The following is a 461,373-nucleotide window of genomic DNA, read 5'->3' on the forward strand; positions in this document are numbered from 1 at the left end:
AAAGGCAAAAGCGCGCTTGACTGCGAGACAGACACGTCGAGCAGGTACGAAAGTAGGTCTTAGTGATCCGGTGGTTCTGTATGGAAGGGCCATCGCTCAACGGATAAAAGGTACTCCGGGGATAACAGGCTGATACCGCCCAAGAGTTCATATCGACGGCGGTGTTTGGCACCTCGATGTCGGCTCATCACATCCTGGGGCTGAAGCCGGTCCCAAGGGTATGGCTGTTCGCCATTTAAAGTGGTACGCGAGCTGGGTTTAGAACGTCGTGAGACAGTTCGGTCCCTATCTGCCGTGGACGTTTGAGATTTGAGAGGGGCTGCTCCTAGTACGAGAGGACCGGAGTGGACGAACCTCTGGTGTTCCGGTTGTCACGCCAGTGGCATTGCCGGGTAGCTATGTTCGGAAAAGATAACCGCTGAAAGCATCTAAGCGGGAAACTTGCCTCAAGATGAGATCTCACTGGGACCTTGAGTCCCCTGAAGGGCCGTCGAAGACTACGACGTTGATAGGCAGGGTGTGTAAGCGCTGTGAGGCGTTGAGCTAACCTGTACTAATTGCCCGTGAGGCTTGACCATATAACACCCAAGCAATCTGTAGACTCGAAAGAGGCCAGATTGCGGTGTGTGAAGACGAAACGAACCGAAAGTTCGAGGCTCACAAAACACCGAAAGCTGTCACATACCCAATTTGCTGAAGCGAGGCCATCAGGCCACGACTCAGTACCCGAATTTCTTGACGACCATAGAGCATTGGAACCACCTGATCCCATCCCGAACTCAGCAGTGAAACGATGCATCGCCGATGGTAGTGTGGGGTTTCCCCATGTGAGAGTAGGTCATCGTCAAGATTAAATTCCGAAACCCCTATCTGCTGATGCAGGTAGGGGTTTTGTTTTGGCTGCGGAAAAAAGGGTGACCTCAGGGTCACCCTTGTTCATCACCGGCAATCAAGCCTCCGGCGCGGGGCAGCTCAGGTCCCCTTCCTTGCATTCCAGATAGATCTTGAACGTTTGAACTCGCGCTTTCGTCAACGTGGTGATGCAGCCATTGTGGATCATCGGATAGACGCTGCCGCCTTCAACTCCCGACGTAGAAAAGCTGCATTCGGCGTCACGAAAACCAATCCAGGCGCGTTGTGCCTTGACCAAGAGCTGCTTGGCCTCGGGATTGTCCTTGAGCCGCGCTGTGATTCTTTTGTACAAAGTGTTCAGTTCTTTGTCGGCGGCCTTGCTCTCCTGGGCTGCACATTGGTTCATCGCAGCTTGGGTCATCGCATTGGCGCAATCATCAGCGTTTGCCATGCCGATCAAAAACAGCGGCACCAGGGGCAGCAGCAAGCGAGTGGACATTATCAATCTCCTTGAGGGGTGAAACTGCGGAGGAGTGTACCCAAACAACGTGCCGACACAACTTTCCGGTTGGCCTCGTGGTCTTACAAGCCTACTGTTGAACACAGGAGGTGACCCATGCATTTACCTGATCGTATTGAAAGAAAGATCTTACTGAAGGCGCCCCGTTCGCAGGTTTGGCGCACTCTGGCCAATGCTGAGGTCTTCGGCCAATGGTTTGGTGTGAATCTCAAAGGGAAACGTTTTGTCGCAGGTGAGCGCACCCAAGGGCAGATTACCTATCCTGGCTACGAGCATCTGGTTTGGGATGTGATGGTGGAACGTGTCGAGCCCGAGCGGGTATTTTCGTTTCTATGGCACCCCTACGCTGTCGAGCCGAAGATCGATTACTCCTTGGAGACCGAGACCCGGGTGCTATTCCAACTTGAAGACATGAATGGCGGCACGTTGCTAAAGGTGGTGGAATCGGGATTCAACGGTATTCCTGAGGCTCGTCGACTCAAGGCGTTCCGCATGGATAGTCGTGGTTGGGATGATCAAATGGCCAATATCGAAGAGTTCCTGAGCAAGGCTTGATGTGGATCCTGGGCCCGCACTTAAGTCGTGGAGTGGTCCGATGCCTGGTTGGCTAGGGGTTTTCGGAGGGGCTGCGATAGCGAATGTCTTACACGGCTTGGTAATTATGTCCTCTGTTTCACTTTGGATCCGACGCGTAATCTGGACTCATCCACTGAAGCACAGGGAGTGCTCAGGATCAGGGATGATCGACCTTGCCAGGATGGCTATCGACAGGGAGTCGTAATGGTCTTGGAAAAAACCCGCTTAGGCGGGTTTTTTTTCGTCCAAAAGTTGTCGAAAACGCACGTTAGCGAAAAGCTTACACGCCATTGCTGTTTTATCGTCTTTGCCCACGATCGCGACGGCATTAACCTTTGTGCAACCGTTGAGTACAGGGAGTGCTCGGGGTCACGGATGATGGGACCAGGTATGGAGTGCCGGACAGGAGTCTAATAGGTCCTAAAAAAACCCGCCTAGGCGGGTTTTTTTTGTCTGCAATAAAGTAGGTCTTCATGCCAGGCGGCGGGCCGACACTCGATCCGAACCATCAGCAGCCAACGCCCGGCCACCTAAGGTACGTTCCGAACCATCAGCAGCCAGTGTCTGGCCACCTGGGGTACGCTCCGCACCGTCCGCCGCTACGGATTCTTGCTGATCAAGCGCTTGGGTAAAGAAGCGGTCTTGTTGCTGGCTTGGCAGGGCGAATGCCATGGTGCTCAGAGCAAAGGTAATAACGGCAATCGAGGAATTTAACATTTTCATGGCTATGACTCCGGTCTTATCAAAGGGGTGGGTGCCGGGTCGTTCAGATGTCGTGATCTGCTGAACCCGTTGCAGCCCGGACGGTTGTCGTGCTGCATGGGTTCAGAATAGGGATGGGGAGATGGACGTCGTTAGTCGGAAACTGCCATGCGTTTGCCTGATCCTGTTTGCATGCAGGATCAGGCGCTATTGGCCTGCAATGCCATGGCGCGCAGACGAGCGATGTCCTTGCTGGGCGAGGCGCCAAATAGGCGGCTGTACTCACGGCTGAACTGGGAAGGGCTTTCATAGCCCATCTTGTAGCCGATTGACGAAACGTCGCAGTTCTCGGCCAAGAGCAGTCGTCGGGCCTCCTGCAGGCGCAGCTGTTTCTGGTACTGGAGCGGGCTCATGGCGGTCACGGCTTTGAAGCGATGATGCAGGGCCGAAGGGCTGAGATTGATCATTTGCGCCAGGCTATCGATGCTCAACGGTTCGGCGTAATGGCTGTTGAGCCACTCGATGGCGCGGCTGATGCGATGTGTCTGCGTGTCAGGAATGGCAATTTCATGCAGGCGCCGACCTTGGGAACCTCGCAACAGCCGATAGAAAATCTCCTGTTGGGCCAAGGGCGCGAGGGTCGTGATGTCGTCTGGGCTGTCGAGCAACCGCATCAAACGCAGCATTGCGTCGAGCAAGGGTTCATCGATGCTGTCGAGGAACAATCCGCGATCAGCCCTTTCGCTCGGTACGCCAATGGGGCTGGCATCGGCGATCAACCGACAGATTTGGGCCGGATCAATGTCGAGGCGAATGCATAGATACGGTTGCTCGGGACTGGCCTCGATCACTTGGCCGGCCAGCGGCAGCGTCACCGAGACCACCAGGTAATTGAGCGGGTCATAGACGTAGCGTTCGTCCGCGAGCGTGACTTCTTTGCGCCCTTGGACAATGACGCAGAGCCCCGGTTTATGCACGACGTGCAAGGCTTCGGTGGGCTGGTCGCTGCGAATCAGGTGCAAGGCCTCGATGGCCGTGGCGTGGACGCCATATTCCGGGGCGAAGCGCTTCATCAGGCTCGCCAGTTCGGCGCGACGCAGGTCTACGCGGTTATCGGGCGTGATGGTGATGGACGTGGATACCGACATGCCGATCAATCTCCCTGGCCAATTCAATGGATCGCGCTAGTAAAGCTGATTGCAGCCGCGACGGCCAGAGGCGTTATCGTTACAGGATCGTGCAAATGCGCAGGAGGATCCGGCTAACCGAGCGCAGAGCGAATCCCTAATCTGGACCTGTCAAAACGCTCCACCCAGGAGCCAACACATCCAGACGAGGGATTCATCATGTCCGATATTCAAAATAAAGTCGTGGTCATCACTGGCGCTAGCAGCGGGATTGGTGAGGCGGCAGCACGCTTGCTGGCGGCCCGGGGGGCTTGCGTTGTACTCGGCGCCCGGCGCGTGGACCGTTTGCAAACGCTTGTGCAGGAACTTGAGGCCGCGGGCCACCGTGCCGCCTGCAAAGCCGTGGACGTGACCCGTCGCGATGACGTCCAGAATCTGGTCGATTTCGCCGTCGAAAAATACGGCCGGCTCGATGTGATCATCAATAACGCCGGCGTCATGCCCCTCTCCAAGCTCGAGGCCCTGAAAGTCGAGGAATGGGATCGGATGATCGACGTCAACATCCGCGGCGTCCTCCATGGTATTGCCGCAGGGCTGCCGCTGATGCAGCGCCAACGCAGCGGCCAGTTCATCAACATTGCTTCCATCGGTGCCTACGCGGTCAGCCCGACGGCCGCCGTGTACTGCGCCACGAAATATGCCGTGCGGGCGATTTCCGAAGGATTGCGCCAGGAAGTAGGTGGAGATGTTCGCGTGACCGTGATCTCCCCCGGCGTCACCGAGTCGGAACTGGCCGAGAGCATTTCCGATGAAGGCGGGCGCGCCGAGATGCGTGAGTTCCGCAGGATCGCCATCCCCGCCGAGGCCATCGCCCGAGCCATTGCCTACGCCGTCGAACAACCGGCCGACGTCGACGTCAGCGAACTGGTCGTGCGGCCAACGGCCAGCCTGTATTGAGACGAACCGGTCCAACAGGAGAGCTCCCATGAGAAAGGCATTCGGCAACCAGGAAAAATTCGTCGGCCTCTGGGTAACCGCCGATGGCGTGATCCGCCATCGGCTGCTGCCGGGCGGTCGGTACGACGAAGCACGGGGCACTCGAGAGAGCGCTTATCAGGGCGACTACTGGCTTCAGGACGACCATATCGAATATCACGACGATACCGGTTTTACCGCCGACGGGGATTTTCGCGGAGGGGTGCTGTACCACGCCGGAATGGTCTTGTATCGCCAGGAGAAATAGCTCAGCCAAGCCAGGCACCTGGCCTTGGTGCCTGGCTGAAACTCACGGCTACACCTTTTCCAACCGTGCCGCAGCTCGCTGAGTGATCTGCGAACGCACCCGGAACGACTCCGCGCAACGCCGGTTGGCCTCTTCCAGTACCTGCGTAGGCGCAGTGTCCGGGCTCCCGGAGGCAAATGGCGGAGCGGGAGCGTATTCAAGCTGCAATTGGACCAGCTCGGCGGTGTCTCGGTCGAACAACTCTGCTGCCAGGGTCAAGGCAAAGTCGATACCCGCCGTGATGCCTCCGCCAGTCAATAGATTACCGTCGCGTACCACGCGGTCCTTGATGGGTGTCGCGCCCATCGGCTGCAACAGGCTGTGATAAGCCCAATGGGTGGTGGCGCGCTTGCCTTGCAACAACCCTGCAGCACCCAGTACCAGTGAACCGGTGCACACCGAGGTGATGTACTTGGCGTGGGCTGCCTGGCGCTTGATAAAGGCCAAGGTCTGCTCGTCTTCCATCAGCGGGCCCACGCCGCTGCCGCCGGGTACGCAGATTACGTCGAGCTTCGGGCAGTCCTCGAACGTGGTGGTCGGCAGCAAGACCAGCCCGGTGCTGGCGGTCACGGGCGCCAGGTCTTTCCAGACCAGGTGAACTTTCACATCCGGCAGCGAGGCCAGCACGTCATAAGGGCCGGTGAGATCCAGTTGCTGAACCTGGGGGAATAACAGAAAACCGATCTGCAACGTCATCTCGCTTGCTCCTTTGGATAATTGCCCGAGGGGTGGACGGTTTTACTGTAGGCTCGTAGCATCTGGCGTATTCGCCAATAAGCCCACGAATCACGCCAATATGCCAAATACCCCGAAACCCGTTCATGTGTTGGCCTTCGCCAATGTGCAGGTGCTGGATGTCACCGGCCCTCTGCAAGTCTTCGCGTCCGCCAACGACCTGGCCCGTGGGCAAGGCTTGCCGGCGCCTTATGCGCCGACTGTCGTCGCTGCCGGTGGCGGGGCGGTGATGTCGTCGGCGGGGTTGGCGCTGATGGCTGAGCCGCTCCCCAATGAGAGCAGCGACACGCTGTTGATCGCTGGCGGTTGGGGCGTCTACGAAGTCGCCGAGGATCCGGCCCTGGTGGCCTGGGTCAAGCACCAAGGAATGCGTTCGAGAAGGGTCGCGTCGGTGTGTACCGGCGCGTTCTTGCTGGCGGCCAGTGGCTGGCTGGACGGTCGGCGGGTGGCGACTCACTGGACCCGCTGCGAACAACTGGCCCGGCAACACCCGCAATTGCACGTCGAACCCAATCCGATTTTCATCAAGGACGGCCCGGTCTGGACCTCGGCCGGGGTCACGGCCGGAATTGACCTCGCGTTGGCCTTGGTCGAAGAAGACCTTGGCCGTGCGATGGCCCTGGAGGTCGCCCGGCACTTGGTGGTCTTTCTCAAGCGCCCCGGCGGGCAATCGCAGTTCAGCGCCACCTTGGCGCTACAAAAGCAGGGCGGTCGCTTCGATCGGTTGCACGCCTGGATCGCCGAACACCTTACGCGAGACCTGGGCTTGTCGAGCCTGGCGGCCGAGGCGGGCATGAGTGACCGCAGTTTTGTTCGCCATTACCGCGCCGAGACCGGCCAGACCCCTGCCCGCGCTGTCGAACTGATCCGCGTCGAGACCGCCCGCCGCCTGCTCGCGGACAGCACCGTGCCGGTCAAGCGCGTTGCCCTGCAATGTGGCTTCGGCAGCGAAGAAACACTGCGCCGCAGTTTCTTGCGGGCCGTAGGCGTGACGCCCCAGGCCTATCGGGAGCGGTTCAGCGCCCAAGCAGATCCAGTAACGCCTTGATCGTGGCCTCCGGCGCTTCCTGGGGAATGTTGTGGCCGACGCCGGGCAGTACGCGGCGTTCGTAGAATCCGCTGAAATGCACTGCATCGTCGTCGTCCTCCGGCGGTGGTCCCACACCGTCATCGGCACCGCACAGGGAAATGCTCGGCACGCCGATGACAGGTTGTTCCGCCAGTTTCTCCTCCATCCACTCCAGCGTCGGATCCCCTGGCGCGTACATGAACCGGTGGCGATAGGAGTGGATCACCACTTCTACAAAGTCCGGATTGTCGAATGACGGGGCGCTCTGCGGATACAGATCGGCGCCGCGTTTCCAGGTCGGTGACCACAGGCGCCAGAGCAATTGGCACAGTTCCCGGCGGTTCCGTTTCAAACCTTCAACGCCGCGTGCGGTGTGGAAGTAATACTGATACCAGAGACGATGCTCGGTTTGCGGATCCAGCGGCTGAATTGAACGGGGAATATTCTGCAGGTTGTAGCCATCGCCAGTGACCAGGCAACGAACCCGCTCGGGCCACAAGGCGGCGACGATGCACGCGGCGCGGCCGCCCCAGTCATAGCCGCACAGCGCTGCTTGGGGAATGTCGAGTACATGCATCAGGTCCAGCAGATCCTGGGCCAATGCCGCCTGTTGGCCTGAGCGGGCGATGGCTGGATTGTTGAACCGGGTCGGGCCATAGCCGCGCAGGTACGGCACGATGACGCGATAGCCGCGTTGGGCCAGAGGCGGGGCGACCTCATCAAAGCCTCGCGGATCGTAGGGGAAACCGTGCAACAGGATGACCGGCTCGCCGCTGGCGGGACCGTGTTCTTCGTAGGCGATGCGCAGCAGCGGCGTCACCGCGAAATCGACCTTTGGCGTAGATGTCATGTCGGTCTCCGGCTTGGATCGGTTGGGGTCAGGCGGGTTCCTGGTTCAGGTATTTGGCCCGGTCCGGTGTGAACGTCACGATCATGTTCGTGCTGGAGCAGGTCAATGTGCGCTCCTGGGTCAGGTCGATGTCCAGGTCTTCGCCCCGCAGGCCCTGCCATTGGGCCAGGTACTTGAGACAACCGAACTTGGCGGTCTTCTTCAGGCTGCGGCTGACCCCGCCTTTCCAGCCCAGCACCGGCAGCTCACCGGCCAGACAGCGTTGCGCCAGTTCGGGAAACCTCGCTGCCCGGTCGCGGCCGATTTCCCAACATTTGATCAAGCCTTTGTCCTGATCGTCCCAAAGTTCCTCGCGAGTCAGCCCTGATCGGGGGGCGGTGGTGATGGAGCGTTTGATATGAGTCATGTCGAGTCCTTGAATCGGGTTTTTATCGCGCAGCTCCGCTGCACCCTTGCGTGCATCGATCTTAGGAGAGGGTTGGGGGGCTGGCAACCTGGAGCCGGCGAAATGCGTTTAGCTTTGTTGGAATCCAACGTGGCGAGGGAGCAAGTTCCCTCGCCACGGACTGTCTCCAGTCATAACCGCAGCTCACGGCTGCCAATGATTTTTCTCCCCACTCAACTTGCGGTCCAGGAAGCTCGCCGCGCTGATCAGCGCCAAATGGCTCAACGCCTGGGGCAGGTTGCCGAGGTGATAACCGTGGCTGTCGAATTCCTCGGCATACAGCCCCAGCGGATTGGCGTAGCGCATCAGTTGTTCGAATTCCAGTTGGGCTTTTTCCACGCGACCGGCGCGGGCCAGGCATTCGACGTACCAGAACGAGCAGGCGACGAACGAACCTTCTGTGCCGCTGAGGCCATCGATGGGGCTGTCGTCGGTGCGGTAGCGATAGACCATGCCGTCGCGCACCAGGTCTTTTTCGATGGCGTCCAGCGTCGACAACCAGCGCGGGTCGCGGGCGCTGACGAAGCGCACCAGCGGCATCAGCAGCATCGATCCGTCGAGGGCGGTGCTACCCAGGCGCTGGACGAAATGTTGGTGTTCGTCGTTCCAGAAGTTCGTCCAGATGTCTTCGTAGATGGCCTGGCGGGTTTCATCCCAACGGGCGAACGGGGCGGGCAGGGAGCGTTTGCTCGCCAGGCGGATGGCGCGGTCCACGGCCACCCAGCACATCAGCCGCGAATGCAGGAAATGTTGCTTGTCGCCGCGCATTTCCCAGATGCCGACATCCTTGTCCTGCCAGATCGTGCACACCTGGTCCACCACATCGACCGTGTGTTTCCAGCCCTGATGGGAGATGGCCTCACCGTATTTGTTGACCAGGTACACTGCATCCATCAGCTCGCCGAAGATGTCCAGTTGCACCTGCTGGTAGGCCAGGTTGCCGATACGCACCGGCCGCGCGTTGCCGAAGCCCTTCAGATGCGTCAGCTCGGTTTCCGGCAGCTCAAGCCGACCGTCCAGGCCGTAGAGGATGTTGAGCTTGGTTGGCTGATCGCAGCAGTCGCTGACCCGGCCACGCAGCCAGCGCATGTAGGCGTTGGCTTCGTCGACAAAGCCCAGGCGCATGAACGCGTAGACGGTGAACGAGGCATCGCGGATCCAGGTGTAGCGGTAATCCCAGTTGCGTTCGCCGCCACGTGATTCCGGCAGGCCGAAGGTGGCGGCGGCCAGGATGGCGCCCTGTTTACGTGACGTCAGCAGTTTCAGCGCCAGCGCCGAGCGGTTGACCATCTCTCGCCAGCGACCGCGGTAGTTGGATTGGCTGATCCAGCCGCGCCAGAACGCCAGGGTTCGCTCCAGGCACAAGGCGCTGGCGTCGTCCACCAAACGTGGGTCGTCAATGCTGCCCAGCAGGAACTCGGCGGTCTGGCCTTGCGCCAGGGTGAACTCGGCCACTGCCGCCTGGCCGTCGAGCGTCAGGGGCTGGTCGGCGCACAGGCGCAGGCTCGGTTGTTGCGCGGCTTCGAAGACAACGTGATCGCCGTCCTGGCGCGCCGTGGTCGCGGCACGGGAATAGTCATGGCGCACCGCGCAACGCATGCGAAACGTCGCGCTGCCGACGGTCATGCGCACCCGGCGCATCAGCACAGGCAGGTCATCCTCGCTGTCTCCGATGGGCAGCAGATCGGTAATCTCCACCACCACGCCGTCGCTCAGCCAGCGGGTCTGCAGGACATTCGTGTCGGGCAGGTAGATTTGCTGGCGACGGGCGTCCGGCAAGTCCGGCGCCAGTTGGAAGATACCGGCTTCAGGAGTGTCCAACAGCGAACAGAAGATCGATGGGCTGTCGAATTCCGGCCAGCAGAAAAAATCCACGCTGCCACGATCGTTGACCAGCGCGGCGGTGCGCATGTCGCCAATAATCCCGTGGTTCTCGATGGGGCTTTGCGGTTCGTCATGATCAGCCATTGCCGCGGAACCCCGGATAGAGGCTCATTCCGCCATCGATGAACAGCGTGGTGCCCACGACATAATCGGACAAGTCCGACGCCAGCCAGACCACCGCATTGGCGACATCTTCCACATCGCCCACACGACCATAGGGGATCAGCTCCAACAGCTTCTGCTCCTGATCGCCCTCCATGGCCTCCCGATTGATCGCCGTGCGGATGGCACCGGGAGCAATGCTATTGATGCGGATGCGCTGGTGGCTGGTTTCCTGGGCCAAGGTCTGCATGAGCTGGTCGATACCGCCCTTGGATGCTGCGTAGTTGACGTGGCCCGCCCAGGGAATGCGCTGATGCACCGAGCTCATGTGGATAATCTTGCCGGCGGCCCGGGACACGCCTTGGCGAATGCCCTGGCGGTTGAAGATTCGCAGGGCGGCGCGGGCGCAGAGGAACTGGCCCGTGAGATTGACGCCGATGACGGTGTTCCAGTCGTCCAGGCTCATGTCGACGGCGGCGGCGTCTTTTTGCAGGCCGGAGTTGGCGACCAGAATGTCGAGCGTGCCGAATGCGTCGAGGGTCTGGGCGAACAAGCGTTCGACGTGCGGCTCCTTCGACACATCGGCGCCGATGGCGATGGCGCGGCCACCGCTGTCGTTGATTTCGCGGGCCAGGTCTTCGGCCGGGCCGGCGCTGGAATGGTAGTTGAGGACCACGGCGGCTCCGGCCGCCGCCAGTGCCTTGGCCGAGCCTGCACCGATGCCGGAACTGGCGCCGGTCACCAAGGCTACTTGTCGGGCGAGGGAAATCTGCATGGGATAGCACCTTGAACTGAGGGCCTTACTTGCTGACTGGCGCCACGTGCCGAGAGTTCATTTGCAGCAGGCAGTCTTCACATTTCACCCACAGTTTTGCGCTTTCCCCGGCACGTTCGTTTATGGCAAGTTGCAGGCCCTTGTTGAGGCCGCATTCCATGGCAAATCCCTATCGTGAATTGTTCACCGCCCCTGGCAGCCGCGGCTTCGTGTTGGCGGGAATGATCGCGCGCATGCCGATTTCCATGACCGGCATTGGCGTGATCACCATGCTGTCGCAGCTCAAGGGCGGCTACGGGTTGGCTGGCGCGGTGGCTGCGACGTTTGCCCTGGCGACTGCGTTCTGTGCGCCCCAGGTGTCGCGACTGGTCGACCGTTTTGGCCAGGGGCGGGTCTTGCCGGTGGCGGCATTGCTGGGTGGCGGGGCGTTGTTGATGCTGTTGTTATGCACGCGGTTGCAAGCGCCCCATTGGACGCTGTTCCTGTTCGCTGCCCTGGCCGGCTGCATGCCCAGCATGTCGGCGATGGTGCGGGCACGCTGGACCGAGGTGTATCGCGGCCAGCCACAACTGCGCACCGCCTATGCGCTGGAATCGGTGCTGGACGAGGTCTGCTTCATCGTCGGTCCACCGCTGTCGGTGGGGTTGTGCGTGGCGGCGTTTCCGGAGGCGGGGCCCCTGGCCTCGGTGTTGCTCTTGGCAATCGGCGTGACGGCATTTGTCCTGCAGCGTGGCACCGAACCACCTGTGCATCCGCACCAGGCGCATCATCAGGGTTCGATCATCCGTTCAAGCGATGTGCTTTTGTTGCTGTTGCTGATGATCGCCATGGGCGTCATCGTCGGCGTGGTGGACGTGGTCAGCATCGCGTTCGCCCAGCATCAGGGGCAACCGGCGGCGGCGAGCATCGTGCTGTCGGTCTATGCCATCGGCTCGTGCCTGGCCGGGCTGGCGTTCGGCGCGCTGCGCTCGAAACTGCCGTTGCCGCGGATGTTCCTGTACGGCGGCGTAGCGACGGCAGTCACCACGCTGCCGTTGCTGTTGGCGAGCAATATCCTCGGCTTGTCCCTGGCCGTGTTCGTCGCCGGATTGTTCTTCGCGCCGACGCTGATTGTCGCCATGGCCTTGGTGGAGCGCATCGTGCCCCCGGCCCGGTTGACCGAAGGCCTGACGTGGCTGGTCACCGGTCTTAGCATCGGCGTGGCGATCGGCGCGGCCGGTTCGGGGTGGCTGGTGGATACGTTCGGCGCGCGCAGTGGGTTCTGGCTGGCGATTGCGGCCGGGGCGGTGGTGCTGGCCGCGGCGGTGCAGAGTTATCGGCAGCAACGGTGAACGCACAGTCCTGGCTTCACCAGCCCCGCCCCGAATTCACCCAGAAATTCACCGACAGCGAGGTGGACACCGACTCCACCTGGTGAAACCAACCCTCCGGCAAAAACAGCAAATCCCCCGCCTCAAGCGTCACCCGCATGAACGTCACGTCCCGGGCCTTGGGGAAACGGTCGTAGTCCGGCGCGTCCGGGTTGAAGTCGCAGCCGTCCAGCCCGCCTTGGGGCGCGGTCGACCATGTGCCCAGTGCCTCGCGGTGATGGGGCGCGGCGAGGGTGAAGGTTTTCTGGCCCCAGACCTGGGCGAACAGGTTGTCGGTGTCGTCGCGGTGCAGGGGCGTGAGGGTGCCCTTGGGTCCGATCCAGATGCGCGGCGGGATGAACAGCGCCGGATCGAAATAGGACGGGTATTTGATCAGCTCCATCAACTGCGCCGGCAAGATATTGTTGCCCATGTAGGCTGGAGGTTCGCCGTCGGCACGCTTGGGCGCCGGGCTGTCGAGGGAGGCGATGAAATCGGCCATGGAGGTGGAGCGAAAGTCCCGCTCGGTGGAGAAGGTTTTCTTCACATAATCGCCATGGCGAGTGATGCCTTGCAGCTCGGCGAAATGCACCAGGGTTTCTTCGCGGCTGAGCTTGAACAACGGCCAGTCCTGCAGCGCATCGCTGATGACCACGGGAATCCCATGGGGCAGATAACGCGCCTGGAACGTTTGCACCGACAGCTCGCTGCGCGGCTGACGCTCCACGCTGCGTTGGGTGGGCAGGCTGGCGGTGAGGGTTTCGCTGAAGCGCGACGGGGTGGGGTAACGCTTGTTCATGTCGACCTTTTCCACCGGGCGACTGCCATGGCGCGCATGGTCGATGATCTGCGGCAGCAATGTCGCCAGGCCCATGTTGCCGGTGATCTTCAAGCGACCGCTGGCGAACAGTTCCTCGACATTGGCCTGGCCGGCCATGATCCCGAAAAATTCCTTTTCTGCCACTTCAATGGTGACGTCGGGGCTGGCGTGACGGCCGGCCTGGGTGTGGCTGCTGGCCTTGACCTCGGACCAGAACGCCTGGTGCGGGCCGAACACGAATTGGAAAACGCCTTCGATACCAACGGCGCCGGCATTGGCGAACAGCTTGCCCAGAATGGTTTGCAGGTCCACGGCGGTCACTCTTGCGGGTTTTTGGTCTAGCAAGTAACGAGGGCCGTGATCGAAAATTTAGCCCTCGCCGCCGGACCGTCGCCCTAGCGTGTCGCGACGATGAAAACCCTTGGAAACGGCAGCAGGACCGAACCATCATCCAGGGTCGGATAGGCCTGTTCGATGGCCTTGAGGTACTGCTCCAGGTATTGCTCGCGCTGCGCTGCGTCCAGCGGTTCGAGGAAAGGACGCAAGCCGCTGCCCTTGAACCATTCGACGATACCCGAAGCGCCGCCCGCCAGTGGATGATGATAAGTGGTGCGCCACACATCGACCCGGCTGCAATGGGACTTGAGAATCGAATAATAGGTGCTGGCGTCCTCCACCTCGGTCCGCGAATCAGCCGCCCCGGCCAGTTGGCCCGCCCAGGGGCCATTGGCGGCGATGTCCCGCATCAAGCGATGGGACGGCTGGTGCAGCGTATCGGGCATCTGGATCGCCAGGCTGCCACCCGGTGCGAGTTTGTCCACCAGCGACGGCAGCAAGGTGGCGTGGTCTGGCAGCCATTGCAGCACGGCGTTGGCGAAGATCACATCGAAGGGGCCGCTTTCGCTCCATCGGCCAATGTCTGCCGTGTCGAATGTCACGTGGGGCAAGCGCTTGCGGGCGGCTTCGACCATGTCGGCGGAACTGTCCAGGCCACGCACGGTTGCGTCGGGGAAGTGGCGCACCAACAGTTCGGTGGAGTTGCCGGGGCCGCAGCCCAGGTCGATCACTTGCCGCGCCTGGACCGGCGGGATCGCCGCCAGCAGATCCCGGGACGGGCGGGTGCGTTCCTCTTCGAAAGCGACATATTGTTGGGCGGACCAGCTCATTGTGTTCTCCTTGAGGGCAGACCAAAGCCATGGGGCGTGCAGTATAAGGCGCATCCGGGCGAAGGGCCGGTGACTAATTCTTCGCGGCCCGGCCTCGTTATTCTTTTTATACAAACGATCGGAGAAAACCGCAGTGACCCAACTGACCCTGCTGTGCCTGCCGTATTCCGGCGCCAGCGCGATGGTATACAGCCGTTGGCGGCGCAAGGTGCCACAGTGGCTGACGGTGCAGCCCGTGGAATTGCCGGGGCGCGGGGCACGTTTCGCCGAACCGCTGCACACCGACATGGGCCCATTGGCCAGGCAACTGGCGTGCGAGTTGTACCCGACGCTCAAGGCTCCTTACGCGGTGTTCGGTCACAGCCTGGGTGCGCTGCTGGCCTGTGAGATCGCCCATGCCTTGCGCGAGCTGGGCTGCCCGGAACCGGTGGCGCTGTTCGCCTCCGGCACTGCGGCGCCAACGATGCGCGCCGACTATGATCGCGGCTTCGCCGAGCCGAAAACCGATGCTGAACTGATCGATCAACTGCGCACCCTCAACGGCACCAGCGAAGAAGTGTTGGCCAACGCAGAGTTGATGGCCCTGACCTTGCCCGTGCTGCGGGCAGACTTCCTGCTTTGCGGACGCTATCAGCCACGGCTTCGGCCTGTGCTCAACTGCCCCGTGCATGTGCTCGGCGGCACTGCCGACAAGGCCACCACCGAACAGTTGATCGGCTGGAGCCGGGAAACCTGCGGCAGCTTTTCGGTGGACATGTTGGCCGGTGGGCACTTTTTCATCCATGAACACGAAGCCCGGGTGCTGCGGCTGATCAAGGATCAGTTGAGCGTGCATCATCGGCGGCATGGGTTGGCCATCAGCGCATAACCGATTCAAGACCCGCTTTTGTGGCGAGGGAGCTTGCTCCCGCTGGGCGGCGAAGCCGCCCCAAAAGAAATGGCGCATTAAGCCAGGCAGACCGCATCAGCCGGTTTACGACTGCTGCGCAGCCGAGCGGGAGCAAGCTCCCTCGCCACGAGTTTGCTCCTTTCCGATACTGATTCCCAATCGCTAATTTTTCCGGTTTGCATTCGTTTCATAGGGACGACATGCCTTTGTGCCTTGTGCCCACTGATTCCGGATACCCAGAAATGAATGCTGAAAACGCCTTGAAACTTGCTCGCCGGTTTATCGGGTTGCCTTTGGACAAGCGCCAGATGTTCCTGGCAGCGCTGGACAAGGAGGGCGTGGATTTCAGCAGCTTTCCCATTCCCCAAGGCGTCGAAGCCGAGGATCGCCAGGCGCTGTCCTATGCCCAGCGGCGCATGTGGTTTCTCTGGCAACTGGACCCGCAAAGCGGCGCCTACAACCTGCCGGGGGCGGTGCGGCTCAAGGGAACGTTGAGCCTGCCGGCGCTGGAACAGGCTTTCGCCAGCCTGGTGGCGCGTCATGAAACCCTGCGCACGGTGTTCCAGCGCCAAGCCGACGACAGCCTCTTGCAAGTGCCCACCGATGCGCCGCTGATGATCGAGCAACAGGACCTCAGTGGCTTGCCGGCAGGCGAGCGCGAGCAGGCGGTGCGCCAGGCTGCGCAAGCACAATCGATGCGGCCGTTCGATCTGTCCAGCGGCCCCTTGCTGCGGGTCGAGCTGCTCAAGCTCGATGCACAGGAACACGTGCTGCTGTTGACCTTGCACCACATCGTCTCCGATGGCTGGTCGATGAACGTGCTGATCGAAGAATTCATCCGCTGCTACGACGCCCATGAAGCCGGCGTGCCGCCACAACTGGCCGACTTGCCGATCCAGTACAGCGACTACGCGCTGTGGCAGCGCCGTTGGCTGGAGGCCGGCGAGCAGGCGCGGCAACTGGCGTACTGGCAGGCGCAGTTGGGCGATGAGCATCCGGTGTTGGAGTTGCCGACCGACCACTCGCGCCCGGCCATGCCAAGCTATCGCGGCAGCCGCTATGAATTTGCCATCGAGCCAGGGTTGGCGGAGCAACTGCGCAGCGCCGCCCAGCAGCATGGCGTCACGCTGTTCATGCTGCTGCTCGGCGCGTTCGACGTGCTGTTGCATCGCTACAGCGGGCAATCCGACATCCGTGTCGGCGTGCCAATCGCCAACCGCAACCGGGATGAAATCGAAGGCCTGATCGGTTTCTTCGTCAACACCCAAGTGCTGCGCACCGAACTGGACGGCCAGACCCGGGTCGACGAGTTGCTTCGCCGGGTCAAAGAGACCGCGCTCGGTGCCCAGGCCCATCAGGATTTGCCCTTCGAACGCCTGGTCGAGGCATTGAAGCTTGAACGCAGCCTCAGCCATACGCCGCTGTTCCAAGTGATGTACAACCATCAACCCCACGTGGCGGACGTCACCACGATCCGAACGGCGTCCGGCCTGGAACTGGGCATGATCGAATGGCAGGCGCGCACCACCCAATTCGACTTGACCCTCGACACTTATGAAAAAGCCGGCACGTTGCACGCCGCGCTGACTTACGCCGACGATCTGTTCGAAGCACCGACCATCGCGCGCATGGCGCGGCATTGGCTGCGATTGCTCACAGCCATGATTGCCGATCCGTCCCGGCGTATCGGCGAGCTGCCGCTGCTTGATGCCGACGAGCACGCCACGTTGGTGCATGGCTGGAACGCCACGGCCCAACGCTACCCGACCGAGCTGTGCGTGCATCAACTGATCGAAGCCCAGGTGGCGCGCACCCCGGACGCCACGGCGTTAGTGTTTGGCGAACAAAGCCTGAGTTATGCAGCGCTCGATGCCCGCGCCAACCGCCTGGCCCATCTGCTGCGCAGGCATGGAGTGCGGCCGGACAGCCTGGTGGGCATCTGCATCGAGCGTTCGGTGGAAATGGTGGTCGGCCTGCTGGCGATCCACAAGGCCGGCGGCGCCTACGTGCCGCTGGACCCGGAGTACCCGCAGGAACGCCTGGCCTACATGATCGAGGACAGCGGCATCGGCTTGCTGCTGACCCAGCGTTCGCTGTCGGCGGGGCTGCCGACCGAGGGAGTCGAGGTCATCGCGCTCGACCAACCGGACGGTTGGCTCGACGGTTACAGCGACAGTCGCCCCGATGTGATGATCGCCCCGCTGAACCTCGCCTACGTCATCTACACCTCAGGCTCGACCGGCAAACCCAAGGGCGCCGGCAACAGCCACGCCGCACTGGTCAATCGCCTGTGCTGGATGCAACAAGCGTATGGCCTGGACGGCAGCGACGCGGTGTTGCAGAAAACCCCGTTCAGTTTCGACGTGTCGGTGTGGGAGTTTTTCTGGCCGCTGATGACCGGGGCACGCCTGGTGATGGCTGCGCCGGGCGTCCATCGTGATCCGCGACAACTGATCGACACCATCAAGCGTCATGGCATCAGCACGCTGCACTTCGTGCCGTCGATGCTGCAAGCGTTCATCCATGAGCCGGGCGTGAACACCTGCGAAGGCCTGAAGCGCATCGTCTGCAGCGGTGAAGCGTTGCCGCTGGATGCGCAGCAGCACGTCTTCGCCAAACTGCCAAACGCCGCGCTCTATAACCTGTACGGTCCGACCGAAGCGGCCATCGACGTCACCCATTGGACGTGCGTTGATGAAGGCGCCGATTGCGTGCCGATCGGCCAGCCCATCGCCAACCTGCGCACCCATGTGCTCGACGCCGATCTGTCGCCGGTACCGTGGGGCGTGGCGGGCGAGTTGTACTTGGGCGGGGCGGGGCTGGCGCGCAGTTATCACCAGCGTCCGGCGCTGACCGCCGAGCGTTTTGTGCCGTGCCCGTTCCATGACGGCGCACGCCTGTACCGCACCGGCGACCGCGTGCGCCAGCGCGCCGACGGCGTGATCGAATACCTTGGTCGCCTCGACCATCAGGTCAAGCTGCGCGGCCTGCGCATCGAGCTCGGCGAAATCGAGACTCGCCTCGTGCAGCATCCGCGGGTGCGCGAGGCCGTGGTGCTGGTGCAGGACGGCAAGCATCTGGTGGGCTACCTGGTGCTGGAGAACAGCGACGCGCATGAGCATTGGCAACAGGACGTCAAGGCCTGGCTGCTGGCCGGCTTGCCGGAATACATGGTGCCGACCTACCTGATGCCATTGACTGGCCTGCCGGTGACCGCCAACGGCAAGCTCGATCGCAAGGCCCTGCCACAACCGGACGCCGCGGCTCGACAAGCGTTCGTCGCCCCGCAAGATGCACTGCAAACCGCCTTGGCTGAGATCTGGCAGGGCGTGCTCGGGGTGGAGCGCGTCGGCCTCGAAGACAATTTCTTCGAACTGGGCGGTGACTCGATTATTTCCATTCAAGTGGTAAGCCGCGCGCGGCAGGCCGGTATTCGTATCCACCCCCGCGACCTGTTCCAATACCAGACCGTGCGCAGCCTGGCGCTGGTCGCCCGCCACGACAACCACAGTGTCCCGGACCAAGGACCGGTCACTGGCGATGTCGTGCTCGGGCCGATCCAACAGCAATTTTTCGCCCAGGCGATGCAGGCCCGCGAACACTGGAACCAATCGCTGTTGCTGACCCCACGCGAACCACTGGATGCACAACGGCTCGACGCGGCGTTGACCTGCGTCATCAACCACCATGACGCGTTGCGCCTGCGCTTTGTCGAAGACTCCGGTGCTTGGCGGCAGAGCCATGGGCCGCTGTTGCAAAGCGCCGACCTGTGGCAGCGCGATGCCCGATCCGTCGACCAGTTGAACGCGCTGTGCGACGAGGCGCAGCGCAGCCTGGACCTGCGAGACGGGCCGCTGGTGCGCGCCATGCTGGTGAACCTGGCTGACGGCAGCCAGCGACTGGCGCTGGTCATCCATCACCTGGTGGTGGATGGCGTGTCGTGGCGGGTGTTGCTGGAAGATCTGCAGCAGGCCTACGAACAATTGGCGGCGGGGGGCGGCGTTACGTTGCCGGCCAAGACCAGCGCCTTCCAGAATTGGACTGCGCGGCTAATGGCCGAAGCATCGCGCTTCGACGACCAGTCGGCCTATTGGAAAGCCCAGCACGAGGGCGCGCGGGACCTGCCTTGCGAACACCCGCAGGGCAGCCTGCAGAACGTTCAAGGCGCGAAGATCGAATGGCGCCTGGAGGCCGGCCTGACCCGGCAACTGCTGCAACAGGCGCCGGCCGCCTATCGCACCCAGGTCAACGATCTGCTGCTCACCGCGCTGGCCCGCACCATCAGCCGCTGGACCGGGCAACCGGGCACGCTGGTCGAGCTCGAAGGCCATGGCCGCGAAGCGCTGTTCGACGACATCGACCTGACCCGCACGGTGGGTTGGCTGACCAGCCTGTTCCCGGTGAACCTCACCGCCACCGATGACATCGGCGGCTCGATCAAGACCATCAAGGAGCAACTGCGCAGCGTCCCGGACAAGGGCCTGGGTTACGGCGTGCTGCGTCATCTGGCGGCACCGTCGGTGCAAGCGCAATGGACAGACCTGGCGCCTGCGCGCATCACTTTCAATTACCTCGGCCAGTTCGACCGCCAGTTCGATGAAGCGGCGCTCTTCGTGCCGTCCGGCGAAGGCAGTGGCGTCGCCCAGGACCCGACGGCGCCACTGGCCAACTGGCTGACCGTGGAAGGCCAGGTCTATGGTGGCGAGCTGACGATGAGCTGGGGCTTCAGCCGTGAAATGTTCGACAGCGCGACCGTGCAGCAACTGGCCGATCAATACGCCGTCGAGCTCAAGGCGCTGATCGACCATTGCGTCAACCTGGCTGAACCGCAAGCCACGCCGTCGGATTTCCCGCTGGCGCGGATCACCCCGTCGCAACTCGATCATCTGCCAGTGCCGGCGGGTCAGTTGGATGATGTCTACCCGCTGTCGCCGATGCAGCAGGGCTTGTTGTTCCACACCTTGTACGAGCAGGCGGCGGGTGAATACGTCAATCAGTTGCGGGTGGACGTACAAGGCCTGGATGCCGAGCGATTCCGTGCGGCGTGGCAGGCCACCGTCGCGACGCAGGACATTCTGCGCAGCGGCTTCGTCTGGCAGGGAGAACTGTCGCAGCCGCTGCAGATCGTCCACAAGCAGGTGCAGTTGCCGTTCACGGTGCTGGATTGGCGCGAGCATGCCGATCCGGCCCAGGCCCTCGCCGCGCTGGCCGAGGCCGAGCGCGCGCAAGGTTTCGACTTGAGCCAGGCGCCGCTGTTGCGCCTGGTACTGGTGCGGACCGGCGTCGAACAATGGCATCTGATCTACACCCATCACCACATCCTGATGGACGGTTGGAGCAATTCGCAGTTGCTCGGCGAGGTGATGCAGCGCTACAACGGCCGCGCGCCGGCCCGCACGGGTGGGCGTTATCGCGACTACATCGCTTGGCTGCAACGCCAGGACGGCCAGCTCAGCCAGGACTTCTGGCGCGCACAACTGGCCCCGTTGCAGGAGCCGACCCGACTGGCCCGTGCGGCCTTGGACAGCGGCGGCGAGAGCGGCCACGGCGATCATTTCCTGACCCTCGACGCGCCGCGCACCCAAGCGCTGGAAGCGTTTGCCCGCCAGCAGAAAGTCACCGTCAACACGCTGGTGCAAGCGGCCTGGCTGCTGTTGCTGCAACGCTATACCGGGCACCAGACCGTGGCGTTTGGCGCGACGGTGGCCGGTCGGCCGGCGGATCTGCCGGGCATCGAGCAGCAGGTCGGCCTGTTCATCAATACCTTGCCGGTAATCGGCAGCCCACGTCCGGACCAGACGGTCGGCCAATGGCTGCAAGCGGTGCAGGCGCAGAACCTGAGCCTGCGGGAGTTCGAGCACACGCCGTTGGCGGACATCCAGCGTTGGGCCGGGCAGGGCGGCGAGGCGCTGTTCGACAACCTCCTGGTGTTCGAGAACTACCCGATTGCCCGGGCCTTGCAGCAAGGCACGGGCAGCGACGTCACGTTCGGCGACGTTGCCAACCTTGAGCAGACGCATTACGCCCTGAGCGTGGCGGTCACCCTCGGCGAACAACTGGCGCTGCACTACAGCTACGAGCGCCGGCAGTTCGCCGACGAAATGATCGATCACATCAGCGCCCATCTGCTGCATCTGCTTGAGCAATTCAGCCAGGACGCCGGACGGAACCTGGGTGAAATCGCCCTGGCCAGCGGTGCCGAACACGCTCGGCAACACGTCGAGAACCACCCGCAGCCGTACCCGGTGGACATCGCCGTGCACCAGCGGATCGCCGCGCTGGCGGTCGAGCGCCCGCAGCGCACGGCGGTGATTTTCAATGGCCAACATTTCAGCTACGGCGAGATCGACCGACGCGCCAACCAACTGGCCCATGTCTTGATCAGCCGCGGCGTCGGCCCGGAGACCCGCATCGGCGTGGCCCTGCCGCGCAGCGAAGGGGTGATCGTCACGCTGCTGGCGGTGCTCAAGGCCGGCGGTGCCTACGTGCCGTTGGACGTCAGCTATCCCCGTGAACGCCTGGCGTACTTGATGAAGGACGCCGGGCTGGCGCTGCTGATCAGCGACTCCTCGGTATCGGCGCAGTTGCCCGTGGATGAATCGTTGCCGCTGCTTGAGCTGGACCGTATCGATCTGCGTGAGCTGCCGGTCAGTGCGCCATCGGTTCAACTCGACCCGCACCACCTCGCCTACGTCATCTACACCTCCGGCTCCACCGGCAACCCCAAGGGCGTCAGCGTGGCCCACGGTCCGCTGGCGATGCACTGCCAGGCCATTGGCGAGCGTTATGAAATGCGTGACAGCGATTGCGAATTCCATTTCATGTCGTTCGCTTTCGATGGCGCCCATGAGCGCTGGCTCACCAGCCTGACCCACGGAGCGTCGCTGCTCATTCGTGACGACAGCCTGTGGACCCCGGAGCAAACCTACAACGCCATGCACGAGCATGGCGTGACGGTGGTGGCGTTCCCGCCGGTGTACCTGCAACAACTGGCCGAACACGCCGAGCGCGAGGGCAGCCCGCCGAAGGTGCGCATCTACTGTTTCGGCGGCGATGCGGTGCCCAGCGCCAGTTTCGAACGGGTCAAGCGCGCCTTGCGTCCCGAGTACATCATCAACGGTTATGGCCCGACTGAAACGGTGGTGACGCCGCTGATCTGGAAGGCCGGTCGCCAAGTGTCTTGTGACGCTGCCTACGCGCCCATCGGCAGCCGCATCGGCGACCGCAGCGCCTATGTGCTCGACGCCGACCTGAACCTGTTGCCCCAAGGCATGGCCGGTGAGCTGTACCTGGGCGGTACCGGATTGGCTCGTGGTTACCTGAACCGGCCGGGGCTGACCGCCGAGCGCTTTGTCGCCGACCCGTTCAGCGCTGGCGGCTTGCTGTATCGCACCGGAGACCTCGTGCGTCAGCGCGTCGACGGCACTTTCGATTATCTGGATCGCATCGACAACCAAGTGAAGATCCGCGGCTTCCGCATTGAGCTGGGTGAAATCGAAGCCAGCCTGCAAGCCCTCGATGGCGTGCGCGAAGCCGTGGTCGTGGCCCAGGAGGGCACCGCCGGCAGTGGCAAGCGTCTGGTCGCTTATGTGGTGGCGGCAGCATCGGCCGGCGAAGATTTCGCCGAGCACTTGCGTGAGCAACTCAAGGCGACATTGCCGGCGCACATGGTCCCGGCTTATCTGATGATGCTCGAACGCCTGCCGCTGACCCCCAACGGCAAGCTCGACCGCAAGAACCTGCCCAAGCCTGACGCCAGTCAATCGCAACACGCCTACCTGGCGCCGCGCACTGCGCTGGAACGGCAACTGGCGGCGATCTGGCAGGACGTGCTCAAGCTTGAACGCGTCGGCCTGCGGGATAATTTCTTCGAGCTGGGTGGCGATTCCATCGTCTCGATCCAGGTGGTCAGCCGCGCCCGCCAGGCCGGCATGCATTTCACGCCCAAGGACCTGTTCCAGCACCAGACCCTGGAAATGCTCGCGACCGTGGTTCGCCAGGGCGAAGCCGCCCAAGTCATCGATCAGGGGCCGGTGACGGGTGAGCTGGCGCTGTTGCCGGTGCAGCGTGTGTTCTTCGAACAGGCGATACCGCAGCGTCATCACTGGAACCAGGCGGTGATGCTCAAGCCGACCCAGCGCCTGGACGAATCGATCCTGAGCCAGGCGTTGAGCGCGCTGCTGCAACATCACGATGGCCTGCGCTTGAGCTTCATGGAGCAGGACGATGGCTGGAAGGCGACTTACCTTCCTGCGCAAGCCCAATGTGAAGACCTGCTCTGGACCGTGGACGCGCCTGATGCGCAGGCCTTGCAAGGCATCGCCAACGAGGCCCAGCGCAGCCTGGATCTGCAAAAAGGACCCTTGTTGCGGGCGGTCTTGGCGACGTTGGCCGATGGCAGCCAGCGTTTGTTGCTGGCCGTGCATCACTTGGTGGTCGATGGCGTGTCGTGGCGAATCCTGTTCGAGGATCTGCACAGCGCCTATCGCCAGTTGTCCAGCGGCGTGGCGGTGCAATTGCCGCTGAAAACCACCTCGACGCAGGTCTGGGCCGAGCGCCTGCAAGCGCACGCCCGCAGCAAACGCTTGGCGGAGGAACTGGCGTTCTGGCAGGCCCAGCTCGAAAACGTCGATGCCTCGTTGCCAATGGATAACCCCGCAGGTGGCCAGCAGAACCGTCTGGCAGTGACGGTGCGTACGCGACTTGACGCCGCGTTGACCCGGCAACTGCTGCAAGACGCGCCCAAGGCCTATCGCACCCAGGTCAACGACTTGCTGCTCACGGCGCTGGCGCGGGTGATGGTGCGCTGGACGGGCAGCGACAGCGCGCTGATCCAGCTCGAAGGCCATGGTCGCGAGGCCTTGTTCGACGACGTCGACATGACCCGCACCGTTGGCTGGTTCACCAGCCTCTATCCGGCCCGGCTCACGCCACGGGCGGACTTGGGGGATTGCCTCAAGCAAATCAAGGAGCAACTGCGGGCGATCCCCGACAAAGGCCTGGGCTTTGGTGCCTTGGCTTATCTGGCGGATGACGCGATGCAGGCGATCCTGGCCGGTTTGCCAACGCCCAGCCTGACCTTCAATTACCTGGGCCAGTTCGACGCCAGCTTCAACGAAGCCGACGGCGCGTTGTTCATCCCGGCTGACGAAGCCGCTGGCGATGAGCTGGACGCCGAAGCACCGCTGTCCAATGCGCTGGCCTTGAACGGCCAGGTGTTCGGCGGCGAACTGAACCTGGGCTGGACCTTCAGCCGTGAGCAGTTCAACGAATCTACCATCCAGGCGCTGGCCGACGATTATGCGCTGGAGTTGCAGCAGCTCATTGAGCATTGCTGCCGGGGCGAGCACAGCGGCGTAACGCCGTCGGACTTCCCGCTGGCGAGCCTGAGCCAGCCACAACTGGATGGGCTGCCGATGCCGCCCGCGCAGATCGTCGATCTGTATCCGTTGTCACCGATGCAACAAGGCATGCTGTTCCATGGCGTGTACGGTGACGCGAGCGGCGACTACATCAACCAACTGCGCTTGGACATCGACGGGCTGGACCCGGAACGCTTCCGCCAGGCCTGGCAAGCGGCGGTCGATGCCCACGACATCCTGCGCACGCGGTTTGTCTGGCAGGGCGATTTGCCGGCGCCGGTGCAGGTGGTCGGCAAGTACCTGGAGCTGCCTTACAGCCTGCACGACCTGAGCAATGATCCCCTGCCTCACCAGACCCTGCAGGCCCTGGCCGATGCCGAGCGCCAACACCTTCATCTGAGCGCGCCGGCCCTGGTGCGGTTGATGATCGTGCGTCTCGACGAGCAGCGTTATCACCTGATCTACAGCCACCATCACATCCTCATGGACGGCTGGAGCAATTCGCAGTTGCTCGGCGAGGTGCTGCAACGCTACAGCGGGCAATCCGTTGCCGCGTCCGGCGGACGTTATCGGGACTACATCGCCTGGCTGCAACGCCAGGACGCTGCGGCCAGCGAGGCGTTCTGGAAGCCTGCGCTGCAGCGCCTGGAAGCACCGACACGGCTGGCCGATGCGGTTGGCAAACCGACGGACGCTGGCGTTGGTTATGGCGATCATATTCAAGTGCTGGACGAGTCGCTGACCCGCCGCCTGGAGGCCTTCGCCCGCGCCTCGAAAGTCACGGTGAACACGCTGGTGCAAGCCGCTTGGCTGCTGCTGTTGCAGCGCTATACCGGCAAATCCACCGTGGCGTTTGGCGCGACGGTGGCTGGTCGTCCGGCTGACTTGCCCGGCGTCGAGCAGCAGATCGGCCTGTTCATCAACACCTTGCCGGTGATCGCCAGCCCTCGGGCGGAACAGTCGCTGGACAGTTGGCTGCAAGCGGTGCAGGCACAGAATCTGGCCCTGCGGGAGTTCGAGCACACTGCGTTGCTGGACATCCAGCGCTGGGCCGGGCAGGGCGGCGACGCGCTGTTCGACAGTTTGCTGGTGTTCGAAAACTACCCGATCGCCGAGGCCTTGGAACAGGGCGCGCCGGACGGTTTGCGCTTCGGTTCGCCAATTACGCAGGAACAGACCAACTATCCGTTGACGCTGTTGGTGGGGTTGGAGCGGCAGTTGTCGGTGCACGTGAGTTATCAACTGGCGAGCTTCTCGGCGTTTACCGTGGAGCGATTGGCGGCGCATCTGGCGCAGTTGCTGGGGCAGATGACCGCTCAGGGCGAGCGCCCGTTGGGTGAGCTGTCGATGCTGGGGTTCGATGAGCATCAACGCCTGACCCATGATTGGAACCCGGTGGATGCGCCGTTCGAACAAGACGTCTGCATTCATCAGGTGATCGCCCGCCAAGCGGAAAACACCCCGGACGCCTTGGCGGTTACTTTCGCCAACACACGCCTGAGCTACAGCGAACTCGACGGCCGTGCCAATCGCCTGGCCCACAAGCTCATCGAACTGGGCGTCGGCCCGGAAGTGCGGGTGGGCGTGGCGATGCCGCGCTCCGAGCAATTGCTGATCGCCTTGCTGGCGGTGCTCAAGGCTGGCGGCGCGTACGTGCCGTTGGATCCGGATTATCCGGCCGAACGCGTGGCGTACATGCTCGATGACAGCCGGGCGAAAGTGCTGCTGACCGAGCAGGTGGTGGCTTTGACGGTTCCGGCTGAAACCGAAGTGCTGATGCTTGATCGGATTGAGTTGACCTCATATCCCTTCACCGCACCGGTCACTGCGGTCGCACCAGACAACCTCGCCTACGTCATCTACACCTCCGGCTCCACCGGTAAACCCAAGGGTGTGGCCATCGCCCATCGCAACGTCCTGGCGCTGATCGACTGGTCCAACACCGTCTACAGCCGCGACGACATCCAAGGCGTGCTGGCCTCGACCTCGGTGTGCTTCGACCTGTCGGTGTGGGAGCTCTTCGTGACCCTCGCCAACGGCGGCTCGCTGATCATCGCCCGCAACGCCCTGGAACTGCCGCACCTGCCGGCCCGCGACCAGGTGCGCCTGATCAACACCGTGCCCTCGGCCATCGCCGCGTTGCAGCGCAGTGGGGCGATTCCGAGCGGTGTGCGCGTCATCAACCTGGCCGGTGAGCCACTGAAGCAGAGCCTGGTGGATGCTCTCTACCCACAGGAGTTGGGTAAACAGGTGGGCGGTGGTGTCGAGCATGTCTACGATTTGTATGGCCCCTCGGAAGACACCACCTATTCCACCTGGACCCGCCGCACCCCCGGCGGCACGGCGAACATCGGCCGCCCACTCAAGCACACCGCCAGCTACCTCCTCGACGCCAACCTGCAACCGGTGCCCCAAGGCGTGTCGGCTGAGCTGTACCTGAGCGGCGCGGGCATCACCCGGGGCTACCTCGGCCGCGCGGCGATGACCGCCGAGAAATACGTGCCCAACCCGTTCTCCACCACCGGCGAGCGCCTGTACCGCACCGGCGACCTGTGCCGTTATCGCGCAGACGGGGTGCTCGAATACCAGGGCCGCATCGACCATCAGGTGAAGATCCGCGGCTTCCGTATCGAGCTGGGGGAAATCGAGGCGCGGTTGCTGCAACAGCCCAAGGTCAACGAGGTCGCGGTGCTGGCCCAGGAAGGGCCGGGCGGTCAGCAACTGGTGGCCTACGTGGTGGCCTCGGCGGACGCCGAGACACTGCTCGATCCACTCAAGGCCAGGCTCAAGGAGCACCTGCCGGACTACATGATCCCGGCGCACTGGCTGTTCCTCGACCAGCTGCCGCTGACCCCTAACGGCAAGCTTGATCGCAAGGCCCTGCCGGGCATCGACGTCGGGCGCTCGCAAAGCGCATACGAAGCGCCGGTCAGCGAACTGGAGCAGCAAGTCGCGGCGATCTGGGCCCAGGTGCTCACTGTCGAGCGCGTGGGCCTGGGCGATCACTTCTTCGAGCTGGGCGGCCACTCGCTGCTGGCGGTCACCGCCGTCTCGCGCATGGCCCTCGAACTGGGGTTGAGCCTGACCCCGCAACTGCTGTTCCAGCACCCCGTCCTGCAGGATTTTGTCGCACAAGTCGACAGCACGGACGGGCCAATCAATGAAGAGAAACTGAACAAGCTGGACGCCCTGCTTGATGAAATGGAGGAAGTCTGATGGACAAGAGTGTTGCTTTGAGGGTTGCCAAGCGCTTTATCACTCTGCCGCTGGACAAACGCAGGCTGTACCTGGAGAAGATGCTGGAAGAGGGCGTCTCGCCGGCCAACCTGCCGATCCCCGAGGTGCGTTCCGGGTTCGAGCACATTCCGCAGTCCTATGCCCAGGAGCGCCAGTGGTTCCTCTGGCAAATGGACCCGCACAGTTCGGCCTACCACATTCCCAGCGCCCTGCGCCTCAAAGGCCAACTGAACGCGCCGGCCCTGGAGCGCAGCTTCAATGCCCTGGTCGAGCGTCACGAAAGTCTGCGCACCACGTTCGCCGAGCAGGGCGAGCAAGCCGTTCAGGTTGTCCACCGGCAGATGCCCCTGAGCATCGCTGTCGAGGCGCTGCCGGCCGGTTCACCGATCAGCGAGGACGCACGCATCAAGGCTTACATCGAAGGCGAAACCGCGCGTCCTTTCGATTTGCGCCAGGGGCCGTTGCTGCGGGTTTCGCTGTTGAAAATCGCCGAGGATGACCATGTGCTGGTGCTGATCCAGCATCACATCATCGCCGATGGCTGGTCGATGCGTGTGCTGGTGGACGAACTGGTGCGCTGTTACGCCGCCGACACGGGCGGCCAGTCGCTGGCATTGCCGGAACTGCCGGTGCAATACGCCGACTACGCCATCTGGCAGCGCCATTGGCTGGAAGCCGGCGAGCGCGAGCGCCAGTTGGCTTATTGGGTCCAGACCCTGGGCGACGAGCAACCGGTGCTGGAGCTGCCGTTCGATCATCCGCGCCCCCCGGTGCAAAGCCTTCGTGGCGCGCGGCTGGACGTGAAGCTGGCGCCGGAACTGGCCACCGCCCTCAAGCAACTGGCCCAGCGTGAAGGCGCCAGCCTGTTCATGGTTCTGCTGGCTTCGTTCCAGGCATTGCTGCACCGCTACAGCGGCCAGTCGCAGATCCGCGTCGGCGTGCCGACGGCCAACCGCAACCGGGTCGAGACCGAAGGGCTGATGGGTTTTTTCGTCAACACCCAAGTGCTCAATGCCCAGGTCGATGGGCAGATGCCATTCGATGAGTTGCTCGCCCAGGTCAAGCACGCGGCCATGGCGGCCCAGGCCCATCAGGACCTGCCGTTCGAGCAACTGATTGAAGCCCTGCAACCGGAGCGGAGCCTCAGCCACAGCCCGATCTTCCAAGTGATGTTCAACCACCAGAACGCCGATGCCAGGGGCAGCCAGCAAATGCAGCTGCCGCAACTGCGGGTCGAGGATCTGACGTGGGAAGGGCGCACCGCCCAGTTCGACCTGACACTGGGCACCTACGAAACCGAGCAGGGCATCGCCGCAGAGCTGACCTACGCCACCGATCTTTTCGAAGCGCAAACCATCGAGCGCCTGGCCAGGCACTGGCAAAACCTGCTGCAGGGTATCGTCGACGCGCCCCGCCAGCGGGTTGGGGAACTGCCGTTGCTCGACCCGTCGCAGCAGCGCCTCACGCAACAGCAGTGGCTGCGTGTCGCCGACCACGGCGCCGAAGCCGTGTGCGTCCACCAACGCATCGCCGGGCAGGCGCACCGGGCCCCCGACGCACTGGCGCTGACCGTTGACGGACACTCCCTGAGCTACCGGCAACTGGACGCCCGCGCCAACCAACTGGCTCACCGCCTGATTGATCTGGGCGTGTCCCCCGGCGAGCTGGTGGGCATCGCGGTGGAGCGCAGCGTCGAGATGATTGTCGGCCTGCTGGCGATCCTCAAGGCTGGCGGCGCCTACGTGCCGCTGGACCCGGCGTATCCCGAGGATCGCCTGGCCTACATGATCGAGGACAGCGGCATCGGGTTGCTGCTGACCCAGGCCCGTCTACAGGCGCGATTGCCGATCCCGCCAACGCTCCGGACCCTGCTGCTGGACTCGCCGGACGCCGCACTGCAAGACGCTCCGAAAACCTGCCCGGTTGTGCCGCTGACTGGCGAGCACCTGGCCTACGTCATCTACACCTCCGGCTCCACCGGCAAACCCAAGGGCGTGATGGTGCGCCATGTTGCGCTGAGCAATTTCATCACCAGCATGATCGCCGAGCCGGGCCTCGCGGCCAGCGACCGCATGCTGTCGCTGACGACGTTCTCCTTCGATATTTTCGGCCTGGAAATCTACGGGCCACTTTGCGCCGGGGCCAGCATCGTGCTGACCGGGCAACACGTGCATCAGGATCCGCAAGCGGTGCTCGCGTTGATCGAACAACACGACGTCAGCGTGCTCCAAGCGACGCCATCGAGCTGGCGCATGCTGCTCGACCATGAGCGGGCATCGGTGCTCGCCGGCCGGACCTTCCTCTGCGGCGGCGAAGCCTTGCCCCAGGAACTGGCCCAGCGACTGCTGGCGCTTTCGCCGAAGCTCTGGAACCTCTACGGTCCCACCGAAACCACCATCTGGTCGGCGCTTCACCCGTTGAGCCCCGAGCGCGACCGGCCCTTCCTTGGCCAGCCGCTGGACAATACCGCGCTGTACATCGTCGGCAGCGACCTGACCCTGAACCCGCCCGGCGCGCCGGGTGAACTGCTGATCGGTGGCGCCGGCCTGGCCCGTGGTTATTTCCAGCGCCCGGGGCTGACCGCCGAACGTTTCGTGCCCGATCCGTTTTCCACGGCCGGCGAACGGCTGTACCGCACCGGCGACTTGACCCGTTATCGCGCCGAAGGGGTGGTCGAATACCTCGGCCGCATCGACCATCAGGTAAAAATTCGCGGCCTGCGCATCGAACTCGGGGAAATCGAAGCCGCGCTGCTGGCCCAGGACAACGTGCGCGAAACCGTGGTGGTCGCCCACGAAGGCCCGACCGGTGCGCAACTGGTGGGCTACGTCGTGCCTGCCAGCGGCGAAGTGCCAGAGCCCGATGCGCCGCTGCGCGCCATGCTCAAGGCCGCCCTCAAGGCGCAGTTGCCGGACTACATGGTTCCGGCGCACCTGTTGTTCCTGGCCCGATTGCCGCTGACCCCCAATGGCAAGATCGATCGCAAGGCCTTGCCGGCGCCCGACGCCAGCGACGTGCAACAGGCCTACGTGGCGCCTCGCAGTGAGATCGAGCAACAAGTCGCGGCGATCTGGCAGGACGTGCTCAAGCTTGAACGCGTGGGCCTGGAGGACCATTTCTTCGAGTTGGGCGGGCATTCGCTGCTGGTGACCCAAGTGGTGTCGCGGATCCGCCGAGTGCTGGGCATCGAGGTGCCGCTGCGCAGCCTGTTCGAACACAGCACCTTGCAGGCGTTCGTCGCGGCGTTCGATGCCACGCCCGGCGAACAGGCTCCAGCGCTGGTGCCGGTGTCTCGCGATGCGCCATTGCCGTTGTCGTTTGCCCAGGAACGCCAGTGGTTCCTCTGGAAGATGGACCCGGACAGCGCCGCCTACAACATTCCCACGGCCCTGCGGATGCGCGGCACGCTGGACAAGGAAGCGCTGCGAAAGAGTTTCGCCGCGCTGGTCGAACGTCACGAAAGCTTGCGCACCCTATTCGTCGAAGAGGATGGGCGCACCTGCCAGGTCATTCGCGGGCAGGGGAAGGTCGACTTCGTCGAGCAGCGCCTGGAAGGGCGTGACATCCAGGCCTTGGTCGAACAGCAGACACAACGTCCGTTCGATCTGCTGACTGATTCGTTGCTGCGCGTGGCGCTGCTGGAAGTGGACGAACAGGACCACATCCTGGTGTTGACGCTGCATCACATCGTCTCCGATGGCTGGTCCTTGCAGGTGATGGTCGATGACCTGATGAGCCTGTATTCGGCGTTCGTCCAAGGCCAGCAAGCGCATCTGCCGCCGTTGGCGGTGCAGTACGCCGACTACGCCGTCTGGCAGCGGCAATGGATGGCGGCCGGTGAGCGGGATCGTCAACTGGCCTATTGGTCCGGGCAACTGGGCGGTGAGCAACCGCTGCTGGAACTGCCCACCGACCATCCGCGCCCGGCGCAGCAAAGCCTGCGTGGCGCACGCCTGCCGGTCATGTTGGATGCCGCCTTGAGCGCTGATCTCAAGGCCCTGGCGCGGCGGGAAAACGTCACGTTGTTCGTGCTGTTGCTCGGTTCGTTCCAGGCGCTGCTGCATCGCTACAGCGGCCAGGCCGACATCCGCGTCGGCGTGCCGATTGCCAACCGCCAGCGGCTGGAAACCGAGCGACTGATCGGTTTCTTCGTCAACACCCAGGTCCTGCGCAGCGAGTTCCACAGTGAGCTGACCGGCGTCGCCCTGCTGCAACAGCTCAAGCAAACGGCGATGGCTGCGCAGATGCACCAGGACCTGCCTTTCGAACAATTGGTGGATGCCTTGCAACCGCAGCGCAACCTCAGCCACAGCCCGTTGTTCCAGGCGATGTTCAACCACCGCAATGAAACCGATTCGGCGTTCGCCAATGCCTTGCCGGACCTGTGCGTCGAACCCCTGGGCTGGACGCAGCGCACCGCGCAATTCGACCTGAGCATGGACACCGTCGAGAGCCCCCAGGGCCTGCATGCGGCGCTGACCTATGCGACGGATCTGTTCGAGCCGGCGACCGTCGAGCGCATGGCCCGGCATTGGCTCAATCTGTTGCACGCCCTGGTGCGAGACCTTCACCGCCCGGTGGCGCAGTGGACGCTGCTGGACGAGGGCGAGCGTCGGCACATGCTTATCGACTGGAACGCGACGGCGCAGCATTGCCCGCTCGACCGCAGCGTGCAAAGCCTGATCGAGGAACAGGTGCGCCGAACGCCGGACGCGCCTGCGCTGGTCTTCGGCGAGCAGCGCCTGAGCTACCGCGAACTCAACGCCCGGGCCAACCGCCTGGCCCATCGCCTGATCGACCAAGGCGTCGGTCCGGATGTGCTGGTGGGCATCGCCGTGGAACGTTCCGTGGAGATGGTGCTGGGGCTGTTGGCGATTCTCAAGGCCGGCGGCGCCTACGTGCCGCTGGACCCCGAATACGAAGACAGCGGCATTGGTTTGTTGCTGACCCAGCAACATCTGCTGGATGTTTTGCCGATCCCGGGCGGGCTGCGCAGCCTGGTGCTGGACTCGCCCGACGACGGCTTGTACGCCAGCCGCGATGGCAATCCCGATATCGAAGTCCACGGCGAGAACCTGGCTTACGTGATCTATACCTCCGGTTCTACCGGCAAGCCCAAGGGCGCGGGCAATCGCCATAGTGCCCTGGTCAACCGGCTGTGCTGGATGCAGCAGGCGTATGGCCTCGATGGTACGGACAGCGTCCTGCAAAAAACACCGTTCAGCTTCGACGTGTCGGTGTGGGAGTTCTTCTGGCCGCTGCTGACTGGCTCGACGCTGGTGGTGGCCGCGCCGGGCGCCCATCGCGACCCGGCGCTGTTGATCGAGTTGATCACAGCCCAAGGCATCACCACGCTGCACTTCGTGCCGTCGATGCTCCAGGCCTTCGTGCAGGACCCACGCGTGGCCGAATGCACGAGCTTGAAGCGGATCGTGTGCAGCGGCGAAGCGCTGCCGGTGGATGCCCAGCAGCAGGTATTCGCCAAGTTGCCGAATGCCAACCTGTACAACCTCTATGGTCCGACCGAGGCGGCCATCGACGTGACCCACTGGACCTGTGTCGAGGAGGGGCGCGACAGCGTGCCGATCGGTCAGCCGATCGCGAACCTCGGCACCTACATCCTCGACGATGAGTTGTCGCCGGTGCCGGTGGGGGTGATCGGCGAGTTGTATCTGGCGGGCGAGGGGCTGGCGCGGGGTTACCACCGACGCGCGGCGCTGACCGCCGAGCGCTTCGTCACCGGGCCGTTCGGCCATGGCCAACGCTTGTATCGGACCGGCGACCTGGCGCGCTATCGCCCCGACGGCGTGATCGAATACGCCGGGCGGATCGATCATCAGGTGAAAATCCGTGGCCTGCGCATCGAACTGGGCGAAATCGAAGCGCGCCTGGCCGAGCACGATGCCGTGCGCGAAACCGTGGTCCTGGCCCAGGACGGCACGCTGCTGGTGGCCTACGTGGTGCCGGCGCGCGCCGAGCTGCTGGCTGCCGATGACGCCGTTCGCCAGGAGCTGCAAGTGCGCCTCAGGGAACATCTGAGCCAATCCTTGCCGGACTACATGGTGCCGCAACACTGGGTGTGGCTGGAAAAAATGCCGGTCAGCCCCAACGGCAAGCTTGAGCGCAAGGCACTGCCCAAGGCCGAGCCGAGCGCCCATCCCCAGGCCTACATCGCAGCGGTGACCGCGCAGGAACAGGCGCTGGTGGATATCTGGCAAAGCGTGCTCGGACGCGATCGCGTCGGCGTGACCGATAATTTCTTCGAGCTGGGCGGCGATTCGATCATCTCCATCCAGGTGGTGAGCCGGGCCCGTCAGGCCGGTATTCATTTCAGCCCCAAGGATCTGTTCCTGCACCAGACCATCCAAGGGTTGGCTGGCGTGGCGACAACGGGGGACGGCGGCCCGATGATCGACCAGGGCCCGGTGACAGGGCAGGCGTTGCTGCTGCCGTTCCAGCAGCTGTTCTTCGAACAGGCCATGGCCGAACCTCATCACTGGAACCAGTCGGTGTTGCTCAAGGGCGTGCGACCGGTGCATGCCGGGCATCTGGAACAGGCGTTGCAGGCCTTGGTCGAACATCACGATGCGTTGCGCCTGGCCTTCATCCATGAAGACGGCGCCTGGATCGCTCGCCATAGAACTTTGACGGAGCAGCGTTCACTCTGGCAGCACTCACCGTTGCTGTGGACCGCCGAAGTTGCGGATGCGTCGGCCCTCGAACGCCTGGCCGAACACGCCCAGCGCAGCCTTGAATTGGACAGCGGCGCGCTGCTGCGCGGTGTTCTGGCGACCCTGGCCGATGGCAGCCAGCGGCTGTTGCTGGTGATCCATCACTTGGTAGTCGACGGCGTGTCCTGGCGGGTTCTGCTGGAGGATCTGCAAGAGGCGTACGACCAGCTAAAGGCCGGCCAGACACCGACGTTGCCGGCCAAGACCACGTCTGCACAGTATTGGGCGCAACGGTTGCAGGCCCATGCCGGCAGTGCAACGTTGCAGGGACAAGTCGCGTACTGGCAGGCGCAATTGGACGGCGTTCGCCCCGACCTGCCTTGCGACCATCCCCAAGGTGATTTGCGCAGGTGCCATGGGGCGCACGTGCAGACGCGGCTGGATAAAGAACTGACTCGACGATTGTTGCAGCAAGCGCCGGCGACCTATCGCACCCAGGTCAACGACCTGTTGTTGACGGCGCTGGCCCGAGTGATCGGCCGCTGGACTTCCCAGGCGTCGACGTTGATCCAGCTGGAAGGCCATGGCCGCGAGGCGCTGTTCGAGGATGTAGACCTGAGCCGCAGCGTGGGTTGGTTCACCAGCCTGTTCCCGGTGCGCCTGACCCCGACGGCAACCGCCGAAGGCTCGATCAAGGCGATCAAGGAGCAACTGCGGGCAATCCCTGACAAAGGACTTGGTTTCGGCGTGTTGCGCTACCTGGGCGATGAACCGACGCGCCGTGCCCTCGCGGCACTGCCGGTGCCGCGTATCACCTTCAATTACCTGGGGCAGTTCGACAGCGGCTTCAGCGCAGAGGCCGATGGGCTGTTTGTCCCTGCCAGCGAATCGTCGGGCGCGGCGCAGAGCCCATTGGCGCCGCTGGATAACTGGTTGACCCTCAATGGCAGCGTCTATGCCGGCGAGTTGAGTATCGACTGGACCTTCAGCACGCAGATGTTCGACGAGGCGACGATCCAGGCGCTGGCCGTGGATTACGCTCGGGAATTGCAGGGGTTGATCGACCACTGTTGCGAGACCCAACGCCACGGCTTCACGCCGTCGGACTTCCCCCTGGCCGGGTTGCAGCAGGAACAGTTGGACGCCTTGCCACTGGTGGCGCGGGAGGTGGAGGACGTTTATCCGCTGTCGCCGATGCAACAAGGGATGCTGTTCCACACGCTGTACGAGCAACAGGCCGGCCATTACATCAACCAGATGCGCGTGGATGTCCAAGGGCTGGACGTCGAACGCTTCCGCCAGGCCTGGCAAGCGGCGACGGACGCCCACGACGTGCTGCGCAGCGGTTTTGTCTGGGAAGGCGATTTCAAGCGTGCGTTGCAAGTGGTGCACAAGCGCGTCGATGTCGCGTTGCAGCTTGAGGACGGGCGCATACAGGCTGACCTTTCTCACTACCTGGACACCCTCGCAACAGCCCAGCGCCAACAAGGGTTTGCCCTGGACGCTGCGCCGTTGCTGCGGTTGGTCGTCGTGCGGGTGGCGGATGATCGCTATCACTTGATCTACACAAGCCATCACATCCTCATGGACGGCTGGAGCAATTCGCAGTTGCTCGGCGAAGTGCTGCAACGCTACAGCGGGCAATCCATGGCCGCGTCCGGCGGACGTTATCGGGACTACATCGCCTGGCTGCAACGCCAGGACGCGGCGGCCAGCGAAGCGTTCTGGAAGCCTGCGCTGCAGCGCCTGGAAGCACCGACACGGCTGGCCGATGCGGTTGGCAAACCGACGGACGCTGGTGTTGGTTATGGCGATCATATTCAAGTGCTGGACGAATCGCTGACCCGACGCCTGGAAGCCTTCGCCCGCGCCTCGAAAGTCACGGTCAACACGCTGGTGCAGGCCGCGTGGCTGCTGCTGTTGCAGCGCTACACCGGTCGAGAAACGGTTGCCTTCGGTGCGACAGTGGCCGGTCGTCCCGCGGACTTGCCCGGCGTCGAGCAGCAGATCGGCCTGTTCATCAACACCTTGCCGGTGATCGCCAGCCCTCGGGCGGAACAGTCGCTGGACAGTTGGCTGCAAGCGGTGCAGGCACAGAACCTGGCCCTGCGGGAGTTCGAGCACACTGCGTTGCTGGACATCCAGCGCTGGGCCGGGCAGGGCGGCGACGCGCTGTTCGACAGTTTGCTGGTGTTCGAGAACTACCCGATCGCCGAGGCCTTGGAACAGGGTGCGCCGGACGGTTTGCGTTTTGGTTCGCCAATTATGCAGGAACAGACCAACTATCCGTTGACGCTGTTGGTGGGGTTGGAGCGGCAGTTGTCGGTGCACATGAGTTATCAGCGGGCGAGTTTCTGTGCTGTAACGGTGGAGCGATTGGCGGCGCATCTGGCTCAGTTGCTCGGACAGATGACAGCCAATGGCGAGCGGTGCTTAGGTGAGCTGTCGATGCTGGGGTTCGATGAGCATCAACGCCTGACCCATGATTGGAATCCGGTGGATGCGCCGTTCGAACAGGACGTTTGCGTTCACCAACTGATTGCGCGCCAAGCGGAAACCTCTCCGGACGCCTTGGCGGTTACTTTCGCCAATACACGCCTGAGCTACAGCGAACTCGACGGCCGCGCCAACCGCCTGGCCCACAAGCTCATCGAACTGGGTGTCGGCCCGGAAGTGCGCGTGGGCGTGGCGATGCCGCGCTCCGAGCAATTGCTGATCGCCTTGCTGGCGGTGCTCAAGGCCGGTGGCGCGTACGTGCCGCTGGACCCGGATTACCCGGCCGAACGCGTGGCGTACATGCTTGATGACAGTCGGGCGCGGGTATTGTTGACCGAGCAGGCCGTGGCGTTGACGGTTCCGGTTGGAACCGAAGTGCTGATGCTCGATCAGCTCGACCTTTCACGCTATCCGTTGAGCGAGCCGGACACAGCGGTCAAACCAGACAACCTCGCCTATGTCATCTACACCTCCGGCTCCACCGGCAAACCCAAGGGTGTGGCCATTGCCCACCGCAACGTCCTGGCACTGATCGACTGGTCCAAGACCGTCTACAGCCGCGACGATATCCAAGGCGTACTTGCTTCAACTTCAGTGTGCTTCGACCTGTCGGTGTGGGAACTCTTCGTGACCCTGGCCAACGGCGGCTCGCTGATCATCGCCCGCAACGCCCTGGAACTGCCGCACCTGCCGGCCCGCGACCAGGTGCGCCTGATCAACACCGTGCCCTCGGCCATCGCCGCGTTGCAGCGCAGTGGGGAGATTCCGAGCGGTGTGCGCGTCATCAACCTGGCCGGTGAGCCACTGAAGCAGAGCCTGGTGGATGCTCTCTACCCACAGGAGTTGGGTGAACAGGTGGGCGGTGGAGTTGAGCATGTCTACGATTTGTACGGCCCATCGGAAGACACCACCTACTCTACCTGGACCCGCCGCACCCCCGGCGGCACGGCGAACATCGGCCGCCCACTCAAGCACACCGCCAGCTACCTCCTCGACGCCAACCTGCAACCGGTGCCCCAAGGCGTGTCGGCTGAGCTGTACCTGAGCGGCGCCGGTATCACCCGAGGCTACCTCGGGCGGGCGGCGATGACTGCCGAGAAATACGTGCCCAACCCGTTCTCCACCACCGGCGAGCGCCTGTACCGCACCGGCGACCTGTGCCGTTATCGCGCAGACGGCGTGCTCGAATACCAGGGTCGCATCGACCATCAGGTGAAGATCCGCGGCTTCCGCATCGAGCTGGGGGAAATCGAGGCGCGGCTGCTGCAACAGCCCGAGGTCAATGAAGTCGCCGTGCTGGCCCAGGAAGGGCCGGGCGGCCAGCAACTGGTGGCCTACGTGGTGGCCTCGGCGGACGCCGACACCCTGCGCGACCCACTCAAGGCCAGGCTCAAGGAGCACCTGCCGGACTACATGATCCCGGCGCACTGGCTGTTCCTCGACCAACTACCGCTGACCCCCAACGGCAAGCTTGATCGCAAGGCGTTGCCGGGCGTGGAGGCCGGGATGACGCAAAACTGTTATGAGCCACCCGCCAGCGAACTGGAGCAACGGATCGCCGACATCTGGCAGCAAGTGCTGGAAGTGGAGCAGGTTGGGCGCAACGATCATTTCTTCGAGCGCGGCGGTCATTCATTGCTGGCGACCCAGGCGATCTCCCGGCTGCGCAAACTCACGGGTTATCCGCTGAGCTTGCGTGACCTGTTCGATCATCCACAGCTCAGCGCGTTGGCAGCGCTGATGAGCAAGACCGGTGACGCAACCGTGCGCGCAGGCGACTCCAGCAAGGTCCGGCTCAAGGCCCATGGGCCAAGGCAATCGGCACCGTTGTCGTTGGTGCAACGGCGGCTGTGGATCGCCGAACAACTGGCCGGCGGTACCTCGGCGTATGGCATGCCCATGGCCCTGCGTCTGAGCGGCGAGTTGTCGGTCGAGCGGCTGATGCGCAGCTTTGCCGAAGTGACGCGCCGTCACGCCGTGCTGCGCACCGCGTATGTTCAGGACGACGAAGGCGACCCGCTGGCGATGATCGCCGACGATGTCCAGTTGGATTTCCCGCTGGTCGATCTGTCCGAGCTTTCGCCTGGCGCCCAGCAGGAACAAGTGGCCCAGGCGACGCTGGACAATGCCCGCATTCCGATCGACCTGGAACAGGCGCCGCTGCTGCGCGGGCGGATCCTGCGCCTGGGCCCCACCGAGCATGTGTTGTTGTACGCCATGCACCACATCATTTCCGATGGCTGGTCGATGGGGTTGTTGATCAACGAACTGGTGCAGATCTACGAAGCCGCTTTGCGCCATGAACCGATGCCGCTGGCGCCGCTGGAGGTCCAATACCATGACTTCGCCCTCTGGCAGCAGGCGTTGGAGGACCAGGGCGTGCTGGCGCGCCAGGCCGACTATTGGAAGCAGCGACTCGACGGTTACAACGGGCGTCTCGACCTGCCGCTGGACAATCCTCGTGGGCAGACCTCGTCGTATGAGGGCGATGCGTTGCAGTTCGAGCTTCCTGTCGACCTCAGCGCGGCATTGCGGCGGCTGTCGAGCGAGGCCGGCGTCACGCTGTACAGCACGTTGCTGGCCTCGTTCCAGGTGTTGTTGCATCGCCACTGCGCCACGCAGGACCTGGTGGTGGGGGCTGACGTGGCCGGGCGCGGGCAACCTGAGTTGGAGCGCTTGATCGGCTTTTTCGTCAACGTCCTGCCGCTGCGTTCGCGCTTCGATGCGGGCGTGACGTTCACACGATTCCTGGCCCAGGCCCAGGACGATCTGCTCGGCGCGCTGGAGCATCAGGACCTGCCGTTCGACCAGATCGTCGAAGCCTCGGGCGTGCCTCGTCATAAAGGCATGAACCCGTTGCTCCAGGTGTTGTTCGTGATGAACAACGTGCCGGTGCGCACACGCTCCATGGCGGGCTTGAGCGTGGAGTTCCTGCCGGCGCTGCAGAACCATTCTAAATTCGACATGGCATTGTTCGTTGACGAAGAAGAAGGGCAATTGCGCGGTAATTGGCAATTCGCCACAGCCTTGTTCGGACATGAGCGCATCCAGTACCTGATCCGGGCCTGGACGACCCTGTTGGAACAGATCGTCGCTGATCAGGACATTCAATTGGGAGCTATCAGCATGCCAGTCGACAACGTGGCGACAGCCGCCACGCCTGCCAACGTCCCGGGGCCCAAGGCCGACAAACTGGGCAAATTCCTCAAGCGTTCGTCGACACCGGCCGCGCGGCCACGCCAGGCATTGGTGCGTGAATCGCTGGTGGCGGCGCCGCAACGTTTCCCTCTGATGCTGGAGCCCGGCGAGCCGCACCTGGACGTCATCGAGTGGATCCGGCAGAACCGACCCTTGATCGAGCAAAAACTGGCCGAACACGCCGGCATTTTGTTCCGTGGTTTCGCGCTGGATGGCATCCAGGGCTTCGAAGCGTTCGCCGAGGCGATTCAACCGGGGCTGTACGGCCAGTACGGCGACTTGCCGAAGAAGGAAGGCGGCAAGAACACCTACCGTTCCACGCCTTACCCGGAACGCAAGATGATCCTGTTCCACAACGAGAGCTCCCACCAGGACCGCTGGCCGCGCAAGCAGATGTTCTACTGCGAGCAGGCCGCGCCCGTGGGCGGCGCGACGCCGGTGGTGGACTGCCGCCTGATGTACGAGAAGCTGCCAGCGGACCTTCGCGAAAAATTCGAAGACAAGGGCCTCCTGTACGTGCGCACCTTCACCGACAAGCTCGACGTGTCGTGGCAGCACTTCTTCAAGACCGAAGATCGTCTTGAAGTGGAGGCCCGTTGCCGGGCAGGCGGTATCCAGTGGCGCTGGCTCGACAACGACGAGTTGCAGACCCGCACGCCGGGGCCGGCGATCATCACGCACCCGATCACCGGGGAAAAATCCTTCTTCAACCAAGTGCAGTTGCATCACATCTATTGGCTGGAGCCGGACGTGCGCCAGGACCTGTTGTCGATGTACGGCCTGGAGCGCATGCCCCGGCACGTCTATTACGGCGACGGCACACCGATCGAAGACGAGGTGATGGCCCGTATCGGTGAGTTGTACGAAGCCTGCGCGGTGCGTTTCGACTGGCAGAAAGGCGATGTGATCCTGCTGGACAACATGCTGGTGGCCCACGCCCGCGACCCGTTCGAAGGACCACGCAAAATCGTCGTCGCCATGGGCGATATGTACGACCACGCCAGCCTGCAACGGCCAGCGACCGTCGGGCAATCCGCCCGGGGCGCATTCACTACCGAGGAAACCGGAGCATGAATGAGGTAATGATGGACACGCAGGACGCGGGTTTCGCCCTGTCGCCCGAGCAGCAACGGGCGCTTGAGCAACTGTCCGGCACGGTGACTTGTGGCGAGGCCTTGCGCTGGGTGAGCGTGCTCATCGATGGCAATCTTGACCCGCAGCGATTGCAGGGCGCCTTCGACACACTGGCGGCGCAGCAGCCGATGTTGCTGGCGCGGTTGGTCAAGGTCGCCGGTTTCCACGGCCTGCGTCAGGTGGCGCAGGCCGGGCGCTTCCCGCTGACGACACACGCAAGCGAGCAACCTGCAGAAGAGGTCCAGGCGCAGATCGGCGAAACGCTGGGTCGGGCTTTTGTGGTCGGCGAATCGGCCGGTGTCCAAGCCGTGCTTTATCGTTTGGGTCCACGGCAATGGCGACTGCTGCTGGGCATCGCCCGTTACAGTGCCGATGCGCCATCGATGAACTTGCTGCTTGGACAGGTACGGCAGGCGTACGCGGGCCAGGTGTCGGAAGACGAAGCGCCGGGCGAGTTCGCCCAGTACCTGGAATGGCGCAGCGAAGTGGTGCTGGACGAAGATGCCGCCACCGCGCGGACCTATTGGCAGCAACATCTGCAAGATTTACAGGCGCAGATCGACACGCCGTGGCTGGCGGCACGCCGCGCCGGCAGCGGGACCGCCGATGCGCGTGTGTCATTGGCGTTGGAACCGGCCCGGCGCGATGCTTTGCAGCGTTTGGCCGATGAGCTGGGGCAACCGTTGACGACCCTTTTGCAAGGGGCGTGGTGGCTGCTGTTGGGGCGCTTGAGCGACTCCGAACAGGCATTGGTGGGCGTGCGTCATGACAGCCGCGGCGATTACGACTACTTCGCCAGTGCCATCGGCGTGTTCGAGAAAACCCTGCCGCTTTGCGTACCCTTACCGGCCAGCGTGCCGTTCAGTGAGTGGTTGGGGGAGTTGGCCACGCGGCTCGAAGCGCATCGCACCTGGCAGGAATACTGGACGCCGGAACTGGCGCCGGACGCGGCGCATCCGGCCTATGGTTTCGCGGTCGCTGCGGCAAGTTTCGTCCACAGCGACAGCGGTCTGGAGTGGACGGGTTCCTCGCTTGTGCAGACTGATCCGCTTGAGCTGCTGCTAAAGGTTCAATTGGACGATGCCCAGCAGCTTGTCGCGATCGACCTGGATTACGCCGACGCTCGTTATTCGCAAGCCGCCGCCAGCGTCGTGCTGGAACAATACGACGTGCTGCTGGCCTCGATCCTGGCGGCCGCGCAAACGCCGCCGGCGCAGCTCAACCTACTGGGGCGCAGCGAGGAATCACGCCTGCGCGCGATCAACCCGCCGATGCAGGCACTGGCTGATAACCGCTATCTGCCCCAGCGCATTGCCGATCTGGCGCTCCATGCGCCTGACACCATCGCGCTGACCGACGCCCATCAATCCTTGAGCTACGGCCAGTTGAATGTGCAGGTCGAACGCGTGGCCCTCGGCCTTCAGGACCAAGGCCTGGGCGAGGGTTCGATTGTTGCCCTGGCCTTGCCGCGCTCGACGGAGCTGGTGATCGCCATGCTGGCGAGCTGGCGCATCGGTGCGGCTTATCTGCCGCTGGATACCCAATGGCCCCAGGCCCGTCAGGCGTTGATGGTGGAACAGGCCGGCGCCGCGGTAGTGCTCACCGATTCGGCACACCTGCCGGCGTGGCAGGAACAGCCGTACAAGGCGCTGGCGTTGGACGGGCTCAGCCCGGCGAACGCGACGTTGCCGGCACTGGCGACCAAGGGCAACGACATCGCCTACGTGTTGTTCACGTCTGGCTCCACCGGTGTGCCCAAAGGCGTGGTGATCGAGCATCGGCAGTTGCTCAATTACACCGCCCAGGCCAGCCAGGCATTGGCGCTGAATCAATGCAAACACATGGCCTTCAGCTCCACCGTGGCGGCGGACCTGGGCAACACGGCGCTGTTTGGCGCGCTGTTCAATGGCGCGACCCTGCATGTCGCCAATGACGAGCAGATGCAGGACGGCGCGCTGTTTGCCGCGTTCCTCCGGCAGCATCAAATCGATTGCCTGAAGATCGTGCCGTCGCACCTCGCGGCGTTGCTTGACAGCGAGCAGGCGACATTGCCGCGCACCCTGGTGCTCGGCGGCGAGCCGATTGCGCCGATGTTGGTCGAGCGCATCGCCCGGTTGCGCAGCGATTGCCAGGTGTTCAACCACTATGGGCCGACGGAAGCCACGGTCGGGGTGATGATTCATCCGGTGTCGCTGGAGGGCGCTGCCGAGGACTGTTCGGTGTTGACCCAGGTGCTGGGCAACAATCAGGCCTATGTCCTCGATGCTGAGCGGCGGCTGGTGCCGGTGGGCGTGATGGGCGAGTTGTACCTGGGCGGCGCGCAACTGTGCCGGGGCTATCTGAATACCGAGGCCGACGCAGAGACGTTCATCCAGAGTCCGTTCGATCCGGCGCAGCGCCTGTACCGCACCGGCGACCTGGCGCGTTATCGCCCGGACGGCGGGATTCAGCTGCAAGGGCGGCGCGATCAGCAGATCAAGGTGCGCGGGTTCCGTATCGACCTGGCGGAAATTGAGGCCGAGCTGCTGCGCGTGCCGCAGGTGGCCGAAGCGCTGGTGTTGCCGGGCGAGCAGGGCTTGCAGGCATTTATCGTATCCCGGCAAGGTCTGTCCCCTGGCGTGCTGGACGCTGCCCGTGCCGAACTGGTCGCTCATTTACCTAGCGTGATGGTGCCGCAGCATTGGCACCTGATCGAACGCTTCCCACGACTGGCCAACGGCAAGATCGATCGCCAGGCGTTGCAGCAGTGGGCGGCCACAACGGGCGATGACGAGGGCGCCGCACCCCGTGATGGACTCGAACAGTTGCTCGCTGCGCGCATGGCGCAGTTGCTGGGGCTTGAGCGACTGGGCATCGATCGCGACTTCTTCGCAGCCGGCGGTCATTCGCTGCTGGTGATCAAGTTGGTGGCCGGCATTCGCAAACTGTTGCAGTGCGACATCCATCCGGGACTGGTCTTCGATCATCCGACCGTGGCGTCGCTGGCGATGGCCTTGCGGTCGCAGGAGAGCAGCCCGGGGCAACTGGAGAAAATCGCCCAGGCACGCCTGCGCATGGAGGCGATGAGCCCCGAAGAAAAAGCGCGACTGACCGAACAGGCTCGGCAACTGCAAGCCGCCAAGGCCGCGCAAGGTAGTTGACACGGCATCAACAAAAGGCCGACGCCGCCAAGCGTCGGCTTTTTTTTATTTTTTTCGCGAATGATAAATAAACTCATTCCGGTTTTTCCCATGTGCTGCGTCTTACTAAGGTATGCGGCCAATCGGCTCGGGCAGGGCAGCCCAGGCGCCGGTTGTGTCCAGGAAAAATTTAGCTGTCGTCCAGCCGGATGACTGTCCCGGGGAGGGGGCGGTCAGCAGCTGCACCGTGCTGGCGAACGGCAGGCCATTCGGCCCCATGGACTTTTCACTTCTACCAATAATAGAGAGCACGATGTCGGCAATTCATGAGTTGAAACCGCTGTTCAAGGCACTGGTCATGTCCCGCGGCCTGCGTTCGCGCCGGGTGATGACGCGCCTGGGTCTGGTCTGTGTGTTGCCGCTGAGCACCCAAGTGATGGCGCAAGACGTCAACATCAACATCCCGGCGCAACCGCTGCCGCAGGCGCTGCAAGCGTTCGGCCAGCAGACCAACCAGCAAGTGATCTACAACGCCGACGAATTGGCCGGCCTGAAAAGCAATCGTGTCAGCGGCAAGATGAGCCCGCAGGCGGCGATCACCGAACTGCTCAAGGGCACGGGCGTGCGCCACAGCCTCGAGGGCAACACCCTGATGTTGGTGAAGGGCGCCGCCGCAGGCCTGGAATTGGGCGCAACGACCATCAATGCCGAACAGTTGGCTGCGACGACCGAAGGCAGCAACTCATACACCAGCAACGCCGTGACGATCGGCAAGGGCACCCACACCCTCAAGGAAATTCCCCAATCGATCACCGTGATGACGCGCAAGCAGATGGATGACCAGAACCTGGTCAACCTCAAGGACGCCGTCAACCAGACCACTGGCATCGTCGGCCTGCAGGGCGTCGGCCAGGGCATGATCCTGTCGTCGCGTGGTTTCCAGATCGATGACTGGCAGTACGACGGTGTGCCGATCCCGCGTAACACCTATTCGCTGGGCAACTGGGCGACCCAGGACCTGATTTTCTTCGACCGCCTGGAAATCATGCGTGGCGCCTCCGGCCTGCTGCAAGGCACCGGCAGCCCCGGCGGCGCCGTCAACCTGGTGCGCAAGCGTGGCCAGAGTGCACCGACCGTGACCCTGACGGGCAAGGCCGGTTCCTGGGATCACTACGGCCTGCAACTGGACGCTGGCGGCCCGCTGAACGACGCCGGCAACATTCGCGGCCGTATCGTCGCCGACGAAGACCAGAGCAATTCCTTTATTGACCATGCGTGGACCAAGACCCACTCGCTGTACGGCGCGTTGGACATCGACCTGAGCGAAGACACCACCCTGGGCTTTGCGGTCAGCCAATCCAATGGCGAATCGCGCGGCAACATCCGTGGTTTGCCGCGCTACGCCGATGGCTCGATGCCGGACGTGTCGCGCTCCACCTACACCGGCGCGCGCTGGAACCGATCTGAAATCGACGTCACCACCTACTACGCCGATCTGGAGCACCGCTTCAACGAGGATTGGGCGTTCAAGGTGGGAGGCGTGTACATGACCGAGGATAACCAGGCGAAAAACCAGCGAGTCCAAAGAGGTGGCGGTCTCTTGCCCGATGGCAGCGGCGTGCAATATGCCGACTTCCTGACTGACTTCCAGTCCACGAAGGCCGGTCTCGACATGAACCTGACCGGCAAGTTCGAAGCCTTGTCGATGGAGCAGGAAGTCATGCTGGGCGGTAATTTCTCTCAGTTGGAGACCGATGATCGCTACGCCCGTACCTTCAACAACACCAGCGACTCGATCTTCGATATTGATAATGACCGCCCGGACATCAGCTACGACAGTTTGATTGCCGCGGGTGGCCTGGGCGTCCTCAGCAAATACGATGTGCGCCAGAAAGGCCTGTACGGCACCTGGCGCGTCAAACCGGTGGACGACCTGACGCTGATCCTAGGTTCCCGGGTCAGCTGGTACGACTTCAGCTACAAGTCGAAAAATGAAAACGCAGCCGGAATTACACGTAACACGCCAAGCTTTTCAACCGAAACCGGCGTGGTCACGCCCTATGCCGGCATCGTCTATGACCTGAGTCGCGAATGGGCGGTCTACGCCAGCTACACCGACGTGTTCCAGCCGCAGACCAACGTCGATCCCGACGGTTCGGTACTCAAGCCCATCGTAGGCAAGAACTATGAGGTTGGCCTCAAGGGTGAGTTGATGGATGGACGGGTCAACACGTCCCTGGCTGTCTTCCGCTACGACCATGAGAACCGTGCCGTCAACATCCCAAGCTGCGTTGGGTTGAACTGCTCTACTGCCTCCGGGAAAGTACGTAGCCAGGGTATCGAGGCCGAGATCAGCGGTGAGGTAATCGATAACCTGCAGCTGTTCGCGGGCTATACCTACAACACGACAAAGTATCTGGAAGATCCGACCAACGAAGGCAGCATCTACAGTACCTGGACGCCGAAACACATGCTGCGCGTGTGGGGCAACTACCAGTTCACCGGCGACTGGAACCGCGCCAGCGCCGGCCTGGGCTTCACCACCCAAAGCCATACGCAGGTCTACGATCTCAACTATGACGTACCGGGCTACACCGTATGGAATGCTCGTGTCGGCTACCAGCTGACGCCGGAGATCGGCTTGGCGGTCAATGCCAACAACCTGTTCGACAAGACCTACATCACGCCGGCCTACAACCAGCTCAATGGCAACAACAACTTTGGCGATCCACGTAATCTGATGTTCACGGTGAAGTACACGCCGCAGTTCTGATTTCCTGCAAAGAAAAAAACCGACCCGCCTTGTGCGGATCGGTTTTTTTATGGGATCAATCTGGCTTAACACACAAAACCGTGGCGAGGGAGCAAGCTCCCTCGCCACGGTTTCTTTTTTACTTAAGAGAGCTTTTCTACCGTACTGGCCAGAAAAGCCTCGACCAGTTCCCCAAGCAACCCCTCATCAAAGATCATGCCCCGATGGCGCAACGGCGAATGCACCGAGCAATGCAGCTTACCCGTCAGGCTGTGTTCCATCAGCAGGGCTTCGCAGAATGCCAGTTCCTCGGCGGTTTTCTCCGTCTGTGTCCACCAGCAACTGGGCCGTACCCGAACTGGCTTGAAGCTGAACCCCTCAAAGGCTTCCAGCAACCGATCATGCACGGAGAACGCCTGGGCATTCATGACCTCTTCCTTGACGCTCTGCACGATCGACAGCAAGTCGCCTCGCTCAGGTTCGATCTGGCCGGCCGCCCATTCATGGAAAGCCTTGACCGAACTGCCAGGATGGTCCTGTCGATAAGCCGCGGTGCGCTCCGTCAATGACGGGAACAGCAGGTCAAAGTATTCAATGGCTTCAAGCAGATCCTGGGAGGCGGCATCGTCTTTTCCGGCGCCCGCCAAATGCCTATGACGCGGCAATCCTGAGGGATACAAATGTTCCGGAATGGTGCTGTCCACCAGCCCGAGAAAACCAATCGTGTGCCCCTGGTTTTCCAGCATCGACGCGATGTCGAACGCGATCGTCGCGCCCAAGGACCAGCCCATCAAGTAATAGGGACCTTGCGGTTGGGCTCTGACGATTTCCTGGGTGTAGTCGGCAATCATCTCTTGCCAGGCCTCGGGGCCTGCATGGGGTTCGCTGAAGCCGCGGTGCATGACGCCGACGGTGCGTGCGCGGTTTTGCAGTTTGCGCGCCAGCGGTTGATAGCAAAACACGATGCCACCGCTGGGGTGCAGGCAGAACAACTGCGGTGCGCTGGCGGGGGCGTTGTTCAGGGCGACGAGGCATTGTGTCTGCTCGCGGTGTTTTTGCGAGATGAACAGCGCCAGCTCGGCGATGCTCGGGTTGGCCAGCAATTCCTGCAGGCGCACGGTGATGTTCAGGTTCGCCTTGAGCTTGGCGATCAGCTCGATCGCCAGGATCGAATGCCCGCCCAGTTCAAAAAAGCTGTCGCTGATACCCACGCGCTCAATCTTGAGGGACTGCTGCCAGAGTTGCGCCAAGGCTTCCTCCAACTGCGTGCGGGGCGCCACGTAGTTCGAATGCCGGAGCGTGGCGTCGGGTTCGGGCAAGGCCTTGCGGTCGAGCTTGCCGTTGGCATTGAGCGGGAGGCGGTCGATGAACAGCAGGTGGCTGGGCACCATGTAGTCCGGCAATTGCGTCTTGAGCGCAGTCAGCAGGTTTTCGCGCAGCTCGGCCGTGGTCGGTTGTGTCGGGATGACATAGGCGATCAATTGCAGGCCGCCCGGGCCGTCGTGGGTCAGAACCACACCATCACCCACGCCCGGCAGCGTTTGCAGGCGCGCCTGGATCTCGCCCAGTTCAATGCGGAAGCCGCGGATCTTGACCTGGTGATCCAGGCGTCCGATGTACTCGATGCTGCCGTCGCTGAGGTAGCGCGCCAGGTCCCCGGTGCGGTACAGGCGTCCACCCGGCAGCGGGTCGAATGGGTCGGGAATGAAACGGCTGGCGGTGAGGTCGGCACGCTGGTGATAACCACGGGCCAGTCCGGCTCGGCCTATATACAGCTCGCCGATGCAACCCTTGGGCACCGGGTTCAGGTGCGCATCGAGCAAATACCAGGACAAGTCGACGATGGGCTCGCCGATGGGGCTGGCCGCCTGGCTGTGCAAATCCTGCATCGACAGCGGCCGCCAAGTGACATGAACGGTGGTTTCGGTGATGCCATACATGTTGATCAACTGGGGTGACTGGTCCCCGAAGCGTTCGAACCAAGGGCGCAGGCTCTGCACATCGATCGCTTCGCCACCGAAGATCACCTGCCGCAGGCGGTGGGCGAGGGGCTGCCCAGGCTCGCAGGCAACGCGCAACAACGATTTGAAGGCCGACGGCGTCTGGTTGAGCACCGTGACATGCTCCCGGCAGAGCAGGACATGGAAATCTTCGGGCGAACGGCTCACGGCATGGGGCACGATGACCAACCGACCACCGTGCAGCAGCGCACCGAAGATCTCCCACACGGAAAAGTCGAAGGCGTAGGAGTGGAACAGGCACCATACGTCCCGGTGGTCGAAATCGAACCAGTGCTCGGTGGCCCGGAACAGGCGACTGACGTTGTGGTGCGCGAGCAGGGCGCCCTTGGGTTTGCCGGTCGAACCGGAGGTGTAGATCACGTACGCCAGGTTGTCCGGATCCATGGGCACATCAGGATTGTGCTCAGGCCAGGCGTTATCGGCATCGCTCGGATCCAGCAGCAGGCAGTCGATGCCGGCCGGCAACGCCAGCGACTCGCGCAGGTGGGCCTGAATCAGGATCTGCTGGACGCCGCTGTCCTGGATCATGTAGGCCAGTCGGTCGGCCGGGTAGGCCGGGTCCAGCGGCACGTAGGCGCCACCGGCCTTGAGAATCGCCAGCAGGCCGACGATCATCTGCGGCGTGCGCTCGACGGCGAGGCCCACCAGCACGTCGGGACCGACGCCTTGCTCGATCAAGCGATGGGCCAGTCGATTGGCGTGTCGGTTGAGCTCGGCATAGCTCATGTGCCGCCCTTCGAACGTCAGTGCGATCGCCTCACCTGTGTGGGCAGCATGGGCCTCGATCATCCGGTGCAGGCACTCTTCGCTTTGCAGCCGGGTGGGTTGGCGGTTCCAGTCGTTCAGAGTCAACCGGCGTTCATCGGCGCTCAACAATTGCAGCTCGCCCACAGCGCAGTCGGGCGTCTCGATCAGGCCTCGCAACAGGTTCTGCCAATGTTCGGCCAAGCGCTCGATGGTGGTCGTGCGGTACAGGTCACGGCTGTACTCGAACGTCGCGAGTATTTGCTGTTGTGAATAGTCGACATCCAGCGACAGATCGAACTTGGCCTGGCCTTCACCGGTGTCGAGGAATTCCAGCGTCAACAGATCCGGGTTTGGCAGCGACGCCGCCTGTGACCCGGTGCGCCAGTTGAACAGGACCTGGAACAGCGGGTTGGCGCCCAATTGATCGAGGATCAATTCCAGCGGGTAATCGGCATGCTCCAGCGCGGCGAGGGATTGCCCGCGCAGCGCCCGAAGAAAGTCCAACCCGCTGCGAGTCGAGTCGATCCGCGCCCGATACACCTGGCTGCTGACGAAAAAACCCACCAGGTCCTGGCTTTCCTGGTTGTTGCGGTTGGCGTTGGGGACGCCGACGGTGAAATCGTCCTGGCGGCTGTAGCGGGACAGCAGCAGCTGCCAGGCGCCCAGCGCCACCACGAACGGCGTCAGCCCCTGGCGTTGGCAAAAACTGTCCAGCGCTTGCGCCAACGACGGCGCCAGCGATACGTGTACGCGACCGGCCCTGTGTTGCTGGGTCGCACTGCGCGGGAAATCCTGGGGCAACTCCAGCGTGGGCAAGTCACGGCCCAGGTACTCGCTCCAGTATTCGCCGCTGCGTCGGCAGGCGGCGCTTTGCAGATAGTCGCCGCGCTGGTGGGTCGCGTAGTCGGTGTATTGCATCGGCAGCGGTGACAGCGCAGACCGATCACCCCGCAATGCCCGGCCATACGCCTGGGTCATGTCCTGCATCAGGATGGTATTGGACCAGGCATCGGAAACGATGTGATGCATGTTCAGCAGCAGCACATGTTCGGCACGGCTCAATCGGAGCAAGGTCGCCCGCATCAGTGGCGCCTGGGTGAGATCGAACGGTTGTCGGGCGTGTTGCTCGATGCGCTGCGAGAGTGCCGGCTGGTCGAGTCCTGCGAGGTCTTCGCGATGCAGGATCAGGCGGGCGCTGCGCTCGACCACCTGCGTGGCGGCACCGTCGATTTCGATGAACGCGGTGCGCAGGATGTCGTGTCGGTCGATCACGCGGTTCAGCGCGTCTTCCAAGGTATCGGCATTCAGTTCGCCGGTCAGGCGCAAGGCCCGGGGCAGGTTGTAGGCCGAGCGGGTCGGATCTCGCTGTTGTTCCAGCCACAGGCGTTGCTGGGCGAAAGACAGCGGCGCGCGATCCAGCCTGCGGCGGCTGGCCCGGGCGTGCAGGCCGTCGGTGGCCTCATCGAGCAGCAGCGCCAGCAGATCATCATCTAGCAGTTCGTTCATGGTGTTCTCGCGGTAAACGGCATGGGCGTCGGGCAGGTTCAGGCGAAGGCTGCCGGGACCTTTTCACTGACCACCCGGCCGGCCTGCATCCGCACCAGTTGATCGGCGATGTCGAAGTAACGGTCGTCGTGGGAAATGACGATGATGGTTTTGCCCAGGGCCTTCAGCTCCGGCAGCAGCTCGGTGTAGAACACCCGCCGGAACACCGGGTCCTGGTCGGCGGCCCATTCGTCGAAGACCAGGACCGGGCGTTCTTCCAGCCAGGCATTGAGCAGGGCCAGGCGCTTGCGCTGGCCGGTGGAGAGATCGGTGGTGCTGAAGGCACCATCGCGAATGCTGACCTTGTGGGCGATCTCCAGGCGATCGAGGTAGCGGTTGGCGTCCATGGGCACCTGCTGGTCGCCCTGCACCAGTTCATCGAACAAGTAGTAGTCGGCAAAGATCGTGGTGAACAGCTGGCGATAGTCGTCACGTCCCGCCGCCGATACCGGCTCGCCATCCAGAAAAATTTCGCCGCCCTGGGGCGCATAGAGGCCCAGCAGCAATTTGATCAGCGTGGTCTTGCCGCCGCCGTTCTCACCGACGATGAACACGATGTCGCCACGGGTTATGGACAGGTTGACCGGTCCGAGGGCGAAGGCCTGGCTGCCATCCACCGCTGGGAAGGCGTAGTGCACGTCACGCAATTCAAGCCGTTGGATCGTCGGCTTCAGGGCGTTCTTGTCGTTGAGCAACAGGTGCGGTTCCGGCGAGGAAAATTGCTCGGCCAGTTCGGCAATGCGTTTGAATGCGATGTTGGCGCGGCTGATCACCGGCAAGGTCATCACCAGGTACTCCAGCGGCCCCTTCATGTACAACAGCACCAGCACGAAACCGCTGAGTACCGCTTTGTCGGTGCCCAGCCATAGCGATTGCAAGGTCAGGACCAGGCCGATGACCACGAAAAACAGCATCGAGCCGAAGGTCTTGGCGACCACGAAGGTATTGACCGCGCGGATATTGGTGTCGCAGATCTGCTCGGCGGTGGCTTCGATGCGCTGGCTGAACATGCGTTGGCGGCGCGGGCGGTGGATGCGCAGCTCCTTGGCGCCGGCGGCAATTGCGCTGTAGTGCTTCTGCAGGGCGTCTTCAGCTTCGCGAGCTGCTTCGAAGCCACGAATGCCACGGGCCCGTGCCACGTACTGGATAACCGTGCCGATCACCAGCGCCACCAGCAGCAGCGCAAACATCGGCAGCGACAGGTAGGCCAGGTAGCCCAGGCAACCGAGGGTGACGGTAAAGGCGATCGCCAGTGGTGCGAAGGAAAACGCGAAATTGCTGACCATGTTGACGTCGTGGGTCAGGATCGGAATGAGCCGATGAGTGCGGAAACGCTCGATCTGTTCGATGGGCGCCAGCAAGACTTTCTGGCCGAGGGATTTGCGCAGGCTGGCGATGATGTTCTGGCCGACATGGTTGGTGCCGATGTCCGACAGGATCGAGGTCAACAGCGCCGCCACGCACAACCCGGCGAAGGTCGCCAGCACCTGGGATGTCGGCCCGGCATCGGCGTTCAAGGCATCGTTGATGGTTGCCAGCAGGGCGGTGATGCTCAGGCCACCCAGCATGCCCAGGAGGATGGAGCCTGCGACAATCAGCCGGAAGGGTTTGAGCAAGATGAACAGCTCGGTGATCACCCCGTGTTTTGGTTGGCTCATGGAGGTTTCCCTGCTAGATGAAAAAAGGCGAAGGCCGTCGCGGGCGTTCACCGCAAGGGCTGGAGGACAGCGGCGCGCCGGTTGGGGCGCGCCCACCTATGGAACGATTGGAAGGGAAGGGGATTTAACCAGGGCCTCCTGACACACATTATTGTGGCGAGGGAGCAAGCTCCCTCGCCACAAAAGCGTGTCCGGCAGGTTGAACTACATATCCCGAGCAACCCGAAACCCCAGCCAGTCGCCGCGGGCATCGGAAAACACCGCATTGCGGTTGCCTGAACGGGAGAACACCGGCGCTTCACCCCAGTCGTTGCCACGGATGCGTCGCACCTTGCAGTTGCCCGTCAGCGCGGCGCTGCCGTCGCTCGGCGCATCGGTGTAGTTTTCGTTGAAACAATCGGCGGTCCATTCGTAGACGTTGCCGTGCATGTCGTACACGCCAAAGGCGTTGGGCGCGAAGCTGCCGGCCGGGGCGGTGAAGTTGTAGCCATCGGCGGCGCCGTAGGTGTTGGCGTGCTGGGCGATGCTGTAGTCCTTGCCTTCGTCGAACGGGAAAGGGAACGGGCCGGTACTGCTGCCGCGGGCGGCGTATTCGCGCAGGGATTCGCTGACCAATCGGTACGGCTTGCCGGTCTTTTTCGACAGCCACGCCACGTAGGCGTTGGCCTCTTCGAAATTCATGCATACCGCCGGGTGCCGGTCGGTGTACTGCTTGCGCGGGTCGCTGCCCTGATAGTCCGGAACCCCGGCCTGGCATGCGCGGCCGGGGCGCTTGTCGCCGTCAGGCATCACGTAGCCGGTGTCGCGCAGATAGGCGAACCATTCGCCCTTGAGCACCTGGAAGCGACTGATCGCCAACGGCTTGGCAAACGTCACCGGGTGCATCGGGCCCTCGTCAGGCTCGCGGCCGACTTCATCTTCGGGCGTGCCCATCTGGAAGGTCCCGGTGGGGAGCACGACCATTTCCGGACAGTCCTTGCAGTCGCGGAACACCTGGCCCGGCTGCGAAGCCTGGGCGCTGGAGGGCAACAGGGCGGTGAGGGCCAATGCCGGGAGTGTCTTCAATAAAAAGCGGTTCATCGATTGCTCTCGATCAGTCATCAGAGTGTTTTGCCCAACAGCGCCAGGAAGCGATCGATCTCGGCTTCGGTGTTGAGCAGCCCCGGCGCGGTGCGGACCACCGGCCCGGCGTCGCGATGCACGGCATCGGCAACCACGCGTTTTTGCATCAGGTAGGCAGCGATCTCATCGCTCTTGCGATCCTTGACCCGGAAGAAGGTGAAGCCGGCCGACAGTTCGGGGCTCAGCGGCGTCACCAGCTCGATCTGCGGTAGCGCGAGCAGGCGTTTTTTCAGGTAAGTGTTAAGCGCGTGAATGCGCGCCTGGACCTCGGCCTTGCCCAGTTGCAGGTGCAGCTTGAACGCTTCGTCTGCCGCCCAGCGATGCTCGAAGGCGTGGTAGCCGCCCGGGGTCATGGTGGTGGAGAACGTCGTGGCTTCGGAGAAGGTCGGGATGATCGGCGTGACGTATTTGACCTCTTCGCTGCGGCTGCACACCAAGCCGGTGCCCCGTGGGCCGAACATCCATTTGTGGGTGCCGGCGATGAAAAAGTCGCAATTCATCGCCGGGAAACTCATGTCTTCGACGCCGAAACCGTGCACGCCATCCACCACATAAACGATGCGCTGTACATCGCTGCGGCCCTGGTTGTGCTTGTCCACCAGGGCGCCGATCTTGCCGATGGGCAGCTTCACGCCGCTGCCCGAATGCACCCAGGTCATGCCCAATACGCGGGTTTCCGGGCGGATATTGCGGTCGATGGCCGTGAGTATCTGAGCCTCGGTGGCGTCGTGGGCGTTCTCGAACAGCTTGATCTTGCGTACCCGTGTTCCGTCCCGTTGCTTGCGCAGGTCGAGGATGGTGTGGGTCGCGTAATGTTCGTGGGCGGTGGTGAGGATTTCCTGGTCGGGTCGCACATGGACGCCGCCATAAATCATCGCCAGTCCTTCAGTGGTGCTGCCGGTGAGGGCGATCTGCTTCGGGCTCGCTTGCAGGTAGCGGCCGGCCCAGGTCCGCACGTTTTCTTCGCGCTCTTCGGTGACGCCCAGGTCCCAGTCCATCAGCAGCCCGGGGTTTTTATCCAGGGCGGCGCGGTGCCGCTCGATGGCCTCGCGCACCGGGCGCGGGTGGGTGGTGACCAGGAAGTTGGAGAAGTGCAAATAGTCCGGGTCCTGGTTGAACAGCGAGCGCAGCTGCGCCCATTTGTCCTTGGGCAGCGGTGGCATTGGATCGGCGCTGGCCGTGGCGGGCAGGCTGGCGGGCAATGACAGACCGGCGGCAAGGACCCCGGCTTGCTTGAGAAAGATCCGGCGTTCGTTCATGGCTGGGCGGCCTTCTGCGTCGAGACGATGGCCGGGCTTGCGGCTTTCTGCACCTGATCCCAGACCCGCAGGAAGTTGCCACCCCACAGCTTGGCGATGTCGGCCTCGGAGTAGCCGCGGGTCAGCAGCTCGGCGCTGACGTTGCGGATGTCGCCGACGTTCTCCCAGCCTTTGACGCCACCGCCTTCGTTGAAGTCCGAACTGATACCGACGTGGTCGATGCCGATCTTGCGCACGGCATAGTCGATGGCATCGCCCAAATCCTTGAGGCTGGCCTTGGGTTCCTCTTCGAGAATGCCGTAGAGCTGGCCGGCGTATTCGCCGAATTTCTGTTCCGGCCACGCGGCGATGATCGGGTCGCCCGGCATCAGCGCCATTGCCAGGTTGGGCAGCGGCGGCAGGTCGAAACGCTCGCGCAGGGCGTTGAGCTTGTCCTGGGTCTTTTGCGTCAGCGGGCGCAAGTATTGGGAGAACCCAACGATCTGCACCACGCCGCCGCTGGCCTTGATCAGCTGCATTTCCTTGTCGCTGAGGTTGCGTGGGATATCCACCATCGCCCGTGGCGCGGAATGGGAGGCCACCAAGGGCGTGCGGCTCAGTTGCGCGACTTGCTCCAGGGCCTGGGTCGACATCTGCGACACATCGATGATCACGCCCAGGTCGTTCAGGCGTGTCACCGCTTGCTTGCCGATGTCCGACAGGCCGCCGAGGGCGTCAGGCGAGTCGTTGAAGAACGGCAGCGGGCGCGAAGAGTCGGCCCAGTCGTTGTTGCCGATATAGCTGAAGCCGAACATGCGCATGCCCCGCGCCGTCCACAGGTCCAGCAGGCTCAGGTCATGACCGAGGGGATAGGCGTTGAGCATGCTGATGAAAATCGCGAACTTGCCTTCGCCGTGCAGGCGGCGGAAGTCGTCCGGGGTGTAGGCGATGGCGACCTGGTTGGGAAAGTCCCGGACCAGGCCGGTGATGATCTTGTAGCGCACCTCCTGCTGGTTGCGCGCTTCCTCGACGAAGCCTGCGGTGGGCTTGTGTGGCGCATTGGGCCCGTTCCACAGTTCGGGCCAGCCGAAGATCGTCAGCGCGGCGCCGGAGAGGTGGCCGCGATTGGCTTTCACCAGGTCGAACTGGCCCTTGCCGTCCTTATCGGCTTCGTTGCCGGCGGTGCCAAAATCCAGCGGCACGGTGATGTGGCTGTCGAACGACAACAGCCGTTCGTGCAATTCCCGGGCTTGCTTCATGACCTTGACCGGGTAGCCGGGGTTGTCCCGCCACCAATGATCCCAGGCCGCGAGCCCACCACCGACGACCAGCGCCAGGGCCAGGGGCACGCCGGTGAAAAGAGCCTTTCTAGAACGTGGTGTTGTCATTGCCGATCTCAGTCTGGTTCGCCTTGGAAGGACAGGCGCGGGGGCCTTTGCTATCTGGGGGGAACGAGTGATCGGGCGGGAAATTTAGGTGTTCTCGAGACCGCCATCGCGAGCAAGCTCGCTCCCACATTTTGGAATGCGCTCACCTGTGGGAGCGAGCTTGCTCGCGATGAGGCCCTCACAGCCTCTATAAATTTGTCAGGACGCCCATCGTTCTAGCTTGGATAAAGCCCACCCCAGGGCGAACACAGGTAAGGCAATGACGATTTCTCGACGATGGTTCATGGCAGGCCTGGCGCTGACCGGTGCCGCCGTGCCTGCGGTGTATTACGGGCATCGCGAACTGACCCGGCCGGACCCGACCATCACACCCGGCGAGGCGTCCTTCGATGTGGCGGACGTTGCCGGACAGCGTCGGGCAAACACGATGCGGGGCATCTGGACGATCCGCTTCAGCGGGCGCGATGCCGGCCTCGACGGCTTGCCGGACGAAAGCCTGGAGGTGTTTCTCGACATCGCCCACAAAGGCCGTGGCCTGGTGGGTTGCGTCGACACCGCCGAACGCCTGCGCGCTGGGGATGAGCCGCGTTATCGGGTGCTGGGCGACCTGGCTGGCAGCGACCCTAAGCAATTGAGCTGGCGCTTGATCGGCGCCGGGCATGGCATGCCGGACTACGAGTTCATCATGACCCTCGACGAAGTCTGGGCCGGTTTCGGCAACGCTGGCACGGCCACCCTCAGCGGTCGGGTGTTGCGGTTGGATCGTCCGTTGGCATTGCCGGAACTCGACAATCAGTTCGTCGCCGTCAAACAGCGCTTTCCGGAGGCCCGGGAACGTACCCCTTTGGGCCCGAAGCTGCTGGCCTGGCTGGTGTCGCCCGAGCACCGGCTGTTCCATCAACTCTGGCATGCCTCGCGGGACAAGTGGCACACCCTCGACGAAGACAAGCGCGACGCCCTGCGTGGCATCGGCTGGCAACCCGGGCCGCGAGACAACGAGCGTGATGCCCGTGGGCCGCGCAAGGATCGCAACGGCTCGGGGGTGGATTTCTTTTTCATGCACCGACATATGCTCGGCACCGCACGTTCCTTCCAACCGCTGCCGTCATGGCCACGCTTCCCGTTGCCGCAACCGGAGCTGGAGCGTGATCGCCCGGGCTTTGCCCGGTATTTCGATAACGTCGACGGGACGGCGCTGCCACCGACCTGGCTGGCTCGTGGCGACGAGCAATACGCCCAGTGGGTCAGCGACATCAAGACCGCCGAGACCTATCACAGCAATTTCCAGGTCTGGGAATCCCGTTATCGCGATCCGCGTTATCTGTCGAAACTGACCTTGGGCCAGTTTGGTTCGGAAGTGGAACTGGGCCTGCATGATTGGTTGCACATGCGCTGGGCCTCGGTGCCGCGCGATCCGTCCAACGGCCATCCGGTGCCGTTCGCCCGTGATCAGGCCGACTTCGCCGCGCGCTGGTTCGAGCCGGAAAACGATTTTCTCGGCGATCCGTTTTCTTCCCACGTGAACCCGGTGTTCTGGGCATTCCACGGCTGGATCGATGACCGCATCGAAGACTGGTTCCGGGCCCATGAACGCTTCCATCCGGGCGAAGTGAGCCGGCTCGACGTCAACGGCGTGCCCTGGTTCGCCCCGGGCCGCTGGGTCGAAATCGCCGACCCGTGGCTGGGCCCGGACACCCATGGCTGCAGTACCACGGCGGGCCTGCAGGCCGGACGTTCGGTGGAGATGGACCCGGAAACCATGAAGCTTGCGTTGCGTATTACGTTCGGCAGCGATGACGACAAGCTGGCGCAACTGTTCCGCCGCGTGCCGCAACGGCCGTGGTATGCGCGGAATCTCAAGGCCAAGGTGGTTTAGCCCTTTCTAGAAGGATGAATGTCATTGTGGCGAGGGGCCTATTTGTGGCGAGGGGATAAATCCCCTCGCCACAAAGTCACTTGGCTTGAGATTTGTTGTGAGGTGTCAGCGCGGCGCGGCGATGTCCAAGGCGCGGTTTGCCAATAGCTCACTCAGCTCGATCATCTGCTGGATCCCCAGGGCAAAACTCCGTGGCGCCCCCTCAAATGCCAGTTCGTTGGCCATGGCGTTGACCGAGGCGAGGGTTTCGCTGAGGTTGGCCAACAGGCACTCCATGTCCGCGCCTTCTGCCACGGTGAACAACTGGCCCGGCGGTAGCTTTGGTTTTTCAGGTTTTGGATCGAGGTAAAAGGCGAGGGCGCGGTCGGCGGCTTCGTTGAGTTTTTTGGCGTCGTCTTCCGGCGGATTGGGGGTAATTTTGAACATGGTGCAGCTCCTGGTTATTTACAAGGCGCTGCCAGACATCACTTGCAGATGATGGGTGGCAGCTATGCGCGGGTCTGCAAGACCGGGAAACCAGGAACCCGGCAGACCCGAAGGTCTCCCGCACACAGCCGCCATTTAGCGACACGGATCTGTCGATTGGCTTGGGCTATGCGCCTGGTATTTCGTCGGGCTTGCAGACCCGATCACTGATGGGCAGTGACGGGGAACAAGTTATCGATGGGGTGCCAAGCGCACAAGCCGGCGGATTCTGGCGTAGTTGTAGGCAATGACGCAAGGCAACGTAGCCTTACCCGCGAGTCCTACATGGTCGGATAAACAGAACCAAAGCCAAACACAATTTGTGCCCGGCAAATAACCCGTGGCGAGGGAGCTTGCTCCCGCTGGGCTGCGCAGCGGCCCCAAAAACCAGTCACCCCAAAACAACTGACACACCGAGGTGCTTGCCATTGGGGCTGCTGTGCCCGAGGCGTCGGACCGGCCCAGCGGGAGCAAGCTCCCTCGCCACGATGGTGCTCCTCTTCAGATTTGCGTCGTTCGCCAACCCCCACCCAACGCCTTGTACAACGCCACGCTCGCCTGCACCCGTGACAGTCGCAATTGCACGTTCATGTCCTGGGCGGCGTACAGCGTGCGTTGGGTTTCGAGCACGGTGAGCAGGTCTTCGGCGCCGGCCTGGTAGCGGCGCTGGGCGATGTCGAAGGCGGTCTGGGCCTGGTCCAGTTCTTCGCGTTGCCATTGCCGCTGCTGGTCCAGGCCGCGGATGCTGTTCAGGGCTTTTTCGACGTCGGCGAAGCCGTTGATGATGGCGGCGCGGTAGGCTTCAAGCAGTTCCTCCTGGCGGGCGGTGGCCCTGTCTCGCTCAGCCTTCAGGCGACCGTTGTTGAAGATCGGCGCGGCCAGCCCGGCGCCGAGATTGTAGACGTTGTTGCGCAGCAACTGGTCGGCAATGTCGGCGCCGGTGGCCAGGCTCAGGCCGAGGGTGGCAGAGGGCAGCATGGCCGCGCGGGCCACGGTGATGTCGGCCTGGGCGGCAGCAAGGCGTGCTTCGGCGGCGGCGATGTCGGGACGGCGGAGTAACAGATCGCTGGGCACCCCGGCGTCGATGGCGGGCCAGCGCAATGCGTCGAAGGGTTCATTGTCGAGCTTGAGCGATTGCACCGGTTCGCCCAAGAGTGCCGCGAGGGTGATCAATGCCTCGCGGGCCTGTTGCTGCACTTGCGGCAGGCTGCGTTCCTGGGCCGCCACCAGGCTCTTTTGTTGAGACAGTTCCAGTGCCGTGGCGCTGCCGGCGTCGTAGCGGGTTTGCACCAAATCAAGCACATTGCGGGCGTTGGCGAGGTTCAATTCGGCGATGCGCTGTTGCTCGCGCAGCGACAAGGCTTGGCTGTAGCTGTTGGCGACGGCGCTGAGCAGGGTCAGTTCCACCGTCGTCCGATCAAACTGGGTGGCCGATAAAGTGTTCAGCGCACTGTCCCGGGCCGCCCGTTTTCCGCCCCAGAAATCCAGTTCATAACTGGCGCTGAGGTGGGCGTCGTAGTAATCGATGGTGCGGTTGTTCCGATCGACGTCCAACTGGCTGTAGCCCTGGCCGCGCAGCAGTTCCTGGCGATTGCCATTGAGCCCGGCGGTGATCTCCGGCAGCAACGGCGCGCCGGCGATCACCGCGCTGGCCTGGGCCTGGCGAACCCGGGCCATGGCGGCCGCGAGGTCGAAACTGCCCAGGCGTGCCTGTTCGATCAAGCGATCAAGTTGCGGGCTGCCGAACTGTGTCCACCATTGTTGGTTATCCGCTCGGGCGCTGGGAGTGTCGAGGCTCTGCCAAGCGTCAGGCGGCTGGATGCCGCTGTCAGGCGTCGACAAAGGCGTGCCGCACGCCGCCAGCAACAGGCTGGCGGCCAAGAGGGTCAGGTGCGCTTTCATAGGGTGGGATTCATTCACTGGTGAGGGCCGCAACCGGGTCGAGGCGGGCGGCCTTGCGGGCGGGCATGAAACCGAAGACGACGCCGGTGACCAGTGCGCAACCGAAGGCGCCGAACACGGCCAGCCATTCGAAGGCCACGGCGATCTTGCCCAGCAGCAACGCACCGCCCACCAGCAGGGCCAGGCCAATACCGGCTAATCCGCCGACCACCGAGAGCATCACCGCTTCGGTGAGGAACTGGCGCAGGATGTCGCGCTGGCGGGCACCGGTGGCCATGCGAATGCCGATCTCCCGGGTCCGCTCGCGCACGGTCATGAGCATGATGTTCATCACGCCGATACCGCCCACCAGTAGCGAAATTGCTGCAATGGCCCCGAGCATCAGCGACAGCGTGCCCTGGGTGCGCGCCTCGGCCTGGATCATCGCGGCGTTGTTGGTCAGCTCGAAATCCTGCTTGCCGTTGTGCAGCCGCAGCAGGGTGTGGGATACGGCCTGCTCGGCCTCTTTCACCTTGCCCGCGTCACGAGCGGCGATCACCACGTATTCGGGATGGCGCGTGCCGAACAGCCGCACGCTGGCGGCGGAGTAGGGCACGGCGATGCGATTGTCGGCGTCCGAATCGCCGGAGCTGGCGCCTTTTTCCGCCAGCACGCCGACGACTTGGAACGGTACGTTTTCGATCAGGATGTAGCGGCCGATCGGATCGGCGACGTCCTTGAGGAGCTTCTGCCGGACCTTGTGGCCGATCACCGCCACGGCCGCCGCGCCTCGTTCGTCGGCTTCGCTGAAGTAGGAACCCTGGGCCACCGGCCAATTGAAGATGGTCGGGAAATTCGTATCGTTGCCGCCCACATAGCTGGTGTGGTCGAGGTTGCCGAAACGCACGCTGGCGTTCTTGCCGTTGACCGGCATGATGCGTTGCACTTCGGGCAGTGCGGCGAGGGCGGCGATGTCCTGTTCACTGATGATGCCCTTGGTCGCCCGCGGGTTGGGGGCCGTGCCGTTGAGGTAAATGATGTTCGAGCCGAAGGCGCCCATCTGGGCCATGACTTGGCGCTTGCTGCCTTCGCCGACGGCCAGCAGCACCACCACCGAGGCCACGCCGATGACGATGCCGAGCAGGGTCAGGGCCGTGCGGAAGCGGTTGATCCACATCACCCGCCAGGCCGCCTGTACCGCGTCCACCAATTCGCCTTTCCAGGCGCCGTTGTGTTCGCTGCCGGCACTCAGGCGCTGGCGCAGGTCCACGGCCTGCAGCGCCTTGGCATTGGCCTGCGGTGTGGCGGTGGCGCTGTCGCTGATGATCGACCCGTCGCGGATCTCGATGATGCGCTTGGCCCGGGCCGCGACTTCGCGGTCGTGAGTGATCAGGATCACCACGTGGCCCTGGCTCGCCAGTTCGTCGAGCAAGGCCATGACTTCGATACCGCTCTGGCTGTCGAGGGCGCCGGTGGGCTCGTCGGCGAGGATAATGTGGCCGCCGTTCATCAAGGCCCGGGCAATCGATACCCGCTGCTGCTGCCCGCCGGAGAGTTGATGGGGTCGGTTGCCGGTGCGGCTCGCCAGACCGAGGCGCTCGAGCAGGGCGCTGGCCCGGGCGTGGCGCTCGGCGGCCGAGGTGCCGGCATAAATGGCCGGCATCTCGACGTTTTCCTGGGCCGTGCCGGATGGGATCAGGTGATAGCCTTGGAACACGAAGCCGAACGCCTCGCGGCGCAGCCAGGCCAGTTCATCGCTGCCCAGCCTGGCGACGTCTTCGCCGGCAAAGCGGTACTCGCCGCTGGTAGGGCGGTCGAGGCAACCTAGGATGTTCATCAAGGTGGATTTGCCGGAGCCGGACGCCCCGACAATCGCCAGGAATTCCCCGGCATGAATCGCCAGGTCGATACCCCGCAGCACATCCACCCGGGGACTGTCTCCGCCGCCGTAAGCCTTGCGAATATCCCGCAGTTCGATCAGGGGCGTGTCCATTCAGCCTCCGCTGCCGCTGACCGGACCGACCAGCACGCGGTCGCCTTCGCTCAATCCGTCGAGGATTTGCGTGCGCAGGCGATCGCTGATGCCAGTACGAACGGTGCGCATCTGTACATCGCCGTTGTCGGCCAGCACCCGCACTTGACCGGCATCGTGCAACGCGGCGATAGGCACGGTCAGTACGTCCTTGGCTTGGGCGGCAACAAAAAACACCTGGGCGGTCATGTCGGTCATCAACGAGCGATCAGCGTTGTCCACGTCGAGCAACACGGTGTAGAGCACCACCCGCTCGCTACCGCTGCGGCCACCGGAAGGGCTGCCGCCCTGGCTGGCTTCCAGCGGACGCGGCGGCACCGGCAGGATTTGCCGTACGGTGCTGCTCCAGCGTCGACTGCCGCCGGCGAGGGTGGTGAAGTAGGCGCTCATGCCCGGCTTGACGTGGCCGATGTCGGCTTCCGAGACTTCGGCCCACACCGTCATCGGCGACAACCGGGCGATGCGCAGGATCAACGGCGTCTGCTGCTGTGCGTTCAGCGTCTGGCCTTCCCGGGCGCCGATGGCGACCACGGTGCCGTTCATCGGCGCGTAGATGCGGGTATAGCCCAGCTCGGCCTCGTCGCTGCGCAGGTTGGCCTGGGCCTGGCGGATCTGCGCCTGGAACATGTCAATGCGCGCTTGGGTTGCGCGGACCTCGGCCCGGGCGGTCTGCACGTCTTCTTCGCGGGTCGCGCCGCCAGCCTTGAGCTGCTGCTGGCGACGAAATTTCTGTTGTGCCAGGTCGTGCTGGGCCCGTTGCTCCTGGAGTTGGGCCTTGAGGTTCTCGATGGAAAATCGCCCGGCGTCGAGCCTGGCTTTTTGCGTGGACGGGTCGATTTCCACCAGCAGTTGGCCCTCGGTGACCTCGTCGCCGGCCTCGACATGAATCTTCTGGATCTGCCCGGACGCCTGGGCGCCGACGTCGACATAGCGACGCGGCTGCAAGGTGCCAAGGGCGGTGACGCTGTTTTCGATATCGCCACGGGTGACGGAGGCGGTGTCGACGGGCCGGTGGTCCGGGGAAACCGCTTGCCACGCAGCGAAGGCCATGGCCGGTAGCAGGGCGAAGGTCAGGAGCCAGGCGGGTCGGGTAAGGCGAGGACGTTTCATGCAGGGTTCCGGCCAGTGGTGTCGGACCCGTCACACGGAAGGTCGGGACGGGAGGCTGTTCTGGTAAACGAGTGTTGCGGGCGGGAATTTAATGAGGGAAACACTGCGTAGCACTTGAAACGACACCGATCCCGTGGCGAGGGAGCTTGCTCCCGCTGGGCCGCGAAGCGGCCCCAAGACCTGGGCTCCCGATCTCGAGCATGTGTCGCCTGCCTTGGGCCTGCTGCGCAGGCCAGCGGGAGCAAGCTCCCTCGCCACGAAAGCGGGTTCTGCTGCCCCATCAACTGAACGATTGAGGCCTGATGCAAACCAAAGCTTTAAATCTATATGAGAATTACTATAAATTACGCGATTGAATCTGCCACTATCCTGCCATGCCCGTTTCAGGCATGCCGGGTGGCACAGGGATAGCTGTCGCAGCCACTGCGCAGGGGAGTCATGTTGGAAAACTACTATCGCGAGCTGGTGTGTTTCCTCAACGCCAGGCTAGGCAACCGCCAGGCGGCCGAAGATGTGGTGCATGACGCTTACGTGCGGGTGCTGGAGCGCGCCAGCGATACGCCCATCGAACAGCCGCGGGCGTTCTTGTATCGCACCGCACTGAACCTGGTGATCGACGGGCATCGGCGCAACACGTTGCGTCAAACCGAGTCCCTCGATGTGCTCGACGCTGAAGAACGCTTCTTCACCCCATCGCCCCATGCCAGCCTCGACCATGGCCAACGCCTGGACATGCTGCAACGCGCCCTGGCCGAACTGTCGCCGCTGTGCCGTGAGAGCTTCCTGCTGCGCAAGCTCGAAGGCCTGTCCCACCCGCAGATCGCCGAGCGCCTGGGCATTTCCCGGGCCTTGGTGGAAAAACACATCGTCAACGCCATGAAACACTGTCGCGTTCGTGTACGGCAGTGGGACACGACCTGATCCGGCCGGCGTGAACCCTCGGCGGTAAATTTCCTGACATCCTCCTCGTTCCTCTGAACAGACGATCTGGCGGCCCGATGCGCGCCGAACAGATCACCGGCTTTCGTGCCCTGTTGAGGGGCTTTTCCAGAGGACACTGGACATGACTCAGGCAATTGCAGCGCCCCACGTTCACGACTTGATCGGCATCGGCTTCGGCCCCTCGAACCTGGCGCTGGCCATCGCGCTGCAAGAGCGTGGCCCGGTGCAGGGCGAACTGGACGTGCTGTTCCTCGATAAACAGGCTGACTATCGCTGGCACGGCAACACGCTGGTGACCCAGAGCGAGCTACAGATTTCCTTCCTCAAGGACCTGGTGACCCTGCGCAACCCCACCAGCCCTTACTCGTTCGTCAATTACCTCAAGCACCATGGCCGCCTGGTGGATTTCATCAACCTCGGGACTTTCTATCCGTGCCGCATGGAGTACAACGACTACCTGCGCTGGGTGGCGGCGCAATTCGCCGCGCACAGCCGTTACGGCGAGGAAGTGCTGCGCATCGAACCGGTGCTGAATCACCAGCAGGTCGAAGCCCTGCGGGTTATTTCCCGCGACAGCGATGGGGAAGAGTGCGTGCGCATCAGCCGCTCGGTGGTGGTCAGTGCCGGTGGCACGCCGCGCATTCCCGAGGCGTTCAAGACGTTCAAGGATGACGCCCGGGTGTTCCATCACTCGAAGTACCTTGAGCGAATGGCCAGCCAACCGTGCGTGAGCGGCCAGCCGATGGAAATCGCCATCATCGGCGGCGGGCAGAGCGCGGCGGAAGCCTTCATCGATCTCAACGACAGCTTCCCATCGGCGCAGGTCGACATGATCCTGCGCGGCTCGGCCCTCAAGCCCGCGGATGACAGCCCATTCGTCAACGAAGTGTTCTCGCCGGAGTTCACCGACCTTGTCTTCCAACAACCCCACAGCGAGCGCGAGCGGCTGGTCAACGAGTACCACAACACCAACTATTCGGTGGTGGACATCGACCTGATCGAGCGCATCTACGGAATTTTCTACCGCCAGAAAGTCTCTGGCATCGCTCGCCATGCGTTCCACACGCTGACCACGGTGGAGAAAGCCACCGCGACGCAGGATGGCGTGGAGCTGGCGGTGCGCAACAACGCCACTGGCGAGCTGACGGTACGTCGTTACGACGCGGTGGTGCTCGCCACTGGGTACGAACGCCAGATGCACCGCACCTTGCTGGAGCCGCTGGCGCAATATCTGGGGGACTTCGAGGTGGACCGCAACTACAAGCTGATCACCGATGAGCGCTGCAAAGCCGCGATCTACATGCAGGGCTTCTGCCAGGCCAGCCACGGCCTGAGCGACACGTTGTTGTCGATCCTGCCGGTGCGCGCCGATGAGATTGCCGGCTCGCTCTATGAGCATGCAAAGCATCGTGGCCAGGAGCATTCGGTGCGTGACCTGAAGCTGGCCACGGCGTAACACTCGCCGACACATGCACATCCCCAGGAAATTATTCAGAAATTTCCTACACTGATCTCACGTGCCTCTTGGTTGTCCCGGGAGGAACGTGGACGGTTCGCTGTTCCCTCGCATTGGCAGTCCGAACCGATCAGCCGGTCGCTGATGTAGCGTTCCGGGCCGATTTCGCCAAGCGAAACCTGATCGAATGATGCTGTTCCTGCGCGCAGGCCTGGCCGCGATAGGGCTGGGCTTATCATGTGTGACGCCACAGGTGGGCGCGACACCCGAGTCGCTGCAAGTGCTCGGGCGTTCCACTGTGAGCGATTATTCGGTGGCCCTGGACGAGGCTGACTGGGCTTGGCTGCGACGCAAAGACGCGTTGTTGCTGGGCGCTTCGGCACCGGATTACCCGCCATTCAGCATCACCGGCAATGGCAACGATTACGAAGGCCTGACGGCCGACTACGCCCAGTTGCTCGGTCAGTTGCTGCACGTCGAGATCCAGGTGCGGCGGTACGCCTCGCGGGACGCATCGCTCCAGGCCCTGCGCAGTGGTGCAATCGATATGCTCGGCACCGCCAACGGCTTCGAAGCCAGCGATCCCGCGCTGGCGATGTCCCAGGCCTATGCCGATGATGTGCCCATGCTGGTGGCCCGTGTCGACGACAGCGAAGACCTGCCCGCAGGACTGGGAGGCCAGCGGGTGGCGATGCTCTATCACTACCTGCCACCGGACCAGGTCGAGGCGTTCTATCCCGACGCCACTCTTCAATTGTTTCCCTCGACGCTGAGCGCCATTGGCGCCGTGGCGTTCGGCCAGGCCGACGTCTATCTGGGAGATTCCATCAGTGCCCATTACCTGATCAGCAAGAATTATCTGAACAACATCCAACTGGTGGATTTTTCCCGCATGGAAGTGCAGCCGTTCGCCTTCGCGGTGAGTCGCGACAACCGACGTCTGTTGCGCATCGTCAATGCCGCGCTGCAGGCCATTCCGATCGGCGAGCGCATGGGCATCCTGCGGCGTTGGAGTGCCGGCGGTGCGAGCGTGCCGGGCCAGCAAGCGCTGCATTTCAGCGTCAATGAACAGCGCTGGCTCGATGCGCATCCGCGGATCAAGGTGGCCGTCAGCGAAAATTTCCTGCCGTTGACGTTCTTCGATGAGCAAGGCCATCTGCGAGGCATCGGGGCCGATGTGCTGGCCCGGATCAGCTTGCGCACCGGGCTGAAATTCGACATCCAGCGTGGCGACTCGGTGGATGATCTGATCAACCGGATCGCCAGCGGCGAGGCCGACGTCCTGGCAACCGCGATTCCCAGCGCCGAGCTTGAAGACGAGTTGCGCTTTACGCGCCCCTACCTGACGAATCCATTCGTGTTGGTGGTGCCGGTGAAGGCGAAGGACGCGCTGACCATGGACCGGATGGCCGGCAAGCGGTTGGCGCTGGTGCGCGCAAGCGTGTTGCGCGGATACCTGCTGGAGCAGTTTCCCTCGGTACAACTGGTGCCGGCGCAAAACATGGCCGACGCCATGGCCATGGTCGCCGCGGGCACGGCGGACGGCGCGATCAATTCGCTGATCAGCGCCCGCTACCTGATCTCTCGCCAGTACCGCGAGAAACTGCAAGTCACCAGTACCGTCGGCACGGAGCCCGTGCGCGTCGCTTTTGCGACGAGCCGGGATGCAGCGCAGCTCCATTCGATTCTGGACAAGGCGCTGCTGAGCATTTCCCCCGAGGAAATGGACGAGCTGACCAACCGTTGGCGCAGTGAAGTGGTGATCGACGACAGTTACTGGCTGCGCCACCGCACCGCCATTGTCCAAGGGTTCGCCATCGCCGCGCTGCTGTTGCTGCTGGCATTGGGCTGGGTTGTCTACTTGCGACGGTTGCTTGAGCAATTGCGCCAGGCCAAGGCCAGCGCCGATGGTGCCAATCGTGCCAAGACCACGTTCCTGGCGACCATGAGCCACGAAATCCGTACGCCGATGAACGCCGTGATCGGCTTGCTGGAAATGGCGCAGAAAAACGCAGAGCAAGGCGTCGTGGACCGCTCCGGCCTCGAAGCGGCTTCCAGTGCCGCCCACGGCCTGCTGGACCTGATCGGCGACATCCTCGACATTGCCCGCATCGAGTCGGGACGCCTGTCGCTGACACCCGAGCGCGCCAATTTGCGGGCCCTGGTCGAGGCCGTGGCGAGGATGTTCGAGGGCTTGGCCCGGCAAAAACAGTTGCGCCTGCAACTGGATGTTGATGCGGCGAGCAATCAGGACGTGTCCATTGACCCGCTGCGCTTCAAGCAAGTGCTTTCGAACCTGTTGAGCAACGCCATCAAATTTACCGAGCACGGTCAGGTGCTTCTGGTTCTGCGAGCCGAACCGGGAGAGGGGGGGAAGCGCCTGGCCATCCGCCTGCGGATCGAAGACACCGGCCGGGGAATTGCGGTACATGACCAGCAACGCCTGTTCAGTCCCTTTTCCCAGGTGGGCGACAGCACCCAGGCGGCTCGCGGCGGTTCCGGGTTGGGGTTGGTCATCAGCCGCACCTTGTGCGAAATGATGGGCGGCACGTTGCAGCTCGACAGTGCGCCGGGGGAGGGCACCCAGGTGGAGATTCGGCTGGCGTTGCCGTTGCTTGAAGGCGGCAGTGAAGTGCCGGTCGGCGAGGTCCAGCCGATGGTGCCGGCACGGGCGTTGAACATCCTGGTAGTCGATGATTATCCGGCCAACCGCCTGTTGCTGGTCCGGCAAATGAGCCACCTGGGCCACCGGGTGCTGGAAGCTGAAGATGGTGCCGAGGGTTTGAGTGCGTGGCGCGCCGGGCATTTCGATGCGGTCATCACCGACTGCAACATGCCGCTGATGAGCGGTTATGAGTTGGCCCGCGCCATTCGCGACGACGAGCGCGTCCGCGGCTTGCCGGCGACCACGATCATCGGGTTTACGGCCAATGCCCAGCCCGAGGAAAAGGACCGTTGCCTTGCGGCGGGAATGGACGATTGCCTGTTCAAACCCCTTAGCCTCAAGCAATTGGATGAGCGCCTGGCATTGGTCGCGGCCAACGGCGCCGATGCCGAGGACTTCGATTTGACTAGCCTTGAGCAGTTGACTGGCGGCGACTGGGCTTCGATCGAGAGACTGTTGGTGGAGCTGGTCGCCAGCAATGCCCAGGACAAGGCGCGGTTGCGGTCATTGTTTTCGCGCCACGACGTGTCCGGGTTGGCCGACCTCGCGCATCGGATCAAGGGCGGTGCGAGGATCATCCAGGCTCGACGGCTGATCGCCGCTTGCGAGGTCTTGGAAATAGCCTGCCATGCGGGTGAAGTGACAGCGCTCGCCGACGCGGTGGATGAGTTGCGCCGGGCAATGCTCCATTTGACTGAACGGTTGGAGGTTCGCTTGGCAAGCAAGCCTCTTTACGCCGGAGGAAACAAGGGGCCTGGAGATGCTTCCAGCCGTCAGCGCTGACGCAATGCGTAAAACCGTAGATCGACTGGCGCTTTTTCCCTCGGTTTTTGAGAATTGTCCTACAGCGCCTCTGACGACCTTCCTCTAGCCTGACGCGACTTAACGTTCCCGAGCCGGTTCGTCCCTGCCGCGTTGCCATTGGAATGCCAGCCATGCCAAATAAAGCACTACGCATCATGATTGCCGATCCTGAGCATTATCATCGGATGCAACTTGAACGCCTGTTTAATCATCAAGGCTATTTCCGCATCGCTCCCGTGAGCGATGAGCATGAGTTCCTCACGTTGGTGGATTACGGCTGCGAGCCGTTCGACCTGATCCTCATCAATGCCAACCTTGCGAACGATGCGCTGGACCTGCCCGGGTTCTTCCTCGATTACCCGCAGGTTCGTCATGCATTGATCTATAACGCCCAGCAAGGCATCCCGACCACGCCCCGACCTTTTCTCCAGGTGAGCAGCACCCGGCTGCCCGATGCGGTCCTGGTGCAGCGCCTGATGAAAAGCATCGACCCGGCCGCCAACGAGTCGGTTCCGTCCTGGGCCCGCACCGTCGGACAGCGTCACGGAACCTGACTGCACCACTGGTCCGCACTGTCAGACCTTACAGGTGGCGTTGCCATTTACCTGTGTCACCGTCGATGCAGTCATGGCGTCGGCACCGTTTGCATTGCCTTGGGAGCTTCCTTGAAAAAAGTATTAATTGTGGACGATCACCCGGTCATTCGAGGGGCGCTGCGGCTGGTGTGCGAGAACGAGGGATTCAGCCGGATCAGCGAGGTCAGCGGCGTCTCCGATGCCCGTGCATGGATCAAGCAGGAAAACCCGGACGTGGTGATCCTGGACCTGGTGATGAACGGTTTCGATGGCCTGGACTTGCTCGTCTGGATCACCGGTCAGTTTCCCGATTGCGCGGTGCTGGTGTTCACCTCCCAGGATGCCCAGCATTTCTGCAACCGGTGCATCTCGGCCGGAGCCAGGGGGTTCGTGACCAAGAAAAGTGACCTGAAGGAGCTGATCAAGGCCATTCATGCCTTGAAGTCCGGCTATTCCTATTTTCCGAAGACGTCCGTCAGGCTGGACCTGCAACAACGTTCCGAGCAGAAGGCCCTGGAGAGCCTTTCCACCCGTGAGTTGTCAATCCTGCGGATGCTGTCGATGGGCATGCGCGGCAAGGACATCGCCGAGACTTTATTCCTGAGCCCGAAAACCGTCAGCACTTACAAGACGCGCCTGTTGGAAAAGCTCGGATTGAATTCTCTGGTGGGCTTGTCGGAGTTTGCCAAGCGCAATCAGCTTTAGATTCCAGGCGCAATCTTACCCTTTGGTTGATATTCATCGTTCTGCAGATAGAACGCTTAGGCCGGTTTTTGCAGTCTGGTGCATCAACGGTATGGGTTTTAAGCTGTGTCCATCGAATCGCAACACCAGATTTGGAGACGCAGCTTGAAACGAATCATCGGCCTCTATACCAGCCCAAGGCCGCATTGGGTCGGCGACGGCTTCCCGGTCCGTACGCTGTTTTCCTACGACAACCTGGGCAAGCACATCAGTCCCTTCCTTCTGCTGGACCACGCGGCGCCCACCGAGTTTACGTCGACCACCGAGCGCCGGGGCGTCGGCGAGCATCCTCACCGAGGGTTCGAAACCGTGACCATCGTCTATCAGGGCGAACTGGAGCATCGCGACTCCACCGGCAGCGGCGGCAAGATCGGCCCCGGCGATGTGCAATGGATGACCGCTGCCTCAGGGATTATCCATGAAGAGTTTCACTCCGAAGCGTTCGCCCGACAGGGCGGGTTCATGGAGATGGTCCAGCTATGGGTCAACCTGCCAGCGAAGGACAAAATGGCGCCGGCCGGCTACCAGACCCTGCTCAAGGGTGACATACCCAACATCGCCTTGAAGGATAACGCCGGCAGCCTGCGGCTGATCGCCGGCAGTTTCGAGGGGCATCAGGGCCCGGCGAAGACCTTCACGCCCATCGATGTCTGGGATATCCGCTTGAAGGGTGGCAAGGACCTGAGCCTCGATTTGCAAGAGGGCCATAACACGGCGCTGGTGGTGCTGCGAGGCACGGTCCAGGTCAATGGGCGCGAGCGGGTCGAGGCGGGGCAACTGGCCTTGTTCGATCGGGCCGGCGACCAGGTGAATCTGCAAGCCGATAACGACGCCGTGGTGTTGCTCCTCAGCGGCGAGCCCATCGACGAGCCCATTGTCGGCCATGGTCCGTTCGTGATGAACAGCGAGCAGGAAATCCACCAGGCGTTTGAAGACTTCCATTCCGGGCGCTTCGGGCGGATGGACGGCTAAACGCTAAACAACAGCCACCACGATCCAAATGTGGGAGCGAGCAAGCCCGCTTCCACAGGGTTCTGTGGGTGGTCTCTACAGCGTGTTCATTCTGTGCCAATCTTCGCCAATCGCCCTCCTGGAGCTGTCCCCGATGTTCTCCCTGATCACCGACCATCCGCTGCTCAGTGCCTTGGCGTTGCTTGTGCTCGATTTGTTGGCGTGGCGGTTCGTCAGTGCCGAACGGATGTACTGGAAAATCGGCGGTCGACTGACGATTTTCATGTTGTTCAGCATGCTGTTGTTCAATGAGGGCCTCAACCCGATGCAGACCGCGCAGTGGGTCGAGGACGTGCCTCGGCACTTGGCGGCGACCGGCCTGCAGATTGCCTGGTGGTTGTTTGCCGCGCGTACGCTGACGGTGATGATCGGCGCGGTCATGATGCAACGGGTCGGCCATACGGGGCGGTTGTTGCAGGACCTGCTGGGCGCGGTGATCTTCCTGGTCGCGGTCATCGCGGCGTTGGCCTATGTGTTGGACCTGCCGGTCAAGGGTGTGCTGGCAACCTCCGGCGCGATGGCGATCATCGTCGGCCTGGCCTTGCAGAGTACCCTCAGCGATGTGTTTTCCGGCATCGTGCTCAACACCACCAAGCCGTATCAAGTCGATGACTGGATTTCCATCGATGGCACCGAAGGCCGGGTCACCGACATCGACTGGCGGGCCACGCGACTGCAGACCTCCCAGGGCAGCATGGCGGTAATCCCCAATTCGTTGGCGGCGAAAGCCAAGATCGTCAATTTCAGCCGACCCAGCGACATGCATGGCTTGTCCATCAGCGTCCAGGTCAGCCCCCATGCGCGACCGCAAAAGGTGATCGAAGCGCTGGAGCGGGCGATGATCGGCTGCCGTGCGTTGCTCGCCAGCCCGGCCCCCAGCGTCACGCTGAAAAACACTGGCAGCGCCGGGGCAGAATATGAGATCAGCGGATTCGTGGCCTCGATGGGGCAGAAGCGCGAGGTGCGCAATCAACTATTCGACCTGGCGTTCCGGCATTTGCACGCATCGGGCGTGAGCCTGCTGTCCAGCAGCGAAAGCGCGGCGGCGATGGCGGTGTCGCGTCCCCGGGCGTTGCTGGAAAGTTCGAGCATTTTTTCCACGCTGCGCCCGGACGAAAAAGACACTTTCAGCCAGAACATGACCCTGCAGACGTTCCGCGCCGGCGATGTGATCCTGGCGGCCGGGGAGGTCAGCGACCATCTATTCATCATTGAATCCGGCGTGGTCAGCGTGAGCCTTTTGCGCAACGGCCAACCCATCGAGGGCGGGCGCATGGGGCCGGGGGAGGTGATCGGTGAAGCCGGGGTCGTTGCCGAGCAAGCGGCGTTTGCCAATTTCAATGCCAAGACTTTCTGCACGCTGTATCGCATCGAGAACAGCTACCTCAAGCCTTGCCTCGAGGCTCGTCGCGACATCGGCGACGCCATGAAAAACCTGCTGGACGTGCGCATCCACCTGGCCCAGAACCTGACCCGCGAACTGCCCAAGCCGGTCGCCAAGAAGCGCTTCTTGCAATGGTTGCGCAGCCGGGCCTGACACCCTTCGAAAGCACGGGTTATTTGCAGGGGCTCCTTGGCGTCCATTGGCCACCCGAACTTCCCAACAATTGGCTATTTGTCCGGCGCCAGCGCAGGGCTAACGTAGCGCCACACCCCATTGTTCAGGAGTTCATCATGCAACCGCGTATCGATTTTTATACCGCTTCCCCTGACGCCTTCAAAGCGATGCTGGCCCTGGAGAACGCGGTCTCGAAACTGGGCCTGGAAAAATCCCTGATCGAGCTGGTCAAGTTGCGTGCTTCGCAAATCAATGGTTGTGCGTTCTGCATCGACATGCACACCGCAGACGCGCGCAAGGACGGCGAGACCGAGCGACGCCTTTACGCCGTGACCGCCTGGCGCGAGGCGCCTTTCTTCACCGGCCGTGAGCGCGCCGCGCTGGCCTGGACCGAAGCCCTGACGCGCCTGAGCGAGACCCATGCGCCCGACGCCGACTACGCGTTGCTGAACGAGCACTTCACGCCCAAGGAAATGGTCGACCTGACCGTGGCGATCAACGCCATCAACGGTTGGAACCGCTTGGCGGTGGGCTTTCGGAAAATGCCCGAGGCTTGATCCTGTTGGGATGATCCGTGCGGGAGCGAGCCTGCTCGCTCCCGCAGAGGTCCTCATCAGCCGCCCAGGGTCCAGTCATCCCGCGCCGGGAACTTCGCCCGTTTGATCTTCTTCTACCTACAACAGGCGGCGTCAGCCGTCTTTTGCAAAGGAGTCGATCATGCAAGTTCAAGTCAACAGCAACCATATAGAAGGCAGTGCCCGTTTGCAGGAATGGGTCGGCAGTACAGTGGTGGACGCGCTACAGCGTTTCGAAGACCACCTGTCCCGCGTCGAAATTCACGTCAGCGATGAAAATGCCCAGAAGGGCGGTGACGCCGATAAGCGCTGCCAGATCGAGGCACGCGTGCAGGGCCTTTCATCGTTGTCGGTCAGTCACAAGGCCGAGAGTCTGGAGCTGGCGGTGGAGGGCGCTGCGGAGAAAATGCTGCATGCGCTCGATCACCAGATCGGCAAGCTCAACCCCGCCGTCGAATCGATGGGCCGCGTGACCGCACCGGTCGATGAGGCGCCACCGGAAATGGTGGACGCCATGCTGGAGGAGGACTTCCTCGAAAACCAAGAGGCTCGTGGCAAAGAATAAAGGAGACGATCATGACCGCTCATCAACCCTTCAGCCGCCAGGTGCTGGCCGAGCTCCTGGCGTTCGACGAACAGCCGAGCCTTTCGTTGTACATGCCCACCCACCGCACCTTCCCCGAGCGCAACCAGGACCCGATCCGCTATAAAAACCTGGTGCGCGACCTGCAGACCCAACTGGAACAACAGCACCCTGGCATGGATTGTGCGCCGTTGCTGGCGCCATTCCTGGCACTGGTGGAGGACCAGGAGATCTGGAATTCCAATCGCGACGGCATCGCGGTGTTCGGTGCCCGCGACTATTTCAAAGTCATCTCGGTGAGCCAGCGCTTGCCGGAATGTGCGTTTGCCAACAGCCATCCTTATCTCAAGCCGTTGTTGCGCCTGGTCCAGTCCACCGAGCGTTATCAAGCGTTGTGCCTGACCCGCAATGAAGTCTGGCTTTATGAAGGCTCCTCGGAGCAATTGGAAAAAATCGAGCTGGCCGAACAGGTCCCGCGCAACCAGAACGAGGCGCTGGGCGAGGAGCTGACGTCGGGTGACCAGCAGGGCTTCCCGAATGGTTTCAGCCGCAGCGGCGAACGGGGCGATGCGATGATGCACGAGTCGGCTGGCGGCGGTAAGCAGGACGAAATCAACCTGGATCGCGAGCGGTTTTTCCGCGCCGTGGACAAAGCCATCCTGCAATACCATTCGCAACCTTCAGGCCTGCCGATGATTTTGGTGGCGCTGCCGGAGAACCAGGCGGTGTTCCGTGCCGTCAGTCATAACCAGCACCTGCTGGCGCAGGGAATCGAGGGCGATCCTTCGCGGCTGAGCGTCGAAGAGTTGCGCCTCCAATGCGCCAAGCTCATGGCCCACAGCCACGCCGATCAAGTGGTCGACAGCCTGAACCGCTATGGCGTCGCGGTCGGGCAAGGACGTGCGCAGGACAAGCTGGCCGAGATCGCCAAGGCTGCCTGGGAAGGCCGCGTCGCGATGTTGCTGGTGGAGGCGGAACGGCAGGTGCCTGGCCAGCTAGACCCGGACAAAGGCCGGTTGATCATCGACGAGACCGGCGATGAACAGGCGCCGGATGTGTTGGACGAACTGATCCTGGCGGTGACCCGCCAAGGCGGCGAAGTCGTCGTGGTGCCGCCTGAGCATGTCATGCCAACCGACACCGGGGCGGCGGCGGTGTGCCGGTTCTGACCTACCCCTGATATAAGTCGAGCCCTGTGGGAGCGAGCGCGCTCCCACAGTTTTATTTCGCACCAGCCGGTCGGGCGGCGTTTGCTTCCTATTAATAGGAAGCATTACTATTCACGCCCCGTCTCCACAGCGCGCCGCGATGATCCCCAAGCTGCCACGCAGACCCGGCTTTCTCGAGCATTACGAAGAGTTGATCGGCACCTGGACCCGCCGCCTGCGCAATCGCCAGCAGGCCGAGGACCTGGCCCACGACACCTTCGTGCGGGTGCTCGAATCCGATTCGAGGCAAGTAGAGCAGCCACGGGCCTACCTGCACCAGACGGCGCGCAATATTGCAGTGGACGGTTATCGGCGGGAAGATCGACGAGGCGCCTTGGAGAAAGTGGCGTTCGACACCTGTCAATCGCTTGCGGGCGACCCGGAGCACTACATGCACGCGATCCAACTGGCGGACTCCATCGAGCGGGCGCTTGCCGAATTGCCGGCCAATTGCCGCACGGTGTTCGTCTGGCAGAAGATCGAGGGGCTGACCCAGGCGGAAATCGCCGAACGCCTGGGGTTGTCAAAAAACATGGTGGAAAAGTATATGATCCGCACCCTGCGCCATCTGCGTGATCGCCTGGACGGGCCAGATCAATGACCCGTCGTCCTCTTCCACCTGAGCCACAGGACCCTTCCATGATGGATAGCCGTGAATGCCCGTGCGGGCAGAGCAGGGTTCGCGACGAGGCGGCGCAATGGTTCGTGCGTTTGCAAAACCCGGTCATGAGCGTCGAGGAGCGCCAGCGTTTCGAGGCCTGGCTGGATGAGCACGCCAACCATCGCGACGAGATCCAATTGCTTCAAGGCATCTGGAGCGCAACGGATCTGTTGCCCAGGGAGCGCTTGCAAGCGTTGTGCGAGGCGCCCGCCGAGCGGCCGAAACGCCGACCCCTGCTGCGCTATGCCGTGGCCGCCGGATTGCTGGCGGTGGCTGTCGGGCTGGGGTTGTTCAGTGGCTTGGGCGCTTCGAGTGACTACCGCGGCGAATTCGCTACGGTCCTCGGTGAACGCCAGCACGTGGCCCTGCCGGACGGCTCGCTGGTCGACCTCAACAGCCGAAGCCATGTGCGCGTCGTTTTCGAGGATCGCAAGCGCCGGGTGGAGCTGGTCGAGGGCGAAGCGTTGTTCCGGGTCGAGCATGATGCCGGTCGTCCATTCACCGTCGATGCGGGCAACGGCCAAGTGACGGTGACCGGGACGCGCTTCGATGTGCGCCGCGATGCCGGCAGTACCCGGGTCGCGGTGGAAGAGGGCAGCGTCAAGGTCCAGGGACGCGATTTCCCCGTCAACCTCACCGCTGGCCTCGGTACGCGGATCGATGCCAAGGGCAAGGTCGCCGCGCCCTACGCAATCAATGCCGATGAGCTCACGGCCTGGCGCAACGGCAAGCTGGTGTTCAATAACGCGCCGTTGAGCGACGTGGTTGAGGAAGTGTCCCGTTATCGCGATAAACCGCTGCGGGTCGCCAACGCCGCGGTGGGCAACTTGCGCCTCACCAGCGTGTTCCGTTCGGACAATCCCGAGGCGTTGCTCAAGGCCCTGCCGAATATCCTGCCGGTGGCCGTGCGCACCCTGGACGACGGCAGTCAGGAAATTATTTCGAAATAGATTCAGGTTTTTTTCGAGTTCTTCGTCTTCTTGTCCAACTGCAACTGGTTTGCATTAACAGACGCGTATTTCTGCGATTCGACAGGACAAGGTTCGACGTGAAAACTCCCGCCAAAAACAACAGATGCCTTTCCGCACGCTGGCTGCCTCTAGCCCTGACCCTGGCTGTCAGCGCCGGGTTGCCCCAGGCCTTCGCCGACCAAGCCGCCACGGCCATTCATATCCAGGCGCAACCGTTGGGCCAGGCGCTGAGCCAGCTTGGCCAGCAGACCTCGCTGCAGGTGTTCTTCAGCCCGGAGCTGGTCGCCGGCAGGCAAGCCCCGGCGGTGGAAGGCAACCTGTCCCCGGAGGCGGCCCTGGGTCAGTTGCTGCAGGGCAGCGGCCTGCAATACCAGATCGATGACGGCTCGGTGACCGTCCTGCCGGCCCCATCGGCGTCCACCGGTGGCCCGCTGGAGCTGGGCACCACCGACATCCAGGTGGTCGGTGACTGGCTCGGCGATGCCAATGCCGAAGTGGTGCAGAACCACGCCGGCGCGCGGACCGTGGTCCGCCGCGAAGCGATGGTCGAGCAGGGCGCGATGAACGTCGGCGATGTGCTGCGTCGCGTGCCCGGCGTGCAAGTGCAGGAGGCCAACGGCACGGGCGGCAGCGACATTTCCCTGAACGTTGGGGTGCGCGGCCTCACCTCGCGCCTGTCGCCACGCTCCACGGTATTGATCGACGGGGTGCCCGCGGCATTTGCCCCATACGGCCAACCGCAACTGTCCATGGCGCCGATTTCCTCGGGCAACCTGGACAGCATCGATGTGGTGCGCGGTGCCGGGTCGGTGCGCTACGGGCCGCAGAACGTCGGCGGAGTCATCAACTTCGTCACCCGTGCGATTCCGGAAAAAGCCACCGGGGAAATCGGCAGCACCCTGGAGACTTCCCAACGCGGCGGCTGGAAGCACATCGACACGGCGTTCCTCGGCGGCACCGCTGACAACGGCCTGGGCGTGGCGCTGTTGTACTCCGGCGTCAACGGCAACGGTTATCGCAAAAGCAACAACGACAACGACATCGACGACGTGATTCTCAAGACCCATTGGGCGCCGACCGAGGTCGATGACTTCTCGCTGAATTTCCACTACTACGACGCCAAGGCCGACATGCCTGGCGGCTTGACCCAGGCTCAGTACGACGCGGACCCGTACCAGTCCGACCGGGACTGGGACAACTTCAGCGGTCGGCGCAAGGATGTGTCGTTCAAGTGGATTCGTGAAATCAGCGATCGCACCCAAGCGGAAGTGTTGACCTATTACTCCGACAGCTACCGTGGCAGCACCATCGCGTCCCGGGACCAGCGCAATCTCGTGTCCTACCCGCGCACCTATTACACCTTTGGCATCGAGCCCCGGGTGTCTCATGTGTTCGACCTGGGATCCACCACCCAGGAGGCCAGCGTCGGTTATCGTTACCTCAAGGAAGGCATGCACGAAGAAGCCAGCCGCCTGGCGCTGCGCAATAACGAACCGGTGGTGCGTCCGGGTTCCGACGGCCACGTTTATCAGGACCGCACCGGTGGCACCGAAGCCCACGCGGTCTACATCGATGACAAGATCGATGTGGGCAAATGGACCATCACCCCAGGCATTCGCTTCGAAAGCATCAGCACGCAATGGCACGACCGTCCGGTACTCGACACCGCCGGCCGTCCCGTGCAGGAAAAGCGCCGTAGCATCGACAGCAACGAACCGCTGCCGGCCCTGAGCGTGATGTATCACCTGTCCGACGCCTGGAAGCTGTTCGCCAACTACGAAACCTCGTTCGGCAGCCTGCAATATTTCCAACTGGGCCAGGGCGGCGATGGCAACAACACCGCCAATGGCCTGAGCCCGGAAAAGGCCAAGACCTACGAGATCGGTACGCGCTACAACGATGACGTGTGGGGCGGCGAAGTGACGCTGTTCTACATCGACTTCGACGACGAGTTGCAGTACATCAGCAACGATGTCGGCTGGACCAACATGGGCGCTACCAAGCACCAGGGCCTTGAGGCCTCGGTGCACTACGACATGGCCGCGCTCGATCCGCGCCTCGAAGGCCTGACCGCCAATGCAGGTTTCACCTACACCCGCGCGACCTATGAAGGGGATATCCCAAGCTTCAAGGGCCGTGACCTGCCGTTCTATTCACGCCAGGTGGCCAACGTAGGCCTGCGCTACGAGGTCAATCGCTGGACCTACAACCTCGACGGTTTCGCCCAGTCCAGGCAACGTTCGCCGGGCAACAGCGTCAATCCCGACGGCAGCTTCACGGATAACTACATCACCGACGGCAGCGCCGATGGCCAGTACGGCGACATGCCCGGCTACATGCTCTGGAACGTAAGGGCCGGCTACGACTTTGGTGAGCAACTGTCGAACCTGAAAGTCGGCGCTGGGGTGAAGAATCTGTTCGATCACCAGTACTACACCCGTTCCAGCGACAACAACTCGGGCCTCTACGTCGGCGCGCCGCGGACGTTCTTCGTGCAGGCGAGCGTGGGGTTTTGATCAAGCCTCAAGGTTGAGGCGTCCCTCGCCACGGGAAAGCGACAAGGCTTCAGACTTTCAACACCTTCCCACTGGCCGCCACCGCCACCAACGACAGCGCAATCAAGCCGAACGCGAAGCCCAGGCTGCTGCCATGGGCAACAAACCCGATCAATGCCGGCCCCGCGAGGATGCCGGCATAACCGATGGTGGTAATGGCCGGCACGGCGATGGCTTCGGGCATCAGCGTCTGTTTGCCAACAGCCGTGTACAGCACCGGGACGATGTTCGAGCACCCGGCACCGACCAACGCGTAGCCCAGCAGCGCCGCTTGCCACATGGGCGCGACGGTCGCCATCAGGAATCCTGCGGCCGCGATCGACCCGCCGTAGATGATCACGCGCTTGGCCCCCAGCCGATGCACCACCGAATCCCCCGTCAAACGGCCAACCGTCATGGTCAGGGCAAACGCGGCGTAACCCAGCCCGGCGTAGGCCGTGTCCACCGCGCGCTCGGTGGTCAGGAACACGGCGCTCCAGTCCAGCACCGCGCCTTCGGCCAGGAACACGATGAAGCACAGGATGCCGATAAACAGCACCACGCCGTGGGGAATGGCAAACGCCGGTCCCGAGCTTTCACTGCCGTAGGGCAGCAAGTGCGGCGCCGCCTTGAACAGCGCCACCAACAGCACGGCGTTGACCACCAGCGTCGCCGCCAGCGGCGAAAGACCGAGGCCGAGCAGGGCGCTTACACCGGCGGCGCCAATGATCCCGCCGAGGCTGAACATGCCGTGGAAACCCGACATCATGGTCTTGCCGCTGGCGCGCTCGACGATGACCGCTTGCAGGTTCACGGTCGAGTCCACGGTGCCGAGCCCGGCGCCAAACAGGAACAACGCCGTCACCAGCCACGGCAAGGAACTCATCGTTGCCAACAACGGCAACGCCAGGCAGACCAAAAGCGTGCCGCCACTGAGCACCCGGCGGCAGCCGAACCGTGTCGCCAGGGCGCCGGAAATCGGCATCGCCAGGATCGACCCGACCCCAAGGCACAGCAGCAGCAACCCGAGGGTGCCTTCATCCAGGTTCGCCCGCACCTTGGCGTAAGGCACCAGCGGTGCCCAGGCGGCAATGCCGATGCCGGCGATGAGATAGGCGATACGGGTGGACATCTGTTCCAGGCGGCCTGGAGCAAAGGTAGGTGGCGGGGTAATAGCGGTCATGAATCGTCCTTGGCTTTCGTGCGGTGCGGTGAAGCGGGCAGGGGCCTATGCTTGCATATCCACTGACCTCGCTGCGACCCCAAGGTGCCGACGCGAATGTCCGGGTGGCCGGCAAGCTTTGCCCCCGCAGCCTTCGCCGGCATACAGTAGCGGCCCTTGCTGGTCGATCCGGGTTTGGTCAATGGCACAGTTCTACGACGCACGTGGCAATCTCTATGGAGTCGTTTCACCGTGGCAAGTCCGTGCCCAGGGAATCGACCTGCCGCTATCTGCCGCCCAGGCCGCGCAAACGCGCCAAACCTGGAGCGCTGCCGCCGTGCGGGCTTTTTGCGCATGGGCGCCGGGCGAGGCGCCGCCGCATGCCAAGGCCCATCGCAGTGATGGTCTGCTGATTGGCCCGTTCCAGGACGGGCCGCCGTTCGATGTGTTGATCGTCAATACCGATGGGACGCTGGCCGAGCGTAGCGGCAATGGCTTGACGATTTTTTCCCTCGCCTTGCAGGAGCAAGGTCTGCTGCCCGGCGGTGAGGATTGCTTGCTACAGGTCCATCACGACAAAGCCGAAGGCCCCTCACCGTTGCAAACCTCGGTTCGCGCTGCTGAATTCGAAGGAGCCCATGGCTTCTGGCTGGACTTGGGCGCACCGCTGTTCGGTCCCCGGGCGGTGGCTGCTCAAGGCATCGAAAGCGTGCTATTCAATCAGTGCGAAGTGAGCCGTGTGCCCGCGCTCCATGTGTTGGACACGGCATGGGGCTTTAGCCAGTTCGTGCGAATTGGCAATCCTCATTGCGTGACGTTGGTCGATGATTTGGAGGCGTTGCCGGGTCTTTCGCAGATGCGTGCCGAGGTGTTATCGCAGCCCTTGACCGATATTGCCTTTGCGGCGCCCGGTGGGTCGGGAGTTCCTTGTACGGCGGGGGTGAATCTGCAATGGGCGTGGCGCGAAGGCGAAGGGCAAATCGTTGCGCGGGTGTTCGAACGCGGCGAAGGCCCTACCGCATCGTCGGGCACCAGCGCCAGCGCCGTGGCGAGTGCTGCGTGGCGGGTGGGTTGGGTGAAGGCCGGGGTGGTCAGGGTCGTGATGCCGGGTGGCACCGCGCCGATCCTGCTGGAAGAAAAGGCGGGTGAGCTGATGCGGGTCAGGTTGTTTGGTGCGGCGCGGCTTTTGCCGTAGGGCTTCAGGCCAGTTGCAGCCCGAACTCCACCACCGGCATCTGCCGCTTCATCAACACTTCGCCATTGCGAATCGAGTAAAGCGGCAGGCCTTGGCTGCGGATCACTTCGTAGTCGCTGTCGGCCGAAAGGACCAGCAGGTTCGCGGGGCGACCAGGCTCCAACCCGTAGCGCTCGCCCAGGGACATGGCCTTGGCGCTGTTGTCGGTGACCAGGTCCAGGGCGCTCTGCAGGTTGCGATAGCCGAGCATATGGCAGATGTGCAGGCCCGCTTCGAGCACTCGCAGGATGTTGCCGTTCCCCAGCGGGTACCACGGGTCGACGATGGAGTCCTGGCCGAAGCATACGTTCATCCCGGCTTCGAGCAGCTCATTGACCCGCGTGACGCCGCGGCGCTTGGGAAAGGTATCGAAGCGTCCTTGCAAATGGATGCTTTCAGTCGGGCACGATACGAAGCTGATACCCGAATGCCCGAGCAGGCGGAACAGCTTGGCGCAATAGGCGTTGTCGTAGGAGCCCATGGCCGTGGTGTGGCTGGCCGTCACGCGTGCGCCCATGTCGCGACTGCGGGCCTCCTCGGCGAGCACTTCCAGAAAGCGCGAGTGCGGGTCGTCGGTTTCATCGCAATGCACGTCCACCAGGCAGCCGGTGCGTTCGGCCAGGTCCATGAGGAATTTCACCGAACTGACGCCCTGGTCGCGGGTGTACTCGAAATGCGGAATACCGCCCACCACGTCGGCGCCCATGCGGATCGCTTCTTCCATCAGCTCGCGGCCGTTGCGGTAGGATTCGATGCCCTCCTGGGGAAACGCGACGATTTGCATGTCGACTAGATGACGGCTTTCTTCGCGCACTTCGAGCATTGCCTTGAGCGCCGTGAGCGCTGGATCCGTCACGTCGACGTGAGTGCGCACATGCTGGATGCCATGGGCGGCCAGGGCCCGGAGGGTCTTCTTGGCGCGGCTCTTGGTGTCTTCGTGGGTGATGGTGGCCTTGCGCTCGCCCCAGCACTCGATGCCCTCGAACAGTGTGCCGCTCATGTTCCAGCGCGGTTCACCGGCGGTCAGCGTGGCGTCCAGGTGAATGTGCGGCTCGACGAAGGGCGGCACGACCAGGTTGCCACCGGCATCGATGTCTTCAGGGCCGAGGCTGGGGGCCTCGGTCTGGCGGGCGATGCTGGCGATCAGGCCGTTTTCCAGGTGCAATTCATGCAAGCCTTCGCGGTTGCGCAGGCGGGCGTTGATGATGTGCATCAGGCGAATCCTTTATAGGTCTTGGAGGGGCGCGTCAGCGGAGCGAGTGCCTGTTACGCCGATCAATAACACATACGTTAGCGCGCCGGTGGCGATTCCTACCAGTGGCGCGACCCAGGGCGAGTTGAAAGCGGCGACGGTGCCGACCGCATAGGCACCCAGCCCAGGCCAGTTGAACGCAGGCAGATGCGCCGTTGACAGGCGCGGATAGCGTCCACGCCAGCGGAAGAAGAAGTCGGCCATGATCACCCCGCCAATCGGCGGGATGACGGTGCCGAGCAAGATCAGGTAGGGCACCAGCATGTCGTACATCCCCAGCAGCGCCAGCAGGGTGCCGATCGCTGCGCCAGCCAGCGTGACCGCCCTGCGTCGGCGAGTGCGCAGCAGGTTGCAACCGGCCACGGCGAAGTTGTAGATGGTGTTGTCCTGGGTGCTCCAGATGTTGAGCAGCAGCATCGCCATCGCGGCCATGGCGAAGCCTTGCAACAACAGCACTTCGACGACGTCGGGTTGCTGGTAAACGATGGCTCCGTAGGCGCCGATCAGCACCATCAGGCCATTGCCGAGGAAAAAGCCGATCAGGCTCGCCAGTACCGCAACTTTCGCCGAACGAGAAAACCGGGTCCAATTGGTTGCCTGGGTGGCACCGCTGACGAACGTGCCGAAAACCAGGGTGATCGCGGTCGACCAGTCCAGGCTGCCAGTGGGTACCACCGCCAGCAGCCCGTCGAGGCCGCCGATCTTCTGCGTCGCGACCCACATCGAGAGCATCAGTAACAACAGCATGGCCGGTACGGCGACGTACGAGAGGATCTCCAGCCCGCGATAGCCGATATACGCCGTGGCGCAGAACCCCAGGCCGAACAGCACCATCAACCCCAGCACAGTCCCCTGGCCAAACTCGAAATACTTGCCCAGTACCACCGCCGCGGTGGCCGTGCCCCAGGCGTACCAGCCGATCTGGGTAAGGCCGAGGATCAAATCGCTGAGCTTGCTGCCCACCTCGCCAAAACAGAAGCGGCCCATCAGTACCGAATTGAGCCCGCTCTTGAACGCGATGTAACCCAGGCCCGCGGCATAAAGGCCCAGCAGCAGATTGCCGATGACAATGACACCGAGCATGTCAGCGAAACCGAACGCCACGCCCAGCTTGCCGCCGGCGAACATGGTGGCGGTGAAAAACGTGAAGCCCAGCAACACCATGGCTGTGGAGGCCAAGCCCTTGCGGGCGTTCATCGGGACTTCGCTCAACGGGTAGTCGTTACCGGGATCGTTCTGGGTCATGTGGCGGTCCTTGCGGATGGGGAAATATCGCAAGCGTGCAGCGGCCGTGCCAAGCGAGTGATCGCCGGTTATTTATAGACAAATCCTTGGAATAGGGTGGGTGGAGGGATCAAAAGCGGTGCGGCAGTGATTCAAGTTGGAACACAGACCTCAGGGGTTATGGGGTCTCCTTGTGGGAGCGGACTTGCTCGCGAAGGTCGTATGTCACTTCATTGGCTGATACGCCACCTTCGCGAGCAAGCCCGCTCCCACAAGGGATTTGGCTATTCGCCGTGATAGATGCAGCCGCTGGTGCAAGTCTCGTGGATGCGAATGGCGCTGAGTTCCGGCAGCAACGGCTTCAATTCATTCCAGATCCACTTGGCCAGGACCTCGCTGGTCGGGTTTTCCAGCCCAGGAATGTCGTTGAGGTAGTTGTGGTCCAGGCGCTCGTAGAGCGGCTTGAAGATCGCCTTGATTTCCGAGAAGTCGCGAATCCAGCCCGTATGCGGATCGATGTCGCCGCTGAGGTGGATCGCCACCTTGAACGAGTGGCCATGCAGGCGGCCGCACTTGTGGCCTTCGGGCACGTGGGGCAGGCGGTGGGCGGATTCGAAGGTGAATTCTTTGAAGATTTCCACAGGTTCAGGCTCTTTAAGGTAGCGGTCGCGAGGCAGGCGGCGGAGTTTATCAGGTTGATTCGCGTGATGCGCGAGCATGCTGACTAAAGGGTCAGCAAATGCAGTCTTCCTAGCGGGTCTTTGCCGAAGCGTAGACGTTGCTACGCTCTCGCTTGCCGATCGCTACCACCAGGATGACGATCCTTTCGTCTTCAACTCGATAGACGAGTCGATACCCAGCCCCGCGCAACTTGATCTTGTAGCAATCCTTCATTCCGTGAAGGGCATCGCCCGGTACACGGGGGTACTCTTGTCGTTCGCGAAGTTTTTTCAATAGCCGTAGACGGATGGCGCCGTCCAGTTTCTTGAGTTCCTTCAGGGCCTTTGGGTCCCATTCAACGCCGTACTCAATGCCCATTGGCTATATCAGCCTCAGCCTCGCCAATCAGATCATCGATTGAAACCCGAACGGGCGTTTCGTTGGCCTCGAGCCGTGCCTTGACCACTTGGGCCAACTCCAGCTCATCCAGGCGTTCAATCATCGCCTCGTAGACATCGGCTGGTACCATGTAGCCCATCACGCGGTTATGGTTCAACACAGCCACAGGCGAACCGTTCGCTCCGCTCAGGACCGCAGATGGATTTTTTTTCAGTTCAGATACGCTGACGGCCACATCAGCCAAAACGGTTTGCATGAAATTGGCTCCTTTAAAAGGGCTTTATTTTGGTCTTATTTGACTCGTTCAGACAAGCTCTAATCCAGGACGTCGCGCCTTTACCGCTGTAATGCGCGAGCATGCTGACTAAAGGGTCAGCAAACGCTCGCCCAAACCACCGTTGGCCGTCAGCTCCAGGAACTCATCGCCGAGCCGGCGGCTTTCGTCCATTGCCGTGCGCCAGTATTTACGGCGGCTCGGGTCATCGCCCATGAAACGCTTGAAGTCGTTGCGATCCGGCAGTTTGCCGTAGGGCAGGCGGGCCAGGTATTCGCGCGACGGGGCGAGCAACAGCACGTCCTGGAGGCGCTCGGCGTTGCCCCTGCGCCATGGCAGCCCCTTGTCGAACCAGCCAGGGATGACCCGGTCGGTGAAATGGGGATAGAGGACGATGTCCTCGCCGCTGTAGGGCAGGTCGAGGTGGTAGTCCAGCAGACCGCCGTCGCGGTAGGTGCCCGCGCCGGCGCCTGGCAGGTCGCGCACGCCTTCCATGACCATCGGGATCGAGCCCGACGCCAGCAATGCCTGGCGCAGGTTATCGGCGACCAGCGGTACGAAGCGCGACGGGAAGTCCGTCAGTGGGTGCAGCGGTGGGGCCAGCCTTGGGTCGTGCACGATCAGCCGTTCGAAATGTCGCGACAGGCGTGCACGGCCTCGCAGGTTGTCGGCGATCACGGACGACAAACCCAGGCCCAGCCTGCCTCGGTGATCCATCGCCAACAAGCCGTGGCTCTTGACCACCATGATATTGAGCCGGTAATGCGGGTTGTCGAGGATCGTCAGGTCGCGGCCTTCCAGCAGATCGTCGAGCATGCGCTGGGAGCTTTGGCTGACGCCGGCCATGGTCACGCCTTTGGCGAAACTCTGCTCGTTATACAAAGTGCCCAGGCGGCTGATGCCCTCGGCGGCGTTCGGCAAGCAGGCGCTGGCAAAGCGCCAGGAGCCAACCGAAGCGCCGATCAGCGACCGCTCCCGAGGCGCGGCAGGGAGCCATTCGCCGAAGAGGGCCAGGTCCAATCCCTGGATGCCCAAGGCTTTTGGGCCACCGGCGGCGCCGGGCAGGATGCCAACGTCGGCGGCCTTGAGGCCCGCCTCGCGGATTCGCTTGAAGGCACGGGGACCGGCCTTGAGAGTGAGCGCTGGGAATTTGATATGGATGGCGGTCATACCGGTCTCTAATACTGGCAAGCGGCTGATTATAGCGACACACGACCCGGTGGAGCTTCCACATTGATGTGTGTCCCATGATGGCAATTCAGTTTCAGTTAAGTTCACCCCGATACAGTTTCCCGGTGACGATTATAAAAAGGAGAGAACCCGTGAACCGCCTGACTGCCTTTATTCTCGCGACACTCATGGCCCTTGGCGCTGGCTTGGCTCAAGCGCGAGACCTCCATGACCATGAGATCAAAAAACTGCTGGACGCTGGTACCATTCTGTCCTTCGAAAAGCTCCAGGCTGCTGCCCTGGCCACACATCCCGGCTCGGAAGTGACCGATACCGAGCTGGAAGAGGAATACGGCAAGTACCGTTACAAGGTGGACCTGCGTGATGCCGACGGCATCGAGTGGGACCTGGAACTCGACGCCACTAGCGGCGAGGTGCTCAAGAATCATCAGGATACCTAATGAAGTTTAATCTACGCGCCCGCAGTCGCTGGGCGCTGGCGCTGCTGGCGTTCTGTTCACTCGCCTTGGCCAGGGACCTGGACCAGGACGAAGCCCTGCAGTTGCGCCAACAGGGCGTGATCCTGCCGCTGGAGCAACTGTTGCAACAAGCGCTGGACCGCCATCCTGGCGCCAAGCTGCTGGAGGCCGAGCTGGAGGAAAAGCACGGCGTCTATATTTATGAAGTCGAGCTGCTGGATACCGACGGCGTCGTGCGCGAACTGGACCTTGAGGCCGCAACCGGCCGTTTACTCAAAGATAAGGAAGACTGATGCGCCTGCTCTTGGTGGAAGACCACGTTCCCCTGGCCGACGAGCTGATGGCCGGGCTGGCCCGGCAGGGTTATGCGGTCGATTGGCTGGCCGATGGTCGGGATGCGATCTATCAGGGCACCAGCGAGCCCTACGACCTGATCATCCTCGATCTTGGGTTGCCTGGGGTGCCGGGGCTCGAAGTATTGAAGCAGTGGCGGGCCGGTGGCCTGGCCACACCGGTGTTGATCCTCACCGCTCGCGGCTCCTGGGCCGAGCGCATCGAAGGGCTCAAGGCCGGGGCCGATGACTACCTGACCAAACCCTTTCATCCTGAAGAACTGCACCTGCGCATCCAGGCGCTGCTGCGTCGCTCCCACGGCCAGGCCAACCAACCGACGCTCCAGGCGGCCGGGTTGCACCTGGATGAAGGGCGCCAGTGCGTGGTTCGTGACGGAGCGGAGGTCCAACTGACCGCTGCCGAATTCCGTCTGTTGCGCTATTTCATGCTGCACCCCGAGCAAATCCTTTCCAAGAGTCATCTCGCCGAGCACCTGTACGACGGTGAAACCGAGCGTGATTCCAACGTGCTTGAAGTCCACGTCAACCATCTGCGGCGCAAGCTGGGGCGCAGCGTGATCGAAACCCGTCGCGGCCAGGGTTACCTGTTCGGCGGGCAGGCGCAGTGAGATCCATCCAGCGGCGCCTGAGCCTTGGGCTGATCGGTGTGATGGTCGTGGTCGGCCTTGTCCTGGCACAGACCAGCCTGTGGTTGTTCGAGCTGGGCTTGCAGCGTTACCTGGAAGCGGGGCTGCGTAACGACAGCGAGAACCTGCTGGTGGCCCTGGTGCGCGGCCCGCAAGGTTTGCAGTTGGACGAGCGGCGCTTGTCGCCCGCCTATCTGCGGCCGTTTTCGGGGCACTATTTCCGCATCGATTTCGCCGACGAGCATTGGCGCTCCCGCTCCCTGTGGGACCAGGAGCTGCCCCGGCTCGACCATCCGGGCCTGCACAGCAACCTGCAACTGGGCCCCGAAGGCCAGAGATTGCTAGTACTGCGCACCGACTATCGGCGCCTGGGCCAGGCGATTTCCATCAGCGTGGCCCAGGACTACACGCCCGTGCGCGACAGTTTCCTGAGAATGCAGCAAGTCGGCCTGGGTCTCGGCGTGGCGGGATTGCTGCTGATCCTGTTGCTCCAGCGCCTGACGGTACATCGCGCATTGCGTCCGTTGGAAAAAGCCCGGGAGCAGATCGCGCAACTGCAGCGAGGGCAGCGTTCGCAACTTGACGAACAAGTACCCAGGGAGCTGGAGCCGCTGGTGGCGCAGATCAACCATCTGCTGGCCCATACCGAAGACAGCCTCAAGCGTTCGCGCAACGCCCTGGGCAACCTGGGCCATGCGCTGAAGACCCCGCTGGCGGTGCTGCAAAGCCTGGCTTCGAACGAAAAGCTCGATCCTTATCCGGAACTGCGCAAGCTGCTGCTCGACCAACTGGAGCAGGTTCGCCAGCGTTTGAACCGCGAGCTCAATCGCGCCCGGTTGTCGGGTGATGCCTTGCCCGGCGCGCACCTGGACTGCGACGCTGAACTGCCGGGGCTGCTGGCAACGCTGAACATGATCCATGGCGAGCACCTGCACCTGGCCTACCTCGCGCCGCCTGGCTTGCAGTTGCCTTGGGATCGTGAAGATCTGCTGGAACTGCTGGGCAACCTGCTGGACAACGCCTGCAAATGGGCCGACGCCGAAGTGCGCCTGACCATTGCCGAGACGGCCGAGGGGTTCAGCCTGGCTGTGGAGGACGATGGCCCGGGCATTCCCCCGGAGCGGCGTGACCAGGTCTTCAGCCGAGGCACGCGGCTGGATGAGCAGACCGATGGCCACGGCCTTGGACTGGGCATCGTGCGGGACATCGTCGACACCTGGGGCGCAATGTTGGCTTTGGATGACAGCGAGTGGGGCGGGTTGAAGGTCGTGATCGAATTGCCCAAGCGCTGATCTCCCACAATAGTGACGGCGTTACCGCAAAACCCGCCGCATGACCCTTGCAGCTTGCCGCCGCTTCCTGCAAAGTCGCGACCTTTTTGTCCGGTGGCTTTCCATCGCTGTGCTTTGAGGTAACGATGATAAATGCAGTAATTGCTGCGGTTGGCGTCATGCTGGTGCTCAGCCTGTCCCGCGTGCATGTGGTGATCGCGCTGATTGTCGGCGCGTTGGTGGGTGGCCTGACGGGCGGCCTGGGGATCGAGGCGACGCTCAAGGCGTTCAATGCGGGCCTGGGTGGCGGCGCGACGGTGGCGTTGTCTTATGCCTTGCTCGGCGCCTTTGCCGTGGCGATTGCCAAGTCCGGTATGGCCCACGCCCTGGCGGACAAAGCCCTGGCCCTGGTGGATCGCCAGGATACCGCCGGCGGCACGGGCGTCAAATGGGTGCTGATCGGGCTGCTGGGCACGGTCGCGGTCGCCTCCCAGAACATCCTGCCGATCCACATCGCCTTCATTCCGCTGCTGGTGCCGCCGCTGCTCTACGTGTTGACCAAGCTGCAGCTGGACCGTCGTCTGATCGCTTGCGTGATGACCTTCGGCTTGATCACGCCCTACATGTTCCTGCCGGTGGGCTTCGGCAATATCTTCCTCAATGAGATCCTGCTGGCCAACGTCGCTCGCAGCGGTGTGGACGTCAGCGGCATCAACATCACCCACGCCATGGGTATTCCGGCGCTGGGCATGGTGTTTGGCCTGATGCTGTCGTTTTTCACCTATCGGAAGAAGCGCGTCTACGACCTGAAGAAAATCGCTCGCGCCGAGCAAGTGGCGGTGCGCTACAACCCGCTGAGCCTGGTGGTCGCCGGGTTGGCGATCGCGGCGGCGTTCGCCATCCAACTGCTGCTTGATTCGATGATCATTGGTGCGCTGGCGGGCTTCCTGATCTTTTCGGTCTCGGGGGTGGTGCGTTGGCGCGAGACCGACGACCTATTCACCGAAGGCATGAAGATGATGGCGATGATCGGCTTCATCATGATCGCCGCCTCGGGGTTTGCCGAAGTGATGAAGGCCACCGGTGAAGTCCAGAGCCTGGTGGAAGCCTCGGCGGCCTGGATCGGCCACAACAAGGGCGTCGGCGCGTTGCTGATGTTGCTGGTGGGGCTGTTGGTGACGATGGGCATCGGCTCGTCGTTCTCCACGGTGCCGATCCTGGCGACTATCTTCGTGCCGCTGTGCCTGCAACTGGGCTTCAGCCCGCTGGCGATCGTCTGCATCGTCGGCACCGCGGGCGCGCTGGGCGACGCCGGCTCGCCCGCCTCGGACTCGACCCTCGGCCCGACCTCCGGCCTGAACATCGACGGCCAGCATCACCATATCTGGGACACCGTGGTCCCGACCTTCATCCACTACAACCTGCCGTTGCTGGCGTTTGGTTGGGTGGCGGCGATGGTGTTGTAACTCGGGACCGAGTCGCCTTCATCGCGAGCAAGCTCGCTCCCACAGGGTTCGGTGGTGTTCACACATCTCGTGTTCACATCAAATCACTGTGGGAGCGAGCTTGCTCGCGATGGGGCCTGTGAATCCAGCGACTCTTGCTGCCAACTGTTCACCTTGTCCTACAGTTTTGCCGTGCGCTGCCGTTAACCCAGCTAACCACGCCAATAACACCTACAAGAGTGAACAGCATGCGCCTGAGCTTGAAGGCTAAAGTCCTGTCCCTTGCGATACTCCCGGTATTGCTGTCCGCTGTGATCATCAGCCTGACCACTGCGTTCATCTTGAAGGAGCAGGCCAGCAAAGAAGTCCAGCAGACTCGCGAGCGCTTGCTCAGCGAAGCCAAGGCCACGTTGCAGAATTATGTCGCGGTCGGGCTGACGGCCATCAAGCCGCTCTACGATGCCGCCGCGCCAGGCGATAACGAGGCACGCGCCCAGGCGATCAAGCTCTTGTCGAATATCAGCTACGGCAAGGACGGCTATTTCTTCGGCTATGACTCCGAGACCATTCGTCTGTTCAAGGCCAACAGTCCCGATGGCGTGGGCAAAAGCTTCAAGGACAACCGCGACCCGAACGGTGTCTACGTCAACCGTGACCTGGTGAAAGTCGCCAAGGACGGGACGCATTACCTGGAATACAGCTCGCCACTGCCTGGCAGCAAGGACCTGGTGCCCAAGCTCGGCTACACCGAATACCTGCCCAAGTGGGACCTGGCGGTCGGCAGTTCGGTCAACCTGGACGGCATTGAAGGTCAGGTGGCATTGGTCGAAGCCAAGGTCCACGAACGCCTGCAGGGCGTGATTCTGAGCATCGTCGGGATCGCCGCCGTCGTGTTGCTGGTGATTGCAGTCGTGGGCCTGGTGCTCGCCAATACCATCCTGCGTCCGTTGCACCTGATGAAAGACAACCTCGACGACATCGCGGCGGGCGAGGGCGACCTGACCCGGCGCCTGGAGATTACCAGCCAGGATGAACTGGGCCAGTTGGCCGGTTCGTTCAACCGCTTCGTCGACAAGATCCATGGCCTGGTGCGGCAGATCACCGACATGACTTCGCAATTGACCGGCCTGGTGACGCAAGTTTCCGAGCAGGCCCAGCGTTCCGAGCAGGCGATGGAGCGTCAGCGCCACGAAACCGACCAGGTCGCCACCGCGATCAACGAGATGTCGTCCGCCGCCCAGGAAGTCGCCCGCAGTGCCCAAGGCGCAGCCGTTGCGGCCCAGCAGACCGACGAAGAAGGGCAGTCGGCCAAGCGCGTGGTAGCCGGCAGCATCCAACAGATTCATGCACTGGTGAACGATATCCGCAGCAGCGGTGTGTCCCTGGACAGCCTGCAACAGGACGTCGCTTCGATTGTCAGTGTGCTCGGGGTGATTCGCTCCATCGCCGAGCAGACCAACTTGCTGGCCCTGAACGCCGCCATCGAGGCCGCACGTGCCGGTGAGGCGGGGCGTGGGTTTGCGGTGGTGGCCGATGAAGTCCGCGCCCTTGCCAGCCGAACCCAGCAAAGCACCCAGGAAATCCAGGGCATGATCGATCGCCTGCAATCGGGTACTCATGCGGCGGTGGAAGCGATGCGCCGTTCCAGTGAGGCCGGCGATGGCACTTCGGAGCGGGCCAACGAGGCCGGCGCGTCACTGGACACCATGGCGCAGTTGATTGGCACCATCAACTCGATGAACGCCCAGATCGCCAGCGCCGCCGAGGAACAAACCGCCGTGGCCGAAGAAATCAACCGCAGCGTACATCAGATTGCCGTGGCCGTGGACAGCGTTGCCGACGAAACCCAACTCGGCGCCCAGACCTCCCGCAGCCTGGCCGACCTGGGCCAGCGCCTGGGCCAATTGGTGGGGCAGTTCCGGATCTGATCCGGGCGCGGCAAGAGCTGCCGAAGGCTGCGATCTTTCGCTTTCGATCCAGATGTTTTTCGCCTGGCCTGCCAGGCCTTATCGAGAGCGGAGGATCGCAGCCTTCGGCAGTTTTTGCCGGGCAAGTCGCTCCGCCAACTCAAGTCGAGCGCTGTTGTGGCGAGGGGATTTATCCCCTCGCCACAATGATCAGGCAGCCAACTCCCGCACATCGCGCATCAACAACCCAAACCGCAAATCCACCGCATCCGGAATCGGCACATACACCACGTGCCCGTCCCCTGGTGCGACGTCGATGCCTTGGCCCTTGACGTTCTGCAACTGGTGCAGGTCGAAGTGGAAGTTGCCCTTGGGCGTCATCAGCTCCATGTGATCCCCCAGGGCGAAGCGATTCTTCACCCGTACTTCGGCCATGCGCTCACGCCGGGCGCCGGTCAGTTCGCCGACGAACTGCTGGCGCTCCGACACCGAGCTGCCGTTCTGGTAGTTCTGGTATTCATCGTGCACATGGCGACGCAGGAAACCTTCGGTGTACCCGCGTTGGGCGAGGGATTCGAGGTCGGTCATGAGGCTGCGGTCGAATTCTCGGCCGGCCATCGCGTCATCGATGGCGCGGCGATACACCTGAGTGGTGCGCGCGCAATAGAAATGCGACTTGGTCCGGCCTTCGATCTTCAGCGAATGTACGCCCATGCGGGTCAGGCGTTCCACGTGCTGTACGGCTCGTAGATCCTTGGCATTCATGATGTAGGTGCCATGCTCGTCCTCGAAGGCCGGCATGGATTCGTCCGGGCGGTTGGCCTCTTGCAGCAGGAACACCTGGTCGGTCGGCGCGCCGAGGCCCAGGGTCGGTTCCGGCTGATACACCTGGACGATGTCGCCCGCGGTATTTTCCACCGCCGGTTGCGCCGAATATTTCCAGCGGCAGGCGTTGGTGCAACTGCCCTGGTTGGCATCGCGCCGGTTCAGATAGCCCGACAGCAGGCAGCGTCCGGAATAGGCCATGCACAGCGCGCCGTGGACGAACACTTCCAGCTCCATGGCCGGCACCTGCTGGCGAATCTCGGCAATTTCCTCCAGCGACAACTCGCGGGAGAGGATGATCCGACTCAGGCCCTGCTGTTGCCAGAACTCGACGCTGGCCCAGTTCACCGTGTTGGCCTGTACCGACAGATGGATCGGCATCTGCGGGAAATGCCGGCGAACCAGCATGATCAGCCCCGGGTCGGACATGATCAGTGCGTCCGGGCCCATGGCGATCACCGGTTCGAGATCCTTGAGGAAGGTGCGTAGCTTGGCGTTGTGTGGGGCGATGTTCACCACCACGTAGAAGCGCTTGCCCAGGCTTTGGGCCTCATGAATGCCCAGGGCCAGGTTGGCGTGGTCGAATTCATTGTTGCGCACCCGCAAGCTGTAGCGCGGTTGGCCGGCATAGACCGCATCGGCGCCGTAGGCGAAGGCGTAGCGCATGTTTTTCAGGGTGCCGGCAGGGGCGAGCAGTTCGGGGGCTACGAGGTGCATGGTGGCGTCGGACCGCAAAAAGCGCCGAGGGTAGGCCATGGCCGGCCCGGCGGTATTGATCTGGATCAAGGCTGCGCAACAGGCGCGACGGCACTCCGGCGAGTCCTGGCGGACTAACGTTTATCTGCCAAGGAATGGAAAGCCAATGAACCGCAAAAACCTCCAAAACAAGTCGCAGATGTTGCTGCTGATCCTGGTCAGCATCGCCTTCGTCTGGATCCTGCTGCCGTTCTACGGGGCAGTGTTCTGGGCCGTTATCCTGGGCATCGTCTTCGCGCCGCTGCAGCGGCGCCTGCAATTGAAACTCAACTGGCCGCGCAACATCACGACGCTGCTGACCCTGACCACTTGCATGCTGATCGCTATCTTGCCGGTGATCGTCATCAGCACCTTGCTGGTCCAGGAAGGGGCGGCCCTCTACAAGAGCCTGGAAAGCGGCGAACTGGACGTTGCCGATTACCTGGCGCGCTTCAAGGACGCATTGCCGCCGTACTTCCAGCACCTGCTGGACCGTTTCGGCCTGGGCAACCTGAGCGGGCTGCGGGACAAGATCGTCAAGAGCGCGATGCAGGGCAGCGAGTTCTTCGCCACCCAGGCGTTCAGTTTCGGCCAGGGCACGTTCCAGTTCCTGGTGAGTTTTTTCGTGATGCTCTACCTGCTGTTCTTTTTCCTGCGCGACGGACCGGAACTGGTGCGCAAGGTGCGCTCGGCGGTGCCACTGGCCGAGCACCAGAAGCGGCGCCTTCAGCTCAAATTCAACCGTGTGGTTCGTGCGACGGTGAAGGGCAACCTGTTGGTCGCGATTACCCAAGGCGCGTTGGGCGGCTTGATTTTCTGGGTGCTCGGCATCCCGACGGTGTTGCCTTGGGCGGTGCTGATGGCGTTCCTGTCGCTGTTGCCGGCGGTGGGGGCGGGCATCGTCTGGGCGCCGGTGGCGGTGTATTTCCTGTTGTCCGGGGCAATCTGGCAGGGCGTGGTGCTGACGCTGTTTGGCGTATTCGTGATCGGCCTGGTGGACAACTTCTTGCGGCCGATCCTGGTGGGCAAGGACACCAAGATGCCGGACTACATGGTCCTGGTCTCGACGCTGGGCGGGTTGGCGGTGTTCGGCCTGAATGGCTTCGTCATCGGCCCGCTGATCGCGGCGCTGTTCATGTCGTGCTGGGCGTTGTTCGTCGAAAACACGCCTCGGGTGCAGTTGCCCTAGGCGCGCAGGAGGTAGGGACCGATACGTTGCGACATGGCCTGGGCGGCGGGCAGTGAAGTCAGCGGGCCGCTGACGGTCACGCCGTCCTGCACCAGATACCAGCAAGCCAACAGGCCACGCTCCCTGAGCGGGGCGGGAACGGCGCTGCCAACGACAGACATGATTTGAACCTTGGGCATGGGAAACCTCCATCAAACGATGGGGTTACCTTACGTTTCATGCGGGATGGAGAAAAATCAACGGTCTCAATAGTAGGAATCGATGCCGCTCAATCGACCACCAAGTCGAGCATGTGCATCACTTCCTGCTCGCTGAGCAGGCCCTTGCGAACCAGGTTTTCCGCGAGCAAGGAAAGGAATTTGGCGCTGCGGTGGCCTTCCAGGTGCCTGAGTTCGGTCAGCGCGTTGTACACCTTGCTGGAGGTGCACAGGCCGACGATGCGGTGAGGGTTTTGTGTGGGCATGGCTTCGTCCTTGTTGTTATGAAGCTGCTGTGGCGGACAGGGGCAGTTTGCGGCACTACCGTGACGCTCGCGTGACAGCTGGGCTTTTCGGAAAAAGGAAAGCAGGATTCAGACCATAATGCCGGGTTGGCGCCAGATTATTGTTCTGGTAGCGACCTCAGGTACGCGGTCCGCGGCGACCGGCGGTCGCTCACGTCGAAAAGCGCCCATGAAAAAGCCCCTGGACCTTTCGATCCAGGGGCTTTGTTTTTTGCTGTCTGGCTCCACGACCTGGACTCGAACCAGGGACCCAGTGATTAACAGTCACTTGCTCTACCAACTGAGCTATCGCGGAATGGCGCGTATGTTACTGATTGGAAAAGAGAAGTCAAGCTTGAGTTGATGGCTGGGCGGGGTTTTCGTCGCTCAGGCGTCCCGGTAGCAAATGTTACCGCTTCACACAGTCACTCGGAGCTTTCGTGGCGAGGGAGCTTGCTCCCTCGCCACAGGGGGGCGCAAAAAAAAGTGGGAGGCCAGGGCCTCCCACTTTTCCAAACCATCGAGGCTCAGATCACCTGGACGATGGCCTTGGTCACCGCTTCGATGTTGTTCTGGTTCAGCGCGGCCACGCAGATGCGGCCGGTGTCCAGGGCATAGATACCGAACTCGTTGCGCAGGCGTGTCACTTGTTCAACGGTCAGGCCGGAGTAGGAGAACATGCCGCTCTGGCGTGCGACGAAGCTGAAGTCGTGGTGCGGCGCGGCCTTGGCCAGCATGTCCACCATCTGGTCGCGCATGCCACGAATACGCAGGCGCATCTCGGCCAACTCTTCTTCCCATTGGGCCCGCAACTCTGGGCTGTTGAGCACGGCAGCGACGATGCTGGCGCCATGGGTCGGCGGGTTGGAGTAGTTGGTGCGGATCACGCGCTTGACCTGGGACAGCACGCGGGCACTTTCTTCCTTCGACTCGCTGACGATCGACAGGGCGCCAACACGCTCACCGTACAGGGAGAACGACTTGGAGAACGAACTGGAGGCGAAGAAGGTCAGGCCCGACTCGGCGAACAGGCGCACGGCTGCGGCGTCTTCATCGATGCCTTTGCCGAAGCCCTGGTAAGCCATGTCCAGGAACGGCACGTGGTTCTTGGCCTTGACCACGGCCAGGACGTTTTTCCAGTCTTCCGGGCTCAGGTCCACGCCGGTCGGGTTATGGCAGCAGGCGTGCAGCACGACGATCGAGCGGTCGGGCAGGGCGTTGAGATCTTCCAGCAGGCCGCTGCGGTTCACGTCGTGGGTGGCGGCATCGTAATAGCGATAGTTCTGCACCGGGAAGCCGGCGGTTTCGAACAGCGCACGGTGGTTTTCCCAGCTCGGGTCGCTGATGGCCACGACTGCGTCAGGCAGCAGTTGCTTGAGGAAGTCGGCGCCGATCTTCAGTGCGCCGGTGCCGCCCACCGCCTGGGTGGTGATGACGCGGCCGGAAGCGATCAGCGGGGAGTCCTTGCCGAACAGCAGGGTCTGGACTGCCTGGTCGTACGCGGCGATGCCGTCGATCGGCAGGTAGCCACGGGAAACGTGCTGAGCCACGCGAATCGTCTCGGCTTCAACCACGGCGCGCAGCAACGGAATGCGCCCTTCCTCGTTGCAGTAAACACCTACGCCCAGGTTGACCTTATTGGTACGGGTGTCGGCGTTGAAAGCTTCGTTGAGGCCCAGGATGGGGTCGCGTGGTGCCAATTCGACAGCGGAAAACAGGCTCATTAGTGCGCGGCTCTGAATGGAGAGTGAGGGGACGTGTCGCGCTCCAGCCGGATGCACTAGAGCGGTGCACAAACGGGGAGCTAGTATAGAGGCCATCACCGGACACGGCGACAGGCTATTCGGTGTTTACGGTAAGAATTTTCGATTTTTTTCGACCGTTAGTCCCTTCGCAGCGTCAAAGTCTGCAAGGCGTGTAGGACGTTCGTCTTGAAAGCGAAGGCATTCACCTCCACATTGTATGAATTCCAGCTTTTTCATCGGGCGGCGTCAGTCGTTTCGGTCTTTCTCGTTCCCGTCGCCTGGCCGACAGGAGTGAACCCAGGGGTTATGTTATGTCTGAATTCCAGCTAGTCACCCGCTTCCAGCCCGCCGGCGATCAGCCGGAAGCCATCCGCCTGATGGTCGAAGGCATCGAGGCCGGGCTGGCGCACCAGACGTTGCTGGGTGTGACCGGTTCGGGCAAGACCTTCAGCATCGCCAACGTGATCGCCCAGGTGCAGCGCCCGACACTGGTGCTGGCGCCGAACAAGACCCTGGCGGCGCAGTTGTACGGCGAATTCAAGGCGTTTTTCCCGAACAACGCGGTGGAGTACTTCGTTTCCTACTACGACTACTACCAGCCCGAGGCCTACGTGCCGTCGTCGGACACCTTCATCGAGAAGGACGCCTCGATCAATGACCACATCGAACAGATGCGGCTGTCGGCGACCAAGGCGTTGCTTGAGCGCAAGGACGCGATCATCGTTACCACCGTGTCGTGCATCTACGGCTTAGGCAGCCCGGAAACCTATCTGAAGATGGTCCTGCACGTGGACCGCGGCGACAAACTCGACCAGCGCGCCTTGCTCCGGCGCCTGGCGGATTTGCAATACACCCGCAACGACATGGATTTCGCCCGGGCGACGTTTCGGGTTCGGGGCGATGTGATCGACATCTACCCGGCGGAATCGGACCTGGAAGCGATTCGCATCGAGCTGTTCGACGATGAAGTGGAGAGCATTTCGGCGTTCGACCCGCTGACCGGCGAGGTGATCCGAAAGTTGCCACGCTTCACGTTCTACCCCAAGAGCCACTACGTGACGCCACGGGAAACCCTGTTGGACGCCATCGAAGGGATCAAGGCCGAGCTGCAAGAGCGCCTGGAGTACCTGCGTTCGAACAACAAGCTGGTGGAAGCCCAGCGCCTGGAGCAGCGCACCCGCTTTGACCTGGAGATGATCCTGGAGCTGGGCTATTGCAACGGCATCGAGAACTACTCGCGCTACCTGTCGGGTCGCCCGGCGGGGGCACCGCCGCCCACCTTGTATGATTACTTGCCACCTGACGCCTTGCTGGTGATCGACGAGTCCCACGTCAGCGTTCCGCAGGTTGGCGCCATGTACAAAGGCGACCGTTCGCGCAAGGAAACCCTGGTGGAATATGGCTTCCGCCTGCCTTCGGCCCTGGATAACCGGCCGATGCGTTTCGACGAATGGGAAAGCGTGAGCCCGCAGACGATTTTCGTCTCGGCGACCCCTGGCAACTACGAGGCCGAGCATGCCGGGCGCGTGGTGGAGCAAGTGGTGCGGCCGACGGGCCTGGTGGACCCGCAAGTGGAGGTGCGTCCGGCGCTGACCCAGGTCGATGACCTGCTGTCGGAAATCACCAAGCGCGTGGCGCTGGAGGAGCGGGTGCTGGTCACTACGCTGACCAAGCGTATGGCCGAAGACCTCACCGACTATCTGGCCGACCACGGCGTGCGGGTGCGTTACCTGCACTCGGACATCGACACGGTGGAGCGGGTCGAGATCATTCGCGACCTGCGCCTGGGCACCTTCGACGTGCTGGTGGGCATCAACCTGCTGCGTGAAGGCCTGGATATGCCGGAAGTGTCGCTGGTGGCAATCCTCGATGCCGACAAGGAAGGTTTCCTGCGTTCCGAGCGTTCGTTGATCCAGACCATCGGTCGCGCGGCGCGTAACCTCAATGGCCGGGCGATTTTGTATGCCGATCGCATCACCGGCTCCATGGAGCGGGCCATCGGCGAGACCGAGCGCCGCCGTGATAAACAGATCGCTTTCAACCTGGCCAACGGCATCACGCCCAAGGGCGTGTTCAAGGACGTCGCCGATATCATGGAAGGCGCCACCGTGCCTGGTTCGCGCAGCAAGAAGCGCAAGGGCATGGCCAAGGCCGCTGAAGAGAGCGCCCGCTACGAGGCCGAACTGCGCTCCCCGAGCGAAATCACCAAGCGGATCCGGCAGTTGGAAGAGAAGATGTACCAGTTGGCCCGGGACCTGGAGTTCGAGGCGGCAGCGCAGTTGCGTGATGAGATTGGCAAGTTGCGGGAGCGGTTGCTGACTGTCTGAGGTTTTTGGCGGTTTTAAGGGCCTCATCGCGAGCTTGCTCGCGATGGGCGCGACTCGGTCTGACGACTGGCCACACAAATCCCGGTCTCACTGGAGCCCGCCCACCATCGCCTGTTACCATTCGCCCCCTGTTCGATCTTCGCTTTTATCTTCTTTCCGAGACATGCCATGACCACCGTCCGTACCCGCATCGCGCCTTCGCCCACTGGCGATCCCCATGTCGGCACCGCTTACATCGCCTTGTTCAACTATTGCTTTGCCAAGCAGCACGGTGGTGAGTTCATCCTGCGGATCGAGGACACCGATCAGTTGCGTTCGACCCGCGAGTCGGAACAGCAGATTTTCGACGCCCTGCGCTGGCTTGGCATCGATTGGAGCGAAGGCCCGGACGTCGGCGGCCCGCACGGCCCGTATCGCCAGAGCGAACGTGGTGAGATCTACAAGCAGTACTGTCAACAATTGGTGGACATGGGGCATGCGTTCCCTTGCTTCTGCACTGCCGAAGAACTCGACCAGATGCGCGCCGAGCAGATCGCCCGTGGCGAAACCCCGCGCTACGACGGCCGCGCGCTGCTGCTGTCCAAGGAAGAAGTCGCCCGTCGCCTGGCCGCTGGCGAGCCCCATGTGATCCGCATGAAGGTGCCGACCGAAGGCGTTTGCGTGGTGCCGGACATGCTGCGTGGCGATGTCGAGATCCCATGGGATCGCATGGACATGCAAGTGCTGATGAAGACCGACGGCCTGCCGACGTACTTCCTGGCCAACGTGGTCGACGACCACCTGATGAGCATCACCCACGTCCTGCGCGGTGAAGAGTGGCTGCCGTCGGCGCCGAAACTGATCCTGCTCTACGAGTACTTCGGCTGGGAACAACCTCAGCTGTGCTACATGCCACTGCTGCGTAACCCGGACAAGAGCAAGCTGTCCAAGCGCAAGAACCCGACCTCGGTGACCTTCTACGAGCGCATGGGCTTCATGCCCGAGGCGATGCTCAACTACCTGGGCCGCATGGGCTGGTCGATGCCGGACGAGCGTGAGAAGTTCTCGCTGCAGGAAATGGTCGAGCACTTCGACCTGTCGCGCGTCTCCCTGGGCGGGCCGATCTTCGACGTCGAGAAGCTGTCGTGGCTCAACGGCCAGTGGCTGCGTGACCTGCCGGTGGAAGAGTTCGCCGCACGCGTGCAGAAGTGGGCGTTCAACCCCGAGTACATGATGAAGATCGCTCCCCATGTGCAGGGCAGGGTCGAGACGTTCAGCCAGATCGCGCCGTTGGCCGGTTTCTTCTTCGCCGGAGGCGTGACTCCGGACGCGAAGTTGTTCGAATCCAAGAAGCTCTCGGGCGACCAGGTGCGGCAATTGATGCAGTTGATCCTGTGGAAGCTCGAAAGCCTGCGCCAGTGGGAGAAGGACAGCATCACCGCGACCATCCAGGCCGTGGTCGAATCGCTGGAATTGAAATTGCGCGATGCCATGCCGTTGATGTTCGCCGCCATTACCGGCCAGGCCAGCTCGGTGTCGGTGCTCGATGCAATGGAAATCCTCGGGCCGGACCTGACCCGTTTCCGCCTGCGCCAGGCCATCGATCTGCTCGGTGGTGTGTCGAAGAAGGAAAACAAGGAGTGGGAAAAACTGCTGGGCGCGATTGCTTAAGCAGTCGAAGGAGCAGGGCATGCCCCGGTTTTCCGGGGTTTGTCGGTAAGTGATTGTTATCCCGGCAAAAAATTTTCAAATTCTTTGAAAATAAATTTGACAGCCCTCCGATACGCCCTTAAGATTCGCCCCGTCCTCAGCGATGAGGGGCTATAGCTCAGCTGGGAGAGCGCTTGCATGGCATGCAAGAGGTCGACGGTTCGATCCCGTCTAGCTCCACCAATTTACACTTCGAGGCCTGGCCACACCGGCCTTGAAGCGATCAACACTCAGCGTTGATCAGTTGTATAGAAGGGTTTGCGTCCCCTTCGTCTAGTGGCCTAGGACACCGCCCTTTCACGGCGGTAACAGGGGTTCGAGTCCCCTAGGGGACGCCAGTTTTACAGAAGCGATGTTGCAAGATGATGTCGCTCCGCCGCGAGGCGAAAAATCCGGGGCTATAGCTCAGCTGGGAGAGCGCTTGCATGGCATGCAAGAGGTCGACGGTTCGATCCCGTCTAGCTCCACCAATTTACACTTCAAGGTTTGGCCACACCGGCCTTGAAGCGATCAGTACTCAGCGCTGATCATGTTCAGAAGGTTTGTGTCCCCTTCGTCTAGTGGCCTAGGACACCGCCCTTTCACGGCGGTAACAGGGGTTCGAGTCCCCTAGGGGACGCCACGATTACCCGCTCTGCGGGATTTTATAAGGGTCATTCAATTCTTGAATGGCCCTTTTGTTTGCCTGGCATTCAGCCAATTCCCTTATCCTCGAAAAATACTTCTGACCAGCGGGCACGATTTCGCTTGCGGAAATTTATTATGGGAATAATATTTCAATCGTAATATTCGGAGGCAACGATGAGCGATAAAAAAGCACAAACCCGCGAACGCATTCTCAAGGCCGCCAGCGATGCGCTGATCCAGCGCGGGCCGGCCGAGCCGAGCGTGGGGGAGGTGATGGGCGCAGCCGGGCTGACGGTGGGCGGTTTTTATGCCCATTTCGAAAGCAAGGACGCGTTGATGCTGGAGGCGTTCAAGCAATTGCTGAATCGCCGCCGTGGCTTGATCGCCGACATGGATGCCGAGCTGACGGGTGAAGAGCGGCGCGCATTGGTCGCAGCGTTCTATCTGTCGCGCAAGCACCGCGATTCCACCGAGCAAGCGTGTCCGATCCCGGCATCGGTCGGCGAGCTCGGGCGGCTGCCGGACGCATTCCGTGAAGTTCTGAGTGAGCATATCGAGCTGATGGTCGCGCAGTTGGCCGCCAGCCCCGAAGACGCCGACAAAGCCCTGGCCGACATCGCCTTGATGGTCGGCGGCCTGGCCCTGGCACGGGCATTGGGCCCGGGTGAGTTATCGGATCGTTTACTGCGCGCCGCCAAGTCGGCGGTGCGTTGAGCTAAGGCGCAAGCCCTGGAGATGAGCATGGACAGGTTGAGCTGGATTCGTGGCGTCAATGGCACCCTTGGTTGGATAGCGCCGCGGCTGGTGGCGAAGAGCATGCGCAGGGTCTTCATGAGTCCGCGCAACCTGCCACCACGGGCCTGGGAGCTGCCATTGCTGGCCTCGTCCGAGCGCATCACGTTGCGCTTCGGCCTGTCTGCGTTGCGTTGGGGTAAAGGCCCGGCGGTCCTGTTGATGCACGGGTGGGAAGGGCGGCCGACCCAATTTGCAGCGTTGATCAACGCGCTGGTGGACGCCGGTTACACCGTGGTGGCGCTGGATGGACCGGCCCATGGCCGCTCGCCGGGTCGCGAGGCCAATGTCCTGTTGTTTGCCCGGGCGATGCTCGAAGCCGCAGCCGAGTTGCCGCCGCTGCAAGCGGTAATCGGTCACTCCATGGGCGGCGCCAGTGCCATGCTGGCGGTCCAGCTGGGGCTGCGAACCGAGACGCTGGTGAGTATCGCCGCGCCGGCGCGTATCCTCGGCGTGTTGCGTGGGTTCGCCCGGATGATGGGCATGCCCGCCAGGGCGCGCTCGGCGTTCATTCGTCAGGTGGAGCAGGATGTAGGCATGCAGGCTTCGAAGATGGACGTCGCGCAATACCAACTGGATATTCCGGGGCTGATTGTCCATGCCGAGGACGATACGTCGGTATCGGTCAAGGAATCGCAACTGATCCATGAAGCCTGGTTCGACAGCCGCCTGCTGCGCTTGCCTGAGGGCGGGCACCAGCGAGTCCTGGCCGATCCCCGTGTCATTGATGGGGTGTTATCACTGCTGGCAGGGCGCAGCCTGCGAGCGCGGCAATCGGCCTGAGCATCCGGTACACTGCCCCGATCCAAATTCGACCGGGAGAGGGGCATGGGCTGGGATCGGGCAACGCCGTTCATTATTGATCTTCAGGTCAATCCAGAAGACATCGACGGACTGGGCCACGCCAATAACGCGGTGTACGTCACCTGGCTTGAGCGCTGCGCCTGGCGGCATTCCCAGCGTCTGGGCCTGGATCTGGTGGAGTACCGGCGGCTGGATCGCGCCATGGCGGTGGTGCGGCATGAAATCGATTACCTGGCAGCGGCCTACGAGGGCGACGAACTGCAGCTGGCGACCTGGATCGTCGACTGGGATCAGCGCCTGAAAATGACCCGGCACTTCCAACTGGTCCGGCCCAGCGACAACACCACATTGCTGCGAGCCCAGACCACCTTCGTCTGCATTGAGCTGTCCACTGGACGGCCCAAGCGCATGCCGCCGGAATTTATTGAGGGCTATGGCGTGGCGGTCGGTGCCGATTTTGCAAAGGAAATCCGCTAAACTGCCGCACGTTTTTTCGTTGAGTGTGTTTCCCATGCAAATTGCCTTGGCGCCCATGGAGGGGTTGGTCGACAACATCCTGCGGGACGTCCTGACCCGTGTTGGCGGCATTGATTGGTGCGTCACCGAGTTCATCCGCGTTAACGACCGTCTGCTCACGCCCGCCTATTTCCACAAGCTCGGCCCGGAATTACTGACCGGCGCCCGGACTGCTGCAGGCGTGCCCCTGCGGGTGCAATTGCTGGGCTCAGACCCGGTATGCCTGGCGGAAAACGCGGCGTTGGCCTGCGAGCTGGGGTCTGAGGTAATCGACTTGAATTTTGGCTGTCCGGCCAAGACGGTAAACAAGTCGCGGGGCGGGGCAGTGCTGCTCAAGGAGCCGGAGCTGCTCAACGAGATCGTCGAGCATGTGCGGCGTGCGGTGCCCAAACACATTCCCGTTACCGCCAAGATGCGCCTGGGCTTCGACAGCCCGGACGGCGCACTGGTCTGCGCCACGGCGCTGGCCGAGGGCGGCGCGGCCCATATCGTCGTGCATGCGCGGACCAAGGTCGACGGCTACAAGCCTCCGGCCCACTGGGAGTGGATTCCCCGCGTCCAGGAAGTGGTCAAGGTGCCAGTGTTCGCCAACGGCGATATCTGGAGCGTCGAAGACTGGCGCCGGTGCCGCGAAATCAGCGGTGTCGAAGACATCATGCTCGGTCGCGGCCTGGTGTCCCGTCCCGACCTGGCCCGGCAGATCGCCGCCGCCCGGGCCGGTGAAGAGGTCACCGAGATGTCCTGGGCCGACCTGCAACCGATGCTCCAGGATTTCTGGGTGCAAGTGGTCGACCAACTGACGCCACGCCAGGCGCCTGGCCGTTTGAAGCAATGGCTGGCCATGCTGACGCGAAATTATCCGGAGGCGGTTGAGCTGTTCAATGCCGTGCGGCGGGAAACCGACCTGGACGCGGTGGGCCATTTGCTGGGTGTGCAGCGCACCGAAGCGGCCTGAAAAAAATTTGAGAAAAAGCTCTTGAAAAGTTTTTGGCGGTCCCTAGATAGGGGATACGCGATGCCGAATTCGGGTCGCGGAGACAAAAAACCTTGCTGAACTTTCAGGAGATTTGAATCATGAGTACTGCATTTTCGCTGGCCCCTCTGTTCCGTTCCTCGGTGGGCTTCGACCGTTTCAACGACCTGTTCGAAACCGCCCTGCGCAACGAACCGGGCAGCAGCTATCCACCCTACAACGTGGAAAAACACGGCGATGACGAATACCGCATCGTAGTCGCCGCCGCTGGGTTCCGGGAAGAAGACCTGGACCTGCAAGTGGAGAAAGGTGTGCTGACCATCAGCGGCGGCAAGCGCGAGGCCAGCAACGACAGCGTGACCTACCTGCACCAGGGCATCGCCCAGCGTGCGTTCAAGCTGTCCTTCCGGTTGGCGGATCATATCGAGATCAAGGCCGCCGGCCTGAGCAACGGTCTGTTGAGCATCGACCTGTTGCGCGTGGTACCGGAAGAGGCGAAAGCCAAGCGCATCCCGATCAACGGTGCGCAGCAGAAACCCGCGCTGGAGAATTGATCCATCGCAATTGAAGAAGGGCGCCGATTGGCGCCCTTTTTCATTTTGTATCGCTAGAAGATTAAGTTGTGGCGAGGGGATAAATCCCCTCGCCACAAAAGCCCGTCTTGTTGCGTTCAAAATTAGGGCAACAACCGCTCAAACGCCTCCAGTGGCAACGGCCGGCTGTGCAGGTAACCCTGGTACAAATGACAATCGAGCCCCTGCAGGAATTGTAGTTGCTCCAAGGTCTCCACCCCTTCGGCGATCATTTCCAGGTTCAGGCTGCGGGCCATGGCGACAATGGCACGGATGATTTCGGCGTCGTTGGGGTCGCTGGTGGCGTCGCGCACGAAGGATTGATCGATTTTCAACGTGTCCACCGGCAACCGCTTGAGGTAAGTCAGCGATGAATAGCCGGTGCCGAAGTCATCCATGGCAAAGCTCACGCCCAGTTTCTTGAGCCGACGCATCTTGGCGATGGTGTCGTCCAGGTTATGGATCACGATGCCTTCGGTAATTTCCAGCTTGAGCAGGGAGTAGGGCAGCCCGTGGCTGGCGAGGCTGCTTTCGATGCGCTCGACGAAGTCGTTCTGGCGAAACTGCCGGGGACTGATGTTGACGCACAGTTTGAACCGTTGTGGGTCGACCTTGCCCTTGGCGATCAGCTGCTTGAAGCCGTCGCAGGCTTCATCGAGGATCCAGGTGCCGACTTCGAGGATCAAGCCGCTGTCTTCCAATACCTTGATGAATTCGTTGGGCGATTGCGCGCCCAGGTCGGGGTGATGCCAGCGCACCAGCGCTTCGGCCCCGATGATGCGGTTGTCCCGGGCATCGATCTGGGGTTGGAAATGCAAGCTGAATTCGTTGCGAGCCAAGGCCTGGCGCAAATCGGTTTCCATGCGCAATCGTTCGCTGGCCGCTTTTTGCATCGTGGTGTGGAACATCTGCGAGGTGTTGCGTCCCGAATCCTTGGCGCGGTAGAGGGCGATGTCGGCGCGCTTGAGCAAGTCGGTCGGTGTGGAGCCGTGGTCCGGAATCAGCGCCATGCCGATGCTGGGCGTGACTTGCAGGCGTTGTCCGTCGAGGAACATCGGTTCCGAGAGCAGGTCGCGCAGGGTATCGGCCAGGTTTTGCACCTGTTGGCTGACCATGGCGCGGGTCCCTTCAAGGCCGCTGAGCAGTACGACGAACTCATCGCCGCCCAGCCGCGCCACGGTGTCTTCGAGGCGCACGCTGGCTTCCAGGCGTGCGGTGATGATCTTCAGCACAGTGTCGCCCACCGGGTGACCGAGGGAGTCGTTGATGTGCTTGAAGTGGTCCAGGTCGAGGAACAGCAGCGCTCCGCGCAGGTTGTGGCGCTTGAGCAAGGCAATCTGCTGGCTCAAGCGGTCCATCAGCAATGCACGGTTGGGCAGGTTGGTCAGGGGGTCATGGTAGGCCAGGTGGCGGATCTGCGCTTCGGCGTTGCGCAACAGGCTGACGTCCCGGGCAGTCAGCAGCAGGCACGCTGTTTCGTTGAGCGTGATGGGCTCCACCGACACTTCCACCGTGAGGATTTCCCCCCGTTTATTGCGCCCGAGCATTTCCTGATGGACCACGCGACCCTTGAGTTGCAGTTCGGCCAGCAGGGCGGCGCGCTGTTTTTCTTCGGCCCAGATACCCACCTCATGGACTGTACGCCCGATCACTTCATCGGCGCGGTAGCCGGTCAACCGGCAGAAGCCGTCGTTGACTTCCAGGTAGCGACCGCTTTCAAGCTCGGTAATGGTGATGGCATCGGGGCTGGAATGAAACGCCTTGGCGAACTTCTCTTCGCTGGCCTTCAGGGCTGCTTCGGAGCGCTGTTGCTGGGTGATGTCTCGCAGGGTGGTGACGATGCAGGGCTGGTTGCTGACGTTGATCTGCCGGCTGGATATCACGCAGGTCAGCGGCTGGCCATTCTTGTGATGAACGACAATAGCGACATTGCTCAGCGATTGCTCGCGGATGACGCGTTCGATGCGTTGCAGGCTGCTGCCCGAGGCGTCCCACAGGCCGATCTCGTCGGCGCTGAGGCCGATCACATCGCTGGCCGTCCAGCCAAAGGTCTGGGTGAAGCTGGAATTGATTTCCAGGAATCTGCCGTCGTCCTGGTGAGTGACGCAGATCGGATCGGGGCTGACCTGGAACAGTGTCGCGAACTTCTCCTCCGACGCCGCCAGGCTCTGCTCCCGCTCCACTTGGTCGGTGATGTCCAGCAAGGTCCCGGCCATGCGCAAGGGGCTGCCGTCGTCGTTGCGATAGAGGCGCGCGCGGCTTTCCAGATAACGCGAGCTGCCGTCCGGCAGTTGCACGCGATAGGTCAATTGATAGTTGCCCGCCGGGCCTTCGCGCAGGCTGCGGTAGGCGTTGCGCATGTTATTGCGCTCTTCGGTGGGCACACCCTCGAAAAACGCGTCGAACGATTCATGAAAGGCCTTGGGCTCCAGGCCATGAAGCTGCGCGGCCCGGGCCGAGCCATAGAGCATGCCGCTGGGAATGTGCCAGTCCCAAGTGCCCAGTTGCGCCGAGTCGAGGGCCAGGTCCAGGCGTTCCTGGCTGTCCTTCAGGGCCTGTTCGGCGAGTTTGTGTTCGGTGGTGTCGAGGAACGTGCTCAGCAGATACGGTTGGCCTTCGAGTTCGACTTTCTGCGCACTGAGAATGCCGTTGTGGACCTGGCCTTTACTGGCGCGGAACTCCACCTCCATGCTGATCAGTTCGCCCTTGGCCTTGGTCGCCTCCACCAGTTTTGCCCGTTGTGCGGGGTCGACCCACAAGCCCAGTTCCAGGGTGGTGCGGCCAATCACATCATGCACCGGCCAGCCGAACAGGCTCTCGAAATACTGGTTGGCTTCGCTGATCAGTCCATCTTCCTGGCGCGTCAGCAAGACCATGTTCGGGCAAAGATGAAAGAGCGTGGCGAAGCGTTTTTCCGAGCTGCGCAGCGCCTGTTCCCGCTCGCGCTGGTGGGTGATCTCGCGGATCACCCCGATCATGCGCGGACGGCCATGTTTGTCGGGCAGTACGCTGCCGCTGATTTCCAGCCAATGCAGGCTGCCGTCGGGCCAGACGATGCGGTGGTGCATGGCCTGCTCAAGCGGTGCGCCGGCCACCGCCGCGTGAAACGCGCGCACGCCCCGTGCCCGGTCCTCGGGCAGCAGCAGGTCGAGATAATCCACATCCGCCGGCAGCGGTTGGCGCGGATCGAAGCCGAACAGCGCCTGGGTGCCTCGGGACCAGCTTATCTGTCCGGTGTCGATGTCCCACGACCAGGCCCCCAGCCGCGCTCCGTTCAGGGCGGCCAGCAACTGTGGCGCGCTGTCCCAGCTCTGCTCGGACCGCTTCGGGTCGAGCGCCTGGATACGCGGCAGGGGCGGAAGGTGGTCGGCGGGTTTGGGCATTCGCTAGCGGGCCTTGGGCGGGTGGTTGTTAAGCACAGGCGTAATGGCCCTATAGGAGTAGCACAACTTATGCCCTTGTCCCTGGCAGATCGATTTGTGCGTCCAGTAGAGCCATGAAAGCCCGTGCTGCATTCGACAGCGTCCGTTCGGTGTGCACGATATAGCCTAGCTGGCGACTGAGCTGTATGCCCGGCAAAGGAATGCGCGCGACCTGTTCATCGAGCATGGTGCGCGGCAGGACGCTCCAGGCCAGGCCGATGGAGACCATCATTTTTATGGTTTCCAGATAATTCGTGCTCATGGCGATATTCGGAGTCAGGCCCTGTGCTTCGAAGAGCCGCCGCACGATGTGATGGGTGAACGTATTACCGCCCGGGAAAACCGCCGGATGCAATGCGATGTCCGCCAGGTTCACCGCGCCGTTTTCCAGCAGCACATGTTCCGGCGCTACGACGAAATCCAGCGGGTCGTCCCACACCGGCTTGGCGCTTACCAGCGCGTGGGGCTCGGGGGCGAGGGTGATGACCGCCAGTTCCGCGCGGCCGTGGAGGATTTCCTCGTAGGCCACTTCCGAATCCAGGAACTGAATATCCAATGCCACCTGTGGGTAGCGTCGGGTGAACGCCCTTAATAAGGAAGGCAAGCGATGCAAGCCGATGTGGTGACTGGTGGCGAGGGTCAACCGCCCGGTCACTTCTCCGGTCAGGTTGGTCAGGGCGCGACGGGTGTCGTCGAGCACGTTGAGGATCTGATAGGCCCGTGGCAGCAGGGCGCGGCCGGCTTCGGTCAGGCCGATTTCACGGCCCAGCCGATCGAACAGGCGCACATTGAGCTGCTGTTCCAGCCCGGCAATCCGCTTGCTGATGGCGGGTTGAGTCAGGTGCAGGCGCTCGCCGGCGCCGGAGAAACTGCCGGTCTCGGCGATGGCAATAAAGGCGTTGAGGTTGGCTAGGTCCATGGCCGTCTTGGTCGAATTCCTGTTGGTTATGCAAAGCATGAAAAATATGAATTTGAGTTATTTAATGTAGCCTCATAACATCAGCCTCACAAGCCAAGGGGTCATTGAGCCGCTCAAGACCCAGGGCATAGAAACAAGCTGATGAGGAAACCGTCTGATGGCCGGCAAAACGCTCTACGACAAGCTCTGGGATTCGCATTTGGTCAAGCAGCGCGACGATGGCTCGGCGCTGATCTACATCGACCGTCACATCATCCATGAAGTGACCTCGCCGCAAGCCTTCGAGGGCCTGCGCCTTGCCGGGCGCAAGCCGTGGCGCATCGATGCCAACATCGCGACCCCGGACCACAACGTACCGACCACGCCCGAGCGCAAGGGCGGCATCGAAGCCATTGCCGACCAGGTCTCGCGCTTGCAAGTCCAGACCCTCGACGACAACTGTGACGAATACGGCATCATCGAATTCAAGATGAACGACGTGCGCCAAGGCATCGTCCACGTCATCGGCCCGGAGCAGGGCGCGACCTTGCCCGGCATGACCGTAGTCTGCGGCGACTCGCATACCTCGACCCATGGCGCTTTCGGCGCCCTGGCCCATGGCATCGGCACGTCCGAGGTCGAGCATGTGCTCGCCACCCAGTGCCTGGTCGCCAAGAAAATGAAAAACATGCTGGTGCGCGTCGAAGGCAAGTTGCCGTTCGGCGTGACCGCCAAGGACATCGTCCTGGCGGTGATCGGCAAGATCGGCACCGCTGGCGGCAACGGCCATGCCATCGAATTCGCCGGCAGCGCGATCCGCGACTTGTCCGTCGAGGGCCGCATGACCATCTGCAACATGTCCATCGAAGCCGGCGCCCGCGTCGGTTTGGTGGCCGCCGATGAAAAAACCGTGGAATACGTCAAGGGCCGTCCGTTCGCGCCAAAAGGCGCCGAATGGGACATGGCGGTCGAAGCCTGGAAAGACCTGGTGTCGGACGCTGACGCCAAGTTCGACACCGTGGTCGAGCTCGACGCGACGCAGATCAAGCCGCAAGTCAGCTGGGGCACTTCGCCTGAGATGGTGTTGGCCGTGGACCAGAACGTACCGGATCCGGCCAAGGAAATGGACCTGGTCAAGCGCGACTCTATCGTCCGTGCCTTGAAATACATGGGCTTGAGCGCCAACCAGGCGATCACCGACATTCAGCTCGACCGCGTGTTCATCGGCTCCTGCACCAACTCGCGGATCGAAGATTTGCGCGCCGCAGCGGTAATCGCCAAGGGCCGCAAGGTCGCGTCGACCATCAAGCAGGCCATCGTGGTGCCGGGCTCGGGCCTGGTGAAAGCCCAGGCCGAAGCGGAAGGGCTCGACAAGATTTTCCTCGAAGCCGGTTTCGAATGGCGTGAGCCGGGGTGCTCGATGTGCCTGGCGATGAACCCGGACCGTTTGGAGTCGGGCGAGCATTGCGCTTCCACCTCCAACCGTAACTTCGAAGGCCGTCAGGGCGCCGGTGGCCGTACGCACCTGGTGAGCCCGGCGATGGCCGCCGCGGCGGCTGTCAACGGCCGTTTCGTCGACGTCCGCGAATTGATCTGAAGGAGCGCAGCATGAAAGCTTTTACCCAGCACACCGGTCTTGTCGCGCCTTTGGATCGTGCCAACGTCGACACCGACCAGATCATCCCCAAGCAGTTCTTGAAGTCCATCAAGCGCACCGGTTTTGGCCCGAACCTGTTCGACGAGTGGCGTTACCTGGATGTCGGCCAGCCGTACCAGGACAATTCCAAGCGTCCGTTGAACAAGGATTTCGTGCTCAACGCCGAGCGTTACCAAGGCGCCAGCGTGTTGCTGGCCCGGGAGAACTTCGGCTGCGGTTCGAGCCGTGAGCACGCGCCGTGGGCCCTGGAAGAGTACGGTTTTCGCAGCATCATCGCGCCGAGCTACGCCGACATCTTCTTCAACAACAGCTTCAAGAACGGCTTGCTGCCGATCATCCTCAGCGACGCCGAGGTGGATGAGCTGTTCCAGCAGGTCGAGGCCAATCCCGGCTATCAACTGCAGATCGACTTGGCCGCCCAGACGGTGACCCGTCCCGATGGCAAGGTGCTGGGGTTCGAGATCGATGCGTTCCGCAAGCATTGCCTGCTCAATGGCCTGGATGATATTGGCCTGACCTTGCAGGACGGCGAGGCGATTGCCGCGTTCGAGGCCAAGCATCGGGCGAGCCAGCCTTGGTTGTTTCGCGATGCTTGATGGATTGATGTAGGCAGTACCGGCCCTATCGTCGGATCGCCGCCCGGAGCAAGCTCGCTCCCACAGGTGTTTTGTGAACGCCACAAATTCCCTGTGGGAGCGGGCTTGCTCGCGATGAGGCCCGCCCAGGCAACACAACACCAAAAGGAAACCACCCATGACCAGCACCGCCCACAGCCAAGTCGTACAAAAGCAATTCGGTGAACAGGCCTCGGCCTACCTGAGCAGTGCCGTGCACGCCCAGGGCGCTGAATTCGCGCTGCTACAAGCGGCGTTGGCCGGCCGTGGCGATGCGCGGGTGCTGGACCTGGGCTGCGGCGCCGGCCATGTGAGTTTCCACGTGGCGGCGCTGGCCGGTGAAGTGGTGGCCTACGACCTGTCCCAGCAGATGCTCGACGTGGTGACCGCCGCAGCGGTTGAGCGCGCCCTGGGCAATATCCGCACGGTACGGGGCGCCGCCGAGCGGTTGCCATTCGCCGACGCTGAGTTCGACTTCGTGTTCAGCCGCTATTCGGCGCATCATTGGAGCGATCTCGGCCTGGCATTGCGGGAGGTGCGCCGGGTGCTGAAGCCGGGCGGGGTGGTGGCGTTCATCGATATCCTGTCGCCGGGCATGCCGTTGTTGGACACGTACCTGCAAAGCATCGAAGTGCTGCGCGACACCAGCCATGTGCGCGACTATTCGGCTGCAGAGTGGTTACGCCAGGTCAGCGAAGCGGGGCTGCACACCCGCAGCACCTCGCGCCAGCGTCTGCGCCTGGAGTACCGCTCCTGGGTCGAGCGCATGCGCACACCCGAGGTGATGCGCGCAGCGATCCTGCAGCTGCAGCGTTCGATGGGCGACGAAGTGCGTGAATATTTTGAGATTGAGGCCGATGGTTCGTTCAGTACTGATGTGCTGGTGCTGTGGGCCGAGCGATAGCATTTTTCCCGACCGGCCTTAGCGGCGCGAGTCGACAGAGCAAACGAGGAAAGCATGAGCAAGCAGATTCTGATTCTCCCAGGTGACGGCATCGGCCCGGAAATCATGGCCGAGGCGGTCAAGGTCCTGGAGCTGGCGAACGACAAGTACGGCCTGGGCTTCGAACTCAGCCACGATGTCATCGGTGGCGCGGCCATCGACAAGCACGGCGTGCCCCTGGCCGATGAAACCCTGGACCGTGCCCGTGCGGCCGATGCCGTGCTGCTGGGCGCCGTGGGCGGCCCGAAATGGGACAAGATCGAACGCGACATCCGCCCTGAGCGCGGCCTGCTGAAGATTCGTGCGCAACTGGGGCTGTTCGGCAACCTGCGTCCGGCGATCCTCTATCCCCAACTGGCCGATGCCTCGAGCCTGAAGCCGGAAATCGTTTCCGGCCTGGATATTCTTATCGTCCGCGAGCTGACCGGCGGTATCTACTTCGGCGCCCCGCGCGGCACCCGTGAGCTGGAGAATGGTGAGCGCCAGGCCTACGACACCCTGCCGTACAGCGAAAGCGAAATCCGCCGTATCGCCCGGGTCGGCTTCGACATGGCCCGCGTGCGTGGCAAGAAGCTGTGCTCGGTGGACAAGGCCAACGTCCTGGCTTCCAGCCAGCTGTGGCGTGAAGTGGTCGAACAGGTGGCGAAGGATTACCCGGACATCGAGCTGAGCCACATGTACGTCGACAACGCCGCGATGCAATTGGTCCGAGCACCGAAGCAGTTCGACGTGATCGTCACCGACAACATGTTCGGCGACATCCTGTCCGACGAAGCGTCGATGCTCACCGGTTCCATCGGCATGCTGCCGTCCGCTTCCCTGGACGCCAACAACAAGGGCATGTACGAGCCGTGCCACGGTTCGGCACCGGACATCGCGGGGCAGGGCATTGCCAACCCGTTGGCGACCATCCTGTCGGTGTCGATGATGCTGCGCTACAGCTTCAACTTGAACGATGCCGCCGACGCGATCGAAAAAGCCGTCAGCGTGGTCCTGGACCAAGGCTTGCGCACCGGTGATATCTGGTCGCAAGGTTGTACCAAAGTCGGTACGCAGCAAATGGGCGATGCAGTAGTCGCCGCGCTGCGGAATCTGTAATCTTTCGGGCCCACCGCTTCGACGGTGGCCCACTTTTGTATAGGTGTAGTTGCGATGAAACGTGTAGGTCTGATCGGTTGGCGCGGCATGGTCGGTTCCGTGCTCATGCAGCGAATGCTGGAAGAGCAGGATTTCGATCTCATTGAGCCGGTGTTTTTCACCACCTCCAACGTTGGTGGCCAGGGCCCGTCCGTGGGCAAGGACACCGGTGTGCTCAAGGATGCCTACAGCATCGACGAGCTCAAGACCCTCGACGTGATCCTGACCTGCCAGGGCGGCGACTACACCAGCGAAGTGTTCCCGAAGCTGCGTGAAGCCGGCTGGCAGGGCTACTGGATCGACGCCGCTTCCAGCCTGCGCATGCAGGACGACGCGGTGATCATCCTCGATCCGGTCAACCGCAAGGTCATCGACCAGCAGTTGGACGCGGGCACCAAGAACTACATTGGCGGCAACTGCACCGTCAGCCTGATGTTGATGGGCCTGGGCGGCTTGTTCGAAGCCGGTCTGGTGGAATGGATGAGCGCCATGACCTACCAGGCGGCTTCCGGTGGCGGCGCGCAGCACATGCGTGAGCTGATCAAGCAAATGGGCGTGACCCACGGCGCCGTGGCCGATGAACTGGCGAATCCGGCCAGTGCCATCCTCGACATCGACCGCAAGGTCGCCGAAGCGATGCGCAGCGATGCCTACCCGACCGAGAATTTCGGTGTGCCGCTGGCCGGCAGCCTGATTCCATGGATCGACAAGGAACTGCCTAACGGCCAGAGCCGTGAAGAATGGAAGGCCCAGGCCGAAACCAACAAGATCCTCGGTCGCTTCAAGAGCCCGATCCCGGTGGACGGTATCTGCGTGCGCATCGGCGCCATGCGCTGCCACAGCCAGGCGCTGACCATCAAGCTGAACAAAGACGTACCGATCGCCGACATCGAAGGCCTGATCAGCCAGCACAACCCATGGGTCAAGCTGGTGCCGAACAACCGCGAAACCAGCATGCAGGAGCTGAGCCCGACCAAGGTCACCGGCACCCTGAACGTACCGGTGGGCCGTCTGCGCAAGTTGAACATGGGATCGCAGTTCGTCGGTGCCTTCACCGTCGGCGACCAACTGCTGTGGGGCGCGGCCGAACCGCTGCGTCGCATGCTGCGGATCCTTCTCGAGCGTTGATCGATAGCTGCTGTGAAAGAGCCCGTGCCTTGTGAGAGGTGCGGGTTTTTTCTATTGGTTTGGTGCAATCCCCGTGGCGAGGGAGCTTGCTCCCGCTGGGCTGCGCAGCAGCCCCAACAATCTGGCGGTCGCTACGCAACCGAGCGGGAGCAAGCTCCCTCGCCACAGGTTCTCTTGTGTTCAATTGCTTGCCCACCCACCACCCGGTAAAGTGCCGCTCCCCACGTTTTACCTGAGGTAGACCCATGAGCCAGTCCTTTGATATTGCCGTGATCGGCGCCACCGGTACTGTCGGCGAAACCCTCGTCCAGATTCTTGAAGAACGGGACTTCCCGGTCGCTAACCTGCACCTGCTGGCCAGCAGCGAATCGGCGGGCAGTTCGGTGATGTTCCGCGGAAAAAACGTGCGGGTGCGCGAGGTCGACGAATTCGATTTCGGCAAAGTCCAGTTGGTGTTCTTCGCCGCTGGCCCGGCGGTGACCCTGAGTTTCGCCCCGCGGGCCACGGCGGCCGGCTGCGCGCTGATCGATTTGTCTGGCGCCTTGCCGCCCGAGCAGGCGCCGCAGATCGTGCCGGAAGCCAACGCCCAGGTCCTGGCCGGCCTGGGCAAGCCGCTGCAGGTCAGCAGCCCTAGCGCATCGGCCACGGCCTTGGCGGTGGTGCTGGCGCCGCTGCGCGCATGCCTGGATCTGCAGCGCATCAGCCTGACCGCCAGCCTCGCCGTATCGGCCCAGGGCCGCGTGGCCGTGAGCGAACTGGCGCGCCAGACCGCCGAGTTGCTCAACGCTCGTCCGCTGGAACCACAGTTTTTTGACCGGCAAATGGCGTTCAACCTGTTGGCCCAGGTCGGTGCCCCGGACGAGCAGGGCCATACCTCGCTGGAGAAACGCCTGGTCCGTGAGTTGCGTCAGGTGCTGGATCAACCTTTGTTAAAGATTTCCGTCACTTGCATTCAAGCCCCGGTGTTTTTTGGCGATAGCTTTAGCGTAACCGTGCAGTCTGCGAATGCCATCGACCTGGCCAAGGTCAACGCAGCCCTGGAAGCGGCGCCCGGCATCGAGCTGGTGGAGGCGGGCGATTACCCGACTGCGGTCGGCGATGCAGTGGGGCAGGATGTGGTCTACGTTGGTCGTGTGCGCGGCGGGATCGACGATCCGGCGGAACTAAACATGTGGCTGACGTCAGATAACGTGCGCAAGGGTACGGCGCTCAATGCCGTGCAGGTGGCTGAGTTGTTGATAAAAGACCTGCTGTAAAAGATACTTGGCAACAATTTGTCGAATGGTTCTAGCTGGGCGCTATGCTTGGTCGGAGTGCTGAAGGCGAACATTCCTCAGGGGGACATTCCCGGGGCATGAGTGAAATGATCGCGCGGACCGTCGCATCTGGGCTGCGCGCAATGCCTTACGGCAGCGGCATCAATACCTTCTCGCTGGCCGAGGAATGTTCAAACAAAGGAAGAGGCTATGGTTCAAGTTCGCAAACTGGTGTTAGCAATAGCGGCCGCCTCGGCGCTGTCCTCCGGTATGGCGCAAGCGCTCGGACTCGGGGAATTGACCCTCAAGTCGCCGCCGAACCAGCCTCTGGTGGCCGAAATCGAACTGCTCGATGTCCAGCAACTGACCGCCGCCGAGGTGGTGCCGAGCCTGGCCCCGCCCGAAGAATTCGCCAAGGCGGGCATTGATCGCCAAGCCTTTCTCAACGATTTGAGCTTCACACCGGTGATCAACGCCAACGGCAGGAGCGTCCTGCGGGTGACTTCCAGCCGGCCGTTATCCGAGCCGATGGTCAAGTTCCTGGTGCAGGTGATGTGGCCCAACGGCCGCTTGCTGCGTGACTACAGCGTACTGCTCGATCCCTCCAAATTTTCGCCACAGGCCGCCGACGCCGCTCGGGCGAAGCCACCCCAAGTGGTCTCCGCGCCGGTCACTGGGGCTACCAAGCCGTCCCAATACACCACCACGCCGCGCGATACCCTGTGGGAAATCGCTGCCAAGGTGCGCAACGGCGGCTCGGTGCAGCAAACCATGCTGGCAATCCAGGCGTTGAACCCGAACGCATTCATCAACGGCAACATCAACCTGCTCAAGACCGGCCAGGTATTGCGCCTGCCCGATCCGGTGCAAAGCACGGCGTTGCCGCAACCCCAGGCCATCGCCGAAGTGGCAGCCCAGAACGCTGCCTGGCGCCAGGGGCGTCGTGGCGGGGCGGGCAGTGGCCGCCAGCAGTTGGACGCCACCCGGCGTGGCGGTGGTGAAAACGCCCCAGCCCAAGGCGCTGCGCGCGATAACCTGAGCCTGGTTTCCGCCGAGTCGGCGAAGGCGGGCGCCAAGGGTAAAGGCGCCGCGGGTGATGCCCAGGCGTTGAGCAACCAGCTTGCAGTGACCCAGGAGAGCCTCGATTCGGCTCGTCGCGACAACGAAGAATTGAAAAGCCGCATGGCCGATCTGCAGAGCCAGCTGGACAAGCTGCAGCGCCTGATCGAGCTGAAGAACAATCAACTGGCGAAAATGCAGGCCGAAGGCGGCGCTGTCCCGCCCGCCGGCGAGTCGACGCCGGCAATGTCGGCGGAACTGACCCCCGCGCCAGCGGCACCTTCGCAGGAATCCGCCCCGGCAAATCAGGCTGGCTCTGAAGCGACACCGCCTGCCACTCCCGCCGAGCCAGTGCCGGCCGCCGCAGACGAGAAAAAGTACAACGATCTGCTGACCAATCCGATCCTGCTGGGACTGATTGGCGGCGGTGCATTGGTCCTGTTGCTGCTGCTGTTGCTCCTGGCCCGTCGCCGCAAGGCCCAGCAGGAAGCCGAGAAACATCTGCGCATGGCCCGAGCCCTCGAGGAGGAGGCCGATTTCTCCCCGGAGCTCGATCTGCCCCCGAGCAGCTTCGAGGGCATTGAAGTACCACCGCCTAGCGTCAAACTCGAGCCAAAGCCAGCCCCGGCCCCGAAACCAGCCCCGGTGGTTGCGCCCGTTGTGGTCACGCCACCCATCGCCGCACCGCTGGTGGCACCGGCCGCCGACCGCTCGGACGACGTATTGCCCCAGGCGCAGTCGCACATTGATCGTGGTCGTTTGAATCAGGCCGCCGACCTGCTTGAACAAGGCATCAAGGCCGAACCGCAGCGCAGCGACCTGCGTTTGAAATTGATGGAAGTTTTCGGGCAGCAGGGCGATCGCGACGCCTTTGTCGCCCAGGAGCGCCAGTTGGTCGCCAATGGCGAGAACTATGCCCAGGTCGAACAGCTCAAGAGCCGCTTCCCGGCCATGGCGGTCGCCGCTGGCGCAGGCCTGGCCGCGGCTGCCGTAGCCGCTGAGTTGGATGCCCAGTACGTCAAGGAGCTGTTGGAAGATAAATCGCCAACCGACGAAGAGCTGGACAGCGCTTTTGACCTGAGCCTGGAGGACATGGACACGGCGCCAGCCGCGCCGGCCCCTGAGCCAATCGCCGAGCTGGACGCGTTTCCGGAAGACGATGACCTGAGTTTCGAATCGGTGCTCAAGCAGCAGACCGAGGCCAACGAAAGCCTCGACGATCTGTCGGAGTTCGATCTGGACCTGGGTGCCGATGCTCCAGCGCCAGCCTTGGCTGATGAAGACTTCCTGCTGGACCTGGATGACGACCTCAAGGGGTTGGACATCCCAGCCGCCGAAACGCCCGCTCTGGATGACACGCCGGCTGACGATCTTGAGCTGCCTGCGGATTTCGATCTGTCCCTGGCTGACGAGATGGACGCCCAAGAGCAGCCGAAGGATGCCTTCGAATCCGAGCTGGACGATGTCAACGCCGAGCTGGATCGCTTGTCCGACAGCCTTGGTCAGCCAACGTTTACAGCTGAGGACGCCCTGGCGACAGCCGACGACGAGCCGGACTTCGATTTCCTCAGCGGCACCGACGAAGTGGCGACCAAGCTTGATCTGGCCCAGGCCTACATCGACATGGGCGACAACGAAGGCGCCCGGGATATCCTCGGCGAAGTGCTCAGCGAAGGCGACGCCACCCAGCAGAGCGAAGCGAAGGAGATGTTGTCGCGGCTGGCGTGAGTCAGCGGTAAAACAAGAACGGCAGCCGGTGAGGCTGCCGTTTTTGTTTACATTGGAGTTGAAGGCACCAGTCCATCCCGCACAGGAACCACGGTTGCACTGGCATCCCGCTTCACCCGCTTTATAATGCCCGCCTTTGCGTACCTCAGCAGGCTGTAATTCCTTGGCAAACATAGACAACCCGGCCGCCGAAATGGCGGCCGACGGCTTTTTCCGGATCGCCTTGGGCGTTGAATACAAAGGCTCGCGCTATCGCGGCTGGCAGCGTCAGGCCTCCGGCGTATTGACGGTGCAGGAAACCCTCGAAGACGCACTGTCCAAAGTCGCCGATTCGCCCGTGTCGCTGCATTGCGCCGGTCGCACCGACGCCGGCGTGCACGCTTGCGGGCAAGTCGTGCATTTCGACACCCAGGTCGAGCGCTCGATGAAGGCCTGGGTCATGGGCGCCAATATCAACCTGCCGCACGATGTCAGCGTCAGCTGGGCGAAGGCGATGCCGGCGCATTTCCATGCGCGCTTCAAGGCCATCGCCCGGCGTTACCGCTACGTCATCTACAACGATCAGATCCGCCCGGCGCACCTGAACGAGGAAATCACCTGGAACCACCGTCCGCTGGATGTCGAGCGCATGGCCGAGGCCGCGCAATACCTGGTGGGTGTGCATGATTTCAGCGCTTTCCGCGCCGGCCAGTGCCAGGCCAAGTCGCCGATCAAGGAGCTGCATCACCTGCGCGTGACCCGTCACGGCAAGATGATTGTGCTCGATATCCGCGCCAGCGCGTTCCTGCACCACATGGTGCGCAACATTGCCGGTGTACTGATGACCATCGGCGCGGGTGAGCGGCCGGTGGAATGGGTCAAGGAAGTGCTCGAGAGCCGCATTCGTCGCTCGGGTGGCGTGACGGCGCATCCGTTTGGCCTGTACCTGGTGCAGGTGGAATATCACGACGAATTCGAGTTGCCGCAGCGTTACATCGGGCCACATTTCCTCACGGGCTTCTCGGAACTCGACGGCTGACGCCTTCCGCTGCATTTGTTACCATCCGGGACTTTCACGGATTTGCCTGAGGTTTTACTCACCATGCCGGTCGTTCGCAGCAAGATATGCGGAATCACCCGGGTCGAAGACGCGCTGGCGGCGGTCGAGGCCGGGGCGGACGCCATTGGGCTGGTGTTCTACGCCAAGAGTCCGCGGGCGGTGACGGTGCAGCAGGCGAGGGCGATCATCCAGGCCTTGCCACCCTTCGTCACGCCGGTCGGCCTGTTCGTCAATGCCAGCCGTTGCGAGCTGGGCGAAATCCTCGACGCGGTGCCGCTGGCCTTGCTGCAGTTCCATGGCGACGAGGCTCCGGCTGACTGCGAAGGCTGGCATCGACCGTACATCAAGGCTTTGCGGGTCAAGGCAGGCGACGACATCGCGGCCAGTTGCCAGGCTTTTTCCGGGGCCAGCGGTATCTTGCTGGACACGTACGTCGAGGGTGTCCCGGGTGGGACCGGCGAAGCGTTCGATTGGTCGCTGGTGCCGCAGGGGTTGCACAAGCCGATCATCCTCGCCGGTGGCCTGACGCCGGACAACGTGGCTGCGGCCATCGCCCAGGTTCGTCCCTACGCGGTGGACGTCAGCGGCGGGGTGGAACTGGCCAAGGGTATCAAGGACCCGGCGAAGATCCGGGCGTTCATGGCGGCCGTGCGCGGCAGCCAGTAGTCAATGTGACGGCTGGCAGACTGCCGCCGTCCATACCTGCACTGTACACAACAGGCAGGCGCCGCCTCCGGGCGGGCCGATAGCGTAAGGGTAACCGCGGCGTAGCGGTTGCCGGGATGGCAGGGGATGGTTGGGCTGGATGCAGGTCATGTTTCGCACTGACCGCGACGGTCTTCGATCCTCGCCGCACAATGAATTTGAGCTCAAGGGCATACGCGGGGCCGCGAACCAGAGCGTTCGGGCCGCCGGTACTGGAGAAAGAAAGCATGAGCAACTGGTTGGTAGACAAACTGATCCCTTCGATCATGCGTTCCGAGGTGAAGAAAAGCTCGGTGCCTGAAGGTCTGTGGCATAAATGTCCATCCTGCGAAGCGGTGCTGTACCGTCCTGAGCTGGAAAAGACCCTGGACGTTTGCCCCAAGTGCAACCACCACATGCGCATCGGTGCGCGTGCCCGTATCGATATTTTCCTCGACGCAGAAGGCCGCGTGGAGCTGGGTGCCGACCTGGAGCCAGTAGATCGCCTGAAATTCCGCGACGGCAAGAAGTACAAGGATCGCCTGACCGCGGCCCAGAAGCAGACCGGCGAGAAAGACGCCCTGGTGTCCATGAGCGGCACCCTGCTGGGCATGCCGGTGGTGGTTTCGGCCTTCGAATTTTCCTTCATGGGCGGTTCCATGGGCGCCATCGTCGGCGAGCGCTTCGTTCGCGCGGCCAACTACGCCCTGGAAAACCGTTGCCCGATGATCTGCTTCGCCGCCTCCGGTGGCGCGCGGATGCAGGAAGCCCTGATCTCGCTGATGCAAATGGCCAAGACCTCCGCGGTACTGGCGCGTCTGCGTGAAGAAGGCATTCCGTTCATCTCGGTGCTGACCGATCCGGTCTATGGCGGTGTTTCTGCCAGTCTGGCGATGCTGGGCGACGTGATCGTCGGCGAGCCGAAAGCCCTGATCGGCTTCGCCGGCCCGCGCGTGATCGAGCAGACCGTGCGTGAAAAACTCCCGGAAGGCTTCCAGCGCAGCGAATTCCTGCTGGAGCACGGCGCGATCGACATGATCATTCATCGCCAGGAACTGCGTCCGCGCCTGGGTAACCTGCTGGCGCAGCTGATGGGCCTGCCGACGCCGAAGTTCGTCGCCACGCCGATCGAGCCGATGGTGGTTCCGCCGGCGCCCGCCGGCCTATGACCGAACGTACCCTGGGCGACTGGCTTGCCTACCTCGAGCAGTTGCATCCAACGGCCATCGACATGGGGCTGGGGCGCTCGCAAACGGTAGCGTCCCGCATGGGACTGGCCAGGCCGGCGCCCCGGGTCATCACCGTCACCGGCACCAACGGCAAGGGTTCGACCTGCGCCTTCGTGGCCTCGCTGCTGCGGGCACAGGGGCTGAGTGTCGGTGTCTACAGTTCGCCGCACCTGCTGCGCTACAACGAGCGAGTGCAAGTGAACGGCGTCGAAGCCACTGACGCCCAGCTGTGCGAAGCCTTTGCCGCGGTGGAAGTCGGGCGGGGCGATACAACTCTCACGTATTTCGAGATGGGCACCCTGGCAGCGTTCTGGCTGTTTGCCCGTGCCGGCCTGGATGCGGTGGTGCTCGAAGTGGGCCTGGGTGGACGGCTGGATACGGTCAATCTCGTGGATGCGGACATTGCTCTGGTCACCAGTATCGGGGTTGATCACGCCGATTACCTGGGCAATACCCGCGAATCCGTTGCTTTCGAGAAGGCCGGTATCTTTCGCCAGGGTGCGCCGGCACTCTGCGGCGATCTCGATCCGCCGCAACCGTTGCTGGATAAAGTCCGCGAACTGGGTTGTCCGTTCTTTCTGCGCGGGCGGGATTTCGATCTGGCCATGACCGAGCAGCACTGGCAATGGCGTGGCAGCGATGCCCGGGGCAACCCCGTCGAGCTGCACGATCTGCCGCTGCTGGACCTGCCGATGGAAAACGCCGCACTGGCGTTGCAGGCCTACTTGCTGATGGACTTGCCCTGGGAAGCCGGTCAAATCGTCCAGGCGTTGCAGGCGACCCGCGTCGTCGGTCGTCTTGATCGCCGCTCCTTTGATTGGCAAGGCAAACGCCTCAATCTGCTGTTGGATGTCGGCCACAACCCTCATGCGGCGCAGTACCTGGCGGAACGGTTGGCCCGTCGTCCGGTGGCGGGCAAGCGCCTGGCGGTGTTTGGCCTGCTGTCCGACAAAGACCTGGATGGCGTTGTCGATGCGTTGAATGCTAGTGTCCAGCACTGGGCCGTGGCGCCGTTGGATTCGCCGCGTTCGCGTCCTGCCGGTGAGTTGCAGGCAGCCTTGCAGCATCGTGGCGCTTCGGTGGATGCTTATGGCAGCGTGGCCGACGCGCTGGAAGGGCAGTGTGCTCTGGCGACGGCCGATGATGAAATCCTGTTGTTCGGCTCATTTTTTTGCGTCGCCGAGGCCCTTCAATGGCTGGCCCGGCGCTCCACGGAGGAAGCTGCAGATGGCATTGCTGGATAAGGCTTATAAGCAGCGCATGGTCGGAGCCCTGGTATTGGTGGCCCTGGCGGTGATTTTCCTGCCGATGCTGTTTTCCCGCCAGGACGAGCAGCGCCAGGTCACCGTTGAAGCGCCTGCCGCGCCCCAGACGCCCTCGGTGCCACCTGTGCAGGTCGATCCGGTGCCGGTGCCCGAGCCGCAGGCGCTGCCCCAGGAGCCGGTGCCGAGCGATGAAGAGCTGGCCCAGGAGCCTGCTGCTCCAGCTACACCTATCGCGCCCGCACCTGCTCCGGCTGTGCCGAGCAAGCCGGTTGCCGCGCCAACGCCTGCCCCGGCAACCCCTGCGAACAAGCCGGCGCCCAGCCAGCCCATCACTGCCGCCCCCAAGCCAGACACTACACAGAGCCGCGTCGATGCCAACGGCCTCTCCGTCAGTTGGTCGGTGCAACTGGCCAGCCTGACCAGTCGTGACAGCGCTGAAAAACTGCAGAAGAACCTACGCAGCCAGGGCTACAACGCCTACATCCGCTCCGCCGATGGCAAGAATCGGGTCTTTGTCGGTCCGTTGATCGAGCGTGCCGAGGCCGACCGCCTGCGCGACTTGCTCAATCGCCAGCAGAACCTCAAGGGTTTTGTGGTGCGCTTCCAGCCAGAGCGCGGTTGACCGCCATTTAGCTGATTTGAATCACGCAGCTTACCGACAGCCCTGCGCTCTGCTAAAATGCGCCGCCTTATCCGTCTGTAGGCTGCACCGTGCCATTTACCTGGGTTGACTGGGCGATCGTTGCGATCGTCGCCATCTCCGCTTTGATCAGTCTGAGTCGCGGCTTCGTCAAGGAAGCGCTCTCGCTGCTGACCTGGATCATCGCGGGAGTCGTAGCCTGGATGTTTGGTGGCTCGCTGTCCCAGTACCTCGCCGGATACATCGAAACACCGTCGGCCCGCGTGATCGCGGGCTGTGCCATCTTGTTTATCGCCACCTTGCTGGTGGGCGCAATGATCAATTATCTGATCGGCGAACTGATTCGCGTCACCGGGCTTTCCGGGACGGACCGGTTCCTGGGCATGGCCTTCGGCGCGGCGCGTGGCGCGTTGCTGGTGGTCGTGGCCGTCGGGCTCTTGAGCCTGGGGCCGGTACAGCAGGATACGTGGTGGCAGGAGTCCCGGCTCGTGCCACAATTTCTATTGGTCGCAGACTGGTCCAAGAACCTGATCCTGGGTTGGAGCAGTCAGTGGCTTGCCAGCGGTATCAGCGTACCCGCTGAAATACCGTTCAAGGAACAACTCTTGCCGATGGCCAAAACGCCGCAGTGAGTGTTGTTCAGTTCAGATCCATTAAGTAGGGGTTGCGTCGCATGTGTGGCATCGTCGGTATCGTCGGTAAGTCGAACGTCAATCAGGCGCTGTATGACGCGCTAACCGTGCTCCAGCACCGCGGCCAGGACGCTGCCGGTATCGTGACCAGCCATGACGGCCGGTTATTCCTGCGCAAGGACAACGGCCTGGTGCGTGACGTGTTCCACCAGCGTCACATGCAGCGCCTCGTAGGCCACATGGGCATCGGCCATGTGCGTTACCCGACAGCGGGCAGCTCGACTTCGGCCGAAGCCCAGCCGTTCTATGTCAACTCGCCGTACGGCATCACGTTGGCGCACAACGGCAACCTGACCAACGTCGAGCAACTGGCCAAGGAGATCTACGAATCTGACTTGCGCCACGTCAACACCAGTTCCGACTCGGAAGTGATGCTTAACGTCTTCGCCCACGAGCTGGCCCAGCGCGGCAAGCTGCAGCCGACCGAAGAAGACGTGTTCGCCGCCGTGACCGACGTGCACAACCGTTGCGTGGGTGGCTACTCGGTGGTGGCGATGATCACCGGCTACGGCATCGTAGGCTTCCGCGACCCGCACGGTATCCGTCCGATCGTGTTCGGCCAGCGTCACACCGATGAAGGCGTCGAGTACATGATCGCCTCCGAAAGTGTTTCCCTGGATGTGCTCGGCTTCACCCTGATTCGCGACCTGGCCCCGGGCGAAGCGGTCTACATCACTGAGGACGGCAAGCTGTACACCCGCCAGTGCGCGACCAACCCGAGCCTGACCCCGTGCATCTTCGAACACGTCTACCTGGCGCGTCCGGACTCGATCATCGACGGTATCTCGGTCTACAAGGCGCGCCTGCGCATGGGCGAGAAGCTGGCCGACAAGATCCTGCGCGAGCGTCCGGACCATGACATCGACGTAGTCATCCCGATCCCGGATACCAGCCGCACCGCAGCCCTGGAACTGGCGAACCACCTGGGCGTGAAGTTCCGCGAAGGCTTCGTGAAGAACCGCTACATCGGCCGTACCTTCATCATGCCGGGCCAGGCTGCACGGAAAAAATCCGTACGCCAGAAACTCAACGCCATCGAGCTGGAATTCCGCGGCAAGAACGTGATGCTGGTGGACGATTCCATCGTGCGCGGTACAACTTGCAAGCAGATCATCCAGATGGCCCGCGAAGCCGGCGCCAAGAACGTCTATTTCTGCTCGGCTGCCCCGGCCGTGCGCTACCCGAACGTCTACGGCATCGACATGCCGAGTGCCCATGAGCTGATCGCTCATAACCGCACGACCCAGGAAGTGGCCGACCTGATCGGCGCCGACTGGCTGATCTACCAGGACCTGCCGGACCTCATCGAGGCGGTGGGTGGCGGCAAGATCAAGATCGAGCAGTTCGATTGCGCAGTGTTCGACGGCAAGTACGTCACCGGCGACATCGACGAGGCCTACCTGAACCGGATCGAGAACGCGCGTAACGATGCGTCCAAGGCCAAGACTCAGGCGGTCAGCGCGATCATCGATCTGTACAACAACTAAGTGACACCCAACCGGCCCTGAGGGGCCGGTTTGCGTTCAACCGAATAAAGGAGTGGCAGCATGAGTCAGGATTGGGATGCCGGTCGGCTGGACAGCGACCTTGAAGGCGTAGCGTTCGATACCCTGGCGGTTCGCGCGGGCCAGCACCGTACGCCGGAAGCCGAGCATGGCGATCCGATGTTCTTCACCTCAAGCTATGTGTTCCGCACGGCCGCCGATGCGGCGGCGCGGTTTGCCGGCGAGGTGCCGGGCAATGTCTACTCGCGCTACACCAACCCGACCGTGCGGGCTTTCGAGGAGCGCATCGCCGCCCTGGAAGGTGCCGAGCAAGCGGTTGCCACCGCCACTGGCATGGCCGCGATCATGGCTGTAGTGATGAGCTTTTGCAGTGCCGGCGATCACGTGCTGGTGTCGCGCAGCGTCTTCGGTTCGACCATCAGCCTGTTCGAAAAGTACTTCAAGCGTTTCGGCGTGGAAGTCGATTACGTGCCCCTGGCGGACCTTTCCGGTTGGGATGCCGCCATCAAGGCCAACACCAAGTTGCTCTTCGTCGAGTCGCCTTCCAATCCTTTGGCCGAACTGGTGGACATCGCCGCGTTGGCGGAAATCGCCCATGCCAAGGGTGCCATGCTGGTGGTCGACAACTGCTTCTGTACCCCGGCGCTGCAACAACCGCTGAAGCTGGGTGCGGACGTGGTGGTGCATTCGGCCACCAAGTTCATCGACGGCCAGGGCCGTTGCATGGGCGGTGTCGTCGCCGGTCGTGGCGAGCAGATGAAAGAGGTTGTTGGCTTCTTGCGCACTGCAGGGCCAACCCTCAGTCCGTTCAACGCCTGGATCTTCCTCAAGGGCCTGGAAACCCTCGGCCTGCGAATGAAGGCCCATTGCGCCAATGCCCAGGCGTTGGCTGAGTGGCTGGAGCAGCAGGACGGCATCGAGAAAGTGCATTACGCGGGCCTCAAGAGCCATCCGCAACACGAACTGGCCTTGCGTCAGCAGCGCGGTTTCGGCGCGGTGGTGAGCTTTGAGGTCAAGGGCGGCAAGGAGGGCGCCTGGCGCTTCATCGATGCGACCCGGTTGATTTCCATCACCGCCAACCTGGGCGACAGCAAGACCACCATTACTCACCCGAGTACCACGTCCCATGGTCGCCTGTCGCCCCAAGAGAGGGAATCGGCGGGTATTCGCGACAGTCTGATCCGCGTGGCGGTCGGCCTGGAAGACGTAGCGGACCTGCAAGCCGATCTGGCCCGCGGGTTGGCGGCCTTGTGATCGAGCTGGCAACGCCGCCGAGCGGTACTCATGGCCGGGTTGCATTGGTTACGGGCGCCGCGCGGGGCATCGGCCTCGGTATTGCCGCCTGGTTGATCAGTGAGGGCTGGCAGGTCGTATTGACCGATCTGGATCGCGAGCGCGGTTCCAAGGTCGCGAAGACCTTGGGTGACAATGCCTGGTTCATTGCCATGGACGTGGCGGACGAGGCGCAGGTCGCCACCGGCATTGCGGAAGTACTTGGGCAGTTCGGCAGACTCGACGCGCTGGTGTGCAACGCGGCCATTGCCGACCCGCACAACATCACCCTCGAAAGCCTCGACCTGGCTCACTGGAACCGGGTCCTGGCGGTGAACCTGGGTGGGCCGATGCTGCTGGCCAAGCATTGCGCGCCATACCTGCGCGCCCACAACGGTGCCATCGTCAACCTGGCCTCGACCCGCGCTGCGCAGTCGGAGCCGGATACCGAGGCCTATGCGGCCAGCAAGGGCGGCCTGCTGGCCCTGACCCATGCCTTGGCGATCAGCCTCGGGCCGGAGATCCGGGTCAATGCCGTCAGCCCTGGCTGGATCGACGCGCGAGACCCATCGCAGCGTCGTGCGCAGCCGCTCACCGATGCCGATCACGCCCAGCATCCGGCGGGTAGGGTCGGCACGGTAGAGGACGTGGCGGCCATGGTGGCGTGGCTGCTGTCGCGCAATGCCGGTTTCGTCACGGGGCAGGAGTTCGTGGTGGACGGCGGCATGACCAAGAAAATGATTTACGAGTGAGCGCGGTAGCGGGTGTCGTTGAACTGTTTTGAAAAAAACTTCAACGCTGCTATTGACTTAGCATCGGTACCTGCGTAAATTTCGCGGCCTCAACGCAGCAAAGGGTGATTAGCTCAGCCGGGAGAGCGTCTGCCTTACAAGCAGAATGTCGGCGGTTCGATCCCGTCATCACCCACCATGTTTCTTGAGAGTCTTGCGAAAGCAAGATGGAAGCTGTCAAAAGCCTCCACCGACGCGCAGCGGTAGTTCAGTCGGTTAGAATACCGGCCTGTCACGCCGGGGGTCGCGGGTTCGAGTCCCGTCCGCTGCGCCATATTTTCCGAATCAGGTTCGCCTGGTTCGAGATCCAGACCCAAGGGTTTGATCAGACGAGTTAACTGGACGCAAGTCCATAGCGATACGCAGCGGTAGTTCAGTCGGTTAGAATACCGGCCTGTCACGCCGGGGGTCGCGGGTTCGAGTCCCGTCCGCTGCGCCATATCTGCTTCGAGGCCCACTGAACGCCTTGAAGCTAAGAAGAAAGCTGAAGAGCTTCTTCCAATCGATAGCAAAGACCCTGGTCGAAAGACCGGGGTTTTTTGTTTCCGGAATTTGGAAGATTGGAACAAGCCCCGTGACGAGGGAGCTTGCTCCCGCTGGGCTGCAAAGCAGCCCTTCGGTGTTGAAGCCTCAGAACCCCAACCGATCCCGCAATCCATAATACCAAGCCCCCATCGCCGCAAACGGCGTACGCAGCAACTGACCACCGGGGAAGGGGTAGTGCGGCAGGTCCGCAAACGCATCAAAACGCTCCGCCTGCCCACGCAGCGCCTCGGCCAGCACCTTGCCCGCCAAGTGCGTATACGTGACGCCATGACCGCTGCAGCCCTGGGAATAGTAGATGTTATCCCCCAACCGCCCGACCTGCGGAAGACGCGAGAGCGTCAGCAGGAAATTTCCGGTCCAGGCGTAATCGATCTTTACATCCTTGAGCTGCGGGAACGCCTTGAGCATCTTCGGCCGGATGATCGCCTCGATGTTCGCCGGATCCCGCGCGCCATACACCACGCCGCCACCGAAAATCAGACGCTTGTCGCCCGTCAACCGGTAGTAGTCGAGCAAGTAGTTGCAGTCTTCGACGCAATAATCCTGTGGCAGCAGGCGATGCGCCAGTTCATCACCCAGCGGCTCGGTGGCAATCACCTGCGTGCCACAAGGCATCGACTTGGCCGCGAGCTCCGGTACCAGATTGCCCAGATATGCATTGCCCGCCACGATAATGAACTTGGCCCTGACCTTGCCCTGCGGCGTATGCACAACCGGACTGGCACCGCGCTCGATGCGCACCGCCGGCGATTGCTCATAAATCACCCCACCCAACGATTCCACCGCCGCTGCTTCGCCCAGCGCCAGGTTAAGCGGATGAATATGCCCGCCGCTCATGTCCAGCATGCCGCCGACATACTCATCGCAAGCCACCACCTCGCGGATACGCCGCTGATCCAGCAGCTCCAGCTGCGTATGACCGAAACGCTCCCATAAACGCTTCTGCGACTCCAGATGGCCCATCTGTTTAGCGGTAAGGGCGGCAAACACACCGCCATCCTTCAGATCGCACTGAATCTGATACTTCGCCACCCGCTCGCGAATGATCCGCCCGCCCTCGAACGCCATGTTGCCGAGCAACTGCGCCTGCTGCGGGCCGACGCTGCGCTCGATCACATCGATGTCGCGGCTATAGCTGTTAACGATCTGGCCGCCGTTGCGACCCGAAGCCCCGAACCCAACCTTGGCTGCCTCAAGGACGGTGACCTTGAAACCGTGCTCCAGCAGAAACAGCGCAGAAGACAACCCCGTATAGCCCGCACCGATCACGCACACATCGGTTTCGACATCGTCCTGCAGAGCAGGGCGCGACGGCGCCGGGTTGGCCGATGCGGCGTAATAGGACGCTGGGTAGGATGTGTTCGCCATTCTGGAACCTCTGTTTTATATTTTTTACGAATGCAGCGATCCTACCCGAGATAAAAATCCGCCGCCAGCCACCGCCGAATCTTCGTCGCGGCGGGGAAATTAAATATTTTGCATATTCATAGGGTTAGGTGAAAAAAAGGTGTTGACACCCCTTTGGAATTCCGTAGAATGCCGCCTCACAGCAGGCACGTAGCTCAGTTGGTTAGAGCACCACCTTGACATGGTGGGGGTCGTTGGTTCGAGTCCAATCGCGCCTACCAAACAAAATCCGCTCTGCTGGGCGGTCTAGAAGGGCCCACCGAAAGGTGGGCCCTTTTTGCGTTTGGGGGTTTTTAAAGCTGCGACGTAGGAGGTTTCTGAAAATCTCTATAAAGGCACCCATCTGGTCCCAGGCCCCTCGCCAGAAATTTTTTATCCCGTTACGCTCTGAATGTGTTCAGGAAAAGAGTTTGGTAAGCCGTGGATTGAGCGTATCGCTGGCGTTACTACCAACTGCTCGGTGCTATGCATCGAGCCTTGATTTCGCTGTTATAGTATTTGAGCAATTCGGTAGGTTTGGTGACGTTATGACAGTAGCAGCTCAAAGCAAAGGCTCTTGGTCGGGGCCGACCATCGCCATGACTATGGTTGCGGCATGCTTGGTCATGACTGATCAAATGGCATTTGCCGAAGTAGCGCCAGCCAAGCGGTCAACTGAAGCGGCGAAGCGGACCCAGGCGAACGTGCAGGATCTTGTGAAAAGTGTTGTTGGCGAACTGCGCAAACTCGAAGCCGACATGAGTAAATACACCAGGATATTGTGTGAGAAAGACGTTCCAGAAGGCCATTTCGAAGACCATCCTTTTGGCTTGATCGCAGACACCTCAGGTTTGTAGAGAAGAAGCTTCGTGAAGTTGGTACTCCGGTCGGGCGCGAGAAAGAGTTCAATACGCTGCTTCGGGCTGTAGCGAAGGCGCGCTCGGTCGCGGCCATGAATGATTCCCTGATACGTCAACGCACCATCGTTCCGAATGTCATCGAAAGCGATATCGACTTGGACGGTCTGAAAACCCTGACGGCCCGCAACACGCGGCGTCTGATCGATCAAGTCGGATAGTGGCTATTCGATTCGAAATCCATCCTGAGTTGCGGCTGATATTGAGTTGGCACTCGCAGCCCATCCTTTCGCACTAGCCCAGATAATCAAGGATTTTACCGTTTGCATGGATAGCAAAGGTCAGTCACTTCCCAGTTACATGGGGTGTGATCAGCCGTATCACGAGCCAGCAGCGGCTCGATCCGGGCAACTTCGTCATATTCATATAGCTTTACCACCCCAAGCGTTCAGGGCCTCTGATCGGCAGGCCTACAGAAAGTGCGGCATAAAGCGGCCGCATTTGGATGCCGCTTTGGTCTACGTGCAGGGCGAGCTTTATGAAGACCGATACATGATCCTGGCATTTTTCGCGCCCTCTGCGCATGACAAGGCGAAAGTCAATGCTGTAATGACTAGGCTTGGGGTACTGGCAAAAAAATTCCGAGACGAGAATTGACTTAAATTTTTTCCTGGCCGGATTTGGAGGACTCTGCGCGGTGGGAAGGCCGGCCAGATGATTCCCAGGTTTGTTTTTGCTTCTGTGCGCTGCGAGCTTCCATCGAATGGATTCGCTTGGATCAGCCGGGAGTTGACCAAAAAATAAATCCGTCCCCTTTTCTCTTTTTGGTTAGATTGCGTCTTGGAGCGGGAGGCAGCGTGAAAACAATAGTTGTCCATGCGGAATAGCTCTGTTTTTATGGCAGCGTGTCCAGCTTTTCAAGCGCCACACAGCAGACATAGCCCGGCCATTGCGCTGGGCTTTTAGTTTCCGATTGGGCCGCCGATACATTCATCACTCATTTCAAATGGATGTAATCGGATGGTCATGTACTTACTCCTGTCGGGGCTCGGCTTAATGGTTGCTATGCAAGTGGTCATTTTCTGCGTTGCCATAAAAAATTCGTTACCCCAAGCCATGCTCTGCTTAGTCATACCTTTTTACGTGTACGTCTATGCGAAGAAAGACTCACAAACAAAGGTGTTCCTCTGGGGTTGGTACTTGGGAATTTTTTTGCTCACCGCGGGGGTCGTAGCCTCGGCTTAAAGATATCTCCACATATTCATGAGCCTCGGCATCTGCCGGGGCTTTTCGTTTTCAGGGAAAAAGAGTGTGAAAGGGGACAGATTTTTTTGCGTCTTTCCTGCGCTGAAATCTTCCATCGAATGGATTCGCTCGGATCAACTAGTAGTTGGTGGGAAATAAATCCGTCCCTTTTTTGCTTGTACCAGGGAGCGTCGTCCGGCTGGCCGTACACCCGGCACCACTCCATCCACACGATGTTCACGTTCCATCGCTTGGCTATCTGGTCGATGAAGATCAGCGTCTCCTCGCGCTCTTTGCCAGTGTTCTGGAAGAATAGATAAACATCCGGTGGCAGTACGCCGCCGTGGGCTTCGTAGGCCATGTGTCCGCTGGTGCGACCACCGCTGATGCCGATCTGGGCCGGGCCCTGGATCAGATAGGGATTCATGTTTGCTCCCAACAGCCACCGGCCTCGCCGGTTGGCGTGATTCGAGTTTGTGGGCTATTGGTTGATGGTCCGGCATGGGCTGGATCAAGGAGCCTGAGATGGACGGAAAACCTTCCAACAAATTGATCGCAGAGCAAAGCGGTCTGACCGAAGCAGAGGTCGGAACGTACTTAACAGCTCTCGAAATGCAGGCAGATGGAAGCTGGATGGTTTATTTCGGTGTTGAAGTTGCTCAGTTGCCAGATGCCGACAAGAAAATTAATGCATCCCGAACGCTGTTGATTCCAAGCTGGCTCGCCAAGCACTGGGTAGATCGAGATATCGGCTAGGGCGCCGCCCTCCGTGACCGGTGGTGGCAAATTGGGTTGGGTTGTGCTGGCTAGTTCCGAGGCGCTGTGCCTTACTAAACCTCCATTTCGAAAGCAAGGGCAAGCTATGTCGGTAAAGATTGATAAATCGGGTTTTGATAGGCTCAAGCAGAACATTGATAAGTTGGCTGCGACGAAAGAGGTAAAGCTCGGGGACATGATGAATCCCGCTTTTATCGCTGCTCATAGTTCGTTCGCTGATCTTGATGGGCTCGTTAAGGGGTCAGGCTTCAAGGTCGAATCTATCGAGGATTTCAAAGCGATTCCTGATGATGAGTGGGACGTCTTCATCAAAGAAAATACCGATTTCGACAGCTGGCTTGAGATGCAACAGGCAGCACACCGCGATTACGTCGCGGGCATCATGGGAGCTGGTCTTAAAAAATAATCCGAACATTGCAGATCGATTCAGGCGTCGGCGCCTGTCTTGGCAAACTTCTCAAGCTGTCGCGACTGTTTTTCAGTCACCAAGAGGAATCGGGGGACAGACCACGATTACGAGACGGATGAAGGCACAGCCGTGTGCCGCGAGGGGCTGCGACGCAAATTCCTACACAAATCTCGGAAGCCAGCGCATTGCAGCATTTCAATGCGCAACCTATTGTCTCTCTGTCGCCCAGATGGCGATTCGGGTTTGGCGACTCGGTTGAATGAAGCGCAGAAGCTCCTGCCCATTATCAATTGAAGGTAACTGCTCATGACCCGATACATGCCCATCACAGGCATCGACTGCATCCCCGCAACCCTGCTCATCGACACCGAAGCGCCTCTAGACGTCCTTTTCGAAACCGCCGATTACCGCATCCGCACGGTGGCTCAGGTTCTGGAAAATATCGCGTTCCGCTCTGACATCAGCTCAGACACGGTGGTGCTGACTGATTTTTGTAAGTTGCTGACCACGTCTTTGCGCGATGGTTGTGATGTCATGGATGTGATCGGGCGACGATTGCGAGCGCAGGTGGCGGAATAAATGAAACGGGCGACTTGTCAGTCGCCCGTTCCTCTGACGAATGCATGGCTGCAAAATGTACGTGATGCTGGCCTGATTGCCGGGCTCTTTCGACTCCTTGGGCCTTCCAAAAGCTCTCTCGCCCCAAGCATCAGTCTTCAACGATCTGCGCCATATCTCGGGCCTTGGCTACATGACCGATCGCTCGGACAAACTCCTCGCTGTCACCATCAGCCAACACTTGAGAAAGATATTCAATGGCTGCTTCATCGCTATTGAGCAGCGCAGCCATATCGAATGTCGTCAGGTTTTGACTCATGTTCAAATCTCCTTTGCCAATTTCTCGCTCGCCGAACAGGACGGGGCAGGGGCCGGCTACGGTTTGTGATGCGGGCCGGATACAAGCGGATCCAAAATAGCAATCTCTCCCCCAGTCGGCGCTCAAGCCTGCCGCTTGTTTCAATTACCGAGTTCTCGCAACCACCCCACTCATATACAGATTCAAATCGCGCAGATCCATAACGCTCCAAGCATGTGGCGGTAACCGTACCCCATTCTCTCGCAACGTCTTCGGAATCAAGTCGCCATTCGGGCGAAGGATTATCGATGACACAATTACGCCCGGATAATCTCTCAGTCGCTTTTTGAAGGCGGATGTCGTCAGGTCAGGTGTGGGAGGATTGCTTTTTCGAAAGGGCCACAGGATGACGCATCTACCCGCAGGCTCGCAAAAATAGATATCCCTCATGACGGACGCCCGCTAGCATGACGACGCTTCGTAGGAGACGGAGCGGTCCATTGCCATTAAAAGGGAGCGTCGTACTATGAAAACCATTGACCGGATTTTACTGGGACTGGGGCTGTTGATTCCTCTTTGGTTGTTCGCGGGTGTGGCGCTGACGTCGCTGGGCTATCCGGGTTATAGCCATCTCGACCAGGCGATGAGTATGTTGGGCGCGGTAGGGGCTCCCACGCATGGTTATTCGGCCTGGGTGAATAACTTTCCGCTGGGCGTGCTGTTCGTACTGTTCGCGATAGGTTTGATACGCAACTTCGGGGGGTCGCGCCTCGCCCTGTTCAGCGCCGTTTTAGTATTGCTCCATGGCTTGGCGAGCTTTGCTGCTGGCTATTTTTCCTGTGATCAGGGATGTGCGCCGGCGCAGCCTTCAATTTCCCAGCAGGTTCATAACCTGGCGGGTTTGATCATGTTCGTCACGCTGGCGCTGGCCATTGTGTTGTGGGCTTTCCTCGGCAAACGACTGTTGTCGTCACCTGGTTTCGGAAGGTTCTCGATGCTTTGCTTGATCCTCGCTGTCGTGACGGTAGCGATGATGTCCAAGGCATTCGCCGAAGGGCATGGATTTGGCCTGTACCAAAGGCTTAATTACGGCGTATGCGTTGTGTGGATTGCGGCCTTGGCATGGATCGCTCTTCGTGTTGAAGTGACCCCGGCAAGCGTCCGTTAATGAGCGCCTTATAACCCATCTGCCCCGGCGGACATACTTGACCTCCATCTCACCGATTTTTGGATAGGGAAATCAATGAACAACTCCAAGCTTTCGATTGCACTGTCCTGTGCTGTTGCTCTTTTGATGTTGAGCGGATGCGCTGCTTCCGTGAAAAGCGGCGGAACTGAAACGCTTGTTATCCAGGAGTCAGCCAAGCAAAACCTGGTGGTGAACTTCCAGGGAAACAGCAAGGTTCAACAGAACGAGGACTGGCCTCGCTTGAAACAGGAATGGCGCGATGCCCTGCAAGTCGAAGCGACTCGTGCCGGCTACAGCCTTGCGGAGGGCCAGGCTTCGAGTCCTGGGGGTAAAGAGGGGGTTGGCATCAAGATCAATGTGAGCAATTTCCGTTATTTGACGCCTGGCGCACGCTACGGCGCAGGGGTCATGGTGGGGAATGCGTGGGTCAATTCCAGTGCAGATTACTCGGACTTGAAATCAGGCCGCCTGATTGGCACCCGGACGTATGACACGTCGTCGTCTGCCTGGGAAGGCGTCATGTCGGCGATGACCAAGGAGCAGGTCGAGGCTATTTCCCAGAAAATCATCAGTGACATCAAGGGCGCAAAAGCCAAGTAAGGCGAGGAACCCGGTTCGCTTTCAGTCTTTGTTCGGTTTTCTGGAAAAAAAGCGCCATGCCTTTTGGGGCGGCTTCGCCCAAAGCGTCGGACCGTCCCAGCGGGAGCAAGCTCCCTCGCCACGGGATTTTTTGTGTCGCGGCTCACGCAGCCAAAGGCCAACCGACGCGCGCTGCACTGCGCAGGCTGGCTTTAACAACCAAGCGGTGAAACGGGGCGATAACGAAGAGGTAGGCCCGGCCCAGACGGTTGTGGCAATGGACCACGGTAGAAAACACAAGTTGGCGAGTGTCTTCTGGCTCCCCTTCTTCAGGACACAAGATCGATATCCGGAAGTCGAGGTGCTTGTCGTCCTCTCCCAATACGATTTCGGTCTTGTTCGTGCTGTAGACCTTGAAGATTTGGATCCGATCAGCAAGCGTTGCCAGATGACTGGCTGTCTTGAGACCAAAGCAGGCAGCGATGGTGTCTCGGACTTTCATAAGCCATCCGATCCACGATGGCTGCTGGGAAATGATGAACCGAGCCAGCAAATCTGGATTGCTGGATGTGCCCGCAGGTAGCCGAATCGCAAAAGCGTCCGCCAGGTTCATCGACTTGTAAAGGTGCGTGAGGCCGGACCTTAAGGGGACTGGGACGGACGTGACGAGCTCAAATTCTCGCGGCATTGGGGATCTCTCTCCTGAGTGCTAACTACCAATTAGACGACATGCCATGTCGTTTTTTTTGTTGGGCGGCGCCCATTTCTCCTTGGCGGATGCTGAGCCCGATCAACGCACCATAGAGCGCTTGCCGCCCTGCTGGCAGAACAGGGTGTAACGTCGCGCGGCGCTTGTCCACGTCGAAGAAGGATTAATCAACCATCTCACCCGGTAGAACAGGTCGATATCCATGAGCTGCTCGAAAAAGAATTCGTCCGCTCCTTGTTGGCTACCTGGGAAGAGACTGTACGGGGCGCAAGCTCGCTTATGCGGCGCAGGTTCGTAGCGCGGGCGAAATCTTGAAACGCCCTGTTAGCTTGTCCACTCGTCGCGGACATAGCACTTCCTGTGTAAGCAAGCCCTCTCAAATGTATGCGCAGAACTGCGCTCCAGACAGGAGAGGCATTATGGTGATTGATAATAACGGTCCGGAAGCGCCGTACCCAGGGCCAGATGAGAAAGCGCCTGATACGGGCAAAGGACATGGTTCCGGTCTTGATCAGGCTGAGTCTGAGCCAAAGCAGGGCACCGGAGAGAAGCCAGAAGATTGGAATCCGCCGCCTGGAAACCCCGGGTCCGACCAGGACGCCCAGACGAATCGTGGCAACGGTGGTGCGAAGTAGGCTAAGGCAGGCGCTGATTATTCACAGAGAGTCGGCCATCTGGGCTTGAGCGTCGCACCGTCGGGTGCCTCGTGGTATGCCTGTAACATGAAAGCGCCGACCCACCTTGAAGAAAGCGTCCGTAAACATGCCAAAGAAACAACCAGACGACAAAACGACAGCGAGTGCTGCCGAAATCGAACGATCTATCCTGGCGCTCAACAAGATGGCTGAGCGCCTGTGGGGAGATGGTCGGGAAGCCGAGGCACAGGCGCTCTTAAAGGCGCTGGATGCGTTAAACCGGGCCCTTGACCGCATAAGGATAGGGGAAAGCCGCAGAGTGCTTCATTGAAGACCCGGTTTGGTGCCGGGCTTGTTTGTGGTCAAGCGTGTGCTGCTCGTTCAAACACTTCGTCCGCCCACTGGTTCAGGCTTTTGCCAGCGGCTTGGGCTGCAATGGTAGCCGCGGCGTGCACTTCCGGGCGGATGCGCAGCATTACCTTCCCCGAAGCGGGCTTCTCTGGGCTGATACCTTGCTCGGCACAGTCCGCCAAATAATCCTCAATCGCGGCAGCAAATTCCGCTCGTAGCTCCGCCACTGAGTCGGCATGGAAGCTGATGATGTCACGGACGCCCAGGACCCGGCCGACAAAGATGTCGTCGCGCTCATCAAACTCAACTCGGGCTGTGTAACCCTTATAGGTCATGCTGTTCATAGCTCTACTCCTGCTCGCTGGAAAAATCCACGAGCCTCTTCTACCTGATATTTCTTGGCTTCCTTTCCGGGGTGCGGCCGATGACAGCGCCACTGGGCCTCTCGTAGCACGAGCTTGACCCGCGATCCTTGGCGTTCCAACACTTGACCGCCCAAATGGACGACTAAAGCCTCAATGTCAGCAAACACCACCGTCGCGCTGGTTGGCGTGTGGTAGATCGCTTCCCAAATTTTCCGGTGCCTGTTGTTCATTTTGCTCATGCTATCAAAAAAAGATAGCAGGATCCTACCAGTACTGTTCTCACCGAGGTTTGACGCAGGGACGGAATTTTCATTTCGGCATTTTTCCGAGGAAATAGCTCCGTCTCCATCCTCAATCCTGATGTGGCTCTCCGTGAAGAATCACCTTGTCCTGCAACAACCTTCTTTGATGGTGCTATCCAACTCAACCAACATTCCGCCCCAACACCCACTCACTAAAAGCCCGCACCTCCACCTGTCGCTCCCGCCCCGGCACGCACACCACCGTATACCGCGCCCCCGCCAAACGAACCTCAGGCCGATAACCAACCAGCTGCCCGCGCGCAACCGTGTCGGCAACCAGCACATTGCTCGCGAGCACCAGCCCGTGCCCGGCGACCGCCGCCTGCAGGGCATGCTGTTCCTCGTCATAGCGCCGGTAACGTGCGTTCTCCAGCCAGCCCAGTGTGTCGGCCTTGGCGCACCATGCAGCCCAACCGACCGCGACGTTTGCACTGCTGAGCCATGGCACGTCGATGAGTTCGACGGGCGAGCCCGCTGTGGGTGGTTGCCATCCGGGTTGGCAATAAACACCAAAGTATTCCTCCAGCAAGGGTTGCTCGAACAGTTGAGGATCCGGCGTGAAGAGGGCGCGAATCGCCAGGTCGACGCTGGCGTCACGTTGCAGGTCGACCACGTCGTTGCTGCTGTGCAGCCTGACGTCGATCTGCGGATGCAACCGATGAAAGTCTCCGAGCCGAGGGATCAGCCACAGGCTGGCGAACGCTGGCGTTGTGCTCACCACCAGCGACTGAGCGGTACACGACGGCGCCAGCATATGCAGACCGTGTTGGATATCGAGCAGGGCGCGGTGCAGGTAGGGCAGGAGGCGTTCGCCGTCAGCGCTCAGGCGCACGTTCTGACTGAAGCGCTCGAACAATCGCACACCGAGGAACGTTTCGAGGCTTTTGACTTGATGGGAAATCGCCGCCGGGCTGACGTTCAGTTCCTGGGCCGCCGCCTTGAAGCTGCCCAGCCGCGCGGCGGATTCGAACCCGCGCAAGGCGGTGAGGGGCAGTTTGGCGAACATGGGCGGGGAGGTTACTCAGGTTGAGCGAGGCTCAATTTAGCTCAATTGAGCGCGAGCGCTCAACTTGCCAGGATGTGGTCGTCCCACCTTACCCAGGAACCCATCGATGCAAGGCACGTCCCGTAAGATTCTCCAGGCCATCCTCTACGAAACCGGTGGCGTATTGTTCGTGGCACCAGCGCTGACGCTGGTCTACGGTCAGGGCATGGGCTATTCAACGCTGCTGTCCCTGATGATATCTGCCGTCGCGCTGGCTTGGAACATGCTTTTCAACGGTCTCTTCGAGTGGTGGGAGCGGCGTCAGCGCAGTCGCCATCGCAACTGGCAACGCCGACTGGTTCATTCCCTGGGGTTCGAGGGCGGATTGACCCTGATACTGACTCCGGTGATTGGAGCCTGGTTGGGTATCAGCCTGGGGTTGGCGCTGGTAACGAACCTGGGGTTGTTTGTGTTTTTCTTTTTTTATTCGCTCGGTTTTCAGTGGGTATTCGATCGAGTGTTCGATGTTCCGCTTTCGGCGCAGGCGCGTTCGGATTGAACTGCCAGCGCCCTGGTGTGCCCAACTCCCTATCAGCGATCGAGAGGGCACACCAATGGCCGACGAGAAGAAAAAAGAACAACCCAAGGACAACACGCCCGCCCATTCCACCGAGCAGGAGCGTGAGCGTTTGAAGGATTTCAACAAGGATGGCATTCCGCCGGGGTCTTCCTGATCGAGAAGAAACACGGCGGATTTCTACTTACTCGACCATGCAAATCCAATGATGATTCTGCCGATACGGCGCGCGGATAAATGCCACCTCGGATACCCATACCATGCCGCGTTCTTGAAGGGCTTCGGTCAGTTGTACGAGTGTATCTGCTTCGATAGTCATTGCTGTTACCTCGTCAGACGACTGCGTTCATGATTGTTGACCGAACGCTTTGACGGGTAATTCATTTTTTCTAATAGGCTTATTGGGCGACGCCGACGCGTTCTGCAAAAAAAAGCCCTACAGCGATGTAGGGCTTCGTTTTACTTCTTCAGTTTCTTGCGAACATCTTCCGCTCCTGCGCCAACGGCCTGGACCGCCGCCTTGAGCTCGTCTTCGGTTACGCCGAACTCTTTTGTCCAGTATCTCAGTTCCCACTCTTCGGAAGTGTTGATGCGGCTCCGGTCTCGCGGTCCGCGGTTGCTCAAGTCGTCAGCCATTTTCGCGCTCCTTGGAAGAAAGCCTGGATACCCAGGCGACTTCCAATAGACCATCAGGCTTGAAGGTTTGCGTCATTTTTATGCGCTGATGATCAATCGGGCCATCAGAGACGCATGCCCTTGAGCGGATTCCAGCCTTGCTCGCCTTTGATTTCTTTCAAGTAGTAGGCGTAGTTGGTCATGAGCGCATACATCATCGACATGGCGATATTCAGACCCATGCTCAAAGGCCGCGGGAATTCCATGCCGATGATCGCAAAGATCACGCTCAATACGATGTTGATCGCCAGGAAAATACCGAGCAGGGCGAGGTTTTTCTTCCAGAGCCCCAGGACAAACAGATAAATAGGGCCGAAGAAAAACGCGATCACGTTGGCGTTGATCAGGATTTTTTTCTTGAAGTCCGGCAGCGTCTTGACGGCGTCCTTGTAGCGCGGGTCATTTGGTGCGCCATACGTTTCAAAGAAGTCGAAGCGTTCTTGCCACTTGGGGCTGTATTTGCCGGTGCTTTGCATGTCTTCAGCGGTGCTCATTTTTTCGTTCCTTGTTTTCCATGAAAGAATTCGTTCTCTCGAAAATGCCGTACGGCTTTTCTTCGCCGAGCAGATTTTGCTGCCCGCTTTATAAGCGTTCGCGCGCCGAAATACCGCACTGGCTGTTTAGCGGACTATCTGATCTGTGATGGGTATCACGATAGGTCCTGCGCAGGCAGGCATGGCGCAGGGGAAAGGGCGGAAAAAATTGAAGGCGGGCAAACGTGAATCGCCCGTATAACGGGCGATAGGTTGATCAAATACCAGAGCAAGCCATCAAAGCACGGCCTCGGCAAAAACATGCTCCGGTGCCATCGTCAGAAAGTGCAACGACATCTCCTTTGCAGGCTGCGTCGATGGTATTTCAATACTGCCTACTATCTGGCTTTGAATTGCACTTAGCCGCATCGACTCTTCTTCCTTTAACTTTGCCATTCTCGCGTGGTTCGCTGCGATTTCGTTGAGAGTTGACACGGTACATCTCCGGTGGCTGACCAAGCGTTGAGAATTTTGCTGCCGCGCCAGGAAGACGTCGTCCTGCGCTGCTACCACGGTCCGCTGCAAACCTTGAGCCAGACACACCCGCTTAATGCGTGCGAAATTTCAAAGGCGACCAGTGGCCCGTCGAGGCCGGCAACGTTTCAACCATGCCTCAGAAATAAGTCATGGATAATACAAAGCCAGGTCAATCAGCCTGTCGGGAGGGCGGCGGTGTATGCGGGCAATAGGGCCAGGGCCGGCCTGGCAAATGACGCAAACGTGATATGGAACTAATATCACCGTTAGTCTCTATATCTTTACAGGGGATATCCCCTTTTTGAGAGAACTGCCATGTTCAAATCGCGCTCGTTGATTGCTGCAGTCACCTGTTTCGCCTTGGCCGCAGGCCCTGGGATCGTTGTCGCGGACCCGGGGAACGGCAAGGGAAATGCTCAATTCGATCAAGGCCCGGGCCCGGGCCAGGGTCAAGGCGGCAAGGGTGGGCAGGGCAACAAGGGCGGCCAGGGAAATGCCGGCAATAAAGGTAATCAGGGCGGTCAAGGAAACTCCGGCAACAAGGGCAACCAAGGCGGTGGTGGCAGCGACTGGCATAACGGCCCGAGCATCGACCGTGGCGGCATCCTTGGCGTGATCGGCGGCTATCGTGATTATTGGAGCCCCGGCCCGGCACTGCCTCCAGGTATCCAGAAGAACCTGGCCCGAGGCAAGCCGCTGCCCCCCGGCATCGCCAAGAAGCTCGACGGGCGCCTGCTGGGGCGTTTGCCGCACTATGACGGCTATGAATGGCAGCAGGTCGGCACGGACTTGATTCTGGTGGCGATCGCCAGCGGTATCATCTATGAAGTGCTCAACGGTGCGTTCGACTGATCCGTTGTTCGAATGGAATGGCAGCCTGTGGGAGCGAGCTTGCTCGCGATGGCGTTGTATCAGTCACCTCATCATCGGCTGAACTGACGCTATCGCGAGCAAGCTCGCTCCCACACAGGATTTGTGTCAGCATTCAGATTGCCGCAGGCGCTTGTACAGCGTGTTGCGGCTGACCCCGAGGCGCCGCGCCAAGTGGGAAATATTCCCGCCCACGGCCTGTAGCTGGCGGTTCAAATCCTCGGCGTCGTTCAAGTCTACCGTCAGCGGCTCCGGTGCTTCCGCCGGCTCCATTTCCAAGTCTACGAAAAAGTCATCTGGAAGATGCTCGGGGCGGATCGGTTGTTCATCGGCCATTGCCAGGGCGACTTGCAGGACGCTGCTGACCTGCCGCAGATTGCCCGGCCATGGATGCCGCTCGAACAATTCCAGGACTTCACGGCTCAGGCCAGCCCATTGGGTCGGTTCGCGGTGGTGTTCCCACAGGCGTTTGAACAGCGCCTGCTTGTCGCTGCGTTCACGCAGGGGCGGCAGTTCCAGCGTCAGGCCGCCGATGCGGTAGTACAGGTCTTCACGAAAGCGCCCCAATTGCACCTGTTCACGCAGCGAGCGGTTGGTGGCGGAGATGATGCGGATGTCCACTGGGAACAGCTCGGCGCTGCCCACCGGTTGCACGCAACGCTCCTGCAACACACGGAGCAGCCGGGCCTGGGTCGGCAGCGGCATGTCGCCGATCTCGTCGAGGAACAACGTGCCACGATCCGCCTTGCGGATCAGGCCGATGCTGCCCTTTTGATTGGCGCCAGTGAAGGCGCCTTTTTCATAGCCGAACAGTTCCGACTCCACCAACTCGGCGGGAATCGCCGCGCAGTTGACCGCAATGAACGGCTGCTTGCAGCGCGAGCTGGCCTGGTGCAAGGCCTTGACGAACACTTCCTTGCCAACACCGGTTTCGCCGTGGATCAGCAGCGGAATGTCTTTCTCCAGCAAACGCTCGGCCTGGCGCACGGCTTTTTCCACCCGGCCGTCGCCAAAGTGCAGGGCATTGAGGCTGATGCCGGTATTGGCCGACGCTGGCGTCGGCGAGGGCGTCGGTTCGGCAAAGATGCGCGGCTTGATCGAAACCTGTTTCGGCCGCTTGAGCAGGCACTGGAAGCGATTGCGTCCGGACGCTTGCAAGGCGAACGGTAGACCGTCGGGCTGGTTCAGCAGCTCCATCAGCGAGACCTTGAACAAGCTTTCGATGCTCACGCGCGACAGGCTCAGGCCCAGCAGGTTGTCGGCGCGGCGATTGGCCGACAGGATTTGACCGGTCTCATCGAAAATCAGCAGCCCGGCCCATTGGCTGTCGAGGTTGTTCAAGCCGGTGTTGAACGTCAGTTGGAAATGTTCGCCGCGGAACAGGTTGAGGATCAGCCGGTTTTCCACGGTCTGGCTCATCATCTTGACCATGCCCAGGGTGTGGGAGGGCGGCAGGTAGCTGTCGCTGGAAACGTCCAGCACGGCGATGACCTTGCGCTCGGCATCGAAGATCGGCGCCGCGGAACCGGTCATGAAGCGGTTGGCCTTGAGGAAGTGTTCATCGTGTTCAATGTGCACTGCCTGCTCGCAAGCCAGCGCCGTGCCGATGGCGTTGGTGCCGGTGCAGCGCTCCATCCAGCTCGCCCCGGCGCTGAAGCCGTGGGCCAGTTTCGGTTCGATGAAGCGCTGGGTGCCCCACGATGTCAGGACCTGGCCTTGATTGTCGGCCAGCATGATCAGGCAATTGGAATTGCTGAGGATGTTCTCGTAGTACGGCAGGACTTCCTGGTGTGTGGTCTGCACCAGTGAATGCTGACTCTCCAGCAACTGGGCGATGCCCTCGGCCGGCAGTTGATCGAACGCGGGCACGCTCTGGTGGTTCAGGCCGAAGGCACGGCAACGGGACCAGGAAGCCTGGATAATGGCCTCGTGGGACAAGGCAGGAGCAGGTGCGGCCATGGGGCACTCTCACAGGAGCTGTTTTTATTGTTGTGGCAAGTCTCGCACAGACTCCTTGTGCTGGGGCAGGCCCAAACACTACTCATGCTGGTCCCACAGGTTCATTCAGTGTTGTTCAAAATTGTTCATTGTCAACCCGCTGGTTGTTCAGTTGTTCATTCGTGGTTGTTCACTTGCGTTCATCAACGAACGCATTTCTCCTACGGATTACGGGAAATATCAGGTTGATCAATAGCTTATGAATTCTGGCACGGCTTTCGCTTTTGCATTCGGGTCGCTTGACTCCAAATAATAAAAAGGCCGAGCCATGTCATTAAAGCTTGAGCACATCTGTCGCACCGTCGAAGGCCAGACCTGGATCGACGATGCCAATCTGAGTTTCGAACCCGGATCCTTCAATGTTTTGCTGGGCCGCACGCTGTCCGGCAAGACCAGTCTGATGCGCCTGATGGCCGGTCTGGACAAGCCCGACAGCGGCCGCATCCTGATGAACGGCGTCGATGTCACCCAGCGCCCGGTGCGGTTGCGCAACGTGTCGATGGTCTATCAGCAGTTCATCAACTACCCGACCATGACCGTTTTCGAAAACATCGCCTCGCCGTTGCGCCAGGCCGGGGTGGCCGAAGAGATCATCCAGGGCAAAGTCCTGGAAACCGCAAAAATGTTGCGGATCGAGAAGTTTCTCAAGCGTCATCCATTGGAGTTGTCCGGCGGCCAGCAGCAGCGCACGGCGATGGCGCGGGCGCTGGTCAAGGACGCCGAGTTGATCCTGTTTGACGAGCCTCTGGTGAACCTCGACTACAAGCTGCGCGAAGAGCTGCGCCAGGAAATGCGCGAGCTGTTCCAGGCTCGTCATACCATCGCCGTCTACGCCACCACCGAGCCCAACGAAGCGTTGGCCTTGGGCGGCACCACGACCATTCTTCACGAGGGCCGGGTGATCCAGAGCGGCAAGTCATCTTCCGTCTATCATCAGCCGCAAAGCGTGCTGGCCGCCGAGTTGTTTTCCGAACCACCGATCAACCTCATGCCCGGGCGGATCGCCGACAATGAAGTCAGCTTCGCCAATTTTGTCCATTTCCCGTTGAACGTCGATCTGCGCCCGGTGGGCGAGGGCGAGTTCCGTTTCGGCGTGCGCCCCAGCCATATCTCCCTGGTGCCGAGCAACGATGACGACCTGGAGCTGGCAGTGACCGTCGAGGTGGCCGAGATCAGCGGCTCGGAGACGTTCCTGCACGTACGCAACGAACACTTCCTGTTGGTGCTGCATTTGCCGGGCGTGCACGAATACGACGTCGACGCGCCGATCCGCATCTACATCCCGACCCATAAATTGTTTGTCTTCGACGCCCAGGGCAAGCTGGTCCAAGCCCCGGGCCAGCGTATTGCGAGGGTTGCCTGATGGCCGAAATTCGTTTGCAGAACCTCGCCCACAGCTACACCAGCACCCCGGCGGGCCCAGAGGACTACGCGATCCGCGAGATGAACCACATCTGGGAGCAGGGCGGCGCCTATGCGTTGCTCGGGCCTTCGGGCTGCGGCAAATCCACCTTGCTCAACATCATTTCCGGCTTGCTCAGCCCTTCCGAAGGGCAGGTGATGTTCGACAGCAAGGTCGTCAACGAGCTGTCCCCGGAGCGCCGCAACATCGCCCAGGTTTTCCAGTTCCCGGTGGTGTACGACACCATGACGGTGTTCGATAACCTGGCGTTCCCGCTGCGCAACCAAGGCATGGCCGAAGCGCGGATCCACACCAAGGTGCAGGAAATCGCCGAGGTCCTCGACCTGCAGAACCTGCTGGATAAAAAGGCCCGCAACCTCACCGCCGATGAGAAACAGAAAGTCTCCATGGGCCGTGGCCTGGTGCGCGACGATGTGTCGGCGATCCTGTTCGACGAGCCGCTGACGGTGATCGACCCGCACCTCAAGTGGAAACTGCGGCGCAAGCTCAAGCAGATCCACGAGCAGTTCAACATCACCATGGTCTATGTCACCCACGACCAGTTGGAAGCCTCGACCTTCGCCGACAAGATCGCGGTGATGTACGGCGGCCAGATCGTACAGTTCGGCACCCCGCGGGATTTGTTCGAGCGTCCGAGCCACACCTTCGTCGGCTACTTCATCGGCAGCCCGGGGATGAACCTGATCGAGGTCACGGCGCAGCCCGGTGGCGTCGGCTTCGGGTCGACCCACTTGCCCTTGTCCGAAACCCTGCAACGGCGTGTTGCCGAAGCCGAGGGCAAAAGCCTGAAGGTCGGTATCCGCCCCGAGTTCGTGCATGTCTGGGATGGCCCATACGACGACGCGATGCGGGCTGATGTAGTCCACGTCGAAGACCTGGGCACCTACAAGATCCTGACCCTCAACCTCGACGGCGCACCGCTGAAAGTGCGCCTGGCCGAAGACAAGCCGGTACCGGAAGGCACGGCGTACATCAGTTTTCCGGCCCAATGGCTGATGGTCTATGCCGATGAGTATTTGCTGGAACCGTTGAGCGAGGTGCAGCCATGAACAAGGTGCAGAACAACAAGGCCTGGTGGCTGGTGTTGCCGGTGTTCCTGCTGGTGGCCTTCAGCGCCGTGATCCCGATGATGACGGTGGTCAACTATTCGGTGCAGGACATTTTCGACCAGTCCAGCCGCTACTTCGTCGGCGCCGACTGGTACAAGCAGGTGCTGCTCGATCCACGGCTGCACGATTCGCTGTTGCGCCAGTTCATCTACTCGGCGTGCGTGCTGCTGATCGAAATCCCCCTGGGCATCGCCATCGCCCTGACCATGCCGACCAAGGGCAAATGGTCGTCCCTGGTGCTGATCATCCTGGCGATTCCGCTGCTGATCCCGTGGAACGTGGTGGGCACCATCTGGCAGATTTTCGGTCGCGCCGACATCGGCTTGCTCGGTTCGACGCTCAACGGCCTGGGGATCAACTACAACTACGCGGCCAACACCATGGACGCCTGGGTCACCGTGCTGGTGATGGACGTCTGGCACTGGACTTCATTGGTGGCGCTGCTGTGTTATTCGGGGCTGCGAGCGATTCCCGACGTCTATTATCAAGCGGCACGGATCGACCGGGCGTCGAACTGGGCGGTGTTCCGCCACATACAATTGCCGAAGATGAAAAGCGTGCTGCTGATCGCCGTGATGCTGCGCTTCATGGACAGCTTCATGATCTACACCGAGCCGTTCGTACTCACCGGCGGCGGGCCGGGCAACGCCACCACGTTCCTCAGCCAGACCCTGACGCAGATGGCTATCGGTCAATTCGACCTGGGCCCGGCGGCGGCGTTTTCCCTGGTGTACTTCCTGATCATTCTGTTGGTGTCCTGGCTGTTCTACACCGCCATGACGCACTCCGACGCCAACCGTTGAGGCCCGCACGATGAGCAAGAGAAAGCTGATACCCCTGCTGATCTACATCCTGTTCCTGCTGGTGCCCATCTACTGGCTGCTGAACATGTCGTTCAAGAGCAACACCGAGATCCTTGGCGGCCTGACCTTGTGGCCGCACGATTTCACCTTCGACAACTATAAGGTGATCTTCACCGACCCAAGCTGGTACACCGGTTACATCAACTCGCTGTACTACGTGAGCCTGAATACGGTGATTTCCCTGGGCGTCGCGTTGCCGGCAGCCTATGCGTTCTCCCGCTACCGGTTCCTGGGGGACAAGCATCTGTTCTTCTGGCTGCTGACCAACCGCATGGCGCCACCGGCAGTGTTCCTGCTGCCATTCTTCCAGTTGTATTCGTCCATCGGCCTGTTCGACACCCACATCGCCGTTGCCCTGGCCCACTGCCTGTTCAACGTGCCGCTGGCGGTGTGGATCCTCGAAGGGTTCATGTCCGGGGTGCCAAAAGAAATTGACGAGACCGCCTACATTGACGGCTACAGTTTCCCCAAGTTCTTCGCCAAGATCTTCATCCCGTTGATCGGCTCCGGCATTGGTGTCACGGCCTTTTTCTGCTTCATGTTTTCCTGGGTCGAACTGTTGCTGGCCCGTACGCTCACCTCGGTGAATGCCAAGCCGATCGCGGCGGTCATGACCCGTACCGTGTCGGCGTCGGGTATCGATTGGGGCGTGCTGGCGGCGGCGGGGGTGCTGACCATCCTGCCGGGCATGCTGGTGATCTGGTTCGTTCGCAACCACGTGGCCAAGGGCTTTGCCCTGGGCCGGGTCTGAGGAGTCGATGATGGAATGGATGAACTGGACCGTCCCGACGGCGGCATTTTTTGGTGTCATCGCCTTGTTGTTGATAGGCATGACCACGTGGGAATTGCGTTCGCCGAGCATCCCTCGGCGTGGTTTCCTGCCGATTGCCACCACCCGTGGCGATCGGTTGTTTATCGGTCTTCTCGGTAGCGCCTACCTGCATCTGCTGGTAATCGGCGCCACCGACTGGAGCATCTGGATAGCGTTCGCGTTGTCTCTGGTGTGGCTGTTGGCAGTGATGCGGTGGGGCTAATCGCGACCATTCGACGATCAGGCTCTTAAACCCAAACAGGAGGTCTCTATGTTCGATAAAAACAATAAGCTGCGACATAGCGTTTCATTGGCAGCCGCGCTGGCACTCAGCGGGCTGAGCGCTTCGGCCTGGGCCGACGCCTATGAAGACGCCGCTAAAAAATGGATCGGCAGTGAATTCAAGCCGTCAACGCTGACAGCCGAGCAGCAGCTCGAAGAGTTGAAGTGGTTCATCAAGGCCGCCGAGCCGTTTCGCGGGATGAAAATCAACGTGGTGTCGGAAACCATCGCCACCCACGAATATGAGTCCAAGGTGCTGGCCAAGGCCTTCAACGAAATCACCGGGATCCAACTGACACACGACCTGCTGCAAGAAGGTGACGTGGTGGAGAAGCTGCAGACCCAGATGCAGTCGGACAAGAACATCTATGACGGCTGGGTCAACGACTCGGACCTGATCGGCACGCATTTTCGCTACGGCAAGACCGAGTCGATCACCGACCTGATGGCCAACGAAGGCAAAAATTTCACTTCGCCGACCTTGGACCTCAAGGACTTCATCGGCATTTCCTTCACCACCGCGCCGGACGGCAAGGTCTATCAACTGCCCGACCAGCAGTTCGCCAACCTGTACTGGTTCCGAGCCGACTGGTTCGAGCGTGCGGACCTGAAGGCCAAGTTCAAGGAAAAGTACGGCTACGAGCTGGGTGTACCGGTGAACTGGTCGGCCTATGAAGACATCGCCAAGTTCTTCTCCGAAGACGTCAAGGAGATCGACGGCAAGCGTGTCTATGGCCACATGGACTACGGCAAGAAAGACCCGTCCCTGGGCTGGCGCTTCACCGATGCCTGGTTCTCCATGGCCGGTGGCGGCGACAAGGGCCTGCCCAACGGTTTGCCGGTGGACGAGTGGGGCATCCGTGTCGAGGATTGCCACCCGGTCGGTTCCAGCGTGACCCGTGGCGGCGACACCAACGGTCCAGCGGCCGTGTTCGCCACCACCAAGTACGTGGACTGGATGAAGAAGTACGCGCCACCGGAAGCGGCGGGCATGACCTTCTCCGAATCCGGCCCGGTGCCGTCCCAAGGCAACATCGCCCAGCAGATTTTCTGGTACACCGCTTTCACCGCCGACATGACCAAGCCGGGCCTGCCGGTGGTGAACGCCGACGGTACGCCGAAATGGCGCATGGCGCCTTCGCCACGTGGTCCGTATTGGGAAGAGGGCATGAAGCTGGGGTATCAGGACGTGGGTTCATGGACCTTCATGAAATCCACGCCTGAGAAGCAGAAACTCGCGGCCTGGCTCTATGCGCAGTTCGTAACTTCCAAGACCGTCTCGTTGAAGAAGACCATCGTCGGCCTGACGCCGATTCGTGAGTCGGACATCAACTCCCAGGCCCTGACCGACCTGGCGCCGAAACTCGGTGGCCTGGTGGAGTTCTACCGCAGCCCGGCCCGCGTGCAATGGACCCCGACCGGGACCAACGTGCCGGATTATCCACGCCTCGCGCAGTTGTGGTGGAGCCACATCGCCGAAGCGGCCAGTGGCGAGAAGACCCCACAGCAAGCGCTCGATGGCTTGGCCAAGGACCAGGACGCGATCATGACGCGCCTGGAACGCTCCAAGGCCCAAGCCACCTGCGCACCTAAGATGAACCCTGAGCGCGATGCGCAATACTGGTTCGACCAACCGGGTGCTCCGAAGCCGAAACTGGCGAACGAGAAGCCTAAAGGCGAAACGGTGAGTTACACCGAGTTGCTGAAGTCGTGGGAAGCGGCACGCAAGTAACGTGGCATCCGCAAGGTAAGGGACGGCACCGCGAGGTGCCGTTTCTATTTCTCTGCCGGCAACGCGCGGCGCATCGCCTTGACGATGGCGGGCGCCAAGGCGTTGTGGCCGGCCTCGACCATGATGGCGCGCACATTCAGGTGCAGCTCGAGCCAGCGCAGGCTCTGCATGCCGTAGCAATCCTTCAGTCCTTGCACCACGGTCACCTTGGCCTGGGGATCCAGGCCAGTGTCGGCGGGTTTGAAAAAATAGCCCTCTAAATGAAAGTGAAGCTCCAGGCGCAGGGCCCGCAGGACGCTGTCGTCGACGCATCGCGCCAAGGCCGATGGGCACACGACCACACCGCTGGGACTGAGCACGGCCAGCAGCCAATGCACAGCGGCCTGTCGTTGGCGGTCCGAGTCCGGATGGCCCAGCTCGTCGAAAACCTGCCTCGGGTTCGTGGCGCAGCTGACCGGGCCGACACTCGCCAGCCATTGGCAAAGGTCGCGGTCATACGCCGTGACGATGGCCGCGCAGGGCACGAATACCGAAGCGAGCAGCACCCTGTGCACCGCGTGGGCAAAGCGCCGTTGATACTGGACCGCCAGCCAACTGCCCCAGGAAACGCCGAGCAGGCTGATGCGCTTGAAACCGAAATGTTCGCGCAGGGCCTCGATGTCGAGAACGGACAGCGATGTACTGTTGTGCAGGTGGCCTCCTTCCGGCGTTGAGCGACCACAGCCGCGCTGGTCAAACACAATGACGTCGAAGCCCTGCAGATCCAGCAACTCCAGGTATCGATGACTCGAGCGGCCACCGGGGCCGCCATGCAAGACGACCAATGGCTCACGGCCTGGATTGCCGTGCCGCTCCCAATAAAGCAACTGGCCGTCATCGGTGGGGTAGTAACCGCTGTCCGGCGGACATGTCATGGCGGGTCCCTCGTCAGGACATAGAACTGGAAAAGCTGTCCGGTGGCGTCGCACGACGCGAGGCTGGAGACGAGGGTCAGTCCACATTGTTGGGCCAGATAGCGCATGGCCGGCAGCACGGGTGTGTGACCAAACACGACAAGCCTGCCGCCGGGCACCAGTGTCGACACGAGCCGGCGCAGCAACTGTTCGGCTTGGGCGCGGGTCATGACTTCTGCATTGAGAAACCGAAGCACCAGCAAGTCGCAATATTCGATGACGGGCTTGGCATCGCCGGCGTCGGCCAGCCGAAAGTCGACCGAACGTCCATAGCGCTTTCGGGCCGCTTCTATCATCGAGGGCGAACGATCTGATCCAATACAACGGCTGCCAGGCAATGCCTGGGCCAGATGATGGATAAACGTCCCGGTGGAGCAGGCCGGGTCGTGGATGATCGCGCCAGGCTTCAACCATGACCTCAGCAACGTAGAGCAGTGGTGCCGCAAGTGCGCCTCGCCATCGTCGAGTCCACGGGCGAGCGTGTCAGCGAATGCCCAGTGGCTTTCAGGGCAGACGAATTCCCGACCGTTGCTTTCAAGCGCGGGGAAAGGAAAGTGGATTTCGCTGTCAGGATCTTCCAGCGCATCCGCGAACGCCGTGACCTTGTCGACGCGCCGGGTTGCTTGATAATCCAGCTGCAGGCCGCCATTGCCCCAATGAAACTGGCCGAGCGGGCCGAGCAACATCCAGGGCGCGATTCGACTGTCCGAGCGCAGGCGTTCACGTTTGTCCCGTTGCAACGTCTTGCGGCCGATCCAGTCGCGTCCCCGACAACGCAGGACAAACAGGTGATTGAGTCCGGCGCCCAAGGGCTCGACGAAACGCTCCCAGGCGCCGGGCGCTACAGGTTCGGCTCGCAAGATTCTTTCCAGGCCAAGTTCGCGCCGCAAGCGCTGCCGCTTCATCTGTTCAGGCATGGGCCGCGGTCCCCGCGAGGGCACGTTGTCTTCCGCGGGCCATGGGTACGACGACGTTGCCGCTGGATACGATGTAGAAACGCTCCAGCCCAGGCACGACCACATTGACCAGCGCTGTGCCCACTTCAGAACGATAAAGCGTCGATACGCCGGCTACGTGTCCGTGTTGTTGCAGATCGTCGGCGAGTTGTCGGATCTGCGCTTTTAACGGGCGGGCCTCCACGGTTTTTGGCAGCGTGATGATTTCCTGCGGTCGGGTATCGAGCAGATGGTCGGGCTCAAAACGCACGTCCGGCACGGGATCATTCGCGTAGCGGGGCATCGTCAAGGCAACGGGATAGAGAAACGAGGCACCGTCGTTGAGGGCCGTGTACGAGCGGCAGGCGATTTGGCGGTCGGGTTGGTCCCGCAGGGTTTCCAATAGATCGTCTTTGCCCGTGCCGGCGCTCAGGTCGGTGGGCGTCGCGAGGGTGACGCCCGTGGTGAGGTCCGGGTCGCTCAGATAATGCTCCAGCGCCTCATATAGCGCGCCGACGCGAGCCTGTTCGGCGTATCCCTTTCCGCAACCCAAGGCTTTTCGCCGTGAGTCGCCTATTTCAGCCTGGACGGATACGACCCGATTGCCCAAGGTGCGCAGGCGGCTTTGCAATCCCAACGCTTGCAGCTCGGCTTCGATTTGTCGGGTTGATTGAGCCAGGGAAAGTTCGCGCTCTGGTGTGAGGGATGCGTCCATGTGTCGTCACTCCTGAAACGGGGGCACTGCGTGCCCCCGTTCTTGGTTACTCGGCGTCCAGTTCTGCTTGTTCAGCCGGGTTCAACTGCAGGTCCTCCAACATCTGTTCCGGTGCGAGGGCGTCCAGGTTTTCCAGGTCGCTCAGTTCGTTGGCATTCCAGCTAGACATATAGCCCATGAGTCATTCCTTTTTATTGATTGAAGGTATTAGGGAACGCCGTTTCTCCCGGCGCAGGGAAACGTTATTGAGGCCATGGGGCAGGGTCAAACATGTCGTTTTGTAAGCCAGGCGGGGATGAATCATGGGCGAACACATTCGCTTTCATTGTCGTGCTTGAAGGTTTTGATCCGGTATTGGCTGCTGGTGCGGGGACGCGCGCGTGGGCGATGGTTGGGAATTGGATGTAGGGTCTAATCACTTGCCGAGTAGGAAGATGCGAAATGCACGGCGAGTGTTTTCTTTAAATGTTGTGGTCTGGAGTCCCGTACGTTGCGTTTGCAGGGAATATTAAGCGGTAGATTGATGTCTTTTCCTACAAGATTAATCAAGCGAAGAAGGTCAACTTGCCTTGGCCGGCCGGGCGCCAGCGTGTTCGGCAACCGGAGGGCGTGTGGTTTTCATTAGCGTATCCAACGCCTGCCGATACGTCCGGCCCGCCAGGCTCATGCTGTTGTTATGCGTGGCGCCCGGCACCATTAACAGGCGCTTGGGTTCCCGGGCGGCATTGAACAGCTGCTCGCTAAAACGCGGCGGTACGTAGCGGTCTGCGGCGCCATGGACAATCAGCAGCGGCATGTTGATTTCGCCGATCTTGTCGATGGAATCGAACTTCTGCGACAGCAGCCAGCGCACCGGTAAGGACGTGTCCGCCATCGCGGTGGCGACATCGCCCAACGACGTGAAGGTGGATTCGATCACCAGGCCTCGGGCCGGTACGGTGCTGCCATCGCTCGCGGCTTTCTGGCCCAGTTCGGCGGCGAGATCCACCGCGACCGCGCCGCCCAATGAGTGGCCGTAGATCAACCGCAGGGCCGGGTCCGGTTGCAGCATTTCCAGACGCTCCCAGGCGATTCGCGCGTCCTCGTAGACGCTGGCTTCCGATGGCAGGTCGCCCTGGCTCTTGCCGAAGCCACGGTAATCGATCGCCAGCACCGAATAGCCCAGCGCCCGCAATTGCTGAATACGAAACAACTGGCCCGTCAGGTTCCAGCGTACCCCGTGCAGGTACAGGATGGCCGGCGCGTTCTTGCGTTCAGCCGGCCACCACCAGCCATGGATATTTTCCCCGGCCTTGAAGCTTTTAGGTTTCAGATCGAACTCCTGCACGCCGTTGGGAAGGCCGCTGAACCAGCTCGCCGTGCCCGGCTCGATGCGAAATACCAGCTCGCGCTCCTTGTGCTGCAACACCGCGCAGCCCACGGGCAGGCCGGCCACCATGGCGACCATGAACGACCAGGCGAGCCAGCGCTGTTTAAAGCGAGAAAATGAAAATGCGGACATCGATGCGATTCGCTACTGGGGTAGAAGCTGCCTTTTAGCAGATTCCTGCCAACGTGCGCAGGAGTTTCAGACAACGGGCCACCAACGCTTGAAGCTGCCTTGCAAGGGGGGGCAACCCAATCGAACTCTCGCCGTTTCGTCCCACTCGAAACTCAATATCCATCCCGATCGAGGACATCGTCATGACCAACGAGCATTCCAAAGGGCAGACCCCAGTCGACAACGCTGCACCCGCCAAGGATGCCACCGGCGCTCCGGTGCCAGTGGTGGAGCGCGACGTCCATCAGCCCGATCCTGCGACTGACAAGGTGGACAGGACGATCACGCCCAAGTCGATCAAGCGCCACGAGCAGGACGCGGAAAAACTGCAGGACAAGGTCGCCCAGGTGGAGAAAAAGCTCGACCGATAGACGACGCGGTCATTCGTCCGGAGCGCACTTTTCGCGGCTGGAAAATACCTTGCCCCTGTGCCTTACTCCTTGTTCCTTAGGGGGAGGGCAACGGGATGCGACGCAGAAGCGCACAGTACTGGCTTTGGGTGAACAGTCGGTTGCCGGGGCGCAACCATGAAGAAATCCTCGGTGACGGCACGCATGTCGAGGTCCAGGCAAGGATCAATCATCACGGCATCACGCAGATATTCGTTTGTATCCATTGTCCGAGCGGATCCGTTTGGGTCGAGGAATTTCACGACCGAACGTTGCGCGAGCCGCTGTGCCGCGCGCTGGAATGGGGCCTGGGCCGGGCGCGGGAGATCGTCGCCGGTACGGCAGGCTTCAAGGCGCCGCACAAGATTCAGATGACCCTGGGGCCATTGATCCAGGACGAATGTGCCCTGGCCCTGCGGCGCATGGACATGAGCGATGAAGAACGACGTAGCCTCAGGGCGAAGGATGCATGGGTTGAGTATGTCAATGCCAAGCAAGCAATGCTGGCGTTGATGCGTTCGGTGCGCGTCGAAGCCGACGTGTGGGAGGCGCAGGCGCGTCGGTTGCGCGAGGCCATCGATCGCCGTGCTTCGCTGACGCGGGTGAGCCTCGGCAATTGATCCGCTTCCACAGGCGTTGCGCTCAAGCCGGTCCTGGCGGGTTCATTTCCCGCACTTCGACCAGCACGAACCTTCGCCCATTCTCCCCATACCCCACCTTCGGCACCCCCGCCAGGCGCCGGTACAGCACCTGCGTCAGGGAGTGACCAGGCGCTAGGCTGGCATCACCAAAATCCCCATCGAGGTCCAGCGGATGGACGATCACTTCCAGCGAACCGTGGTTCGGTGGTGCGGCGTGGTACAGATCGGCCGGGGTACAGACGTAGTTGGCGGTTGCGCCGCAGAGTCGGCGCAGGCGGTGGTTGAGCAAGGTTTTGAAGATGCGCTTGTAGACACTCAGGTTTGCCCCCAGGTTGCGTGCCAGGCGCACGGGGACACCGTGTCGAGCGGCGAAGCGTGCCACCAGCTCTCCGACAGGCCAGATGTTGTGCACGTGCTGATGCGAGTCCAGGTGGCTGGGGCGCAGGCCCCGGTCCAGGCAATGTTGCCACTGCGCCTGGAGTTCTTCTCGCACCGCAGCCAGATCGCTCGCGCCCAGGCGCAGGCAATATCGCGACAGTTTGAGGTCGAATTCGCCGGCCGCATTGCAGAATATCGGACGTGACTTGATCGCCTGACTCAACGGTGGCCCATAGCTGAGATTGAAATGCAGGCCGATGCGCCCTTCAAGCAAAGGGTGCCTGGAGAGTTCACACGCCTGGTCGAATCCCGGCATGTTGGCCATCGCCGTGGCAGAGCTGATGATGCCTGCTTCAAAGGCTCGCAGGATCAGTTCGTTTTCGCTGGTGCTGAGGCCGAAATCGTCAGCGTTGATGATCGTTTGGCGAGGCATGTGTGTTGTCCTGGCGCTTGGAAGAGGGTGACGCTGTCGTTGCGGTCGGTTTGCCCCGGCGCTTGCCAAGCCAGGGCTTCAGGCTTTTCCATAGCCGCAGGGCGAACCCCATGAGCAGGCCGCCGGGTTGCCAGGAATAGAAACTCCAACGCCAGTGTTCCAGTTGTCCGGTCATGCGTTCGTGCAGTTGATGGCTGGAGTTTTCCAGGCTGACCCGTGACGCATCGATCCAGCGCCAGTTTTCGTCCAGCCCCCAGCGAATCCACTCTTCGAGCAAGACGCGGCCGCTACCCAGGTCGGCATGTTGCGGCAGGAACGCCAGGTTGTAGTCGTACAGCCGCCCTTGGTCCAACAGGCCGAGGCGATAGCTGATGCACTCGCCGTTCAGCTCCAGCATCACCACCCGCACCAGGCCCTGGGCAGCCAGGGCGGTGAAGGCGAGGTTCATCCATTGTCGGCGCCCGGGATCGGCAAAGATGCCGACGCCTTCCTCGCCTTTCCAACTGGCGGCTTCGACATCGGCCAGGGTCCGCAACAGCTGCCCCATGCTGATGGCGTCCGGCGTAATCCGTCGGATCTGGGCACCGCACGCGGCGATTCGCTTGCGCGCCCGGCGCAACTTGTAGCGTGGGTCGCCGGAGATTTCCTGATGGTCGCTGTCGCTGATCAAGTGCACTGGAACCCGGCAACTGAGCCGCCGTTCCCCGGTGGAACTCATCGCCATCCACGCACTGAGGACGCTTTGCTCGCCGACCGGCTCGACCACTTCGTTCAATTGCAGCAAGGCATGAGGCAACTGCTGGCGGATCTGTGTCAGTGCCTGGCGCATGCCTTCGGCGTCCAGGCGCACCAGCAAAGCGATGCGGTCGGCCAAGGGGTAACCCAAGTGATGCAAGACGCGGAAGCGCAGGCCGCCGATACGCTCCCGTCCGGATACCAACGGCAGGCACAGCAGCAAGTCCTGGTCCTGCCAGCCCAGCAGCACGTGCAGTTGCTGGTCCGGCACCAGTGCAAATTCTGCCGCTTGCAGCCAGGCCAAGGTGTTGAACGGCGTTGCGTCGGGCACCTGGGTTCGCAGCTGTTCAAAAGCCGTCGCAGGAAAGTCCGCCGCGCTCAAGGAGCGACACCATTGGAACCGGATCGCCATGAGCGTCAGGCCGTCGCGGTCGATGCAACCGGCTGGGCCGGTTTACGGAAGGGGTCGAGTACCGAACCGGTGTAGAACGTGTCACGGAAAAACCGGAAGCGTCCAAACAGGCGATACACGTGGGTGATCTGGCCACGCTCTTGAAACTCCATGCGGATGTGCATCTTGATCGCCGGGGTGTTTTCCAAGTCGCAGACATCGACCATCTTGTCGCAGCCCTTGTCAGCCATGACCTTCCAGACATCCGTCTGGACGTCCGCCGTCACCTGCGACCCCCAATAGGCGCGGATCGTCTCGCCGCCGAACTGAAAGTACTCGCCTGGCTTGATCGGGAACAGGCAGCCATAGAAGTGGCGGTCGAAGTAGTCTCGCGTACTGGCCCAGGCGAAAGCGACACAGTCGCCTTTGTCATCCAGGTACATGAACCCTGTGTAGCCTTCGGCTGCCAGCTCGCGCATGGTTTCGACGCGATCACCGAAATGCCTGGAGAAAGCATCGGCGTTCTCGACGGTAATGAACTCCCGACGGACCGGTGGATAAGGCCTGAGGTTATGCGGCTTCAACGGAATCCTTACATCGTGCTCAAGCCACACCAGGCGCGAATGAACGAACACGAAGCGGCGGATCAGCAGTTTGATCACGGAGCGCAGGCCTTTTTTCTGAATGCGATCACGCAGTTTTTGCAGAGCTTTCATGGAGCCTCCTGAGGGATGGCGGGTTGGGGTAGAAGAGGGGCTTTCCAGTTCAGGGCGAACACGGTTTCCCCTGGCAGGAGGAAACCGACCTGGCCGACCTTGCAGTCGAACGGGGCGCTGCGGCTGATGTTGTCCGGGCCGAAATACACAAGGGTGGCGCCGGACTGCGGACAGGGCATGCCATCGAGGCTGACCTGGTGGGCCCGGACGCTTTTGTTCACGCCCAACAGGCTGCGCTCCAGGCCGTTGGCCATGGCCAGTGCATCGACTTCAAACCCATCGTTGTCCAGGCGTAGCACCTGGCCGAGCCAATGCTGTTGGATGAATTGCTGGGCCAACCCCACCGGCTTGAGCTCGAAGCGTTGGTTGTCCAGGATCCGCACCATGCCCTTGGGGTATTCCGGTTCGTCGGCGGCCATGAACCAGTTGAGCATGTCCAGCCAGCCGTCCGCCGAGGCATTGATGACCACCGAGGTCCACCATAGGGCGGCGTAGTGGGTTTCTTGATCGTAAGGGCTCAGGCTCGAGCCGCTGGACATATTGGTCTGGTCCAGCAGCAAGGCTTTGTGTGGCCGGCCCTGGCTGTCCAAACCCACCAGGGCGGCCGCCTGACGAACGCTGTTGCGATAGACCCTGGTCGCCAGCAGGTCGCGAACCATCCATTCATGCCAGGCCAGGGCATCGACCTGGTCGCCCGATGTTTCCAGCAGCCGCCGTGCCCAGTCGATGCCACGTTTGTCAGCTGCGTTCTCCGCCAGCGGGCCATTGGTGAACCGTGAGCTGGCCGGTATGGCGATGCGAACACCGGCGCGGGCGTTGGCATGATCGGCGCGGACCTGGGCGGACAGGCTTTGGAATACGTGTTGGAAACTGTCGAAGTCGGGGTAGTTGAGGTTCGGCTCATCGGCAAAACTGAGGTAATGGATGCCCTTGCCGCCCAGGGCGCGGGTCGAATCGAGCCAGGCTTGCAAGCCACTGTTGCTGGTCCGGTCGGCCTGCAAGTCGGCTCGGCGCTGACTGCCAGCGAGCAACGTGATGTCCTGGGTGATGCCAAAACGATCCTGGTACAGACGCCGAAAAGCGTCCTCATGATCAGCTTTGGCCGCCGTCACATCGACGAAGCTGTAATAACTGGCCGCCTGGGGTTTGAGCGCATCGAGCACGGCGTAGCTGGAGGGCGGCGGTAGCACATAGGGCAGGTACATTCCCAGTCTTGGGGTCGTGCCGAGTAGATCGGGGTGCAGCGTCAGGCGGGTTCGCCCCGGATCCTGGCGCAGCGGTTGCAGTTGCGCCGGGTCCTGGGCAAAAAGGTTAGCGGTGCCGTCCAGCCAGAACGCCGCCTTGCCGTTGCCTTGCAGGTGCAGGCGCCAGACCTCGTCGGTGTTCGCCACCGGCAGGGCCACCTTGTCGAACTGCCAATAGGCCCGATAAGGCTTGAGGTTCAACTGCAACTGCTTGCCATCGGCCTCGCGCCGGGCTTGCAGCGCACGGACGCCGCCATGGAATTTGCCCGCCAGCACGGCCTGTTCGCCGGCGGCCACTTTGAAATAAAGCTCGTCGCCATCGTGGGTTTCCGAGCTGAAATGCACTTTGGCCGGGGCGAACAGCGCACGGGTGCGAGCATCGTGTTCGACGGTATAGCGTCGGAAACTGTAGCCGGGAATTTCCAACCGATAGCTGGCGGTCCCGGGCAATAAAGGCCATTGCTGCTCGCCACGCACTTGGGCCGCCTCGACCAGGCGTTCACCCACCAACCGTCCCTGGCCGTTGAGCAGGTACAGGTGTTCGGTATTGGCCTCGGCCTGCCAGGCGGGAACCCAGCGGACGGTCACTTGGTCCGGGCGGTCGGCTTGCAGGTATAAGCTCCCGTCGCGGATCCCGGTCCACTGCATGGATGCGCCATGGGCCGGGACGGCCAAGAACACAAGACCCAGCCCCGCCGCCACAGCGGCTCTGTGATACCTACCAATGTCGCCGCTCGCGATGGCGGTAGGGTGGACGGCGGTGTTCAAGCTGATTTCCCCGACAGCATCTGGCGCATCGGCAGCAAATCGCTGGGCAGGATGATCAAGGTCTGCCACAGCGCCACGCCGCTGAGGCGGCAGTACACGGCCAGCAGCGCCACGGTCACGCCCAGGTACGCGATCGAGGATGCGGCGGCAGCGCCAACGATGCCGTAGCGCGGTATCAGGATCAGGTTCAGCGCCAGGTTCAGCAGCGCGCCGCCGCCCATCAGCAATGACACCGTGCCAGGGCGGTTCTTGCCCAGCAGATCCAGGCGCAGGATGCTCGCGTAGCACAGGCCGAACAGCCCCGGCAGCAACGCCAACAGCGCCGGGTAGGCCGGTTGATAGGCGATGCCGAACAGGATGATGATCAGCCATTCGCCAATCAGCGCCATGCCCAGGCAGGCGCCGAGCATCACCGTCGCGGTCAGACGCAGGGCCAGCGGGGTCAGGCGTTGCATGTCGGAGTCTTGTTGCAGCAGGCGTTTCATCAACGGCGTGGTGACCGCTTCCGGCACGATCAGCAGCAGTTCCGCCGCGGCGCTGGCCATGGCGTAGTGACCCAGCGCCGTGCTGCCCAGCAGCGCGCCGATGAACAGGAAATCCGAGCGCAACATCACTTGCTGGAACAGCAGGTCCGGATGACTGCGGGCGCCGTAGCGCAGCAATTCGTTCTGGCCGCTGCGGTCCCAGCGCAGGGTGACCACATGATCGCGGCGCAACCACATCCAACCGGCCAGCACCACCAGGCTCAGGCCCGCCAGCCAACTGATCAGCGCTGCCTCCAGCGCCGAGTCTTGCCACATCCAGAACAACGCTACGAACAGCAGCAACGGCGCCAGGGACTCCATCAGCCGCAGCGCGTTGAACGCGCCGACCCCGCCGCAAGCATTGTGCAGCGTCAACAGGCCGCTCTTGAACACCGTTAGCGGTACGGCCAGCAACAGCAACCAGGCCAGCAATCCCAGCTGCGTGGTGATGTCCAGCTCAGTGCCGAACTCACGCAACAGCGCCACCACCAACAGCGTCAGCAACCCTGCCAGCAGGCAGCCGAAAACCAGCACCTGGCTGAGCAACAGCCCCATCGAGCGCTGCTGCGCTGCCTGGTAACCGACGGCGGAATTGAGGCCGCCGCTGGTGGCGGCGCTGATCAGGTCGGGCAGGGTGCTGAGCAGCGCAAACAGCCCGCGTTCGCTGGGGCCAAGGATCCGTGCCAGCAACACGTTGCGCAGCAACCGCAGGCCGATCATCGCCAGGCGCGTGCCCATGCTCAGCGCCAGGTGCTTGAGATAATGTGCGCGGCTCATGGACGGGCTCCTCGGCGAATGCGCCAGGCCAGCAACTCCGGGTGCCGGGCATTGCGCTGGCTGACGCCGAAACGCGGCAGGTTCAAGGGATCACCGTCGTGGCGATACAGCCCGGCCTCGGTGCCCAGGGCGAACGGAAAACCGTGGGCCGCCACCTGCTCGCGCACGCGTAAGTCGTTGTCTCCGTTGGGGTAGCAGTACACCGGCAATGGCTGGGCGCAGCCGTTTTCCAGAGCGGTCCAACTGCGGGTCAGCTCTTCGTGCAGGCGCTGGTCGTCGAGCCCGGTCAGGATCGCGTGGCTGGCGCCATGGGCGCCGAAGCGCACCAGCCCGGAATCCTCGAGCATGCGCACCTGGGGCCAATCCAGCGCCTGGGGTTGCGAGCCGTGTGGGCAGGCTTCGGTGAGGTCGCCCAGGGTGCGTGGGTCGAGCGTCTTGAGGCTTTGCAGGTAATGCAGCAGCGCCAGGCTGCGGCGGTCGTCATCGACGTCGTCAAGCAGCACCGGCAGCGGCCTGCCGGCGGCCTGCAAGTGCTCGATCAACGTATGCCGCGCCACTTGTCCATGACTGCCCCACAGGGTTTCGCCGATGCTTTCCCACCAGAAGTGCTGACGACTGCCGATGAAATCGGTGGAGACGAAAATACTCGCCGGCACCTGGTACTGGCGCAGCAGGGGAAAAGCGTTCATGGCGTTGTCACGCCAGCCGTCGTCGAAGGTCAGGGCCACCCGAGGGCGGTTCGGAACGCTCTCCGGGTCGGCCAGCAACAAAGTCATCAAGGGCACGCATTCAAAATGCCGTTGCAGCCAGATCAACAGGTGTTCGAAGGCTTCGGGCCCCACGCACAGCTCATTGCGATGGGGCAGTTCGGCGGCGCGGTCGTTGTTCAACACCCGGTGCAACATCAGGATGACGCCCGCACCGCGCAATGGATGGCGGCCCATCGACGTGTTCAGGTACAGCCAGCCACCAGTGCGCTTGAAAACGTGTTTGATCGACATCGGCCGTTCTCCTTAGCGGTTCTGCTCGGGGTTCCATTGGCTGTAGCGCTGGCCTCGCAGGAACTGCCAGAGCCCGATGCTCATGCCCGCCAGCGTCACCAGCACGAACGCGGCCAGGCGAAATGGCCGGGGCAAGCGGTGGCCTGCGTCGAGCAAGCCGATCAGCGCCATGGCATAACCGAGCAGTTGCGCCACCAGCGTCAGGCGATAAAACGGGTGGTCGTCCCACAGCCAGGCGTTGCTCAGCAACAACGGCAACAGCAGCACCGGCGCCAGGCGGCGGATCAATTTGTGGCTGATCAGGCCAATGGCATAGAGCCCATGGCGCAGCGGGTTGAGCAGTTCCCGGCGCTGGGCCAGGCTCTGCAAGCCGCCGACAGTGACGCGCTGGCGACGACGAAACTGTTTGTTGGCCTCGTCGACGCCTTGGTCGGTCACCCGCGCGTCGGGTGCATAAACGATGGATTTGCCGGCCGCCGGTGCGCAGGTACTGAGGAAAAAATCATCGTTGACCTGCGCCGGTATCGGCTGGAACAGGTCCCGACGCAGGGCCAGCAGGGCACCGTCGGCCGAGACCATGCAGCCGGTGCGGCTTTCCACCCGGCGCAGCCAGCCTTCGTAATGTCGATACAGACTGTCGCCCAGGCTCAGGCCCTTGCCCGGTACGGGAATGATCATATGGCCGGCGCAGGCGCCGACTTCAGGATCGCCCAGCGGGGCCAGCAGATGGCGGAGGGTGTCGTGGGCCCATTGGTTGTCGGCGTCGGTGAACACCAGGATGTCGCCGTAGCTATGGGCCACACCGGTATTGAGGGCGGCCGCCTTGCCCTGGCGTGGCAGGTCGAGCACGGTGATGCGCGAGTCGACGATTCTGCGCGCGCAGGCCACGGTGTCGTCGGTGGAGCCGTCGCTGGCGAGGATGATTCGCAGCGAGCGCGACGGATAATCCTGGGCCAGCAACGTGCGCAGTTTCGCTTCGATGTGCCGCGCCTCGTTGTGCGCGGCGATGACGATGCTGACGTCCATCGGCAGGGGATTGCCGTAGCGTCGTAGCGGGAACAGCGGTGCCAGCAAGCTCAACAGCACGGGATAGCCGAGGTAGGCGTACACCGGCAGCAACAGGCAGGACCAATAAAGGAATTCAGCCACGGGCAGGTCTCCTGACGTTCCATTGACAAAGATTGAGCAGCAACGCGGCGCCGGTCAGGTGCAGGCGCACCCCATGCAGGGCCCACAGCTGCAAGGTCAAGCGCGGGTCGCGTTGGCTCTGGCGCAGGCTGAGCAGCAAGGCCGGCAACGTGCAGACCAACAACAGCGTCAGCCCCAGTCGCGCCTGGCCCTGGAGCAGGGCGGCCAGCGCCAGCAAGTCCAGGCACCACGCACCCATGGACAAGGCGGGAAAACGCAGCAAGCGCAGGCTCGGTCCATGGCTGCGCAGCAATTGCCAATGGCTGCCCTGGCGCCACAGTTCCTTGCTCATCCACTCGCGCCAGCTGCCTTCGTAACCCCAGTGCAGGGCCAGGCTTTCGCTCACCAGCAGCAATTGCGCGCCGGCTTTGCGCAGGCGCAGGGAGAAATCCTTGTCTTCACCGGTGCGCAGGCTTTCGTCGAAGCCGCCGACCTGTTCGAACCAGGTGCGGCGCATCAACAGATTGGCGCTGGGCAGCCACTGGACCCGATGCAAGGGACGCGATCCCGGACGCTGGCTGCGGCGTTGCCACGCTTGTGCGAACCACGGCGCTTGCCGGGGCGTGTCGAGATCAAGGCCCAGTACATCGCCTTGGCGGCCTTCCATTTCCACCAACAGCTTCAGCCAGTCGGCGGGCATCTCGATGTCGGCGTCGATGAACGCCAGCCACTCACCGCTGGCGACCGCCGCGCCGCGGTTGCGCAGGGCGCCGATGTGCACGCCGGGCACGATCAGCACCCGCGCGCCCAGTTCGTTGGCGATGCGCGGGCCATGGTCATCCGAGCCGTTGTCCACCACGATCAACTCGCACTCCAATTGCGCCTGGCGAGCGGCTGCCTGCGCGGCCAACAGCGTGCGGCCGATGTGCCGGGCTTCGTTGAACATCGGGATGACGATACTGACGCGGCTCATGAACGGGCCTCCCGTGGCGCTGCCAGTTCGGCGTCGTAACGCAACACGCTGGTCAAGGCGAGCATGATCCACAGCAACTTATGGTTCGGGGCGCTGAGGAACATCAGGAACAAGGCCAGCGACAGGAAACTCATTCCCAGGTGCGTCAGCAGGTCCGCCTGGGCCCAGTCCCGGCGCTGGAGCCAGAGCTGGCGCGCGCGCACCAGGTTGTAGAGACCCAGGCCGATCATGCCGACAAACATCAACCCGCCCGGCACGCCAATCTCGCTGAAGATTTCCAGGTAGGTGTTATGGGCCCGGCGGTACAGGTCGCCCATTTTGCGGTTGGCCGAAAAGGCCTTGGCGTAGCCGGTGGGGGCGTAGTGCAGGGGAAACGTCCCCGGACCTGAGCCGAGCACCGGGTTCTCGCGGATCATCTCGCTGCCCACCAGGATGTACGAGGCGCGGCGGCCCAGGGATTCGTCCCTGTGGGCGCTGGCGCCGGCGCTGAGGATGCTCAGCGACTGGATGCGCGCCACGTACCCGGCGGGCATCACCGCGATGGCGAGGGGAATCAGCAATGCCAGCCCGAGCATGGCGAAGCCCAGGTGCCGTGGACGAATCCGCGGCAACTGCGCGCGATAGTGGTACAGGCCGATCATCAGGCTGAGCAGCAACACCACCAGCCCCGAACGCGATTCGGTCTTGGTCATGCCGCCCAGCAACAGGATGAAACCGCCGCCCCAGAACAATCGCTGCAACAGGTTGGGGCTGCGCAACACCAGCAACAAGGCCAGGGGAACGGTGAAAGCAATCAACAGTGCGAAGGTGTTCGGGTCCTCCAGCAGGCCGGACGCGCGACCCTGTTCCTGATACCTGGCCGAAAACATCGCAAGCACGCAGGTGGTGGCGACGCTGACGGTCATCAGGCGGGCGAACAGGTCCAGGTCCAGCTCGCGGCCGATCAACAAAGTGATCACGAACAGGATCAGCCCTACCGTCAGCTCCCGTAGATGGGTCTGGGACAGGTCCATGTTTTCCGACAGCATCAGGCTCAGGCCATACAGCACCATGAAGCCGACCAGGGGCTTCCAGATATTGCTGCGCAAACGCGTCGCTGGAATCTGATGCAGGGCCAGTTGCAAGCCCAGGATCAGGATCAGCGCCAGCCCCAGGAACTTGCTGCCGGACAGTCCGTTTTCCTTGAACAGCCCTTCGAACGGCACCAGCGCGGCAATGCCCAGCAGGCCCCAGCCGGGCTTGCGGTACAGCATGGCGACGCCCACCAGGCCGAGGACCGCGCCTGGCGCCAGGAACGGATAAGGGCTGGCCAGCAGTGCCAGGCAAACCAACCCCAGCAAACTGATGATCGAGAGCGGGACGATCATGGCCGGGCCTCCCGTGCGGTGCGGATATAGAGTTGCGACCAGCGCTCGGCCAGCGTGCGCAGGTCGTAGCGGTCGCGTTGGGTGCGCCGTGCGTTGTCGGCAAGGATCCGCGCCAGGGGCGGTTCGCTGAACAGCGTTTCGATCTGGCGAGCCAGTTCTTCGCTGTCGGCCGGCGTGGCGAGCAGGCCGTTGTGGCGGTCCTGCAGGATGTCGGGAATGCCGCCGACACCAAACGCGACCACCGGCACCCCGGCTTGCATGGCTTCGAGCAGGATCATCGGCGTGCCTTCGGTGCGTGAACTGATCACCAGCGCGTCGAGGCGGCTCCACCAATCATTCATGTCGGTTTGATAACCGGGCAACTCGATGCGCGTCGGCAACCCGGCGTCGGCGATGCGCTTGAGCAGCGGCTGGCGTTCCGGGCCGTCGCCGAGCATCACCGCGTGCAGCGACTCATGGCGCTGGCACAGCGGGATCATCGCGTCGAGAAACAGGTCCGGGCCTTTCTCGCTGCTCAAGCGACCCACGTACCCGACCCGCCAGCGCTGCCTGTCGTCGCGATGCGGCAGCGGTGTGGTGACAGCCGGTAAGCCGTTGGGAATCACGTCGAGCTTGTCCGCGTTGACGCTGGCCTGGCGGTGCAGGGCCGCGATGCTTTCGGCCACGCAGACCACTCGCTTGACCGGCGCGGTACGGCACAGTTGCAGGCTCAGCCACGTATAGAACCGTTGTTTGGGACTGCGCGGCGTGAAGCCGTGCTGGGTAATCACCAAGGGCAGGCGCAGCAGCGTGGCCGCGGCCCAGCCGAACAACAGGCCCTTGAAATTGTGCGTATTGAGCAGCGGCCGTTCAGGGCGCCGTTGCCGCAGATGCTGCAACAGTTCGCCCCAACTGGCGCAGTGTTGGCAATCCACCCCAGCCTGGCGGAAACGCGTGATCAAGGTCGGCGGCGCCGCCAGGAACAGCACCTGATGCTGCCCCGGTGTCGCCAGGCAATGATCGAGCAGCATCCGCTCGGCCCCATAGAAGCCACCGCTGTCGAGCAGATGAATGATCGACAGGGGGCTGCTGCGGTGGGACGGGCCGAACGGCGCGTTCAATTTTTCACCCAATGGACAAGGCTTGGCAGGCTCCAGTTGCGGTGCGGGTTGACCTGCTCGGGCGACTGCTCGTTGATCACCAGCAGGACCGGCAGATCCAGTTGCTGGCTGATTTGCGCTGGGTGCTTGAAGCGATGGTCGAAGAACTCACGCACATAGACCAGGGCGATCGCCAACAGCAGGCCGCTGAACAAGCCGAACGCGATGATCAGCACCGGCTTGGGAAAGGCCGCGGCGGTGGGTTCGAATGGCGGGCTCAAGACCCGGGCGTTGGACAGGTCATTGTCCAGCGAACGCGCGGAACTGGCTTCGGCAAACCGCTGGGCATAGGTGGAGAACGCCGCATGAAGTGCGTTGATCTCGGTGTCCATCTGCCGCAGTTTGCTCTGGGCTTCCTGCAATTGGTGGATGCGTTCCTTGAAGGTGGCGATGCGCTGGACCTTCTGGTTGATCACCGAGCTGACCACCGCCAGGTCGGTGGTGCGTTCCTGGATGCGGTTGTTCACCACTTTGAGGAATTGTTGGCGCGTGCGCATGATCTGTTCGCGGGCCAGGAGCATCGGTTCGCTGCTGGGCTGGAAAATCGCCAGGTCGTTCATGTAGCGGCTGACCTGGCTGGTCAGTTGCTCACCCAGTTGCCTGATCTCCCGGTCCTCGAAGGCGATGTTGTCCACGGTGGTGGTGAAGGTGAAGGGGAAGGTGTAGTCGTTGAACCGCGAGCTGTTCGCGGCCGCCAGGCTGGTCTTGAGGTAGTCGAGCCAGCGTTGGCTTTGCAGCAGGCGATCCTGGTACAGGTTCAGGGCCTGTTCCTCGGTGTTGATGGCATTCAGGCGAAAGGTGATTTCTTCCTTGGGATCGGAAGAACCGACGCCTTCGAGCAGGCCGAGCCGAGTCCCTTCCAGGCCATCGAGGCGTGTCTGGTATTGGACTTTTTTCTGCTCGTAGAAGGTCTGGGGCAATTCGATCGATTGCAGTTCCTGGCGTCCGGTGAGGTAGTTCTCCAGCAGCTGCGCCACGAACCGGGTGCCCTGGGCGGGATCGCCGAAGCTGTAGACGATGGAGATGACGTTGGAGCCGGGCAGGGTCTCGATCTTCAGGTTTTCGATCGCCTCGTCGGTCAGCGTATCGAGCACGGTGTCGCGGACCGGATCAACCTCCAGCCCCAGGCCGTCGCGCAGCGGATTGATGACGTATTCACGCAGTGGCTGGGTGATGTAGCGCTTGAGCGGATCGCTCACCCACTTGTTGAGGATGCCCGGGCTCGGGGTGTATTCACCCTGGTCGCGCAGGGTCTTGATGGTCTCGCGAATCAACGCCGGCGAACGCAGGATGTTGCTCTCGGTTTCCATGTCCGCGAGGGACGGCGGAATGAACGTCGCGTTTTCCTGGTTCAGCGACGTGGTGGCGTCGCCTTGGGAGAGTTTTTTCGACTGGACGATCACTTGGGCGGTGATATCGAAGCTCTGCTTGAGCATCAACGGCAGCACCAGGGCGATCACGGCGAAAATCAGGAAGACGCGCTTCACCCACTGCTTGTTGGCGAAGAAAATCCTGAAAAACTCGTGCAGATAATTTTCCTTGGGGTTCATGATCGTCACCTGATTTCAGTTGTCGCTGCCTTTGTTGTCGACGCGGTAGCCGAAGCCGAACCCGACGCCCTGGAACAGCACCACATCGGCCAGTTGCCTGGCCGTTTCGCCGGCTTTGGCCAGTCCGGTCTTGGGCACGTACAACATGTCCTCCGGCTGCAGGTAGGCGATCTGCGAGGCGTCGCCGCTCAAGGCCTTTTCCACGTCGTAGTGACGGGCTTCGACCTGGTTGCCGTTGCGGCGCATGATCACCACCGAGTCGAGCCGGGCCTTGACGTTCGTGCCACGGGCCAGGGTCAGGGCTTCGAGAACCGAGATCGGCCGACGGATCGCATAGGCGCCAGGCTGGGCCACTTCACCCAGGACATAGATCTCGTTGCCGGCGGTGGACTTGAGCAGCACATCCACGGTCATGTGGCCGGGCAGTTGGGCGTAGCGCTCGTTGAGGAAGGTCTCCAATTGGGTGACGGTCATGCCTTGCAACGGCACCGAGCCGATTTCCGGAAAGCTGGCGTAGCCATCCCGGCCCACAATGATTTCCCGACTCATGCCCGTGGCCGGGTGGGTCAGGGTGTTGCGCAGGTTCGCCTCGCCGGAGAGCGGGCTGGTCACCAGGACGGTCAATTGGTTGCGATTGGGTTGGAACAGCATCTTCTGGTCATAGGCACGCTGCACCGCCAGGCGCGCCTCGTCGGTAGTCAACCCGGCGACTTTCACCGAAGTATTGGCGCCCGGCAGTTCGATGGTGCCGTCGGGCATGACTTGTTGCGTGCCGTTGAGTTGGCTGGCAGCGGTGAAGTTAAGGGCAACCTGGTCACCCGCCTGCACGCGATAAGCCTGGGAGGTCGTCGTGCCGATGTGGAAAATCACATCCAGTACGTCCTGGGGCCGCAAGGTCTGTTCGACCTTCGGCATGTCGGTGGCCTGGGCATTGGCCGGCGCAGCCGTGAGGATCTGCACTGGCATGGTCATGCTTTCGTTGTGGCTGGAGCAACCGGCAAGCGGCAGCAACAGCAGGACAAGCATTCTGGCGTTCATCTCGTCTTCCTTTTGCGCGCTTACAGGTTGTTGTAGAGCCATTTGGGCATGTAGTACTTGCGACGATTGAACACGCTGCCGACGACTTTCGCGCCGGCCTGGGCCAGCCGTTGTCGGGTGGCCTGGGCCACTTCCCAGCGTGTGTCTTCGCCGCGTACCACCAGCACCACGCCATCAACCTGAGTGCTGATCACCAGAGTGTCGGTGGCCGAATACACCGCGTCGGCGTCGATCACCACGAAGCGGTACTGCGCGGCCAGTTGCCTGAACAGCGGGCGCAGTCGCTCGGGGCTCAGGCGTTCGGCGTTGTGGCCGAGCCGACCATGGGGCAGCACATCGAAGGGCAGGCTCGACACCTGCACCACGCAGTCCTGCAACAGCGGTGGCGAGAGGCTGTTGAACAGCAAGTCGCTGAAGCCGCGCTCTTTTTGCAGCGAGAGCTGCTGGCTGAGGTTGCGTGGCGACTGGCTGGCGTCCACCAGCAATACGCGGCCACTGCTCATCTGCGCCAGTTGGGCGGCCAGCGCCATGGCGCTGGTGCTCGTTCCGGTGCCGGTGTTGGCCGCTGTCATGAGAAGGATCCGCAGATCCGGGTCGAGCACGGTCGAGGTCAGGTTGGTCTCGCTCGGGCTGGCTATGGTCAGGATATTCGTCGAACCGTCCATTTAACTCGCTCCGTGGCCGCTGAAAACTTTGAAGGGGGTGATCATCAGGATCTTCAAATCCAACAGCAGGCTCTGCTCGGCGATGTAGCTGAGGTCCAGTTCCACGCGCTGGTCGAAGTCGATATTGCTGCGCCCGGAGATCTGCCACAGGCCAGTCAGGCCGGGATAGATGCTCAGGCGCACAAGATGGTTGTCCTTGTAGCGATAGGCGTTGAACGAGGTCGGCCGCGGGCCCACCAGGCGCATGTCGCCGGTCACTACGTTGATCAGGTTCGGCAGTTCATCGAGGCTGCTGCGTCGCAGGAACCGGCCGATGGGGGTGATCCGCGGGTCGTTGTCGATCTTGAAGTCGATGGCGTCGGCGCCGTGCTTGTTGAGGTGGCGCAGCGACTCTTTCAGGGCCTCGGCATCGGCGACCATGGTGCGAAACTTGTACATGCCGAACACGCGGCCGCGGTAACCGGTGCGTTTTTGCACGAACAGTACCGGCCCAGGGCTGGAAAACTTGATCAGCAATGCCAGGCCCAGCAGGAGCGGGGCGAGCAGCACCAGGATCGCCAGTGCGCCGAGGCCGGCCACCACCCGGTTGGTCCGCGAGACCGTCCAGGGCCGACCGCCATCCCGACCGGTCAGCCAGCCACGCCCTTGGCGGTGAATGGCGGCGTCGAGGCGTCGGCGGTGCTCGGGGTCGACACGTTTGTCGCGCCCGAAGGCGCTGATCTCAATGTCTTGTTCATGTCGGGTCATAGACTCCTCCGCTGAGATTCGGCCGCAAGCGGCGCGTGGACGATGGGGTGCGCGTAGTAATCGAGGAACCAGTCGACGAAGCGACCCAGGCCGTCGTCCAGTTCGATGCGGGGCTGGAAACCGGTGGCCTGGGCCAGGTCGCTGGCATCGGCGCAGGTGTTGAGCACGTCCCCCGGTTGCAGGGGCAGCAGCTCGATCCGGGCGGTGCGGCCCAGGTGTTTTTCCAAGAGCGCCACGTAGGTACGCAAGGCCACTGGGTGCTGGCCGCCGATGTTGTAGATGCGCCACGGTGCCAGGCTGCTGGCCGGGTCCGGTTGCTGGCGATCCCACTGTGGTGTCGGCTGGGGAGGGCGTTCGATCAGCCGGGCGATGCTCTCGACGATGTCATCGATGTAGGTGAAGTCGCGCGCGTGCTCGCCGTGGTTGAACAGCTGCAGGACCTGGCCCTGCGCAATGGCGCTGGCGAACTGGATCGGCGACATGTCCGGCCGACCCCAGGGGCCGTACACGGTAAAGAAGCGCAGGCCGCTGCATGGGATGCCGAATAGATGGCTGTAGCTGTGGGCCATCGATTCGTTGGCCTTCTTGGTCGCCGCGTACAACGACAACGGATGATCGACGCCGTCCCGCACTGAATAGGGCGTGCGCTGGTTGGCGCCGTACACCGAGCTGGAAGAGGCGTAGATCAGGTGCTTGACCGGGTGACGGCGGCAGCTTTCGAGGATGTTCAGGAACCCGGCCAGGTTGCTGTCGACGTAGGCGCGGGGGTTCTCCAGCGAATAGCGCACACCGGCCTGGGCGGCGAGGTGAATCACCACGTCCAGGCGATGGGTCTGGAACAGTTCGTCGATCGCCGACGCGTCGGTGAGGTCGATACGCGCCAAGGGAAATTCGCCGACCTGGTCCCGCACCCACGCCACGCGGTCGTGCTTGAGCTGCGGGTCGTAGTAATCGTTGAAGTTATCCAGCCCGCAGACGTCGTGGCCGTCGCGCATCAAGCGCAACACGCAATGGGCTCCGATGAAACCGGCCGCGCCGGTCACCAGGATGTTCACGCTTGTGGCCCCGGTGCGCTGGGCACGGTGTGCCGCAAGCCGATGCCGCGGTACAGCAGTCCGGCGGCGGCCAGGTGCTCGGGGTTATACAGATTGCGGCCGTCGATGATGACCCTCGCGCGCAGCTTGCTCGCCAGCAGGTCGAAATCCACCACGCGAAAGTTCTTCCACTCGGTGCAGATCACCAGGGCATCGGCGTCCTCCAGCGTGTCGTCGCGGGTGGCGCACAGGTTCAGGTCTTTGCGATAACCGTAGAGACGCCGGCATTCGGACATGGCTTCCGGGTCATAGGCCTGGACGCGCGCGCCTTCGCGCCAGAGCGCTTCCATCAGGTAGCGGCTCGGGGCTTCGCGCATGTCATCGGTGTTGGGCTTGAAGGCCAGGCCCCAGATGGCAATCGATTTGCCGGCCAACCCGTCCGGGAACTGCTGCACCAGTTTTTCGAAAAGAATGTGCCGTTGGCTGTCGTTCACATCGGTGACGCTGCGCAACAAGCGCAGCGGCATGCCGCTTTGTTCGGCGGTGTGCAGCAGGGCCCGCAGGTCCTTGGGGAAGCATGAGCCGCCGAAGCCGCAGCCTGGGTAGATGAAGTGATAGCCGATGCGCGGGTCCGAGCCGATGCCCTTGCGTACCGCTTCGATGTCGGCGCCCAGGCGTTCGGTGAGGTTGGCCAGTTCGTTCATGAAACTGATGCGAGTGGCGAGCATGGCATTGGCGGCGTACTTGGTCAGCTCCGCGCTGCGGTTGTCCATGAACATCAGTTTTTCGTGGTTGCGGCAGAACGGCGCGTAGAGCTCGCTCATCTGATCCCGCGCCACCTGATCGCTGGTGCCGATGATGATCCGGTCCGGGCGCAGGCAATCGGCGAGGGCGCTGCCTTCCTTGAGAAACTCGGGATTGGACACCACCCGCACGTTCAGCTGTTTCAGGCCCCGACGAGCCAGCGCCTGGCGGGCGCATTCGGCGACTTTGTCGGCCGTCCCCACCGGCACGGTCGACTTGATGATCAGGGTGCGGTCACTGTCCATGAAGTCGGCGATCTGCCGGGTCACCGCCAGTACATGGCTCAGGTCCGCCGAACCGTCTTCGTCGGCGGGCGTGCCGACGGCGATGAAGATCAACTCGCCATGGTTGACCGCATCGCTGGCCTGGCAACTGAACGACAACCGTCCGGCCTTGAGGTTGTCTTCGAGCAATCCGGACAACCCCGGCTCGCTGATGGGCGGTACGGCTTGTTGCAGCTGACGGATCTTGTTCGGGTCGATGTCGACGCATAAAACCCGGTGACCCACGTCGGCCAATGCAGCCGCCTGGATCAACCCTACATACCCCGTACCAAATACGCTCACGTCCATTTTAGGCGCGCCTCGTAAACCGGTTGATGTAACTCGGATGAAACTGTTTAGAGGGGTATAGCGCAGCTTCACAGAAGCGTGTCAGCAAAATGACAGTTGTCAGTGTTGGCAAAACTCGACCCGTTGGGGCTTTTTGATATCAAGTTATTGACAGACTTGGAAATGTGCCGTTTTTAAAGGGTGAAATCGGTGTTTAAGTAAGCGATGAACGGTATATATCCATAGATTTTTATATTTTTAACTCGTCAAAGGTGTCACTTTTGGGCTAACTTTTTTTTGACGCTATGACCGTTCGTCCTCTTTCTTGCGCTTTGCAAACTCGCTGCTAGTGTGCAGAAACGAACCCCCTCACCACATCGCGACACCGCCGGGAACACATGAGCCGATACCTCAAGGAAGTGCTGTTGTTGCTGTACCTGTTCAGGGGGCATGACCATTTCCTGGAGCGTCTTGCGGCGCTGGGTTTGAGCTTTGCGACGGTGTTGTTCGGCGCAATGTTCGTTGCGCTGCTGCTTGCGTTGTGGATGAGCGCCTACATTCGCCAGGCGCTGGTGCGGCATCTGTTCGCGTTGGCGATGTTTGCCTCGGCGGTTTTCTTCGAGGTGTATACCCGGGTGACCGACAGCTACCTGACCTACAGCCAGTTCGTATCGCTGGTGTATTCGGGTGGTTTTATCCAGGAGGCGGCGTATCAGTATCGCGAAGTGATTTTCAGCGCGATGGCGGGGGGGCTGTTGCTATTGCTGGGAATCGGCCTGAAGCCGCGGCGGCGTTTGCCATTGCCCGGTTATGTACCGGTCGCCGCGCCGTTGCTCGGGGTATTGCTGCTCAGTGGCGTGCTGTTCGCGAGGGCGGGTGAGGGCGCACGTGGTTTACCGATCATGTACACGCCGCTGGCCTACCTGAACCTGTTTGCCTACGAGGCGCTGCACAACACCGTCGGCGCCCGTGAACCGGTCAGTCTAGAGCGGCAATCGTCTGTGATCGGGCACGATATCGTGTTGATCATCGACGAAAGCATCGGTGGCAATTACCTTGATATCAATACTCCGTCCGGCGTGACCAGTGGTCTCAAGACACCGCCGCCCGGTGTGGAAATCTTCAACTACGGCTACGCCGCGTCCATCGCCAATTGCAGTGCCGACACCAACGTCACCCTGCGTTATGGCGGTACGCGGGCTGACTACATGCGCATCAACAGCACGCAGCCTTCGATCTGGCAGTACGCCCATGGCGCCGGCATGCACACGGTCTATATCGATGCCCAGCGCACCGGCGGCAACTTGCAGAACCTGATGACCGAGCTGGAAAAACAGGACATCGACCAGTTCATTCAATTCGACCAGGTCCGCGTGCTGGACCGCGACATGGCAGCCGCGGCGCAGTTGGCCAAGCTGTTGAACAATGACCGGGCAGAGCTGGTAGTAGTGAATAAAGTGGGCGCGCATTTCCCGGTCCACGACAAATATCCCGATGCCTTCATGACCTACCGTCCGGCCTTGCCGCGGGGGCAATTCCAGGACGTAGCCGACACCGGCAAGCGCGACGGCTTCAATGGCCGGCAGGATGATTGGCAGCTGTATCGCAATGCCTACCAGAACACGCTGCTGTGGAATGTCGGCGAGTTTTTCCAGCGCGTGTTCCAGCAAGGCAACGTTCAGAATGCCGTGCTGATCTACACCTCCGACCATGGCCAGGATCTGCATGAGCGTGGCAATCCCGGGCTCAATACGCACTGCGGCGGGGACCCGGTGGAAGAGGAAGGGCTGGTGCCGCTGATGGTCATCCAGGGCAGCCAGTTGCGCACCCTGGATTGGCCCGGCGCCTGGGCGCAGAACAAGGACCGCTCCAGTCACTACAACATCTTCCCGACGCTGCTGGCGTTGATGGGCTACGACCCGGCGGCGGTCGTGGCGCGGTATGGAAAACCCCTGAGCCAGCCCACCGAAGATGACTTCACCTTCAATTACCGCTTCAATGCACGGCTGGGGGCCAAACCAGCCTGGAAGCACATCGACCTGGGCAGCATCGTTACGCCGGGGGCCGCAAAGGCGCAGGTGGCGGCGGGGCAGTGAAGAGCGGCTCGACGACGACGGACCCATACCGGGAACCGGACATTTTCTGGAACTCTCACAGCCGCTCAACCTCCGCTATTCTGTCGCTTTCGCCGATCTGCCGAGTGCCCCCATGCTTGAAGTCCGTAACGTCTTCAAAAGCTACGCCACGCCCCAAGGCCCGCTGCCGGTCCTGCAAGGCGTCGACCTGACGTTGTCCCCCGGCAGCAGCCTGGCGTTGATGGGGGAATCGGGTAGCGGCAAGAGCACCTTGCTGCACTTGGTCGCCGGTCTGGACAAAGTCGATCGCGGCAGTATTCGCAGCGGCGGGTATCGACTCGACGGCATGAACGAACACCAACTGGCGAACTGGCGGCGCACGGAAATCGGCCTGGTGTTCCAGCAGTTCAACCTGATCAGCAGCTTGCCGGTGGAAGACAACCTGGCGTTCCAGGCGCGCCTCTGTGGCCGGTTCGATGTTGGCTGGCAAGCGCATCTGGTGCAGCGGCTCGGGCTTTCGGACCTGCTGCGGCGTTATCCCGAGCAGTTGTCCGGTGGGCAGCAACAACGAGTCGCCTTGGGCAGGGCCTTGGCTTCGCGCCCGCCGTTGCTGTTGGCCGATGAACCCACCGGCAGTCTCGACGAAGCCACCAGCGACGAGGTACTGCAATTGCTGTTGGAATTGCTCGACGGCAGCCCGACCAGCCTGTTGATGGTCACGCACAGTCAGCGGGTGGCGGCGCGCCTGGCGCATCGGGTGGTGTTGCAAGGCGGGCGCCTGGCAGAGGCGGTCCAGGGATGATGATCTTTCGCCAGACGCTCAAGGCGCTGCTCAGCCATTGGCGTCGGCACCCGGTGCAGTTTTTCAGCGTATTGACCGGGCTTTGGCTTGCCACCAGTCTGCTGACCGGTGTGCAGGCGTTGAACAGCCAGGCCCGTGACAGCTACGCCCGCGCCAGCCAACTGATCGGCGGCGAACCCCAGGCCAGTCTGAGTGCCCCCGGCGGTGGCACATTCGCGCAGCAATGGTTCATCGACCTGCGTCGCCAGGGTTGGCCCGTGTCGCCCGTATTGCAGGCACGAGTGACGCTGCAGGGGTACGAAGACCAACGCCTGCAATTGATGGGCATCGACCCGGTGTCGCTGCCGCCGGGTTCGGCGGTGGCGGGGCAGGCGCGAGAGATCGGCGAGGTGGTGGAATTCTTCACAGGCATCGGACGCACCTGGATTGCCCCGCAAACATTGCAGACCCTGGGACTGAAGGAAGGTGACAGGCCCCGCACTGCCGATGGCCAGCCCTTGCCGCCCTTGCACGTGCAGCCGGACATGGCCCCCGGCGTGCTGCTGATGGACATCGGTTTTGCTCAGGCGCTGCTCGGGTTGCCGGATCAGCTTTCGCGCTTGGTGTTACCCGACACCTACACCGCTGCCTTGCCCGAGGCCTTCAACGGCTTGTTGCAATTCAAGCGCGCGGGGGATGAAAACAACCTGTCACGCCTGACCGAAAGCTTCCATTTGAATCTCGACGCCCTGGGGTTTTTATCCTTTGTGGTGGGCCTGTTCATCGTCCACGCCGCCATTGGTCTTGCCCTGGAACAACGTCGCGGTCTGCTGCGAACCCTGCGGGCCTGCGGTGTCAGTGCGCGGGTGCTGATTACCAGTCTGGCGCTTGAGCTGGGCGCATTGGCGTTAGTGGGCGCGATGGCCGGGGTGCTCAGCGGGTATTGGTTGGCCAGCCTGTTATTACCCGACGTCGCGGCGAGCCTTCGAGGTTTGTACGGCGCCGAAGTGCCGGGGCAATTGAACCTCAGCCCTTGGTGGTGGCTGGGCGCAATTGGCCTGGGCTTGCTCGGTGCGCTGTTGGCCGGGGCCCAGAGCCTGTTGCGCGCCGCTCGCCTGCCGCTGCTGGCGCTGGCCAATCCCCAGGCCTGGCACCAGGCCCACGCGCGATGGTTGCGGCGCCAGGGTGGGGTGGCGCTGTTGGCCGCGCTGGTCGCCGCGTCGGCGTTGGTCTGGGGCGACAGCCTGGCGAGCGGTTTTGTCCTGATGACCGCACTGTTACTGGGCGCGGCCTTGGCTTTGCCGGTGTTGCTCAACGGCGTATTGAATTTACTGTTGCGCCGCAGCCGTTCGGTGCTCGGCCAGTGGTTCCTCGCCGATTGCCGCCAACAACTGCCGACGCTGAGCCTGGCGCTGATGGCCTTGCTCCTGGCGTTGGCGGCGAATATTGGCGCCGGCAGCATGACGGCGGGGTTTCGCCAGACGTTCAATGACTGGCTCGAACAGCGACTGACCGCCGAGCTGTACATCAATCCGCAAACCCCGGCCCAGGCGGCCGAACTGCATGACTGGCTCAACCAGCAACCCACCGTCACCGCCGTGTTGCCCAACTGGCAAGTGTCGATCCCGTTGCAAGGTTGGCCGACCGATATCTATGGCATCGTCGATCATCCGTCCTATCGCCAGCATTGGCCTTTGCTGGAGGCCGCAGGGGACCAAGCGTGGGAACAACTGGCCGGTGCAGACACGCTGATGCTCAGCGAACAACTGGCCCGGCGCCTGAAGGTGCGGATCGGCGATCGCGTGACCCTGCCGACCCCGCAAGGTCCCTGGACGCCGCGCATCGTCGGGATTTATGCCGACTACGGCAACCCCAAGGGTCATGTGCTGATCAATGCCGGACACCTGCGGGCGCATTGGCCGCAGTTGACACCGAATCGCTTCAACCTGCGCATCGAGCCAGCGGCGATTCCTCGATTGCTGACGGCGTTGCAGGCGCGCTTCGACCTGGATGACAACCGGATCGTCGACCAGGCGCGGCTCAAGGGTTGGTCGACCCAGGTGTTCGAGCGCACCTTTGCCGCCACGGCGGCGCTTAACAGCTTGACCCTGGCGGTCGCCGGCGTCGCGTTGTTCATCAGTCTGCTGACCCAGAGCCAGAGTCGCCTCAGCCAGTTGGCGCCACTGTGGGCGTTGGGCATCACCCGGCGACAGCTGATGCTACTCAACCTCGGCCAGACCTGGCTGCTGGCGTTGTTGACGCTGTTGCTGGCCTTGCCGCTGGGCATCGCCCTGGCCTGGTGCCTGGACACGATCATCAATGTGCAGGCCTTTGGCTGGCGTTTGCCCTTGCGGATTTTTCCGATGCAATTGGCGCAGTTGCTGGGCCTGGCGATGTTCGCCACGCTGCTGGCATCGGCCTGGCCGCTGTACGCGTTGTACCGTACGCAACCGGCGGATTTGCTGAGGACTTTTGCCCATGAAGATTAGCGTCGGCGTGATGCTGCTGGCGCTGCTCGGCGGTTGTGACAACGCATCGCCACCGGACAAGGGCTTTGCCGGCCTGGGCACCGAGGCCGTCGCGTTCACGCCGGTGGTGCCCGGGCGCGTGTTCAGCTTTCCAGCCGATCACGGTGCCCATGAGGGCTTTCGCATCGAGTGGTGGTACGTCACTGCCAATCTCAAGGATGCCGAGGGTCGGGAGTTCGGCGTGCAATGGACGCTGTTCCGCAGCGCCCTGGATGCCGCGCCCCAGGCCAGCGGTTGGCGCAACCAGACGATCTGGCTCGGCCATGCCGCCGTCACGTCAGCCACCGTCCATCACGCCGCCGAGCGCTATGCCCGGGGCGGAGTGGGGCAGGCCGGCGTGCGCACCACGCCCTTCGACGCCTGGATCGACGATTGGCGATTCGGCACTCAAGCCGTTGGCACGGACCCGCTCGCGGACATGCAGTTGAAGGCGAGCGGGTCGCACTTCAGCTACGACTTGCGGCTGACTTCGACCCGGCCGTTGGTGCTGCAAGGGGATCAGGGCTTCAGCCAGAAATCCGAACAAGGCCAGGCCTCGTATTACTACAGCCAACCGTTTTTCCAGGCGGGTGGTGAGTTGGAAATCGATGGCCGGCGCTATCAAGTCAGCGGCCCGGCCTGGCTCGACCGAGAATGGAGCAGCCAGCCCCTGACGGAAAACCAGACGGGTTGGGATTGGTTTTCCTTGCACTTGGACAACGGCGAACACGTCATGCTTTATCGCATGCGCCACAAGGACGGCGAGCCTTACCTCACGGGCACCTGGATCGATGCTCAGGGCCAGGCGAGGACACTGGACGCCAACGCAATCAGCCTCACGCCGCTGGACACCGCGGAGGTCGCCGGACGGTCGATGCCGGTGCGCTGGTCCATCAAGATTCCCGCCAAGCAACTCGATGTCACCACGCGGGCTCTCAACCCCAGTGCCTGGATGAACCTGCGCATCCCGTATTGGGAAGGGCCCGTGCAATTGAGTGGCAGCCATGGTGGCAACGGCTATCTGGAAATGACCGGGTATTGATTCGTCGGAACTCCCCGCGTGCGTCGCCCCTCATACCTATGAATGCCTCGCGGGAGTCCGTCATGAGCGATGACATCAAACCACCGTCGCTGGCCGATTGGCAGCGGCTGTTCGACGACAAGGCCTATTGGCAGGAATCGCCCGATGCTCATTTTACCGAGCTGATGCGGCTGGCCGACGACCTGTTCGGCCTGGGAGAGATCGACCTGGACCGTTGGCAAGAACTGAAGACCAAGGCCGAAGAGCTTCACCAGCGCTCGCCGGATGCCAACGTCGCAGAGGAAGTGGCCGATCCCGACGCGTGATGCCCGTCAGCAACCCAAGGAGTTCGCGATGAAGCCCAGCCCCGATCAAACGCAGGAAAACCCCGACGACCCGGCACTGCCCGGCGAAGTGGAGCGTGACAACGACGCATTGCGGCCCAATGACCCGGCCAAGCGTGAGCAGCAGGGCAACCCTGATGCGCAGGAAACCGATGCGCAGAAAACCGCCAGGCAATAATAAGACCGCTGATGCGACGTGAAGAATAATTTATGCGGGGCTCACGGACATCCCGTGCAAGCTCCACTATCATTGTTGGCGTTCGCCCAGTGTCAGGCTCTTTACCAGTGCATGGAATGCCGAGGCCGTCGCACTGGGCGAACACCCGCGAGGGTTAGCCCGCGACCGGCGTACGCCAGTCATCGGAGCCCGAGGTACCGCTCACCTCGTGGGTCCAGGTGATCTTGCGGTAGGTGAAATGCACGTCCTCCAGATGAGTGAAGTGGCTGTTGCCGGGGTCCTGGCAGTTGAGCATGTAATCCTTCATATCGACGATGATCGCGTCTTCCAGGGTGGTGGTGTAGTAGTGCTCCTGGGTGCCCGCAGCCGAAGTGCGATACCACTGGATCTCAACCTTCGTCAGGCGTTCGCCACTGGTCAGGGCTGCCTGGAGCAACGGCGAGGCTTTGTCGAATACCTTGGTGATGACCAAGGGTTTGTGTATGCGCTGGCCAGTTGGCTGGCCGGACTGGGGATCGCGGGGAATCGTCACCTGGTGCTGGAAGCCCTGCACCATGACCTGGTCTTCATGACCTTCCTGATAGGTGTTGCCTACCGAGTCAGCGGTAAATGCGCCTGCGGTGATCAGACCTTGTTTGGTGCCTTCGATGGACATGTAAGCGGGGGTAGCCAATGGATGCTCCTTCCTGGATAGCTGGACGCCCGGGACGTGAATCGTCCGAGGCGGCTGACCGATATCAAGAGCCATGCCATTCTAAAAAAATGTATATAAATCAAACTGTTGGGATTATTTCTCTGCGGAGCATGGCGCCGATGCCGCGAAATTCACGCAGAAGGCTGCATCGCGCTCCACTGTTGATTGCGCATACAGTGGATGCCGTCTGCCATAGGCGAAACGGCCATGCCGCAGAGGATAGCCAAGTGTTGGCGCGCAACTTCTTGCTTTTCTATTCCCGGGCTGTTTCCCGAGCGTCCAATGCCGACAGGCATTCGTCGATGGAGCGCTTTTGCGTCTCGGCGTACAGCGCCAGCTCATCGATGGTCGGCCGTTCCAGCGCTGCTTCGAACGCCTGTCGATTGGATTGTCCGGCATAGTGGCTCTGGGCGGCATCGCCCAGGTTCGACTGGAATATCCCGGCAGCGCTGACCGGCAGGAAATCCTCGTAGACCAGCGGTTCGGCGCGCACATAGCGCTGTTCCAGCAAGCGTTCCAGCGAGGTTGGCTGTTCTATCGTGCCTTTGGCTGCGAGCCCCGCCGGCGTCACGAAATAGCGGAAGTAGGCCAGCGCTTGCCGGCGCAGCGCTTCGTGGTCATCCGGGAACTGGACGAAGTACTCGGCCATCAGCGCGTTGTAGCGTTCGGCATTGGCTTCGTTGGGAAATTCGCCCAGGGCATCCCGCGCTGCGTTCAGCAACTGATCGTAGAGGGCCCGTCCTTTTGGCGTGAGGGCCGCGCCACGTTGTTCGATTTCCCCGAAGCGGGCGCTGTGGCTGCCCTGGGATTGGGGTTGGTCAGTGAACGCGACGGGCTCGTCGAGCGCCTTGAAACTGGTTTGGCGCAGCAGGATCGGGCACTGTCGACGAGGCGGGCCCTCGACCACCGCTTTGGGCGTGATGCCATGCAGCGGCATCTGGGCCTGGACGATGTCGATGTCCAGGGTACGCGGCGTCAGGTGGTTGATGTGCGGCCCCTTGAACGCCACCACGTCGGCGATCAGGCGATGCTGGGCGCTCAGTTGTCGATATTGCTCGGCGGTGACGGTGGCGCTGTGGTGCCAGCGAAAGGTTTCCAGCGCTTGCGATACAAACTCGTCAGCCTGGGATTGCGTCAGGCCGCCCTGGCGTTCGGCCAGTTCAATTAGTTCGAGAGCGTCCGGGGTAAAGATCTGACGCTTGGCCAGCACCGACTCGGCAAAGGTCCGCAGTTCGCTGCTTTCGATCAGCTCCAGGCGTAGCAGCGAGGTAAATACCCGGAACGGGCTTATCTGCAGCGACGTTTCATGCACGGCGCGAAAAGCCGTCGAATGCACCGGGACCCCGGCTGGTGTCAGGTCGTAATAACCCACCGGTTGCATGCCCATCACCGCGAACAGCCGGCCCAGCATCGCCAGTTCGGTGGCGGTACCGACGCGGATCGCGCCATGGCGCTCCATGTCCAGGCGCTGGAGTTCACCGGTGCTGCGCAGGTGCTCGGCCAGCGATGGGTCGTTGGCCAGGACTTGGGCGTTGGTTTGCTCAACCAGGCTCATCAATGCGCCGTACAGCGGCACCTCGTCGCGGTACATGTCGGACATCGCCCTGGAAAAGCGTTGGCGGATCAAGTCGGGGCTGACGAAGCTCATCGTAAGAATTCCTGGCGAGGGCTGTGGGAAAGTTGAACGAAAGATCGCAGCCTTCGCCAATGCCGGCAAACGAAGAATTTTCAGGACTTCATTCTGCCAGGGACTGATCCGCAGGCTCCCTCCCGCGCTGCATCCTGCTTACTGCCCCAATCCCTCGAGAAAGTCCCGATACAGCGCCGCGGTCTTGCTGGGTTTTTCCACCATCGGCATGTGGCCGACGCCGTCCCAGATTTCCACGCGCAGGTCGGCGATGCCCTTGCTCCAGACCGGCACGCTGCTAACGTCGATCAGCCGGTCCTTGCGCCCCCAGAGCAACAACGACGGCGCCCGGATCTCCCCCAGGCGAGGCTCCATCGGCGGGCTGGCGCGCAAGTCGACGAAGATCTCCTCCAACTCCTCCCGGCGCTGCTCGTAACGCTCGGCCAATGCCGCGAGTACGACGCTGGGCAGCCAGGGCGGGGAAGCCATGGTCATGGCGTAGAACGGCGCGAAATCATCCCGTGAATGGACCAGGAACGGGTTGTGGCCGGCGGCCAGGTGACGTTCCATGTCGCTGGGCTCGGGGGCCGTGACGCCGGCCGGGTCGATCAGCGCCAGGGTCAGCACCCGTTCGGGGACAGTTGCCGCCAGCCACGCCGCAAGGTAGCCGCCCATGGAGTTGCCGATCACATGGACCTTGTCCAGGCCGCAGGCATCGAGCAATTCCACCACGCGCCGGGCCTGGGTCGGGATGTCGTAGCCGCCACCCGCCTTGAAGCCGGTTTCGCCATGGCCGGCCAAGTCCGGGATGATCACCCGGTAGCGGTTGACGAAAGGTCGGGCGAAGCGCAGCCACAGGTTCTTGTCGGCGCTGTAGCCGTGCAGCATCAGGATGCTGCCCGATGCTTCATAGGGCCCGCCTTGCCAGGTGGACACGGTCATTTCGCTGATGGGCACGGAGATTTTGTGCAGCCGATAAAGGCGCGCTTCCAGAGCCATGCCCAAGTCATACAGCACGTGGCCGATGCCTGGGTACGTCAACCAACTCCAGGCGATGAACACGGCGAGCACTACCCACAACACCAGCATGTCTTGCCCTCCATGGGTCACGTAGGATTCTTGAACCGCCGGTTCGAGCCGGGGGATCAGCTGTTACGTAAGTGAAGCTGAAACCTTGGGATAACGCGACGACGGGTGCGTAGTTGCTTTGATACGCGTTGTGTCGGACAGCGAATTCTCCTTTTTTATATATAGCCAAGATCCGCCAAGAGCCCCTTCGTCTTGCGCGAGAAATACCCCTTTAGAGAGTAATGGCTATTTGGCGGCACCCTGATAGACTCCAGTCACCCTATCCCGGGAAATCGGGAGACCTGCGGTGCAGAGGCCTCTATGCAAAAAACCGGAAAAAAGGGGCTCTCGCTGGCCAGGAGGCTATACACGTCGCGCATCCTGGGCCTGGCGTTGGGGTTGCTGGTGGTCAGTGCCGCCGTCCATCCCCTTGACCCTGAGCCCTGGGTCTGGGGCTTGATGCTGTTCAATGGCTTGCTCTGGCCACACCTCTCTTATCAGTGGGCCCGTCGTTCGGCAATGCCGTACCACGCCGAACACCGCAACTTGTTGATCGACGCGTTGCTCGGCGGATTCTGGGTCGCGGCGATGCAGTTCAATCCACTGCCCACGGCCGTCACGCTGGCGATGATGGCGATGAACAACGTCGCGATTGGCGGCCTGCGTTTCCTGTTGGCCGGCGCGCTGGCTCAAGTGGCTGGCATTGCAGTGGGAAGCGTGATCTTCCCCTTGACCAGCGTGCCCATGACCAGCCCGACGCAGCTTTATGCCTGCCTGCCGCTGCTGTGTCTTTATCCGCTGGCGCTGGGTTGGATCTGCTTTCGCCAGGCCTACACCCTGGGCCGGCAGAAACGTGAATTGCTGGCGCTGAGCCGTACCGACAGCCTTACCGGACTGCTCAACCATGGCGCCTGGAAAGATCGACTCAACGAAGAGTTCCAGCGCTGCCTGCGTCATCCATCAGACGGGGCTCTGGGCGCGATCGCGCTGATCGACATCGACCATTTCAAAGCCATCAACGACACCTACGGCCACGGCGCCGGTGACGTGGTACTGCGCCAGCTCGGCAAGCTGCTCAGGCAGAGTCTGCGGGCAACTGACATTGTCGGGCGCTACGGTGGCGACGAGTTTTGCGTGATCCTGCCGGACCTGACCCTGCACAAGGCGGTGCAGGCCATGGACGGCTTGCGCGAGCGTTTCGCCACGCTGGCCTACGAGCAGGACCCGGCGTTGAAAGTGAGCCTGAGTATCGGCCTGGCAGCGTTCAACCCGGCTTATGGCGATGCGACGGCATGGTTCAATGACGCCGATCAACTGCTTTATGAAGCCAAGACCGGTGGGCGCAACCGAGTTGTCTGCCAGCGACATCTGCCAATGTTGGAGGCGTCGCCGGTCTAGAGCCTTGGCGTATTGTCGGGTAGGGTGCCCTTGATTCTCTCAAGAGTACTTCCCGACGAACCAAGGATGAAATCATGACCGTTACCGCTCGTCGCTCCCGTCTCGCCGTCAGTCTTGGCCTGAGCCTGGCCATTGGCGCTTTCGCCCCCGCTGCCTTCGCGCAACCCCATCAGCAAGTATTGACCAACGCCGAACAGTACAAGGGCGAGGCCCTGAAACTGCTGGAACGGCTGGTGAACATCGACTCCGGTTCCGGTTATGTGCCGGGACTGACCCAGGTCGGCGACATTGCGATCAATGAGTTGCAGAAGCTCGGTGCGACCATCGAGAAGGTGCCCAATTCGGACGGCACTCAACATGTCCTGGCGACGTTCAAGGGCGCTGGCAAGGCGAAGATCCTGCTGATGGCCCACATGGACACGGTCTTCAAGGAAGGCTCCGCCGCCGAGCGGCCTTTTCATATCAAGGATGGCCGGGCCTACGGACCGGGGGTGATGGACGACAAGGGCGGTATCGTCGCCGGGATCTATGCATTGAAAGTGCTGAAGGACCTGGACTTCAAGAACTACGCGCAGATCACGTTCCTGCTCGACGCCAGCGAAGAGACCGGCTCGGACGTCGCCACCGACCTGATCAAGAAAACCGCCAAGGCCCATGACGTGACCCTCAACCTTGAACCGGGTCGTCCGGCGGACGGTTTGGTGGTGTGGCGCAAGGGCAGCGCAACCGCCCTGGTGGAGGTCAAGGGCAAGGCGGCCCACGCCGGTGTCGCACCGGAGTTGGGGCGCAACGCCGCGATGGAAGCGGCGCACCAGATTCTGCAACTGGGCAAGCTCGGCGACGCGGAGAAGAAAACCACCATCAACTTCACCGTGCTAAAGGCCGGCGATCGGACCAACGTGATTCCTGACCAGGCGACGGCAAAGGCCGACGTGCGCGCAGCGGTGCCGGAAGAGTTCGACCGCATCGAAAAAGACCTGGCTCGGGTTTCCAAGGACAAACTGATCGCCGACACCGAAGTCACCACCAGCCTGCAGCGCGGTTTGCCGCCGATGCCGCAGACGAAGGAGTCGGATCGGTTGATGGCGATGGCTCAGGGCATCTATGGCGAACTGGGGCGCAAACTCACCGAAGAGGGCAGCGGCGGGGCGGCGGATGCCAGCCTGTCTGCCGGGGTTGGCACGCCGACGTTGGACGGCTTTGGGATCGTCGGGGGCAATATTCATACGCCGCAGGAATACGCCGAGGTCGAGAGTGTGGTGCCGAGGATTTACCTGTTGTCGCGGATGATCATGGAGCTGGCGGGGCGGTAGCAGGCCGCTCGTCCTACCGCCTAGCGTCCGCTATGTCGGCCACGACCACGCTTCGTCCTTCCTCCTCGGTAATACAGAGGCGCGTGCCGTCCGCAGAGACGGCCATGGAATGTGGTCGTATGGGGGCGATGAGGCTATTGTCGATGATTGCGCCAGTGCCGGTGTCCACTGTTTGCAATGCGCTCCATAGTTGTCCTTCCTCGCTGCGGCTGAGTAAGTAATAGGCGCGATCACCTAGAGGACTTAAATGGATATCTTTACCTCCGCCGTTTAGTGCGCGCCGCTCTTCGGTGTTCGTATTCACCACACTTGTTTGGGTGGTAGAGGCGATATAAAGGGAACCGTCTTTCCATGCGGTTGAGTCCAGAGCGCTGCCGGTAGTCAGGTATTCCATCGGGTCCATGAGTTGATTGGTTATGGTGTCAATGCGTCCGAGGTCAGTGTGGGTTGGGCTAAGTTTGAGGGGGAAGAAGCCCCTGTGCTCGAACGGGTCGATGGCGATATTCGTTGGTAGATCTCCTGGTTTGGCGATCGAAATGGTCTCGATAAGCACATCCGTTGCGGTATCAATCACAGCGATTCGTGCCTCGTCGTAGAGTTGCCCCTGGATGGGACACATCACATAGGCTCGCTCGTTGGTGGAGTCGACTGTGATCTGTCGCAGTGGACGCGTGATGGTTATTGTCTTAATGATTCTGTTTAAGACGGTATCAATTACCACAAGCCCAAACCTGTCGAGGTAGGACACATAGCAGCGGTTTTTATTGTCATCGAACGCTACGTAGATAGGGCGCTCCATCGTACTCGTCGAGATGTCGTTGATTTCATGGGTCTCGGTGTCAATCATTGACACGATATTGAGACCGAAATTGCAGACAGCGGCGCGCTTGCCGTCTGCACTAAGCGCGACGCCACGAAGCCTGGAGCCCTCTGGGAGTTCGATGGTTGAGTATTTCATTGCTCTGGTCATGGTCATGATCCTCAAGCGAGGTTTCAGGCGCTATCGGGTTTGGCCACCCATCGCCAAGGGCACAGCGATACTGTCCCAAGCACAAGCTGCCTGAGGGAGTTCGGGCCGGATACTGTAGGATCTGACAGTGACGACATGTGGTAACTGAGCCATGCGTGGCGAGGGAGCAAGCTCCCCGCCACAGGGAGATGCGTTGCTTGGGCTAACGCGGGTCGACGTTATACAGCGCGCGATTCGCCAGCAGTCCGCCCAGTTCAATCAGTTGCAGGATGCCCAGGGCCACGTGCCTGCGCGAGCCGTCAAGGTCGAAGGCCAGGTCATTGATCATCGCGTTGGCCGAGGCGAGGGTTTCGCTGAGGTTGGCGAGCGGGGCTTCAGTGTCGATGCCGTTGATGAGGGTGAAGAGCTGGCCTGGGTCGGTTTTCGGTTTGCCGGATTTGGGTTTCAGGTAGTAATCGAGCGCGCGGTCTGCCGCCGCTTTGTCGAGTGCTTCCGAGTCGGCGGGATCGTTGTCCGGCGGGTTTGGGGTTGCTTTGAACATGATGAAACGCCGATGCGTTTGATGGAGCCGTTACCCTCTCGCTACCAAACGGAAGGTGGTGGCCATACGAAGGTTGGTAGACCGGGCATCGGAGCCGGCGTCTCCGAAGAGACCCTGCGCAGGGCCACCATAAAGCGAAGCGCATGACTGCACTTGCAAGAGGTGACGCTATGCACCGAAGGCCCGGGCTACCAAACCCGATCGCTGATTTTCAGCGACCGAGCAACAGTAAAGCCCGCCCTCAAGGCGCACAAGCCGGCGGATTCTGGCGTAGTTGTAGGCAATGGCGCAAGAAGAGGCCGTTCGTTCCTACGCTAAGGTTTTATAGATAAACATCAGGGCTTCTGTGGCGCGGTAGTTTGCTCCCTCACCATAGGGGATTTATATCTGTGGGCGAAAACGGACGGGGGCCACTCCCGCTGGACTGCGCAGCGGTCATAAACCGGCCGGCGCAGTGTTTCCAGGAAACCGTACTCGTCCTTGCCGGGCATATATTACTGTTCCGTAAAGTTGGCCATTGATCGCCCTGAGTTATAGGGCACTCGACAATAGGCGCCCAGATATGCCTGAACCGTGGATGTTCCGATCTCCCCCGTGTAGGGATTGGCAAAAAGTGGCCACTCGGGAACGCCGTTCTCAAATGCTCCGGTCCAGTGCCTGAAATCAAGCCCCCGGGGGACATGGTAGTACGTTCGAATTGCCTGCATGGTGCCGCCGTCCGGGCGTGGGGGTGAGGCAAATGAATTACCGGCTCCTTGGGAGTTCGCCCACCCGGGCGCAGCTCCCCCTGTAATGGAAGGTATCGTGGCCATTGTCCACGCATTTGACCGAGTCACCCCATATGACGCGGTCTGCCCATAGGCATCGGTAATCGTGATCGTCGCATACCCATTACTCCATCCTTCGACCCTGCCGTTGCCATCCACGCGAGCGACTCCACTGTTTGATGAGTGGTAAGCGTATCCAGGATTTCCCGTTACAGGATTGCGAATTACCGTTGTGCCAGCTGGCATAGGGGTAGCGTTTCGTTCGGCACCGATGTACAGGAAGAAACCGTCGAGAAGAACAGGGCTGGTATCGATGACCAATTGCGCTATTACCGTAAAAGTGCGCGCGTCCGATACCGGATGGGTGCCGTAGAGCGCCTTGGCGGTCAGGCGGTGGAGATCGATGCTCAGGTCCGTGATTTCAACACTCCAGACACCTGTCTGCGAATCGGCTCCGGCTTTCGCCTTGAATTCCACATCGTCGAACACCTCGACTTCCTGACCTTTGCTGGCGGTACCGGTCAGCATCACTCGGGTGTGGAAAGTCCTACCGCCGTCCGGGACTTCCACTCCTGCCGAATCCTGCAGCATTGTGATCACGGGCTTTTCGTCCGGTATCGCCTCTCCGACAACGGTTGATCTCGCGATCCTGGAGTAGCCTACCTGCGTTTGGTTATTGAAGAGTTTGTAGGATGTTTCGACAGTGCTATTGGGAACGACGTTTTCGTAAGGAACCTGGAGCACACAAGCTTTTTTCTGGCCTAGTTCATCCACCTCAACGGTCCCCGTCCTCGGAACCACGATATCGGGCTGGCCTGTTACCTTCGCGACGTATGTCATGTTGATGATGCTCCCGGGCAAGAAGCGCGGGTCGCTGGTCAAGATGATAATTGACAATGGCAGGGTTCCGAGTTTTCCAAGGTCGATAAGGCTTGGATCGTCGGCCGCCTCGCTGAGAACCTCGCGGGGGATCGGCTGCGGCAACCTTACACCGGCCATGTCCACTTCCACGGTATGCACGGCCGACCAGGGGGAGTCGGTATCCGGACTATTGCCGAGCTGGTCGTTAACCGTGAAGGAAAACTTGAACTCAGGATCGTCAATCAAGTCGGCGCTGGTGATTACAAAGCTCACTCGGGTGGGCGTCGGCACACCGTGATTCGGCGGCGGGGGAGCCTGGGTATCAGTAACCGTATATTCGACGTCATGACCGTTACAATTGAGTCGGATGAGGTCGTAGGCTCGACAATACGGGTAATCTACCGACATGGTCGCCTGAGTGAAACCTGGGCCCACGCCGTCCTTGATTTCGTCCGGGAGCAGTAGCACTAATTCAGAATGCTCTCCATCTCCGGGCGTCAAGTCTTGGTTGCCAGGCCGGATCTTGTTGTAGAGGATCTCCAATGGCGGCTCAGAAGTGGCGATGTTTGTACTGCCGCGGGTCACGGTGAAGGTCAATCGATTGATGATGCCAGGCAATAGTTTGCCTTTTGGAATATACAGCGTCACGGCGTCATCGAGGCCTTGGGTCTGACGGCTGTCGAGGGACAGTTCGCCATTCAAGTTGATCGAGACGGTATCCCCAGCCTCCTGGTTCAGATAGGGGTCAACTACCACTTCGCAACCAAAGGGCGTCAGGTCATGAAGGCGCAAGGGTACGCCCAGATGCGCGCCTACCACCGGGTCTTTGGCGCCGGGTAGCCTGGGTTGGTTCAGTATCAACACGGTTTGAGCATTGGGGGGCGACGAGTCGGTCATGAGCTGGCTGCCAGGATTGCAAGGTGATGGTGGGATATCTAAGCGCTGATGCTCCGGGTCGGCTACTGTCAGACCTTACAGGTCGCGCGGGGGGACGGACGAACGGTTGGACAAGGCTCTGAATTGTGGAGCCGCTTCGCGACCCAGCGGGAGCAAGCTCCCTCGCCACGGCATGGTGTTGCGGCACTTGGTGGGGTCAATAAACCCAAACCTCCACCCGCCGATTGCGAACCCTTCCTTCATCCTCACTATTGGCCGCCACCGGCATCAACGCGCCAAACCCGCGTACCTCGCGCAAGGTCACGCCGTATTTCACCAGCTCCCGGCGCACCGCCATGGCCCGCAGCCTGGACAACAGGTCGGCCCGCGCCGGGTCGTCCTTAAGGTCGCCAAAGCCTACGAGGGTCACGCGTCGGTCGGCCTTGCCGTGCTGTTTGATGTAATCGAGCACGCGGCCCAGGTCTTGTTGGGCCTTGCTGTCGAGGCTGGCGCTGCCTTCTTCGAAACGGAAGTTCACGGTCAGGCGCTGGGCATGACGGCTCAGGGCCTGGTAGCCCTCCGGCATCAGCGCGTTCGGGGTGACGGACATGGCCTGAACGGTCTGGGCGATGAAACCGTTCGCCGCAACGATCGCCTGGCCCTGTTCACTTTGGGTAAAGTCCACCAGCGCCTCGGCCCACGGATTGGTCTGCAGAGGCGGCAGATAAAAGAACAAACGCCGGGACAGGGGATAGTCCTCGGTGGCGATCAGGTTGTTCAGCGGCAACATGGGCTGGGAAGCACCGTCGACAATCGCCAGGGGCTTGGCCTGTCGTACGTAGGGCAAACCAATAAAACCGATGCCCTGCGGGTCCTGGCTGACAGCGTCCGACAATTGCTCACTGGATTCGAAGCGCCTGGCTGTAGGATCCAGCTTCTTGCCTTGTCGGTTGAGTACCAGTTCCTTGAAGGTATCGTAGGTTCCGGACTGCTCATCCCGCGCATACAAATGAATCGGCCCGCCGACGCCGCCCACGGCTTCCCAGGTCTTGGCCTCGCCGCTGAAAATGCGCGCCAGTTGCACCGTGTCGAGCTGACGCAGCGGGTTTTGCGGGTGGAGAATGATCGCCAGGCCATCGATGGCGATGACTTGCTCGGACGTTGGACTTTTCAGATCGCCAAGGGCCGCCAGTTCCTTCAGTTCGCTGTTCTTGATCGGCCGGGAAGAGGCGGCCAGGTCGGCGTTGGCTTGCTTGAGGGCGATGAACCCGGTGCTGGAGCCGTGGGCGGCGATGTCGACATGGACACGCCGGCCATCGGCGGTATGCCCGACGATGCGTTGCTCGTTGTCGCGACCGGTGATTTCGCTGCTGACCTTGAGCAACCCCTGGTCTTCCATCAGTCCGCGCACCAGGGCCGGCGCCAGCGCCGCGCCGATGGTGTTGGAGCCCTGGAGACGCAGGGCAGGGCCGTGTTCGGGAATAGGCAAGTTACCGGCCCATGCCATCAACGGCAGCCAGAGGCCCAGGAAAAACACAACGCGCAACCGCATGCCGGCACCTTCTGAAGCCAGGGAAGTGCCGGAAGATTAAGTCAGTCAGGTTACTGAAACATGACAGGGTTGCGACGCGCTCAGCTCAACTCCAGCCAGATCGGCGCATGGTCCGACGGTTTTTCCATGCCCCGCAGTTCGTAGTCCACGCCAGCATCCTTGACCCGTGGCAGCAGGCCATGGGACGCCAGGATCAGGTCGATGCGCAGGCCGCGCTTGGGCTCGTCTTCGAAACCGCGGCTGCGGTAGTCGAACCAGCTGAAGCGGTCGGTGACGTCCGGGTTCAGGTGACGGAAGCTGTCCACCAGGCCCCAGTTCTTCAGGCGGGCCATCCATTCGCGCTCTTCCGGCAGGAAGCTGCACTTGCCGGTCTTCAGCCAGCGCTTCATGTTGTCCGGGCCGATGCCGATGTCGCAGTCTTCCGGCGAAATGTTCACATCGCCCATCACCACGACCGGTTGCCCGTTGCTGAAGCGTGTTTCCAGCAACTGCTGCAAGTCGTTATAGAAGCGTTCCTTGGCCGGGAATTTGGTGGGGTGATCACGGCTTTCACCTTGTGGGAAATAACCGTTCATGACGGTCACCGGCACACCGTTGGCATCGGCAAAGGTGCCCCAGATGAAACGCCGCTGGGCATCTTCATCGTCGGTCTCGAAGCCTTTGTGCAGGGTCAGTGGCGGCTGGCGCGAGAGCAGGGCGACACCGTAGTGGCCTTTCTGACCGTGGTAATGCACGTGATAACCCAGGGCTTGCACCTCGGCCAGTGGGAACTGTTCATCGTGGACCTTGGTTTCCTGCAACCCGATCACGTCCGGCTGGTGCTTGTCGATCAGTGCCGCCAACTGATGGGGACGGGCTCGCAGGCCGTTGATGTTGAAGGAGACGATCTTCATGGTCGGCTGTCCTGGCAAAACTGCGATGCTAGCTGACATGTGGGAACGGGGCTAGCGTGGCAGTAGGACAAATGCACTGCTAATGTCCTTGGCATGTAGGAACGATCGCAACCCTATCGGGTTCGTAGTCAATAAGAGCAGGGCCTCACCGAGCCCGCCCAGGAGACGCAACGCCATGCCTGAAACCGCCACTGCTGATATCCACATGCTCGACAGCGGTTATTCCCGCGAAGCGCGTTCATTGCTGTACCAGGCTTATCGCCACGAGCCGACCTTCAGCTACCTGTTCGAGTCCGAGCGTCCCGGTTATGAACAACGGGTGCGGGCGACGGTGCGAGAGCTGGTCAAGCAGCATTTCTTCCAGGATCTGCCGGCAATCGGCCTGTTGGTCAATGACCGTCTGATCGGCATCGCCCTGATCGCGCCGCCGCAGCGCCGCCTGGGGATTACCGAAAGTTGGGCCTGGCGCCTGCGCATGGTGCTGAGCACTGGGTTTCGCTGCACTCGGCGGTACTTGGAATATCACGCAGCGGTGCTGGCCTGCCTGCCATCGGACTCGGTCCATGTGTTGCCGTTGCTCGGGGTACACCCACAATTCCAGGGCAAGCACTACGGCGAGCAGTTGCTCGAAGCGGTGCATAACTGGTGTGCGGTGGATGAACATTCCCAAGGCGTGGTGCTGGACACCGGCAACCCACGCTACCTCGATTTTTATAAGCGCCAGGGTTATGAGGAAATTGGCGAAGTTGCTGTAGGACCTGTCCGCGAGCATGTGTTCTTCCATGCAAATCCGCAGGTCCTGCAGAGCGCGACGGCTTAGTCAGACGAACTTTTGGGAATCGTCTGGCTCTATCAGGCTCCCAACCTCGTGATAGCATCCGCGCCATGAATTTCCCAGGACGAATGACCGGTGGCGTGCTTTTGCTGTCTCTCAGCTGCGCGGTGCTGGCACAAAGTGAATTGGATGTGCGTGTCAAACCGTCCAATGACGAACTCAAGGCCAACGTAGAAGGCTATATCGGTGGATTGGGCGATCGTGATGAAGACGCGTTGCTGCGCTTCAGTCGCGGCGCCGAGGAGCAGGCGCGCAAGGCGGCCCAGGCGCTGGGCTACTACCAGCCGCAGATCGACAGTGAGGTCCAGGCGGGCAAGGCGCCGCGCCTGATCCTGAGCATCGACCCCGGCGAGCCGGTGCACTTGCGTAATGTCACGATCCGCATCGACGGCCCGGCGGCGTCGCTCAAGGGCTTCCGCGTGCCTGACAACGCAGGCCTCAAACCCGGCGCGGTGCTCAACCACGGGCGCTATGAAGACGCCAAGCGGACAATCCAGAACCAGGCCTCGCGCTATGGTTTTTTCAGTGGACGGTTCATCAGCCAGACGTTGCGCGTGGACCCGCAGGCCGGTATCGCCGACATCGAATTGATCTACGACAGCGGACCGCGCTATGCCCTGGGCGCGGTCAGCTTCGAAGGCGATACACCCTTCGATGAAGACCTGCTGCAACGCATGGTGCCGTTCAAGGCGGGTGCGCCCTACGACTCCGAGCTCATCGCCGAACTCAACCAGGCCTTGCAATCGAGCGGCTACTTCGAAGGCGTGCGCGTCGATGCGGCGCCCACCGCGGCCACCGATAACGTGATCCCGGTGGCGGTCAAGCTCGACACCCGCAAGCCTCGCACCATGGGGCTGGGCCTGGGGTTCTCCACCGACGTCGGCCCCCGGGCCAAGGCCAACTGGACGCGTCACTGGGTCAACCCGCAAGGGCACAGTTATGGCTGGGAAGCGGAAGTGTCGGCGCCGCGGCAGAACGTCGGCCTGTGGTACGACGTACCGCTGGACCCACCCTTGACCGACAAGCTGCGCTACGCCGGCGGCTATCAGTATGAAGAACTGGCCGGCACCGATACCCTCAGCAAACTGCTCACCGTTGGGCCTGAATGGCACAGCAAGCTGCCCAGCGGCTGGCAGCGGGTGGTGTCACTCAAATGGCAGCGAGAGGAATACCGACTCGGTGACGATTCGGGTCTGAGCACGTTGCTGATGCCGGGCGTCAGCTATTCGTACCTGCGCAGCGATAACCGTATCGACCCGCACAATGGCTATCGCCTGCAATTCGACACCAAGGTTGCCAAGGAGGGGTTGGGTTCGGACAACAACCTCTTGTATGGCACCGCCATGGTCAAGGGTTTGACCACGGTGTTCGACAGGCATCGTTTCCTGGCCCGCGCCCAGATCGGCGGCAGCGCCACCAATGGCTACAAATCGATCCCGCCATCCCTGCGTTTTTTTGCTGGCGGCGATCAGAGCGTACGCGGCTACGACTACCAGAGCCTGTCGCCGGAAAACTCCGACGGCGATCGCATCGGCGGCCGCTACATGGTGGCCGGCAGCGTCGAGTATCAATATTCGGTCGCGGAAAAATGGCGCGTCGCAACCTTCGTTGACCAGGGCAACTCTTTCAATAATCTCGATTTGCCAAGCCTCAAGACCGGCGTGGGTGTCGGCGTGCGCTGGGTGTCGCCGGTCGGCCCGATCCGCCTCGACCTGGCCCATGCCCTGGATGACGACGGCGGCATTCGATTGCACTTTTCCATGGGGCCTGAGTTGTGAATCGCGGTTTGAAAATAACGCTGCTTGCCCTTGGCGGGTTGCTGGTGTCGGTCTTGCTGGCCTTGAGCATCGTGTTGGGCACGGCGTTTGGCAGCCGCTGGGCCCTTGGCCTGGTGCCAGGGCTGACCGTGGAGAATTTCCAGGGGCGGCTGGGCGGGCAGTGGAATGCTGACCGGGTAGTGTGGCAACAGGACGCCAGCCGGGTAGAACTCGATCGGCCGATCTTCGCCTGGTCGCCGTTTTGCCTTTTACGCATGACCCTGTGCATCGAGCAGCTCAAGGCCGACAGGATTGCCTTGCAGCTGCCGGCCTCTTCCGATGCACCGAGCAGCGGTCCGATCAGCCTGCCGGACCTGGACTTGCCCCTGGCGATCGAGCTGGGCGACGTCCAGGTGGGCAGCCTGTCGTTCAACGGCAGCGAACAGCTCAAGGGGTTGCAACTGGCGGCGCACTGGACCGCCGAAGGTCTGCAGATCGACTCGGTGCAATTGCAGCGGGAAGAGTTGAGCCTGAAACTGTCCGGCCTGTTGCAGCCGCGAGGGGACTGGCCGCTGAGTGCTGCGGGCCAACTGACATTGCCGGCACCGGGTGCGACACCTTGGGTCCTGGATCTGAAAGTCGATGGCGATCTGCTCAGGACCCTTGAGCTCACTGCCGACAGCAGTGGTTATCTGCAAGGTCACCTCAAGGGCGAGTTGCAACCGCTCGCGGACAACCTGCCGGCCAAGGTGCGCATCACCGCCGACGGCTTCAAGGCCAGCGCCGACCTGCCGGACACGCTGTTGCTCAATCAGCTGGAACTGACCGGCGAGGGTAACCTGAAAGATGGCTACCAACTGCTCGGCAAAGCGAGTTTGCCCGCCGAGAAAGGCCCGGTGGCGTTGTCGCTCAGCGGCAAGGTCGACGCCAACGGCGCACAGATCGCTGGCCTCGATCTGGATGCGGGCGACCAGCAAAGCCTCAAGCTCACCGGGCAGCTGGATTGGCGCGAAGGCCTGAGCGCCGAAGCGAAGATCGCTTGGCTGGAGTTCCCTTGGCATCGCCTCTACCCACTGATCGACGAACCGCAAGTGACGTTGCGCCGTTTTAATGGCGAAGTCTCGTACACCGATGGCAAATACCTCGGCAATTTCCAGGCGGCGCTGGACGGTCCGGCCGGGGCGTTCAGCCTGGACAGCCCGTTCAGCGGCGACCTGACGCAAATCCATCTGCCACAGCTCCAGCTCACCGCCGGACCGGGCAAGGCCGAGGGGCACTTGAGCCTGGAATTCGCCGACGGCATTGCCTGGGACACCGCGCTGCAATTGTCGGCCATCAACCCGGCGTACTGGCTTGGCGAGCTGCCCGGCACGCTGGCCGGGCCGTTACGCAGTAAGGGCGCGCTGAGAGACGACCGACTCGAGCTCGAAGCGGACCTGGACCTCAAGGGCAAACTGCGCGGTCAACCGGCGCTGCTCCAAGCCAAGGCCAGCGGCGCGGGCGAGCAGTGGAACCTCGGCGCGTTGGATATCCGCCTGGGGGACAATCGCATTGACGGCGCTGCCAGCCTGCAACAAAAACTCACCGGCCAGATCGACATCAAGCTGTCACGGCTGGCCCAACTCTGGCCGCAATTGCGCGGCCAGGTCATGGGCCGTCTCGACATGGCGGGTACGCTCAAGGCGCCCCAAGGCAAACTCGGCTTGCAAGGCACGCAACTGGCCTTCCAGGACAACCGCCTGCAAAGCCTGAAGCTGGACGCGACGCTCGACAGCGGGCAGCGGGGCAAGGTCGATCTGAAGGCAAGCGGTATCAGCGCCGGCGAAACATCGCTCGGCGTGTTGACGGTCAGCGGCCAGGGCGACATCAAGCAACAGAAACTCAACCTGGACCTGCAAGGGCCCCAGTTGGAAACCACCTTGGCCCTTGACGGTTCGCTCGACCAAGGTAACTGGCGCGGACGTCTCGCCAGCGGCGACGTGCAGGTCGGCGGACAAGACTGGCGCTTGCAGGCTCCGGCCAAATTGGAGCGCCTGGCCAATGGAACGCTGAACGTCGGTGCCCATTGCTGGCGATCCGGCCAGGCCAGCCTCTGCGGGGAAGATCAGCGCCTGATGCCGGAGCCACGGCTGCGCTATCACCTCAAGCAATTCCCCATCGAAAGCCTGGCCCAATGGATGCCCAAGGACTTCGGCTGGCGAGGCCGACTCAATGCCGACCTGCAGCTGGACCTGCCGGCCAGCGGCCCGAACGGTCGTGTGTCGGTGGATGCCAGCGGCGGCACCTTACGGATTCGAGATAAGGAGCAGGGCAAGGGGCAATGGCTGGATTTCCCCTACCAGACCCTGACGCTGAACAGTCGCCTGACGCCCACGCGCATCGACACGGATCTCAATTTCGTCGGTGCCCGGCTCGGTGAATTGATGCTCCAGGCCCGAATCAATCCGTTGCCGGCCAGCAAACCGTTGAGTGGCACCTTCCGGTTGAGCGGCCTGGACCTGTCGGTGGCCCGGCCGTTCGTGCCGATGGTGGAAACCCTGACCGGCCATTTGAACGGCAGCGGCACGCTGTCCGGTGGCTTGCTTGCGCCACAGGTCAACGGCAACCTCGTGCTCAGTGACGGTGAAGTGTCGGGCCCGGAATTGCCGATCAGCCTCGAAGCCTTGCAGGTGCGAGCGATGATCGCTGGCGAAACCGTACGCCTCGACGGTGATTGGAAAAGTGGCAAGGACGGGCAGGGCCGCCTGGCCGGGAACATCGGTTGGGGTGAGGCGCTGACCCTGGACCTGACGCTCAAGGGCTCGCAACTGCCGGTCACCGTCGAGCCCTATGCGGTGCTGGACGTGGCGCCGGACCTGAACATCACGATGCAAGGGGAGCGGCTTTCGATTGCCGGCAAGGTCTTGGTGCCCAAGGGCGAGATCACCATTCGGGAGCTGCCGCCGTCCACGGTCAAAGTCTCGGATGACACGGTGATCGTCGGCCATCAGACCGAGGAGGGCAAGGCGCCCATGGCCATGGCGATGGACATCGACGTGATCGTCGGCCAGGAAAAACTCGCCTTCTCGGGTTTCGGCCTGACGGCCAATGTGAAAGGGCAGGTGCACATCGGCGACAACATGGATACCCGCGGCGAACTCTGGCTCAACGACGGCAAATACCGGGCCTACGGACAACGGCTGACGGTACGCCGTGCGCGGTTGTTGTTCGCCGGGCCCATCGACCAGCCGTACCTGGACATCGAGGCGATCCGCCAGACCGACGATGTTATCGCCGGCATCCGCTTGAGCGGCAGCGCCGAACAGCCGGCCACGCAGATTTTCTCGGAGCCGGCGATGAGCCAGGAGCAGGCGTTGTCCTACCTGGTGTTGGGCCGGCCGTTGAGCACCACCGGGGAGGACAACAACATGCTCGCCCAGGCCGCGTTGGGGCTGGGCCTGATGGGCAGTTCCGGGGTGACCACCAGCCTCGCCAATAACCTGGGCATTGAAGATTTCCAGCTCGACACCCAAGGCAGCGGCAACGAGACCAGCGTGGTCGCCAGCGGCAACCTGTCGGAAAAACTCAGCCTGCGCTATGGCGTGGGCGTGTTCGAACCCGCCAATACCATCGCGTTGCGCTACAAGCTGAGCAAGAAGGTCTACCTCGAAGCCGCGAGCGGCGTCGCCAGTTCGCTGGATATCTTCTACAAGCGCGATTTCTGACCCTTCTCAAAACAACCTGTGGGAGCTGGCTTGCTCGCGAATGCGGTCCATCGGCTAAAAAATTGCTGACTGACACACCGCCCTCGCGAGCAAGTCCGCCCCTCAGGTCTGTTTTATGTATAGCAAGCTAACTATTTGTTTGACATTTGCTGCCTAAGCAGTAATATCTCGACATACATTCACTGCCTAGGCAGCAAACCGTACTCCGATAACGGTATCCAGATGAAGCACTTCACCCCAGACGAATTCCACAATTGTCATCTCGGCATGCTGCTCGGCCGCGCCGCGCTGCTAAAGGATCGGATTATCGACACGCACATGGAGCCCGTCGGCATTACCGCCGCGCAGTTCAAGGTGCTGATCATCATGGCCCAGCACGGCATCGACACACCGGTCGAGTTGTGCCGGTACCTGTCGCTGGACAGCGGCTCGATGACACGGATGCTCGATCGCCTGGAGCAGAAGGGCTTCCTGGTTCGCCAACGCTCGGCGGAGGATCGCCGCCAGGTCCGCCTGGTACTGACCGAGGCCGGCCAAGCGCTGGCCGATCGCCTGCCGTTTATCGGCGCCGACGCCATGAACCAACTGGCCGGTGCCATCAGCCGCGAGGAGCTGCAAACCCTCGAGAACATCCTCAAGAAAATACTGCTCGCCGCCGGTGATCCCATCACCGTGCTGCGATTGGGGGAAAAATGAAGCGTCAAACCTTGCGTACCCGCCTGAGCCTGGTGCTGTTGGCCATGAGCCTGGCCGGTTGTGCCAGCTACAGCGGCCTGGAGACCGAAGGCGTCAGCCTCGAAGCCAAGAGCCTGCAGGCGGGACAATCCCTGACCGGCGTCACGTTGTCGCCGGCCTCGTGGCCGAAAAGCGACTGGTGGAAAAGCCTCGGTGACCCACAACTCGATGGCCTGATCCGCGAAGCGCTGCGCGACAGTCCGGACATGCAGATCGCCAGCGCCCGGGTTCACCAGGCCAGCGCCGCGGCCTATGCCGCCAATGCCGCACGCCTGCCGACCCTGGATGCCAGCGGCAGCGTCAGCCGTTCACGCCTGGCCCGCGACCAGGACCCGCAAGGGCAGGGCGGGGCGTACAGCACGTTGCGTTCGCTAAGCGTGGATTTCAATTATGACTTCGATTTGTGGGGTGGCCAGCGCGCCGCCTGGGAAGCCGCCCTCGGCCAGGCCCGCGCCGCCGAGATCGACCGCCAGGCCGCGCAACTGACTTTGGCCGCCGATGTGGCCCGGGCCTACAGCGACCTCGGCCAGGCCCACATCATTTACGACTTGGCCAACGAAGACCTCAAGCGCACGCGGCAGATGCTCGACCTGGGCAAGCGCCGCCTCAGCGCCGGGATCGACAGCGAATATCAATTCCAGCAGACCGAAAGCCTGGAGGCGAGCGCCGATGCAACTTTGATCGATGCCGAGAAACGCCTGCAAAGCGCCAGGATCGCCCTGGCCGTGCTGCTGGGCAAAGGGCCTGATCGGGGTAACGAAATCGCCCGACCCCATGTGCTGCAGGCCAGCGCGGTCGCATTGCCGTCGAATCTGCCGGCCGAGTTGCTGGGTCGGCGTCCAGACCTGGTCGCGGCGCGGTGGCGGGTCGAGGCGGCAAGCAAGAACATCGAGGCCGGCAAGACCAACTTCTACCCCAACCTCAACCTGAGCGCGGCGGCCGGTGTGCAATCGCTACTGGGGGACGCGATGTTCGGTTCGGCCAGTCGTTTCTTCAACGTGGCGCCAACGGTGTCGCTGCCGATTTTCGATGGCGGACGCTTGCGGGCGGATCTGGATGCCCGGGACGCCGACTACGACTTGGCGGTGGCGCAATACAACAAGAGCCTGGTTGCGGCCCTTGGCGATGTCAGCGACACCATCAACCAGTTGCGTGACATCGGGCGGCAGATCGGCGCCCAGCAACACGCCGTGGATATCGCACAGAACTCCTATGACACCGTGGTCCAACGCTACGGCTCCGGCATTGGCAATTATCTGGACGTGCTGAGCATCGAGCAGCAGTTGCTCCAGGCCCAGCGCCAACTGGCAACGCTCAATGCCGAGCAGATCGATTTGTCGATCCAACTGATGCAGGCCCTGGGCGGCGGCTTCGACACTCAAACCGTGGCTTCGGCCACACCGGCCGCCACCGCGCCGACTCACTGATTCGAGGTATTTGTCATGGCAACTGCCGAAACAACGCAACAAACCCCACAGGACGCTGGCAACCCGCGCAAACGCAAGGTCATGCTGCTGGCCCTGACCTTGATCGTCATTCTCGGCGGCGTGGGTGTCTGGGCCTGGCACGAACTGTATGGCCGCTGGAGCGAAAGTACCGACGATGCCTACGTCAACGGCAACGTGGTGGAAATCACTCCGCAAGTCACCGGCACGGTGGTGAGCATTGGCGCCGATGACGGTGACCTGGTGCGCGAAGGTCAGGTGCTGGTGCAGTTCGACCCGAACGATGCCGAAGTTGCGCTGCAAAGCGCCCAGGCCAACCTGGCCCGTACCGTGCGCCAGGTGCGCGGCTTGTACAGCAACGTCGATGGCATGAAGGCGCAAGTCCATGCGCAAGAAGCTGAAGTGCAGAAGGCCCAGGAGAACTACAACCGCCGCAAGAATCTCGCGGCGGGCGGGGCGATTTCCCAGGAAGAACTGTCCCATGCCCGGGATGACCTGACCTCGGCGCAGAATGCCCTGGCCAACGCCCGGCAGCAGCTCAAGACCACCAGCGCGCTGGTGGATGACACCGTGGTGTCGTCCCATCCCGACGTGCAAGCCGCCGCCGCGCAACTGCGCCAGGCATATTTGACCAACGCGCGCAGCACCTTGATCGCGCCAGTGACCGGTTACGTGGCCAAGCGCACCGTGCAACTGGGCCAACGAGTGCAGCCGGGCACGGCGTTGATGGCGGTGATTCCGCTGGATCAGTTGTGGATCGACGCCAACTTCAAGGAAACCCAACTGCGCGACATGCGCATCGGCCAGCCGGTGGACATCGAGACGGACCTCTACGGCAGCGATGTGAAGTACAGCGGCACGATCGACAGCCTGGGCGCCGGGACCGGCAGTGCATTTGCCTTGCTGCCGGCGCAGAACGCCACCGGCAACTGGATCAAGATCGTTCAGCGAGTGCCGGTGCGCATTCATATCAACGCCGAGGAGCTGGCCAGGCATCCGCTGCGGGTCGGGCTGTCGACCCAGGTCGACGTCAACCTGCATGACCAGAGCGGCCCGGTACTGGCCCAGCAGCCACCGCAAAAAGCCATGCTCAGCACCCAGGTCTATGACCGCCAGCTGGCCGACGCAGACGCGATGATCACACGGCTGATTCACGACAACAGCGCGGCGGCGGGCAAGACCGCGCAGCGCTAGTCAGTTATGGCATCGGACCAGTGGGAGCGAGCAGGCTCGCTCCCACAAGGTTTGCATTTCAGCAATAACGCCACTTCCGCTTCATAGGATTTTCGCAATGAGCAATAACGCGTCCTTCACGCCGCCCAGCCTGTTGCTCAGCACCATCGGGTTGTCGCTGGCGACGTTCATGCAGGTGCTCGACACCACCATCGCCAACGTCGCGTTGCCGACCATTTCCGGCAACCTGGGCGTAAGCTCGGAGCAGGGTACTTGGGTCATCACCTCGTTCGCAGTGAGCAACGCCATCGCTCTGCCGTTGACCGGGTGGTTGAGCCGCCGGTTCGGCGAGGTGAAGTTGTTTCTGTGGGCAACGATGTTGTTCGTCCTGGCCTCGTTCCTGTGCGGGATCTCCACGTCCATGCCGGAGCTGATCGGTTTTCGTGTGGTCCAGGGTCTGGTCGCCGGCCCTTTGTACCCGATGACCCAGACCCTGCTGATTGCCGTGTACCCGCCGGCCAGGCGCGGCATGGCCCTGGCGTTGCTGGCGATGGTCACGGTGGTGGCGCCGATCGCCGGGCCGATCCTCGGCGGCTGGATCACCGACAGCTATAGCTGGCCGTGGATCTTCTTCATCAATGTGCCCATCGGGATTTTCGCGGTGATGGTCGTGCGCCAGCAGCTCAAGGCGCGGCCAGTGGTCACCAGTCGCCAGCCTATGGATTACGTTGGCTTGATCACGCTGATCATTGGCGTCGGCGCGCTCCAGGTGATTCTCGACAAGGGCAACGACCTCGATTGGTTCGAGTCGAATTTCATCATTGTCGGCGCGCTGATTTCGGTGATCGCCCTGGCGGTGTTCGTCATATGGGAAATGACCGACGGCCACCCGGTGGTCAACCTGCGGCTGTTCGCCTATCGCAACTTTCGCATCGGCACCATCGTGCTGGTGGGCGGTTATGCCGGGTTCTTTGGCATCAACCTGATCCTGCCGCAATGGTTGCAGACCCAGATGGGCTACACCGCCACCTGGGCCGGCTTGGCGGTGGCGCCGATCGGTATCCTGCCGGTGTTGATGTCGCCCTTCGTCGGCAAGTACGCCCACAAGTTCGACCTGCGCCTGTTGGCCGGGCTGGCGTTCCTGGCGATCGGCCTGAGCTGCTTCATGCGCGCCGGGTTCACCAATGAAGTGGACTTCCAGCACATCGCCCTGGTGCAGTTGTTCATGGGCATCGGCGTGGCGTTGTTCTTCATGCCGACCCTGAGCATCCTGATGTCGGACCTGCCGCCGCACCAGATCGCCGATGGCGCGGGGCTGGCGACGTTCCTGCGAACCCTGGGCGGCAGCTTCGCCGCGTCCCTGACGACTTGGATCTGGATCCGCCGGGCCGACCAGCACCACGCGTACCTGAGCGAAAGCATCAGCACCTTCGAGCCGGCCACCCGCGAGACGATCAATCAGCTCGGCGGGGCGAGCACACCGGTCTTTGCCCAGCTCGACCAGATCCTCACCAGCCAGGCGTACATGCTCTCCACCGTGGATTACTTCACGTTGCTGGGCTGGGCGTTCATGGGGTTGATTTTGCTGGTATGGCTGGCGAAGCCGCCATTTGCGGCGAAGGCGGGGCCTGCTGCCAGCGGTCATTGAAGCAACACAACCTCCCACAAGGGAAACTTATGTGTGGCTGGGCATTGTATCGGGTGCCGATAACTGCGGCGGCGGGGCAAACCCGAACGGCGCCAACGCAAAACCCTGTTCATCCACCTGCAACGCCCAACCTTGCTTGTCCCAATCCCCCAGCACGATGCGTCTCGCTGCGTGTTCGCCCAGTTGCAGCTTGTGGATGGCGGGGCGGTGGGTGTGGCCGTGGACCAGGGTTTTCACGCCATATTGCTGCATGATTCGCGGGATCTCTTCGGGCGTGACGTCGACAATGTCGTTGGCTTTCATGCGTGTCTGCGTTCGGCTTTCGCTGCGCAGCTTGCGCGCCAGCTTTTGGCGGCTGCCCAGTGGCAGGTGGCGCAGAATGAACAGCGTGACCGGGTTACGCAGCCAGCGGCGCAACTTCATGTAGCCGACATCCCGCGTGCAGAGGCTGTCGCCATGCATCAGCAATACCGGCTCGCCGTTGAACTGCACGACACTCGGATCCTTGAGCAGGGTGCAACCAGCCGCTTTGCAGAAAGCCTGCCCGAGCATGAAGTCACGGTTGCCGTGCATGAGGAATACGGCCGTGCCGCTGTCGCTCAATTCGCGCAGGGCCTGGCAGATGGAACGCTGGAACGGCGTCATGGCATCGTCGCCGATCCAGGCTTCGAAAAAGTCGCCGAGGATGTACAACGCTTGTGCCGAGCGGGCGCGTGTGGCGAGTAAATCCAGAAACGCCCGGGTGATGTCCGGGCGCTCCTCTTCCAGATGCAAATCTGAAATCAGCAGTATCACTCAATGATCTCGGCTTTCTCGATGATCACGTCTTCTGCCGGGACGTCCTGGTGGCCAGCCTTGGAGGTGGTAGCGACGCCTTTGATCTTGTCGACCACATCGGTGCCTTCGGTGACTTTACCGAATACCGCATAGCCCCAGCCCTGGACATTCTTGCCGCTGTGGTTCAGGAAGCTGTTGTCGGCGACGTTGATGAAGAACTGCGCGGAGGCCGAATGCGGCTCCATGGTGCGGGCCATGGCGACGGTGTACTTGTCGTTGGAAAGGCCGTTGTCGGCTTCGTTCTGGATGCTCGGACGCTTGTCTTTCTTTTCCTTCATGCCTGGCTCGAAACCGCCGCCCTGGATCATGAAGTTGCCGATGACACGGTGGAAAACGGTGTTCTCGTAATGGCCGGCCTTGACGTATTCAACGAAGTTGGCAACGGTGATCGGTGCCTTTTCGGCGTTCAGTTCCAGGACGATGTCGCCATGGTTGGTGGTCAGTTTGACTTGGGTCATGATCACTACTCTTTCAAGGAATTCGTGGGTTTCGGGGGCGCGGACGCCCGCAACCGGTCTGGCCGCAATCGCCAGGTTGGGCAGTTTAGCGTGCCGGGCACGAATTTCGAGGCTGTTTTTCATCGGGTCATCGATTAAATTCAATCGTTTGCCGGCTCGACCTGTCAGGTGCTTGACAGCATCGGCTATGATACGGGCTTTGATTTATCAGGCCGCACCCGGCCGCGCACTTGTACGTTCAAGGATCCTATGAGCAAGCCCACTGTCGACCCTACCTCGAATTCCAAGACCGGCCCGGCCGTGCCGGTCAATTTCCTGCGCCCGATCATCCAGGCGGACCTGGATTCGGGTAAGCACACGCAGATCGTCACCCGCTTCCCGCCGGAGCCCAACGGCTACCTGCACATCGGTCACGCCAAATCCATCTGCGTGAACTTCGGCCTGGCCGAGGAGTTCGGTGGCGTCACGCACCTGCGTTTCGATGACACCAACCCGGCCAAGGAAGACCAGGAATACATCGACGCGATCAAGAGCGACGTCAAGTGGCTGGGTTTCGAATGGGCCGGCGAAGTGCGCTACGCCTCGCAGTATTTCGACCAATTGCACGATTGGGCGGTCGAGCTGATCAAGTCCGGCAACGCCTACGTGTGCGACCTGACCCCGGAGCAGGCCAAGGAATACCGCGGCAGCCTGACCGAGCCGGGCAAGAACAGCCCGTTCCGTGACCGCAGCGTGGAAGAGAACCTGGACCTGTTCGCCCGCATGCGTGCCGGCGAGTTCCCGGACGGTGCCCGTGTACTGCGCGCCAAGATCGACATGGCTTCGCCGAACATGAATTTGCGCGACCCGATCATGTACCGCATCCGCCACGCCCATCACCACCAGACGGGCGACAAGTGGTGCATCTACCCGAACTATGACTTCACCCACGGCCAGTCGGACGCCATCGAAGGCATCACGCATTCGATCTGCACCTTGGAATTCGAAAGCCATCGTCCCTTGTACGAGTGGTTCCTGGAGAAGCTGCCGGTGCCGGCCAACCCGCGCCAGTATGAATTCAGCCGCCTGAACCTGAACTACACCATCACCAGCAAGCGCAAGCTCAAGCAACTGGTGGACGAGAAGCACGTCAGCGGCTGGGACGACCCGCGCATGTCGACGCTGTCGGGCTTCCGCCGTCGTGGCTACACACCGAAGTCGATCCGCAATTTCTGCGAGATGATCGGCACCAACCGTTCCGACGGCGTGGTGGATTTCGGCATGCTGGAATTCAGCATCCGCGACGACCTCGACCACAGCGCGCCGCGGGCCATGTGCGTGTTGCGTCCGCTGAAAGTCGTCATCACCAATTATCCGGAAGGCCAGGTCGAGAACCTCGAACTGCCGTGCCACCCGAAGGAAGACATGGGCGTGCGCGTCCTGCCGTTCGCCCGGGAAATCTACATCGATCGTGAAGACTTCATGGAAGAGCCGCCAAAAGGCTACAAGCGCCTGGAGCCGGCTGGCGAAGTGCGCCTGCGCGGCAGCTACGTGATCCGCGCCGACGAGGCCATCAAGGATGCCGACGGCAACATCGTGGAGCTGCGTTGCTCCTATGATCCTGAGACCCTGGGCAAGAACCCGGAAGGTCGCAAGGTCAAGGGCGTGATCCACTGGGTGCCGGCTGCCGCCAGCGTCGAGTGCGAAGTACGCCTGTACGATCGTCTGTTCCGTTCGCCGAACCCGGAAAAGGCCGAAGACAGCGCCAGCTTCCTGGACAACATCAACCCTGACTCCCTGCAAGTACTCACTGGTTGTCGTGCCGAGCCATCGCTGGGCAACGCACAGCCGGAAGACCGTTTCCAGTTCGAGCGCGAAGGTTACTTCTGCGCGGATATCAAGGACTCGAAACCCGGTGCTCCGGTGTTCAACCGTACCGTGACCTTGCGCGATTCCTGGGGTCAGTGATCAAGTCTTAAGGGAAACCCTGTGCTTACGATCTACAACACGCTCACCAAGAGCAAAGAAGTCTTCAAGCCGCTGGATGGCAACAAGGTCCGCATGTACGTCTGCGGCATGACCGTGTACGACTATTGCCACATCGGCCATGGTCGCAGCATGGTCGCCTTCGACCTGGTGACCCGCTGGTTGCGTTTCAGTGGTTATGACCTGACCTACGTGCGCAACATCACCGACATCGAAGACAAGATCATCAATCGGGCCCGTGAAAATGGCGAGCCTTACGATGCGCTGACCGAGCGCATGATCAAGGCCATGCACGAGGACGAGGCGCGCCTCAACATCCAGAAACCGGACCTGGAGCCGCGCGCCACGGACCATATCCCGGGCATGTTGGCGATGATCCAGACCTTGATCGACAAGGGCTATGCCTACGCACCGGGCAATGGCGACGTGTACTACCGCGTCGCCAAGTTCATGGGCTACGGCAAGCTGTCGCGCAAGAAGATCGAAGATTTGCGCATCGGCGCGCGCATCGAAGTCGACGAGTCGAAGGAAGACCCACTGGACTTCGTGCTATGGAAGGGCGCCAAGCCGGGCGAGCCGAGCTGGGATTCGCCATGGGGCGCCGGGCGTCCGGGCTGGCATATCGAGTGCTCGGTGATGTCCACGTGCTGCCTGGGCGAGACCTTCGACATTCATGGCGGCGGCAGCGACCTGGAATTCCCGCACCACGAAAACGAAATCGCCCAGAGTGAAGCCGCCACCGGCAAGACCTACGCCAACGCGTGGATGCATTGCGGCATGATTCGCATCAATGGCGAAAAGATGTCCAAGTCCTTGAACAACTTCTTCACCATCCGCGACGTGCTCGACAAGTATCACCCGGAGGTCGTGCGTTACCTGTTGGTATCGAGCCACTACCGCAGCGCCATCAACTACTCGGAAGACAACCTCAAGGACGCCAAGGGCGCCCTGGAGCGTTTCTACCACGCGTTGAAGGGTCTGCCGAGCGTGCCGCCTGCCGGTGGCGAAGCGTTCGTGGCGCGTTTCACCGAGGTGATGAACGATGACTTCGGCACGCCGGAAGCGTGCGCGGTGCTGTTCGAGATGGTGCGCGAGATCAACCGCCTGCGCGAGAGCGATCTTGATGCAGCGGCGGGCCTGGCCGCACGCTTGAAGGAACTGGCCAGTGTGCTGGGTGTGTTGCAGCTCCCAGCGGATGACTTCCTGCAGGCCGGTGCCGAAGGTCGCGTGGACGCCGCCGAGGTCGACGCGTTGATCCAGGCGCGCCTGACGGCGAGGGCGAACAAGGACTGGGCCGAATCCGACCGCATCCGCGACCAGCTCACCGCCATGGGCGTGGTGCTGGAAGACGGGAAGGGCGGGACGACCTGGCGCTTGGCGGACTAAGATCTCTTAGACGCGCAATACCCACTGTGGGAGCGAGCTTGCTCGCGATGGCGGAGTGTCAGGCAACATGTTTGTCTGCTGATATATCCCCATCGCGAGCAAGCTCGCTCCCACAGTTTTTTGCATTCCAACCTGGCAATCGATTGTTTATGAGCTAGTACTGTCAGGTCGCTTCGACATTCCCTCTGACAGGAGTCCCTCCATGCTTGCTCACTGGTCTCTCGCGGCCATTCACCTCCTGGCGTTCGCCCTCGGGTTCTGGGCGGTACTGACCCGCGGCACAGCGTTGCGACGCCTCGCGGGTGGCGCGGACGTGGTTCGCAATGTCCTGGTTGCGGACAACGTATGGGGACTATCAGCGCTGGTGTTACTGGTGACAGGCGGGATGCGCGCTTTCGCCGGGTACGAAAAAGGCTCGGACTACTACCTGCACCAGCCGCTGTTTCACCTGAAGATGACGTTGTTCGTCTTGATCCTGTTGCTTGAAATCGCACCGATGATCGCCCTGATCAAATGGCGGATGGCGCTGGGCAAGGGCGCTGCGATCGACTCGTCGAGGGCTGGCCGCTTTGCACGGATCAGTCACCTGGAAGCGTTGCTGCTGATGTTGATGGTCGTGGCGGCCACGGGAATGGCCCGTGGCGTGCGCTTGGGCTGACCGGCACGAACACCTGCTTCATCGCCATTAAAACGAAACGTCTGACAGCCATGGTATGAGGCATGCCAGTAGTATCGGTTTCGGGCTGGTCGGATCGATAAGGCGGGATTGGACAGGGTGCGGCTCGGTCGGCCTGCATCTTTAGCCAGCCATTGCGGCGATGCAAACGGGCTGGCTGCGGACTGCGGCAGGGCTCAGGGCGTTTGCGGCTTGTCAGGGGCAGTGAGGCCGGCCTGGATGCGCTGATAAATCTCTTCGCGATGCACCGCAACGTTTTTCGGGGCGTTGATGCCGATACGGACTTGTTGGCCGCTCACGCCCAGAATGGTGATCGTGATGTCGTCACCAATATTTATGCTTTCACCGACTTTGCGGGTGAGTATCAGCATGGTGTTCTCCTTGATTGCTTTATAGGGCACCTGATTCAGACAGTGCAGATGTCGGTACTGCTTATAGATTAGTGCTAAGTGTCACAATGTGGGTGCCTCTTTCTGACGTGCAGATGCTGCATTAATTCCCAGGGTGCGACTATACAGAGACGTTGGACAGGATTCTCGTGTTTTGCGCACTGTTTAGGGCGTTTCCGGCGAGTCTGGGTGCTAAAATCCCCGCTTCATGTCTTGCGGGGGAATCGTTGTGCGTAAATTGGCTTGGGTAATCGCGGTATTGGCGCTGGCAGGATGCGGGGAAGGGCGCGACGTCGAGGCACCGAAGCCGAAACCGGCGGCGACCTCTGCGCCGGCAGCTGCCGCGGCACCGCAGTGGGCTGTCGAGGTTCGAGGCCAGACGCCCCAGGCTGTCAGCGACCTGACCGGATGGCTGATCGAGCACAGCTTCATGTCCAGTGTCGTCAGGGAAAACGGGAAGGACCGGGTCCTGGTTGGACCCTTAGGCTCCGAGGCTGAAGCTCAGGCGAAGCAGGAGCAGATCAACGCTGCGCTGGTACGTGCCAAGAAGCGCAACATCGAGACCCTGGTCGTGGATTTTCCGCCAGCACGATAAACAGACAGACCTAAACCTGTAGGAGCGAGCTTGCTCGTGATAGGGGCATGCCAGTCGACGTCAATGTTGACGGGTCCACCGCTATCGCGAGCGAGCTCGCTCCCACAGTTGATTTGTGCTGTTCTTATATGCGAGGTCAGCCGCAGGCCTTCAAGTTCACTGGCCCCACGAACTCGTTTCCTCGACCCATGACACACGCGACGCTCTGGTTGCGCTGGCGCTCCCAGGCCTGCACGGGGTAGGTCTTGTCCCAGGCTTCATACAGGCGCCGGTCTTGTTTGGAGAGACGCAGCCCGTATTGTTTGCTCATGTAGAAATAGGTCCTGGCGATCATCCCCCGGATGGAAGGGCGGGGCATGACTTTCTTGGCCTTGAAGTCTACTTGGGTCAGGCACGAGCCGTATTGGCCCTTCTGCACTGGCAACCAGCCGAAGCTGAAATTGCTGCGATCGCCATTGACCTCGCCGATGCTGGGCACCAGGTTGTGCAAGTCGGCTTCGGCCCGTTGATAGACCGGGTCATAGCGAGTGCAGTTCTTGCGCCCACCCTGTTGCCAGCATTGGCGCTGGTGGCCGATCTGCCATGCCGGGACAATATGTTCCCACTCGATGCGGGCGGCGCGGTTGGCATTCTTGCGCGGCACGTAGCCGCAGGCCGCGAGGTCCACGCGATTTCCGGTGTATTTGCAGCCGCAATAGAACTCGGTGGATTGAGGCGCATAGAGTTTCCAGGCGACTTTCTTGGCTTCGTTGAAAGTACGGGGTGCACCCGCCTGTGTGCCCGTGGCAACGAAAACGAGCAATAAAGCTAAACAGCGAAAATTCATCAGGCTCAATCTTCCTTCGGCACAACCCAGAAAACCTGCACCCCGCCATCGTCGCGATAGGCGAGGGTGACGTTGTCGTTCTCGTCGATTTCCGTCAGCAGGCGTTCCCATTCATCCACTGGCTCGTCGGGGAGGCGAAAGATCAGGGCCGCCTTGGCATTTTGTGCGGTGGGAGCGTTTATGATTTTCGAGACCCGTAGGCCGAGGCGTGTATAGGAATCTAAGGGGGTAGTTGCAGCGGAGGGCGTGGCCACAGGATTATCCTTATTAAGCTGTACGTGCATACAGTATTTAACCGTAGGCATTTACGCAACTGCTTAAATTTCAAGAAAATCGTCTGACAGCACTTTTTCCATTTTGATGTAGGAGGACGACGCTTTTTTATCGAGCCCGATAAACACGTGTCTGCTCCAGGTGGGTCCGTCGAGGTGCCCGACCGATATCGGTCGGGCGGGACGATCAATACTCCCAGAAAATCCGCTGCAATTGCTTGCTGTCCTGGGTCTTGGTCAGGGCGACCATTGCCAGGATGCGAGCCTTCTGAGGATTCAGGTCGTGGGCCACGACCCAGTCGTATTTGTCGTCAGGCTGTTCGGCGTTGCGCAGTACGAAACCACCGGCATTGGCGTGGGACGAACGAATGATCTGCACGCCTTCCTTGCGCAGGGCCTGCAACGAAGGAACGACGCGCGAGGACACCGAACCGTTGCCGGTACCGGCGTGGATGATTGCCTTGGCCCCGGATTGGGCCAGAGCCTTGTACGCGGTGTCACTGACGTTGCCGTAGGAGTAGGCAATTTCAACATTCGGCAGGCTCTTGATGGTCTTGATGTCGAACTCCGAGTCCAGGGTGTGACGCTTGGCCGGCAGGCGGAACCAGTAGGATTTTCCTTCGACCACCATGCCCAGCGGACCCCAAGGGCTTTTGAACGCCTCGGTCTTGATGTTGATCATCTTGCTGACATCGCGGCCCGACTGGATTTCATCGTTCATGGTCACCAGCACGCCTTTGCCGCGCGCTTCCTGGCTGCTGGCGACGGCCACGGCGTTGTAGAGGTTGAGCATGCCATCGGCGGACATCGCGGTACCGGGCCGCATCGAGCCGACGACAATGATCGGCTTTTCGGTTTTCTCGACGAGGTTCAGGAAGTAAGCAGTCTCTTCCAGCGTGTCGGTACCGTGGGTGATGACGATGCCATCGACGTCCTTGCTGTCGGCCAGCTCGGCGACACGTCGACCCAGTTGCAGGAGGTTTTCGTTGGTGATGCTCTCCGACGCGATCTGCATCACCTGTTCGCCACGCACGTTGGCCAGCCGGCTGAGTTCCGGTACGCCGGCAATCAGCTGTTCGATACCGACCTTGGCTGCCTGGTAGGTGGCGCTGTTGGCGGAGCTCGCGCCGGCACCGGCAATGGTGCCGCCCGTGGCAAGGATGACGACGTTGGAAAGCTTTTGCTCAGCCTGGGTTTCCTTCGCCTGAAGGGCGCTGGGCAGCAGGAGCATGAGCGCCAAGGCACCCGGAACAAGAGTCTTGAAGGCAGATGTCATTATTTTTCTCTCTAGTCATGAGGATTCATCTAGATGCTCCGGCAGACCTGAATGCCGGGAGCGCTCTTGCCAGAGCATGATCCGTACCAGTGCGGCGCAAGCGTGGGCCTGCCCTCTAACGCCTTGAAAATAAAACGATATGTATTTTCTGGCAGAGTCTTGCGGCGAGTACCTGGACGGATTCCCGAACATCGTGCTGTTTGCTGTTCGGTTAACCGGAGGGGAGTGGTCTGAAGGTCGCTTCCCTGAGAGTGATGCTAAAGAAAACCCGTTGACGGACGATCTTCCTTGTAGGAACTCATTCATGGAGTGAAACATGAGCATGTCAATCGGCTTCCCAAACGCCGCCGCCGTCACCATTGGCGGTAAGACCACAGCGACGGTGAATGCCCTGAGCGAGGCGAGCGCCGACGCCGAGGACGCCTTGGGTGAACGCAAGGTTCGGGCAGACCTTCGTACCGAAACCGAGAACAAGACCGAAAAAAGCGAGAGCACCCAAAGCATCGCCACGAAAATCCTGCTCAAGCGCATGCAGGAGCTACAGCAGCAATTGCGCGAGCAACAACAGCAACTCGCCGCAGCGCAGGCGCACCCTTATGCAACGCCTGAAGCCAAAACTACCGCTATCATGGCTATCCAGGGTCAGATTGCCGACACTACTGGCGCACTGCAGCAGGTCACGGGCAGCTTGATCAAGGAGCTGGCGAAGGAGTCCGGCTCCGGCGCGCTGGTCAATACCACTGCCTGACGCTCGACATTCCGGATGAAACCGGAACGTTGACAAAACTCCGATGCTTTACCATAGTTCATTCACGCAAACGTTTGCGCGATCGTCGTGCGACGATTTTTGCTCACAATAATCATAAAATCGGAGTGAACCCATGAAGCTGCCATTCGCTGGACGCCTTCTCGCCGTCGCCATGCTCGCGGCTGCATCCGCCACGCTGCCTTTCTCCTCGGCGCTCGCCCAGACCCCGGAAAAACCCAAGGTTGCCCTGGTCATGAAATCCCTGGCCAACGAATTCTTCCTGACCATGGAAGACGGCGCCAAGGCTTACCAGAAAGAACACTCCGCCGACTTCGACCTGATCTCCAACGGGATCAAGGATGAAACCGATACCGCCAACCAGATTCGCATCGTTGAGCAAATGATCGTCTCCAAGGTCGATGCGCTGGTGATCGCGCCTGCCGATTCCAAGGCGATGGTGCCGGTCATCAAGAAAGCCGTCGACGCCGGCATCACCGTAATCAACATTGATAACCAACTCGACCCGGCGGTGGTCAAGAGCAAGAACATCACCGTGCCGTTCGTAGGCCCTGACAACCGCAAGGGCGCTCGCCTGGTGGGTGAATACCTGGCCAAGCAGCTCAAGGCCGGCGATGAGGTGGGCATTATCGAAGGCGTGTCGACCACCACCAACGCCCAGGCGCGCACCGCGGGCTTCAAGGACGCGATGGAGGCGGCACAGATCAAGGTCGTATCCCTGCAGTCCGGTGACTGGGAAATCAACAAGGGGAACCAGGTCGCCGCTTCGATGCTTAGCGAATACCCGAACATCAAGGCACTGCTGGCCGGTAACGACAGCATGGCGGTCGGCGCCGTCTCGGCCGTGCGCGCTGCGGGTAAGGCGGGCAAGGTGCAAGTAGTCGGCTACGACAACATCAACGCGATCAAGCCGATGCTCAAGGACGGTCGTGTCCTCGCGACGGCTGACCAGTTCGCTGCCAAACAGGCTGTGTTCGGCATCGAGACTGCCCTGAAGATCATCAAGGGTGAAAAAGTCGATAACGGCACCAACGGCGTCATTGAAACTCCGGTCGAGCTGGTGACCAAGCCGTAACCCTGGCGACACAACGGCGCTCGCCCGTCCGGGCGGGCGCATTGGAGAGTTTGTTATGTCCGTTCGCGACCCGAACGCTGTCCTGTGCGTCAGCGGTATCGGCAAGACTTATGCCCAGCCGGTACTGAGCGATATCAACCTGACGTTGATGCGCGGTGAAGTGCTGGCGCTGACCGGCGAAAATGGCGCCGGCAAAAGTACCCTGTCCAAAATCATCGGCGGGCTGGTCACGCCGACCACCGGGCAGATGCAGTTCCAGGGACAGGATTATCGCCCCGGCAGCCGGACCCAGGCGGAAGAGCAGGGCGTGCGCATGGTGATGCAGGAACTCAACCTGTTGCCGACCCTCTCCGTGGCCGAGAACCTGTTTCTCGACAACCTGCCCAGCCACGGCGGCTGGATCAGCCGCAAGCAATTGCGCAAGGCGGCGATCGAGGCCATGGCCCAGGTGGGGCTCGATGCAATCGATCCCGACACGCTGGTCGGAGAATTGGGGATCGGTCACCAGCAGATGGTGGAGATCGCCCGCAACCTGATCGGCGATTGCCATGTGCTGATTCTCGATGAACCGACCGCCATGCTGACGGCCCGCGAAGTCGAGATGCTCTTTGAGCAGATCACCCGCTTGCAGGCGCGCGGCGTGTCGATCATCTACATTTCCCATCGCCTCGAAGAATTGGCCCGTGTTGCCCAGCGCATTGCGGTGTTGCGCGATGGCAACCTGGTCTGCGTCGAGCCGATGGCCAACTACAACAGTGAGCAGTTGGTGACGCTGATGGTCGGTCGGGAGCTGGGCGAGCACATCGATCTGGGTCCGCGCCAGATTGGCGCCCCCGCGCTGACCGTGAAGGGCCTGACCCGCTCCGACAAGGTCCGTGATGTGTCTTTCGAAGTTCGCAGCGGGGAAATCTTCGGTATCTCCGGGCTGATCGGGGCTGGGCGCACGGAACTGCTGCGGCTGATCTTTGGTGCCGATGTGGCTGATAGCGGCACGGTGGCGTTGGGCTCGCCAACCAATGTGATCAGCATTCGCTCACCAGCCGATGCGGTGGCCCATGGCATCGCCCTGATCACCGAGGATCGCAAGGGCGAAGGCCTGCTGCTGACCCAATCCATCGCCGCCAACATTGCCTTAGGCAACATGCCGGAGATTTCCAGCGCCGGCCTGGTCGATGGCAGTGCGGAACAGGCCTTGGCGCAGCGGCAGATCGACGCCATGCGCATCCGCAGCTCCAGCCCGACGCAACTGGTGTCCGAACTGTCCGGTGGCAATCAACAGAAAGTCGTGATCGGTCGTTGGCTGGAGCGCGATTGCTCTGTGCTGCTGTTCGATGAGCCAACCCGCGGTATCGACGTCGGCGCCAAATTCGATATCTACGCGTTGCTCGGTGAGTTGACTCGCCAGGGCAAGGCCTTGGTCGTGGTGTCCAGCGACCTGAGGGAATTGATGTTGATCTGTGATCGGATCGGCGTGCTCTCGGCCGGGCGCCTGATTGACACGTTCGAGCGCGACAGCTGGACCCAGGATGACTTGCTTGCCGCCGCATTCGCCGGCTACCAGAAACGTGATGCGCTGCTCGACGAAGCAGCGCCTAGGGAACTCTCATGAAAACCGCACCTGCCGTCGGCAAATCCAATGGCAACTTTTATGGCCTCGGCACTTACCTGGGCCTGGCCGGCGCCTTGCTGGCCATGGTTGCGCTGTTCTCGGTCCTGAGCAGCCATTTTCTTTCCTATGACACCTTCAGCACCCTGGCGAACCAGATTCCCGACTTGATGGTGCTGGCGGTCGGCATGACGTTTATCCTAATCATCGGCGGCATCGACCTGTCGGTAGGCTCGGTGTTGGCGTTGGCGGCATCCACTGTCAGCGTGGCGATTCTCGGTTGGGGCTGGAGTGTCTGGCCGTCGGCCTTGCTCGGCATGGCCGTGGCGGCCTTGGCGGGTACGGTCACCGGTTCGATTACCGTGGCATGGCGCATTCCGTCGTTCATCGTCTCGCTGGGCGTGCTGGAGATGGCCCGGGGCCTTGCGTACCAGATGACCGGCTCGCGGACCGCCTATATAGGTGACTCCTTCGCTTGGCTGTCCAATCCGATTGCCTTCGGTATTTCGCCTTCGTTCATCATCGCCTTGCTGGTGATCTTCGTTGCCCAGGCGGTGCTGACCCGCACGGTGTTCGGCCGCTACCTGATCGGCATCGGCACCAACGAAGAGGCGGTGCGTTTGGCCGGCATCAACCCAAAACCCTACAAGATCCTGGTGTTCAGCCTGATGGGCTTGCTGGCCGGTGTCGCGGCGCTGTTCCAGATTTCGCGCCTGGAGGCGGCGGACCCCAACGCGGGTTCTGGGCTCGAGTTGCAAGTTATCGCGGCCGTGGTCATTGGCGGCACCAGCCTGATGGGTGGGCGTGGTTCGGTGATCAGCACTTTCTTCGGCGTGCTGATTATTTCCGTGCTGGCGGCGGGCCTGGCCCAGATCGGCGCGACCGAGCCGACCAAGCGCATCATTACCGGTGCGGTGATCGTGATTGCAGTGGTGCTCGATACGTACCGCAGCCAGCGCGCCAGTCGGCGGGCTTGAACCATGGCGACGATCAAGGATGTGGCGGCGCTCGCCGGGATTTCCTACACGACCGTGTCCCATGTGGTGAACAAGACGCGACCGGTCAGTGACGAGGTGCGGCGCAAGGTAGAAGCCGCCATCGAGCGGTTGGACTACGTGCCCAGCGCCGTGGCGCGCTCGCTCAAGGCCAAGACCACGGCCACCATTGGCTTGCTGGTGCCCAACAGCCTCAACCCGTACTTTGCCGAGCTGGCCCGGGGAATCGAGGATTATTGTGAGCGCAATGGCTACTGCGTGATCCTCTGCAACTCCGACGACAACCCGGACAAGCAGCGCAGTTATCTGCGGGTGCTGCTGGAAAAACGTATCGATGGATTGATCGTGGCGTCGGCCGGTGGCGATGTGGGCCTGGCCGAGGGCTTGACCAATGTGCGTACGCCGATGGTGATCGTGGACCGTGGCCTCGACGGAGTGGACGCGGACCTGGTCCGTATCGACCATGAATATGGCGCCTATCTGGCAACCCGGCATCTGCTGGACCTGGGGCATCGCGACATTGCCTTCATCGGCGGCCCGGCGGACACCAGCGTGGCGCAAATGCGCCTGGCGGGTTATTGCCGTGCGCTGGAGGAGGCGGGAATCGAGCTGCCGGTCGAGCGCATGCTGGAAAGCGATTTCACCAGTATCGGCGGTTACCGCGCGGCGGCCCGACTGCTTGAACAGCAACCGCCCAGTGCGATCTTCGCGGCCAACGACATGATCGGCATCGGTGCACTGCGCGCCGCCGCCGAACGCAACGTGCGCGTGCCCAGCGAATTGTCGATCATCGGCTTCGACGACATCCAGATGAGCCGTTACGTCTACCCGGCGCTCACCACGGTGGGGCAGTCGATCCTGGACCTGGGGGAGATGGCGGCCGAGGTGCTGCTTCGGCGGATCGCAACGCCGGGGCTTGCCACTGACCAGCGGATCGTGACGCCGAGCATTGTCTTGCGAGAATCGACTGCGCCGTTGTCCGGTACATTCGCCCAATACCGCTGAAACCGAATTGACGAGTAATGATGTATGCCAGCAAAAGTAGTGGTAATAGGCAGTCTGAACATGGACTTGGTAACGCGCGCGCCGCGTCTGCCCCGTGGTGGGGAAACCCTGATCGGAGAGTCGTTTTCCACCATCCCGGGTGGCAAGGGCGCCAACCAGGCGGTGGCTGCCGCGCGCCTGGGGGCGCAAGTGTCCATGGTCGGTTGTGTCGGCAATGACGCTTACGGGCAGCAGTTGCGTGGCGCGTTGTTGGCCGAGGGCATCGATTGCCAGGCGGTCAGCGTAGTGGAGGGTTCCAGCGGCGTGGCGCTGATTGTGGTCGACGACAACAGCCAGAACGCGATCGTTATCGTCGCCGGCGCCAACGGTGAGCTGACCCCCAGTGTCCTCGACAGTTTCGATTCAGTGCTGCAAGGCGCCGACGTGATCGTCTGCCAGCTTGAAGTGCCGGATGCCACCGTCGGGCATGCGCTCAAGCGCGGCCGTGAGCTCGGCAAGATCGTCATCCTCAACCCTGCGCCGGCCTCCCATGCCTTGCCGAGCGACTGGTATGCCTACGTCGACTACCTGATCCCCAACGAAAGCGAGGCGATGGTGCTCAGTGGCCTGGCCGTGGATTCTCTGGAAACCGCCGAAGCGGCGGCGACGCAATTGATCGCGGCCGGTGCCGGCAAGGTGATCGTAACGCTGGGCGCCCAGGGGTTGATGTTCGCCAACGGAACGAGCTTCGAACACTTCTCCGCGCCGCGGGTCAAGGCGGTGGACACCACGGCGGCCGGCGATACGTTTGTCGGCGGCTTCGCGGCGGCCTTGGCAAATGGCAAGAACGAAGTCGAGGCCATTCGGTTCGGCCAGGTCGCCGCTGCGCTGTCGGTCACCCGCGCGGGCGCGCAGCCCTCTATCCCTGCATTGCTCGAAGTACAGGCGTTCGAATCATGAAAAAGACTCCTTTGTTGAATATTGCCTTGTCACGCCTGATCGCCTCGCTCGGCCATGGCGACAAGGTGGTGATCGGTGACGCTGGGCTGCCGGTGCCGCCGCACGTCGAATTGATCGACCTTGCGTTGACCCACGGTATCCCCGATTTTGTCAGTACCTTGAACGTGCTGCTCAGTGAGATGCAGGTCGAACGCCATGTGCTGGCCGAGGAGATCCTCGACAAGCAACCGTCAGCCCTCGCCACGTTGGAGGCGCTGCATGCCGAAGGCGCGCTGGGTTCGCGGGAACTGGTGAGCCACGAGCAATTCAAGGTCCTTACGCGCGGGGCGAGGGCAATCATTCGTACCGGAGAATGTTCTCCGTACTGCAACGTGGTGCTGATCGCTGGCGTCACGTTCTAGATTTCATCCACCTGCACAAGGAGTGCGCCATGCACCGCTATGCTCGAAAAATGCATCAACTGTTGCGGAGTCTGCTGCTTTTGTCATTCATTACGGCTACAAGCGCCCAGGCGGCAGAAAAAATCGACTTGATCATCGACACCGATCCAGGCGCCGACGATGTGGTTGCGCTGTTGTTCGCCCTGGCATCCCCCGAGGAACTGCACATTCGCGCCTTGACCACCGTGGCGGGCAACGTGCGGCTGGACAAGACGTCGCGCAATGCGCGCCTGGCCCGTGAGTGGGCGGGGCGCGAAGAAGTGCCGGTCTATGCCGGCGCGCCGAAACCGTTGATGCGTACGCCTATCTATGCGGAAAACATCCATGGCAAGGAGGGTTTGTCGGGTGTCACGGTGCATGAACCGAAGAAAGGCTTGGCCGAAGGCAATGCCGTCAATTACCTGATCGACACGCTCAAGGCGGCCAAGCCCCACAGCATCACCATTGCCATGCTCGGTCCACAGACCAACCTGGCCTTGGCGCTGGTCCAGGAGCCTGGGATTGTCCAGGGCATCAAGGAAGTGGTGATCATGGGCGGCGCGCACTTCAACGGCGGCAATATCACGCCGGTGGCCGAATTCAATCTGTATGCCGATCCCCAGGCGGCAGAGATCGTTGCCAAAAGCGGTGTGAAGCTGACCTATCTACCGTTGGACGTGACCCACAAGATCCTCACCAGCGAGGCGCGCCTGAAGCAGATCGCGGCGCTGAACAACAATGCTAGCAAGTTGGTCGGCGATATTCTCAACGAATACGTCAAGGGCGACATGGAGCACTACGGGATGACGGGTGGGCCGGTGCACGACGCGACGGTGATTGCCTATCTGCTCAAGCCGCAGCTGTTTAGCGGGCGTTCTGTCAACCTGGTGGTGGACAGTCGTGAAGGCCCGACTTTCGGGCAGACCGTCGTCGATTGGTACGACGGCCTGAAGGCGCCAAAGAATGCTTTCTGGGTGAAGGATGGCGATGCCCAGGGGTTCTTCGATCTGCTGACCGAGCGATTGGCGCGTCTCAAGTAGCTCGTCTTGTGACGGCCCCGCGGGCTTTGGTCCGCGGGTGTCTTATTCAGTCGTCTCGATCATGCTCGGGTAACGCTCGAACGTCTGCCTGACGAAGTTCTGCGCGGCTTGCGTTCCCAGTTCTTTCACCAGCAGCTCGATGCTGATGATCGCCAGTTCTTCCGGGCTGCCTGGGCTGTATGAGCTGTGACCCTGCGCCCATTTGGCATTGATGGTGGCTTCGATGCTGACGGTGCTCATGGCGGGGGCTCGCAGGTTGGGAGGTCTGTAGGCTGAGTTAACCATTTTTGAAGTGGGTTTGGCAGTGCGACTTAGGCATCAGGCGAGCCCTGTGCGACACTCGGTTTTTTATTTTCGCGGGAGCCCCAGCGTGCAGATCGACTTGAAGGATCCTGAGAAATTCACCCTGAAGGCGGTGCGTGATTTGCTGGCTTGCGCCAGTGATGACGAGCATACCCAGTTGCGTGTGACCAAGGATGGCATCGCCTATATTTCTTCCGGTGTCGTAGGGGGCGTCGACATCGACGGTTTGCTGTTCCGGCTTGAAACCTGGGCGAAGGGCTCGGGGTATGTCGGAAAAGTCGCGGCAAGCGATGAGGTCTGGGTCATGCAGATCTACAACGCATTGAAAGAGAACTGGCCGAACCCGCCCTTCGATTACATCGACATTTACTAAGTGCCATTCATATTCAGTCACGATTCAGCGGTGAACAGAGGGCAGGGCTCAGGCAAACTGCCGTTTTTTCCGAGTGAGGGCACGATGATGGCCTTGGTGTTGAAACCAAGTTTCGTTTGGGTTGTCGCACGCTCTCTGGTAATTCATTGAAAAAGGAGGCTTCATGCCTTGGAAGCTCGCGTCACTGAGTACTTTGCTGGCCGCTGCGCTCTTGAGCGGTTGCAGCAGCACGTCCGAATCGACCCCTGATCCTGTGGCGGCCGACACCGGGCACAGCCGCTGCGAGGCGAAGGCTGCCGAGTTCGCGATTGGCAAGCAGGCCTCGCCCCAGTTGCTGGAGCAGGCGCGGACCCGTTCAGGCGCGCAAAACGCCCGTATCCTCAAGCCCAACGACATGGTGACGCTTGAGTACCGTTCCGATCGCCTGAATCTCAACACCGATGCGAACCTGGTGGTCAACCGGGTGAATTGCGGCTGAGGGCTTTATAGCTGGCCATAAAAAACCCCGTCACATGGACGGGGTTTTTTTAGCGCGCCGGGAAATTACTCTGGGCGAACTTGTGCAGCTTGCATACCCTTTTGGCCTTTCTCAGCCACGAAGGAAACGGTCTGGCCTTCTTTCAGGCTTTTGAAACCGTCGCTTTCGATAGCTTTGAAGTGTACGAACAGGTCGTCACCGCCACCTTGAGGAGTGATGAAGCCGAAGCCTTTTTCATCGTTGAACCATTTAACGGTGCCGGTTTGGCGATTAGACATGGTGTATCTCCAAGAAACATATATTTTCAGTGTACTGTGCTGCTCAGGCCAACTGGGCACACCCGGGTATCATAGTCGAAATGTTCGATTTGGGAGCCCCCCGGACGAGCTGTTTGCCAATCAGTCGTGTTTTCTTTACCGTCAGATCGGGCTGGAAGCCCCGGTTTAAAAGGCTTTCAGCCGAACGTAAAGACATTAAAAAAAGCTGAAAAACCTGCGTAAATCGTAGGAAAAAGCGCTTATTCAAGCCTTTTTATCCCTGTCAGGCGCCTTCCCAGCGCCCAATTCCCTATTTTTTCGCCGGCGGATTAGCCTTGCATTTGGCGATCTGGCCGAGTGCTTTCTGTTGCAGTTCCGGGGTGGCCTTGTTGTCCATCAACGCCTGGATATCACTGGCAGGGTAGGATTTGATCGCGTCGGCGCCGCAGGCACAGTGGGATTTGGCGGCTGCCGCGCCGATCTGTGGCGTTGCCGCCTGGGTGCACTGGGCCATGTATTTTTCGCGCTCGCCTTTTGGCCATTCGGCATGGGCGGTCAATGGCAGCAGCAGGGCGAGGGGGCCGACTACTGCGAAAAATGTGTTCAGACGCATGCTGGGATGCTCCTTTCGGGTCGATGTCTTGTTATCTGAGGGGTTGCAGGCGCTTCAGTTCAGCACTTTGGCATAAAAGCCGAGGTTTTACGCTCGCTTGAATGCAAGCGCGGCGATGACCGTTCATCTGTGCTAGCATGCCGGGCTCGGGTATTTTTCAGGCTCCGGATGACGACAGGTCCCGGTGGCGGTAAATGTTCGATTAACCCTGATTTGAATCCCAGTCACTCTGGTTCGGTTTTCCCGGTTGGCCGCAAGGCTCCTGCCGCTGTAAGGCAGGCGTTCGTCATTGAATGGCCTGGACTGGATCTTGTACTGGCTCATCCCAACCCACGTGACCTTTGGTAGGGGTCACCACTAGGAGAGGAGGCGCCATGCCAACTATTACTCTTCCCGACGGCAGTCAACGTTCATTCGATCACCCGGTTTCCGTAGCCGAGGTCGCCGCATCCATTGGCGCGGGCCTGGCCAAGGCCACCCTGGCCGGCAAGGTCAACGGCAAACTGGTCGATGCCAGTGATGTCATCGACAGCGATGCCACGCTGCAAATCATCACGCCAAAGGATGAAGAGGGGCTGGAGATCATTCGCCACTCTTGCGCACACCTGGTCGGCCATGCGGTCAAGCAGCTGTACCCGAGCGCGAAGATGGTCATCGGGCCGGTCATCGACGAAGGCTTCTATTACGACATCGCCTTCGAGCGTCCTTTTACCCCGGACGACATGGCGGCGATCGAGCAGCGCATGCAGCAGCTGATCGAAAAAGATTACGACGTCATCAAGAAAGTCACCCCGCGCGCCGAAGTCATCGAAGTCTTCAAGGCTCGTGGCGAGGATTACAAGCTGCGTCTGGTTGAAGACATGCCGGACGAGCAGGCCATGGGCCTGTATTACCACGAAGAATACGTCGACATGTGCCGTGGCCCGCACGTGCCGAACACGCGTTTCCTCAAATCCTTCAAGCTGACCAAGCTGTCCGGCGCCTACTGGCGTGGCGATGCGAAGAACGAACAGTTGCAGCGCGTCTACGGCACCGCCTGGGCGGATAAGAAGCAGCTTGCCGCCTACATCCAGCGCATCGAAGAAGCCGAGAAGCGCGATCACCGCAAGATCGGCAAGCGCCTGGGCCTTTTCCATACCCAGGAAGAATCTCCGGGCATGGTGTTCTGGCACCCGAACGGCTGGACGATGTATCAGGTGCTCGAGCAGTACATGCGCCAGGTCCAGCGTGAAAACGGCTATCTGGAAATCAAGACGCCGCAAGTGGTCGATCGCAGCCTGTGGGAGAAATCCGGGCACTGGGCCAATTACGCCGACAACATGTTCACCACCCAGTCGGAAAACCGCGACTACGCCATCAAGCCAATGAATTGCCCATGCCATGTGCAGGTGTTCAACCAAGGCCTGAAGAGCTACCGTGAGTTGCCGATGCGCCTGGCCGAGTTCGGTGCCTGCCACCGTAACGAGCCGTCGGGCGCGCTGCACGGCATCATGCGCGTGCGGGCGTTTACCCAGGACGACGCGCACATCTTCTGCACCGAAGAGCAGATGCAGGCCGAATCCGCTGCGTTCATCAAGCTGACCATGGACGTCTATCTCGACTTCGGCTTCACCGAAGTCGAAATGAAGCTGTCCACTCGTCCGGAAAAACGCGTCGGTTCCGACGAGCTGTGGGATCGCGCCGAGGCTGCGCTGGCCGCCGCCCTTGATAGTGCGGGCCTTGCGTACGATCTGCAGCCGGGCGAGGGCGCCTTCTACGGTCCGAAAATTGAATTCTCGCTGAAAGATTGCCTCGGTCGCGTCTGGCAATGTGGTACCTTGCAGCTCGATTTCAACCTGCCGATCCGTCTGGGCGCTGAATATGTGTCCGAAGACAACAGTCGCAAGCACCCGGTCATGCTTCACCGCGCGATCCTCGGTTCCTTCGAGCGTTTCGTCGGGATTTTGATCGAGCATTACGAGGGCGCGTTCCCCGCGTGGCTGGCGCCGACCCAGGCAGTGATCATGAATATCACTGATAAACAGGCAGATTTTGCCGCCGAGGTCGAAAAAACTCTCAATCAAAGCGGATTTCGTGCCAAGTCCGACTTGAGAAATGAAAAGATCGGCTTTAAAATCCGCGAGCATACTTTGCTCAAGGTTCCCTTTCTCTTGGTTATCGGAGATCGGGAGGTCGAGATGCAGACTGTCGCTGTGCGTACTCGTGAAGGTGCTGACCTGGGCTCGATGCCCGTCGCCGAATTCGCTGAGTTTCTCGCGCAAGCGGTTTCCCGGCGTGGTCGCCCAGATTCGGAGTAATTATTATTAAGCGTGAAATGAGACAAGATAAACGAGCTGCACCGAAAGCCCCGATCAACGAGAATATCTCGGCACGCGAGGTTCGGTTAATTGGCGCTGATGGCGAGCAGATTGGCATCGTCTCGATTGATGAAGCGCTTCGTATTGCTGAAGAAGCAAAGCTTGATCTGGTGGAAATCTCCGCCGACGCAGTCCCACCCGTTTGCCGGGTGATGGACTACGGCAAGTCGATCTTCGAGAAAAAGAAGCAGATTGCCGCGGCGAAGAAAAACCAGAAGCAGATTCAGGTAAAAGAAATCAAGTTTCGTCCAGGGACGGAGGAAGGGGATTACCAGGTAAAACTGCGCAACCTGGTACGTTTCCTGAGTGACGGGGACAGGGCCAAGGTATCCTTGCGATTCCGCGGCCGTGAGATGGCCCACCAGGAGCTGGGGATGGAACTCCTCAAGCGGGTTGAACAAGACCTGCTCGAGTACGGTTCGGTCGAACAGCATCCTAAGATGGAAGGACGCCAGCTGATCATGGTCATCGCCCCGAAAAAGAAGAAGTAATCACCAGGGCACGGCAGGCCTTGCGATTATGTTTATCAACTGAATGCGGAGTATCCGAACATGCCAAAGATGAAAACCAAAAGTGGTGCTGCTAAGCGGTTTCTGAAAACTGCTAACGGCATCAAGCACAAGCACGCTTTCAAGAGCCACATCCTGACCAAAATGTCGACCAAGCGTAAGCGTCAACTGCGCGGTAGCAGCTTGCTGCATCCGTCTGACGTGGCAAAAGTCGAGCGCATGCTGCGCCTTCGTTAATTTTTGGATCAAGAATAGAGGAAGTAACTCATGGCTCGTGTAAAGCGTGGCGTCATTGCCCGTAAGCGTCACAAGAAAATTATGAAACTTGCCAAAGGCTACTACGGTGCGCGTTCCCGCGTATTCCGTGTTGCCAAGCAAGCCGTAATCAAGGCAGGCCAATACGCCTACCGTGACCGTCGTCAGAAAAAGCGTCAGTTCCGCGCTCTGTGGATCGCTCGTATCAACGCTGGTGCTCGTACCTACGGTCTGTCCTACAGCCGTTTCATCGCCGGCCTGAAAAAAGCGTCCATCGAGATCGACCGTAAGGTTCTGGCTGATCTGGCAGTGAACGAAAAAGCGGCGTTTGCTGCGATTGTCGAGAAAGCTAAAGCCACCTTGGCTTAAGTACCCCCGGCAGTCACCGGGGCTCACCTTTGTGGGCTCGGGTGTCAAACGTCATAAATAGGGGAAGAGCCTTAAAGCTCTTCCCCTATTTTGTATCTGGAGTCTGTACATGGAAAACCTGGACGCGCTGGTCGCTCAAGCACTAGAGGCTGTGCAAAGCGCTGAAGATATCAATGCCCTGGAGCAAATCCGGGTTCACTACCTTGGCAAGAAAGGCGAGTTGACTCAGGTGATGAAGACCCTGGGGAACCTGCCGGCCGAAGAGCGTCCGCAGGTCGGTGCGCTGATCAATGTCGCCAAGGAGCGTGTCACAGAAGTCCTCAATGCGCGCAAGGCGCTGTTCGAGGAGGCGGACCTAGCTGCCAAACTCGCCGCCGAGTCCATCGACGTGACCCTGCCTGGCCGTGGCCAAGCTTGCGGTGGCCTGCATCCGGTGACCCGCACCCTGGAACGCATCGAGCAGTTCTTCACCCGTATCGGCTACGGCATTGCCGAGGGGCCTGAGGTCGAAGACGACTATCACAACTTCGAGGCGCTCAACATCCCAGGCCATCACCCGGCCCGGTCGATGCATGACACCTTCTATTTCAATGCGAACATGCTGTTGCGCACCCATACCTCGCCGGTACAGGTCCGCACCATGGAATCGCAGCAGCCGCCGATCCGCATCGTCTGCCCAGGCCGTGTGTACCGCAGCGACTCCGATATCACCCATTCGCCGATGTTCCACCAGGTCGAAGGCCTGCTGGTGGATCGCGACATCAATTTCGCCGACCTGAAAGGGACTATCGAAGAGTTCCTGCGGGTGTTCTTCGAGAAAGAACTGGCCGTGCGTTTCCGCCCTTCGTACTTCCCATTCACCGAGCCATCGGCCGAAGTCGACATGGAATGCGTGATGTGCAGCGGCAAGGGCTGCCGTGTCTGCAAGCAGACCGGTTGGCTGGAAGTCATGGGCTGCGGCATGGTTCATCCGAACGTGCTGCGCATGTCCGGGATCGACCCGGAAGAATTCTCGGGCTTTGCTTTCGGCATGGGTGTCGAGCGCCTGGCCATGCTGCGTTACGGCGTGAACGACTTGCGTCTGTTCTTCGACAACGACTTGCGGTTCCTCGCGCAATTTCGCTAGTCGTAACGAATCTTTAGGAGAGCAGGATGAAATTCAGTGAACAGTGGCTGCGCGGCTGGGTTAGCCCGCAGGTAAGCCAGGACGAGCTGGTTGCTCGCCTGTCGATGGCCGGCCTCGAGGTCGATAGCGTGACGCCGGCCGCCGGTGCATTCAGCGGCGTAGTGGTGGGGGAGGTGCTGAGCACCGAGCAGCACCCTGACGCCGACAAATTGCGGGTTTGCCAGGTCAGCAATGGCGCGGAAACTTTCCAGGTCGTGTGCGGTGCGCCAAACGTGCGTCCGGGCCTGAAGATCCCGTTCGCCATGATCGGCGCCGAACTGCCGGGCGATTTCAAGATCAAGAAAGCCAAGCTGCGCGGCGTCGAATCCAACGGCATGTTGTGTTCCCAGGCCGAACTGCAGATTGGCGAAGGCAATGATGGCCTGATGGAGCTGCCAGCGGATGCACCGGTTGGCAAGGACTTCCGTGAATACCTGGAGCTGGACGATGCGAGCATCGAAGTCGACCTGACACCGAACCGCGGCGACTGCCTGTCGGTGGCTGGCCTGGCCCGTGAAGTTGGTGCGTTGTACGGCGCCCCGGTCACTCGTCCGGTGGTCGCGAGCGTCCCGGCCGTGCATGACGAAGTCCGTCCGGTGGAAGTCCTGGCACCGACTGCATGCCCGCGCTATCTGGGGCGCGTGATTCGTAACGTCGACCTGTCCAAGCCGACGCCGCTGTGGATGGTCGAGCGCCTGCGACGCTCCGAGGTGCGTAGCATCGACGCGGCCGTCGACATTACCAACTACGTAATGCTTGAGCTGGGTCAGCCGCTGCATGCATTCGATCTCGCCGAAATCAACGGCGGCATCCGTGTGCGCATGGCTGAGGAAGGCGAAAAGCTGGTATTGCTCGATGGCCAGGAAGTGGCCCTGCGCAGCGATACACTGGTGATTGCCGACCATACCCGCGCCTTGGCGATTGCCGGCGTGATGGGCGGTGAGCACAGCGGTGTCTCCGCCACGACCCGTGACGTATTCCTCGAAAGCGCATTCTTCGACCAGATCGCTGTCGCCGGCAAGGCTCGCTCCTATGGCCTGCACACAGACGCCTCGCACCGCTATGAGCGTGGCGTGGACTGGCAACTGGCCCGTGAAGCCATGGAGCGCGCCACTGGCCTGCTGCTGGAAATCACCGGTGGCGAAGCCGGCCCGATCATCGAGACCGTCAGCGAGCAGCACCTGCCGAAGATCGCACCGGTTACCCTGCGCGCCCAGCGCATCACCCAGATGCTCGGCATGGAAATGGACCAGGCCGAAGTCGAGCGCCTGCTCAGCGCCTTGGGCCTGACCATCCGTGCCGATGGGGAAGGGCAATGGCAAGTCGAAGTACCGAGCCATCGCTTCGATATCAGCCTGGAAGTCGACCTGATCGAAGAGCTGGCCCGCCTATACGGTTACAACCGCCTGCCGGTTCGCTACCCGCAAGCGCGCCTGGCCCCTCAGGCCAAGGCCGAAGCTCGCAGCGACCTGCCAGAATTGCGTCGCCTGCTCGTGGCGCGTGGGTATCAGGAAGCGATCACCTACAGCTTCATCGATCCGCGCCAATTTGAACTGTTCAACCCAGGCGTCCAGCCACTGCTGCTGGCCAACCCGATCTCCAATGACATGGCGGCCATGCGCTCGTCCCTGTGGCCGGGCCTGGTCAAGTCGCTTCAGCACAACCTGAACCGCCAACAGGATCGCGTGCGCTTGTTCGAAAGCGGCCTGCGCTTCGTCGGTCAGTTGGACGGCTTGAAACAAGAGCCGATGCTCGCCGGTGTCGTCTGTGGCAGCCGCCTGCCGGAAGGTTGGGCACAAGGCCGTGATGGCGTGGACTTCTTCGACGTCAAGGCTGATGTGGAAGCGGTGCTGGGCTTTGCCGGTGCGCTCGACGCGTTCACCTTTGTTCCAGGCAAGCATCCGGCGCTGCACCCAGGCCAGACCGCGCGCATCGAGCGAGACGGTCGCGAAGTCGGTTATATCGGCGCGATCCACCCTGAGCTGTCCAAGACCCTGGGTCTCGACCGTCCAGTCTTCGTTTTCGAGCTGGTCCTGGCCGAAGTCGCCCAAGGAAAAATGCCGAAATTCCAGGAGTTATCGCGCTTTCCTGAAGTGCGTCGCGACCTCGCCCTGGTGGCCGATGTTGGCGTTGCATCCAGTGCGGTACTGGCAGTAATTCGTGAAAATGCAGGCGAATGGCTGACGGACCTCAGGCTATTTGACGTGTATCAGGGTAAAGGCATTGATCCGCATAGAAAAAGCCTTGCAGTCGGCTTGACCTGGCAGCATCCATCGCGCACTCTTAATGACGATGAGGTGAATACCGCAACGCAGAATATCCTCACCTCGCTCGAACACAGGTTGAACGCCACGTTAAGGAAGTGACGTATGGGGGCTCTGACGAAAGCTGAGATGGCGGAACGTCTGTATGAGGAGTTGGGCCTGAATAAACGGGAGGCCAAAGAATTGGTCGAACTGTTTTTCGAAGAAATCAGGCACGCTCTCGAAGACAACGAGCAGGTCAAGTTGTCCGGTTTCGGCAACTTCGACCTTCGGGACAAACGCCAGCGGCCTGGCCGCAATCCGAAAACGGGGGAAGAAATCCCGATCACGGCTCGCCGTGTGGTCACCTTTCGTCCAGGGCAGAAGTTGAAGGCCCGAGTTGAGGCTTATGCTGGAACCAAGTCATAACGACGAGCTACCCGTCATCCCTGGCAAACGCTACTTCACCATTGGTGAAGTCAGCGAGCTGTGTGCGGTCAAACCGCACGTACTGCGCTATTGGGAGCAGGAGTTTCCTCAGCTCAACCCGGTCAAGCGCCGCGGAAACCGCCGGTATTATCAGCGCCAGGACGTGCTGATGATCCGGCAGATCCGCGCGTTGTTGTACGACCAGGGGTTCACCATCGGCGGCGCGCGCCTGCGCCTCTCCGGTGATGAGGCCAAGGACGACACAACCCAGTACAAACAAATGATCCGCCAGATGATCGCCGAGCTTGAAGATGTGCTGGTGGTGCTCAAGAAATAAATTTCTGCTTTTAAATACTTCCAGTTTTCAAAAGCTTGCGATATATTCCTGAGCGTTCCGTTGAGAAGCGGAACAAGATTCACGCCTAGTCGGGGCGTAGCGCAGTCCGGTAGCGCACTAGCATGGGGTGCTAGGGGTCGAGTGTTCGAATCACTCCGTCCCGACCATATTTTTCAATGACTTAGCCCAACTCTAACCAGTTGGGCTTTTTCATTGGTGGGGAGTTTTTCGGGACTCCATGCCCGGCTCCTCAGCCGGGCTTATATTGTCCGCTGTAGAACTTATTTCCCCCCAGTCACATCAAGAAACGTCCCAGTCACAAACGATGCCTCCCCACTTGCCAGCCACAGAATGGCCCGCGCCACTTCCTCCGGTTGACCGCCACGCCCCATGGGAATCGAGTCCTTGACCCGATCGACCCGTCCCGGCTCGCCGCCGCTGGCGTGCATGTCGGTGTAGATGTGCCCGGGGCGGATGCAGTTGACGCGGATGCCTTCCCGGGCCACCTCTTTGGCGAACCCGATGGTAAACGTTTCGAGCGCCCCCTTTGACGCTGCATAGTCGACATATTCATTGGGGCTACCGAGGCGTGCCGATGCCGAGGAGATATTGATCACGACGCCGCCCGGGCCGTTGTGCCGGTAGGCCATGCGTTTTACCGCCTGCTGGGCGCAGAGGATCGGGCCGATGGCGTTGACTGCGAAGATGCGCTGCATGCGCTCGAAGCCGAGGTCTTCGAGGCGTGACTGGGCTGACAGCACCCCGGCGTTGTTGACCAGGACGTCGATGCGTCCGAACGAGCGGTCGATGGACGTGAATAAATCGGCGACCTGTTTGGGCTGCGAACTGTCCGCACGGACGGCCAATGCGCGTCGCCCCATTGCCTCGACATCTGCCACCACTTCCAGCGCGGCAGACTCGTTGGCGACGTAGCTGATGGCAACGTCGTAGCCTTGTGCGGCGGCGAGCCGTGCGGTGGCGGCACCCACGCCGCGGCTTCCGCCGGTTATCAGGATCAGGGGTGTCTGCGAGGTCTTGGTCATTGGAAGTTTCCTCCTGAACAGTGGGTCGGGTCAGCCGATGATGAAGATGCCGCCGGCGATCACCACGCACGCCAGGACCCGGCGGGCGGTGAGTGTCTCGCCGAGGAACAGGTAGCCGATCAATGCCGCGAACAACACGCTGGTTTCGCGCAATGCCGATACCGCGCCCAGAGGCGCTTCGTTCATGGCGTAGATGACAATTGCGTAGGCGAGCAGAGAGACCAGCCCGCCGACCGAGGCGGCGAGTATTCCTGGGCGCACGGAAAATAAGCTGCGGGCATCGCGCAGGCCGATGTACACCAGAGGCATCAACACGCCCCACAAGGCGCACATCCATACCGTGTAGGCCAGCGGCGCGCCGGAGAGTCTGGCGCCGATGCCGTCGACGACGCTGTAGGCCGCGATGAAACAACCGGTCCCCAGGGCATAGGGCAGGCTGGGAACCGACAGGCTGCGTCCCCGGAAGGCCAGCGAAATGATTCCGCCCGACACGAGCCCGATACCGAGCAACTCGCCGGGGGTAATGCTTTCTCCGGCAAAGACTGCGGCCCCGAGCGTGATCAGCGCCGGTGACGAGCCGCGTGAGATCGGATAGATCTGCCCCAGGTCGCCGACCCGGTAGCTGCGTACCAAAAACAGGTTGTAGCCGACATGCAGCAATGCTGAAAGTATCCCATAGCCCCAGCTGGCCGGCGCCGGTGGCGGCATGAAAGCTGCAGCGATGACACTGGCGATGGCGATGACGATGCACATCACCGTCATTGACCAGAGTCGATCGGAGCCGCCACGCAGCAAGGCATTCCAGCTGGCATGCAGGAGCGCGGCGAACAGAACCAGCAGGACGATATGAATAGGCATGGTCGCCATTCTAGGCAGCCCGACGGGCGGACTTACAGAGAAGTCTCCTCATTGCTTCATGAGTAAACCTTCATGCATCAGTCGTAGGCGTCTTGAACTTTCAACGCTTCGCTGGTCAACCATTGGCGAAAGCTGACGATGTGCGGTTGCGATTCGATGCCCTTGGGGCAGACAAAGTAATAGGCAAGCGGCGATGGGTACGGCACATCGAACAATCGCACCAGCCGGCCATCGCTGATTTCGGTTTCAACATGGCCGCTGCGGACCAAGGCCACACCTTGTCCGAGCAGCGCCGCCTCCACCGTCATGTTGGTGTCGCCGAACCTGACGCTCTCCTTGAGCGGCAAGAATTCCAGGCCGACTTTTTCAAACCAGTCCTCCCATTTCGGGACCAGCTCGGCGCCATCGCGGGTCAGCAGCGGGTAATGCAGCAGTTCGGCGGGGCTGTGTGGCGTGCCGAAGCGCTGCAGCAGATCGGGACTTGCCACGGGGAACACCTGCTCGCCGAACAGGAACTCCGAGTACAGGCCGGGGTAGTTGCCTTTGCCGAGCCGGATCGCGACGTCGGCTTGGGCGCTGGAGAAATGGATGATCTTGTCCGTGGTGTCCAGCGAGACCAGCAGTTCCGGATAGTGGCGGGAAAGCCCCGGCAAGCGTGGCAACAGCCATTTCAGCGCGAAGGAATAGGTGGTGCTGACTTCGAGCTTGACCCTGCCTTTTTGTTCTCGAAGATCGCCCAAGGTCGCTTCCAGGCTCATGAAGAATTCCCGCACGATGGGCGCCAGCGTAGCCCCCGCGGCCGTAAGGGTGAGTGATTTGCCCCGCTCGAACAACTGCAGTCCCCACAGCGCTTCCAGGTGCTTGAGCTGATGACTGACTGCGCTCTGTGTCACATGCAGCTCCTGCGCGGCAGCAGTAAACGTGGGATGTCGGGTGGCGACTTCAAAGGCACGCAATGTGGCGGTCGGTGGCAGGTCTCTCATTAACGTATCCCGGCAATTCGGCGCAAAAGCGCATCATGAGCGTTAGCTCATGATAGAGCCATACCTTGAGTTGGCGCGGTTTCTAGACGCTGGTCGCCGGATCGACCAGGGACTGCCGATACTGGGCTTCGTCGACTTCAGTCAGCGTTGCATAGCCGTCGTAGTGGTAGATTCGATGGCTGTCTCGGGCATAACGCTCATCCAGGAATTCGAAGGTGGCCAGGTCGATACGCTTGGCGCTCACCGGCCTTCGATGGCAGAACAACTTGCGCGTGCCCAATTGCAGGAAATCGGGATGCGGCACGCGGATTTCGTCAGGGTCGAACGCCACATCAAGGGGCTTGCCCTCCGAGAGAATCAGTGCAGGGCTGACGGCGTAGGTACCGAGGATGCGGGTATCGGCGGGATGCAGGCGTTTTTTCGCCTCGCCGTAGTAATACACCGTGTCTTGGTCCCTCGCCCAGCCATGCCCACACGACTCGAACGTGGCAAGTTGTGCCTTACGAATCGGTTCGGGCGGATGATAGAAAACCCGGTGGCAGAACACGCTCTTGCCGTCCGTCAGGTAGGGCCCGCCGAGTGCGCGGAAACGCTCCACGGGCTCTTGGGAAAAACGTTCGGGCACTTGCGTCTCGGCGTTATGGAACGGGATCAAGTACAAACCATGTGCGTCGCCGCATAAGTGCTTGCCGAGCAACTTGAAACTCGCGGCGTCCAGCCCGTTGATGACACGCCCATGGAAATAAACCTGGCCGCCCACTTCGAAACCGAGGCCGATAGCCTGTAATGGCGCTGTTTCAGCGGGCGTTTGCTTGGCATCCGGCGGTGCCTGTAAATCGTGCCACCAATAACCTTGCAACTGCGGATGGGCCTCGAAGTAGGGCGCCCATGCCTCTTGCATCGCTGCATCGATGATCCCGCCAGAGCCCAGCGGGCCATGCTTGTCACCCGCCAGCACGGGCCGGTAATCCTCATCATTTTGACGGCGCTGAAACACCACGAAGCTTTCGACGTCGACATCCAGGCGTTGCTGGCGCCTGTAGACGTGTTGATGGTCGCGGTAATAATCGAACCCCAGATGTCGGAAGCTCGGACCGTGGGCGCCACGCAGCCGGGTCCCCGCGGCGTAGACGAACGAGTCGTCTACGGCAAAATAGTCATCCTCGCATTCACTGCTGCCGACCACGCGGCCGCACCCGTCAAACACCGGCTGGTAACGCTTGAGTAGCCGGAAGTCGCCAACGTAGCGGACGGATTTGCCGGTCAGGTAATAGGCGCGTCGGCTGTCCTTGGCGTAGCGTTCGTTAAGCACGGTGAAAGTTGCCAGGTCGGCATCGTCGATGCGGTAGAAGTATTCGTAAGAGATGCTCGAGCCTTGCTGCGCTTGCACGATGATCGACTGCCCATCCGTTCCCCAGCGCTGGGCGAGCATCTGGAAACTGTCCGGGTTTGCGATCGGCAGCGGCGTGCCGTCCTTCTGGTTCAAGGGCTTGAACCCCTTGTAGACCTGACCGTCTATGACTCGATAGGCAGGATGGTTGCAATACCGCACCCGGACCGTGGCGCTGACGAGGAATTGCCCTTGCAGAAAGATGCTCGCCCCGTCGCTGAACAGGGCGGAGGCTGAAGTCACCGAGGCAGGTGATTGCCGCAACAGCGCCAGGCTGTCGGGTCGAGCCTCCGGCATCCGGGTGATCCAAGACTCGCCGAACCAATAGGCGCTGGTTTCGTCACGCCAGTACTGGTGGCCGAGGTTTTCCAGCTTCTCGTTGAATCGAAACGGCAGCGCCTGAAGCGCTTGGTAGCCGTGACGCGCCCGGTAGGCGGGGAGCAAGTAGTAATCGTGCAAAGCGTCCCGCAACAGCCAAGGGTTGCATCGATGCCGCCAGACTGGCTGGCCGGTGAGCAAGGGCGAGGGCGGATAGCCCCCATCGCTGGCCGATTGTGCTATCGCATCAGGTCGTGTGCCTTCAGGGTTGAGCAGGATGTACACATCGGGCACCCGCCCGTCGCCCAGTAGCACACCGTCCGCGAACGCGAAGCCTTGATGCCATTCGAGGTCGAGCGGCTCCCATTCGACAAGAGCGGTCTCTGTGTCTGTCATATTGTTGCGACCTGAACGTCCGATGGGTAGGCAATGATTGCGGTTTAAATGTTCAGCTGTGAACGGGCAAGCTCACCCCAAAAAGTACAAAAAAGCCACCGCAGACTTTGTTGAACCGGCGCCCGGTTCGAGCCAGCCATGGCCTGACCCGGTGAGCTGCGCTGGCGACAGTGTATTCAACAACGAACTCGACGACTGCGTAAGTCAACGCGATGGTCAGCGTCTGCGCGATGATATTGCGATGCGGATCCAGGAAGGGAGGAATGAACGCGGTGAACAGCAGCAGCGCCTTGGGATTGGAAATGGCCGATACCAACCCTTGGCGGAACAGTGACCAATGTCGAAAGCCTTCGATATTTGTCGCGTCAAGACTGACAGGAGGCGACCGCCACAGACCGAAGCCCAACCAGATCAGATAGAGCCCGCCAACGATCTTCAGTGCCGTGAACCAAGTGGCGGACGCCTGGATCAGGGCTCCCAGTCCCAGCGCGCAGAGCGAAAGCACGACTGAAAAGCCGAGCACGCCGCCTGTGATAGTGAATAACGTCTTGCGGGCTCCGTGGATCGCCCCATGGGTAAGCGCCAACAGTGCGTTGGGGCCTGGCGCTACCGCTATCCCGCAACAGGTGAGCAGATAGAGCAGCCACGTTTCAAAGGGCATGATCGGATCCTGATGTGTTGGGTTGCTGTGTTCGCAACAGGAATAGGAGCATAGGCTCTCGCCACTTCATCAGGCGAGAACCTTATGCTCATCGATAGGAAAATCAACACAGCAGTCGTTCGGCTGCGTTCTCTCGGTCCCCTCGATTCCAGCCAGCCGCAACCGATCAACGCCGGAGCAGTATTTTCGATAGAACCGTCAGGCCTTGTACCGCTCAGCCACCGCCGATTGCTTGATTTGCCCTAGCAATCCTTGGCGCGCAGCCTGTAACGCATCCCAGCGAGCACCGTCCTGCAGCGGCGGAATGGTCACCGGTTCGCGGCGATCGAACCCCACCAGCGCGGCGTCGACGAGATCGCTGACTTCCATGATTTCGCTTAGCGTATTGATGTCGATGCCCGCGCGTTCCCAGATTTCGGTCCGGGTGGCTGCCGGCAGCACGGCTTGGACGTAGACGCCTTTAGGCGAGAGCTCGAGGCTGAGCCCCTGGGATAGGAACAGCACGAATGCCTTGGTCGCGCCATAGACCGACATGCCGAATTCCGGCGCCAGGCCGACCACCGAGCCGATGTTGATGATCGCGCCGTCGCCAGCCTTCGCCAGGCGTGGGGCGATGGCGCTGGCGAGGCGGACCAGCGCGGTGGTGTTGAGCGAAACCAGCAGCGCGACGCTGTCGGTGGTCTGTTCGATAAAACTGCCGGATTGGGCCGCGCCTGCATTGTTGATCAGCACGCCAATGCTGTCGTCGTCGCGCAGACGCGCTTCGACTTTGGTCAGGTCGGCGGTTTGGGTCAGGTCGGCCTGAAGCACATCGACGGTGACGTTGTGTTCGTTGCGCAGTTCGGTCGCCAGCGCTTCCAGCCGCACATTGTCGCGAGCCACCAGCACGAGATCGTGGCCGCGCTGGGCGAAGCGCTGGGCATAGACGGCACCGATACCGGTGGAAGCGCCAGTGATGAGGACGGTTTTGCGAGTGGTCATGGTGTCATCTCTTCAGAAAATTGGAGTGCGATCGATTCAGTTTCGAGTGCCGGATTCGGCGAGCGTCGGATAGTCGATATAGCCCTGCGCGCCACCGCCATACAGGGTCGCCGGGTCGAGGGCGGACAAGGGAGCGTTGGTCCTCAGACGCTCCACCAGGTCCGGGTTGGCAATGAACGGGCGGCCAAAGGCGATCAGGTCAGCCTTGTCTTCCAGGAGCTGCGAGGTGGCCAGGTCAAGGTCATAACCGTTGTTGGCGATGTAGGTGTTGTCGAAGCGCTGGCGCAAGCCGCCGAAATCGAAAGGCGCCACATCGCGCGGGCCGGCGGTGGCGCCTTCAACGACGTGGAGGTAAGCGATATTCAAAGTGTTGAGCTGATCGACGATGTAGTCGAACTGCGCCTGTGGTGCGCTGCTGGACACGCCATTGGCCGGCGACACCGGCGAGATGCGCAGGCCCGTGCGCCCGGCCCCGATCTCGTTGACCACCGCTGCGGTGACTTCCAGCAACAGGCGGGCGCGATTTTCAATCGAGCCGCCGTAGGCATCGGTGCGGACGTTTGCGCCGTCCTTGATGAACTGATCGAGCAGATAGCCGTTCGCGCCGTGGATCTCCACGCCGTCGAAGCCTGCGGCAACGGCGTTGGCGGCCGCTTGGCGAAAATCCTCGACGATGCCCGGCAACTCGCTGATATCGAGCGCGCGCGGTTCGGAGACGTCTTCGAAACTATTGTTGACGAACACCTTGGTGGCGGGGCGAAGCGCGGAGGGCGCTACCGGAGCGGCACCGTTTTGCTGCAGGGCCACGTGGGAAACGCGTCCGACGTGCCACAATTGCAGGAAAATCCGTCCGCCTTTGGCATGAACCGCATCGGTCACTTTGCGCCAGCCATCGATCTGCGCCTGCGTGTAGATTCCCGGGGTGTCCTGATAGCCCTGTCCCTGTTGTGAGATCTGCGTAGCCTCGGAAATCAGCAAGCCCGCCGAGGCTCTCTGGCTGTAGTAGGTCGCCGCGAATTCACTGGGAACGAAGCCTTTCCCTGCTCGGTTGCGGGTCAGTGGCGCCAGCACGACTCTGTTGGCTAGGGTGAGAGAGCCCAACTTGTGGGGGGTAAACAGAATCTGCTCGGTCATGGTGTCGTGTTTCCGTGGCAATGGGAGGGCTGCGGGGTGGTGTGTTTTTATGATGATGACCGAAATCTAAACTGTCAACGAATTTGATTATGGTCGCCATCTATGTATGATGCGAAGCATGATTCGAGCGGCACGAGGTGATGAAAAATGAGAGTGACAAAGGCCCAGGCACAGGCAAACCGAGAACATATCGTCGAGACGGCGTCTGTCCTGTTTCGTGAACGGGGCTTTGACGGCATCGGCGTGGCGGACCTGATGGCCGCCGCCGGCTTCACCCATGGTGGTTTCTACAAGCACTTCGGCTCGAAAGCCGACCTGATGGCCGAAGCCGCCGCGGACAGTCTTTCGCGTTCATTGACCAGCGCCAGCCACTTGGATGTCGCTGGGTTCTTCGCCATGTATGTCTCGCGGGAGCACCGCGATGCGCGGGGCAATGGCTGCACGATGGCCGCCTTATGCGGCGACGCGGCGCGTCAGTCCGATGAGGTGAAGGCCACGTTTGCCAACGGTGTGGAAGGCACGCTGGCTGCGCTTATGGAAAAATTCGAGGCGACAGGAGAAGGGGACCGGGCAACGATGATCAACCTGTTCGCCCATGCAGTCGGTGCGGTGATGCTGTCGCGGGCCTGTCCGGATGATGCTCCGTTGGCGGACGAGATACTGCAGGTCTGCCGTGATCGGATCCTGGCGTCCCTGCCGGCGTCCGAACCCGTGTAAAGCGCGGCGGTAGCGCAATACGCTACCGCCCGCCGGATCAGAAAATGAACTTGAACAAGGCAATGACCACGATCAGGCCAATCAGGAAAATGATCCCAACGGTACCACCAAGAAATTTCAACATAGGAACGCTCTCATCGGATGGGCTTAGTTTTCTAGACCCCCGGCGAGCGCGCGCGGTTCGTTAAATTTTCGCAATGAATCGTCGGTTTGATGGGCACGGACCGCTCAGTGAACCGCCAGAGACCTCGGGACGGAAACCTGTTCGAATTTCGAAACGGTCTTGATCCAGTAGCGCCGGTATTCGGTCTTGTCCGGTGCCAGCGGTTTATGGCTCGACCAGGGATGCTCCGTCTTCAGGCTGGCTCGATAAGCCTCCCACTCCTTCTGCTCGGCCGCTTCCCGGGCCTTGTTTCGGTCATCGAACCAACCCAGGACGTATGCATCGCTCTGGTCTGTCCCGCTCGCTATCAGCAGATATATGTCTGTCATCACCGGTTCCCGCCGTCATCCTGCTTACCCAGTTAATGGGCTCTTGTCATGGGTATCGGCCGCCGGTCCTGGTTTTTTAAGGCAATTGATAAAAGGAGGGGGCGACGCGCCTCTGCTCAGACATCCGCCGTTTGCGCCAGATGCCTCATCAACCATTCGCGGAAACACCTGACGCTCGGCCGGTCAGGCGCCCGGCCCAAGGGCTCCAGGAGAAAGAACTGTGCGTCGGTGCGCAGGAGGGCCTGGGTCGGTCGGACCAGACTGCCCGTCTGCAAGTGATCGCCGAGCAAGCGCGACCAGGCCAGGGCGACACCCTGGCCGGCCAGCGCCGACTGGATCAACATCGAGTAGCTGTTGATGTTGATGCGTCGGCGAGGTTCCGGGGCCTCGCGCCCCAGGCGTCGGAACCATTCCTTCCAGCCGATCCAGTCCCGATGCTGGTCCTCGAGCCATAACCAGGTGCATGCGCCCAGTTGCTCCAACTCGGCTGCCTCAGGACGTTGCGCCAGGTAGGCGGGGCTGCATACCGGGAATATTTCTTCGTTGAACAGTGCCGTGACTTTCATGTTCCTGGGCGGCGTGCTGCAGTAATACAGCGCCAGGTCGCAATCGAGCCGGGAAAAATCCTCGACTTGATCGGTTGCGATGATGCGCAAATCGATTTCTTCATGCTGGCGCTGGAACTCGGAAACGAGCGGCAGCAACCACAGCGATGCCATCGCCGTGCTGGTGACCACCGTGACTTGCTGCGCGCCTTGCCAATGACGCACGCCCGCCGTGGCGCGGGCGATCTGTTGCAGCGTATCGCGAATATTGTCGTAGTACTGGCTGCCCGTCGCGGTGAGGTTGATTTCACGAGTCGTGCGGACAAACAGCGCCGTGCCCAGATAATCCTCGAGCAGGCGTATCTGTCGGCTGACAGCACCCTGGGTGACATTCAGTTCGCGAGCCGCCACGGTGAAACTCAAGTGGCGGGCGGCGGCTTCGAACGCTACCAGGCTGTTAAGCGGCGGCAACGGTTGCAATTTCATGGGACGGGTCACTGCCTTGTTGGATTCAAGCGCAGGGAGATTGTGCAGAAGCCTGCGCGCAGTGACTACCTGATCCGGTGCAACGGCTAAAGATCGAGAACCAGATTGGAGGTGGGTTTGCTGCAACACAGCAAACGCAGGCCTTTGTCGATTTCCCGCTGCCGGATGCCGCCGTTGTGATTCATCTCTACCGAGCCTTCCAGCAGGGCGGTCTTGCAGGTGCCGCAAACGCCTTGGCTGCAGGACGACGGCACGATCGCACCGGCTTTTTTCGCTGCGCCCAGCACGGTCTGGTTGCCGGACATGCTGAAGGTCTTGCCCGAACGTGCCAGGGTGACCGTGAACACGCTCTGCTGATCCAGTGGAGCGGCTTGCTCGATCAACGGTTCTTCATTCAAGACCGCAATGTCGAAGCTTTCCTGATGGTAGTGGTTGAAGTCGAACGCCGCTTCCCTGAGCAATGCCTTGACCGCTTCCATGTAGCCCTGGGGACCACAGGTGAAAATTTCCCGCTCCTTGAAGTCCGGCACCTGTTGGTTCAACAAGGGCAAATCGAGTCGACCAATAGGCTGCTGCCAGTGGCCTGCGTCGCCGAGCCCCTCACAAATACCGAGCACCCGCAACCCCGGCATATCGGCCTGCATGCGAATCAGTTCGTCATGAAAAATGATGTCCGCCGGCGTACGAGCACTGTGAAAGAAAACGATGTCGAGGCTGGCGGCCAAATCGCAGGCAGCGCGGGTCATCGACATCAACGGCGTCACGCCGGAACCGGCAGAGAGGTACAGCAGTTTTACCGCCGGATGGCCTACCGGAGTGAAGCTGCCCGCTGGCCCGGAGGCCTTGAGGTTGTCCCCGGGCTTGAGATGGTCATGCAGCCAGTTCGACACCGCGCCTCCTGGCACGCGCTTGACGGTGATGGAAAAGGCAAACGGGCGAGTGGGTGATGACGACAGGGTGTAGCATCGCGCAACGGTCTGCCCGCCGATGACCGGCGACAGCGTGATGAATTGACCCGGCTCGAAGCTCAACGCACTGAAATCCGCGCACTGGAAAACGAAGGTCTTTACGTCATGGGTTTCCTGGCGCACGGCGCAGCATTGCAAGGTCTTCTGCTCGCCGCTGTGCCATTGCGAGCCAAACGCTCCCCACGTCGTCGGGTCGTTAAAACGGTTGGGGCGCGTCAGCTTTTCATAAGTCGTCATGTTCATCCCTCACACGCCATGGGCGGCCAGGCGCGCCGCGTACCAGCGCGAGAACTGGTCGACATAGGTTTCGGTAAACGCCGAGAACGGTCCGGGTGTGTAGGCTGGATCCTGGGTGCCGCTATGGGTGATGCCGACGAGGCTGGCGTCCTGGAGGTTGGTCGCCGCCCAGACTTCGGTCAGTTTTTCCAGCGAGTAGTCCACGCCTTCGACGGCGTCGGCGTGCACCAGCCACTTGGTGCGCACCAGGGTTTTATCGGGCGCCAGCGGGATGATGTAGGAGACGACGGCATGGTCGCTCATGATGTGGGTCCAGGAGTTGTGGGTCCAAAGGTGCAAGTCGCCGAGGTCGCGCCGTATAAGGTCACCAAACAGCTTGGTGCAGGCCACGCGTGTATCCAGCGTCTGGGATTCGCCGTTGCCCGCGATGGCCAATCGTTGGGTGCGAAACTGGGTGGCCGCTTCTTCGCCCAGGTGCTCGACGGCCTCGCAGAGATAACCTTCGCTTTCCCAATCTTGCTTGGTATTGGCGTTGCGCTGGTGGTAATCCTGCAACGCCTGGAGCGAGTCCTCGCCAAGCCCATCGGTACAGAAGCCGAAATCTTCCGGCAGAAATGACGCCGTCAATTCGGGATGGGTGGCGGCGCAGTGGTAACACTCGCGATTGTTCTCGATCACCAGTTTCCAATTGCCGTTCTCGATGATCTCCGACTCGTAGGCGATCTTGGAGCGGGTGAGGTCGTATTGAGCGAAGCGCGGCGTCATGACCTGGTCCAGGTACAGGATGTCCTCTGGCGGTTCGTCACCCAGGCAGACGAAAACGTGGGCACCGACCACGCGCGTATGGACTGGAATCAGGCTCTTGCACCCCGGGTCGAAATCCTTGCCCATGTGCGCGGCATGCTTGAGGCTGCCATCGAGGTCGTACGTCCACTGGTGATAAGGGCAGACCAGCATGCCCACTGTCGATTTGCCGGCCTGTTTCAGGCGTGCCCCCCGGTGGCGACAGACGTTACGGAAGGCCTGCACATGCTCGTCGTCATCGCGCACCAGGATGATGGAGGATTTGCCGATGTCGATCGTGGAGACGTCGCCGGGTTCGGCCACGTCGCTGGTGACGCCTACCAGAATCCAGTGTCGGGTAAAGAAGACATCGACGTCGGTCTCAAAAATATCCTGGCGACCGAACAAGCCGCCGGGCATGCCATGGCCGGGGGCGCGATCGGCCAGCAGTTCACGATGGGTTTTCAAGGTTGGGGTCATCGTCGATCTCACTCAAGGCAAATGATCGGTGCAGGCGGACAAGAAACCGATGTTCTCGCGTACAGTCAGCCGGGCATCAGGGCGAACTTCTGAAGACCATGGTGATGCGCTCACCCAACGGAAATTTTCTTGTGCCATCCACAGGGAGTCGGGCTCGTTGTTGTTTTGGTTTGCCTGGAGCCGATACTCGTCCGGGCGTGCTGCACTGACAAACCATTTAAAATCAGCGACTCATGATTTTTTCTCATCAATTCGCCCGCGGCTTCAGGGGGCGGCGGAGGTGAGTCAAGCAAATGTACTCAGGTGTACATTCGGCGGGCATCCGAGTACATTCGCGTTACGTATGTTCAATAAGGTGGATGCAAGATGCCCCAGGTCGGGAAGGCGCGTGGCAAGGCCCAGGACGCAGGTTGGCGAGGGTCGCTCGAAGGGTGGCTGGAAGCGGCCTACGAGGCCTTGAAGGAGTCCGGCATCGATGCGGTCCGTGTCATGCCGTTGGCCAAGCGCCTGGGGTTGTCGCGTACCAGTTTCTATTGGTTCTTCGAGGACCGCGAACAGCTGCTGGCGGCGTTGCTGTCGCGCTGGCGCGAGACCAACACCGGTGGCCTGATCCGTCAAAGCGAAAGCTACGCCGAGAGCATCTCCGAGGCGATCCTGAATGTCTTCGAGTGCTGGCTCAATCCACAGTTGTTTGACTCGCAGTTTGAATTCGCGGTGCGCAGTTGGGCACTCCAATCCGCTGAAGTGGCCCAGGAAGTGGCCGTTGTCGACGAGCAGCGAATGGGCGCCCTGGCGAGCATGTTCAAGCGCTTCGGCTACGACAGCCAAGGGGCCGACGCACGAGCGCGAACGATCTACCTGACCCAGATCGGCTACATCACCATGAACACCAGCGAGTTGATCACCGTGCGTTTCCAGCGCATCCCGCATTACGTGAGCATTTTCACCGGCAAGGTCCCCAAGCAGCGCGAGCTGGACCGTTTCTATGGCAAATTCGGTTATGCCGAAAAAGAGCCTGGGGTCTTTGTGCCCCTGGTGGAAACCTTTGAAGAGACCGCTGGAAAATGACCGAGCCGACGCTGGGCATCATTGGCGGTACGGGCTGGCTGGGCGGGGCGATTGCCAAGGCCGTGTTGGCGAAGAACCTGCTGCCCGCGAGTAACCTGGTCGTTTCCAATCGCTCCGGTGCTCATCCGTTGGCGCAGCAAGGCGCCTGCCTGGTCGCCGATAACCAGGCACTGGTGGACCGCAGCGACATTGTCATTATCGCGGTACGACCCGAACAATTCGCCGGCCTGACCCTCAACGCGATGGGCAAGACGGTCATCTCACTGATGGCCGGCATCACTGCGCAGGCTATTGTCGCGCAGACCTCGGCTTCAAGCGTCGTACGGGCGATGCCCAATGCGGCGGTGGAAATCGGGCAATCCTTTACGCCGTGGTATTGCGCTGGCGTTGTGGGGCCGGCGACGAAGAGCCTCGTCCAGCGCTTGTTCGAATGCGTCGGCACAGCTGCCGAGGTCTCACAGGAAGATTTCATTGATTACCTGTCCGCGCTGTCGGGCACCGGTCCGGCCTTTCCTGCCTTGTTGATGACAGCATTGGCGAATCAGGCGATGGCAGCCGGCATTCCTGCGGAAATTGCACAGCTAGCCGCAAAGAATGTCGTGGTCAACAGCAGCCAATTGCTCGCCAGCCATGATGCCCAACAGATGATCGATGCCCTGGTCGCCTATCGCGGCGTGACGGCCGCCGCCTTGCAGTCGATGACCCAAGGGCATTTCGAGGCGCAGGTGGGAAGGGCGTTGCAAGCCGGCGCCGCCGTGGCGCGCAAAGGGCTCCAAGCCTGATTTGCAGGAGCGGGCTTGCTCGCGAATTCGTCAGCCAATTCAACATCCCTGTGGCTAAACCACCACTTTCGCGAGCAGGCTCTTCTTCAGATGTCCTTGAGCAGCCGCAACGCATCGTAGATCGCGGCATGGGTATTACGCGCCGACACCGCGTCGCCGATGCGGAACAGTTGGAAGCGGCCCTCCGGGTTGGTCACGATGTTCTGGGTTTTCCCGGCAATCAGATCGTGTTGTTCGACCGCGCCGTTGTTGCTCGAATGCGGGCGCAACTCGAAGTACAGATCATCCAGGGGCAGGGTGCCGTGGTTGACCACCACCTGGTCGACCACGCGCTGCTTGTGCACCTGGCCGTAATCGCTGCCGAAGCTGGCAACCAGCTGCCCGTCGCGTTTTTCCACGGCGTCGACCCGATACGTGACGGTGAAGGTGACATTGAGGTCTTGCAGGCTGCGCATGTACGGCACCAGGTTCATCGCCATCACCTCCGGTGCGAACGACCGGTCGGGCGTGACGATCTCCAGTTTCGCGCCGCTGTTGGCGATGACCTCGGCCGCCTGTAGCGCCGCGTGATCGCCGGCGTCGTCAAAAATCAACACGTTCTGGCCGGGCTTGATGTCGCCGGAAATGATGTCCCAGGTCGACACCACCAGCTCATTGCCTTGCTTGAGCACCTCGGTATGGGGCAAGCCGCCCGTGGCGACGATCACCACGTCTGGTTGTTCGGCCAAGACCGTCTCGGCTTCGGCCCAGGTGTTGAAGCGAAATTTCACGCCCAGCCGTTCGCATTGCGCCATGCGCCAATCGATGATGCTGATCATCTCGCGTCGACGTTCGCTCTGCGCGGTCAGGCGGATCTGCCCACCTGGCTGGTCGGCCACTTCGAACACCGTGACGTCGTGGCCGCGCTCGCCAGCCACCCGTGCTGCCTCCAGGCCCGCCGGGCCGGTGCCAATCACGACCACCTTGCGCTTGACCGGCGCCTTGGGGATTTCGTGGGGCATGGTGGTTTCGCGCCCGGTGGCGGCGTTGTGGATGCAATACGCGGCGCCGCCCTGATAGATGCGATCCAGGCAGTAGTTGGCGCCGACGCAGGGGCGAATGTCCTCTTCGCGTTTTTCGATGATCTTGCGCACGATGTGCGGGTCGGTCATGTGGGCGCGGGTCATGCCGATCATGTCCACCTTGCCCGAGGCGATGGCGTGTCGTGCCGTGGCGACATCCGGGATCTTGGCCGCGTGAAACGTCGGAAAACCGGTGGCTGAGCGAATCTCGCCGGCAAAATCCAGGTGCGGCGAGTTGCGCATGCCCTGGATCGGAATCACGTCGGTGAGGCCGGCATCGGTATCGATGTGCCCGCGCACCACGTTGAGGAAATCCACCAGGCCGCTGTCCTTGAGCATGTGGGAAATCTGCAGACCATCGCTGGCACCGAAGCCCCCTGGCAAGTCTTCGTCGCCGGTGTAGCGCACCCCCAGCAGGAAATCCTCGCCGCAACGCTGGCGGATACCGCGCAGCACATCGAAAGTGAAGCGCATGCGGTTTTCCAGCGAGCCGCCGTAGGGCCCGTCGAGATCGTTGGTCAGCGGCGACCAGAACTGGTCCATGAGGTGCCCGTAGGCCTGCAGCTCCAAGCCATCCAGGCCGGCGGCCTTCATGCGTTCGGCGGCGTCCACGTAATCCTTGATGATCCGGTCGATGTCCCAGTCTTCCAGTTTCTTCGGGAAGGCCCGGTGGGACGCCTCGCGGCGATGGGACGGCGAGACGACCGGCAGCCAGTCAGCCTTGTCCCAACGCGTGCGCCTGCCCAGGTGGGTCAGTTGGATCATCACCGCCGCGCCGTGCTCGTGGCACTCGTCGGTCAGGTCCTTCATCCATTTGACCACTTCGTCCTTGTACGCCAGCACGTTGTTGAACACGGGCGGGCTGTCCCGGGAAACGGCAGCGGAGCCAGCGGTCATGGTCAGCGCCACACCGGCCTTCGCCCGCTCGACGTGATAGGCGCGGTACAAGTCCTTCGGCATGCCGTCTACCGGATACGCGGGTTCATGAGACGTGGTCATGATCCGATTCTTGAGCGTCAGATGCTTGATTTTGTAGGGCTGCAGCAGAGGATCGCTGGACATGGTGTTGCTCCGGGAACAGAACATCAGGCGGGTTTTGACATAACGGTATGTTTAATGTTCATGTGTGTCAACGAGTGGGACACAGGTGTACATTTTTCTTGCTTGATGGAAAATCCAGGATTACCATCCAGTCGAAACGGGGGTGATCCGGCTCCTGCGACCGGCCATCCCGCCTCGATCCACGTGCAAGGGGCCGTGCGAAGAACCTGAAAGTGCTCGTTGCGGTTAAGCGCGCCATCGACCCGAATGTAAAAGTCCGGGTGAAAGCCGCCGGTCATTGCGGTTGGAAACGCCAGAGGGCGGAGGAGGGCAGAAAAACGTTAATCCCCGTGATTTTCATAACTAGAACTTACCGATGGCCGCCTGCGGTCATGATGGGAAATGAATGCTTCTGCTGTTCTGCCAATAACTACTCATACAGTCTGCGGAGATGCACATGATGACGTTATCCAGTAAAACTTTTATCGGCTGGTTTGCAGGCCTCGCATTAGCCTGCAGCAGTCTGATCGCTCAAGCCGAGGACCCCGCGCCGATCCGTATCGGCTGGGTGAACTGGTCGGACACGGAAATCGCGGTAAAGCTGGCGAACACCGCGTTGCAAGATCACCTCAAGCAACCGGTCAAGTTGGTGCTGGCCGACATCGGCATCCAGTTCCAGGCGCTGGCTAACGGCAATATCGATCTGATTCCGATGGTGTGGCTGCCCAGCACCCACAAGTCGTTCTATGACAAGTACAAGGACAAACTCGAAGATCTGGGCGTGCTGTATGAAGGTCGAATCGGCATGGCGGTGCCCACTTCCATTCCCACCAGCGAGATTGCCAGTGTCGAAGACCTCAACAAGCCCGAAGTCCGGGAGAAACTTGGCGGCAAGATCCTCACCTCGGAAGTAGGCAACGGTCAGTACAAACTGACCGAGAAAGCCATCAAGGAATACAAGCTCGATGGCTACAAGATGGTGGCTTCGTCAGAGTCCGGAATGCTGAGCGAACTTGATCGCAACCTCAAGCGCGACAAATGGTCGTTGGTCAACGCCTGGAGCCCGCACTGGATGTTCGCCAAATGGCCGTTGCGCTATCTGGATGATCCCAAGCAGATCTTTGGTGGCGCCGAGCAGATTCACGCCGTCGCACGCAAAGGCTTCAGTGCCGAGCATCCGGACGTGGCTCGCTTCTTTGCCAACTTCAAGATTCCGAAAGCGGACCTTGAGAAGTTGATGGCGGATGCCCGCGAAAGCTCGGCGGACAAGGTGGTTGCCGAGTATTACGCGGCGAACAAGCCTCGCTTCGAAGCGATGTTTGGCAGCCAGGCGACTTCGTTGACAGCCGGCCAGTAATGAGCGTCGCCTTGACATAGACGGCTCATGGCCGGTGCTCTCTCCATGGAGAGGGGATGTGCAGCAAACCTACAGCCATGGGGGAGCGAGCGTGCTCGCTCCCCATTTGTGCTTCCGCTGGCATAAAGTCAATTAGAACTTGAAGCGTCCTACCAGCCCCTTGAGTTGCCCGGAAATATCCGTCAACCGCCCTGAACCGGTCTGCGCCGTATGGGCAAACTCCTCGACCAGCTGCGCATCGGAGTGAATCTGCGCGATGTGCCGGTTGATGTCCTCGGCCACTTGGTGCTGTTGCTCCGCGGCGGTGGCGATCTGGGTGTTCTGGTCGCGAATAGAATCCACCGAGGTGCGGATCTTGTCGAAACTGTCGCGGGCCTGCTGGATGCGCTCGACGCTGGTTTGCGACACGTGCAGGCTGTTCTGCATCTGCTGCGTCACTTCCTGGGTGCGCCGGGCGAGGTTGCCAAGCAGGCTGTCGATCTCGCCGGTGGAGTCGGCGGTGCGCCGCGCCAGGGCGCGCACTTCGTCGGCCACCACGGCAAAGCCACGGCCCTGGTCGCCGGCACGGGCCGCTTCGATGGCCGCGTTGAGGGCCAGCAGGTTGGTCTGTTCGGCGATCGAGCGAATGGTGTCCAGGATCGTGTTGATGTTCTTGCTGTCCTGTTCCAGCGCCTGCATGGTCTGGGTCGACTGCTGCAATTCTTCACTGAGCTTCAAGACGCTGCCCGTGGCTTCGCCGATGTGGTGCTGGCCGTCGTGTACATCACGATAACCGGTGTCCGCGCTGACGGCGGCCTGGCTGCACGAGCGGGCCACTTCGTTGGCGGTGGCGACCATTTCGTTGAAGGCGGTGCTCACCAGTTCCACGGCCTGGCGCTGGCGCCCGGCAGCTTCGTTCATATTCTGTGCGACGTCGCTGGTGTCCGCCGCTGCCGATTGCAGGTCGGAAGAGGCGCTGCCGATGCGCTGTACCAGTTGCGCGATCATGCCCAGGAACTGGTTGAACCAGCTCGCCAACGTGGCGGTTTCATCCTTGCCCTGCACCGCGAGTTGGCGGGTAAGGTCGCCTTCACCTTCGGCGATTTCCTGCAGGCCGTTGGCAACGCCACGGATCGGCCGGACGATGACGCTGGCGAAGCTGGCGCCGACGATGGCGAAGACCACGGCCAGTGCGGCGGCGATAACCGCGATCAGCCAGGTCAGGCTCGAGGCCTCGGCCATCACTTCGTCGCGCTTGATCAGGCCAATGAAGCGCCAGCCCAGGCTCTTGGAGGTGACGATGTTGGCCATGTACGGCACGCCGTCGATCTCGATCTGGGTCGCGCCATCGCTGCTCTTGGCCAGCGCGGCGTAGTTGGGGCCGAGGTCGGCCAGCGGCTTGAAGTTGTGCTTGGCATCGGCGGGGTCCACCAGCACGTTGCCGCTGCCCTCCACCAGCATCAGGTAGCCGCTGTCGCCCAGCTTGATGTTCTTGACCAGTTCGGTCAGTTGCTTGAGCGACACGTCCAGGCCAACGACGCCGACCAGCTTGCCGCTGGCATCGGCGACGGTGTGCACGATGCCGATCAGCGAGACGTCGTCCGGTGCCCAGTAGTAGGCGTCGGTCTTGATCGTGGTACCCGGCGCGGCAATGGCGGCCTTGTACCAAGGGCGCACGCGCGGATCGTAGTTGGAGATCTTCGGATCATCCGGCCAACTGGCGTAGCCGCCGTCCGCCAGGCCCAGGGACAGGTAGGCGGTGGTTGGATGGCTCTTGGCGAACTGGTCGAAAATCTCCAGCAGTTGTTTGTTGTTCTCGGTCAGCGGGATTTGCGCAGCGTCGGCGCCGGAATAGTTCTTCAGGTCCTTGGCCGCGACGATCCGCGGGTCCTTGGCGAAGAATTCGACGTTCTGCATGATCCCGTCGAAGAACTGCTTCATGCCGTTGTCGATCTGGCGGATTTCGCGGCTGCTGCTGTCCAGGAAGTTGGCTTGTGCCGCGTCGCGCAGGTTCAACACCACGAGCACCGCGACCAGGATCACCGGCACGCAGGCGATGGCCGCGAACGCCCATGTCAGCTTCTGTTTGATATTCATGACTTCTCCCGCGGGTATTTATCGGTGTTGGAACGGCGGAAACATTAGCGTCGAGCGTTGCGAACTGTGGAGGGAAAGCGCCCATGCTTACTTTCAGGCTATCGACCAAAGTCGTATTCCCTTGAGACTGCCATTTGTCGGAGGTCGTTAACGCTGACAGTGATGTCGCGGGGGCGCATGTCGCCTGCGCGGTTAATCGCGAAGATGGCATCGTTCGGGTTCTTTGCCCGGCTTCCGTCCAGATCGCCTTCTCGCATCACGAGGCCCCATGCCAAGCGCATTCGAAAGCGTACTCAAGAACAAGAATATGGCCTATCGGCCTCAAGGGGCTGCTTCGGTCAGCCAGGCGCCGGTCCGCGTCGCGTTTGTACTGATGGACAATTTTTCGATGATGTCCTTCACCGGTGCGGTGGACGCGCTGGTCACCGCCAACCTGATGAACGACACGCCGCTTTATGATGTGTTGACGGTAGGTGCTTCGGGCGGGCAGGTGACGAGTGACCTGGGCATTGTCATTTCCACCGATGTCGAGCTGGCGCAACTGCCGGACAACCTGGACGTGTTGATTGTCGCCGGGGGCTTTCGCGTGAAACTGCAAGGCACGCCGCTGTTGCGACGCAAGCTGCGCGCCAACGCAACGTCCGGTGCGCTATTGGGCGGTTTGTGGAATGGCGTGTTTTTCGTGGCCGATGCGAACCTGCTCGACGGGTACGAATGCGCGGTCCACCCGGAAAGCCGGGCGACGATGACCGAGATGTTTCCCCACGTGAAAGTCTCCAGCCGCGCTTATGTCGTGGACCGTGAGCGGGTCAGTTGCGCGGGCGCCAACAGTTCGTTGCGCATGATGCTCCAGTTGATCCGCCGCACGGGCGGGGAGGCGCTGGTGGGGGCCATCGAAGAGATCCTTCGCTGCGATGAGTCAGGGGACGACGCCTCGGACTTGCCGCCGATCTTTGTCGAGACGGACCCGACGCTGCCGCAAAGCCTCAAGCTGGCGTTGGAGTTGATGTGGCAGAACGTCGAGGAACCTTTGACGATCGATGAGCTGGCGGCGTGCGTCAAGGTTTCCAAGCGCCAGCTGGAACGGCGTTTCTGCCGGTTCCTCGGCGCGACCCCGACGCGGTATTACCTGGAGCTGCGCCTGACCCGTGCGCGGCAACTCATCCAGCAGACCAACCGCTCGGTCACGGAAATCGCCGTTGCCACGGGCTTCGTCAGCTCGCCGCATTTTCAGCGACGTTTCCGCGACTTTTTCGGCGTGCCGCCTGGCAGCTATCGCGCGACGTTCGGGCGCAAATGAGGTTCAGCCGCCGACCTTTCCTGGCCTTCCGATTCGCCCGGGAGCGAAGTCGAGCAGCAACGCCACGATAATCGCGCCAGCAGAAACCAGGAACAGCAACGCGTGGTGTCCACCGCTGGCATTGAACAGCGCCGAATAGCCAAACCCGGCCAGCGCCTGGAAAGTGGCGAAGGAAATGGTGGCGCGGCTCCAGGCGACTTGCTGGCGATGGTGGTCCGGCACCAGCTCATGCACCCGGGCCAGGGCCAACGGCACGATGCCTGGCGGAAACGAACCGATCACCACGGCCAGCACTGCCAGCGCCAGGAAACTCTGGGAGGTCGCCAGCAGGCCGAGGGCAACGGCCTGGACGGCCAACACCAATCGTATGCTTTTGCGCGCGCCCAGGTGGTCCGCCAGAAAACCATAAGTCACTGGCCCGACAATCGCCCCCAGGCCATACATCACCCATACCAGTGCACCGACGTGGGCGCCGGCCTTGAGGCCGCGGGCGACATAGTCCACCAGGAACACCATCGCCGGGACCAACCCCGCCGCCATGAAGGCGTACTGGGCAAACAACTGATAGACAGCGCGGGGCGTGGGTTCGTCCGGTGTGGCGTGTTTCGAGCCACTGTTCTCGTGCGCAGCGTCGTGCGGCCAACCGAACCAACTCAACCCGGTCAGTACCAGCGACAGCACGCCGAGCCCGAGCCATGTGGCTTGCAGGCCGAGACTCAACAGCGGCGGCACGATCGTTCCGGAGCCGGCGATGCCCAGCCCAATGCCCAGGAAAATCGCGCCACTGGCCAACCCTCTGCGGGCGACGGGCACATGCGGCAGCACGGTCGCCGCCACCAGCACCATGATCGCGCCGCCGGCGACGCCCGACAGCAGTCGCCAGGCGAAATACCAAGTGACCGACACAGGAAAGGCACAGGCGAAAAACGCTGCCGTCACGGCGAGCATCATCAGTCGCAGTGCATTTTTATTGGACAGCCAACGGGCCATTGGCCGGCCGAGGAGGGCGCCGATCAGGTAGCCGACGAGGTTGGCGGCCCCGAGGTAGACCACGTCGCCTGCGCTGAACCAATGCGCTTCGATCAGCGGCGGAATCAAAGGGGTGTAGGCGAAGCGTGCCAGGCCGATGCTGACCAGGCTGGCGCAGAGGCCGGCGAATATTGGCAGCCAGATGCTGCTTGGAGGTAAATCGAGCGCCGCGGATGATGTACGCATGGTAGCGATCCCATAGAAGGTTCATGGCGTCCAGCATATCGGCTATTGTTGTTGCGTTTATGCAGCGATTACGCGGCGCAGTGATGCAACTATGCATCGGTAGGAGGATGGATGAATTGGGATGATGCACGGGTATTCCTGGCGGTCTGTCGGGAGTCGACCTTGCGGGGTGCGGCGCGTGTGCTGGGGGTGGACCAGGCGACGGTGGGCCGGCGCGTCGTCGCGTTGGAGAAATCCCTGAGCGCCGCGCTGTTCCTGCGCACGCCCGACGGTTACGCCCTGACGTCGATGGGCGAGGCCGCGCTCAAGTCCGTGGAGAAAATGGAGCAATCGGCCCTGGAGCTGGAGCGTCGGATTCAAGGCCTGGACGATCGGCTGGTGGGCAACGTGCGTGTCGCCACCACCGATTCATTGGCGATCGACTTCCTGATCCCCGCCATTGCCCATCTGCACCAACGCCACCCCGACGTGCGCGTGCAGCTGGACGCTTCCACGCAGATCACCAGCCTGGTCAAGCGCGAAGCGGACGTAGCCGTGCGCAACACCCGGCCGGACAATCCCGACCTGATCGCCCGGCGGATCGCCCGTTGGCCGGTGGGGTTGTTCGCGTCGCGCGAATATGTCGACGCCCATGGCGAGCCGACGCCCGGCAGCGCGTTCGAAGGCCATGACCTGGTGGTCTACCAGCCATATTTGCAGGCGCAAAAGGACTTTACCCTGGTCGCCGAGCCGGTCAGTCGTGGGCGGATCGTTGCCGGCCTGAGCTCAAGCTTGTTGGTACGTCGGTCGATTGCGGCAGGGCTCGGAGTGGGGGAAATCCCGGTGTACATGGGCGAGCGCGATGGACTGGTGCGCCTGTGGCCGCAACTCACGCGGCCGCTGCCCTACGAGGTCTGGCTGGTGACGCACGCGGACTTGCGCCATACGGCGCGGGTGCGGGCGGTGATCGATGAGATTGTCGCGGCGTTTTCCCAGGAAAACCAATAACGCTGGATAAGAGAACCTGTGGGAGCGAGCTTGCTCGCGATGGCGTCAGTTCAGCTAGCATCGATGCAGCTGATCCTCCGCCATCGCGAGCAAGCTCGCTGCCACAGGATGTCCTGCACACGGGCCTCATGGCATTTGCGGCAATTCCTGTTGCCGCAGGTCAAACACCAGCACTTCGGCATCCTGGCCGTTGCTCAGTGTCAGCGCCTGTTCCTGGCGCACCCGCACGCCATCGCCTTCCTGCAACGGCACGCCATTGAGCTCGACGCTCCCTCGCGCGACATGGGCATAGGCATAGCGATCGGCAGGCAACGTCAGCGTGGCGTGTTCAGCGCCATCGAACAGCCCGGCATAGACCCGTGCGTCCTGGCGAACATGCAGTGAGCCCTCGGCGCCGTCCGGCGAGATGATCAGTTGCAGGCGGCCACGTTTCTGTTCGGGACTGAAGTGTTCCTGCTGGTAGCGCGGCGTGGCGCCGACGACGTTGGGCACGATCCAGATCTGCAGGAAGTGCACGGGCTCGTCGGCGCTGTGATTGAACTCACTGTGGGCCACGCCACTGCCGGCACTCATCAGCTGCACGTCGCCGGGGCGAATGACCGAACCGGTGCCCAAGGTGTCCTTGTGCTCCAGCGCGCCTTCGAGCACGTAGGAGAAAATCTCCATGTCCCGGTGCGGGTGCTGGCCAAAGCCCTTGGCGGCGGCGACCCGGTCGTCGTTGATCACCAGCAGGTCGGAAAAGCCTTGTTGATTGAGGTCGCGGTAGCTGGCGAATGAAAAAGTGTGGAACGACGTCAGCCAGCCGTGACGGGCAATACCGCGATCAGACGCTTTGCGAAGGGTCAGCATGATAATTCTCCTGGTTCAGTGGGCGGTGGCCATGGCCGTCTCGCCGGGTTCAGAAGAAGGTTAATGGTAATCGACTTGTGCAATAAGCAGGTGAATGTGGAAATACTGTCCCGTCTGAGTGGACAATCTCGCACCGGGCGCTTCGCTTCGTCATAATGCCGACCGATGATCCTTGTGAGAGCGAGCTTGCTCGCGATAGCGGCGTGTCAGGTGCATGGATGCCACTGGAAGGACACTATCGCGAGCAAGCTCGCTCCACAGAGTCCGGCATGTTCTTCTCGATTTTGGCGTCTTTCCATGAAAACCGTAGCAATGGTGCTGTTCCCTGATTTCCTGCTGCTCGACATGGCCGGGCCGCTGGAAGTGTTTTCCATCGCCAATCGTTTTCTTGCCCCCGACCAGCACTATCAATTGCTGACGCTGGGCACCGAGCGAGGCCCATTGCGCGCCTCCAACGGTGTGAACGTCCACGCCGATATTCATATCGACCAGGCCTGGGCCGCCTATGACGTGTTGCTCGTACCGGGCGGCCCCGGGGCCTATAACGACCGGCACCCAGCGTTGCACACCTGGCTGCGAGCCTCGGCGCAAAGGGCCACGTGCTACGGCTCCATTTGTACCGGTGCGTTTGTGCTCGGTGAGGCAGGGTTGCTCGATGGACACCGCGTGACCACGCATTGGCATTACACCGAGCGCTTGACCCAACGCTTTCCCAAGGCACTGATCGAGACCGACAAAATCTTTCTACGGGACCGACGCCTGATCACCTCTGGCGGTGTCACCGCCGGCATCGACATGGCCTTGGCCATCGTTGCACAGGATCATGGCCGCAAGATTGCGCTGGATGTCGCCAAGGTGCTGCTGGTGCTCATGAAGCGCCAGGGCGGACAAGCGCAGTTCAGCCCGCTGGTGGCGACCGTGGCGGCCCAGGAGTCGGCGGTCACTCGGGTGCAGAACTACGTGATGGAGCATCTGGAGGAGCCATTCACGGTGGAGCGCATGGCGGCGGTCGCGGCCATGAGCGCCCGGCATTTTGCCCGGCTGTTTGTTCGCGAAGTGAAAATGACGCCCATGGAATTCCTCCAAGGGGCGCGTATCGATCGGGCGCGGCAGTTGCTCGAATCCACCGACTTGCCCCTCAAGACCGTGGCGTTTCGCAGCGGCTTCGGCAGTGTCCGCCACATGCGCCAGTTGTTCAGTGAAAAGCTTGGCCTGACGCCGATCCAATACCGCCAGCAGTTCAGTTGAGCCTCGGGTGTCCGTCCAGGGCACCGTGATGTCCGTGATGGGGCCTGTGCCAGCATTGTTCTCTGGCGGAGGGCTGCCAAGATAACCGCGAACCCTCTGGAAAGGATGCGCAAGAGCCAGGGCAGACGCGTGCGGCGATTCGCAACGCGATGCCTGGACCGGTCATCTGGCGCTGGATCGCTCATGAACAGTTTCGTCACACCCTGCACCGGGCCAACGGTAGGCTTCGGCCCGTTCGTCTTTCACCGACAGCAGCGGCTGGTCACTCGCGACGGTCAGCCCCTGGCATTGGGCGGCCGCGCCCTGGACATCCTGCAAATACTGGTCGAACATGCCGGCGCTTTTGTCAGCAAGCAAACGCTGATCGAACATGTCTGGCCCGACAGCGTGGTGGAAGACATCAATCTACGGGTGCACATCGCCGCGCTGCGGCGGGCCTTCGGCGAGACGCGCGAAGGCAATCGCTACATCCTCAATCATCCCCGCCAAGGCTATTGTTTTGCGGTGCCCGTGACCTTGCGGCCAGGCGACGAGCCAGCGACCGCGGAGCCGTCCGAGCGGCACAATCTGCCCGCCCGGCTGAGCCCGGTGATCGGTCGCGACAAAGTCCTGGGCCGGCTGTTGGTGGAGGTGCCGCGCCAATCCCTGACCACGATCACCGGCCCCGGTGGCATCGGCAAGACCACCGTTGCGTTGCGGGTAGCGGAGCTGCTGCTGGAGCACTTTGCCGACGGTGCCTGGTTCATTGACTTGGCTGGCGTCGACGACCCGGCGCAGGTTGCGCTGCGGATCGCCCATGCCCTGGGCCTGGCGCAAGATTGCCTGGCCCGGCAACTGCAAGCCCGTCGGGTGTTGCTGGTGCTCGATGGCTGCGAACATCTGATCGATGCCTGCCGGGCGTTGGCCACGACGTTGCGCGGGGCAGCACCGGGTGTGTCGCTGTTGGTGAGCAGCCGGGAAATCCTCAACCTGGCCGATGAAAACATCGTGCAATTGCCCGGCCTGGTGGCGGTGCCAACCAAGGCCCCCGATCTTCAGGTCCTGGCGTGCCCGGCGGTGCAGTTGCTGGTCGAACGGGTCGGCGCTCGCCAGCAGGGTTTCAAACCCGCAGAGCGGGAGCTGACGGCGCTTGCGCAAATCTGCCAGCGCCTCGACGGATTGCCGTTGGCGCTGGAACTGGCGGCGGCTCAAGTCGATGTGCTGGGTGTGGCCGGGGTCCTGGAACAGTTGGACTACGGTCTGTCGCTGCTGAGCCACGGGCGTCGTACCGCCGTGGCCCGCCACCGAAGCCTGGAGGCCGCCCTGGACTGGAGCTTCGAACGCTTGAGCGAGGATGAGCGAACGGTGTTCCAACGTCTGGCGGTGTTCGAAAAACGCTTCAGCCTCAGGGCCGCGATGGCGGTGATCAGTTGCCCTGAGCTGGCGACGGATCGATTGCCCTGGTTGGTGTCGCGGCTGGTCAACCAGTCATTGGTGATGGTCGAGCAGCGTGCCGAGGGAACGCGTTTTTATCTGCTGCATACCACCCGCGCCTATGCCCTGGAAAAGTTGCGTTGCAGTGGACAGTCCCAGCTTTTCCATCGGCGTTACGCACTGCAACAAGCCTGGCAAACACGTCGGTCAAGACCCGAGGCGCCGAGCCAGCGCACGGAGCAACGCGTCGGCTTGCTTTAGGTCGGGCGTGTCGAAGCCTTCACTGAAGCGACGATAGACGGGGCCGAGCACATCCACGGCGGCCTCGTCCTCGCCACGGCGCTGCCACAGTCGCGCCAGGGAAACGGCGCTGCGCAGTTCCCAGGCCAGTGCGCCTTGCTGCCGGGCGATGGCGAGGGCGGCGTGCAGTTGCGCTTCGGCACGGCTTTCGGCAGACGGGGCATCCTGCGCCAACAGCGTTTCGGCGCTGGCCCGCAGGATCTCGGCGGAGCACCAGCCTGCGGCGCCGCTGTGGGCGCGTTCGATCTGCTCGGGTCCAACGGCATCCGCTCGCAGTGTCACGACCATATCCTGGATCAAGCCGCCCGTGGCCGGGCAGGTCTCCAGCGGCGCGCCGTCGAATGCGCGCTCGTAGTGGCAGGCCCAGTCATGGAACAGCATGACCGAATGTTTGCGGGCCTGGTGTTTCAGCATCTCGAGCCGTTCCCGGGCGATTGAATGCTCGCCGGTGTACTGGGCGATCACGCAACCGGCGATCGCCAAGGTGTAGCAGATCGAAAGGCCGTGGTTGATCTGCAGGGCAATCTGCAGCGCGAGATTGGCGGTGCGCCGGGCTTTTTCGGCGAACCCTTGCAGCCAGAGAATACGCGCCAGGATCGTCAGCGCCGCCACGCTCTGTTCGTACTGCACGCCAAAACCATGGGTGAACCTGCTCAGGTGGCCGTTCTGGGCCAGGCGCTGGATGACCTGTTCGGCATCGCGCCGCGCGGCATCCTGGTCGCCGATGAAATGCAACGCCAGCACCCGCAGGCGTTGGGTACTCAAGGACAGCACCGGGTCGCCCGGCGGTCCCAGGCGGTCGAAGTCCTGGCATTGTTCCAGCGCCTGCTGGTAGCGGCCACAACTGAGGTTGACGGTCAGATGGCCTGACAAGGCGCGCAGTTCACCCGCCAGGTCCTGGCACTGCCGGGCCAGGCGCCGGGCCGTGACGAACGCCTCGACCGTGGCCGGCGTACCGCCCTCGGTGTGGTAGTTGAGGCTGGCGTGGGCCAGTTCCAGGGCCAAGGTCAGCCTCGGGCACGGCGAGGCGCTACCGTGCAGCAGTTCCCGGGCCTTGCTGACGTAAAGACCGTGCTCCTTGAGCAGTGACAATTCCTGCCAGAGGGGCAGGGTGCGGGCGGTCAAGCGGATCGCCACGGCGTGCGATCCGTGAGGGCCAAGCCCGCGGTCCAGGGCTGCGCGAATGTCGTCACGGTAGGTCGCGTAGCGTGCGATCCACAACCGCGTCGGGGTGCTCTCCCAGTCTTTCTCAGCCTGTTCCATCAGCGTCAGGCAACGCTCGGCGTGTCGCGCCTGGCTCGCGGCGAGTTCGCCTGCTTCCAGCAGTTTTTCCAAGGCGTAGCTGCGCGTGGTGTCCAGCAGGCAATAGCGGACCTCATCATCACCGATCTCAACATTGAGCAGCGACTTGGCGACCAACTGGCTGACCGATACCAGCACCTGGTCGGGCGCGACATGCTGGCCGACGATGACCGCCGCGGCGGAGGCCAGGTTGAAACTGCCCATGAACACCGCCAGCCGCCGCAGGCAGGTCTGCTCGCAGGCCGTGAGCAGCGCGAAGCTCCAGTCCAGCGTGGCGCGCAGGGTCTGTTGTCGCGGTGCGCTGGTGCGCTTGTCGTGATCGAGCAAGGCGACGCTGTCTCGCAGTTGCCGGCACAGCGCTTCCAGCCCAAAGCGTCCGATCTGGGCGGCGGCCAGTTCGATGGCCAGGGGAATCCCATCCAGGCGTTGGCAGATATCGACGATCAGCGGCACCTCGTCATCGTTCAGTTCGAAGTCGTCCTGGCTGGCCATCGCCCGCTCGGCGAACAGTTGCAGCGCTGGATATTCCAGGGCCGGATAACCTTCGATGATCATGCCACGGGGCGGGACCGCCAATGAATCGAGGCGCTGCACATGTTCGCCTTCGGCGCGCAGGCCTTCGCGGCTGGTGGCGAGGATATGCAAGTGCTGCGCGGCGCGCAGCAACGTCTCGCAGAGCTGGGCCACGGCGTCGACCAGATGCTCGCAAGTGTCGATGACCAGCAGCAACTGCCGTTCCTTGAGCGGCCGCACGATGGCTTCCAGGGACTCGCCGTCTTGTGACGGCAGCTCCAGCAGGGCGCAGAGGTTGGGCGCGATCATGGTCGGGTCGTTGAGCGAGCCGAGGTCCAGCAGATAGGTGCCGTCGCGGTAATGCCCAATCAGCCGCTCGGCGACCTGGAGGGCGACGGTGGTCTTGCCGATCCCGCCACTGCCGACCAGGGTAATGAAGCGTTTTCGCGGCAGCTGGGCGACCAGGCTTTCCACCAGGCCCTGGCGCCCGATCACCCGCGTGCGACGCGGCGGCAAATTGCGCGCCAGGGCAGGGTGGGGGATTCGGGCCAGCGCTTCGGGCGGCTCAAAGGTCAGCGGCGCGACAAAACTGTAGCCGCGCTGCGCCACGGTGACGATGTAGCGCTGGCCGGCCTGCCCGTCACCCAACGCCTTGCGCAGCGCGGCCACATGAACCCGCAGGTTGGTGTCTTCCACCACGCTCTTGGGCCAGACGCGGGCGATCAGTTGCTGCTTGCTGACCACTTGCCCTGCCTGTTCGAGCAGCACCAGCAAAATCTCCACCGCCCGCCGACCCAGGCGCAACGGCTGCCCCCCCTCCAGCACCAGGCGCTGACGGGGGTGAACCCGGTAAGGGCCGAAATGCAGCGTCTTTTCGACGGGCAGGCTGAGGTACTGACTCATGGCGCGCTCATTGTTCTGTTCCCTGGAGATGGGCTGTACCTGAGCATATTCGTCAGGTTTTGTGTCAAGCGCAACGGCGGGAGACGTTGCCATCCTCGGGATCAACGCAATACCCGTGGCGAGGGAGCTTGCTCCCGCTGGGCCGCGAGGCGGCCCCAAAACCCTCATTTCCCAATGAATCTGGCACACCGAGGGGACAATCCTGGGGCTGCTTCACAGCCCAGCGGGAGCAAGCTCCCTCGCCACAAAAGCATGTCAGTCCCGAAAAAATTAACAACGTTTAACTCACGCATAAACCGCCCCTGACCGGACCATAAAGCGATCCACCCACCTCAAGGAATCATGTCATGAGCACGTTCATCACCCGCGACGGCACAGAGATCTACTACAAGGATTGGGGCACTGGCCAACCGATTGTCTTCAGCCACGGCTGGCCATTGAACTCCGACAGTTGGGAGGCGCAGATGATGTTCCTCGCTTCCAACGGCTACCGGGTGATCGCCCACGACCGTCGCGGCCATGGGCGTTCCAGCCAGCCGTGGGATGGCAATGACATGGATACCTACGCCGACGACCTGGCGGAGCTGATCGAGCGCCTGGACCTGAAGGACGCGGTGTTGCTCGGTTTCTCCACCGGCGGCGGCGAAGTGGCGCGCTACATCGGTCGGCATGGCGCCGCCCGCGTCGCGAAGCTCGGCCTGATCTCGGCGGTCACGCCGCTGATGCTCAGGACTGCGGCCAACCCCGGCGGCTTGCCCGTCGAAGTCTTCGACGGCTTCCGCCAGGCCTCCCTGGCCGACCGTTCTCAGCTATACAAGGATGTGGCCAGCGCCTTTTTCGGCGCCAACCGTCCGGGCGCCAAAGTCTCCCAAGGCATGATCGACTGGTTCTGGATGCAAGGCATGCTCGCCGGCCACAAGAACACCTACGACTGCATCAAGGCGTTCTCGGAAACCGACCTTTCCGAAGACCTGCGCAACATCGACGTGCCGACCCTGGTGGTCCATGGCGATGACGACCAGGTGGTGCCGATCGAAACCGCCGGCATCGCGGCCGCCAAACTGCTCAAGAACTCACAGCTGCTGATCTACCCAGGCGCGCCCCATGGCCTGACCGACACCCACAAGGATCAACTCAACGCTGACCTGCTGGCGTTCATCCGAGGCTGATCAGGGCGAAAACCTGTGGGAGCGAGCAAGCTCGCTCCCACAAGATCGGTATTGAACAGGAACAACACCCATGAACCGCAACGATCTACGCCGTCTCGACATGAACCTGCTGGTGATCTTCGAGGCGCTGATGTTCGAGAAGAACCTGACCCGCGTCGCTGAAAAGCTGTTCATGGGCCAGCCGGCGGTGAGCGCGGCGCTCGGGCGGCTGCGGGATCTGTTCGATGATCCACTGCTGATCCGCCACGGCCGGGGCATGGAACCGACGCCTCGGGCCCTGGCGATCCTGCAGGAACTGCAGCCGGCCATGGACACCATCTCCGGCGCAGTCAGCCGGGCCAAGGCGTTCGACCCGTCCACCAGTTGTGATGTGTTCCGTATCGGCCTGTCCGACGATGCCGAGTTCGGCCTGTTCCCGCCATTGCTGAGTCAATTGCGTGAAGAAGCACCCGGCATCATCGTCGTGGTACGCCGGGCCAATTTCCTGTTGATGTCGTCGCTGCTTGCCAGTGGCGAAATCAGCGTCGGCGTCAGCTACACCACCGACCTTCCGGCCAATGCCAAGCGCAAGAAATTGCGGGACATTCCCTGCAAAGTCTTGCGCGGCGACAAACGCCCGGGGCCACTGACCCTGGATGAATACTGCTCGCGGCCCCACGCCATGGTCTCGTTCTCGGGCGACCTGAGCGGCAACATCGACCTGGACCTGGCCCGCATCGGCCGGGCGCGCAAGGTCGTGCTGGCGGTGCCGCAATTCAGCGGCCTGCGCGCCCTGCTGGCCGGCACCGAGCTGATCGCCACCGTACCCGACTACGCCGCCTGTGCGCTGGTGGAAGGCTGCGCGTTGCGCGCCGAGGACCCGCCGTTCGAGATCAATGCCGCCGAACTGTCGATGGTCTGGAGCGGCGTGCATGACAACGACCCTGCCGAGCGCTGGCTGCGCTCGCGCATTGCCACCCACATGTCCCAACCGCTGCCGGCGGCCGCTTCGACGGACCCGGCCGGAGCTCACCGATGAATACCACTGATGAAAGCCGTCTGCAGGACCTTGGCCTGCTGTTCCTGCGTCTGAGCGGCGCGTTGTTCCTGCTCTGGGTGCATGGCTTGCCCAAGTTGTTGAACTACAGCGCCGAGCTGAGCCGCATCGAAGACCCGTTCCACCTCGGCGCGGCGCCCACGCTGGTCCTGGCGATTTTCGCCGAGGTGGTGTGTCCGCTGCTGATCATGGCCGGCGTGCTGGTGCGCCTGGCGTGCTTGCCCATCCTGTTCCTGCTCGCCGTCGCGCTGCTGATCGTGCATCCGCAGTGGAGCCTGGAAGAAGGCCAGTTCGGCTGGTTGCTGTTGATCGTATTTACCAGCGTGTTCATCGCCGGCCCCGGACGCCTGGCGATGAACGCGCGCTTTGCTGGAGTGCTGCGTCATGCCTGAGTCCCAAACCCTCGGATCCACCGCGAGCCCGGCGGTACCCGGTTTCGATGAAATCGTCACCTTGGTGGTCAAGCACCGGATCAAAGCCGGGCAGAACGATGCCTATGAGGCCTGGTTGCGGCGCATCGTCACCGTGGCCGGCCAGTGGCCGGGACATCTGGGCGTCGACGTCGTGCGGGGCAAGCAGGACGGATTGTCATTGTTTACCTGCGTGCTGCGTTTTCGCTCCACCGAGGCCATGCAACGCTGGCTGGATTCCCCCGAGCGTCGTGAGTTGGTGGCCGAGGCAGCGCCACTCCTGGCCGACGGCGATCAGATCGAGGTCGGTTCCCATAAGGAATTCTGGTTCGCGCCGCTGGCCGATGCCGCCACGCCACCGCCGCGCTGGAAGCAATCGGTGGTGACGCTGCTGGTCATCCTGCCGCATACCTTGCTGGTGCCGTTGCTCTGGGGCCCGCTGCTGCAACTCAACGCGTTCCTGTCCAACTACGTGGTCGCCACGTTCCTGATCACCGTGACCATCGTGCTTTCGGTGGTGTACGTGTGCATGCCGCTGGCGACCCGCCTGTTCGCGCCATGGTTGGAAGCGTCCAAGGCCCACGAACACCTGGAGCCCGGCCATGGCCAATAACGACGATCCAACCGATCCGCTGCGCCGCCAATTGCTCGCCGCCGGATCTTTGCTTAGCGCCGCCGCGGCTTTCTGGCCGCGCCTGTCCCTTGCTTCTTCCCATTCACAAGGAAACCCGATGAACGCCGATCTGATTCTGTTCAATGGCCAATTCCACACCGTCGACCGCGAGAAACCTCGCGCCAGCGCGGTTGCTATCAGCCAGGGCCGCTTCGTCGCCGTGGGCACCGACGCCGAGGCCATGGCCTTGCGCGGCAGCGGCACCCAGGTCATCGACCTCAAGGGCTGCACCGTCATTCCCGGCCTCAACGACTCGCACCTGCACCTGATCCGTGGCGGTTTGAACTACAACCTGGAGCTGCGCTGGGAAGGCGTGCCGTCGTTGGCCGATGCCTTGCGCATGCTCAAGGACCAGGCCGACCGCACGCCGACGCCGCAATGGGTTCGCGTAGTGGGTGGCTGGAACGAATTCCAGTTCGCCGAAAAACGCATGCCGACCCTGGAAGAACTCAACCAGGCCGCGCCCGACACCCCAGTATTCGTGTTGCATCTGTACGACCGCGCCTTGCTCAACCGCGCCGCCCTGCGCGTGGCCGGCTACACCCGCGACACCCCGAACCCGCCGGGCGGCGAGATCGTGCGTGACAGCAAAGGCGAACCCACCGGCATGCTGGTGGCGCGTCCCAACGCGATGATCCTTTACTCGACGCTGGCGAAAGGGCCGAAGTTGCCGCTGGAGTACCAGGTCAACTCCACCCGTCAGTTCATGCGCGAGCTCAATCGCCTGGGCCTGACCAGCGCCATCGACGCTGGCGGTGGCTACCAGAACTACCCGGATGACTACGAGGTCATCGAGCAGTTGGCCCGCGAGCAGCAGTTGACGGTGCGCATCGCCTACAACCTGTTCACCCAGAAGCCCAAGGAAGAACTCACCGACTTCAAGAACTGGACCGGCAGCGTCAAGTTGCACCAGGGCGACGATTTCCTGCGACACAACGGCGCCGGAGAAATGCTGGTGTTCTCCGCAGCGGACTTCGAAGACTTCCTCGAACCGCGCCCGGACCTGCCGCCTGGCATGGAGCAGGATCTGGAACCGGTGGTGCGTCACCTGGTGGAGCAGCGCTGGCCGTTTCGCCTGCACGCCACCTACGACGAATCCATCAGCCGCATGCTCGACGTGTTCGAGAAGGTCAACCGTGACATCCCGTTCAACGGCCTGCCGTGGTTCTTTGACCACGCCGAGACCATCACGCCGAAGAACATCGAACGCGTACGAGCACTGGGCGGCGGTATTGCGATCCAGGACCGCATGGCCTTCCAGGGCGAGTACTTCGTCGACCGCTACGGCGCCAAGGCTGCCGAAGCCACGCCGCCGATCAAGCGCATGCTCGCCGAAGGCGTGCCGGTGGGCGCCGGCACCGACGCTACTCGCGTCTCCAGTTACAACCCGTGGACCTCGCTGTACTGGATGGTCAGCGGCCGCACGGTCGGCGGCTTGTCGCTGCACGAGGAAGGCCTGCCGCGTCTGACCGCCCTGGAGCTGTTCACCCATGGCAGTGCCTGGTTCTCGTCGGAGCAGGGCAAGAAGGGCCAGATCAAGGTCGGCCAACTGGCGGACCTGGCCGCCCTTAGCGCGGACTTCTTCAGCGTTGAGGAAGAAGCCATCAAGTGGATCGAGTCGGTGCTGACCGTGGTCGACGGCAAGGTGGTGTACGCCGCCGGCGACTTCGAAAAACTCGGCCCGGCCAGCGTCCCGGTGCTGCCGGACTGGTCGCCCGTGGTCAAGGTGCCTGGACACTGGCGCCCGAGCTCGCCGTTACAGGCCCAGGTCCACCAGTGCAGCGGGCCGTGCAAGGTGCATTCCCATAGCCATGAACGGGCGCGACTGTCGAACGTCCCGGTCAGCGACTTCCAGGGTTTCTGGGGCGCGTTTGGCTGTTCCTGCTTTGCCTTTTAACTGAGCACAACACCTACCCAATGTGGGAGTCCGCTCCCTCATTGGTTTCGTAACATCCATCCCAAAGGAGTCATCCCATGAGCAACGTTCCCGCCTACAACCGCCTGAACAAAGACGACGCGGTGGTCCTGCTGGTCGATCACCAGACTGGCTTGATCTCCCTGGTCCAGGATTTCTCGCCCAACGAGTTCAAGAACAACGTATTGGCCTTGGCTGACCTCGCCAAATTCTTCGAATTGCCAACCATCCTGACCACCAGTTTCGAAAGTGGCCCCAATGGCCCACTCGTGCCGGAACTCAAGGAAATGTTTCCGGACGCGCCGTATATCCCGCGTCCAGGTCAAATCAACGCCTGGGACAACGAAGATTTCGTCAAGGCGATCAAGGCCACCGGTCGCAAGCAACTGATCATCGCGGGTGTGGTGACTGATGTCTGCGTGGCGTTCCCGACCCTGTCGGCGCTGGCCGAAGGTTTTGACGTGTTCGTGGTCACCGACGCTTCGGGTACCTTCAACGAAACCGTGCAACAGGCCGCCTGGGTACGCATGACCGCTGCCGGCGCGCAAATGATGAACTGGTTCTCGGTGGCCTGTGAGCTGCACCGCGACTGGCGCAACGACATCGAGGGCCTGGGCAACCTGCTGTCCCAGCGCATCCCGAACTACCGCAACCTGATGAACAGCTACTCGGCGCTGACGGCCAAGTAAGCGGTCCATGCTCGACGACGCCCGCTTTGTGCGGGCGTTTTTGTGTTCGGCCTTAAAGCATCACAAGCTGGACCACTGCTATGCAACCTGACTCGCCCAGATCACAATGCCCAGCTGAACCGGCAGATTGTCCACCGATGGAATGACAATGAACCCCTTCGAAGAAATGCGCATCTTTGCCCAGGTCATGGAGTCGGGCAGCTTCACGGCGGCGGCGGACAAGCTCGGGCTGTCCAAGCAGTTCGTCAGCCGCAAGCTCATGGAACTGGAGCAGCGCCTGGGCGTGCGATTGCTCAACCGCTCCACGCGCCGCCTGGACGTTACGCCGCTGGGCCAGCGTTATTACGAGGCCGCGTTGCGCTTGCTCAGTGAAGTCGAGCAAGTGGAGCAGGGCATCAGTGGCCAGACCAGCGAGCCGCGCGGGACCATTCGGCTCAGCGCACCGTTGTCGTTCGCCGTGGCGCACCTGGGCTGCCTGCTGCCGCTGTTCTTGCAGCGCTATCGGGACGTCAGCGTCGAGGTGGACCTGAGCGATCGCTCGGTGGACCTGCTGGGTGAAGGCTACGATTTGGCGCTGAGGATCGGCGTGTTGGAAGATTCAACCCTGATCGCCCGGCGCATCGCAACCATCGAGCGGGTGTACTGCGCCAGCCCGGCCTACCTGGCCGAGAAAGGTGTACCGGCGAGACCTGACGATCTGCGCAATCACGACTGCCTGCCTTATGGACACAACCGTCAGGTGCAATGGCGCTTCGAGGGGAATGGCAAGCCGTTGGTCCTGGAAGTGGCGGGGCGGATGCGGGCCAATAACGGCGATTTGCTCAGGGATGCGGCGATTGCCGGGATGGGCGTCACCTATCTGCCAACCTTCATCCTCGGTGACGCGTTGAAGGATGGCCGGTTGGTCAGGGTGCTGGATGGGTTTGAAACGGAGCCGTTGACACTGTCGGCGGTCTATCCACAACATCGCCAGGCTTCGCGCCCGGTGCAGGCCTTGGTTGAGTTTCTACGCGAGCAGATGTTATGAAGGCCGGAACGCTTCAACCCGGTCAGCGGTCGAAGCGTTCGCAGCCTCGTGATCAAGCGGCGAGGTTGGCGCTGCTCAATTCCTTCTTGTACTGCGCCTTCATGATTTCCATCTGCTCACCCAGGGCATCCAGCTTGGCCTTGCCCAGCACTTTCTTGGCTTGGGGGAACATTTCCTTTTCTTCTTCCTCGATGTGGTGCTCCAGCAGTTCTTTCACCACTTTGACCCGGCCTGCAAATTCAGGCTGCGATGGGTCGGTGGTTTTCAGGTCAGGCAGCACCAGCGAATCGACGGTGCGGTGCTCTTCCTTGGCTTCGTAATACATCTCGGCTTCTTCCTTGCCGCCTTCCTGCTTGAAGGCCGGGTAGAGGATTTCTTCCTCCAGGCGGGTGTGGATGGACACTTCCATTTCCAGCTTCGCCAGCAGTTCGGTGCGTTTCTTGATCGCGCGATCAGTTGACTCACTCAACTGAGTGAGAATGGCTTTGACGCGTTCATGGTCGGCTTTCAACAGGTCGATGGCGTTCATGTGGTGCTCCTCGGTCATTCACGGATTGCGGGCCGGCTTCGAGCGCCGACGCCACGTAACATGAGAGGTGCATCCGTCGTGCCAGCCGAGTTGCTTTTTAATTTCCTTTAAAAACAGTTGGTTATGTCTGAGCCGAGTTTTGTCATCGTGCAGGCTGCATGAGCCGTGGTTAAAACGCCTTGCACTTTGCGTTGCCAAGGGCGTCAGGTGTTGCCGAACAGTTGCCTGACCCGTCCCGCCAGTGCCAGGCAGGACGTCAGTCCGGGGGACTCGATGCCGAACAGGTTGATCAGCCCCGGCACCTGATGCTCGGCTTCACTGCTGATGAGAAAGTCCCGAGCGGGTTCGCCCGGTGCGGAAATTTTCGGGCGGATGCCGCTGTAGGCTGGTTGCAGGCTCTGGTCCGGCAGGCCCGGCCAGTAATTTCGAATGGCCTGGTAAAACGCTTCCGCCCGGGCCGGATCCACGCGGTAATCCTCCACTTCGACCCATTCGGTGTCAGGACCGAAACGCGCCTGGCCTGCCAAGTCGAGCGTCATGTGAATGCCCAGGCCGGCGGCTTCCGGCGCGGGATAGACCAGATGGCGGAACGGCGCCCGTCCGGCCAGTTGGAAATAGTTGCCCTTGCACAGGTAATCATCGGGAACCCATTGCCTGTCCAGGCCTTCGATCCGGCGGGCGAGGGCAGGGGCCTGGAGGCCGGCGGCGTTGATCAGCCGGCGGCAGGACAATGTCATCTGCGCCGTGCCGCCCAATGCCAGTCTGAAGCCCTCATCGACCACACGAGCCTCCAGCAGGGGCGTGCGAAACACCACGTTGGCACCGGCTGCCTCGGCATCGCCCTGCAACGCCAACATCAAGGCATGGGCATCGACGATACCGGTGGAGGGCGAATACAACGCGCCGACACAGGACAGCGCCGGCTCCAGCGCCTGTGCCTGCTTTTGATCGAGAAAGCGCAGGTCGTCCACGCCGTTGAGCAGGCCGCGCGCCAGCAGCGTTTCAAGCCCGTCCAACTGAGCCTGGTCCTTGGCCACGATCAATTTACCGAGCCGGCGGGTCTCGACGCCGTGGCTGTCGCAGTACTCATACAGCCGTCGCCGACCTTCGACGCACAACTGCGCCTTGAGACTGCCCGGCGGGTAATACAGCCCGGCATGGATCACCTCGGAATTGCGCGAACTGATGCCCATGCCGATGGCATCACCTGCTTCGATCACCAGCACTTCATGCCCGGCGCGCGCCATTTCTCGCGCCACGGCGAGGCCGACGACGCCTGCGCCGACGACTATGCAATCAATATCGACGCTCAACGCTGGGTCTCCTTCATGAGCAGATGATCGTGTTCAAGCATAGCCCCGCACATCCACGGTGTTAGTTATCCTGCGGATGATACAGGCATCGTCCAGCGCACCTATCCCTCCGCCGCCCCGCGCCCCTCCAGGAATATCCGCCCCGGCAACTTGAACCCGCGCAACTTGAGCAACGTCATCGGCCCGGCATCCAGCTCGGTGCGCAGGTGCCAGGTCAGGCCCAGGCCATCGGGGGCCTTGAGCACCATGCGATAGCGGCTGTCGCCGTCGTCCAGTGGCGTGAACCTGGCCTGTTCCAGCAAGCGGATCAGCCCCCAGGTGCCGGCGTAGTCGGCGAACAGCCGCTCGCCGGTGTGGACGCTGGTCCAGGTCAGGCTGACCCCGGGATAATCGCTGCGTCCCGGCCAGCCGAAGCGCTGCCAGCGTTCCTTCTGGTTGAAGTACTCGTGTTTTTCGCCGTTGAGGATGAACGTGGTCTGCACCACATCGCGCACGCCTTTGCCGCTCAGCTCGAAGCTCAAGCCCAGGCCGCCGTCGGTGTAGAGCACGTCGGCCAGGTCGCTCAGTTGATTGACCGCCGCGAGGAACTGCGGATTGATCCGCAAGCCACGGCCATGGCGTGGATCGGCCACCCAGCGGTTGCCCTCCTTGCGCAGTACGCCGCTCAACTGGCTGTGCAGGAAGCGCTCGATGCGCCCGGTGTCGGCGCGGATCATCTGCCCCAGCATCGGCAACGAAGCATCGCTGGCGGTCGCGGCAAACGGATAACGCCCGGCGAAGGCCGCGTTCCAATGCCCGACGATCGAGCGCTGCCACTGGCTGTTAAGGCCCGCCGCCGACGGTTGCAGCACCCGCTGCCAGGCTTGTTCCAGCGGCTGCACGAACAGCGTTTCGCCAACGCCGGCCCATTGCGCGCCCAGGCTGGCCGCCATCAACCGGCCATAGGACTGGGTGTCGGTCAGGTCGATGCCACGGCCCTGGAACACGGTCTGCGCCAATGCCTGGGTCATTTCCATGGGGTCGCTGGCGGTGCTGATTTGTTGCAGTTTCAGGCGCACCCGGGTCACTTGGGTGAGGTAGGCCTGCAGGCTCAAACTGTCAGTGCCGCCCTTGACCAGGGTCAGCAGCGGTCCGAAGGTGGCGTCCAGCGGTCCACCTGGCAAATCCACCCGTGGGTCGATCAGCGGCGCCGTCTGCGGTCCGATCAGCTTGTGCGCGGACTTCATCAGCGAGTCGCTCAGGGCCGGTGCGCGAGTGCCCGCCTGGCCTTGATAGGCCAGGGTGTTGAGCAGCGCGATCAGCGGCGATTGACGCACGTCGCTCATCAGCGTCAATTGGTCGATCACCGCGTCCAGGCTTTTCGGTTCACGGGCGCGCAGGCTGTTGAGGAACACCAGCCAGGCGCTGGCGTAGTCCTGGAAATAACGCTCGGTCAGGCGCGTCTTGAGTTCGTGCGGCGTCAACCGGGCATCGACCTCGCCGGGCCTGTCGCTGAGCACCCAATCGATTTCCTCGCGCCGCGCCTGGGCGATCTCGTCGATGGCCTGGCGCACCTGGCCCTCCCAGGCCTGGCGTGTGAACACCCCCGGCACGCGGGCCTTGCTGGAAAACAGCCCGGCAGCCTCGGTGTCGCCGACCATTTGCACCAGGCCCAGGGCCGGGTAATGCTGGGCCGCGTCGTCCAGCACCTGTTGATACAGGCTGGCCTCGGCGTTGCGCTGGCCCAACTGGTCGAGCAAGGCCTGGCGCACCTGCGCCACCAACCGAGGGTCGGCCTCGATGCGCCAGTCGGGGTGCGCGGCCAGTTGCTCGGCGTAGAACTGCCAGAAGTTCGCCGCCAGCGTTCGCCAGAGCCCGGCTGACTCGCCCTCTCGGGTGGGATCAGCCTGGGCAAGCGTCTTGACCAGAAGCTGCGCCTCGGCTTTTTCCGGATGCGCCATCATCAGGTACGCCTTGAGCTGATCATAGGCAACCGCCGAGCGCTCGACCCGCTGGGGACTGCCCGGTGCCAGCTTGACCAACGCCTCCAGCTGCTCGCGCAAGCGCGCCGCCGCCGGGTCGCGCACCAGGCGGTTATTGGCCTCGACATAACGCGGCCAGAGCGTTTCGAGCAACTGTTGGTTGCGGTTCAAGCCAAAGCGCTGATACCACGGTGCCCCGTATGCGAGGCGGTGATCCAGGCGCGCCAGCACGTGGACCAGTTCGTTGAGCGCCAGCAATTGTGCCTCCGGGGTCGATGCCTGCTGCAACGCCGTCGACACGGCCTGCACCTGGACGATCTGCGCCCGGTTGCTGACGAACGACGTCACCATCCCCGCGCCCCCCACCAGCGCCAACCCCAGCAACAGCCCGTAGGCGACTCGCGGCGCGCCCCAGCCCAGCCGCGCGCCGACAGCCTTGTCACGCTGAACGCCATGCCACACCGGATCCGGCCACCAGAAATGCTCGCCTTCAGCATTTTCAGTCCCGCGCAGCGGCTGGCTGAACCACAGCCCCCGCAGCCTCACCCCCGGATTGAATCCACTCAACGACGGCGCCAGCGCCTGACGCCAGCGGGCGATGCCATCGGCCTGCAAATCCCGGGACAAGCGCAGCAGGAAATCGTGGTGCATCTGCTTATTGAGCTTCATCTGCACGATGCCTTGGTGACGCAAAGGCTCGACCAGTTCCTCCAGGCAATCCACCAGCGCTGCCGACGTGACCTTGGCAGGCAGCAGACAACCCACCGGCTGACGCTCGCGACCCTCCTGGGACCAGGTGCTTTCGCACACCTGCCACAAGTGCAACGGCAACTGCCGGCGCATCCGCCGCGCCAACCCCTGCAAATGGCGCATGCCCTTGGCCAGCGCCACTGCATCGCAGACTTGCTCCGGGGTCAGTGCCCAGACGACGCCGTCCAGTGGGCGCCAACGGCGTAGGTTGAGCCATGGGTCGAGCACAGGATTTTCCAGGCTCTCTTGGAGGCTGCCGCCCCACAACAGCACGGTGCGCTGGCCTTCGAGCCACTTCTTATCCGCCAGCTGCGGGGCGATGGCGGTGATCTCGGTGGGTTCGCCGACGATGAGCAGGAGACGGACCTTGTGGCGCCAGAGGGGGCCGTATAGGTGGTGGAGGTAATTACGCAGTTCGGAGTATTCAGAACCTGATTGAGGGGGCAGCGCCAAATGCGCATCTTCGTGAGGGCGCGCTCTATTCGCCAATTCGTGCTCACGGTGGAACTGCCGCTTGAGATAGATCAATAAAAGAGGTGCCAGATACCCCAGCACAGCCATGGTCATGATCAATAACAATGCCAACAGCTTCTGGGCATCGTCCACTAAGCCAACCCGTTCGCCGTAAACCCAGATAGCCCATCCCGAAAGCGCAGTCAGCGTGATGAGCCACACCGCTGCACCCGCGCGGCGCCATAAATTACTGAAGGTTCTCATGCGATCTCTCCGGTCGTCACGGTGCTGATCCAATGCCCTGATTCATCTTCCGCCAAGAGCAACAAAGGACATTGTTGGTGCCTGGACATCTCCACACCCAGCGCTGCCGTCAGCCAATGACTGAACGGCCCTGTCGCCCCAGACAGGCGCTCCTGAACCCACTGCTGCCCTATTTCGAGCGAAGCGCCCAGAGCACCGCCGGCGGCGAAGAGTTGGCCTATCAACGGTTGCAGGTCAGCGGCATCAGCCAACAGGCCGGTCGCTTGAAGAGCGTTGGTTTGGGATTGCAGGAATATCGGTAATTCCTCGGGCAAGCGGTTGATATCCAGCGGCATGGGACGCAACAAGCCGCCGACTACCGGTAACTTCCACGCAAGCGCCAACCTGTCCGGGCACAACAGCAAGGCAGCCAAGCCATCCGAGTACACCGACCCGCCCTGTAGTTGCAGCACCAGGATCAACTCAGCGGCGGTACTGCCTGTCCTCAGCGTTTCGTCGATCCACTGGTATGACAATTCAGCCGATACGGTGACCGACTCCGGCGGCGGCAATCCCATGTCGGTGACCCAGATTTGATGCCATGCCTCGCGCAACGCGGCGTATTGTCCGGGCTCGATATCGTTCAGCAGAGTGACCCGCAGCGGCTGTCTTACCGGCAAAACTCGCGCGGCCGGCTCCAGCGCCGACAACAGCAATGACAGTCCGGAGTGCGCCCGTTGTGGCTGCTGCTGAACCTCGGCAATGCGCCGTGCCTGTCCAGTTCGAGGCGGCACGTTAAGTCCATCTTGAACGACGACGCTGGCAGAGACGCGATCTGGCAACAGCACACAACTGGCCTGCACAGCCATATAACGATGCGCCCAGTCCTGCCAGGCGTGTTGCGCATCCTGCGCCTCCGCTTGCAGGAACTGGTGATGACTCAGCGCCCCACCATAGGCATAGGCGCGGGCACCGAACGCCAATGCCCAAGCCAGCAACGGCGAGCCGGAAAATGCCCAGATGTTCAATGTCTGCATTACCGGCAGATGTTCGGCGGCATGTAGCAGGAACAGCAAAACAGACGCCAACACCGCCGCGCCTGCCCCAAATACCCAGCGACCCAGCACGATAGGTGCCGGGGCCTTCACCACTTCGGATGCCTGACGATCCCAACCCATGGCTCAGCCCACCGCGCAATCGGGTGCGCTGGAAATCAACTGGCAACCGCACTCACTGCGGCAACCGTTGACCACCATTTCGCGACCATTCTCGGACCATTCCCCGCAGCCTTCGACGATGGAATTGATCCCATGCCCCGGTATCGGACAGAGGACCTTATCGCCGACCAGCGCTACGGGTTTGCCTTTGATAATCATCGTGGAAGAAGCTGAGATGACTTCTCCGTTGTGAGTGGTTTTATCACCCAGCAAAACAAATCCTTGTGACATATTCAGAACTCCTGTTCCTAAGGAATCTCCGAACAAGTCTTCAACTGTGCTGAAATACGCCTGACAACCTGATCCGAGCTGCCCATGAGCCAGATGAGCTTTTCCGATTTCGAATACGCCGGAAAACGTAAGCAGACACGCCGCGAACGCTTCCTCGCTGAGATGGATCAGGTCGTGCCCTGGACAGGCCTGCTGGGACTGATCGAGCCGTTCTACCCCAAGGCCGGCGGTGGCCGTAAACCGTATCCGCTGGAAACCATGCTGCGCATCCATCTGTTGCAGAACTGGTTCTCCCTGAGCGATCCGGCCATGGAAGAAGCGCTCTACGAAATCACGCCCATTCGCCAATTCGCACGCCTGACGTTGAGCGCGCCGATCCCGGAAGACACTACGATCATGAACTTCCGGCACTTGCTGGAGAAGCATCAACTCGCACCTGCGATCCTCGCGGTCATCAACGGTTATTTACAAGAAAAAGGCCTGTCGCTGCGTCAAGGCACTATCGTCGATGCCACCATTATTCATGCCCCCAGTTCCACCAAGAACGAGGAAGGCAAGCGCGATCCCGAGATGCATCAGGCCAAGAAAGGTAATCAGTATTTCTTCGGGATGAAGGCCCATATTGGCGCCGATGCAGAGTCGGGATTGGTTCATCACGTCCATGGCACCGCCGCCAATGTGGCCGATGTCACACAGGTCGCCGAGCTACTGCACGGCGAAGAAAACGCGGTGTATGCGGACGCTGGATACACCGGTGTCGAGAAGCGTGAAGAGCATGAAAATCGTGAAGTGATCTGGCAAATCGCCGCGCGCCGCAGCACCTATTCCAAGTTGAATAAACGCAGCCTGCTGTACAAAGCCAAACGCAAGATCGAGTACTGCAAAGCTCAGACACGGGCCAAGGTTGAGCATCCGTTTCGGGTGATCAAGCGGCAGTTTGGTTACGTTAAAGTGCGCTTTCGTGGACTGATGAAAAACACAGCTCAGTTGACCACGCTGTTCGCCCTGTCAAACCTGTGGATGGCTCGAAAACAGCTGATGGGTATGGGCGAGTTGCGTGCTTAACACGGAAGACCAGACGAAATAGCCCTCAATACACGAAGCATCGGTCGTTTTTTGGCAAATAGCGGTGCGTCCCGAGGAAATTTCGACTTGCCGCCGCCGTGCGACAAGTTGATCGGAGCATCCCTAAGGTTAGTTAATAACTGATTGAGCTTGCTTCACGCAGAACGGGAACAAGTCGCTTCATTCTTTGTTCTCCGCTGCCAGGCGAATGGCTTGTAGCTTGCGCAGGTCCGGATTATGTGAACCATCGGCCACCACGGTGCCGTCGGGGTAGGTAAATTTAATGAAGCTTCCAACTTTATGTATTTTCGTTCCTTCGGAGGTGACCAGGTAATTGGAATGCAGTATGGGTTCGAAAAATACTTGCCGGGCCTGTAGCGCTTGATACTTAAGGTAGAGATTGCCTTCGCCGGCCAGACTTACGTGTTTCTTATACCCCCCGAGAAATGCCTCACTTACCCACGGGTAATAATCTTTTTTTATTGTTAAGTCTCCTTCCACTTTGAAATCGGCTCCCCCGCGTGGGGAGTTGTTGTGGTCGAAAATTACCACCACGCCGCCGCCGCCAAAATTCACGCTCTCACCAAAACGAGCCGGATCGGCGTAAGCCACGCCAAAGGTCACATTGCTCAAGCGCCATTGACACGTGCCGCCACCGTCCAGAGGCAGCTCGGCTCGATAGAGGTCACTCTGTCCTTGACGTACAGGCCATATATCAGTTCGCTGATAATCGTCACGTTGATAAGGCTTATCCATTGCCGTGTGGTCGATGAATGTACAGATGGTGGAACGGTAAATGACCTGCATGGGCCTCGCTGTCAGATCCTTAGGCACTTTCACTGTCACTGTTACTTTTTCGCTGTCCGCAGGTGGCGCCAGGCTGTAGTCCTTGGCGCATCCGCTGAGGCTCGCGAACGAAGTGATAAATATAACCGGGAGAACTGATCTCATTTTTTGTTCTCCGCGGCCAGGCGAATGGCTTGTAGCTTGCGCAGGTCGGGATTATGTGAACCATCGGCCACCACGGTGCCGTCGGGGTAGGTGAATTTAATGAAGCTTCCGACTTTATGTACTTTTGTTCCTTCAGAGGTGACCAGGTAATTGGAATGCAGTACGGGTTCGAAAAATACTTGCCTGGCCTGTAGGGCTTGATACTTGAGGTAGAGACTAGCTTCGCCTGCCAAACTGATGCGCTTTACATATCCGTCTAGGAAGTTTTCCTTTAACCATGGGTAGTAATCCTTCTTGATCATTAAGTCACCATCGATCTTGAAGTCTGCTCCTCCCCGTGGAGAGTTGTTGTGATCGAAGATGACCACAATGCCGCCGCCGCCACCAACAACCACGCTCTCGCCAAAACGAGTCGGGTCGGCATAAACGACGCCGAAGGTGACGTTGCTCAAGCGCCATTGGCACGCGCCGCCACCATCCACAGGCAGCTCGGCTCGATAGAGGTCACTCTGTCCTTGACGCACAGGCCATATATCAGCTCGCTGATAATCGTCACGTTGATAAGGCTTACCCATTGCCGTGTGGTCGGTGAACGTACAGATGGTGGAACGGTAAATGACCTGCATGGGTCTCGTTGTCAGATCCTTAGGCACTTTCACCGTTACCGTCACTTTTTCGCTGTCCGCCGGTGGCGCCAGGCTGTAGTCCTTGGCGCAGCCATTGAGGCTCGCGAACGAAGTGATAAATATAACCGGGAGAATGGATTTCATTTATTGTTCTCCGCAGCCAGGCGAATGGCTTGGAGTTTTATAAAGTCAGGCTTGGCTCTACCATCAGCGACTACACTACCGCCGGGATAAGTGAAAATGGTGTGATTACCCTTCCTCTTAATTTTAGGTCCAGCTGAATAAACAACAAAATCGAGATGCAGGACAGGTTCGAAGTGTACTCGCCGTGCTTGCAACGCTTGATAGCTGAGATAAATTTTGCCTTCGCCAGTCAAACTGACAGTCTTTCTGTATGGTCCCAAGAACTCTTCATCGACCCAGGGGTAATAATCTTTTTGTATCGTTAAGTCTCCATCTACTTTGAAGTCAGCTCCTCCTCGTGGAGAGTTGTTGTGATCGAAGATCACCACAACTCCACCGCCTCCTCCAGGAATTATGTTTTCACCAAAGCGAGCGGGATCGGCATAAGCAACACCGAAGGTGACATTGGCCAGATGCCATTGGCATGCGCCGCCCCCATCTTTGGGTAGCTCGACTTGATAAATATCACTCCGCCCCTGGCGTTCGAATTCTTTATAAACGGAGTTATGGCCATCCCGTTCGGTACGTTGGCCACTAGCGCCATAGCTGATGCGCTTACAAGTGGCCGAGCGATACATCACCCACATGGTTTCGGTTTTCAGCTCCTTGGGCAGTTTTACCGTTACCGTCACTTTTTCGCTGTCCGCCGGTGGTGCCAGGCTGTAGTCCTTGGCGCAACCGCTGAGGCTGATGAGCATTGTCACTATGGCGATGGGTATTTTTTTGATCATGATCCACTCCTTGGTCGTGTCGACGGACTCAGCTCCAGGTTTTCGTAAAGTAGGTATTCGGGTTGGCCACGGCATCGAAGCGTTGTAGCGCCTCGATACCGCCCTCGACGTCCCGTGTGGTACCCAAAGCCTGGGGCAGCAAACCCTGCAAACCCAGGAAGACCCGGTTACGGTCCCGCTCGTGTTCATGGATGTGGCTGAAATGCTCGTGCATCTGCTGCTCAAAGCGTTGTCGCTCAAGCTGCTCCTTCATCAAGGGCTCCCGCTCGGGGTTGATCGACTCCAGCAGATGGTTGTGCAGGTAGGGTTGATACTCGGACATGAAATGGTTGCCGAGGCCACTCAGTCGGCCCTTCTTGGGGTTGCCCTGGGGTGGGAAATATCGGGCCCGATCACCCGGTCGCAGCGTGCCGATCAGGCCTTCTTGCGCTTGCTTGGCCTGTTGGTCATCCTCAGGACTCAGGCTGGGTACGAGGTAGAACTTGGCCTTTTCATGCAGGGGACGAGCGATGGTGGTGTAGTAAGGCGCGCCGAGCCCATCCTTGTTGCGATAGGCCGGGTATTGCGAGCCACGTTCCTGCACGTGTTGTTCGGCTCTGAAGAACATGGCGATTTCGCCGTGGTGACAAAAAGGATCGCCATGTTTGAACACCGCGCTGGCTGTTAGCTGGAGCAATGACCAGGTAAATCCCAGGGTCGTGCCTAACGGGCCATACAAGTCGTACAGGTAATTATCCAGCGCCGCTTCGGGCGGTGCGCTGGGGATGGTGTCGGTGTCGTTGACGTGCCGGAAGTGTTGTAACTCGCCTAGGCCCTGCACAGCCTTGAGGGTGAAGGTGCGCGGCATGCCGTAGGTATACAGCAGAGGATTGTGCGTCTGCAGTGAGGCGGCATGAATCAGCCCGAGGGCGCCACCAAGACTATGGCCGCAGATAAACAATTCTTTATCACGAGCTTCAACATAAATCGTCTTGCCCAAATCATAGGCATAAATCCTTCTTGCGACTTCATAGGCATCGCGAAAGCCCAGATGCACGCTCCCTTCCGAAGTCAAATCCGCACAGGGCACCTTGGGTTCGCAGTTGGCCGCAACTTCTGGCTGGACCGGTCGAAAGGTCACGTCTGTCGCCAGGTCGGTAAAGGGGTAGGCCATCTCTGTGCCGCGCCAGGCCACCAACACCTGGGACGCACTGATGGCGTAGAACAATTGTGTATCTCCTTCCGGCGGCTCTGCTTTGCTGGTGTCCAACGGTTCGGCCGTTGTATAGCGCTCATCAAAAGGCACATCACTGACCAGACAAGGCCAATTCTGACCCCCGTCCCATATCCTCGGCGTACGTGAAAGGTCCAGGCATTGCTGGTCGAAAAATTCCTTGACGGAACCTCGGTCCTGCTCCGGCCATCTGCTGTACGACAGGATGCTCATCAGCCCCAGGTTGTAGGCATTGGCAAGGCTGTACTCCGGTTGGTGATGCAGCACCAGCGACCAGGCCCGGAGCGGACAAACCTCCAGCACATGGCGGCGGTCCAGTTGTTCATCGTCGACCGTAAAACCACTGAACGTCCGGTCCGGGAAATGAAAGGCCGGCGGTTGATTGGGGTCGGTCAATGGCGGGGACAGATCGGGCAGCCGATCGCACAAATGGCCGATACGCAAATAATGGTAGCCATGTCCGGCTTCAATGGCCTGGCGTTCGATTGGAGAAAAACCCGAACGCTGCGGACTGTGCAGCGGGGTGCGGTCGCCAATTACAGGCCTGGGCGGCTCAGGCCGTTCGGCGCGCAAACGACGGGTTTGCAGCTGCCCGGCCAGTGAGTTGGCGTCCAGCAACAAGGTGATGGCCAGCGGGTGCAGACCCTCGATACGGATCACCCCATCGGCATCGCTGATGCCGGCGTATTCGGGTACATAAGCGGTGCGCGTGGCCTCGTTCTGCGCACGGAAGGGCATGTTCGCCAAGGGTTCACCGTGTTCGTCCAGTAACTGGAGTTCAATCCAATGCTGTTTCTGTTTGCCCACGGTAATGACTTTGAATGGATTCAGCGTATCCGTACGGTGCCGGGTGTCGTTCATATCGATCGATCCTTAATAATTAATGTGTCCTTACGTAGCGAATGGGTCTGCGCCCAACGCAGATAAAACCATGCCGCTATTCGCAAACAAGCCAGTCAACGCCGTTCATTTGTTCACAAAAATAAAGTCATCCCTGTAAAAATGAACGGAGCCAATTTTCAATACCTCCAGCGAGCGCGAATGCTGATAAATCTTATTGAAGACCACTGAGTCATCGACACTCCGCAAATTGGCAAAGGCTATTTATCATTAGCGCCCTGACTAGCGTGGCGGGGTGGAACCAGCTCGCCATACTCAATGGTTCGATCGTACTGAAGATATTCCAGGGTTCCATCCGTAGCCCTACCGATGGAAAAAATAACCGCATACGTATCTCTTGGACGGTAAGCGTCACTCAATCGAAAGATATAGGCCCTATTGATCTCAAGTTTCAAAGGTCGAGCTTTTACTTTTAGGTCGTCACTCTCATAGCCATCTGGAACCGTACCAAAAACAACGCAGTCGCCGGGATGCAGTACTGTCGGCTGAGCACCCTCTCTTAGTGCGATCCCCCAAGATGCGGGGTTTCTGACACCCCCCTCGGATAGGGATACCCATCCCAACCTGAATACTGAACTGTCATTGTTTGGCAAACAGATGGCCGGCTTGTTGTCAATCGTAGCAATATCGGCATTAGCCTTGCGCCCAAATGATGTCGCGTTAGCCGAAGTACCAAGCGCCAGAGAAACACCAAACAGATAAAACATTATGTACTTCATATGTTCTACGCCTTATTTGGAAGATTAGCCTTGCTGGCAGGTGCTGCCAGAAGCCCCGCTACTGTTGAGGCGAGAAGACCAGGGCTTTGTGTAGAGTTTCGCTTATTCCACACGCCACGGGCGTCCCCCATAATGCAAATCATGTAATAGTCGGAAACAATCTCTCCTTGCTGCTCCATGTTGTAATCAGAAAAAAGCCCGCCGGCGCTCAAAATATACTTGTACGCCTCTGCCCCGCGACTGCTCACTGACATACCTTTATGTTTCACAGGGTAGCCAAGTTGATGCTGCCAAACATGAGTCATCTCATGCATAAACAAAGCCTTGTACTCCCCATCTATCGTATTGGAGAAATCGTCCCTGTAGTACTCGGTACTTGCTGGGTAGTACATCTCCCCATTGGGTGTAACAGCGGTATTCTGAAACCCCAGAAACAACCACCACCCACCGTGATGTACTTTGACTTTCGTATAGTTGATTGCATCTTTGAATACAGTTCTAGCCATGGCGATCTCGCCCGCAGTCAGCGCTCGTTTTTTGCCTTCAGGCAGCGGGACGTTTCGGGTGGAAGTACCGACATTCGTGTCGTTGGTAGAAACGTCCAAGGGCCTCAAATCAATGTCCAGTGACGTCTGAGCGTTAAGTGCCGCGCAGCAGAAAGATTCCATTTTTTCAGGAGGAAAGAGCTTCAGCTGAGTGACCTGTATGGGTTTTTCGGTTACGAGGCGCCCCGTGTAACCCTGTTCATCCGTCACGCCTTCCATGGTGCTGCCATCCACCAAGGTGACCGAATATCTGAGATTGCTTGCCAAATCACCGTTAGGACCGATCAAGCGAAGTTGTTCGTCAAAAACTGCCTCAGGCAATTCAACCCGCAAATCCCCTGGCACCAAGGTATTGACACTCATGGTCCGCCCGTCCCTGTCCGTTACCCCATTGAACACATCCCCCTGTTGGGTCGTAACGCGATAGCGGGCAAACGGCATCACAGCCTGGACGTGGTCTTTGAGCGTATAGCCGGCGGCATAACCGGCCGGTAAAGGGGATGCGGGTGTGTTCAGGCTGGCCCCTTTGGTTTTTTCCACATGGGTGGCCTTCAAATAGATATTGCCCGGCGCACCCAGCTCGATATCACCGTCTTTCAGGCGGATGTAGGCGCCACCGCAGTTGAGCACCAGCTCCTGCGGTGCGCTGATTTCTACGCGCCCTTGAACACTTTCGATCTTCACATCAGTCTTCGCCAAGGCGTGAAGATCGTTGCCTTGAGCATGTAGCTCGATTTTTCCTCCGGCAGACTTGAGTTGTATCCCAGCTTCCTTGGCCACTACGCTGATGCCGCCCTGCGCGGTGGCGGTAATGTCGTGCCCTGCACTGATATCAGCGTTGTGGGCAGCGATGATGCCAATGCTTTCGGCGCCGGAGGCCAGGCATACGGCTTCGGGGCTGATCATGCCGATCCCGCTTGGGGCGTGCAGCATTACGCCCGGTTGCTTCAAGCCGTTAAGTGCCTGGTTCAGGCGTTGCAGGCTGTCGATGTCGCTCGGCGTTGCTTGAGCGCTACGGGCCGCCTCGGCCAGGGACCGCGCCAAGGAAAGTGCACTTTCCAGCTGATCAATGGCGGCTGTCATGTCGAGTTGCTCACCCTTGGCCTTGACCTGCTCATCCGCACTGATAAACACCCCCTTGCCACCGCGAATCGCCCCCCAGCCATCGGTGCGCAACTCAAACCCTTCGCCACGCTTGTTCCGCTCGGCATCCACCAGGTGCCCCAGGTTCAACTGGCTCTTGCCGCTGTGTTCGGTGCTGAGCTTGATGTGCTCCTGCCCGCGGGTGTCGTCCAGGCGCAGTTTGTTGTTGGTCGGGGTGCGCAGGACGTTGCGGCGTTCGTTGCGGGCGGTGACCGGGTCCGGGTGGCGGTCATCGTGCAGGGCGTGGGCGATGTAGGGGCGGTCGGGGTCGCCGTGTTCGAAGGCGATCGCCACTTCGGTGCCGGCCTGCAACGGGAAGTGCAGGCCGTGGGTGTCGCCGCCGTAGGGCCGGGCGAGGCGCAGCCAGGCGCTTTCGCGGCCGGCTTGCCAGGTGTCGCGGTCGAACAGGAAGCGCACTTTGTAGCGGCCTTCGAAGTCGAGGTCGGCGTACGGCGGGTTGACCACCGGGTGGCTGATGCGGGCGGGGATGGTGCCGCTCATGCGCGGCTTGGGCAGCAGCGCCGGGCGAAAGCACACGGTTTCCGAGTAGGGAATGGCCTGGAAGGTGGCGATGAAGCTGCGGTCGCGGGCCGCTTCGGTGCGCAGGCTGACGATCACCGCGCCGGGCTCGAAGGCCTTTGGCGCACCGCCGGTGATTTTGAGCCGCTGCGCCGGGGCCAGGGTGGCGCTGCTGGTGGTGCCGCTGAGTCGGGTCTGGTCGTTGAGGTAGCGTTCGTGGCGCAGGCGGGCGTAGAAGAAACCGCTTTCGCTTTGCAGGTCTTCGTCCAGGGCATAGCGCTCGCCCAGCACCGTGTAGGGTTCGGCGTAGTGATAGGCCTCGCCGTAGGTGCCCTTGGCGCCCCGGGTGTGGTCGACTTCGCCGTCCAGGAAGGCATGGGCCTCGCGGTGATGGTAGGCGCGAAAGTTGATGTTCTTTTCCACCACCTGATGGGCGGTCTGCAGGTTCCAGACCGCGTCCTGCCCATCGGCGGTCAAGCCGGACGGCGGCCGACACGGCAACTTGACGCCGCGCTGGTAGTGCCGCTGGTCGTCGTGAAATTCCACCACGTCGATGTGCAGGCGATCGTCGCTGGTGATGCGATACCAGATGCCGACCTCGGCCAGCAGGCGCTCGACGAAGGCCAGGTCGCTCTCGTCGTATTGCATGACCTGTTCACGCCGGGGGTACTGGCGCACCAGGTTGAAATAGAACTCCTCGCCCCGGAAATCATGGCGCGTGCGCAGGATGTGCTCGACGATCTCGGGCACCGACTGCTGCTGGTAGATCCTGAATTGCTTGCCCCGTGCGAGCCGCGCGAAACGCGGTCGCAGGGTGATTTCGTAGCGAGCTTCGTCGTTGGAGCCGGACAGGCGCCTGAAGCCTGAGATCACGCCATGAAACGAGCGCAACGGTTTGATCACCGGCGGTGTGAAGCCCCTGGGCGTCGGCGGTGGCGGCACGGGGTACAGGTTGAAATGTGCCCACCGGTTGAGCACGTCGGTGGCCGCCAGGTCGTGCTCGGTGCAGGTGAACTCGATGCGGTAGAGGTAGGGACGACTCAGGTGTTCCTCGCCGGTGAAGGCCAGGACGTCGAGGTGGGCGTCGAGGTCGGAGACTCGCAGGGTGTGGCGGCTGTGGTCGAAGAAGGTCGGGAGTGGATCGGACATGCTGAAGGTCGCCCCTGGGTAACCCACGCTCATGGCGTGTGGTTTGTATTGTCGAGGGGGACCAGATTGGCTCAGGGGGCAGGGCAGGCACCATAGGTAAACCGCCCGTTCTGAATATTCAGAATCATCCTATAAAGGGGCTTTCCTATTCCTTAGGAAGTTGCCTACAAGCAAACAAAAAAAAGCCCGTATCTCGCGATACGGGCTTTTTCGAGGTGACGGCGTCCGGGCAATCAGCCCGTCAAACCAGCCTGCTGAACCAGGGTCAGCAACGGTTGCGGGTACACACCGAGGAAGAACGCCAACACGGCGATGGCCAGCAGCATCACGCCGCCTGCCTTCTGTTCCCAGTGCAACTCGGCATCGTGGCGACGCAGGTTCGGTTCCATCAGGTACAGGGTGACCATGACGCGCAGGTAGTAGAACACGCCGATGGCACTGCCCAGCACCAGGGAGCCGACCAGCCACCATTGGTGAGCCTCGACGCCGGTGGCGATGATGTAGAACTTGCCGATGAAGCCGGCGGTCAGCGGGATGCCGGCCAGGGACAGCATCATCACGGTCAGCACGGCGGTCAGGTACGGACGGCGCCAGAACAGGCCGCGGTATTCGTACAGGGCGTCGGCGTCGCGGCCGTTGTACGGCGAGGACATCAGGGTGATCACGCCGAAGGCGCCGAGGCTGGTGATCACGTAGGTGACCAGGTACACGCCGATGGCTTCCACGGCCAGACCCTTGCTGGCGATCAGGGCGATCAGCAGGTATCCGAAGTGGGCGATGGACGAGTAACCCAGCAGACGCTTGAGGTTACTTTGGGTCAGCGCCAGCAGGTTACCGAACAGGATCGACGCGATGGCGATGATGGTCAGCACGTTGCTCAGCACGCCGCTGCTCGCCACTGGCGAGATCTGGAACAGCCGCACCATGACCGCGAACACCGCCACTTTCGATGCGGTGGCGAGGAACGCCGCCACGGGCGCCGGGGCGCCTTCGTAGACGTCCGGGGTCCAGAGGTGAAACGGTACCAGCGACAGCTTGAACGCCAGGCCGATCAGCATCATGCCCAGGCCCAATTGCGCGATCGGGCTAGGCAGGCCGGTGGCCGCCAGGGCCTGGCCGATGCCGACGAAGCTCAGGGTGCCGGCTTCGGCGTAGAGCAGGGCCATGCCGAACAACAGGAACGCGGAACCGGCCGCCGACAGCACCATGTACTTGATGCCGGCTTCCAGGGAGCGTTTGTTGAAGAAGGCGTAGGCCACCAGGCCGTAGACCGGCACCGACAGCAGCTCCAGGCCGATGAACAGGCTGGCCAGGTGCTGCGCGCTGACCAGGACCAGGCCACCGGCGGCGGCCATCAGGATCAGCAGGTACAGTTCTTCGCGGTTGCCCGGGTAACCCGAACCGCCATCACCCAGGTAGGCGTGGGCGAGGGTGACGCAGGCGAGGGTGGCGACCAGGATCAGCGCCATGTACAGGCAGGCGAAGCTGTCGATCTGGATCAGCGGCGTGACCGCCAATGGAGCGACTTTCAGGGCCGGCAGAATCGACAGCAAGGCCAGGTTCAGCCCCGCCACCGACAGCAGGAAGGTCTGCGAGTGATTGCGCCGCCAGGCGATCGCCAGCATCACCACGATGATCGTGGCGCTGGTGATCAACAGCGGCGCAAGCGCGATAAAGTGTTGAATCGTGAATTCCATAGCGCTCTTACCGGGCCGAAGCGAGTTGAGAGAAGGCGGTGCCGAGCCACTGCTGCACGCCATGCATCGTGGCGGCGGAAGTGTCGAGGAACGGCTGCGGATAAACGCCGAGGTAGACCAGCAGCACCGCAAGGCCAAGCACCATGATCAGTTCGCGACCGTCCATGCCACGCAGCACTTCGTCCGACTTGGCCGGACCGAAGTAGGCGCGATGGATCATGATCAGCGAATAGACCGAACCGAACACCAGGCCGGACGTGGCAATCGCGGTGATCCATGGGGCGCTGACGAACGAGCCGATCAGGATCAGGAACTCGCCGACGAAGTTGCCGGTGCCCGGCAGGCCCAGGGAAGCGGCCGCGAAGAACAGGCTGATGGCCGGCAGGTAGGCGATGCGCGACCAGATGCCGCCCATTTCACGCATGTCACGGGTGTGCAGGCGCTCGTACAACTGGCCGCTGAGGATAAACAGCGCCGCCGCCGAAAGACCGTGGGCCAGCATCTGGATCACCGCGCCTTGCAGGGCCAGTTGGCTGCCGGAGTAGATCCCGATCAGCACGAAGCCCATGTGCGAAACGCTGGAGAACGCGATCAGGCGCTTGATGTCGGTCTGGGCGAACGCCAGGAACGCACCGTAGAAAATCCCGATCAGGCCCAGGGTCATGGCAATCGGCGCGAACTCGGCCGAGGCATTCGGGAACAGCGGCAGGGCGAAACGCAGCAGGCCATAGGCTGCTGTCTTCAACAGGATACCCGCCAGGTCAACGGAACCTGCGGTCGGCGCCTGGGCGTGGGCGTCCGGCAGCCAGGAGTGGAACGGCACCACCGGCAGCTTCACCGCGAAGGCGATGAAGAAGCCCAGCATCAGCACGTACTCGGTGGTGCGCGACATCTGCACTTTCAACAGGTCGGCGTAGTTGAAGGTAATCACGCCGGTGTTGTTAAAGTTCACCAGGACCAGGCCAAGGATCGCCACCAACATGATCAGGCCGGAAGCCTGGGTGAAGATGAAGAACTTGGTCGCCGCGTAGATCCGGGTCTTCTTGCCGTCCGAAGAACTGTGACCCCAGAGCGCGATGAGGAAGTACATCGGCACCAGCATCATTTCCCAGAAGAAGAAGAACATGAACAGGTCCAGCGCCAGGAACACGCCGACGACACCGCCCAGGATCCACATCAGGTTCAGGTGGAAGAAACCGACGTGACGCTGAATCTCTTTCCAGGAGCAGAGTACCGAGAGGATACCCAGCAGGCCGGTCAGCAGGATCATCAGCAGCGACAGGCCGTCGAGGGCCAGGTGCACGCTGATGCCGAAGCGCTCGATCCAGGTGTGCTTGAACTCAAGCGCCCAGGTTGGATCGGCGCCAGGGGCCGGTGCAAATGAATAGTCGCCGGTCGCCCACAGCCAGAGGCCGAGTGCGAGTTCCAGGGACATGGTCAGCAGCGCAATCCAGCGCGGGAGGGTGGAGCTGGAGCGCTCCGCCATCCAGCACAGCAGGCCGCCGATGAAGGGGATCAGGATTAGCCAGGGCAGAATCATGACGGGCTCGTTTCCTTTCGCAAGTTCGCAAGGTTCATATCAGACCGCTACCAGCACGATGGCGCCGATAACCAGCACGGCGCCAGCCGCCATGGAAGCCGCATACCAACGCAGTTGACCGGTCTCGGTACGGCTCAGGGCAGTGTGGCCGCCCTTGGCCATGCGCGGGATCAGGCCAATGGTCTGGTCGAGCGGGTCTTTGCGCAGAATGTGGCTGATCGCAAGGTATGGCTTGACGAACAGTTTGTCGTAGATCCAATCGAAGCCCCAGGCAGCGAACCACCAGGCCGAAAGGAAACGCCCGATGCCGCTGTTGGCGACTGCCGTGACGAAGCGACGCTTGCCCAGGAACAGCAGGGCGGCCAGCAGGATACCCGCCAGGGCGATGGCGCCCGAGGCGATTTCCAGGCTGTGCTTGGCTTCGCCGCCGGCATGGCCGACGCTTTGCGGCAGCACATCGGCCAGCGGCGGAGTGATCATGGCGCCGACGAAGGTCGACAGCACGATCAGCACCGACAGCGGTAGCCAGTGGGCAATGCCGTGGCCGGCGTGGGCTTCGGTCTTGGCTTCACCGTGGAACGCGATGAAGATCAGGCGGAAGGTGTAGAGCGAGGTCATGAACGCACCCACCAGGCCCGCATACAGCAGACCTTGGTTACCGCTGGCGAACGCTTCCCAGAGGATTTCGTCCTTGGAATAGAAACCGGCGGTGACCAGTGGCAGGGCCGCCAGGGCCGCGCCGCCAACGATGAAGCTGGCGTAGGCCAACGGCAGTTTCTTCCACAGGCCGCCCATCTTGAAGATGTTCTGTTCGTGGTGGCAGGCAACGATCACTGCACCGGAGGCAAGGAACAGCAGGGCCTTGAAGAAGGCGTGGGTCATCAGGTGGAAGATCGCGCCTTCCCAGGCACCGACGCCCAGGGCCAGGAACATGTAGCCGATCTGGCTCATGGTCGAGTAGGCGAGGATGCGCTTGATGTCGGTCTGGACCAGTGCGGCAAAACCGGCCAGCACCAGGGTCACGCCGCCAACGAGGCCGACCAGGTGCAGGATGTCCGGCGCCAGGGCGAACAGGCCGTGGGTACGAGCGATCAGGTAGACACCAGCGGTCACCATGGTCGCGGCGTGGATCAGTGCCGAAACCGGGGTAGGGCCCGCCATCGCGTCCGCCAACCAGGTCTGCAGTGGCAGTTGCGCGGATTTACCGACAGCGCCACCCAGCAGCATCAAGGTCGCCAGGACGATCCAGAAGTCGCCGGCCTTGAAGTGCTCGGGTGCCTTGACCAACAGCTCCTGGATGTTCAGCGTACCCAGTTGCTGGAACAGGATGAACAGGCCGATGGCCATGAACACGTCGCCGATCCGGGTCACGATGAACGCCTTGAGTGCGGCGTTACCGTTGTTGCGGTTGCTGTAGTAGAAACCGATCAACAGGTACGAGCACAGGCCCACGCCTTCCCAGCCAAAGTACAGGAACAGCAGGTTATCGCCGAGCACCAGGAACAGCATGCTGGCGATGAACAGGTTGGTGTAGGCGAAGAAACGCGAATAACCGGCCTCACCGCGCATGTACCAGGAGGCGAACAGGTGGATCAGGAAACCCACGCCGACCACCACGCCAAGCATGGTCACCGACAGGCCGTCCAGGTAGAGGGCGAAGTTAGGCGTGAAGCCTTCCACCGCCATCCACTGCCACAGCACCTGCACGTACGCGCCACCTTCCGGCGGTGCGACGTTGAATTGCCAGATCACGTAGGCCGTGACAATGGCGGACAGGCCGATGGAACCCACGCCCACCAGCGCCGAAAGGTTTTCCGACCAGCGTCCACGGGAGAACGACAGCAGCAGGAAACCGATGAGGGGAAATATGAAAGTCAGGAAAAGAAGGTTCATCCGCGCATCTCGCTGGCAGCGTCAATATCGAGAGTGTGGAAGCGGCGATACAGCTGCAACAGGATCGCCAGGCCGATACTGGCCTCGGCGGCTGCCAGGCTGATCACCAGGATGAACATGATCTGTCCATCCGGTTGGGCCCAGCGAGCGCCCGCGACGATGAAGGCCAGGGCGGAGGCATTCATCATGACCTCCAGGCTCATCAGCACGAACAGAATGTTGCGGCGGACCATCAGGCCGACCAGACCGAGACAGAACAGGATGCCGGCGACCGCCAGACCATGCTCGAGAGGGATAGCAGGCATGTGATTACTCCTTCGCCTCGTTACGGCCCAAATGGAACGCCGTGACGACTGCGGCAAGCAGCAGCATCGAGGCGAGTTCGACCACCAGCAGGTACGGACCGAACAGGCTGATGCCCACGGCCTTGGCGTCTACGGTGGTGTGGCCGATGGCCTGGCCGCTCTGGTGGGCGAACAGCACATACAGCAGTTCACCCAGCAGCAGGGCGGCGAGAATCACCGGTCCTGCCCAGATGCCCGGCTTGAGCCAGTCGCGTTCCTGCTGGATTGCCGCAGGGCCGAGGTTGAGCATCATCACCACGAACACGAACAGCACCATGATGGCGCCGGCGTAGGCGATCACTTCCAGGGCACCGGCAAACGGTGCACCGAGGGCGAAGAAGGTCATGGCCACGGCGATCAGCGAAATGATCAGGTAGAGCAGGGCATGCACGGGGTTGGTATTGGTGACCACACGAAGTGTGGAGACCACCGCGATACCCGATGCGAAATAGAAAGCGAATTCCATCTTTCTTCCTTAAGGCAGCAAGCTCTTCACGTTGATCGGTTCGGCTTCGTTCTGCGCGGCGCCTTTCGGCTTACCGGCAATGGCCATACCTGCAACACGATAGAAGTTGTAATCAGGGTTTTTACCGGGACCGGAAATCAGCAGGTCTTCTTTCTCGTACACCAGGTCCTGACGCTTGAAGTCAGCCATTTCGAAATCCGGCGTGAGCTGGATCGCGGTGGTCGGGCACGCTTCCTCGCACAAGCCGCAGAAAATGCAGCGCGAGAAGTTGATACGGAAGAAGTCCGGGTACCAGCGACCGTCTTCGGTTTCGGCTTTCTGCAGGGAGATACAGCCCACCGGACATGCCACGGCGCAGAGGTTGCAGGCTACGCAGCGCTCTTCGCCGTCGGGGTCGCGGGTCAGGACGATGCGCCCACGATAACGCGGTGCCAGGTAGACCGGTTCTTCCGGGTATTGCAGGGTGTCGCGCTTGCGAAAGCCATGGCCGAAGATCATGACCAGGCTTCGCAGCTGGGTACCGGTACCCTTAACGATGTCGCCAATATATTTGAACATGGGTCAAATCCTCACTGAACCGCGGCCGCAGGCGCGTTCATCAAAACGATCGCAGCGGTCACCAGCATGTTGATCAGGGTCAGCGGCAGACAGAATTTCCAGCTGAAATCCATCACCTGGTCGTAGCGTGGGCGCGGGATCGAGGCGCGCAGCAGGACGAACAGCATGATGAAGAACGCGGTCTTCAGGGCGAACCACACGAAGGACAGTTGCGGCAGGATGCCGAACGGACCGTGCCAGCCACCGAAGAACAACGTCACCAGCAATGCCGAGATCAGGATGATGCCGATGTACTCGCCAACGAAGAACATGCCCCATTTCATGCCGGCATATTCAATGTGGTAACCGTCGGCCAGTTCCTGTTCCGCTTCCGGCTGGTCGAAGGGGTGACGGTGCGTCACGGCCACGCCCGCGATGAAGAAAGTACAGAAGCCGAAGAACTGCGGAATGATGAACCACAGGTTCTGCGCCTGGTACTCGACGATGTCGCGCATGTTGAACGAACCGGCCTGGATCACGATGCCCATCAGCGAAAGGCCCATGAACACTTCGTAGGACACGGTCTGGGCCGAGGCCCGCAGGCTGCCGAGCAGGGCGAACTTGTTGTTGCTCGACCAACCGGCGAACAACACCGCGTACACCGACAGGCCGGCCATGGCGAAGAAGAACAGCAGGCCGATGTTCAGGTCCGCCACGCCCCAGGTCGGGGTGATCGGGATGACCGCGAAGGCGATCAGCAAGGCGCTCATGGCCACGACCGGTGCCAGGGTGAAGATCACCTTGTCGGCGAACGGTGGCGTCCAGTCTTCCTTGAAGAACATCTTCACCATGTCGGCGGCGATCTGGAACATGCCGAACGGGCCAACGCGGTTCGGACCGTAGCGGTCCTGCCACCAGCCCAGCAGGCGACGTTCGACGAAGCTCAGCAACGCGCCGCAGACCACCACGGCCAGCAAGACCACGATGGCCTTGAGGACCGTCAGGATCACGGCGATCACTTCAGGGGTGAACCAGCTCATTGCGCTGCCTCCTGCAGACCGTCGACGGTTTTGCCGAAAATAGCCGGTGGAATACCCGCCAGGCCAGCCGGCAGGGCCACCAGGCCGGCGCCCAGTTCTTCATTGATGCGCAGCGGCAGGCGCAGGGTCTGGCCGGCCACGTTCAGGCTCAGCAGGGCACCGTCGTTGACGCCCAGGCGATCGGCTTCGGACTTGGCGAGCGACACGTAGGCGGCCGGGATGCGTTCCTGTACCGGCTCGGCCCGGGAGGAGTTTTCCTCACTGCCGAACAGGTGATGGAACGGTACGACCTGCCAGGTGCCTGGTGCCGGATTGAAGGCCCGCGGAACACTGGCGAACCAGCCCAGGCCATCGCCCTGGCTTTCGATCAGGCGAGTGCCCGGATCACCGGCGCGCAGGTGACCGCCGACTTCGTCCTGGAACTTGTTCCAGGCTTGTGGCGAGTTCCAGCCCGGCGACCAGGCGAACGGCACTTGCGAGCGCGGTTCGGCGGAGCCCGAGTAGCCTTCCATGGAGAAGGCGAACGCGGTGTCCTTGTCCTGCGGGGTACGCGGTTCATGGACGCTGATGTTGGCGCGCATCGCGGTACGACCGGAGTAGCGCAGCGGTTCGCGCGCCAGCTTCAGGCCCTTGATGCGGAACGCGGCGGACGGCGCGGCGTCGACCACACCGGCCAGTTGCGGGCTGCTCGAAGCAACGGCGGCGGTGACGTGGTCCAGCTGGGTCCAGTCGATTGGCTGGTTCAGCAGGGTGGCGCGCAGGGCGTGCAGCCAGCGCCAGCCCTCGTGGACCAGGATGCTGGCGTCCAGGTATTGCGGGTCGAAAACCTGGAAGAAGCGCTGGGCGCGACCTTCCTGGCTGACCAGCGTACCGTCGCCTTCGGCGAAGCTCGCCGCCGGCAGCACCAGGTCGGCGCGGTCGGTGGTGGCGGTTTTCTGGTGGTCGGCGACGATCACGACCTTGGCGGCGTTCAGCGCAGCATCGACCTTGGCCTTGTCAGTGCGGGTGAACAGATCGTTCTCCAGCACCACGATAGCGTCGGCGCTTCCGTCAATCACGGCTTGCAGGGCTGCATCGACCGATTCGCCACCGAGCATGGCCAGGCCGAGGCTGTTGGCTTCCGGCACGACCAGGCTGATGGAACCGTTCTTGTCGCGCAGCTTCAAGGCCTTGGCGATGTTGGCCGCGGCTTCGATCAGCGCCTTGGAACCCAGGGAGGTGCCGGCGATGATCAGCGGGCGCTTGGCCGCCAGCAGGGCGTCGGCGATGCGTTGGGCGAGGGCGGCTGCTTCACTGTCCAGGCCGTCGACCGCAGGGGCGCTGGCGTCCAGGGCGTGGGCCACGGCGAAACCGATGCGCGCCAGGTCGTCCGGGGCCGCGTGGACGCATTCTTCGGCCACGTCGTCGAGCTTGGTTTCAGCGAGGCTGGCGATGAACAGCGGGTTCAGCGCGTGCTGGCCGATGTTCTTCACGGCGGCGTCAAGCCACGGCTGGACGCGCATGGCGTCGGCCATGTCCTCGGCCTTGCCCTTGACCGACTGGCGCAGGGCCAGGGCCATGCGGGCGGCGGTCTGGGTCAGGTCTTCGCCAAGGACGAACACCGCGTCGTGGTCTTCGATGTCGCGCATCGTCGGTACGGGCAGCGGGCTGTCATTGAGCACTTGCAGCACCAGGCGGATGCGTTCCAGCTCGCCGGCCTCGATGCCACTGTAGAAGTGCTCGGCGCCGACCAGTTCACGCAAGGCGTAGTTGCTTTCCAGGCTGGCGCGAGGCGAACCGATGCCGACGATGTTGCGTCCGCGCAGCAGTTCGGCGGCCTTGTCCAACGCTTCGTCCAGGCTCAGCTTGGCGCCGTTGGCCAGCAGCGGCTGGCGTGGACGGTCCTTGCGGTTGACGTAGCCATAGCCGAAACGGCCACGGTCGCACAGGAAGTACTGGTTGACCGAACCGTTGAAGCGGTTTTCGATGCGACGCAGTTCACCGTAGCGTTCGCCCGGGCTGATGTTGCAGCCGCTGGAGCAGCCATGGCAGATGCTCGGCGAGAACTGCATGTCCCACTTGCGGTTGTAACGCTCGGAGTGCGTCTTGTCGGTGAACACACCGGTCGGGCAGACCTCGGTGAGGTTGCCGGAGAACTCGCTTTCCAGGGTGCCGTCTTCAACGCGACCGAAGTACACGTTGTCGTGGGCGCCGAATACGCCCAGGTCGGTGCCGCCCGCGTAGTCCTTGTAGAAACGCACGCAGCGGTAGCAGGCGATGCAGCGGTTCATTTCGTGGGAAATGAACGGGCCGAGGTCCTGGTTCTGGTGGGTGCGCTTGGTGAAGCGATAACGGCGCTCGTTGTGGCCGGTCATCACGGTCATGTCTTGAAGGTGGCAGTGGCCGCCTTCCTCACAGACCGGGCAGTCGTGGGGGTGGTTGGTCATCAGCCATTCGACGACGCTGGCGCGAAAGACTTTCGCTTCTTCGTCATCGATGGAGATCCAGCTGCCGTCGGTGGCGGGGGTCATGCAGGACATGACGATCCGACCACGCTTGTCGTTCTCGTCGGTGTACTGCTTGACCGCGCACTGGCGACAAGCGCCAACGCTGCCAAGGGCGGGGTGCCAGCAGAAATAAGGAATGTCGAGGCCCAGCGACAGACAAGCCTGTAACAGGTTGTCTGCGCCATCGACTTCGAGCTCTTTGCCGTCTACGTGGATAGTGGCCATGGTTCAAAGTTCTTCGTTGGCCCGGTGTCAGCGGGCGTGGCTAATGGAATCTTGTCATTCGTCCGAATCCAAACAGCCTCGGTAAAGAGGCGTCATCGAACGAAAGGCGAAGGGCACGGACCCTTCGCCTTGTTAAGCGTCGTTACGCGCCGACCATGGTCGGCGTGACCACCTGATTGAGGTCGTCCGCGCGGGTTGGCGCGATGCCGGCCTCGAATTCAGGGCGGAAGTATTTGATTGCGCTGCCCAAAGGCTCCACGGCACCCGGTGCGTGAGCACAGAAGGTCTTGCCTGGGCCGAGGAAACCCACCAGGCCCAGCAGGGTCTCGATGTCGCCGGGTTGGCCTTGGCCTTTCTCAATGGCCATCAGGAGCTTGACGCTCCAGGGCAGGCCATCGCGGCAAGGGGTGCAGAAACCGCAGGATTCGCGCGAGAAAAACTGTTCCATGTTGCGCAGCAGCGAGACCATGTTGACGCTGTCGTCCACCGCCATTGCCAGGCCGGTACCCATCCGGGTGCCCACCTTGGCGATGCCGCCGGCGTACATTTGTGCGTCCAGATGTTCCGGCAACAGGAAACCGGTACCGGCGCCGCCGGGCTGCCAGCACTTGAGCTTGTAGCCGTCGCGCATGCCGCCGGCATAGTCCTCGAACAGCTCGCGAGCGGTGACGCCGAAGGGCAGCTCCCACAGGCCAGGGTTCTTGACCTTGCCGGAGAAGCCCATGAGCTTGGTGCCCATGTCTTCGCTACCGTCGCGCGCCAGGGATTTGTACCAGTCCACGCCGTCGGCGATGATCGCCGGCACGTTGCACAGGGTCTCGACGTTGTTCACGCAAGTCGGCTTGCCCCACACACCCACCGCGGCAGGGAAGGGCGGCTTGGAGCGTGGGTTGGCGCGGCGGCCTTCCAGGGAGTTGATCAGCGCGGTTTCTTCACCGCAGATGTAACGCCCGGCACCGGTGTGGACGAACAGCTCGAAATCGAAGCCGCTGCCCAGGATGTTCTTGCCCAGCAGCCCCGCGGCCTTGGCTTCTTCCACGGCACGGTTCAGGTGCTTGGCGGCGGTGGTGTATTCGCCGCGCAGGAAGATGTAGCCACGGTAGGTCTTCAGCGCACGTGCGCTGATCAGCATGCCTTCGATCAGCAGATGGGGCAGTTGCTCCATCAGCATGCGGTCTTTCCAGGTGTTGGGTTCCATCTCGTCCGCGTTGCACAGCAGGTAGCGGATATTGATGGATTCGTCCTTGGGCATCAGGCCCCACTTCACCCCAGTGGGGAAGCCCGCACCGCCACGGCCCTTGAGGCCAGCGTCTTTCACGGTCTGGACGATGTCGTCGGCGGCCATGTCGGCGAATGCCTTGCGCGCGGCGGCGTAGCCGTTCTTCGCCTGGTATTCGTCCAGCCACACCGCTTCGCCGTCGTCACGCAGGCGCCAGGTCAGGGGATGGGTTTCGGCCGAACGCTGGATGCGGTTGGCGGGCCCGAAGGAAGTCAGGGTCATACGTAGCCCTCCAGCAGTTTGGCGACGCCATCCGGCTTGACGTCACCAAAGGTGTCGTCATCGATCATCAGTGCCGGCGCCTTGTCGCAGTTGCCCAGGCAGCACACCGGCAGCAGGGTGAAGCGGCCGTCGGCGGTGGTCTGGCCCAGGCCGATGCCCAGCTTGTCCTGGAGCTCGCCGACCACCGACTCGTGGCCGCCGATGTAGCAGACCATGCTGTCGCAGACGCGGATGATGTGGCGGCCCACTGGCTGGCGGAAAATCTGGCTGTAGAACGTCGCGACGCCTTCGACGTCGCTGGCCGGGATGCCAAGGATCTCGCCGATGGCGTAGAGCGCGCCGTCAGGCACCCAGCCACGTTCCTTCTGGACGATCTTCAGGGCTTCGATCGACGCCGCGCGCGGGTCTTCGTAGTGATGCAGCTCGTGCTCGATGGCCGAGCGCTCGGTTTCGCTCAGGGCGAAACGGTCAGTCTGGATAAGCGTGCTGTTCATGCTTAGCGGTCCACGTCGGCCATAACGAAATCGATACTACCCAGGTACGCGATCAAGTCCGCGACCATGCTGCCTTTGATCACCGAAGGGATCTGCTGCAGGTGCGGGTAGCTTGGGGTGCGAATCCGGGTGCGGTAGCTCATGGTGCCGCCGTCGCTCGTCAGGTAATAACTGTTGATGCCCTTGGTCGCTTCGATCATCTGAAAGGATTCGTTGGCCGGCATGACCGGGCCCCACGAAACTTGCAGGAAGTGCGTGATCAGGGTCTCGATGTGCTGCAGCGTGCGCTCCTTCGGTGGCGGCGTGGTCAGCGGGTGGTCCGCCTTGTACGGGCCTTCCGGCATGTTGCGCATGCACTGCTCGATGATCTTGACGCTCTGGCGCATCTCCTCGACGCGAACCAGGCAGCGGTCATAGGCATCGCCGCTGGACGCCAGCGGGACTTCGAACTCGAAGTTCTCGTAGCCGGAGTACGGACGCGCCTTGCGCAGGTCGAAGTCCAGGCCGGTGGCGCGCAGGCTCGGGCCGGTGACGCCCCATTCCAGCGCTTCCTTGGTGTTGTAGGCGGCAACGCCGACGGTACGGCCCTTGAGGATGCTGTTCTGCAAGGCGGCCTTGGTGTATTCGTCCAGGCGCTTGGGCATCCACTCGACGAAATCCTTGACCAGCTTTTCCCAGCCGCGCGGCAGGTCGTGGGCCACGCCGCCAATGCGGTACCAGGCCGGGTGCAGGCGGAAACCGGTGATCGCTTCGATCACCGTGTAGGCTTTCTGGCGGTCGGTGAAGGTGAAGAACACCGGCGTCATGGCGCCCACGTCCTGGATGTAGGTCCCCAGGAACAGCAGGTGGCTGGTGATACGGAAGAACTCGGCCATCATGATGCGAATCACGTTGACGCGGTCCGGCACCGTGATGCCTGCCAGTTTTTCCACCGACAGGACGTACGGCAGGTTGTTCATCACCCCGCCGAGGTAGTCGATGCGGTCGGTGTAGGGAATGTAGCTGTGCCAGGACTGGCGTTCGCCCATCTTCTCGGCGCCACGGTGGTGGTAGCCGATGTCCGGGACGCAATCGACGATCTCTTCACCGTCCAGTTGCAGGATGATGCGGAACGCACCGTGGGCCGAGGGGTGGTTCGGGCCCAGGTTGAGGAACATGTAGTCCTCGTTGGCGCCGGAGCGCTTCATGCCCCAGTCTTCAGGCTTGAAGCGTGCGGACTCTTCTTCGAGCTGCTGCTTGGCCAAGGTCAGGCTGTACGGGTCGAACTCGGTGGCGCGGGCTGGGAAGTCCTTGCGCAGCGGGTGACCTTCCCAGGTCGGCGGCATCATGATGCGCGTCAGGTGCGGGTGGCCGGGGAAGTCGATGCCGAACATGTCCCAGACTTCACGCTCGTACCAGTTGGCGTTGGGCCAGATGCCGGTCACGGTCGGCACGCTGAGGTCGCCCTCGGACAAGGCGACCTTGATCATCACGTCACTATTACGCTCTACCGACAACAGGTGGTAGAAGACGGTGAAATCAGCACCTGGCAAGCCCTGACGCTTGGTGCGCAGACGCTCGTCCACGCCATGCAGGTCATAGAGCATGACGTACGGCTTGGGCAGGTTGCGCAGGAATGTCAGGACTTCGATGAGCTTGGCGCGGGCAACCCAAAGCACCGGCATGCCGGTGCGGGTCGACTGGGCGGTGAACGCCTCTGCGCCAAAACGGTTGTTCAGTTCGACGACCACATCCTGGTCGTCTGCCTTGTAAGGCGGGATATACAGAGCACTGCCTGTAGTCATGGTTATTTATCGCTTTCGGTCAACGTAAAGAATGAAGCCAGGTTCTCGTTTCTTCTAAAGAACAGAGCTGGATCAGACTTCGTCGGGGCTGCGCAGATTGGTGACTGCGATTCGCTGTTCGCGGCGCTGTTCCTTTTGCGACGGCATGTCGGCGCGATAGACGCCTTGATCACCGACGACCCAGGACAGTGGGCGACGCTCCTGGCCGATGGATTCCTGCAGCAACATCAGGCCTTGCAGGAAAGCTTCGGGGCGGGGCGGGCAGCCGGGCACATAGACATCCACCGGGAGGAACTTGTCGACTCCCTGGACCACGGAATAAATGTCGTACATGCCGCCGGAGTTGGCACAGGCGCCCATGGAAATGACCCACTTGGGCTCCAGCATCTGTTCGTACAGGCGCTGGATGATGGGGGCCATTTTCAGGAACGGCGTACCGGCGATAACCATGAAATCCGCCTGGCGCGGCGATGCCCGGATCACCTCGGCGCCAAAGCGCGCGATGTCGTGGGGCGCCGTGAAGGCGGTGGTCATTTCCACGTAGCAGCACGAAAGGCCGAAGTTGTACGGCCACAGGGAGTTCTTGCGACCCCAGTTGACCGTGCTGTTCAGCACGTCTTCGAGCTTGCCCATGAAGATGTTCTTGTGGACTTGATCTTCTAACGGATCGGCGACGGTTTCCCGCTTGCCGATCGGATACTGCTCGTTAGGAGCATCGGGGTCGATCCTGGTGAGATTGTATTGCATTGCCAAAGCCTCATTGTTTCAGCTTCGCCTGCCGCTTGCGCCGAGCTTCCGGAGCCCAATCAAGAGCCCCCACCCGGTAAAGGTAGACAAGACCTGCCAACAGAATTGCTATGAAAACGAGAGCTTCGACAAATCCGGTCCAGCCGCTTTCGCGGACGGACACAGACCAGGCAAAGAGAAAGAGGGCTTCGATATCGAAGATCACGAAGAGCATCGCGACCAGATAGAATTTGGCTGAGAGCCGCAAGCGGGCGCCACCGGTAGGCAGCATGCCGGACTCGAACGGTTCATTTTTGCTGCGGCCCCAGGCTTTTGACCCGAGCAGGCTCGACACGCCGAGCATGAAGGCACACAGGCCGACAACACCCAGAAGGAAAATGGCAAAGCCCCAGTTGTGGGCCATGAGTCCTGTCGCTTCGGGCATGCTGGAAATCCTTAACAGAGAGCAAAGGTCTCTGAGCTTGAAAAGAAATAACGCAGTGACGATATGTCGCAGCAATCAATCGCGGTGATTTTATGGCTAAACACCGGGCAAGTAAAATTCCTATAGCGAAATTATTTATTGGAATAAGGACATAGCGCGCCTCCAAGGCTCTGCGACCCCGGCCGGGCGGGGATTGGCTGTTGATTCCTCAAAAGAATTTCGTTTCGAATGTAACAATGAATACCCTCCTCAAATGATAATTATTATTGTTTGGGTGTGGGGCACCGCGTGAGCTCGCTGTAACAACTGAGAACTTGTCTTATATAGCGGTGACTGCAATTGTCAGCGCCGGCCGTTTTACTCTTTTTCAGACTGCCTGATACTGCGTTCGATCAATTTTTCTGCGTATCCACTCATTTTCCTGTGGGAGTTTGTGAAGCATAGGCAAAAAAAAGCCCCGAACCAGTCGGGGCTTCAGATCGTCGGCTTTGCGGTTAGTTTTTATTCGGTCCGCAAAGGCCGTTTACTCGATGAATCAGTGGAACTGTTCTTCTTCGGTCGAGCCGGTCAGCGCAGTCACGGACGAGGTGCCGCCCTGGATCACGGTGGTCATGTCGTCGAAGTAGCCGGTGCCCACTTCCTGCTGGTGGGCCACGAACGTGTAGCCCTTGGCGGCGTCAGCGAATTCCTGCTCTTGCAGCTTCACGTAGGCGGTCATGTCGTTGCGGGCGTAGTCGTGCGCCAGGTTGAACATGCTGTGCCACATGTTGTGGATGCCGGCCAGGGTGATGAACTGGTGCTTGTAGCCCATGGCGGACAGTTCGCGCTGGAACTTGGCGATGGTCGCGTCGTCCAGGTTTTTCTTCCAGTTGAAGGAAGGCGAGCAGTTGTACGACAGCAGTTGGTCCGGGTATTCCTTCTTGATCGCTTCGGCGAAACGACGGGCTTCGTCCAGATCCGGCTTGGCGGTTTCGCACCAGATCAGATCGGCGTACGGCGCGTAGGCCAGGCCGCGGGCGATGGCCTGGTCGAGGCCGGCGCGCACTTTATAGAAGCCTTCCTGGGTGCGAGTGCCGGTGACGAACGGCTGGTCGTACGGGTCGCAGTCCGAGGTCAGCAGGTCGGCGGCGTTGGCGTCGGTACGGGCCAGGATGATGGTCGGTACGCCGGCAACGTCGGCTGCCAGGCGGGCAGCGGTCAGCTTCTGTACGGCTTCCTGGGTCGGAACCAGTACCTTGCCGCCCATGTGGCCGCATTTTTTTACCGAGGCCAGTTGGTCTTCGAAGTGAACGCCAGCGGCGCCTGCCTCGATCATGCTTTTCATCAGCTCGTAGGCATTCAACACGCCGCCGAAACCGGCTTCGGCGTCAGCCACGATCGGGGCGAAGTAATCGATGTAGCCTTCGTCGCCCGGGTTCTTGCCGGCTTTCCACTGGATCTGGTCGGCGCGACGGAACGAGTTGTTGATGCGCTTGACCACGGTTGGAACCGAATCCACTGGGTACAGCGACTGGTCGGGGTACATCGACTCGGCGGAGTTGTTGTCCGCGGCCACTTGCCAGCCCGACAGGTAGATGGCCTGGATGCCGGCCTTGACCTGCTGCACAGCCTGGCCGCCGGTCAAGGCGCCCATGCAGTTGACGAAATCTTTCTCGGGACGGAAGGCTGGCTTGGCGCCCTGGGTGACCAGGTTCCACAGCTTCTCGGCGCCCATTTTCGCAAAGGTGTGCTCAGGTTGAACCGAACCACGCAGACGGACGACGTCAGCAGCGGAGTAATTGCGCTTCACGCCTTTCCAGCGCGGGTTTTCAGCCCAGTCTTTTTCAAGGGCTGCAATTTGCTGTTCGCGTGTCAGTGCCATGGAGATAAACCTCGTCGCATAGGTCTGGGGTGGAAAATTCCTGCTCCTGCCGACCGGGGGGTGGCGTACAAGTCGGTTCAGGCGGGGAGGCGACGGGATGAACGATGGGCTCGAGGGGAAAGTGAGCAGGTAGAGGCGAACTGCGGGCGCATTCGGGCGTCGTGGGCCTTAATACGAACTCAGAGTGATGCCGGGTTACCTAGTTACGCTTCCGTCCCTCGGGACAACTTCGTTCCAGTCGCAACCTCGTCAAACACACCTTGTGGGCGGTACAGACACGAATCAGCTCGCAGGGTGGTTGCAAGCATCGATCCGAAGGCCCTTGCCAGGGCCCCTGATTAGCGGGAGCGAGGCCATCATGCCTTCGGTTTTTTGGCTCGTCAAACGTTTTGTAGTGCTTTTTTTCAAGCACTACATCTTTGGTCTAATACGACTCGTCAGTCAGTTTCCGGTGCTTCAGTTCAGGGTGTCGACCTTCACCCGCAGAATCATGTCATCCCGGCCTTGGGTCGAGTAGCTGCGGGTCATGCCCTGTTTATCGGCTTGAGTCTGACGATTCACCCCGGCCAGGGTGATCCATTCGCCCAGGCGTCCGCTGACGGTTGTGTCGGTACTTTGCACGTTCACTACATCGGGACGTTCCTGGCTCATGCGGTCACGGTTGGTACTGATGCTCAGATGAACGGTCTCGCCAGTGACGCTGGCGGTGACGTAGAAGCCCTGGGTGACGTTGCGGTATTCGGTCTGGCTTTGCATGCGCCCGTAGCTGTCGGTCTGGTTGCTGGTGAACGGCACGCTCTGGCCGACCTGAATCAACGCCGGCTGGCCTTCGCTGGCCTGGATTTGCTGCACGCCGCCGTCTCGGCTGGCCGTGCTGCGGTTGATGATGCGAGTCTGGCTGGGCGCGGCGCCGTTGATCGAGTAACCCTGGTCGCCCTGCAGGTTGTTTTCATTGGTGTCGACTGTGATCAGCAAGCGCTTGGGAGCGGTGTCCAGCTGAGCCAGAAATTGCCGGAGTTCTTCGATCTTGCCCGGTTCGGCATTCACGATCAGTTGGTTGCCGTATGCGCTGACCTGGCCGTCCTTGCCGATGAAATTCTGTGCCACCGGCAGCAAGTCCGCGCTGGTGCGGTAGTTCAGCGGCACGATTTGTGTGTCGGCCATGGCTGACAGGCTGCTACCAAGCAGCAGGAAGGTCAGCAGGGTGCGTGCGAGCATGTCCATTTCTCCGTGAGACAAAGGCCTGATATTGCCAGTTTGTCGGCCTCGGGTGGGGCAAGTTGAATGGTAGACGGCAAAACGCCCCGGCATCGGTGGATGGCGGGGCATTTTGGGGATGGCTTTAGGGCCTCATCGCGAGCAAGCTCGCTCCCACATGGGGTCGCGGGTGTGCGCAAATCATAGGTTCGCCGCTGGCCCTTGTGGGAGCGAGCTTGCTCGCGATTGCCGCGCCGGGGTCTCAGGCCGAGCGCCGCACCATGTCCACATGAGGAATACCGGCTTCGAGGAATTCCTCGCTGACCACCGCAAACCCCAGTCGCTCATAGAACGGCGTTGCATGCACTTGGGCGCTGAGCATCTGTTCCCCGAGCCCGCGTTTTTCGGCCTCGGCGATCACTGCATGCATCAAGGCGTCGCCGACCTTCAGGCCGCGCCAGTCCTTGAGGACCGAGACGCGGCCGATGTGGCCGTTAGTCAGCAAGCGGGCGGTACCGATGGGAAAGTCCCCTTCGAAGGCCAGGAAATGCACGGCGTCCTGGTCATCCGAATCCCACTCCAACTCGGGAGGTACGGATTGCTCGGCAATGAACACCGCTTCACGAATGCGCCGGATCTCGGCGTTATCCTTTTGCCAGTCTGCGACACGAACGTGAATTTTATTCATCGGCGAACCCCAGGCTGCCTTGCTTGATCAACTCATGGATGAGGCCGCGGCCGTCTTCGTCGGCCAGCCATGGGCCGAGGTTTTCGATGTGCAGCGCGTCGGCGGCGCAAATCATCTTCAACAGGTCTCGCAGCTTGCCCGGCAGATAACGGCTCTGGCCGCTGGCGAACAGCAGCAGGTCGTCATCGACTTCCGACCAGGCCAGGCGCGCGCTCGGGTTGCGGATGATTACCGCGCCTTGTTCCAGGCCAGCGAGCAAGTCGTCTTCTTCCAGTTCCGGGCCCACCACCAGTTCCGGGTAGCGTGGCTCGGTCATGAACTGGCCGAACCAGGTCAGCAGCAAACGCTCGTCGCTCATGTGCTCGGCCAACAGGCCCTTGAGGCGGTCCAGTGCGTCGTGTTGGATCTGATGCGGGTCAGCCACGGGGCGTGCATCGGCGTCGGTGTAACGCTCTTCGTCCGGCAGGAACTGGCTGAGGAAGTCGGTGAAATGAGTCAACACCTCGGCGGCGCTCGGCGCGCGGAAGCCGACCGAGTAGGTCATGCAGTCATCCACGGCGACACCGCAGTGAGCCAGGCGTGGCGGCAGGTAGAGCATGTCACCCGGTTCCAGGACCCACTCATCGGTGGCTTCGAAATCGGCGAGGATGCGCAGGTCCGCGTGGGGCAGCAGCGGGCTTTCGGAGTCGCACATCTGGCCGATCTTCCAGTTGCGCTTGCCATGGCCTTGCAGCAGGAAGACGTCGTAGTTGTCGAAATGCGGGCCCACGCCGCCACCAGGGGCGGCGAAGCTGATCATCACATCGTCGATGCGCCAGCTCGGCAGGAAGCGGAAATGCTCCAGCAGCTCGCTGACTTCGGGGACAAACTGGTCGACAGCCTGCACCAGCAAGGTCCACTCGCGTTCCGGCAGCTTGCTGAATTCGTCTTCGGCGAATGGGCCGCGACGCAATTCCCAAGGTCGCTCGCCGTGCTCGATCACGAGGCGCGATTCGACTTCTTCTTCCAGCGCAAGGCCAGCCAGTTCGTCGGCATCGATCGGGCTTTCGAAGTCAGGAATGGCCTGGCGGATCAGCAGCGGTTTCTTCTGCCAGTAGTCGCGCAGGAACTCCCGTGCCGTGATGCCGCCCAGGAGTTGCAGTGGAATGTCAGGATTCATGTGTAACCTATTGAAAAAATATACTTTTCAGACGCGAATAAAAACGCCCGGCGCGGCCGGGCGTCTCAAAGGTGGAGCGATGGATCAGATGCGCTTGGCTTGTGCCGCCGCGTTGCCGATGTAGCTGGCCGGGGTCAGCTTCTTCAGCTCGGTCTTGGCCTCGGCAGGCATGTCCAGGCCATCGATGAAAGTCTGCAGTGCTTCAGGGCTGATGCCCTTGCCACGGGTCAGTTCTTTCAGTTTTTCATACGGGTTTTCGATGTTGTAGCGACGCATCACGGTCTGGATCGGCTCGGCCAGGACTTCCCAGCAGGCGTCCAGGTCAGCGGCGATCTTCTGCTCGTTGAGCTCCAGCTTGCTGATGCCCTTGAGGCTGGCCTCGTAGGCGATGACGCTGTGGGCGAAACCCACGCCCAGGTTGCGCAGCACGGTGGAGTCGGTCAGGTCGCGCTGCCAGCGGGAAATCGGCAGCTTGCTCGCCAGGTGCTGGAACAGCGCGTTGGCGATGCCCAGGTTGCCTTCGGAGTTTTCGAAGTCGATCGGGTTGACCTTGTGCGGCATGGTCGAGGAACCGATCTCGCCGGCGATGGTGCGCTGCTTGAAGTAACCCAGGGAGATGTAGCCCCAGATGTCACGGTCGAAGTCGATCAGGATGGTGTTGAAGCGTGCGATCGCGTCGAACAGCTCGGCGATGTAGTCGTGCGGTTCGATCTGGGTGGTGTACGGGTTGAAGCTCAGGCCCAGCTCGTCTTCGATGAAGGCGCGGGCGTTGGCTTCCCAGTCGATGTCCGGATAGGCCGACAGGTGGGCGTTGTAGTTGCCCACGGCGCCGTTGATCTTGCCCAGCAACGGCACGGCGGCCACTTGGGCGATCTGGCGCTCCAGGCGGTAGACCACGTTCGCCAGCTCCTTGCCCAGGGTGGTCGGCGAAGCCGGTTGACCGTGGGTACGCGACAGCATCGGCACGTCGGCGAAGCGGATCGCCAGCTCGCGGATAGCCTGGGCGGTCTGGCGCATCAGGGGGAGCATTACTTCGTCACGGCCTTCGCGCAGCATCAGGGCGTGGGACAGGTTGTTGATGTCCTCGCTGGTGCAGGCAAAGTGGATGAACTCACTGACGTTGGCCAGTTCCGGCAACTTGGCCGCCTGCTCCTTGAGCAGATATTCGATGGCCTTGACGTCGTGGTTGGTGGTGCGCTCGATCTCTTTGACGCGCTCGGCGTGCTCCAGCGCGAAATCGTCGGCCAGGGTATTCAGTACCGCGTTGGCTTCGGCGGAAAACGCCGGGACTTCGCCAATGCCAGGATGGGCGGCCAGGCGCTGGAGCCAGCGCACTTCAACCAGGACGCGGGCACGGATCAGGCCGTACTCGCTGAAAATCGGGCGCAGGGCCTGGGTTTTGCCGGCGTAGCGGCCGTCTACAGGGGAAACCGCAGTGAGCGAAGAGAGCTGCATGGGGTGTTCTCGGACAGTCGGGCAACGAAATGGGGCGCGTATCATACATGAAAACCAGCGCCGGTCCGTCGCCAACTGACCGGCGTGTTACGCGTAACAAGTTAAAACTAAAGCTATTGATCACCTGTGGCGAGGGAGCTTGCTCCCGCTGGGGCGCGAAGCGGCCCTGAATCCAAGCCGCGCGCTAGATCCGCCGGGCTCAGGGGGCTGCGTTGCAGCCCAGCGGGAGCAAGCTCCCTCGCCACAAAGGCGACTTATTCGTTGCGCATCAACGGGTAAAGCTCTTTCAATAATTTGCGTCGGCTGATCACCAGTTGCCAGCGATGGCCGCCCAGCTGCCGCCACAGCCGTGCCGAACGGATCCCGGCCAGGAGCAGGGCACGGATTTTCGAGGCATTGCTCGGTTGCTGCAGGTTGCGCATGTCGCCGTGCACCTGGATGCGCTGGCGCAGGGTGCTCAGGGTGTCCTGGTACAGCGCACCGCACGCGGCAATGACGTTTTCGTGGGAGGGGCCGAAGTGCTCGACCTGGGACTGGATCTGCGGCAGGCGATTGCCGATGGTTTCCAGCAAATCTTCGCGCTTGGCCAACTGGCGCTCCAGGCCCAGCATCGACAGGGCGTAGCGCAGTGGTTCGCGTTGCAGGGTGCTGGGGTCGCGCTCCAGGGCGCCGATCAAGGCGCGATAGCCCTCGCGCAGGTTCAGGTCGTCGCCACCATAGACCTCCAGCGTGTCCTTGGGGTCGCGCACCAGCAAGCTGCCGAGCATGCAGCCCAGGCCGGCTTCGGTGGCCTGGCCGGTCTTCGCGATCCGGTCCACCAGCACGGCGGCCAGAAATACGCCGCCCAGTGCCGTCAGTTGCTCCTGGATCGGCGTCATGCCTTGCTGCTCCATGGCTCGGCGACTTCGATCACGCCGCCGCCCAGGCAGATTTCGCCGTCATAGAACACCACGGATTGGCCGGGTGTGACCGCTCGCTGCGGGTCATCGAACGTGGCCCGATAACCGCTGGCGGTTTTTTCCAGGGTGCAGGGCTGGTCGCTCTGGCGGTAGCGAACCTTGGCCGTGAGGCGGCGCGGTTCGCTGAGGTCGATCGGATTCACCCAATAGATGTCGGAGGCGAGCAGGGCGCCGGAAAACAGCCAAGGATGGTCGTTGCCCTGGCCGACGATCAGCTCGTTGTGCTCCAGGTCCTTGATCAGTACGTACCACGGCTCTTCGCCAGCATCTTTCAGCCCGCCGATGCCCAAACCCTGGCGCTGGCCGATGGTGTGGTACATCAAGCCATGGTGGCGGCCGATGACCTCGCCTTCGGTCGTCTTGATCTCGCCCGGCTGGGCGGGCAGGTATTGCTTGAGGAAATCGCTGAAACGGCGCTCGCCAATGAAGCAGATTCCGGTGGAATCTTTCTTCTTGGCGGTGGCCAGGTCATGTTTCTCGGCAATCGCGCGCACTTCAGGCTTTTCCAGTTCGCCGACCGGGAACAGAGTCTTGGCGATCTGTTCGCCGCCGACGGCATGCAGGAAGTAGCTCTGGTCCTTGTTCGGGTCCAGGCCCTTGAGCAATTCGGTGCGGCCATCGATGTCGCGGCGGCGCACATAGTGGCCGGTGGCGATCAGGTCGGCGCCGAGCATCATCGCGTAGTCGAGGAACGCCTTGAACTTGATCTCGCGGTTGCAAAGGATGTCCGGGTTCGGCGTGCGGCCGGCCTTGTATTCGGCCAGGAAGTGCTCGAACACGTTGTCCCAGTACTCGGCGGCGAAGTTGGCGGTGTGCAGCTTGATGCCGATCTTGTCGCACACGGCCTGGGCGTCCGCCAGGTCGTCCATGGCGGTGCAGTATTCGGTTCCGTCGTCTTCTTCCCAGTTCTTCATGAACAGGCCTTCCACCTCATAACCCTGCTCGATCAGCAGAAGGGCGGAAACGGAAGAGTCCACGCCACCGGACATGCCGACGATGACGCGTTGCTTTGGGGTGTTCGAAGAGGCTGGATCACGCATAGGAATTCAATGAGTGTCTTGAAAAAGGACGCGATTCTATCAGGCCCGGGCGCGCAAGGCTAAAGAGAAGGGCGGATAAGCGCCAGGCTATGGCGATGGCCGGCCAGGTAATCGTCGATGCAGCGGATGATCAGCTCGCTGCGCCAGTGCTCGCGCTGTTCGAGCAGTTCGTCGCGGGTCAGCCATTTGGCGCCGAGGATGCCGTCGTCCAGTTGATAGTCGGGGTGGTGTTTCAGAGCCTTGGCGGCGAAGCAGACTCGTTGGTAGGTCACGCCATTGCTGGGGGCTGTGTAGAGGTAGATGCCGGTGACGCTGGTGGGTTCGACGTCCCAGCCAGTTTCTTCGAGGGTTTCGCGTATGGCGGCTTCGATCAGGGTTTCGTTGGGGTCCAGGTGGCCGGCGGGCTGGTTGAGCACTGCGCGTCCGCCTTTGGATTCTTCCACCATCAGGAAGCGGCCGTTGTCTTCGACGATGGTGGCGACGGTGATGTGGGGGTGCCAGTTCATAAGGTTCTTCTATTTCTCGGATTGGAATGTGGGTTGCTGTGGGGCTTGCAGCTGGCCGGGGGTGTTGACTGGTTACATATCCATTGCTGCGGTAACGGCTGCTTAGGGTTCCGCTCTTACAGCGGGTCACTTTTTTCAGACGCCAAAAAAGTAACCAAAAAGGCTTTGCCCCACCACTCGGTGCCTCGCCTAGGCTCGGCATGCCCTCTCTCCGGCATTGCTCCGTGGGCCGCCGCGAAGGGCCATCCATGGCCCAGCGCGGCTAACCCGGCATCCATGCCGGGTTGCCCACTGCGCAATGCCTGCGTTCGGCCATCGTGGTTAATGGGGCGTCCGAGATCAAGATCAAGATCAAGATCAAAATCAAAAGCGAGGCGGCCTGACAGCCGGCCTGGTTCTCCCGGTCGTACACCTGTCAGATCTGTTTGAGCAGGACCTGTGGGAGCAAAGCTTGCTCGCGATAGCGGTGGGTCAGTCAATATTTGAATTGAATGATGAATTGCAATCGCGAGCAAGCTCGCTCCCACAGGGGGAATATGTTGCCGGGGAAATTGGAGGCAGAAACACAAACCCCGGCACAAGGCCGGGGTTTGTGGTGCTTCCTTACAGCCTTACACCAACGCAGCAATCGCCGCGTTGAAGGTGGTGCTTGGGCGCATGGCCTTGCTGGTCAGCTCGGGGTTGGCGAAGTAGTAGCCGCCGATGTCCGCTGGCTTGCCTTGGACGGCGTTGAGCTCGGCAACGATTTTTTCTTCGTTGTCGGTCAAGGTCTTGGCCAGGGTGGTGAACTGCGCCTTGAGGGCTGCGTCGTCATCCTGGGCGGCCAGGGCCTGGGCCCAGAACAGGGTCAGGTAGAAGTGGCTGCCGCGGTTGTCGATACCGCCGACCTTGCGCGAAGGCGACTTGTTGCGGTCCAGGAACTCGCCAGTCGCCTGGTCGAGGGTCTTGGCCAGTACCAGCGCCTTGGGATTGTCGTAGGTCACGCCCAGATGTTCGAGGGACGCGGCCAAGGCCAGGAACTCGCCCAAGGAATCCCAGCGCAGGAAGTTTTCTTCCAGCAGTTGCTGCACGTGCTTGGGTGCCGAACCGCCGGCGCCGGTTTCGAACAGGCCGCCACCGTTCATCAGCGGCACGATCGACAGCATCTTGGCGCTGGTGCCCAGTTCCATGATCGGGAACAGGTCCGTGAGGTAGTCGCGCAGTACGTTGCCGGTCACCGAAATGGTGTCCTTGCCTTCGCGGGTGCGAGCCAGGGTGAACTTCATCGCGTCGACCGGCGACATGATGCGGATATCCAGGCCGGAAGTGTCGTGGTCCTTCAGGTAGGCCTGGACCTTCTCGATCATCACGCCGTCGTGGGCGCGCATCGGGTCGAGCCAGAAGATCGCCGGGGTGCTGCTGGCGCGGGCACGGTTGACGGCCAGCTTGACCCAGTCCTGGATCGGTGCGTCCTTGGTCTGGCACATGCGGAAGATATCGCCGGCCTCGACAGTTTGCTCCAGCAGGGTTTGACCGTTGTTGTCCGAAACACGGACCACGCCGTCAGCCTTGATCTGGAAGGTCTTGTCGTGGGAACCGTATTCTTCGGCTTTCTTGGCCATCAGGCCGACGTTCGGCACGCTGCCCATGGTGGTTGGGTCGAAGGCGCCGTGTTGCTTGCAGTCTTCGATCACCGCCTGGTAGATGGTGGCGTAGCAGCGATCCGGGATCACGGCCTTGGTGTCGTGCAGCTGGCCGTCGGTGCCCCACATCTTGCCGGAGTCACGGATCATGGCTGGCATCGAGGCGTCGACGATGACGTCGCTCGGCACGTGCAGGTTGGTGATGCCCTTGTCGGAGTTGACCATCGCCAGTGCTGGGCGCACGGCGTAGACCGCCTGGATGTCGGCCTCGATCTGTGCCTGCTGCTCGGCCGGGAGGGCCTTGATGCGGGCGTACAGGTCGCCGATGCCGTTGTTCAGGTTGAAACCGATCTGTTCCAGCACTTCGGCGTGCTTGGCCAGCGCGTCCTTGTAGTACTCGGCGACGATCTGGCCGAACATGATCGGGTCCGAGACCTTCATCATGGTGGCTTTGAGGTGGACCGACAGCAGGACGCCTTTTTGCTTGGCGTCTTCGATTTCGGCGGCGATGAAGTTGCGCAGGGCATTCTTGCTCAGCACGGCGCAATCGAGGATCTCACCGGCTTGCACGGTGGTTTTTTCTTTCAGGACGGTGGCAGTGCCGTCCTTGGCGATCAGCTCGATCTTCACGGTGCCCGCGGCATCGATCAGGGCGGCTTTTTCGCTGCCGTAGAAATCGCCGGCGCTCATGTGAGCCACGTGGGATTTGGAATCGGCAGCCCAGGCGCCCATCTTGTGCGGGTGCTTGCGAGCGTAGTTCTTGACCGACAGCGGCGCGCGGCGGTCGGAGTTGCCTTCGCGCAGGACCGGATTCACGGCGCTGCCCTTGACCTTGTCGTAACGAGCGCGAGCGTCTTTCTCGGCGTCGGTGGTCACGGTTTCCGGGTAGTCCGGCAGTGCGTAGCCCTGGGCCTGCAATTCCTTGATCGCGGCCTGCAGTTGCGGCACCGAGGCGCTGATGTTCGGCAGCTTGATGATGTTGGCTTCAGGCGTAACGGCCAGGTCGCCCAGTTCGGCGAGGTGGTCGGCTACGGCTTTGTCGCCCAGTTGCTCGGGGAAGCTGGCCAGGATGCGCCCTGCGAGGGAGATATCGCGGGTTTCCACGGCGATATCGGCCGAAGCGGTGAAGGCTTCGACGATCGGCAGCAGCGAATAGGTGGCGAGGGCAGGCGCTTCGTCGGTGAAGGTATAGATGATCTTCGAGCGGGTGGGCATATTCGGATTAACTCTCTTCTTTGCTAAAGCATGCGCAGAAACTCGAGGGGCGCCGGGTAAGCGCGTTCGTTCAAAGTCATCCGTGAGCCGAATGTCGAGGTTTCTTCGCGGTATGTTGGGTGCATCAGTCGAGCGTCAAGCGGTCGGGCCGCGGTAACGGTCCGGCTTTCAAGTTGGCGGAAAGTCTCGTGATAGAGCCGTCAGCCGTCGTGACCCTGTGGTCAGCGGCGGCATTATACATAGGTAGCTGGCGATCTGCCGACGGTTCATAGACTTCCGTACACGTCCATTGGTCTAAACGTCGCATGCCCGGGAGTTGGACTATGCTGAATTTTGGCGCTTTTCCCTTGGTTATCAGGCTTGTACGTGGCGAAGTTGATTGATTTGCCCGGGATGGGCCGAACGTAGGGTTTGCGTGCCGATACAACTGGGGTACGCTCGAACGCAGCCAGATGTTCAATCCAAGCAATGGAGTTCAGCATGGGGTATCAAAAGATTCAGGTTCCGGCCGTCGGTGACAAAATCACCGTCAATGCAGACCATTCTCTTAATGTTCCCGACAACCCGATCATCCCCTTCATTGAAGGAGACGGCATTGGCGTTGATATCAGTCCGGTCATGATCAAGGTGGTGGACGCGGCAGTCGAGAAGGCCTACGGCGGCAAGCGCAAGATTTCCTGGATGGAAGTCTATGCAGGCGAAAAAGCGACCCAGGTCTACGACCAGGACACCTGGCTACCCCAGGAAACCCTGGACGCGGTCAAGGACTACGTGGTTTCCATCAAGGGCCCGCTGACCACGCCGGTCGGTGGCGGTATCCGCTCGCTGAACGTAGCGCTGCGCCAGCAGCTCGACCTCTATGTCTGCCTGCGCCCGGTGCGCTGGTTCGAAGGTGTGCCAAGCCCTGTCAAGAAGCCGGGCGACGTGGACATGACGATCTTCCGCGAAAACTCCGAAGACATCTATGCCGGTATCGAGTGGAAGGCCGGTTCGGCCGAGGCCACCAAGGTCATCAAGTTCCTCAAAGAAGAAATGGGCGTCACCAAGATCCGCTTCGACGAAGACTGCGGCATCGGTGTGAAGCCGGTTTCCAAGCAGGGCACCAAGCGCCTGGCGCGCAAAGCCTTGCAGTATGTTGTCGACAATGACCGCGATTCGCTGACCATCGTGCACAAAGGCAACATCATGAAGTTCACCGAAGGTGCCTTCAAGGAATGGGCCTACGAAGTGGCGGCCGAGGAGTTCGGCGCGACCCTGCTCGACGGCGGGCCGTGGATGCAGTTCAAGAATCCGAAGACCGGCAAGAATGTCGTGGTCAAGGATGCCATCGCCGACGCCATGCTCCAGCAGATCCTGCTGCGCCCGGCGGAATACGACGTGATTGCGACCCTGAACCTCAACGGCGACTACCTCTCCGATGCCCTGGCGGCGGAAGTGGGCGGTATCGGCATCGCGCCGGGCGCCAACCTGTCCGACACCGTGGCGATGTTCGAAGCCACCCACGGCACCGCGCCCAAGTACGCGGGCAAGGACCAGGTCAACCCGGGGTCGCTGATCCTTTCGGCGGAAATGATGCTGCGCCACATGGGGTGGACCGAAGCGGCCGACCTGATCATCAAGGGCACCAACGGCGCGATTTCGGCCAAGACCGTGACCTATGACTTCGAACGCCTGATGGACGGTGCCAAGCTGGTGTCGTCTTCCGGCTTCGGCGATGCGCTGATTTCGCACATGTAAGCGAAGCCTGGACACAAAAATGCCCGGTTCGAGTGATCGAAACCGGGCATTTTTTATCGTGTGGAACAGGGGATCTAGTGATCCTCGGTGACGCGTGGCTCGAGGCGGACCTTGCCGGGCTCTGGCTTTACGCTGCACGAAGTGCCCTCGGCTTCGACGGCGACCGGGCGGATTTCAACGGCATGCGTACCCTTTGGCCCCTGTACCATGCAGAACGACACCGGCTGGCCTGCCTTCAGGGTTTTATAACCGTCCATCTGAATGGCAGAGAAATGAGCGAAGAGATCCTCGTCCTTCCCATCCTGGATAATGAAGCCGTAGCCCTTGGCGTTATTGAACCATTTGACCTTTCCCTTGACTCGCGCACTGGTGGTACCTGACATACCAATTTCCCTCTGCAACACACCCCGGCAACGGAGTATCATCCTGATCATCCGCTGTCGATCAAATGGAAATCGGATTGACTTCGCGGACCTTTTTAACCCACGGTGGGCTCTATTGGTTGTAACACCGATTCGCCGTTAGTCAAGGTGATCGGGCGGTAGCGGTTGAAATCGCCCGCAAGCGGCCCCATCACTGTATTTGCCAACTAAACGAACCTTTCTTTCCATGCATGCAATCAGCCAGATTCGACTAACATTCAATCAGGATCGCCCGGATCAACATGACGACGATTCAGCGGGCATTGCTGTTCAGGAATCAAAGCCCGCTTTACAGGCTCCACCGATGTACAAGGTGGTTTTGTTCAACGATGACTACACACCGATGGATTTCGTCGTCGAAGTGCTCGAGGTGTTTTTCAACCTGAATCGTGAGCTGGCGACCAAGGTCATGCTGGCCGTTCATACAGAGGGACGGGCAGTATGTGGTGTGTTTACCCGCGACATCGCGGAGACCAAGGCCATGCAGGTCAACCAGTACGCCAGGGAAAGCCAGCATCCGCTACTCTGTGAAATCGAGAAGGACGGTTAACGCCGACCACTTGGGTATGAGGTGAACCATGTTAAACCGCGAGCTCGAAGTCACCCTCAATCTTGCCTTCAAGGAGGCTCGTTCGAAGCGTCATGAATTCATGACCGTCGAGCACCTGCTGTTGGCCCTATTGGATAACGAGGCTGCCGCCACCGTTTTGCGTGCCTGCGGCGCGAACCTCGACAAACTCAAGCACGATTTGCAGGAGTTCATCGACTCCACCACGCCGTTGATCCCCGTTCACGACGAGGACCGCGAAACCCAGCCAACCCTGGGCTTCCAGCGTGTACTGCAGCGTGCTGTCTTTCACGTGCAGAGCTCGGGCAAGCGCGAAGTCACCGGGGCCAACGTGCTGGTGGCCATTTTCAGCGAGCAGGAAAGCCAGGCGGTATTCCTGCTCAAGCAACAGAGCGTTGCGCGCATCGATGTCGTCAACTACATCGCCCACGGCATCTCGAAAGTGCCGGGGCATGGCGATCATTCCGAAGGTGAGCAGGACATGCAGGACGACGAGGGCGGTGAGTCTTCTTCATCAGGCAATCCGCTGGACGCGTATGCCAGCAACCTGAACGAACTGGCCCGCCAGGGCCGCATCGACCCGCTGGTCGGACGCGAGGCGGAAGTCGAGCGCGTGGCGCAGATCCTCGCGCGGCGCCGCAAGAACAACCCACTGCTGGTGGGCGAGGCGGGGGTGGGCAAGACCGCCATCGCCGAAGGCCTGGCCAAGCGCATCGTCGACAACCAGGTACCGGACCTGCTGGCCAATAGCGTGGTGTATTCCCTCGACCTGGGTGCCTTGCTGGCCGGTACCAAATACCGTGGCGACTTCGAGAAGCGCTTCAAGGCGCTGCTCGGCGAGCTGAAGAAGCGGCCGCAGGCGATCCTGTTCATCGACGAGATCCACACCATCATCGGTGCGGGTGCTGCGTCAGGTGGCGTCATGGATGCCTCGAACCTGCTCAAGCCGCTGCTTTCCTCGGGCGATATCCGTTGCATTGGCTCGACCACGTTCCAGGAGTTCCGCGGCATCTTCGAGAAGGACCGTGCCCTGGCGCGGCGTTTCCAGAAAGTCGACGTGTCGGAGCCGTCGGTGGAAGACACCATTGGTATCCTGCGCGGCCTGAAAGGGCGTTTCGAGCTGCACCACAGCATCGAATACAGTGATGAAGCGTTGCGCGCCGCTGCCGAGCTGGCGTCGCGCTACATCAATGATCGGCATATGCCGGACAAGGCCATCGACGTCATCGACGAGGCGGGTGCCTACCAGCGCCTGCAGCCGGTGGAAAATCGCGTCAAGCGCATCGACGTGCCGCAAGTCGAGGACATCGTCGCGAAAATCGCGCGGATTCCGCCAAAGCATGTCACCAGCTCCGACAAGGAATTGCTGCGCAACCTGGAGCGCGACCTCAAGCTGACGGTGTTCGGCCAGGATGCGGCCATCGACTCGCTGTCGACCGCGATCAAGCTGTCTCGCGCCGGGCTGAAGTCGCCAGACAAGCCGGTCGGTTCGTTCCTGTTCGCCGGACCTACCGGTGTCGGCAAGACCGAGGCGGCGCGACAGTTGGCCAAGGCGCTGGGGATCGAGCTGGTTCGCTTTGACATGTCCGAGTACATGGAGCGCCACACCGTATCGCGTCTGATCGGTGCGCCTCCGGGGTATGTCGGTTTCGACCAGGGCGGGCTCCTGACCGAGGCAATTACCAAGCAGCCTCACTGTGTGCTGTTGCTCGACGAAATCGAGAAGGCGCATCCGGAAGTCTTCAACCTGCTGCTGCAGGTCATGGACCACGGTACGTTGACCGACAACAACGGGCGCAAGGCGGACTTCCGCAACGTGATCATCATCATGACCACGAACGCGGGTGCCGAGACGGCCGCGCGCGCTTCGATCGGTTTCACTCATCAGGACCACTCGTCCGATGCGATGGAAGTGATCAAGAAGAGCTTCACGCCTGAGTTCCGCAACCGCCTGGACACCATTATCCAGTTCGGTCGCCTCAGCCATGAAGTCATCAAGAGCGTGGTGGACAAGTTCCTCACCGAACTTCAGGCGCAGCTCGAAGACAAGCGCGTGTTGCTGGAGGTCACCGATGCGGCGCGCAGCTGGCTGGCGGAAGGTGGCTACGACGTGACGATGGGCGCCCGGCCGATGGCTCGCTTGATCCAGGACAAGATCAAGCGTCCGCTGGCCGAGGAAATCCTGTTTGGCGAACTGGCTGAGCATGGCGGTGTGGTTCACATCGACATCAAGGACGGCGAGCTGACCTTCGACTTCGAAACCACCGCCGAAATGGCTTGATCGTTAGCTGCAACAAAGCAAAAGGCGCCGAAAGGCGCCTTTTTTACTCTGAACACCCACAGGATTTGCGCAATCTGAAAGATTGGGGCAAATCCCAGGCAAACAAAAACGCCCGACATAAGCCGGGCGTTTTGTATTGACTTGTTAGCGAGCGCGGTAAGTGATGCGCCCTTTGCTCAAGTCATAGGGCGTCAGCTCGACGCGCACTTTGTCACCGGTAAGAATACGAATGTAGTTCTTGCGCATCTTGCCGGAGATATGCGCGGTTACGACGTGCCCATTTTCCAACTCCACACGAAACATGGTGTTGGGCAGGGTGTCGACGACAGTGCCTTCCATTTCGAAGCTGTCTTCTTTCGACATGCAGTAAAGCCCTCGGTATCCAGTGAATGGCCCGGTGCAACTGCGCCAGGCAAAAGCGGCGTGCATTGTGCCCGAAAAAGGGGGGCCAAGCCAAGGGGTTCTTGGGAGGTTCCTCAATGAGTCCGGCGCTTCGATAAGACGCGAACTCGCGAGCGGCCTTAGTTCAGGACAACCCACCGCTGGTTGATCAGCAATTCAATGGGCCGATACTGGGTCTTGTAGTTCATTTTTTTGCAGTTCTTGATCCAGTACCCCAGGTACACCGCTTCCAGGCCCAGGCGCCGACACTCATTGATCTGCCAGAGGATGGCAAAACGTCCCAGGCTGCGTTTTTCTTCGTCGGGCTCATAAAAGGTGTAGACCGCCGACAGGCCGTTGGGCAGCAGGTCGGTGACCGCGATGGCCACCAGCCGGCCCTCGAGGCGAAACTCATAGAAGCGTGAAAACGGCAGGTCGCGCACCAGGAAGGTCGAAAACTGGTCTCGGCTGGGCGGGTACATGTCGCCGTCGGCGTGGCGCTGCTCGATGTAGCGCTGGTACAGGTCGAAATATTCTTCGCTGAACTGCGGTTTAGCTGGGCGTACCTGCACATCGGCGTTGCGCTTGAAAATGCGTTTCTGCTGTCGGTTGGGGGTGAAGCGGGCCACGGGAATGCGCGCCGGGACGCACGCGTTGCAATGCTGGCAATGGGGCCGGTACAGGTGATCGCCGCTGCGACGAAAGCCCATCTCCGACAGGTCTGCATAGACATGCACGTCCATGGGCTGGCTGGGATCGAGAAACAGGGTCGTGGCCTGCTCCTCTGGCAGGTAGCTGCAAGAGTGAGGTTGAGTGGCATAGAACTTCAAGCGCGCCAACTCGGTCATGATCAACCCTCGGGATAAACTTCAATTCAAGTGTAAGCCAGGAGCGCGAATATCGCTCAGCAAACCCAGGTGGCTTGGTTGGGTTGGTCCAGATGGGCTTTCAAGTAAGCGGTGAATTCGGTTCGCGGAATCGATCGCGCGCCCAGGCTGTGCAGGTGCTCGGTGGGCATTTGGCAATCGATCAGGACGAACCCTGCTTCCTTGAGGTGTTGGACCAGGGTTGCGAAGCCAAATTTCGACGCATTGTCGGCTCGACTGAACATGGACTCGCCAAAAAACAATTGCCCCATCGCCAGGCCGTACAGACCGCCGACCAACACGCCTCGATCCCAGACCTCCACGGAATGGGCGAAGCCGCGTCGGTGCAGTTCCAGATAAGCGGTCTGCATGGCGTCGGTGATCCAGGTGCCATCGGCATAATCCCGGGGCGCGGCGCAGGCCTTGATGACGGCTGCGAAGTCCCGGTCGAATGTCACGTCATAGCGCCGCTTGCGCAATAGCTTGCCCAGGCTGCGCGAGACATGCAGCTCGTCGGGAAACAGCACGGTGCGCGGGTCCGGTGACCACCACAGGATCGGCTGGCCCTCCGAGAACCACGGGAAGCAGCCGTGGCGATAGGCCTGGATCAAGCGGTCGGCGGACAAATCCCCACCGGCGGCGAGCAGGCCGTTGGGGTCGCGCATGGCTTTTTCCAGGGGCGGAAAATCGAATGTGTTGCGTTGTAACCAAGTCAGCATCGTTGTCCGGGCTTGCAGAAGGGGAGGGCGGGGCTCCAGATCAGCCGGAGCCCCGCCTAGAGGTTAACCGTCAAACGGCCGGGATGTCATCGAGATACTTTTCCGCATCCAGGGCGGCCATGCAGCCGGCGCCGGCAGAAGTGATGGCCTGGCGGTAGACATGATCGGCCACATCGCCGGCGGCGAAGACGCCTTCGATGTCGGTGGCGGTGGCATTGCCCTCGCTGCCGCCGCGCACGATCAAATAACCATCGCGCATGTTCAGTTGGCCCTGGAACAGGTCGGTGTTGGGTTTATGACCGATGGCAATGAACACTCCGGCCAGGGACAGCGTACTGGTTTCGCCGGTCTCGCTGTGCCGCAGGCGCGCGCCGGTCACACCGCTGGCGTCCCCCAGGACTTCATCCAGGTTCTGGTTCCAGTGCAGGCGGATATTGCCGTTGGCGGCTTTCTCGAAAAGCTTGTCCTGCAATATCTTTTCCGAGCGCAGCTTGTCCCTTCGGTGGATCAAGTGCACCTCCTTGGCGATATTCGACAGGTACAAGGCTTCCTCGACGGCGGTGTTGCCGCCACCAACCACGGCCACCACCTGGTTTCGATAGAAAAAACCATCGCAGGTCGCGCAGGCTGAAACACCCTTGCCGGCGAAGGTTTCCTCCGACGGCAGGCCGAGGTATTGCGCCGAGGCGCCGGTGGCGATGATCAGCGCGTCGCAGGTATAGGTGCCACTGTCACCGACCAGTTCGAAAGGACGCTGTTGCAACTTGGCGGTGTGGATATGGTCGTAGACGATCTGCGTGTCGAAGCGCTCGGCGTGCCGCTGCATGCGTTCCATCAGCACCGGGCCGGTCAAGCCTTCGACATCGCCCGGCCAGTTATCGACTTCGACCGTGGTGGTGAGCTGGCCACCGGCCTGTATGCCGGTAATGACAACGGGTTTGAGGTTGGCACGGGCCGCATAGACAGCTGCGCTGTACCCTGCAGGGCCGGAACCGAGAATAATCAGGCGTGAATGCTTCGCTTCGCTCATAAAAACACCTCATAAGCCTTTGTCACAAAAGAGAATGCATGCTCAAATTGGCGCCCAAGACCCTTGATCATGGCTATGCTGTCGCCGAGCGTGCGGGCAATGCCTTGGGCATGACAAACCCGTACAATGCTTGGGTTTTGAACGCAGGATGCGCAAAAGATCAACCTCTTTGGCGACTCCTGTGGTTTTCCGGACGCATGCCACAGTGGTAAAAGTAGTACCGGTTGGGCACATTCACTTTTTTACCTGCTCGTGATGGGCAGTTTTTCATAGTCATTCAACAGATGGACGCGCCATAGGCGCAGGAAAAGAAGCGTTTTGAAGAAATCCACCGCAGCACCCAAGACAGTCGTTCCGCTCTGGCGCCAACAATTGCACTACCGGCTCAAGGAAGGTGCGTTGATCGCCATCGGTGCCTTGTGCCTGTTCCTGATGATGGCCTTGCTGACCTACGGCAAGGACGATCCGGGCTGGAGCCACAACAGCAAGATCGAAGACGTGCAGAACTTCGGCGGTCCGGCCGGTTCCTACAGCGCCGACATCCTGTTCATGGTGCTGGGCTACTTCGCCTATATCTTCCCGCTGCTGCTGGCGATCAAGACGTACCAGATATTCCGCCAGCGCCATGAGCCTTGGCAGTGGAGCGGCTGGCTGTTTTCCTGGCGCCTGATCGGCCTGGTCTTCCTGGTGTTGTCTGGCGCCGCCCTGGCCCACATTCATTTCCACGCGCCTACGGGCCTGCCGGCCGGGGCCGGTGGCGCGCTGGGTGAAAGCCTCGGCGACCTGGCCAGGAACGCGCTCAACATCCAGGGCAGTACGCTGCTGTTCATCGCCTTGTTCCTGTTTGGCCTGACGGTGTTTACCGACCTGTCGTGGTTCAAGGTCATGGACGTTACCGGCAAGATCACCCTCGACCTCATCGAATTGATCCAGGGCGCGCTGAACCGCTGGTGGGCGGCGCGCAATGAACGCAAGCAACTGGTGGCGCAACTGCGTGAAGTCGACGACCGCGTCCACGACGTCGTGGCGCCGACGGTGACGGACAAACGCGAGCAGGCCAAGGTCAAGGAACGTCTGATCGAGCGCGAGCAGGCCCTGAGCAAGCACATGTCCGAGCGCGAAAAACAGGTGCCGCCGGTCATCACCATGGCCCCGGCCAAGCCGCCCGAGCAAAGCAAGCGCGTGCAGAAGGAAAAACAGGCACCGTTGTTCGTCGACAGCGCGGTCGAGGGCACCTTGCCGCCGATCTCTATCCTCGACCCGGCCGAGAAGAAACAGCTCAATTATTCCCCCGAGTCCCTGGCGGCCGTCGGGCATTTGCTTGAGATCAAGCTCAAGGAATTCGGTGTTGAGGTCTCGGTGGATTCGATTCACCCGGGCCCGGTCATTACCCGTTACGAAATCCAGCCGGCCGCTGGCGTGAAAGTCAGCCGCATCGCCAACCTGGCGAAGGACCTGGCGCGTTCCCTGGCCGTGACCAGCGTGCGGGTAGTGGAAGTGATTCCGGGCAAGACCACCGTGGGCATCGAGATTCCCAACGAAGACCGGCAGATCGTGCGTTTCTCCGAGGTGCTGTCGACGCCGGAGTACGACAACCACAAGTCGCCGGTCACCCTGGCCCTGGGCCATGACATCGGTGGCAAGCCGGTCATCACCGACCTGGCCAAGATGCCCCACTTGCTGGTGGCCGGTACTACCGGTTCCGGTAAGTCGGTGGGCGTGAACGCGATGATCCTGTCGATCCTGTTCAAGTCCGGCCCGGAAGACGCCAAGCTGATCATGATCGACCCGAAGATGCTTGAACTGTCGATCTACGAGGGCATTCCGCACCTGCTGTGCCCGGTGGTCACCGACATGAAGGACGCCGCCAACGCGCTGCGCTGGAGCGTCGCCGAGATGGAGCGCCGCTACAAGCTGATGGCGAAGATGGGCGTGCGCAACCTGTCGGGCTTCAACGCCAAGGTGAAGGAGGCCGAAGAGGCCGGGACGCCGTTGAGCGACCCGCTGTATCACCGCGAAAGCATCCACGACGAAGCGCCGCTGCTGCACAAGCTGCCGACCATCGTGGTGGTGGTGGACGAATTCGCCGACATGATGATGATCGTCGGCAAGAAGGTCGAAGAACTGATCGCCCGTATCGCCCAGAAGGCCCGTGCGGCGGGTATCCACTTGATCCTCGCCACCCAGCGGCCGTCGGTGGACGTGATCACCGGCCTGATCAAGGCCAACATCCCGACCCGCATGGCGTTCCAGGTGTCGAGCAAGATCGACTCGCGGACCATCATCGACCAGGGTGGCGCCGAGCAACTGCTGGGCCACGGTGACATGCTCTACATGCCGCCCGGCACCAGCCTGCCGATCCGTGTCCACGGCGCGTTCGTCTCCGATGACGAAGTGCACCGCGTGGTGGAAGCCTGGAAGTTGCGCGGCGCACCTGAATACAACGACGACATCCTCAACGGTGTCGAAGAGGCCGGCAGCGGCTTTGAAGGCGGCAGCGGCGGTGGCGGCGATGACGATGCCGAGACCGACGCGCTCTATGACGAAGCGGTGCAGTTCGTCCTGGAGAGCCGCCGGGCCTCGATTTCCGCGGTACAGCGCAAGCTGAAGATCGGCTACAACCGCGCCGCCCGCATGATCGAAGCCATGGAAATGGCCGGGGTCGTGACGGCCATGAACACCAACGGTTCGCGCGAAGTGCTCGCGCCGGGCCCGATGCGCGACTGACTACCCGGGCGGCGTGATGACACGCCGTTCGACTCCCCACGACTTCATGAGGATTCCCATGCGCCTGATTCGCATGCTGCTGTTGCCCGTATTGGCCTTGAGCACGTTGTCGGCCCACGCCGGCGAGAAGGACGTGGCTCGCCTGACCCAGTTGTTGGGTAGCTCCCAGACCCTGACGGCACGCTTTTCCCAGTTGACCCTCGACGGCAGCGGCACCCAGTTGCAGGAAACCGCCGGCGACATGGCCCTGCAGCGTCCGGGCCTGTTCTATTGGCACACCGATGCGCCCGCCGAACAGCTGATGGTTTCCGACGGCAAGAAAGTCTCGCTGTGGGACCCGGACCTGGAACAGGTGACCATCAAGACCCTCGACCAGCGCCTGACCCAGACGCCGGCGCTGTTGCTGTCCGGCGACATCTCCGAGATCAGCCAGAGCTTCGACATCAGCTCCAAGGAAGCGGGCGGCGTGATTGACTTCACTCTCAAGCCGAAGACCAAGGACAGCCTGTTCGACAGCCTGCGCCTGTCGTTCCGCAACGGCCTGGTCAACGACATGCAACTGATCGACAGCGTCGGCCAGCGCACCAATATCCTGTTCACCGGGGTCAAGGCCAACGAGCCGATCCCTGCGTCCAAGTTCAAGTTCGACATCCCCAAGGGTGCGGACGTGATCCAGGAATAGCCCCAAGCGCCCTAGTGGAGGTTGTATAAGCAGTGATGGACCTGTTTCGAAGCGCCCCGATTGCCCAGCCATTGGCCGCCCGTTTGCGCGCGACCAACCTGGATGAGTACGTCGGCCAGGAACATGTGCTCGCCCGCGGCAAGCCTCTGCGCGAAGCCTTGGAGCAGGGCGCCCTGCACTCGATGATCTTCTGGGGCCCGCCAGGCGTGGGCAAGACCACCCTGGCGCGGCTGTTGGCGGAAGTCTCGGACGCGCATTTCGAAACGGTGTCGGCGGTGCTGGCCGGCGTCAAGGAAATCCGCCAGGCGGTGGAAGTCGCCAAGCAACAGGCCGGCCAGTACGGCAAACGCACCATTCTGTTCGTCGACGAAGTCCACCGGTTCAACAAATCCCAGCAGGATGCGTTCCTGCCTTATGTCGAAGACGGCACGCTGATTTTCATTGGCGCGACCACCGAAAACCCTTCGTTCGAACTTAACAACGCCTTGCTGTCGCGGGCGCGGGTCTACGTGCTCAAGAGCCTCGACGAAACCGCCATGCGCAAGTTGGTGCATCGGGCACTGACCGAAGAACGCGGCCTGGGCAAGCGCCACCTGAGCCTCAGCGATGAGGGCTTCCAGATATTGTTCAGTGCCGCGGACGGTGATGGCCGCCGCTTGCTCAACCTCTTGGAAAACGCCTCGGACCTGGCCGAAGACGACAGCGAAATTGGCGTCGAGCTCTTGCAAAGCCTGCTGGGCGACACCCGGCGCCGCTTCGACAAGGGCGGCGAGGCGTTCTACGACCAGATATCGGCGCTGCACAAATCGGTGCGTGGCTCCAATCCTGACGGCGCCTTGTACTGGTTTGCGCGGATGATCGACGGCGGTTGCGATCCGCTGTACCTGGCCCGTCGTGTCGTGCGCATGGCCAGCGAGGACATCGGCAATGCCGACCCGCGGGCGTTGAGCCTGTGCCTGGCGGCCTGGGACGTGCAGGAACGCCTCGGCAGCCCGGAAGGCGAGCTCGCCGTGGCCCAGGCCATCACTTACCTGGCCTGTGCGCCCAAGAGCAACGCCGTGTACATGGGCTTCAAGGCTGCGATGCGCAGCGCCACCGAGCACGGCTCACTCGAAGTGCCGCTGCACCTGCGCAACGCGCCGACCAAGCTCATGAAGCAGTTGGGTTATGGCGACGAATACCGCTATGCCCACGACGAGCCCGACGCTTATGCCGCTGGCGAAGACTATTTTCCCGAAGAACTCGAACCCCAGTCGTTCTATCAACCGGTGCCCCGTGGGCTGGAATTGAAGATCGGCGAGAAGCTCAATCACTTGGCCCAGCTGGACCGACTGAGTCCACGGCAGCGGAGAAAACCTTGATCCCCTTGATTCTCGCAGTCTCCGCCGGCGGTGTGGCCGGTACGTTGTTGCGTTTCGCCACGGGTAACTGGATCAGCGCAAATTGGCCGCGGCACTTCTATACCGCGACGCTGGCCGTTAATATCGTGGGCTGTCTGCTGATCGGCATTCTTTACGGCCTGTTTTTGATTCGCCCCGAGGTGCCCATCGAGGTGCGTGCGGGGTTGATGGTCGGTTTTCTTGGCGGCCTGACGACTTTTTCATCCTTTTCACTGGATACGGTGCGCCTGCTGGAAAGCGGGCAGGTGCCGCTGGCCCTGGGCTATGCGGCCATCAGCGTGTTCGGCGGGCTGCTCGCCACCTGGGCCGGCCTGTCCCTGACCAAACTTTGATAACGAGAGACCGACATGCTCGATTCCAAACTGTTACGTAGCAACCTGCAGGACGTAGCGGACCGCCTGGCTTCCCGTGGCTTTGCCCTGGACGTCGCGCGCATCGAAGCGCTGGAAGAACAGCGCAAGACCGTCCAGACCCGCACCGAAGCCCTGCAGGCTGAACGTAACGCGCGCTCCAAATCCATCGGCCAGGCCAAGCAGCGCGGCGAAGACATCGCGCCGCTGATGGCCGATGTCGAGCGCATGGCGGGCGAGTTGAGCGCCGGCAAGGTCGAGCTGGACGCGATCCAGACCGAGCTGGATTCGATCCTGCTGGGCATCCCGAACCTGCCTCACGAATCGGTGCCGGTCGGTGAAGACGAAGACGGCAACGTCGAAGTGCGCCGCTGGGGCACACCAACAACGTTCGATTTTCCGGTGCAGGACCACGTGGCCCTGGGTGAGAAATTCGGCTGGCTCGACTTCGAGACCGCTGCCAAGCTGTCGGGCGCGCGTTTCGCCTTGTTGCGTGGACCGATTGCTCGTCTGCATCGCGCGCTGGCGCAGTTCATGATCAACCTGCACGTTACCGAGCATGGTTACGAAGAAGCCTACACGCCGTACCTGGTCCAGGCCCCAGCGCTGCAAGGCACAGGCCAGTTGCCGAAGTTCGAGGAAGACCTGTTCAAGATCGGTCGCGATGGCGAAGCCGACCTGTACCTGATCCCGACCGCCGAAGTGTCGCTGACCAACATCGTTGCCGGCGAAATCGTCGACGCCAGGCAACTGCCGATCAAGTTCGTCGCCCACACGCCGTGCTTCCGTAGCGAAGCCGGTGCGTCGGGCCGCGACACGCGCGGCATGATCCGCCAGCACCAGTTCGACAAGGTCGAGATGGTGCAGATCGTCGAGCCGTCGAAATCCATGGAAGCGCTGGAAAGCCTGACCGCCAACGCCGAGAAAGTCCTGCAACTGCTGGAGCTGCCGTATCGCACCCTGGCGCTGTGCACCGGCGACATGGGCTTCAGTGCGGTGAAGACCTATGACCTGGAAGTCTGGATCCCGAGCCAGGACAAGTATCGCGAGATTTCGTCGTGCTCCAACTGCGGCGACTTCCAGGCCCGCCGCATGCAGGCGCGCTTCCGCAATCCGGAAACCGGCAAGCCGGAACTGGTCCATACCCTCAACGGCTCCGGACTGGCGGTGGGCCGTACCCTGGTGGCGGTGCTGGAGAACTACCAGCAGGCCGACGGTTCGATCCGTGTGCCTGAGGTGTTGAAACCGTACATGGGCGGCATCGAGGTCATCGGTTAAATGGACTATTTGCCACTGTTCCACAACCTGCGCGGCAGCCGCGTGCTGGTGGTCGGCGGCGGCGAGATTGCCCTGCGCAAGTCTCGCTTGTTGGCCGATGCTGGCGCGTTCCTGCGGGTGGTCGCACCCGACATCGAACCGCAGTTGCGGGAGCTGGTCAGTGGCAGCGGCGGCGAGTGTGTCCAGCGCGGTTACCGGGAGACGGATCTGGACGGTTGCGGGCTGGTCATTGCCGCCACCGACGACGAACCGCTCAATGCCCAGGTCTCGGCCGACGCTCATAAGCGTTGCGTGCCGGTCAACGTGGTAGACGCGCCGGCCCTGTGCAGCGTGATCTTCCCGGCCATCGTCGACCGCTCACCGCTGGTGATCGCGGTGTCCAGTGGCGGCGATGCACCGGTGCTGGCGCGGCTGATCCGGGCCAAACTGGAAACCTGGATTCCATCGACCTACGGGCAGTTGGCCGGGCTGGCGGCGCGTTTTCGCAATCAGGTCAAAGGCTTGTTTCCTGACGTCCAGCAGCGCCGGGCGTTCTGGGAAGAGGTATTCCAAGGCCCCATTGCCGACCGTCAGTTGGCCGGGCAGGGCGCCGAAGCCGAACGCCTGCTGCGGGAGAAAATCGATGGTGAGGCGCCGAACGCGCCGGGTGAGGTCTATCTGGTGGGTGCCGGGCCGGGTGATCCGGACCTGCTGACGTTCCGCGCCTTGCGCCTGATGCAACAGGCGGACGTGGTGCTTTACGACCGCCTGGTGGCGCCGGCGATCCTCGAACTGTGCCGTCGCGACGCCGAACGGGTCTACGTCGGCAAGCGTCGTTCCGAGCACGCAGTGCCGCAGGATCAGATCAACCAGCAACTGGTGGAACTGGCCCGCCAAGGCAAGCGCGTGGTGCGGTTGAAGGGCGGCGATCCGTTCATCTTCGGTCGTGGTGGCGAAGAGATCGAAGAACTGGCGGCCCATGGCATCCCGTTCCAGGTCGTTCCGGGCATCACCGCTGCCAGCGGTTGCGCAGCCTACGCCGGGATCCCGCTGACCCATCGCGACCACGCCCAGTCGGTGCGGTTCATCACCGGTCACCTCAAGGACGGCACCAGCGACTTGCCGTGGGCGGACCTGGTCTCACCAGCACAGACGCTGGTGTTCTACATGGGTTTGGTCGGCTTGCCAGTGATTTGCAACGAGCTGATCAAGCACGGTCGCTCGGCGGACACGCCAGCGGCGTTGATCCAGCAGGGTACGACGTCCAACCAACGGGTCTTTACCGGCACTTTGGCGGACTTGCCACGGCTGGTGGCCGAGCACGAGGTGCATGCGCCGACCCTGGTGATTGTTGGGGAAGTGGTGCAACTGCGCGAGAAACTGGCGTGGTTTGAAGGGGCGCAAGGCCAAGTCTGAAACCGTGTTGTCCCAATCGCGAGCTTGCTCCGGGCGGCGTTCCGACGATGAAGCCCTCAAATACAGCGAAAATCTGCGATCAAGCACCCGCCCCACGCCAAATCCCTTTCCCGCTCAATCTCTCCCGATCATGGGCCACCGTAAAGTCCTGCTTCGGCCCCTTGGGCACGATCCCGTTCGGATTGATGGTCTTGTGGCTGCCGTAGTAATGGCCCTGGATATGGGTGAAATCCACGGTCTCGGCAATCCCCGGCCATTGGTACAACTCCCGCAGCCAGTTCGACAGGTTCGGATAATCGGCAATGCGCCGAAGGTTGCACTTGAAATGGCCGAAGTACACCGCGTCGAAACGAATCATGGTGGTGAACAAGCGGATATCCGCTTCGGTCAGGTATTCGCCCGCCAGGTAACGACGGGTTTCCAACAGGGCTTCCAATCGATCCAGTTCGGCAAACAATTGGTCGAAGGCCTCTTCATAAGCGGCCTGGATCGTCGCGAACCCGGCGCGATATACGCCGTTGTTCACTGCCGGGTAGATACGCCCGTTCAGCGCATCGATCTCGTGTCGCAGGTGTTCGGGATACAGGTCCAGGTCGTTGCCGGTCAGGCCATCGAAAGCACTGTTGAACATGCGGATGATTTCAGCCGATTCGTTGCTGACGATGCGTCGTTGCTGTTTGTCCCACAGGGCCGGCACGGTGACGCGGCCGGTGTAGTCCGGCGTGTCGGCGGTGTAGCGCTGGTGCAGGAATCGCAGATCGTCGAGTTTGTCGCCCGTTGAACCGTGGGTCTTGTCGAAGGTCCAGCCGTTCTCCAGCATCAGGTAGCTGACCACCGAGACGTCGATCAGGTCCCCGAGGCCTTTGAGCTTGCGAAGGATCAGCGTGCGGTGCGCCCAGGGGCAGGCGAGGGAGACATACAAATGATAGCGCCCGGCCTCGGCGGCAAAGCCGCCCTCGCCCGAAGGGCCCGGGCTGCCATCGGCGGTCACCCAATTGCGGCGTTGCGCCTGCTCGCGCTGGAAACTGCCGTCCTTGCTTTCATACCACTGGTCCTGCCAGCGGCCCTCGACCAACAAACCCATCTGAATGTCCTCGCTCAATAATCATTCGAGACGAGTCTATGCCGATAGGTTCGAACTAATAGCGCAAAGGTTGGGCGTTAATGATCGGTTATATCGAACGATCCCGGGCATCCCAATACTGCCGGGCCTTCTCGAACGCTTCGTCGCGAGTATCACCCAGGCCGCGCAAGGCCAAAGCCATGGTGGCGATCAGCGCCAGTTGCGGGTAACTGTCCTCAACGTCGCCGCGCCAGATCGCTTTCAAATGCTCGGGATCAAGACTCTCCGGCTTGACGTGGCGCTGCTCGGACAAGCGTGGCCATTCCTCATCCCAACTGGCACCCCCGGTGGTGCCGTACAAATGGCTGTCGGCGTCCGGGTTGATCTCGATCTCGCCGCCGTCGCCCTTGATCACGATGGCGGTGTCGCCGAGCAAGCCGCTGGCCTCGCGGTGCACGGCCTGGTAGCCCGGGTGGAAGATGCTTTGCAGGCCGCAGCGTGCGCCCAGCGGGTTGAGGATCCGCGCCAGGGAATGGATCGGCGAGCGCAGGCCCAAGGTGTTGCGCAGGTCGATCATGCGCTGCATTTGCGGCGCCCAATCCACCAGCGGCATGAAGGCCAGGCCGCCGTTGTCCAGCGCGCTGCCGACCTGTTGCCAGTCGCGGCACAGCGGGATCTGCAGCAAGCCCAGCAGTTGTTCGGTGTAGAGCCGCCCGGCGGTGTGAGCGCCGCCGCCGTGCATGAAAATCCGCACGCCGTTCTGCCCCAGGCATTTGGCCGACAGCAGGTACCACGGCAAATGGCGCTTCTTGCCGGCGTAGGTTGGCCAGTCGAGGTCCACTTTCAACGCCGGGACCACCAGGCGTTCACGCAGGGCTTCGGTGAAACCGGCCATTTCCTCGGCGCTTTCTTCCTTGTGCCGCAACAGCATGAGGAATGCGCCCAGTTGGGTTTCTTCGACCTGCTCATCGAGCACCATGCCCATGGCTTCCCGCGCTTCTTCACGGGTCAGGTTGCGGGCGCCGCGCTTGCCTTTGCCAAGAATGCGCACGAACTGGGCGAAGGGGTGTTCGGCTGGAGTCTCAAGGGTCAGTGCTGGAAAGTCGGTCATAGGCAATTCGTCGGTTTGGGCAGGCCCGCCAGCTTGGCGGCGAGTTTGGCGGGAGTGCCTTTGAACAATCGGTTCAGGTGCAAGCTGTTGCCCTTGTCCGCCCCCAGTTTCAGCGCGGTGTACTTGATCAGCGGCCGGGTGGCGGGGGACAGCTGGAATTCATCGTAGAAGGCGCGCAGCAGTTCGAGGATTTCCCAGTGCTCGGGGCTCAAGTCGATGTCTTCGGCGGTGGCCAGGGCGGTGGCCACGTCGGCGGACCAATCATCGAGGTCGGCCAAGTAGCCATCCTTGTCCAGCGCAATGCTGCGTTCGCCCACGGTCAGGGTCTTCATAGCCAGCTGTTGACCTTGTCATGCTGGATCGACAGCGCGACGAAGGCCGGATAATCGACGGCTTCGGCCCAGCCCGGAATAGCCAAGGCGCGGGCCTGTGCGTCTTCGGCAAGGACGAACACTTTGCAGCCGCCGGCTTGCAGCGTGTCGAACGGCACGGTGCCGGGTTGCAGCGCATAAGCCGCGTCGCCGCACAGCAGCAGCGCGTCGTGGCTTCCCAGGATCCGCAGGCAACTGGCGAGGCGGCCGTCGCCGAAGGGGGAATGAGACAACACATGCAAGGTCGACATCAGAGGGTGATCACCTGGTCGTAACGGTCGATGAGCGCGGCGATGTCCGCTGCGCCCAGGGCTTTGAGGTCGTCCAGCGCCAGGGCATCGACGGCGAGACCGCGTTCAGCGGCGCTGTCGGCACAGACAAACAGGTCGTCGACGCCAAACATCGGCAAGGCCTGCAAGTTGGCGCTCAGGTCCTTTTGCCGGACTGCCTTCGCGTCCTGCCCGGCGGCGAGCTGGAACACACCGTCATCGAGAAACAGCAGGCCGATGGGCAAGTCGAATGCACCGCCAGCCAATACGATGTCCAACGCTTCCCGGGCGCCGGGGCCGGACCAAGGCGCTTGGCGGCTGATGAGCAATAAAGACTTGGCCATTACGCGCCTCCGAAGCAAATCAAGCGGTCGGCATCCTGGATCGCATCGTGCAACTGACCCAGGCCGGACAGCGCCCACGGCGCTTCGACGCTGGCCGCCGAACGCTGGTAGCGCTGGGCTTCTTCCTCGTTCAACACGCCACGGCGCAATGCCGCCGCGATGCACACTACGCCGTCGAGCTGGTGCTCGGTGACAAATGCGCGCCATTGCTGGGGCAGGTCTTGCTCGTCCTGAGGCGTGACGACGCTGTTGGCAGCGTTGTAGACGCCGTCCTGGTAGAAAAACAACCGCACGATCTCATGCCCAGCGGCCAGCGCTGCCTGGGCAAACAGCAAGGCGCGGCGCGAGGAGGGCGCGTGAGCGGCGGAAAACAGCGCGATGGCGAACTTCATGACGGACCCGATCAGCAAAACTGCGGCCATGATAATGCTTTATGGGCGGTGGGGCGATTCTCAAAGAACTGCGTGGTCAGCCTCGCCACGGGGCCCACTTCAGGGCTTGAGGCCATACAGCTGGCAATACTCCTCCCATTCCATCCCCGCCATCTCCGCCACCTCCTTGTGCACTTCCATACGCTGGGCCTGGTAGTCCTCGGCTGAAGCGGTCGTCAGCAACAGCGTCAGTTCCCAGGCGAACAAGCCCTCGCGTTCGGCCTCGGCTTCGAACGCTTCGTGCAAACGTTCGGCGCGGTATTGCGCGGCGGTTTCACCCTTGGCCTGGGCCAGCAGCGGGTTGAGATTGTCCAGTTCGTGACGCAGCTCGGGGCGTGCGTCGAGGAAAATCTGCAGGGCTCGTTCGTGCTGCTGTTCGGTTGTCGCCATGGTCGCTCCTTGGTCAATTAGCCGACAGGTTGCGTGAATCGATAGCGGTTGTCGCCTGCAAATTTCGGTAAAGCCGTACGGCAACCAGGGGCGTAATGCTACAGTCGGTTTTTTTTCGAAGAGTGAAATGCAATGCGAATGCTGATGGTGGCCGTGGCCTCGACCCTGCTGGCCGGTTGCGCAGGTTCGGCGATGGAGCAGGCCCGGACCCAAGCCCCCTACAAGACCTTGTCCTCGGATAAACCGCAGCAGAATGTCGCCCAATGCGTAAAGTTTGCCTGGGAAGACGAGGCGGTGTTCGGGGTCGATGCCGGCGCATACCTGCAGCCCGGCAAGCAAGGCGGCTCGACGGTCTACACCCGCTCGGCCGAATCGTTTGTCGATCTGCAAACCAGTGCCACGGGTACGGCATTGAATTACTACGCCAAGCATGATGATTTTGTCGCCAAGCGCCGGTTGGCGGCGTTGGCGACATGCCTCTGAATCCCACAGGGTGAGTTTTAATTTTCGGAATCCAGGCGCTTCTGGAAAAAGAAGCGCTGATGCCCCGGTGGATAGTCCTCGATCTTGCCGCACTCGGTGAAACCATGCCTGCGGTAGAAATCCGGGGCCTGGAAGTCGAACGTATCGAGCCAGATGCCCACGCAATCCTTCTCCCTGGCCAGTTGTTCGGCCATCTGCATCAGTTCCGAGCCCGTGCCCTGGCCGCGCGCCTGTTCAGGCACCACCAGCAATTCGATATAGAGCCAACGAAAAAATACCCGGCCATACAGTCCGCCGACGATTTCATCGTGCCCGTCGCGCACCAGCCAGGCGACCGGTTCCGGTGCGCTTCCGCCAGTCTGGGCGACGTTGTAGGCCCGCAATGGCGCGAGGATGGCTTGGCGTTCTTCATCGGTTGGAGCGTCCGTGCGTTCGATTCGCAGTGTCATCGGCAATGTCCTTATCCAGGGATGATCAAACACGCGAGCCTACAGTAAACAGGCATATTGTTTAAACCGAGCCATACTCCTGTGTGCTTTTGAAGCGATCCCTACCCTTAAGAACAAGAAGAGACCGACTCATGAAGTTCGAATCACTGGCCCGGACCCTCATCGCCACCTCGCTCACCCTCTACTGCCTGACTGCCCACACCGCTTCCCAAGCCCCGGTTGCCGCCGAGAACGGCATGGTCGTCACCGCCCAGCACCTGGCGACCCACGTCGGCGTCGATGTGCTCAAGAACGGTGGCAACGCCGTGGATGCGGCGGTCGCGGTGGGCTATGCCCTGGCGGTGGTCTATCCGGCGGCGGGTAACCTCGGTGGTGGCGGTTTCATGACCTTGCAAATGGCCGACGGCCGCAAGACCTTCCTGGATTTCCGCGAAAAAGCCCCCCTGGCCGCCACGGCCGACATGTACTTGGACAAGGACGGCAATGTCATCCCCGAACTCAGCACGCGCGGCCATTTGGCGGTAGGCGTGCCCGGCACCGTGTCCGGCATGGAGCTGGCGTTGAAGAAATACGGCAGCAAACCCCGGGCGGAGTTGATCGCGCCGGCGATCAAGTTCGCCGAGGACGGTTTTGTCCTGGAACAGGGCGATGTGGATCTGCTGGAAACCGCCACGGATGTCTTCAAGAAGGATGCGCGAGATTCCGGCGCGATCTTCCTGCACAACGGCGAGCCGATGCAGGTCGGCCAGAGGCTGGTGCAGAAGGACCTGGCCAAGACGCTGCGGGAGATTTCCGCCAAGGGCGCCGACGGCTTCTACAAAGGCTGGGTCGCCGATGCGCTGGTGACTTCCAGCCAGGCCAACAAAGGCATCATCACCCAGGCGGACCTGGACAAGTACAAGACCCGCGAGCTGGCGCCGGTGGAATGCGATTATCGCGGTTATCACATCATCTCCGCGCCGCCACCCAGCTCAGGTGGCGTGGTGCTGTGCCAGATCATGAATATCCTCGACGGCTACCCGATGAAAGACCTGGGCTTCCATTCGGCACAGGGCATGCACTACCAGATCGAAGCCATGCGTCACGCCTACGTTGATCGCAACAGCTACCTGGGCGACCCGGACTTCGTGCAAAACCCCATCGACCATTTGCTGGACAAGAACTACGCGGCGAAGCTGCGCGCCGCGATCGAGCCGCAAAAAGCCGGCGACTCGCAAAAGATCAAACCCGGCGTGGCGCCCCACGAGGGCAGCAACACCACGCATTATTCGATCGTCGATCAATGGGGCAACGCCGTTTCCGTCACCTACACCCTCAACGACTGGTTCGGCGCCGGCGTGATGGCGAGCAAGACCGGGGTGATCCTCAACGACGAAATGGATGACTTCACCGCCAAGGTCGGCGTGCCCAACATGTACGGCCTGGTGCAGGGCGAAGCCAACGCCATCGCGCCGGGCAAGTCGCCGCTCTCATCCATGAGCCCGACCATCGTCACCAAGGACGGCAAGACCGTCATGGTGGTCGGCACGCCGGGCGGCAGCCGCATCATCACGGCGACCTTGTTGACCATCCTCAATGTGATCGACTACGGCATGAACCTGCAGGAAGCCGTCGATGCGCCGCGCTTCCATCAGCAGTGGATGCCGGAAGAGACCAACCTGGAAACCTTCGCCGCCAGCCCCGATACCCTGAAGTTGCTGGAGAGCTGGGGTCATAAGTTTGCCGGCCCGCAGGACCCGAACCACATCGCCGCGATTCTGGTGGGCGCGCCGTCACTGGGTGGCAAACCGGTGGGCAAGAACCGCTTCTATGGCGCTAACGATCCGCGCCGCAACACCGGATTGTCGTTGGGCTACTGACCATTCGAAGAGGCAAACATGAGCACCGCATTGTTGATCATCGACGTCCAGGAGGGGCTGTGTGCTGGCGAGGAAGAATGCTTCGAGAGCCAGCGCCTGGTCCGGACCATCAACGACCTCAGCGCCAAGGCCCGGGCTGTCGGCTTGCCGGTGATTCTGGTCCAGCATGAAGAGCTGGACGGCTCGCTGGCACATGGCAGCGCCGCCTGGCAATTGGCCGACGGCTTGCTCACCGGAGCTGATGACTTACGTGTGCGCAAGACCACCCCGGACGCGTTCTACCAGACCGACCTGCTGGCGTTGCTGCAAGCCCGAAGCATAGATCGCGTGGTGATCTGCGGGCTGCAAACGGACTACTGCATCAACGCGACCGTGCGCCAGGCCCATGCCCTGGGGTACGAAGTGGTCCTGGCCGCCGACGCCCACTCAACGGTGGACAACGGCAGCTTGCCGGCCGAGCAGATCATTGCCAATCACAATCATCGACTGGGGCGGCTGAGCAGTGCGGTGTCGCGGATTGATGTAGTTGCGGCTGCCAAAATCCGCCTGTAGCCGATGTGGCAGGACTGACCTGCCACTAAAGGTCGTCATTCATGGATCGTGACATCACCACGGCAGCGCGCGCATTGGCGGCGGGGGACCCGGTGGCCGCGCTCAATCGTGTCGCGTTGCGCAACGATGCGCCGGCCCTCGCGCTTCGCGGCATTGCCATGGCCCAGCTGGGCGACCTGGAGAGAGCCCGGGCCCTGATGCGTCGGGCCGCTTCGGCCTTCGGAGCCAAGGAGGCTGTGGCACGGGCGCGGTGCGTCGTGGCGGAGGCTGAAATTGCCCTGGCTTCCCGCGACCTCGCCTGGCCGATGACGCGCCTCGACGCCGCTCGGGCGCTGCTCGAAACCCAAGGCGATCGGGCGAACGCCGGCCATGCGCGGACCATCGAAATCCGCAGGTTGTTGCTGATCGGCCGGCTCGACGAGGCCGAGCGCAAGCTCATCGAACTGGACCTTGCCGGGTTGCCTTTGGCGTCTCGGGCGGCCTGCGAGTTGGTGGCCGCCGGGATTGCCATGCGGCGGCTGCAAGCGCAAACCGCCCGGGACGCCTTGGAAAGGGCCAGGCAATCCGCGCGGCAAGCAGGGATTGGCGCGTTGGACGGCGAAATCGACAGTGCCTGGCGGATGCTGCTGACGCCCGCAGCGCGGCTGATCGCCGGAGGCGAAGAGCGTTTGCTGGTGCTCGAAGACGTACAAGCCCTGCTGGCCGGCCCGGCGCTGGTGGTGGACGCCTGCCGATATGGCGTCAGTTGCGCTGGCGTCCAGGTCGCCCTGGCCAGGCGTCCGGTACTGTTTGCCCTGGCCCGTGAATTGGCCCAAGCCTGGCCTGGCGATGCGCGGCGGGACGTGCTCATGGCCCAGGCCTTTGGTTTGAAATTGACGGACGAGTCCCATCGCGCCCGCTTGCGCGTCGAGATGGGGCGGTTGCGGGCCGCGTTGCGTCCAATGGCTGACCTGGTCGCCACCCGGCACGGTTTCAAGTTGGTGCCGCATCATGCGGGCGAGGTTGTGGTCCTGGCGCGTGTCGTCGAGGAACCCTACGGGGCGGTGCTGGCGCTGTTGGCGGATGGAGAAGCGTGGTCCAGCTCGGCTCTCGCGCTGGCCCTGGACACTAGCCAGCGCAGCGTGCAGCGAGCCTTGGAAACCCTGGCGGCCCACGGCAAGGCGCATTCGTTCGGTCGTGCAAGGGCTCGACGCTGGACGGCGCCACCGATGCCCGGATTCGCGACGATATTGTTACTCACCACGCTGCCGTTCGATGGTTAGGATGCAATCACACCCACCGATGAGGCGATGTGAGATGAAACGTTCAGAAGCACAGATCCTGCGCGAATACGGTCCGTTCCCAGGCGTCGATTGCGTGCATGGCGTGAGCCATGACGGCGAGCACGTCTGGTTCGCCTCGGGCGAAAAGCTGCACGCCCTCGATCCCGCGAGTGGCCAGACCGTGCATGCCCTTGATGTTCCAGCGAACGCCGGCACCGCGTTCGACGGTCGGCATCTGTTCCAGATCGCCGGTGACAGCATCCGCAAGATCGATCCCCGCACCGGCCAGGTAGTGGCGACGATCCCGGCGCCCAACAGTGGAGATGATTCCGGCCTGGCGTGGGCCGAAGGATCGCTCTGGGTAGGTCAGTACAAGGCCCGCAAGATCCTGCAAATCGATCCTGCCGACGGCAAGCTTCTGCGCACGATCGAATCCAATCGTTTCGTCACGGGCGTGACCTGGGTCGATGGCGAGCTGTGGCATGGCACCTGGGAAGAGGATGAAAGCGACCTGCGGCGCATTGATCCAAACACGGCGCAAGTGCTGGAAAGCGTGACGATGCCGCCGGGGATCGGCGTGTCGGGGCTGGAGTCCGATGGCGCGGATCGGTTCTTTTGTGGCGGGGGCGGTAGCGGGAAGGTGAGGGCGGTGCGTCGGCCGGTTTGAGGGCTGGCCAAGTGCAGTATCTGAAATACCGCATTTGTGGCGAGGGGATAAATCCCCTCGCCACAATGATGTCTGCCTATTGGCTTATGGCGCGCCAAGCACCATCGTCCAGTACACCCCAGCGTCGCTGCGCGAGTCGCTGGCGGACGCGGCGCCCATCTGGGTGAACATCGAGTTCATCAGGTTGGCGCAATGGCCGGGGCTGGCGAGCCAATCGTGCATGGCCTGGCTCGGCGAGCGTTGTCCGGCGGCAATGTTCTCGCCAAGTTTGCGCCCGCGAAAGCCGGCGCTCTTGGCCCGGTCGGAGGAGGAACGTCCGTCCGGGTCGCGATGGGCAAAATAATTGCCGCGGGCCATCGACCGGCTGTGGCCTTGGGCGGCGGTTCCCAGCGCAGCGTTCCAACTCAGCGGCCGAGCCGCGCCGAAGCGTTGGCGCCCGCACATCCGTGGCTTGGCCCGGGCGGCGTTGACCTGGGCCAGCAGCGTCTTGTCCGGCGCCCCCGCATCGCTCATCCGCGCGCCGCCCATAGGTTGCGCCAACACCACGCGCCACTCGTCACCGACCCGGTTGACGCCGATGTCGGCGTACCGGTTGTCCAGCAGCGCCGCGCAATGCTCATCTGCAAGCATTTCCAACGCTTCGTCGGCGTCCCGTGCATCGGTCAGGCGAATGCTGCGCACCTCGCGGGCTTGATAACCCACATCCTTCAGTGCGTCGCGCAGTCCGCCACGGAAACCGATCGGCAAGGCCAGGTTCGAGCGCAGCGCCAAGGGCGGAGCGGCGCGCAACCTTCGCCAGTCACACCGTTGGGACTGGCTGCGGTAATCGTTGATAGCGCTCACCAGTTGCCCTTCGCCCCGGGCATGGGCCGGGCTGGTGAACAGGGGAAACAGGATCGTGAGGCACAGCGAAGCGAAACGGCGAGAGCGAACAGGATGGCGCATGGGGCGAACGGCTCGGGAGGGAATTGCCTTGACGCCAGGAAGGCGCCGGTCAGCCCTGGACGTGTTGTTCAGGGCTGGGGTAGGACTGCGGCTTTTGAAACTAGTTGCAGGGTGAGTGAACACATAATGCGGGGACCGCACGAGGTCCTTTGTGGCGAGGGATGCGCAGCGGCCCCGGTTGTTGCGACCGCTTCGCACTCGAGCGGGAGCAGGCTCCCTCGCCACAAAAGCATTCAATCGTGTGCAGCCACCGGCGCCTTGGCCCGCTCGACCTTGCGCCAGGTCAGCAACACGATGCCGGCCACCACGATCACGCCGCCAAGGATCTGCCCCGGGTTGAGCATCTGGTCCAGCACCAGCCAGCCGATGAGCAGGGTTGCCAGCGGTTCGATGTTCATCACCGGGGCGTTGCGCGGCATGTCCAGGCGTGGCACGCACATGAACAAGACGATGAAGCCCGTGCCGTAAAGTACCACCAGGGTGGCGAGCGCGAGCCAGCCGGTGCTGCTGGCGGGGAAGTCGAGGCCGCCGGGCAGCGCGCCGGTCAGGCCCGCGAGGTTGACGCTGCTGAACACAATGAAGATTGTCAGCAGGCTGCGGACCGAGCCGCGCACCTGGGACAGCTTGTGATCGGTGATCCATAACGCGCAAGCAAAGACGCACGCGGCGCAGAACGCCAGGCCAACACCCAGCAACCACTGCGGGCCGACGTCTGCCTGGGAGGCCAACCGCGTCGGTACTTCCAGCACGAACACCAGGCCCACCAGGATCATGCCCATCAGCGCCGCGGTACGGCCGGTGGGGCGCGGGCCGCCGAGGGACCAGGTCAACAGGGCCAAGAGAATCGGGAACACGTTGCCCACCAAAAGCGCAAGTGCCACCGGCACCCGGGCCACCGCGGAATACAGGCACAGGCTTTGCGCGGCGATCAACAGGCCCAGCAGTAACTGCCAGCGCCAGGCACCGGTGGGCAGGCGCAGGCTTTGCCGTTGCCACAGCACCATTGCCGCCAACACCAGCAACGTTCCGCCCGAGCGCAGCAGGATCGCCAGCAGCACGCCAGCGCCGTCATCGAACGCGGCCCGCGCGGCGACATGGTTGCCGGCAAAGGCGCACCCCATGCACAGCAGGACAAGCACGGCGATGTGGCGGGGAAAGGGGGCAGGTGCATCGGATGCGGCGGTGGAGCGGGTCATGGCAGGAAGTCTCAAAGGGGAACATGAAATAAGCCCTTGAAAGGGCTTTTTAGTTTTGTTGTCGTACAACTTGGGTCGGATTTTTACCGCATATGGCGTGAGCGAACAAGCCTGGCGGAAACGCTTGTTCTATAGAGTCCAGCACTTCCGGTGACTTCAGGCCGGTTGATGGCTGTCGATGATTTTGCCACGCGTCGTGTGAAGTAACTGTGTGACGCATCTTGTACGATGTCTTATCAGGGAGTAAAACAAACGTCCCCGTCCAATAATAATTAACGGAGACGTACGATGGATGCTTCGCAACCTGCAACCGCCAATCAGGGGCGCCGGATCTTCCTGAAAAAATCCCTGGTGGTCTCGGCCGCCGCCGCGACGCTTGGAAACCTGCCCGGGCTGGCCCAGGCCGAGCCCCTGAGCCAGCGCTATCCAGACCCACTGGTCAATATCCTCGACCCCAGCTTCATGGACTTGCGCATCTTCAACGCCAGCGTCGAGAAGCTCGCCGACGGCTTGCGTTGGGCGGAAGGGCCGGTGTGGATCGGCGACGGTCGGTATCTGCTGGTCAGTGACATTCCCAACAACCGCATCGTACGTTGGGACGAAGTCACCGGTGGGCTGTCGGTGTACCGCGAGAATTCGAACTTCTCCAACGGCATGTGCCGCGATCGCCAGGGGCGGTTGCTGGTCTGCGAAGGCTCGACCACGTCGACCGAAGGGCGACGCATCACTCGCACCGAACACAACGGCACGATCACCGTGCTGGCCGACAGTTTCGATGGCAAGCCGTTGAACTCGCCCAACGACATCGTCTGCAAACGGGATGGTTCGATCTGGTTCACCGATCCACCGTTCCAGACCGGCAATAACTATGAAGGCCACAAAGTCACCCCGGCGCAGCCCCACGCGGTGTATCGCATCGACGGTCAGACCGGCAAGCTCAGCCGGGTAATTGACGATTTGGCGGGGCCGAACGGCCTGTGCTTTTCACCGGATGAAAAGACTCTCTATGTGGTCGAAGGCCGGGCCAAGCCCAACCGTCTGGTCTGGGCGATCACCGTCAAGGACGACGGCACCTTGGGGGAGCGCCGCAAGCACATCGAAGGGCTGGACTACGCGGCCATCGACGGAATCAAGTGCGATGAGAGCGGCAACCTCTGGTGCGGTTGGGGCGGGAACGGCGACCCCAAGGCCGACCTGGAAAAACTCGACGGCGTTCGGGTGTTCAACCCCGAGGGCAAGGCCATCGGGCACATCTCGTTGCCGGAACGCTGTCCCAACGTCTGCTTCGGCGGCAGGGAAGGCAACCGACTGTTCATGGCCGGTAGCCACTCGCTGTACTCGTTGTTCGTGAACACCCGAGGGGCCACGTTCGCCTGATTCTCAGGCGCCACCAATAACCGTGGCGAGGGAGCTTGCTCCCGCTCGATTGCGCAGCAATCGCAAAGCAAGCTCCCAAGCTTCAACCCAGCTTCACGTTCATGGTGATCTGCGCCGTGAACACCTTCTTGCCTTCCCCGTCATGAATATCCACCGGCACGATCTTGTGTTTCCAGTAACAGGCGCGCTTTGCGGTGACCAAGGGGCCGTTCAAGGACGAGCTCGCCAGCCGCAATACGTCACGTAACGGTCAGCTTTGGCAGTGGTTGAGCGCTGCGGAGCAGGGCGAGGCGCTCAAGCGCTATCCCGCCGAATTGATGTTTTCGCTGATCATCGGCGCGTCTGAAAGCTATTGCCGGGCATGGCTGGCGGGGCGTGTGTCCTCCAGCCCCAAGGTTCACCGGCAATTACTGGCCCAAGCGGCGTGGCGTTCCATCAGTGCTGAATGAGCGTCATAGCGGGCAGCTCCACAATTCCACGGCCGGTTGCTGTGCGGAGGGCGGCCCCAGCCAATGGGCCATCGGCTCGCAATGGCTGCCCTCGCACAGCTGATAATCGCCGGCCTGGGGTGTACGGCCGAGCTTCAGCGGTTGCAGCGGCGGCAGCTCGCGGTGGTATCGCCAACTGCCGTTTTCCAGCCGCGCGCCCTCGGGAATCTCCATGCCGGCGCCGTTGCCCTTGATCCTGGCTTCACTCAGGATCAAGCCCGTTTCGGTGACGCGATAGTCTTCCTCCCAGCGGACCTTTTCGATGGTGTGGTTCCAGGCCAACGTGAACTCGCTGAGTTCAAGTTGTGCCCAGACCACGCCGGACAGGCCCAGGCACAAGCCGATCACGCCAAGGCTCGCCCGGTACGCCGTGAGCGCCAGACGTGCTGGAAAATCATCAGCGCGCCGAGGACGAAGCCGATCTCATCGGTCAAGGGCAGGGCAACCACCAGCATCGCACCAGCGGCGAAACACATCAGGCGTTCCCAAACCGGCATTTTCTGCTGCAGATAACCGGTGGAGGCCATCCCCCAGAGCCCGACGGCCAATACGGTCTTGATCAGCATGTACGCCGTCATCCACAGATTGTCGCCCTGAAGCATCAGCGCCGGGTTGTACACCGTCATGAACGGGATGACGAAGCCGGCAAGGGCGATGCGCACCGCCCAGAAGCTGATCTTCAGACCACTCTCCCGGGCGATGGGCGCGGCGGCGAAGCAGGCCAGGGCGACCGGCGGGGTCAGGTCGGCGAGGATGCCGAAATAGAACACGAACATGTGCGACACGATCAGCGGCACGCCCAGTTCCAGCAAGGCGGGCGCGGCAATCGAGCTGGTGATGATGTAGTTCGGGATGGTGGGGATGCCCATGCCCAGCACCAGGCAGGTGAGCATGGTCAGGAGCAGCGACAGGAACAGGTTGTCCTTGCCGATCGCCAGGATGTAGCCGGCGAAGGTGGACGCCACGCCAGTAAGTGAAACCACGGCGATGATGGTGCCGACCAAGGCGCAGGCGATTCCCACCGGAACGGCGTGCCGTGCCCCGTCGACCAGAGCGTGCAGGCAAATGATCAAGGTTTCTCGGGTGCCTTTCATGAACCAGCAGGCCACCACCAGCAGGCCGATCACCGCAAAAACGACACCGATGCCCAGCCGGAAGAACCCAACGCAAAGAATGCCCAGCGCAACCCAGAATGCGCAGCGCAGGGCAAAATTCGACACTTTGAGAATGATCGCCGAGCCGAGGATCACAATCGCCGTCAGCGCCAGCCCGACCATGCCGGAGAACAACGGCGTGCGGCCGGAAAACAGCAGGTACACCAGCACCCCCAGCGGGATCAGCAGGAACCAGCTCTCCTTGACCGCGCCCCAGGCACTCGGACATTGGTCCTTGGGCAGGCCCTTGAGGTCTGAGCGCTTGGCTTCCAGATGCACCATCCAGAACACCGAGCCGAAATACAGGCACGCGGGTATCAACGCGGCCTTGGCGATTTCCACGAACGGTACGTTGATGGTCTCGGCCATGATGAACGCCACCGCGCCCATCACCGGCGGCATGATCTGGCTGCCCATGCTCGACGTCGCTTCCACGCCGCCAGCGAATGCGGCCTTGTAGCCAAAGCGTTTCATCAGCGGAATGGTGAACTGCCCGGTCGTCACCACGTTGGCAATCCCCGAGCCGGTGATGGTGCCCATCAGCGCCGATGACACCACGGACACCTTCGCCGGACCGCCCAGCTTGTGACCGAACAGGCCCATGGCGAAATCGGTGAACAGTTTGATCATGCCGGCCTTTTCCAAGAAGGCGCCGAACAGAATGAACAGGAAGATATAAGTGGCCGATACGTAGGTCGGCGTGCCGTACAGCCCTTCGGTGCCGAACGACAATTGATTGATGATTTGATCGACGCCGTAGCCGCGGTGGGCCAGGTCGCCGGGCAGGTGTTCGCCGAACAGGCCATAGGCCAGGAACAAGCCGCAGATGATCGGCAAGGCGATGCCCATCACTCGCCGTGCCGCCTCGAACACCAGCACGATCAGGATGACGCCGATCACCATGTCGGCGGTCGTCAAGTCGCCTGAGCGCTGGATCAGGTCGGCCTCGAACACCCATTGATAGAGCGCCGTCGCCATCCCCGCCAGTCCCAACACCCAGGCCAGGGGTTGCCAGGGCCTTTGCTTGCCATGGGCCGGGTAGCTCAAAAACACCACCCACAGCAAAAAGCCCACATGCACCGCCCGCAGCACGATGCTGGACACCGGTGAAAAAGCCGCCGTAATGATCTGGAATATGGAAAACAGCAACGCCACGTAGAACAGCGTCTTGGGCCAGTCCCGCGGGTCCGTGGCGATGCCGTGCTGGTCTTCACTCATGAAATGCCTGCCTGTTGTCGACGTGCGGAGGTGAAACGCAATGCTGCAACGGCGACGCGCGCCGTTGCAGTGCGTGGGGCTACAGCGCGCCCACTTCCTTGTAGTAACGCTCTGCACCGGGGTGCAGGGCGATCGGCAGGTTTTTCGCGGCGTTTTTCAGCGAGATATCCTTGGCCGCCGAGTGAGAGGTGCCCAGGCGGGTGAGGTTGTCGAACAGCAGCTTGGTCATCTGATAGGCCACTTCGTCCGGGACGTCCGCGCGGGTCACCAGGATATTGGTGATGGCCACGGTGGGCACCGCGTCGGCCTGGCCATCGTAGGTGTTGGCGGGAATCATGGCGCTCTGGTAGGCCGGGTTGCCGATCTTTTCCACCACGTCGACGGGAATCGACACGTAGTTCAACGCCATGGTCGACGCCAGGTCACGAATCGCCGCCATGCCCAGCCCGGAGGATTGCAGGGTGGCGTCCAGTTGCCGGTTCTTGATCAAGTCCACCGACTCGGCGAAGGGCAGGTATTGGACCTTCATGTCGCTGTAGCTCAGGCCGGCCGCCTTGAAGATCGCCCGGGCATTGAGTTCGGTGCCGGATTTCGCCGCGCCGACGGAAACGGTCTTGCCCTTGAGGTCGGCCAGGGTCTTGATCCCCGATTCCTGGCTGGCAACGATCTGGATGTAATTGGGGTAGGCGCCGGCAATCGCTCGCAGCTTGGTCAGCGGAGCCTTGAAACCGGCGTCCTCCACACCGTTTTTCGCATCGGCCACCGAGTCACCCAGGGCCAGCGCCAGCTCCCCGCGCCCGGCTTGCAGCAGGTTGAGGTTTTCCACCGACGCCTTGGTGGCTTGCACCGATGTCTTGGAGTCCTGGATGCCGCTGCTGTAGATCTGTGAAAGCCCGACCCCGATCGGGTAATACACACCGCTGGTGCCCCCGGTCAGGATGTTGATGTACACCGGGGCCGCATGAGCGGTGGCGGTGACCGCCAAGGCTGCGGCGGCGGCCAGGAGGGTGAAGCGCTTGTTGACTCGCATTGGGAACTCTCCGTCTTGTTATGGCTTTATGCAGAGTCTTTCCACTGTAGTCGAAACGGGCTTGATGGCGAATAGGCAGATACCGCTATGTTGGATTAAACAGCGTGGCGGCCTGGCGCGGCGCTACTGCCGCGCACGGTCAGTTCGAACGGCAACCGCACATGCCGCTGGGCGATGGGTTGTTTCTCGATCAGCGCGATGAGCATTTCCACCGATTTGTGGCCAAAGGTTTCGGCCGGCTGGGAAATGGTCGTCAACGGCGGATCGCAATACGCGGCGAACGGAATATCGTCGAAGCCCACCAGGGAAATGTCCTCGGGTACGCGCAAGCCCATCTGCTTGATGCGCTTGAGTGCGCCGATGGCCATCTCGTCGTTCTCGCAGAACAGCGCGCTGGGGCGATCGGCCAAGCCCAGCATCGTCCCGGCACCTTCGTAGCCGGCCTTGAGGGTGAAGTCGCCGTGGCAGACCAGTTCAGGGTCGAGGGCGATGCCGGCGTTGTGCAAGGCGTCCTGGTAACCGGCCACGCGATCGAGGGTCAGGGGGCTGCTGCGCGGGCCCTTGATGATGCCAATGCGTCGGTGGCCGAGTCCGATCAAATGCTCGGTCATCGCTCGCGCGGCGCCGCGGTTGTCCAGGCTGATGGTCGGGTAGGGCGCGTCCTTGACCACTTCGCAGGCGTTGACTAGCGGCAGCGCGTCGGTGCCGGGAGGCAGTGAGACAAAGGGATCGCTGGCGCGCAATTGGATCACGCCGTCGGCCTGATGGGCGTACACCAGCCCGGCGAATTCCTGCTCGATGGCTTCGCGGCCCTGGGTGTCGCACAGCAGTAACCGATAGCCGGCCGCTTGCGCCGCTTGTTGGGCGCCGCTGATGACCCGGGCGAAAAAAGTGTTGGCGATTTTCGGCACGAGAATCACCAGGTTGCCGGTGCGTCTGGAGCGAAACTGCACCGCCATCAGGTTCGGTCGATAACCGGCCTGCTGCACCGCTGCGTTGACTTTGTCCCGGGTCTCGGGCAACACCCGCTCCGGGGATTTCAGCGTTCTGGACACCGTTGCCACCGACACGCCGGCCAGCCGTGCTACTTCACGGATATTGGACAAATTCACCTCGATTCCGCGCCTGGAAACCAGGCATGACGGCGAGCTTACCGCAGGTTCGGCACCTGACAAACGCTCAATGGCGTTGCAAGGGGTTTGACACGGGGCAAAACCAAGCCTAGATTCGCCTCATGATGTAACCGGTTACATCACCGATCCGGACAGAAGAGAATCGCGATGAATCCTGTAGCACCCAAAATAAAAATGGGCTTCGTGGGCGGTGGGGAGGGCGCGTTCATCGGCCAGGCCCATCGCCAGGCCGCGGGCCTGGACGGCGGTTTCGAGCTGGTGTGCGGCGCGTTCAGCCGCGACCCGCACAACAACCGGCAGACCGGCGCGGCGCTGGGGCTGGCCTCATCACGTTGTTACCACGACTGGCAGCAGATGCTGGACGCCGAAGCGCTGCTGCCACTGGATCAACGCATGGAATTGCTGGTGATCGTCACGCCCAATCACCTCCACGCACCGATTGCCAGCCAGGCATTGAAGGCCGGTTTTCACGTGTTCAGCGAGAAACCCGCCGCGCTGAACCTCAAGGAGCTGTTGGCCCTCAACGACGTGTTGCAAGGCAGTCGTTGTCTCTATGGCCTGGCGCACACCTACCTGGGCTATCCGATGGTCTGGCAGGCCCGGGACATGGTGCGCTCGGGGGTGATCGGCCAGGTGCGCAAAGTATTTGTCGAATACCCCCAAGGCTGGCTCAGCCAGGATGTCGCCGCCCAAGGCAACAAGCAAGCCGAGTGGCGCGACGATCCGGCCCAATCCGGTTTGGGCGGTTGCATCGGCGACATCGGCACCCACGCGTTTTCCCTGGCGGAGTTCGTCGCGGATCAACCGATCCAACAGCTCTGCGCCACCCTCGGCACCCATGTTCCGGGGCGGCAGTTGGACGATGACGTTGCAGTGTTGATCAAGATGAAGGACGGCGCCAGCGGCGTGTTGCTCGCCAGCCAGGTCTGCACCGGCGAAGAGAACCCGCTGAAAATCCGCGTCTACGGCGACAAAGGCGCGCTGGAGTGGCGACAGGAAGAACCCTCAAGCCTGATCCACCGAGCCTTCGACCAACCGCTGCGCATCCTGCGCGCCGGTGTCGGCCAGCCTTGGCTGTGCGAAGCAGCGACCCAGCGCACGCGTTTGCCGCCGGGACATCCGGAAGGCTATCTGGAGGCCATGGCCAACCTCTACGGCGATTTCGCCAGGGCCATACGCGCGCGGGTCGAAGGCCCCGATGTGCCTGGCGTTCCCGGCATCGAAACCGGCTTGCGCGGCATGGCGTTTATAGAGGCCGCCATCATCAATCATCGAGGCGAGGCAAAGTGGACCGCGCTGGAAACCGGGGAGTCGCTGCTGTGAATACCCACGACCAGACACCGAGTGGCCTGCGCGGGCCGGCGATTTTCCTGGCGCAATTCATGTCCGATGAGGCGCCGTTCGACAGCTTGGCGAACATCGCCAGATGGGCAGCATCGCAAGGCTATAAAGCCATCCAGGTACCAACCCTGGGTACGCGTTACATCGACCTGGCCCGGGCCGCTGAAAGCCAGGACTATTGCGACGAACTCAAGGCCACTTGCGCAGCGGCGGGCGTCGAGATCAGCGAATTGTCGACGCACCTGCAAGGGCAATTGGTAGCGGTGCACCCGGCGTTCGACGTGCTGTTCGACGACTTCGCCCCCGTCCATCTGCGCGGCCAGCCCCAGGCGCGCACCGAGTGGGCCGTCGAACAATTGAAGCTGGCCGCCCGCGCCAGCCAACGCCTGGGCCTCAAGGCCCACGCGACGTTCTCCGGTGCGTTGTTGTGGCCGTACATGTACCCGTGGCCGCAGCGTCCATCGGGCCTGGTCGAGCAAGGCTTTGCTGAACTGGCCCGGCGCTGGCGGCCGATCCTCGATTGCTTCGACGCAGCGGGCGTGGACCTGTGCTACGAGATCCACCCCGGCGAAGACCTGCACGACGGTGCCTCGTTCGAGCGCTTCCTGGAAGCGGTCGAGCATCATCCACGGGCAGCGATTCTCTATGACCCCAGCCACCTGTTGCTGCAACAGATGGACTACCTGGGCTTCATCGACCGCTACCACGCGCGCATTCGCATGTTCCACGTCAAGGACGCCGAATTCCGCCCCGACGCCCGCTCCGGTGTCTACGGCGGTTACCAGGGCTGGGTGGATCGCCCCGGCCGGTTTCGTTCCCTGGGCGATGGACAGATCGATTTCAAGGCGATTTTCAGCAAGCTGACCCAATACGGCTTCGACGGCTGGGCGGTGCTCGAATGGGAATGCTGCCTGAAGGACTCACAACAGGGCGCGGCTGAAGGCGCGGCGTTCATCCAGCGGCACATGATCACCAGGACCGCCAAGGCGTTCGATGATTTTGCCGGGGTTACGGCGGATGAGGCATCCAACCGGCGGTTGCTGGGGTTGCCTCCAATGCCGATGACGTAACCCTGTGGCGAGGGAGCAAGCTCCCTCGCCACAAAAGCAGGACGACAGTGTTTTCAACAAAAACAACAACAAGACGGTGACGGTCATGACGACGATGTACGCACGCCTTAGCACGATGATGTTCCTGCAGTTCTTTATCTGGGGTGGCTGGTTCGTCACCCTCGGCACGTTCCTGTCCAGCACCCTGGGCGCCAGCGGCGGTCAGGTCGGCAGGGCCTTCGCGACCCAGTCCTGGGGCGCGATCATCGCGCCGTTCGTGATCGGCCTGATTGCCGATCGCTACTTCAACGCCGAGCGCATCCTGGCGGTGTTGCACCTGGTGGGCGCGGTGTTGCTGTATCAGCTGTATTCGGCGACGGATTTCAGCGGGTTCTATCCTTTTGTGCTGGCGTACATGGTGATCTACATGCCGACGCTGGCCTTGGTCAATTCCGTGGCCTTCCGGCAGATGCGCGACCCGGCGCTGGAATTCTCGCGTATCCGGGTCTGGGGCACCGTCGGTTGGATTATTGCCGGCGTGGTGATCAGCTTTGTGTTCGCCTGGGATTCGCGCGCAGCGATCTCGGCCGGCGGCCTGCGCAATACCTTCCTGATGGCCGCCGTCGCTTCGCTGGTGCTCGGGCTCTACAGCTTCACGCTGCCGGGCACGGCACCGCTCAAGGAGCAGGCGGTTTCCAGCGGCATCAAGCAGTCCCTCGGGCTCGATGCGTTGGGGCTGCTCAAGGACCGTAGCTACCTGGTGTTCTTCATCGCCTCGATCCTGATCTGCATCCCCTTGGCGTTTTATTACCAGAACGCCAACCCGTTCCTGGCCGAAACCGGCATGACCAATCCGACGGCGAAAATGGCCATCGGGCAAGTGTCCGAGGTGCTGTTCATGTTGCTGTTGCCGCTGTTCATCCAGCGCTTCGGCATCAAGCTGGCGTTGCTGGTGGGCATGTTGGCGTGGGCGTTGCGCTACGTGCTGTTTGCCTATGGCAACAACGGCGAACTGGCGTTCATGCTGTTCACCGGCATCGCGCTGCATGGTATCTGCTACGACTTCTTTTTTGTCTCGGGGCAGATCTACACCGATGCCAAGGCGCCGAAACACTTGCGCAGTTCCGCTCAAGGGCTGATCACCCTGGCGACGTATGGCGTGGGTATGTTGATCGGATTCTGGGTGGCGGGGCAGGTGACCGATCACTTTGTGGTGGAGGGCGGGCACGATTGGAGAAGCATCTGGCTGTTCCCGGCCGGTTTCGCGCTGGTGGTGTTCGTGGGTTTCCTGATGGCCTTCAAAGGGCGTCAAGCGGTCGTGACGCCGTCCAAGGCATGAGCGTGAGGAGGGGCGTCAGTCACTTGTGACTGACGCTCAGTTTGGTGTAGGTCACTTTCCCGCCTTCATTGGAATAGCCCTTGTTATCCAGGGTGTAGACGCCGGCCTTGAAATAGAAATCGTAGCCGTGCCAGGACTTGTCCAGCTTGACCTGCTTGCCGTTTTTACCAATCAGCACCGAGAGCTGGCCTTGCTTGTCCATTTGCAGCGTGTACGAGAAGGACTTGTTCAGCGGTACCTTGGGCACGGTGTAGATCACCGGGCTCTTTTTGTCCTTGGGCTTGACCCGATATTCCACGTCGATGTTGCCGGTGCCCTTTTCAAAGCGGTACACCAGTTTCAACAACGGCGTCGGCGCATTCTTGGCGTGAATCTGCGCAACCACCACACGGCCTTCCGAGGGCACCTGGTTGACCGTCAATTCACCCTTGAGAGTGTTGATGCCACTGTTGTAGCGCCAGTTGCGGTGCTTCCCGTCCCTGCTGGTTTCCCGCAGTTCGGAACGCGGATAATCGCTGTTACCGGTATGGGAGCCAGTGACGGGCGCCCAGAAGATGATCCGCTGGCCGTTATTGTCGAAATACTTGTTGTTCAAACTCGGCATGGCTTTGGTTGCCACCACCTGCGCGGGCGTTTGCACCGGCAGGGTCACGCTCCAGACTGTTACGTCAATCATGATGAAACCCTCCAACGGAACCGGCCGATAGTAGCGGCCGTCAAGACAAGAATTGCCTTCCGTGGCGTAGTCTTCATGCTATCGACGAGGGTCTGTTTCGCTGGAGGCGCACCTGACGAATGGCTCTGCAATGAGCCTTTCGAGCCCATAAATGGGCGGAGGATGTTGTGTCATTTTGTTGCCGATCGGGTAGAGTACGCGCCGCCCGAGAGATGGATCCCGGGCGTTTTCCCATGGAGCATCAAATGAACCGCATCAGCAAAGTTGTCGCCTGCACACTGTTCGGCCTGGCCCTGGCGGGTTGCACCGGCACCCCGATGAAAACCCAGCAGTACGACAGCAGCCAATACACCGTTGTCGGCCATAGCGAAGCCAAGGCCACCGGCCTGCTGCTGTTCGGCGTGATCCCGATCCGCCAGAACAACCGTTTCGTCCGTGCCCAGAACGCGGCGATCAAGGCCAAGGGCGGCGACGCCATGATCAATACCCAAGTCCAGGAAAACTGGTTCTGGGCCTGGGTCCTGACCGGCTACACCACGTCGGTGTCCGGTGATGTGGTCAAACTGAAGAACGTTCAGTAAGCGCATTACCTGTGGCGGGGGAGCAAGCTCCCTCGCCACAAAAGCTTGTTCATTGCTGGTTACTTTCCTCCCACCACCATGTGACTGAACGGCTCCACATACGCCTGCAACGTCACCAGCCCGCCCACCAGAATCGCCAGCACCACCGAGTGGAAAAACACGTAGCGCAGGATTTCTCCTTCGTGGCCGTACCAGCGGGTCGCGGTGGAAGCGACCACGATCGATTGGGCGTCGACCATCTTGCCCATCACCCCACCTGAACTGTTCGCAGCGGCCATCAGCACCGGGCTGATGCCCAATTGCTCCGCCGTCACCCGTTGCAACCCTCCAAAGAGTACGTTGGACGCCGTGTCCGAACCGGTCAGCGCCACGCCGAGCCAGCCCAACAGGGTGCCGAACATCGGGTAGAAGATGCCCGTCGCGGCGAACGCCAGGCCCATGGTGGCGTCCAGGCCCGAATAACGCGTGAGGAAACCCAGCGCCAGCATCGCCACGATGGTGATCAGCGAATAGCGCACCACCCACAGCGTTCGAAGGTACTGGCGCGCCAGTTGCGGGATGGAATAGCCCATCAACAAGCCCCCCACGATCGCCGCCAGGAAGATGCCGCTGCCGGTGGCGGTAAACCAGTTGAACTTGTAGACCGCTTCCTCGGTTTTGGGCTGGGGCACCACCGGCGGGACTTTTTCGATCTGCTGATGGATGGTGCCGAAGGTCAGCAACGGCGAGAAGATCGGATTCGCCTCGCGCATCGGCTTGCCTTGTGGATCGAGCTTGACCGATTGGGTCTGCGGGTCGATGGCCGGGCGGGTGTCGAAAATGTTCTTGAAGCCCTGGGTGCCCCAGGCGAACACGAATACGGTGAGGATGATCCACGGCATCCAGGCGCGCAGCACCGCGGGTCGAGCGTCATTGGAAAACGCGGCGCTGGCCACCGGCGCCTGTTGTTCGCTGGCGTCGATCTTCGAATCATCGTGCCGCCCCGTCAGCGCCGCCGAGGTGTGCACCGTGGCGGGCTTCCAGACTTTCAGGAAACCCGCGAGGCAGGCCATCGAAATGAGCGCGGCAATCACGTCCACCAGCATCGGTCCGTGGTAGTTCGACACCACGAACTGCGGAATGGCAAAGGTGACACCGGCCACCAGGATCGCGGGCCACACTTCAAGCATCTTGCGCCAGCCGGCGAACGCCCAGATCAGCCAGAACGGCACGATCACCGAGAAGAACGGCAGTTGCCGACCGACCATCATCGACAACTCCATCTCATCCAGCCCGGTGACTTTTGCCAGCGTGATGATCGGCGTGCCCAGGGCGCCAAATGCCACGGGTGCGGTGTTGGCAATCAACGCCAGGCCCGAAGCGGCGAGGGGCGAAAAGCCCAGCCCGATCAGGATCGCGCCGGTCACCGCGACCGGCGTGCCGAAACCCGCCGCGCCCTCGAAAAATGCGCCGAAACAAAAGGCGATCAACAGCAACTGCAAGCGGCGGTCATCGGTGATGCGCGCCAGGGAATCCTGCAGGACCTTGAACGAACCGTTCTCGGTGGTCAGCCGGTGCAGGAAGATGATGTTGAGCACGATCCAGCCAATGGGCAGCAGCCCGTTGGCCGCGCCATAAAGCGCTGCCGAACCGGCCATGTCCGCCGGCATGCCGAAGGCGAAAATCGCAATGAGCAGCGCCGAGGCCAGGGCATACAGCGCCGCCAGGTGCGCCTTGACATGGAAAAACGCCAGGGACGCCAGCATTACCACCACCGGAACCGCCGCCAGGAACGTCGATAGCACCGCATTACCGAAGGGATCGTAGACTTGTTGCCAGACCATGTTCCACCTCTGCTTTTTATTGTTGGAAGTGCAGGCCCCGGGGGGATTGGCAGAGAAGTATAGGCGGGGATTTGCCAGGCGACTGCCAGCCAAACCCCTGTGGCGAGGGAGTTGTGCAGCGGCGGCTAGCGCGCTTCGACGTTATCCAGCGCACGGTTCGCCAGCATGGCGCCCATTTCGATCAACTGCAGGATGCCCAGGGCAACGTGTCGTCGCGAGCCGTCCAGATCGAACGCCAGGCCGTTGATCATCGCGTTGGCCGAGGCGAGGGTTTCGCTGAGGTTGGCAAGCAGGGCTTCGGTGTCGACACCGTTGATCACGGTGAAGAGTTGGCTTGGGTCAGGTGTCGGTTTGCAGGATTTGGGCTTGAGGTAGTAATCGAGGGCGCGATCGGCGGCTTTGTCGAATTCTTTCGGGTCGGCTGGATCGGTGTCGGGTGGGTTCGGGGTTACTTTGAACATGGCGAAGTTCTCATGTGGAATTTAGAGAGGCCATCACCCTCGCTACCAAACGAAGGGTGGCGGCCATACGAAGGTTGGTAGACCGGTCCACATGAACACCGGCGCGCCCGAAGACGCCCTACGCATGGCCACCATTGATACAGATGCGAAATGGCACCTGCGAAAAGTGAAGCTGTGCGTCATGTAGAAGCCGGGCTACCAAACCCGATCGCTGATTTTCAGCGACCGAGCAACAGTAAAGCCCGGCCCCAAGGCGCACAAGCCGGCGGATTCTGGCGTAGTTGTAGGCAACGGCGCAAGACGACGTAGCCTGAACCCGAAGGATCCTACAACCGAATAAACACCGTCCTCTGAAGCCTGAAAAGATGGGTCAACACAGAACCCGTGGCGAGGGGATAAATCCCCTCCCCACAAGAGCACCTCGCTTGTCTTAGGTGCGGCTCAGCCCTTCGCCGCCATCGCCGTCACTTCAACCCGCATCCCTTCAACGGCCAGCGCCGCCACGCCAACAGCCGCGCGTACAGGCCAAGGCTTGGCGAAGAAGCGTTTGTAGACTTCGTTGAAGGCTGCGCGGTCGGCCATGTCGGTGAGGTAGATGGTCAGGTGCAACACGCGGTCCATGGAACTGCCGGCACGTTCCAGTGCGGTCTTGAGTGCCTGCAACGTGCACTCGCTTTGCGCCGTGATGTCGCCCAGTTCCAGGCTGCCGTCGGCGCGGGTGGGGATTTGCGTGGAAACCAGCAGGCCGCCGAAGCCGGCGACGTCGGAAGAGATGGAGTCCGTGTCCGGGTCGGGGGTGAACGTGATGTCTTGGTTCGCCATGGAAGTCTCTAGCTCGTCAAAGAAAAAAGGCCAGTCACTTCAAAGCGACTGGCCTGCCAGTTTAGCGCCGATCTTCGAGCTGTCAGCGATTTCCTCTGGCGTGGACCGCCGTCACCGTCGCCCCTGAACCATGCGCTTGGCGGTCAGCACATGTTCCAGTTGCGGTTCGTCGACAGCCACGTGCGCGGCCATGTGTCGCGCTTGCTCCCAATCCAGATCAGGGCGCAACCATTCGAGGGCATTTTCCCCGGTGAAGGCCAGCAGTCGCTGCTGTTGATTGGCAATGTCGCCATAGGTCACCAAGGCCAGTCCGTCACAACCGTTGGGCGTTTCGCTGGCCTGGGCCAGGGCGGCGAGGAAGATGGGCGACGACTGCCGCGAAGTCGTATAGCTCAGGCGCTTGGCCTGGGCGGGCGCGCTGGTGTCCGAGGCTTCTTCATACCAGCCGTCCACTGCCACCAGGACGCGGCCGTCGCGCTTGATCCGGTCAAACACCTTGGAGCGCATCACCAGGTGCAAGGGCAGGTGCGTCAGCGGCGGCATGGTGCCCATCGACCAGACGGGCGACCACCCCCAGCGAACCTTGATGCTCTCCAGATGCCCGCCACGGTTGCGGATGGCACTGACCTGCATGTTCGGCTTGATCACGCTTTGTCGATCATGGAGCGCAGGAGCTGCCGCGGCGTGAAGGCTGTCGGCCGACAGGCCCGGGTTGTTGTGGGCTCCGAAGGCATCCCGCTGGGCAAAAAACGCCAGGGAATCCTTGGCAGAGACAGGCTGAACGAAACATTCACACATCGCGAAAACTCCAGGCAGATTTGGACTTTCACCCCGCCGTGAAAGCCGCGAGACCGAGTCATCCTCAGTGGGCTGCGGCGGTGTCATGTAGCTCCGAGCCGGTGCGCCAACGCTTGGTTCGAAAATCCTTGTCGTGATCGGATGAGCGGAAAATCAAGCGGCATTTCGTCCACTCATCGTCTTCGCGGGGAAAAGCCTCGTTCTCCATGCCTGTGCCTGAATACTGGTTGGCACGTGACCTCGTACAGTATTATCCAGCCCGCAATCCGGCAGTCCCAAGCCCCGGAATGGGTTACCCAATGGAATCAGGGAGAGATGGATGTACCTCTATCAAAAATCCGGCCGTTGTATTTTGCTGGCCGGCGCGTTGCTAATGAGCGGTTGCACTTCTTTTTTGCAGGGCAAGCAGTATGTCGTTCCCGGTCCGGATGAACCCTCCGCAACGGTTCGCCTCAAGGCTGGAAGTGGTGCGAGACTGGATGCCATGACGTTCAGTGACAATGGATGCTATGCGGGTTACACCGTCCTGCCCTCTAACGGCGGTTACATCGAATCGCGTGTCGCCGTGAATAAGGCGCTGATCCTCACCTATTGGAAGGTCGCAGGAAACAGCGCTTGTCAGATACCGTTTTCCTTCACGCCACAGAAGGGTGCCACCTATACCTTAATCGAAGATTTCTCGATCAAGCCCAAGGCAGGCATCCTTCCGATCTTTGACCGCGACGAATATTTCTGCGGCGTAGGCGTCCTCAAGAAAGTTGGCGACCAAGAGAGCGTCGAACCTATTCAGAAGCTGCAAATCAAGACTGGGTTCGCATGCCTGAAGTTCGTTAAATAGGGGAAACGGGGAGAGCCCACGATTATGAGACCGTCCGATGACCAAAATCACCACAGCCTTCCAGTGGTGGCCATACAGCAAGGAGAGCGAATAATGACCACCTTCAAATCATCAATCCAAAACGTAGCTGCGGCCATCGGCCTCATCGCAGCAATGACAGTCGGGGGATGCGTGATGATCCCTTACGACACTCCGGAATCAAAAGCCCAAATCCAGCGCGATCTGAAAATTGCACCATCGGATATTCAAGCCGTGTCGGAAACGAACTGGTGCTTGTTCCCATATGGAAGCGAAGGCAGCTGCAGGGCCACTCAAGGCCTGGGAGTGTTGACCAGCAAAGGCCTGATCCTCAGCCTCTACAACAATCACACCTACACTGAAACCGCACGCATCCTCCCAGAACAAGTGCAGTGTGTGAAGACAGTAGGTGGTCGCACTGGAGTCGAACCGTTCGTTGTATTTACCAAAGACCGAGCGATCATGCTCGCCGTCATTACGCCAGGTGGACAAATGAATGTGCCTGTGAAGGTCAGTTTCTTTGATTATCTGACGAAGCCAGGGCAGCACGTCTTCACTGGAACGGATGGTGGATATGTGCGCAAGTCGGGTCGACAGCAAACCGTAGGCGGAATGGTGTCAGGCACTGCCATCCCGTGGCATACAACACTCGACGTAACCGAGGTTTTCAACCCTTGCCCGAATGTTACAGATTAATGAGGAGTGGTGCGTTCCCTCGCAAGCGGTGCGCGCAGGCCGAAGCCCGTAGGTGTGAAGGATGAATGCCCGAAGGGCCGAGACTCTCCGGCGGCTCGGCTCGGCTCGGCTCGGCTCGCGACGGCCGCCCTCGAAGATGCACACCCTGAGACAGCAAGTACAAGGCTTTTAGCATCCGCTCAAGCGTCTGAAGTCCTCAAGTCGACAGCAGCGCCACCCATTGACATTAATTGGGGAACGGGGACAAACCACGATTATGAGACAGTCCGATTGTGAGCCAAAATCGTGGTCTGTCCCCGATTTCCTCCGCACCGGATTGGCATCTGTGACGTAATCGTCGAGGCTCGCGGAAAGGAAGGTTTCTTGGCCTCGATGTTCACCTTGGATAAAGCGCTTCGTGGGCGATCCCTGCGATGAAATCCTCAGAAATCATAGCAGGGCTAAGAGCGGTGTTCCGTTGAGATATTGATGCGTTTTTCAACCGCCTGTAGTTGCCTTTCCGGGTCCCAACCACTCGGCGACGCTTGAGCTTTGCTACACCAAAGCATTCCTTTAGAGATCCATAATCTCCGCAAATCAGCATGAGTCGATGTTGCGTCATCATAGCCGAACTGCGTACCGCAGGACGGGCACATGCCAAACGAAGAGCAGCCAACCTCATCGTATGGAGGCTCTTCAAGCCCGGGGTATCCGCAAACCGGACAAAGATATGAAACGTTGCTTGCAATCATCCAACCCCCAGAGTTCTAGCCTCTAGCCCACGTTGTCGGCGTACCTGCTGATTTCCGGAATCTTATACTGAATCTGAGCAACTGATGTCTGACCTGGGCTGAGTAGGAAAAAACACTGGAGTGGAAGCCGCTAACAAGGGTTTTGACACACTCTGGGCCGATTGCTGCCGTCCAGAGATTTCCCAAAATCGCCCACGGCTCCAGGCGTATAAAACGTTCAAGCAAATTTTCCATTCGCCATTTGAGGTTAATAAAAACGGGGCCACCAAACGCCCGTTCCTCATCATCCCTCAACCTGTGCCTGAAGCCGCCGCCCAATCACCTCCAACAAATCACACCCATCCCGCAACGGAATCACTAACAGCTGCGCAAAATCTGAAAGCACAACCGTATCGCTACCCATCTCAGCACGAAACGCAATATTTTCCAGAACCTGGGTCACCACCCGAATACGGTAATCAGCCGTAGCATGCAGAACATCAAGCGGTGCCTGACTATCAATCAGCAGAGAAGCCGGGGTGCAGTCGATGCCGGTGATGGGGATGTATCTTTCCATGGTCTTGCTCCGATCAGGTTGATGGACTGATCCGATCCCCAGGTCGCCAAACCTGATCGCCATTTGGGGCGACGCGACTGACTATAGGTTCAAGCATCTGTGGTGCATAGGTGAGCGATTCCGAGGGTTGCGTAGGAATCGTCACAATTCTTTGAAGTCGTTCGCTCACCCCCAACGCGTCCCCAACACAATCCCCTGCGCCCTGAATCCCTCAAGCGCCGCCACTCCCACCGGCATCAACTCCCGCGCCGTCACCCCGGCCATCTCCGCCAACGCGACCAAATGCGCCCGCCCGCTGCGCCGATGCTCCATCAGCGACACCAACAACGCATAAGCCATCGGCGCCAGGCGTGAAAAACTCACGTGTCCACCACGTCGCTGAAGCATGACCAAGGTCGGCGCCGCTGGTTTTTCGGTGGGTTGATAGCCCGGTCCGATATCGCACACCGGCCATTCATAGGCATGTACGCGCGCAAGCTCCGATACCACGGGCGTGCCCTCGATCAGGTCGCCGTGGGGGTTGTGTGACGGCTCCACCGCATCGCTCAGCAGCAGGGCGCTTTCGCTCCATTCGTGTTGCGCCAGTTCGGGCAGCCACGCGGGGTAGTTGTGCAGGCTTGCGCGTTGCTCCAGGTAGGTGACGAACTCGCCGGCCAGTTGGGTGAAGAGCGGCGTCTGGCAGCGGAAGTTGGCGTAGAAGTCATGGACCAGCCATCGCCAGTCGGCGGGCGGCAGGGTCCGGTGGATGACCGGGAAACTGGCGGCCAGCAGTGATTGGATGCTGCCAATGAACAGTTGCCGGTAGACGGCTAGGCGTCGGGCTTCCAGCCCGGGAGGGGCCGGGTTGTCGGGGTTGCGGACGTAGCTGGCCATGCAGTTGAGCTGTTCAAGCAGTTGTTCAGGCATGGCGGGCCTCCGCTGTTGCCGGGCAAGCGCGTTGTTGAAGATTTTTGATGTGCTCGACTTCGGCGAGTAGCTCCGAGAGCGGAGGAAAGTTGAAGTCGCGTTCCAAGAGCGTCGGCACCGGGCCAAATCGTTGGTAGGTCTGGTGCAGCAGCGCCCAGACGTCCTGCTTGACCGCCGCGCCGTGGGTGTCGATTTTCAAGTCGTCGGCTTCGTCGTAATGGCCGGCGACGTGCAGGTAGGTGACGCGTTGCGCGGGAAGGGCGGCCAGGAATTCCGCGGCCTCGTAACGGTGATTGATGGCATTGACGTAGAGGTTGTTGACGTCCAGCAGCAGGTCGCAGTCGGCTTCCTGGAGCACGGCGCAGATGAAGTCGATTTCGCTCATGGCCTGGAAGGGCGCGGCGTAGTAGGAGATGTTTTCCACGGCGATGCGTTGACCCAGCACGTCTTGGGTCTGGCGGATGCGCGCGGCGACGTGGTGGACGGCTTCTTCGGTGAAGGGGATCGGCAAGAGGTCGTAGAGGTGGCCGCTGTCGGAGCAGTAGCTCAGGTGTTCGCTGTAGATCGCCACGGCGTAGCGATCAAGGAACCGGCGTGTGCCGCGCAGCAGTTCCAGGTCGAGGGGTTGCGGACCGCCGAGGGACAGGGACAGCCCATGGCAGGTGATGGGGTGCCGTGCGGCCAGTTGGTCCAATTGGTCAGCGTAGACGCCGCCGACACCGATCCAGTTGTCCGGGGCGCATTCCAGGAAGTCCACGGCGCCTGGGGCCATTTCCAGCAGGTCGCCTAGCATGGCGCGACGCAGGCCAAGTCCGGCGCCGTTGGGTGAAGTGAAGGTACTCATCGCAGTTCTCCAGGGATGACCAAACCCTCCCGGCGAGAGCGTCCGGGAGGGTCGGAGCGAAAGGATTTATTCCTTGGCCTGGCTCATGTGGATGAACAGTTCGGTTGGGACTTTCTTGCCATTGGCCGTGTACTGGCCGGTGCGGTATTTGTAGGTTTCCGCCTCGGACAGGTAACCATCGTGGTTGCTGTCCATCTTTTTGAACTCGGCTTGCTGGGTCGGCGCGACGCTGAGGAACTCCTTCAGCGATACGCGGGCGTCGTCGTCAGTGTCGGTGCGAGCGAAGGACGCGTCACCACATTTGCCTTCGCCGCACTTGCCCTCCGCGGCGGTGACTTTTTTACCCGATTCGGCGGCACCACATTTGCCTTCACCACACTTGCCTTCCGCCTCGGTGGCCTTTTTGGACGATTCGCCGGCGCCACATTTGCCTTCGCCACATTTACCTTCGGAAGTTTTTTCAGCCGAGGCCAATTGATAACCCTGGGCCAGGGTGTCCACGGCGAAAGCGGACTGGGCCAGGCTCAAACCGCCGGACAAAGCCAGGGCGGCGAGGGCGAGGCGAGCGCAGTTCGAGTTTTTTGTACGGGTCATGAGGTTTCTCCAGATAAGAGCTGTATGGCCCCTGGCAAACGTTGCGCGGGGCGTGTGCCGTGGCGGCGTCACGTTGCTTGCCCGGTGCTCGGCACGTCGGGTCGAAGCAAGGCGGGACTGGCCTGTTCGGACGGGGCCATTTGGCGCTTGCCGTGTATCTGGGATGTGTCATGCGGCGGTGTGTTTGTATGGCTGTGTGTCGCGGATACAGAACGCTGCAAAAGGGTGGCGCTCAGGTCAGGTCATGCAAGTCCTTGCCCAGCGCCGGCCCGAGCGTCCAATCGGAAAACGCCACCTTCAATCCGCCTCGCTTGGGGCTGCACGCCATTGGGCCGACGCGGTAAGTCGCTGCGATGGGGAAGGGGCATAACCGCACCAGCGGCCAACGAAGGCCATCGCTGGAGACCTGCAAGCGCAGCACGCCGCCGGCTACGGTGGCACGCATCCAGAAGTCGCTGGGGTCTGCGGTGTAGCGGCTGGTCGCCCAGTCGGATTGTCCATCGGTGAGCACGCTGCCGAGCATGGCCTGGCCGTCGCTCAGTTCGATGCCTGCCTTGACCCACTGGCGCTCGTTGATCCGGACCATGAGGCCGGCCTGGTCGTACAGGGCTTCGAAAGCGCCGCGGATGCGCAGTTGGCAGGTGAAGCTGGACGAGGTTTCAACGCCGAGGAAATGGCCGCTGTCGTGGGTGAAGCCGTAGTGGGTTTCACGCCAGAAATCGGTGGCGTTGTCGGTTTCAAGCTCCAGGGTTTGCGTGGTGGGTGCGCTGTGGAACTTGGGTTCGTTCAGCCAGGCGCCATGTGACAGGCCGCGTGGGTGTGGGGTGTGTTTATCGGGCATCGTCGGGTCACCTGGTTTCGGGCGTACTGAATCGACCGATGAAGCGAGAGGTGGTTCAGAACGGCGAGGGCTGCTGCGCAACCCAGCGGGAGCAAGCTCCCTCGCCACGGGATGGGTGTGCTTCTGACAGCAAAAGGTCGCGTTTTGGGTAAGTGGATGAATTCTCTTACGACATTTTAGGGTTGGCCTTCGGAAGCGCCGTCCTTAGCATCTTGGCCTAGCCCAATGCTGCGCGAGGCATGTCCAGTCTCGTTTTATATTGTGAGGAAAAGTCGATGCCAGGGAGCCAGGAAGCCAGGAGGTCAAGGCTGATAAATTCACTTGTCATGCGTATGACATTTGGCGCTATGATTGCGACAAATGTCGCAAGGAGGTCAGCCTAATGACCGTAGTAGCCAAGCAAGCAGAGAGGCCCACAGCCAAGTCCACAGCTAAAGCGGCGAAGACGAGCCCAAAGAAGACTGTCGAAAAGCCGACCCAAATACTATTGCGGGGGCGCAAAGGGGACGAACGCTTATTGATCCTCCGATACACGCAAGAAGGTTTCAGTTTGGACGATGTCAGGAAGATGCTTTCCGCGTCCGCCTTGTATATGGAGCACGGTTTGCTTGAGCGCATTACCGGCAAGTCTGTGAGGACTGTGCAGCGATTAGCGAAAGATGCCCAACCGATACGGTTGAACCGACAGCAGAGTACTGTCGCGTTCCAATATGCCCAAACGCTGGAGCACGCAACAGAGGTGTTCGGCAGCCAGTCGTTGGCGGAAGACTGGCTCAAGAAGCCCTGCAAGTATCTGGATGGTCATGTGCCCTTGGAGTTGATCGATAATTCGCTGGGCTTCCAAGTGGTGGAAGATTATCTGAGCCGTATCGAGCATGGGATTTATCAATGAGCCCCTTGCCTTGGGAGGGGCAGTGGCACGCTTGGCGTCTTGATCGCGAGGTTTACAAGGAGACCTGGGATAGCGGGATCGGCGCACAACGCTCAGGCGGACGTTGGAATCCCCCTGGCCGTCGCGTGATTTATGCTTCGGCCGATCCCTCCACCGCCATCTTGGAAGTCGCGGCTCATCTTGGTTTCGACGCGCTGGATAAGGTGCCCTACCTGCTGACCTGCTTTGAGGTACTGGATCCGGCACTGATAAAGGTGGTGCATGCCGAAGAGGTGCCGAATCCAAACTGGCTCACCCCGGCTCAACCTTCGCCCAATCAGCAATGGTTTGCCGATGAGTTATTGGCGCAGTTTCCCTTTGTGCTGATTCCTTCAGCGGTGACCCGGCATTCCTGGAATTTGCTGGTGAGCTGCGATTTGGCGAAGGGCCAATTCAAGCTTATTTCTCAAGAGCGCTTTGGCTTGGACACTCGACTGGTCAGGTAATCCTGAGTGTCCTGAGCAGGCAGTCATTGATGAAAGCTACTTCTTGACCGAATAATCCGCACCCCACATCCGAACAGCACTGATCGCCTCGTTCATGCCTTCGAATACGAATTTCTGCCGCACGGCAATCTTCGGTGGGACGGTGACTTCGTCGGGGTTGTCCAGGCCGGTGAGCCGGTTGGCGTAGCCCGCCTGGTCGATCGCCAGGAGGGTGCCTGTTTGCCCGAGATTGATCAGGCGCAGTTGGGTGTCGGTGCTGTTCTTGAAACCGAGGGTGATGGTGACGTTGTCTTCGCTGGGCTCAAGCTTCAGCACTTCAACGGTGATACGGTCTTTCATCTGCTCGCCAGAGGAAATGATCGCAGCGCCGTCGGTGCCCTGGACCGACTCCCGGCCATCGAGGACGCCTTCGCTCACGCCGCCCAACAGATTCTTGCCGGCAGTGATAAAGGACGAAACGGCGGATTTGGTCGAGTCCTTGATAACGCTTTCCGCCGGCTCGCCTTCGGCCACGCACAGTGAGCTGATCAAGATACCGGAGACGAAGAGGGCGGCGCGTGACGGCAGAGGGGGCATGACTGAGTCCTTGAGGTGGTTGTAGCACGCCCGTCGAATGGGCGTGCGGCATGATAGCGGTGATCATGGCGCACTTGTCCATCGATGGTTTCGCGGTTTGCCGGCTTTTTGCGCTGATCCGCATTTTTCCCTTACAGGTGCGTCTGTAATGGTCTCAGTTCCCACGCCACAATCCGGCCGTGCCGCAATGGTTCTATCGGGAGAAAACTCATGGCGAAGATGGCGATTTTTCTGGGCGGTTTCCTGGCGTTGACGCTGCTGATCGGTGTGCTGGCGACGATCTCTCCTGTTTAAGGAGCTTTTTCTGTGGCGAGGGGATTTATCCCCTCGCCACAACAGCGCTCACTAAAAACAAATGCTTCGCTCAGCGATGCAAGATCACCTGCGCAATCTCCAGCAATGGCATCACCCGTTGCGCGGCGTTGAGCTTGATCGCTTCCTTGGGCATACCGAATACCACGCAGCTGGCCTCATCCTGGGCCACGGTGGCGCTGCCGGCGTCGAGCATTTCCTTGAGACCGCGGGCGCCGTCGTCGCCCATGCCGGTCATGATGATGCCCGTCGCGTTACGGCCGGCGAACTTGGCCACCGAGCGAAACAGCACATCCACCGAGGGGCGATGGCGATTGACCAGCGGCCCGTCCACCACTTGCACGTGATAGAACGCGCCGCTGCGAGTGACCATCATGTGCTTGCCGCCGGGGGCGATGAGCGCCAGGCCCGGGTGGATACGGTCGTTGTTCTTCGCTTCGCGCACTTCGATCTGGCACAGGCTGTTGAGCCGGGCGGCGAATGAGGCCGTGAATTTTTCCGGCATGTGCTGAACGATGACGATGCCCGGGCACACGCGCGGCAGGGCGGTCAGCACCGCTTCCAGCGCCTGGGTGCCGCCGGTGGAGGTGCCCATGGCGACGATGCGCTCGGTGGTCTGGGCCATGGCGTGGCCGTTTCCGGCAGGCAGCATGGCGTCGGCGGTAAGTTTGGTCGCTGGCGTCAGCGGCGCCGCCGGAGCCGGGCGTTTGCCCAGGTTGCGAACGTTGACCTGGGCGGCAGCGCGGATGGCCGATACCAGTTCCGGCGCCGAGTCCAGCAGGAAGTTCTTCAAGCCGCTGGTGGGCTTGGTGATGATTTCCACCGCGCCGGCGGCCATGGCCTGCAACGTGGTTTCCGCACCCTTGGGCGTCAGCGACGAGCAGATCACTACGGGCGTGGGCCGTTCGCTCATGATCTTTTTCAGGAACGTGATGCCGTCCATACGCGGCATCTCCACGTCCAGCACAATCACGTCGGGCCATTCCTTGGCCAATTTGTCCATGGCGAAAATCGGGTCGGAGGCCGCGCCGATGACATTGATGTCCGGCGTGTCGCTGAGAATGGCCAGCAACACCTGGCGGACCACGGCGGAATCATCCACCAGCAATACGTTTATTTTTTTGCCTGACATGGTTAATGCAGGGTCCTTATCGGTTGGTGCCTGACCCAGACGTCGCCCGTGCAAAGGTCGAAAATGATGCTGCGGTGGCCGGTGCTGCCCATGTCCTGGGCGATCAGGTCCAGGCGATAGAGGGCGGCCATTTCCAGCGCTGCGTTGACGTTCAACCGCGCCACGTCGCCATAGGGGACATGGCGTTGCAGTTCGGGAAACATCTCGCCGCCGCCGAACAGCTTGAGTTGGTATTCCTCGGGCTCGGTGTGATGAGCCCGCGCCTTGCGGACGAACAGCTCGATGGCTTCATCGGCGTACATCCCGTTCAGCGCCGTGGAACAACGAATCCGGCTGGGCAACATGAAGTGGCACATGCCGCCGATCTTGCGTTCTGGATGCCAGAGCGTAATCGCCACGCAAGAGCCGAGGATCGTGCGCAGGCGGGTCGGGCAGGTCGCAAAGCGAAACTCTCCCGGCCCCAGGTAGACCTCGGCGACTTGCTTGATCGCGGCGCTCATGGCTTGCGATAAATCGAAGGGGCCACCAGCTTCAACGCGTCGGAAACACCGTTGAGGCTCTCCGAATGGCTGACGATGAAATACCCACCGGGCTTGAGCCGCGGGATCAGCCGGGCAACCACTTTGCTTTTGGTGGGCTGGTCGAAATAGATCATCACGTTGCGCAGGAAAATCACATCGAACTCCCCCAGCTCTGGAAGCGTGTCGTTGAGATTGACCTGGATGAAGTTGACCCGGTTGCGCAACGCCCGGTCGATCAGCAAGGTGCCCTGCTGGCTGCCGGTGCCCTTGAGGCAATATTTCACCAACAGCGAATGGGGCAGGTTACGGGCGCGCTCCATCGGATAATGCCCGGAACGGGCCTTGGCCAACACTTGCATGCTGATGTCGGAGCCGATGACTTCCCAAGGCGTGGTGCCCAGGCTTTCGGCCAGGGTCATCGCAAGGCTGTAGGGCTCCTCGCCGGAGGAACTGGCGGCGCTCCACAGGCGAAAGGTCTTGCCCGGTGTGGCATGGGGCAGCACGTGATCGCGAAGAAAGTCGAAGTGCTTGGGCTCACGGAAAAAGTAGGTTTCGTTGGTCGTGAGCAGGTCCAGCGCCACTTGCAATTCGTCGCTGCGCTGGCCGCTCATGATCAGCTTGAAGTACTCGCCGTAGCTGTCCAGTTCGTAGTGCTTGAGGCGCTTGAACAGACGCCCGGCCACCAGGGCTTTCTTGGCCGGCGACAGGTTGATGCCGGCCGCCTGGTACAACCAGGATTGGAACTGGCCGAACTCCCGGTCGGTGAGGGCCATCGAGTTCACCGTGCGTTCCTTGCAAGTGTCTGTGCTCATGAGTCTGGCGCTTCCAACGCGGTGGGACTGGCCTGGGCGAGTTCGGACATTTCGTCGATGGATAGCACCCGGTCCACTTCCAGGACGATGACGAACTTGCCATCGACCTTGGCCATGCCACTGATGAAATCGGCGCGGATCTTCGCGCCAAAACTCGGTGGCGGTTCGATCTGCGAAGCCGGGATTTCCAGCACCGCCGATACCGTGTCCACCAGCAACCCGATGTCCTGGGCCAGCCCGTCGGCGCTGGCGGCCTCGATGATCACCACACAGCTGCGGCGGCTGATGGCGGAGTTCGGCCGGCCGAAACGGGCCGACAGATCCACCACCGGCACGACCGCACCGCGCAGATTGATCACCCCGCGTACGAAGGCCGGCATCATCGGCACCACGGTGAGATTGCCGTATTCAATGATTTCCTTGATGCACAGGATGCCGATGGCGAACATTTCCGTGCCGAGCATGAACGTCAGGTACTGTGCTTCTTCCTCGACCGCGCTGGCGGTCTGGCGTGTGGTCGCGATGGCGCCCATTGCCTTTCTCCTTTAAGCAAGCCTATGGAACCGGGCCATCAGAACCGGGTGAATTCCGATTCGTCCGGCGCGCTGGCCATGTTGTAGGCAAACGCCTTGGGCATCGCTGGTGCCGGTGCCCGGGCCGGTTTGCGGCTGGACGGGCCGGGTGTGTTATCGACCCGGGCGACCTGGATGGCGGCCTTGGACGGTGTGTCCAAGGTGAAGAAGCTCATCGCCTGTTGCAGTTGTTCGGCCTGGCTGCTCATCTCTTCGGCGGTGGCGGCCAATTCTTCGCTGCTGGAGGCGTTCTGCTGGGTCACTTGGTTGAGCTGGGTCATGGCGGTGTTGATCTGCGCCACGCCGGCGGCCTGTTCTTCGGACGCGGCGCTGATTTCCTGCACCAGGTCCGAGGTCTTGTTGATGGACGGGACCATCTCGTTAAGCAGGCTGCCGGCCTTCTCGGCCATGTCGACGCTGCTGGACGACAGCTCGCCGATCTCCTGGGCCGCGACCTGGCTACGCTCGGCCAGTTTGCGGACTTCGGCCGCCACCACCGCGAAGCCTTTGCCATGTTCGCCGGCGCGGGCTGCTTCGATCGCAGCGTTGAGCGCCAACAGGTTGGTCTGGTAGGCAATGTCATCGATGATGCTGATGCGCTGGGCGATTTTCTTCATCGCCACCACGGTCTGCTGCACCGATTCGCCGCCGTCGGTGGCTTCCTTGGCAGCCTTGCTGGCCATGCCGTCGGTGACCTTGGCGTTTTCGGTGTTCTGATTGATGCTGGCGCTCATCTGCTCGATGGAGGCGCTGGTCTCCTCGACGCTGGCCGCCTGTTCGCTGGTGGCCTGGCTCATCGACTGGGCGGTGGCGCTGACTTCTTCGGAGGCGCTGGCGAGGTTGTCCGCCGCGTTGCGCACTTCACCGATGATGTGCGACAGCTTGCCGACCATGTTCTGCATGGCGTTGAGCACCATGCCGGTTTCGTCCTTGGAACCGCCTTCGATCTTCGCGTTCAGGTTGCCTTCGGCCAGTTGCTCGGCGACGGCGGCGGCCTGCTTCAGTGGACGAGAAATCACGCGGGAGATGAACAGCGCCAGGCCCAGGCCTACCAGGAGGGCGGCAACCAGCACGACGATGATCGACAGGCGGGCATCTTCATACAGCTGAGTGCCGTGGGCACTGGCAACGTCTGCGCCGGCAGCGTTGAGCTCGACGAGTTTTTGCAGGTCGGCGGTCACCAGGTCGAATTGACGCTTGGACTCACCCTTGAGCAGTGCCATGGCTTGCTCGGTCTGTTGTTGCCGGGACAGCGCGAACAGATCCTTGCTGACTGCCAGATAAGCGGCCCAGTCATTGCGAGTGGTTTCGAATAGTTGCCGGTCTTCGGCGGAGGAGACCAATTTCTCGTAGGTGTCGAGGCGGGTTTCGAAGCCCTTTTTGGTGTCTTCGGCTTCTTGCTCAAGGGTCACGCGTTCTTGCTCGGAATCGGCCCCGATATGACGGTTTTCCTTGAGGCGATAGTTCGCCGCATAGAAGCGCATGCCCGAGGCCGCGCGCATGGACGGCATCCAGTTTTCGCGGATCTCGATGGTGGTGCCGTTGACCTGGCCCAGCTGGATGATCGAAAACACGCCCATGACGGCGGTCAGCGCCAACACCACGAGGAACGAGGTGATCAGTTTGGTGGCGATTCTAAGGTCGTAGAACCATTTCATTGGGGAATACCTCTCCATGGAGTGTTGAAGCGTCAGCGAGCGTTGGCTTGTTGTAATGGGGTCGAGTTGTAGCGGTTTTCTATCTGTGCGATCTGGGTCAGCAGTGCCGGTACGTCGAGAATCAACGCCACCGCGCCGCTGCCCAGGATGGTCGAGCCGCTGATGCCGCGCAGTGCGCCGAACAGCTTGCCCAAGGGTTTGATCACGGTCTGGAATTCACCCAAAAGGTCATCCACCACCAGCCCGGCCTTGAGTTCCGCGTAGCGCACCACCACCACGTTCTGCCGGCGCGAGGCCGGGCCTTCGTGGTGGAAGTGGTCGCGCAGGTACACCAGCGGCAGCACTTCGCCGCGCAGGTCCAGGTAGCCTTGTTCGCGGCTGGCGAGGCCATCGTCTTCGCTCAGCTCGATGCATTCCTGGACCATGTCCAGCGGGATCACATAGGTGGACTGGCCGATGCCGACCAGGAATCCATTAATGATCGCCAGGGTCAGCGGCAAGCGGATGCGCACCACGGTGCCCTTGCCCGGCTGGCTGTCCAGGTCGACCGTGCCGCGCAGCAGTGTGATGTTGCGCTTGACCACGTCCATGCCCACGCCGCGCCCGGACAGGTTGGTGACGGCCTGGGCGGTGGAGAAGCCGGCTTCGAAAATCAGGTTGTAGATCTCCTGGTCGGTCAGGTTCGCGCCCTGGGCGATCAGGCCACGTTCATGGGCCTTTTCCAGGATCCGGTCGCGGTTGAGGCCGGCGCCGTCGTCGGCGATTTCCAGCACGATGCTGCCCGAGTCGTGGTAGGCATTGAGGTGCAGATGCCCCTTGGCCGGCTTGCCTGCCGCCAGGCGCGCCTCGGCGGTTTCGATGCCGTGGTCCATGGCGTTGCGCAGCAGGTGCATCAGCGGGTCGCCGATTTTTTCCACCACGGTCTTGTCCAGCTCGGTTTCCGCGCCGCTGATGATCAGGTCGATGTCCTTGCCGAGTTCCTGGCTGACATCGCGTACCACCCGGCGAAAGCGGTTGAAGGTCTCGCCGATGGGGATCATGCGCAGGCGCAAGGCACCGTCGAGAATCTCTTCCACCAGGCCGGACACCGACGAGGTGGCTTCCTGCAACGGATCGTTCTGGCAGGTACGCGCCAGCAGACTGGCGCCGGCGCTGGCAATGACCAGCTCACCTACCAGGTTGATCAGTTCGTCGAGTTTGTCCGCGTTGACGCGTACATAGGTGCCGTCCTTGGCTTTGCTTTCGCTGGCCACGGCCTGTTTGTCGGTCGCGACCTGGGCGGGCATGCGCGGGGTCTTGCGTTGGTCCGGCATCAGTTCGCCCGTGGCGACCATGGCGGTGCTTTCGTCGGTCGGTGCGGGGGATGTCGCGACCAGGCCGGTGCTCGCCGGGGACTCGACCTCTTGGGCGGCAACGATTTCGATCACGCAGTCTTCGCGCACAAAGTCGAACACTTCGTTGATCGCGGCATAGCCGGCGGCGGAGCGAAACGCGATGTCGAAGCCCAGGTAGCAGGACTCGGCATCCCAGGCTTCGATAGCCGGCAGCGCGTCGGTCAACGTGGTGAGATCGACGATTTCACCCAGGGTCTGCAAATAGCGCAGGAACGACAACGGGTCCATGCCATTGCGAAACACGTCTTGGCCAAAGCGCAGGGAGATGCGCCAGAGGCTCGCTTCGGCTGAATGGGTCGTTTCGGCTTCTGCTGCCCGGGCCGGTTCGGCTGCGGTCGGGGGCGCCTGGTATTCCTGCAGGATCTGGCAAAGTTCCATTTCCCGGGCCAGGGCAGGGGGTTGCAACGTCGAGCCCTGGTTGGCGACCACGTCGATCAGCTCGAGCATGTGATCACCGGACTTGAGCAGCACGGCGATCAAGCCCGGGTCCACCGCGACACTGCCCTCGCGCAGGCGATCGAGCACGTCCTCGACGATGTGGGTAAAGCTGACGATCGGCTCCAGGCCGAACAGCCCCGCCGAGCCCTTGATCGTATGGGCCGCCCGGAAAATCGCGCCGATGGCGTCATCGTCGCCGGGGTCGTTTTCCAATTGCAGCAACGATTCTTCCATCGCCTGCAGTTGTTCACGTGCCTCGACGATGAAGGTTTGTTGTGCCTGATCGAGATTGATGCTCACGCTCATTTCCTTTGTCGTGTCCGACGTGTTGCGCAGACCCTAGGCAACCAGGTTGCACAGGGCCAGGGTTTCCGTGACGGCTTTGCTTTGGTCGGTCACCCTCAGTTGGGTCCCGGCCTTGGGTGCCTCGCGCTGAATCATCAGCAGCAGTTGCAGGCCAGCACCATCCATCTCGGTGATCTGCGAAAGGTCCAGCGCCATGGCTGGCGTTGCCCCCAACCGTGGCAGCAATTGCGCGGCCAGGTCGGCGGCGGTGTAGATCGTCAGCTCGCCGTCGATCTGCACCTGCGCGAGGTCATCTTCTATTTCGTACAGCAGCGGCATTGAAGCCTCCGGCCATCAAGGAAGAATCAGCTTGGATACCGCCGCCAGCATCTGCGCCGGCTGGAACGGCTTGACCACCCAGGCCTTGGCACCCGCGGCCTGGCCCTCTTGCTTCTTCGATTCCTGGGATTCGGTGGTGAGCATGATGATCGGCGTGAACTTGTAGCTGGCCAGCTTCTTGACCTCCTTGACGAAGGTGATGCCGTCCATGTTCGGCATGTTCACGTCGCTGATGATCAGGTGCACTTTCTGGCCGTTGAGCTTGCCCAGTGCGTCCTTGCCATCGCTGGCCTCGATTACGTCGTAGCCGGCACTTTTCAACGCGATGCCGACTACCTGCCGAACGCTCGCGGAGTCGTCGACAACCAATACACTTTTAGCCATGAACGGCTCTCCTAGAAGAAGGTTATTTCCTGTGAAGTCTGTTGCGCAGCCGAGTCGCCGTGATGATTGCGGCGTTGCTCGTCAGTGGCGTAGGTGGTTTCCATGCGGGCCAGCCATTGGCGGGCGTCGATGGCGGCGGCCTGTTCGGGCGACTGGCTGGCCTGCTGCATGTGCACATGCAGGTCCTCGATGTTGTCGCGCACGTGGCTGAGGATCTGGCTGACCCGATCCTGGAATTGCAGGCTGACCAGCACTTCGGTGAGTTCGTCGCGAATGCCGTAACTCTCCCGTTGCAACATGTCGGCCGAATCGGCGAGGCGCCCGGTTACGCTCTGGAAGCGTTCGAGCACGCGCTGGATGCTGCCCTCGGACACGACCACGGACTGGCTGTCCTGATCGGCACCGCTGGAAGCCGCCTGCACCAGTTGGGTGATGGCGGTGTTGATGACGTCGACCTTGGCCGACATCTGCTGGCCGGTCTCGCTGGACTTGCTCGACAGGGCGCGCACGGCGTCGGCCACCACCGCAAAGCCACGTCCGGCTTCGCCTGCCCGGGCGGCTTCGATGGCGGCGTTGAGGGCCAGCAGGTTGGTCTGGGCGGCAATCGCCGCGACGTCGGCGGCCATGGTCCGCAGCTCGCCGGTGTAGGCGGTCAGGTTGCGCACTTGGGCGAGGGTTTCATCACGGCTGGCCTGGGTGGACTTCAACGAATCGATTACCTTCACCAGTTCGCCTTCGCTCTGCGCCAGCACCTGGACAGCACCACCGCCGCTGCTGCCGGCCAATTCGCCGGCGGCCAGTTGCGAAGCTTGCACGGTCTCTTCAAGACGCGAGGAAATGCCGGTGAAACGGCTGGTCAAGGAGACGATCGCGGTTTCAGTCTGCTGGCGCGAGCTTTCAACTTGCTTGGCCCAGATCGGCATGGCACCGAGGATCACTTCGTTGAGTTGTGCGCTGCTTTTGTGAGTGCCATGGTCGGCGGCTTGCAGTTCGTGACGGGCGATGGCCGCTGCTTCGGCCTTGTCCAATTGCAAGCGCTGCAAGCGCATGCCCCAGAGACCGGCACCCATGCCAAGGACCAGCAGCACGGCACTGAAACCAATGGTTTGCGCATTCGCGCCGTTGAGCACCAGCACACCGGCGCAGGCGATGACGGCAACGATCAAGGCGTGCCAGCAAGTGTGCGTCTGGGGTTTGGCGAAGGATTGGTCGTGGGAATACGACGTCATGGTTCGGTCCTTGAACAGTGTTGCTGACAGGATGTTTGCGAATAACTGGTTATCTGCAAAACCGACTCGGTCTTTATGACCAGTCGTCCGGTTCTGCAAAAAAAGTGGCGCATTGATATCGCAGAATAGTCCAGATTCGGCAAATGTCGAGGTGGACTGACCCGTGGTGAGGGAGCGACATCTGTGAAACAGAATGAAAGTATTGAGCTAAATTACCCTCTACAGTTTTCGCACCTGCCATCGAGCCCCCATGCCCACCCAGCCTCTCTGGAAAACCTACCTGCTGTTCCTGGCCCCCATGGTCCTGTCCAATTTCCTGCAATCGATGTCCGGTACGCTCAACAGCATCTACATCGGCCAGATGCTCGGCACCCAGGCGTTGGCGGCGGTGTCGGGGATGTTTCCCATCGTGTTTTTCTTCATCGCGTTGGTGATTGGCCTCGGCGCCGGGGCAGGGGTGCTGATCGGGCAGGCCTACGGCGCCGGCGAGACGGGGACTGTGAAGGCAATTGCAGGCTCGACCCTGTTGCTGGGGGCGATCATCGGGTTGGCGGCGGCGATCCTTGGCAGTGTCTTTGCCCGCGAGGGCCTGCAAGGACTCGGCACCCCCGCCGATGTGCTGGATGACGCGGTCTCCTATGCGCGGGTGATGATGTGGATTTTGCCGATGCTGCTGGTGTTCGTGGTGTTCACCCAGTTGTTGCGCGGTGTCAGCGATACCGTTTCGCCTCTGCTGGCGTTGCTGGTGTCCACCAGCGTCGGGATGCTGCTGACGCCGGTGCTGATCCGTGGCTGGCTGGGTTTTGCGCCGATGGGCATCCAGAGCGCGGCATTGGCGGGGCTGGTGGGTACCGCGTCGGCGATGGCGATGCTGGCGTGGCGCCTGAACCGCCGGGCGCATGCCCTGGCACTGGACCGAGCGCTGTTCGCGGCGATGCGCCTGGACAGGGACATCCTCGGCAAAGTGCTGCGCATCGGCTTGCCCACCGGTTTGCAAATGGTGGTGATCTCGCTGTCGGAGCTGGCCATCCTGGCCCTGGTCAATCGCCACGGGTCCCAGGCCACGGCGGCCTACGGCGCGGTGACGCAAATCGTCAACTACGTGCAGTTCCCGGCACTGTCGATTGCCATCACCGCGTCGATCCTCGGCGCCCAAGCCATCGGTGCCGGACGCCTGGAACGCCTGGGGCCGATCCTGCGTACCGGGATGCTGATCAATGTCTGGCTGACCGGTGGCCTGGTACTGCTGGGTTACCTGTTGTCCCGCTGGTTATTGGGGCTGTTCATCACCGACCCGGCGGCGCGGGTCCAGGCCGAACATCTGTTGCACATCATGCTCTGGAGCCTGTTGGTATTCGGGTTCCAGGCCATCATCGGCGGCATCATGCGCGCCAGTGGCACGGTGCTGGTGCCAGTGGCGATCTCGATTTTCTGCATCATCGGCGTGCAGGTGCCGGCGGCCTATTTATTGGATGCCCACTTCGGCCTTCAGGGCGTGTGGATGGCGTTTCCAGTGGCTTACCTGAGTATGCTGGTGTTGCAGACGGTGTATTACAAACGGGTCTGGCAGCATCAGCCGATCGAGCGGTTGGTGTAGTCGATCCAACACCGGACCGTGGTGGGAGCGAGCTTGCTCGCTCCCACAACGGTCCAGGGGCATGACGATGTTACAGTGGCCGTCATGCGCCCCTTCATCATTGAGGATCCGATGCCTGTCACTCTGCGCTCCAACATCGCCTACCGCGCCTTCCTCTTCGACATGGACGGCACGCTGCTCAATTCCGTCGCCGCCACCGAGCGGATCTGGACCCGCTGGGCCATGCGCCATGGCCTGGACGTGGCGAAATTCTTGCCGACCATTCATGGCGTGCGCGCCATCGACACGGTCGTCCGCCAGAACCTGCCGGGGATAGATGCTCAAGCCGAGGCCGCGCAGCTTACCGTTGAAGAAATCGAGGACGTGGAGGGCGTGGTCGAGGTGCCCGGTGCGCTGGCGTTTCTCAAAAGCCTGCCGCCGAGCCAATGGGCGATTGTCACCTCGGCGCCGATGGCCTTGGCTTTGCGTCGCATGGAAGCGGCCGGAATCCCGCGAGCCGGGGTGATGGTGACCGCCGAAGACGTGAGCGCCGGCAAACCGAACCCCGATTGCTATCTCCTGGCCGCGCAGCGCTTGCAAGTGGTCCCAGAGGAATGCCTGGTGTTCGAGGATGCCCAAGCCGGGATCAAGGCCGGCGAGGCGGCGGGCATGGATGTGATGGTGGTGACCGCTACGCACACGCACCCGGTGGTGACGTTGCATGGGCAGATCGAGGATTACCGTGGGTTGAGCATTGCGGTGGACGACAACGGATTGATGCACCTTCCAGACCACCGCTAACCCCTGTGGGGGCGAGCTTGCTCGCGATGGCGGTCCATCCAGCACCAATGCTGGCTGAACCACCGCTTTCGCGAGCAGTTTTATCTCAGCGATTTCGGGATCAGGTCACCACCCGATAGCACGGCACATACGCCGCGCCGCCCGGCAGTTTCATCCGGTGCTGGGCGACGAAGGCTTGGAGCAGGCGGTCGAGGGGCTCCATGATGGCCGGGTCACCGTGGATCTCGTAAGGGCCGTGCTCTTCGATCAGGCGGATGCCCTTGTCCTTGACGTTCCCCGCCACGATTCCCGAAAACGCCCGGCGTAGATTAGCGGCCAGTTCGTGGGACGGCAGGTCGCGGCTCAGGCCAAGGCTGGCCATGTTCGCATGGGTCGGGTCGAAGGGGCGCTGGAAACCTTCGTCGATTTTCAGCAGCCAATTGAAGTGGAAGGCGTCGTTGCGCTCGCGGCGGAACTGCTTCACTTCTTTCAACCCCTGGGTCATCTGCCGCGCTACTTCGGCCGGGTCGTCGATGATGATCTGGTAGTGCTTTTGCGCGGCTTCGCCCAAGGTCGCGCCGACGAATGCGTGCAGTTGGTCAAAATACGGCGTGGCGCTTTTAGGCCCGGTGAGGATCACCGGGAAGGGCAGGTCCTGGTTGGCTGGGTGCATGAGGATGCCCAGCAGGTAGAGAAATTCCTCCGCCGTACCGGCACCGCCCGGAAAAATGATGATGCCGTGGCCGACGCGTACGAAGGCTTCCAGGCGCTTCTCGATGTCCGGCAGGATCACCAGTTCGTTGACGATCGGGTTCGGTGCCTCGGCGGCGATGATGCCCGGCTCCGTCAGGCCCAGGTAGCGGCCGCCGTGGATGCGCTGCTTGGCGTGGGCAATCGTGGCGCCTTTCATCGGGCCTTTCATCACGCCGGGGCCACAGCCAGTGCAGATGTCCAGGCTGCGCAGGCCCAGTTCGTGGCCGACTTTCTTGGTGTACTTGTATTCTTCGGTGTTGATCGAGTGGCCGCCCCAGCACACGACGATTTTCGGCTCCACGCCGGGGCGCAAGGTGCGGGCGTTGCGCAGCAGGTGGAACACGTAGTCGCTGATGCCTTGGGATGAGCTCAGGTCGATGCGCTGGCTGTCCAGCTCGTTCTCGGTGTAGACGATGTCGCGCAGGGCGCTGAAAAGCATTTCCCGGGTGCTGGCGATCATCTCGCCGTCGACGAATGCATCGGCCGGCGCGTTCAACAGTTCCAGGCGCACGCCGCGGTCCTGTTGGTGGATGCGGATTTCGAAGTCCTTGTAGGCTTCCAGGATGGTCTTGGCGTTATCGACATGGGCGCCAGTGTTGAGGATGGCCAGGGCGCACTGGCGGAAAAGATCGTAGATGCTGCCGGAACCGGCTTCGCTCAGTTGTTGCACTTCGCGCTGGGACAAAGTCTCCAGGCTGCCCTTGGGGCTTACCGAAGCGTTGATTACCTGTCTTTGAGTCATTCAGCTTTCCTTGAAAACGATGCCGCTCGCACTATGGCGGCATCTTGAAAAAACGTCCACGCAGGAAGATCGCACGATCCTTGCGGTATCGCCATGGACTTTGATCCGGATCCGTCGGGTCGGTTGCAACACAAAATGAGCCCCAGCATAGCTAAATCGACCGGGCAGGCGATAATGCGCGAGTCTTTTCATGCCACACAAGGAAATTGCGACGCGATGTTCGAGATCAAACCGTGGGACGCCGCCGACTATCGGCAACAGACCCGTCGCAGCACGCTCATCGTGGCCGTCGTGTTCTTGGCGCTGGCAATGCTGCTGTCCAGTCTGGCCGTGATGCTGTTCGGTACGGCCGGGGGCGATAATTTTCGCTTCAATGTCGGGGGCGTCTTCGCTGCCGTATTGGTCATGGCCGGGCTGATGCGCGGGTATTTCTGGTCCCAGCCGTGGATGGCCGCGGCGGTGTACGGCTGGCAGCTCAAGCGCAGCCTGATGAGCATCACCAACGTGATGCACCAGGTGAAAGCCGGTGTGCAGGGCCAGGATCCGGCGGCCATGAAGCTGCTGCGTTTTTATCACTTGGGCCTGGCCCAGATGCACCTGCTGGACGCCAACTCCAGCGACCACGCCTCGTTGATTCGCGAGGCCGACGAGCATCTGGAACAGATGCAGGCGCTGGGCCTGGAGCCTGACCAATCGCGTCTGGACCCGGCCTGGATCGACACGGTGAAACAGGCCTGCAGCGAGCGCCGATAACGCCACTCATCGGTTGCCAAGGGTAAAAAATAAAACCCAGGTCCCGGGATGCCTTTCTCATGAACAGTCATGGAAAGGAGAGTCGAGATGACTGGAAAGATTGTTCAGGGAACCTGGGCCATGCTCTGCGCGGCTACGGTGGGATTGGCAGGTTGCGCGGGCAACAACAGCCAGTCGCCGGTGAATGCGCCAGGCGCCGCGAAAAGCCCGACCACCGCGACACTGGAAGCGGGGGCCGGGATCATGCAGAACAAACCCCCGTTGCAAGCGTTGGACACCTACCTCGATGGCTTCCATTTCTACAACGGGCGAATGTCCGGGCAAATGGAAGCGCACCACTACTGCACGGCCCTCAACGAAGAGGTGTTCCAGTGCGCCATTTTCGATGCCAACACCGCCAAGGCCAAACTGATGGGCGTGGAATACATCATCAGCAAGCGCTTGTTCGAAGGCTTGCCTGCCGCCGAAAAGCAGCTGTGGCACAGCCATGTACATGAAGTGAAGTCAGGGCAACTGGTCGCGCCGGGCATCCCCGAAGTGGCGGAGACGCGCTTGATGAAAAACCTGGTCAGCACCTACGGCAAGACCTGGCATACCTGGCACACCGAGCAAGGCAACGCGCTGCCCTACGGTGTCCCGCAACTGATGATGGGCTTCACTGCCGATGGTCAGATCGATTCGCAGTTGGTGGGCGAGCGCGACCGTCGAATGGGCATCGACAGCGAAGAGAAGAAACGCGCCCGCAAATCCATTGACGCTCCGGCGATCGATCCTGGCGCCGATGCATGGCAAAAAGGAAAGGTATGGCAGATCAAGGATCCGACCGGGCATGCTCATTAAAGCTATTTAACAGAGATGCTTTCGTGGCGAGGGAGCTTACCCCCTCGCCACGGGGGCAGGGAGTGAAAAATAAAGAGTTTTAAATAATCAAGGTTGTTTGAAATGCCCCGGAACATCATGTTCCGTTTCGTTTGGCTTAGTTCTTTTCTGAACTTGAACGTCACTGATCTTGAGGCTCTTAAGTTCAGTGAAGGTCACCCTCAAGAGTGCCTCGGCTTCTTCGGGGCTCAGCGTCTCGGTGTCGCCCGCCAGCACCCGGCTATCGGGTTGGCCGTCGGCGATGAAACTGACGATAAATCGATCCTGGCTCATTCGCTACCTCGACTGGTCAAGCGCCAGGACGCAGCAGCGCTGCGCCCCGACGATTCTCCGGGTTACGACTTCCTGCCGCCGCCGTGGCTGCGTTCGCCACCTTTGCGGCCGGCTTCAGAAGCTTTTTCCCGGTCATTTGCGAAGTTGCCGCCGGAAGCGTGTCCGCCTTTCTTGCCGGCTTCGGATGCTTTCTCACGGTCGTTTGCGAAGTTGCCTGGGTTTTTGTTTCCGCTATTAGCCATTTCGAGAATCCTCATTTTGGTTAAGCGAGTAAAACGTGCCTCGCAATACTGTGAAAGAAAACGGCAGAAGGAAGTTTAGAAAAAACGTTTCGCTGGCGACAGACGGTCGATATTTATATAAGCCTGTGGGAAAACCTATACAGCCGTTTCGCTTGAACTTATACAGCATCAATTTTATTAATTGAGGAAGTCGCGGCAAATGGTATTTATCCATCGAATCTCAGTCTTCCCCGCCGCTCACTTTCCAATGCTTGGCTTCAGCCGGAAACACTACCTGTTCAACCCGATGCGCTATGCCAAAGGCCAGCGAATTCTCCGCCGGGATTACCCTCTCCTCGGCGCAAAGGCATTTGAAGATGTCCAGCTGCGTGGCGGCGCCAGCGGTTTCCTTGACGTAGATTTCCACGTACCGCGCCACGTCGTTGTCCAGGCTGGACAGGTATTCGCGCAAGCGCGAGTGGTCCACTGACTTCTGGCCGAAATACCAATTCATCGGGTGGATCAGGAAGCGTGAGTGGGGCGTGGTGGTGCGGTCGCTGGCGGCCAGGTACATGACGATGCCCATCGACTCGATGTTGCCGGCATTCACGGCGCGCACCGGTACGGGAAGTGACTTGATGAAGGTGTAGAGGGTGAACCCGAAGTTGGTGCTACCGCCGACCGTAGAGAGGTTGAGCATCAGCGAGTCGGCGCCTTTCTCAATGGCTTCCAGGCAGTTGTCCCGGAAGCGCTCGGTGGTTCCCTGATCGATCTGGCAATGGAAATGGACGATGTGTTCGGACATCTGAAACTCCTCTCGACGTCACGCGTTGACGAGTCTGCGGTTCAGCGGCTCTGTACAGTTGGGAGTCCGCCGGCTGTCGGATGTTCCACTTCCGTAACACGCTTATCGAGTCCGGCAACGTATCGATCGCTTCGGTCAACAGGCTTCGACGGCCTGGGCCATGCGTTGCAGGAACATCGTCAGTGCGGCTTCTTGCGGACTGAGGCCTTTGCGCACCCGGGGCTTGGGCAGTTCATGCAGCACACCGGCCATGAAGCCTTCCACCACGGCCGGGTGGATGTAGCATTTACGACAGACGGCAGGGGTGTTGCCCAACTGCCGGGCGACCTGCCTGACCATCTCGGCCACGTGCCGCTTGGCCTCGGTTTCGGTTTCCCATTGCAGTGCGCGCAGTCCGTCCAGGGCGGCGGCGCTGCCCGCCCAGGTGCGGTAGTCCTTGGCGGTGAAGTCCGCACCGGTGAGCGTCTTGAGGTAGGCGTTGATATCCGAAGACGTGATGGCGTGACGCTCGCCATTTTCGTCCAGGTACTGGAACAGGTTCTGCCCGGGGATCTCTTGGCAACGCTTGACGATCCGCGCCAGGCGCCGGTCCTTGACGGTGATTTGGTGTTCGATGCCGCTCTTGCCTCGGAACTGGAAAGCGATGGCGCTGCCGTTGACCGCGACATGCTTGGTGCGCAACGTGGTCAGGCCGTAGGAGCGGTTGTCCCGGGCGTATTGGGTATTGCCGACGCGGATCAGGGTCACATCGAGCAAGGTGATGACCGTTGCCATGACTTTGTCGCGGCTGAAGCCAGGGGTGGCGAGGATCTCCTCCAGGCGCTTGCGCAACCGGGGGAGGGTGCGGCCGAATTCCAGCATGCGCGAATATTTGTCGGCATCGCGCACTTCGCGCCAGCGCGGATGATAACGGTACTGCTTGCGCCCACGGGCATCGCGGCCGGTGGCCTGCAGATGGCCACGCGGGTCGGTGCAGATCCAGACATCGGTGTAGGCCGGCGGAACGGCCAAGGCATTGATGCGCTGGATTTCGGCCGGGTCGGTGATGCGCTGGCCCGATGGATCGAAATAACAGAATTTGCCCCGCAGTTTCCTGCGGGTGATGCCCGGCGCGGTGTCATCGACGTAATGCAAGTCGGCCGGGAGCGCATCGGGCAGCGGGGTGTCGGGCATGGTTGATCCTTGGCGATGAATTCAGATGGCCTGTGAATTCATTGACCGCTGGCCGTTGCGGTCGTGCCGAGTTTCTCATCTCACCCATCGCTCCCACAGGGGATCGTCTGTGCGCAGGAAGGCTACGCCAACACCGCCACCGCCTTGATCTGTGCCCACAACACCTGCCCAGGATGCAGCTTCAACTGGTCGCGGGAATACCGGGTGATTCGCGCCAGCAGCGGTGTGCCGGCGGCTTCCATGCGGATCAACACATGGGCGGCGTTGTCACCGGCCAGTTCGCTGACGACCGTCACCGGCAATCGATTGAGGATGCTGGTCTGCGCATCGTTTGCCAGGCTCAGGCTGACGTCCCGGGCCTGGACCTTGAAACGCAGCGGCTGCCCGACAGCCAGTGGCGTGTGGGTGACCCGCACGTTGAGTTGGCTGTCGGGCAGGGTCAGGGTGAGCAACTGATAGTCCGGGTCGTAACCGACGACGTTGCCCTGGATCACTACGCCCGCGTCGTCGCCCATGGCCAATGGCAGGTCGAGCCGGGCCAGGGTCTCGCCGATCGGCCCGCTGGCCAAGGCACGCCCGGCCTCCAGCAGGACGATGTGATCGGCCAGGCGCGCCACTTCGTCCTGGGAATGGCTGACGTACAACACCGGGATGTCCAGTTCATCGTGGAGCCGTTGCAGGTAAGGCAGGATCTCGTTCTTGCGGCGGCTATCGAGGGCCGCCAGCGGTTCATCCATCAGCAACAGGCGCGGGCTGGTCAGCAAGGCGCGGGCGATGCCGACGCGCTGGCGTTCGCCGCCGGAGAGGTTGTGCGGTTGCCTGTCGAGGAGGTGGCCGATGCCGAGCAGTCCTGTTGCGTGCTCGATGTCCACGCGCCGTTGCGCCGCGGCAACGCGCTTGAGGCCGAACAGCAAGTTATCGCGTACCGACAAGTGATCGAACAGGCTCGCCTCCTGGAAAACGTACCCCAGCGCTCGCTTGTGAGGCGGCACGAAAACCCCACGTTCGCTGTCCTGCCACACCTCGCCATTGACCTCGACGAAGCCCCGCGCGGGCCGGTCCAAACCGGCGATGCAGCGCAGACAGGTGGTCTTGCCGGAGCCGGATTCGCCGTACAGCGCCGTCACGCCCCGGCCAGGCAGTTGGACGTCCAGGTCCAGGGAAAAGGGGCCGTGGTCGAGTTGAAATCTCGCTTGGATCATCGATCAGCTCCAACCGGCGCGGGTACGGCGGCTGGAGTACAGCGCCAGCAGCACCAGGAAAGAAAACACCAGCATCGCCGCCGCCAGCCAATGGGCCTGGGTGTATTCAAGGGCTTCGACATGGTCGTAGATCTGCACCGACACCACCCGGGTCTTCTCGGGGATGTTGCCGCCGATCATCAGCACCACGCCAAATTCGCCGACCGTGTGGGCGAAGCCGAGGATCGCGGCGGTGATGAAGCCGGGTCGGGCCAAGGGCAGGATAACGCTGAAGAAGGTGTCCCACGGCCCGGCCCGCAGGGTGGCGGCGACTTCCAGTGGACGGCTGCCGATCGCGGAAAAGGCGTTTTGCAGCGGCTGCACCACGAAAGGCATCGAATAGATCACCGAGCCGATCACCAACCCGGTAAAGCTGAAGGTGAGGGTGCCGAGCCCGAGCGCCTGGGTAAACTGTCCGATCCAGCCGTTGGGGCCCAAAGCCAACAGCAGATAGAAGCCGATCACGGTCGGTGGCAGCACCAACGGCAGGGCCACTACCGCGCCCACCGGGCCGCGAAGCCGCGACTGGGTGCGCGACAGCCACAAGGCAATGGGCGTGCCGATGAGCAACAGGATCACCGTGGTCAGCGACGCCAGTTTCAGGGTCAGCCAGATGGCGGCGTAATCGGCGTCGGTCAGCGGCATCAGGGTTTGTAACCGTAGGCTTGGATGATGGCGGCGGCTTTGGGGCCCTTCAGATAGTCCATCAGCGCCCGGGCAGCAGGGTTGTCCCGGCCCTTGCCGAGGATCACGGCGTCCTGCTTGATCGGGTCGTGCAGTTCGTCCGGGACAATCCACGCGGAACCGCTGGCCAGCTTGCCGTCCTTGAATACCTGGGACAGGGCGACGAAGCCGAGCTCGGCATTGCCGGTGGAAGCGAACTGGTAGGCCTGGGTGATGTTCTGGCCTTCGACGATCTTGGCCTTGACCTGCGCGGTGAGCCCCAGTCTAGCCAAGACCTGGGTGGCGGCTAGGCCATAGGGCGCGGTTTTCGGGTTCGCGATGGACAGGTGCTGGAACGCGTTTTTGCGCAGGACCTGGCCCTTGCCGTCGACGTAATCGTCCTTGGCCGACCATAACGCCAGCGTGCCGACGGCATAGGTGAAGCGCGAACCCTTGACGGCATCGCCTTCGTTTTCCAGCCGGGCCGCAGTTGTGTCGTCAGCGGCCAGGAACACCTCGAACGGCGCGCCGTTCTTGATCTGGGTATAGAACTGCCCGGTCGCGCCGTACGCGGCGATCAGTTTGTGTCCGGTGTCCGTCTCGAAACCGGCGGCGATGGCCTGGATCGGCGCGGTGAAATTGGAAGCGACGGCGACTTGCACCTCATCGGCTATGGCTGCGTTGGCATAAAGACAGGCAGCCAGCAGTGGGGCGAAATGGATAGCACGCATGGACAGGGTTCCGTAAAAGCGAGTTCGCTATATAGCGGAATATATAGCGAACGGCTGACAAACGGAACGCGGTATTTTGTCAGAAGTCAGCGATAGCGTCCGGTCAAGCGCCGGGGACTGTCAGGCTTGCGCTCAGCCCTTGAACCGAGCCAGCGCCTCCTCAGCCAGACGCCGCGTCAACTCGCCACTCGGCAACTCACGGCCCATGGGAAACGCCTGGCCGGCCCAGAGATTGGCGAAATCAGCTTCATTCTTCGCGCGAAGGGGCATCAATGCGCCGCCCGCCAGAGGGAATGCCGGGGCGAGCGGGCTCATTGGGCCGACTTCGCGCATCACGCGGTTGACGATCCCTCGGGCCGGGCGACCGGTGAACAGGTTGGTGACCGCCGTCTGGCTTTCCTTGGCCGTGCGCAACGCCCGATGATGGGACGCGCTGATCTTCGCCTCGGGCGTGAACAGATAGGCGCTGCCCAGTTGCACCGCCGACGCGCCCAGGGCAAACGCGGCGATGATTCCCCGCGCATCACCGATACCGCCAGCGGCGATCACCGGCACCTTCACCGCGTCCACCACTTGTGGCAGCAGGGCGAACAGGCCAACCTGGGTGTTGAGGTCGTCACTGAGGAACATCCCGCGATGACCGCCGGCTTCATAACCCATGGCGATGATCGCGTCGCAGCCGTGCTGCTCGAGCCAGATGGCTTCCTCGACGGTGGTGGCCGAGGAGAGGATTTTCGCCCCGGTGGCCTTGACCCGATCGAGCAGGGATTTTTCCGGCAGGCCGAAGTGGAAGCTGACCACCTTGGGCCGCAGTTCTTCCAGCACGCGGCAGGCCGCATCGTCGAACGGCGTGCGATTGGACACCGGCGTCGGCGCGTCAAAATCGGCGCCAAGCTCCTCGTAATAGGGCTTGAGTCGTTGTTTCCAGGCCTCGGCCCGTTGCTCATCAAAAACCGGCGGTTGGTGGCTGAAAAAATTCACGCTGAATGGCTTGTCGGTTTGTTCGGCAATGTCCGTCAGTGCCTGGCGCAGTTGTGCCACATCCAGCATCGCCGCAGGCATCGAGCCCATCCCACCGGCATTGGACGTGGCGACCACCATGGCCGGACCGGTCACGCCAGCCAACGGCCCCTGGATGATCGGATGCTCGATGCCGAGCAGGTCGAGAATGCGGGTGTCTGGCCACTGACTCATGTCCGGGTGTCTCCGACGGCAGAAGGAAACGCTGTTTTTAGCAGGTGTGACCCGGCCAGGGCCAGTCGAGTTTTTCAATCGATGCCCGGGTTGATCCCGACGCAAGGATCGGTACGATGCGGACTTCTACCATCAAGGAGCCCGACCCATGGACGTGAAACTCAGGACTGTCGAACCCTTCACGGTCGCCGGATTGCAGGTGCACACCCGCAACGCCGACGAGCAGCAGGGCGAGACCGCGAAAATCGGCCCGATGTGGCAGCAGTTCTTCACCGAAGGTCTGTTCGACCAGATCCCGGCCCGTCAGTCAGATTCGTTCGTCTACGGGGTGTATTCCGGCTACGAGTCCGATGCCACCGGTTATTTCGACGTGACGGCGGGGGTGCAGGTCGATGCGACGAGCGCAGGCTACCCGGCCGTTGATATCGAGGGCGGGGACTACCTGGTGTTCTCGGCCAAGGGGGAAATGCCCGATTGCGTGATCCAGGCCTGGGGGCTGATCTGGGCCTACTTCGCCGATAATCCGCAGACAGTGCGCCGGTTCGCCACTGATTTCGAGGTGTACAACGCGCCTGATTCGGTCGCGATCTATATCGGCATTCAATCCTCAGGCGAGCGTTCCAGCGCCAGCAATTGACGCTTGCGCTCCACGCCCCAGCGATAACCCGACAAGTTGCCGTCGCTGCGTACTACCCGATGACAGGGTATCGCCACGGCGAGGCTGTTGGCGCCGCAGGCCTGGGCCACGGCGCGAACCGCTTTCGGCAAGCCGATGCGCTGGGCAATCTCGGCATAGCTGGCGGTGCTGCCCGGTGGAATTTCCCGCAGGGCCTGCCAGACCCGTTCCTGGAACGCGGTGCCGCGCAGGTCCAGCGGTAAGTCCAGGCCTAGGGCCGGCGCTTCGATAAACCCCACCACTTGGGCGATCAATTGTTCGAATTCCCTGTCGGCGCCGATGAGGTTGGCGCGGCGGAATTTATCTTGCAGGTCGCGCACCAGCACGTCCGGATCGTCCCCCAGCAGGATCGCGCACACGCCACGCTCGCTTTGCGCCACCAGGATCGCCCCGAGGGAGCACTGGCCGACGGCAAAGCGAATGTCGGTGTTTTGCCCAGCGGCCCGGTAGTCCGCGGGTTTCATGCCAAGGACTTTGTCGGCGGCTTCATAGAAGCGGCTGTTGGAATTGAAACCTGCGTCGTACAGCGCTTCGGTCACAGAGCCGGCGTCGGCCAGGCGTTCGCGCACTTTGCGCGAGCGATGGGCGGCGGCGTAGGCCTTTGGGGTCAGGCCGGTGACGGATTTGAAGACTCGGTGGAAATGAAAGGGGCTCAAGCCTGCCGTCTTCGCGAGGTCATTCAGGCCAGGCAGGTCGTCGGCCGCCTCGATCTGGCGGCAGGCGGCCGCGACCCGCGCCGCTTGTTGCGCGGCGATCTGGGTCTGGTCCCTCGCCAGGCGTCTGCTAGGGCGGTAGCCGGCAGCCTGGGCCTGTTCCGGCGTATCGAAGAACTCGACATTGCGCGGGTTCGGCAGGCGCGACAGGCTGCTGGGGTGGCAATAGATGCCGGTGGTCTTCACGCCATAGACAAATTGCCCGTCGGCGCGCGCATCGCGCGCGAGCACGGCGGCCCAGCGAGGGTCCTGATCAGGGGCGAGGGTATTCGAAGTGCTGTTCATGGTCGTTATTCCATTGGCCCGTTTTGGCTAGATTAGCGAGCCATCCAGCTGACGACACTCCGGGTCTTGCGGTTGAATTCTGCGCCTTTATCCCGCCATGCGGAACGTCAGGTTGATGCGCTGGGCGCCCAGGCGTGGATGCTCTCCCGGCTTGAGCGGCAGCACACCGTGGTAGCGCAACCGGTCCACGCCACCCCAGACCGCGATGTCGCCATGGAACAACGGGATGCGCTGGCTTTTGTCGCCGCGCTCGAACCCGCCGAACTGGAATGTCGCTGGCAGTCCAAGGGAGAGTGAGACCACGGGGGCTGTCTGGGAACGTTCGTTCTTGTCCTGGTGCAGCGACATGCGTGCGCCGGGCACGTAGCGGTTGATAAGGCAGGCATCGGGCTCGAAGTGTTCGAACCCCGCCTGCTTGGCAGCAGCGCGGGCCAGCTCGCGAAACACTGCCGGCATGGCGGGCCAGGGGTGGCCGGTCTGCGGATCATGGGCGGTGTAGCGATAGCCGCTGCGGTCGGTGGTCCAGCCGAGCGCGCCACAACTGGTCAAGGCCACCGACATGGTGAAACCGCCGGGCGTGACCATCTGCCGGAACGGCGCCGCCTGCAGGACGCTTTCCAGCGCTGGCAGCAAACGGTCGAGCCAGGGCAGGGCAAACCCGCGCAGTACGAAGGACTGCTGGCCGATCTGCTCGACCTGGCCGGGCGTGGTGGGCGCCTGGTCGGCGAAGAGGTCGAGGGTGATGGGCGTGTCGTCATTGCGCATCATGAAAAATGATCCCGAGTGTATGCCGGCGGCCGCTGTGCACACGGCTGACGCCATGGCGCAAGTTGACTCGATAATAACCGCGAATGCCTTTGACCGGCCGCTGATGTACGGCGAACACCAAGGCATCGCCTTGTTTCAAGTCGATAACCTGGGGCCGCGATTGCATGCGTGGGCGCTGCTCCGTGAGGACAAACTCGCCCCCGGTAAAATCCTCTCCCGGTTCCGACAGCAGGATTGCCACCTGCAACGGGAACACGTGCTCGCCATAAAGATCCTGGTGCAGGCAGTTGTAGTCCTCGGGCGCGTACTGCAGGAGCAACGGGGTGGGACGTTGCTGCCCGGCGGCGTGGCAGCGTTGGATAAAGTCGGCATGTTTGTCCGGGTAGCGCGCGTCCAGGCCCATGCACTCGTTCCAGCGATTGGCCAGCGGTACCAGCATCGGGTACAGCGACTGGCGCAGTTGCTGGATTGCGTCAGGCAGTGGATAGGCAAAATACTGATACTCGCCGCGCCCGAATCCATGGTGAGCCATGATTATCCGCGAACGAAAAAGCCCGGAGTCCGCATACAAACTACTCAACTTCCGACATTGCGTTGCCGACAGCAGGTTGCGAATGATCGCGCAGCCGTCCTGGTCGAGGCTTTCCGCCAGGCTGGGCCAGTCCAGGTCGGCGAGGTGTTGGGGCAGGGAGGACGTTGGGGACATGATTGCAATCCTGTTGGAAGGACTGGTCAGTCTGAAGAATGCCGCGGTGCAGGCACCCCGATTCTTGCGGTGTGAAGCGTTCCTGTGGCGAGGGAGCAAGCGCCCTCGCCACAGAAAACAGCTGGGCAGGCTTTATAGCGCCTTGCTGACCTTGAGCTCGGTGATCTCATCATCCGTGTCGCCATGCAGCTTTTTCAGCGCGGCCATGGCTTCTTCCTCAGCGCCGGTTTGCAGTTGCGCGAACTCGAAGCGGCGTTCACCGTTGAGTTTGTACTTGATAACGTATTTGGTCGTCGGGGCCACGGTATTACCTATCTTGGACAAGGGCTACTCAGCTCAGCTTCGAGCTGGAGCGCCGGATGATCTTGATCTTGTGGGTCAGGGTCGGCTTGCGGGTGACGCTGATGGCGCGACGGTTGACGGTGTCGATGGTGATGTTCCAGAAACCGGTACTGGGGGCGGTGATCCTTGCCGGGAACGTGTCGAATGCGCCGCCGTGGTAGGTGTGCCGGCCACCGTTCTTGAAACTACGGAAATTGGCGTCGTTCATCAAACGGATGTTGCACATTTGGGAGCATTCGATCACGACGATATCGTCTTCGTTGAGGTGCTCGCGCTGGTGGATGAATTTCATGGGCGCCTCCAGAAGGGCATTTCTTGCAAATCAAGACAGTAAGATGAAGCAATCATAATGGCGCGCAGTTTATCAGCACCGTGAGTTAATATCCGGCCCCGATCCTCGGTGTCTTCCATTTATCCGGCCTTTGCGGATAAAAAATGGAAGGGCGTTGGAGAAAAACGACATTCGCATTGTCGGAGGGTCTTTATTGGAGGAATCATATGAAGCGCAGCGTGTGGGTACTGGCCTTGGCCTTGGGTGGATGTGCATCGGTATCGGACATCAACCAGACGCCGCCCACCATGAGCGTCATCTCCGGGAAGAAACCTCACGAATACGCCAAGTGTGTTGCCGACAAACTGCTGGGAAGTCGCGGCCAGTTGCAAATGGAGCCGCAAAAGAATGGCGTCCGGGTGATCGTTCCCGGCAAGCTGTCGGCGCTGCCGGCGGCGGTGTTCGACATCGAGGAGCGCTCCAGCGGCAGCAGCATCAAGCTGCATGAAAGCCTGTCCAACGTACCCGTGCGTCCTGGCGATGTGCAGGACGCTGCCAATGCCTGCATTTCCGGTTAAGCGGGGCGGGTCCTGACGGACAGGCCGCGCATCGGTTAAACTGCCACCCTCGATACAAGAATGCCGCCACGGTCGCCGTTGGCGGCATTGTCATTCATGGAGTCCGATCGATGAAACGCGAACAGGTGCACGAGCGCCACGCAGAGGGGCTGATCCTGGCCACTCATGTGATCCAGAACCCTGCGAGCGCTGGAGAATGGATCGTCTTCTTCAAGAAAAGCGCCGGGCGCAGTTTCTTTCTCGTGGACGATCAGGACGAAGTCGAATCCTTCGAACGCCTCGACGACCTGATCGAGACCTTGCGCGGTCTGGGCATCAAGTTCGCCGAGATCCACATCTAGCCACTCGCCAGAAAAGAAACGTCTTTGCGAAACAGGACACGTCTATTTGCAGACGACTACAACGCTGCGGCTGTTGTAGTTTCCTACGTCGACACCGAGGGTCTTCTGGCTGTCGTTGGCCTGTGGGGTGCCGTCAGTACCGACGATGCGGTAACCCGTACCGGCGCAGGACGCATCCGCTTTCTCGTAACAAGCCGCCCAGGAATTGGCCTCGCCTGAACAGTCGATGGCCAGGCCTTGTTCGCCGTTGTTCAGGTAGGTCTTTTCAGCCGAGGCACAGCCTGCCAAGGCCAGGACTGCAAAGAGAGCCAGGAATGTCTTCATGAGGAGTCATCGAGAGGGGAGGAATGGCGCGAGATTATAGCGAATGGCCATTCCGGTACAGCTAAACCGGCGGCCCCTTCCGAGCAGCAGGGCTTGGGTGGGGCCGGCTGATTATTTCTTGCGGCGATTATTGCGTGCCGGAGCCTGTTCGCGTTCCCGTGGCGCCGGTGCAGAGCGCTCGTCCTGGAATACCGCGGCGACTTCCACCGCCATTGTCTTGGTGGGCAAGGGGCCGGCGACCTGCTCGCCATGGTAGTTGATAATCCACCATTGGCCGTCCTTGTCCTGGCTGACCGAATAACCGTTTGCGTTCTGTGTTGCCGACATCTAACTGCCTCATTGGCGGGATCAAGGCGGCCATGATACGCCAAATGCTCGCAAACAGCGTCGATGGGCGTACAGTGGGGACCGCTGGAACCATCGAAGCGAAAGGCGATTGAACTATCGCCCGGTTTATTTCTCTATGATGGCATCGGTTGGCCAGCGCGGGCATTGTAAGGTGCCTGCCGGCTGATTAGACTGCGCCGAAACTTGTACACACCGCCTTTTCAAGGACTTATATGATCAAGAAATGCTTGTTCCCAGCAGCCGGTTACGGTACTCGCTTCCTGCCAGCGACTAAAGCCATGCCCAAAGAAATGCTGCCGGTGGTGAACAAGCCACTGATCCAGTACGGCGTCGAAGAAGCCCTGGATGCGGGCCTGACGGAAATTTCCATCGTCACCGGCCGTGGCAAGCGCGCCCTGGAAGACCATTTCGACATCAGCTACGAGTTGGAAAACCAGATCAAGGGCACCGACAAGGAAAAATACCTGGTCGGCATTCGCAAGTTGCTGGACGAGTGCTCGTTCTCGTACACCCGCCAGACCGAAATGAAAGGCCTGGGCCACGCGATCCTGACCGGCCGCCCGCTGATCGGTGACGAACCGTTTGCCGTGGTCCTGGCGGACGACTTGTGCGTCAACCTGGAAGGTGACGGCGTACTGACCCAGATGGTCAAGCTGTACAAGCAGTTCCGTTGCTCCATCGTGGCGATCCAGGAAGTGGATCCGCAGGAAACCAACAAGTACGGTGTCATCGCCGGCGAAATGATCCGCGAAGACATCTACCGCGTTCACAGCATGGTTGAGAAACCAAAGCCTGAAGACGCGCCGTCGAACCTGGCTATCATCGGCCGCTACATCCTCACTCCGGACATCTTCGACCTGATCGAACAGACCGAGCCAGGCAAGGGCGGTGAAATCCAGATCACCGACGCCCTGATGAAACAGGCCCAGAACGGCTGCGTAATGGCCTACAAGTTCAAGGGCAAGCGTTTTGACTGCGGTGGCGCCGAAGGTTATATCGACGCGACCAACTTCTGCTTCGAGAACTTCTACAAGACCGGCAAAGCTTACTGATAAGCCTCTACCGTGCCTTGAAAAAACGCCCCGACTGGTTCGGGGCGTTTTTTTTGCCTGCAAATCAGCGGGCGCTGAAACCCGTGGCGAGGGAGTAAGCTCCCTCGCCACAAGGGCCCCGTGCAAATGCCGTTTGGCTTTTCAGCTTCCATCCCCATAATCATCTGCAACGCTGCCCGATCTGGCTGCTCCGCGCGGAAACAGCAGGTATGCTGACGGCCTGCCGAAGGAGATAGAAGATGGCCTACGATTTTGATCTGTATGTGATTGGCGCCGGTTCCGGCGGTGTGCGAGCGGCGCGGTTTGCCGCCGGTTTCGGGGCCAAGGTGGCCGTGGCGGAAAGCCGTTACCTGGGCGGTACCTGCGTTAACGTCGGTTGTGTGCCGAAGAAACTGCTGGTCTACGGCGCGCATTACGCCGAGGACTTCGAACAAGCGTCGGCCTATGGCTGGACGGCGGGCGATGCGAGTTTCGACTGGGCCACGCTGATTGCCAACAAGGATCGCGAGATCAATCGGCTCAACGGTATCTACCGCAACCTGCTGATCAACAGTGGCGTGACATTACATGAAGGCCACGCCAGGATTACCGGCCCTCATGAAGTCGAGATCAACGGCGAGCGCCACACCGCCAAGCACATCATGATCGCCACCGGTGGCTGGCCGGTGATCCCGGACATCCCGGGGCGCGAGCACGCCATCAGTTCCAACGAGGCGTTTTTCCTCAAGACGCTGCCCAAGCGCATGCTGGTGGTGGGCGGCGGCTACATTGCGGTGGAGTTCGCCGGAATTTTCCATGGCATGGGCGCGCAAACATCCTTGCTCTATCGCGGTGACTTGTTCCTGCGCGGCTTCGACGGCGCCGTGCGCAAGCACCTGGCCGAAGAGCTCCAGCGTCGTGGCCTGGACCTGCAATTCAACGCGGACATCCAGCGCATCGACAAGGAAACCGACGGCAGCCTCAAGGTGACGCTCAAGGACGGGCGCACGCTGGAGACCGATTGCGTGTTCTACGCCACCGGTCGCCGACCGATGCTGGACAACCTCGGCCTGGAGAACACGGGCGTGACGCTGGACGAAAAAGGCTTCGTTCAGGTGAATAAAGAATACGAGACCGCCGAGCCATCGATCCTGGCCATTGGTGACGTGATCGGTCGGGTACAGCTCACCCCTGTCGCGCTGGCCGAAGGCATGGCAGTTGCGCGGCGCCTGTTCAAGCCTGAACAGTATCGCCTGGTGGACTACCGGATGATTCCCACGGCGGTGTTCAGCCTGCCGAACATCGGCACGGTTGGCCTGACGGAAGAACAGGCTCGGGAAGAGGGCCACGAAGTGCAGATTTTCGAAAGCCGTTTCCGGCCAATGAAGTTGACCCTCACTGACTGCCAGGAGCGGACGTTGATGAAGTTGGTGGTCGATGCCAGGACCGACAAAGTGCTGGGATGCCACATGGTCGGGCCGGACGCCGGGGAAATTGTCCAGGGCCTGGCGATCGCGCTCAAGGCGGGCGCCACCAAGCGCGACTTCGATGAAACCATCGGTGTGCACCCGACCGCCGCCGAAGAATTCGTCACCATGCGTACGCCTACCGCCTGATTATCCCCTTCGTCCATGGGGCTGTGATCCGTTGATCCAGCCCTGTGAACTGTCAGGCAACTGCCATGATCAACTGATCGCGCCTGCGGCAGCCTCCACAGATTTCTTCTATCTATATAGTTTCCTGATAGTCAAAACCAATCATTTGCATGAGCTTTGGCAATGAGCCAACGGCGAAATGAATGGCTAAGATTCACCCCATCAACTTTTCAACCCCTGACGGAGAGTCAACGATGCCTATCATCAACAGCCAAGTTAAACCGTTCAAAGCCACCGCGTTCAAAAACGGCGCTTTCGTCGAAGTGTCGGACGCCGACCTGAAAGGCAAGTGGTCTGTCGTGTTCTTCTACCCGGCTGACTTCACCTTCGTTTGCCCAACCGAGCTGGAAGACCTGGCTGACAACTACGCTGAATTCCAGAAGCTGGGTGTAGAGATCTACAGCGTGTCTACCGACACTCACTTCGCCCACGCTGCCTGGCACAACACTTCGCCAGCCATCGGCAAGATCCAGTACACCATGATCGGCGACCCGACCCTGGCTATTTCCCGCAACTTCGACGTGCTGATCGAAGAAGCTGGCCTGGCTGACCGAGGTACTTTCGTGATCAACCCTGAAGGCCAGATCAAGATCGTTGAAATCAACGACGGCGGTGTAGGCCGTGACGCTTCCGAGCTGCTGCGCAAGATCAAGGCCGCCCAGTACGTTGCTGCTCACCCAGGCGAAGTCTGCCCAGCCAAGTGGAAAGAAGGCGAGGCCACCCTGGCTCCGTCCCTGGACCTGGTCGGCAAGATCTAAGTCTGTGAGTCATCCGAGGGCGATCCGCTCTTAATCAAGTAAGCCGCTTCGCCCCAAAAAACGCCCGGGCGAGATTCGCTCGGGCGTTGTTTTTTCTGAAATTCAAACATGGAAATCGCCCGTATGTTGGACGCCAATCTTAAAGCTCAGTTGAAGTCATACCTGGAACGGGTCACCCAGCCGATCGAGATCGTTGCATCCCTCGACGACGGTGCGAAATCCCAGGAAATGCTCGCGTTACTCAAAGACGTTGCCAGTCTTTCCAACCAGATTACCTTGCTCGACAACGGCACCGATGCGCGCAAGCCCTCGTTCTCGTTGAACCGCCCGGGAGCCGATATCAGCCTGCGTTTCGCCGGTATTCCCATGGGCCATGAATTCACTTCGCTGGTACTGGCCCTGCTGCAAGTCGGTGGCCACCCTTCGAAGGCCAGTGTCGAAGTGATCGAACAGATCCGCTCGCTCAAGGGCGAGTTCAACTTCGAGACGTATTTCTCGCTGTCGTGCCAGAACTGCCCGGACGTGGTCCAGGCGCTGAACCTGATGGCGGTGCTGAACCCGAACATCAAGCATGTCGCCATCGACGGCGCGCTGTTCCAGGCCGAAGTCGATGAACGCCAGATCATGGCCGTGCCAAGCATTTACTTGAACGGTGTGAACTTCGGCCAGGGCCGCATGGGCCTGGAAGAAATCCTCGCCAAGATCGACACCAGCGGCATCGAACGCCAGGCCGAGAAGATCAGCGCCAAGGATGCCTTTGACGTGTTGGTGGTCGGCGGTGGCCCGGCCGGCGCTTCGGCGGCCATCTATGCGGCCCGCAAAGGCATCCGCACCGGTGTGGCGGCCGAGCGTTTCGGCGGCCAGGTGCTCGACACCATGGCGATAGAGAACTTTATCTCGGTCCAGGAAACCGAAGGCCCGAAACTGGCCGTTGCCCTGGAAGAGCACGTCAAGCAGTACGACGTGGACATCATGAACCTGCAACGCGCCGACGCCCTGGTGCCTGGCGCGGATGGCGGGTTGCATGAAATCAAGTTCGCCAGCGGCGCGAGCCTCAAGGCCAAGACCGTGATCCTGGCGACCGGTGCCCGCTGGCGCGAAATGAACGTGCCGGGCGAGCAGCAATACCGCAACAAGGGCGTGGCGTACTGCCCGCACTGCGACGGTCCGCTGTTCAAAGGCAAGCGCGTGGCGGTGATCGGCGGCGGTAACTCCGGCGTCGAGGCAGCCATCGACCTGGCGGGTATCGTGTCCCACGTCACGCTGCTGGAGTTCGACGTGCAATTGCGTGCCGACGCGGTGTTGCAACGCAAACTGCACAGCCTGCCGAACGTGACGGTGATCACCAATGCCCAGACCACTGAAGTGACGGGTGACGGCCAGAAGGTCAACGGCTTGCGCTACAAAGACCGTCCGAGCGATGAAGTGCGCGACGTGGCGCTGGAAGGGATCTTCGTACAGATCGGCCTGTTGCCCAACACCGATTGGCTCAAGGGCACCGTCGAGCTGTCACCGCGCGGCGAGATCATCGTCGATGCCCGTGGCGAAACCTCGATCCCTGGCGTGTTCGCTGCCGGTGACGTCACCACCGTGCCGTACAAGCAGATCGTGATCGCCGTGGGCGAGGGTGCCAAGGCCTCGTTGAGCGCCTTCGATCACCTGATCCGCACGTCCGCGCCGGCCTGATCGCCGGTCGCTGGAATAACAAAACCCCATGGGCCTTGGCCCATGGGGTTTTGTTATTGATCGCGCGTTACCCTGTGGGAGGGTGATGCGGTTTACAGCGGCGCAGGCTGGATGATTTCAACCCAATAGCCGTCCGGGTCCTTGATGAACGCCAGGCTTTTCATGCGGCCGTCGCTCAGGCGCTTCTGGAAGTCACAGCCCAGCGCTTCGAAGCGCTCGCAGGCGGCGACGACGTCCGGTACCGAGATGCAGATGTGGCCGAAACCGCGCGGGTCGGTGTTGCCGTTGTGGTAGGCGAACGCCGGGTCGTTTTCGGTGCCATGGTTGTGGGTCAGTTCCAGGATGCCGGGAATCGACTTCATCCACTCGGTACGCGCCGCCGCGTCCGCCGGGATCTGGCTCTTGTCGACCAGGGCCAGGAAATACAGGCTGAACTCGGCCTCGGGGAAATCGCGTTTTTCCACCAGGGAGAAACCCAGTACGCGGGTGTAGAAATCAAGGGACTGGGTGATGTCCTTGACCCGCAACATGGTGTGGTTGAAGACGAACCTTGCCGTGGCGGCATCGGGCTGGGCGGTGACGCCAGGGAAAGTGTTGAGTTCTTGCAGGCTCATGGGCCCTCCGGAAAATAAGTGGGGCAAACGACGCCGCAGCGGTGCCGCGACGGTCCTGGGCTTGCGCTGGACGGCTTCCTTGCAGGTGCATCCATGATACGCAAGGGGCGGGGCATCGCCAAACATGCCTATTGCCTGGTGACGCATCGCGCTTCAGACTTCACGATCAGTCCTTGAGTGCAACGCAATGTTTCGACCGCTTCCTTCGCTGTTCGTCCTGCTGTTTACCGTCGCATCGGGCGTCGACGCGGGCGCCGCCGAACCGCAGGTTACCTGGCCTCAGGGTTGGATCATCGAATCGCTGCCTACCGACGCACCGGCCCCAGCCAAATTCCCCAGCCGGCAGCGCGCCACCAAGAACGACTCTTCCGGCAATGCCGTGATGGTGATGGAGTTAACCGCGTCACCCGTCGAGCCCGACCATCTCGTCAACTTGCACGGCGTGCTGCTGGAAATGAGAAAGTCGATACAAAAGGATTTTTTCCAGGGCGGCTATCAAAGTGTCTGCAATAAGATTCATGCTTCGGTGTTGGGCGGCGTAAGCGCTTTGGAAACCACTTGCACGATTACGCAGAACGGCCGTCATGTATTGTCGCAGACCCTCGTCGCGGCACTTAACCAGGGCAATGCCTACGTGTTGTCCTATGCGGGGCAGGCGCAGGTATTCGTAGAAAGCGAGGATGAAATACAGTCGGTACGAAATAGCCTGAAACTATAAGGCTTTCAGCATAATACTTTTGGATTAACCTTAAAGTTCGGTCATAAAAAAGCCCTGGTGCAAGCCAGGGCTTTTGCATTTTAGCGCTATCAACCACGCAGCCAGGAATCGACGGTGCTCGCACCGTATTGTTCCTTCCACGCTTTCAGGCCGCGATGGTTGCCGCCCTTGGTCTCGATCAGTTCACCCGTGTGCGGGTTCTGGTAGACCTTGACGACCCGGGCACGGCGGGTTTTTGGAGTCTTGGCCGACGACAGACCCGACTTGGAAGGACTTGGGTCGAGGATCGCGATGATGTCACGCAGGCCCTTGCCGTAGGTTTTCATCAGCCCTTGGAGCTTTTCTTCGAATTCGATTTCTTTCTTGAGCCCGGCATCATTCTTCAAAGCTTCCAGCTGCGCGAGCTGCTCTTGAAGGGCCTTTTCGGCTTTGCGAAATTCAGCGAGTCTGGACAATATAAGTACTCCAATCAAAATAAATGGCTGATACCAACCGCAAACAAAGCTATAAGCCAGGCGCCTTGTAGCGACTCGGTGACTAATGACTCTCCTGCTATCGGGTCAGGCAGAAAAAATTGTAGTAGTTAATCCGAAAAGTGTAAATCGTAACTTTTTCGTTATGTAACAACAGTTGCCTTTTACCATCAGTCGACGGGACGACGTCAAGCGCTTGGCGACGGAAATGGGCTGTTAACAGTACTAGATGGCGTAATGAAATCCTGCCCGCTACTGTATCGGGCAAATAGAGAGCCTTGTAGAAAGTTAAGCGTGACTTAAATCGGCTGAACTGCCTGGGCCAGCTCGATAAACGCCAGGGTTGCCGGCGAGGCTTGGCGGCTATCGAGCACGGCCAGGCCGATCTGCCGTGGGACGGGGGGCGACAGGGGGCGAACAACGAACCCGGGTGGCCGGACCAGAGGAAGCGAGCCTTCGGAAACCACGCTCACCGCGTCGCCACGCGCGACGATGTCGAGGGTACTGAGCAGTTGCGAGCAGCGATAACGTACGTTCGGTGTAAGTCGCGCTGCATTGAACAAGCGCCAGACCAGCTCCGACGAGCCAGCCTCGGTGAGGATGAACGGGTCATCGCACAGGTCCCCGAGCTTCACGCAGGTTCGGTCGGCGAGGGAGTGGGCAGCGGGAAGCAGGGCGACCATCTGGTCTTCCACCAGCGCGAACGTATCGAAGCGCTCCTCCGGCAAGACTACGAAACCGACGTCGATTCGCCGTTCATCCAACCACTGGAGCACCTGGCGGTCCGGACCCTCGTCCACGTGCACTTCGATCCCCGGATGCAATGCCCTGAAGCGCTCGAGGATCGCTGGCAACAGCTTCATCGACGATGTCGGGCCGAACGAGCCGATGCGCAAGGTTCCGCGACGCATGCCGCGGGCATCGGCGGCTTCCTGGCGCAGGGTATTGGCCAACCCGAGCATGGCTCGGGCCCGCAGCAGCAATTGCTGACCGATGTCGCTGGGCTCCACCACGGTTTGATGGCGCCTGAACAGCTCGACGCCGAGTTCTTGTTCCAGGGATTTGATGGCGTGCGACACCGCTGACTGACCAATACCCAACCGTGTAGCGGCTGCCGTGAAACCTCGCAATTCGGCGACCAGCGAGAAGATCTCAAGTTGGGTGAGGGTCATGAGTAAACGCTCATTTTACGATTAGCAGTCATGAGCTGGATGATGACGTATCTGCCTTGATCCAGAAAGCCCCTAGTTCGGTGAATCATGAAGCCCCTTGAACATACTGTTGCCGCGCCATCCGACGTTCCGGTCTATTTGAAACTTGCCATGGTCACGATGATCTGGGGCGGGACCTTCGTGGCCGGGCGCATTCTCTCCGATGCTCTGGCGCCGGTGCTGGCCGCCAGCGTACGCTTCCTGCTGGCGAGTATCGCGCTGCTGGTGTTTCTCGGCCTGGCCCGCATTCCCCTGGCCAGGCCCAGCCTGAAACAGGGTGCCCAACTGGTGGTGCTCGGTTTCTTCGGCATTTTCTTCTACAACCTGTGCTTCTTTTATGGCTTGCAGTACATCAGCGCGTCGCGGGCCTCGTTGATCGTGGCGTTGAACCCGGCGGTGATCGGGCTGGCTTCGTGGTGGCTGTTCAAGGAACGGCTGGGACGCTTGAAGGTGGCCGGCATTGTCTTGTGCCTCGGTGGGGCAGGCTTGGTGATCGTCAGTCGTGACCCAACCCTGCTACAAACAGCGGAATACGGCTGGATAGGCGACTTGCTGATTTTCGGCTGTGTGCTGGGCTGGGGTATTTATTCGCTGTTTTCCAAGAGCCTGAATGACAGTCTTGGCCCATTGCAGACGGTGACCTGGTCGATCCTGCTGGGCACGCTGATGCTCTGGGCAGCTTGTGCAGCGGGCGGGGATAGTCAATTCGCGGCGCTGACCTCGCTGGATAGCCGACAATGGCTGAGCCTGCTGTACCTCGGCGTGCTGGGCTCGGCCCTGGCCTATATCGCCTGGTATGACGGTATCCGGCGGATTGGCGCGACCCGGTCTGGCGTGTTCATCGCGCTCAATCCGCTCACGGCGGTGTTGTTGGGCGCCTTGCTATTGGACGAACGGCTTACGGCCTTGATGGGCGTGGGCGGGGGGCTGATCCTGACGGGGATTTTCCTGTGCAACAAACCCATTGCGCGGTAGACGGAAAAGGCGATTTGATACCCGAGGCGGACAAATACGGTTACGCTGTGTAGAATCGATTTACGCATATAAGAATAACGTCTTCTGGCAGCAGAAGCCTCGCCCGCAAGAGCCTTGGGTCGACAATGAAGATACTTGGGTTTCAACTGATCTATGGCGATTTCCTCGCCCGCAGCGTCCGCGGTATTTCCTGCGCGCCGCCATGCGCCCTCAGCATCACTGGCAACTAACGTTTCCTGTTAATTGATAAGCATGATGAGGCGCCGACATGGCAGATCTATACGAAAACCCGATGGGCCTGATGGGCTTTGAATTCATCGAATTCGCGTCCCCTACGCCCAATACCCTGGAGCCGATCTTCGAGATCATGGGCTTCACCAAAGTGGCTTCCCACCGCTCCAAGGACGTGCACCTGTATCGCCAGGGCGCGATCAACCTGATCCTCAACAATGAACCCCATAGCGTGGCGTCCTACTTCGCCGCCGAGCATGGCCCGTCGGTGTGCGGCATGGCGTTCCGGGTCAAGGACTCGCAAAAAGCCTACAAGCGTGCCTTGGAACTTGGCGCCCAGCCGATCCACATCGAGACCGGCCCGATGGAGCTGAACCTGCCGGCGATCAAGGGCATTGGCGGTGCGCCGCTGTACCTGATCGACCGTTTCGGCGAAGGCAGTTCGATCTACGACATCGACTTCGTGTTCCTTGAAGGCGTCGACCGCAATCCGGTGGGCGCGGGCCTGAAGATCATCGATCACCTGACCCACAACGTGTATCGCGGGCGCATGGCCTACTGGGCGAATTTCTACGAGAAGCTGTTCAACTTCCGTGAGATTCGCTACTTCGACATCAAGGGCGAATACACCGGCCTGACGTCCAAGGCGATGACCGCCCCGGACGGCATGATCCGCATCCCGCTGAACGAAGAATCGTCGAAGGGCGCCGGGCAGATCGAAGAGTTCCTGATGCAGTTCAACGGCGAAGGCATCCAGCACGTGGCGTTCCTCACCGATGACCTGGTCAAGACCTGGGATCAGTTGAAGAAAATCGGCATGCGCTTCATGACCGCGCCGCCGGACACCTACTACGAGATGCTCGAAGGCCGCCTGCCGAACCACGGTGAACCGGTGGATGAGCTGCAATCGCGGGGCATTCTGCTGGACGGTGCGTCCGAGCAAGGCGACAAACGCCTGCTGCTGCAAATCTTCTCGGAAACCTTGATGGGCCCGGTGTTCTTCGAATTCATCCAGCGCAAGGGCGACGATGGTTTCGGCGAGGGCAATTTCAAGGCGCTGTTCGAGTCGATCGAGCGTGATCAGGTGCGTCGTGGTGTACTCGCTACCGAGTAACGCCTGATCGCATCAAAAAAAGCCCGCCCGGCGATTTTACCGGGCGGGCTTTTTCATGTTCTGGATGACTCTGCCACTGCACGCTTACAAGGGGATTTGAGGCACGCCCATGTCGAACGTCTGTACATGAGTCATGTTATACCTGCGCTCCAAATGAGCCGTGAGCTCTTCCATATTCCTGAATTTGTTCTCGATGCTCATGCCCCAACTCTGGTTGGTGATATAGAGCTTGTCCTCTATCTCATTGACCTTCGTTCGTTTTACTTCGCCGTCCTTGGACCTGTGGTATAGCTCGATTCCCTCGGGCCGGTGACTGACAATGTACTGTCCGGGCCGGGTCAGTAGTGGGAATTGATCGACGAGGCGATGAGGCGAAGCGGGGATGGCCGTAGTGCCGGGCACTTGCTTCATACCACTGCTTTGGAGTGCCCACACAAGCCTATCGAGGTTGTTGAATCGCACCGCATGCACCATCTCCAACGAGCTGAACGGGGCTCTGATAAAAAACTTGCCATTGTCCATTTGCACCGGAATTCTTTTCACCTCAGGGCCGTCGAGCCTAAGGTAAAGCACAAAGCCTCCCGCCGACCGTTCAATCAGAAACTCCTTGGGTAGATGCAGCAGATTGCCGGGACCGGCGATCGGTCGTTGTATCGCTTGGGTGCCGACATTGATCTCCAACAGCAAATCCGATTTCACGAATTGGTGGGAGGGCGGGACAGCGTGATTGTTTACCGCGCGCTGCTGGATAGGCAACCGATTCGAAATGATTTCACCTGCGTCGGGCACCAGTCGGTCGGGTTGGCCGCCAACATCGACTACACGAATCCCGATGACCCCTTCCAATTCCGCAAGCCCCGGAACGTTTCGAACGGTGTTGGCGTGCTCGCTGCCAACCAGGGCCACCCATTTATGCGCGCCCTGTTGAACCTGAACACTCTCGATAATGGTATGGGCGATGAACTTGAAACGGTTCGGGCGCAGCGGGGTGTACGTTCTGAGGTCGTCTTGATAGCTGGCCGACGTATCGAGCGCGTGCACCCTGATGCCATGCTGCCGGGCGACGGTCACCAGGTTTTCCAAGGCATGGGGACTTAGCGGATCCACGCCTTGAAGCTCATCCTGGCGACGAAGGTTAGCCCGCAACTTCTCGGACATTACCCCGCTGGAGGCGAACGACGCCAGTAGCGGTTGATCGTACTCGGTCATCAAGTTCTCCAGGTAAAGCGTCTTCACCTGTTGTCTCGCCAGCGCCGGCAGATTGTCGATCAGCAGCATTCTTGCGCCGATAGCGTTATAGGCGGCTCTCAATACCAACCCGTTGGACTGGCGATAGACACTCTCGACAATATCGGAGACCGGGCTGTAGGGCGGGAGTGTTGGCGCAGGGGGCCTGGGAGGTAACGGATGACGATCGAAGAACCGTTGGCTGGCGTCGACAATATCCCATTCGCGTCGACTGTGTTCCCGGCGTGCGCGCCTGCGATCCAGGTTATCGGCAAAGTGGACTTGCTGATGGATGCCAAAGGGATCTGCAGGGAGCTGGGGGCGTCGGATGATCGTTTCAAAGTCATTTCGGTATCGCCTGGATAATTCATAGGGCCTCAGGCCTTGCCCACCTACCTCCAGGCTCAGCTCTGCGGTAGAGAGCGGCGACTCCTGCGTTATGCGAACCGGAGGGTTCCCGGGGATATCCTCGATACGAATACTCAGGACGCCCTGAAGTTGCGCCAGGTCGGGACGATTGCTGCGTATGTTTACCCCCCATCCAAGGTGCTGCCGCTCATAGGCGGGCGAGTTCAGTTGACGCTCCAAAGGAGCATCTATCAGCGCAATCCATTTGCCCCCGGGGTGACTGAGCCGGTCGGCCATGATGACCTGGTTCGCGTGATAAGTAGCATGCCCGTAATATTCGCCACCCAGCAGTGCCTGCCGATACCTGGCTGCACAATCCAGGCCCCTGACGCGTATGCCATTTTCTTGCGCCGCGACGATCAAGCCTTCATAGGTGTAGGGGGTTGGATACGCAGCATCGACATTGACATCCAGGTGTCTCAGACGTTGCCCCAGGCTGTTGCTCACTTCGCCGGTCCTGAACAAATTGTCCAAGGAGATCTGATCGATGTCGATTCTCAAGCGATCCAGGTACAGCGTGGTGACTCCGCTTGCGGCCAGTGCCGACATGTTGTCCATCAATTGCATCTTGCTGCTGGTGCTGACGTGATTTTCGGTCAGTATCACCCCTTGGGACGCTGCCAGAACCGTCTCGACAAGCCTCGGAAGAGTGGCTACGCCGGCCAGTAGAGGGATGAGAGGGCGAGGCGGGGGCGTGACGGCACCGTAGAACAGCTCGGCGTCGTGGCTCAACTTCGTCAGTTGGGCTGAGTAGAACGGCCTCAACGTCGCCTCGCTGGAACGAATATCGGTGCTGATCAATGCCTCGCTTCGCCGGTCAAAACTGGCTCGGTGTTCGGTGGACAATTGATACGGGCGCAATCTCGTGGCGAAGGTGTTTTCACGCCAGTACATTTCGCCTTCGGGCCTGTAGAGCGCGGGACCGGAGGGCTTTGACTCTTTCGGGCTCCTTGCGCAATACGCGCCCAGGACCGGGTCGTAGGCCACGCTGGCGACCTTGCCGCCCTCCAGGTCGACGTACATTGCAGCGCCCTCGACTCTTATCCCGTTGCCGTCAGGTAGTGATAACCCGTTGGGCGGATCGACTGCGTAGCTGGCCAACGATTGTTCCGACGCACGTGTAGTCATGGGCGTGCTGGTTGACGTGTCGGTGACTGAGACTGTGGGTTGTTGCGTGTTCTCGGGAGGGCGGGTGGCAAGGCTGCCCGATTCCGATGGCGATGTGGATGTACGCGAGGTGCCCGCAGTGTTGGGCAGCCTTCCGGACTCGGGAAGTCGCGGAGCGGTCGGCAGGCTGATGTCAGCATCGGGTCTTGGTGTGCCCGTTTCCCTTGGGCGGATGGGTTTTTTTGGAGCCATTTTGTTCGTCCTTGATACACGGTAATGAACGCCGCAAGCGTCATGGAGACGCTGCGGCTGTTTTTCAGAAGGCGTTACCGGCGGGCTTCTTTCAATTATCCCGAGCCGAGGCGATGGTCAGATCCGAGCTGAGCACCTGACGAGTGTCGTCACTGTCCACAGTCCACCGTTGTTCCAGGGTGTCGTAGAAGATGGCCCCGGGCGTGCCGTCCAGGAGGCGAATGCCTTCGATGCTCAGGAAGGTGGTTGCCAGGCGATCATCCGCCTGGTGTGCCTGGATCTCCCGCAGAATGGGAGGGATCAGGGTGTGGCGCCGAATATCCATGCTCAGCAGCCTGGCCTTTGCTTCATCGAAGTCAATCAGATAACGATTACCGGATCGGAGTACTACCTGCACGCTCTCCTTGGGTTTGCCAGGGGCGTGGGGCTGTTCGAGGAGCAGCAGCACATCGCCAACCACAATCGAGCCTTCGCCAACACGTAGATCGGTGTAATCCAAGTCCTCGGATAACGTGTCGGTGTGCACAGTCCAGGCTGACGACTCGGTCTCACCCGTCGTGGACAGACGCAGAGTTGTTCCGGGGCTGGGGTGGATTTCGTAGGCGCTGGCATTGCCTTCCAGCACATAGATGCCTTTGTGTTGGCGATCCGGCACGGTGATTTTTTGTGGTTTTCCGGCTAACCGTATGACTTCGTCCGCGGAACGGTGGAAAAGATAATGGCCATTTCGCTCGCGTAAGGCATGGCGCCCGTCGACCCATCGTTTGGCGGGTTGCCGATGGTCATCGAGATAGGACATTTGCGGCTCGCGAACCCTGTAGGAAATGCCGTCGCGCAGCACCAGGATGATTGAATGCACGAGTGTCACGCCGGCAGACATGATCACGCCCGCCACGTTCGTTGGCGCACCCACGCCGTTCTTCAACCAATGCTTCAGGGTTAACCGAGTGTGGCCCACGAACTGCAATACCAGGCTCATGTCGCTGTAGGTCAGGTAGCTGAACTGACCGATGTCCCGACGGGTTACGTGATACTGAGCGCGCACGCTCTGCAGCTCAGTGCTGTCATAGTCCAGATACAGTGTGGTGGTGGTTTTATCCTGCCGCTCCTGAATCTCGAAAACCGGGTCGTTGCATCCCCTGGGGATGAAATAATGCTCGAGCGGGGAGTGTGGTAGAACCCCGACGCCGCCATTGAAGAGGGTCGCAGCGGCTGGTGATACGCCGTGCTCCAGCACAACCACCTTGATCGAGTGATCGTGCAGGGATTCCAGCTTGCCTGGCAGATCCGGCTTGAGCGTGAAACCGTCCCGCGTGATGAATAACACAGCGTCATTGCGTAGCTCTCGGTGAGCATCAACCGACTGATAGACATCGATGATGCTGACTTGCCGGGGCATTTCGTAGCCGTCGGCACCGCGAAGTATCGTTACGTTCAGCGACGTGCCTTGAACCTGCCAGTGCGCAATCGCTTCCATGGGACAGTCCAGCTCGATGACGCTCAGTTCCAGGCCATCTTCGCTAATGGCCACTTCGCCGCCATTGAGCGCCACGAAATAGCGATCCTTGCCCTGGCCGCCGTCGACTCGGCTGTTGTTCCCCATAAGGCGAAACACATCGTCGCCTTGTCGGCCGGTGGCGGTGTCATCGGCACCGTTGAGCGTAATCGTGTTGGCCTCCCGGCTGCCCAAGACCCGACTGCTACCGCCGGGCACTGTCTCGACGTTTTCGATATCGGTCATCGTTGCGTAGTAGACCGGCGCGGTGTCGTCGAGGGAACTCAAAAGGGAAATTCCCTGGCGCAGATCGACCTCGTGACCGATGTAGGTCAAGGTGTTCAACGGCGTGACCTGTCCTTGCAAGGACACCGTGTCTATACCGGCACCGCCATGTAACGCATTCATGGCGTGCGTGGTGGGTGCCTTGAGGGTTTCGTTGACCTGGAAGATAAACGCGTCGTTTTCACCGCCCCCCGTCAGGTTCTTTTTACCGGTGGTGAAACTGAAGTAATTGGATTTGTCATGCACGCCGAAGACCTGGTCGTCACCGCCTCCCAATTGCCAGTAGATGCCTTTGTTTTTCCCCGGTTCGCCGACGCTGAGCCCAGGCACCTTATCCAAGCCATTGGCGGCGTAGATCACATCGCCGCTGTCCACCACGGTGGGTGTATTGATCGCCTGATAGGGTTCCTCGCCATCTTTCCAATAGAATTTCCAGTGCTTGACCGGTCGCATCTCGACGTCGAATCGACCACTGACGATGGCGCCTATGCTGGATTTCATTTCCCCGTCCAGCAGCTTCTGCGCTTGTTCCTTCAAGGCCTTGGCATAGCTGGCTCGCGTATGTTCGACCTGATAGCGTTCCAGTACGCTGGAGTCCAGGTCCTGTCCGGTGAACGCAAACCAGCCCGAGCGCCAGCGCTCGTTGACACTGAGCTCGATGTAGTCGTCGATATCGTCCACTTGTCGAGCAGCGCCATAAATCCGGGCGCCCAGGATCAGTGTGGCGCACGCGAGCAATCCAAGTGGACCGGCGGAACTGAAGCCAGCCAGCGCTGCGACGCCGATCGCCACCGAGAGGCCGGCGCTCGCCAGGCTGAAGCCAGCGTTGACATAGTGATCCATCGTCTGCTTGCCCGTGGTGTGGGCCGCAGCGTCCAAGGCTTTGATAGCCTGGTAGATATCGAAAGGCAGCGTGAGGACGGCGGCCATCAGCCCCGCGCCGCGAATCAGCCATACGCCTTGCGAGGTGGCCAGGAAACCCTTCAATACTTTGTCGCCGTTGCGCAGCGTCTGGCGCAGCACCTCCTTGTTCTGAGCCAGCATCCTCCCGGTTTGCGTGAGCCCGCGCTCGACGAACATCGACGTCGCTTCGCCGCCAATTTCCCCAGCGCTGATACCGGCTTCAGCGAAATTGCCTTTTTGCAGACCGTCACGGATTCCTAGCACGCCTCCATAGATTCCATACGCTTGCATGCCCAGGCCGGCGGTGATCACGCTATTGGACTTGAGCTTATTGACCCACTTCGGCATGCCGGGCGGAACCGGCAGGTTTTTTTTCGCTTCTGCGGCGCGCAGCATCTTGAGCAGTTTATCGAGCTGGGTCATCGATGTGCTGGAGGCGTGGCCCGGCGCTGTGTCAAAGATCGGCGGCGTGCCGGGTGATCGAACGGACGCCAATTCGTAGAGCAGCAAAGTGGCATCCGGAGCATCGGCCGAAGGCTGGGCCTTGATGTGCTGCTCGACTTTAAGCGGGTCGAACTGGAGGGTGTCGATCAGTGCCCCGTCCGGCTGCAACAAGGGCGGCGATTCAGTCCCAGTGCCAAAGTCGTCGAGCCGCGCACCCATGCGATGAAGCTCGGCACGGCTGACCCTCAGTTCACCGATTTTTACCGGTCCAAGACGCTTGTCCAGCGCCCGAAGCTGCTCCGAAGACACGGGAGCCGACCTGGGCCGAGGCTGGGCCGAAGCCGCAGCCCGGTTCGAGTCGAGATCGGTGACCAGTACAGAAGTCATCCGCTTCACCTCGTGCTGGGCGGATTCCTTTCCTGAAGAGCGTGACATCGATAATTCCCTTTATCGTGAAGTCCTGTCGAACGTCCTCCTGACATTCGTGCGCGCATGGTAAACCGCGCCGGCCTGGGCGGTTCAGCTGAAATGTGTCTTGATGCAAGTGGCCCGTCAGGCTTTGCACCGCTGCCGCACCAGGTGCTTGAACCCTTCCAGCACCAGTACAGTCACGGCCAGCCAGATGGGAATGTAGGTCAGCCATTCTTCGGCCTGGATGCTTTCGCCCAGCAGCAGTGCAACACCCAGTAGCAATACTGGCTCCACGTAGCTCAACAATCCGAAGAGGCTGAACGGCAGCAGCCGGCTGGCGACGATATAGGCCACCAGTGCCGAGGCGCTGATGACGCCGAGCAGCGGGATCAACAGCGACAGCCAGGGGTGTTGATTGAAAACGCCGAAACCCTGTTCTCCGCTCTGCACGAACCAGAGCGCCAATGGCAGCATCAACGTCATGTCCAGCCAGAGGCCGCCCAGGTTGTCGGTACGCAGGCGTTTACGCAGGATGAAGTAGATCGGGTAGCCGATGACCACAAGCCAGGTCGCCCAGGAAAGACCGCCCACCCGGTAGAGCTCGTTGAGCACCCCCAGCGTGGCGAAGAACACGGCGATTTTCTGTAGGCGGGACAGGCGTTCGCCATAAACGATGCGCCCGGTCAGGACCATCGACAGCGGCAACAGGAAGTACCCCAGCGATACGTCCAGGCTGTAGCCGTTGAGCGGTGCCCACATGAATAGCCACAACTGCGCGCCCATCAATGCCGATGACGCCATCGCCCCGAGTAGCAGGCGCGGTGCGGCGACCAGGCGTGCGACCAGGTCCGAGACCAGTTTCCATTCGCGGGAAATCAGCATGAACGCGGTCATGCACGGCATCGTCAGCAGCATGCGCCAACCGAAAATCTCCAGGCCGGTCAGTGGCGTGAGCAGCGAGGTGTAGTAATACATGACGGCGAACAGGGCGGAAGCCGAGATCGATAGAGCGATGCCTTTGGACACTGGGATTCTCTGGGGGGGCGATCAATCAACATTGAACCTGTGGCGAGGGGATGAATCCCCTCGCCACAGGGCTTAGCTGGGACCCATCATATCAAGGCATGCGTGCCACGCGTCCCGGCACGAAGTGACTCACATCGTTGAAGCCCGGCGTCGAGGCATGCCCCGGCGTGACCAGCGAATCGATGAACGCTTCATCTTCCGCGGTGATTTTCACCGCCTGCGCCTTGGTGTACGCATTCCATTGTTCCTCGGTGCGCGGCCCGACGATGGCCGAGGTCACGGCGCTGTTGTTCAGCACCCAGGCGATGGCGAACTCGACAATGCCCACGCCCCGGCCCTGGGTGTATTGCAGGATCTGCTGGGCAATGCGCAGGGACTCGACCCTCCATTCGGTTTCCAGGATGCGCTTGTCCTGGCGCCCGGCACGGCTGTTGGCGTCCGGTGCCACATCCGGCGCGTACTTGCCACTGAGCACGCCGCGAGCCAGTGGGCTGAACGGCACCACGCCAAGGCCGTAGTTCTGCGCGGCGGTGATCTGCTCGGTTTCCGCCTGGCGGTTGACGATGTTGTACAACGGTTGGCTGATCACCGGGCGGTCGATGCCCAGGCTGTCGGCAATGCGGATTACCTCGGCGATGCGCCAGCCGCGGTAGTTCGACAGGCCCCAATAGCGGATCTTGCCCTGGCGAATCAGGTCGCCGATGGCCGACACGGTGACGTGCAACGGTGTGTTGTGGTCTTCGCGGTGCAAGTAATAGATGTCCAGGTAATCGGTGCCCAGGCGCGTCAGGCTAGCCTCGATACCATTGAACAAGTGCTTGCGGCTCAGTCCGCTGCGATTGGGCACGCCGTCCGGCGGGCCGAAACCGACTTTGGTGGCAAGCACCCATTCGTGGCGGCGACTGGCAATCGCCTCACCGACGATTTCTTCGGAGCGACCGCCGGTGTAGACGTCCGCGGTGTCGATGAAATTGATGCCCTGGTCCCAGGCCTTGTCGATGATCCGCAGCGAATCCTCGGTGCTGGTCTGTTCGCCGAACATCATGGTGCCCAGGGTCAACGTCGAGACTTGCAACCCGGAATGGCCTAGCGTGCGGTAGCTCATGACAAGATCCTTTTATCCATGGGGAAAGGCCCAATCAAATACCAGAACCGCCGCGTGGATCCAACCGTTTTCTCAAGCATTCCCAAATCAAATGCGGGAGCGAGCCTGCTCGCAAAGAGGCCAGCAATGCCGACCCGCCCTTTGTGAATTTGACCAATAATACCCAAGGCCTTTTGTGCGGCGGACCGGCGTCACGGTTGACGTCAGCTGGCAGCATGCTGTGCATCGGAACTGGAGAACAAAAATGAAAATAATCATCGCCCCCGACTCGTTCAAGGACAGTCTCAGCGCCCAGGGCGTGGCGGACGCCATCGCGCAAGGGTTGGCCCAGGTCTGGCCGGACGCGCAATTGATCAAATGCCCTATGGCCGATGGTGGGGAGGGAACGGTGGAGGCGGTGCTGGCGGCTTGCAACGGCCAGTGGCGTGAAAACCGGGTCCGTGGCCCGCTGGGCGCCGCTGTCGAAGCCCGCTGGGGCTGGTTGCCCGACAGCCGTACCGCAATCATCGAGATGGCCGAGGCCAGCGGTCTGCAGTTGGTACCACCCGGGCAGCGCGACGCCTGTTCCAGCAGCACGTTTGGAACCGGCGAACTGATCCGCGCCGCCCTGGATGAAGGCGTCAGCCGGGTCATCCTGGCGATTGGCGGCAGCGCCACCAACGACGGCGGGGCAGGGGCGATGCAGGCTTTGGGCGTGGCATTGCTGGATGACCAGGGCCAGGCGCTGCCGCCCGGTGGGCTGGCGTTGGGCAAACTGGCACGTATCGACCTGGGCGACCTGGATCCGCGTCTGGCCGGCGTGCGTTTCGAAATCGCCGCGGATGTCGACAACCCGCTCTGCGGTCCCCATGGCGCTTCAGCCGTGTTCGGCCCGCAGAAGGGCGCCTCCGCCGAGCAGGTGCAGCAACTGGACCGGGCGCTGGCGCACTTTGCCGGACACTGTGCCCAAGTGCTCGACCGTGATGTTCGCGACGAACCCGGCAGCGGTGCCGCCGGTGGCCTGGGCTTTGCCGCCAAAGCCTTCCTCAAGGCGCAGTTTCGGACTGGCGTGGAAGTCGTTGCGCAATTGACCGGATTGGCCGATGCCATCGACGGTGCCGACCTGGTGGTCACCGGCGAAGGCCGTTTCGACGCCCAGACCCTGCGTGGCAAGACGCCTTTTGGTGTCGCCCGCATCGCCAAGCTCCGCGGCGTGCCGGTGGTGGTCATCGCCGGTACGCTGGGGGAGGGCTACGAAGCGCTTTATGAACACGGTATCGATGCCGCGTTTGCCTTGGCGAACGGGCCGATGACGCTGCAAGAAGCGTGCACCGATGCGCCGCGCCTGCTGGCCGAGCGGGCCCGGGACATCGCCCGGCTCTGGCGAGTGGCGGCCTGCTGAATGTGCCCGCGAGGCGGTCGCCAGGATCCGTCAGCCACTGCAGATTGCCTTCGGACATTGACCCGCCCGCACACCCTGCGTAGCCTTGCGCCTTCGAGGTTCTTCGGCACGCGCCGAAGCTAGGGTCTGTATGAAATGTGTTCGCGCGAAGGCCAGACAAGGCGAAACGGGGCGAGGAAGCGGAGTGTACTGGCGTACATGAGCATTCCGAGCCCCGTTTCAACGCAGTATGGGTGAGTGCGGATACATTTCATACAGAGCCTGAAGGGAACGCGGTCCAAGCCGCGGCTGCCCCCGCAACTGTGAACGGTGCTGTTTCTGCAAGGCCACTGTGCATGCCCTGTTACAACGGGCGCACGGGAAGGCGCAGCAAATTGCCAGCCAGGCTATGAATAGAAGCCTGTCTGGCCCGCCGTCAGCCAGGAGACCTGCCTCGACAACAGATTCTCACTACAACCGGGCGGGGTGATCCGGTGGCGAAATCTTCCGCGCACGCCCGTGCCTGCGGTTGTCGTCCCGTTTGCCCGCCACCTTGCCAAAGGGCATCCGATGAAAACACTGGCCAAACTCCCCGTCACCATCGTCACCGGTTTCCTCGGCTCGGGTAAGACCACCTTGCTGCGGCACATGCTCGACAACGCCCAAGGCCGGCGCATCGCGGTCATCGTCAATGAGTTCGGCGAGCTGGGCATCGACGGCGAGATCCTCAAGCAGTGCTCCATCGGTTGCACCGAAGAAGAAGCCAACGGCCGAGTATATGAGCTGGCCAACGGTTGCCTGTGCTGCACCGTGCAGGAAGAGTTCTTCCCGGTAATGCGCGAATTGGTGGCCCGTCGCGGCGACCTCGACCATATCCTCATCGAAACCTCCGGCCTGGCCTTGCCCAAGCCGCTGGTCCAGGCCTTCCAGTGGCCGGAAATCCGCAGTGCCTGCACGGTCGATGCGGTGATCACCGTGGTCGACAGCCCGGCCGTCGCCGCCGGCACCTTCGCCGCGTTCCCGGACAAGGTCGATGCCCAGCGCAAGCTGGACCCGAACCTGGACCATGAATCGCCCTTGCACGAGCTGTTCGCCGATCAACTGGCGAGCGCCGACCTGGTGATCCTCAACAAAGCCGACCTGATCAATCCCGAAGACCTCGCAAAAGTCCGCCTGGAAGTCGCCGAAGAACTGCCGCCAGCGGTCAAGGTCATCGAAGCCAGCAGCGGTCGCCTGCCGCTGGACGTGTTGATCGGTCTGGGCGCCGGTTCCGAAGAACACATCGACAGCCGCCACAGCCATCACGACCACCACCATGACGGCGATGATGACGACCACGACCATGACGCCTTCGATTCGATTTCCATCGAACTGCCCCAGGCCGACGAAAGCCTGCTGCTGGACGCATTGACGCAACTGGTGGTCCAGCACGACGTGCTGCGGGTCAAGGGCTTCGCGGCCATCCCGAACAAGCCGATGCGCTTGTTGATCCAGGGCGTGGGCACGCGTTTCGACAAACACTTCGACCGCCAGTGGGGCGCCGACGAAGCACGGGTGACGCGGCTGGTGCTGATCGGCCAGGCGCTGGATGCCGGGCTGCTCGAAGCGCAGTTGCGCGCCGCCCTCAGCGTTTAAGCCATGCACCTGCTCAGGACCCAGCCCGGCGGTTTCGTGTCGGATGACAACATTGCCGACCTCGGGCAAACCCCCGCCGAGCTGGTGATCCTGTGCAGCGGCGATTCCAGCCTGGCGCTGTTGGCCGAAGCGGCGCGGCAGTTGCCGGACGATTATCCGCAGTTCCGTCTCGCCAACCCGATGCAGGTGCAGAACCACGCCTCGGTGGATCTGTATTTCGACGATGTGCTGCAACATGCCAAGGTCATCTTGCTGTCATTGCACGGCGGCATCGGCTATTGGCGCTACGGCATCGAGCGCCTGATGGAACTGGCCGGGCGCGGCGTGCGGTTGATCCTGGTGCCAGGGGACGACCGCCCCGACCCGGAACTCAGCGACTTGAGCAACGTGCCTGTCGAGGATCGCGACCGCCTCTGGCAGTTTCTCCGCCAGGGCGGATTGGAAAACGCCTTGAACCTGTTCCGGCATCTCGGTAGCCAATGGTTTGGCCGCGATTATCCATGGGCCGAGCCACAGCCCCTGGCGCGCACGGCGATCTATCGTCCCGAAAAAACCAACGCGACCCTGAGCGATTGGCAAGCCGATTGGCAGGCCGACAGAGCCGCGTCGGCGTTGCTGTTTTATCGCTCTCACCTGCAAGCCGCGAACACCGCGTTCATTGACGTGTTCTGCCAGCGCCTTCAAGCAGCGGGGCTCAATCCGTTGCCGATCGCCGTGGCGAGTCTCAAGGAACCCGGTTGCCTGGCACAGGTGGAAGACTGGCTGGACGAGGCAGGGGCAGGGGTGATTCTCAACACCACGGGATTCGCCCAATCCAGCCCCGAAGCGCCGCATCTACGGCCGTTTCGCCGCGATATCCCGGTGATCCAAGCGATCTGTGCCCAGGACAACGAACCCGGCTGGCGCGCCAGCGAACAAGGCCTGGGCCCGCGGGACCTGGCGATGCACATCGCCTTGCCCGAACTGGACGGGCGCATCATCAGCCGGCCCATCAGCTTCAAGGACCTGGCCTGGCGCAGCGAGCGCAGCCAGAGCGATGTGGTCTGCTACCGGGCGGTGCCCGAGCGCATGGATTTTGTCGCCGGACTGGCCCGGCGCTGGACTACCCTGGCGCGGCTGCCCAACCACGAGAAGCGCGTGGCGCTGATCCTCGCCAACTACCCGACCCGGGACGGGCGCATCGGCAACGGTGTCGGCCTGGACACACCAGCGGCGGCGTTGAATATCCTGCGGGCGATGCAGGTCGAAGGGTATCCGCTGTCCGCCGAGCTGCCGGCCAGCGGCACCGCGCTGATCCAGCAATTGCTCGGCGGGGTCACTAACGATCTGGACAGCCTCGACCTGCGGCCGTGTCACCAGAGCCTGGCCCTGGACGCGTACCAGGCCTTGTTCGACGCGCTGCCCGAGGCCAATCGCCAAGCGGTGCTGGAACGTTGGGGCGCACCCGAGCAGGACCCGATGTTCCGCGAGGGGCGCTTGATGGTCGCCGGCCTGCGCCTGGGCCTGACGTTCGTCGGCATCCAGCCGGCGCGGGGCTATCAAGTCGATCCGAGCGCGGTGTACCACGACCCGGACCTGGTGCCGCCCCATGGCTACCTGGCGTTCTATTTCTGGTTGCGGCACACCTATGGCGCCCACGCAGTGATCCACGTCGGCAAGCACGGCAACCTCGAATGGCTGCCGGGCAAGGGAGTCGGGCTCTCGGAAAGCTGCTGGCCGGACGTGTTGCTGGGGCCGCTGCCGAACATCTATCCGTTCATCGTCAACGACCCGGGCGAGGGTGCCCAGGCCAAGCGGCGCACCCAGGCGGTGATCATCGACCACTTGATGCCACCGCTGACCCGGGCCGAAACCTACGGGCCGCTGCGAAACCTGGAGCTGCTGGCCGACGAATACTATGAGGCGCAACTGCTCGACCCGCGTCGCGCCAGGGAATTGCAACGGGACATCCTGGCCCTGGTGCGCGAGACGCACATCGATCGCGAGCTGCAACTCGACGGCGCCCTCGACAGCGACGCCGACGCGGCGATCTGGCTGCCGCGCCTGGACACCTACCTGTGCGATTTGAAGGAATCGCAAATCCGCGACGGCCTGCACATCTTTGGCGAGTCGCCCGGCGGACGGCTGCGCATCGACACCTTGCTGGCGTTGCTGCGCATTCCCCGTGGCGACGGCAAGGGCGCCCAGTCGAGCCTGCTGCGGGCGCTGGCGAAGGCGTTCGGGCTGGGTTTCGACCCGCTCGACTGTGCCTTGGCCGAGCCTTGGTCCGGCGAACGTCCTGAGGCTTTGCGCGACGTCAGCGACGAGCCTTGGCGCACGGTCGGCGACGGTCGGGAACGGCTGGAACTGTTCGCCGCGCGGTTGATCGAGCAAGCCCTGGACGGCGAGATCGGGCCGCTCGACGCGCCGGGTTGGGAGACGGTGCACGGCATCATCGACCACCTGCTCTCCGTCGTTGCGCCGCGCCTGGATGCCTGTGGCCCGGCGGAAATGCGCGGCTTGCTCGATGCCCTGGGCGGGCGTTTCGTACCGGCCGGGCCCAGCGGCGCGCCGAGTCGTGGACGCCTGGATGTGCTGCCCACCGGGCGCAACTTTTTCTCCGTCGACGTACGCAACCTGCCCACCACCACAGCGTGGCGCATCGGCTTCCAGTCGGCGAACCTGATCCTCGAACGGCACCTGCAAGACCACGGCGATCACCTTCGCCAGCTCGGCCTGTCGGTGTGGGGCACCGCGACCATGCGCACCGGCGGCGACGACATTGCCCAGGCGATGGCGCTGATGGGCGTGCGTCCGGTGTGGGCCACGGGTAGCCAACGGGTGGATGATTTCGAGATCCTGCCGCTGAGCCTGCTGGACCGGCCTCGGGTCGATGTCACGTTGCGGGTCTCCGGCTTTTTCCGGGATGCCTTCGCCAACCTGATCCGCTTGTTCGATGCGGCGGTGCAGGCCGTCGCGGCCCTGGATGAGCCCGACGACATGAACCCGCTGGCCGCCAAGGTCCGCGCCGAGCGCGAAGCCCTTCTGCAGTCGGGCTTGCCCCTGGAAGACGCGGCGCGCCAGGCCGGATGGCGGATCTTCGGCGCCAAACCCGGTGCCTATGGCGCGGGTGTACAGGGCGCGATCGACGGTCGGCTCTGGCAGAGTCGCGAAGACCTCGCCGAGGTCTACCTCAACTGGGGCGGCTATGCGTATGGCGCGGGTGACGAAGGCACTGCCGCACGGGCGCAGTTCTCCAGGCGCCTGAGCCAAGTGCAAGCCGTGCTGCAGAATCAGGACAACCGCGAGCACGACCTGCTTGATTCCAACGATTACTACCAGTTCCAGGGGGGCATGCTCGCTGCCGTGGAAACTCTCAGTGGCGAAGCCGCCGCCAGTTACCACGGCGATCACAGCCAGCCGGACCTGCCGAAGATCCGTACCTTGAAAGAAGAACTCAACCGAGTCATTCGTTCTCGCGCGGCCAATCCGAAGTGGATCGACGGGGTCAAGCGCCACGGCTACAAAGGCGCGTTCGAGCTGGCGGCGACGGTGGACAATCTGTTCGCCTTCGACGCCACCACGCAACTGATCGACGACCACCAGTACGCCTTGCTGGCCGATGCCTATCTCCTCGATCCGCATACGCGGGACTTCGTTCGCCAGCACAACCCCGACGCGTTGCGGGACATGACCGAGCGAATGCTCGAGGCGCAACAGCGGGGGATGTGGCAGCAACCGGGCGACTATCGTGAGGCGCTGGAAAACCTGCTGCTGGACATTGAAGAAGATGGCTGACTTATCGATGGCTGACGGGCTCTCGCTACAGGGAACCTCCTTACATGCATGAGATATCTCATATGAGCGACACCCCGCATTTCCCCCTCGCCGCCGTGGTCGGTGCCGATGCGCTGAAATTGGCCCTGTGCCTGGCGGCGATCGATCCGAAGATCGGCGGCGTGCTGATCGAAGGCCCGCGCGGGATGGCCAAGTCCACCTTGGCCCGGGGCCTGGCGGGTCTGTTGGCCAGCGGCCAGTTCGTGACCTTGCCGCTTGGCGCCACTGAGGAGCGACTGGTTGGCACCCTCGACCTGGACGCGGCGTTGGGGGAAGGGCGCGCGCAGTTTTCCCCGGGTGTGCTAGCCAAGGCCGACGGCGGCGTGTTGTATGTCGATGAAGTGAATCTGCTGCCGGATCACCTGGTGGATCTGCTGCTCGACGTCGCCGCCAGCGGCACCAACCTGATCGAGCGCGACGGAATTTCCCACCGGCATCCGGCGCGTTTTGTGTTGATCGGCACGATGAACCCGGAAGAAGGGGAGCTGCGTCCGCAATTGCTCGACCGCTTCGGCCTCAACGTGGCCCTTGACGGTCATACCGCCCCGGCCGAGCGCGGGCAGATCATCCGTCGTCGCCTGGATTTCGACAGCGATCCGACGGCGTTTTGCGCCGAGTGGGAGCCGGCCCAGCAACAGCTTCGTGAACGCTGCCGACAGGCCCGCACGTGCCTGCTCCAGATCCCCTTGGATGACACGGCGCTGGCACAGATCACCGAGCGCTGCTTTGCCGCCGGGGTCGACGGGTTGCGCGCTGACCTGGTCTGGTTGCGGGCCGCCCGTGCCCATGCCGCCTGGCGTGGCGTGCAAGCCATCGCCGATGAAGACATCGATGCGGTGGCCGAGTTTGCCTTGCGTCATCGCCGTCGCGAGCGCACCGAACCGGCCCCAGCGCCAACCCAGGCACCCGCCTCGAACCCGAATGAAGCCAGCCAGCCCAGCGAAGGCCAGGGTCAATGGGGCGACCTGCCGCCCCGGTCGTTGCCGACCGGCGCCCGTCGAGACGTGCCGAGCTGGCCAAAAAAGCCCTAGGCATTCGCCCCCGTTCGCCGATGGGGGCGAATGCCAGGCCCCGTCCGGGACGGTTGGACCAAGGGCGCCAAGGCCACGGCAAAGCGGCGTCCAACGGCGTAGTGGACTGGCCGGGCACCTTGCTGAAAGGACGCCCGCGCTTGCTCGCAGACCTGCGTTTCAAATCGCGTCAGCGTTCAGCCCATGAGCTGTGGCTGGTGATCGTCGACGCGTCGGCCTCGACCCGTCGTCATCGGGCCTTGAGCGACGGCAAGGGCCTGCTCGCGCAGTTGTTCGACGACGCTTATCGGCAACGTGCCCGGCTGGCATTGTTGACGGCCAGCGGCGCCACGCCGAGGTGGCAGGTGCAAGGGCTCAAGGCCTCCACGGGCCTGGGGCATTGGCTCGATGCGCTGGGCGCCGGTGGCGGCACGCCGTTGGTGGCGGCGCTGAACGAGGCCGGGCGCTGGCTGTTGACGCGGCGCAAGCGTTATCCGGCGGAGCAGCAGCGGGTGTTGGTAATGACCGACGGGCGAGTCAAGGAAGGGCTTTCAGCGCCGGTCCTCGATTGCCCGTGCCTGTTGATCGACATCGAAAGAGGCCCGATTCGCCTGGGCCGGGCCCGGCAGTTGGCGGGGCTGTTGCAGGCGGAGTATAGGCATATCGATGAAGGCACTTGAAATGTGCTGTGGCTGTCTGGGCCCTATCGCGAGCAAGCTCGCTCCCACATGGGTTTTGCTGTGAACACATAACTTCTGAGCACCCTAGCTCCCTGTGGGAGAGAGCTTGCTCGCGATGGCATCACCGCGGTTTCAATGCTCTGCCCACCCAACCCGCATCACTGCTCTATGCTCACGCAACCCTTCAAAGGAGTGAACCATGCGCGTACTCGTCACCAATCCCCAGGATGATTTCCGGGTCAAGGCCTACGCCGGCACCAACGGCGTCCTGCTCGCCATGGACCTCGCCGAACCCCGGCGCAAGGGGCTGCTGGGCTTTGCCGTCGAGAAGCAGCACGGTGACAAGCCCTGGCTGTTCCTGTTCAACAGCCTGACCTTCCCCGGCAAGGCCCACACCTTTCCCCAGTTCCACGCCACGCCCAGTGACAAGGCGCCGTTGCAGAAATTTCGCTGGGCCGATTACGCGGTCAATCCCGGCGTGACGATCCATTACCGCGTGCACCTGGCCTACGGCAGTCCCGATGCGCCGCAGTTGGGCGAGTTTCTCGAGGTGACGGTCACCAGTGATGACGGCCAACCCGTCAACCAGCGGGTCATGTTCAATCGCGCCGTGGCTGCCAGCCAGGCGTTCCAGCGCAAGTTTCCCGAATTGGATGCGCTGATCAGCGCCAACAGGAACCTGTCCATCGAAGACTGGCCGGATGCGCCGCGGCGCTGGCTGGAGAACGGTTTGCTGGGGCGCTTGGTCGGCTTCATCGACCGGGCCCTGGATGCCAGTTGGGCGTTGGACGTGGCCATTTACGAATACGAGCTGCCGGTGATTGTCGAGGCGGTGAATGCGGCCCATGCGCGAGGCGCGCGGGTGAGGGTGCTTTACCATGCCCAACCGGAGGACGACGCGACAATCAGCAACGAAGCCAGCCTGGAGAAGCTGCCTGCGGCGAACAAACGTGGACGGGTCACCCACGGCATCTTTCACGACAAGTTCATCGTCCTGAGCAAAGTCGACGCGCAGGGGACGTCAACGCCCGAGGCGGTGCTGTGCGGCAGCACCAATTTCACCGCCAACGGCGTCTATCGCCAGGCCAACGTCATCCATGTGCTGGACGACCCCCGCATCAGCAAAAGCTATCGCCAAGTGTTCGAGCATATCTGGGCCACACCCGAGGACGTCGACGCCACCCGCGATTGGCTGACACTCAACAATCCCATGGTCGCCGACGAAAAACTCTTCGCCGGGTTCTCGCCCCGCAGCGGCAAGGGCGATCTGGATCGCTTTGTCGAGATCATCGCGGCGGCGCGCAAAGACTTGCTGTTCGTCACGGCGTTCGTCTTGCCCGAGCGGATTCTCGACGCCTTGCTCGGTCAGCCGAATGACGACATCCTGCGCTACGGCCTGCAAAACACCACCAGCCGCATCACCGGTTTCCATGCCGACCGCACCGCCGAGTTCGCCGCCACCGCGCTGCTCAACACTGGCCTGGAAGGTTGGCTCAGGGAAAACATGAAAGGCCAGAAGGGCAACCTGCTGGTTCACACCAAGGCCGTGGTTACCGACTTCACCAGTGACGCACCGACCATCATCAGCGGCAGCCACAACCTGAGCGCCGCTGCCAGCTCCAGCAACGACGAGAACTACCTGATCATCCAGGGCGACACCGACCTGGCCGACCGCTACGGGCTCGAACTGCTGCGTTTCTACGAACATTACCGGTTCCGCTATTTTGCAAAGAAGCTTGCCCTCAAGCAGGTCAAGCCCCTGGCACCGGACGACAGCTGGAGCGACGACTATTACCGTGACGGGGATCTGCGCCGGTTGTCGAGGCTGAGGTTCAGCGGCCACTAGGCTCTTCACGGCGGCGCCATGGGCAGGGCGCACTATCCCAAGCCCTCGTGGTCGTAACCTTCAACGCATCCACGCCTGAACGTGACGACCCATGGAGACCGAATGAATCAGGACGTCCCGAACACCGATACCAATCGCCGCCAGTTACTGCAGATCATCGCCGGGTTGTCGGACGGCGTGATACTCGTCGAGGTCGACCAGACCATCGCCTGGGCCAATGAAGCCGCCCTGGCCATGCACGGCGTCACGGAGCTCGGCGAACTGGGCGCCAATGCCAAGCAATACGCCAAGCGTTTCCATCTGCGCTACCGCAACAACCACGTGCTGCCCGAAAACAACTACCCCATCGCCCGCGTCGCTCGTGGCGATGAATTCAGCGATGTGCTGGTGGAAGTCACGCCAGACGCCGACCCGGATCGGACCTGGGTACATCGCATCCGCAGCATGGTCTTGAGCGACCGTGCCGGCGAGCCGGAGTACCTGGTGCTGATTCTCAGCGATGCCACCGAATGGGCCAGTGCCGAGCAACGTTTCGAGAGAACCTTTGCCGCCAACCCGGCGCCGGCGGTGATTTGTCGTCTCAGCGATTTGCGCTACATCAAGGTCAATGCGGGTTTCCTGGAAATGACCGGCTATAGCCGTGAACAGGTGATCGGGCGTTCGGTGTATGAGCTGGACGTGCTCGTGGCGGCGGAGAAGCGTGACCTGGCCATCGAGCGCCTGGGCCAGGGTGCGACCATTCCGCAGATGCAGGCGGAAATGCGCTTGCCCGACGGCACCCACAAACAAGTGATCGTCGCCGGCCAGCCACTGGACCTGCACGATGAAGACTGCATGCTGTTTTCCTTCATGGACATGGAGCCCCGGCGCAAGGCCGAGACGGCGCTTCGCCAAAGCGAGGAGCGCTTTGCCAAATCATTCCGCCTGTCTCCGGTACCGACATTGATTTGCAGCGCCGAGCAACAACTGCTGGAAATCAACGAAGCCTTTCTCCAAGCGACCGGTTACGCCAGCGAAGAACTGGTGGGCAAGACCGTCGAGGAAATCGGATTTCTCGACAAGGCGGCGGGCGCGGCACTGTTTGCCCGGCTGGAAAAGACCGCCACGGTGTCCAGCGTCGACATCAAGGTGCACAAGAAAGGCGGTGAGCAGATCGATTGCGAAGTGGCGGCCGACACTGTTGTCATCCAGGACAAGCCCTGCTATCTGCTGGTGCTGATGAACATCACCGAACGCAAGCGCTCGGAGCTGGAACTGGTCGCCGCCATCGAAGAAGTGATGAAGGACGCCTCATGGTTCAGTCGGACGTTGATTGAAAAACTCGCCAACGTGAAAAGTATCAACGCGCAAACCCCGACGACGTCGTTCACGGAACTGACGGCTCGGGAGCGTGACGTGCTGGGGCTGATCTGCGAGGGGTTGGCGGACAAGGAAATCGCCGCACGCTTGAAGCTGGCCCCCAACACCGTGCGCAATCACGTGGCGACGCTGTATTCCAAACTCGACGTTCACAGCCGCAGCGAGGCGATTGTCTGGGCAAGGGAAAGGGGCCTGTTCTCGAACGAATGGCGGATGAAGGCACCATGATGGCTAGTGCATATGCACCTGGCGCCTTGGTGCAAATTCGGGTTCTGCCCGGTCGCCTACGTCCTTAGGCTGAGAGGGTGCGGCATAGTTATTGACGCCGCGTCCCCACGAAACAGTCAAGGAATGCGCCACAATGTGCAACAAACCGTTCAAGTGTGAGATCGACAGGACGTCTGCGGCAGCCAGGAGGCCGGGTGCGTTCACCGGTCATTTGCGACTTCGAAGCTGAGGTGCGACCGATGACCCATCTTGCTCCGCTACGCGCCCGTCTCGAGAAAAGTTTTGCCCCGCTGTCCTGCGAATGCAGCCTCAATGGCGACGGCACGCTTACTATACGTCTGTACCACCAGGAAAGCGGCGAGGTCGACCTGGTAGTCAGCGGCATGAGCGTCGACAGCGTCCGGTCTGAAGAGAGCCTGGAGAAGCTGATCGACGAACTGCGCTACGAACTGCAGAACACGCCGTTGCATCGCAGCGATCCAGCCTGATTTCCTCGCCACAAAGTTCAGTTCCCACAGGTGCCGCTTCTCTACAGCAACGTCGCCCGGCAATCGAGCACCAGTCGGGCACCTCCCGACTCGCTGCGATCCACCTCCAGCTTGAACCCGTGCAAATTGACAATCGCCGCAACGATGGACAGGCCAAGGCCGAATCCGCCGTGCTGGCTGCTGCCCTCGGCGCGGTAGAAACGGCGAAACACCGCCTTGCGTTCCGCCTCGGGAATGCCCGGCCCGGAGTCGAGCACTTCGATGCGGGTACTGTCGCCCTGGTCGACCCCGCGCAAGATCACCTCGCCGCCCGGCGGGGTGAACTTGATGGAATTGCTCAGCAGGTTGGACACGGCCTCGAACAGCAACGCTCGGTCGCCGTTGAGCAGGGGCAGGCTGTCGGGTACTTCCAGCGTGAAAACCAGCTCGCGTTCTTCAGCCAGCGGCAGATAGAAATCATGCAACTCGTGCAATAACTGCAGCGGATCCAGGCGCATGAACCCGGAGCGACGCTGCTGATCTTCCAGTTCCGAGATCCGCAACAGCCCGCGAAACCGCGCCATCAGCGTGTCGGTCTCGGCAATCACCTGATCCATCTGAAGCGCTTCGGGCGAGCCGTCCGCCGCTTCCTGCTGGATGCGATAGAGCTGGGCCCGCAGGCGCGTCAGTGGAGTGCGCAAGTCATGGGCAATGTTGTCGCAGACGCCCTTGACCTCGTTCATCAGCCGTTCGATGCGATCCAGCATGGCGTTGACGATCGCCGCCAGCATGTCCAGTTCATCGCGGCGACTCGACAGCGGCAGGCGATGGGTCAGGTCACCGGCGACGATGGCTTCGGCACTGGCTTGCAATTTGCGAATGCGCCGCAACGGCCGGCGCCGCAACAGGTGCCAGCCGGCGATGCCTGGCAGGATGGTCAGCGATACGCCCCATAACAGCGCGTGTGAAATGATGCGTGTCACGGCGAACAACGAGCCGTTATCCCGCGCCAGCACCAGCCAGCGACCATCCTGGGTCCGGGTCGCTATTGCATCGCAACTATCGGAAGGCATGCTCGGGTCGTCGGAATCGACGCAACCGCCAAGCATATGGATCTTGCCGTCCAGCGGCAGGTCGGCGGGGATGCGCTGGATCGGTCCGCTCAGATGACGCAGCGTTGGGTCGAACAGGCCGTAGGCGTCGACGCCTCGCTCGTCGAGCGTCAGGCTGGCCATCAACGCGTCTTCCAGCTGGTCGCCGTGGATACGGGCGAACAGGTGCTGGCGTTGCATCAGCGAATGTTTGGCGAGGCTGTCGAGGTAGCCGAACACCTCGTAATACATCACCCCCATCAGGATCGCGCTCCAGATCACGAACAACGCGCTGTAGAGCGCCAGCAGGCGGCTGCTGGAAGAGCGCCAGCCCTTAGCGGGGTTCAGCAATGACATAGCCGGAACCTCGTACCGTGCGAATCAGCGGTTCCAGGCCCGGCGGGTCGATTTTCTTGCGCAGGCGCCCGATGTGGACGTCGATCAGGTTGGTGCCAGGGTCAAAGTGGTAACCCCAGACCTCCTCGAAAATCATCATGCGCGAGAGGATCTGGCCGCTGTTGCGCATCAAGAATTCCAGCAACTTGTATTCGGTGGGCAGCAGGCTGAGCAATTGCCCGTTGCGACTGGCTTCGCGGCTGATCAGGTTCAGCTCCAGGTCCGCCACCCGCAGCACGGTCTCCGGTTCGCGGGCGCCATTGTTGCGTCGCAGCAACACCTCGACCCGGGCGGCCATTTCATCGGTGGCGAACGGCTTGGTCAGGTAGTCGTCGCCACCGGCGCGCAGGCCACGGACGCGTTCGTCGACATCGGAGAGGGCGCTGATCATCAGGATCGGCGTGGCCACGCCCATGGTCCGCAGCGTGGTGACGATCACCAGGCCGTCGAGCTCGGGCAGCATGCGGTCGAGGGTGATCAGGTCGTAGTCACCGCTGACCGCGCGTTCCAGGCCCTCGCGGCCGTTGTCGACCCAGTCGACGTCCAGGCCGTTGCGGGTCAGTTCGGCGACGATTTCCCGGGCGGTCACGGCGTCGTCTTCGATGGTCAGGATGCGGTTCATGGGCAGTACCGGGTGAGTAAATTGAGCGACTGCGCAGCATTCTGCCAAAGAATACCTGTCGGCTTTCTGAAAAAAAGTTCATGGGCGCGAGCGGGGGCGTTTACTGGCCTGGATCAACACTTCGTCACAAATAATCCCTAACATTATTGCGCCGTGCACCAGCATGCTGCGCCCGTCGTCCTGTTTTGGTGCGCTGTCGCCGACGGGCATTGACGCGAGCCGGGGAGTGGCGTGCCGCAGGGAGCCGACACCGACTGAACTTTCAAGGAAGAGCTGCATGATGCAACCTCAAGACCTATTACACCGACAATTCGATATCCAGCCATTGAAACAGGCTGACATGACCGTGCACCTGGACGGAAAGGCTGTCAACGCCGCCCAGGGCGAAACCGTACTCACCGTCATCCAGGCCCTGGGCCAACGCCAGGTCGCCCGTAACGACCACGGCCAACTCAGCGGTGCCTATTGCGGGATGGGCGTTTGCCAGTGCTGCCTGGTCAAGATCGACGGTCGCCACAAACGTCGCGCCTGCCAGACGCTGGTGCGCCCCGGCATGCAGATCGAAACCCGGGCCAACCGCATCGCTGAAACGGAGGCGCCATGAACCACGCTCCGGTGATCGTCGGCGGCGGGCCGGCGGGTATGGCGGCGGCCATTGAACTGGCCTCCCACAAGGTACGTTGCACCTTGCTCGAAGAGGCACCGCGCCTCGGTGGCGTGGTGTATCGCGGCCCCCTGCGCGATGGCGTGCGCCTGGATTACCTGGGGCCCCGCTACAGCGAAGCCTTGGAGAACCTTCACGGGGAATTCCAGCGCCATGCCGATTTGATCGATGTGCGATTGGGCAGTCGTGTCATCGGGGCCGAGGGGTTCCGGGCGCTGATGGTGCTCGATGCGGATGAGCGCCTGTGTGAGGTTGCCTATTCGCAGTTGATACTGGCAGCGGGATGTCATGAGCGCAGCGTGCCGTTCCCCGGCTGGACCCTGCCGGGCGTGATGATGCTTGGCGGCTTGCAGTTGCAGATCAAGAGCGGCGTGGTCAGGCCGCCGAGCCCGGTGGTGATCGCCGGGACGGGCCCGCTGTTGCCGTTGGTGGCCTGTCAACTGCACGCCTCGGGCGTTACCGTGGCGGGTGTCTACGAGGCGTGTGCGTTCGGCAGGATCGCCAAGGAAAGCCTCGCCTTGCTCAATAAACCGCAACTGTTCCTCGATGGCCTGGGCATGCTCGCGTATCTCAAGCGGCATCGCATTCCCGTGCGCTATGGCTGGGGCGTGGTGCGAGCCGAGGGCGAGGGCGAGTTGAGCGGCGTGACCGTCGCACCGTACTCCGCCGATTGGACGCCGGACCTTACGCGCGCCGAGGAGGTGCCGGCCCAGACGCTGGCAGTCGGCTACGGGTTTATCCCGCGCACCCAGTTGAGCCAGCAGATGGGCCTGGAACACGGCTTCAGCGATGACGGGTATCTGCGGGCCGTGGCCGATGCCTGGCAACGCGGCAGCGAGGCGCATGTTCATCTGGCGGGTGACATGGGCGGGATCCGCGGGGGAGAGGCGGCCATGCTGAGCGGGCGCATCGCCGCGTTGTCGGTGCTGGTGCAACGCAATGTCCTGGATGAGGCGACGGCCCTTGGGCGTCGCGATCGGTATCAGGCGCAACTGGAGCGCATCCTTCGTTTTCGCGCCGCCGTCGATCGCTACACCCAGCGCGGGGCGGGCCAAACGGCGCTGCCTGCCGCCGACACGGTGATCTGTCGCTGCGAACATGCCACCCGCGCCGACATCGATCGGGCGCTGGAGCAGGGCGTGCAAGACATGGCCAGCCTGAAAATGCGCACCCGCGTAAGCATGGGCGACTGCCAGGGACGCATGTGCGTCGGTTACTGCAGCGACCGGTTGCGCGAGGCGACGGGGCGGGCCGATGTGGGCTGGTTGCGACCGCGCTTCCCCATCGATCCGGTGCCTTTTTCAGCATTCCAGAATATCGGCACGGAGGCCGCTTCCCATGACTAAGCCTTATGACGTGGTGATTGCCGGTGGCGGCGTGATCGGCGCTTCCTGTGCCTATCAGTTGTCCAAGCGCAAGCATTTGAAGATCGCCCTGATCGACGCCAAGCGCCCCGGCAACGCTACCCGTGCATCGGCGGGCGGTTTGTGGGCCATTGGTGAATCGGTGGGCCTGGGCTGCGGGGTGATTTTCTTTCGCATGATGTCGGCCAATCGCAAGCGCCAGGCCCAAGGTGCCGCCGTGGCGGTGGATGCCAGTACGCCACACATCCTGCCCGACTCATTCTTCGAGTTCGCCTTGCAGTCCAACGCGATGTACCCGCAATTGCACCAGGAGCTGATGGACCGCCATGGCATGGATTTCAAGTTCGAAAAGACCGGGCTGAAGTTCGTGATCTATGACGATGAGGACCGTTTGTACGCCGAGCACATCGTCGCCTGCATCCCCCATCTGGCCGACCAGGTGCGCTGGCTCGACCAGGCGGCCTTGCGCGAGGCAGAGCCGAGTGTCAGCCATGAGGCCCTCGGCGCGCTGGAGTTTCTCTGCGATCACCAGGTCAGCCCGTTTCGACTGGCCGACGCCTACACCGAGGGCGCGCGGCAGAACGGTGTCGACCTGTTTTTCAACACCCACGTCACTGAAGTGTTGCGAAGCGGGACGCGGGTCACAGGTGTGAAGACCGCCGAGGCCGGAACGTTCAGCTGCGGGACGCTGATCAACGCCGCCGGCGCCTGGGCGGCGGACCTGAGCGAGCAGGCTACGGGCGTGCGGATTCCGGTCAAGCCGGTCAAGGGGCAGATCCTGTTGACCGAACGCATGCCGAAAATCCTCAACGGTTGCCTGACCACCAGCGATTGCTACGTGGCGCAGAAAGACAACGGTGAAATCCTGATCGGCAGTACCACGGAGGACAAAGGGTTCGACGTGACCACCACCTACCCGGAAATCGAAGGGCTGGTGCAAGGTGCCATGCGCTGCATCCCGCAACTGGTCGACATCAACCTCAAGCGCACCTGGGCTGGCCTGCGTCCCGGCTCACCTGACGAGTTACCGATCCTGGGTCCGATGCGCGGCGTGGACGGCTACCTGAACGCCTGCGGGCATTTCCGCACCGGCATCCTCACCTCGGCCATTACCGGAGTGCTGCTGGACAAGTTGATCAACAACGAGCCGTTGCCGCTGGACATCACACCGTTCCTGGCGGACCGCTTCGTGGTGGCGCCGATTGCAGAACCAAGGGAAATGGAGCCGGTCTGAGCAAATCCTATGATCAGCCGGTCCCCTGTGGGAGCGAGCTTGCTCCGGGCGGCGATCCGACGATAGCGTCCGTTCAGCCAATATCAATGGTGATCGATACGCCGCCATCGCGAGCAAGCTCGCTCCCACACAGGATTGTATCCAGCGGTTATTCCACCGGTGTGCTGATGAACACTTCCAACCCTTCGGCGTACGCGGTAAATGCGCTGATCCGTGGGAAGGCCTTGCCTTCGACCTGATCCGCGACCAGGAGGTTGGTGAAGGTCCACGCCACCGCGATGGTAATGCCGGCCTGGTCGATCGAACCATCGGTGGGCAGTGGCTGGTTCGCCAGTTCCCTTTCCAACTCACCGTAAGCTGCCAGCAACTGGCCCGATACCCGCGCGAGCCACGGCGCATGCTGGATGTCGGCCGGGCGCAACGTGCGTTCGTAATAGATTTGCACCGATTTTTCGCACGCCGCGAGCGCCAACCCGACCAGTCGCAACGAGCGCAACCGTTGGGCCAAATCGTTCGGCATCAGGCTGTGGGATGGCCCTGCCAGCGCCTCCAGGTAATCGATGATCAAAGTGGAATCCATCAACACCGAGCCATCATCCAGCACCAATGTGGGCGCCTTGACTACCGGGTTGATGCTCTGGAAATGCTCGAATTGCCTGAACACCGAAACCGATTCATGTTCCAGGGAGACTCCCAGCCGTTTGGCGGAAATAGCGACGCGTCGCACATAGGGCGAGTCCAGCATGCCGATCAGTTTCATGGTTTCTCCTTCAACGGGTTCTAAAGGCCGGGTTCAATCCTCGAAGCCGACCTGTTCATGGATTTCATCGACCTTGAGTTCAAGCCGGTAGGCCACGGCAATGAACAACGCCTGGCACAGGCACAAGGTGGCACTCAACGAGCGGAACGCGAAAGAGCTGCCTTCATTGACCAGCAACACCGCATTGGCCCGTTTGGCCAGCGGAGACAGGTTGCTGTCGGTGATGATCAGGGTCTTGGCCTGGTGATGCTGGGCAATGCGCAAGCAGTGCTGGGTTTCCTTGCCGTAGGGCGTAAAGCTGATGGCAATCACCAGATCGTTGGCGCGCACGCTGCGCATCTGCTCGCGGTAACTGCCGCCCAGGCCGGACACCAGGTGAATGCGCTTGTTGGTGTGCTGCAGGTTGTAGACGAGGTAATCGGCCACGGCGAATGAACGCCGCACGCCGACGACATAGATGTTGTCGGCGTTGACCACCAGGTCCACGGCTTTTTCAAACGCCTCGTCGTCCAGTTCCAGTCCCAGGCGCTCGATGCCAGAAAGGGTCGCGTTGACGCACTCGCGGGCCAGGTCGCCGGCGTTGGCCTTCTGCGACTTGTTGGCGATCATGCTGCGAATGCGTTGCTGGTAGTTCTGCACCGGGGTGGTCTTGTGGGTGTACGCCTCGCGGAACAAGGCCTGCATCTCGCTGAACCCGCTGAACCCGAAGCGCTGGGAGAACCGCACGATGGCCGAAGGGTGGACTTCGCATTCCCGGGCGATGTCGCTGATGCGGTCGACCATGATCCGGTCGCTTTGCTGGCTCATGTAGCTGGCAATGCGCTTGAGCTGTCGCGGCAGACTTTCGTACTCCTCGGTGATCAGTTGCAACAGCCGCTCGGCGTTGATCGGTGGGCTGGGGAGGGCGGCTTCGGACGCGCTCTCGGACGGCGCCGGCAGATCGGGGCGGGTCATAGGAAATCCTTCTGGCTTGTTCTTATAGGGCGGCTGGCGAACGGGCCGGCCCTCGACAATAGGTTGGCTGGTGCAGTCTACAGCGTAGGCGCGGAGAAAATCATGGCTGAACGAAGTTGTAACGCCTGCTGAAACGATGCACTGCGTCTGGCCCGGTTGAGCAGTAGCATATTGGAAAAAATATTCCATGATAAAATTTTATGGAAAAAATATTGATTATTGCCGCTTGCTCGTTTTAGTCTGCATTCACCAAAGCGTTGGCGTCGGTTCCGGCGACAAGCGCAGGCTGATAAAAATAACAGGAGCCAGCATGGGCCAGACTCGTTTTGCCAGTGGGCGTCAATTGGATGTGATCTGCCTGGGACGCCTGGGCGTCGATCTCTACGCGCAGCAGGTTGGCGCACGCCTGGAAGATGTTTCAAGCTTCGCCAAGTACCTGGGCGGATCATCGGCCAACATCGCCTTCGGCACGGCCCGTCTTGGGCTGAAATCGGCGATGTTGAGCCGCGTGGGCGAGGACCACATGGGGCGCTTCCTGGTGCAGTCCCTCGCTCGCGAAGGCTGCGATGTCAGTGGCATCAAGGTCGATGCCGAGCGCCTGACCGCCATGGTCCTGCTGGGCATCAAGGATCGCGAGACGTTTCCCTTGGTGTTCTATCGTGAAAACTGCGCAGACATGGCGCTGCGGGCCGAAGACATCGACGAAGCCTTCATCGCGTCCAGCAAGGCGCTGCTGATCACCGGCACGCATTTCTCCACCGAAGGCGTCTACAGCGCGAGCATCCAGGCGCTGGACCATGCCCGAAAACACAACGTCAAATGCGTCCTCGATATCGATTATCGCCCGGTCCTCTGGGGCCTGGCGGGCAAGGCGGACGGTGAAACCCGTTTCGTCGCCGACCGCAAGGTCAGCCAGCACGTGCAAAGCATCCTGCCGCGTTTCGACCTGATCGTCGGCACTGAAGAAGAGTTCCTCATCGCTGGCGGCAGCGAGGACCTGTTGACCGCGCTGCGTACTGTGCGCTCGCTGACGGCGGCAACGCTTGTGGTCAAGCTTGGCCCGCAGGGCTGCACGGTGATCCATGGCGATATCCCGAGCCGATTGGAAGACGGCGCAATTTACCCAGGCGTACGGGTCGAAGTCTTGAATGTCCTGGGTGCTGGCGATGCATTCATGTCGGGTTTCCTCGCCGGTTGGCTGGAAGACGCCAGTGATGAGCGCTGCTGCCAATTGGCCAATGCCTGCGGCGGCCTGGTGGTGTCGCGCCATGCGTGCGCCCCGGCGATGCCGACCCGGGCCGAGCTCGATTATCTGTTCAAGAGCCCGGTGCCCATCACCCGGCCGGACCAGGATGCCGTGCTGCAACGGCTGCATCGGGTCAGCGTGCCGCGCAAGGCCTGGAAGCAGCTGTTCATCTTTGCCTTCGACCATCGCTGGCAATTGGTGGAACTGGCCCAGAAGGGCGGTCGCGAGCTGAGCAGCATCGCGGAACTCAAGCAACTGTTCATCCAGGCGGTGGAACGGGTCGAAGCCGACTTGAAGCGCCAGGGCATCGATGCCGACGTCGGGCTGCTGGCCGATCAGCGTTTCGGCCAGGATTCGCTCAACGCAGCCACCGGGCGGGGCTGGTGGGTGGCGCGGCCGGTGGAGGTGCAAGGCTCGCGGCCGCTGGCGTTCGAGCACGGGCGCTCCATTGGCAGCAACCTGATCGCCTGGCCGCAGGAACAGATCATCAAATGCCTGGTGCAATTTCACCCCGACGACGAACCGCTTCTGCGCTTGGAACAGGAGGCGCAATTGATGGGTTTGTACAAGGCCTCCCAGGTCAGCGGCCATGAGTTGCTGTTGGAAGTCATCCCGCCAAAGGATCATCCATCGGCTCATCCGGACGTGCTCTATCGTGCGCTCAAGCGCCTCTACAACCTGGGCATTTTCCCCGCGTGGTGGAAGATCGAAGCGCAGACAGCCGAAGAATGGCAGCAGCTCGACGAGCTCATCCAACAGCGCGACCCATACTGCCGTGGCGTGGTGCTGCTGGGCCTCAACGCCCCGGCCGCCGCGCTCGCCGAAGGCTTCCGCCAGGCCAGCCGGAGCACCACCTGCCGGGGGTTCGCCGTGGGCCGAACGATTTTCCAGGAACCGAGCCGGGCCTGGATGGCCGGTGAGATCGATGATGAGACGTTGATCCGGGACGTGCAGGAGCGGTTTGTGGAACTGATCGAGGCGTGGCGTGCGGCGCGGGCTTGAAGGGGCTCTTGTGGCGAGGGAGCTTGCTCCCGCTGGACTGCGAAGCAGTCCTAAAGCCTGTTACCCCGATTCCAAAGGGAGACCGCATCCATAGGTTTTGCGTCTGCTTCGCAGCCGAGCGGGAGCAAGCTCCCTCGCCACCGATGATCGGTTAAACATTAGAGAAAACAATAAAAGGTGCAGCCATGCCCGCTATTCGAATTGGCATCAACCCGATTTCCTGGAGCAACGACGACCTGCCGTCCCTCGGCGGCGAGACGCCCTTGAGCACGGCGCTCAGCGAAGGCAAGGAAATCGGCTACGAAGGGTTTGAGCTAAACGGCAAGTTCCCCAAGGACGCCAAGGGCGTCGGCGACGTCTTGCGCCCGTATGACCTGGCGCTGGTGTCCGGCTGGTATTCCAGCCGCTTGGCCCGGCGTTCGGCGGCTGAGGAAATCGATGCTATCGCCAGCCATGTCGAGCTGTTGGCGCACAATGGCGCGAAGGTGCTGGTCTACGGCGAAGTCGCCGATTCGATCCAGGGCCAGCGCATCCCGCTGATCGAACGCCCGCGCTTCCACACTGACGAAGCCTGGCAAGCCTACGCCGACAAGGTCACCGAACTGGCGCGCTTCACCTTGTCCCACGGCGTGCGCCTGGCGTATCACCACCACATGGGTGCCTACGTCGAATCGCCTTCGGATATCGACAAGCTGATGGCCCTGACCGGCAGCGAGGTTGGCCTGTTGTTCGATTCGGGCCATTGCTACATGGGCGGCGGCGAACCCTTGCAAGTCCTGCGCAAACACATCGAACGCATCTGCCATGTGCACTTCAAGGATGTGCGCAAACCGGTGGTGCAACTGGCGCGCAATAACCTCTGGAGCTTCCCCGATTGCATCATCAACGGCACCTTCACCGTGCCGGGGGATGGCGACATCGATTTCGCCGCGTTGCTCGACGTCTTGCTGGCCGCCGACTACCACGGGTGGCTGGTGGTAGAAGCCGAGCAGGACCCCGCCGTGGCGCCGAGTTATGCCTACGCCAAGAAGGGCTACGACACCTTGCGTGCCCTGCTGCAAGAGAGGATTCCGGCATGAGTCTGCTGATCAAGGGCACCCCCGGTGGCCAGAAGCTGGTCGAACTGCCCCATGGCACCTTGGAATACGTGGGGTTCGCCGCCTACCGCCTGAGCCTCGGCGAAACCCTTCCCGTGATGGCCGGTGACAAGGAGCTGTGCGTGGTCTTGCTCAGCGGGCGCATCGACCTCGAGGGCGAGGCGCCGGGGCAGGGTGCTTTCAATTGGGACAACCTCGGTGATCGCCAATCGGTGTTCGAGGATAAATCCCCCTTTGCTGCTTATCTGCCGCCCGGCAGCCAAGCCCAAATCACCGCGCTGAGCGATGTGCAGGTGGCGGTATGCGCCGCGCCAGGTGCCGCTCAAAACGAACACGGCCCACGGCTGATCCGCCCCGACAGCATGAAACGCAGTGTGCGCGGCAAGGGTGCCAATACCCGTTATGTCTGCGACATCCTGCCCGACAGCGAACCGGCCCATTCGCTGCTGGTGGTGGAAGTGCGCACGCCGTCCGGTCACTCGTCCAGCTACCCGCCGCATAAGCACGACACCGACGACCTGCCGCACCAGAGCTTCCTCGAAGAAACCTATTACCACCAGGTCAACCCGTCCCAGGGCTTCGTGTTCCAGCGCGTCTACACCGACGACCGCAGCATCGACCAGGCCATGGCCGTGGAAAACAGCGACCTGGTGGTGGTGCCCAAGGGTTACCACCCGGTCAGCGTGCCCTACGGGTACGAGTCGTATTACCTGAATGTCATGGCCGGTCCGAAGCGGGTCTGGCAGTTCCATAACGACCCGCAGCACAGCTGGCTGCTCGACCTCTGAATTCGAACATTCCAACGGAGAACCAGGACAATGAGCGACACCCCGGTAATAGGCCATTACATCAACGGTCGAGTGCAGGACGGCGACACCGCTCGATCCAGCAACGTCTTCAACCCGGCCACCGGCGCGGTGCAGGCGCGGGTGGCCCTGGCGGAACCGAGTACCGTCGACGCGGCGGTGGCCTCGGCGCTGGCGGCGTTCCCGGCCTGGTCCGAGCAGTCGTCGTTGCGTCGTTCGCGGGTGATGTTCAAGTTCAAGGAACTGCTCGATCGTCACCACGACGAACTGGCGCAAATCATCAGCCGTGAGCACGGCAAGGTGCTGTCCGACGCCCATGGCGAAGTCACCCGTGGCATCGAGATCGTCGAGTACGCCTGCGGTGCGCCGAGCCTGCTCAAGACCGATTTCAGCGACAACATCGGTGGTGGCATCGACAACTGGAACCTGCGCCAGCCCCTGGGTGTGTGCGCCGGTGTCACGCCGTTCAACTTCCCGGTGATGGTGCCGTTGTGGATGATTCCGCTGGCATTGGTTGCCGGCAACTGCTTCATCCTCAAGCCCTCGGAGCGCGACCCATCCGCCAGCCTGCTGATGGCCCGGCTGCTGAGCGAAGCCGGCTTGCCGGACGGCGTCTTCAATGTGGTCCAGGGTGACAAGGCGGCGGTGGATGCGCTGTTGCAGCACCCGGACATCGAGGCGATTTCCTTTGTCGGCTCAACGCCCATCGCTGAATACATCCACCAACAGGGCACCGCGAACGGCAAGCGCGTACAGGCCTTGGGCGGGGCGAAGAACCACATGATCGTCATGCCTGATGCCGACCTCGACCAGGCGGCGGACGCGTTGATCGGTGCGGCCTACGGCTCGGCCGGCGAGCGCTGCATGGCGATTTCCATTGCCGTGGCGGTGGGCGATGTCGGCGATGAGCTGATCGCTCGATTGCTGCCGCGTATCGATCAATTGAAGGTCGGCGACGGCCAGCAGCCCGGCGTTGACATGGGACCGCTGGTCACCACCGAGCACAAGGCCAAGGTAGAAGGCTTCATCGATGCTGGCGTGGCCGAGGGTGCGCGGCTGATCGTTGATGGTCGGGGCTTCAAGGTGCCGGGGGCCGAGCAGGGATTTTTCGTCGGTGCGACGCTGTTCGACCAGGTCACCGCCGACATGAGCATCTACCAGCAAGAGATTTTCGGCCCGGTGCTGGGCATCGTTCGCGTACCGGACTTCGCCACGGCGGTGGCGCTGATCAACGCCCATGAGTTCGGCAACGGCGTGTCGTGCTTCACCCGTGACGGCGGCATCGCCCGGGCGTTCGCGCGCAGCATCAAGGTCGGCATGGTGGGCATCAACGTGCCGATCCCGGTGCCGATGGCCTGGCATTCCTTTGGCGGGTGGAAGCGTTCGCTGTTTGGCGACCACCATGCCTATGGCGAGGAAGGCCTGCGCTTCTACAGTCGCTACAAAAGCGTGATGCAGCGCTGGCCCGACAGCATCGCCAAGGGCCCCGAGTTCAGCATGCCGACTGCCCAATAACTCATTTCATGAATGCCGGAGGGAGAACAACAATGAACAAGCCCCTGCGTTTTGCCTTGAACCGAATGGTTGCCCCGCGCCTGTCACTGCCTGCTTTCATCGACTTGGCGCTGGCGTTGAAAACCGATGCCATCGAGATTCGCAACGACCTCAAGGGTGTCGAGATCGAAGACGGGATGCCGCCCGCTCGCGTGCGTGAGTTGTGTGAGGCGCGCGACATCAAGGTGCTGTCGATCAACGCCCTGTACCCCTTCGATGTGTGGAACGAAGAACGTCGCGCCCAGGCCGTGCGCTTGGCTGACTACGCTCGCGAGTGCGGCGCCGAGGGGCTGGTGATGTGCCCGCTCAACGACCGCGCCGACCCCCGCGGCGCGGCCGAACGGGCAGCGGGGCTGCGCACGGCCCTCAGTGAACTTGCACCGATTCTGCGCGCCTTCGGTATCTACGGATTCATCGAACCCCTGGGCTTCGAAGAATGCGCGCTGCGGCGCAAGCGCACGGCGGTGGAGGCGATCAAGGCCATCGGTGGGCTGGATGTGTTCCGCCTGGTGCATGACACCTTTCATCATCATCTGGCGGGGGAGCAAGAATTCTTTCCTGAACTGACTGGGCTGGTGCACATCTCTGGCGTCGAGGATGCCCAGGCGCCGCTGGCGACGATTCGGGACGGCCACCGCGTGCTGGTGGGCGAGGGGGATATTCTCGGCAATGCCGCGCAGATTGAAGCGCTGGTGAGCGGAGGTTATGACGGCTACCTGTCCTTTGAGCCCTTTGCCGAGAGCGTCCACGAGCTGGCTGACATCCGCCAGGCGTTGGGGGCGAGCATGAGCCACCTGCAAAGCTCCCACTCGACCGAGTTGCGTTTGAAGAAGGTGCAAGCATGACCACAACACGACTGACCATGGCCCAGGCCCTGGTGAAATTCCTCGATAACCAGTACATCGAAGTCGATGGCGTCCAGAGCAAATTCGTCGCCGGTGTGTTTACCATTTTCGGCCACGGCAACGTGCTGGGCCTGGGACAGGCGCTGGAGCAGGACAGCGGCGACCTGGTGGTCCATCAGGGCCGCAACGAGCAGGGCATGGCCCATGCCGCCATCGGGTTTGCCAAGCAGCACCTGCGGCGCAAGATCTACGCCTGTACCTCGTCGGTCGGTCCCGGCGCGGCGAACATGCTGACCGCTGCCGCCACCGCCACGGCCAATCGCATCCCGCTGCTGCTGTTGCCCGGCGATGTCTACGCCAGTCGCCAGCCGGACCCGGTGCTGCAACAGATCGAACAGTTCCATGACCTGAGCATCAGCACCAACGATGCCTTCAAGGCCGTGAGCAAATACTGGGACCGTATCAACCGCCCCGAGCAATTGATGACCGCCGCCATCCAGGCCATGCGCGTGCTCACCGATCCGGCCGAGACCGGCGCGGTGACCCTGGCGCTGCCCCAGGACGTACAGGCCGAAGCCTACGATTATCCGGATTACTTCCTGCAAAAACGCGTGCACCGCATCGACCGTCGCCCAGCCACTGAGGCGATGCTCGGCGATGCCCTGGCGCTGTTCAAGGGCAAGCGCAAGCCGCTGATCATCTGCGGCGGCGGCGTGAAATATTCCGGGGCCAACGCTGCATTGCAAGCCTTCGCCGAGCGCTTCGAGATTCCGTTTGCCGAAACCCAGGCGGGAAAAAGCGCCATCGTCTCCAGCCACCCACTGAACGTAGGCGGCGTCGGCGAGACCGGTTGCCTGGCGGCGAACCTGCTGGCCAAGGAAGCGGACCTGGTCATCGGCATCGGCACCCGCTACAGCGATTTCACCACGGCGTCGAAATGGCTGTTCCAGCATCCCGAAGTGCAGTTTCTCAACCTCAACATCAGCCCGTGCGATGCGCTGAAACTGGACGGCGTGCAACTGCTGGCCGACGCCCGTTCTGGCCTTGAGGCGCTGGCTGGCAACCTGGGGGACTACCGTGCCGAATGGGGCGGGCAGATCGCCGACGCCAAGGCCCAGCTCGACGCGGAAGTGGACCGGATCTACCAGGCGGATTTCCAGACCCAGGATTTCGTCCCGGAAATCAATGACCACATGGACCCCGCAGTGTTTCGTGAATTCATCGAACTCACCGGCTCCTGCCTGACCCAGAGCCGCGTGCTGGGCACGCTCAACCAGACCTTGGCGGACGACGCCATCATCGTCGCTGCCGCCGGCAGCCTGCCTGGCGATTTGCAGCGCAGCTGGCGGAGCAAGGGCGTGAACACCTACCACGTCGAATATGCCTACTCGTGCATGGGCTACGAGGTGAATGCGGCCTTGGGCGTCAAGCTCGCCGAGCCGGACAAAGAGGTCTACGCGTTGGTGGGCGACGGCTCCTACATGATGCTGCACTCGGAACTGGCGACCTCGATCCAGGAGCGTCGCAAGATCAACGTGGTGCTGCTGGACAACATGACGTTCGGTTGCATCAATAATTTGCAGATGGAACACGGCATGGACAGCTTCGGCACCGAGTTCCGTTTCCGCAACCCCGAGACGGGCAAGCTCGATGGCGGCTTCGTGCCGGTGGACTTCGCCATGAGCGCGGCGGCCTACGGTTGCAAGACCTACAAGGTCAAGACACTGGACGAGCTGCACGCGGCCCTGGCCGACGCGCGGCGCCAGACGGTCTCGACGCTGATCGATATCAAGGTCCTGCCCAAGACCATGATCCACAAATACCTGTCCTGGTGGCGGGTCGGCGTGGCGCAAGTCTCCACCAGCGCCCGCACCGATGCCGTCGCCAAGACCCTCAACGAACGACTGGCCAAGGCCCGTCAATACTGATTGCGCCAACACCTACATTAAGGAGTTCCACATGTCTTTGAAGCTGGGCGTCATCGGCACCGGGGCCATCGGCCAGGACCACATCCGTCGTTGCAGCCAGACCTTGCTCAACAGCCAGGTCGTGGCGGTAACCGACATCAACCTTGCCCAGGCGGCGAAAGTGGTGGCCGATCTCAAGCTGACCGCCGAGGTCTACCCCGACGGTCACGCACTGATCAAGGCGCCGGACGTCGAGGCGATCCTCGTCACGTCCTGGGGGCCGAGCCATGAAGAATTCGTGCTGGCGGCCATCGCGGCAGGCAAACCGGTGTTCTGCGAGAAACCCCTGGCGGTCACGGCCGAAGGCTGCCGCAAGATCGTCGAAGCCGAAGTGGCCCACGGCAAGCGCCTGGTGCAGGTCGGTTTCATGCGGCCCTACGATGAAGGTTACCGCGCGCTCAAATCGGTGATCGACAGTGGCCAGATCGGCGAACCGCTGATGCTGCACTGCGCCCACCGCAACCCAAGCGTGGGCGAAAACTACAAGACCGACATGGCGATCACCGACACCCTGATCCACGAGCTGGACGTCTTGCGCTGGCTGCTGGCCGATGACTATGTGTCGGTGCAGGTGGTGTTCCCGCGCAAGACCAGCAAGGCCTTGGCTCACCTGCGAGATCCGCAGATCGTCCTGCTGGAAACCGCCAGGGGCACGCGGATCGACGTCGAAGTGTTCGTCAATTGCCAGTACGGTTACGACATCCAATGCGAAGTGGTGGGGGAGACCGGCATCGCCAAGCTGCCGGAGCCGTCCCAGGTCCAGTTGCGCAGCGGCGCCAAACTGTCCAATGCGATCCTGATGGACTGGAAGGATCGCTTCATTGCCGCTTATGACGTCGAGTTGCAGGCGTTCATCGACGGCGTGCGCAGCGGGCAAGTGGGCGGGCCGTCGGCATGGGATGGTTTTGCGGCGGCGGTGGCGGCGGATGCCTGCATCGAAGCGCAGCAGAGTGGGCAGATCGTCAAGGTTGATCTGCCGGAGCGGCCACGCTTTTACGGCTGACCACATTTCCCCTGTGGAATGCAGTCAATGGTGGGAGCGAGCTTGCTCGCGATGGCGTCGGATGCAGCTTGCATTGCGTTGACTGACACACCGCTATCGCGAGCAAGCTCGCTCCCACAAGGGATGGTGTGCATTCAATACTAATAAGGAGCCTTCATGCGAATCGGACTAGTCGGCTACGGCAAGGGCGGGCGGTTTTTTCATGCGCCGCTGATCAGCAGTCTGTCGGGGGCTACTTTCGTCGGGGTGGTGACCCGCTCCGCCGAGCGGCGCCAGCAACTGGCGGGTGATTATCCGCACGTCCAAGCCTTCGACTCTCTCGAACAACTGGTGGCGGCCGGCGTCGATGCGGTGGTGGTGTCCACGCCGTTGGCGGCGCGTCCGGCCGTGGTGATGGAAGCCATCGAGCACGGCGTGGCGGTGGTCAGCGACAAGCCTTTCGCCCTCGATGCCGCGCAGGCCGAAGCGATGGTGCTGGCCGCCGAACGACGCAACGTGCCGTTGAGCGTCTACCAGAACCGGCGCTGGGATTCGGATTTCCTGACGGTGCGCAAATTGCTCTCATCCGGTGCATTGGGACAGGTCATGCGCTTTGAATCCAGCGTTGAGCGTTACTCGCCGACCTCTGTGGGAAAGGGCAGTGGCGGGGGATTCCTGCGGGATCTGGGTAGCCATCTGGTGGACCAGGCGCTGCAGTTGTTCGGGCCGGTGATGCGGGTTTATGCCGAGCTGGATTATCGGCAGCCGGGCCAGGCCTACGACAACGGTTTTTTCATGTCGCTGGCCCACGCAAACGGCGTGGTCTCCCATTTGAGTGGCAATTGCCTGCAAAACGCTCCGCGCCCGCGTTTTCGGGTCAGCGGCAGCGAAGGCTGCTATACCGTCGAAGGCCTCGATGGGCAGGAGGCCCTGGCATTGGCGGGACTGAGTCCGGCCACCGAAGACGAGCGCTGGGGCGTCGAAGAACACCGGCGCTGGGGATGGTTCGAGCACGGTGTCGAGCGCGAGCGCGTGGCCTCGGAGCGGGGTTGTTGGCTGACGTTCTACCAGCGCCTCCAGACTGCCTTGCAGGGCGACGGTCCTCTGCCGGTAGCGGCCCGCGATGCCTTGGCCACGACACGTATCCTGGACGCTGCCAGGCAGAGCGCGGAGCAGGGTGAAGTGGTGTGTTTACCAGCACCTGTAGGACATGGAATAAAAAACGAATAAAATTCTAAAATTAGTTGATATGGAAAATATTTTCCAATAAAGTCGATTCCAGGTTACCGACAACCCTGTCCGCGTTTATCCAGGCCCGCCCTGAATGGACGAAGGACGAAACAAAAACAAGAAACACAGCCAGGTACCGTCGATGAAAACCTTCAGCCGCTCTGCGTTTCACCTGCCACTGTCCTTGCGCCTGTCCGCAATCCTTCCCTTGTTCGAATCCCTGTGCATCCAGCGCAAAGGCGCCGTGGTGTGCTGCGTGCCCGGCGCACCCATCGTGCGTTTACCGCGTTCCTGAAGTCCGTCACGCCTTATCCATAAAACCAACAAAAAAGTGGAGAAAGAACGTTCATGAACACCAAGACCCGTATTGCCTCGTTGGCCCTGTCATTGATGTTTGCCAGCGGCGCTGCCCTGGCGGACCTGAAGATCGGCGTCAGCATGTCTCAGTTCGATGACACCTGGCTGACCTACCTGCGCGAATCCATGGACAAGAAAGCCAAGTCCCTGCCGGACGGCGTCACGCTGCAGTTCGAAGATGCGCGCAGCGATGTGGTCAAGCAACTGAGCCAGGTGGAAAGCTTCATCAGCCAGAAGGTCGACGCGCTTATCGTCAACCCGGTGGACACCGCCGCGACCCAGCGCATCACCAAGGCCGCCGTGGCCGCCGGCATCCCGCTGGTGTACGTCAACCGCCGTCCGGATGATTCGAAATTGCCGCAAGGGGTGGTCACCGTGGCCTCGGATGACCTGGAAGCCGGGCGCATGCAGATGCAATACCTGGCCGACAAGATGGGCGGCAAGGGCGACATCGTGATCCTGCTGGGCGATCTGGCGAACAACTCCACCACCAACCGCACCAAGGGCGTCAAGGAGATCCTCGCCAAGTACCCGGACATCAAGATCGAGCAGGAACAGACCGGCACCTGGTCCCGGGACAAGGGCATGACCCTGGTCAACGACTGGCTGACCCAGGGCCGTGACTTCAACGCGGTGATATCCAATAACGACGAGATGGCCATCGGCGCCGCCATGGCACTCAAGCAAGCGGGCACCAAGAAAGGCAGCGTCTTGATTGCCGGGGTCGACGGCACGCCGGACGGCTTGAACGCAATCAAGAAAGGCGATATGGCGGTCTCGGTGTTCCAGGACGCCAAGGGCCAGGCCGATGGCTCGATCGATACGGCAGTGAAGATGGTCAAGAAGCAGCCGGTCGAGCAAACCGTCTGGGTGCCCTATCGTTTGATCACGCCGGAGAACGTCGATCAGTTCAAGTGACGCTTCACCTGTTTCATCACAACAATAAACAGGCCAGGTCGCCGCGCCGACCTTGCCCAGGGAGTACCTGACCATGTTCGCATCAGCGACTGCTTCGAGCGCTTCGGCACCGACTTTCCGGCCGGACGCATTACCTGACGAACCGTACCTGTTGGAAGTCGTCAACGTCAGTAAAGGCTTTCCTGGCGTGGTGGCCCTGTCCGACGTGCAATTGCGGGTTCGCCCCGGCTCGGTGCTGGCCCTGATGGGCGAAAACGGCGCAGGCAAGTCCACGCTGATGAAGATCATCGCCGGCATCTACCAGCCCGACGCCGGCGAGCTGCGCCTGCGCGGCAAGCCGGTGACCTTTGACACACCCCTGGCGGCCTTGCAGGCCGGGATCGCGATGATCCACCAGGAACTGAACCTGATGCCGCACATGAGCATCGCCGAGAACATCTGGATCGGCCGCGAACAACTCAACGGCCTGCACATGATCGACCACGGTGAAATGCACCGCTGCACCGCCCGGTTGCTGGAGCGCTTGCGCATCAAGCTCGACCCGGAGGAGCAGGTGGGCAACCTGAGCATTGCCGAGCGGCAGATGGTGGAGATCGCCAAGGCCGTCTCGTATGACTCAGACATCCTGATCATGGACGAACCGACGTCGGCCATCACCGAGACCGAAGTCGCGCACCTGTTCTCGATCATCGCCGACCTCAAGGCCCAGGGTAAGGGCATCATCTACATCACCCATAAAATGAACGAAGTGTTCGCCATCGCCGACGAAGTGGCGGTGTTTCGTGACGGCGCCTACATCGGCCTGCAACGGGCCGACAGCATGGATGGCGACAGCCTGATTTCGATGATGGTCGGCCGCGAGTTGAGCCAGTTGTTTCCCGAGCGGGACAAGCCCATCGGTGATCGGGTCCTGTCGGTTCGCGACCTGAGCCTGGAGGGTATTTTCAAAGGGGTGTCGTTCGACCTGCATGCCGGGGAGATTCTCGGCATCGCCGGGTTGATGGGCTCGGGCCGGACCAACGTGGCCGAGGCGATTTTCGGCGTAACCCCTGCCACTGGTGGCGAGATCCTGCTGGACGACCAGCCGGTGCACATCAGCGATCCGCACATGGCCATCGAAAAGGGTTTCGCGCTGTTGACCGAGGATCGCAAGCTCAGCGGCCTGTTCCCGTGCCTGTCGGTGCTGGAAAATATGGAAATGGCCGTGCTGCCCCATTACGTCGGCAACGGTTTCATCCAGCAAAAAGCCCTGCGTGCGTTGTGCGAGGACATGTGCAAGAAGCTGCGGGTCAAGACGCCGTCTCTTGAGCAATGCATCGATACGTTGTCCGGCGGTAACCAGCAGAAGGCCTTGCTTGCCCGCTGGTTGATGACCAACCCGCGCATCCTGATCCTCGACGAGCCGACCCGCGGCATCGATGTCGGCGCCAAGGCCGAGATCTACCGACTCATTGCCTACCTCGCCAGCGAAGGCATGGCGGTCATCATGATTTCCTCGGAGCTGCCCGAGGTGCTGGGCATGAGCGACCGCGTCATGGTGATGCACGAAGGCGACCTGATGGGCACCCTCGAGCGCAGCGAAGCCACCCAGGAACGAGTCATGCAACTGGCGTCGGGCCTGTCCTGATGGCTGTCAGTCCAGATAACAAAGGTAAAAGGCTATGAATGCGATACTGGAAAACAAACCCGCGGCCGCTCCGGCCAGGACGCGTCGACGGTTGCCGACGGAACTGAGCATTTTCCTGGTGCTGATCGGCATCGGCCTGGTATTCGAGTTGTTCGGCTGGATCATGCGCGACCAGAGCTTCCTGATGAACTCCCAGCGCCTGGTGTTGATGATCCTGCAAGTGTCGATCATCGGACTGCTGGCCATCGGCGTGACCCAGGTGATCATCACCACCGGCATCGACTTGTCGTCAGGTTCGGTGCTGGCATTGTCGGCGATGATCGCCGCGAGCCTGGCGCAGACTTCGGATTTCGCCCGGGCGGTGTTTCCTTCCCTGACCGACCTGCCCGTGTGGATTCCAGTGGTGGCCGGGCTCGGCGTGGGGCTGCTGGCCGGGGCGATCAACGGCAGCATCATTGCCATTACCGGTATCCCACCGTTTATTGCCACCCTTGGCATGATGGTCTCGGCCCGTGGCCTGGCGCGCTACTACACCGAAGGGCAGCCGGTGAGCATGTTGTCCGATTCTTACACCGCCATCGGTCATGGCGCGATGCCGGTGATCATCTTCCTGGTGGTGGCCGTGATCTTCCACGTCGCCTTGCGCTACACCAAGTACGGTAAATACACCTACGCCATCGGCGGCAATATGCAGGCCGCACGGACATCGGGCATCAACGTCAAGCGCCACTTGGTGATTGTCTACAGCATCGCCGGGTTGCTCGCGGGGTTGGCCGGTGTGGTGGCCTCGGCGCGGGCGGCGACCGGGCAGGCGGGCATGGGCATGTCTTATGAACTGGACGCGATTGCCGCGGCGGTGATCGGCGGCACCAGCCTGGCTGGCGGAGTGGGGCGCATCACCGGGACGGTAATCGGTGCGTTGATCCTCGGCGTCATGGCCAGCGGATTCACCTTTGTCGGTGTCGACGCCTATATCCAGGACATCATCAAGGGGTTGATCATAGTCGTCGCCGTGGTGATCGATCAGTACCGCAATAAACGCAAGCTCAAGCGTTAACGACCGTTTGATGTGACAAATCGCCACGCCTGACCCGCGTGGCGTTGCCATTTGTCTTCTTGATACAGCCATTGCAGCAAATTTCTTGTTATAAACGCACTCCGACGGCCGGCAGAAGCCGGTCAGACAGCATTTGAAGCGGTTGTCGGGCATTTTCCCCATGTTTTCGGTTGCTGACGCCCCGACTCGGCCTTAGACTGCCGCCCCTCGTAAATTGAGTGCCGGGTGGCGCTTGGAATAGACGGCGCCTTTCCGATGAGCGTGGCTGCTTGATGCGGGACGCTCCATAATTCGCCTTAATGCACGTTTTTTTATAGAGAAATCAATGACAAAGGAAAAGTTGCTGGCCATGCCGGCGGATGACTACATGAATGCCGAGCAACTGGCTTACTTCACCAAGCTGTTGCAGAACATGAAAGTCGAAACCCACGAGCGCATCGAACAGAACCGAATCGCCATTGAAAGCCTGGACAGCCCGGCCGACCCGGCGGACGCTGCTTCCGTAGAAGAAGAGCGTACCTGGCTGGTCAACGCCATCGATCGCGACCAGCGCATGCTGCCGCAACTGGAGCAGGCCCTGGACCGCATCAACGACGAGAGCTTCGGCTGGTGCGACGACAGCGGCGAGCCAATCGGCCTCAAGCGCCTGCTGATCAGTCCGACCACCAAGTACTGCATCGAAGCTCAAGAACGTCACGAGCAGATCGACAAGCACCAGCGCCAGGCCTGATTCCTGTTTCCAAAAAGATCGCAGCCCTTCATCCGAAGCTGCGGTCTTTTTGCTTTCTGATCATCACGCTTCTCGATGTGTGGCCGAAAACACGACTAATGGACCATGGATAATGGCTCGGTAGTGGCGTTTAATGCGGCCATAACAATGAGAAATGTGGGTGACGAAAATGGCGACAGACGGATCTCTGGCGGCGACAGCGTCGACCTCGGTGCCTGCAGCGCGCGTTACGGCGCGCTGGCTTGCGCCGACGTTGCAAAGTTTGGTGCTGGTTTCGCTGCTGTGTGGCATGACCTTGGGCGGTTGGTCGTTGTACCTGGCGCTGCCGCTGGCAATGCTCATCGTCTGGCTGCCGCGCCTGCGCTCGCGCCTGGCCAGCACCCCCGCGCCGGTGGCAAGCGACAGCTTGGCCGAACTCACCCGTGATCTTTCCTACACCACCAGCCATAACGCACTGTCCGCAGCGGGCGTGGCTTATTCGGTCAAGCAATTGGCCGGCAAGGTCCAGTCACAACTGGGGGCTGCGGCTCAGATCGTCGGCAACGCCGAAGCGATGATCGCCACCGAGCAGGCCACCTCACAACTCAGCCAACAGGCCTTGGGCGCGGCCAGCGAAGCCCATCGCAGCAGTGTCGCCGGCCGCAGCGAGTTGGTGGAATCCATCAGTCGCATGCACCAGCTCAGCCAGCGCGCCAATGAAAGTCGTGAACTGATCGAAGCGCTGAGCGTGCGCAGCGATGAAATCCAGCGCGTGAGCCTGGTCATTCAATCGATCGCCAGCCAGACCAACCTGCTGGCCCTCAACGCCGCCATCGAGGCGGCCCGGGCCGGGGAACATGGCCGTGGGTTCGCGGTGGTGGCCGATGAGGTGCGTGGGCTGGCCGGGCGCACCGCCGCGGCGACCGGCGAGGTGGGGGTGATGGTGGCGGACATCCAGCAGCGCACCGCGCAAGTCGTCGAGCAGATCCGCCAACTGGCCGCAGACCTGGACAGCGGCGTGCAGCAAGTCGAGCACACTGGCCAGCATCTGGAAAATATCGCCCGGCTCGCCGCCGGCGTGGAAACCCAGGTCAGCGCCATCGCCCAGGGCACCGACACCAACCGTGAACAACTGGACAGTCTGTTTCATGCGATCGAGCAAATGCGCGGCGACCTGGCGATCAGCGACCAGCAGACCCAACGCCTCGCCGAGGCCGCCGTACAGATGGAAGGCCAGGCCGAAACCATCAGCGAGCGCTTGGCCGAGGTGGGCCTGGACGATTATCACCAACGGGTCTATGACTTGGCCCGGGAAGGGGCAAGCCGGATTGCCGCACAGTTCGAGGCGGATATCGATCAGGGGCGTATCAGCCTGGAGGACTTGTTCGATCGCAGTTACCAACCCATTGCCAACACCCAACCGGCGAAGTTCCAGACCCGTTTCGATCGCTACACGGATCAGGTGCTACCGGCGATCCAGGAACCGTTGCTGGCGCGGCATGAGGGGCTGGTCTTCGCGATTGCCTGCACCCAGCAGGGCTACGTGCCGACTCACAACAATGCGTTCTGCCAGCCGTTGACCGGCGACCCCCAGGTGGACACGCTGAACAACCGCACCAAGCGCAAGTTCTCCGACCGCACCGGGATACGCTGTGGCAGTCATCAGCAGCCGGTGTTACTGCAAACCTATACCCGGGACACGGGCGAGCTGATGCATGACCTGTCGGTGCCGATCATGCTCAAGGGACGTCATTGGGGTGGGTTGCGGTTGGGCTATAAGCCTGAGAAGCCGCGCTGAGCCTGATCACTGGCTATGTGACTAACCTGTGGCGAGGGGATAAATCCCCTCGCCACAAAAACTCAACTGTCATTGGCTCATGTAGGGGTTATTTCCCGTCGTGCAGACGCACGTTTAGTTGGTCAACCAGCACCGCCTCTTCACCGTCGGCAAGCAGCCATTCCCGAAGCAAATCTTTCTGCTGGTCTGCCCAGAAAGGCGCATCGACCAACTTGGTGTTCGGATCCAGCGGGTGCGCCATGATGAAATCATCGATGGCCTTGCCGTCCGAAGGCAGGCCGAGTTGGTCAAACAGGGTGCTGAGTTCGTGGGAAGGTTGTTCCATTTTGTAGGACTCCTCTGGACTACCGCCGTCATGGCGCCTCGGTTGCTTCCCTGTATATGAGGCAGGCAGTCGTCAGGAGTTCGATCGGTTTCAGGCTTTCAGCGCACCTTCGTCCACCGCGATCTTCAGGGCCAGCGCCGACGCCCTGGCGGCCTCGGCAGCGATTTCCGGGGTCTTGAACCAGCGATCCCTCTCCACCTGGTGATAAGTGACTGTGGTGGAGGGCGCTTTGGCGCGCATGACAATGACTGCCTGGAATTCGCCTTCGACCTCTCTGGCTTCGCCGCGGATGAAAAAATCGCCGATGTCTAGTTCCGTCACGTCGCGCCTTCCCTTCGAGTCATATTATTGTGCGAGCGCCTCCATGGGGGCGCTCTGGGCAGGCAGTATGGCAGCAGTTGGGCGGCGGCCGCTGAGTTAAGTCATGGCGCCTGGCATTGAAGTGCTCTGTTCAAGCGTCCGGGCGAGATAGCAGGCTTCGTTGTGGTCGGTGCGGAAACCTCTTACGCGTCCGGTAGTAGTTTCTTCGATATGGAAAAAACACCTGCCGGCAAGAACGACCCTATATTTCGGCTGGATCGCTGCAGTTGGCGTGTATTCGTGTGCAGGAGGGATGCCTTGTGTCTGGGCGACGCATGCAGTGACGGGGCGGATCAAGGTTGGAAAAGTAGCCATGTGAATTCCTTTTCTATGGTTACCGACGAATTGCCGGCTGTTTTAAGTAGTCTGCGCATCAACGGCTGCTCTAGAATCGGCAGTACCGTGCGTACGGTTGCGCCTATCTAAAGCAATTTTTTTTGGCCTCGATGTCGGAAAAGTGCTTTTCTCGGTGAGAAATTTCCCTAAAGTTAGTAGTCCCTCCTTTTCCGATGTTCAGAGTGGTGTTTTCCTTCAACCTCTGGCGACTGCGGGGAAAGACGGCGAGAGTGGCGATCCTTTAGTCTGCTCCCGCCCTGGGTCAGGGCGCACCGTTCACTTTCGAATTCAATGACAGGTCCATGCGGCCGTGCAGGTTCTCGTGGTCCATTCCCGGAGAGTGGGCCGTTTAAAAAGATGGGGATGTTTCCTTGGCAGTAAGTAATCTCGACATGCATGCGTTATTTGTACTGGGTGACTTGCGGGCGAAGCTGGTCAAGCTGTTCCAGTCACGTTTTGTCTATATCACCGAGCAGACCGCCGAAGGCATCTATGTTGCCGAGATCGATACCGAGTCGGCACTGGTGGTCGATGACAAACCCCGACTTGAACTGAAGGTTGGCGACCATTTCCGGGCGGCAGTATTGCCCAGCCGGGAGGGTGGCAAATTCGAAATCAGGTTTCGTGACATCAAGCTGACGGTCTATGGCATTGGCGACTACGCGTTCGTCACGACGGCCGATGGCCAAGCCATCCTCTTCAAGGAAGGGCACAGCGTGGTGACAGTATTTGCCGCCAACCAACAGTTGCAGGAAGGTTTGACCAAGACATTGAAAGCGGTCACTGGCAAGGCGGCCAAATGGCGCAAGGGTGAACTAGTGACATTCAAGGCAAGTGAGTAAAAGGCCTGTCGTCATTCGATAATGGTGAATCGGATCGATCGCCTCTGGTCTTTCGTACTCGTAACAGTTTTAAAACGCGCCTGCTGGAACCTTGGCTACAGTCAACTGACTGAACTAATCAGAGGCTTGCGTTCGCTTCGCAACGCCGTTCGGTTATTGCTGTGTCCGGCATGAGGTATCAAGCATGAAACGAGTTCGACAGTGGCTGGCTGCCTGGGCCACCCTCGCTGTGTTGGTTTCACCACTCCCGGCATCCGCGGCATCGACGCCGATCCATTTTGCCGACCTGAACTGGGAAAGCGGCAGCCTGATTACCGACATCCTGCGGATCATCGTCGAAAAGGGCTACGGGTTACCCACCGACACGTTGCCGGGTACTACCATCACCCTGGAAACCGCCTTGGCTAACAACGATATCCAGGTGATCGGTGAGGAATGGGCCGGTCGCAGCCCGGTTTGGGTCAAGGCTGAGGCTGAAGGCAAGGTGGTTGCACTGGGCGACACGGTCAAAGGGGCGACCGAAGGTTGGTGGGTGCCGGAATACGTGATCAAGGGCGACCCGGCCAAGGGCATCAAGCCCCTGGCGCCGGACTTGCGCAGCGTCGAGGACTTGGCGCGCTACAAGCACGTGTTCAAGGATCCGGAAAGCCCCGGCAAGGGACGTTTCCTCAACAGCCCCATCGGCTGGACGTCCGAAGTGGTCAACAAGCAGAAGCTCAAGGCCTACGGTCTTTCCGATAGCTATGTGAATTTTCGCAGTGGTTCAGGCGCCGCCCTCGATGCGGAGATCACGTCTTCGATTCGTCGTGGCAAGCCGATCCTTTTCTATTACTGGTCGCCGACACCGCTGCTCGGGCGTTTCAAGCTGGTGCAATTGCAGGAGCCGCCCTTTGATGCCGAGGCCTGGAAGACCCTGACCGATGCCGACAACCCCAACCCCAAGCCAACGCGGTCCCTGGCGTCGAAGCTGTCGATTGGTGTGTCCGCACCGTTCCAGAAACAGCATCCGGACATTGCCGAGTTCTTCAGCAAGGTCGATTTGCCGATCGATCCGCTGAACAAGGCCCTGGCCGACATGAGCGAGAAACGAACGCCGTCCCGCGAAGCCGCCGAAGCCTTTCTCAAGGCCCATCCCGAGGTCTGGCAGGCCTGGTTGCCCAAGGACGTCGCCGACAAGGTGGCAGCGGGGCTGTAGGGCGTTGGAGGCCAGTCCGTTGAACAATTGATCCTGGGCAAGTCGTCATTCGCCGGAAACGGGCAATGTGTGCCCGTCCAGCGAAATGCCAAATTCCAGCTAGGATGATTGTTCAACCTTTTTCAGGAGGCTGGCGAATGACGCTTGTATTGGCTCGGTCGCTGGTCGCGGTGTTTGCGACCATCAGCATGATTCATTTGTATTGGGCCCTGGGCGGGCGGTGGGCGGCGCAGGCGGTCGTGCCGCAAGTGCCGGTGAAGCAGGGCGGCACACTGCGGCCGGCGTTCAACCCGTCGGGATGGCTGACGCTGCTGGTCGCCCTCGCGCTGTTGATGATTGCGCTGCTGGTGTGCCTGCGGGTCGGCCTGATATCACCGCCCGTCACCCACCGCGCCTTGCAATGGCTGATCAGCGCGATTGCCTTGCTGATGTTCGCCCGGGCTATCGGCGAGTCGAACCTGGTGGGCTTCTTCAAGGAGGTCAAGGGCTCGACATTCGCCCGCCTCGACACTTGGGTCTATTCGCCGTTGTGCGTGGTGCTGGGGGCGGGGTTGTTGACGGTGGCGTGGGCTTGAGCGCGTGCAGATAACTGCAAGCTCCCCCGCCACAATAATGCCTGGCTGAGGCTTCTTCTAATCTTCGGGGCCGGTCCTGCGACTGCTCACCTCCGCCGGCACATCGTCACCCGCCATGCGCTTGCGAAACAACGCCGCCCGGGCCAGCAGCAGGGTGGTGACCGGCACCGTGATGGACAGCAGGATCGGGATCAGCCAGGCATGCAATACCGGGCCGGACTTTAGCGCCGAAAAATAGACGATTGACGCCAGCGCCACGCACCAGGCCCCCAGCGTCGAAGCCAGGGCTGGAGGGTGCATGCGCTGGAAGTAATCTTTCAACCGCACCAGCCCGATCGCGCCGACCAGGGCGAACAGGCTGCCCAATACCAGCAGGATCGCCACTGGAATTTCGATCCACATCGACAACTCTCCAGTCATTCGATCACCTCCCCACGCAACAGGAACTTGGCCAGGGCAAACGAGCCGACAAAACCGAACAGGGCGATCAAGAGCGCCGCCTCGAAATACGTGTCGCTGGCATAACGGATGCCCAGCACCAGCATCATCAGCATCGCGACGATATACAGGTAATCCAGGGCCAGGACCCGATCCTGCGCCGAGGGGCCCTTGAACAGCCGCACTAACGTCAGGACCATCGCCAGCGAGAACAGGAACAGGCTCAGCAGGATCGCATTGGACAGCAGCGGGCTCATTCGAAAATCTCCATCAACGGACGCTCGTAAGTGGCCTTGAAATGATCGATGAACACCGCTTCGTCCTCCAGATCGAATACGTGCACCAACAAGATGCTGCGGTCCAGCGCCAACTCCGACCAGACCGTCCCTGGAATCACCGTAGTGATCATCGAGAGCACCGCCAGGCCGTTGGCATCGTGCAGGTCCAGCGGCACCTTGACGAACCGCGAGCGAGGCGGGCGGCGTCCAGCGTCGAGTACGCGCCAGGCGACGGCCAGGTTGGACACAAGCACATCGCGGCCCACCAGCAGGAACAGCCGCAGCATGACCCACGGCCGACGGATACGGATCGGCCGTGGCCGCAGCGGACGCATCATCAAGGGCGCGAGAAAACCCAGCGCCGCGCCCAACAGCAGATGACCGGCGCTGAGCGACAGGTTCAGCAACAGCCAGAGCAACCACAACGCCAGGGACAGCCAGGGGGCGGGAAACAGATGCCTGATCATGGTTGCACCGCCTTCAGGTCGGCGCTGGCTTGAGGGTTGGGGACGGCGCGGGTGGCAAGCACCGTCATCACATAATGTTCAGGCGTGTTCAGCGCATCGGCGACGGATTGGGTGTAGCGCAGCAGGGGTTCGGCCTTGAAGGTCAGGACGATCCCCAGCCCCAGCAGCGCAATGATCGGCAGGCATTCGAACGGTCGCAGCAGCGGTGACGGCCTTTCCTGCGGGGTCCAGAAGCGCTGGATGCCCAAGCGCGAGAAGGCGATCAACGAGGCGAGCCCGGACAGGATCAACAAAGCCAACAGGCCCCAGGCCTTATTGGACACCGCGACATCACCGCTCGACCCGAGCCCCTCGGGGTTGAGCAATGCACTGAGCAGGCTCAGTTTGCCGATGAATCCCGACAGCGGGGGCATGCCGACAATCAACAGCGCACAGGCAATGAAGCTCAGGCCCAGGAAGGCCATGGTCCAGGGGATCACCTGGCCGACTACCGCCTTCTGTTCGTCATCGAGATTGATGCCCTTGGGTGGTTGCAGCGATTCCAGCGGTCGCGGCAGTGTGTCGAGGTCATCGTCCAGCGGCAGTTCGTTGGCCGAGCGTGAACGCTCGATCAGCTCGGCCAGCAAGAACAATGCACATAGCGCCAGGGTCGAACTCACCAGGTAAAACAGCGCCGCGCCTATCAGGTTGGGTTGGGCGAAACCGATGGCCGACAACAGGATGCCGGCCGATACCAGGATGCTCAGGCTGGCCATGCGTTCGAGGCGCTGGGCCGCCAGAATTGCGATGGCGGCGCAGGCGATGGTCGCCATGCCGCCGTAGACCAGCCAATCGCCGCCAAAATACGCCGACGCGCCGGCCTGCCCGGAGAACAGCAAGGTCCACAGGCGCAGGATCGTATAGACGCCCACTTTGGTCATGATGGCAAACAACGCCGCCACCGGGGCGCTGGCGGAGCTGTAGGCCGGAACCAGCCAGAAATTCAGCGGCCACATGCCGGCCTTGGCCAGGAACGCCACCGCGAGAATGCCTGCGCCGGCGTGCAGCAGGCCCCGGTCGGCTTCCGGCACCAGCGGGATTTTCAGGGCCAGGTCGGCCATGTTCAAGGTACCGGTGACGCCATAGATCAGCGCCGCGCCGATCAGGAACAACGACGAAGCCAGCAGATTGATGGAAATGTAATGCAGGCCCGACGACACCCGCGCCCGACCCGATCCGTGCAGCATCAGGCCATAGGACGCGGCCAGCAGCACCTCGAAAAACACGAACAGATTAAACAGGTCCGCCGTCAGGAACGCCCCGTACAGGCCCATCAACTGGATCTGGAACAACGCGTGAAAACTCGCCCCTGCCCGGTCCCACCGGGCCATGGCGAACAGCAGGGCGCAGGCGCCGATGATGCCGGTCAGTACCAGCATCAGGGCCGACAGGCGATCGACCACCAGCACGATGCCGAACGGCGCCTGCCAATTGCCTGGCAGGTACACGCCGATGGACGCGGGTAAAGGTTGGTCCTGGGTCCAGGCCAGCAACAGCACGGCGATGCCTAGCCCCAACAATGTGGAAAACAGGTTGATCCGCGCCTTGAGCGGACGGTGTTTCTCGCCGAGCATCAGCATCAACGCGGCGGTCAGCAGCGGCAGCAGGATGGGCGCGGCGATCAAGTGAGGCGTCAACATCATTCCTTGGGCTCCCGGCCGTCCACATGGTCGGTGCCGGTCAGCCCACGGGACGCGAGCAAGACCACCAGGAACAGCGCGGTCATGGCGAAGCTGATCACAATGGCGGTCAACACCAAAGCCTGGGGCAGCGGATCGGTGTAGTGCAACAAGTCCTGGGGCACGCCGTTCTTGATGATCGGCTCCTTGCCGATGAACAGGCTGCCCATGCTGAAGATAAACAGGTTGACGCCATAAGACAGCAGGCACAGGCCCATCACCACTTGGAACGTCCGTGGTCGCAGCACCAACCAGACGCCGGAGGCGGCCAATACGCCGATTGCAATCGCGATGACTTCTTCCATCAGGCGTTGGCTCCTTTGAGGGGGGGGACGGGTTTGGCGTGCAGGCCCGGCTTATGGGCCCGAACGGACTGGTGGGCAAGGGCGGTGAGAATCAGCAGGGTGGAGCCGACGACCACGGCGTAGACGCCGATGTCGAAGAACAGCGCGCTCGCTACATGGATGTCACCCAGCAGCGGCAATTCGAAATGCCAGGTATGGGTGGTCAGGAACGGATAACCCACCGCCATCGCCCCGAGCCCGGTAGCGGTAGCGCACAACAACCCGGTGCCCATCCAGCGCAGCGGCCGCAGGCTCATCTGCGCTTCGACCCATTGGGTGCCGGCGACCATGTATTGCAGGATGAACGCTACCGACATCACCAGTCCGGCGACGAAGCCACCGCCGGGTTGGTTGTGGCCGCGCATGAACAGGTAGAACGACACCACGAGGGCGATTGGCAGCAGCAAGCGCACCAGCACCGAGGGCACCATCATGAAACCCAATGCGGTATCGCTGGCGTGGCGAGGGTTGACCAGGTCGGTGACCACGTCCGGCGCGAGCAGGCGCTGTTGCGCCGGCAGTTGAATGCTTTCTTTCGGCGGGCGGAAACGCCGTAGCAGGGCGAACACCGCCAAGGCCACCGCCACCAGCACGGTGATTTCCCCGAGGGTGTCGAAGCCCCGGAAATCCACCAGCATCACGTTCACCACGTTGCTGCCGCCGCCTTCGGGCAGGGCCCGGCTCAGGTAGAACGATGAAATGTCGTTGGGCGTCTGGCGCGTCAGCATCGCATAAGACAACAACGCCATGCCGCCGCCCACCGCGACGGACAACAACAAGTCCCGCAAACGGCGGATGCGCGCGCGGCGTTCGCTATTGGGCAGCGGCGACACGTCTTCGATTCGCCGTGGCAGCCAACGCAGGCCCAAGAGGATCAGCACCGTGGTGACGACTTCCACGACCAGTTGCGTCAAAGCCAGGTCCGGAGCCGAGAACCAGACGAAAGTCACGCAGGTCATCAGGCCGCAGACACTGACCATCGTAAGCGCCGCAAGTCGGTGATATTTGGCCTGCCAGGCCGCGCCCAAGGCACAGGCAATGGCCAGCACCCACAGCGTGACGAACACCACCGAGCCGGGGATTTTCGGCCGGTCGCCCCAGGTCAGCGAACTGTTGAGCATCGGAATCAGCCCGGCCACTACCGCTGCCAATACCAGCCAGAACAGCTGGGCCTGCAGGCGTCGCGTGCTGATCTTGCGCTCCAGTCGGCGGCCCTGGCGCATCATCAGCACCAGGCAGCGCTCGAACAAACGCTTGCCGCTGAGGCGACCGACCAAAGGCGGGCGCTTGATGTGGCCTTGCTTGAATTGTTTGCGCAATAGCAGGTACAGGACGATCCCACCCGACATTGCCACAAGGCTCATGATCATCGGCGCGTTCAGGCCATGCCAGATCGCCAGGCTGTACTCGGGCAGCGGACCGCCCACCACGGGCAGCGCGGCGGCGGCCAACAACGCGCCCACCACTTGGGCGGGGAAAATGCCCACCAGCAGGCAAGTGAACACCAACAGCTCAACCGGTGCGCGCATCCAACGCGGCGGTTCATGGGGCGTGTGGGGCAGGTCGCTGGCGGTGGGGCCGAAAAACACATCGACGGTAAAACGCAGGGAATAGGCGACGCTGAACGTACCGGCGATGGTGGCAATGATCGGCAGCGCCAGCTCGACCCAGGCCGTGGCGGAGATGAACACGGTCTCGGCGAAGAACATTTCCTTGGACAGGAACCCATTGAGCAGCGGCACCCCGGCCATGGCCGCGCTGGCGACCATGGCCAGGGTCGCTGTGAACGGGATCAGCCGCACCAGGCCGCTGAGCTTGCGGATGTCCCGTGTGCCACTTTCGTGGTCAATGATCCCGGCGGCCATGAACAGCGAGGCCTTGAACGTAGCGTGGTTGAGAATGTGAAACACCGCCGCCACCGCTGCGAGAGGACTGTTCAGGCCCAGTAGCAAGGTGATGAGCCCGAGGTGGCTGATGGTGGAATAGGCAAGAAGGCCCTTGAGGTCGTTCTGGAACATCGCGCAATAAGCGCCGAGCACCAAAGTGCAAGCCCCCGCGCCGCCGACGATATAGAACCATTCTTCGCTGCCCGACAATGACGGCCACAACCGCGCGAGCAGGAACACGCCGGCCTTGACCATCGTCGCCGAGTGCAGGTACGCCGAGACTGGCGTGGGCGCCGCCATGGCGTGGGGCAGCCAGAAATGGAAAGGAAACTGGGCGCTTTTGCTCAAGGCGCCGATCAGGATCAGCGGGAGCAGGATGGGATAGAGGGCATGGTCACGGATCAGGTTACCGGCGGCCAGGACCTTGTCCAGGTCATAGCTGCCCACGACATGGCCGAGCAGCATCACCCCGGCCAACAGGCACAGGCCGCCGGCACCGGTCACCATCAACGCCATATAGGCACCGCGCCGGGCGTCGGCGCGGTGATGCCAATAACCGATCAGCAGGAACGAGAACAGGCTGGTCAGCTCCCAGAAAAACACCATCTGGATCAGGTTGCCGGAAATCACCAGGCCGAGCATGGCGCCCATGAACGCCAGGAAAAACGCGAAGAAACGTGGCACCGGATCGTCCGGCGACATGTAGTAGCGGGCGTACAACGACACCAGCGTGCCGATGCCCAGCACCAGCAGCGAAAACAGCCAGGCGAAACCGTCCAGGCGCAGGACGAAGTTCAGGCCCAGGCTGGGCAGCCAGTCATAGTGTTCGCGAATCACGCCGCCATCGGCGATCTGCGGATACCACAACGCCACCTGAACCGTGCCGGCCAGGGCCACGAGACCGGCCAGCAGTGATTCGGCGTTACGGGCGTTATGCGGCAACAGCGCCGCGACACAGCTGCCGATGAAGGGCAAAAGCAATAGAACTATCAGTGACATAGGTTTCTATTCGGCAAAGGTTGTCCGGGATCATACGTGGCGTATTCCCGATCACCAACCGCGAGGGTGTCGCAGAATCCTACAAGTTAGACGGATTTTTCCTGTTTTGGGTTGTTTCGGTGATTGACGGGTAGTCGCGGTTGGTCGCGGATGTCGAAGCGTTCTTAGCTCAAAAACGGAAACCGGGTGCGGTACCTATCTACCGCACTCGAGCATCGCTCCATCGCCATGCTGCGCCATACAGAAAAGGAGAACTGTATGGCAAAGGAAACATCAGGAGATGGATCGGACGGCTCGGTCGTCATCAGGCCGGGACGTCCTTCATCCGGCGGCGGTTCCGGAGGCGGCTATGGCGGCGGCTTCGGGGGGAACCGCGTCGGCGCGACAGGCGGCCCGAAGCGTTCAGCCAAGGGAATTAAAAAGAGGCAGCAAGCGACGCTCAAACGCCAGGCCGAGGAAGCGAAAGCCGCCGCAAAAGCGAAGGCTGACGCTGCGAACGCCAAGGTCGCTGCCGCCGCGGCGGCTCAGGAACAGGCGCGTTTACTGGCACGCCAGCAGTTGTTGGCGACCATGGTGCAGCGCCACACCACCACCCGGGCCGAGGTGGATCGAAACTTCGCGAGCAAACGATCACAACTCGACGCCGCGCTGCAAAAGGACATCTCGGCCGCAAAACGACCGCCCGCCTCGAACTCAACCGAGCGCTGGCAGCTTTACACCATCACCAAGGAAAAAAATGAGATCGACGGGTTGATCGCCCGCAAGTCTCAAGAACTCAACGCGAAGAATCTCGCCGCCGGTGTCTTTGACGGACAGGATCCGCTGTCCCGTTCGGTGGATGACTATCGCGCGCGACTGGATCAATTCGGTGCCGCGCTGGATGAAGGTCACCGTCTCTGGGAACAGGCTTACATTGCGGCCCAAGAGGCTCGGTTGCTTTCCGAGCAAATCAAGGCCTTGAGGGAAAAATCCGACGCCCTGGCCAGGCACCATGCCGAGCAAACTATCGTTTGGCGTGAGCGGGAAGCCGGCTGGGAGCGCCAGCGCCAATACGCTGAGCAACGGGCCGAGCGCATCCGTTTCAAGCAGCAGGTTGACGAAAGCATTCGGCATCAGCGGTTCCGGCAGGCCCACACCCTGAGCGTGCCCGCCTCTTCATTGACAGCGGGCGGGATGGTGTTGAGTCAGGGGACCGTGTTTGTACCCCGGCAAGACACGGCGGTATTGGACAAGGCTGTCCAGTCGGCCGTGGGGATGCTCGGTGAGTTAAAGAGCGTTGCCTTGAAGGGGCCAGGTTTATTTATCTCGCTGGCGACACACACCACCCCTCTGGGCAACGGAGAACTTACTGTCGAGCAACGTCGGCGACTGTTTCAAGGCGTTGGCGTACCGGCCCTGGCACTGGGTCTGGCGGACGAGCAACGGTTGAGGTCAGTTGCCGATGCAGGTGGCTCGGTAGAAATGCCGCACCGGCTCAAACCCGAAACCGTATCCGAAGGCACCACGATTCACGTCGCCAATACCGGCGGGGCAATCAGTGCTCAGGTTCCGGTCATCAATGCAGTCCTGGACCCTCTGACCGGCCTCTATAACGCCGAAATTCCTGGCGTTGTAACCCGGCAACTACAGTTCGCCACTGACGCGGTCCCACACACCGCCCCGACACGCCCGCCAGAGCTGATGCTCATGGCGCCACGAGTCGAGACCCTTCCGGCGGGCGCCGACCTGCGCATTCAAGACTGCATCGTTTGCGTGCCCGGCCTGCCGCCGACCTATTTCTCATTCGATTTGCCACCCCTGGGCTCGGGCATCGTCGCGGGCGCTGGCAAGCCAGCTGCGAATGATTGGTGGAGCACCGCAAGCCAGCCCCAGGGCGCGGCCATTCCCGAGCAGGTTGGCCATCAGATGCGGGCGCAGGAGATCAAGTCATTCAACGCCTTTGACCAGGCGTTATGGCGCACGCTCGCCGAGCATCCTGCCCTGTGGGCAAACACAGACGGGATCAACCAGAAACGCATCGAACGCGGCTTTGCGCCCTATGCGCCGAAAAGCACATGGGTCGGTGAGCGCCGAGAATTCGAACTGCGTTACCAGGAGCGGGCAGAACTGGGCGAAAACCCGTTCAACCTCGACCGCATCAGCATCACCACGCCAGACAGCCCGCTTGGCAGGCCGGGCATCGTACCGGTGGTCATCCCCTGGCCGGCGCCCCCCATCGGCCACGGCACCCGAACGCCTCTGGTTCCGCCGGGCATCGAGCAGCTCGGCCCGACAACACTGCCGGTCACGCCACCGCTTTCGCAGGAATATCCCGGCAACCCCGTAATCCCCGTCCTACCGGAAAACGAGACGTTTCCGGCTGTTGATCCGGTGCTGGCCGGTGCGAGTATTCCCGGGTACCCGGCGGATATGGAGTTGCCCTCGCCAGGGTTAGTGTTTGTCGGGCCTCCGGTGGAACCGTTGGAGGTGGGGCCGTATAACGAACTCAGTGGTCGAAGCAGAGGGGATGGGTTGGATATTGACCATATTCCGTCGAGGAAAGCGCTGGAGGCCTATATTCGTAGGAATTTTGAAGCTTGGGACTACGACACGATTTCGGATCTCATCCGAAGGGCTCCAAGCATCGCAATTCCTTCTGGAGTTCATCAAAAATTTAGTGAGACCTACGGTGGTCGCAATAATCTCGATAGGCGCATAAAAGATGCTACAGATCTGGAAGCCGCGGTGAGCAACAATTTCGCTGCACTCAAGCCGGGCCTTATCGAGTCAGGGTTTTCGGAGGCTGAGCTAAATGCAGCTCAGAAATCACTACATGACCTTCATAAAAAACAAGGATGGTATTAATGAAAAAAGTTGAGCTTGAAGAGCTTATTGAAAGTATTGGAAGTAGTCATGATACCTTGATAAGTCGGGGGCTCCTGCCGGATTGGCCGTTGAGTGAAATGTATGAAGGTCGGGATCGGTTGGGGTTTAAGCCAGAACTTGGTATCAATATGGACTTCTGGCGAGAGACGAAAAAGCTTGAAACCCTTTTCATTACGCTCAGAAAAACCACACCTTCAACATCTGCATATCAGGGCGAGCTTCCCGCCCCCTATGTTCGGGAGATGACACAAGCTGATGTGCACGCGATTTTTGGCGAGCCGATGGCATCAAAAGGTCCCATTAAAATGCCGCTACCGATCGGGCAGACCGGAGGGTGGGAGTCCTACCAACTGGATCCAGAGCGGTATTTTGGTAAAAAGGTTGTATTTCAATATGGCGTTGATATGAAAGTAAATACCTTGGTTTTTACCTTGCTAGATACAGGTCACTCTTGAGGTAACTTAGCTTGTATGGATAAGGGAGAACTTATCCGGCCGACCAGGACTGACCAAAGAGAGTCGTCATATTTGAGATAGCTGATCGTCCCTCTGCCTCCGTAAGATTGGACGTTTTCGGCTGTTGGCGAAGGGAAGGGCGGTTCCAGTATTCCCGGGTACCCGGCGGATATGGAGTTGCCCTCGCCGGATGCGCTGTTTTATGACCGGCGGGATGACCCCGGGATGGCCCTCGGCTTTGGGCAGCCAGTTTCAGGCATTTGGTTGGGGGAGGCGGCGAGAACAACTGGGGCGGCGATTCCTGATCGGATTGCGGATCAGTTGAGGGGGAGGAAGTTTGCGAATTTCCATCGGTTCAGGGAGGCGTTTTGGAGGGCGGTGGCGGCGGATGAAGAGTTAAGTCAGCAATTTAATAGTTCGAATCTAGTAAAAATGCGAAATGGCGTCGCCCCTCGAGCAATCACGTCTGAGGTTATTGGCGGGCGAGGGACCTTTGAACTTCATCATCACATCAGGGTTACGGATGGCGGAGACGTGTACGGCATGGATAATCTCTTTGTGCTGACGCCTCGACGTCATATAAAACTTCATGGAGCTAAGAACAATGATTAGCTTGAAAGAGAGTATTGAGGATTACACTGAGGCTGAATTTTTGTCATTTCTTGAAGAGTTTTTCGATAACAAAACGATGCTGCAAGGGAGCGCGCTCGGCGAATATTGGGATTTGCTTGTCGAGCACTTTGAGCAAGTCACACAGCATCCAGCAAAGTCCGATGTAATTTACTATCCAAAAGAGGGTCAAGAGGACAGTCCCGCCGGCATCCTGAAAGAAGTCAAGGAATGGCGAGCCCGCAATAACAAACCCGGCTTCAAGCCGGAATAAGTCAGCCTAGGAACGCATCTGCTCAATCCGCCGCGAGCAGGTGCGTCATCAAGGACGGCCGCTTAAACAAGGAAGAACAAAGATGGAACTTAAACCCAAACTCCAGGACTACACCGAGTCCGAGTTTCAAGCGCTTGTCGACAAGATCTGGAACGTCGAAGCCAGCAAAGAAGATCATGACCGGCTTATCAATCACTTTGATCGCATTGTCGGTCATCCCAGTGGTGCGGACCTGTTGTTTTACCCGGAGGATACCTCCAATTTACATTCCCCAGGCGCAGTCACCTTCCACCTCAAGCATTGGTATCACCTGAAGAGACTCATTCCTTTCAAAGACGGTGTGCTTCCAGCGCCGTTCACGTCGGTCAACGGGTCGAGCCTCATTGGATACGCCACGGCGAGAGCCAAGCACGAACTTGCGAACGCTCAGCGAGTGGCTACGGACATCGCCTCTGCGGAGCAAACGGTCGATTCAGCGTTCTCTCTGCTTCAAAGCGCTATCCAGCATCTGCCACTCCAACAGCATTCGAACGCGACGTTGGAGGCACTGGAAAAAGGCATCCGCCGGATCGAGCATGCGCAGCACGAGGTGCTGATGGCGGTTCGTGCATTCGAAGGCAGGAAAATGCGCGTCGAGTTCGACAAAGACGCGGCACAGCGAAATCTTACCTACAGCCAGGCGGACAGGCCGCTCTGGCAAGCCAATTTGCAGCAGGCCACTGCCAACCAGGCTCATTATCTGGCGCGTCTGTCCTCCAACTCCCAGCGCCATGCCGAACTCCACACCAACGCCGAAGCCTTGGTTGATCGTGCCTGGCAGCAATGGGTGCGCCTACGGACCCCCGACCGATACTCAAGCGTGTTTCGCCTGTCTGTCGCCGCTAACATGGGACGTCCGGATCTGTTGATCAGCGACGCACAGCCATTGGTGCCGGTACAACGAGTGGACTTGCAGAAGACCCTCCGTTCGGCAGTCGCGGAGTTCAGTTGGTCATTGATTGACGGAGCGCACAAACATCCAGAGCAATACGCCAGCGTTCTGAGCTTCGGGTTCGCCAGCCGAGCCAAGGCCGTGCGTTTCGGCTTCTGCGCTGCGTTGACCGAGCTCTCGCTGATCGATCCCGATTGGCAGGTACTTGCCGCCCAGCGTGGCAACGTGGAGTTACCGCTGCGAATGAGCACCACAACGGTTGCCGTGAAACCCGGCAGCCTGTCGTATGGGTTAAAAGCAATACGCGAGCTTTTCGAGATATATATCACTCCCTGCACCGGTTTTTTGCCCGGGAAGGTGCGCGTCAGGCCGGCCGTCTGGCATGAGGACGCGCGGGTCTATCGTTTTACAACGGATGGCCCGCAGCCCGACATGATCGAGTGGACGTACCCCAGTGGCCTGGAGGCGCCAACGGCATCAAAGCAGGACAGGCTCGATTCCACGGGGTTTGTCCGGTCGTCACCGGTGCCGGAATTGGCCTCGTTCGACTCCATCGAAGAGGTGCGATTCGATGACTATGTCGTGGTGTTCCCGCCGGATTCCGGCCTGGAGCCTGTTTATGTGTTATTCAATGACCGTCGGGATTGTCCGGGTGTCGTGAGCGGAGAAGGGCACGCGGAGGCTGACGACTGGCAAACACAAGCCTTGAGCAGCCAGGGCGCTTCGGTCCCCGCATCGGTCGCCGACGCATTGCGCGGGCAAGCCTTCGAGCGTTTCGATTTGTTCAAGCGTGCATTTTGGAGGGCCGTTGCGGCCGTACCGACGTTGAACGCGCAATTCAACATCGACAACAGGGCGTTGCTACTCAGCGGTTTGGCGCCCCGCTGCGAGTTGCCTGAAGACAATCGTGCGCTGCGCATTCTGCACCGCGTCGACGTCACGCAGGGCGGTGACGTTTACGATCTCGAGAACCTGATTATTCAATTTTGAAATCCGAGGGCTTGGGC

At 61.4% G+C, this 461,373-nt stretch carries 399 protein-coding genes, 10 tRNA genes, 2 rRNA genes, 9 pseudogenes and 1 riboswitch (1 of these 421 cut by a window edge); of the genes and pseudogenes, 209 read left to right on the forward strand and 211 right to left on the reverse strand.

Annotation, left to right across the window (positions count from 1 at the left end):
- Both J3P79_RS08840 and rrf read left to right on the forward strand, forming a co-directional pair.
- A 23S ribosomal RNA gene (locus tag J3P79_RS08840) occupies positions 1-578 on the forward strand (it extends 2,314 nt beyond the left edge of the window).
- Positions 579-734: 156 nt separating this feature from the next.
- A 5S ribosomal RNA gene (gene rrf, locus J3P79_RS08845) occupies positions 735-850 on the forward strand.
- A 99-nt stretch (positions 851-949) separates the two neighbouring features.
- On the opposite strand, the gene J3P79_RS08850 is transcribed toward rrf, so the two are convergent.
- Complete coding sequence (locus J3P79_RS08850) at positions 950-1,351, reverse strand: lysozyme inhibitor LprI family protein (RefSeq protein ID WP_434609756.1); 402 nt, start codon at positions 1,349-1,351, stop codon at positions 950-952.
- Between the two features lie 117 nt (positions 1,352-1,468).
- Between J3P79_RS08850 and J3P79_RS08855 the strand changes: the two genes are divergently transcribed.
- A complete protein-coding gene (locus J3P79_RS08855; protein ID WP_434609758.1) occupies positions 1,469-1,927 on the forward strand; it encodes an SRPBCC family protein in 459 nt (152 codons plus the stop codon).
- 492 nt (positions 1,928-2,419) lie between these two features.
- On the opposite strand, the gene J3P79_RS08860 is transcribed toward J3P79_RS08855, so the two are convergent.
- A complete protein-coding gene (locus tag J3P79_RS08860) occupies positions 2,420-2,671 on the reverse strand; it encodes a hypothetical protein (RefSeq protein ID WP_434609760.1) in 252 nt (83 codons plus the stop codon).
- 179 nt (positions 2,672-2,850) lie between these two features.
- Positions 2,851-3,798, reverse strand: coding sequence for an AraC family transcriptional regulator N-terminal domain-containing protein (locus J3P79_RS08865; RefSeq protein WP_434609762.1), 948 nt, complete (start codon positions 3,796-3,798; stop codon positions 2,851-2,853).
- Positions 3,799-3,996: 198 nt separating this feature from the next.
- Between J3P79_RS08865 and J3P79_RS08870 the strand changes: the two genes are divergently transcribed.
- Together J3P79_RS08870 and J3P79_RS08875 are read left to right on the forward strand one after the other, a co-directional pair.
- Positions 3,997-4,734 carry an SDR family oxidoreductase gene (locus J3P79_RS08870; RefSeq protein ID WP_434609764.1) on the forward strand — a complete coding sequence of 246 codons (738 nt, stop codon included), beginning with the start codon at positions 3,997-3,999 and terminating at the stop codon, positions 4,732-4,734.
- Positions 4,735-4,762: 28 nt separating this feature from the next.
- Positions 4,763-5,020 (forward strand): Atu4866 domain-containing protein, encoded by a 258-nt coding sequence (locus tag J3P79_RS08875; RefSeq protein ID WP_434609765.1) that lies wholly within the window; start codon positions 4,763-4,765, stop codon positions 5,018-5,020.
- 48 nt (positions 5,021-5,068) lie between these two features.
- Here the strand turns inward: J3P79_RS08875 and inhA are convergent, their stop codons facing one another.
- Entirely contained in the window at positions 5,069-5,755 is a 687-nt protein-coding gene (gene inhA / locus J3P79_RS08880; RefSeq protein ID WP_434609767.1) for an isonitrile hydratase, read from the reverse strand.
- A gap of 100 nt (positions 5,756-5,855) precedes the next feature.
- Here inhA and J3P79_RS08885 point away from each other — a divergent pair, with 100 nt between their 5' ends.
- A complete protein-coding gene (locus J3P79_RS08885; RefSeq protein ID WP_434609769.1) occupies positions 5,856-6,842 on the forward strand; it encodes a GlxA family transcriptional regulator in 987 nt (328 codons plus the stop codon).
- Here J3P79_RS08885 and J3P79_RS08890 read toward each other — a convergent pair.
- The 4 genes from J3P79_RS08890 to J3P79_RS08905 form a co-directional block, all read right to left on the reverse strand.
- Positions 6,811-7,713 carry an alpha/beta fold hydrolase gene (locus tag J3P79_RS08890; RefSeq protein ID WP_434609771.1) on the reverse strand — a complete coding sequence of 301 codons (903 nt, stop codon included), beginning with the start codon at positions 7,711-7,713 and terminating at the stop codon, positions 6,811-6,813. The two genes, J3P79_RS08885 and J3P79_RS08890, sit on opposite strands and share 32 nt — an antisense overlap.
- Positions 7,714-7,741: 28 nt before the next feature.
- On the reverse strand, positions 7,742-8,119 hold the full coding sequence (locus J3P79_RS08895; protein ID WP_434609773.1) for a hypothetical protein: 378 nt from the start codon (positions 8,117-8,119) through the stop codon (positions 7,742-7,744).
- Between the two features lie 183 nt (positions 8,120-8,302).
- Positions 8,303-10,126: a glycoside hydrolase family 15 protein gene (locus J3P79_RS08900; RefSeq protein WP_434609774.1), complete on the reverse strand. Its 1,824-nt coding sequence runs from the start codon at positions 10,124-10,126 to the stop codon at positions 8,303-8,305.
- The gene (locus J3P79_RS08905) at positions 10,119-10,919 is read right to left on the reverse strand and encodes an SDR family oxidoreductase (protein ID WP_434609777.1); all 801 of its coding nucleotides are present in this window, start codon (positions 10,917-10,919) and stop codon (positions 10,119-10,121) included. Before J3P79_RS08905 ends, J3P79_RS08900 begins: the two co-directional genes overlap by 8 nt.
- Positions 10,920-11,077: 158 nt before the next feature.
- On the opposite strand from J3P79_RS08905, the gene J3P79_RS08910 reads away from it, so the two are divergent.
- On the forward strand, positions 11,078-12,250 hold the full coding sequence (locus J3P79_RS08910; protein WP_434609780.1) for an MFS transporter: 1,173 nt from the start codon (positions 11,078-11,080) through the stop codon (positions 12,248-12,250).
- 16 nt (positions 12,251-12,266) lie between these two features.
- Here J3P79_RS08910 and J3P79_RS08915 read toward each other — a convergent pair whose 3' ends face one another.
- On the reverse strand, positions 12,267-13,400 hold the full coding sequence (locus J3P79_RS08915; protein WP_434609781.1) for a cupin-like domain-containing protein: 1,134 nt from the start codon (positions 13,398-13,400) through the stop codon (positions 12,267-12,269).
- An 83-nt stretch (positions 13,401-13,483) separates the two neighbouring features.
- Positions 13,484-14,254, reverse strand: coding sequence for a trans-aconitate 2-methyltransferase (tam, locus tag J3P79_RS08920; protein WP_434609783.1), 771 nt, complete (start codon positions 14,252-14,254; stop codon positions 13,484-13,486).
- Between the two features lie 133 nt (positions 14,255-14,387).
- Between tam and J3P79_RS08925 the strand changes: the two genes are divergently transcribed.
- The 5 genes from J3P79_RS08925 to J3P79_RS08945 all read left to right on the forward strand — a co-directional run bounded on the left by J3P79_RS08925 (position 14,388) and on the right by J3P79_RS08945 (position 47,133).
- On the forward strand, positions 14,388-15,122 hold the full coding sequence (locus J3P79_RS08925) for a thioesterase II family protein (protein ID WP_434609785.1): 735 nt from the start codon (positions 14,388-14,390) through the stop codon (positions 15,120-15,122).
- A gap of 263 nt (positions 15,123-15,385) precedes the next feature.
- A complete protein-coding gene (locus J3P79_RS08930) occupies positions 15,386-27,721 on the forward strand; it encodes a non-ribosomal peptide synthase/polyketide synthase (RefSeq protein ID WP_434609787.1) in 12,336 nt (4,111 codons plus the stop codon).
- Positions 27,721-41,181, forward strand: coding sequence for a non-ribosomal peptide synthase/polyketide synthase (locus tag J3P79_RS08935; protein WP_434609788.1), 13,461 nt, complete (start codon positions 27,721-27,723; stop codon positions 41,179-41,181). Before J3P79_RS08930 ends, J3P79_RS08935 begins: the two co-directional genes overlap by 1 nt.
- Positions 41,178-44,381 (forward strand): non-ribosomal peptide synthetase, encoded by a 3,204-nt coding sequence (locus tag J3P79_RS08940; RefSeq protein ID WP_434609790.1) that lies wholly within the window; start codon positions 41,178-41,180, stop codon positions 44,379-44,381. Before J3P79_RS08935 ends, J3P79_RS08940 begins: the two co-directional genes overlap by 4 nt.
- Positions 44,382-44,673: 292 nt before the next feature.
- Positions 44,674-47,133, forward strand: a complete 2,460-nt coding sequence (locus tag J3P79_RS08945; RefSeq protein WP_434609793.1) for a TonB-dependent siderophore receptor — start codon at positions 44,674-44,676, stop codon at positions 47,131-47,133.
- 122 nt (positions 47,134-47,255) lie between these two features.
- On the opposite strand, the gene J3P79_RS08950 is transcribed toward J3P79_RS08945, so the two are convergent.
- The 5 genes from J3P79_RS08950 to pvdM all read right to left on the reverse strand — a co-directional run bounded on the left by J3P79_RS08950 (position 47,256) and on the right by pvdM (position 56,831).
- Positions 47,256-51,386, reverse strand: coding sequence for an amino acid adenylation domain-containing protein (locus tag J3P79_RS08950; protein WP_434609794.1), 4,131 nt, complete (start codon positions 51,384-51,386; stop codon positions 47,256-47,258).
- 38 nt (positions 51,387-51,424) lie between these two features.
- Positions 51,425-53,083, reverse strand: coding sequence for a cyclic peptide export ABC transporter (locus J3P79_RS08955; protein ID WP_434609797.1), 1,659 nt, complete (start codon positions 53,081-53,083; stop codon positions 51,425-51,427).
- 204 nt (positions 53,084-53,287) lie between these two features.
- Positions 53,288-54,163 (reverse strand): dihydropyoverdine dehydrogenase, encoded by an 876-nt coding sequence (pvdO, locus tag J3P79_RS08960; protein WP_434609799.1) that lies wholly within the window; start codon positions 54,161-54,163, stop codon positions 53,288-53,290.
- Between the two features lie 20 nt (positions 54,164-54,183).
- Positions 54,184-55,464, reverse strand: a complete 1,281-nt coding sequence (gene pvdN / locus J3P79_RS08965; RefSeq protein WP_434609801.1) for a pyoverdine-tailoring periplasmic protein PvdN — start codon at positions 55,462-55,464, stop codon at positions 54,184-54,186.
- Positions 55,461-56,831, reverse strand: a complete 1,371-nt coding sequence (gene pvdM, locus J3P79_RS08970; RefSeq protein ID WP_434609803.1) for a pyoverdine-tailoring dipeptidase-like protein PvdM — start codon at positions 56,829-56,831, stop codon at positions 55,461-55,463. The genes pvdN and pvdM overlap by 4 nt, the downstream gene beginning before the upstream one ends.
- Before the next feature lie 259 nt (positions 56,832-57,090).
- On the opposite strand from pvdM, the gene pvdP reads away from it, so the two are divergent.
- Positions 57,091-58,707 (forward strand): pyoverdine maturation tyrosinase PvdP, encoded by a 1,617-nt coding sequence (gene pvdP / locus J3P79_RS08975; RefSeq protein WP_434609805.1) that lies wholly within the window; start codon positions 57,091-57,093, stop codon positions 58,705-58,707.
- Between the two features lie 105 nt (positions 58,708-58,812).
- Here pvdP and J3P79_RS08980 read toward each other — a convergent pair whose 3' ends face one another.
- From J3P79_RS08980 to J3P79_RS08995, 4 genes are all read right to left on the reverse strand, one after another.
- Entirely contained in the window at positions 58,813-59,133 is a 321-nt protein-coding gene (locus J3P79_RS08980) for a DUF6124 family protein (RefSeq protein WP_434609806.1), read from the reverse strand.
- A 540-nt stretch (positions 59,134-59,673) separates the two neighbouring features.
- Positions 59,674-61,074, reverse strand: coding sequence for an efflux transporter outer membrane subunit (locus tag J3P79_RS08985; RefSeq protein WP_434609808.1), 1,401 nt, complete (start codon positions 61,072-61,074; stop codon positions 59,674-59,676).
- A gap of 10 nt (positions 61,075-61,084) precedes the next feature.
- Entirely contained in the window at positions 61,085-63,046 is a 1,962-nt protein-coding gene (locus tag J3P79_RS08990) for a MacB family efflux pump subunit (protein ID WP_434609811.1), read from the reverse strand.
- Complete coding sequence (locus J3P79_RS08995; RefSeq protein WP_434609813.1) at positions 63,047-64,195, reverse strand: efflux RND transporter periplasmic adaptor subunit; 1,149 nt, start codon at positions 64,193-64,195, stop codon at positions 63,047-63,049.
- 438 nt (positions 64,196-64,633) lie between these two features.
- Here J3P79_RS08995 and J3P79_RS09000 point away from each other — a divergent pair, with 438 nt between their 5' ends.
- From J3P79_RS09000 to J3P79_RS09060, 13 genes are all read left to right on the forward strand, one after another.
- Positions 64,634-65,116, forward strand: coding sequence for a sigma-70 family RNA polymerase sigma factor (locus tag J3P79_RS09000; RefSeq protein WP_434609815.1), 483 nt, complete (start codon positions 64,634-64,636; stop codon positions 65,114-65,116).
- A gap of 142 nt (positions 65,117-65,258) precedes the next feature.
- Complete coding sequence (locus J3P79_RS09005; RefSeq protein WP_434609817.1) at positions 65,259-66,593, forward strand: lysine N(6)-hydroxylase/L-ornithine N(5)-oxygenase family protein; 1,335 nt, start codon at positions 65,259-65,261, stop codon at positions 66,591-66,593.
- A gap of 187 nt (positions 66,594-66,780) precedes the next feature.
- Positions 66,781-70,041: a transporter substrate-binding domain-containing protein gene (locus J3P79_RS09010; RefSeq protein WP_434609818.1), complete on the forward strand. Its 3,261-nt coding sequence runs from the start codon at positions 66,781-66,783 to the stop codon at positions 70,039-70,041.
- 152 nt (positions 70,042-70,193) lie between these two features.
- Positions 70,194-70,616, forward strand: a complete 423-nt coding sequence (locus J3P79_RS09015) for a response regulator (protein ID WP_434609820.1) — start codon at positions 70,194-70,196, stop codon at positions 70,614-70,616.
- 111 nt (positions 70,617-70,727) lie between these two features.
- Positions 70,728-71,342, forward strand: coding sequence for a response regulator (locus J3P79_RS09020; protein WP_434609822.1), 615 nt, complete (start codon positions 70,728-70,730; stop codon positions 71,340-71,342).
- Between the two features lie 144 nt (positions 71,343-71,486).
- Positions 71,487-72,353: a pirin family protein gene (locus J3P79_RS09025; RefSeq protein WP_434609824.1), complete on the forward strand. Its 867-nt coding sequence runs from the start codon at positions 71,487-71,489 to the stop codon at positions 72,351-72,353.
- 133 nt (positions 72,354-72,486) lie between these two features.
- Complete coding sequence (locus J3P79_RS09030) at positions 72,487-73,929, forward strand: mechanosensitive ion channel domain-containing protein (protein ID WP_434609825.1); 1,443 nt, start codon at positions 72,487-72,489, stop codon at positions 73,927-73,929.
- A 137-nt stretch (positions 73,930-74,066) separates the two neighbouring features.
- Positions 74,067-74,507, forward strand: a complete 441-nt coding sequence (locus J3P79_RS09035) for a carboxymuconolactone decarboxylase family protein (protein ID WP_434609828.1) — start codon at positions 74,067-74,069, stop codon at positions 74,505-74,507.
- Between the two features lie 160 nt (positions 74,508-74,667).
- Positions 74,668-75,090 carry an HPF/RaiA family ribosome-associated protein gene (locus tag J3P79_RS09040; protein ID WP_434609830.1) on the forward strand — a complete coding sequence of 141 codons (423 nt, stop codon included), beginning with the start codon at positions 74,668-74,670 and terminating at the stop codon, positions 75,088-75,090.
- Positions 75,091-75,101: 11 nt separating this feature from the next.
- Positions 75,102-76,277 (forward strand): hypothetical protein, encoded by a 1,176-nt coding sequence (locus tag J3P79_RS09045; RefSeq protein ID WP_434609831.1) that lies wholly within the window; start codon positions 75,102-75,104, stop codon positions 76,275-76,277.
- Positions 76,278-76,416: 139 nt separating this feature from the next.
- Positions 76,417-76,917, forward strand: coding sequence for a sigma-70 family RNA polymerase sigma factor (locus J3P79_RS09050; RefSeq protein ID WP_434609833.1), 501 nt, complete (start codon positions 76,417-76,419; stop codon positions 76,915-76,917).
- Positions 76,918-76,955: 38 nt separating this feature from the next.
- Entirely contained in the window at positions 76,956-77,927 is a 972-nt protein-coding gene (locus tag J3P79_RS09055) for a FecR family protein (protein ID WP_434609834.1), read from the forward strand.
- Between the two features lie 98 nt (positions 77,928-78,025).
- A complete protein-coding gene (locus tag J3P79_RS09060; protein WP_434609836.1) occupies positions 78,026-80,464 on the forward strand; it encodes a TonB-dependent siderophore receptor in 2,439 nt (812 codons plus the stop codon).
- 49 nt (positions 80,465-80,513) lie between these two features.
- On the opposite strand, the gene J3P79_RS09065 is transcribed toward J3P79_RS09060, so the two are convergent.
- Positions 80,514-81,665: an MFS transporter gene (locus J3P79_RS09065; RefSeq protein WP_434609837.1), complete on the reverse strand. Its 1,152-nt coding sequence runs from the start codon at positions 81,663-81,665 to the stop codon at positions 80,514-80,516.
- 181 nt (positions 81,666-81,846) lie between these two features.
- On the opposite strand from J3P79_RS09065, the gene J3P79_RS09070 reads away from it, so the two are divergent.
- Positions 81,847-82,839, forward strand: coding sequence for a diaminopimelate epimerase (locus J3P79_RS09070; protein WP_434609839.1), 993 nt, complete (start codon positions 81,847-81,849; stop codon positions 82,837-82,839).
- Between the two features lie 4 nt (positions 82,840-82,843).
- On the opposite strand, the gene codA is transcribed toward J3P79_RS09070, so the two are convergent.
- From codA to J3P79_RS09100, 6 genes are all read right to left on the reverse strand, one after another.
- Positions 82,844-84,091 (reverse strand): cytosine deaminase, encoded by a 1,248-nt coding sequence (codA, locus tag J3P79_RS09075; RefSeq protein ID WP_434609840.1) that lies wholly within the window; start codon positions 84,089-84,091, stop codon positions 82,844-82,846.
- Positions 84,092-84,103: 12 nt separating this feature from the next.
- Positions 84,104-85,375: a cytosine permease gene (gene codB, locus J3P79_RS09080; RefSeq protein WP_434609842.1), complete on the reverse strand. Its 1,272-nt coding sequence runs from the start codon at positions 85,373-85,375 to the stop codon at positions 84,104-84,106.
- A gap of 263 nt (positions 85,376-85,638) precedes the next feature.
- Entirely contained in the window at positions 85,639-85,995 is a 357-nt protein-coding gene (queD, locus tag J3P79_RS09085) for a 6-carboxytetrahydropterin synthase QueD (protein WP_025212792.1), read from the reverse strand.
- Positions 85,996-86,104: 109 nt separating this feature from the next.
- The gene (locus J3P79_RS09090; RefSeq protein ID WP_434611411.1) at positions 86,105-86,386 is read right to left on the reverse strand and encodes a type II toxin-antitoxin system RelE family toxin; all 282 of its coding nucleotides are present in this window, start codon (positions 86,384-86,386) and stop codon (positions 86,105-86,107) included.
- Positions 86,382-86,669 carry a type II toxin-antitoxin system Phd/YefM family antitoxin gene (locus J3P79_RS09095; RefSeq protein ID WP_434609844.1) on the reverse strand — a complete coding sequence of 96 codons (288 nt, stop codon included), beginning with the start codon at positions 86,667-86,669 and terminating at the stop codon, positions 86,382-86,384. Before J3P79_RS09095 ends, J3P79_RS09090 begins: the two co-directional genes overlap by 5 nt.
- A 108-nt stretch (positions 86,670-86,777) precedes the next feature.
- The gene (locus J3P79_RS09100; protein WP_434609846.1) at positions 86,778-87,857 is read right to left on the reverse strand and encodes a patatin-like phospholipase family protein; all 1,080 of its coding nucleotides are present in this window, start codon (positions 87,855-87,857) and stop codon (positions 86,778-86,780) included.
- Positions 87,858-88,009: 152 nt separating this feature from the next.
- On the opposite strand from J3P79_RS09100, the gene J3P79_RS09105 reads away from it, so the two are divergent.
- From J3P79_RS09105 to J3P79_RS09130, 6 genes are all read left to right on the forward strand, one after another.
- Positions 88,010-88,318: a PepSY domain-containing protein gene (locus J3P79_RS09105; RefSeq protein WP_434609847.1), complete on the forward strand. Its 309-nt coding sequence runs from the start codon at positions 88,010-88,012 to the stop codon at positions 88,316-88,318.
- Positions 88,318-88,629 carry a PepSY domain-containing protein gene (locus J3P79_RS09110; RefSeq protein WP_434609849.1) on the forward strand — a complete coding sequence of 104 codons (312 nt, stop codon included), beginning with the start codon at positions 88,318-88,320 and terminating at the stop codon, positions 88,627-88,629. The genes J3P79_RS09105 and J3P79_RS09110 overlap by 1 nt, the downstream gene beginning before the upstream one ends.
- Positions 88,629-89,297 carry a response regulator transcription factor gene (locus J3P79_RS09115; RefSeq protein WP_434609850.1) on the forward strand — a complete coding sequence of 223 codons (669 nt, stop codon included), beginning with the start codon at positions 88,629-88,631 and terminating at the stop codon, positions 89,295-89,297. Before J3P79_RS09110 ends, J3P79_RS09115 begins: the two co-directional genes overlap by 1 nt.
- Positions 89,294-90,607, forward strand: a complete 1,314-nt coding sequence (locus J3P79_RS09120; protein ID WP_434609852.1) for a sensor histidine kinase — start codon at positions 89,294-89,296, stop codon at positions 90,605-90,607. Before J3P79_RS09115 ends, J3P79_RS09120 begins: the two co-directional genes overlap by 4 nt.
- 128 nt (positions 90,608-90,735) lie before the next feature.
- Entirely contained in the window at positions 90,736-92,052 is a 1,317-nt protein-coding gene (locus tag J3P79_RS09125; protein ID WP_434611412.1) for a Na+/H+ antiporter family protein, read from the forward strand.
- A gap of 227 nt (positions 92,053-92,279) precedes the next feature.
- Positions 92,280-93,959, forward strand: a complete 1,680-nt coding sequence (locus J3P79_RS09130) for a methyl-accepting chemotaxis protein (RefSeq protein ID WP_434609854.1) — start codon at positions 92,280-92,282, stop codon at positions 93,957-93,959.
- Between the two features lie 189 nt (positions 93,960-94,148).
- Here the strand turns inward: J3P79_RS09130 and yegQ are convergent, their stop codons facing one another.
- Positions 94,149-95,480 carry a tRNA 5-hydroxyuridine modification protein YegQ gene (gene yegQ, locus J3P79_RS09135; protein ID WP_434609856.1) on the reverse strand — a complete coding sequence of 444 codons (1,332 nt, stop codon included), beginning with the start codon at positions 95,478-95,480 and terminating at the stop codon, positions 94,149-94,151.
- A gap of 145 nt (positions 95,481-95,625) precedes the next feature.
- Here yegQ and J3P79_RS09140 point away from each other — a divergent pair, with 145 nt between their 5' ends.
- A complete protein-coding gene (locus tag J3P79_RS09140) occupies positions 95,626-96,687 on the forward strand; it encodes an AI-2E family transporter (protein WP_434609858.1) in 1,062 nt (353 codons plus the stop codon).
- Here J3P79_RS09140 and J3P79_RS09145 read toward each other — a convergent pair.
- From J3P79_RS09145 to J3P79_RS09160, 4 genes are all read right to left on the reverse strand, one after another.
- Positions 96,684-96,866, reverse strand: a complete 183-nt coding sequence (locus J3P79_RS09145; RefSeq protein WP_030142043.1) for a hypothetical protein — start codon at positions 96,864-96,866, stop codon at positions 96,684-96,686. The genes J3P79_RS09140 and J3P79_RS09145 overlap by 4 nt on opposite strands.
- An 89-nt stretch (positions 96,867-96,955) precedes the next feature.
- Positions 96,956-97,150, reverse strand: a complete 195-nt coding sequence (locus J3P79_RS09150; protein WP_434609860.1) for a hypothetical protein — start codon at positions 97,148-97,150, stop codon at positions 96,956-96,958.
- A gap of 258 nt (positions 97,151-97,408) precedes the next feature.
- A tRNA-Asn gene (locus tag J3P79_RS09155) sits at positions 97,409-97,484 on the reverse strand.
- A gap of 211 nt (positions 97,485-97,695) precedes the next feature.
- The gene (locus J3P79_RS09160) at positions 97,696-98,892 is read right to left on the reverse strand and encodes an amino acid aminotransferase (protein ID WP_434609862.1); all 1,197 of its coding nucleotides are present in this window, start codon (positions 98,890-98,892) and stop codon (positions 97,696-97,698) included.
- Between the two features lie 332 nt (positions 98,893-99,224).
- Between J3P79_RS09160 and uvrB the strand changes: the two genes are divergently transcribed.
- The 11 genes from uvrB (at position 99,225) to J3P79_RS09215 (ending at position 107,195) form a co-directional block, all read left to right on the forward strand.
- On the forward strand, positions 99,225-101,240 hold the full coding sequence (gene uvrB, locus J3P79_RS09165; protein WP_434609864.1) for an excinuclease ABC subunit UvrB: 2,016 nt from the start codon (positions 99,225-99,227) through the stop codon (positions 101,238-101,240).
- Positions 101,241-101,408: 168 nt separating this feature from the next.
- A complete protein-coding gene (gene gltX, locus J3P79_RS09170; RefSeq protein ID WP_434609866.1) occupies positions 101,409-102,890 on the forward strand; it encodes a glutamate--tRNA ligase in 1,482 nt (493 codons plus the stop codon).
- A gap of 146 nt (positions 102,891-103,036) precedes the next feature.
- Positions 103,037-103,112: transfer RNA gene (locus J3P79_RS09175), tRNA-Ala, on the forward strand.
- 79 nt (positions 103,113-103,191) lie between these two features.
- Positions 103,192-103,267, forward strand: a tRNA-Glu gene (locus J3P79_RS09180).
- A 56-nt stretch (positions 103,268-103,323) separates the two neighbouring features.
- Positions 103,324-103,399, forward strand: a tRNA-Ala gene (locus J3P79_RS09185).
- A gap of 76 nt (positions 103,400-103,475) precedes the next feature.
- Positions 103,476-103,551: transfer RNA gene (locus J3P79_RS09190), tRNA-Glu, on the forward strand.
- A gap of 179 nt (positions 103,552-103,730) precedes the next feature.
- On the forward strand, positions 103,731-104,270 hold the full coding sequence (locus J3P79_RS09195; protein WP_305495839.1) for a TetR/AcrR family transcriptional regulator: 540 nt from the start codon (positions 103,731-103,733) through the stop codon (positions 104,268-104,270).
- Between the two features lie 27 nt (positions 104,271-104,297).
- Positions 104,298-105,131: an alpha/beta fold hydrolase gene (locus J3P79_RS09200; RefSeq protein WP_434609868.1), complete on the forward strand. Its 834-nt coding sequence runs from the start codon at positions 104,298-104,300 to the stop codon at positions 105,129-105,131.
- Positions 105,132-105,176: 45 nt separating this feature from the next.
- Complete coding sequence (locus J3P79_RS09205; protein ID WP_434609870.1) at positions 105,177-105,629, forward strand: acyl-CoA thioesterase; 453 nt, start codon at positions 105,177-105,179, stop codon at positions 105,627-105,629.
- 34 nt (positions 105,630-105,663) lie between these two features.
- The gene (locus tag J3P79_RS09210; protein ID WP_434609872.1) at positions 105,664-106,623 is read left to right on the forward strand and encodes a tRNA dihydrouridine synthase; all 960 of its coding nucleotides are present in this window, start codon (positions 105,664-105,666) and stop codon (positions 106,621-106,623) included.
- A gap of 119 nt (positions 106,624-106,742) precedes the next feature.
- On the forward strand, positions 106,743-107,195 hold the full coding sequence (locus J3P79_RS09215; protein WP_420765681.1) for an Hsp20 family protein: 453 nt from the start codon (positions 106,743-106,745) through the stop codon (positions 107,193-107,195).
- Between the two features lie 122 nt (positions 107,196-107,317).
- Here J3P79_RS09215 and J3P79_RS09220 read toward each other — a convergent pair whose 3' ends face one another.
- Together J3P79_RS09220 and J3P79_RS09225 are read right to left on the reverse strand one after the other, a co-directional pair.
- On the reverse strand, positions 107,318-110,596 hold the full coding sequence (locus J3P79_RS09220) for an EAL domain-containing protein (protein WP_434609874.1): 3,279 nt from the start codon (positions 110,594-110,596) through the stop codon (positions 107,318-107,320).
- Positions 110,597-110,663: 67 nt separating this feature from the next.
- Entirely contained in the window at positions 110,664-111,554 is an 891-nt protein-coding gene (locus J3P79_RS09225) for a LysR family transcriptional regulator (protein ID WP_434609876.1), read from the reverse strand.
- A gap of 157 nt (positions 111,555-111,711) precedes the next feature.
- Between J3P79_RS09225 and leuC the strand changes: the two genes are divergently transcribed.
- The 19 genes from leuC (at position 111,712) to J3P79_RS09320 (ending at position 130,611) form a co-directional block, all read left to right on the forward strand.
- Entirely contained in the window at positions 111,712-113,130 is a 1,419-nt protein-coding gene (gene leuC, locus J3P79_RS09230) for a 3-isopropylmalate dehydratase large subunit (RefSeq protein WP_434609877.1), read from the forward strand.
- A gap of 11 nt (positions 113,131-113,141) precedes the next feature.
- A complete protein-coding gene (leuD, locus tag J3P79_RS09235) occupies positions 113,142-113,786 on the forward strand; it encodes a 3-isopropylmalate dehydratase small subunit (RefSeq protein WP_030142033.1) in 645 nt (214 codons plus the stop codon).
- A 157-nt stretch (positions 113,787-113,943) separates the two neighbouring features.
- Positions 113,944-114,708 carry a class I SAM-dependent methyltransferase gene (locus J3P79_RS09240; RefSeq protein ID WP_434609879.1) on the forward strand — a complete coding sequence of 255 codons (765 nt, stop codon included), beginning with the start codon at positions 113,944-113,946 and terminating at the stop codon, positions 114,706-114,708.
- A 54-nt stretch (positions 114,709-114,762) separates the two neighbouring features.
- Positions 114,763-115,845 (forward strand): 3-isopropylmalate dehydrogenase, encoded by a 1,083-nt coding sequence (leuB, locus tag J3P79_RS09245; protein WP_063320312.1) that lies wholly within the window; start codon positions 114,763-114,765, stop codon positions 115,843-115,845.
- A gap of 54 nt (positions 115,846-115,899) precedes the next feature.
- Positions 115,900-117,012: an aspartate-semialdehyde dehydrogenase gene (gene asd / locus J3P79_RS09250; RefSeq protein WP_434609881.1), complete on the forward strand. Its 1,113-nt coding sequence runs from the start codon at positions 115,900-115,902 to the stop codon at positions 117,010-117,012.
- Between the two features lie 245 nt (positions 117,013-117,257).
- Complete coding sequence (locus tag J3P79_RS09255; RefSeq protein WP_434609883.1) at positions 117,258-118,268, forward strand: aspartate-semialdehyde dehydrogenase; 1,011 nt, start codon at positions 117,258-117,260, stop codon at positions 118,266-118,268.
- A gap of 210 nt (positions 118,269-118,478) precedes the next feature.
- On the forward strand, positions 118,479-121,055 hold the full coding sequence (locus J3P79_RS09260) for a FimV/HubP family polar landmark protein (RefSeq protein WP_434609885.1): 2,577 nt from the start codon (positions 118,479-118,481) through the stop codon (positions 121,053-121,055).
- 193 nt (positions 121,056-121,248) lie between these two features.
- Positions 121,249-122,073, forward strand: coding sequence for a tRNA pseudouridine(38-40) synthase TruA (gene truA, locus J3P79_RS09265; RefSeq protein ID WP_434611414.1), 825 nt, complete (start codon positions 121,249-121,251; stop codon positions 122,071-122,073).
- 63 nt (positions 122,074-122,136) lie between these two features.
- Positions 122,137-122,760, forward strand: a complete 624-nt coding sequence (locus J3P79_RS09270) for a phosphoribosylanthranilate isomerase (protein ID WP_434609887.1) — start codon at positions 122,137-122,139, stop codon at positions 122,758-122,760.
- Between the two features lie 266 nt (positions 122,761-123,026).
- Positions 123,027-123,947, forward strand: a complete 921-nt coding sequence (gene accD / locus J3P79_RS09275) for an acetyl-CoA carboxylase, carboxyltransferase subunit beta (protein WP_434609889.1) — start codon at positions 123,027-123,029, stop codon at positions 123,945-123,947.
- On the forward strand, positions 123,944-125,251 hold the full coding sequence (gene folC, locus J3P79_RS09280; RefSeq protein WP_434609890.1) for a bifunctional tetrahydrofolate synthase/dihydrofolate synthase: 1,308 nt from the start codon (positions 123,944-123,946) through the stop codon (positions 125,249-125,251). Before accD ends, folC begins: the two co-directional genes overlap by 4 nt.
- Positions 125,235-125,894 carry an SPOR domain-containing protein gene (locus tag J3P79_RS09285; protein WP_434609891.1) on the forward strand — a complete coding sequence of 220 codons (660 nt, stop codon included), beginning with the start codon at positions 125,235-125,237 and terminating at the stop codon, positions 125,892-125,894. Before folC ends, J3P79_RS09285 begins: the two co-directional genes overlap by 17 nt.
- An 89-nt stretch (positions 125,895-125,983) precedes the next feature.
- Complete coding sequence (locus J3P79_RS09290; protein WP_039593931.1) at positions 125,984-126,544, forward strand: CvpA family protein; 561 nt, start codon at positions 125,984-125,986, stop codon at positions 126,542-126,544.
- Between the two features lie 41 nt (positions 126,545-126,585).
- Complete coding sequence (gene purF, locus J3P79_RS09295) at positions 126,586-128,091, forward strand: amidophosphoribosyltransferase (RefSeq protein ID WP_030142021.1); 1,506 nt, start codon at positions 126,586-126,588, stop codon at positions 128,089-128,091.
- A gap of 60 nt (positions 128,092-128,151) precedes the next feature.
- A complete protein-coding gene (locus J3P79_RS09300) occupies positions 128,152-129,363 on the forward strand; it encodes an O-succinylhomoserine sulfhydrylase (RefSeq protein ID WP_420765693.1) in 1,212 nt (403 codons plus the stop codon).
- Positions 129,360-130,133: an SDR family oxidoreductase gene (locus J3P79_RS09305; protein ID WP_434609893.1), complete on the forward strand. Its 774-nt coding sequence runs from the start codon at positions 129,360-129,362 to the stop codon at positions 130,131-130,133. Before J3P79_RS09300 ends, J3P79_RS09305 begins: the two co-directional genes overlap by 4 nt.
- Before the next feature lie 102 nt (positions 130,134-130,235).
- Positions 130,236-130,311: transfer RNA gene (locus J3P79_RS09310), tRNA-Val, on the forward strand.
- Between the two features lie 58 nt (positions 130,312-130,369).
- Positions 130,370-130,446, forward strand: a tRNA-Asp gene (locus J3P79_RS09315).
- A gap of 88 nt (positions 130,447-130,534) precedes the next feature.
- Positions 130,535-130,611 (forward strand) — tRNA-Asp (locus tag J3P79_RS09320).
- Positions 130,612-130,802: 191 nt separating this feature from the next.
- Here the strand turns inward: J3P79_RS09320 and J3P79_RS09325 are convergent.
- On the reverse strand, positions 130,803-132,086 hold the full coding sequence (locus J3P79_RS09325) for an NAD(P)/FAD-dependent oxidoreductase (protein WP_434609894.1): 1,284 nt from the start codon (positions 132,084-132,086) through the stop codon (positions 130,803-130,805).
- A 183-nt stretch (positions 132,087-132,269) separates the two neighbouring features.
- Between J3P79_RS09325 and J3P79_RS09330 the strand changes: the two genes are divergently transcribed.
- From J3P79_RS09330 to J3P79_RS09345, 4 genes are all read left to right on the forward strand, one after another.
- Positions 132,270-132,346: transfer RNA gene (locus tag J3P79_RS09330), tRNA-Val, on the forward strand.
- Positions 132,347-132,652: 306 nt separating this feature from the next.
- Entirely contained in the window at positions 132,653-132,961 is a 309-nt protein-coding gene (locus J3P79_RS09335; protein WP_434609896.1) for a hypothetical protein, read from the forward strand.
- Between the two features lie 95 nt (positions 132,962-133,056).
- A complete protein-coding gene (locus J3P79_RS09340; protein WP_434609898.1) occupies positions 133,057-133,182 on the forward strand; it encodes a hypothetical protein in 126 nt (41 codons plus the stop codon).
- A gap of 139 nt (positions 133,183-133,321) precedes the next feature.
- Positions 133,322-133,618, forward strand: a complete 297-nt coding sequence (locus tag J3P79_RS09345; protein WP_434611415.1) for a type II toxin-antitoxin system YafO family toxin — start codon at positions 133,322-133,324, stop codon at positions 133,616-133,618.
- 604 nt (positions 133,619-134,222) lie between these two features.
- Here the strand turns inward: J3P79_RS09345 and J3P79_RS09350 are convergent.
- A complete protein-coding gene (locus J3P79_RS09350) occupies positions 134,223-134,633 on the reverse strand; it encodes a hypothetical protein (protein WP_434609899.1) in 411 nt (136 codons plus the stop codon).
- Positions 134,634-134,731: 98 nt separating this feature from the next.
- Between J3P79_RS09350 and J3P79_RS09355 the strand changes: the two genes are divergently transcribed.
- From J3P79_RS09355 to J3P79_RS09365, 3 genes are all read left to right on the forward strand, one after another.
- Positions 134,732-134,962, forward strand: a complete 231-nt coding sequence (locus tag J3P79_RS09355) for a hypothetical protein (RefSeq protein ID WP_434609901.1) — start codon at positions 134,732-134,734, stop codon at positions 134,960-134,962.
- Between the two features lie 13 nt (positions 134,963-134,975).
- Entirely contained in the window at positions 134,976-135,389 is a 414-nt protein-coding gene (locus J3P79_RS09360) for a hypothetical protein (RefSeq protein ID WP_434609903.1), read from the forward strand.
- Positions 135,390-135,698: 309 nt separating this feature from the next.
- Positions 135,699-135,971, forward strand: coding sequence for a hypothetical protein (locus tag J3P79_RS09365; RefSeq protein ID WP_434609905.1), 273 nt, complete (start codon positions 135,699-135,701; stop codon positions 135,969-135,971).
- A gap of 133 nt (positions 135,972-136,104) precedes the next feature.
- On the opposite strand, the pseudogene J3P79_RS09370 reads toward J3P79_RS09365, so the two are convergent.
- Both J3P79_RS09370 and J3P79_RS09375 read right to left on the reverse strand, forming a co-directional pair.
- A pseudogene (locus tag J3P79_RS09370) lies at positions 136,105-136,269 on the reverse strand (DNA-binding protein); the annotation flags it as partial.
- A 144-nt stretch (positions 136,270-136,413) separates the two neighbouring features.
- Positions 136,414-136,638, reverse strand: a pseudogene (locus tag J3P79_RS09375) (cytochrome c); the annotation flags it as partial.
- A 136-nt stretch (positions 136,639-136,774) separates the two neighbouring features.
- Between J3P79_RS09375 and J3P79_RS09380 the strand changes: the two are divergent.
- Both J3P79_RS09380 and J3P79_RS09385 read left to right on the forward strand, forming a co-directional pair.
- A complete protein-coding gene (locus tag J3P79_RS09380) occupies positions 136,775-137,416 on the forward strand; it encodes a DUF998 domain-containing protein (protein WP_434609906.1) in 642 nt (213 codons plus the stop codon).
- Between the two features lie 75 nt (positions 137,417-137,491).
- On the forward strand, positions 137,492-138,037 hold the full coding sequence (locus J3P79_RS09385) for a hypothetical protein (RefSeq protein WP_434609907.1): 546 nt from the start codon (positions 137,492-137,494) through the stop codon (positions 138,035-138,037).
- Positions 138,038-138,179: 142 nt separating this feature from the next.
- Here J3P79_RS09385 and J3P79_RS09390 read toward each other — a convergent pair whose 3' ends face one another.
- Both J3P79_RS09390 and J3P79_RS09395 read right to left on the reverse strand, forming a co-directional pair.
- Positions 138,180-138,704: a DUF2867 domain-containing protein gene (locus J3P79_RS09390; RefSeq protein ID WP_434609909.1), complete on the reverse strand. Its 525-nt coding sequence runs from the start codon at positions 138,702-138,704 to the stop codon at positions 138,180-138,182.
- 25 nt (positions 138,705-138,729) lie between these two features.
- Positions 138,730-138,911 (reverse strand): annotated as a pseudogene (locus J3P79_RS09395) (DJ-1/PfpI family protein); the annotation flags it as partial.
- 576 nt (positions 138,912-139,487) lie between these two features.
- Between J3P79_RS09395 and J3P79_RS09400 the strand changes: the two are divergent.
- The gene (locus J3P79_RS09400) at positions 139,488-139,691 is read left to right on the forward strand and encodes a hypothetical protein (protein WP_030138076.1); all 204 of its coding nucleotides are present in this window, start codon (positions 139,488-139,490) and stop codon (positions 139,689-139,691) included.
- A gap of 31 nt (positions 139,692-139,722) precedes the next feature.
- Here the strand turns inward: J3P79_RS09400 and J3P79_RS09405 are convergent, their stop codons facing one another.
- The 3 genes from J3P79_RS09405 to J3P79_RS09415 form a co-directional block, all read right to left on the reverse strand.
- Entirely contained in the window at positions 139,723-140,055 is a 333-nt protein-coding gene (locus tag J3P79_RS09405) for a type II toxin-antitoxin system HicB family antitoxin (RefSeq protein ID WP_030138077.1), read from the reverse strand.
- Entirely contained in the window at positions 140,052-140,315 is a 264-nt protein-coding gene (locus J3P79_RS09410) for a type II toxin-antitoxin system HicA family toxin (protein WP_434609911.1), read from the reverse strand. The genes J3P79_RS09405 and J3P79_RS09410 overlap by 4 nt, the downstream gene beginning before the upstream one ends.
- Before the next feature lie 184 nt (positions 140,316-140,499).
- Positions 140,500-141,384: a LysR substrate-binding domain-containing protein gene (locus J3P79_RS09415; RefSeq protein ID WP_434609913.1), complete on the reverse strand. Its 885-nt coding sequence runs from the start codon at positions 141,382-141,384 to the stop codon at positions 140,500-140,502.
- 106 nt (positions 141,385-141,490) lie between these two features.
- Here J3P79_RS09415 and J3P79_RS09420 point away from each other — a divergent pair, with 106 nt between their 5' ends.
- Complete coding sequence (locus J3P79_RS09420) at positions 141,491-141,922, forward strand: PACE efflux transporter (RefSeq protein WP_434609914.1); 432 nt, start codon at positions 141,491-141,493, stop codon at positions 141,920-141,922.
- Positions 141,923-142,124: 202 nt separating this feature from the next.
- Here the strand turns inward: J3P79_RS09420 and J3P79_RS09425 are convergent, their stop codons facing one another.
- The 4 genes from J3P79_RS09425 to J3P79_RS09440 all read right to left on the reverse strand — a co-directional run bounded on the left by J3P79_RS09425 (position 142,125) and on the right by J3P79_RS09440 (position 143,583).
- On the reverse strand, positions 142,125-142,259 hold the full coding sequence (locus tag J3P79_RS09425) for a hypothetical protein (protein ID WP_434609916.1): 135 nt from the start codon (positions 142,257-142,259) through the stop codon (positions 142,125-142,127).
- A 140-nt stretch (positions 142,260-142,399) separates the two neighbouring features.
- The gene (locus tag J3P79_RS09430; protein WP_080942501.1) at positions 142,400-142,576 is read right to left on the reverse strand and encodes a DUF3606 domain-containing protein; all 177 of its coding nucleotides are present in this window, start codon (positions 142,574-142,576) and stop codon (positions 142,400-142,402) included.
- Between the two features lie 104 nt (positions 142,577-142,680).
- Entirely contained in the window at positions 142,681-143,109 is a 429-nt protein-coding gene (locus J3P79_RS09435) for a DUF2628 domain-containing protein (protein WP_434609918.1), read from the reverse strand.
- A 276-nt stretch (positions 143,110-143,385) separates the two neighbouring features.
- Complete coding sequence (locus J3P79_RS09440) at positions 143,386-143,583, reverse strand: hypothetical protein (protein ID WP_434609920.1); 198 nt, start codon at positions 143,581-143,583, stop codon at positions 143,386-143,388.
- A 357-nt stretch (positions 143,584-143,940) separates the two neighbouring features.
- Between J3P79_RS09440 and J3P79_RS09445 the strand changes: the two genes are divergently transcribed.
- On the forward strand, positions 143,941-144,477 hold the full coding sequence (locus J3P79_RS09445) for an anti-virulence regulator CigR family protein (protein WP_434609921.1): 537 nt from the start codon (positions 143,941-143,943) through the stop codon (positions 144,475-144,477).
- 126 nt (positions 144,478-144,603) lie between these two features.
- Here the strand turns inward: J3P79_RS09445 and J3P79_RS09450 are convergent, their stop codons facing one another.
- Positions 144,604-146,454 (reverse strand): sigma-54-dependent Fis family transcriptional regulator, encoded by a 1,851-nt coding sequence (locus J3P79_RS09450; protein WP_434609922.1) that lies wholly within the window; start codon positions 146,452-146,454, stop codon positions 144,604-144,606.
- 307 nt (positions 146,455-146,761) lie between these two features.
- Between J3P79_RS09450 and J3P79_RS09455 the strand changes: the two genes are divergently transcribed.
- From J3P79_RS09455 to J3P79_RS09480, 6 genes are read left to right on the forward strand one after another with little or no spacing between them, the layout of a single operon-like run.
- Complete coding sequence (locus tag J3P79_RS09455) at positions 146,762-147,856, forward strand: ABC transporter ATP-binding protein (protein WP_039592769.1); 1,095 nt, start codon at positions 146,762-146,764, stop codon at positions 147,854-147,856.
- On the forward strand, positions 147,856-148,965 hold the full coding sequence (locus J3P79_RS09460; protein ID WP_434609924.1) for an ABC transporter ATP-binding protein: 1,110 nt from the start codon (positions 147,856-147,858) through the stop codon (positions 148,963-148,965). The genes J3P79_RS09455 and J3P79_RS09460 overlap by 1 nt, the downstream gene beginning before the upstream one ends.
- Positions 148,962-149,828: a carbohydrate ABC transporter permease gene (locus tag J3P79_RS09465; protein WP_030142069.1), complete on the forward strand. Its 867-nt coding sequence runs from the start codon at positions 148,962-148,964 to the stop codon at positions 149,826-149,828. The genes J3P79_RS09460 and J3P79_RS09465 overlap by 4 nt, the downstream gene beginning before the upstream one ends.
- A gap of 10 nt (positions 149,829-149,838) precedes the next feature.
- Complete coding sequence (locus J3P79_RS09470; protein ID WP_434609926.1) at positions 149,839-150,639, forward strand: carbohydrate ABC transporter permease; 801 nt, start codon at positions 149,839-149,841, stop codon at positions 150,637-150,639.
- 10 nt (positions 150,640-150,649) lie between these two features.
- Entirely contained in the window at positions 150,650-150,922 is a 273-nt protein-coding gene (locus J3P79_RS09475; protein WP_030142071.1) for a DUF2160 domain-containing protein, read from the forward strand.
- A gap of 48 nt (positions 150,923-150,970) precedes the next feature.
- The gene (locus J3P79_RS09480) at positions 150,971-152,713 is read left to right on the forward strand and encodes an ABC transporter substrate-binding protein (protein WP_323155710.1); all 1,743 of its coding nucleotides are present in this window, start codon (positions 150,971-150,973) and stop codon (positions 152,711-152,713) included.
- A gap of 44 nt (positions 152,714-152,757) precedes the next feature.
- On the opposite strand, the gene J3P79_RS09485 is transcribed toward J3P79_RS09480, so the two are convergent.
- The 5 genes from J3P79_RS09485 to J3P79_RS09505 all read right to left on the reverse strand — a co-directional run bounded on the left by J3P79_RS09485 (position 152,758) and on the right by J3P79_RS09505 (position 156,817).
- A complete protein-coding gene (locus J3P79_RS09485; RefSeq protein WP_434609928.1) occupies positions 152,758-153,627 on the reverse strand; it encodes an alpha/beta fold hydrolase in 870 nt (289 codons plus the stop codon).
- On the reverse strand, positions 153,624-154,583 hold the full coding sequence (locus J3P79_RS09490) for a class I SAM-dependent methyltransferase (RefSeq protein WP_434609930.1): 960 nt from the start codon (positions 154,581-154,583) through the stop codon (positions 153,624-153,626). Before J3P79_RS09490 ends, J3P79_RS09485 begins: the two co-directional genes overlap by 4 nt.
- Positions 154,576-155,316, reverse strand: coding sequence for a hypothetical protein (locus tag J3P79_RS09495; RefSeq protein WP_434609932.1), 741 nt, complete (start codon positions 155,314-155,316; stop codon positions 154,576-154,578). The genes J3P79_RS09490 and J3P79_RS09495 overlap by 8 nt, the downstream gene beginning before the upstream one ends.
- Positions 155,317-155,362: 46 nt before the next feature.
- The gene (locus J3P79_RS09500) at positions 155,363-155,494 is read right to left on the reverse strand and encodes a hypothetical protein (protein ID WP_434609934.1); all 132 of its coding nucleotides are present in this window, start codon (positions 155,492-155,494) and stop codon (positions 155,363-155,365) included.
- Positions 155,495-155,875: 381 nt separating this feature from the next.
- On the reverse strand, positions 155,876-156,817 hold the full coding sequence (locus tag J3P79_RS09505; RefSeq protein WP_434609936.1) for an alpha/beta hydrolase: 942 nt from the start codon (positions 156,815-156,817) through the stop codon (positions 155,876-155,878).
- A 182-nt stretch (positions 156,818-156,999) separates the two neighbouring features.
- On the opposite strand from J3P79_RS09505, the gene J3P79_RS09510 reads away from it, so the two are divergent.
- The gene (locus J3P79_RS09510; protein WP_434609937.1) at positions 157,000-157,227 is read left to right on the forward strand and encodes a hypothetical protein; all 228 of its coding nucleotides are present in this window, start codon (positions 157,000-157,002) and stop codon (positions 157,225-157,227) included.
- A 95-nt stretch (positions 157,228-157,322) separates the two neighbouring features.
- On the forward strand, positions 157,323-157,865 hold the full coding sequence (locus tag J3P79_RS09515; RefSeq protein ID WP_434609938.1) for a hypothetical protein: 543 nt from the start codon (positions 157,323-157,325) through the stop codon (positions 157,863-157,865).
- A 22-nt stretch (positions 157,866-157,887) separates the two neighbouring features.
- Here the strand turns inward: J3P79_RS09515 and J3P79_RS09520 are convergent, their stop codons facing one another.
- From J3P79_RS09520 to J3P79_RS09595, 16 genes are all read right to left on the reverse strand, one after another.
- Positions 157,888-158,697, reverse strand: coding sequence for a ChbG/HpnK family deacetylase (locus tag J3P79_RS09520; RefSeq protein ID WP_434609940.1), 810 nt, complete (start codon positions 158,695-158,697; stop codon positions 157,888-157,890).
- Positions 158,669-159,844, reverse strand: coding sequence for a GNAT family N-acetyltransferase (locus J3P79_RS09525; RefSeq protein ID WP_434609942.1), 1,176 nt, complete (start codon positions 159,842-159,844; stop codon positions 158,669-158,671). Before J3P79_RS09525 ends, J3P79_RS09520 begins: the two co-directional genes overlap by 29 nt.
- A gap of 5 nt (positions 159,845-159,849) precedes the next feature.
- Positions 159,850-160,539: an N-acetyltransferase gene (locus J3P79_RS09530; RefSeq protein ID WP_434609944.1), complete on the reverse strand. Its 690-nt coding sequence runs from the start codon at positions 160,537-160,539 to the stop codon at positions 159,850-159,852.
- Positions 160,536-162,431 carry a hypothetical protein gene (locus J3P79_RS09535; RefSeq protein WP_434611417.1) on the reverse strand — a complete coding sequence of 632 codons (1,896 nt, stop codon included), beginning with the start codon at positions 162,429-162,431 and terminating at the stop codon, positions 160,536-160,538. The genes J3P79_RS09530 and J3P79_RS09535 overlap by 4 nt, the downstream gene beginning before the upstream one ends.
- A gap of 116 nt (positions 162,432-162,547) precedes the next feature.
- Complete coding sequence (locus tag J3P79_RS09540) at positions 162,548-163,852, reverse strand: lipopolysaccharide biosynthesis protein (protein ID WP_434609947.1); 1,305 nt, start codon at positions 163,850-163,852, stop codon at positions 162,548-162,550.
- A complete protein-coding gene (locus J3P79_RS09545; protein ID WP_434609950.1) occupies positions 163,849-164,853 on the reverse strand; it encodes a polysaccharide deacetylase family protein in 1,005 nt (334 codons plus the stop codon). Before J3P79_RS09545 ends, J3P79_RS09540 begins: the two co-directional genes overlap by 4 nt.
- Positions 164,854-164,865: 12 nt before the next feature.
- On the reverse strand, positions 164,866-166,002 hold the full coding sequence (locus J3P79_RS09550) for a glycosyltransferase family 2 protein (protein ID WP_434609952.1): 1,137 nt from the start codon (positions 166,000-166,002) through the stop codon (positions 164,866-164,868).
- On the reverse strand, positions 165,995-166,954 hold the full coding sequence (locus J3P79_RS09555) for a glycosyltransferase (RefSeq protein WP_434609954.1): 960 nt from the start codon (positions 166,952-166,954) through the stop codon (positions 165,995-165,997). The genes J3P79_RS09550 and J3P79_RS09555 overlap by 8 nt, the downstream gene beginning before the upstream one ends.
- A complete protein-coding gene (locus J3P79_RS09560; RefSeq protein ID WP_434609956.1) occupies positions 166,951-168,321 on the reverse strand; it encodes an O-antigen ligase family protein in 1,371 nt (456 codons plus the stop codon). Before J3P79_RS09560 ends, J3P79_RS09555 begins: the two co-directional genes overlap by 4 nt.
- Positions 168,318-169,421, reverse strand: a complete 1,104-nt coding sequence (locus tag J3P79_RS09565) for a glycosyltransferase family 4 protein (RefSeq protein WP_434609958.1) — start codon at positions 169,419-169,421, stop codon at positions 168,318-168,320. The genes J3P79_RS09560 and J3P79_RS09565 overlap by 4 nt, the downstream gene beginning before the upstream one ends.
- On the reverse strand, positions 169,418-171,010 hold the full coding sequence (locus tag J3P79_RS09570) for a GumC family protein (protein ID WP_434609960.1): 1,593 nt from the start codon (positions 171,008-171,010) through the stop codon (positions 169,418-169,420). The genes J3P79_RS09565 and J3P79_RS09570 overlap by 4 nt, the downstream gene beginning before the upstream one ends.
- Positions 171,011-171,025: 15 nt before the next feature.
- Positions 171,026-172,048, reverse strand: a complete 1,023-nt coding sequence (locus J3P79_RS09575) for a polysaccharide biosynthesis/export family protein (protein ID WP_434609962.1) — start codon at positions 172,046-172,048, stop codon at positions 171,026-171,028.
- Positions 172,049-172,068: 20 nt separating this feature from the next.
- A complete protein-coding gene (locus tag J3P79_RS09580) occupies positions 172,069-172,713 on the reverse strand; it encodes a CpsD/CapB family tyrosine-protein kinase (protein WP_434609965.1) in 645 nt (214 codons plus the stop codon).
- Positions 172,714-173,460 (reverse strand): sugar transferase, encoded by a 747-nt coding sequence (locus J3P79_RS09585; protein ID WP_039592787.1) that lies wholly within the window; start codon positions 173,458-173,460, stop codon positions 172,714-172,716.
- The gene (locus tag J3P79_RS09590) at positions 173,457-174,515 is read right to left on the reverse strand and encodes an NAD-dependent epimerase (protein ID WP_434609967.1); all 1,059 of its coding nucleotides are present in this window, start codon (positions 174,513-174,515) and stop codon (positions 173,457-173,459) included. Before J3P79_RS09590 ends, J3P79_RS09585 begins: the two co-directional genes overlap by 4 nt.
- Positions 174,512-175,870 (reverse strand): UDP-glucose dehydrogenase family protein, encoded by a 1,359-nt coding sequence (locus J3P79_RS09595; protein WP_434609969.1) that lies wholly within the window; start codon positions 175,868-175,870, stop codon positions 174,512-174,514. Before J3P79_RS09595 ends, J3P79_RS09590 begins: the two co-directional genes overlap by 4 nt.
- A gap of 377 nt (positions 175,871-176,247) precedes the next feature.
- Here J3P79_RS09595 and J3P79_RS09600 point away from each other — a divergent pair, with 377 nt between their 5' ends.
- The 6 genes from J3P79_RS09600 (at position 176,248) to J3P79_RS09625 (ending at position 182,755) form a co-directional block, all read left to right on the forward strand.
- Positions 176,248-177,945 (forward strand): sulfatase-like hydrolase/transferase, encoded by a 1,698-nt coding sequence (locus J3P79_RS09600; RefSeq protein WP_434609970.1) that lies wholly within the window; start codon positions 176,248-176,250, stop codon positions 177,943-177,945.
- 112 nt (positions 177,946-178,057) lie between these two features.
- The gene (locus J3P79_RS09605) at positions 178,058-178,726 is read left to right on the forward strand and encodes an ABC transporter ATP-binding protein (RefSeq protein WP_434609973.1); all 669 of its coding nucleotides are present in this window, start codon (positions 178,058-178,060) and stop codon (positions 178,724-178,726) included.
- Positions 178,723-181,194 (forward strand): FtsX-like permease family protein, encoded by a 2,472-nt coding sequence (locus tag J3P79_RS09610; protein ID WP_434609974.1) that lies wholly within the window; start codon positions 178,723-178,725, stop codon positions 181,192-181,194. The genes J3P79_RS09605 and J3P79_RS09610 overlap by 4 nt, the downstream gene beginning before the upstream one ends.
- Positions 181,184-182,254 carry a lipocalin-like domain-containing protein gene (locus J3P79_RS09615; RefSeq protein WP_434609976.1) on the forward strand — a complete coding sequence of 357 codons (1,071 nt, stop codon included), beginning with the start codon at positions 181,184-181,186 and terminating at the stop codon, positions 182,252-182,254. Before J3P79_RS09610 ends, J3P79_RS09615 begins: the two co-directional genes overlap by 11 nt.
- A 62-nt stretch (positions 182,255-182,316) precedes the next feature.
- Positions 182,317-182,559: a hypothetical protein gene (locus tag J3P79_RS09620; RefSeq protein WP_434609977.1), complete on the forward strand. Its 243-nt coding sequence runs from the start codon at positions 182,317-182,319 to the stop codon at positions 182,557-182,559.
- Positions 182,560-182,587: 28 nt separating this feature from the next.
- Positions 182,588-182,755, forward strand: coding sequence for a hypothetical protein (locus tag J3P79_RS09625; RefSeq protein ID WP_434609979.1), 168 nt, complete (start codon positions 182,588-182,590; stop codon positions 182,753-182,755).
- A 154-nt stretch (positions 182,756-182,909) separates the two neighbouring features.
- Here the strand turns inward: J3P79_RS09625 and J3P79_RS09630 are convergent, their stop codons facing one another.
- From J3P79_RS09630 to J3P79_RS09640, 3 genes are all read right to left on the reverse strand, one after another.
- Positions 182,910-183,428, reverse strand: a complete 519-nt coding sequence (locus J3P79_RS09630; RefSeq protein ID WP_039592796.1) for an Hcp family type VI secretion system effector — start codon at positions 183,426-183,428, stop codon at positions 182,910-182,912.
- A 274-nt stretch (positions 183,429-183,702) separates the two neighbouring features.
- Complete coding sequence (gene hglS, locus J3P79_RS09635) at positions 183,703-185,097, reverse strand: 2-oxoadipate dioxygenase/decarboxylase HglS (protein WP_434609981.1); 1,395 nt, start codon at positions 185,095-185,097, stop codon at positions 183,703-183,705.
- Between the two features lie 138 nt (positions 185,098-185,235).
- The gene (locus tag J3P79_RS09640; protein ID WP_434609983.1) at positions 185,236-186,165 is read right to left on the reverse strand and encodes an alpha/beta fold hydrolase; all 930 of its coding nucleotides are present in this window, start codon (positions 186,163-186,165) and stop codon (positions 185,236-185,238) included.
- A gap of 300 nt (positions 186,166-186,465) precedes the next feature.
- Here J3P79_RS09640 and J3P79_RS09645 point away from each other — a divergent pair, with 300 nt between their 5' ends.
- Positions 186,466-187,542, forward strand: coding sequence for a diguanylate cyclase (locus tag J3P79_RS09645; protein WP_434609985.1), 1,077 nt, complete (start codon positions 186,466-186,468; stop codon positions 187,540-187,542).
- A 74-nt stretch (positions 187,543-187,616) separates the two neighbouring features.
- The gene (locus J3P79_RS09650) at positions 187,617-188,855 is read left to right on the forward strand and encodes a M20/M25/M40 family metallo-hydrolase (protein ID WP_434609987.1); all 1,239 of its coding nucleotides are present in this window, start codon (positions 187,617-187,619) and stop codon (positions 188,853-188,855) included.
- 13 nt (positions 188,856-188,868) lie between these two features.
- Here J3P79_RS09650 and J3P79_RS09655 read toward each other — a convergent pair whose 3' ends face one another.
- From J3P79_RS09655 to xthA, 5 genes are all read right to left on the reverse strand, one after another.
- A complete protein-coding gene (locus J3P79_RS09655; RefSeq protein ID WP_434609989.1) occupies positions 188,869-189,825 on the reverse strand; it encodes a hypothetical protein in 957 nt (318 codons plus the stop codon).
- Between the two features lie 202 nt (positions 189,826-190,027).
- On the reverse strand, positions 190,028-190,366 hold the full coding sequence (locus tag J3P79_RS09660; RefSeq protein WP_434609990.1) for a DUF6124 family protein: 339 nt from the start codon (positions 190,364-190,366) through the stop codon (positions 190,028-190,030).
- A 494-nt stretch (positions 190,367-190,860) separates the two neighbouring features.
- On the reverse strand, positions 190,861-192,891 hold the full coding sequence (locus tag J3P79_RS09665; RefSeq protein ID WP_434609991.1) for an Ig-like domain-containing protein: 2,031 nt from the start codon (positions 192,889-192,891) through the stop codon (positions 190,861-190,863).
- A 196-nt stretch (positions 192,892-193,087) separates the two neighbouring features.
- Positions 193,088-194,422: a substrate-binding domain-containing protein gene (locus J3P79_RS09670; protein ID WP_434609993.1), complete on the reverse strand. Its 1,335-nt coding sequence runs from the start codon at positions 194,420-194,422 to the stop codon at positions 193,088-193,090.
- Positions 194,423-194,502: 80 nt separating this feature from the next.
- Entirely contained in the window at positions 194,503-195,315 is an 813-nt protein-coding gene (gene xthA / locus J3P79_RS09675; protein ID WP_434609995.1) for an exodeoxyribonuclease III, read from the reverse strand.
- A 175-nt stretch (positions 195,316-195,490) separates the two neighbouring features.
- Between xthA and J3P79_RS09680 the strand changes: the two genes are divergently transcribed.
- The 7 genes from J3P79_RS09680 to J3P79_RS09710 all read left to right on the forward strand — a co-directional run bounded on the left by J3P79_RS09680 (position 195,491) and on the right by J3P79_RS09710 (position 206,612).
- Positions 195,491-196,135, forward strand: coding sequence for a GNAT family N-acetyltransferase (locus J3P79_RS09680; RefSeq protein WP_434609997.1), 645 nt, complete (start codon positions 195,491-195,493; stop codon positions 196,133-196,135).
- Between the two features lie 65 nt (positions 196,136-196,200).
- The gene (locus J3P79_RS09685) at positions 196,201-197,928 is read left to right on the forward strand and encodes an autotransporter assembly complex protein TamA (RefSeq protein ID WP_434609998.1); all 1,728 of its coding nucleotides are present in this window, start codon (positions 196,201-196,203) and stop codon (positions 197,926-197,928) included.
- Positions 197,925-201,611 carry a translocation/assembly module TamB domain-containing protein gene (locus J3P79_RS09690; RefSeq protein WP_434610001.1) on the forward strand — a complete coding sequence of 1,229 codons (3,687 nt, stop codon included), beginning with the start codon at positions 197,925-197,927 and terminating at the stop codon, positions 201,609-201,611. The genes J3P79_RS09685 and J3P79_RS09690 overlap by 4 nt, the downstream gene beginning before the upstream one ends.
- 222 nt (positions 201,612-201,833) lie before the next feature.
- Complete coding sequence (locus J3P79_RS09695; protein WP_039592807.1) at positions 201,834-202,307, forward strand: MarR family winged helix-turn-helix transcriptional regulator; 474 nt, start codon at positions 201,834-201,836, stop codon at positions 202,305-202,307.
- On the forward strand, positions 202,304-203,773 hold the full coding sequence (locus J3P79_RS09700; protein ID WP_039592808.1) for an efflux transporter outer membrane subunit: 1,470 nt from the start codon (positions 202,304-202,306) through the stop codon (positions 203,771-203,773). Before J3P79_RS09695 ends, J3P79_RS09700 begins: the two co-directional genes overlap by 4 nt.
- Before the next feature lie 15 nt (positions 203,774-203,788).
- Positions 203,789-204,985 (forward strand): HlyD family efflux transporter periplasmic adaptor subunit, encoded by a 1,197-nt coding sequence (locus J3P79_RS09705; protein WP_434610004.1) that lies wholly within the window; start codon positions 203,789-203,791, stop codon positions 204,983-204,985.
- A gap of 97 nt (positions 204,986-205,082) precedes the next feature.
- Positions 205,083-206,612: a DHA2 family efflux MFS transporter permease subunit gene (locus J3P79_RS09710; RefSeq protein ID WP_434610006.1), complete on the forward strand. Its 1,530-nt coding sequence runs from the start codon at positions 205,083-205,085 to the stop codon at positions 206,610-206,612.
- A 27-nt stretch (positions 206,613-206,639) separates the two neighbouring features.
- Here the strand turns inward: J3P79_RS09710 and J3P79_RS09715 are convergent, their stop codons facing one another.
- The gene (locus J3P79_RS09715; RefSeq protein WP_434610007.1) at positions 206,640-207,407 is read right to left on the reverse strand and encodes a UDP-2,3-diacylglucosamine diphosphatase; all 768 of its coding nucleotides are present in this window, start codon (positions 207,405-207,407) and stop codon (positions 206,640-206,642) included.
- Positions 207,404-207,907 (reverse strand): peptidylprolyl isomerase, encoded by a 504-nt coding sequence (locus J3P79_RS09720; RefSeq protein ID WP_434610009.1) that lies wholly within the window; start codon positions 207,905-207,907, stop codon positions 207,404-207,406. The genes J3P79_RS09715 and J3P79_RS09720 overlap by 4 nt, the downstream gene beginning before the upstream one ends.
- 249 nt (positions 207,908-208,156) lie before the next feature.
- Here J3P79_RS09720 and J3P79_RS09725 point away from each other — a divergent pair, with 249 nt between their 5' ends.
- The 3 genes from J3P79_RS09725 (at position 208,157) to J3P79_RS09735 (ending at position 211,916) form a co-directional block, all read left to right on the forward strand.
- On the forward strand, positions 208,157-209,854 hold the full coding sequence (locus tag J3P79_RS09725; protein ID WP_434610011.1) for a glutamine--tRNA ligase/YqeY domain fusion protein: 1,698 nt from the start codon (positions 208,157-208,159) through the stop codon (positions 209,852-209,854).
- A gap of 21 nt (positions 209,855-209,875) precedes the next feature.
- Positions 209,876-211,258 (forward strand): cysteine--tRNA ligase, encoded by a 1,383-nt coding sequence (cysS, locus tag J3P79_RS09730; RefSeq protein ID WP_434610012.1) that lies wholly within the window; start codon positions 209,876-209,878, stop codon positions 211,256-211,258.
- A gap of 202 nt (positions 211,259-211,460) precedes the next feature.
- Positions 211,461-211,916, forward strand: coding sequence for a DUF2214 family protein (locus J3P79_RS09735; RefSeq protein ID WP_434610014.1), 456 nt, complete (start codon positions 211,461-211,463; stop codon positions 211,914-211,916).
- Positions 211,917-212,110: 194 nt separating this feature from the next.
- Here the strand turns inward: J3P79_RS09735 and csrA are convergent, their stop codons facing one another.
- Complete coding sequence (gene csrA / locus J3P79_RS09740; RefSeq protein WP_003179932.1) at positions 212,111-212,305, reverse strand: carbon storage regulator CsrA; 195 nt, start codon at positions 212,303-212,305, stop codon at positions 212,111-212,113.
- 247 nt (positions 212,306-212,552) lie between these two features.
- Between csrA and J3P79_RS09745 the strand changes: the two genes are divergently transcribed.
- Positions 212,553-212,918, forward strand: a complete 366-nt coding sequence (locus J3P79_RS09745) for an SPOR domain-containing protein (RefSeq protein ID WP_434610015.1) — start codon at positions 212,553-212,555, stop codon at positions 212,916-212,918.
- Positions 212,919-213,054: 136 nt separating this feature from the next.
- On the opposite strand, the gene J3P79_RS09750 is transcribed toward J3P79_RS09745, so the two are convergent.
- The 3 genes from J3P79_RS09750 to J3P79_RS09760 form a co-directional block, all read right to left on the reverse strand.
- Positions 213,055-213,744, reverse strand: a complete 690-nt coding sequence (locus J3P79_RS09750; RefSeq protein ID WP_434610017.1) for an endonuclease — start codon at positions 213,742-213,744, stop codon at positions 213,055-213,057.
- A gap of 5 nt (positions 213,745-213,749) precedes the next feature.
- Positions 213,750-214,049 (reverse strand): DUF1654 domain-containing protein, encoded by a 300-nt coding sequence (locus tag J3P79_RS09755; RefSeq protein WP_434610018.1) that lies wholly within the window; start codon positions 214,047-214,049, stop codon positions 213,750-213,752.
- Between the two features lie 154 nt (positions 214,050-214,203).
- Entirely contained in the window at positions 214,204-215,292 is a 1,089-nt protein-coding gene (locus tag J3P79_RS09760) for an asparaginase (protein WP_434610020.1), read from the reverse strand.
- Positions 215,293-215,608: 316 nt separating this feature from the next.
- Between J3P79_RS09760 and J3P79_RS09765 the strand changes: the two genes are divergently transcribed.
- The 8 genes from J3P79_RS09765 to J3P79_RS09800 all read left to right on the forward strand — a co-directional run bounded on the left by J3P79_RS09765 (position 215,609) and on the right by J3P79_RS09800 (position 223,137).
- Positions 215,609-216,040, forward strand: coding sequence for a hypothetical protein (locus tag J3P79_RS09765; RefSeq protein WP_434610022.1), 432 nt, complete (start codon positions 215,609-215,611; stop codon positions 216,038-216,040).
- A gap of 133 nt (positions 216,041-216,173) precedes the next feature.
- Positions 216,174-217,133 (forward strand): sugar ABC transporter substrate-binding protein, encoded by a 960-nt coding sequence (locus J3P79_RS09770; protein WP_434610024.1) that lies wholly within the window; start codon positions 216,174-216,176, stop codon positions 217,131-217,133.
- Positions 217,134-217,188: 55 nt separating this feature from the next.
- Positions 217,189-218,742, forward strand: a complete 1,554-nt coding sequence (locus tag J3P79_RS09775; protein ID WP_434610026.1) for a sugar ABC transporter ATP-binding protein — start codon at positions 217,189-217,191, stop codon at positions 218,740-218,742.
- Positions 218,739-219,716 carry an ABC transporter permease gene (locus J3P79_RS09780; RefSeq protein WP_434610027.1) on the forward strand — a complete coding sequence of 326 codons (978 nt, stop codon included), beginning with the start codon at positions 218,739-218,741 and terminating at the stop codon, positions 219,714-219,716. The genes J3P79_RS09775 and J3P79_RS09780 overlap by 4 nt, the downstream gene beginning before the upstream one ends.
- A 3-nt stretch (positions 219,717-219,719) precedes the next feature.
- The gene (locus J3P79_RS09785) at positions 219,720-220,739 is read left to right on the forward strand and encodes a LacI family DNA-binding transcriptional regulator (protein WP_039592823.1); all 1,020 of its coding nucleotides are present in this window, start codon (positions 219,720-219,722) and stop codon (positions 220,737-220,739) included.
- Between the two features lie 24 nt (positions 220,740-220,763).
- On the forward strand, positions 220,764-221,678 hold the full coding sequence (gene rbsK, locus J3P79_RS09790; protein WP_434610029.1) for a ribokinase: 915 nt from the start codon (positions 220,764-220,766) through the stop codon (positions 221,676-221,678).
- Positions 221,675-222,079 (forward strand): D-ribose pyranase, encoded by a 405-nt coding sequence (rbsD, locus tag J3P79_RS09795; RefSeq protein ID WP_434610032.1) that lies wholly within the window; start codon positions 221,675-221,677, stop codon positions 222,077-222,079. Before rbsK ends, rbsD begins: the two co-directional genes overlap by 4 nt.
- 29 nt (positions 222,080-222,108) lie before the next feature.
- On the forward strand, positions 222,109-223,137 hold the full coding sequence (locus J3P79_RS09800; RefSeq protein WP_434610034.1) for a nucleoside hydrolase: 1,029 nt from the start codon (positions 222,109-222,111) through the stop codon (positions 223,135-223,137).
- 42 nt (positions 223,138-223,179) lie between these two features.
- On the opposite strand, the gene J3P79_RS09805 is transcribed toward J3P79_RS09800, so the two are convergent.
- On the reverse strand, positions 223,180-223,377 hold the full coding sequence (locus tag J3P79_RS09805; RefSeq protein WP_434610036.1) for a hypothetical protein: 198 nt from the start codon (positions 223,375-223,377) through the stop codon (positions 223,180-223,182).
- A gap of 130 nt (positions 223,378-223,507) precedes the next feature.
- Here J3P79_RS09805 and J3P79_RS09810 point away from each other — a divergent pair, with 130 nt between their 5' ends.
- Both J3P79_RS09810 and J3P79_RS09815 read left to right on the forward strand, forming a co-directional pair.
- Entirely contained in the window at positions 223,508-223,813 is a 306-nt protein-coding gene (locus J3P79_RS09810) for a hypothetical protein (protein ID WP_434610038.1), read from the forward strand.
- A 163-nt stretch (positions 223,814-223,976) separates the two neighbouring features.
- On the forward strand, positions 223,977-224,291 hold the full coding sequence (locus J3P79_RS09815; RefSeq protein WP_039592829.1) for an I78 family peptidase inhibitor: 315 nt from the start codon (positions 223,977-223,979) through the stop codon (positions 224,289-224,291).
- 65 nt (positions 224,292-224,356) lie between these two features.
- On the opposite strand, the gene J3P79_RS09820 is transcribed toward J3P79_RS09815, so the two are convergent.
- Both J3P79_RS09820 and J3P79_RS09825 read right to left on the reverse strand, forming a co-directional pair.
- Complete coding sequence (locus J3P79_RS09820) at positions 224,357-224,569, reverse strand: cold-shock protein (protein WP_003179963.1); 213 nt, start codon at positions 224,567-224,569, stop codon at positions 224,357-224,359.
- Positions 224,570-224,858: 289 nt separating this feature from the next.
- Complete coding sequence (locus J3P79_RS09825; protein ID WP_434610040.1) at positions 224,859-225,161, reverse strand: hypothetical protein; 303 nt, start codon at positions 225,159-225,161, stop codon at positions 224,859-224,861.
- 374 nt (positions 225,162-225,535) lie between these two features.
- Here J3P79_RS09825 and thrS point away from each other — a divergent pair, with 374 nt between their 5' ends.
- The 9 genes from thrS to J3P79_RS09870 all read left to right on the forward strand — a co-directional run bounded on the left by thrS (position 225,536) and on the right by J3P79_RS09870 (position 232,992).
- Positions 225,536-227,458: a threonine--tRNA ligase gene (gene thrS, locus J3P79_RS09830; protein ID WP_434610042.1), complete on the forward strand. Its 1,923-nt coding sequence runs from the start codon at positions 225,536-225,538 to the stop codon at positions 227,456-227,458.
- The gene (infC, locus tag J3P79_RS09835; RefSeq protein WP_169432615.1) at positions 227,458-228,009 is read left to right on the forward strand and encodes a translation initiation factor IF-3; all 552 of its coding nucleotides are present in this window, start codon (positions 227,458-227,460) and stop codon (positions 228,007-228,009) included. Before thrS ends, infC begins: the two co-directional genes overlap by 1 nt.
- A gap of 60 nt (positions 228,010-228,069) precedes the next feature.
- Positions 228,070-228,264: a 50S ribosomal protein L35 gene (rpmI, locus tag J3P79_RS09840; protein WP_002553160.1), complete on the forward strand. Its 195-nt coding sequence runs from the start codon at positions 228,070-228,072 to the stop codon at positions 228,262-228,264.
- Positions 228,265-228,294: 30 nt separating this feature from the next.
- Positions 228,295-228,651, forward strand: a complete 357-nt coding sequence (rplT, locus tag J3P79_RS09845; RefSeq protein WP_039592831.1) for a 50S ribosomal protein L20 — start codon at positions 228,295-228,297, stop codon at positions 228,649-228,651.
- Between the two features lie 109 nt (positions 228,652-228,760).
- Positions 228,761-229,777 (forward strand): phenylalanine--tRNA ligase subunit alpha, encoded by a 1,017-nt coding sequence (pheS, locus tag J3P79_RS09850; protein ID WP_434610044.1) that lies wholly within the window; start codon positions 228,761-228,763, stop codon positions 229,775-229,777.
- Between the two features lie 26 nt (positions 229,778-229,803).
- Positions 229,804-232,182 (forward strand): phenylalanine--tRNA ligase subunit beta, encoded by a 2,379-nt coding sequence (gene pheT / locus J3P79_RS09855; RefSeq protein ID WP_434610046.1) that lies wholly within the window; start codon positions 229,804-229,806, stop codon positions 232,180-232,182.
- Between the two features lie 3 nt (positions 232,183-232,185).
- Complete coding sequence (gene ihfA, locus J3P79_RS09860) at positions 232,186-232,488, forward strand: integration host factor subunit alpha (protein ID WP_002553164.1); 303 nt, start codon at positions 232,186-232,188, stop codon at positions 232,486-232,488.
- The gene (locus J3P79_RS09865) at positions 232,469-232,825 is read left to right on the forward strand and encodes a MerR family transcriptional regulator (RefSeq protein ID WP_003179985.1); all 357 of its coding nucleotides are present in this window, start codon (positions 232,469-232,471) and stop codon (positions 232,823-232,825) included. The genes ihfA and J3P79_RS09865 overlap by 20 nt, the downstream gene beginning before the upstream one ends.
- Before the next feature lie 90 nt (positions 232,826-232,915).
- Positions 232,916-232,992 (forward strand) — tRNA-Pro (locus tag J3P79_RS09870).
- A 114-nt stretch (positions 232,993-233,106) separates the two neighbouring features.
- Here the strand turns inward: J3P79_RS09870 and J3P79_RS09875 are convergent.
- The 7 genes from J3P79_RS09875 to J3P79_RS09905 all read right to left on the reverse strand — a co-directional run bounded on the left by J3P79_RS09875 (position 233,107) and on the right by J3P79_RS09905 (position 240,589).
- Entirely contained in the window at positions 233,107-233,868 is a 762-nt protein-coding gene (locus J3P79_RS09875) for an SDR family oxidoreductase (RefSeq protein ID WP_434610047.1), read from the reverse strand.
- 30 nt (positions 233,869-233,898) lie between these two features.
- The gene (locus tag J3P79_RS09880) at positions 233,899-234,726 is read right to left on the reverse strand and encodes an EamA family transporter (protein WP_434610050.1); all 828 of its coding nucleotides are present in this window, start codon (positions 234,724-234,726) and stop codon (positions 233,899-233,901) included.
- Between the two features lie 77 nt (positions 234,727-234,803).
- Complete coding sequence (gene gcvA / locus J3P79_RS09885) at positions 234,804-235,709, reverse strand: transcriptional regulator GcvA (protein WP_434610052.1); 906 nt, start codon at positions 235,707-235,709, stop codon at positions 234,804-234,806.
- Positions 235,710-235,791: 82 nt separating this feature from the next.
- On the reverse strand, positions 235,792-237,813 hold the full coding sequence (locus J3P79_RS09890; protein ID WP_434610053.1) for a DKNYY domain-containing protein: 2,022 nt from the start codon (positions 237,811-237,813) through the stop codon (positions 235,792-235,794).
- Between the two features lie 52 nt (positions 237,814-237,865).
- On the reverse strand, positions 237,866-238,474 hold the full coding sequence (locus J3P79_RS09895) for a LysE family translocator (protein ID WP_434610056.1): 609 nt from the start codon (positions 238,472-238,474) through the stop codon (positions 237,866-237,868).
- Between the two features lie 198 nt (positions 238,475-238,672).
- A complete protein-coding gene (locus J3P79_RS09900) occupies positions 238,673-239,455 on the reverse strand; it encodes an SDR family NAD(P)-dependent oxidoreductase (RefSeq protein WP_434610058.1) in 783 nt (260 codons plus the stop codon).
- A 36-nt stretch (positions 239,456-239,491) separates the two neighbouring features.
- Positions 239,492-240,589 carry an alkene reductase gene (locus J3P79_RS09905; protein ID WP_434610061.1) on the reverse strand — a complete coding sequence of 366 codons (1,098 nt, stop codon included), beginning with the start codon at positions 240,587-240,589 and terminating at the stop codon, positions 239,492-239,494.
- Between the two features lie 147 nt (positions 240,590-240,736).
- Here J3P79_RS09905 and J3P79_RS09910 point away from each other — a divergent pair, with 147 nt between their 5' ends.
- On the forward strand, positions 240,737-241,306 hold the full coding sequence (locus J3P79_RS09910) for a TetR/AcrR family transcriptional regulator (RefSeq protein ID WP_434610063.1): 570 nt from the start codon (positions 240,737-240,739) through the stop codon (positions 241,304-241,306).
- A gap of 228 nt (positions 241,307-241,534) precedes the next feature.
- Here the strand turns inward: J3P79_RS09910 and J3P79_RS09915 are convergent, their stop codons facing one another.
- The 4 genes from J3P79_RS09915 to J3P79_RS09930 form a co-directional block, all read right to left on the reverse strand.
- On the reverse strand, positions 241,535-241,798 hold the full coding sequence (locus J3P79_RS09915; protein WP_434610064.1) for a hypothetical protein: 264 nt from the start codon (positions 241,796-241,798) through the stop codon (positions 241,535-241,537).
- 116 nt (positions 241,799-241,914) lie between these two features.
- Complete coding sequence (locus J3P79_RS09920; protein ID WP_434610065.1) at positions 241,915-242,829, reverse strand: LysR substrate-binding domain-containing protein; 915 nt, start codon at positions 242,827-242,829, stop codon at positions 241,915-241,917.
- A gap of 86 nt (positions 242,830-242,915) precedes the next feature.
- Entirely contained in the window at positions 242,916-244,034 is a 1,119-nt protein-coding gene (locus J3P79_RS09925; protein WP_434610067.1) for an FAD-binding oxidoreductase, read from the reverse strand.
- Positions 244,035-244,043: 9 nt separating this feature from the next.
- Complete coding sequence (locus tag J3P79_RS09930; protein ID WP_434610070.1) at positions 244,044-245,297, reverse strand: aromatic ring-hydroxylating oxygenase subunit alpha; 1,254 nt, start codon at positions 245,295-245,297, stop codon at positions 244,044-244,046.
- 366 nt (positions 245,298-245,663) lie between these two features.
- Here J3P79_RS09930 and J3P79_RS09935 point away from each other — a divergent pair, with 366 nt between their 5' ends.
- Positions 245,664-246,365 carry a TetR/AcrR family transcriptional regulator gene (locus tag J3P79_RS09935; protein WP_434610072.1) on the forward strand — a complete coding sequence of 234 codons (702 nt, stop codon included), beginning with the start codon at positions 245,664-245,666 and terminating at the stop codon, positions 246,363-246,365.
- Positions 246,362-247,147, forward strand: a complete 786-nt coding sequence (locus tag J3P79_RS09940; RefSeq protein WP_434610075.1) for a pyrroline-5-carboxylate reductase family protein — start codon at positions 246,362-246,364, stop codon at positions 247,145-247,147. Before J3P79_RS09935 ends, J3P79_RS09940 begins: the two co-directional genes overlap by 4 nt.
- An 86-nt stretch (positions 247,148-247,233) precedes the next feature.
- Here J3P79_RS09940 and J3P79_RS09945 read toward each other — a convergent pair whose 3' ends face one another.
- Complete coding sequence (locus tag J3P79_RS09945; RefSeq protein WP_434610077.1) at positions 247,234-249,270, reverse strand: FAD-dependent oxidoreductase; 2,037 nt, start codon at positions 249,268-249,270, stop codon at positions 247,234-247,236.
- Positions 249,271-249,706: 436 nt separating this feature from the next.
- On the opposite strand from J3P79_RS09945, the gene J3P79_RS09950 reads away from it, so the two are divergent.
- Positions 249,707-250,606: a glycine betaine ABC transporter substrate-binding protein gene (locus tag J3P79_RS09950; protein ID WP_434610079.1), complete on the forward strand. Its 900-nt coding sequence runs from the start codon at positions 249,707-249,709 to the stop codon at positions 250,604-250,606.
- Positions 250,607-250,738: 132 nt separating this feature from the next.
- Here the strand turns inward: J3P79_RS09950 and J3P79_RS09955 are convergent, their stop codons facing one another.
- Together J3P79_RS09955 and J3P79_RS09960 are read right to left on the reverse strand one after the other, a co-directional pair.
- Entirely contained in the window at positions 250,739-251,593 is an 855-nt protein-coding gene (locus tag J3P79_RS09955) for a methyl-accepting chemotaxis protein (protein ID WP_434611419.1), read from the reverse strand.
- Between the two features lie 6 nt (positions 251,594-251,599).
- Positions 251,600-252,682 (reverse strand): annotated as a pseudogene (locus tag J3P79_RS09960) (HAMP domain-containing protein); the annotation flags it as partial.
- A 268-nt stretch (positions 252,683-252,950) separates the two neighbouring features.
- Between J3P79_RS09960 and J3P79_RS09965 the strand changes: the two are divergent.
- A complete protein-coding gene (locus tag J3P79_RS09965; protein ID WP_434610081.1) occupies positions 252,951-253,982 on the forward strand; it encodes a GlxA family transcriptional regulator in 1,032 nt (343 codons plus the stop codon).
- 3 nt (positions 253,983-253,985) lie between these two features.
- Here the strand turns inward: J3P79_RS09965 and J3P79_RS09970 are convergent, their stop codons facing one another.
- Positions 253,986-255,197, reverse strand: a complete 1,212-nt coding sequence (locus tag J3P79_RS09970) for a YbfB/YjiJ family MFS transporter (protein WP_434610083.1) — start codon at positions 255,195-255,197, stop codon at positions 253,986-253,988.
- A 111-nt stretch (positions 255,198-255,308) separates the two neighbouring features.
- Here J3P79_RS09970 and J3P79_RS09975 point away from each other — a divergent pair, with 111 nt between their 5' ends.
- Entirely contained in the window at positions 255,309-256,184 is an 876-nt protein-coding gene (locus J3P79_RS09975) for a LysR family transcriptional regulator (protein WP_434610085.1), read from the forward strand.
- Between the two features lie 126 nt (positions 256,185-256,310).
- Here J3P79_RS09975 and J3P79_RS09980 read toward each other — a convergent pair whose 3' ends face one another.
- Positions 256,311-257,033, reverse strand: coding sequence for a pirin family protein (locus J3P79_RS09980; protein ID WP_434610087.1), 723 nt, complete (start codon positions 257,031-257,033; stop codon positions 256,311-256,313).
- 297 nt (positions 257,034-257,330) lie between these two features.
- On the opposite strand from J3P79_RS09980, the gene J3P79_RS09985 reads away from it, so the two are divergent.
- Both J3P79_RS09985 and J3P79_RS09990 read left to right on the forward strand, forming a co-directional pair.
- Positions 257,331-258,281: a GlxA family transcriptional regulator gene (locus J3P79_RS09985; protein ID WP_434610089.1), complete on the forward strand. Its 951-nt coding sequence runs from the start codon at positions 257,331-257,333 to the stop codon at positions 258,279-258,281.
- A 183-nt stretch (positions 258,282-258,464) separates the two neighbouring features.
- Entirely contained in the window at positions 258,465-259,955 is a 1,491-nt protein-coding gene (locus J3P79_RS09990; RefSeq protein WP_434610090.1) for an ATP-binding protein, read from the forward strand.
- On the opposite strand, the gene J3P79_RS09995 is transcribed toward J3P79_RS09990, so the two are convergent.
- Positions 259,902-262,712, reverse strand: a complete 2,811-nt coding sequence (locus J3P79_RS09995) for an ATP-binding protein (protein WP_434610091.1) — start codon at positions 262,710-262,712, stop codon at positions 259,902-259,904. The two genes, J3P79_RS09990 and J3P79_RS09995, sit on opposite strands and share 54 nt — an antisense overlap.
- A 347-nt stretch (positions 262,713-263,059) precedes the next feature.
- On the opposite strand from J3P79_RS09995, the gene J3P79_RS10000 reads away from it, so the two are divergent.
- The 7 genes from J3P79_RS10000 (at position 263,060) to J3P79_RS10030 (ending at position 269,631) form a co-directional block, all read left to right on the forward strand.
- Positions 263,060-263,881 carry an alpha/beta fold hydrolase gene (locus J3P79_RS10000; protein WP_434610093.1) on the forward strand — a complete coding sequence of 274 codons (822 nt, stop codon included), beginning with the start codon at positions 263,060-263,062 and terminating at the stop codon, positions 263,879-263,881.
- 70 nt (positions 263,882-263,951) lie between these two features.
- Positions 263,952-264,899, forward strand: coding sequence for a LysR family transcriptional regulator (locus J3P79_RS10005; RefSeq protein WP_434610094.1), 948 nt, complete (start codon positions 263,952-263,954; stop codon positions 264,897-264,899).
- Positions 264,896-265,309: a DoxX family protein gene (locus tag J3P79_RS10010; protein WP_434610096.1), complete on the forward strand. Its 414-nt coding sequence runs from the start codon at positions 264,896-264,898 to the stop codon at positions 265,307-265,309. Before J3P79_RS10005 ends, J3P79_RS10010 begins: the two co-directional genes overlap by 4 nt.
- Positions 265,302-265,940, forward strand: coding sequence for an antibiotic biosynthesis monooxygenase (locus J3P79_RS10015; protein WP_434610098.1), 639 nt, complete (start codon positions 265,302-265,304; stop codon positions 265,938-265,940). The genes J3P79_RS10010 and J3P79_RS10015 overlap by 8 nt, the downstream gene beginning before the upstream one ends.
- A 118-nt stretch (positions 265,941-266,058) precedes the next feature.
- Complete coding sequence (locus J3P79_RS10020) at positions 266,059-267,897, forward strand: amidohydrolase (protein ID WP_434611421.1); 1,839 nt, start codon at positions 266,059-266,061, stop codon at positions 267,895-267,897.
- Positions 267,898-267,974: 77 nt separating this feature from the next.
- Positions 267,975-268,604: an isochorismate family cysteine hydrolase YcaC gene (gene ycaC / locus J3P79_RS10025; protein WP_434610100.1), complete on the forward strand. Its 630-nt coding sequence runs from the start codon at positions 267,975-267,977 to the stop codon at positions 268,602-268,604.
- Positions 268,605-268,752: 148 nt separating this feature from the next.
- Positions 268,753-269,631, forward strand: coding sequence for a LysR family transcriptional regulator (locus J3P79_RS10030; protein WP_434610101.1), 879 nt, complete (start codon positions 268,753-268,755; stop codon positions 269,629-269,631).
- A 52-nt stretch (positions 269,632-269,683) separates the two neighbouring features.
- Here J3P79_RS10030 and J3P79_RS10035 read toward each other — a convergent pair whose 3' ends face one another.
- The 5 genes from J3P79_RS10035 to J3P79_RS10055 form a co-directional block, all read right to left on the reverse strand.
- Positions 269,684-270,160, reverse strand: coding sequence for a hemerythrin domain-containing protein (locus tag J3P79_RS10035; RefSeq protein ID WP_434610102.1), 477 nt, complete (start codon positions 270,158-270,160; stop codon positions 269,684-269,686).
- Between the two features lie 203 nt (positions 270,161-270,363).
- Entirely contained in the window at positions 270,364-271,473 is a 1,110-nt protein-coding gene (locus J3P79_RS10040) for an NAD(P)/FAD-dependent oxidoreductase (RefSeq protein ID WP_434610104.1), read from the reverse strand.
- A gap of 101 nt (positions 271,474-271,574) precedes the next feature.
- Complete coding sequence (locus J3P79_RS10045; RefSeq protein WP_434610105.1) at positions 271,575-274,901, reverse strand: ImcF-related family protein; 3,327 nt, start codon at positions 274,899-274,901, stop codon at positions 271,575-271,577.
- The gene (locus J3P79_RS10050; protein WP_434610107.1) at positions 274,898-276,058 is read right to left on the reverse strand and encodes a hypothetical protein; all 1,161 of its coding nucleotides are present in this window, start codon (positions 276,056-276,058) and stop codon (positions 274,898-274,900) included. The genes J3P79_RS10045 and J3P79_RS10050 overlap by 4 nt, the downstream gene beginning before the upstream one ends.
- 3 nt (positions 276,059-276,061) lie before the next feature.
- Positions 276,062-276,328 carry a PAAR domain-containing protein gene (locus tag J3P79_RS10055; protein WP_434610109.1) on the reverse strand — a complete coding sequence of 89 codons (267 nt, stop codon included), beginning with the start codon at positions 276,326-276,328 and terminating at the stop codon, positions 276,062-276,064.
- A gap of 84 nt (positions 276,329-276,412) precedes the next feature.
- Here J3P79_RS10055 and J3P79_RS10060 point away from each other — a divergent pair, with 84 nt between their 5' ends.
- Positions 276,413-277,393 (forward strand): IS5 family transposase, encoded by a 981-nt coding sequence (locus tag J3P79_RS10060; protein ID WP_434610111.1) that lies wholly within the window; start codon positions 276,413-276,415, stop codon positions 277,391-277,393.
- Positions 277,394-277,573: 180 nt separating this feature from the next.
- Here J3P79_RS10060 and J3P79_RS10065 read toward each other — a convergent pair whose 3' ends face one another.
- From J3P79_RS10065 to J3P79_RS10200, 28 genes and pseudogenes are all read right to left on the reverse strand, one after another.
- The gene (locus J3P79_RS10065; protein WP_434610113.1) at positions 277,574-278,344 is read right to left on the reverse strand and encodes a hypothetical protein; all 771 of its coding nucleotides are present in this window, start codon (positions 278,342-278,344) and stop codon (positions 277,574-277,576) included.
- Entirely contained in the window at positions 278,341-279,114 is a 774-nt protein-coding gene (locus tag J3P79_RS10070; RefSeq protein WP_434610115.1) for a hypothetical protein, read from the reverse strand. Before J3P79_RS10070 ends, J3P79_RS10065 begins: the two co-directional genes overlap by 4 nt.
- Entirely contained in the window at positions 279,111-279,884 is a 774-nt protein-coding gene (locus tag J3P79_RS10075) for a hypothetical protein (protein ID WP_434610118.1), read from the reverse strand. The genes J3P79_RS10070 and J3P79_RS10075 overlap by 4 nt, the downstream gene beginning before the upstream one ends.
- A 28-nt stretch (positions 279,885-279,912) precedes the next feature.
- A complete protein-coding gene (locus tag J3P79_RS10080) occupies positions 279,913-281,958 on the reverse strand; it encodes a lipase family protein (protein ID WP_434610119.1) in 2,046 nt (681 codons plus the stop codon).
- Between the two features lie 239 nt (positions 281,959-282,197).
- Positions 282,198-282,716, reverse strand: coding sequence for a hypothetical protein (locus J3P79_RS10085; RefSeq protein WP_434610121.1), 519 nt, complete (start codon positions 282,714-282,716; stop codon positions 282,198-282,200).
- Positions 282,717-283,732: 1,016 nt separating this feature from the next.
- Positions 283,733-286,072: pseudogene (locus J3P79_RS10090) on the reverse strand (type VI secretion system Vgr family protein); the annotation flags it as partial.
- Between the two features lie 233 nt (positions 286,073-286,305).
- Positions 286,306-287,769: an NADH-quinone oxidoreductase subunit NuoN gene (gene nuoN / locus J3P79_RS10095; protein WP_003203388.1), complete on the reverse strand. Its 1,464-nt coding sequence runs from the start codon at positions 287,767-287,769 to the stop codon at positions 286,306-286,308.
- Positions 287,770-287,776: 7 nt separating this feature from the next.
- Entirely contained in the window at positions 287,777-289,309 is a 1,533-nt protein-coding gene (nuoM, locus tag J3P79_RS10100) for an NADH-quinone oxidoreductase subunit M (RefSeq protein ID WP_305495566.1), read from the reverse strand.
- A gap of 39 nt (positions 289,310-289,348) precedes the next feature.
- Positions 289,349-291,202 (reverse strand): NADH-quinone oxidoreductase subunit L, encoded by a 1,854-nt coding sequence (gene nuoL, locus J3P79_RS10105; protein WP_434610124.1) that lies wholly within the window; start codon positions 291,200-291,202, stop codon positions 289,349-289,351.
- A complete protein-coding gene (gene nuoK, locus J3P79_RS10110; protein ID WP_003180046.1) occupies positions 291,199-291,507 on the reverse strand; it encodes an NADH-quinone oxidoreductase subunit NuoK in 309 nt (102 codons plus the stop codon). Before nuoK ends, nuoL begins: the two co-directional genes overlap by 4 nt.
- 4 nt (positions 291,508-291,511) lie before the next feature.
- Positions 291,512-292,012 (reverse strand): NADH-quinone oxidoreductase subunit J, encoded by a 501-nt coding sequence (gene nuoJ, locus J3P79_RS10115; protein WP_434610127.1) that lies wholly within the window; start codon positions 292,010-292,012, stop codon positions 291,512-291,514.
- Positions 292,013-292,021: 9 nt separating this feature from the next.
- Complete coding sequence (gene nuoI, locus J3P79_RS10120) at positions 292,022-292,570, reverse strand: NADH-quinone oxidoreductase subunit NuoI (RefSeq protein WP_024779320.1); 549 nt, start codon at positions 292,568-292,570, stop codon at positions 292,022-292,024.
- An 11-nt stretch (positions 292,571-292,581) separates the two neighbouring features.
- Positions 292,582-293,589 (reverse strand): NADH-quinone oxidoreductase subunit NuoH, encoded by a 1,008-nt coding sequence (gene nuoH, locus J3P79_RS10125; RefSeq protein WP_039592869.1) that lies wholly within the window; start codon positions 293,587-293,589, stop codon positions 292,582-292,584.
- On the reverse strand, positions 293,586-296,300 hold the full coding sequence (nuoG, locus tag J3P79_RS10130; protein WP_434610130.1) for an NADH-quinone oxidoreductase subunit NuoG: 2,715 nt from the start codon (positions 296,298-296,300) through the stop codon (positions 293,586-293,588). Before nuoG ends, nuoH begins: the two co-directional genes overlap by 4 nt.
- A gap of 142 nt (positions 296,301-296,442) precedes the next feature.
- The gene (nuoF, locus tag J3P79_RS10135; RefSeq protein ID WP_434610133.1) at positions 296,443-297,801 is read right to left on the reverse strand and encodes an NADH-quinone oxidoreductase subunit NuoF; all 1,359 of its coding nucleotides are present in this window, start codon (positions 297,799-297,801) and stop codon (positions 296,443-296,445) included.
- Positions 297,798-298,295: an NADH-quinone oxidoreductase subunit NuoE gene (gene nuoE, locus J3P79_RS10140; protein ID WP_434610136.1), complete on the reverse strand. Its 498-nt coding sequence runs from the start codon at positions 298,293-298,295 to the stop codon at positions 297,798-297,800. The genes nuoF and nuoE overlap by 4 nt, the downstream gene beginning before the upstream one ends.
- Positions 298,296-298,297: 2 nt before the next feature.
- Entirely contained in the window at positions 298,298-300,079 is a 1,782-nt protein-coding gene (gene nuoC, locus J3P79_RS10145) for an NADH-quinone oxidoreductase subunit C/D (RefSeq protein ID WP_434610139.1), read from the reverse strand.
- A gap of 72 nt (positions 300,080-300,151) precedes the next feature.
- A complete protein-coding gene (locus J3P79_RS10150; protein ID WP_039592874.1) occupies positions 300,152-300,826 on the reverse strand; it encodes a NuoB/complex I 20 kDa subunit family protein in 675 nt (224 codons plus the stop codon).
- Positions 300,827-300,836: 10 nt separating this feature from the next.
- Positions 300,837-301,250, reverse strand: coding sequence for an NADH-quinone oxidoreductase subunit A (locus tag J3P79_RS10155; protein WP_030141323.1), 414 nt, complete (start codon positions 301,248-301,250; stop codon positions 300,837-300,839).
- Between the two features lie 535 nt (positions 301,251-301,785).
- Positions 301,786-303,111 carry an isocitrate lyase gene (aceA, locus tag J3P79_RS10160; protein ID WP_014337679.1) on the reverse strand — a complete coding sequence of 442 codons (1,326 nt, stop codon included), beginning with the start codon at positions 303,109-303,111 and terminating at the stop codon, positions 301,786-301,788.
- A gap of 456 nt (positions 303,112-303,567) precedes the next feature.
- Positions 303,568-304,329 carry a secretin N-terminal domain-containing protein gene (locus tag J3P79_RS10165; protein WP_434610141.1) on the reverse strand — a complete coding sequence of 254 codons (762 nt, stop codon included), beginning with the start codon at positions 304,327-304,329 and terminating at the stop codon, positions 303,568-303,570.
- A 241-nt stretch (positions 304,330-304,570) separates the two neighbouring features.
- On the reverse strand, positions 304,571-304,996 hold the full coding sequence (locus J3P79_RS10170) for a GNAT family N-acetyltransferase (protein ID WP_434610144.1): 426 nt from the start codon (positions 304,994-304,996) through the stop codon (positions 304,571-304,573).
- Positions 304,989-306,155: a JmjC domain-containing protein gene (locus J3P79_RS10175; RefSeq protein WP_434610145.1), complete on the reverse strand. Its 1,167-nt coding sequence runs from the start codon at positions 306,153-306,155 to the stop codon at positions 304,989-304,991. The genes J3P79_RS10170 and J3P79_RS10175 overlap by 8 nt, the downstream gene beginning before the upstream one ends.
- Before the next feature lie 84 nt (positions 306,156-306,239).
- Positions 306,240-307,610: an adenylosuccinate lyase gene (purB, locus tag J3P79_RS10180; RefSeq protein ID WP_434610148.1), complete on the reverse strand. Its 1,371-nt coding sequence runs from the start codon at positions 307,608-307,610 to the stop codon at positions 306,240-306,242.
- A 254-nt stretch (positions 307,611-307,864) separates the two neighbouring features.
- Positions 307,865-308,488 carry a high frequency lysogenization protein HflD gene (gene hflD / locus J3P79_RS10185; RefSeq protein WP_434610150.1) on the reverse strand — a complete coding sequence of 208 codons (624 nt, stop codon included), beginning with the start codon at positions 308,486-308,488 and terminating at the stop codon, positions 307,865-307,867.
- A complete protein-coding gene (gene mnmA / locus J3P79_RS10190; protein WP_434610152.1) occupies positions 308,485-309,609 on the reverse strand; it encodes a tRNA 2-thiouridine(34) synthase MnmA in 1,125 nt (374 codons plus the stop codon). The genes hflD and mnmA overlap by 4 nt, the downstream gene beginning before the upstream one ends.
- Positions 309,610-309,668: 59 nt before the next feature.
- Positions 309,669-310,115 (reverse strand): NUDIX hydrolase, encoded by a 447-nt coding sequence (locus tag J3P79_RS10195; protein WP_434610154.1) that lies wholly within the window; start codon positions 310,113-310,115, stop codon positions 309,669-309,671.
- Between the two features lie 611 nt (positions 310,116-310,726).
- Positions 310,727-312,952, reverse strand: coding sequence for an NADP-dependent isocitrate dehydrogenase (locus J3P79_RS10200; RefSeq protein ID WP_434610157.1), 2,226 nt, complete (start codon positions 312,950-312,952; stop codon positions 310,727-310,729).
- 480 nt (positions 312,953-313,432) lie between these two features.
- Between J3P79_RS10200 and icd the strand changes: the two genes are divergently transcribed.
- Positions 313,433-314,689 carry an NADP-dependent isocitrate dehydrogenase gene (gene icd / locus J3P79_RS10205; RefSeq protein ID WP_030141334.1) on the forward strand — a complete coding sequence of 419 codons (1,257 nt, stop codon included), beginning with the start codon at positions 313,433-313,435 and terminating at the stop codon, positions 314,687-314,689.
- 74 nt (positions 314,690-314,763) lie between these two features.
- Here icd and cspD read toward each other — a convergent pair whose 3' ends face one another.
- The gene (gene cspD, locus J3P79_RS10210; RefSeq protein WP_434610160.1) at positions 314,764-315,072 is read right to left on the reverse strand and encodes a cold shock domain-containing protein CspD; all 309 of its coding nucleotides are present in this window, start codon (positions 315,070-315,072) and stop codon (positions 314,764-314,766) included.
- A gap of 226 nt (positions 315,073-315,298) precedes the next feature.
- Between cspD and clpS the strand changes: the two genes are divergently transcribed.
- The gene (clpS, locus tag J3P79_RS10215; RefSeq protein ID WP_030141336.1) at positions 315,299-315,661 is read left to right on the forward strand and encodes an ATP-dependent Clp protease adapter ClpS; all 363 of its coding nucleotides are present in this window, start codon (positions 315,299-315,301) and stop codon (positions 315,659-315,661) included.
- A 28-nt stretch (positions 315,662-315,689) separates the two neighbouring features.
- The gene (gene clpA, locus J3P79_RS10220; RefSeq protein WP_305495539.1) at positions 315,690-317,960 is read left to right on the forward strand and encodes an ATP-dependent Clp protease ATP-binding subunit ClpA; all 2,271 of its coding nucleotides are present in this window, start codon (positions 315,690-315,692) and stop codon (positions 317,958-317,960) included.
- A 144-nt stretch (positions 317,961-318,104) separates the two neighbouring features.
- Here clpA and infA read toward each other — a convergent pair whose 3' ends face one another.
- From infA to trxB, 4 genes are all read right to left on the reverse strand, one after another.
- Positions 318,105-318,323, reverse strand: a complete 219-nt coding sequence (gene infA, locus J3P79_RS10225; protein WP_002553999.1) for a translation initiation factor IF-1 — start codon at positions 318,321-318,323, stop codon at positions 318,105-318,107.
- Positions 318,324-318,481: 158 nt separating this feature from the next.
- Positions 318,482-319,189 carry an arginyltransferase gene (locus J3P79_RS10230; protein ID WP_039592886.1) on the reverse strand — a complete coding sequence of 236 codons (708 nt, stop codon included), beginning with the start codon at positions 319,187-319,189 and terminating at the stop codon, positions 318,482-318,484.
- A 56-nt stretch (positions 319,190-319,245) separates the two neighbouring features.
- Positions 319,246-319,926, reverse strand: a complete 681-nt coding sequence (aat, locus tag J3P79_RS10235) for a leucyl/phenylalanyl-tRNA--protein transferase (protein ID WP_434610163.1) — start codon at positions 319,924-319,926, stop codon at positions 319,246-319,248.
- Between the two features lie 70 nt (positions 319,927-319,996).
- Positions 319,997-320,956 (reverse strand): thioredoxin-disulfide reductase, encoded by a 960-nt coding sequence (gene trxB / locus J3P79_RS10240; RefSeq protein WP_039592888.1) that lies wholly within the window; start codon positions 320,954-320,956, stop codon positions 319,997-319,999.
- 318 nt (positions 320,957-321,274) lie between these two features.
- Here trxB and J3P79_RS10245 point away from each other — a divergent pair, with 318 nt between their 5' ends.
- The 6 genes from J3P79_RS10245 to cysG are packed head-to-tail and all read left to right on the forward strand — an operon-like array spanning position 321,275 to position 328,788.
- Positions 321,275-323,683: a DNA translocase FtsK gene (locus J3P79_RS10245; protein ID WP_045155662.1), complete on the forward strand. Its 2,409-nt coding sequence runs from the start codon at positions 321,275-321,277 to the stop codon at positions 323,681-323,683.
- Positions 323,684-323,741: 58 nt separating this feature from the next.
- Positions 323,742-324,365, forward strand: a complete 624-nt coding sequence (gene lolA, locus J3P79_RS10250) for an outer membrane lipoprotein chaperone LolA (protein WP_434610166.1) — start codon at positions 323,742-323,744, stop codon at positions 324,363-324,365.
- A 35-nt stretch (positions 324,366-324,400) separates the two neighbouring features.
- Positions 324,401-325,726 carry a replication-associated recombination protein A gene (locus J3P79_RS10255; RefSeq protein ID WP_434610168.1) on the forward strand — a complete coding sequence of 442 codons (1,326 nt, stop codon included), beginning with the start codon at positions 324,401-324,403 and terminating at the stop codon, positions 325,724-325,726.
- Positions 325,723-326,097, forward strand: coding sequence for a fluoride efflux transporter CrcB (crcB, locus tag J3P79_RS10260; RefSeq protein ID WP_434610170.1), 375 nt, complete (start codon positions 325,723-325,725; stop codon positions 326,095-326,097). Before J3P79_RS10255 ends, crcB begins: the two co-directional genes overlap by 4 nt.
- A 15-nt stretch (positions 326,098-326,112) precedes the next feature.
- Positions 326,113-327,393 (forward strand): serine--tRNA ligase, encoded by a 1,281-nt coding sequence (gene serS / locus J3P79_RS10265; protein ID WP_434610171.1) that lies wholly within the window; start codon positions 326,113-326,115, stop codon positions 327,391-327,393.
- On the forward strand, positions 327,394-328,788 hold the full coding sequence (gene cysG / locus J3P79_RS10270; protein ID WP_434610173.1) for a siroheme synthase CysG: 1,395 nt from the start codon (positions 327,394-327,396) through the stop codon (positions 328,786-328,788).
- Between the two features lie 79 nt (positions 328,789-328,867).
- On the opposite strand, the gene J3P79_RS10275 is transcribed toward cysG, so the two are convergent.
- From J3P79_RS10275 to J3P79_RS10305, 7 genes are all read right to left on the reverse strand, one after another.
- Complete coding sequence (locus tag J3P79_RS10275; RefSeq protein WP_434610175.1) at positions 328,868-329,872, reverse strand: glutathione S-transferase family protein; 1,005 nt, start codon at positions 329,870-329,872, stop codon at positions 328,868-328,870.
- Between the two features lie 88 nt (positions 329,873-329,960).
- Positions 329,961-330,962 carry a glycosyl transferase family protein gene (locus J3P79_RS10280; protein WP_434610177.1) on the reverse strand — a complete coding sequence of 334 codons (1,002 nt, stop codon included), beginning with the start codon at positions 330,960-330,962 and terminating at the stop codon, positions 329,961-329,963.
- Entirely contained in the window at positions 330,959-331,294 is a 336-nt protein-coding gene (locus tag J3P79_RS10285) for a TusE/DsrC/DsvC family sulfur relay protein (RefSeq protein ID WP_434610179.1), read from the reverse strand. The genes J3P79_RS10280 and J3P79_RS10285 overlap by 4 nt, the downstream gene beginning before the upstream one ends.
- Positions 331,291-331,584, reverse strand: a complete 294-nt coding sequence (gene tusB / locus J3P79_RS10290) for a sulfurtransferase complex subunit TusB (RefSeq protein WP_434610182.1) — start codon at positions 331,582-331,584, stop codon at positions 331,291-331,293. The genes J3P79_RS10285 and tusB overlap by 4 nt, the downstream gene beginning before the upstream one ends.
- The gene (gene tusC / locus J3P79_RS10295) at positions 331,584-331,946 is read right to left on the reverse strand and encodes a sulfurtransferase complex subunit TusC (RefSeq protein WP_434610184.1); all 363 of its coding nucleotides are present in this window, start codon (positions 331,944-331,946) and stop codon (positions 331,584-331,586) included. The genes tusB and tusC overlap by 1 nt, the downstream gene beginning before the upstream one ends.
- On the reverse strand, positions 331,946-332,338 hold the full coding sequence (gene tusD, locus J3P79_RS10300) for a sulfurtransferase complex subunit TusD (protein ID WP_198723428.1): 393 nt from the start codon (positions 332,336-332,338) through the stop codon (positions 331,946-331,948). Before tusD ends, tusC begins: the two co-directional genes overlap by 1 nt.
- 99 nt (positions 332,339-332,437) lie before the next feature.
- Complete coding sequence (locus tag J3P79_RS10305; protein ID WP_434610187.1) at positions 332,438-332,767, reverse strand: DUF6388 family protein; 330 nt, start codon at positions 332,765-332,767, stop codon at positions 332,438-332,440.
- Positions 332,768-332,899: 132 nt separating this feature from the next.
- Between J3P79_RS10305 and J3P79_RS10310 the strand changes: the two genes are divergently transcribed.
- Complete coding sequence (locus tag J3P79_RS10310; RefSeq protein WP_434610189.1) at positions 332,900-333,250, forward strand: hypothetical protein; 351 nt, start codon at positions 332,900-332,902, stop codon at positions 333,248-333,250.
- Between the two features lie 17 nt (positions 333,251-333,267).
- On the opposite strand, the gene J3P79_RS10315 is transcribed toward J3P79_RS10310, so the two are convergent.
- Positions 333,268-333,699: a GNAT family N-acetyltransferase gene (locus J3P79_RS10315; RefSeq protein ID WP_434610192.1), complete on the reverse strand. Its 432-nt coding sequence runs from the start codon at positions 333,697-333,699 to the stop codon at positions 333,268-333,270.
- Positions 333,700-333,830: 131 nt separating this feature from the next.
- Between J3P79_RS10315 and ggt the strand changes: the two genes are divergently transcribed.
- From ggt to J3P79_RS10335, 4 genes are read left to right on the forward strand one after another with little or no spacing between them, the layout of a single operon-like run.
- Complete coding sequence (gene ggt / locus J3P79_RS10320) at positions 333,831-335,558, forward strand: gamma-glutamyltransferase (protein ID WP_434610194.1); 1,728 nt, start codon at positions 333,831-333,833, stop codon at positions 335,556-335,558.
- Between the two features lie 18 nt (positions 335,559-335,576).
- Positions 335,577-336,110: a cysteine hydrolase family protein gene (locus J3P79_RS10325; RefSeq protein WP_434610196.1), complete on the forward strand. Its 534-nt coding sequence runs from the start codon at positions 335,577-335,579 to the stop codon at positions 336,108-336,110.
- Between the two features lie 41 nt (positions 336,111-336,151).
- On the forward strand, positions 336,152-337,372 hold the full coding sequence (locus J3P79_RS10330; protein WP_434610198.1) for a helix-turn-helix domain-containing protein: 1,221 nt from the start codon (positions 336,152-336,154) through the stop codon (positions 337,370-337,372).
- A 34-nt stretch (positions 337,373-337,406) separates the two neighbouring features.
- Positions 337,407-338,039 carry a Vgb family protein gene (locus J3P79_RS10335; RefSeq protein WP_434610200.1) on the forward strand — a complete coding sequence of 211 codons (633 nt, stop codon included), beginning with the start codon at positions 337,407-337,409 and terminating at the stop codon, positions 338,037-338,039.
- Between the two features lie 84 nt (positions 338,040-338,123).
- Here the strand turns inward: J3P79_RS10335 and J3P79_RS10340 are convergent, their stop codons facing one another.
- Positions 338,124-338,984 (reverse strand): CAP domain-containing protein, encoded by an 861-nt coding sequence (locus tag J3P79_RS10340; protein ID WP_434610201.1) that lies wholly within the window; start codon positions 338,982-338,984, stop codon positions 338,124-338,126.
- A gap of 233 nt (positions 338,985-339,217) precedes the next feature.
- On the reverse strand, positions 339,218-340,180 hold the full coding sequence (locus J3P79_RS10345; protein ID WP_434610203.1) for an EamA family transporter: 963 nt from the start codon (positions 340,178-340,180) through the stop codon (positions 339,218-339,220).
- Positions 340,181-340,468: 288 nt separating this feature from the next.
- On the opposite strand from J3P79_RS10345, the gene J3P79_RS10350 reads away from it, so the two are divergent.
- Complete coding sequence (locus J3P79_RS10350; RefSeq protein ID WP_434610205.1) at positions 340,469-341,557, forward strand: SMP-30/gluconolactonase/LRE family protein; 1,089 nt, start codon at positions 340,469-340,471, stop codon at positions 341,555-341,557.
- A gap of 82 nt (positions 341,558-341,639) precedes the next feature.
- On the opposite strand, the pseudogene J3P79_RS10355 reads toward J3P79_RS10350, so the two are convergent.
- Positions 341,640-341,726 (reverse strand): annotated as a pseudogene (locus tag J3P79_RS10355) (DUF4442 domain-containing protein); the annotation flags it as partial.
- A gap of 13 nt (positions 341,727-341,739) precedes the next feature.
- On the opposite strand from J3P79_RS10355, the pseudogene J3P79_RS10360 reads away from it, so the two are divergent.
- Positions 341,740-342,006, forward strand: a pseudogene (locus J3P79_RS10360) (TetR/AcrR family transcriptional regulator); the annotation flags it as partial.
- A gap of 3 nt (positions 342,007-342,009) precedes the next feature.
- Here the strand turns inward: J3P79_RS10360 and J3P79_RS10365 are convergent.
- The 4 genes from J3P79_RS10365 to J3P79_RS10380 form a co-directional block, all read right to left on the reverse strand.
- Positions 342,010-342,393 (reverse strand): DUF1850 domain-containing protein, encoded by a 384-nt coding sequence (locus J3P79_RS10365; RefSeq protein WP_434610207.1) that lies wholly within the window; start codon positions 342,391-342,393, stop codon positions 342,010-342,012.
- Complete coding sequence (locus J3P79_RS10370) at positions 342,390-344,417, reverse strand: TRAP transporter permease (RefSeq protein ID WP_434610209.1); 2,028 nt, start codon at positions 344,415-344,417, stop codon at positions 342,390-342,392. Before J3P79_RS10370 ends, J3P79_RS10365 begins: the two co-directional genes overlap by 4 nt.
- Positions 344,418-344,496: 79 nt before the next feature.
- Positions 344,497-345,447, reverse strand: coding sequence for a TAXI family TRAP transporter solute-binding subunit (locus J3P79_RS10375; RefSeq protein ID WP_434610211.1), 951 nt, complete (start codon positions 345,445-345,447; stop codon positions 344,497-344,499).
- A 95-nt stretch (positions 345,448-345,542) separates the two neighbouring features.
- The gene (locus J3P79_RS10380) at positions 345,543-346,553 is read right to left on the reverse strand and encodes a LacI family DNA-binding transcriptional regulator (RefSeq protein WP_434611423.1); all 1,011 of its coding nucleotides are present in this window, start codon (positions 346,551-346,553) and stop codon (positions 345,543-345,545) included.
- A gap of 174 nt (positions 346,554-346,727) precedes the next feature.
- On the opposite strand from J3P79_RS10380, the gene J3P79_RS10385 reads away from it, so the two are divergent.
- The 3 genes from J3P79_RS10385 (at position 346,728) to J3P79_RS10395 (ending at position 350,309) form a co-directional block, all read left to right on the forward strand.
- Positions 346,728-347,903, forward strand: a complete 1,176-nt coding sequence (locus J3P79_RS10385; RefSeq protein WP_434610213.1) for a Gfo/Idh/MocA family protein — start codon at positions 346,728-346,730, stop codon at positions 347,901-347,903.
- Complete coding sequence (locus J3P79_RS10390; RefSeq protein ID WP_434610215.1) at positions 347,900-348,991, forward strand: sugar phosphate isomerase/epimerase family protein; 1,092 nt, start codon at positions 347,900-347,902, stop codon at positions 348,989-348,991. The genes J3P79_RS10385 and J3P79_RS10390 overlap by 4 nt, the downstream gene beginning before the upstream one ends.
- Before the next feature lie 85 nt (positions 348,992-349,076).
- Complete coding sequence (locus J3P79_RS10395) at positions 349,077-350,309, forward strand: nucleoside permease (RefSeq protein WP_434610217.1); 1,233 nt, start codon at positions 349,077-349,079, stop codon at positions 350,307-350,309.
- Between the two features lie 19 nt (positions 350,310-350,328).
- Here the strand turns inward: J3P79_RS10395 and J3P79_RS10400 are convergent, their stop codons facing one another.
- The gene (locus J3P79_RS10400) at positions 350,329-350,985 is read right to left on the reverse strand and encodes a polysaccharide lyase family 7 protein (RefSeq protein ID WP_039592928.1); all 657 of its coding nucleotides are present in this window, start codon (positions 350,983-350,985) and stop codon (positions 350,329-350,331) included.
- Positions 350,986-351,230: 245 nt separating this feature from the next.
- Here J3P79_RS10400 and J3P79_RS10405 point away from each other — a divergent pair, with 245 nt between their 5' ends.
- Positions 351,231-351,566: a hypothetical protein gene (locus tag J3P79_RS10405; RefSeq protein WP_434610219.1), complete on the forward strand. Its 336-nt coding sequence runs from the start codon at positions 351,231-351,233 to the stop codon at positions 351,564-351,566.
- 59 nt (positions 351,567-351,625) lie between these two features.
- Here the strand turns inward: J3P79_RS10405 and J3P79_RS10410 are convergent, their stop codons facing one another.
- From J3P79_RS10410 to J3P79_RS10425, 4 genes are all read right to left on the reverse strand, one after another.
- On the reverse strand, positions 351,626-353,389 hold the full coding sequence (locus J3P79_RS10410) for an L-lactate permease (protein WP_434610222.1): 1,764 nt from the start codon (positions 353,387-353,389) through the stop codon (positions 351,626-351,628).
- A 125-nt stretch (positions 353,390-353,514) separates the two neighbouring features.
- The gene (locus J3P79_RS10415; protein ID WP_434610223.1) at positions 353,515-353,850 is read right to left on the reverse strand and encodes a DUF6124 family protein; all 336 of its coding nucleotides are present in this window, start codon (positions 353,848-353,850) and stop codon (positions 353,515-353,517) included.
- Between the two features lie 441 nt (positions 353,851-354,291).
- Positions 354,292-354,672, reverse strand: a complete 381-nt coding sequence (locus tag J3P79_RS10420; RefSeq protein WP_434610225.1) for a RidA family protein — start codon at positions 354,670-354,672, stop codon at positions 354,292-354,294.
- Between the two features lie 111 nt (positions 354,673-354,783).
- The gene (locus J3P79_RS10425) at positions 354,784-355,470 is read right to left on the reverse strand and encodes an SOS response-associated peptidase family protein (protein WP_434610227.1); all 687 of its coding nucleotides are present in this window, start codon (positions 355,468-355,470) and stop codon (positions 354,784-354,786) included.
- Positions 355,471-355,789: 319 nt separating this feature from the next.
- Between J3P79_RS10425 and J3P79_RS10430 the strand changes: the two genes are divergently transcribed.
- Together J3P79_RS10430 and J3P79_RS10435 are read left to right on the forward strand one after the other, a co-directional pair.
- On the forward strand, positions 355,790-356,308 hold the full coding sequence (locus tag J3P79_RS10430) for a hypothetical protein (RefSeq protein WP_434610228.1): 519 nt from the start codon (positions 355,790-355,792) through the stop codon (positions 356,306-356,308).
- Positions 356,309-356,401: 93 nt separating this feature from the next.
- Positions 356,402-357,022: a hypothetical protein gene (locus J3P79_RS10435; RefSeq protein WP_434610230.1), complete on the forward strand. Its 621-nt coding sequence runs from the start codon at positions 356,402-356,404 to the stop codon at positions 357,020-357,022.
- 306 nt (positions 357,023-357,328) lie between these two features.
- Here the strand turns inward: J3P79_RS10435 and J3P79_RS10440 are convergent.
- The 6 genes and pseudogenes from J3P79_RS10440 to J3P79_RS10465 all read right to left on the reverse strand — a co-directional run.
- Positions 357,329-357,442 (reverse strand): annotated as a pseudogene (locus tag J3P79_RS10440) (hypothetical protein); the annotation flags it as partial.
- Between the two features lie 594 nt (positions 357,443-358,036).
- Positions 358,037-358,309 carry a hypothetical protein gene (locus J3P79_RS10445; protein ID WP_434610231.1) on the reverse strand — a complete coding sequence of 91 codons (273 nt, stop codon included), beginning with the start codon at positions 358,307-358,309 and terminating at the stop codon, positions 358,037-358,039.
- Between the two features lie 165 nt (positions 358,310-358,474).
- A complete protein-coding gene (locus tag J3P79_RS10450) occupies positions 358,475-359,215 on the reverse strand; it encodes an HvfC family RiPP maturation protein (protein WP_434610234.1) in 741 nt (246 codons plus the stop codon).
- A complete protein-coding gene (locus J3P79_RS10455; RefSeq protein WP_434610236.1) occupies positions 359,208-360,059 on the reverse strand; it encodes an HvfB family MNIO-type RiPP peptide maturase in 852 nt (283 codons plus the stop codon). Before J3P79_RS10455 ends, J3P79_RS10450 begins: the two co-directional genes overlap by 8 nt.
- A gap of 66 nt (positions 360,060-360,125) precedes the next feature.
- The gene (locus tag J3P79_RS10460) at positions 360,126-360,653 is read right to left on the reverse strand and encodes an HvfA family oxazolone/thioamide-modified RiPP metallophore (RefSeq protein ID WP_434610237.1); all 528 of its coding nucleotides are present in this window, start codon (positions 360,651-360,653) and stop codon (positions 360,126-360,128) included.
- Positions 360,654-360,885: 232 nt separating this feature from the next.
- Complete coding sequence (locus J3P79_RS10465) at positions 360,886-361,494, reverse strand: DUF1349 domain-containing protein (protein ID WP_434610238.1); 609 nt, start codon at positions 361,492-361,494, stop codon at positions 360,886-360,888.
- A 382-nt stretch (positions 361,495-361,876) separates the two neighbouring features.
- Here J3P79_RS10465 and J3P79_RS10470 point away from each other — a divergent pair, with 382 nt between their 5' ends.
- Together J3P79_RS10470 and J3P79_RS10475 are read left to right on the forward strand one after the other, a co-directional pair.
- Positions 361,877-362,386 (forward strand): antitoxin Xre/MbcA/ParS toxin-binding domain-containing protein, encoded by a 510-nt coding sequence (locus J3P79_RS10470; protein WP_434610240.1) that lies wholly within the window; start codon positions 361,877-361,879, stop codon positions 362,384-362,386.
- Positions 362,383-362,871: an RES family NAD+ phosphorylase gene (locus J3P79_RS10475; RefSeq protein WP_181290363.1), complete on the forward strand. Its 489-nt coding sequence runs from the start codon at positions 362,383-362,385 to the stop codon at positions 362,869-362,871. Before J3P79_RS10470 ends, J3P79_RS10475 begins: the two co-directional genes overlap by 4 nt.
- Before the next feature lie 36 nt (positions 362,872-362,907).
- On the opposite strand, the gene J3P79_RS10480 is transcribed toward J3P79_RS10475, so the two are convergent.
- The 10 genes and pseudogenes from J3P79_RS10480 to J3P79_RS10525 all read right to left on the reverse strand — a co-directional run.
- Positions 362,908-363,447: a hypothetical protein gene (locus J3P79_RS10480; protein ID WP_434610242.1), complete on the reverse strand. Its 540-nt coding sequence runs from the start codon at positions 363,445-363,447 to the stop codon at positions 362,908-362,910.
- A gap of 364 nt (positions 363,448-363,811) precedes the next feature.
- A complete protein-coding gene (locus J3P79_RS10485) occupies positions 363,812-364,891 on the reverse strand; it encodes a protein-glutamate methylesterase/protein-glutamine glutaminase (protein ID WP_434610244.1) in 1,080 nt (359 codons plus the stop codon).
- A gap of 2 nt (positions 364,892-364,893) precedes the next feature.
- Positions 364,894-365,391 carry a chemoreceptor glutamine deamidase CheD gene (gene cheD, locus J3P79_RS10490; RefSeq protein ID WP_434610246.1) on the reverse strand — a complete coding sequence of 166 codons (498 nt, stop codon included), beginning with the start codon at positions 365,389-365,391 and terminating at the stop codon, positions 364,894-364,896.
- Positions 365,388-366,224 carry a CheR family methyltransferase gene (locus tag J3P79_RS10495; RefSeq protein ID WP_434610248.1) on the reverse strand — a complete coding sequence of 279 codons (837 nt, stop codon included), beginning with the start codon at positions 366,222-366,224 and terminating at the stop codon, positions 365,388-365,390. The genes cheD and J3P79_RS10495 overlap by 4 nt, the downstream gene beginning before the upstream one ends.
- Positions 366,221-366,757 (reverse strand): chemotaxis protein CheW, encoded by a 537-nt coding sequence (locus tag J3P79_RS10500; RefSeq protein ID WP_434610250.1) that lies wholly within the window; start codon positions 366,755-366,757, stop codon positions 366,221-366,223. The genes J3P79_RS10495 and J3P79_RS10500 overlap by 4 nt, the downstream gene beginning before the upstream one ends.
- 38 nt (positions 366,758-366,795) lie before the next feature.
- The gene (locus tag J3P79_RS10505; RefSeq protein ID WP_434610252.1) at positions 366,796-368,454 is read right to left on the reverse strand and encodes a methyl-accepting chemotaxis protein; all 1,659 of its coding nucleotides are present in this window, start codon (positions 368,452-368,454) and stop codon (positions 366,796-366,798) included.
- A 32-nt stretch (positions 368,455-368,486) separates the two neighbouring features.
- On the reverse strand, positions 368,487-370,586 hold the full coding sequence (locus tag J3P79_RS10510) for a chemotaxis protein CheA (RefSeq protein ID WP_434610253.1): 2,100 nt from the start codon (positions 370,584-370,586) through the stop codon (positions 368,487-368,489).
- Positions 370,587-370,625: 39 nt separating this feature from the next.
- The gene (locus J3P79_RS10515) at positions 370,626-370,910 is read right to left on the reverse strand and encodes an STAS domain-containing protein (RefSeq protein ID WP_434610255.1); all 285 of its coding nucleotides are present in this window, start codon (positions 370,908-370,910) and stop codon (positions 370,626-370,628) included.
- A 15-nt stretch (positions 370,911-370,925) separates the two neighbouring features.
- Positions 370,926-371,294 (reverse strand): response regulator, encoded by a 369-nt coding sequence (locus tag J3P79_RS10520; RefSeq protein ID WP_003203044.1) that lies wholly within the window; start codon positions 371,292-371,294, stop codon positions 370,926-370,928.
- Positions 371,295-371,305: 11 nt separating this feature from the next.
- Positions 371,306-372,253: pseudogene (locus J3P79_RS10525) on the reverse strand (methyl-accepting chemotaxis protein); the annotation flags it as partial.
- 520 nt (positions 372,254-372,773) lie between these two features.
- On the opposite strand from J3P79_RS10525, the gene J3P79_RS10530 reads away from it, so the two are divergent.
- Together J3P79_RS10530 and J3P79_RS10535 are read left to right on the forward strand one after the other, a co-directional pair.
- A complete protein-coding gene (locus J3P79_RS10530; RefSeq protein ID WP_434610257.1) occupies positions 372,774-374,120 on the forward strand; it encodes an MATE family efflux transporter in 1,347 nt (448 codons plus the stop codon).
- A gap of 111 nt (positions 374,121-374,231) precedes the next feature.
- Positions 374,232-374,900, forward strand: a complete 669-nt coding sequence (locus J3P79_RS10535; RefSeq protein ID WP_434610258.1) for an HAD family hydrolase — start codon at positions 374,232-374,234, stop codon at positions 374,898-374,900.
- A 100-nt stretch (positions 374,901-375,000) separates the two neighbouring features.
- On the opposite strand, the gene ppnN is transcribed toward J3P79_RS10535, so the two are convergent.
- Entirely contained in the window at positions 375,001-376,374 is a 1,374-nt protein-coding gene (ppnN, locus tag J3P79_RS10540; RefSeq protein WP_434610260.1) for a nucleotide 5'-monophosphate nucleosidase PpnN, read from the reverse strand.
- A 216-nt stretch (positions 376,375-376,590) separates the two neighbouring features.
- Between ppnN and J3P79_RS10545 the strand changes: the two genes are divergently transcribed.
- Positions 376,591-377,127 carry a DUF3087 family protein gene (locus tag J3P79_RS10545; protein ID WP_434610262.1) on the forward strand — a complete coding sequence of 179 codons (537 nt, stop codon included), beginning with the start codon at positions 376,591-376,593 and terminating at the stop codon, positions 377,125-377,127.
- An 87-nt stretch (positions 377,128-377,214) separates the two neighbouring features.
- Entirely contained in the window at positions 377,215-377,967 is a 753-nt protein-coding gene (locus J3P79_RS10550) for an OBAP family protein (protein WP_434610264.1), read from the forward strand.
- Between the two features lie 87 nt (positions 377,968-378,054).
- Here J3P79_RS10550 and J3P79_RS10555 read toward each other — a convergent pair whose 3' ends face one another.
- From J3P79_RS10555 to J3P79_RS10590, 8 genes are all read right to left on the reverse strand, one after another.
- Positions 378,055-378,279 carry a hypothetical protein gene (locus tag J3P79_RS10555; protein WP_039592956.1) on the reverse strand — a complete coding sequence of 75 codons (225 nt, stop codon included), beginning with the start codon at positions 378,277-378,279 and terminating at the stop codon, positions 378,055-378,057.
- Between the two features lie 62 nt (positions 378,280-378,341).
- Positions 378,342-378,521 carry a general stress protein gene (locus J3P79_RS10560; RefSeq protein ID WP_003182983.1) on the reverse strand — a complete coding sequence of 60 codons (180 nt, stop codon included), beginning with the start codon at positions 378,519-378,521 and terminating at the stop codon, positions 378,342-378,344.
- A 220-nt stretch (positions 378,522-378,741) separates the two neighbouring features.
- Positions 378,742-379,305, reverse strand: a complete 564-nt coding sequence (locus J3P79_RS10565; protein WP_186614670.1) for an ATP-dependent Clp protease proteolytic subunit — start codon at positions 379,303-379,305, stop codon at positions 378,742-378,744.
- 135 nt (positions 379,306-379,440) lie between these two features.
- Positions 379,441-380,478 carry a DNA topoisomerase IB gene (locus tag J3P79_RS10570; RefSeq protein WP_434610266.1) on the reverse strand — a complete coding sequence of 346 codons (1,038 nt, stop codon included), beginning with the start codon at positions 380,476-380,478 and terminating at the stop codon, positions 379,441-379,443.
- 122 nt (positions 380,479-380,600) lie between these two features.
- Positions 380,601-381,680: a molybdenum ABC transporter ATP-binding protein gene (modC, locus tag J3P79_RS10575; protein WP_434610268.1), complete on the reverse strand. Its 1,080-nt coding sequence runs from the start codon at positions 381,678-381,680 to the stop codon at positions 380,601-380,603.
- A gap of 3 nt (positions 381,681-381,683) precedes the next feature.
- Complete coding sequence (gene modB, locus J3P79_RS10580; RefSeq protein WP_434610270.1) at positions 381,684-382,364, reverse strand: molybdate ABC transporter permease subunit; 681 nt, start codon at positions 382,362-382,364, stop codon at positions 381,684-381,686.
- Complete coding sequence (modA, locus tag J3P79_RS10585) at positions 382,364-383,113, reverse strand: molybdate ABC transporter substrate-binding protein (protein ID WP_434610271.1); 750 nt, start codon at positions 383,111-383,113, stop codon at positions 382,364-382,366. Before modA ends, modB begins: the two co-directional genes overlap by 1 nt.
- Before the next feature lie 132 nt (positions 383,114-383,245).
- A complete protein-coding gene (locus J3P79_RS10590) occupies positions 383,246-384,307 on the reverse strand; it encodes an NAD(P)H-dependent flavin oxidoreductase (RefSeq protein ID WP_434610272.1) in 1,062 nt (353 codons plus the stop codon).
- A 148-nt stretch (positions 384,308-384,455) separates the two neighbouring features.
- On the opposite strand from J3P79_RS10590, the gene J3P79_RS10595 reads away from it, so the two are divergent.
- Positions 384,456-384,944 carry a GyrI-like domain-containing protein gene (locus J3P79_RS10595; protein WP_434610274.1) on the forward strand — a complete coding sequence of 163 codons (489 nt, stop codon included), beginning with the start codon at positions 384,456-384,458 and terminating at the stop codon, positions 384,942-384,944.
- Here J3P79_RS10595 and ada read toward each other — a convergent pair.
- From ada to J3P79_RS10620, 5 genes are all read right to left on the reverse strand, one after another.
- Positions 384,908-385,981: a bifunctional DNA-binding transcriptional regulator/O6-methylguanine-DNA methyltransferase Ada gene (gene ada / locus J3P79_RS10600; RefSeq protein ID WP_434610275.1), complete on the reverse strand. Its 1,074-nt coding sequence runs from the start codon at positions 385,979-385,981 to the stop codon at positions 384,908-384,910. The two genes, J3P79_RS10595 and ada, sit on opposite strands and share 37 nt — an antisense overlap.
- A gap of 87 nt (positions 385,982-386,068) precedes the next feature.
- A complete protein-coding gene (gene alkB, locus J3P79_RS10605) occupies positions 386,069-386,749 on the reverse strand; it encodes a DNA oxidative demethylase AlkB (RefSeq protein WP_434610277.1) in 681 nt (226 codons plus the stop codon).
- Positions 386,736-387,455: a 2OG-Fe(II) oxygenase gene (locus J3P79_RS10610; RefSeq protein ID WP_434610279.1), complete on the reverse strand. Its 720-nt coding sequence runs from the start codon at positions 387,453-387,455 to the stop codon at positions 386,736-386,738. The genes alkB and J3P79_RS10610 overlap by 14 nt, the downstream gene beginning before the upstream one ends.
- 132 nt (positions 387,456-387,587) lie before the next feature.
- Positions 387,588-387,779 (reverse strand): hypothetical protein, encoded by a 192-nt coding sequence (locus tag J3P79_RS10615; RefSeq protein WP_434611642.1) that lies wholly within the window; start codon positions 387,777-387,779, stop codon positions 387,588-387,590.
- A 7-nt stretch (positions 387,780-387,786) separates the two neighbouring features.
- Complete coding sequence (locus tag J3P79_RS10620; protein WP_003182962.1) at positions 387,787-388,089, reverse strand: DUF1883 domain-containing protein; 303 nt, start codon at positions 388,087-388,089, stop codon at positions 387,787-387,789.
- Positions 388,090-388,295: 206 nt separating this feature from the next.
- Here J3P79_RS10620 and J3P79_RS10625 point away from each other — a divergent pair, with 206 nt between their 5' ends.
- Together J3P79_RS10625 and J3P79_RS10630 are read left to right on the forward strand one after the other, a co-directional pair.
- Positions 388,296-388,646, forward strand: coding sequence for a hypothetical protein (locus J3P79_RS10625; RefSeq protein ID WP_434610281.1), 351 nt, complete (start codon positions 388,296-388,298; stop codon positions 388,644-388,646).
- A gap of 110 nt (positions 388,647-388,756) precedes the next feature.
- The gene (locus J3P79_RS10630; RefSeq protein WP_434610283.1) at positions 388,757-388,987 is read left to right on the forward strand and encodes a hypothetical protein; all 231 of its coding nucleotides are present in this window, start codon (positions 388,757-388,759) and stop codon (positions 388,985-388,987) included.
- A 42-nt stretch (positions 388,988-389,029) separates the two neighbouring features.
- On the opposite strand, the gene J3P79_RS10635 is transcribed toward J3P79_RS10630, so the two are convergent.
- Positions 389,030-389,311 (reverse strand): hypothetical protein, encoded by a 282-nt coding sequence (locus J3P79_RS10635; RefSeq protein WP_434610285.1) that lies wholly within the window; start codon positions 389,309-389,311, stop codon positions 389,030-389,032.
- Between the two features lie 111 nt (positions 389,312-389,422).
- Entirely contained in the window at positions 389,423-389,638 is a 216-nt protein-coding gene (locus J3P79_RS10640) for a hypothetical protein (protein ID WP_039592969.1), read from the reverse strand.
- 233 nt (positions 389,639-389,871) lie between these two features.
- On the opposite strand from J3P79_RS10640, the gene galU reads away from it, so the two are divergent.
- From galU to ahpF, 4 genes are all read left to right on the forward strand, one after another.
- Complete coding sequence (galU, locus tag J3P79_RS10645; protein ID WP_039592970.1) at positions 389,872-390,711, forward strand: UTP--glucose-1-phosphate uridylyltransferase GalU; 840 nt, start codon at positions 389,872-389,874, stop codon at positions 390,709-390,711.
- 239 nt (positions 390,712-390,950) lie between these two features.
- Positions 390,951-392,306 carry a glutathione-disulfide reductase gene (gorA, locus tag J3P79_RS10650; RefSeq protein WP_434610288.1) on the forward strand — a complete coding sequence of 452 codons (1,356 nt, stop codon included), beginning with the start codon at positions 390,951-390,953 and terminating at the stop codon, positions 392,304-392,306.
- A gap of 233 nt (positions 392,307-392,539) precedes the next feature.
- Positions 392,540-393,103, forward strand: coding sequence for an alkyl hydroperoxide reductase subunit C (ahpC, locus tag J3P79_RS10655; RefSeq protein WP_011061677.1), 564 nt, complete (start codon positions 392,540-392,542; stop codon positions 393,101-393,103).
- 123 nt (positions 393,104-393,226) lie between these two features.
- Positions 393,227-394,789 (forward strand): alkyl hydroperoxide reductase subunit F, encoded by a 1,563-nt coding sequence (gene ahpF, locus J3P79_RS10660; protein WP_434611425.1) that lies wholly within the window; start codon positions 393,227-393,229, stop codon positions 394,787-394,789.
- A gap of 92 nt (positions 394,790-394,881) precedes the next feature.
- Here the strand turns inward: ahpF and gloA are convergent, their stop codons facing one another.
- Positions 394,882-395,403, reverse strand: a complete 522-nt coding sequence (gene gloA / locus J3P79_RS10665; protein ID WP_434610290.1) for a lactoylglutathione lyase — start codon at positions 395,401-395,403, stop codon at positions 394,882-394,884.
- Between the two features lie 187 nt (positions 395,404-395,590).
- On the opposite strand from gloA, the gene J3P79_RS10670 reads away from it, so the two are divergent.
- On the forward strand, positions 395,591-396,121 hold the full coding sequence (locus tag J3P79_RS10670) for a DUF4946 domain-containing protein (protein ID WP_434610291.1): 531 nt from the start codon (positions 395,591-395,593) through the stop codon (positions 396,119-396,121).
- Positions 396,122-396,210: 89 nt separating this feature from the next.
- Here the strand turns inward: J3P79_RS10670 and J3P79_RS10675 are convergent, their stop codons facing one another.
- Together J3P79_RS10675 and J3P79_RS10680 are read right to left on the reverse strand one after the other, a co-directional pair.
- A complete protein-coding gene (locus J3P79_RS10675; RefSeq protein ID WP_045155705.1) occupies positions 396,211-396,576 on the reverse strand; it encodes a histone-like nucleoid-structuring protein, MvaT/MvaU family in 366 nt (121 codons plus the stop codon).
- 317 nt (positions 396,577-396,893) lie between these two features.
- The gene (locus tag J3P79_RS10680; protein WP_434610293.1) at positions 396,894-397,766 is read right to left on the reverse strand and encodes a LysR family transcriptional regulator; all 873 of its coding nucleotides are present in this window, start codon (positions 397,764-397,766) and stop codon (positions 396,894-396,896) included.
- A gap of 87 nt (positions 397,767-397,853) precedes the next feature.
- Between J3P79_RS10680 and J3P79_RS10685 the strand changes: the two genes are divergently transcribed.
- Together J3P79_RS10685 and hppD are read left to right on the forward strand one after the other, a co-directional pair.
- Positions 397,854-398,780: a DMT family transporter gene (locus tag J3P79_RS10685; RefSeq protein WP_434610294.1), complete on the forward strand. Its 927-nt coding sequence runs from the start codon at positions 397,854-397,856 to the stop codon at positions 398,778-398,780.
- Between the two features lie 268 nt (positions 398,781-399,048).
- Complete coding sequence (hppD, locus tag J3P79_RS10690) at positions 399,049-400,125, forward strand: 4-hydroxyphenylpyruvate dioxygenase (protein WP_434610295.1); 1,077 nt, start codon at positions 399,049-399,051, stop codon at positions 400,123-400,125.
- Between the two features lie 84 nt (positions 400,126-400,209).
- Here hppD and J3P79_RS10695 read toward each other — a convergent pair whose 3' ends face one another.
- The 4 genes from J3P79_RS10695 to J3P79_RS10710 all read right to left on the reverse strand — a co-directional run bounded on the left by J3P79_RS10695 (position 400,210) and on the right by J3P79_RS10710 (position 408,788).
- On the reverse strand, positions 400,210-402,783 hold the full coding sequence (locus J3P79_RS10695; protein ID WP_434610298.1) for a membrane-targeted effector domain-containing toxin: 2,574 nt from the start codon (positions 402,781-402,783) through the stop codon (positions 400,210-400,212).
- A 427-nt stretch (positions 402,784-403,210) separates the two neighbouring features.
- Positions 403,211-406,633 (reverse strand): hypothetical protein, encoded by a 3,423-nt coding sequence (locus tag J3P79_RS10700; RefSeq protein ID WP_434610300.1) that lies wholly within the window; start codon positions 406,631-406,633, stop codon positions 403,211-403,213.
- A 165-nt stretch (positions 406,634-406,798) separates the two neighbouring features.
- Positions 406,799-407,683 carry an EamA family transporter RarD gene (gene rarD, locus J3P79_RS10705; protein ID WP_434610301.1) on the reverse strand — a complete coding sequence of 295 codons (885 nt, stop codon included), beginning with the start codon at positions 407,681-407,683 and terminating at the stop codon, positions 406,799-406,801.
- 91 nt (positions 407,684-407,774) lie between these two features.
- Complete coding sequence (locus tag J3P79_RS10710) at positions 407,775-408,788, reverse strand: aldo/keto reductase (protein ID WP_434610303.1); 1,014 nt, start codon at positions 408,786-408,788, stop codon at positions 407,775-407,777.
- Between the two features lie 244 nt (positions 408,789-409,032).
- On the opposite strand from J3P79_RS10710, the gene J3P79_RS10715 reads away from it, so the two are divergent.
- The 8 genes from J3P79_RS10715 (at position 409,033) to J3P79_RS10750 (ending at position 421,210) form a co-directional block, all read left to right on the forward strand.
- Positions 409,033-410,169, forward strand: coding sequence for a glycerate kinase (locus J3P79_RS10715; RefSeq protein WP_434610305.1), 1,137 nt, complete (start codon positions 409,033-409,035; stop codon positions 410,167-410,169).
- 214 nt (positions 410,170-410,383) lie between these two features.
- Positions 410,384-410,619, forward strand: a riboswitch (cobalamin riboswitch).
- Between the two features lie 99 nt (positions 410,620-410,718).
- Positions 410,719-411,783: a cobalamin biosynthesis protein CobW gene (gene cobW / locus J3P79_RS10720; protein ID WP_198726523.1), complete on the forward strand. Its 1,065-nt coding sequence runs from the start codon at positions 410,719-410,721 to the stop codon at positions 411,781-411,783.
- Positions 411,784-411,786: 3 nt separating this feature from the next.
- Positions 411,787-415,560, forward strand: a complete 3,774-nt coding sequence (cobN, locus tag J3P79_RS10725; protein ID WP_434610307.1) for a cobaltochelatase subunit CobN — start codon at positions 411,787-411,789, stop codon at positions 415,558-415,560.
- A 62-nt stretch (positions 415,561-415,622) separates the two neighbouring features.
- Positions 415,623-416,630 (forward strand): ATP-binding protein, encoded by a 1,008-nt coding sequence (locus J3P79_RS10730; protein ID WP_434610308.1) that lies wholly within the window; start codon positions 415,623-415,625, stop codon positions 416,628-416,630.
- Between the two features lie 101 nt (positions 416,631-416,731).
- Entirely contained in the window at positions 416,732-417,289 is a 558-nt protein-coding gene (locus J3P79_RS10735) for a vWA domain-containing protein (protein ID WP_434611427.1), read from the forward strand.
- A 199-nt stretch (positions 417,290-417,488) separates the two neighbouring features.
- The gene (locus J3P79_RS10740) at positions 417,489-419,135 is read left to right on the forward strand and encodes a phospholipase D-like domain-containing protein (RefSeq protein ID WP_434610310.1); all 1,647 of its coding nucleotides are present in this window, start codon (positions 417,489-417,491) and stop codon (positions 419,133-419,135) included.
- Positions 419,136-419,237: 102 nt separating this feature from the next.
- The gene (locus J3P79_RS10745) at positions 419,238-420,722 is read left to right on the forward strand and encodes a PAS domain S-box protein (protein WP_434610311.1); all 1,485 of its coding nucleotides are present in this window, start codon (positions 419,238-419,240) and stop codon (positions 420,720-420,722) included.
- Between the two features lie 239 nt (positions 420,723-420,961).
- Positions 420,962-421,210, forward strand: coding sequence for a DUF1652 domain-containing protein (locus J3P79_RS10750; protein ID WP_434610313.1), 249 nt, complete (start codon positions 420,962-420,964; stop codon positions 421,208-421,210).
- Between the two features lie 41 nt (positions 421,211-421,251).
- Here J3P79_RS10750 and J3P79_RS10755 read toward each other — a convergent pair whose 3' ends face one another.
- Positions 421,252-422,637, reverse strand: coding sequence for a sensor histidine kinase (locus J3P79_RS10755; RefSeq protein ID WP_434610315.1), 1,386 nt, complete (start codon positions 422,635-422,637; stop codon positions 421,252-421,254).
- Entirely contained in the window at positions 422,615-423,298 is a 684-nt protein-coding gene (locus J3P79_RS10760; protein WP_039592999.1) for a response regulator transcription factor, read from the reverse strand. Before J3P79_RS10760 ends, J3P79_RS10755 begins: the two co-directional genes overlap by 23 nt.
- A 280-nt stretch (positions 423,299-423,578) precedes the next feature.
- On the opposite strand from J3P79_RS10760, the gene hcnA reads away from it, so the two are divergent.
- From hcnA to hcnC, 3 genes are read left to right on the forward strand one after another with little or no spacing between them, the layout of a single operon-like run.
- Entirely contained in the window at positions 423,579-423,902 is a 324-nt protein-coding gene (hcnA, locus tag J3P79_RS10765; protein WP_039593049.1) for a cyanide-forming glycine dehydrogenase subunit HcnA, read from the forward strand.
- Entirely contained in the window at positions 423,899-425,308 is a 1,410-nt protein-coding gene (gene hcnB / locus J3P79_RS10770) for a cyanide-forming glycine dehydrogenase subunit HcnB (RefSeq protein ID WP_434610318.1), read from the forward strand. Before hcnA ends, hcnB begins: the two co-directional genes overlap by 4 nt.
- Positions 425,301-426,560 (forward strand): cyanide-forming glycine dehydrogenase subunit HcnC, encoded by a 1,260-nt coding sequence (gene hcnC, locus J3P79_RS10775; RefSeq protein WP_434610320.1) that lies wholly within the window; start codon positions 425,301-425,303, stop codon positions 426,558-426,560. Before hcnB ends, hcnC begins: the two co-directional genes overlap by 8 nt.
- A 148-nt stretch (positions 426,561-426,708) precedes the next feature.
- Here hcnC and J3P79_RS10780 read toward each other — a convergent pair whose 3' ends face one another.
- Together J3P79_RS10780 and J3P79_RS10785 are read right to left on the reverse strand one after the other, a co-directional pair.
- Positions 426,709-427,320, reverse strand: a complete 612-nt coding sequence (locus J3P79_RS10780) for a glutathione S-transferase N-terminal domain-containing protein (protein ID WP_434610323.1) — start codon at positions 427,318-427,320, stop codon at positions 426,709-426,711.
- Positions 427,321-427,353: 33 nt separating this feature from the next.
- On the reverse strand, positions 427,354-428,274 hold the full coding sequence (locus tag J3P79_RS10785; RefSeq protein WP_434610324.1) for a MurR/RpiR family transcriptional regulator: 921 nt from the start codon (positions 428,272-428,274) through the stop codon (positions 427,354-427,356).
- A gap of 310 nt (positions 428,275-428,584) precedes the next feature.
- Here J3P79_RS10785 and J3P79_RS10790 point away from each other — a divergent pair, with 310 nt between their 5' ends.
- From J3P79_RS10790 to J3P79_RS10855, 14 genes are all read left to right on the forward strand, one after another.
- Positions 428,585-430,522, forward strand: a complete 1,938-nt coding sequence (locus tag J3P79_RS10790) for a bifunctional 5-dehydro-2-deoxygluconokinase/5-dehydro-2-deoxyphosphogluconate aldolase (protein ID WP_434610327.1) — start codon at positions 428,585-428,587, stop codon at positions 430,520-430,522.
- Between the two features lie 185 nt (positions 430,523-430,707).
- Entirely contained in the window at positions 430,708-431,601 is an 894-nt protein-coding gene (gene iolE / locus J3P79_RS10795; RefSeq protein WP_434610329.1) for a myo-inosose-2 dehydratase, read from the forward strand.
- Positions 431,598-432,407 (forward strand): 5-deoxy-glucuronate isomerase, encoded by an 810-nt coding sequence (gene iolB / locus J3P79_RS10800; protein WP_434610330.1) that lies wholly within the window; start codon positions 431,598-431,600, stop codon positions 432,405-432,407. The genes iolE and iolB overlap by 4 nt, the downstream gene beginning before the upstream one ends.
- Positions 432,408-432,437: 30 nt before the next feature.
- On the forward strand, positions 432,438-433,940 hold the full coding sequence (locus J3P79_RS10805) for a CoA-acylating methylmalonate-semialdehyde dehydrogenase (protein ID WP_434610333.1): 1,503 nt from the start codon (positions 432,438-432,440) through the stop codon (positions 433,938-433,940).
- A gap of 32 nt (positions 433,941-433,972) precedes the next feature.
- Positions 433,973-434,824, forward strand: a complete 852-nt coding sequence (locus J3P79_RS10810; RefSeq protein ID WP_434610336.1) for a TIM barrel protein — start codon at positions 433,973-433,975, stop codon at positions 434,822-434,824.
- Entirely contained in the window at positions 434,821-436,752 is a 1,932-nt protein-coding gene (gene iolD, locus J3P79_RS10815; protein ID WP_434610339.1) for a 3D-(3,5/4)-trihydroxycyclohexane-1,2-dione acylhydrolase (decyclizing), read from the forward strand. The genes J3P79_RS10810 and iolD overlap by 4 nt, the downstream gene beginning before the upstream one ends.
- 31 nt (positions 436,753-436,783) lie before the next feature.
- The gene (locus J3P79_RS10820; protein WP_434610341.1) at positions 436,784-437,794 is read left to right on the forward strand and encodes a Gfo/Idh/MocA family protein; all 1,011 of its coding nucleotides are present in this window, start codon (positions 436,784-436,786) and stop codon (positions 437,792-437,794) included.
- A 156-nt stretch (positions 437,795-437,950) separates the two neighbouring features.
- On the forward strand, positions 437,951-439,003 hold the full coding sequence (locus tag J3P79_RS10825; protein ID WP_434610344.1) for a Gfo/Idh/MocA family protein: 1,053 nt from the start codon (positions 437,951-437,953) through the stop codon (positions 439,001-439,003).
- A 142-nt stretch (positions 439,004-439,145) separates the two neighbouring features.
- On the forward strand, positions 439,146-439,298 hold the full coding sequence (locus J3P79_RS10830; protein ID WP_434610346.1) for a hypothetical protein: 153 nt from the start codon (positions 439,146-439,148) through the stop codon (positions 439,296-439,298).
- A gap of 53 nt (positions 439,299-439,351) precedes the next feature.
- Positions 439,352-440,278 carry a sugar ABC transporter substrate-binding protein gene (locus J3P79_RS10835; protein WP_434610348.1) on the forward strand — a complete coding sequence of 309 codons (927 nt, stop codon included), beginning with the start codon at positions 439,352-439,354 and terminating at the stop codon, positions 440,276-440,278.
- Positions 440,279-440,351: 73 nt separating this feature from the next.
- Positions 440,352-441,905: a sugar ABC transporter ATP-binding protein gene (locus J3P79_RS10840; RefSeq protein ID WP_434610350.1), complete on the forward strand. Its 1,554-nt coding sequence runs from the start codon at positions 440,352-440,354 to the stop codon at positions 441,903-441,905.
- A 34-nt stretch (positions 441,906-441,939) separates the two neighbouring features.
- On the forward strand, positions 441,940-442,962 hold the full coding sequence (locus tag J3P79_RS10845; RefSeq protein WP_039593016.1) for an ABC transporter permease: 1,023 nt from the start codon (positions 441,940-441,942) through the stop codon (positions 442,960-442,962).
- Between the two features lie 325 nt (positions 442,963-443,287).
- The gene (locus J3P79_RS10850; RefSeq protein WP_030141286.1) at positions 443,288-443,692 is read left to right on the forward strand and encodes a TraR/DksA family transcriptional regulator; all 405 of its coding nucleotides are present in this window, start codon (positions 443,288-443,290) and stop codon (positions 443,690-443,692) included.
- Positions 443,693-443,861: 169 nt separating this feature from the next.
- Entirely contained in the window at positions 443,862-445,469 is a 1,608-nt protein-coding gene (locus J3P79_RS10855; RefSeq protein ID WP_434610352.1) for a methyl-accepting chemotaxis protein, read from the forward strand.
- An 88-nt stretch (positions 445,470-445,557) separates the two neighbouring features.
- Here the strand turns inward: J3P79_RS10855 and J3P79_RS10860 are convergent, their stop codons facing one another.
- Positions 445,558-445,794 carry a DUF2789 family protein gene (locus J3P79_RS10860; protein ID WP_434610354.1) on the reverse strand — a complete coding sequence of 79 codons (237 nt, stop codon included), beginning with the start codon at positions 445,792-445,794 and terminating at the stop codon, positions 445,558-445,560.
- 90 nt (positions 445,795-445,884) lie between these two features.
- Positions 445,885-446,115 carry a hypothetical protein gene (locus J3P79_RS10865; protein WP_434610357.1) on the reverse strand — a complete coding sequence of 77 codons (231 nt, stop codon included), beginning with the start codon at positions 446,113-446,115 and terminating at the stop codon, positions 445,885-445,887.
- A 767-nt stretch (positions 446,116-446,882) separates the two neighbouring features.
- Here J3P79_RS10865 and J3P79_RS10870 point away from each other — a divergent pair.
- From J3P79_RS10870 to J3P79_RS10880, 3 genes are all read left to right on the forward strand, one after another.
- A complete protein-coding gene (locus J3P79_RS10870) occupies positions 446,883-447,332 on the forward strand; it encodes a hypothetical protein (RefSeq protein WP_434610359.1) in 450 nt (149 codons plus the stop codon).
- 184 nt (positions 447,333-447,516) lie between these two features.
- Positions 447,517-448,527 carry an ABC transporter substrate-binding protein gene (locus tag J3P79_RS10875; RefSeq protein ID WP_039593021.1) on the forward strand — a complete coding sequence of 337 codons (1,011 nt, stop codon included), beginning with the start codon at positions 447,517-447,519 and terminating at the stop codon, positions 448,525-448,527.
- A gap of 137 nt (positions 448,528-448,664) precedes the next feature.
- Positions 448,665-449,102 (forward strand): DUF3995 domain-containing protein, encoded by a 438-nt coding sequence (locus tag J3P79_RS10880; protein ID WP_434610361.1) that lies wholly within the window; start codon positions 448,665-448,667, stop codon positions 449,100-449,102.
- A 57-nt stretch (positions 449,103-449,159) separates the two neighbouring features.
- Here J3P79_RS10880 and J3P79_RS10885 read toward each other — a convergent pair whose 3' ends face one another.
- The 6 genes from J3P79_RS10885 to J3P79_RS10910 are packed head-to-tail and all read right to left on the reverse strand — an operon-like array spanning position 449,160 to position 455,232.
- Positions 449,160-449,522 carry a Na+/H+ antiporter subunit G gene (locus tag J3P79_RS10885; protein WP_434610363.1) on the reverse strand — a complete coding sequence of 121 codons (363 nt, stop codon included), beginning with the start codon at positions 449,520-449,522 and terminating at the stop codon, positions 449,160-449,162.
- Complete coding sequence (locus J3P79_RS10890) at positions 449,519-449,797, reverse strand: K+/H+ antiporter subunit F (protein ID WP_045155731.1); 279 nt, start codon at positions 449,795-449,797, stop codon at positions 449,519-449,521. Before J3P79_RS10890 ends, J3P79_RS10885 begins: the two co-directional genes overlap by 4 nt.
- A complete protein-coding gene (locus J3P79_RS10895) occupies positions 449,794-450,282 on the reverse strand; it encodes a Na+/H+ antiporter subunit E (protein WP_434611429.1) in 489 nt (162 codons plus the stop codon). The genes J3P79_RS10890 and J3P79_RS10895 overlap by 4 nt, the downstream gene beginning before the upstream one ends.
- Complete coding sequence (locus J3P79_RS10900) at positions 450,282-451,967, reverse strand: monovalent cation/H+ antiporter subunit D (RefSeq protein WP_434610366.1); 1,686 nt, start codon at positions 451,965-451,967, stop codon at positions 450,282-450,284. Before J3P79_RS10900 ends, J3P79_RS10895 begins: the two co-directional genes overlap by 1 nt.
- Positions 451,964-452,308, reverse strand: a complete 345-nt coding sequence (locus J3P79_RS10905) for a Na+/H+ antiporter subunit C (RefSeq protein ID WP_038579788.1) — start codon at positions 452,306-452,308, stop codon at positions 451,964-451,966. The genes J3P79_RS10900 and J3P79_RS10905 overlap by 4 nt, the downstream gene beginning before the upstream one ends.
- Positions 452,308-455,232 (reverse strand): monovalent cation/H+ antiporter subunit A, encoded by a 2,925-nt coding sequence (locus J3P79_RS10910; protein ID WP_434610368.1) that lies wholly within the window; start codon positions 455,230-455,232, stop codon positions 452,308-452,310. Before J3P79_RS10910 ends, J3P79_RS10905 begins: the two co-directional genes overlap by 1 nt.
- Before the next feature lie 258 nt (positions 455,233-455,490).
- On the opposite strand from J3P79_RS10910, the gene J3P79_RS10915 reads away from it, so the two are divergent.
- The 5 genes from J3P79_RS10915 to J3P79_RS10935 all read left to right on the forward strand — a co-directional run bounded on the left by J3P79_RS10915 (position 455,491) and on the right by J3P79_RS10935 (position 461,356).
- The gene (locus J3P79_RS10915) at positions 455,491-458,076 is read left to right on the forward strand and encodes an S-type pyocin domain-containing protein (RefSeq protein WP_434610370.1); all 2,586 of its coding nucleotides are present in this window, start codon (positions 455,491-455,493) and stop codon (positions 458,074-458,076) included.
- Positions 458,076-458,552, forward strand: coding sequence for a DUF6392 family protein (locus J3P79_RS10920; RefSeq protein WP_434610372.1), 477 nt, complete (start codon positions 458,076-458,078; stop codon positions 458,550-458,552). The genes J3P79_RS10915 and J3P79_RS10920 overlap by 1 nt, the downstream gene beginning before the upstream one ends.
- A gap of 171 nt (positions 458,553-458,723) precedes the next feature.
- Positions 458,724-459,164, forward strand: coding sequence for an HNH endonuclease signature motif containing protein (locus J3P79_RS10925; RefSeq protein WP_434610374.1), 441 nt, complete (start codon positions 458,724-458,726; stop codon positions 459,162-459,164).
- Positions 459,157-459,435, forward strand: coding sequence for a bacteriocin immunity protein (locus J3P79_RS10930; protein WP_434610376.1), 279 nt, complete (start codon positions 459,157-459,159; stop codon positions 459,433-459,435). The genes J3P79_RS10925 and J3P79_RS10930 overlap by 8 nt, the downstream gene beginning before the upstream one ends.
- 82 nt (positions 459,436-459,517) lie before the next feature.
- A complete protein-coding gene (locus J3P79_RS10935) occupies positions 459,518-461,356 on the forward strand; it encodes a bacteriocin immunity protein (RefSeq protein ID WP_434610378.1) in 1,839 nt (612 codons plus the stop codon).
- Positions 461,357-461,373: the final 17 nt, after the last annotated feature.

Source organism: Pseudomonas sp. R1-7, assembly GCF_051132105.1.
In the GTDB taxonomy this organism is placed as follows: Bacteria; Pseudomonadota; Gammaproteobacteria; order Pseudomonadales; family Pseudomonadaceae; genus Aquipseudomonas.

Excerpts from the sequence above, each read along its gene's own strand:
- J3P79_RS08850 (WP_434609756.1), bottom strand. The coding sequence starts at position 1,351 with ATGTCCACTCGCTTGCTGCTGCCCCTGGTGCCGCTGTTTTTGATCGGC.
- J3P79_RS08855 (WP_434609758.1), top strand. The coding sequence starts at position 1,469 with ATGCATTTACCTGATCGTATTGAAAGAAAGATCTTACTGAAGGCGCCC.
- J3P79_RS08860 (WP_434609760.1), bottom strand. The coding sequence starts at position 2,671 with ATGAAAATGTTAAATTCCTCGATTGCCGTTATTACCTTTGCTCTGAGC.
- J3P79_RS08865 (WP_434609762.1), bottom strand. The coding sequence starts at position 3,798 with ATGTCGGTATCCACGTCCATCACCATCACGCCCGATAACCGCGTAGAC.
- J3P79_RS08870 (WP_434609764.1), top strand. The coding sequence starts at position 3,997 with ATGTCCGATATTCAAAATAAAGTCGTGGTCATCACTGGCGCTAGCAGC.
- J3P79_RS08875 (WP_434609765.1), top strand. The coding sequence starts at position 4,763 with ATGAGAAAGGCATTCGGCAACCAGGAAAAATTCGTCGGCCTCTGGGTA.
- inhA (WP_434609767.1), bottom strand. The coding sequence starts at position 5,755 with ATGACGTTGCAGATCGGTTTTCTGTTATTCCCCCAGGTTCAGCAACTG.
- J3P79_RS08885 (WP_434609769.1), top strand. The coding sequence starts at position 5,856 with ATGCCAAATACCCCGAAACCCGTTCATGTGTTGGCCTTCGCCAATGTG.
- J3P79_RS08890 (WP_434609771.1), bottom strand. The coding sequence starts at position 7,713 with ATGACATCTACGCCAAAGGTCGATTTCGCGGTGACGCCGCTGCTGCGC.
- J3P79_RS08895 (WP_434609773.1), bottom strand. The coding sequence starts at position 8,119 with ATGACTCATATCAAACGCTCCATCACCACCGCCCCCCGATCAGGGCTG.
- J3P79_RS08900 (WP_434609774.1), bottom strand. The coding sequence starts at position 10,126 with ATGGCTGATCATGACGAACCGCAAAGCCCCATCGAGAACCACGGGATT.
- J3P79_RS08905 (WP_434609777.1), bottom strand. The coding sequence starts at position 10,919 with ATGCAGATTTCCCTCGCCCGACAAGTAGCCTTGGTGACCGGCGCCAGT.
- J3P79_RS08910 (WP_434609780.1), top strand. The coding sequence starts at position 11,078 with ATGGCAAATCCCTATCGTGAATTGTTCACCGCCCCTGGCAGCCGCGGC.
- tam (WP_434609783.1), bottom strand. The coding sequence starts at position 14,254 with ATGAGCTGGTCCGCCCAACAATATGTCGCTTTCGAAGAGGAACGCACC.
- J3P79_RS08930 (WP_434609787.1), top strand. The coding sequence starts at position 15,386 with ATGAATGCTGAAAACGCCTTGAAACTTGCTCGCCGGTTTATCGGGTTG.
- J3P79_RS08935 (WP_434609788.1), top strand. The coding sequence starts at position 27,721 with ATGGACAAGAGTGTTGCTTTGAGGGTTGCCAAGCGCTTTATCACTCTG.
- J3P79_RS08940 (WP_434609790.1), top strand. The coding sequence starts at position 41,178 with ATGAATGAGGTAATGATGGACACGCAGGACGCGGGTTTCGCCCTGTCG.
- J3P79_RS08945 (WP_434609793.1), top strand. The coding sequence starts at position 44,674 with ATGTCGGCAATTCATGAGTTGAAACCGCTGTTCAAGGCACTGGTCATG.
- J3P79_RS08950 (WP_434609794.1), bottom strand. The coding sequence starts at position 51,386 with ATGAACGAACTGCTAGATGATGATCTGCTGGCGCTGCTGCTCGATGAG.
- J3P79_RS08955 (WP_434609797.1), bottom strand. The coding sequence starts at position 53,083 with ATGAGCCAACCAAAACACGGGGTGATCACCGAGCTGTTCATCTTGCTC.
- pvdO (WP_434609799.1), bottom strand. The coding sequence starts at position 54,163 with ATGAACCGCTTTTTATTGAAGACACTCCCGGCATTGGCCCTCACCGCC.
- pvdN (WP_434609801.1), bottom strand. The coding sequence starts at position 55,464 with ATGAACGAACGCCGGATCTTTCTCAAGCAAGCCGGGGTCCTTGCCGCC.
- pvdM (WP_434609803.1), bottom strand. The coding sequence starts at position 56,831 with ATGACAACACCACGTTCTAGAAAGGCTCTTTTCACCGGCGTGCCCCTG.
- pvdP (WP_434609805.1), top strand. The coding sequence starts at position 57,091 with ATGACGATTTCTCGACGATGGTTCATGGCAGGCCTGGCGCTGACCGGT.
- J3P79_RS08980 (WP_434609806.1), bottom strand. The coding sequence starts at position 59,133 with ATGTTCAAAATTACCCCCAATCCGCCGGAAGACGACGCCAAAAAACTC.
- J3P79_RS08985 (WP_434609808.1), bottom strand. The coding sequence starts at position 61,074 with ATGAAAGCGCACCTGACCCTCTTGGCCGCCAGCCTGTTGCTGGCGGCG.
- J3P79_RS08990 (WP_434609811.1), bottom strand. The coding sequence starts at position 63,046 with ATGGACACGCCCCTGATCGAACTGCGGGATATTCGCAAGGCTTACGGC.
- J3P79_RS08995 (WP_434609813.1), bottom strand. The coding sequence starts at position 64,195 with ATGAAACGTCCTCGCCTTACCCGACCCGCCTGGCTCCTGACCTTCGCC.
- J3P79_RS09000 (WP_434609815.1), top strand. The coding sequence starts at position 64,634 with ATGTTGGAAAACTACTATCGCGAGCTGGTGTGTTTCCTCAACGCCAGG.
- J3P79_RS09005 (WP_434609817.1), top strand. The coding sequence starts at position 65,259 with ATGACTCAGGCAATTGCAGCGCCCCACGTTCACGACTTGATCGGCATC.
- J3P79_RS09010 (WP_434609818.1), top strand. The coding sequence starts at position 66,781 with ATGATGCTGTTCCTGCGCGCAGGCCTGGCCGCGATAGGGCTGGGCTTA.
- J3P79_RS09015 (WP_434609820.1), top strand. The coding sequence starts at position 70,194 with ATGCCAAATAAAGCACTACGCATCATGATTGCCGATCCTGAGCATTAT.
- J3P79_RS09030 (WP_434609825.1), top strand. The coding sequence starts at position 72,487 with ATGTTCTCCCTGATCACCGACCATCCGCTGCTCAGTGCCTTGGCGTTG.
- J3P79_RS09035 (WP_434609828.1), top strand. The coding sequence starts at position 74,067 with ATGCAACCGCGTATCGATTTTTATACCGCTTCCCCTGACGCCTTCAAA.
- J3P79_RS09040 (WP_434609830.1), top strand. The coding sequence starts at position 74,668 with ATGCAAGTTCAAGTCAACAGCAACCATATAGAAGGCAGTGCCCGTTTG.
- J3P79_RS09045 (WP_434609831.1), top strand. The coding sequence starts at position 75,102 with ATGACCGCTCATCAACCCTTCAGCCGCCAGGTGCTGGCCGAGCTCCTG.
- J3P79_RS09050 (WP_434609833.1), top strand. The coding sequence starts at position 76,417 with ATGATCCCCAAGCTGCCACGCAGACCCGGCTTTCTCGAGCATTACGAA.
- J3P79_RS09055 (WP_434609834.1), top strand. The coding sequence starts at position 76,956 with ATGATGGATAGCCGTGAATGCCCGTGCGGGCAGAGCAGGGTTCGCGAC.
- J3P79_RS09065 (WP_434609837.1), bottom strand. The coding sequence starts at position 81,665 with ATGACCGCTATTACCCCGCCACCTACCTTTGCTCCAGGCCGCCTGGAA.
- J3P79_RS09070 (WP_434609839.1), top strand. The coding sequence starts at position 81,847 with ATGGCACAGTTCTACGACGCACGTGGCAATCTCTATGGAGTCGTTTCA.
- codA (WP_434609840.1), bottom strand. The coding sequence starts at position 84,091 with ATGCACATCATCAACGCCCGCCTGCGCAACCGCGAAGGCTTGCATGAA.
- codB (WP_434609842.1), bottom strand. The coding sequence starts at position 85,375 with ATGACCCAGAACGATCCCGGTAACGACTACCCGTTGAGCGAAGTCCCG.
- J3P79_RS09095 (WP_434609844.1), bottom strand. The coding sequence starts at position 86,669 with ATGCAAACCGTTTTGGCTGATGTGGCCGTCAGCGTATCTGAACTGAAA.
- J3P79_RS09100 (WP_434609846.1), bottom strand. The coding sequence starts at position 87,857 with ATGACCGCCATCCATATCAAATTCCCAGCGCTCACTCTCAAGGCCGGT.
- J3P79_RS09110 (WP_434609849.1), top strand. The coding sequence starts at position 88,318 with ATGAAGTTTAATCTACGCGCCCGCAGTCGCTGGGCGCTGGCGCTGCTG.
- J3P79_RS09115 (WP_434609850.1), top strand. The coding sequence starts at position 88,629 with ATGCGCCTGCTCTTGGTGGAAGACCACGTTCCCCTGGCCGACGAGCTG.
- J3P79_RS09130 (WP_434609854.1), top strand. The coding sequence starts at position 92,280 with ATGCGCCTGAGCTTGAAGGCTAAAGTCCTGTCCCTTGCGATACTCCCG.
- yegQ (WP_434609856.1), bottom strand. The coding sequence starts at position 95,480 with ATGCACCTCGTAGCCCCCGAACTGCTCGCCCCTGCCGGCACCCTGAAA.
- J3P79_RS09140 (WP_434609858.1), top strand. The coding sequence starts at position 95,626 with ATGAACCGCAAAAACCTCCAAAACAAGTCGCAGATGTTGCTGCTGATC.
- J3P79_RS09145 (WP_030142043.1), bottom strand. The coding sequence starts at position 96,866 with ATGCCCAAGGTTCAAATCATGTCTGTCGTTGGCAGCGCCGTTCCCGCC.
- J3P79_RS09150 (WP_434609860.1), bottom strand. The coding sequence starts at position 97,150 with ATGCCCACACAAAACCCTCACCGCATCGTCGGCCTGTGCACCTCCAGC.
- J3P79_RS09160 (WP_434609862.1), bottom strand. The coding sequence starts at position 98,892 with ATGAGCCTGTTTTCCGCTGTCGAATTGGCACCACGCGACCCCATCCTG.
- uvrB (WP_434609864.1), top strand. The coding sequence starts at position 99,225 with ATGTCTGAATTCCAGCTAGTCACCCGCTTCCAGCCCGCCGGCGATCAG.
- gltX (WP_434609866.1), top strand. The coding sequence starts at position 101,409 with ATGACCACCGTCCGTACCCGCATCGCGCCTTCGCCCACTGGCGATCCC.
- J3P79_RS09195 (WP_305495839.1), top strand. The coding sequence starts at position 103,731 with ATGAGCGATAAAAAAGCACAAACCCGCGAACGCATTCTCAAGGCCGCC.
- J3P79_RS09200 (WP_434609868.1), top strand. The coding sequence starts at position 104,298 with ATGGACAGGTTGAGCTGGATTCGTGGCGTCAATGGCACCCTTGGTTGG.
- J3P79_RS09205 (WP_434609870.1), top strand. The coding sequence starts at position 105,177 with ATGGGCTGGGATCGGGCAACGCCGTTCATTATTGATCTTCAGGTCAAT.
- J3P79_RS09210 (WP_434609872.1), top strand. The coding sequence starts at position 105,664 with ATGCAAATTGCCTTGGCGCCCATGGAGGGGTTGGTCGACAACATCCTG.
- J3P79_RS09215 (WP_420765681.1), top strand. The coding sequence starts at position 106,743 with ATGAGTACTGCATTTTCGCTGGCCCCTCTGTTCCGTTCCTCGGTGGGC.
- J3P79_RS09220 (WP_434609874.1), bottom strand. The coding sequence starts at position 110,596 with ATGCCCAAACCCGCCGACCACCTTCCGCCCCTGCCGCGTATCCAGGCG.
- J3P79_RS09225 (WP_434609876.1), bottom strand. The coding sequence starts at position 111,554 with ATGGACCTAGCCAACCTCAACGCCTTTATTGCCATCGCCGAGACCGGC.
- leuC (WP_434609877.1), top strand. The coding sequence starts at position 111,712 with ATGGCCGGCAAAACGCTCTACGACAAGCTCTGGGATTCGCATTTGGTC.
- leuD (WP_030142033.1), top strand. The coding sequence starts at position 113,142 with ATGAAAGCTTTTACCCAGCACACCGGTCTTGTCGCGCCTTTGGATCGT.
- J3P79_RS09240 (WP_434609879.1), top strand. The coding sequence starts at position 113,944 with ATGACCAGCACCGCCCACAGCCAAGTCGTACAAAAGCAATTCGGTGAA.
- leuB (WP_063320312.1), top strand. The coding sequence starts at position 114,763 with ATGAGCAAGCAGATTCTGATTCTCCCAGGTGACGGCATCGGCCCGGAA.
- asd (WP_434609881.1), top strand. The coding sequence starts at position 115,900 with ATGAAACGTGTAGGTCTGATCGGTTGGCGCGGCATGGTCGGTTCCGTG.
- J3P79_RS09255 (WP_434609883.1), top strand. The coding sequence starts at position 117,258 with ATGAGCCAGTCCTTTGATATTGCCGTGATCGGCGCCACCGGTACTGTC.
- J3P79_RS09260 (WP_434609885.1), top strand. The coding sequence starts at position 118,479 with ATGGTTCAAGTTCGCAAACTGGTGTTAGCAATAGCGGCCGCCTCGGCG.
- truA (WP_434611414.1), top strand. The coding sequence starts at position 121,249 with ATGGCGGCCGACGGCTTTTTCCGGATCGCCTTGGGCGTTGAATACAAA.
- J3P79_RS09270 (WP_434609887.1), top strand. The coding sequence starts at position 122,137 with ATGCCGGTCGTTCGCAGCAAGATATGCGGAATCACCCGGGTCGAAGAC.
- accD (WP_434609889.1), top strand. The coding sequence starts at position 123,027 with ATGAGCAACTGGTTGGTAGACAAACTGATCCCTTCGATCATGCGTTCC.
- folC (WP_434609890.1), top strand. The coding sequence starts at position 123,944 with ATGACCGAACGTACCCTGGGCGACTGGCTTGCCTACCTCGAGCAGTTG.
- J3P79_RS09285 (WP_434609891.1), top strand. The coding sequence starts at position 125,235 with ATGGCATTGCTGGATAAGGCTTATAAGCAGCGCATGGTCGGAGCCCTG.
- purF (WP_030142021.1), top strand. The coding sequence starts at position 126,586 with ATGTGTGGCATCGTCGGTATCGTCGGTAAGTCGAACGTCAATCAGGCG.
- J3P79_RS09300 (WP_420765693.1), top strand. The coding sequence starts at position 128,152 with ATGAGTCAGGATTGGGATGCCGGTCGGCTGGACAGCGACCTTGAAGGC.
- J3P79_RS09325 (WP_434609894.1), bottom strand. The coding sequence starts at position 132,086 with ATGGCGAACACATCCTACCCAGCGTCCTATTACGCCGCATCGGCCAAC.
- J3P79_RS09335 (WP_434609896.1), top strand. The coding sequence starts at position 132,653 with ATGACAGTAGCAGCTCAAAGCAAAGGCTCTTGGTCGGGGCCGACCATC.
- J3P79_RS09340 (WP_434609898.1), top strand. The coding sequence starts at position 133,057 with ATGAATGATTCCCTGATACGTCAACGCACCATCGTTCCGAATGTCATC.
- J3P79_RS09345 (WP_434611415.1), top strand. The coding sequence starts at position 133,322 with ATGGGGTGTGATCAGCCGTATCACGAGCCAGCAGCGGCTCGATCCGGG.
- J3P79_RS09350 (WP_434609899.1), bottom strand. The coding sequence starts at position 134,633 with ATGAATCCCTATCTGATCCAGGGCCCGGCCCAGATCGGCATCAGCGGT.
- J3P79_RS09355 (WP_434609901.1), top strand. The coding sequence starts at position 134,732 with ATGGACGGAAAACCTTCCAACAAATTGATCGCAGAGCAAAGCGGTCTG.
- J3P79_RS09365 (WP_434609905.1), top strand. The coding sequence starts at position 135,699 with ATGACCCGATACATGCCCATCACAGGCATCGACTGCATCCCCGCAACC.
- J3P79_RS09380 (WP_434609906.1), top strand. The coding sequence starts at position 136,775 with ATGAAAACCATTGACCGGATTTTACTGGGACTGGGGCTGTTGATTCCT.
- J3P79_RS09385 (WP_434609907.1), top strand. The coding sequence starts at position 137,492 with ATGAACAACTCCAAGCTTTCGATTGCACTGTCCTGTGCTGTTGCTCTT.
- J3P79_RS09390 (WP_434609909.1), bottom strand. The coding sequence starts at position 138,704 with ATGCCGCGAGAATTTGAGCTCGTCACGTCCGTCCCAGTCCCCTTAAGG.
- J3P79_RS09400 (WP_030138076.1), top strand. The coding sequence starts at position 139,488 with ATGCCAAAGAAACAACCAGACGACAAAACGACAGCGAGTGCTGCCGAA.
- J3P79_RS09405 (WP_030138077.1), bottom strand. The coding sequence starts at position 140,055 with ATGAACAGCATGACCTATAAGGGTTACACAGCCCGAGTTGAGTTTGAT.
- J3P79_RS09410 (WP_434609911.1), bottom strand. The coding sequence starts at position 140,315 with ATGAGCAAAATGAACAACAGGCACCGGAAAATTTGGGAAGCGATCTAC.
- J3P79_RS09415 (WP_434609913.1), bottom strand. The coding sequence starts at position 141,384 with ATGTTCGCCAAACTGCCCCTCACCGCCTTGCGCGGGTTCGAATCCGCC.
- J3P79_RS09420 (WP_434609914.1), top strand. The coding sequence starts at position 141,491 with ATGCAAGGCACGTCCCGTAAGATTCTCCAGGCCATCCTCTACGAAACC.
- J3P79_RS09425 (WP_434609916.1), bottom strand. The coding sequence starts at position 142,259 with ATGACTATCGAAGCAGATACACTCGTACAACTGACCGAAGCCCTTCAA.
- J3P79_RS09430 (WP_080942501.1), bottom strand. The coding sequence starts at position 142,576 with ATGGCTGACGACTTGAGCAACCGCGGACCGCGAGACCGGAGCCGCATC.
- J3P79_RS09435 (WP_434609918.1), bottom strand. The coding sequence starts at position 143,109 with ATGAGCACCGCTGAAGACATGCAAAGCACCGGCAAATACAGCCCCAAG.
- J3P79_RS09445 (WP_434609921.1), top strand. The coding sequence starts at position 143,941 with ATGTTCAAATCGCGCTCGTTGATTGCTGCAGTCACCTGTTTCGCCTTG.
- J3P79_RS09450 (WP_434609922.1), bottom strand. The coding sequence starts at position 146,454 with ATGGCCGCACCTGCTCCTGCCTTGTCCCACGAGGCCATTATCCAGGCT.
- J3P79_RS09455 (WP_039592769.1), top strand. The coding sequence starts at position 146,762 with ATGTCATTAAAGCTTGAGCACATCTGTCGCACCGTCGAAGGCCAGACC.
- J3P79_RS09460 (WP_434609924.1), top strand. The coding sequence starts at position 147,856 with ATGGCCGAAATTCGTTTGCAGAACCTCGCCCACAGCTACACCAGCACC.
- J3P79_RS09465 (WP_030142069.1), top strand. The coding sequence starts at position 148,962 with ATGAACAAGGTGCAGAACAACAAGGCCTGGTGGCTGGTGTTGCCGGTG.
- J3P79_RS09470 (WP_434609926.1), top strand. The coding sequence starts at position 149,839 with ATGAGCAAGAGAAAGCTGATACCCCTGCTGATCTACATCCTGTTCCTG.
- J3P79_RS09475 (WP_030142071.1), top strand. The coding sequence starts at position 150,650 with ATGGAATGGATGAACTGGACCGTCCCGACGGCGGCATTTTTTGGTGTC.
- J3P79_RS09480 (WP_323155710.1), top strand. The coding sequence starts at position 150,971 with ATGTTCGATAAAAACAATAAGCTGCGACATAGCGTTTCATTGGCAGCC.
- J3P79_RS09485 (WP_434609928.1), bottom strand. The coding sequence starts at position 153,627 with ATGACATGTCCGCCGGACAGCGGTTACTACCCCACCGATGACGGCCAG.
- J3P79_RS09490 (WP_434609930.1), bottom strand. The coding sequence starts at position 154,583 with ATGCCTGAACAGATGAAGCGGCAGCGCTTGCGGCGCGAACTTGGCCTG.
- J3P79_RS09495 (WP_434609932.1), bottom strand. The coding sequence starts at position 155,316 with ATGGACGCATCCCTCACACCAGAGCGCGAACTTTCCCTGGCTCAATCA.
- J3P79_RS09500 (WP_434609934.1), bottom strand. The coding sequence starts at position 155,494 with ATGGGCTATATGTCTAGCTGGAATGCCAACGAACTGAGCGACCTGGAA.
- J3P79_RS09505 (WP_434609936.1), bottom strand. The coding sequence starts at position 156,817 with ATGTCCGCATTTTCATTTTCTCGCTTTAAACAGCGCTGGCTCGCCTGG.
- J3P79_RS09510 (WP_434609937.1), top strand. The coding sequence starts at position 157,000 with ATGACCAACGAGCATTCCAAAGGGCAGACCCCAGTCGACAACGCTGCA.
- J3P79_RS09515 (WP_434609938.1), top strand. The coding sequence starts at position 157,323 with ATGCGACGCAGAAGCGCACAGTACTGGCTTTGGGTGAACAGTCGGTTG.
- J3P79_RS09520 (WP_434609940.1), bottom strand. The coding sequence starts at position 158,697 with ATGCCTCGCCAAACGATCATCAACGCTGACGATTTCGGCCTCAGCACC.
- J3P79_RS09525 (WP_434609942.1), bottom strand. The coding sequence starts at position 159,844 with ATGGCGATCCGGTTCCAATGGTGTCGCTCCTTGAGCGCGGCGGACTTT.
- J3P79_RS09530 (WP_434609944.1), bottom strand. The coding sequence starts at position 160,539 with ATGAAAGCTCTGCAAAAACTGCGTGATCGCATTCAGAAAAAAGGCCTG.
- J3P79_RS09535 (WP_434611417.1), bottom strand. The coding sequence starts at position 162,431 with ATGCAGTGGACCGGGATCCGCGACGGGAGCTTATACCTGCAAGCCGAC.
- J3P79_RS09540 (WP_434609947.1), bottom strand. The coding sequence starts at position 163,852 with ATGAGCCGCGCACATTATCTCAAGCACCTGGCGCTGAGCATGGGCACG.
- J3P79_RS09545 (WP_434609950.1), bottom strand. The coding sequence starts at position 164,853 with ATGTCGATCAAACACGTTTTCAAGCGCACTGGTGGCTGGCTGTACCTG.
- J3P79_RS09555 (WP_434609954.1), bottom strand. The coding sequence starts at position 166,954 with ATGAGCCGCGTCAGTATCGTCATCCCGATGTTCAACGAAGCCCGGCAC.
- J3P79_RS09560 (WP_434609956.1), bottom strand. The coding sequence starts at position 168,321 with ATGATCGTCCCGCTCTCGATCATCAGTTTGCTGGGGTTGGTTTGCCTG.
- J3P79_RS09570 (WP_434609960.1), bottom strand. The coding sequence starts at position 171,010 with ATGAACCCCAAGGAAAATTATCTGCACGAGTTTTTCAGGATTTTCTTC.
- J3P79_RS09575 (WP_434609962.1), bottom strand. The coding sequence starts at position 172,048 with ATGAACGCCAGAATGCTTGTCCTGCTGTTGCTGCCGCTTGCCGGTTGC.
- J3P79_RS09580 (WP_434609965.1), bottom strand. The coding sequence starts at position 172,713 with ATGGACGGTTCGACGAATATCCTGACCATAGCCAGCCCGAGCGAGACC.
- J3P79_RS09585 (WP_039592787.1), bottom strand. The coding sequence starts at position 173,460 with ATGACCCGACATGAACAAGACATTGAGATCAGCGCCTTCGGGCGCGAC.
- J3P79_RS09595 (WP_434609969.1), bottom strand. The coding sequence starts at position 175,870 with ATGGACGTGAGCGTATTTGGTACGGGGTATGTAGGGTTGATCCAGGCG.
- J3P79_RS09600 (WP_434609970.1), top strand. The coding sequence starts at position 176,248 with ATGAGCCGATACCTCAAGGAAGTGCTGTTGTTGCTGTACCTGTTCAGG.
- J3P79_RS09605 (WP_434609973.1), top strand. The coding sequence starts at position 178,058 with ATGCTTGAAGTCCGTAACGTCTTCAAAAGCTACGCCACGCCCCAAGGC.
- J3P79_RS09610 (WP_434609974.1), top strand. The coding sequence starts at position 178,723 with ATGATGATCTTTCGCCAGACGCTCAAGGCGCTGCTCAGCCATTGGCGT.
- J3P79_RS09615 (WP_434609976.1), top strand. The coding sequence starts at position 181,184 with ATGAAGATTAGCGTCGGCGTGATGCTGCTGGCGCTGCTCGGCGGTTGT.
- J3P79_RS09620 (WP_434609977.1), top strand. The coding sequence starts at position 182,317 with ATGAGCGATGACATCAAACCACCGTCGCTGGCCGATTGGCAGCGGCTG.
- J3P79_RS09625 (WP_434609979.1), top strand. The coding sequence starts at position 182,588 with ATGAAGCCCAGCCCCGATCAAACGCAGGAAAACCCCGACGACCCGGCA.
- hglS (WP_434609981.1), bottom strand. The coding sequence starts at position 185,097 with ATGAGCTTCGTCAGCCCCGACTTGATCCGCCAACGCTTTTCCAGGGCG.
- J3P79_RS09640 (WP_434609983.1), bottom strand. The coding sequence starts at position 186,165 with ATGCTGGTGTTGTGGGTAGTGCTCGCCGTGTTCATCGCCTGGAGTTGG.
- J3P79_RS09645 (WP_434609985.1), top strand. The coding sequence starts at position 186,466 with ATGCAAAAAACCGGAAAAAAGGGGCTCTCGCTGGCCAGGAGGCTATAC.
- J3P79_RS09650 (WP_434609987.1), top strand. The coding sequence starts at position 187,617 with ATGACCGTTACCGCTCGTCGCTCCCGTCTCGCCGTCAGTCTTGGCCTG.
- J3P79_RS09655 (WP_434609989.1), bottom strand. The coding sequence starts at position 189,825 with ATGACCAGAGCAATGAAATACTCAACCATCGAACTCCCAGAGGGCTCC.
- J3P79_RS09660 (WP_434609990.1), bottom strand. The coding sequence starts at position 190,366 with ATGTTCAAAGCAACCCCAAACCCGCCGGACAACGATCCCGCCGACTCG.
- J3P79_RS09665 (WP_434609991.1), bottom strand. The coding sequence starts at position 192,891 with ATGACCGACTCGTCGCCCCCCAATGCTCAAACCGTGTTGATACTGAAC.
- J3P79_RS09670 (WP_434609993.1), bottom strand. The coding sequence starts at position 194,422 with ATGCGGTTGCGCGTTGTGTTTTTCCTGGGCCTCTGGCTGCCGTTGATG.
- xthA (WP_434609995.1), bottom strand. The coding sequence starts at position 195,315 with ATGAAGATCGTCTCCTTCAACATCAACGGCCTGCGAGCCCGTCCCCAT.
- J3P79_RS09680 (WP_434609997.1), top strand. The coding sequence starts at position 195,491 with ATGCCTGAAACCGCCACTGCTGATATCCACATGCTCGACAGCGGTTAT.
- J3P79_RS09685 (WP_434609998.1), top strand. The coding sequence starts at position 196,201 with ATGAATTTCCCAGGACGAATGACCGGTGGCGTGCTTTTGCTGTCTCTC.
- J3P79_RS09695 (WP_039592807.1), top strand. The coding sequence starts at position 201,834 with ATGAAGCACTTCACCCCAGACGAATTCCACAATTGTCATCTCGGCATG.
- J3P79_RS09700 (WP_039592808.1), top strand. The coding sequence starts at position 202,304 with ATGAAGCGTCAAACCTTGCGTACCCGCCTGAGCCTGGTGCTGTTGGCC.
- J3P79_RS09705 (WP_434610004.1), top strand. The coding sequence starts at position 203,789 with ATGGCAACTGCCGAAACAACGCAACAAACCCCACAGGACGCTGGCAAC.
- J3P79_RS09710 (WP_434610006.1), top strand. The coding sequence starts at position 205,083 with ATGAGCAATAACGCGTCCTTCACGCCGCCCAGCCTGTTGCTCAGCACC.
- J3P79_RS09720 (WP_434610009.1), bottom strand. The coding sequence starts at position 207,907 with ATGACCCAAGTCAAACTGACCACCAACCATGGCGACATCGTCCTGGAA.
- J3P79_RS09725 (WP_434610011.1), top strand. The coding sequence starts at position 208,157 with ATGAGCAAGCCCACTGTCGACCCTACCTCGAATTCCAAGACCGGCCCG.
- J3P79_RS09735 (WP_434610014.1), top strand. The coding sequence starts at position 211,461 with ATGCTTGCTCACTGGTCTCTCGCGGCCATTCACCTCCTGGCGTTCGCC.
- csrA (WP_003179932.1), bottom strand. The coding sequence starts at position 212,305 with ATGCTGATACTCACCCGCAAAGTCGGTGAAAGCATAAATATTGGTGAC.
- J3P79_RS09750 (WP_434610017.1), bottom strand. The coding sequence starts at position 213,744 with ATGAATTTTCGCTGTTTAGCTTTATTGCTCGTTTTCGTTGCCACGGGC.
- J3P79_RS09755 (WP_434610018.1), bottom strand. The coding sequence starts at position 214,049 with ATGCCTACGGTTAAATACTGTATGCACGTACAGCTTAATAAGGATAAT.
- J3P79_RS09760 (WP_434610020.1), bottom strand. The coding sequence starts at position 215,292 with ATGACATCTGCCTTCAAGACTCTTGTTCCGGGTGCCTTGGCGCTCATG.
- J3P79_RS09765 (WP_434610022.1), top strand. The coding sequence starts at position 215,609 with ATGAGCATGTCAATCGGCTTCCCAAACGCCGCCGCCGTCACCATTGGC.
- J3P79_RS09770 (WP_434610024.1), top strand. The coding sequence starts at position 216,174 with ATGAAGCTGCCATTCGCTGGACGCCTTCTCGCCGTCGCCATGCTCGCG.
- J3P79_RS09775 (WP_434610026.1), top strand. The coding sequence starts at position 217,189 with ATGTCCGTTCGCGACCCGAACGCTGTCCTGTGCGTCAGCGGTATCGGC.
- J3P79_RS09780 (WP_434610027.1), top strand. The coding sequence starts at position 218,739 with ATGAAAACCGCACCTGCCGTCGGCAAATCCAATGGCAACTTTTATGGC.
- J3P79_RS09785 (WP_039592823.1), top strand. The coding sequence starts at position 219,720 with ATGGCGACGATCAAGGATGTGGCGGCGCTCGCCGGGATTTCCTACACG.
- rbsK (WP_434610029.1), top strand. The coding sequence starts at position 220,764 with ATGCCAGCAAAAGTAGTGGTAATAGGCAGTCTGAACATGGACTTGGTA.
- rbsD (WP_434610032.1), top strand. The coding sequence starts at position 221,675 with ATGAAAAAGACTCCTTTGTTGAATATTGCCTTGTCACGCCTGATCGCC.
- J3P79_RS09800 (WP_434610034.1), top strand. The coding sequence starts at position 222,109 with ATGCACCGCTATGCTCGAAAAATGCATCAACTGTTGCGGAGTCTGCTG.
- J3P79_RS09805 (WP_434610036.1), bottom strand. The coding sequence starts at position 223,377 with ATGAGCACCGTCAGCATCGAAGCCACCATCAATGCCAAATGGGCGCAG.
- J3P79_RS09815 (WP_039592829.1), top strand. The coding sequence starts at position 223,977 with ATGCCTTGGAAGCTCGCGTCACTGAGTACTTTGCTGGCCGCTGCGCTC.
- J3P79_RS09820 (WP_003179963.1), bottom strand. The coding sequence starts at position 224,569 with ATGTCTAATCGCCAAACCGGCACCGTTAAATGGTTCAACGATGAAAAA.
- J3P79_RS09825 (WP_434610040.1), bottom strand. The coding sequence starts at position 225,161 with ATGCGTCTGAACACATTTTTCGCAGTAGTCGGCCCCCTCGCCCTGCTG.
- thrS (WP_434610042.1), top strand. The coding sequence starts at position 225,536 with ATGCCAACTATTACTCTTCCCGACGGCAGTCAACGTTCATTCGATCAC.
- rpmI (WP_002553160.1), top strand. The coding sequence starts at position 228,070 with ATGCCAAAGATGAAAACCAAAAGTGGTGCTGCTAAGCGGTTTCTGAAA.
- rplT (WP_039592831.1), top strand. The coding sequence starts at position 228,295 with ATGGCTCGTGTAAAGCGTGGCGTCATTGCCCGTAAGCGTCACAAGAAA.
- pheS (WP_434610044.1), top strand. The coding sequence starts at position 228,761 with ATGGAAAACCTGGACGCGCTGGTCGCTCAAGCACTAGAGGCTGTGCAA.
- pheT (WP_434610046.1), top strand. The coding sequence starts at position 229,804 with ATGAAATTCAGTGAACAGTGGCTGCGCGGCTGGGTTAGCCCGCAGGTA.
- ihfA (WP_002553164.1), top strand. The coding sequence starts at position 232,186 with ATGGGGGCTCTGACGAAAGCTGAGATGGCGGAACGTCTGTATGAGGAG.
- J3P79_RS09865 (WP_003179985.1), top strand. The coding sequence starts at position 232,469 with ATGCTGGAACCAAGTCATAACGACGAGCTACCCGTCATCCCTGGCAAA.
- J3P79_RS09875 (WP_434610047.1), bottom strand. The coding sequence starts at position 233,868 with ATGACCAAGACCTCGCAGACACCCCTGATCCTGATAACCGGCGGAAGC.
- J3P79_RS09880 (WP_434610050.1), bottom strand. The coding sequence starts at position 234,726 with ATGCCTATTCATATCGTCCTGCTGGTTCTGTTCGCCGCGCTCCTGCAT.
- gcvA (WP_434610052.1), bottom strand. The coding sequence starts at position 235,709 with ATGAGAGACCTGCCACCGACCGCCACATTGCGTGCCTTTGAAGTCGCC.
- J3P79_RS09890 (WP_434610053.1), bottom strand. The coding sequence starts at position 237,813 with ATGACAGACACAGAGACCGCTCTTGTCGAATGGGAGCCGCTCGACCTC.
- J3P79_RS09895 (WP_434610056.1), bottom strand. The coding sequence starts at position 238,474 with ATGCCCTTTGAAACGTGGCTGCTCTATCTGCTCACCTGTTGCGGGATA.
- J3P79_RS09900 (WP_434610058.1), bottom strand. The coding sequence starts at position 239,455 with ATGACCACTCGCAAAACCGTCCTCATCACTGGCGCTTCCACCGGTATC.
- J3P79_RS09905 (WP_434610061.1), bottom strand. The coding sequence starts at position 240,589 with ATGACCGAGCAGATTCTGTTTACCCCCCACAAGTTGGGCTCTCTCACC.
- J3P79_RS09910 (WP_434610063.1), top strand. The coding sequence starts at position 240,737 with ATGAGAGTGACAAAGGCCCAGGCACAGGCAAACCGAGAACATATCGTC.
- J3P79_RS09915 (WP_434610064.1), bottom strand. The coding sequence starts at position 241,798 with ATGACAGACATATATCTGCTGATAGCGAGCGGGACAGACCAGAGCGAT.
- J3P79_RS09920 (WP_434610065.1), bottom strand. The coding sequence starts at position 242,829 with ATGAAATTGCAACCGTTGCCGCCGCTTAACAGCCTGGTAGCGTTCGAA.
- J3P79_RS09925 (WP_434610067.1), bottom strand. The coding sequence starts at position 244,034 with ATGACGACTTATGAAAAGCTGACGCGCCCCAACCGTTTTAACGACCCG.
- J3P79_RS09930 (WP_434610070.1), bottom strand. The coding sequence starts at position 245,297 with ATGACCCCAACCTTGAAAACCCATCGTGAACTGCTGGCCGATCGCGCC.
- J3P79_RS09935 (WP_434610072.1), top strand. The coding sequence starts at position 245,664 with ATGCCCCAGGTCGGGAAGGCGCGTGGCAAGGCCCAGGACGCAGGTTGG.
- J3P79_RS09940 (WP_434610075.1), top strand. The coding sequence starts at position 246,362 with ATGACCGAGCCGACGCTGGGCATCATTGGCGGTACGGGCTGGCTGGGC.
- J3P79_RS09945 (WP_434610077.1), bottom strand. The coding sequence starts at position 249,270 with ATGTCCAGCGATCCTCTGCTGCAGCCCTACAAAATCAAGCATCTGACG.
- J3P79_RS09950 (WP_434610079.1), top strand. The coding sequence starts at position 249,707 with ATGATGACGTTATCCAGTAAAACTTTTATCGGCTGGTTTGCAGGCCTC.
- J3P79_RS09955 (WP_434611419.1), bottom strand. The coding sequence starts at position 251,593 with ATGATCGCGCAACTGGTACAGCGCATCGGCAGCGCCTCTTCCGACCTG.
- J3P79_RS09965 (WP_434610081.1), top strand. The coding sequence starts at position 252,951 with ATGCCAAGCGCATTCGAAAGCGTACTCAAGAACAAGAATATGGCCTAT.
- J3P79_RS09970 (WP_434610083.1), bottom strand. The coding sequence starts at position 255,197 with ATGCGTACATCATCCGCGGCGCTCGATTTACCTCCAAGCAGCATCTGG.
- J3P79_RS09975 (WP_434610085.1), top strand. The coding sequence starts at position 255,309 with ATGAATTGGGATGATGCACGGGTATTCCTGGCGGTCTGTCGGGAGTCG.
- J3P79_RS09980 (WP_434610087.1), bottom strand. The coding sequence starts at position 257,033 with ATGCTGACCCTTCGCAAAGCGTCTGATCGCGGTATTGCCCGTCACGGC.
- J3P79_RS09985 (WP_434610089.1), top strand. The coding sequence starts at position 257,331 with ATGAAAACCGTAGCAATGGTGCTGTTCCCTGATTTCCTGCTGCTCGAC.
- J3P79_RS09990 (WP_434610090.1), top strand. The coding sequence starts at position 258,465 with ATGAACAGTTTCGTCACACCCTGCACCGGGCCAACGGTAGGCTTCGGC.
- J3P79_RS09995 (WP_434610091.1), bottom strand. The coding sequence starts at position 262,712 with ATGAGTCAGTACCTCAGCCTGCCCGTCGAAAAGACGCTGCATTTCGGC.
- J3P79_RS10000 (WP_434610093.1), top strand. The coding sequence starts at position 263,060 with ATGAGCACGTTCATCACCCGCGACGGCACAGAGATCTACTACAAGGAT.
- J3P79_RS10005 (WP_434610094.1), top strand. The coding sequence starts at position 263,952 with ATGAACCGCAACGATCTACGCCGTCTCGACATGAACCTGCTGGTGATC.
- J3P79_RS10010 (WP_434610096.1), top strand. The coding sequence starts at position 264,896 with ATGAATACCACTGATGAAAGCCGTCTGCAGGACCTTGGCCTGCTGTTC.
- J3P79_RS10015 (WP_434610098.1), top strand. The coding sequence starts at position 265,302 with ATGCCTGAGTCCCAAACCCTCGGATCCACCGCGAGCCCGGCGGTACCC.
- J3P79_RS10020 (WP_434611421.1), top strand. The coding sequence starts at position 266,059 with ATGAACGCCGATCTGATTCTGTTCAATGGCCAATTCCACACCGTCGAC.
- ycaC (WP_434610100.1), top strand. The coding sequence starts at position 267,975 with ATGAGCAACGTTCCCGCCTACAACCGCCTGAACAAAGACGACGCGGTG.
- J3P79_RS10030 (WP_434610101.1), top strand. The coding sequence starts at position 268,753 with ATGAACCCCTTCGAAGAAATGCGCATCTTTGCCCAGGTCATGGAGTCG.
- J3P79_RS10035 (WP_434610102.1), bottom strand. The coding sequence starts at position 270,160 with ATGAACGCCATCGACCTGTTGAAAGCCGACCATGAACGCGTCAAAGCC.
- J3P79_RS10045 (WP_434610105.1), bottom strand. The coding sequence starts at position 274,901 with ATGAGAACCTTCAGTAATTTATGGCGCCGCGCGGGTGCAGCGGTGTGG.
- J3P79_RS10050 (WP_434610107.1), bottom strand. The coding sequence starts at position 276,058 with ATGGGTTGGGATCGTCAGGCATCCGAAGTGGTGAAGGCCCCGGCACCT.
- J3P79_RS10055 (WP_434610109.1), bottom strand. The coding sequence starts at position 276,328 with ATGTCACAAGGATTTGTTTTGCTGGGTGATAAAACCACTCACAACGGA.
- J3P79_RS10060 (WP_434610111.1), top strand. The coding sequence starts at position 276,413 with ATGAGCCAGATGAGCTTTTCCGATTTCGAATACGCCGGAAAACGTAAG.
- J3P79_RS10065 (WP_434610113.1), bottom strand. The coding sequence starts at position 278,344 with ATGAGATCAGTTCTCCCGGTTATATTTATCACTTCGTTCGCGAGCCTC.
- J3P79_RS10070 (WP_434610115.1), bottom strand. The coding sequence starts at position 279,114 with ATGAAATCCATTCTCCCGGTTATATTTATCACTTCGTTCGCGAGCCTC.
- J3P79_RS10075 (WP_434610118.1), bottom strand. The coding sequence starts at position 279,884 with ATGATCAAAAAAATACCCATCGCCATAGTGACAATGCTCATCAGCCTC.
- J3P79_RS10080 (WP_434610119.1), bottom strand. The coding sequence starts at position 281,958 with ATGAACGACACCCGGCACCGTACGGATACGCTGAATCCATTCAAAGTC.
- J3P79_RS10085 (WP_434610121.1), bottom strand. The coding sequence starts at position 282,716 with ATGAAGTACATAATGTTTTATCTGTTTGGTGTTTCTCTGGCGCTTGGT.
- nuoN (WP_003203388.1), bottom strand. The coding sequence starts at position 287,769 with ATGGAATTCACGATTCAACACTTTATCGCGCTTGCGCCGCTGTTGATC.
- nuoM (WP_305495566.1), bottom strand. The coding sequence starts at position 289,309 with ATGATTCTGCCCTGGCTAATCCTGATCCCCTTCATCGGCGGCCTGCTG.
- nuoL (WP_434610124.1), bottom strand. The coding sequence starts at position 291,202 with ATGAACCTTCTTTTCCTGACTTTCATATTTCCCCTCATCGGTTTCCTG.
- nuoK (WP_003180046.1), bottom strand. The coding sequence starts at position 291,507 with ATGCCTGCTATCCCTCTCGAGCATGGTCTGGCGGTCGCCGGCATCCTG.
- nuoJ (WP_434610127.1), bottom strand. The coding sequence starts at position 292,012 with ATGGAATTCGCTTTCTATTTCGCATCGGGTATCGCGGTGGTCTCCACA.
- nuoI (WP_024779320.1), bottom strand. The coding sequence starts at position 292,570 with ATGTTCAAATATATTGGCGACATCGTTAAGGGTACCGGTACCCAGCTG.
- nuoH (WP_039592869.1), bottom strand. The coding sequence starts at position 293,589 with ATGAGCTGGTTCACCCCTGAAGTGATCGCCGTGATCCTGACGGTCCTC.
- nuoG (WP_434610130.1), bottom strand. The coding sequence starts at position 296,300 with ATGGCCACTATCCACGTAGACGGCAAAGAGCTCGAAGTCGATGGCGCA.
- nuoF (WP_434610133.1), bottom strand. The coding sequence starts at position 297,801 with ATGACCCTGACTTCCTTCGGGCCCGCCAACCGCATCCAGCGTTCGGCC.
- nuoE (WP_434610136.1), bottom strand. The coding sequence starts at position 298,295 with ATGAACAGCACGCTTATCCAGACTGACCGTTTCGCCCTGAGCGAAACC.
- nuoC (WP_434610139.1), bottom strand. The coding sequence starts at position 300,079 with ATGACTACAGGCAGTGCTCTGTATATCCCGCCTTACAAGGCAGACGAC.
- J3P79_RS10150 (WP_039592874.1), bottom strand. The coding sequence starts at position 300,826 with ATGCAATACAATCTCACCAGGATCGACCCCGATGCTCCTAACGAGCAG.
- J3P79_RS10155 (WP_030141323.1), bottom strand. The coding sequence starts at position 301,250 with ATGCCCGAAGCGACAGGACTCATGGCCCACAACTGGGGCTTTGCCATT.
- aceA (WP_014337679.1), bottom strand. The coding sequence starts at position 303,111 with ATGGCACTGACACGCGAACAGCAAATTGCAGCCCTTGAAAAAGACTGG.
- J3P79_RS10165 (WP_434610141.1), bottom strand. The coding sequence starts at position 304,329 with ATGCTCGCACGCACCCTGCTGACCTTCCTGCTGCTTGGTAGCAGCCTG.
- J3P79_RS10170 (WP_434610144.1), bottom strand. The coding sequence starts at position 304,996 with ATGAATAAAATTCACGTTCGTGTCGCAGACTGGCAAAAGGATAACGCC.
- J3P79_RS10175 (WP_434610145.1), bottom strand. The coding sequence starts at position 306,155 with ATGAATCCTGACATTCCACTGCAACTCCTGGGCGGCATCACGGCACGG.
- purB (WP_434610148.1), bottom strand. The coding sequence starts at position 307,610 with ATGCAGCTCTCTTCGCTCACTGCGGTTTCCCCTGTAGACGGCCGCTAC.
- hflD (WP_434610150.1), bottom strand. The coding sequence starts at position 308,488 with ATGACGCCGATCCAGGAGCAACTGACGGCACTGGGCGGCGTATTTCTG.
- mnmA (WP_434610152.1), bottom strand. The coding sequence starts at position 309,609 with ATGCGTGATCCAGCCTCTTCGAACACCCCAAAGCAACGCGTCATCGTC.
- J3P79_RS10195 (WP_434610154.1), bottom strand. The coding sequence starts at position 310,115 with ATGAACTGGCACCCCCACATCACCGTCGCCACCATCGTCGAAGACAAC.
- J3P79_RS10200 (WP_434610157.1), bottom strand. The coding sequence starts at position 312,952 with ATGCCCACCCGCTCGAAGATCATCTATACCTTCACCGACGAAGCGCCT.
- icd (WP_030141334.1), top strand. The coding sequence starts at position 313,433 with ATGGGGTATCAAAAGATTCAGGTTCCGGCCGTCGGTGACAAAATCACC.
- cspD (WP_434610160.1), bottom strand. The coding sequence starts at position 315,072 with ATGTCAGGTACCACCAGTGCGCGAGTCAAGGGAAAGGTCAAATGGTTC.
- clpS (WP_030141336.1), top strand. The coding sequence starts at position 315,299 with ATGCATGCAATCAGCCAGATTCGACTAACATTCAATCAGGATCGCCCG.
- clpA (WP_305495539.1), top strand. The coding sequence starts at position 315,690 with ATGTTAAACCGCGAGCTCGAAGTCACCCTCAATCTTGCCTTCAAGGAG.
- infA (WP_002553999.1), bottom strand. The coding sequence starts at position 318,323 with ATGTCGAAAGAAGACAGCTTCGAAATGGAAGGCACTGTCGTCGACACC.
- J3P79_RS10230 (WP_039592886.1), bottom strand. The coding sequence starts at position 319,189 with ATGACCGAGTTGGCGCGCTTGAAGTTCTATGCCACTCAACCTCACTCT.
- aat (WP_434610163.1), bottom strand. The coding sequence starts at position 319,926 with ATGCTGACTTGGTTACAACGCAACACATTCGATTTTCCGCCCCTGGAA.
- trxB (WP_039592888.1), bottom strand. The coding sequence starts at position 320,956 with ATGAGCGAAGCGAAGCATTCACGCCTGATTATTCTCGGTTCCGGCCCT.
- lolA (WP_434610166.1), top strand. The coding sequence starts at position 323,742 with ATGCGCCTGATTCGCATGCTGCTGTTGCCCGTATTGGCCTTGAGCACG.
- J3P79_RS10255 (WP_434610168.1), top strand. The coding sequence starts at position 324,401 with ATGGACCTGTTTCGAAGCGCCCCGATTGCCCAGCCATTGGCCGCCCGT.
- serS (WP_434610171.1), top strand. The coding sequence starts at position 326,113 with ATGCTCGATTCCAAACTGTTACGTAGCAACCTGCAGGACGTAGCGGAC.
- cysG (WP_434610173.1), top strand. The coding sequence starts at position 327,394 with ATGGACTATTTGCCACTGTTCCACAACCTGCGCGGCAGCCGCGTGCTG.
- J3P79_RS10275 (WP_434610175.1), bottom strand. The coding sequence starts at position 329,872 with ATGGGTTTGTTGGTCGAGGGCCGCTGGCAGGACCAGTGGTATGAAAGC.
- J3P79_RS10280 (WP_434610177.1), bottom strand. The coding sequence starts at position 330,962 with ATGACCGACTTTCCAGCACTGACCCTTGAGACTCCAGCCGAACACCCC.
- J3P79_RS10285 (WP_434610179.1), bottom strand. The coding sequence starts at position 331,294 with ATGAAGACCCTGACCGTGGGCGAACGCAGCATTGCGCTGGACAAGGAT.
- tusB (WP_434610182.1), bottom strand. The coding sequence starts at position 331,584 with ATGTCGACCTTGCATGTGTTGTCTCATTCCCCCTTCGGCGACGGCCGC.
- tusC (WP_434610184.1), bottom strand. The coding sequence starts at position 331,946 with ATGGCCAAGTCTTTATTGCTCATCAGCCGCCAAGCGCCTTGGTCCGGC.
- tusD (WP_198723428.1), bottom strand. The coding sequence starts at position 332,338 with ATGAAGTTCGCCATCGCGCTGTTTTCCGCCGCTCACGCGCCCTCCTCG.
- J3P79_RS10305 (WP_434610187.1), bottom strand. The coding sequence starts at position 332,767 with ATGGCGACAACCGAACAGCAGCACGAACGAGCCCTGCAGATTTTCCTC.
- J3P79_RS10310 (WP_434610189.1), top strand. The coding sequence starts at position 332,900 with ATGCGAATGCTGATGGTGGCCGTGGCCTCGACCCTGCTGGCCGGTTGC.
- J3P79_RS10315 (WP_434610192.1), bottom strand. The coding sequence starts at position 333,699 with ATGACACTGCGAATCGAACGCACGGACGCTCCAACCGATGAAGAACGC.
- ggt (WP_434610194.1), top strand. The coding sequence starts at position 333,831 with ATGAAGTTCGAATCACTGGCCCGGACCCTCATCGCCACCTCGCTCACC.
- J3P79_RS10325 (WP_434610196.1), top strand. The coding sequence starts at position 335,577 with ATGAGCACCGCATTGTTGATCATCGACGTCCAGGAGGGGCTGTGTGCT.
- J3P79_RS10330 (WP_434610198.1), top strand. The coding sequence starts at position 336,152 with ATGGATCGTGACATCACCACGGCAGCGCGCGCATTGGCGGCGGGGGAC.
- J3P79_RS10335 (WP_434610200.1), top strand. The coding sequence starts at position 337,407 with ATGAAACGTTCAGAAGCACAGATCCTGCGCGAATACGGTCCGTTCCCA.
- J3P79_RS10340 (WP_434610201.1), bottom strand. The coding sequence starts at position 338,984 with ATGCGCCATCCTGTTCGCTCTCGCCGTTTCGCTTCGCTGTGCCTCACG.
- J3P79_RS10345 (WP_434610203.1), bottom strand. The coding sequence starts at position 340,180 with ATGACCCGCTCCACCGCCGCATCCGATGCACCTGCCCCCTTTCCCCGC.
- J3P79_RS10350 (WP_434610205.1), top strand. The coding sequence starts at position 340,469 with ATGGATGCTTCGCAACCTGCAACCGCCAATCAGGGGCGCCGGATCTTC.
- J3P79_RS10370 (WP_434610209.1), bottom strand. The coding sequence starts at position 344,417 with ATGAGTGAAGACCAGCACGGCATCGCCACGGACCCGCGGGACTGGCCC.
- J3P79_RS10375 (WP_434610211.1), bottom strand. The coding sequence starts at position 345,447 with ATGCGAGTCAACAAGCGCTTCACCCTCCTGGCCGCCGCCGCAGCCTTG.
- J3P79_RS10385 (WP_434610213.1), top strand. The coding sequence starts at position 346,728 with ATGAATCCTGTAGCACCCAAAATAAAAATGGGCTTCGTGGGCGGTGGG.
- J3P79_RS10395 (WP_434610217.1), top strand. The coding sequence starts at position 349,077 with ATGACGACGATGTACGCACGCCTTAGCACGATGATGTTCCTGCAGTTC.
- J3P79_RS10400 (WP_039592928.1), bottom strand. The coding sequence starts at position 350,985 with ATGATTGACGTAACAGTCTGGAGCGTGACCCTGCCGGTGCAAACGCCC.
- J3P79_RS10405 (WP_434610219.1), top strand. The coding sequence starts at position 351,231 with ATGAACCGCATCAGCAAAGTTGTCGCCTGCACACTGTTCGGCCTGGCC.
- J3P79_RS10410 (WP_434610222.1), bottom strand. The coding sequence starts at position 353,389 with ATGGTCTGGCAACAAGTCTACGATCCCTTCGGTAATGCGGTGCTATCG.
- J3P79_RS10415 (WP_434610223.1), bottom strand. The coding sequence starts at position 353,850 with ATGTTCAAAGTAACCCCGAACCCACCCGACACCGATCCAGCCGACCCG.
- J3P79_RS10420 (WP_434610225.1), bottom strand. The coding sequence starts at position 354,672 with ATGGCGAACCAAGACATCACGTTCACCCCCGACCCGGACACGGACTCC.
- J3P79_RS10425 (WP_434610227.1), bottom strand. The coding sequence starts at position 355,470 with ATGTGTGAATGTTTCGTTCAGCCTGTCTCTGCCAAGGATTCCCTGGCG.
- J3P79_RS10430 (WP_434610228.1), top strand. The coding sequence starts at position 355,790 with ATGTACCTCTATCAAAAATCCGGCCGTTGTATTTTGCTGGCCGGCGCG.
- J3P79_RS10435 (WP_434610230.1), top strand. The coding sequence starts at position 356,402 with ATGACCACCTTCAAATCATCAATCCAAAACGTAGCTGCGGCCATCGGC.
- J3P79_RS10445 (WP_434610231.1), bottom strand. The coding sequence starts at position 358,309 with ATGGAAAGATACATCCCCATCACCGGCATCGACTGCACCCCGGCTTCT.
- J3P79_RS10450 (WP_434610234.1), bottom strand. The coding sequence starts at position 359,215 with ATGCCTGAACAACTGCTTGAACAGCTCAACTGCATGGCCAGCTACGTC.
- J3P79_RS10455 (WP_434610236.1), bottom strand. The coding sequence starts at position 360,059 with ATGAGTACCTTCACTTCACCCAACGGCGCCGGACTTGGCCTGCGTCGC.
- J3P79_RS10460 (WP_434610237.1), bottom strand. The coding sequence starts at position 360,653 with ATGACCCGTACAAAAAACTCGAACTGCGCTCGCCTCGCCCTCGCCGCC.
- J3P79_RS10465 (WP_434610238.1), bottom strand. The coding sequence starts at position 361,494 with ATGCCCGATAAACACACCCCACACCCACGCGGCCTGTCACATGGCGCC.
- J3P79_RS10470 (WP_434610240.1), top strand. The coding sequence starts at position 361,877 with ATGACCGTAGTAGCCAAGCAAGCAGAGAGGCCCACAGCCAAGTCCACA.
- J3P79_RS10475 (WP_181290363.1), top strand. The coding sequence starts at position 362,383 with ATGAGCCCCTTGCCTTGGGAGGGGCAGTGGCACGCTTGGCGTCTTGAT.
- J3P79_RS10480 (WP_434610242.1), bottom strand. The coding sequence starts at position 363,447 with ATGCCCCCTCTGCCGTCACGCGCCGCCCTCTTCGTCTCCGGTATCTTG.
- J3P79_RS10485 (WP_434610244.1), bottom strand. The coding sequence starts at position 364,891 with ATGTCAGGCAAAAAAATAAACGTATTGCTGGTGGATGATTCCGCCGTG.
- cheD (WP_434610246.1), bottom strand. The coding sequence starts at position 365,391 with ATGAGCGCCGCGATCAAGCAAGTCGCCGAGGTCTACCTGGGGCCGGGA.
- J3P79_RS10495 (WP_434610248.1), bottom strand. The coding sequence starts at position 366,224 with ATGAGCACAGACACTTGCAAGGAACGCACGGTGAACTCGATGGCCCTC.
- J3P79_RS10500 (WP_434610250.1), bottom strand. The coding sequence starts at position 366,757 with ATGGGCGCCATCGCGACCACACGCCAGACCGCCAGCGCGGTCGAGGAA.
- J3P79_RS10505 (WP_434610252.1), bottom strand. The coding sequence starts at position 368,454 with ATGAAATGGTTCTACGACCTTAGAATCGCCACCAAACTGATCACCTCG.
- J3P79_RS10515 (WP_434610255.1), bottom strand. The coding sequence starts at position 370,910 with ATGCCGCTGCTGTACGAAATAGAAGATGACCTCGCGCAGGTGCAGATC.
- J3P79_RS10520 (WP_003203044.1), bottom strand. The coding sequence starts at position 371,294 with ATGGCTAAAAGTGTATTGGTTGTCGACGACTCCGCGAGCGTTCGGCAG.
- J3P79_RS10530 (WP_434610257.1), top strand. The coding sequence starts at position 372,774 with ATGCCCACCCAGCCTCTCTGGAAAACCTACCTGCTGTTCCTGGCCCCC.
- J3P79_RS10535 (WP_434610258.1), top strand. The coding sequence starts at position 374,232 with ATGCCTGTCACTCTGCGCTCCAACATCGCCTACCGCGCCTTCCTCTTC.
- ppnN (WP_434610260.1), bottom strand. The coding sequence starts at position 376,374 with ATGACTCAAAGACAGGTAATCAACGCTTCGGTAAGCCCCAAGGGCAGC.
- J3P79_RS10545 (WP_434610262.1), top strand. The coding sequence starts at position 376,591 with ATGTTCGAGATCAAACCGTGGGACGCCGCCGACTATCGGCAACAGACC.
- J3P79_RS10550 (WP_434610264.1), top strand. The coding sequence starts at position 377,215 with ATGACTGGAAAGATTGTTCAGGGAACCTGGGCCATGCTCTGCGCGGCT.
- J3P79_RS10555 (WP_039592956.1), bottom strand. The coding sequence starts at position 378,279 with ATGAGCCAGGATCGATTTATCGTCAGTTTCATCGCCGACGGCCAACCC.
- J3P79_RS10560 (WP_003182983.1), bottom strand. The coding sequence starts at position 378,521 with ATGGCTAATAGCGGAAACAAAAACCCAGGCAACTTCGCAAACGACCGT.
- J3P79_RS10565 (WP_186614670.1), bottom strand. The coding sequence starts at position 379,305 with ATGTCCGAACACATCGTCCATTTCCATTGCCAGATCGATCAGGGAACC.
- J3P79_RS10570 (WP_434610266.1), bottom strand. The coding sequence starts at position 380,478 with ATGCCCGACACCCCGCTGCCCGATGCGCTCCCGGCCGACTTGCATTAC.
- modC (WP_434610268.1), bottom strand. The coding sequence starts at position 381,680 with ATGATCCAAGCGAGATTTCAACTCGACCACGGCCCCTTTTCCCTGGAC.
- modB (WP_434610270.1), bottom strand. The coding sequence starts at position 382,364 with ATGCCGCTGACCGACGCCGATTACGCCGCCATCTGGCTGACCCTGAAA.
- modA (WP_434610271.1), bottom strand. The coding sequence starts at position 383,113 with ATGCGTGCTATCCATTTCGCCCCACTGCTGGCTGCCTGTCTTTATGCC.
- J3P79_RS10590 (WP_434610272.1), bottom strand. The coding sequence starts at position 384,307 with ATGAGTCAGTGGCCAGACACCCGCATTCTCGACCTGCTCGGCATCGAG.
- J3P79_RS10595 (WP_434610274.1), top strand. The coding sequence starts at position 384,456 with ATGGACGTGAAACTCAGGACTGTCGAACCCTTCACGGTCGCCGGATTG.
- ada (WP_434610275.1), bottom strand. The coding sequence starts at position 385,981 with ATGAACAGCACTTCGAATACCCTCGCCCCTGATCAGGACCCTCGCTGG.
- alkB (WP_434610277.1), bottom strand. The coding sequence starts at position 386,749 with ATGATGCGCAATGACGACACGCCCATCACCCTCGACCTCTTCGCCGAC.
- J3P79_RS10610 (WP_434610279.1), bottom strand. The coding sequence starts at position 387,455 with ATGTCCCCAACGTCCTCCCTGCCCCAACACCTCGCCGACCTGGACTGG.
- J3P79_RS10620 (WP_003182962.1), bottom strand. The coding sequence starts at position 388,089 with ATGAAATTCATCCACCAGCGCGAGCACCTCAACGAAGACGATATCGTC.
- J3P79_RS10625 (WP_434610281.1), top strand. The coding sequence starts at position 388,296 with ATGAAGCGCAGCGTGTGGGTACTGGCCTTGGCCTTGGGTGGATGTGCA.
- J3P79_RS10630 (WP_434610283.1), top strand. The coding sequence starts at position 388,757 with ATGAAACGCGAACAGGTGCACGAGCGCCACGCAGAGGGGCTGATCCTG.
- J3P79_RS10635 (WP_434610285.1), bottom strand. The coding sequence starts at position 389,311 with ATGAAGACATTCCTGGCTCTCTTTGCAGTCCTGGCCTTGGCAGGCTGT.
- J3P79_RS10640 (WP_039592969.1), bottom strand. The coding sequence starts at position 389,638 with ATGTCGGCAACACAGAACGCAAACGGTTATTCGGTCAGCCAGGACAAG.
- galU (WP_039592970.1), top strand. The coding sequence starts at position 389,872 with ATGATCAAGAAATGCTTGTTCCCAGCAGCCGGTTACGGTACTCGCTTC.
- gorA (WP_434610288.1), top strand. The coding sequence starts at position 390,951 with ATGGCCTACGATTTTGATCTGTATGTGATTGGCGCCGGTTCCGGCGGT.
- ahpC (WP_011061677.1), top strand. The coding sequence starts at position 392,540 with ATGCCTATCATCAACAGCCAAGTTAAACCGTTCAAAGCCACCGCGTTC.
- ahpF (WP_434611425.1), top strand. The coding sequence starts at position 393,227 with ATGTTGGACGCCAATCTTAAAGCTCAGTTGAAGTCATACCTGGAACGG.
- gloA (WP_434610290.1), bottom strand. The coding sequence starts at position 395,403 with ATGAGCCTGCAAGAACTCAACACTTTCCCTGGCGTCACCGCCCAGCCC.
- J3P79_RS10670 (WP_434610291.1), top strand. The coding sequence starts at position 395,591 with ATGTTTCGACCGCTTCCTTCGCTGTTCGTCCTGCTGTTTACCGTCGCA.
- J3P79_RS10680 (WP_434610293.1), bottom strand. The coding sequence starts at position 397,766 with ATGACCCTCACCCAACTTGAGATCTTCTCGCTGGTCGCCGAATTGCGA.
- J3P79_RS10685 (WP_434610294.1), top strand. The coding sequence starts at position 397,854 with ATGAAGCCCCTTGAACATACTGTTGCCGCGCCATCCGACGTTCCGGTC.
- hppD (WP_434610295.1), top strand. The coding sequence starts at position 399,049 with ATGGCAGATCTATACGAAAACCCGATGGGCCTGATGGGCTTTGAATTC.
- J3P79_RS10695 (WP_434610298.1), bottom strand. The coding sequence starts at position 402,783 with ATGTACGTCGACCTGGAGGGCGGCAAGGTCGCCAGCGTGGCCTACGAC.
- J3P79_RS10700 (WP_434610300.1), bottom strand. The coding sequence starts at position 406,633 with ATGACTTCTGTACTGGTCACCGATCTCGACTCGAACCGGGCTGCGGCT.
- J3P79_RS10710 (WP_434610303.1), bottom strand. The coding sequence starts at position 408,788 with ATGAGCTACCGCACGCTAGGCCATTCCGGGTTGCAAGTCTCGACGTTG.
- J3P79_RS10715 (WP_434610305.1), top strand. The coding sequence starts at position 409,033 with ATGAAAATAATCATCGCCCCCGACTCGTTCAAGGACAGTCTCAGCGCC.
- cobW (WP_198726523.1), top strand. The coding sequence starts at position 410,719 with ATGAAAACACTGGCCAAACTCCCCGTCACCATCGTCACCGGTTTCCTC.
- cobN (WP_434610307.1), top strand. The coding sequence starts at position 411,787 with ATGCACCTGCTCAGGACCCAGCCCGGCGGTTTCGTGTCGGATGACAAC.
- J3P79_RS10730 (WP_434610308.1), top strand. The coding sequence starts at position 415,623 with ATGAGCGACACCCCGCATTTCCCCCTCGCCGCCGTGGTCGGTGCCGAT.
- J3P79_RS10740 (WP_434610310.1), top strand. The coding sequence starts at position 417,489 with ATGCGCGTACTCGTCACCAATCCCCAGGATGATTTCCGGGTCAAGGCC.
- J3P79_RS10745 (WP_434610311.1), top strand. The coding sequence starts at position 419,238 with ATGAATCAGGACGTCCCGAACACCGATACCAATCGCCGCCAGTTACTG.
- J3P79_RS10750 (WP_434610313.1), top strand. The coding sequence starts at position 420,962 with ATGACCCATCTTGCTCCGCTACGCGCCCGTCTCGAGAAAAGTTTTGCC.
- J3P79_RS10755 (WP_434610315.1), bottom strand. The coding sequence starts at position 422,637 with ATGTCATTGCTGAACCCCGCTAAGGGCTGGCGCTCTTCCAGCAGCCGC.
- J3P79_RS10760 (WP_039592999.1), bottom strand. The coding sequence starts at position 423,298 with ATGAACCGCATCCTGACCATCGAAGACGACGCCGTGACCGCCCGGGAA.
- hcnA (WP_039593049.1), top strand. The coding sequence starts at position 423,579 with ATGCAACCTCAAGACCTATTACACCGACAATTCGATATCCAGCCATTG.
- hcnB (WP_434610318.1), top strand. The coding sequence starts at position 423,899 with ATGAACCACGCTCCGGTGATCGTCGGCGGCGGGCCGGCGGGTATGGCG.
- hcnC (WP_434610320.1), top strand. The coding sequence starts at position 425,301 with ATGACTAAGCCTTATGACGTGGTGATTGCCGGTGGCGGCGTGATCGGC.
- J3P79_RS10780 (WP_434610323.1), bottom strand. The coding sequence starts at position 427,320 with ATGAAACTGATCGGCATGCTGGACTCGCCCTATGTGCGACGCGTCGCT.
- J3P79_RS10785 (WP_434610324.1), bottom strand. The coding sequence starts at position 428,274 with ATGACCCGCCCCGATCTGCCGGCGCCGTCCGAGAGCGCGTCCGAAGCC.
- J3P79_RS10790 (WP_434610327.1), top strand. The coding sequence starts at position 428,585 with ATGGGCCAGACTCGTTTTGCCAGTGGGCGTCAATTGGATGTGATCTGC.
- iolE (WP_434610329.1), top strand. The coding sequence starts at position 430,708 with ATGCCCGCTATTCGAATTGGCATCAACCCGATTTCCTGGAGCAACGAC.
- iolB (WP_434610330.1), top strand. The coding sequence starts at position 431,598 with ATGAGTCTGCTGATCAAGGGCACCCCCGGTGGCCAGAAGCTGGTCGAA.
- J3P79_RS10805 (WP_434610333.1), top strand. The coding sequence starts at position 432,438 with ATGAGCGACACCCCGGTAATAGGCCATTACATCAACGGTCGAGTGCAG.
- J3P79_RS10810 (WP_434610336.1), top strand. The coding sequence starts at position 433,973 with ATGAACAAGCCCCTGCGTTTTGCCTTGAACCGAATGGTTGCCCCGCGC.
- iolD (WP_434610339.1), top strand. The coding sequence starts at position 434,821 with ATGACCACAACACGACTGACCATGGCCCAGGCCCTGGTGAAATTCCTC.
- J3P79_RS10820 (WP_434610341.1), top strand. The coding sequence starts at position 436,784 with ATGTCTTTGAAGCTGGGCGTCATCGGCACCGGGGCCATCGGCCAGGAC.
- J3P79_RS10825 (WP_434610344.1), top strand. The coding sequence starts at position 437,951 with ATGCGAATCGGACTAGTCGGCTACGGCAAGGGCGGGCGGTTTTTTCAT.
- J3P79_RS10830 (WP_434610346.1), top strand. The coding sequence starts at position 439,146 with ATGAAAACCTTCAGCCGCTCTGCGTTTCACCTGCCACTGTCCTTGCGC.
- J3P79_RS10835 (WP_434610348.1), top strand. The coding sequence starts at position 439,352 with ATGAACACCAAGACCCGTATTGCCTCGTTGGCCCTGTCATTGATGTTT.
- J3P79_RS10840 (WP_434610350.1), top strand. The coding sequence starts at position 440,352 with ATGTTCGCATCAGCGACTGCTTCGAGCGCTTCGGCACCGACTTTCCGG.
- J3P79_RS10845 (WP_039593016.1), top strand. The coding sequence starts at position 441,940 with ATGAATGCGATACTGGAAAACAAACCCGCGGCCGCTCCGGCCAGGACG.
- J3P79_RS10850 (WP_030141286.1), top strand. The coding sequence starts at position 443,288 with ATGACAAAGGAAAAGTTGCTGGCCATGCCGGCGGATGACTACATGAAT.
- J3P79_RS10855 (WP_434610352.1), top strand. The coding sequence starts at position 443,862 with ATGGCGACAGACGGATCTCTGGCGGCGACAGCGTCGACCTCGGTGCCT.
- J3P79_RS10860 (WP_434610354.1), bottom strand. The coding sequence starts at position 445,794 with ATGGAACAACCTTCCCACGAACTCAGCACCCTGTTTGACCAACTCGGC.
- J3P79_RS10870 (WP_434610359.1), top strand. The coding sequence starts at position 446,883 with ATGCATGCGTTATTTGTACTGGGTGACTTGCGGGCGAAGCTGGTCAAG.
- J3P79_RS10875 (WP_039593021.1), top strand. The coding sequence starts at position 447,517 with ATGAAACGAGTTCGACAGTGGCTGGCTGCCTGGGCCACCCTCGCTGTG.
- J3P79_RS10880 (WP_434610361.1), top strand. The coding sequence starts at position 448,665 with ATGACGCTTGTATTGGCTCGGTCGCTGGTCGCGGTGTTTGCGACCATC.
- J3P79_RS10885 (WP_434610363.1), bottom strand. The coding sequence starts at position 449,522 with ATGACTGGAGAGTTGTCGATGTGGATCGAAATTCCAGTGGCGATCCTG.
- J3P79_RS10890 (WP_045155731.1), bottom strand. The coding sequence starts at position 449,797 with ATGAGCCCGCTGCTGTCCAATGCGATCCTGCTGAGCCTGTTCCTGTTC.
- J3P79_RS10900 (WP_434610366.1), bottom strand. The coding sequence starts at position 451,967 with ATGATGTTGACGCCTCACTTGATCGCCGCGCCCATCCTGCTGCCGCTG.
- J3P79_RS10905 (WP_038579788.1), bottom strand. The coding sequence starts at position 452,308 with ATGGAAGAAGTCATCGCGATTGCAATCGGCGTATTGGCCGCCTCCGGC.
- J3P79_RS10910 (WP_434610368.1), bottom strand. The coding sequence starts at position 455,232 with ATGTCACTGATAGTTCTATTGCTTTTGCCCTTCATCGGCAGCTGTGTC.
- J3P79_RS10915 (WP_434610370.1), top strand. The coding sequence starts at position 455,491 with ATGGCAAAGGAAACATCAGGAGATGGATCGGACGGCTCGGTCGTCATC.
- J3P79_RS10920 (WP_434610372.1), top strand. The coding sequence starts at position 458,076 with ATGAAAAAAGTTGAGCTTGAAGAGCTTATTGAAAGTATTGGAAGTAGT.
- J3P79_RS10925 (WP_434610374.1), top strand. The coding sequence starts at position 458,724 with ATGGAGTTGCCCTCGCCGGATGCGCTGTTTTATGACCGGCGGGATGAC.
- J3P79_RS10930 (WP_434610376.1), top strand. The coding sequence starts at position 459,157 with ATGATTAGCTTGAAAGAGAGTATTGAGGATTACACTGAGGCTGAATTT.
- J3P79_RS10935 (WP_434610378.1), top strand. The coding sequence starts at position 459,518 with ATGGAACTTAAACCCAAACTCCAGGACTACACCGAGTCCGAGTTTCAA.